288 protein-coding genes, 7 pseudogenes and 4 riboswitches (1 of these 299 running past the window's edge) are annotated in these 332861 nt (G+C 72.7%); of the genes and pseudogenes, 134 read left to right on the forward strand and 161 right to left on the reverse strand.

The genetic code is table 11. The annotated features are described in order from the left end of the window. From ABD347_RS16190 to ABD347_RS16205, 4 genes are all read right to left on the reverse strand, one after another. On the reverse strand, window positions 1–2068 hold the 5' portion of the coding sequence (locus ABD347_RS16190) for a catalase (RefSeq protein ID WP_344361633.1). Its footprint begins 209 nt before the window's first position; the window shows 2068 of its 2277 coding nt (coding positions 1–2068); the start codon lies at window positions 2066–2068; the stop codon falls past the left edge of the window. Between the two features lie 208 nt (window positions 2069–2276). Beyond that, complete coding sequence (locus ABD347_RS16195; protein WP_344361636.1) at window positions 2277–3569, reverse strand: MFS transporter; 1293 nt, start codon at window positions 3567–3569, stop codon at window positions 2277–2279. 1004 nt (window positions 3570–4573) lie between these two features. Further along, window positions 4574–4912, reverse strand: a complete 339-nt coding sequence (locus tag ABD347_RS16200) for a chaplin (RefSeq protein WP_344361638.1) — start codon at window positions 4910–4912, stop codon at window positions 4574–4576. 160 nt (window positions 4913–5072) lie between these two features. After that, complete coding sequence (locus ABD347_RS16205) at window positions 5073–6002, reverse strand: helix-turn-helix domain-containing protein (protein ID WP_344361640.1); 930 nt, start codon at window positions 6000–6002, stop codon at window positions 5073–5075. Window positions 6003–6391: 389 nt separating this feature from the next. Between ABD347_RS16205 and ABD347_RS16210 the strand changes: the two genes are divergently transcribed. Continuing rightward, the gene (locus ABD347_RS16210; RefSeq protein ID WP_344361641.1) at window positions 6392–6739 is read left to right on the forward strand and encodes a VOC family protein; all 348 of its coding nucleotides are present in this window, start codon (window positions 6392–6394) and stop codon (window positions 6737–6739) included. Window positions 6740–6870: 131 nt separating this feature from the next. On the opposite strand, the gene ABD347_RS16215 is transcribed toward ABD347_RS16210, so the two are convergent. Beyond that, on the reverse strand, window positions 6871–7584 hold the full coding sequence (locus tag ABD347_RS16215; protein ID WP_344361643.1) for a (2Fe-2S)-binding protein: 714 nt from the start codon (window positions 7582–7584) through the stop codon (window positions 6871–6873). Window positions 7585–7722: 138 nt separating this feature from the next. Next, window positions 7723–7892, reverse strand: a riboswitch (cobalamin riboswitch). 147 nt (window positions 7893–8039) lie between these two features. Beyond that, window positions 8040–8221, forward strand: a riboswitch (cobalamin riboswitch). Window positions 8222–8251: 30 nt separating this feature from the next. Here ABD347_RS16215 and ABD347_RS16220 point away from each other — a divergent pair. The 5 genes from ABD347_RS16220 (at window position 8252) to ABD347_RS16240 (ending at window position 14430) form a co-directional block, all read left to right on the forward strand. Continuing rightward, complete coding sequence (locus tag ABD347_RS16220; RefSeq protein ID WP_344361646.1) at window positions 8252–9292, forward strand: ABC transporter substrate-binding protein; 1041 nt, start codon at window positions 8252–8254, stop codon at window positions 9290–9292. After that, window positions 9289–10404 (forward strand): FecCD family ABC transporter permease, encoded by a 1116-nt coding sequence (locus ABD347_RS16225; RefSeq protein ID WP_425575666.1) that lies wholly within the window; start codon window positions 9289–9291, stop codon window positions 10402–10404. The genes ABD347_RS16220 and ABD347_RS16225 overlap by 4 nt, the downstream gene beginning before the upstream one ends. Next, entirely contained in the window at window positions 10401–11234 is an 834-nt protein-coding gene (locus tag ABD347_RS16230) for an ABC transporter ATP-binding protein (RefSeq protein WP_344361647.1), read from the forward strand. The genes ABD347_RS16225 and ABD347_RS16230 overlap by 4 nt, the downstream gene beginning before the upstream one ends. Window positions 11235–11647: 413 nt before the next feature. Next, a complete protein-coding gene (locus tag ABD347_RS16235; RefSeq protein ID WP_344362367.1) occupies window positions 11648–13369 on the forward strand; it encodes an ATP-binding SpoIIE family protein phosphatase in 1722 nt (573 codons plus the stop codon). A 539-nt stretch (window positions 13370–13908) separates the two neighbouring features. Beyond that, complete coding sequence (locus ABD347_RS16240; RefSeq protein ID WP_344361649.1) at window positions 13909–14430, forward strand: hypothetical protein; 522 nt, start codon at window positions 13909–13911, stop codon at window positions 14428–14430. 27 nt (window positions 14431–14457) lie between these two features. On the opposite strand, the gene ABD347_RS16245 is transcribed toward ABD347_RS16240, so the two are convergent. Together ABD347_RS16245 and ABD347_RS16250 are read right to left on the reverse strand one after the other, a co-directional pair. Next, on the reverse strand, window positions 14458–14982 hold the full coding sequence (locus ABD347_RS16245; RefSeq protein WP_344361651.1) for a DUF1360 domain-containing protein: 525 nt from the start codon (window positions 14980–14982) through the stop codon (window positions 14458–14460). Between the two features lie 172 nt (window positions 14983–15154). Then, window positions 15155–15625 carry an SPW repeat protein gene (locus ABD347_RS16250; RefSeq protein WP_344361653.1) on the reverse strand — a complete coding sequence of 157 codons (471 nt, stop codon included), beginning with the start codon at window positions 15623–15625 and terminating at the stop codon, window positions 15155–15157. Between the two features lie 195 nt (window positions 15626–15820). On the opposite strand from ABD347_RS16250, the gene ABD347_RS16255 reads away from it, so the two are divergent. After that, window positions 15821–16030 carry a hypothetical protein gene (locus ABD347_RS16255; protein ID WP_344361656.1) on the forward strand — a complete coding sequence of 70 codons (210 nt, stop codon included), beginning with the start codon at window positions 15821–15823 and terminating at the stop codon, window positions 16028–16030. Here the strand turns inward: ABD347_RS16255 and ABD347_RS16260 are convergent. Together ABD347_RS16260 and ABD347_RS16265 are read right to left on the reverse strand one after the other, a co-directional pair. Beyond that, complete coding sequence (locus tag ABD347_RS16260; protein WP_344361659.1) at window positions 16003–17508, reverse strand: SulP family inorganic anion transporter; 1506 nt, start codon at window positions 17506–17508, stop codon at window positions 16003–16005. The two genes, ABD347_RS16255 and ABD347_RS16260, sit on opposite strands and share 28 nt — an antisense overlap. Window positions 17509–17590: 82 nt before the next feature. Beyond that, on the reverse strand, window positions 17591–18175 hold the full coding sequence (locus ABD347_RS16265; RefSeq protein ID WP_344361660.1) for a carbonic anhydrase: 585 nt from the start codon (window positions 18173–18175) through the stop codon (window positions 17591–17593). A gap of 532 nt (window positions 18176–18707) precedes the next feature. On the opposite strand from ABD347_RS16265, the gene ABD347_RS16270 reads away from it, so the two are divergent. Beyond that, window positions 18708–19145, forward strand: coding sequence for a subtilase-type protease inhibitor (locus ABD347_RS16270; RefSeq protein WP_344361663.1), 438 nt, complete (start codon window positions 18708–18710; stop codon window positions 19143–19145). Between the two features lie 207 nt (window positions 19146–19352). On the opposite strand, the gene ABD347_RS16275 is transcribed toward ABD347_RS16270, so the two are convergent. Then, on the reverse strand, window positions 19353–20159 hold the full coding sequence (locus ABD347_RS16275; protein WP_344361666.1) for a DUF2382 domain-containing protein: 807 nt from the start codon (window positions 20157–20159) through the stop codon (window positions 19353–19355). Between the two features lie 189 nt (window positions 20160–20348). Here ABD347_RS16275 and ABD347_RS16280 point away from each other — a divergent pair, with 189 nt between their 5' ends. Next, window positions 20349–21323 carry a hypothetical protein gene (locus ABD347_RS16280; RefSeq protein WP_344361667.1) on the forward strand — a complete coding sequence of 325 codons (975 nt, stop codon included), beginning with the start codon at window positions 20349–20351 and terminating at the stop codon, window positions 21321–21323. Between the two features lie 268 nt (window positions 21324–21591). On the opposite strand, the gene ABD347_RS16285 is transcribed toward ABD347_RS16280, so the two are convergent. The 3 genes from ABD347_RS16285 to ABD347_RS16295 all read right to left on the reverse strand — a co-directional run bounded on the left by ABD347_RS16285 (window position 21592) and on the right by ABD347_RS16295 (window position 24553). Further along, a complete protein-coding gene (locus ABD347_RS16285) occupies window positions 21592–23244 on the reverse strand; it encodes a phytoene desaturase family protein (RefSeq protein ID WP_344362369.1) in 1653 nt (550 codons plus the stop codon). A 38-nt stretch (window positions 23245–23282) separates the two neighbouring features. Next, window positions 23283–23720: an SRPBCC family protein gene (locus ABD347_RS16290; RefSeq protein WP_344361670.1), complete on the reverse strand. Its 438-nt coding sequence runs from the start codon at window positions 23718–23720 to the stop codon at window positions 23283–23285. 158 nt (window positions 23721–23878) lie between these two features. Then, complete coding sequence (locus tag ABD347_RS16295) at window positions 23879–24553, reverse strand: TenA family protein (protein ID WP_344361673.1); 675 nt, start codon at window positions 24551–24553, stop codon at window positions 23879–23881. Window positions 24554–25197: 644 nt separating this feature from the next. On the opposite strand from ABD347_RS16295, the gene ABD347_RS16300 reads away from it, so the two are divergent. Together ABD347_RS16300 and ABD347_RS16305 are read left to right on the forward strand one after the other, a co-directional pair. Continuing rightward, complete coding sequence (locus ABD347_RS16300) at window positions 25198–26169, forward strand: LLM class F420-dependent oxidoreductase (RefSeq protein WP_344361676.1); 972 nt, start codon at window positions 25198–25200, stop codon at window positions 26167–26169. 37 nt (window positions 26170–26206) lie between these two features. Beyond that, the gene (locus ABD347_RS16305) at window positions 26207–26812 is read left to right on the forward strand and encodes a cysteine hydrolase family protein (protein ID WP_344362370.1); all 606 of its coding nucleotides are present in this window, start codon (window positions 26207–26209) and stop codon (window positions 26810–26812) included. A 146-nt stretch (window positions 26813–26958) separates the two neighbouring features. Here the strand turns inward: ABD347_RS16305 and ABD347_RS16310 are convergent, their stop codons facing one another. After that, window positions 26959–27354 (reverse strand): hypothetical protein, encoded by a 396-nt coding sequence (locus tag ABD347_RS16310; protein ID WP_344361679.1) that lies wholly within the window; start codon window positions 27352–27354, stop codon window positions 26959–26961. Between the two features lie 163 nt (window positions 27355–27517). On the opposite strand from ABD347_RS16310, the gene ABD347_RS16315 reads away from it, so the two are divergent. Next, on the forward strand, window positions 27518–27844 hold the full coding sequence (locus ABD347_RS16315) for a plasmid stabilization protein (RefSeq protein WP_344361681.1): 327 nt from the start codon (window positions 27518–27520) through the stop codon (window positions 27842–27844). Window positions 27845–27860: 16 nt separating this feature from the next. Here the strand turns inward: ABD347_RS16315 and ABD347_RS16320 are convergent, their stop codons facing one another. Further along, the gene (locus ABD347_RS16320) at window positions 27861–28532 is read right to left on the reverse strand and encodes an HAD family hydrolase (RefSeq protein ID WP_344361684.1); all 672 of its coding nucleotides are present in this window, start codon (window positions 28530–28532) and stop codon (window positions 27861–27863) included. Window positions 28533–28908: 376 nt separating this feature from the next. Here ABD347_RS16320 and ABD347_RS16325 point away from each other — a divergent pair, with 376 nt between their 5' ends. After that, window positions 28909–29442, forward strand: coding sequence for a DUF6328 family protein (locus tag ABD347_RS16325; RefSeq protein ID WP_344361687.1), 534 nt, complete (start codon window positions 28909–28911; stop codon window positions 29440–29442). Window positions 29443–29520: 78 nt separating this feature from the next. On the opposite strand, the gene ABD347_RS16330 is transcribed toward ABD347_RS16325, so the two are convergent. Further along, on the reverse strand, window positions 29521–31077 hold the full coding sequence (locus ABD347_RS16330) for an ATP-dependent DNA ligase (RefSeq protein ID WP_344361690.1): 1557 nt from the start codon (window positions 31075–31077) through the stop codon (window positions 29521–29523). A 984-nt stretch (window positions 31078–32061) separates the two neighbouring features. Between ABD347_RS16330 and ABD347_RS16335 the strand changes: the two genes are divergently transcribed. Continuing rightward, on the forward strand, window positions 32062–33102 hold the full coding sequence (locus tag ABD347_RS16335) for a phosphatidylinositol-specific phospholipase C domain-containing protein (RefSeq protein WP_425575667.1): 1041 nt from the start codon (window positions 32062–32064) through the stop codon (window positions 33100–33102). 88 nt (window positions 33103–33190) lie between these two features. Here ABD347_RS16335 and ABD347_RS16340 read toward each other — a convergent pair whose 3' ends face one another. The 4 genes and pseudogenes from ABD347_RS16340 to ABD347_RS16355 form a co-directional block, all read right to left on the reverse strand. Next, window positions 33191–34024 (reverse strand): alpha/beta fold hydrolase, encoded by an 834-nt coding sequence (locus ABD347_RS16340; RefSeq protein WP_344361695.1) that lies wholly within the window; start codon window positions 34022–34024, stop codon window positions 33191–33193. 236 nt (window positions 34025–34260) lie between these two features. Continuing rightward, a pseudogene (locus ABD347_RS16345) lies at window positions 34261–34455 on the reverse strand (IS630 family transposase); the annotation flags it as partial. Between the two features lie 74 nt (window positions 34456–34529). Then, the gene (locus tag ABD347_RS16350; protein ID WP_344361697.1) at window positions 34530–35408 is read right to left on the reverse strand and encodes a DUF6397 family protein; all 879 of its coding nucleotides are present in this window, start codon (window positions 35406–35408) and stop codon (window positions 34530–34532) included. Between the two features lie 118 nt (window positions 35409–35526). Further along, entirely contained in the window at window positions 35527–35940 is a 414-nt protein-coding gene (locus ABD347_RS16355) for a roadblock/LC7 domain-containing protein (protein WP_344361699.1), read from the reverse strand. A gap of 539 nt (window positions 35941–36479) precedes the next feature. Here ABD347_RS16355 and ABD347_RS16360 point away from each other — a divergent pair. From ABD347_RS16360 to ABD347_RS16375, 4 genes are all read left to right on the forward strand, one after another. Continuing rightward, window positions 36480–37145 carry a dienelactone hydrolase family protein gene (locus tag ABD347_RS16360; RefSeq protein ID WP_344362372.1) on the forward strand — a complete coding sequence of 222 codons (666 nt, stop codon included), beginning with the start codon at window positions 36480–36482 and terminating at the stop codon, window positions 37143–37145. Between the two features lie 183 nt (window positions 37146–37328). Then, on the forward strand, window positions 37329–37928 hold the full coding sequence (locus ABD347_RS16365; RefSeq protein ID WP_344361702.1) for a class I SAM-dependent methyltransferase: 600 nt from the start codon (window positions 37329–37331) through the stop codon (window positions 37926–37928). Window positions 37929–38054: 126 nt separating this feature from the next. Continuing rightward, the gene (locus tag ABD347_RS16370) at window positions 38055–38399 is read left to right on the forward strand and encodes a hypothetical protein (protein ID WP_344361705.1); all 345 of its coding nucleotides are present in this window, start codon (window positions 38055–38057) and stop codon (window positions 38397–38399) included. A 151-nt stretch (window positions 38400–38550) separates the two neighbouring features. After that, window positions 38551–39567, forward strand: a complete 1017-nt coding sequence (locus tag ABD347_RS16375; protein ID WP_344361707.1) for a hypothetical protein — start codon at window positions 38551–38553, stop codon at window positions 39565–39567. Between the two features lie 21 nt (window positions 39568–39588). Here ABD347_RS16375 and ABD347_RS16380 read toward each other — a convergent pair whose 3' ends face one another. The 4 genes from ABD347_RS16380 to ABD347_RS16395 form a co-directional block, all read right to left on the reverse strand. Then, window positions 39589–39801 (reverse strand): hypothetical protein, encoded by a 213-nt coding sequence (locus ABD347_RS16380; RefSeq protein ID WP_344361710.1) that lies wholly within the window; start codon window positions 39799–39801, stop codon window positions 39589–39591. Window positions 39802–39851: 50 nt separating this feature from the next. Further along, window positions 39852–40400 carry an MOSC domain-containing protein gene (locus ABD347_RS16385; protein WP_344361711.1) on the reverse strand — a complete coding sequence of 183 codons (549 nt, stop codon included), beginning with the start codon at window positions 40398–40400 and terminating at the stop codon, window positions 39852–39854. A 120-nt stretch (window positions 40401–40520) separates the two neighbouring features. Further along, window positions 40521–40703: a hypothetical protein gene (locus ABD347_RS16390; RefSeq protein WP_344361714.1), complete on the reverse strand. Its 183-nt coding sequence runs from the start codon at window positions 40701–40703 to the stop codon at window positions 40521–40523. A gap of 84 nt (window positions 40704–40787) precedes the next feature. Further along, window positions 40788–41894 (reverse strand): fatty acid desaturase family protein, encoded by a 1107-nt coding sequence (locus ABD347_RS16395; protein ID WP_344361717.1) that lies wholly within the window; start codon window positions 41892–41894, stop codon window positions 40788–40790. A 256-nt stretch (window positions 41895–42150) separates the two neighbouring features. Here ABD347_RS16395 and ABD347_RS16400 point away from each other — a divergent pair, with 256 nt between their 5' ends. Together ABD347_RS16400 and ABD347_RS16405 are read left to right on the forward strand one after the other, a co-directional pair. Further along, window positions 42151–45369, forward strand: coding sequence for a DEAD/DEAH box helicase (locus ABD347_RS16400; protein ID WP_425575669.1), 3219 nt, complete (start codon window positions 42151–42153; stop codon window positions 45367–45369). Then, a complete protein-coding gene (locus tag ABD347_RS16405; protein WP_344361722.1) occupies window positions 45366–46652 on the forward strand; it encodes an SWIM zinc finger family protein in 1287 nt (428 codons plus the stop codon). Before ABD347_RS16400 ends, ABD347_RS16405 begins: the two co-directional genes overlap by 4 nt. 257 nt (window positions 46653–46909) lie before the next feature. Here the strand turns inward: ABD347_RS16405 and ABD347_RS16410 are convergent, their stop codons facing one another. Next, entirely contained in the window at window positions 46910–47767 is an 858-nt protein-coding gene (locus tag ABD347_RS16410; RefSeq protein WP_344361724.1) for a bifunctional 5,10-methylenetetrahydrofolate dehydrogenase/5,10-methenyltetrahydrofolate cyclohydrolase, read from the reverse strand. A gap of 22 nt (window positions 47768–47789) precedes the next feature. After that, a riboswitch (ZMP/ZTP riboswitch) is annotated at window positions 47790–47878 on the reverse strand. Between the two features lie 81 nt (window positions 47879–47959). Continuing rightward, window positions 47960–48397, reverse strand: coding sequence for an ATP-binding protein (locus ABD347_RS16415; protein WP_344361727.1), 438 nt, complete (start codon window positions 48395–48397; stop codon window positions 47960–47962). A 506-nt stretch (window positions 48398–48903) separates the two neighbouring features. On the opposite strand from ABD347_RS16415, the gene ABD347_RS16420 reads away from it, so the two are divergent. After that, a complete protein-coding gene (locus ABD347_RS16420) occupies window positions 48904–49383 on the forward strand; it encodes a copper chaperone PCu(A)C (RefSeq protein ID WP_344361728.1) in 480 nt (159 codons plus the stop codon). Between the two features lie 147 nt (window positions 49384–49530). On the opposite strand, the gene ABD347_RS16425 is transcribed toward ABD347_RS16420, so the two are convergent. Continuing rightward, a complete protein-coding gene (locus ABD347_RS16425) occupies window positions 49531–50868 on the reverse strand; it encodes a DUF2254 domain-containing protein (protein WP_344361731.1) in 1338 nt (445 codons plus the stop codon). 552 nt (window positions 50869–51420) lie between these two features. Here ABD347_RS16425 and ABD347_RS16430 point away from each other — a divergent pair. The 7 genes from ABD347_RS16430 (at window position 51421) to ABD347_RS16460 (ending at window position 58366) form a co-directional block, all read left to right on the forward strand. Further along, window positions 51421–51882, forward strand: coding sequence for a hypothetical protein (locus tag ABD347_RS16430; protein ID WP_344361733.1), 462 nt, complete (start codon window positions 51421–51423; stop codon window positions 51880–51882). A 270-nt stretch (window positions 51883–52152) separates the two neighbouring features. Next, entirely contained in the window at window positions 52153–53037 is an 885-nt protein-coding gene (locus ABD347_RS16435) for a universal stress protein (RefSeq protein WP_344361736.1), read from the forward strand. A gap of 1068 nt (window positions 53038–54105) precedes the next feature. Continuing rightward, entirely contained in the window at window positions 54106–55560 is a 1455-nt protein-coding gene (locus ABD347_RS16440) for an ATP-binding protein (RefSeq protein WP_344361738.1), read from the forward strand. A 20-nt stretch (window positions 55561–55580) separates the two neighbouring features. Then, window positions 55581–55970, forward strand: a complete 390-nt coding sequence (locus ABD347_RS16445) for a roadblock/LC7 domain-containing protein (protein WP_344361740.1) — start codon at window positions 55581–55583, stop codon at window positions 55968–55970. Between the two features lie 38 nt (window positions 55971–56008). After that, complete coding sequence (locus tag ABD347_RS16450) at window positions 56009–56323, forward strand: DUF742 domain-containing protein (protein ID WP_344361742.1); 315 nt, start codon at window positions 56009–56011, stop codon at window positions 56321–56323. Further along, window positions 56304–56927 (forward strand): GTP-binding protein, encoded by a 624-nt coding sequence (locus ABD347_RS16455; protein WP_344361744.1) that lies wholly within the window; start codon window positions 56304–56306, stop codon window positions 56925–56927. The genes ABD347_RS16450 and ABD347_RS16455 overlap by 20 nt, the downstream gene beginning before the upstream one ends. Further along, entirely contained in the window at window positions 56924–58366 is a 1443-nt protein-coding gene (locus tag ABD347_RS16460) for a cytochrome P450 (protein ID WP_344361746.1), read from the forward strand. Before ABD347_RS16455 ends, ABD347_RS16460 begins: the two co-directional genes overlap by 4 nt. 71 nt (window positions 58367–58437) lie before the next feature. On the opposite strand, the gene ABD347_RS16465 is transcribed toward ABD347_RS16460, so the two are convergent. From ABD347_RS16465 to betA, 3 genes are all read right to left on the reverse strand, one after another. Next, complete coding sequence (locus ABD347_RS16465) at window positions 58438–59610, reverse strand: terpene synthase family protein (protein ID WP_344361749.1); 1173 nt, start codon at window positions 59608–59610, stop codon at window positions 58438–58440. Between the two features lie 843 nt (window positions 59611–60453). Then, complete coding sequence (gene betT, locus ABD347_RS16470; protein ID WP_425575670.1) at window positions 60454–62589, reverse strand: choline BCCT transporter BetT; 2136 nt, start codon at window positions 62587–62589, stop codon at window positions 60454–60456. A gap of 4 nt (window positions 62590–62593) precedes the next feature. Beyond that, on the reverse strand, window positions 62594–64252 hold the full coding sequence (gene betA, locus ABD347_RS16475) for a choline dehydrogenase (RefSeq protein ID WP_344361751.1): 1659 nt from the start codon (window positions 64250–64252) through the stop codon (window positions 62594–62596). An 86-nt stretch (window positions 64253–64338) separates the two neighbouring features. Here betA and ABD347_RS16480 point away from each other — a divergent pair, with 86 nt between their 5' ends. Then, entirely contained in the window at window positions 64339–65835 is a 1497-nt protein-coding gene (locus ABD347_RS16480) for an aldehyde dehydrogenase family protein (RefSeq protein WP_425575684.1), read from the forward strand. A 136-nt stretch (window positions 65836–65971) separates the two neighbouring features. Here the strand turns inward: ABD347_RS16480 and pspAB are convergent, their stop codons facing one another. The 4 genes from pspAB to ABD347_RS16500 are packed head-to-tail and all read right to left on the reverse strand — an operon-like array spanning window position 65972 to window position 68596. Beyond that, entirely contained in the window at window positions 65972–66550 is a 579-nt protein-coding gene (gene pspAB / locus ABD347_RS16485) for a PspA-associated protein PspAB (protein ID WP_344362377.1), read from the reverse strand. Between the two features lie 42 nt (window positions 66551–66592). Then, window positions 66593–67528, reverse strand: a complete 936-nt coding sequence (gene htpX, locus ABD347_RS16490; protein ID WP_344362379.1) for a zinc metalloprotease HtpX — start codon at window positions 67526–67528, stop codon at window positions 66593–66595. 13 nt (window positions 67529–67541) lie between these two features. Further along, window positions 67542–67820, reverse strand: a complete 279-nt coding sequence (pspAA, locus tag ABD347_RS16495) for a PspA-associated protein PspAA (protein ID WP_344361754.1) — start codon at window positions 67818–67820, stop codon at window positions 67542–67544. Next, window positions 67817–68596, reverse strand: coding sequence for a PspA/IM30 family protein (locus tag ABD347_RS16500; RefSeq protein WP_344361756.1), 780 nt, complete (start codon window positions 68594–68596; stop codon window positions 67817–67819). Before ABD347_RS16500 ends, pspAA begins: the two co-directional genes overlap by 4 nt. Before the next feature lie 1098 nt (window positions 68597–69694). Here ABD347_RS16500 and ABD347_RS16505 point away from each other — a divergent pair. Next, complete coding sequence (locus ABD347_RS16505) at window positions 69695–70429, forward strand: hypothetical protein (protein WP_344361758.1); 735 nt, start codon at window positions 69695–69697, stop codon at window positions 70427–70429. Between the two features lie 213 nt (window positions 70430–70642). On the opposite strand, the gene ABD347_RS16510 is transcribed toward ABD347_RS16505, so the two are convergent. The 3 genes from ABD347_RS16510 to ABD347_RS16520 form a co-directional block, all read right to left on the reverse strand. Beyond that, a complete protein-coding gene (locus ABD347_RS16510; protein WP_344361760.1) occupies window positions 70643–71830 on the reverse strand; it encodes a spore photoproduct lyase family protein in 1188 nt (395 codons plus the stop codon). A gap of 349 nt (window positions 71831–72179) precedes the next feature. After that, window positions 72180–73565, reverse strand: a complete 1386-nt coding sequence (locus ABD347_RS16515) for a serine hydrolase domain-containing protein (protein WP_344361762.1) — start codon at window positions 73563–73565, stop codon at window positions 72180–72182. A 122-nt stretch (window positions 73566–73687) separates the two neighbouring features. After that, window positions 73688–73816, reverse strand: a complete 129-nt coding sequence (locus ABD347_RS16520) for a hypothetical protein (protein ID WP_344361764.1) — start codon at window positions 73814–73816, stop codon at window positions 73688–73690. On the opposite strand from ABD347_RS16520, the gene ABD347_RS16525 reads away from it, so the two are divergent. From ABD347_RS16525 to ABD347_RS16535, 3 genes are all read left to right on the forward strand, one after another. Next, on the forward strand, window positions 73815–74762 hold the full coding sequence (locus ABD347_RS16525) for a GlxA family transcriptional regulator (protein WP_344361767.1): 948 nt from the start codon (window positions 73815–73817) through the stop codon (window positions 74760–74762). The genes ABD347_RS16520 and ABD347_RS16525 overlap by 2 nt on opposite strands. Before the next feature lie 184 nt (window positions 74763–74946). Then, a complete protein-coding gene (locus ABD347_RS16530) occupies window positions 74947–75699 on the forward strand; it encodes an alpha/beta fold hydrolase (RefSeq protein ID WP_344361770.1) in 753 nt (250 codons plus the stop codon). Next, the gene (locus tag ABD347_RS16535) at window positions 75696–76256 is read left to right on the forward strand and encodes a hypothetical protein (RefSeq protein ID WP_344361772.1); all 561 of its coding nucleotides are present in this window, start codon (window positions 75696–75698) and stop codon (window positions 76254–76256) included. Before ABD347_RS16530 ends, ABD347_RS16535 begins: the two co-directional genes overlap by 4 nt. Window positions 76257–76450: 194 nt before the next feature. On the opposite strand, the gene ABD347_RS16540 is transcribed toward ABD347_RS16535, so the two are convergent. The 3 genes from ABD347_RS16540 to ABD347_RS16550 all read right to left on the reverse strand — a co-directional run bounded on the left by ABD347_RS16540 (window position 76451) and on the right by ABD347_RS16550 (window position 81766). Continuing rightward, entirely contained in the window at window positions 76451–77188 is a 738-nt protein-coding gene (locus tag ABD347_RS16540; RefSeq protein ID WP_344361775.1) for a S1 family peptidase, read from the reverse strand. A 539-nt stretch (window positions 77189–77727) separates the two neighbouring features. Then, window positions 77728–81288 carry a DUF4132 domain-containing protein gene (locus ABD347_RS16545; RefSeq protein WP_344361777.1) on the reverse strand — a complete coding sequence of 1187 codons (3561 nt, stop codon included), beginning with the start codon at window positions 81286–81288 and terminating at the stop codon, window positions 77728–77730. A 289-nt stretch (window positions 81289–81577) separates the two neighbouring features. Beyond that, complete coding sequence (locus ABD347_RS16550; protein WP_344361780.1) at window positions 81578–81766, reverse strand: hypothetical protein; 189 nt, start codon at window positions 81764–81766, stop codon at window positions 81578–81580. Between the two features lie 217 nt (window positions 81767–81983). Between ABD347_RS16550 and ABD347_RS16555 the strand changes: the two genes are divergently transcribed. Then, window positions 81984–82421 (forward strand): ATP-binding protein, encoded by a 438-nt coding sequence (locus ABD347_RS16555; protein ID WP_344361783.1) that lies wholly within the window; start codon window positions 81984–81986, stop codon window positions 82419–82421. A 170-nt stretch (window positions 82422–82591) separates the two neighbouring features. On the opposite strand, the gene ABD347_RS16560 is transcribed toward ABD347_RS16555, so the two are convergent. Continuing rightward, a complete protein-coding gene (locus tag ABD347_RS16560; protein WP_344361786.1) occupies window positions 82592–83758 on the reverse strand; it encodes a PP2C family protein-serine/threonine phosphatase in 1167 nt (388 codons plus the stop codon). Window positions 83759–84163: 405 nt separating this feature from the next. Beyond that, complete coding sequence (locus tag ABD347_RS16565) at window positions 84164–84514, reverse strand: PRC-barrel domain containing protein (RefSeq protein ID WP_344361788.1); 351 nt, start codon at window positions 84512–84514, stop codon at window positions 84164–84166. 343 nt (window positions 84515–84857) lie between these two features. Here ABD347_RS16565 and ABD347_RS16570 point away from each other — a divergent pair, with 343 nt between their 5' ends. The 4 genes from ABD347_RS16570 to ABD347_RS16585 all read left to right on the forward strand — a co-directional run bounded on the left by ABD347_RS16570 (window position 84858) and on the right by ABD347_RS16585 (window position 93351). Next, window positions 84858–89435 carry a HAMP domain-containing protein gene (locus ABD347_RS16570; protein WP_344361791.1) on the forward strand — a complete coding sequence of 1526 codons (4578 nt, stop codon included), beginning with the start codon at window positions 84858–84860 and terminating at the stop codon, window positions 89433–89435. Window positions 89436–89515: 80 nt separating this feature from the next. Then, complete coding sequence (locus ABD347_RS16575) at window positions 89516–92116, forward strand: SpoIIE family protein phosphatase (RefSeq protein ID WP_344361794.1); 2601 nt, start codon at window positions 89516–89518, stop codon at window positions 92114–92116. 104 nt (window positions 92117–92220) lie between these two features. After that, window positions 92221–92646 (forward strand): DUF6003 family protein, encoded by a 426-nt coding sequence (locus tag ABD347_RS16580; protein ID WP_344361796.1) that lies wholly within the window; start codon window positions 92221–92223, stop codon window positions 92644–92646. Window positions 92647–92796: 150 nt separating this feature from the next. Next, window positions 92797–93351, forward strand: a complete 555-nt coding sequence (locus ABD347_RS16585; protein ID WP_344361798.1) for a MarR family winged helix-turn-helix transcriptional regulator — start codon at window positions 92797–92799, stop codon at window positions 93349–93351. 87 nt (window positions 93352–93438) lie between these two features. Here the strand turns inward: ABD347_RS16585 and ABD347_RS16590 are convergent, their stop codons facing one another. The 11 genes from ABD347_RS16590 to ABD347_RS16640 form a co-directional block, all read right to left on the reverse strand. Continuing rightward, complete coding sequence (locus ABD347_RS16590) at window positions 93439–94401, reverse strand: YihY/virulence factor BrkB family protein (RefSeq protein ID WP_344361801.1); 963 nt, start codon at window positions 94399–94401, stop codon at window positions 93439–93441. Between the two features lie 76 nt (window positions 94402–94477). After that, window positions 94478–95326 carry an RNA polymerase sigma factor SigF gene (locus ABD347_RS16595; protein ID WP_344361804.1) on the reverse strand — a complete coding sequence of 283 codons (849 nt, stop codon included), beginning with the start codon at window positions 95324–95326 and terminating at the stop codon, window positions 94478–94480. A gap of 121 nt (window positions 95327–95447) precedes the next feature. Then, window positions 95448–96611 (reverse strand): phospholipase D-like domain-containing protein, encoded by a 1164-nt coding sequence (locus tag ABD347_RS16600; protein ID WP_344362381.1) that lies wholly within the window; start codon window positions 96609–96611, stop codon window positions 95448–95450. Between the two features lie 311 nt (window positions 96612–96922). Continuing rightward, a complete protein-coding gene (locus tag ABD347_RS16605) occupies window positions 96923–97273 on the reverse strand; it encodes an STAS domain-containing protein (RefSeq protein WP_344361807.1) in 351 nt (116 codons plus the stop codon). Between the two features lie 88 nt (window positions 97274–97361). Further along, the gene (locus tag ABD347_RS16610; protein ID WP_344361809.1) at window positions 97362–97763 is read right to left on the reverse strand and encodes an ATP-binding protein; all 402 of its coding nucleotides are present in this window, start codon (window positions 97761–97763) and stop codon (window positions 97362–97364) included. Between the two features lie 495 nt (window positions 97764–98258). After that, the gene (locus ABD347_RS16615; RefSeq protein WP_344361810.1) at window positions 98259–99323 is read right to left on the reverse strand and encodes an RICIN domain-containing protein; all 1065 of its coding nucleotides are present in this window, start codon (window positions 99321–99323) and stop codon (window positions 98259–98261) included. Window positions 99324–99566: 243 nt separating this feature from the next. Next, a complete protein-coding gene (locus ABD347_RS16620; RefSeq protein ID WP_344361812.1) occupies window positions 99567–100388 on the reverse strand; it encodes a DUF2637 domain-containing protein in 822 nt (273 codons plus the stop codon). Window positions 100389–101241: 853 nt separating this feature from the next. Then, window positions 101242–102687, reverse strand: coding sequence for a glyceraldehyde-3-phosphate dehydrogenase (locus ABD347_RS16625; protein ID WP_344361814.1), 1446 nt, complete (start codon window positions 102685–102687; stop codon window positions 101242–101244). 707 nt (window positions 102688–103394) lie between these two features. After that, the gene (locus tag ABD347_RS16630) at window positions 103395–105116 is read right to left on the reverse strand and encodes an acyl-CoA dehydrogenase family protein (RefSeq protein WP_344361816.1); all 1722 of its coding nucleotides are present in this window, start codon (window positions 105114–105116) and stop codon (window positions 103395–103397) included. A 68-nt stretch (window positions 105117–105184) separates the two neighbouring features. Next, window positions 105185–105751, reverse strand: coding sequence for a PadR family transcriptional regulator (locus tag ABD347_RS16635; protein ID WP_344361819.1), 567 nt, complete (start codon window positions 105749–105751; stop codon window positions 105185–105187). 114 nt (window positions 105752–105865) lie between these two features. Further along, window positions 105866–106285 carry a PPOX class F420-dependent oxidoreductase gene (locus tag ABD347_RS16640; RefSeq protein WP_344361821.1) on the reverse strand — a complete coding sequence of 140 codons (420 nt, stop codon included), beginning with the start codon at window positions 106283–106285 and terminating at the stop codon, window positions 105866–105868. Between the two features lie 174 nt (window positions 106286–106459). Here ABD347_RS16640 and ABD347_RS16645 point away from each other — a divergent pair, with 174 nt between their 5' ends. Next, window positions 106460–108169 (forward strand): alkaline phosphatase family protein, encoded by a 1710-nt coding sequence (locus ABD347_RS16645; RefSeq protein ID WP_425575685.1) that lies wholly within the window; start codon window positions 106460–106462, stop codon window positions 108167–108169. Between the two features lie 66 nt (window positions 108170–108235). Next, window positions 108236–109417, forward strand: coding sequence for a hypothetical protein (locus tag ABD347_RS16650; protein ID WP_344361825.1), 1182 nt, complete (start codon window positions 108236–108238; stop codon window positions 109415–109417). 80 nt (window positions 109418–109497) lie between these two features. Here ABD347_RS16650 and ABD347_RS16655 read toward each other — a convergent pair whose 3' ends face one another. Next, window positions 109498–110202: a CDP-alcohol phosphatidyltransferase family protein gene (locus tag ABD347_RS16655; protein ID WP_344361826.1), complete on the reverse strand. Its 705-nt coding sequence runs from the start codon at window positions 110200–110202 to the stop codon at window positions 109498–109500. Window positions 110203–110568: 366 nt separating this feature from the next. Here ABD347_RS16655 and ABD347_RS16660 point away from each other — a divergent pair, with 366 nt between their 5' ends. The 5 genes and pseudogenes from ABD347_RS16660 to ABD347_RS16680 form a co-directional block, all read left to right on the forward strand. After that, window positions 110569–111549: a zinc-dependent alcohol dehydrogenase gene (locus ABD347_RS16660; protein WP_344361829.1), complete on the forward strand. Its 981-nt coding sequence runs from the start codon at window positions 110569–110571 to the stop codon at window positions 111547–111549. A gap of 149 nt (window positions 111550–111698) precedes the next feature. Beyond that, complete coding sequence (locus tag ABD347_RS16665) at window positions 111699–112097, forward strand: 6-pyruvoyl trahydropterin synthase family protein (protein WP_344361831.1); 399 nt, start codon at window positions 111699–111701, stop codon at window positions 112095–112097. A gap of 47 nt (window positions 112098–112144) precedes the next feature. Further along, window positions 112145–113263, forward strand: a complete 1119-nt coding sequence (locus ABD347_RS16670; RefSeq protein WP_344362383.1) for a glycosyltransferase family 4 protein — start codon at window positions 112145–112147, stop codon at window positions 113261–113263. After that, window positions 113260–114129, forward strand: coding sequence for a methyltransferase domain-containing protein (locus tag ABD347_RS16675; RefSeq protein WP_344361833.1), 870 nt, complete (start codon window positions 113260–113262; stop codon window positions 114127–114129). Before ABD347_RS16670 ends, ABD347_RS16675 begins: the two co-directional genes overlap by 4 nt. Before the next feature lie 335 nt (window positions 114130–114464). Continuing rightward, window positions 114465–115295, forward strand: a pseudogene (locus tag ABD347_RS16680) (lysylphosphatidylglycerol synthase transmembrane domain-containing protein); the annotation flags it as partial. 42 nt (window positions 115296–115337) lie between these two features. Here the strand turns inward: ABD347_RS16680 and ABD347_RS16685 are convergent. Together ABD347_RS16685 and ABD347_RS16690 are read right to left on the reverse strand one after the other, a co-directional pair. Beyond that, window positions 115338–116231, reverse strand: a complete 894-nt coding sequence (locus tag ABD347_RS16685) for a RibD family protein (RefSeq protein WP_344362385.1) — start codon at window positions 116229–116231, stop codon at window positions 115338–115340. Beyond that, window positions 116228–116989, reverse strand: a complete 762-nt coding sequence (locus tag ABD347_RS16690) for a creatininase family protein (protein WP_344361834.1) — start codon at window positions 116987–116989, stop codon at window positions 116228–116230. The genes ABD347_RS16685 and ABD347_RS16690 overlap by 4 nt, the downstream gene beginning before the upstream one ends. Before the next feature lie 67 nt (window positions 116990–117056). Here ABD347_RS16690 and ribA point away from each other — a divergent pair, with 67 nt between their 5' ends. The 5 genes from ribA (at window position 117057) to ABD347_RS16715 (ending at window position 123070) form a co-directional block, all read left to right on the forward strand. Next, window positions 117057–117737, forward strand: a complete 681-nt coding sequence (gene ribA, locus ABD347_RS16695) for a GTP cyclohydrolase II (RefSeq protein WP_344361836.1) — start codon at window positions 117057–117059, stop codon at window positions 117735–117737. A gap of 175 nt (window positions 117738–117912) precedes the next feature. Next, window positions 117913–118392 carry a hypothetical protein gene (locus ABD347_RS16700; protein ID WP_344361838.1) on the forward strand — a complete coding sequence of 160 codons (480 nt, stop codon included), beginning with the start codon at window positions 117913–117915 and terminating at the stop codon, window positions 118390–118392. Window positions 118393–118424: 32 nt separating this feature from the next. Continuing rightward, complete coding sequence (locus ABD347_RS16705; RefSeq protein ID WP_344361840.1) at window positions 118425–119978, forward strand: DUF4331 domain-containing protein; 1554 nt, start codon at window positions 118425–118427, stop codon at window positions 119976–119978. A gap of 93 nt (window positions 119979–120071) precedes the next feature. Further along, complete coding sequence (locus tag ABD347_RS16710) at window positions 120072–121445, forward strand: tetratricopeptide repeat protein (protein ID WP_344361842.1); 1374 nt, start codon at window positions 120072–120074, stop codon at window positions 121443–121445. After that, on the forward strand, window positions 121442–123070 hold the full coding sequence (locus ABD347_RS16715) for a HoxN/HupN/NixA family nickel/cobalt transporter (RefSeq protein ID WP_344361845.1): 1629 nt from the start codon (window positions 121442–121444) through the stop codon (window positions 123068–123070). The genes ABD347_RS16710 and ABD347_RS16715 overlap by 4 nt, the downstream gene beginning before the upstream one ends. Here ABD347_RS16715 and ABD347_RS16720 read toward each other — a convergent pair. The 3 genes from ABD347_RS16720 to ABD347_RS16730 form a co-directional block, all read right to left on the reverse strand. Next, on the reverse strand, window positions 123042–125507 hold the full coding sequence (locus ABD347_RS16720; protein ID WP_344362388.1) for a SpoIIE family protein phosphatase: 2466 nt from the start codon (window positions 125505–125507) through the stop codon (window positions 123042–123044). The two genes, ABD347_RS16715 and ABD347_RS16720, sit on opposite strands and share 29 nt — an antisense overlap. A gap of 2 nt (window positions 125508–125509) precedes the next feature. After that, window positions 125510–127642, reverse strand: a complete 2133-nt coding sequence (locus ABD347_RS16725; RefSeq protein WP_344361847.1) for a SpoIIE family protein phosphatase — start codon at window positions 127640–127642, stop codon at window positions 125510–125512. A 78-nt stretch (window positions 127643–127720) separates the two neighbouring features. Then, window positions 127721–128941 carry an MFS transporter gene (locus tag ABD347_RS16730; protein WP_486388598.1) on the reverse strand — a complete coding sequence of 407 codons (1221 nt, stop codon included), beginning with the start codon at window positions 128939–128941 and terminating at the stop codon, window positions 127721–127723. Between the two features lie 445 nt (window positions 128942–129386). On the opposite strand from ABD347_RS16730, the gene ABD347_RS16735 reads away from it, so the two are divergent. Next, entirely contained in the window at window positions 129387–129749 is a 363-nt protein-coding gene (locus ABD347_RS16735; RefSeq protein ID WP_425575672.1) for a transglycosylase family protein, read from the forward strand. A gap of 97 nt (window positions 129750–129846) precedes the next feature. On the opposite strand, the gene ABD347_RS16740 is transcribed toward ABD347_RS16735, so the two are convergent. Together ABD347_RS16740 and ABD347_RS16745 are read right to left on the reverse strand one after the other, a co-directional pair. Next, on the reverse strand, window positions 129847–131136 hold the full coding sequence (locus ABD347_RS16740; protein WP_344361849.1) for a ricin-type beta-trefoil lectin domain protein: 1290 nt from the start codon (window positions 131134–131136) through the stop codon (window positions 129847–129849). A 169-nt stretch (window positions 131137–131305) separates the two neighbouring features. Then, on the reverse strand, window positions 131306–132070 hold the full coding sequence (locus tag ABD347_RS16745; protein WP_344361851.1) for a LysR family substrate-binding domain-containing protein: 765 nt from the start codon (window positions 132068–132070) through the stop codon (window positions 131306–131308). Window positions 132071–132127: 57 nt separating this feature from the next. On the opposite strand from ABD347_RS16745, the gene ABD347_RS16750 reads away from it, so the two are divergent. Both ABD347_RS16750 and ABD347_RS16755 read left to right on the forward strand, forming a co-directional pair. After that, entirely contained in the window at window positions 132128–132532 is a 405-nt protein-coding gene (locus ABD347_RS16750; protein WP_344361853.1) for a DUF5997 family protein, read from the forward strand. Between the two features lie 133 nt (window positions 132533–132665). Further along, a complete protein-coding gene (locus tag ABD347_RS16755; RefSeq protein WP_344361855.1) occupies window positions 132666–133151 on the forward strand; it encodes a CBS domain-containing protein in 486 nt (161 codons plus the stop codon). Window positions 133152–133205: 54 nt separating this feature from the next. On the opposite strand, the gene ABD347_RS16760 is transcribed toward ABD347_RS16755, so the two are convergent. Then, on the reverse strand, window positions 133206–134066 hold the full coding sequence (locus ABD347_RS16760) for a UbiA family prenyltransferase (protein WP_344361857.1): 861 nt from the start codon (window positions 134064–134066) through the stop codon (window positions 133206–133208). Between the two features lie 104 nt (window positions 134067–134170). On the opposite strand from ABD347_RS16760, the gene ABD347_RS16765 reads away from it, so the two are divergent. The 4 genes from ABD347_RS16765 to ABD347_RS16780 are packed head-to-tail and all read left to right on the forward strand — an operon-like array spanning window position 134171 to window position 137789. Continuing rightward, window positions 134171–135250 carry a type III polyketide synthase gene (locus tag ABD347_RS16765; RefSeq protein WP_344361859.1) on the forward strand — a complete coding sequence of 360 codons (1080 nt, stop codon included), beginning with the start codon at window positions 134171–134173 and terminating at the stop codon, window positions 135248–135250. A gap of 14 nt (window positions 135251–135264) precedes the next feature. Next, on the forward strand, window positions 135265–135822 hold the full coding sequence (locus ABD347_RS16770; protein WP_344361861.1) for an isoprenylcysteine carboxyl methyltransferase family protein: 558 nt from the start codon (window positions 135265–135267) through the stop codon (window positions 135820–135822). After that, entirely contained in the window at window positions 135819–136841 is a 1023-nt protein-coding gene (locus ABD347_RS16775; RefSeq protein ID WP_344361862.1) for an NAD(P)/FAD-dependent oxidoreductase, read from the forward strand. The genes ABD347_RS16770 and ABD347_RS16775 overlap by 4 nt, the downstream gene beginning before the upstream one ends. Before the next feature lie 48 nt (window positions 136842–136889). Next, window positions 136890–137789, forward strand: coding sequence for an oxygenase MpaB family protein (locus ABD347_RS16780; protein ID WP_344361863.1), 900 nt, complete (start codon window positions 136890–136892; stop codon window positions 137787–137789). Window positions 137790–137803: 14 nt separating this feature from the next. Here ABD347_RS16780 and ABD347_RS16785 read toward each other — a convergent pair. Next, window positions 137804–138220, reverse strand: a pseudogene (locus ABD347_RS16785) (DoxX family protein); the annotation flags it as partial. A 159-nt stretch (window positions 138221–138379) separates the two neighbouring features. On the opposite strand from ABD347_RS16785, the gene pgm reads away from it, so the two are divergent. From pgm to ABD347_RS16820, 7 genes are all read left to right on the forward strand, one after another. Next, complete coding sequence (pgm, locus tag ABD347_RS16790) at window positions 138380–140020, forward strand: phosphoglucomutase (alpha-D-glucose-1,6-bisphosphate-dependent) (protein WP_344361865.1); 1641 nt, start codon at window positions 138380–138382, stop codon at window positions 140018–140020. Between the two features lie 398 nt (window positions 140021–140418). Then, on the forward strand, window positions 140419–142764 hold the full coding sequence (locus tag ABD347_RS16795; protein WP_344361868.1) for a sensor histidine kinase: 2346 nt from the start codon (window positions 140419–140421) through the stop codon (window positions 142762–142764). After that, the gene (locus tag ABD347_RS16800) at window positions 142761–143165 is read left to right on the forward strand and encodes a roadblock/LC7 domain-containing protein (protein ID WP_344361870.1); all 405 of its coding nucleotides are present in this window, start codon (window positions 142761–142763) and stop codon (window positions 143163–143165) included. The genes ABD347_RS16795 and ABD347_RS16800 overlap by 4 nt, the downstream gene beginning before the upstream one ends. Continuing rightward, complete coding sequence (locus tag ABD347_RS16805; protein ID WP_344361873.1) at window positions 143165–143530, forward strand: DUF742 domain-containing protein; 366 nt, start codon at window positions 143165–143167, stop codon at window positions 143528–143530. The genes ABD347_RS16800 and ABD347_RS16805 overlap by 1 nt, the downstream gene beginning before the upstream one ends. After that, complete coding sequence (locus ABD347_RS16810; protein ID WP_344361876.1) at window positions 143517–144107, forward strand: GTP-binding protein; 591 nt, start codon at window positions 143517–143519, stop codon at window positions 144105–144107. The genes ABD347_RS16805 and ABD347_RS16810 overlap by 14 nt, the downstream gene beginning before the upstream one ends. Window positions 144108–144347: 240 nt before the next feature. Next, a complete protein-coding gene (locus ABD347_RS16815) occupies window positions 144348–145148 on the forward strand; it encodes an AAC(3) family N-acetyltransferase (RefSeq protein WP_344361878.1) in 801 nt (266 codons plus the stop codon). A gap of 407 nt (window positions 145149–145555) precedes the next feature. Beyond that, window positions 145556–146806, forward strand: coding sequence for a phosphodiester glycosidase family protein (locus tag ABD347_RS16820; protein ID WP_425575673.1), 1251 nt, complete (start codon window positions 145556–145558; stop codon window positions 146804–146806). Between the two features lie 101 nt (window positions 146807–146907). Here the strand turns inward: ABD347_RS16820 and ABD347_RS16825 are convergent, their stop codons facing one another. From ABD347_RS16825 to ABD347_RS16880, 12 genes are all read right to left on the reverse strand, one after another. Continuing rightward, complete coding sequence (locus ABD347_RS16825) at window positions 146908–147102, reverse strand: hypothetical protein (RefSeq protein ID WP_344361880.1); 195 nt, start codon at window positions 147100–147102, stop codon at window positions 146908–146910. A 125-nt stretch (window positions 147103–147227) separates the two neighbouring features. Further along, window positions 147228–148082 (reverse strand): phosphatidylinositol-specific phospholipase C/glycerophosphodiester phosphodiesterase family protein, encoded by an 855-nt coding sequence (locus tag ABD347_RS16830; protein ID WP_344361882.1) that lies wholly within the window; start codon window positions 148080–148082, stop codon window positions 147228–147230. 195 nt (window positions 148083–148277) lie between these two features. After that, window positions 148278–149144 (reverse strand): ANTAR domain-containing protein, encoded by an 867-nt coding sequence (locus ABD347_RS16835; protein WP_344361884.1) that lies wholly within the window; start codon window positions 149142–149144, stop codon window positions 148278–148280. A 291-nt stretch (window positions 149145–149435) separates the two neighbouring features. Then, on the reverse strand, window positions 149436–150098 hold the full coding sequence (locus tag ABD347_RS16840) for an ABC transporter ATP-binding protein (protein ID WP_344361885.1): 663 nt from the start codon (window positions 150096–150098) through the stop codon (window positions 149436–149438). Beyond that, window positions 150091–150990 (reverse strand): ABC transporter ATP-binding protein, encoded by a 900-nt coding sequence (locus tag ABD347_RS16845; protein WP_344362395.1) that lies wholly within the window; start codon window positions 150988–150990, stop codon window positions 150091–150093. Before ABD347_RS16845 ends, ABD347_RS16840 begins: the two co-directional genes overlap by 8 nt. 41 nt (window positions 150991–151031) lie before the next feature. Further along, window positions 151032–151928 (reverse strand): ABC transporter permease, encoded by an 897-nt coding sequence (locus tag ABD347_RS16850; RefSeq protein WP_344361888.1) that lies wholly within the window; start codon window positions 151926–151928, stop codon window positions 151032–151034. Next, window positions 151921–152886, reverse strand: a complete 966-nt coding sequence (locus ABD347_RS16855; protein WP_344362398.1) for an ABC transporter permease — start codon at window positions 152884–152886, stop codon at window positions 151921–151923. The genes ABD347_RS16850 and ABD347_RS16855 overlap by 8 nt, the downstream gene beginning before the upstream one ends. A 38-nt stretch (window positions 152887–152924) precedes the next feature. Further along, window positions 152925–154613 carry an ABC transporter substrate-binding protein gene (locus tag ABD347_RS16860; protein ID WP_344361890.1) on the reverse strand — a complete coding sequence of 563 codons (1689 nt, stop codon included), beginning with the start codon at window positions 154611–154613 and terminating at the stop codon, window positions 152925–152927. Window positions 154614–154718: 105 nt separating this feature from the next. Then, on the reverse strand, window positions 154719–155795 hold the full coding sequence (locus tag ABD347_RS16865; protein WP_344361893.1) for an acyl-CoA dehydrogenase family protein: 1077 nt from the start codon (window positions 155793–155795) through the stop codon (window positions 154719–154721). Further along, a complete protein-coding gene (locus tag ABD347_RS16870; RefSeq protein WP_344361895.1) occupies window positions 155774–156955 on the reverse strand; it encodes an acyl-CoA dehydrogenase family protein in 1182 nt (393 codons plus the stop codon). The genes ABD347_RS16865 and ABD347_RS16870 overlap by 22 nt, the downstream gene beginning before the upstream one ends. Next, complete coding sequence (locus ABD347_RS16875; RefSeq protein ID WP_344361897.1) at window positions 156952–157929, reverse strand: NADPH:quinone oxidoreductase family protein; 978 nt, start codon at window positions 157927–157929, stop codon at window positions 156952–156954. Before ABD347_RS16875 ends, ABD347_RS16870 begins: the two co-directional genes overlap by 4 nt. Window positions 157930–158509: 580 nt before the next feature. Continuing rightward, window positions 158510–159253: a PIG-L deacetylase family protein gene (locus ABD347_RS16880; protein ID WP_344361900.1), complete on the reverse strand. Its 744-nt coding sequence runs from the start codon at window positions 159251–159253 to the stop codon at window positions 158510–158512. 221 nt (window positions 159254–159474) lie between these two features. On the opposite strand from ABD347_RS16880, the gene ABD347_RS16885 reads away from it, so the two are divergent. Both ABD347_RS16885 and ABD347_RS16890 read left to right on the forward strand, forming a co-directional pair. Continuing rightward, window positions 159475–160446 (forward strand): acetylxylan esterase, encoded by a 972-nt coding sequence (locus tag ABD347_RS16885; RefSeq protein WP_344361901.1) that lies wholly within the window; start codon window positions 159475–159477, stop codon window positions 160444–160446. 291 nt (window positions 160447–160737) lie between these two features. Then, window positions 160738–161343: a Type-2Aa cytolytic delta-endotoxin gene (locus ABD347_RS16890; protein ID WP_344361903.1), complete on the forward strand. Its 606-nt coding sequence runs from the start codon at window positions 160738–160740 to the stop codon at window positions 161341–161343. A gap of 31 nt (window positions 161344–161374) precedes the next feature. Here the strand turns inward: ABD347_RS16890 and ABD347_RS16895 are convergent, their stop codons facing one another. Both ABD347_RS16895 and ABD347_RS16900 read right to left on the reverse strand, forming a co-directional pair. After that, on the reverse strand, window positions 161375–162718 hold the full coding sequence (locus ABD347_RS16895) for a UDP-glucose dehydrogenase family protein (RefSeq protein ID WP_344361906.1): 1344 nt from the start codon (window positions 162716–162718) through the stop codon (window positions 161375–161377). A gap of 241 nt (window positions 162719–162959) precedes the next feature. Next, window positions 162960–163508, reverse strand: a complete 549-nt coding sequence (locus tag ABD347_RS16900; protein ID WP_344361908.1) for a DUF2165 domain-containing protein — start codon at window positions 163506–163508, stop codon at window positions 162960–162962. Between the two features lie 222 nt (window positions 163509–163730). Here ABD347_RS16900 and ABD347_RS16905 point away from each other — a divergent pair, with 222 nt between their 5' ends. Then, a complete protein-coding gene (locus ABD347_RS16905) occupies window positions 163731–165230 on the forward strand; it encodes an FAD-binding oxidoreductase (protein ID WP_344361910.1) in 1500 nt (499 codons plus the stop codon). A gap of 224 nt (window positions 165231–165454) precedes the next feature. Next, complete coding sequence (locus tag ABD347_RS16910; RefSeq protein WP_344361913.1) at window positions 165455–166246, forward strand: VOC family protein; 792 nt, start codon at window positions 165455–165457, stop codon at window positions 166244–166246. Window positions 166247–166461: 215 nt separating this feature from the next. Here ABD347_RS16910 and ABD347_RS16915 read toward each other — a convergent pair whose 3' ends face one another. The 3 genes from ABD347_RS16915 to bdeA all read right to left on the reverse strand — a co-directional run bounded on the left by ABD347_RS16915 (window position 166462) and on the right by bdeA (window position 178425). Then, entirely contained in the window at window positions 166462–173964 is a 7503-nt protein-coding gene (locus ABD347_RS16915; RefSeq protein ID WP_344361916.1) for an SDR family NAD(P)-dependent oxidoreductase, read from the reverse strand. 518 nt (window positions 173965–174482) lie between these two features. Further along, window positions 174483–177323, reverse strand: a complete 2841-nt coding sequence (locus ABD347_RS16920) for a helix-turn-helix transcriptional regulator (protein WP_344361918.1) — start codon at window positions 177321–177323, stop codon at window positions 174483–174485. A 214-nt stretch (window positions 177324–177537) separates the two neighbouring features. Continuing rightward, window positions 177538–178425 carry a bis(hydroxyethyl) terephthalate hydrolase gene (gene bdeA / locus ABD347_RS16925; RefSeq protein WP_344362401.1) on the reverse strand — a complete coding sequence of 296 codons (888 nt, stop codon included), beginning with the start codon at window positions 178423–178425 and terminating at the stop codon, window positions 177538–177540. Between the two features lie 245 nt (window positions 178426–178670). Between bdeA and ABD347_RS16930 the strand changes: the two genes are divergently transcribed. The 4 genes from ABD347_RS16930 to ABD347_RS16945 all read left to right on the forward strand — a co-directional run bounded on the left by ABD347_RS16930 (window position 178671) and on the right by ABD347_RS16945 (window position 185247). Further along, the gene (locus ABD347_RS16930) at window positions 178671–179336 is read left to right on the forward strand and encodes a TOPRIM nucleotidyl transferase/hydrolase domain-containing protein (RefSeq protein WP_344361920.1); all 666 of its coding nucleotides are present in this window, start codon (window positions 178671–178673) and stop codon (window positions 179334–179336) included. A gap of 335 nt (window positions 179337–179671) precedes the next feature. Further along, a complete protein-coding gene (locus tag ABD347_RS16935; protein ID WP_344361923.1) occupies window positions 179672–180043 on the forward strand; it encodes a hypothetical protein in 372 nt (123 codons plus the stop codon). Window positions 180044–180211: 168 nt separating this feature from the next. Then, window positions 180212–184225: an nSTAND1 domain-containing NTPase gene (locus ABD347_RS16940; RefSeq protein WP_425575674.1), complete on the forward strand. Its 4014-nt coding sequence runs from the start codon at window positions 180212–180214 to the stop codon at window positions 184223–184225. Between the two features lie 236 nt (window positions 184226–184461). Then, a complete protein-coding gene (locus ABD347_RS16945; RefSeq protein WP_425575675.1) occupies window positions 184462–185247 on the forward strand; it encodes a C40 family peptidase in 786 nt (261 codons plus the stop codon). A 40-nt stretch (window positions 185248–185287) separates the two neighbouring features. Here ABD347_RS16945 and ABD347_RS16950 read toward each other — a convergent pair whose 3' ends face one another. From ABD347_RS16950 to pgfA, 9 genes and pseudogenes are all read right to left on the reverse strand, one after another. Next, the gene (locus ABD347_RS16950; RefSeq protein WP_344361928.1) at window positions 185288–185674 is read right to left on the reverse strand and encodes a VOC family protein; all 387 of its coding nucleotides are present in this window, start codon (window positions 185672–185674) and stop codon (window positions 185288–185290) included. A 67-nt stretch (window positions 185675–185741) separates the two neighbouring features. After that, a complete protein-coding gene (locus ABD347_RS16955; RefSeq protein WP_344361929.1) occupies window positions 185742–186035 on the reverse strand; it encodes a Trm112 family protein in 294 nt (97 codons plus the stop codon). After that, window positions 186022–186933 carry a DMT family protein gene (locus ABD347_RS16960; protein ID WP_344362403.1) on the reverse strand — a complete coding sequence of 304 codons (912 nt, stop codon included), beginning with the start codon at window positions 186931–186933 and terminating at the stop codon, window positions 186022–186024. Before ABD347_RS16960 ends, ABD347_RS16955 begins: the two co-directional genes overlap by 14 nt. Before the next feature lie 8 nt (window positions 186934–186941). Continuing rightward, window positions 186942–187673, reverse strand: a complete 732-nt coding sequence (locus ABD347_RS16965) for a class I SAM-dependent methyltransferase (protein ID WP_344361930.1) — start codon at window positions 187671–187673, stop codon at window positions 186942–186944. A 29-nt stretch (window positions 187674–187702) separates the two neighbouring features. Next, on the reverse strand, window positions 187703–189013 hold the full coding sequence (locus tag ABD347_RS16970; RefSeq protein WP_344361932.1) for a condensation protein: 1311 nt from the start codon (window positions 189011–189013) through the stop codon (window positions 187703–187705). Beyond that, window positions 189010–193245, reverse strand: a complete 4236-nt coding sequence (locus tag ABD347_RS16975; RefSeq protein WP_344362405.1) for an alpha-(1->3)-arabinofuranosyltransferase domain-containing protein — start codon at window positions 193243–193245, stop codon at window positions 189010–189012. Before ABD347_RS16975 ends, ABD347_RS16970 begins: the two co-directional genes overlap by 4 nt. Continuing rightward, window positions 193242–193967: a class I SAM-dependent methyltransferase gene (locus tag ABD347_RS16980; RefSeq protein WP_344361934.1), complete on the reverse strand. Its 726-nt coding sequence runs from the start codon at window positions 193965–193967 to the stop codon at window positions 193242–193244. The genes ABD347_RS16975 and ABD347_RS16980 overlap by 4 nt, the downstream gene beginning before the upstream one ends. Window positions 193968–194226: 259 nt before the next feature. After that, window positions 194227–195357 (reverse strand): annotated as a pseudogene (locus ABD347_RS16985) (glycosyltransferase family 4 protein); the annotation flags it as partial. Window positions 195358–195567: 210 nt separating this feature from the next. Then, the gene (gene pgfA / locus ABD347_RS16990; protein WP_344361939.1) at window positions 195568–196566 is read right to left on the reverse strand and encodes a cell envelope lipid trafficking protein PgfA; all 999 of its coding nucleotides are present in this window, start codon (window positions 196564–196566) and stop codon (window positions 195568–195570) included. A 178-nt stretch (window positions 196567–196744) separates the two neighbouring features. Here pgfA and ABD347_RS16995 point away from each other — a divergent pair, with 178 nt between their 5' ends. The 4 genes from ABD347_RS16995 to ABD347_RS17010 all read left to right on the forward strand — a co-directional run bounded on the left by ABD347_RS16995 (window position 196745) and on the right by ABD347_RS17010 (window position 201761). Beyond that, window positions 196745–196897: a hypothetical protein gene (locus ABD347_RS16995; protein WP_344361941.1), complete on the forward strand. Its 153-nt coding sequence runs from the start codon at window positions 196745–196747 to the stop codon at window positions 196895–196897. A 6-nt stretch (window positions 196898–196903) separates the two neighbouring features. Beyond that, a complete protein-coding gene (locus ABD347_RS17000; RefSeq protein ID WP_344361942.1) occupies window positions 196904–198172 on the forward strand; it encodes a PucR family transcriptional regulator in 1269 nt (422 codons plus the stop codon). A 429-nt stretch (window positions 198173–198601) separates the two neighbouring features. Continuing rightward, the gene (locus ABD347_RS17005; RefSeq protein WP_344361943.1) at window positions 198602–200665 is read left to right on the forward strand and encodes a galactose-binding domain-containing protein; all 2064 of its coding nucleotides are present in this window, start codon (window positions 198602–198604) and stop codon (window positions 200663–200665) included. A 58-nt stretch (window positions 200666–200723) separates the two neighbouring features. After that, window positions 200724–201761: a lactonase family protein gene (locus ABD347_RS17010; RefSeq protein WP_344361944.1), complete on the forward strand. Its 1038-nt coding sequence runs from the start codon at window positions 200724–200726 to the stop codon at window positions 201759–201761. Window positions 201762–201772: 11 nt separating this feature from the next. Here the strand turns inward: ABD347_RS17010 and ABD347_RS17015 are convergent, their stop codons facing one another. Continuing rightward, window positions 201773–201994 carry a hypothetical protein gene (locus ABD347_RS17015; protein ID WP_344361946.1) on the reverse strand — a complete coding sequence of 74 codons (222 nt, stop codon included), beginning with the start codon at window positions 201992–201994 and terminating at the stop codon, window positions 201773–201775. A gap of 353 nt (window positions 201995–202347) precedes the next feature. Here ABD347_RS17015 and ABD347_RS17020 point away from each other — a divergent pair, with 353 nt between their 5' ends. Together ABD347_RS17020 and ABD347_RS17025 are read left to right on the forward strand one after the other, a co-directional pair. Continuing rightward, on the forward strand, window positions 202348–203244 hold the full coding sequence (locus ABD347_RS17020) for a GNAT family N-acetyltransferase (protein ID WP_344361949.1): 897 nt from the start codon (window positions 202348–202350) through the stop codon (window positions 203242–203244). 197 nt (window positions 203245–203441) lie between these two features. Then, a complete protein-coding gene (locus ABD347_RS17025; protein WP_344361951.1) occupies window positions 203442–203960 on the forward strand; it encodes a hypothetical protein in 519 nt (172 codons plus the stop codon). Between the two features lie 119 nt (window positions 203961–204079). Here ABD347_RS17025 and ABD347_RS17030 read toward each other — a convergent pair whose 3' ends face one another. Both ABD347_RS17030 and ABD347_RS17035 read right to left on the reverse strand, forming a co-directional pair. Continuing rightward, window positions 204080–204964, reverse strand: coding sequence for a diacylglycerol/lipid kinase family protein (locus tag ABD347_RS17030; RefSeq protein WP_344361954.1), 885 nt, complete (start codon window positions 204962–204964; stop codon window positions 204080–204082). Between the two features lie 61 nt (window positions 204965–205025). Then, window positions 205026–206624 carry an FAD-binding oxidoreductase gene (locus ABD347_RS17035; RefSeq protein ID WP_344361956.1) on the reverse strand — a complete coding sequence of 533 codons (1599 nt, stop codon included), beginning with the start codon at window positions 206622–206624 and terminating at the stop codon, window positions 205026–205028. 73 nt (window positions 206625–206697) lie between these two features. On the opposite strand from ABD347_RS17035, the gene ABD347_RS17040 reads away from it, so the two are divergent. Beyond that, window positions 206698–207297 carry a TetR/AcrR family transcriptional regulator gene (locus tag ABD347_RS17040; RefSeq protein ID WP_344361958.1) on the forward strand — a complete coding sequence of 200 codons (600 nt, stop codon included), beginning with the start codon at window positions 206698–206700 and terminating at the stop codon, window positions 207295–207297. Further along, entirely contained in the window at window positions 207294–208901 is a 1608-nt protein-coding gene (locus ABD347_RS17045; protein ID WP_344361961.1) for a glycerol-3-phosphate dehydrogenase/oxidase, read from the forward strand. Before ABD347_RS17040 ends, ABD347_RS17045 begins: the two co-directional genes overlap by 4 nt. 13 nt (window positions 208902–208914) lie before the next feature. Here ABD347_RS17045 and ABD347_RS17050 read toward each other — a convergent pair whose 3' ends face one another. Then, window positions 208915–209040: a hypothetical protein gene (locus ABD347_RS17050; RefSeq protein ID WP_344361963.1), complete on the reverse strand. Its 126-nt coding sequence runs from the start codon at window positions 209038–209040 to the stop codon at window positions 208915–208917. 198 nt (window positions 209041–209238) lie between these two features. Here ABD347_RS17050 and ABD347_RS17055 point away from each other — a divergent pair, with 198 nt between their 5' ends. After that, a complete protein-coding gene (locus ABD347_RS17055; protein WP_344361966.1) occupies window positions 209239–209751 on the forward strand; it encodes a hypothetical protein in 513 nt (170 codons plus the stop codon). Window positions 209752–210219: 468 nt separating this feature from the next. Here ABD347_RS17055 and ABD347_RS17060 read toward each other — a convergent pair whose 3' ends face one another. From ABD347_RS17060 to ABD347_RS17070, 3 genes are all read right to left on the reverse strand, one after another. Further along, window positions 210220–210597 carry a phage holin family protein gene (locus ABD347_RS17060; RefSeq protein ID WP_344361969.1) on the reverse strand — a complete coding sequence of 126 codons (378 nt, stop codon included), beginning with the start codon at window positions 210595–210597 and terminating at the stop codon, window positions 210220–210222. A 101-nt stretch (window positions 210598–210698) separates the two neighbouring features. Then, window positions 210699–211118 (reverse strand): VOC family protein, encoded by a 420-nt coding sequence (locus ABD347_RS17065; protein ID WP_344361971.1) that lies wholly within the window; start codon window positions 211116–211118, stop codon window positions 210699–210701. 67 nt (window positions 211119–211185) lie between these two features. Further along, complete coding sequence (locus ABD347_RS17070) at window positions 211186–211758, reverse strand: antibiotic biosynthesis monooxygenase (RefSeq protein WP_344361972.1); 573 nt, start codon at window positions 211756–211758, stop codon at window positions 211186–211188. 497 nt (window positions 211759–212255) lie between these two features. Here ABD347_RS17070 and ABD347_RS17075 point away from each other — a divergent pair, with 497 nt between their 5' ends. Further along, window positions 212256–214007 (forward strand): S8 family peptidase, encoded by a 1752-nt coding sequence (locus ABD347_RS17075; protein WP_344362407.1) that lies wholly within the window; start codon window positions 212256–212258, stop codon window positions 214005–214007. Between the two features lie 78 nt (window positions 214008–214085). On the opposite strand, the gene ABD347_RS17080 is transcribed toward ABD347_RS17075, so the two are convergent. Continuing rightward, on the reverse strand, window positions 214086–214886 hold the full coding sequence (locus ABD347_RS17080) for a DUF1206 domain-containing protein (RefSeq protein WP_344361975.1): 801 nt from the start codon (window positions 214884–214886) through the stop codon (window positions 214086–214088). A gap of 203 nt (window positions 214887–215089) precedes the next feature. Here ABD347_RS17080 and ABD347_RS17085 point away from each other — a divergent pair, with 203 nt between their 5' ends. The 4 genes from ABD347_RS17085 (at window position 215090) to ABD347_RS17100 (ending at window position 220588) form a co-directional block, all read left to right on the forward strand. Then, window positions 215090–216697 carry a sigma-70 family RNA polymerase sigma factor gene (locus ABD347_RS17085; protein WP_344361977.1) on the forward strand — a complete coding sequence of 536 codons (1608 nt, stop codon included), beginning with the start codon at window positions 215090–215092 and terminating at the stop codon, window positions 216695–216697. Between the two features lie 178 nt (window positions 216698–216875). Continuing rightward, window positions 216876–217439 (forward strand): methanogen output domain 1-containing protein, encoded by a 564-nt coding sequence (locus tag ABD347_RS17090; RefSeq protein ID WP_344361979.1) that lies wholly within the window; start codon window positions 216876–216878, stop codon window positions 217437–217439. A 1-nt stretch (window position 217440) separates the two neighbouring features. Then, window positions 217441–219018 (forward strand): PP2C family protein-serine/threonine phosphatase, encoded by a 1578-nt coding sequence (locus ABD347_RS17095; RefSeq protein WP_344361982.1) that lies wholly within the window; start codon window positions 217441–217443, stop codon window positions 219016–219018. 388 nt (window positions 219019–219406) lie between these two features. Then, window positions 219407–220588 (forward strand): PP2C family protein-serine/threonine phosphatase, encoded by a 1182-nt coding sequence (locus ABD347_RS17100; RefSeq protein ID WP_344361984.1) that lies wholly within the window; start codon window positions 219407–219409, stop codon window positions 220586–220588. 338 nt (window positions 220589–220926) lie between these two features. Here ABD347_RS17100 and ABD347_RS17105 read toward each other — a convergent pair whose 3' ends face one another. The 10 genes and pseudogenes from ABD347_RS17105 to ABD347_RS17150 form a co-directional block, all read right to left on the reverse strand. Continuing rightward, window positions 220927–222582, reverse strand: a complete 1656-nt coding sequence (locus tag ABD347_RS17105; protein ID WP_344361986.1) for an FAD-dependent oxidoreductase — start codon at window positions 222580–222582, stop codon at window positions 220927–220929. A 24-nt stretch (window positions 222583–222606) separates the two neighbouring features. Then, window positions 222607–223521: an AurF N-oxygenase family protein gene (locus tag ABD347_RS17110; protein WP_344361989.1), complete on the reverse strand. Its 915-nt coding sequence runs from the start codon at window positions 223519–223521 to the stop codon at window positions 222607–222609. 798 nt (window positions 223522–224319) lie between these two features. Further along, window positions 224320–224553, reverse strand: a pseudogene (locus tag ABD347_RS17115) (2-hydroxyacid dehydrogenase); the annotation flags it as partial. A gap of 197 nt (window positions 224554–224750) precedes the next feature. Continuing rightward, window positions 224751–225131 (reverse strand): hypothetical protein, encoded by a 381-nt coding sequence (locus ABD347_RS17120; RefSeq protein ID WP_344361992.1) that lies wholly within the window; start codon window positions 225129–225131, stop codon window positions 224751–224753. Then, window positions 225128–226087: an SMP-30/gluconolactonase/LRE family protein gene (locus ABD347_RS17125; RefSeq protein ID WP_344361993.1), complete on the reverse strand. Its 960-nt coding sequence runs from the start codon at window positions 226085–226087 to the stop codon at window positions 225128–225130. The genes ABD347_RS17120 and ABD347_RS17125 overlap by 4 nt, the downstream gene beginning before the upstream one ends. A 578-nt stretch (window positions 226088–226665) precedes the next feature. Beyond that, on the reverse strand, window positions 226666–227568 hold the full coding sequence (locus ABD347_RS17130) for an endonuclease/exonuclease/phosphatase family protein (protein ID WP_425575686.1): 903 nt from the start codon (window positions 227566–227568) through the stop codon (window positions 226666–226668). A 186-nt stretch (window positions 227569–227754) separates the two neighbouring features. After that, on the reverse strand, window positions 227755–229689 hold the full coding sequence (locus ABD347_RS17135) for an ABC transporter permease (protein ID WP_344361997.1): 1935 nt from the start codon (window positions 229687–229689) through the stop codon (window positions 227755–227757). A gap of 156 nt (window positions 229690–229845) precedes the next feature. Then, window positions 229846–230670, reverse strand: a complete 825-nt coding sequence (gene modA, locus ABD347_RS17140; protein WP_344361999.1) for a molybdate ABC transporter substrate-binding protein — start codon at window positions 230668–230670, stop codon at window positions 229846–229848. A 110-nt stretch (window positions 230671–230780) separates the two neighbouring features. Then, a complete protein-coding gene (locus tag ABD347_RS17145) occupies window positions 230781–231176 on the reverse strand; it encodes a TOBE domain-containing protein (protein ID WP_344362001.1) in 396 nt (131 codons plus the stop codon). Window positions 231177–231698: 522 nt separating this feature from the next. Further along, entirely contained in the window at window positions 231699–233117 is a 1419-nt protein-coding gene (locus ABD347_RS17150) for a DEAD/DEAH box helicase (protein ID WP_344362004.1), read from the reverse strand. Between the two features lie 298 nt (window positions 233118–233415). On the opposite strand from ABD347_RS17150, the gene ppk2 reads away from it, so the two are divergent. After that, the gene (ppk2, locus tag ABD347_RS17155; RefSeq protein WP_344362006.1) at window positions 233416–234405 is read left to right on the forward strand and encodes a polyphosphate kinase 2; all 990 of its coding nucleotides are present in this window, start codon (window positions 233416–233418) and stop codon (window positions 234403–234405) included. Between the two features lie 39 nt (window positions 234406–234444). Here the strand turns inward: ppk2 and ABD347_RS17160 are convergent, their stop codons facing one another. The 4 genes from ABD347_RS17160 to ABD347_RS17175 form a co-directional block, all read right to left on the reverse strand. After that, window positions 234445–235053, reverse strand: coding sequence for a hypothetical protein (locus tag ABD347_RS17160; RefSeq protein ID WP_344362008.1), 609 nt, complete (start codon window positions 235051–235053; stop codon window positions 234445–234447). Then, entirely contained in the window at window positions 235050–236690 is a 1641-nt protein-coding gene (locus tag ABD347_RS17165; protein WP_344362409.1) for a serine/threonine-protein kinase, read from the reverse strand. Before ABD347_RS17165 ends, ABD347_RS17160 begins: the two co-directional genes overlap by 4 nt. A 338-nt stretch (window positions 236691–237028) precedes the next feature. After that, a complete protein-coding gene (locus tag ABD347_RS17170) occupies window positions 237029–237760 on the reverse strand; it encodes a DJ-1/PfpI family protein (protein WP_344362009.1) in 732 nt (243 codons plus the stop codon). Window positions 237761–237835: 75 nt separating this feature from the next. Beyond that, window positions 237836–238594, reverse strand: coding sequence for a DJ-1/PfpI family protein (locus ABD347_RS17175; RefSeq protein WP_344362411.1), 759 nt, complete (start codon window positions 238592–238594; stop codon window positions 237836–237838). A gap of 220 nt (window positions 238595–238814) precedes the next feature. Here ABD347_RS17175 and ABD347_RS17180 point away from each other — a divergent pair, with 220 nt between their 5' ends. Beyond that, window positions 238815–239453, forward strand: a complete 639-nt coding sequence (locus tag ABD347_RS17180; RefSeq protein WP_344362010.1) for a hypothetical protein — start codon at window positions 238815–238817, stop codon at window positions 239451–239453. On the opposite strand, the gene ABD347_RS17185 is transcribed toward ABD347_RS17180, so the two are convergent. Next, complete coding sequence (locus ABD347_RS17185; protein ID WP_344362011.1) at window positions 239422–239793, reverse strand: hypothetical protein; 372 nt, start codon at window positions 239791–239793, stop codon at window positions 239422–239424. The two genes, ABD347_RS17180 and ABD347_RS17185, sit on opposite strands and share 32 nt — an antisense overlap. Before the next feature lie 976 nt (window positions 239794–240769). Here ABD347_RS17185 and ABD347_RS17190 point away from each other — a divergent pair. Next, window positions 240770–242278: a SulP family inorganic anion transporter gene (locus ABD347_RS17190; protein ID WP_344362013.1), complete on the forward strand. Its 1509-nt coding sequence runs from the start codon at window positions 240770–240772 to the stop codon at window positions 242276–242278. A 39-nt stretch (window positions 242279–242317) separates the two neighbouring features. Here ABD347_RS17190 and ABD347_RS17195 read toward each other — a convergent pair whose 3' ends face one another. The 3 genes and pseudogenes from ABD347_RS17195 to ABD347_RS30680 all read right to left on the reverse strand — a co-directional run. After that, entirely contained in the window at window positions 242318–242470 is a 153-nt protein-coding gene (locus ABD347_RS17195; protein WP_344362015.1) for a hypothetical protein, read from the reverse strand. After that, complete coding sequence (locus tag ABD347_RS30675; protein ID WP_425575687.1) at window positions 242467–242706, reverse strand: recombinase family protein; 240 nt, start codon at window positions 242704–242706, stop codon at window positions 242467–242469. Before ABD347_RS30675 ends, ABD347_RS17195 begins: the two co-directional genes overlap by 4 nt. Before the next feature lie 85 nt (window positions 242707–242791). Then, window positions 242792–242953 (reverse strand): annotated as a pseudogene (locus ABD347_RS30680) (zinc finger domain-containing protein); the annotation flags it as partial. Between the two features lie 276 nt (window positions 242954–243229). On the opposite strand from ABD347_RS30680, the gene ABD347_RS17205 reads away from it, so the two are divergent. Beyond that, window positions 243230–243799: a TetR/AcrR family transcriptional regulator gene (locus tag ABD347_RS17205; protein ID WP_344362017.1), complete on the forward strand. Its 570-nt coding sequence runs from the start codon at window positions 243230–243232 to the stop codon at window positions 243797–243799. Between the two features lie 73 nt (window positions 243800–243872). Further along, window positions 243873–245051, forward strand: a complete 1179-nt coding sequence (locus tag ABD347_RS17210) for a GDSL-type esterase/lipase family protein (RefSeq protein ID WP_344362019.1) — start codon at window positions 243873–243875, stop codon at window positions 245049–245051. A gap of 274 nt (window positions 245052–245325) precedes the next feature. Here ABD347_RS17210 and ABD347_RS17215 read toward each other — a convergent pair whose 3' ends face one another. Continuing rightward, complete coding sequence (locus ABD347_RS17215; protein ID WP_344362021.1) at window positions 245326–246708, reverse strand: FAD-dependent oxidoreductase; 1383 nt, start codon at window positions 246706–246708, stop codon at window positions 245326–245328. A 326-nt stretch (window positions 246709–247034) separates the two neighbouring features. Here ABD347_RS17215 and ABD347_RS17220 point away from each other — a divergent pair, with 326 nt between their 5' ends. After that, window positions 247035–247397 (forward strand): ArsR/SmtB family transcription factor, encoded by a 363-nt coding sequence (locus tag ABD347_RS17220; RefSeq protein WP_344362023.1) that lies wholly within the window; start codon window positions 247035–247037, stop codon window positions 247395–247397. Window positions 247398–247510: 113 nt separating this feature from the next. On the opposite strand, the gene ABD347_RS17225 is transcribed toward ABD347_RS17220, so the two are convergent. The 3 genes from ABD347_RS17225 to ABD347_RS17235 are packed head-to-tail and all read right to left on the reverse strand — an operon-like array spanning window position 247511 to window position 249959. Further along, window positions 247511–248575: an ArsO family NAD(P)H-dependent flavin-containing monooxygenase gene (locus ABD347_RS17225; protein ID WP_344362025.1), complete on the reverse strand. Its 1065-nt coding sequence runs from the start codon at window positions 248573–248575 to the stop codon at window positions 247511–247513. Continuing rightward, window positions 248575–249654, reverse strand: a complete 1080-nt coding sequence (gene arsB / locus ABD347_RS17230; protein ID WP_344362026.1) for an ACR3 family arsenite efflux transporter — start codon at window positions 249652–249654, stop codon at window positions 248575–248577. Before arsB ends, ABD347_RS17225 begins: the two co-directional genes overlap by 1 nt. Further along, entirely contained in the window at window positions 249651–249959 is a 309-nt protein-coding gene (locus ABD347_RS17235; RefSeq protein WP_344362028.1) for an ArsR/SmtB family transcription factor, read from the reverse strand. Before ABD347_RS17235 ends, arsB begins: the two co-directional genes overlap by 4 nt. Window positions 249960–250058: 99 nt before the next feature. Here ABD347_RS17235 and ABD347_RS17240 point away from each other — a divergent pair, with 99 nt between their 5' ends. Continuing rightward, the gene (locus ABD347_RS17240) at window positions 250059–250472 is read left to right on the forward strand and encodes an arsenate reductase ArsC (RefSeq protein WP_344362029.1); all 414 of its coding nucleotides are present in this window, start codon (window positions 250059–250061) and stop codon (window positions 250470–250472) included. Window positions 250473–250846: 374 nt separating this feature from the next. Here ABD347_RS17240 and ABD347_RS17245 read toward each other — a convergent pair whose 3' ends face one another. After that, window positions 250847–251860: an NAD(P)/FAD-dependent oxidoreductase gene (locus ABD347_RS17245; RefSeq protein ID WP_344362031.1), complete on the reverse strand. Its 1014-nt coding sequence runs from the start codon at window positions 251858–251860 to the stop codon at window positions 250847–250849. A 97-nt stretch (window positions 251861–251957) separates the two neighbouring features. Between ABD347_RS17245 and ABD347_RS17250 the strand changes: the two genes are divergently transcribed. The 6 genes from ABD347_RS17250 to ABD347_RS17275 all read left to right on the forward strand — a co-directional run bounded on the left by ABD347_RS17250 (window position 251958) and on the right by ABD347_RS17275 (window position 257903). Then, complete coding sequence (locus ABD347_RS17250; protein WP_344362032.1) at window positions 251958–252527, forward strand: helix-turn-helix domain-containing protein; 570 nt, start codon at window positions 251958–251960, stop codon at window positions 252525–252527. Between the two features lie 122 nt (window positions 252528–252649). Next, window positions 252650–253522: a class I SAM-dependent methyltransferase gene (locus ABD347_RS17255; RefSeq protein ID WP_344362034.1), complete on the forward strand. Its 873-nt coding sequence runs from the start codon at window positions 252650–252652 to the stop codon at window positions 253520–253522. Between the two features lie 290 nt (window positions 253523–253812). Then, the gene (locus tag ABD347_RS17260) at window positions 253813–254148 is read left to right on the forward strand and encodes a YnfA family protein (RefSeq protein ID WP_344362036.1); all 336 of its coding nucleotides are present in this window, start codon (window positions 253813–253815) and stop codon (window positions 254146–254148) included. 664 nt (window positions 254149–254812) lie between these two features. Continuing rightward, a riboswitch (cobalamin riboswitch) is annotated at window positions 254813–255016 on the forward strand. A 39-nt stretch (window positions 255017–255055) separates the two neighbouring features. Further along, window positions 255056–256084 (forward strand): ABC transporter substrate-binding protein, encoded by a 1029-nt coding sequence (locus ABD347_RS17265; RefSeq protein ID WP_344362039.1) that lies wholly within the window; start codon window positions 255056–255058, stop codon window positions 256082–256084. 50 nt (window positions 256085–256134) lie between these two features. Beyond that, window positions 256135–257094: a FecCD family ABC transporter permease gene (locus ABD347_RS17270; protein WP_344362416.1), complete on the forward strand. Its 960-nt coding sequence runs from the start codon at window positions 256135–256137 to the stop codon at window positions 257092–257094. Further along, window positions 257091–257903 (forward strand): ABC transporter ATP-binding protein, encoded by an 813-nt coding sequence (locus tag ABD347_RS17275; protein WP_344362042.1) that lies wholly within the window; start codon window positions 257091–257093, stop codon window positions 257901–257903. Before ABD347_RS17270 ends, ABD347_RS17275 begins: the two co-directional genes overlap by 4 nt. Before the next feature lie 205 nt (window positions 257904–258108). On the opposite strand, the gene ABD347_RS17280 is transcribed toward ABD347_RS17275, so the two are convergent. Next, complete coding sequence (locus ABD347_RS17280; RefSeq protein ID WP_344362044.1) at window positions 258109–259377, reverse strand: cation:proton antiporter; 1269 nt, start codon at window positions 259375–259377, stop codon at window positions 258109–258111. Between the two features lie 541 nt (window positions 259378–259918). Here ABD347_RS17280 and ABD347_RS17285 point away from each other — a divergent pair. The 3 genes from ABD347_RS17285 to ABD347_RS17295 all read left to right on the forward strand — a co-directional run bounded on the left by ABD347_RS17285 (window position 259919) and on the right by ABD347_RS17295 (window position 263105). After that, a complete protein-coding gene (locus ABD347_RS17285; RefSeq protein ID WP_344362047.1) occupies window positions 259919–260404 on the forward strand; it encodes a hypothetical protein in 486 nt (161 codons plus the stop codon). A gap of 86 nt (window positions 260405–260490) precedes the next feature. Further along, on the forward strand, window positions 260491–261927 hold the full coding sequence (locus tag ABD347_RS17290) for a flotillin family protein (protein WP_344362050.1): 1437 nt from the start codon (window positions 260491–260493) through the stop codon (window positions 261925–261927). 95 nt (window positions 261928–262022) lie between these two features. Beyond that, window positions 262023–263105 carry a hypothetical protein gene (locus ABD347_RS17295; protein WP_344362053.1) on the forward strand — a complete coding sequence of 361 codons (1083 nt, stop codon included), beginning with the start codon at window positions 262023–262025 and terminating at the stop codon, window positions 263103–263105. 53 nt (window positions 263106–263158) lie between these two features. Here ABD347_RS17295 and ABD347_RS17300 read toward each other — a convergent pair whose 3' ends face one another. The 4 genes from ABD347_RS17300 to ABD347_RS17315 all read right to left on the reverse strand — a co-directional run bounded on the left by ABD347_RS17300 (window position 263159) and on the right by ABD347_RS17315 (window position 266285). After that, on the reverse strand, window positions 263159–264220 hold the full coding sequence (locus tag ABD347_RS17300; protein ID WP_344362055.1) for a PucR family transcriptional regulator: 1062 nt from the start codon (window positions 264218–264220) through the stop codon (window positions 263159–263161). A 293-nt stretch (window positions 264221–264513) separates the two neighbouring features. Further along, window positions 264514–265560: a glucose 1-dehydrogenase gene (locus tag ABD347_RS17305; protein ID WP_344362057.1), complete on the reverse strand. Its 1047-nt coding sequence runs from the start codon at window positions 265558–265560 to the stop codon at window positions 264514–264516. 48 nt (window positions 265561–265608) lie between these two features. Next, the gene (locus tag ABD347_RS17310; protein WP_344362058.1) at window positions 265609–265869 is read right to left on the reverse strand and encodes a hypothetical protein; all 261 of its coding nucleotides are present in this window, start codon (window positions 265867–265869) and stop codon (window positions 265609–265611) included. Next, a complete protein-coding gene (locus ABD347_RS17315) occupies window positions 265866–266285 on the reverse strand; it encodes a DUF1622 domain-containing protein (protein ID WP_344362061.1) in 420 nt (139 codons plus the stop codon). The genes ABD347_RS17310 and ABD347_RS17315 overlap by 4 nt, the downstream gene beginning before the upstream one ends. Window positions 266286–266606: 321 nt before the next feature. Here ABD347_RS17315 and ABD347_RS17320 point away from each other — a divergent pair, with 321 nt between their 5' ends. Both ABD347_RS17320 and ABD347_RS17325 read left to right on the forward strand, forming a co-directional pair. Beyond that, window positions 266607–267527, forward strand: coding sequence for a universal stress protein (locus tag ABD347_RS17320; protein ID WP_344362064.1), 921 nt, complete (start codon window positions 266607–266609; stop codon window positions 267525–267527). Between the two features lie 67 nt (window positions 267528–267594). Continuing rightward, window positions 267595–268518 (forward strand): universal stress protein, encoded by a 924-nt coding sequence (locus tag ABD347_RS17325; RefSeq protein ID WP_344362066.1) that lies wholly within the window; start codon window positions 267595–267597, stop codon window positions 268516–268518. Between the two features lie 34 nt (window positions 268519–268552). On the opposite strand, the gene ABD347_RS17330 is transcribed toward ABD347_RS17325, so the two are convergent. From ABD347_RS17330 to ABD347_RS17340, 3 genes are all read right to left on the reverse strand, one after another. Then, a complete protein-coding gene (locus ABD347_RS17330) occupies window positions 268553–269431 on the reverse strand; it encodes a potassium channel family protein (RefSeq protein ID WP_344362068.1) in 879 nt (292 codons plus the stop codon). 264 nt (window positions 269432–269695) lie between these two features. Further along, the gene (locus tag ABD347_RS17335; RefSeq protein WP_344362070.1) at window positions 269696–270235 is read right to left on the reverse strand and encodes a DUF488 domain-containing protein; all 540 of its coding nucleotides are present in this window, start codon (window positions 270233–270235) and stop codon (window positions 269696–269698) included. Window positions 270236–270472: 237 nt separating this feature from the next. Further along, window positions 270473–270985 carry a gluconokinase gene (locus ABD347_RS17340; protein WP_344362072.1) on the reverse strand — a complete coding sequence of 171 codons (513 nt, stop codon included), beginning with the start codon at window positions 270983–270985 and terminating at the stop codon, window positions 270473–270475. A gap of 245 nt (window positions 270986–271230) precedes the next feature. On the opposite strand from ABD347_RS17340, the gene ABD347_RS17345 reads away from it, so the two are divergent. Beyond that, a complete protein-coding gene (locus tag ABD347_RS17345) occupies window positions 271231–271824 on the forward strand; it encodes a DUF2238 domain-containing protein (RefSeq protein ID WP_344362074.1) in 594 nt (197 codons plus the stop codon). Between the two features lie 44 nt (window positions 271825–271868). Here ABD347_RS17345 and ABD347_RS17350 read toward each other — a convergent pair whose 3' ends face one another. Further along, window positions 271869–272075: a DUF2180 family protein gene (locus ABD347_RS17350; protein ID WP_344362076.1), complete on the reverse strand. Its 207-nt coding sequence runs from the start codon at window positions 272073–272075 to the stop codon at window positions 271869–271871. 288 nt (window positions 272076–272363) lie between these two features. Here ABD347_RS17350 and ABD347_RS17355 point away from each other — a divergent pair, with 288 nt between their 5' ends. From ABD347_RS17355 to ABD347_RS17385, 7 genes are all read left to right on the forward strand, one after another. Next, on the forward strand, window positions 272364–272795 hold the full coding sequence (locus ABD347_RS17355; RefSeq protein WP_344362078.1) for a PRC-barrel domain-containing protein: 432 nt from the start codon (window positions 272364–272366) through the stop codon (window positions 272793–272795). A gap of 224 nt (window positions 272796–273019) precedes the next feature. Further along, window positions 273020–273544 (forward strand): DUF421 domain-containing protein, encoded by a 525-nt coding sequence (locus ABD347_RS17360; RefSeq protein ID WP_344362080.1) that lies wholly within the window; start codon window positions 273020–273022, stop codon window positions 273542–273544. A gap of 126 nt (window positions 273545–273670) precedes the next feature. Then, entirely contained in the window at window positions 273671–274348 is a 678-nt protein-coding gene (locus ABD347_RS17365; RefSeq protein ID WP_344362081.1) for a hypothetical protein, read from the forward strand. 74 nt (window positions 274349–274422) lie between these two features. Beyond that, window positions 274423–274914 carry a YflT domain-containing protein gene (locus ABD347_RS17370; RefSeq protein ID WP_344362082.1) on the forward strand — a complete coding sequence of 164 codons (492 nt, stop codon included), beginning with the start codon at window positions 274423–274425 and terminating at the stop codon, window positions 274912–274914. A 302-nt stretch (window positions 274915–275216) separates the two neighbouring features. Further along, complete coding sequence (locus tag ABD347_RS17375) at window positions 275217–276074, forward strand: universal stress protein (RefSeq protein ID WP_344362084.1); 858 nt, start codon at window positions 275217–275219, stop codon at window positions 276072–276074. 349 nt (window positions 276075–276423) lie between these two features. Next, a complete protein-coding gene (locus ABD347_RS17380) occupies window positions 276424–276876 on the forward strand; it encodes a DUF4383 domain-containing protein (protein WP_344362086.1) in 453 nt (150 codons plus the stop codon). Between the two features lie 323 nt (window positions 276877–277199). Then, the gene (locus ABD347_RS17385; protein ID WP_344362088.1) at window positions 277200–277763 is read left to right on the forward strand and encodes a hemerythrin domain-containing protein; all 564 of its coding nucleotides are present in this window, start codon (window positions 277200–277202) and stop codon (window positions 277761–277763) included. A gap of 177 nt (window positions 277764–277940) precedes the next feature. Here the strand turns inward: ABD347_RS17385 and ABD347_RS17390 are convergent, their stop codons facing one another. From ABD347_RS17390 to ABD347_RS30685, 3 genes are all read right to left on the reverse strand, one after another. Next, complete coding sequence (locus ABD347_RS17390; RefSeq protein ID WP_344362089.1) at window positions 277941–278336, reverse strand: STAS domain-containing protein; 396 nt, start codon at window positions 278334–278336, stop codon at window positions 277941–277943. A gap of 244 nt (window positions 278337–278580) precedes the next feature. Continuing rightward, complete coding sequence (locus ABD347_RS17395) at window positions 278581–278808, reverse strand: DUF5133 domain-containing protein (protein ID WP_344362090.1); 228 nt, start codon at window positions 278806–278808, stop codon at window positions 278581–278583. A gap of 195 nt (window positions 278809–279003) precedes the next feature. Beyond that, window positions 279004–279303: a con-10 family general stress protein gene (locus ABD347_RS30685; protein WP_425575677.1), complete on the reverse strand. Its 300-nt coding sequence runs from the start codon at window positions 279301–279303 to the stop codon at window positions 279004–279006. A 636-nt stretch (window positions 279304–279939) separates the two neighbouring features. Between ABD347_RS30685 and ABD347_RS17410 the strand changes: the two genes are divergently transcribed. After that, window positions 279940–281163, forward strand: coding sequence for a cation:proton antiporter domain-containing protein (locus ABD347_RS17410; RefSeq protein ID WP_344362092.1), 1224 nt, complete (start codon window positions 279940–279942; stop codon window positions 281161–281163). A 215-nt stretch (window positions 281164–281378) separates the two neighbouring features. On the opposite strand, the gene ABD347_RS17415 is transcribed toward ABD347_RS17410, so the two are convergent. The 3 genes from ABD347_RS17415 to ABD347_RS17425 all read right to left on the reverse strand — a co-directional run bounded on the left by ABD347_RS17415 (window position 281379) and on the right by ABD347_RS17425 (window position 285464). Beyond that, entirely contained in the window at window positions 281379–283235 is a 1857-nt protein-coding gene (locus tag ABD347_RS17415) for a glycoside hydrolase family 15 protein (protein ID WP_344362094.1), read from the reverse strand. A 30-nt stretch (window positions 283236–283265) separates the two neighbouring features. Then, window positions 283266–284162 (reverse strand): universal stress protein, encoded by an 897-nt coding sequence (locus ABD347_RS17420; protein WP_344362096.1) that lies wholly within the window; start codon window positions 284160–284162, stop codon window positions 283266–283268. Between the two features lie 180 nt (window positions 284163–284342). Next, window positions 284343–285464: a PucR family transcriptional regulator gene (locus tag ABD347_RS17425; protein ID WP_344362098.1), complete on the reverse strand. Its 1122-nt coding sequence runs from the start codon at window positions 285462–285464 to the stop codon at window positions 284343–284345. A gap of 170 nt (window positions 285465–285634) precedes the next feature. Here ABD347_RS17425 and ABD347_RS17430 point away from each other — a divergent pair, with 170 nt between their 5' ends. From ABD347_RS17430 to nhaA, 3 genes are all read left to right on the forward strand, one after another. Then, window positions 285635–286252: a Clp protease/crotonase-like domain-containing protein gene (locus ABD347_RS17430; RefSeq protein ID WP_344362100.1), complete on the forward strand. Its 618-nt coding sequence runs from the start codon at window positions 285635–285637 to the stop codon at window positions 286250–286252. A 1-nt stretch (window position 286253) separates the two neighbouring features. Further along, window positions 286254–286568 carry a DUF3040 domain-containing protein gene (locus ABD347_RS17435; protein ID WP_344362102.1) on the forward strand — a complete coding sequence of 105 codons (315 nt, stop codon included), beginning with the start codon at window positions 286254–286256 and terminating at the stop codon, window positions 286566–286568. Between the two features lie 102 nt (window positions 286569–286670). After that, entirely contained in the window at window positions 286671–287966 is a 1296-nt protein-coding gene (gene nhaA, locus ABD347_RS17440) for a Na+/H+ antiporter NhaA (protein ID WP_344362104.1), read from the forward strand. A 110-nt stretch (window positions 287967–288076) separates the two neighbouring features. Here nhaA and ABD347_RS17445 read toward each other — a convergent pair whose 3' ends face one another. The 5 genes from ABD347_RS17445 to kdpF form a co-directional block, all read right to left on the reverse strand. Next, window positions 288077–288763, reverse strand: a complete 687-nt coding sequence (locus tag ABD347_RS17445; RefSeq protein WP_344362107.1) for a response regulator — start codon at window positions 288761–288763, stop codon at window positions 288077–288079. A 79-nt stretch (window positions 288764–288842) separates the two neighbouring features. Continuing rightward, window positions 288843–289511 (reverse strand): potassium-transporting ATPase subunit C, encoded by a 669-nt coding sequence (locus ABD347_RS17450; RefSeq protein ID WP_344362110.1) that lies wholly within the window; start codon window positions 289509–289511, stop codon window positions 288843–288845. A 5-nt stretch (window positions 289512–289516) separates the two neighbouring features. Next, window positions 289517–291661 carry a potassium-transporting ATPase subunit KdpB gene (kdpB, locus tag ABD347_RS17455; protein WP_344362113.1) on the reverse strand — a complete coding sequence of 715 codons (2145 nt, stop codon included), beginning with the start codon at window positions 291659–291661 and terminating at the stop codon, window positions 289517–289519. Beyond that, a complete protein-coding gene (kdpA, locus tag ABD347_RS17460; RefSeq protein WP_344362115.1) occupies window positions 291658–293322 on the reverse strand; it encodes a potassium-transporting ATPase subunit KdpA in 1665 nt (554 codons plus the stop codon). Before kdpA ends, kdpB begins: the two co-directional genes overlap by 4 nt. A gap of 7 nt (window positions 293323–293329) precedes the next feature. Further along, window positions 293330–293419, reverse strand: coding sequence for a K(+)-transporting ATPase subunit F (kdpF, locus tag ABD347_RS17465; protein WP_344362117.1), 90 nt, complete (start codon window positions 293417–293419; stop codon window positions 293330–293332). A gap of 369 nt (window positions 293420–293788) precedes the next feature. Between kdpF and ABD347_RS17470 the strand changes: the two genes are divergently transcribed. After that, entirely contained in the window at window positions 293789–293950 is a 162-nt protein-coding gene (locus ABD347_RS17470) for a hypothetical protein (RefSeq protein ID WP_344362118.1), read from the forward strand. A 369-nt stretch (window positions 293951–294319) separates the two neighbouring features. Here ABD347_RS17470 and ABD347_RS17475 read toward each other — a convergent pair whose 3' ends face one another. Continuing rightward, the gene (locus tag ABD347_RS17475) at window positions 294320–295039 is read right to left on the reverse strand and encodes a potassium channel family protein (RefSeq protein WP_344362119.1); all 720 of its coding nucleotides are present in this window, start codon (window positions 295037–295039) and stop codon (window positions 294320–294322) included. Further along, complete coding sequence (locus ABD347_RS17480) at window positions 295032–296372, reverse strand: TrkH family potassium uptake protein (RefSeq protein WP_344362121.1); 1341 nt, start codon at window positions 296370–296372, stop codon at window positions 295032–295034. The genes ABD347_RS17475 and ABD347_RS17480 overlap by 8 nt, the downstream gene beginning before the upstream one ends. A gap of 368 nt (window positions 296373–296740) precedes the next feature. Between ABD347_RS17480 and ABD347_RS17485 the strand changes: the two genes are divergently transcribed. The 6 genes and pseudogenes from ABD347_RS17485 to ABD347_RS17500 all read left to right on the forward strand — a co-directional run bounded on the left by ABD347_RS17485 (window position 296741) and on the right by ABD347_RS17500 (window position 300353). Beyond that, complete coding sequence (locus ABD347_RS17485; protein WP_344362122.1) at window positions 296741–296917, forward strand: hypothetical protein; 177 nt, start codon at window positions 296741–296743, stop codon at window positions 296915–296917. Continuing rightward, window positions 296878–297009 (forward strand): annotated as a pseudogene (locus tag ABD347_RS30690) (hypothetical protein); the annotation flags it as partial. The gene ABD347_RS17485 and the pseudogene ABD347_RS30690, both read left to right, overlap by 40 nt. An 8-nt stretch (window positions 297010–297017) precedes the next feature. After that, the gene (locus tag ABD347_RS17490) at window positions 297018–297266 is read left to right on the forward strand and encodes an RICIN domain-containing protein (protein WP_344362125.1); all 249 of its coding nucleotides are present in this window, start codon (window positions 297018–297020) and stop codon (window positions 297264–297266) included. Between the two features lie 279 nt (window positions 297267–297545). Beyond that, window positions 297546–297842, forward strand: a complete 297-nt coding sequence (locus ABD347_RS30695; RefSeq protein ID WP_425575688.1) for a CysS/YqeB C-terminal domain-containing protein — start codon at window positions 297546–297548, stop codon at window positions 297840–297842. Between the two features lie 330 nt (window positions 297843–298172). Next, window positions 298173–299810, forward strand: a complete 1638-nt coding sequence (locus tag ABD347_RS17495; RefSeq protein WP_425575678.1) for an alkaline phosphatase D family protein — start codon at window positions 298173–298175, stop codon at window positions 299808–299810. A 126-nt stretch (window positions 299811–299936) separates the two neighbouring features. Beyond that, entirely contained in the window at window positions 299937–300353 is a 417-nt protein-coding gene (locus tag ABD347_RS17500) for a hypothetical protein (protein WP_344362129.1), read from the forward strand. 99 nt (window positions 300354–300452) lie between these two features. Here the strand turns inward: ABD347_RS17500 and ABD347_RS17505 are convergent, their stop codons facing one another. Then, complete coding sequence (locus ABD347_RS17505; protein ID WP_344362130.1) at window positions 300453–301883, reverse strand: dihydrolipoyl dehydrogenase family protein; 1431 nt, start codon at window positions 301881–301883, stop codon at window positions 300453–300455. Between the two features lie 112 nt (window positions 301884–301995). Here ABD347_RS17505 and trxA point away from each other — a divergent pair, with 112 nt between their 5' ends. Then, window positions 301996–302364, forward strand: coding sequence for a thioredoxin (gene trxA, locus ABD347_RS17510; protein ID WP_344362133.1), 369 nt, complete (start codon window positions 301996–301998; stop codon window positions 302362–302364). Between the two features lie 35 nt (window positions 302365–302399). Here trxA and ABD347_RS17515 read toward each other — a convergent pair whose 3' ends face one another. From ABD347_RS17515 to ABD347_RS17525, 3 genes are all read right to left on the reverse strand, one after another. Next, window positions 302400–303590 (reverse strand): thiolase family protein, encoded by a 1191-nt coding sequence (locus ABD347_RS17515; protein WP_344362136.1) that lies wholly within the window; start codon window positions 303588–303590, stop codon window positions 302400–302402. Window positions 303591–303871: 281 nt separating this feature from the next. Beyond that, a complete protein-coding gene (locus ABD347_RS17520; protein WP_344362137.1) occupies window positions 303872–304126 on the reverse strand; it encodes a hypothetical protein in 255 nt (84 codons plus the stop codon). A 37-nt stretch (window positions 304127–304163) separates the two neighbouring features. Then, window positions 304164–305201: a LacI family DNA-binding transcriptional regulator gene (locus ABD347_RS17525; RefSeq protein WP_344362139.1), complete on the reverse strand. Its 1038-nt coding sequence runs from the start codon at window positions 305199–305201 to the stop codon at window positions 304164–304166. Window positions 305202–305618: 417 nt separating this feature from the next. On the opposite strand from ABD347_RS17525, the gene ABD347_RS17530 reads away from it, so the two are divergent. Then, complete coding sequence (locus ABD347_RS17530; RefSeq protein ID WP_344362140.1) at window positions 305619–306317, forward strand: alpha/beta fold hydrolase; 699 nt, start codon at window positions 305619–305621, stop codon at window positions 306315–306317. Between the two features lie 21 nt (window positions 306318–306338). Here ABD347_RS17530 and ABD347_RS17535 read toward each other — a convergent pair whose 3' ends face one another. Continuing rightward, entirely contained in the window at window positions 306339–307172 is an 834-nt protein-coding gene (locus ABD347_RS17535; RefSeq protein WP_344362143.1) for a TIGR02452 family protein, read from the reverse strand. Window positions 307173–307295: 123 nt separating this feature from the next. Between ABD347_RS17535 and egtA the strand changes: the two genes are divergently transcribed. From egtA to egtD, 4 genes are read left to right on the forward strand one after another with little or no spacing between them, the layout of a single operon-like run. After that, the gene (gene egtA / locus ABD347_RS17540; protein ID WP_344362144.1) at window positions 307296–308609 is read left to right on the forward strand and encodes an ergothioneine biosynthesis glutamate--cysteine ligase EgtA; all 1314 of its coding nucleotides are present in this window, start codon (window positions 307296–307298) and stop codon (window positions 308607–308609) included. Next, entirely contained in the window at window positions 308606–309919 is a 1314-nt protein-coding gene (egtB, locus tag ABD347_RS17545) for an ergothioneine biosynthesis protein EgtB (RefSeq protein ID WP_344362146.1), read from the forward strand. Before egtA ends, egtB begins: the two co-directional genes overlap by 4 nt. Continuing rightward, the gene (gene egtC / locus ABD347_RS17550; protein ID WP_344362149.1) at window positions 309919–310677 is read left to right on the forward strand and encodes an ergothioneine biosynthesis protein EgtC; all 759 of its coding nucleotides are present in this window, start codon (window positions 309919–309921) and stop codon (window positions 310675–310677) included. Before egtB ends, egtC begins: the two co-directional genes overlap by 1 nt. Continuing rightward, on the forward strand, window positions 310674–311639 hold the full coding sequence (gene egtD, locus ABD347_RS17555) for an L-histidine N(alpha)-methyltransferase (RefSeq protein WP_344362151.1): 966 nt from the start codon (window positions 310674–310676) through the stop codon (window positions 311637–311639). The genes egtC and egtD overlap by 4 nt, the downstream gene beginning before the upstream one ends. Here the strand turns inward: egtD and ABD347_RS17560 are convergent. The 3 genes from ABD347_RS17560 to ABD347_RS17570 all read right to left on the reverse strand — a co-directional run bounded on the left by ABD347_RS17560 (window position 311534) and on the right by ABD347_RS17570 (window position 315295). Continuing rightward, entirely contained in the window at window positions 311534–312391 is an 858-nt protein-coding gene (locus ABD347_RS17560) for a lysophospholipid acyltransferase family protein (RefSeq protein WP_344362152.1), read from the reverse strand. The genes egtD and ABD347_RS17560 overlap by 106 nt on opposite strands. 35 nt (window positions 312392–312426) lie before the next feature. Next, a complete protein-coding gene (locus ABD347_RS17565; RefSeq protein WP_344362153.1) occupies window positions 312427–313212 on the reverse strand; it encodes a GNAT family N-acetyltransferase in 786 nt (261 codons plus the stop codon). Between the two features lie 808 nt (window positions 313213–314020). Further along, entirely contained in the window at window positions 314021–315295 is a 1275-nt protein-coding gene (locus ABD347_RS17570) for an extracellular solute-binding protein (protein ID WP_344362418.1), read from the reverse strand. A gap of 236 nt (window positions 315296–315531) precedes the next feature. On the opposite strand from ABD347_RS17570, the gene ABD347_RS17575 reads away from it, so the two are divergent. Then, window positions 315532–315777 (forward strand): dodecin, encoded by a 246-nt coding sequence (locus ABD347_RS17575; RefSeq protein ID WP_344362154.1) that lies wholly within the window; start codon window positions 315532–315534, stop codon window positions 315775–315777. A 15-nt stretch (window positions 315778–315792) separates the two neighbouring features. Here ABD347_RS17575 and ABD347_RS17580 read toward each other — a convergent pair whose 3' ends face one another. After that, window positions 315793–316281 (reverse strand): phosphatase domain-containing protein, encoded by a 489-nt coding sequence (locus ABD347_RS17580; protein ID WP_344362157.1) that lies wholly within the window; start codon window positions 316279–316281, stop codon window positions 315793–315795. A 49-nt stretch (window positions 316282–316330) separates the two neighbouring features. Here ABD347_RS17580 and ABD347_RS17585 point away from each other — a divergent pair, with 49 nt between their 5' ends. Next, window positions 316331–317350 (forward strand): MsnO8 family LLM class oxidoreductase, encoded by a 1020-nt coding sequence (locus ABD347_RS17585; RefSeq protein WP_344362160.1) that lies wholly within the window; start codon window positions 316331–316333, stop codon window positions 317348–317350. A 304-nt stretch (window positions 317351–317654) separates the two neighbouring features. Here ABD347_RS17585 and ABD347_RS17590 read toward each other — a convergent pair whose 3' ends face one another. Beyond that, window positions 317655–318290: a class I SAM-dependent DNA methyltransferase gene (locus ABD347_RS17590; RefSeq protein ID WP_344362164.1), complete on the reverse strand. Its 636-nt coding sequence runs from the start codon at window positions 318288–318290 to the stop codon at window positions 317655–317657. Then, window positions 318287–319408 carry an aromatic ring-hydroxylating oxygenase subunit alpha gene (locus ABD347_RS17595; protein ID WP_344362166.1) on the reverse strand — a complete coding sequence of 374 codons (1122 nt, stop codon included), beginning with the start codon at window positions 319406–319408 and terminating at the stop codon, window positions 318287–318289. Before ABD347_RS17595 ends, ABD347_RS17590 begins: the two co-directional genes overlap by 4 nt. 189 nt (window positions 319409–319597) lie before the next feature. Here ABD347_RS17595 and ABD347_RS17600 point away from each other — a divergent pair, with 189 nt between their 5' ends. After that, window positions 319598–320218 carry a TetR/AcrR family transcriptional regulator gene (locus ABD347_RS17600; RefSeq protein ID WP_344362167.1) on the forward strand — a complete coding sequence of 207 codons (621 nt, stop codon included), beginning with the start codon at window positions 319598–319600 and terminating at the stop codon, window positions 320216–320218. Window positions 320219–320295: 77 nt separating this feature from the next. Then, window positions 320296–321534 carry an MFS transporter gene (locus ABD347_RS17605; RefSeq protein WP_344362170.1) on the forward strand — a complete coding sequence of 413 codons (1239 nt, stop codon included), beginning with the start codon at window positions 320296–320298 and terminating at the stop codon, window positions 321532–321534. 129 nt (window positions 321535–321663) lie between these two features. On the opposite strand, the gene melC2 is transcribed toward ABD347_RS17605, so the two are convergent. The 5 genes from melC2 to ABD347_RS17630 form a co-directional block, all read right to left on the reverse strand. Next, a complete protein-coding gene (melC2, locus tag ABD347_RS17610; RefSeq protein ID WP_344362172.1) occupies window positions 321664–322491 on the reverse strand; it encodes a tyrosinase MelC2 in 828 nt (275 codons plus the stop codon). 23 nt (window positions 322492–322514) lie between these two features. Beyond that, complete coding sequence (gene melC1 / locus ABD347_RS17615) at window positions 322515–322907, reverse strand: apotyrosinase chaperone MelC1 (RefSeq protein WP_344362174.1); 393 nt, start codon at window positions 322905–322907, stop codon at window positions 322515–322517. Between the two features lie 295 nt (window positions 322908–323202). Continuing rightward, window positions 323203–323955 (reverse strand): succinate dehydrogenase/fumarate reductase iron-sulfur subunit, encoded by a 753-nt coding sequence (locus tag ABD347_RS17620; protein WP_344362177.1) that lies wholly within the window; start codon window positions 323953–323955, stop codon window positions 323203–323205. Then, window positions 323952–325919: a fumarate reductase/succinate dehydrogenase flavoprotein subunit gene (locus ABD347_RS17625; protein WP_344362180.1), complete on the reverse strand. Its 1968-nt coding sequence runs from the start codon at window positions 325917–325919 to the stop codon at window positions 323952–323954. The genes ABD347_RS17620 and ABD347_RS17625 overlap by 4 nt, the downstream gene beginning before the upstream one ends. A 1-nt stretch (window position 325920) precedes the next feature. After that, window positions 325921–326625, reverse strand: a complete 705-nt coding sequence (locus ABD347_RS17630; protein ID WP_344362182.1) for a succinate dehydrogenase cytochrome b subunit — start codon at window positions 326623–326625, stop codon at window positions 325921–325923. Between the two features lie 94 nt (window positions 326626–326719). Between ABD347_RS17630 and ABD347_RS17635 the strand changes: the two genes are divergently transcribed. Next, entirely contained in the window at window positions 326720–327610 is an 891-nt protein-coding gene (locus tag ABD347_RS17635; RefSeq protein WP_344362184.1) for a LysR family transcriptional regulator, read from the forward strand. A gap of 271 nt (window positions 327611–327881) precedes the next feature. On the opposite strand, the gene ABD347_RS17640 is transcribed toward ABD347_RS17635, so the two are convergent. From ABD347_RS17640 to ABD347_RS17650, 3 genes are all read right to left on the reverse strand, one after another. Beyond that, complete coding sequence (locus ABD347_RS17640; protein WP_344362186.1) at window positions 327882–330050, reverse strand: putative bifunctional diguanylate cyclase/phosphodiesterase; 2169 nt, start codon at window positions 330048–330050, stop codon at window positions 327882–327884. After that, window positions 330047–330859, reverse strand: coding sequence for an SAM-dependent methyltransferase (locus tag ABD347_RS17645; protein WP_344362188.1), 813 nt, complete (start codon window positions 330857–330859; stop codon window positions 330047–330049). Before ABD347_RS17645 ends, ABD347_RS17640 begins: the two co-directional genes overlap by 4 nt. 432 nt (window positions 330860–331291) lie before the next feature. After that, window positions 331292–332329, reverse strand: a complete 1038-nt coding sequence (locus ABD347_RS17650) for an SCO0930 family lipoprotein (protein WP_344362190.1) — start codon at window positions 332327–332329, stop codon at window positions 331292–331294. Between the last annotated feature and the right edge of the window lie 532 nt (window positions 332330–332861).

Genomic DNA, 332861 nt, shown 5'->3' on the forward strand with positions numbered 1-332861 from the left:
GGTCGAGGACGGTGCCCCCCTGTCCGGCGTCGCCGGCCTTGGCGTCCCGCGCGCCGTACGCGTCGCTGCCCGGTGCGGGCACTCCGGCGAGGATCAGGGCGTCGAACTCGATGGAGCGCGCGGTGGCGAACGTGCGCTGCACGGTGACGGGATCGGAGCCGTCCGCACCGATCTTCCCGCCCGCCGGAGCGATGACCAGCGGCACCATGCCCGCGTCCAGGACCGCCTGGCGGACGGTCCGGACACCGTCGAGGTCGCCGTCGCCGTCCGCGACGATACCGATGACGCGGCCGTCGGCGGGCCACTCCTGCCCGACCTGGGACAGCGCGGGGCTCGGCATGACGTCGGCCGGCGGCTGGGTGGGTTCGGGCGCGGGCAGGCCGAGGCCCTCGGCGACCCGGGCGCACAGCTCGGAGTCGATGTTGGCGAGCGCCTGGAGCTGGCGCTCCTTGACGGCGTTGTCGTAGCACTTGCCGAGCTCGAAGGTGTACGCGGTGATGATGTGCTCCCGCTCGACGGGGGACATGCTGAGCCAGAACAGCCTGGCCTGGCTGAAGTGGTCGTCGAAGCTGGCCGGGGCCTCCCGTACCTTGCGGGCGGCGGGCACCTCGACCGGGGTCTCGATGTACGCGCCGGTGTCGGCGCCGGCGAAGAAGGGGCAGCCGCCGTCCAGGGAGTTGGGCTTGTACGGGGCCACACCGCTGTGCACGGCCTGCTGGTGGAAGCCGTCGCGGAGCATGTCGTTGACCGGGGCGTGCGGGCGGTTGATGGGGAGCTGGTTGAAGTTGGGGCCCGCCAGCCGGGTGATCTGGGTGTCCAGGTAGGAGAAGAGACGCCCGGCGAGCAGCGGGTCGTCGGTGACGTCGATGCCGGGGACGAGGTGTCCGACGTGGAAGGCGACCTGCTCGGTCTCCGCGAAGAAGTTGCTCGGGTTGCGGTTGAGGGTGAGCAGTCCGATGGGCTGCACCGGGGCGAGCTCCTCGGGGACGATCTTCGTCGGGTCCAGCAGGTCGATGCCCTCGAAGGTCTGCTCGGGGGTGTCGGGGAAGGTCTGGATGCCCAGCTCCCACTGCGGGTACGCGCCGGCCTCGATCGCGTCGGCCAGGTCGCGGCGGTGGAAGTCGGGGTCGACACCGCCGGTGATCTGCGCCTCCTCCCACAGCTGGGAGTGCACGCCGAGCTTCGGCTTCCAGTGGAACTTGACCAGGGTGGTGGCTCCCGCCGCGTCGACGAGACGGAAGGTGTGGACGCCGAAGCCCTCCATGGTGCGGTACGAGCGCGGGATGCCGCGGTCGGACATGTTCCACATGGTGTGGTGCTGGGCCTCGGTGTGCAGCGAGACGAAGTCCCAGAAGGTGTCGTGGGCGCTCTGGGCCTGCGGGATCTCCCGGTCGGGGTGCGGCTTGCCGGCGTGGATCACGTCGGGGAACTTGATGGCGTCCTGGATGAAGAAGACCGGGATGTTGTTGCCGACGAGGTCGAAGACGCCCTCCTCGGTGTAGAACTTCGTGGCGAAGCCCCGGGTGTCGCGGACGGTGTCCGCCGAGCCGCGCGATCCGAGGACGGTGGAGAAGCGTACGAAAACCGGGGTCTCCGCGCCCTTGCGCAGGAACGCGGCCTTGGTGACGCCCTCGGCGGTGCCGTACGCCTGGAACACCCCGTGCGCGCCGGCGCCGCGGGCGTGGACGACGCGCTCCGGGATGCGCTCGTGGTCGAAGTGCATGATCTTCTCGCGCAGGTGGTGGTCCTGAAGGAGGACCGGGCCCCGGGGGCCCGCCTTGAGCGAGTGGTCGGTGTCGGGCAGCCGGGCGCCCTGGGCGGTGGTGAGGTACGGGCCGTCCTGGGCGCGGGACTGCGGCGGGTTGCCGGTGTGACGGCCGGTGGGCGAGTACGGTGCGGGCTCGCCCTGGTCCGGCTTGGGCGGCAGCGGCCCGCGTACCTCGGTGGGCTCGTCGACCTGGGCGGGTTCCGGGGCGGGGGCCCCGGGGACGCCTTCGGCCGGGCCGCCGTCGTGGAGGGGCGCGGTGAGCTTTTCGGCGGCGGCCTTCAGCGGATTGGGGTTCGGCATGCTTCCTCCGTGGTCGGGACTGGGACTCCTCAGCCATGACCGTCGCGGGGCGGGGCGTAACGGATGCGCGGCATACGTCCGCCCATCGGCACACAGCGGCCCGTCGGCACTGGTCACCGGTCCGGCAGCGGTCATGGCAGCCCAGGTACCCCCATGTCGTTGCGGGAAGCACGGACTTTGGTCATCTGTTCGGCCACCGCCGGTGGTGTCAGCGCTCCAGCTGCCGGTGGGCGGTCTCGGGCAGCCTCAGGTACACGGTGGCCGACACCAGACACAGGGCGGACACGTACCAGGGGAACAGACCGGGGCGGCCCAACTCCGTGAGCAGCGTCCCCACGTAGGGAGCCGTCCCGCCGAAGACGGCCACGGTCAGCGAGTACGGGAACCCGATGCCGGCGGCCCGCACGCGCGCGGGGAAGATCTCCGCGTTGACCGCGGCGGAGACCGAGGTGAAGCCGGTGAGCAGGACCATGCCCGCGCACTGGACCAGGAGCAGCGAGCCGAAGGAGTCCCCGACGGAGCGCAGCAGGGGCACGGCGAGGAGGGCGAAGCCGACTCCGAAGAACAGCAGCAGCGGTTTGCGGCCACAGCGGTCCGACAGCAGTCCGCCGATCGGCTGGAGCAGCGCGAAGAAGCCGAGTGCGAGCGTTCCGGCGAGCAGCGCGTCGGCCTTGTCGACGCCGGCGTTGAGCTCGGCGTACGTGGGCAGGTAGGAGGTCCAGGTGTAGTAGGCGAGGGTGCCGCCGGCCGTGATGCCGCAGACCAGCAGGGAAGCGCGCGGGTGGTGGCGCAGTGCGTCGAGGAGCCCGGGGCGGGGGTGGCCGGGGCTTTCCGACGGAGACCGGAGCGTCTCCTCGGCTCCGCGCCGGATCCAGAAGCCGACGAGGCTCAGGGCCGCTCCGAGGATGAACGGTACGCGCCACCCCCAGCCCCGCATCTGCTCCTCCCCCAGGCCGCTGACGAGTGCGGCGGCGACGCCGGAGGCGGCCAGCTGGCCGATGGTGGTGGAGACGTACTGGAAGCTGGAGAACAGGCCGCGCCTGCCGGGTCCGGCCGACTCGACGAGGAAGGTGGTGGAGGCGGCGAACTCGCCGCCGACGGATAAGCCCTGGAGGAGCCGCGCGGCCACCAGGACCACCGGGGCGAGGACCCCGGCCGCGGCGTACGTCGGTGTCAGACCGACCAGGAGGCTGCTGCCGCCCATCAGCAGGATGGTGACCGTCAGCGCCGTGCGCCGGCCGTGCCGGTCGGCGACGGCGCCCATCAGCAGCCCGCCGACGGGCCGCATGAAGAACCCGACCGCGAAGACGGCGAACGTGGACAGCAGGGGGACCAGGGAGTTCCCGGACCCCTCGGGGAAGATCTGGCCCGCGATGTAGGTGGCGAGGAAGGTGTAGGCGTACCAGTCGTACCACTCGACGGCGTTGCCCACGGAGGCGGCGAGCAGTTGCCGGGCGGGGCGGCGGGCCGCCGCCGGCGCCGGTGCGGAAGTCTCTGTCATGATCACGGCCATCCCCGGCGAGGCGGCCCCGCACACGCGACGGGCGCCACGGCTTTGCGTGGTCCCCCGCGCCCCCGGCTGACCGCCTGTGGAGGCCGCCCGTGGCGATCCTCCCGGTGGACCGCACCCACCACGTGGGACCGGCCTGCCCGCGTGCGGGGGTGGGATCGGTGTGATCGCTACCGCGGCGGGTAGCCGGGCAGGCATGCTCAAGCATCGGCGTGTACGGGTGGCCTGCGTATTCCTGCTCGGTTGGGTGTCACTGGCCGCCGTCGAACGGTGGGCGGAACAGGCGCCCTGGCCCACAGCGGTGACGCATGGGGTGTTGTGGTCGGCCGTGTTGGCGGGCACCTGGTGGTTCGTCGAGATGACGCAGGGGCGGTCGTCCGGAGAGGCCACCGCGCTCACGGTGGGCAAAGCTTCCCCGAGCGGCGGACCCCTGGGGAAGGGGGCAGGCGCGAGTCCGCCCGCCTCGGCTGCCGAGAGCTCCAAGGACGACGTCGGATAGCGCGCCGCCCGCCCACGGCATCGAGCGCCATGGCCGGCTCCGGGCGCGCTCGCCGGCACCCGTCGTGAAGTTACGGCGGCTCGACGGGTCCGCCAGTCGCGGCACCCGCGGACCGGTGAGGGGCGTGCGGGGCACTCTGGTCGGGTCCGGCGTCTGCCGGTGCCTCCGGACGGCAGACGTGCACGCCTCGTGAGACCCCGTTGGGCGCTGTTCCTCCGGGGCGCCGAGGGATCCTGTCGCGGTATCGGCAGGCGGCAGAACACGAGCGCCGCAATCCACGACGCCGGGACGGAACCAGATCTCCGCGCGCCCGGTGTGCCTGCCCCGGCGCGTCTTCACCGTCCCCCTGGGGCGGGCCGACGCGAGGAACCGCGAAGGCGGTACCGGGCTGGGCTGTCACCCAGTGGCTGTACCCCGGCGCCTTCGCGGTCACGCCCCGAAGCCGTTGGAGGTCCCCGTCGGCTCCGGGCCAAGCCGGTTGTGACGGACTGCGCGGTCAGCGCATGTCGCCGTACCCACCGTGCTTACCGTCGTCGTGCTTACCGCCGTGCTTGCCGTCGTCGTGCTTACCGCCGTCGTGGCCCTTCTTCGAGCCACCGTCGTTGATGCAGGTGTTGCCGAAGGCCGGGTTGAGCAGACCCACGATGTTGATCGTGTTCCCGCAGATGTTGATCGGGATGTGGATCGGCGCCTGGAGGATGTTCCCGGACAGAACACCCGGGGAGCCTACGGCCGCCGCATCGGCGTTGGCGTCCGCGCTGGCCGCGCCGGCGCCGCCGATGAGGACGGTACCGGCGGTGGCGGCAACAGCGACCGCCCTCTTCATACGTGACATCGCGATCTCCTTGGAGACGAAAACCTGCCGCGATTCCGCGGCGTGGACGGACCGACAACGTCAGGAACCCACCCGAAGTCACGCGCATGCGGCCAAACCGGTGAAAGGGTCGTTTGCTGGATCTCCGCGGCGGTGTCCACGGCTCGGTCACCACCGTGCGTCAGCCGCCGTGCGTCCTGCTCTTGGAGGGCGAAGCAGCGAGGTGGCCGGGAGCCGGACTGTCGCCGGCCGGCGCCGATGAGGTGTGGAGCTTGATGGTGTCGGCGAGCAGGTCCCTGGTGTGCTCCGGGCTGAGCGCCTGGGCCTGGAGGTGGGCGTACGTCGTGCTGTAGTGCCGGACGTCGGACGGTTTCTCCAGGTAGAGGTCGCTGGTGAACTTCTCCAGGTAGACCACTGTCTGACGGTTGTCGGGAAAGCACAGGAGGGAGAACTGTCCCAGGAGTCCGGGGTGGGCGCCCGCCGCGTGCGGGAGGACCTGCACGGTGATGTGCGGCTCGGTGCTCAGTGCGTGCAGGTGCTCCAGTTGCTCGCGCATGATCTCCCGGCTGCCGACGACGCGCCGCAGGGTCGACTCGTCCAGCACGGCCCACAGACTCAGGCGACGGGCGGGGTCGTAGATCCGGTGCTGACGGCGGAGCCGGACCTTCAGACGAGCGGCGGACTGTTCGACAGTGACCTGGGGGATCGTCTCGTCGATGACCGCGGCCGCGTAGGCGGGAGTCTGCAGCAGGCCCGGGACCACCATGGGCTCGTAGGTACGGATGGAGGCGGCCTCCGCCTCCAGGCCGACATACACGCTGTGGGGGATGTCGCCGTAGGCGTACCACCAGCCCTGCCGGCCCGACTCCCTGGCCAGCTCCATCAGGAAGTCGACGACACCCTGGTCGGTGACCCCGTAGAGCCGGCACAGATCTCGCACATCACGGGCGCTGACGGCACGGCGGCCGGTCTCCATGTGACTGACCTTGGCCTGGGAGATCAGTAAGCGCGCCGCCACCTGCGTACCGGTCAGGCCGCTGGCCAGACGGAGCCGCCGCAACTCCGCTCCCAGGCGCCGTCCCCTGACGGTGGGATTGCTGTTCGCCGCCACCGGCGGTGTACCTCCTGCTCCGATCCACTCTGTACCGCCAGCAGGTTGGCATGCCGCACCGACTGTTGATCACCCGCCGTGCCGCCGGATCCGAGGACGGCAGAAACGGACTGTGACCGTGTAATTTGCCCCCGGCGATGCCCCGGGCAGACCAGTGCCGCGCGGTACGCCGGCCGGTGTCCCCGCCCCGCACTCGCCGTCCACGCCGCCACCATGGGCGCCGGCGACAGCGTGAACAGCCGGCCCGGGGAAGCCTCCGCCCCGGGAGTCCACCGTCGTGCCGGAGCACGCCAGGGACCAGGGCCGCATCGAAAGTGGGTGCGGCGACGGACGTGCCGTAGTACTTCTGGGGAGACCAGAGACACGTTTGTTCTCGATCGGAGTCATCGATGGCTGTTCGCCGTGTCGTGCCCAACATCCAGTCGGAGGCTGCGCAGGAGAGCCGGGAGTTCTATGGCCTGCTGGGCTTCGAGGAGGTCATGAACCACGGCTGGATCATGACGCTCGCCTCCCCGTCCGTCCCGGCAGCGCAGGTCAGCGTCATGACCAGTGACAAGACCGCGCCTGTCACCGCCGACATGAGCGTCGAGGTGGACGACGTGGATGCGGCTTACGCGGTCATGCGGCAGAGCGGTGCGGAGATCCTGCACCCCCTACAGGATGAGGAGTGGGGCGTACGGCGGTTCTTCGTCCGCGATCCCAGCGGACGGGTGGTCAATGTGCTGGGCCACCGCTGACAGCCTCTCCCGCACCCTGGTGAAGGTGCTGGTCACTGCCATCTGTCAAGAGTTGTCCCGCAACCGATCTTGGCTGAAGGTGGTTGGTCAGGGCTGGATCCTGGTTGACTGCCGGCCCTGACGCGGTGCCGTCATGAACCGCCGCTTCCGTGCCGCGGCCTCTCGCCTTCGAGCACGCAGTCGCCGCAGAATCCGTTCCCAGGGACCCGGTAGTAGAGGCAGCAACTGTTGCGGCGGTAGGCGAGGGGGTCGACGGTGAGGACGCCCGCACTCGCGAGCGGTTCCCGCGCCAGCAGGGCGGCGGCGACCGGGAGCGGTGACCGCGGGGCGTCCGGGACGCGGGCGAGCAGCACCCGTACGGCGCCGACGAGCGCGGAGGCGGTGTTGCCGTGCAGGATCCTGGGCGAAAGGCCGAAGTCCCGCCGGAGGGCGTCGCCCAGCGGCAGCAGATGCCGTACGACGACGGTCTCGTACAGCGCGGCGGGCAGGTCCCCGGCGGTCGCGGCGGGCACCTGCGGAAGCCAGAGCTCGATCGGGCCGGACTCCGGGGTGCGCCACCACACCCGCTCGGGTGTCAGGTCCGTGGCCCGGCCGGTCAGTGTGGCCGTGGCGAGCGCGACGGACCACAGGCGGGCGGCCGTGCCGATGTGGAGCGTCGAGGCCGCGACGCGCCGCTGGTCGGTGCCGAGCCGGCGGGCCGTCTCCGCCACGTACGCCGCCAAGGGCGCCGGGTCGTGGTGGAGCGCGGTGAACGGCCGGAAGTCGCCGGCGTCGGCACGTGGGCCGCTGGACACGGCGAAGTAGGGGCCGACGGCGGCGACCCTGACGAGCGTGCCGTCGGTCACCGTCTGCGCACCGTGCGGGCCGGGTAGTGGCCGTGCCGGGGGTGGCGCGCCGGTGACGCGGGTGACGCCGGGGCGCGCGGAAGAGGGTGGGGGTGGGCACACAGGTGCCACCGTCCTCTCTCGGGGAGATCCGCCCCGGTACGTCGGGGTGCGACGGCGTGAGTCTCCTGACTCGGGATCGACGCTCCCCCGGTCTTCCCAGCCCCTGGGGGACGGTGACCGTGGCGGGTTCGCTCCCCCTTCACAGTGGCGGTACCGTGCCGGATTCCCACCGGCTTCCTCGTTCCGCCGTCGCGGGCCAGGTGGCAGGATCCCAGACGGGCCGTATACCGCGCCAGGGCTTTCCACCGCTACGGCCAGAAACAGGCCGACGGCGGCCATGGCCCTGTCGTGGCGGGTGGCACCTTCCCAGGGGCGCACGGTTCCGGCCATGCGCCCTTTCACCCGTCCGCCACATTTACGTAAGATCATCTGGTCATCACCGCGACGGGAGACAGGAAGCCGGTGCGATTCCGGCACGGTCCCGCCACTGTGACCGGGGAGTGCACCCCTTCAGTACGCCACTGCGCACCGCGCGGGAAGGCGGGGGGAACGTCGATCCGGGAGTCAGGACACTGGCCTGTCGCGGGCCCGTTCCGAGGAGCGCGGACTCCCCAGGAGGCTTTACGTGTACGACGGCACGCCCCGTCCTGTCTCTCCCCCGCCCGTTTCCCGCCGCCGCGCCCTGCGCGCCGCGGCCGTCTCGCTCGCCCTGTCCACCGCCCTGCTGGCCGGCTGCGCCGCGGGCACCGGTTCCGGGCACCGGCCGAAGGCGGAGTCGTCACCGGTCAAGGGCTTCCCGGTCACCGTCGACAACTGCGGCACCAGCACCACCTACCGGAAGCCGCCCGCCCGTGTGGTCACCATCCACCAGCACCCCGCCGAGCTGATGCTGGCCCTCGGGCTGAAGGACCGGCTGGTCGGCACGGCGTTCCCCGACTCGGCAGTCCTTCCGCACCTGAGAAAGGACTACGAGGCGGTCCCCGAACTGGCGAAGAAGGAGCCGTCCTTCGAGACCGTCCTCGACGCCGAGCCCGACTTCGTCTACGGCGGCTACGGCAGCGCGTTCGCCGAGAACGAGGGGCGGTCGCGCACGGCGTTCGCGGACGCCGGCATCGACACCTACCTGAACCGGGAGTACTGCGGCAAGAAGCAAGTGTCGATGAAGGACACCTACGACGAGATCCGCACGATCGGCTCCGTGTTCGGGGTGCCGGAGCGGGCCGACCGGCTGGTGGCCGACCTCCGGGGCCGCGTCGACAGGGCGGCGGCGGCCGTGAAGGGTGCGCCGGCCGTGCCGGTGTTCGTCTACGACAGCGGTGACAAGGCGGCGTTCACCGCCGGCGGCAAGAGCCTCGGCACCGAGATCATCAGGCTCGCCGGCGGACGGAACGTCTTCGCCGACCTCGACGACGTCTTCGGCGACGCGTCCTGGGAGCAGGTCGTCGCCCGGAAGCCCGAGGTCATCGCGATCTACGACTACGCGGGCGCCGGAAGCGTCGAGCAGAAGAAGAAGTTCCTGCTCTCCCTGCCGGCTCTCGCCGACGTCCCCGCCATCAGGAACAAGCGCTTCGTCGTACTGCCGCTGACCGCGACCCTGATCGGCGTCCGCCCGCCGTACGCGGTCGAGGGCCTCGCACGCGCGCTCCACCCCGAGCGGTTCCGGTGACGGCGACCGCGCCGGCCGAGGCGGCCTCCCGCTCCGCGTCCGTCGGCAGGAGCGACGCACCAGGGCCACGGCGTGCTCCTTTCGCCCTGGTTCTGGGGGTACTCGGCGTCGCCCTCGCACTCTCCGCCGTCGCGGGAATGGCCATCGGCTCGGTGCACGTGCCGCCCGGCGAGGTGTGGGGCATCGTGACGCACGCCCTGGGTCTGGACCGGCACGAACCGGTCTGGTCACGGGCGCGCGAGACGATCGTCCTCGATGTACGGGCGCCGCGCGTGCTGCTCGGGGCGCTGGCGGGAGCGGGGCTGGCGGTGGTGGGTTCGGCCATGCAGGCGTTGGTGCGCAACCCGCTCGCGGAACCGTACCTGTTGGGGGTGTCCTCCGGGGCGTCGCTGGGTGCCGTCGCGGTTCTCGTCTTCGGAGTGAGCCTGTTCGGTCCGGTTTCGCTGTCGGTCGCCGCCTTCGCCGGGGCGTTGCTGACGCTGTTGCTCGTGTACACCACGGCACGGACCGGCGGGCGGATCACGTCGACGCGCCTGGTGCTGTCCGGGGTGGCTTTCGCCGCCGTACTCACCGCGGTGATGGACCTGCTGCTGCTGACCAGCGACCGTGGCAACGAGGCGCGAGCGGTGCTCGCCTGGACCCTCGGCGGTCTCGGCGGCGTGCGGTGGGGCACGCTGTGGCTGCCCGGCGCGGCGGTGCTGCTCGGGGTCGGTGTCCTGCTGGTCCAGGCGAGGCCCCTGAACCTGCTGCTGGCCGGCGAGGAGTCCGCCACCACGCTGGGGCTGGACGTGAGCCGGTTCCGGGCCCGCATGTTCGTCCTGCTGTCCCTGGTCACCGGGGTCCTGGTCGCGGCCGCCGGGCCCATCGGCTTCGTCGGGCTGATCATGCCGCACATCGTGCGTCTGTTCGTGGGCGGGGACCATCGCCGGGTGCTGCCCACGGCGGCGCTCGCCGGGGCGGTGTTCCTGATCTGGGCCGATATCGCCGCGCGTACGGTCGCCGCACCCATGGAGATCCCCGTCGGGGTGCTGACGGCCCTGTGCGGCGGGCCGTTCTTCCTGTGGCTGTTGCGCCGGGACGCCCGGCGGAACGCGGACCAAGGAGTGGGATGAGCGCGGCCGAGCTCGTCGCCGAGGGCGTCACGCTCACCGCCGGCGCCCGCCGTCTGGTGCGGGACGTCTCGCTGACCGCCCGCCCCGGCGAGGTGATCGGGCTGGTCGGCCCCAACGGCAGCGGCAAGTCCAGCCTCCTGCGCGCCGTCTACCGGGTCCTGCGCCCCGACGCCGGGCACGTCCGTGTCGACGGCGCCGATGTCTGGTCGTCGCCGGTGCGCCGGCTCGCCCGCACACTGGCCGCCGTGGTGCAGGAGTCCGGCGCCGACTTCGACCTGAGCGTGCGGGAGGTCGTCGCCATGGGCCGCACCCCGCACAAGCGGCTGCTCGACGGGGACACCGCCGAGGACGCCCGGCTGATCGAGCGCGCCCTGGAGGCGGTGGACGCGGCGGGGCTCGGGGACCGCCCCTTCGACCGGCTGTCCGGAGGGGAACGGCAGCGCGTGCTGATCGCCCGCGCCCTCACCCAGCAGCCATCCCTGCTCGTCCTGGACGAACCCACCAACCACCTGGACGTCCGCCACCAGTTGGACGTCCTCGGTCATCTGCGGGCACTGCCGGCCACCGTCCTGCTGGCGCTGCACGACCTCAACCTGGCCGCGTACTACTGCGACCGGCTCTACGTTCTGCGCGACGGCGAGGTGACCGCGTCCGGTCCGCCCGCCGAGGTGCTCACCCCCCGGCTGCTGGCCGAGGTGTACGGGGTGACGGCAGAGGTCGCGGTGCACCCGCGCACGGGGGCGCCGCAGGTCACCTTCCTGCCAAGCGGCACGGCCGGGCCGCGTGCGGCCGGGCCACGTGCGGGCGGGCCGGATCGTTCCGGTTCGTGATCGCGCGGGACCGCGGTGGGCCGCCCGCCGGGCCGGCGAGGCAGAGGGCGACCTGACCGATCGGTACGGCCGCGGCCGGCCCGCCGGTCCCCGGGCCGTACCTGCCCCGCACGGAGGTGCCGGCGAGCGCGCCCCCCGCCCGAGGGCCCCACTCGGGGATGCCCCTCCCGGGAGCGCCGCCCCGTCGGGCACGGCTCGGAGGGGGTTCCCGGGACAGGCGGCCGGGCCGCCGGCGGGCCATGACGGCCGCCTCCCGGGGCCGACCGGGCCGTCGGCGGGCCGCCGCGGCCGGGACAGGGCAGAATCGGGTGTTCCAGGGGCCGGTGACGCCGCGGGGAGAGGTACACGACGTGGACGACGACCGCAGCCGGGGACGCGGGGTGTTCGGTGTGCGCACCGGCTCTCTGCGGGCGATGCGGGTGCTGCGGCACGCCGCGGCCGCCGTCGGTTCCGTCACCGCCGCCCGCAGCCGGCTGGAGTGGCTCAACGAGGCCGGCGACCTCATCGGTACCACGCTGGATCTGGGCCGGACCGCCCAGGAACTCGCCGACTTCACCGTGCCCAGGATGGCGGACGGCGCGGCGGTGGACCTGCTGGACTCGGTGCTGCGCGGAGGCGAGGGCGATCGGGTGGGCGGCGTCGGCGTCCCGTTGACCCGCGCCATGGCCGTATCCGTGGTCGACCGGCTGCGGCACCTGGAGCCGGACCCCGTCGGTGAGCTGACCACCGTCCAGCCGACGCCCAAGTACGTCTACCAGTGTCTGACCGCCCGCCGGCCGGTGCTGGTGAGCCGGATCGCACCGGACCAGTACGAGTCCATCGCTCCGAGCCCGCGCGCGGCACGCCTCATGCGCCGATCGGGTGTGCACAGCTACATGGCCGTGCCGCTCATCGCCCGCGGGGTGCTGCTCGGAGCCGCCGACTTCGTACGCGCAGGCGGCAGGCCCTCCTTCACCCCCACCGACCTGGCACTGGCCTGGGAGCTCGCCTCGAAGGCGGCGGTGTACATCGACAACGCCCGGCTCTACAGCCGCGAACGCGAAACGGTCGTCACCCTCCAGCGCGCCCTGCTGCCACGGACCGCTCCCTCCACGCCGGGCCTGTACGTGGCCTCCAGCTACCGGCCCGCCGTCGACCCGAGTGGAGTGGGCGGAGACTGGTTCGACGTGGTCCCCCTGCCCAGCGGCCGCACCGCGCTGGTCGTCGGGGACGTCATGGGCCACGGCCTGGCGGCGGCCGCGACGATGGGGCGGCTGCGCTCCGTCGCCCGTACTCTGCTCGGTCTCGACATCGCGCCGGAACGGGTGCTGGCGCGGCTGGACCTCGCCGCACGTGACCTGGAGGAGGATCAGGTCGCCACCTGTCTGTGCGCCGTGTACGACCCGGCCGAGGGGACGTTCCGGCTGGCCAGCGCCGGGCATCTGCCGCCTCTGCTGATCGGCGCCACCGGCGAGCCGTCGTTCATGGACGTGCCCCCGGGCGCACCGCTGGGTGCCGGCGTCATCCCCTACGACCCGGTGACGGCGCGGGTGCCCGAGCGCAGCCGGCTCATGCTGTACACCGACGGTCTGGTCAAGAGCCGGAGCGACGACATCGAGACACAGCTGGGGCGCCTGCGCGAGGCGGTCCGGGGCCCGCTGCCCGCCCTGGCCGACAGCTGTGCCGTGCCGGGGATGAGGCTCGACGGCGGGGCGGGACGGCGGTTCGACGACGCGGTCGTCCTCGTCGCCGAAGCGGGGGCCTTCGCCGAGGGCGAGATGTTCGTACGCTCCCTTCCGTCGGACGGCTCGGCCGCCGGGGAGGCGCGCCGGCTGGTCCGGGCGCAGTTGGAGAGCTGGTCGCTGCCCGAGCTGGTGGACGTCACGGAGCTGGTGGTGAGCGAGCTGGTCGGCAACGCGCTCCGTTACGGTGGCGGCCCGAACCAGCTCCGGCTCGTCCGCCACGACCGGCTCTGTGTGGAGGTGTCGGACACCGGCCCCGATCTGCCGCAGATCCAGCACGCGCCGCTCAGCGCCGAAGGCGGGCGGGGCCTGCAACTGATCAACATGCTCTGTCGCCGCTGGGGCTCGTGCCGGACGCCGACGGGCAAGGTCGTCTGGGCCGAACAGGACATCGCCGGAACGGCCGCCACGTAGTCCGGCGATCCGTCGAGCAGTGTCGTGACCGCTGTGGCCACTTCCTCGGCTTCTGCCCGCCGACCCGCCCGCTTCTTCACGGCCGCCTTCAGCGGCGGCTCGGCGCCGTTGGAGCACCGCTCGGTCCGCGCGGCGGCATCGGCCCCGAGCCGTCCCAGCACCACTGTCGGGTGCGGCGATCCCGCTCCGGCCGCGTGTGCGCGGGGGCAGCAGGGCGCGTGCCACTACCGGTAGCGGGCCCGCGGGGCGGCCGGCTCTTCAGGGGAAACGGTTCTTCGCCGGTCGCCGGTCGCCGGCCGTGCCTGCGCCGGGGTGCCCGGTCGGCGCGTACCGTCCGCCGAACCGTGCGAGCGGTGGCGCTTGCCGCCTCCGGCCGTCTGCCTCTCCGCCTCGCCGTCGCGCGGAACGGGGGCGTCGGGAGGGATGACAGCCCTCCGCCGCGTGGCGGAGGCCGGCGCCGCGGATCTCCTTCCGGCGCGGCTCCAGACCTGCCCTCGGGGCCGACGCCCTGGTGGCCCCAAGCCGACAGCATGGTGCGCATGACCACCACTCCCCCTGTACGGACCGTTCCCGCGCCTCCTCGCTGGGCGGTCCGCGCCGCACATGTCGTCCCGCTCCTCGTCCTGCCGTCGGGCGTCTGGCGCCTCTTGCTGGCGGCCGGCCACCGCGGCGGTCACACCGAGGCCGGGTACGAGGCCTTGGGCGCCACCGGCTGGGGAGCGGTGTACGTGGTGGCGCTGAGCGTGGCCGGCGAGGTGCTGGCGCTGCTGACGCTGGGCCTGGTCAGTCCCTGGGGCGAGGTCCTTCCGCCTTGGGTCCCCCGGTTCGGCGGCCGACGTATTCCCCCGTCGGCCGCCGTCGTCCCGGCCGCTGTCGGCTCCGTGGCGCTGACGCTCCTGTGGACACCGTTCGTCCTGTGGTGGGCGGTGCCCCACCCCGGTATGACGCCGCTCGGGGGCACCGTCGCGGGGTTCCTCTACCTGCCGCTGGTGGCCTGGGGGCCGCTGCTCGCCGCCGTCACCGTGTCGTACCACCGCCGGCGTCGCGGCGTGCCCGCCTGACCGGCCGGCCCGACCCGCCGGCGGCGTTCAGTCCCCCTCGGTCTCGGTCTTCTGCTGCATGGCCGTGTACGCGAACTGCAGGGCGTCCGCCCCGGCCAGCGCGGTCAGGGCACCCGTGACCGTACGGGTGGCCCGGGGCCACAGAAGTCCCGCACCGGTGAGCGTGGACACCGTCCATACGCTCACACAGAAGGGGCACGTCAGCAGGCTGCCCACCACTCCCCTGGCGCCGTCGCGGGGCTTCTCCTCCAGCTCGGCCGGGCCCTGCGGCCCCTCGTACTCCGTGAACGGGGCCCGCAGCGGACTGAGCACGGAGCCCTTGCTGACCAGCCGGCTCAGCCGGAACGTCGCGACCGACGTGAGCAGCAGGTCCAGGGGCTCCGGCCGGGCCGGAAGCGATCGCCCGCTCCACCGGACAGCCCCGGCCCACGCCGCGGCGTAGCCACCGAAGGCCGCCAGGGCGGCGGCGTGCCCGCCCAGCGGCGGCGGGTCTCCCCCGTCCGCGTAGGTGCGGCTCACCCTCCGGACCATGCGTGCGATCGTTTTCGCCATGTGCGCCTCCTCCCGTGCCCTTGTGCCCACTCCCCGCCACGCTATGGCGCCCCAGGTGCAACGGCGCGGCGACGGCCTGTCCGCGCCGCCCGCCCACGGGCACGGCAAGGCCCCGGCACCAGGGCGCCGGGGCCTTCCTCCTCGCGGGTCGAGCGGGGGCGGCTCGGCCCGTTCACTCCATGGGGCCGGGTCCACCGCGGGACCGGGTGCGGGTGCGGCCGGCACGGCGGCCGGCCATCGCCGCCCCGGCCATCGCCAGGCCGAGCAGCAGAGCCACGGCGCCGACGATGACGTTGTTGACCACACTGCGGGTCGTGTCGACGTTACCGGCCACGACCCAGGGGGAGACGATGGTCCAGGCGCCGATGGCGCACGCGGACCAGGCCATGGCGTGGGTCCGCTCGTACGCCGAGCCGAACCCGCCCATGCACAGGGCATACGCGATACCGGTGATCAGGTTGGAGATGGCGAGAGCCGTGAGGCCGCTGAAACCGGCGATCCACGGCGAGGCCGCCAAGTAGAGACCCGTGAGAAGAGCCAGGGCCTCGATCGCCTGGGCACGGGGGGTGCTGGTCGCCCGTTCGAACCGAGAGCGCATCTCGGCGAGATCGGGGTGTTGCTCGATGTTCGGGTGGGTGGTCATTGGGGGCCCGCCTCCTGTGGAAGACTTATCCGCCCTTTATGCCCCATGGAACTACTTTCGCCCCTTTTGGTCAACAGCGGGGGATGTCGCCGCTCGTCCACCGGCCGGGACACGCACCCGCCACTTCTCTCCAGGGCTTTCGTTGATCACGGGCAGGGCCTCTGAACGACGAACCACCGACCGAGAGGTACGAGCATGAACCTCCGAGCCACCGCCGTGGCCGCGGCCGCCGGCGTCCTGCTCACCGCGGGAGCCGCGGGAGCCACGACCGCCCGGGCCGCCGGGCACGAAGCCGCTCCCGGTACGGGCACCCGTACCGGGAGCGACAGTGTCGCCATCGTCAAGAACGACCGGCTGACGCCCTCGTCCGTCGTCGGCTACGTATTGGACGCCGACGAGAGCTGAGCCGGGGTCCCTTCGGGAGGCAGCATCCGCACCGGTTCCGTGCCGGCGTCGTTGTGCCGCAGCGCCCAGTTCTCCAGGGCGATGCGGCACGCGTGGTCGAGGTGGCGCACCCCGGACAGGTCGAGCTCGATGGGCCGGTCCTTGGGGAGTCCCTCCAGCTCCTCCAGGATCCTGGGCAGCCGGAGGAACGTCGCATTGCCGGTGATGGCCGCGACCATGCGGCCACCGGTGAGTTCCCGTACCTCGACATGGAGGTGGGACGTCTCCCAGGCGGTCTTGCACACCGCGAGCAGCAGGCCCAGCATCACGCCTTCGAAGAGGTTGGTGACCAGGATGGCCACAGCGGTGACGGCGAGGATGACCGCCTCTCCGCGATGCTCGCGCCACAGCGGGGCCAGGTCCTTGACGGGTACGAGCTTGCACCCGGCGTGCACGAGGACGCCGGCGAGCGCGGCGAGCGGGATGACGCCGATCGCGGCGGGCAGGAGGGCGGCGAACAGCAGCAGCCACAGCCCGTGCAGGATCCGAGAGAGGGAAGTGCGGGCGCCGGCCTGCACGTTGGCCGAGCTGCGGACGATGACGGCCGTCATGGGCAGGGCGCCGAGGGCCCCGCAGATGGTGTTGCCGACGCCCTGGGCCATCAGCTCCTTGTCGTAGTCGGTGCGCGGCCCGTCGTGCATACGGTCCACCGCCGCCGCGCTGAACAGGCTCTCGGCCGAGGCGATCAGGGTGAAGGCGAGGACGGTGCCGATCGCCGCCACCGTGGCGACGTCCCCGAAGTCGCCGAGTCCCGGCGGTTGTATGGCTTCCAGCAGCCCCTGGACCTCGACCTTGGCGACGGGGAGGTCGAACGCCACGGCCGCAGCGGTGGCCAGGGCCACCGCCACCAGCGGACCGGGAATGACGCGGGCGCGGGCGGGGAGCCGTGGCCACAGGACGAGGACGGCCACGGTCCCGGCGCCCACCAGGAAGGCGGTGAGCGCCGTGCCGCCGGAGACGACGGAGCCGGCCAGCCCGGGCAGGCCGGCGAGCTTGCCGAGGCCACCGGACGGCTGCTCGATGTCGGCCATCGCGTACACCTGGCCCAGCACGAGGACCAGGCCGATGCCGGCGAGCATGCCCTGGACCACGGCGATGGAGATGGCCCGGAACCAGCGGCCGAACCCGAGGGCGCCGAGCAGCAGTTGCAGCAGCCCGGATATGAGAACGATGACGCCCAGTGCGCCCAGGCCGAACTCCTGGACCGCTTGGTAGACCAGTACGGTCAGGCCCGCGGCCGGGCCGCTGACCTGAAGGGAGCTTCCCGGCAGGGCCCCCACGACGAGGCCGCCGACGATGCCGGTGACCAGCCCGAGTTCGGCGGGGACGCCGGAGGCGACGGCCACGCCCACACACAGTGGCAGGGCGACGAGGAAGACGACGAGCGACGCGAGTATGTCGCGGCGCAGCACAGTGGGTTCTTTTAACAGGGAGAACATGAGGGTGGGTTCCTAGAGGTGCGGTCCGCCGCCCCGGGGGGCGGCGGACGGACGGAGCGGGACACGAGAGTGCTGCGGCTCCTCAGAGCGGCCCGAACTCTCCGTCCGACTCCGGCCGGTGGGCGCTCACCACGCCCGTGTCGACCTCGTAGTACCAGGCGTGCAGCGACAGTTGCCCGAGGGCGGTGAGCTCGCGCACGGCCGGGTAGCCGCGGAGCGTTTCGAGCTGCGCCACGGCGTGGCGGCGCACCGCCCGGGCGAGGTCCTTGGTGTCCGGTGGCTCCGGTACGGAGTGCTCCAGCCAGCCGCGCACGGCGGGCAGCGCGGACAGGTCGTCACCGCGGACGAGGGCACCGACGGCGCCGCAGTGGGAGTGCCCGCACACGACGATGTCGCGGACGCCGAGGACGCGCAGCGCGTACTCGACGGTGGCGGTCTCGGCGCAGGGCCGGGCCTCGTCGTAGCGGGGAACCACGTTGCCGGCGGTGCGGAGCTCGAACAGCTCGCCCGGTCGGGCTCCGGTGATGAGGGAGGGAATCACCCGGGAGTCGGAGCAGGTGATGAACAGCGCCTGGGGAGCTTGTCCGGCGGCCAGCCGACGGAACTCTTGCGGCTGTTGGGCAACGCGTCTGGAGAACGTACGCGCGTTGTCGATCAGGGTTTTCATGGCGGCCTGCCTCCTGCGCTCCGGCCGTGGGGGCTCGGGACGCGGTGTGGTCGGGTCATTGTCGGTCGTGCGGGTGGGGGGTGCGGCTGACGCATGCCACGGGGTCTCCGCGGCTCCGTCGGAGCACGGCACCGGGGTGCGGTGCCCTAACGATCATGCATGACAGCAGCATCGTCAACTTTGCCAGGACATTACCTTCTGATGAAAGGTCCTTTTAAGTCGGCACGCCGATGAAGATCGGCCGGATCTCATCCCTCGACGTTACCGGCGCGTTTCGGCCGTGTTGCAGGCCGACGATTCGCACGTTTCTACGCACGGTGCACCTTTGAACCATTTCTGGCAGAGCGCCAAGCCCTGGTGAACGCGCGGACCCGGTACGGTCACCACCCCCCGGGAATCGGTTTCACGTCAGCGCTTGAATAACAGACCAAACTGAAAAGCACCGCTGAATGTGCGTCAACAGGACGAGCAGGGCAATGTGTCTGCCGCACCGCACCGAACGAACCCGACTCGAAACGAAAGGTTTTCTGCCATGCGGACACTGGTAAGGCGCGCCGTCATTTGCGGTCTGGCCACGGCGGGGGTCCTCGGGCCCATGACCGCCTCGGGGGCCGCCGCGGAGGCCGCCGCGCCCGAGCCGCGGCTCTACGCACCGTCGGCCCTCGTACTCACGGTCGCCCAGGGGGAGGACGCCGCCACCGCCGCACCGTTGCGGGCAGTGACACTCACCTGCACCCCGACCGCCGGTGGGACACACCCGGCATCACAGAAGGCTTGCGAGGAACTGCGGTCCGTGGAGGGAAAGTTCCACCAGCTGGGCGATGAGGAAAACCGTCCCTGCATCAAGATCTACGACCCGGTCGTCGTCACCGCACAGGGGACCTGGGAAGGCCGACGCGTGAACTTCGAGCACACTTACGCCAATTCCTGCATCATGCAGGTCGAGAGCTCCGGCGTCTTCTCCTTCTAGGCCCGCCTGGCTCACGCGCCAAGAAGCCCGCGCGGCCCTACGAGAGGGCCGTGCGGGCCTTTTCCGCCGCGTTTTCCCGCGTGGAGGATGCGTGCCGGGCGGGCTCAGTCGTATACGGACGGGCGCCCGGAACGACGACGTACAGGAAGAAGCAGGTGCTGCCGGTGGACCACCCCGCCGCCCATGAGGAGCGAGGTGGTCCGTAGGTCAGCGGTCCCTGCCCGTGTCCTCGTCGGGGAGGTCGGCCTCTATCCGCTCCTTGCGCACCCGGCCTTCCACGGTCTCCTCGTCGGCGACTTCCTGGGTGTTGAGGCGCACGCGCTCCACCGGGGTGACCTCGGTCTCCACCACCGGCCGCTCGGCGTGCAGTGTCACCTCGTGCTCGGCCTCGGTGATCTCCGGACCCGACAGAGCGGCGTCACGGTTGGCGTCCGTCACGGGCTCGCGTTCGAGGGTGACCTCCTCGTGCCGCAGCGGGATGGTCTGCTGGACCTCCTCGGTGACGACGTACTTGCGGAGCCGGGCCTTGCCGGTCTGGCGCTGCTCCACTCCGACGTGCATCTCCTCTTCGGAGCGGGTCATCGCGTCGTCACCGGCACGGTCGGCGGCGGTGCCCGCCGCACCGGCCGTTCCGGTCCGCGCATCAGTTCCTGCCCGGCCGTCGCCGGCCCGTTCGCCCTGCTCCAGGGTGCCGTCCCAGCGGACGCCGTAGTAGCGGTAGAGGCGTCGCTCCTCCTCGGCCGAAAGGTGGCCTCCCGCGTCGACGTCGACGTTCGGAGCGTCCTTGACCTTGCCCTTGGGGTACGGGACCTCCAGATGGTCCTCGACGACACTGGCGTCGTGGATGGGCACGAACGATTCGCCGGAGCCGAAGAGACCGGTCTTGACGCTGACCCAGTCGGGCCGGCCCGTCACATCGTCGACGAACACATGCTTGGCCTCACCGATCTTGTCGCCGGTCGAGTCGTACACCGGATGGTCGAGCACGGCCGGGATCTGTGCCTGGGTGATCATTCATCCTCCCGAGGGTTCTCTCGTGTCTGCGGAGTTCTCTGGGCCTCTGGATCTCGCGACCCCTCACCGGGCCGGGTGACCACCGCCCACAGGAGAAAACATCTCCAGTACCCTCAAAACAGGAAAGATTTGGGCATAGCTCAGGCATGGACGACACCGCGCCGACGGTGCCCTGCCCAACGGAGAGCCGTGGACCTCGAGAGCGTCACCGAAGAGCTGTACGGACTGCGCCCCGACCGTTTCACCGCGGCCCGCGACACACGGGCCGCAGAGGCGCGCAAGGCCGGTGACCGGGCGCTCGCCGACGCCGTGCGGTCCTTGCGCAGGCCGACCTTGGCCGCGTGGGTGAGCAATCTGCTCGTACGGGAACGGCCGGAGGAGGCACGGGCGCTGGCCGCTCTCGGGGACGGGCTGCGCCGCGCCCACCACGAGCTGGACGGCGACCGGCTCAGGGAACTCAGCCGGAAGCAGCACACCGTGGTGACGGCCCTCGCGCGCCAGGCGCGACAACTCGCGGCGGATGCCGGGCAGACGGTCGGCGAGGACGTCCAGCACGAGGTCGAGGCGACGTTGCACGCGGTTCTGGCGGATCCGGCCGCGGCCGAGGAATGGGCGTCGGGGCGGTTGGTGAAAGCGCTGAGCGCCCCCGTGGGCTTCGCCGCGGCGCTGACAGACGTGTCACCACCGCGGGGTGACCGGTACGCCGGCGGACGTGAGGAGCGGCCGGACGCGCGGCCGGACGCGCGGCCGGAGCAGGGGCGTCGCACCGGCGGGCGGTCGGCGCGGGAGAAGGAGAAGCGGGAGAAGGAGCAGGAGCAGGAGCAGGAGGAGCAGGAGCAGGAGCAGGAGGAGGAACGGGAGCGGGAGGAACGGGAGCGGGAGGAGTTCCGGCGCGCGGAGGAGGAGGCCCGTCTACGGGAGGAAGAGCGGGACCGGGCCGAGAGGGACAGGGAACGGGCGGAGGACGGCCTGCGGGAAGCCGCCGCACGGGTGGACGCGCTGGCGCGGGAGCTGGAGGAGGCCGAGCGGCTGCGGCGTACGGCGGACGAGGGGGTGCGTGCCGCGCGGCGACGACTCCAGGAGGCCGAGCGGGCGGCGCGTGAGACCCGCCGCCGTGCTCGGGACGCGGCCGCCCGTGCCGGTCGGCGGGGTGCCGGGAAGTGAGGGCGTGACCTTGCGGCCGCCGTGGGGCGGCGCCTTGTGTCGGCCGGCCTCGCGCAGGTGACGTACGCACCGTGGCGCACAGCTCCCGTGGTCGGCCGGTTTCGCCACCGGACCGGCGGCGTCCGGCAGTGCGCCCCGGGACAGTCGGGGGTCGACACCGAGGCGGGTCACTGACGACGTACCGGGATGCCAGGAGGCTGGTTCACGCGCCGGAGGGGCCGACTCCGCTCACCACCGGCGTCAGCACGTCGGGGGACCGTGCGCCCTCTCACCCGGTGCGGGGCAGGTCCGCCGGACCGGAGACGGCACGGGCGCCGCGGCCCGCCAGGGCGGCCTGCGCGCGGGTCAGCGCCCGGCGCAACGGGCGGGAACTACGCAGGGCCGCACGGGCCGCGTTCGCGCCCGGCGCACCGTGGACGCCACCTCCCGGATGGGCGCCGGCGGAGGCGAGGTACAGGCCCTCGACCGGGGTCTCCGGCCGGCCCGTGCCGGGCACGGGGCGGAAGACGAGCTGCTGGTGCATGGCGGTGGTGCCGCTGTTGATAGCGCCCTGGCGCAGGTTGGCGTCCATCGCCTCGAGGGTCCGTGGGGCGAGGATCCGGCGGGCGCGGACAAGGGAGCGGAAACCGGGCGCGAAGCGCTCGACCTGGGCCTCGATCCGGTCGGCGAACGCCTCCTGCTCGCGCGCGTCCCAGGTGCCGGTGATGCCGTCGTCACCCGCGTCGTCCCGGACTCGGTGCGGTACGTGGGTGTACGCCCACGCCGACTCGGTGCCCGCCGGGGAGCGGGACGCGTCGGCGGTCGTCATCTGCCCGAGCAGCAGGAACGGCCGGTCGGGCACCTCCCGCATGGCGAGCTGGGCGGAGAACCGGGTCAGTTCGTCCATGCCCTCGGCGACGTGCACGGTGCCGGCGGTGGCCGCCGCCTCACCGGCCGCCCAGGGGACAGGACCCGACAGCGCCCAGTCGACCTTGAAGGTGGCCCAGTCCCACTGGAACCGCCGCATGTCGTCGAGCAGCCGGGGCGGCAGGTGCTGCGGGGCGACGAGACCCCCGTACAGCGCGGGCACCGCGACGTCGGCGAGGACCGCCCGGCTGACCGGCACCGTCTCCCCCGCGGCTGTCCGGACCGCCACCGCCCGTCCGGAGCGGACGGTCACCTCCACCACCCGCTCGCCGCACCGCACCACACCGCCGCGCCGCTGGAGGCGGCGCACGAGGGCGTCGGTCAGCGCACCGGCCCCGCCGACCGGCACGGGAAAGCCGTGGGCCTGGCCGAGCATGGACATCAGCCAGCCGAAACCCCCGCTGCCGGCCGCCTCCGGGGCGAGATCGGCGTGCAGGGCGTTGCCCGCCAGCAGCAGCCGGCCGCCTTCTCCGCGGAACTCCTCCTCGACCAGCCGCCGCACCGGCAGCACCATCATGCGGGCCAGTCGCAGGCCGCCCGCCGCGCGCACCCGGGCGGCCAGCCGAGCCGTTGAGCGCACCGGTGGGAAGGGGGTGAACAGGGCGTCGACGATGTCGGCGCCGAGCCGGTCCCAGATGTCACAGAGGTGGTCCCAGGCGAGGGCGTCGCCAGGGGCGAACTCCTCCAGTCCGGTCGCCGTCGCCGTCCGGTCGCGCTCCAGCACCGCGCACCGCCCGTCGGGGAGTGGATGGGCCAGCACGCGCGGCGCGTGGCTCCAGCGGAGCCCCTCGTCCTGGAGGCCGAGGCGGGACAGTACGGGGGAGGCCGCCGCCAGCGGATAGAAGGCGCTGAACACGTCGCTGACGTAATCGGGGTGGACTCCCCGGTCGCTGCGGACCGCGCCGCCGGGCTCGTCCTGAGCCTCGAGCACCTCGACCGACCAGCCCGCGTCGGCGAGCAGGTTGGCGGCCACGAGGCCGTTGGGGCCCGCCCCGATGACCACGGCGTCCGGCACGGTGTCGGGCACCGTGTCCGGCACGACGGGGCCCGAGCTCACCCGGCCTCTCCCTCGACCACTTCGGCGAGGCGGCGGAGCATGGCACGGTGACGCAGTTGCAACAGGGCGTCGACGACCGAGTTGTGCATCAGGCCGCCCGGACCTCGCAGCGGGTGCTCGTCGACGACGACGAGGGTCTCGTCGCCCCAGGGGCGTACTTCGATGGCGATCCTGGCCGTCCCCAGGGCTCCGCTCTTGGCCTCCAGCTCCAGGCACCGGGGCGGGTCGTACAGCCGTACGACGGTCTCACCGGCGGCTGTCCGGGGGCCCAGGTGCACGGTGTACTCGAGAGTGGAGCCGGTTTTCGGCCAGTCCCCGTCCTTGAGCCGGGACGACGAGGTACCGACGACCCAGTCGCTGTAGCGCGACGCGTCTTCCAGTACGGCCCACACCGCCTCGGGGGGCCTCTTGATCAACCGGTGTCGTACGGCCATGGACTCCTCCGTTGTCCGCCTGTCGGGGAACGAACGCAGCGCGGGTACCCCTATCCGGCTGCGGCGAACGCGTGCGCCGTGCCGACGACGGACGACGGTCCGGGTGTCCGTGACGCCCGGGTGCCGGTAGCGCCCGGGTGGCGACGGCGTCAGCGGTGTCAGCGGTGTCCGGGTGCGGCCGGTGACAGGGTGTCCCAGAACATCGATTCGTAGGACTGCAGCAGCCGGCCGTAGCGGAGCGCGGTCGGCATGGTGACGTGCCCGCCGTCCAGGCCCTCCTGCGCGGCTGCGACGGCCTGGTCCATGAGCGCGGGCGCCGGCAGGGCGAAGAAGTCGAAGAAGCCGCACGCCTCGTCGGTGAATCCGTACCGCGTGCGCAGCGCCCCGGCGATGGTCGCGCAGTAACCGCCCCACGCGGCGAAATTGGCGTACAGGGCGATGGCGACGTTCGCCGGGTCGCCGTTGAGCGCGAGCCAGGCGACGTAGGCCGGATAGGCCTGGCAACCGGCCATGGGCTCGTACGCCTCGGCCGTCACCTCGTCGAGCCCGCAGCCGTTCAGCAGCGCGCCGAGGCGATCCAGGGCCAAGGCCTCTCCCTCGGCGAGGGTGGTGAACAGGCCCGTGCCGTGGGGACGGGGTGCCGCGCGAGCGGCCAGGTGGAGGAAGGAGCGGCGGTCGGAGGCGACGATGTGGCGCTGCTCCAGAGCCAGGGTGCCGATGGCGATCCGGCCGGCCGTTCCGTCGGCGATGGCGGCCACGAGCCGGTTGGCGTCCTGACGGGGGGCGAGTGCCTGTGCGGTGGCTTCGAGGAGTTCCTGTGCCTGCTGCGTCATCGCGGCGCTCCTTGGGCTCCGTGTCCCTGTGCTGTGTGTCCTGTGCCGTGCTGTGTGTCCTGTGCCGTGCTGTGTGTCCTGTGCCGTGCTGTGTGTCCTGTGCCGTGCTGTGTGTCCTGTGCCGTGCTGTGTGTCCTGTGAAGCAGCGTCGCACGACCGGTGGGGCGGTGCGGCACGAAGCGGCGGCGCGGACGGTGTCCGGCGTGACGGGAGGAGCGGGGACGACGGAGCCCCGACTGGAGGGGGGGAATCCAGCCGGGGCTGTTCGCCGTGGCGCGAAGGGCGGTCGCCTCGCGGCGCAAGGCCGGGGACACGGTCCCCTTCGCCGCCACATCCGAATGAACGGTCAACCATTGCGGCGCGTTCCCGGTGTGGCCCACCTCACGCCGCCGGACCGCTCTCAGGGCATGTGGGCCGTGCCTGCCGGATTCCGCCTCGGCGGCCCCGCTTCTTCGGCTCGCCGCCCGCCACTCGCCGACGTACCCGGGCAGCGCGCCGGGCGACGGGAGGGAGCCGTCCTTCTCCCCTCCGTCGAGCGTCCGCTGCCGCCAGGACGGCGCCCGTCGGTGTCGCAGCGGGTAGCTTCTCCTCCCCCGGCGTCGTACACATGTTTCCGATGAGATCTTCAGGGAAATCGCGAGTTTATGGTGCAAATCGGATACACGATGATGACCGAGCAGGCGGGGCCCCGTGCCCTCGTGGATCATGTGGTCCAGGCCGAGGAAGCCGGTTTCGACTTCTCGGTGACGTCCGACCACTACTTCCCCTGGCTGCGTTCGCAGGGGCACGCGCCCCACGCCTGGACGGTGCTCGGCGCCGCCGCGCAGGCGACCTCACGCATCCCGCTGATGACGTACGTGACGTGCCCGACCTTCCGTTATCACCCGGCCGTCGTCGCCCAGAAGGCCGCGACGCTCCAGTTGTTGTCCGAGGGACGGTTCCGGCTCGGACTGGGGTCCGGAGAGAACCTGAACGAGCACGTGGTCGGGGGAGGCTGGCCCTCCGTCGACGTACGGCACGAAATGCTCGAGGAGGCCATCGGCATCATCCGGGCGCTCTTCGAGGGCGGGCACGTCAACCATCGCGGCACCCACTTCGACGTGGAGTCGGCCAAGCTGTGGGACCTGCCCGACGAGCCGCCGCCCATCGGTCTCGCCGTCTCCGGCGAGCGGTCCTGCGAGCTGGCGGGGCGCCTCGGCGACCTCGTTATCGCGACGGAGCCCAAGGGTGACCTGCTCGACGCCTTCGACCGGCACGGCGGCGAAGGCAAGGCCCGGGTGGGCCAGCTGCCGGTCTGCTACGACCCGGACAAGGAGGCCGCCGTACGCCGTGCGCATGACCAGTTCCGGTGGTTCGGCAGCGGCTGGAAGGTCAATTCCGAGCTGCCGCATCCCGACTCGTTCGACGCGGCGACGCAGTTCGTGAGGCCCGAGGACGTCGCCGACGCCATCGCCTGCGGCGACGACCCGGACGACTTCGTGGCGGCGGTGAAGCCGTACGCCGACGCGGGCTTCACCGAGATCGCCCTCGTCCAGATCGGCGGCGACTCGCAACCGGCCTTCCTGGACTGGTCGGCCAAGACGCTGCTGCCCGCGCTACGAGAAGCGCTGGGCTGACGCGGGCATGAGTACGTCCGACACGAACGCCTCCGACATGAACGGGTCCGCCAAGAACACGGCAGGACGGCGGCGCGGTGCGGCCGGCGGCACCGCGCTGGCCGTCATCGACATGATCAACACATATGACCACCAGGACGCCGAGCTCCTCCTGCCCTCGGTGCGTGAGGCGCTGCCCGTCATGGTGGACCTCGTCACCCGGGCCAGGGAGCACGGTGTCGCCGTGATCTACGTCAACGACAATTTCGGCGAGTGGCGCTCGCACCACGGCGAAATCCTGCGCACGGCGCTGGACGGCCCCCACGCGGAACTGGTGGAACCCGTCCGGCCGGACGACTCGTCACTGTTCGTCGTGAAGGCACGGCACTCGATCTTCTACGAGACGCCGCTGGCGTACCTGCTGACGCAGCTCGACGTCGACCACCTCGTCCTGTGCGGCCAGGTGACCGAACAGTGCGTGCTGTACTCGGCGCTCGACGCGCACATCCGGCACATCCGGGTGACGGTGCCCACGGACGCGGTGGCCCACATCCACGAGTCGCTGGCGGAGGCCGCCCTGGAGATGATGCGGCGCAATATGAGCGCCCGGACGGTGGAGGCCAAAGAGATCGACTTCGCCTCCACCGCCGGACGCGGGACGTGATCTCGCGGCCTGGGACAGCTCATGCGGAACCACGCTCATGAGGTGACCACGAGACCCGCGGGTCTCGTGGTCACCTCATGGCTTCTCGCCTCAATGGCTTCTCGCGGTCAGCTTCCCGTGGTCAGTCGTGGTCAGTGTGTTCGTGGTCAGTGTGTGACGTAGCGGGACCCGAGCAGCAGGCGCGCCTCCTTCTCGTGCTCGCCGGACACCGATGTGGCGGACCGCACCTCGAACAGCCCACCGAGCGCCTTCTCCACCTCCGCCACCGCCTGCTGGTCACCCGTCAGCAGGACAGTGACCAGCGCGCCGAGCTGCGGCGGTCCGGGTTGCTCCTCCCGGCGTGCGGAGCTGTCGAAAGTGGCCATCCATACAGTGGGCTCGCGGTCGTGAGCCTGCTCGGGCCCCGGCGTAGGCATGTCGCAGCCTGTGAAGACGCGGTCGAGCGTCTCCAGGACTGCCCGAGCGTCCTCGCGGCCGCAGTCGCTGAGCTGCACGGTGACGTCGCAGTCCGCGGGGTGGTTCCTTGTTCCGTTGCTCTCCACGTCGCTCCACTCCTTGGGTCCGGTCGACTGCCGGTACAGGCACGAATACCTCGCTGCGGGCCCGTCAATCAGGATCTTCCGCGGCGCGTTTGCGGAGGTGGGTGCCTGGTACGAGGGTGAGGAGATGCAAGGGGGGCCGCAAGGGGGACGTCAGGAGGAACGAATGCCGGCAGGATCCAGCCCGAAGCGTGAACGTCAGTACGAGCACATCAAGGAGAGCTCAAAGAAGCGCGGCACGAGCGAGAAGCGGGCCGAGGAGATCGCGGCCCGTACGGTGAACAAGGAGCGGGCGCGCTCCGGGGAGGCCAAGACCGCGAGCAAGACCTCCAAGCAGGACATGTCCTCCTCGAAGCGGGGCGGCCAGCGATCCGGCAGCAGCGGGCCCAAGGGCCCGACGTACGACCAGCTCTACGAAGAGGCGAAGCGCAAGGGCGTCCACGGCCGGTCGTCCATGAACAAGTCGGAGCTCCAGCGCGAACTCGGGAAGTGACACGTCCGGCGCGCCATCAGCCACCCCAGGCTCCGCCCAGCGGGCTACGGTGCAGGTGCGCCAGCAGGTCGGCGGGGTCGTCGTAGAGTTCGGCGGCCCCCGCCTCCGTCAGGTCCGCCCCCGGAAGGCCTCCACACAGCAGGCCCACACAGGTGACGCCCGCGCGGGTGCCGGCCTTCATGTCCCAGACCGTGTCGCCCACGAAGACGGAACGTTCCGCCGTCGCCCCCGCCAGCCCCAGCGCGTGCCGCACCGGCTCGGGCGCGGGTTTGCCCTCCTCGACGTCGTCCGCGCTCGCGGTGGCGGTGATGGCGTCGTCCGCGTCGATGGCGCGGCGCAGCGCGGAGAGTTCACCTCCGCCGGCGGACGTGGCCAGGACGACCGTCCACCCGTCGGCGGCGAGGGCCTTCAGCAGGCGGCCCGCGTCCCGGAAGGCGGGCAGCCGGTCGAAGTACGTTCCGTAGAGGGTCTTGTGGGCGGCGCTGATCGCGTCGTCCTGGTCCTTGTCCCGGCCCTCACCCAGCAGACGCGCGATCAGGTCGTGCGATCCGAGGCCGACGGCCCGGTGGACGGCGTGCATGGGCACATCGTGCCCGGCCTGCCGGAAGGCCTCCCACCATGTGGTCACATGCAGGTGGTTGGTGTCGACAAGGGTGCCGTCGACGTCGAATACCGCCGCTCGTGTCATGACCGCTCCGTTCTGATTTCGCTACTCACTCTGACACCAGTCTCACCCTGGACTTGAGGTTTACCCCTCGCTTCCGGTGGGGATTTCGGGCTGCCCCTCCCCCGTCGCGCGATACGGCCATCTGGTGGGCCGTCAGCCGGTCGCGCGGTCGCCGAAGCTCATGGGCCCGGCCGCCAAGACGGTCCGAAGCCCGGCCACCCGGCGCCCGGGGGGCGTCCGGGAGGTTCGTACGAGCATGGGCACTGCGCACACACCCGGTCGCGTTCAGCGTGATCGACACCCGTCGATTCCTTCGGCTGCCGTACGGGGCGGCCCCGGTGCTTGATCCGGCCGTTCGGGGTTAGAAGGCCAGTGCGAGGCGGACCGGGAGGACAGCATGCCTGAGCACGGAGACCGGGGTAGGGCCGGAAACGGCGGCGGAACGGTGGGAGAGTCCCCGCGGGGACGGAACGAGACACCTGACGAGCGCGCCGACCGGCGCTGGGCCGAGCTGATACAGGAGATCCGTGTCGCCCAGACAGGCGTGCAGATCCTCTTCGGCTTCCTGCTCACGGTGGTCTTCACGCAGAAGTTCGTCGAGTTGTCGAGCACCGACAAGACCATCTACATCACCACGGTGGTGCTGGGCGCCTCGGCGACCGGGGCCCTGATCGGGCCCGTGTCCTTCCACCGCATCGTCTCGGGACGGCAGATCAAGGACAGGGCCGTCGTATGGGCGTCGCGGCTGACGTTCACAGGCCTCGTGCTGCTGCTGGCGACGCTGATATCGGCACTGTTCCTGGTACTGCGGGTCGCCACGCACGACGACTTCGTTCCGTGGCTGGTCGCGGGCGTGGTGGCGTGGTACTTGACGTGCTGGTTCGTGCTGCCGCTGTGGGCCCGGTACCGGTACACGACGTCGAAGGGCTGAGCGGCTCCCGGCCGCCGGCGCGGACGGCTGCGACGACGAGGGGCCACCATGGGCCGGCCCGTGTGGTGGGCGCGGGCCTCAGACATCCCCGGAGGGCGGAGGCCCGCCGCGCGTCAGGACCTGGTCGATGGTGTCGGCCTCGGCCGCCGGCTTGTCGGGACGGTGACGGAGCACCCGGGCGAACCGGAGCGCCACTCCCGCCGGGTAGCGCGAGGAGCGCTGCAGACCGTCGTAGGCGATCTCGACGACGAGCTCGGGCCGGACGCGGACGGTGAAGCCGTCGTCCTCGACCGCCAGTTCCCGCAGCCGTTCCGTCTGCCACCGGAGCATTACATCGGTCAGGCCCTTGAACGTCTTGCCGAGCATCACGAACGTACCGTCGGTGGTGCGGGCACCCAGGTGCAGGTTGGAGAGCAGGCCGGTGCGGCGGCCGTGGCCCCACTCGGCGGCCAGGACGACCAGGTCGAGGGTGTGCACGGGCTTGACCTTCAGCCACGAGCGGCCGCGGCGGCCTGCGCTGTAGGGGGCGTCGACGGCCTTCACCATCACGCCCTCGTGGCCCCGCCGGAGGGTGTCGGCGAAGAACGCCTCGGCCGCTGCGGTCTGCTCCGGGTCCCCTGGGTCCTCGACGACACTGCGCCGCACCCGCATGGGTTCCGGCACCAGCCGTGCCAGGACCTTGTGCCGCTCGTGGCCGGGCAGGTCGACGAGGACGGCCCCGTCGGCTGCCAGGACGTCGAAGAAGACCGGCGATACGGGCAGGGCGGCAGCGGCGGTCGCCACGTCGACCCGCGAGCCGACCCGGGAGGCGATGTCCTGGAACGGTACGGGCCGGCCGGTGGCGTCCAGGGCGATCACCTCGCCGTCCATGATGAACCGGTCCCCCGGCAGCTCACGCGCGGCGGCCGTGACGTCCGGAAGCCGGTCGGTGATGTCGTCGAGCGACCGGGTGTAGAGGCGGACGTCGTCGCCGGCGCGATGCACCTGGACGCGGATACCGTCGAGCTTCTCCTCGACGACGCAGGGTCCGAGCGCGGCGATGGCCTCGGTCACGCTCTTGGCGGTGTGGGCCAGCATCGGGTGGACGGGGCTGCCCACCCGTAGCCGGAACCGCTCCAGCACGGCCGGCCCCTCGGCGAGCAACGCCTGGGCCACGCGGGGCAAGGACCCCTCGAGCATCACCGCTCGCCGGACATCGGCGGCGGGTGCCGCTGCCGCCCTGGCGACACCTTCGAGGGCGATGGCGTCCAGCGCCCCCTGCCGGACCTCACCGGTCAGGAGCCGCACCAGAAACCGCTGCTCGGCCGCGGTGGCGGCGCCCATGAGCTCCCGTACCAACCGCTGCCGCTCCGCCTGGGCCCCGGCACCGGCGATCCGCGCAAGCGCGGTGAGGGCCGCGTCGGTATCGGCGACGGTGAGCGTAGCCGCGTCGGCGGGTGGGACGGCCGCCTTGAGGGTGCTCCAGCCGACGCCGATCCGTCCCTGGGGCAGCCGTCCCGCGAGGTAGGCGATGACCAGGGGGGTCTCTTGAGGCGAGGTCGCGGAGAACAGGTCGGCCAGTGCGGCGATCTTGGCGGAGCGAGCAGAGGTGGCGGCGACCTGGTCGGAGACCTCCGCGAGTCGGGCCAGCAGCATAGGGCCATGGTGCCCGCCCCGAGCCTCCCGCGCACGTGGGCGGGCCGCCCGAGGCCCGGAACGGCGCCGCCTCACCTGGGCCCCCGGGGCGGCGGGGGCTTGCAGTCACCGTGGGCCCAGGGACTCGGACCGGCTCGCCCGGGCGGCGTTGCGTACCGTGTCTCCGGTGGTGGCGGCCGGCGCCGCCATGCCCCGGCGCACCGACGGCTCGGCGGCCGGGTCTCCGGCGCGCTCCCCGTCGGTGAAGCACCGGGCGCGAACCCGTCCGGGGCCCGTCCGGGACGGTCTGGAACGGTCTGGATCGGGGGTGCGTTCCGCGCTACCGCGACGGACGACCACGCTGAGTCCGGTGGCTCGGCCGGTCCGGCCGGTGCGGTCGGTCGGGTCGGTCGGGTCGGTCCGGTCGGGCAGGGCGGCCAGGTCCCAGCGCCCGGCGGTCCGGTCGGTCCGCTTGCTGCGGCTGCTCCGGCTGGTCTGGTTGGCTCGGTCGGTTCGGTCACTACGTCGAGGGGCACCGCCTCTGCCGGCCCGCCACCCGGTCACCCCTTCAAGACCTGGGGGCCGATGGCCCCGGCGTGGCGAGGCGGCCGGACGGACCGGCGCCCGCCCAGCCGGTGCATCACATGGCCGTTGCCCATAGGGGCGAGCGGTACGAGCGGGAGCCGGGCCGCCGAAGAAGGCACTGCAGCAGCCGGCCTGTCCCACGTTCAGTGAGGACCCTCGGGACCTGACGGTGCGTCGTGGCTCGATGTCGCGTAGGAGCAGTTCGGCGGCGGCTGTGTGTCGACCGGAGTCTCCGCCGGGTCCTGTCCCCGTGCCGCAAGAAGGGGCACACGGCCCCGGTGGTCACCGGGAAGCCGTCCCGGTTCCCGCGCCCGCCGCCGCAAGGTCTCCCCCTGTTCAGACAACTCCCCTACGCTTCGCTCGACTTGAAGGACGTCGACCTGGTGCAGGGAGTTCATGATGAAGGTGTCGCGTACGGCGATGACAGCCGCCTCCGCCGTGTTGGCCGGTGCTCTTTCGCTCGGGGTCGCCCCGGGCCAGGCCCGCTCCGCGTCCGGTTCGACCGTCGATCCGGGGCAGGCGGCCTACTCCGACTCCACCGGAGTGGGCGTCCACAACGCTTACGAGAAGGGGAAGTACTCCTATTTCGCGGACGCGCTGGACTCCGGCGCGAGCATGCTGGAGATAGACGTGTGGACGAACGCGCTCGGCAGATCCTGGCGTGTTTCCCACAGCAACCCCCTCGGTAACGACAACAACTGCGAAAACGCCGCGCACGCCGGTGAATTGCGCACCAAGTCGAGGAACCAGGACCTCGGCGGGTGCCTCTCGGACATCCGGGCCTGGCACGACGCCCATCCGGGGCACCGGCCCATCCTGCTGAAGATCGAATTGAAGGACGGTTTCCAGGCCAGGAGCGGCCGGGGCCCGGCTGCACTGGACGCGCTGCTGACGGCCCGGCTGGGCGACGCGCTGTTCCGGCCGGCCGATCTGGCCGGAAAACACCCGGATCTCGACACCGCCGCACGGATCGACGGATGGCCCACACGCTCGGCGATGGCAGGGAAGTTCGTGGTCGAGCTCATCCCCGGAACCGTCGAGGAGGACAACCCGCTCGACACCCTGTGGACCGACCGCGAGTACGCCACACACCTGCGGAACCTGGCCGCGGCAGGACGGCTGCGGGAAGCGGCCGCGTTCCCCGCCGTGCACCGCGCGGCCACCGGCGACCCCCGCACCCGGTACGCGGACACCGGCATACGCCCCTGGTTCGTCGTCTTCGACGGTGACGCCTCGGCCTATGCGGGCGGGGCCATCGACACCGGCTGGTACGACAGCCGCCACTACCTGGTGGTGATGACGGACGCGCACAACGTGGCTCCCGCCATCGACGGCACCCGCCCGACCGAGGCGCAGGCACGGGAGCGGGTCGCCCTCCTCGCCGGGCGGCACGCCAGCGTGGTGTCGGCCGACTGGTACCCGCTTCCCGCCGTGCTGGCGACCGTCCTGCCGCGCGGTTGACGAACGGCGCCCTCCCGCCGGCCCCGTGGGACAAGGCCCGGCCCCAGCGCTCTGGCCGGCGGGAAGGTTCACCGGCTTGTGTTGGGTGTCAGTGTGGGTACGGGAGGAAGGCCATCAGAGCGGCTGTGAGTTCGGCAGGTGCGTCTTCTTGGACGAGATGGCCCGCACCGGCAATTGGTTCAAGCCGTGCGCCTGGGATGCGGGCGGCGAGTTCCCGTCCTTTCTCTATGGGGAGCCAGGTGTCGTCCTGGCCCCAGCACACCAATGTCGGGAAGCCGATCTCGCCGTACCGGTCTTGCACTTCGTCGGTGTGGAACTGGTCGGCCTGGGCGATCTGACGGTAGAAGGCCGCTTGGCCGAGGTCGCCGAGCCAGGGCTGGATGAGCCGGTCGAGGACGACAGGGTGCAGGCCAGGGCTGCTGGCCGAGCTTATGTACTCGCGCACCAGAGCGTGGTGCAGTGCGGGCGGCAGTTGTTCGAGGACTTCGGAGTGCTCGCCGACGAGCCGGAAGAACGGGGTGCCCCACGGGGCCAACGCGACCGGGTCGACCAGCGCGAGCGCGCGGTAACGGGCTCCGTGCAGCAGATGCGCCCGCAAGGAGACGGCACCACCGAAGTCGTGGGCGACCACCAACGGTTCCTCAAGGCCCCAGTGCGCCAGCAACTCGGTGAAGACCCTGCCCTGGGCGGCCAGGGAGACATCCTGGTCGGCGGACTTCTCCGAGGCCCCGTAACCGGGCATGTCCCACACGAACACCTGGTGATGGCGGGCGAGCGCGCGGGCGACGGCGCGCCAGACATAGGAGGAGAAGGGTGTGCCGTGCAGGAGCACGACCGGATTCTGGCCGGGGTGGCCGAGGCTGCCCCAGCGAACGTCGCCCGATGTGCTGTGGAACGTCTCGGACAGCTGCCATTCACTCACGGGTGCTGTTCCTCTCAGTTGTGTCTGTGGCCCGTGCGGGGAGATCAAGCCGGGTGGGACCCCGGAGCACTGCCGCACCGGGGTGGGGAGGCGGCGGGCGTGAGCGGTCTGCCACCCCGGCGGATGCCTTTCTCGCAGCGGATGCGGGCGCGTCCCTCACGCGGAGCGGCGAGCACGTCAGGGTGACGGACGCTGGCATCGCGCCAGCGCAACAAGCGGTGCGGGGCCCGGGCGGCGAGCACCTCGCGCACCGTGTCCTGGTCTGCCTGGACCAGCTGGGCGATCACCGGGACGCGGTTTCCGTCGGCGGACGCCGACAGCACCATCGCCCGCCGGAAGCGCACCGAACCGGTCCTGCCCCGGCGCACGATCTGCTGAAGCTTGCGCCCTTCCTGATCGGTCGGTTTGCGCACCCGCGTAGGCTCAGCCACCACACCTCCAGCAGACGCAACGGACGTCACCACCCATCCAACCACCGACCCGGCGAACTTATGCGGTCACAGCACTAGCCGGCCCGCACCACCCTCCGCCTGCCCAGCCGGAGGCGGTGCAACAGTCCGGTACGGCCGTGTCCGTCCGGCGGGCGCTGACCCAGCCGGTGGCCGGTGCCGTCCGGCCGGGGAGCAGGCCGGAGCGCCCGCGCCTCCTCAAGGGCGAGTGCCAGGCTCATCCGGTGCCACATGATCTCGTCCGGGTCGTCCGCCACCTGGAGCCGGTCGATGATGTCCCGGGCGGCCAAGGACTCCGGCCGTGCGTGCGGAGGTGCGGGGCGGAGCAGATCGAGGTGGGCCCGCTCGTACGGATCGCCGACCACTTCGGCGACCTGGTCGGACGTGAGGAGCGACGCGATGGCCGCCGCGGCCGCCCAGGGGTCGTCGGCCCGGCGGAGCAGGAGTCCGAGTCGCCGTGCCCGCCAGTTGCGCGCGCGGACATCCTCCCCCGCGTCGAGCCGGGCGCGAACCGGTGCCGGGAGCCTGCCGGTGAGCAGCTCGGGATGGCGTGCGGCGAACTCCCGTACCTCACCGGCGACATACAGCCATACGACTGTCCGGTAGCGGTTGAGGTAGAACGTGGCGGGAGTGAGGTGTCCGGTTCTGGCCAGTTTGGTGAAGCGGTCGCCGGTGATCGAGGCGAGCTCGGCGGCGCTCGTCGTTCCGACGGTACGGACGCGGTCGCGCAGACCGGCCGGGAAGTCCGGCGCGGCGCGCAGCCGCTCGATCTCCTCCGTGGCCACCCGCGGCCGCCCTCCGTCGACGCCGCCGGGCACCGTCCGCACGTGTCCCAGCTGGACGGCGAGATCGAACTCGTTCCTCTTCAATGACAATTGCTGCGCGGCGCGTCCGTAGGCGACGGTGTGCGCGGTGACTGCTTCCTTCATCGTCATGACGACTCCCCCATGGTTCCGATTACGCTGAGTCACGAAGGTAGCGCGATCGAGCCCACACGCGTCCGGCCTGTGGATAACCTGGGCCGGACGCGGAGTCGTCAGTGGTGCGCGTCGGTCAGCGATCCGTGAGCGCCGCGCCGCCGGGTTGCCGGGTGGCGACGGCGAGGTGCTCACCGACCCGGTTGACGAGGAGCGTCATCTCGTAGGCGACCTGGCCGACATCGGCCTCGGCCGCACTGAGGACGCACAGGCAGCTGCCCTCACCCGCCGCGGTGACGAAGAGCATCGCGTCGTCGAACTCCACCATCGTCTGCCGTGCCCTGCCCACCCCGAAATGCCGACCGGATCCTCGTGCGAGGCTGTGCAGCCCCGAGGACACAGCGGCGAGGTGTTCCGCGTCCTCCCGGGCGAGCCCGGTGCTCGCCCCGGTGACCAGGCCGTCGTTGGACAGCACCAGTGCGTGACTTATGTGCTCGACGCGTTCCGTCAGGTCGTCCAGGAGCCAGTCGAGTCCTTTGTCCAGAGCCATGTCCGGTCCTCCCCGTGCCGCACGTTCCCCGCTGTCACGTAAGCCTTACGCACTGACGGGAGCAGGGCAAGCACTCCCGGGACGGCGGGCACGGCCTGGACATGCCCTCACGGGGCGATCTGCGGCAGTCGCGCGCGGACCATGGAGCGCTTACAGGTGAGTGGACAACTCGGCGGAATGTGGCCTCTGTTCGGTCACGCAAGACCGGATCTCACCGCCCCCGTCCGCCGGGGGTCTGCCGTCCCCGAACCCGTCGGCGACCAGGGGCCTGAGGCCGAGGGAGGTGCTGTCGGGCCGTTTAGAGGCCGGCGATCACTCTTCTCGGAAGTAAGCCCGACACCAGTACCCGTTCCGGGCGCGCGGTCCGGCACGTGAGGCGACCGTTCCAGGGGCGATGGGCCGGATTCCCCGGGCAGTCAGTCGTGGGTATCCCAGCCGGAGGGGTACTCGATGGTCCGGCCTCATGGGCCGCTCGGGGCGCGGCCTCCGGGGCGACGGGGCGCGGCGCAGGACCCGGCACGGGAGGTGCATCCATGGCGATGGCATCAGAGGCGGTTTCCGTACCCGCCGGTGTGGTGACGCTGGCCGGGGATCTGGCACTGCCGCGTGAGGCCCGGGGCGTGGTGGCCTTCGCCCACGGGAGCGGCAGCTCGCGGCACAGCCCCCGTAACCGCGCGGTGGCCGAGACCCTGCGGGACGCGGGGCTTGGCACCCTGCTCCTGGATCTCCTCACCGCTGATGAGGAGCGCGTGGACATGGACACCGCCGAGATACGGTTCGACATCCCGCTGCTGGGACGGCGCGTGACGGCGGCGGTGGACTGGCTGCACGACCGGCCGGACACGGGCAAGCTCCCGGTGGGCCTGTTCGGGGCGAGTACGGGCGCGGCGGCGGCACTGGTAGCGGCTGCCGAGAGGACGGAGCAGGTGCGTGCCGTGGTGTCGCGAGGTGGGCGCCCGGATCTCGCGGGCGCCGCACTCGCCGGCGTCCGCGCGCCCGTCCTGCTGGTGGTCGGCGGACACGACCATGAGGTGCTGCGGCTGAACGAGGAGGCGACGCGACAGCTCACCGCGCCGTGCACACTCCACGTGATCCCGGGGGCCACCCACCTCTTCGAGGAACCGGGGACGCTGGAACAGGCCGCGGACGCCGCGCGGGACTGGTTCCTCCGCATGACGCCCCAAAACGTGAGGCCCGGTGCCTGAGCCAGGAAGACCGGGCCCCGGGCCCCGAGCCGGCGGCCTTGAGCCCTGGACCGTGAGAGCCCGCCGCGCCTGCGCGCGTTCCTCGAGTCGGCGGAGTACGACGGAGACAAGCACGTGAACGATCATGGAATGTTCGAACGAGTGCGCCGTACCCCCGATGCGGGTGTACGGGATCATGTCGACATGACCGACGACCACACACAGGTGCAGGAATTCTTCAGCGCCCGCGCGGCGGACTGGGACGCCCGGTTCCCCGACGACGGCCCGAGGTTCGCGGCAGCCGTCGCCGACGCGGGGCTGCGACCCGGTGACACGGTGCTCGACGCGGGATGCGGCACGGGCCGCGCGTTGCCGCACCTGCGGCAGGCCGTGGGTCCGGAGGGCACGGTCATCGGGCTGGACCTGACACCCGCCATGCTGGCCGCCGCGGTACGGGCAGGGCGGGCGGGCAGCGGGGCGCTGGTGCAGGGCGACGTGGCGCGTTTGCCGCTCCGCGACGGGGCACTGGACGCGGTCTTCGGCGCGGGGCTCGTCTCGCATCTGGCCCGGCCGGCCGATGACCTGCGGGAGCTGGCGCGGGTCGTACGGCCGGGCGGCCGGCTGGTGCTGTTCCACGCGGTCGGACGCGCGGCGCTGGCCGCCCGCCATGGGCGGCGGCTCACCGATGACGACCTGCGGGCGGAGCCGAACCTGCGGCCGCTGCTGGCCGCTGCGGGGTGGCACATGACCTCGTACATGGACGAGGACGATCGTTTCCTCGCTCTCGCCGTACGCCGGGGCTGACGGACGGGGCGGGCCCCTGTCGCGCCCTCGCCGTCCCCTTCTGCGCGTGCGGGTCGGACTCTACGTTGGAGGTCCAGAGTCGGAAGACCGGCGGCGGTGCCGCCGCGCAGCGGGAAGGTGAGCCCGGTGTTCAACGGACTCCGCACGTTCTTCGGTTCCTTCAGGCCGTTCGTCAGGTCGTTCCTCGGGCCCGGCACAACGCCTGGCCCCGCGAAGGGGGGCGGGAGCGGGCCGGGGCGGTCCGGCGGCGCCCGTCAGCACAACATATTCGAGGCCGCGGCGGCGTACGTGGCCGCGTGCGCGGACGACGACCAGGAAAGGGCCGACGAGGCGGAGGGCTGGGTGTCGCCGGAGGCCCTGTCCTTCGGGGTGAGCGAACTGGCGTGCCGGGCGGTCATCGCCCTCGCCCGCGAGCGGGACGAGTCCCCGCAGACCGTGGCCCACCGCCTGATGGGCCTGCCGACTGCCTGAGACCGGCGTCGGGGTGTCGCGGTGTGTCGCGGTGTCGCGTGCCGATGCGCGCCGGTGTCGTCACGGTTCGGACGGTCGGGCCCTCGACGTGGGGGTTACTCGCTGGTTAGGGTGCGCCGACGAACGTCGGGAACGTCGGGAGGAGGCCGCCATGACCGGGACGGAACCGGTGGACGCGGGTGTCGCGGACGACGACGCGCTGTATGTGCTGACCGCTGTGCTGCTGACGCCCGCGCAGTTCCCGAGCCTGCTCGGTGACGACTATCCCGAGGCCTGTGCGGCACTCGGGCTGGAGCCGTACGCGGAGGGGTACGGGCTGGTGCTCGGCCAGGACGGCGAGGGAGCCCGGTGGACGGTCGTCGTCGACGACGTGTCGCTGGTCGCCGTGGCGATCGCGTCGTGGGACTGCGGCATGGAGCACGACCTGTCTCCCGACGAGCGCAGCGTCGTCATGGCCCTGCCGGGCTGGCCCCTCGCCGTGGCGGTCGCCGCCCCGCACGTGCCCCCGCCGCACGACCCGGAGACCGGGCCCGGCGAGCGTCGGCCCCTGACACCGCCGGACCCCGGCCAGTGGGGTCCTGCGCAGCGCCGCATGGGCGCCGACGAGGTGGCACTCCAGTGGCCGGTCTGGCGTGAGCAGCTGGGACAGGACGCCTCCGTACCGCCGACCGGCGTTGACACCGGCGGCGCGGTTTCGGCGCTGCCGGACGCGCCCCGGCCGCAGGAGACTCCTCCCCCCTCCGGCAGCCAGGCATTCGACGACCGGCGCCCCGAAGGGCAGCCGTCGACGGCCCCGGAAGCGACGGCCGGCCGGGCGGCCGCCGAGCAGCGGTCCACACCGCAGACCTCCGCCGCACAGCAGCCGGAGGAGCGGGCATCGCTTGAGCCCTCGGACGACACGCACCACCCGGTGCGGCGGGTTCTGGCCGAGTTGCACCGTTACTTGGAGGAGCCGCCGCCGCCCGGTCGGGTCCGGTCGGCTTTCGCTCCCGGCGGGGCGCGCACGCTGCGGGCGGACGGGCCCGGATGGTCGGTCGTCGCCAGAACGGACGACATGGCCTTCGTCCTGCTGGACGAGATGCCCCGCGAAGTGCTGCCGATCGGTCGCGGGCCCCACCTGCCGTCCTTGCTGACCGCCCTCGACGCGATGGCGGTACGGCCGGCCTGACAGGCAGGCCGGCCCCTGTACTCAGCCGGTGGGCTCCTCCGGTGCACCGTCCTCCGGCGCGCCGTCCTCGGGAGTGTCCTCCGCAGGGATCTGTTCCCGGTCGTCGGTGCCCACCGCCTCGGCCATGTCCGGGTCCCAGTGGTCAGGGGCACCGCCCGCCTGCTCGTCGGGCAGGTCCCTCGGGACTCCGGGCCCGCCCTCGCCCGGACCTTCGAGTCGCTTGTCGTCGTCCATGGTGTCTCCCTCCGGCGTTCCGGCCGGGCGGGTACCCCCCGACGCGCTGCTCAGACCCTGTCGAGAGGACGATGCGGGCCGTCCGGAAGCTCGACCGCGACCGTATCGCCCGGTCGGACCGGTCCTCCGATCGTCACAACGGCCATGATGCCCGCCCTGCGGACGACGGCACCCGTCTTCTCATCACGCCCGACGACGTGCTTCAGCAGCCCGTCCTGGAAGGCGTCTATCTGGAGGCAGGGGTTGCGGAGTCCGGTCACTTCCACAACGGCTTCCGCGCCTATGTGCAGCAGCGTGCCGGTGGGGAGGGTAAGCAGGTCGAGTCCCCGGGTGGTGATGTTCTCGCCGAGGTCGCCCGGCCGGACGGTGAAGCCCTTCTCGGCCACTTCCTCGAACAGTTCCTCGTGGATGAGGTGCACCTGCCGGAGGTTGGGCCGCGTCGGGTCCTGGGCCATGCGGGAGCGGTGCTTCACGGTGACGCCCGCATGCACGTCCCCCTCCACTCCCAGCCCGGCCAGCAGGGTGATGCCCGGCCGGTTCGGCTTGGTGAACGCATATTCGCCGTTACTGCTGACCGCTGTGACCGTTCCGCCCATCATGGCCCCCATCCGTCGCGCCGGTGCCGGTGGCGTCTCACCGATCACCATGATCGCTGCATCCGGGCCGCCCGGAGCCCCGACGATGTCGGAGCGGCGCCGGCCGGGGCTGTCCGTCGGCGGTCAGCGGCCGAGCTCCTTACGACTGACGCGGCGCAGCCGGCGACGCTGGCCCGGGTCGAGCGCGAGGTAGGCGACGGCGGGAACGCCGATGACCACCAGCAGGGACATCCAGAACCCGATCAGGGGCCACAGGAGAAGGCCCACGGCCACTCCCCCGATGGCGATCTTCGTTCTTGTCGACATGTTCGACGCCTCCTTCACGGCCGGAGACGGCCGCTTCCTGATCAGTGAACGCCTGATCAAGCGTTCCGGTTCCGGGAGCGCCGCTCAGGCCGTACGAAGCGGCTTGCCGACATCGTGCAGATGCCCGAGCGCCTGGCGGTACGAGTCGAGCGGTCCGGTTTCCGTGTACCGGATACCCAGAGAGCGGCAGTGGGCACGCACCGCGGGCTGGGCCAGCCGCAGGTGGGGGCGCGGCATGCTGGGGAAGAGGTGGTGTTCGATCTGGTAGTTGAGGCCGCCGAGCAGCCAGTCCGTGAGAGCGGCACCACGGATGTTGCGGGACGTGAGCACCTGTCGGCGCAGATGGCCCCAGGGTTCGCCGTCCGGGTCGGGCACTTCCATGCCCTTGTGATTCGGAGCGAAGGCCATGCCCAGGTGGAGTCCGAGCAGCATCTGGTGGACGAGCGCGAAGACGACGGCCTGGCCCACCGGCATGGTGGCGAGCAGCAAGGCCGCGTACCCCGCGACATGGGCGAACAGCAGGCCACCTTCGATCGCGCGCTCGCGCGGTGTCTGACGCGGGCCGTCCTTGGAGAACAGCGCCTGGAAGCCGTACACCTTGAGAGCAAGGCCTTCGAGCGTGGTCAGCGGAAAGAACAGCCACGCCTGGTGGCGGGCCAGCCAGCCGCGGAAGCCGGTGCGTCCCACCGCCTGGTGCTGGTTGAAGACGAGGACGTCCGGAGCGACGTCCGGGTCCTTCTCCTCGTGGTTCGGGTTCGCGTGGTGCCGGTTGTGCTTGTCGTTCCACCACTCCTGACTCATCCCGAGCAGCAGATTGGCGTGCAGCAGCTGGATGAGGCGGTTCCTTCCCCTGTCGGCGCTTATCTGGGAGTGCCCGGCATCGTGGCCGAAGAAGGCCGCCCGCGCGGAGAACACGGCCAGGGGGAGGGCGAGCGACAAAGACCACCAGGAATGCCCGAACAGCATCAGGCCGACGGCAACCGCCATCAGAGCGAGCAGGTTCAGGGCGATGCCGGACGCGTACCAGCCGGTGCGCCGCTCCAGCAACCCCTGCTCCTTGATCGTACGGAGAAGGGGCCCGAACTCGCTCCGGGAGCCGCGCCTGCCCCCCGGGGCGCCGACAGCGGCTCCGGAAGTGGTTGCCGGGGTTGCCGGGGCGGGGATCGTCAGGGCGGATGTGACCTGTGGCATGGCTGCTCCGGTCTGATGAGGTCTCGTGCGCCGACGTGCGCCGACCTTATGAACGTACGGATGAGCAGAGGCCCAGAGCCATGGCACCACCACCCGGATGTGGGGTGGGGCTTCCCAGGGTACTGGGGTGGTGCTGCCTGCACCCTGGACCCGAAGTGGCCTATGTCACGGCGAATCCCCTCTCGCCGAGAGAGAGCATCGGCTACCCTCGGCGGCTCGACTCCCGCTAGTCAAATTTGAGGAATGTGTCAGCGCTGTGCACAAGCTTCCCGAAGCAACACCTCACCCGGCTCCCGACGTGCCCCGACTCGTCCGCTGTGCCACGCTCTTCCTGCCCGCCGACCCGCCTCGTGCGGGACGCGTTGCGTTCTGGCTGCCCGGCGGAGCCGAACCCCCGTCGGACGACGCCCAAACCCAAACCCACGCCCGCACCAGCACCAGCACCAGCACCAGCACCAGCACCAGCACCCAACGCCACGGCCATCACGCACCCGCCCCGGACCACGGCCCCGCGTCCGGCGTCGACGCGGACTCCGGCATCTCCGGCATCGCCGCAGCAGTCGGCAGCGGGTCGGTGGAAGTGCTGTCCGTCGTCACCCCGGACGCGCGTCCGACCGCCGTGCGCGCGCTGGTGATACCGGTAGGTGAGGCGTTACCCCTGCTCACCCGGGCAAGGCGCGTCCCCCGGGCCTCCCCCGCCACCACGTTCTGGGGGGCCGCGGCTCTCCTCGCCCTCCAACTGGTGGCGCGTGGACTGGTGTTGCCAGGCCTCAGCGGCACCGATCACGACGCGTGGCGCGCCGGACCGCTCACCACCGAGGACCTGGAGCGGGTACGGGAATTGGCCGCCTCCATGCCGCCGAGCGCCCACGCGACTGCGGTGGGCGAGGCGGCGGACGGCATGGCCCTCCTGGCCGAACCGGAGCGGCTGTTGCGGTCCTTCCTGGACGCGGTGGCCGACGCGCTCCCCCGTACACCCGCGGCACCGCTCGCGGCGGGCGGGTACGCGTTCGCCGCGTACGAGCCGCAGCACGTGCCCGAGCAGAGCGACTGGGCGGCGGACGTCGCGGCGGGCCACGACGCGGGCGTACGGCTGTCGTTGCGCGTCGAGGCGCCGGGGCTGGACACGCCCGGAGGCCCGGCCTTCCGCGCCGTCCTCCAGATGCACAGCGTCAGCGACCCCGCGTTGGTGGCCGACGCCGCCGACGTGTGGTCGGGCGAGGCCGGCTACGGATTCGGCCCGCGTACGCGGATGGACGCGCTCCTCGCGCTGCGTCGCGCGGCCCGGGCGTGGCCGGCGCTCGCGCCGCTGCTGTCCGCCTCCGTTCCGGACGCCCTCGATCTGGCCGACGAGGAGGTCACCGAGCTGCTGGGTGGGGCGGCACGAGCACTGGCGGCCACTGGCGTACAGGTGCACTGGCCCAGGCAGCTTGCGCGCACGCTGACCGCGTGTGCCGTCATCGGGCCACCGGAGCAGGACGGTCCCGGCCGCGGCCGGGAGGACCAGGGGGGAGAGGACCGGGAGGGAGAGGACCGGCACGGAGACCGGCAGGGAGAACACCGGCAGGGGAAAGGCCGACAGGCAGGGAGCGAGTCGGGCCTGCCGTCGTTCCTGTCCGCCGACTCGCTGCTCGCCTTCAACTGGCGCTTCGCCGTGGGCGACCAGGAGCTGACCCGCGCCGAGCTGGACCGGCTCGCCGAGGCCGGGCGTCCCGTGGTGCGGCTGCGCGACCGATGGATACTGGTCGACCCGGAGGAGGCCCGGCGCGCCCGGGACCACCGGGACCGCGAGGTCACCCCCATCGACGCGCTCAGCGCCGTGCTGACCGGTACCACCGAGGTGGACGGCCGCCAGGTCGACGTGCGGCCCTCCGGGTGGCTCCAGGCGCTCCGTGACCGGATCGCCGACCCCGAGGAGGGCGGGCAGCCGGGGACGGGCCGACAGGAGATCGGGCAGCCCGCCGCGCTCGCCGCGACCCTCCGCGACTACCAGCTGCGCGGCCTGAACTGGCTGCACCGGATGACCTCGCTGGGGCTGGGCGCCTGTCTCGCCGATGACATGGGCCTGGGCAAAACGATCACCCTCATCGCGCTGCACCTGCACCGGCAGACCGACGCGGCCGCGGCCGGCCCCACCCTCGTCGTCTGCCCGACGTCCCTGATGGGGAACTGGCAACGGGAGGTGGAGAGGTTCGCGCCGGGCACGTCCGTGCGCCGCTTCCACGGCCCGGGCAGGGACCTGGACGGTCTCGGCGACGGCGAGTTCGTCCTCACCACGTACGGGACGATGCGACTCGACGCCGCCCGCCTCGCGCGCGTGGGCTGGGGCATGGTGGTCGCCGACGAGGCGCAGCACGTCAAGAACCCGTACTCGGCGACCGCCGAACAGCTGCGCACGATCGGCGCCAAGGCGCGGGTGGCGCTGACCGGTACCCCGGTGGAGAACAACCTCTCCGAACTCTGGGCCGTCCTGGACTGGACGACCCCCGGGCTGCTGGGCCGTCTGGGGACCTTCCGCGGCCGGTACGCCCGGGCCGTGGAGCAAGGTGCGGACCCGGCGGCCGCACAGCGACTGGCGGCACTGGTACGGCCCTTCCTGCTGCGCCGCCGGAAGTCCGACCCCGGCATCGCCCCGGAGCTGCCACCGAAGACGGAGACCGACCTCGTGGTGTCGCTCACTCCCGAACAGGCGGGCCTGTACGAGGCCGTCGTACGCGAGACCCTGGCGGCCATCGCGGAGGCGAACGGGATGGAGCGCCGAGGCCTCGTCGTCAAGCTGCTCACGGCCCTCAAACAGATCTGCAACCACCCGGCGCAGTACCTGAAGGAGGAGCACCCGAGGCTCGCCGCCCGCTCCGGGAAGCTGGAGCTGCTGGACGAGCTGCTCGACACCATCCTGGCGGAGGAGGCGAGCGTGCTGGTGTTCACGCAGTACGTGCGGATGGCCCGGCTGCTGGAGCAACATCTGGCGGCCCGGGGGGTGCGTGGCCAACTCCTGCACGGCGGTACTCCGGTGGCGGAGCGGGAAGCGATGGTGAACCGCTTCCAGGCCGGTGAGGTGCCGGTCTTCCTGCTGTCGCTGAGGGCCGCGGGCACCGGGCTCAACCTCACCCGCGCGGCACACGTGGTGCACTACGACCGCTGGTGGAACCCGGCCGTGGAAGCGCAGGCCACGGATCGCGCGTACCGCATCGGCCAGACCCGGCCCGTCCAGGTGCACCGGCTGATCGCGGAGGGCACGATCGAGGACCGGATCGCGGACATGCTGGCGCGCAAGAAGGAACTGGCCGATTCCGTACTCGGATCCGGTGGGGACGGTGCCCTCACCGAGCTGACCGAACTGACCGACGACGAACTGGCCGAGCTCGTGCGGCTCCGCGGGGTGCGGGACACACGAGGCGCGCGACGCACGCAGGGCACGCAGGACATGCAGGACATGCAGGACGCACGGGACGCGCGAAGGAGTGGGCGATGAGGCATGACGAGGACGGGGAGCGTACGTTCGCCGCGCTGCCTCCCGCGCACGGCCGGGGCTTCGCCCAGACCTGGTGGGGGCGGTCGTGGCTGAAGGCGCTGGAGGACACCGCCCTCGACGGCGAGCAGCTGAAGAAGGGGCGCAAGCAGGCCCGGGACGGCGCCGTGGGCGCGGTCTCGGTGCGGCCCGGCCGGATCACGGCGGTCGTACGGGACCGGGACGGAACAGCACAGCGCAGCGACGTGCTGTTGCGGGAGCTGACCGCGGAGCAATGGGACCGCTTCCTGGACATGGCGGTGGACCGGGCGGGGCATATCGCCGCCCTCCTGGACCGGGACATGCCGCCGCACCTGGTGGAGGACGCGGCCGCGGCAGGCGTCGAATTACTGCCCGGCATCGGCGATCTGGAGCCCGAGTGCGGGTGTGACGCCTGGGATCACTGTCCGCACACGGCGGCCCTCTGCTACCAGGTGGCACGGCTGCTGGATCAGGATCCCTTCGTGCTCCTCCTCATGCGGGGCCGAGGGGAGCGGCGGCTGCTCGACGAGTTGCAGGAACGCACTACGGCGCGCGCGGCGCGCGCCGACCGGGGCGGAGAGGAGCCGGTGGCGGGCGAACCGGAGGGCGTACGGGCGGACGAGGCGTTCGCCGCCCGGGACATCCTCCCGCCGCTGCCGGACCCGCCGCCACTGCCGGACTCCCCTGGTGAGCCGCCTTCGCTGGACACCGAGACCCGCCCGGCGCGGGGCGTCGACCCGGCGGCGCTGGAGGCTCTCGCGGCGGACGCGGCCGCACGGGCGTACCGGATGCTGGCGGAAGCACTGGTGGCCGGACACGAGGACCGGCCGGTGGAGGTGCCGTTGACGGCCCGACAGGACGCGGCACGGCTGGCCGCCTCCGCGACGTGGGCACCGGCCGCGCTCGACCGGCTCGCCACCGGCACCGGCCGTGGGCGGGCCGACCTGGACGTGGCCACGCGCGCGTGGCGGCTGGGCGGCGCGGAGGCGCTGGCCGTGCTGGACGAGGACTGGACGCCCGGGGCGGAGCTGCTGGCGCGGGCCGAGGCGGGGCTCGCCGCCGGCTGGGAGGAGGGCGAGCGTCCACTGTTGCGGCCCGACCGACCGGGCCGATGGGCAGTGGCCGGGACGGACATGCAGCTCCGGTTGGACCGGGACGGCCGGTGGTGGCCGTACCGCGAGGAGTCCGGCCGCTGGGTTCCGGCGGGGCCGCCCGGCCACGACCCGGCCACCGCCCTGGCCGGCGCCCTGGAGGACGAGGTCTGAGGCCACGGGCTGCCCGTCCGGAGGGCCCCGGACGGGCGCCTGCCGTCAGGGCACTGTGGGGGTCGGCCGACCGAGGAGGGGCTCCCGCCCTCGCTGGCCCGGGCGGCAGCACGAGGGCACGGGGGGCGCGGGGGCACGCGCCACTGCGGCGTGCGGTCGCGGCGGCGCACGCACGGCTCCTGCCCCCGCCGGCTGTCGGCCGGGTACCAGTACCGGGCGCCGTACGGGGGACCGCACGGCGCCCGCGCGACACGGGGCTACGCGAGCTGCCGCTCCGCCGCGTCCACGGTCTGGGCGAGCAGCACCGCGATGGTCATCGGCCCGACGCCGCCCGGCACCGGCGTGATCAGGCTCGCGCGGGTGGCGGCGGTCTCGAAGTCGACGTCACCGACGTTTCCGGGGTTGTAGCCAGCGTCGACGACCACGGCGCCCGGCTTGAGGTCCTCGCCCTTGATGAAGCGAGGCCGTCCCACCGCGGCGACCAGGATGTCGGCCTCCCGTACGGCCGCCGAGAGGTCGGCGGTGTACGAGTGGCAGTAGGTCACCGTCGCGTTCCGTGCGAGCAGCATCATGCCGACGGGTTTGCCGAGGATGGCACTTCGCCCGACGACGACGGCGCGCTTGCCGGCCGGATCGACGTCGTACGCGTCGAGCAGCCGCATGATGCCGCCGGGCGTGCAGGAGACGAATCCCGGCAGACCGAAACTCATCGTCGCGAAGGAGCTGAAGGTGACGCCGTCGACGTCCTTCTCGGGGGCGATCGCCTCGAAGGCGGCCCGCTCGTCGATCCCCGGGCCGACCGGGTGCTGGAGCAGGATGCCGTGGACCTCGGGATCGTTCGACAGGCCTTCGAGGACGGCGACGAGTTCGGCGGTGGTCGCCGTGGCGGGCAGCTCTACGTGGCGGGATCGGATACCGGCCTTCTCGCAGCGGGCTCGCTTCATCCGCACATAGGTCACCGAGGCCGGGTCCTCGCCGACCAGGACGGTGGCGAGACAGGGCCGCGTGCCGGTGCGGTGGGCGAGGCCGGCGGCGCGGGCCGCGGTCTCCGCGAGGAGGCGGCGGGCGAGGCCGCTGCCGTCCATCAGGCGGGCGGTGGCGGGAGTGGAGGACATGACGGGCTCCGGGCGGTCATCAGTGGATCGCCCAGGCGCGCGGCAGTGGCGTCGGTCCGCCGGGCCGCTCCCCGGTGGTACTCCACCCAAGCGCCAGTCACGGCCCGGCGCCCACTCTACGGGAGGGCTTCCGACCGGTTCCGACGGGCCCGTTCGGTCGGCCCGCTTGTGAGGCCGGCCGGCGCGACCACCTCACCAGGCGAGGAAGGCGTACACGGTCTTGCCCTCGTCGTTGGGCACGGTGATGGTCTGTTCGGCGACGGTGTTGATCAGGTGCCATCCCACCCCGCCCCGGCCGGTGAGGTCGACTGGACGGGCCTCTGGCGCCGCGGAGTTGGTGTCGGCCACCGCGACCTGCACGGTGTCGGCCACGGCCCGCATATGGAGGCTGAAGGGGCCGGGGGCGTACGCGAAGGCGTTGGAGGCCAATTCGGCGACGACCAACACCACGTCGTCGTGTGCGTCGGGCGAGGTGGGCGGCTGCATGCGCGCCAAACCGTGGAGAAAGACGGCCGCGCCCTCGCGTGCCTCGCTCACATTGCTCAGTGCGCCCTCGAAACGCCAGGATTGTTCGACGGCCAAGGTGTTCAGGCCGGCTTCGCTTTGCGCGGGTTTTCGTTCGGCGGCCATGACATTCTCCCTTTCGTTCTCGCGAACCTCGGGTTGCCATGTCGGCTTCCCGATCCCTGAGCGGGTATGTCCGCCTTCCGGCTTTTGTGTGAGCGCAGGTGGCAAGCCGCCTTTCATGGGCAGCACTTCGGTCCGCCGCATACGGATAGCCGGGCCGGAAATGGCAGGCGCCTGTGTACTGCCGTCGCGCCGTTCACCCGTCATGTATGGCGGGGGCGTACGGGTGAACGGGGCGACTCAGGTCATGGCTGCCGGGCGGCCGGGCGGGCCCGGGCGCCGGATCCGACAGGTGTCACTCGCATCGGTGGCTGACCGGGCCGTCCGGCCCAGTCAGGGCGGTCAGCCGCGTCCGTCTCCGTCCGGCTGGGCATGTACTGGGCGTGTAAGCGACGCATAGCCGCGCACGTACCCCTACGACACAGCGAGAGACACCTGTGAACCTGCGAAATCGTCTTTCCCACCGCTGGCGTAGAGCGGCGGTCGCCTTCCTGGCCGGGTGCTGCCTCATGACTGCCGCCGGCTGCGGCTCCACTCAGGGCGAATACAACCCGCCGGGCGCGAATGCCCGCATCGGCTCGGTGCTCATCCGCTACGCCCACATCGCCGAACCCCCCGACGGGCCCTGGGAGCCGGGGGACGACGCCCCGCTGTACATGTGGCTGTTCAACCAGGGTGAGCGCCCTGACAGGCTGCTCGGGGCCGAGACCACTGTCGCGCGGTCCGTCGACATCGTCACCGCCGAAGGCAGCACCCGCGGCCCGGTGGAGGTGCCCGTCGGCAAACCCGTCGAGCTGAGCAAGGAGCAGCCGCATCTGCTGCTGCGGGGGCTGCGCGAGCAACTGCGGGGCGGCGACTACGCGTGGGTGACCCTGCGCTTCCAGCATGCCGGTGAGGTGGCCCTCCAGGTGCACGCGCAGCTGCCCACCTATGTCGACGAGGACGTCACCAAGGCACCCGGACTGACATCCCCCTCGCCGGGTTCCTGACGGCCAAGGGCCGCACGGCCCCGTTCGGTTCGGACCGAGGGACCGCTCCGCACGCCGGAACCGATCCGGCTCCGACGGTTACGGTGACGGTGGCGGTGGCGGTGGCGGTGGCGCGTGGCGGTGGCGGTGGCGGTCCGCACGGTCCGGTCAGTGGGTCCGGTCGTGCGTCCAGCGCCCGGCCAGGGCCTGCTCGACCTGCTGGGCCAGCTCGGCGAGCACGGCGCGCTCGGCCTCGTGGAAGTCCTGGGCGGCGGTGGTGGAACGCAGCCGGGCGAGCGCGGCGACGATGGGCGGGTGCTGGTCGGGCGTGCTGTTCCAGGCGAGTTCGCGCAGCAGCACCAGGACGCGGTTCAGGACTGCGGGCTCGGCGGCGCCGTAGCGCAGCGGCTGGGTCACAGCCAGATCGAGGAGATCCGCCAGGTCCGGACGTCGCAGCACGACCCTGAGCCGGTGGTGGCCGTCGCGCAGCAGCCGGGGGCCGAGATCCCGGTGCGCCAGCTCGCACAGCAGTGCGGCGGAGTGGGACAGGGCGTGGACAGCGGTGGTCGGGTCGTTGATCCCGGGCGAGAGCGCTTTGGCGATGATGTCGGTGAGCTGGCGGAGTCCGAAGGCGACGTCCTGGGCGTCGGTGCGTTCGGCGCCGGTGGTCACTGCTTCGGCCGCTTTCCGGACCAGGCGCGTCCGGGTCTCGGGAGAGAAGGGCTCCCCGGTGCGGGGCCAGGCGGCTCCCATGGGCGTACCGGCGATCAGAGAGCTACCGGGGTGGCGGTCGATGAGCAGGACGGCGTCGGCCTCGACGGCTGACTCCAGGAGAGCTTTTTCGTCGACGGCGGTCAGGAAGCCGGAGGTGCCGACGGGCAGGGGTACCGCGTCGGCAGGCGGTTGCGGTGGCGGTGGCGCGCCCGAGTCCCCGGCAGCGAGGTCCTTTTCGGGGACGAGCCGGCGGATGGTGCGGCCGGCGGCGGAGTGGACACTGCGCATCATCGTCTCCACCCGGATCTCACGTGCCAGGTGCGACAAGAACAGTACGAGGCCGAGCACGCTGGCCAGGGTGAGGAGGAAGGCCACGGTGACCGACACCTGGGGGACGAACATGACGTGTTCGTCGTCGCCGGTCCGCACGGTCCGCAGCACGGTCAGGGCGTAGGTGAACGTCGCGAGGAACAGTGCGAGGGTCGTCTGGACGTACCGGTCCGCGGTGAAAGTGCGCAGCAGACGCGGGGAGAACTGGCTGCTTGCCAGTTGCAGCGTCACCACCGTGAGCGAGAAGGTCAGTGCCGTGACGCTGATGAGGGAGCCGGCGATCGCTTCCAGTACGGTACGCGCGGCGTCCGCACCGCCTCCGAACAGGTAGTCCTTCAGCCGGGGCGGGATGTCGTGCTGGATCCGCGCGTCCAGGCGGGGCAGTCCCACACCCGCGGCGACAGCGAGTACGACGCCCAGCGTCGGCAGCGGCCACAACTGCGCGCGGACCGTGTCACGCATGGGCGGAAGAGGGGTGGTGCGCGGCCCCGGCCCGGACGGGGGCAACCACTGAAGGAGGGGAAGGCCTCACGGCCCAGGGCCGCGATGCCGGTACGCGCGACGCCCGGGCCCGGGCTCGGGCCGGGGCGTGAACGAGGAGCGGTGGAGGAGCGACGGGCCTGGTGGCGACTTCTCGGGCGATGACGTGGAGCAGGGCGCCGGGCGAGCGATACGTGCCTGCGACGGCTGGCTGCTGCGGTTGCCTGCGAGATCCTATGACGTGTCCGCCCTTCGGGAATGCGACAACGATGGTTCCACCATGCGCTCGACCGCGGTCCTCCGCCCGACGACACACCCACCCCGCGGAACGGGACCGGTGCGCAGCTCCCACCCCGCTGTCGGACCGGCTCCGGGTGCGCCCGCCCCGACGGAGGCGGATGCTGGGCCGAGCAGGGCGGATAGTGCGGGTGGGATCCGTGACTGCACCGGCAGAGTCCTGTGGCCCCAGCCGCCAGGGATTCTGTGGCCCCACGGGGCTCCGGCCCCGGCAACCGGAACGGAAGGAACCCATCTGTGAGGCGCACCGTGCACCGACGCCGTCGAAGGCTGTACGCGTGGCTGGCGACACTGCTTGCCGCCACCACACCGGTACTCACCGGATGCGGCGACTCGGGAGGCAAAGAGACAGGGCTGGACATCGGAGGGGTGCACGAGGCGTTCGAGCGGGGGGACGCCGAATCCGTGGTGGGTCAGGAAGGGACGTTCAGCGGCTACGTCAAAGAAGCCATCTCCCCCTGGGCCTTCACCATCGGAGGAGATGAATTCAGCGGCGTCGAACCGCTCCTGGTCATCGAGAAGGACCTGCCTTCCGTGAACGAGGACGAACTCGTTCGCGTCACTGGCACCGTGCGGGAATTCGACCTGGCCAAGGTTGAGCAGGAAATCGGCGTGGACTTCGCGGAGACGCTGTACAAGAAGTTCCAGGGAGAGCCCTATGTCATGGCGCGGGAGATGACCAAGGACACTGAGCAGTAGAACGCCCGGCTCGCGTTCTCAACCGCGCGCGCCATGCGGGTATGGAAGCTGCCCTGACGCCTGACGGTCATGTCGTGGTGGTCGCGTCCGCGAGTCGGACGGCCGCGGAGCTCGTCCTCCCCTTCAGCTTGCGCCCGGGCGCACGGTCTGTCGACCCCGCACAGGCGTCGCTCCGCACAGGACCGCGCCGGAAACCTCCGGTTTGCCAGGGGGCATGGTCCGCCGTGTCATGGAAGGAGACTCCTACGCGACGGGTGAGGAGAGGCCGTGGTGGCGCAGCAGAGCGAGGGCGGGACGGTCGTGGTGGGGGTGGCCGAGGCCGAGCGTCAGGACGAGGTCGTCCATTTCGCGGCCGAGGAAGCCGCACTCCGCGGCTCGCGGCTGCGTATCTTGCACGCGGTGGAGTGGCCCATGCCTCCGGGCACGCGCCGTGAAGGGGAGCCGGCTTCCTTCGTGGAACGGGCGGAACGGGTGGTGGAGCCGCTGCAGGCGCTGGTCGCGAGGGAGTTTCCGGGGGTCGGGGTCTCACCTGATCTTGTCTCCGGGTCTCCGGCCCCGGCGCTTCTGGACCGGTCCTCGGAGGCAGCACTGATCGTGGTGGGCCATCGCGGGGCGGGCGGGTTCGCACGGCTCCCGCTGGGCTCGGTCAGCTGGCAGGTCGCCACCCACGCCGAGTGTCCGGTCGTGGTGGTCAGGCCCCGCGACGCCGGACAACCCAAGGAAAACCGTGTCGTCGTCGGCGTCGACCTGCCGGACATGAGGCCCGACGTGATGCATTTCGCCATCGAAGCCGCGAGGACACGCCGGGCGGTTCTGGAGGTCGTCTACGCTGCCTTCCATCCGCCCGTGCTCAAGACCGGGCCCGCGGGACCGGCCGTGCAGGATTCGAGCGCGGCGGCCGGCAACGTCCGGGAGATTCTCGAACAGGCCCTGCAGCCCTACCGGAACGAGAACCCGGACATCGGGATCCGGTCGCGTATCGAAGGGGGCCGCCCGGCCGCCGTGCTGACCCACGCCGCCGGCAGAGCGGAGCTCCTGGTGGTCGGCTCCCACGGGCGTACCGGCTTGAAGCGGCTCATGCTCGGCTCGGTCAGCGCACAGGCTCTGCACACGGCCACCTGCCCGGTCGCCGTCCTGCCCACCAAGGACGCCTGAGGGCTCCTGAGAGCTGATCAGCAGACGCTGTGCGGAACCCTTGCACTTGCCCTTGCCGCACGCCGGTATCCGGTGAACCCGCCTGCCTCAGGCGCGCGCTTGCGGGTCCGGTGTGCCGTGCCGGCTGCGGCTTGCCACGTGGTCGTCCGGCTCGGCGGCAACCCCGCCGAGCGATTCACCGTGGTCCCTGGTCGTGCGGCAGTGGGCGTCAGCGGTTGGCCGCCCCGGCGGACGCTTACCCGCGGCGAACGCGGGCGAGCCCGTGGCGTGGGACGACCAGGACGTCGGGGTGGCGTGGCCCGGGGACCGCGTTGGCGCTGCGCCGACGCAAGCAGCGGTGCGGCTTCCGGGCCCGGCCGGTATCGCCGGCGGCGGAGATTCGCCCCCGGGTCCGCAGGGCCTCGCGACCGATGCGCAGCACTCGCCCGGGCCGGCGCGACCGCGCCGACCGGGCGGAAGGCCGCGTAGGCGTTTTCGACGTCACGCAGGACCAACCTCCTTCGCGTTGCATCGGGATGAGACAGGAAAAGCTTCGTTTTCCGTGGCGAAGTGCGAATTGGTATGCGCTCGGGTGAGTCCACGCCATGCGCGGAGGAAGGGCATGCGGCGTCCGCGGAGGCGCCCTGCCCCGTGGCGCGCCGGGGCCCGGGCCGGGGGAAGCCGGAGCGAGGAGCCATGACCGGCGGACTGACGAACGTGGTCGAGTCCGCGCATTTGCAGTCGACGCCATGGCATTGGCCGATCAACTATGAGCTCCGATCGATCAACGGAGATATCCCTTCCCACATGGCCACCTGGCGAACGGGAAGTGACTAGGCTCACTGGGCGTGTTGCGCTGTACACAGCGAGCCAACGCTGCGTTGCGCGGACGGAGCGTGGCCGCGGGAGGCGTGACCACCGATCTCGAACCTTGCCGTCGGGGGCACCCATCGGAGCTTTGCTCGGCCGAGTGAGTCCCGACCGTTCCCGTCGGCGCATCGCAGCACCCCCAGTCCATCTTTTCCAGACTCTTTAGGACACCTTTCGATGGTTCGTTCAGGTGCGACCCCTGGAGCGCTGCCACGCGCAGTGGCTCCAGCATGGCTGATCCCCTCCGGTGTTCTGGCCGGCGCCTGCGCTATAGCGCTGTTCTACGTCCCCGCGCAGATACGCACCCCGGTTGCCTGGTGCGGCATCGTCGCGGTCGTCCTGACGGCCGTCACCACGGCCGAGACGGCGCGCCGGGCGCACTCGGCACAGGTGGCCCACTACGCGCGGGCGAGTGCCGAGGTACAACAGCACTACGCGCAACGCGAGACGGCACTGCTCGCGCGCTTGTCCGATCAGCGGGCCACCACCGTGTGGCTCGCCGAGAAGCTCCTCCCCGCGGCGGTCGCCCGACTGCAGAAGGGTGAGCCCGTCGCGGAGATCCTCCAGTCCGTCAGCTTCGGGGGGCATCTCGACACCGAGTTCGCCGAAGCGCTCCGGGCGGCTCTGCGGACGCTCCTCGAAGCCGTGGACGCCGAGGAACGCACACGGGACTCCTCGCAGCGGGCGCTGGTGGCGATCGCCCGACGGGTCCAGGCGATCGTGCACCAGCTCGCCAAGGACCTCCGGGACATGCAGATCCTGCACGGGACGGATGTCGTGGTCTCCCATGGCCTGCAGGACATCGACCACCGCAATGCCCTGATCGGGCGCCTTGCGGCCAGCATCGCGGTACTGGGTGACGCCCGGCCCGGGCGCCAGTGGTCCAAAGCGATCCCGCTCTATGACGTCGTGCGCGGGGCCATGTCACGCATCGTGGACTATCCCCGCGTGAAGCTGCAGTCGGTGACGGAGGTGGCCGTGGTCGGCCAGGGGGCCGAGCCGCTGATCCACCTGCTCGCCGAGTTGCTCGACAACGCCACGACCTTCTCGCCGCCGCAGGCCCCGGTCGAGGTCACCGCGAGCGAGGTGCCCTCAGGTATCGCGATCGAGATCGAGGACCGTGGGGTGGGGCTCACCGAAGAGGTCCGCGAGCGCATCGACCGCGTCATGGCCCAGGCGTCGTCCGGCATCGATCTGGCCGACCTGGGCGAGGCGACGCAGCTGGGCCTGCCCGTCGTCAGCAGGCTGGCGCGCGAGAACGGACTCGACGTCGACTTGCGCACCTCCGCGTACGGAGGGGTGCGGGCCGTCGTGCTCGTTCCGCGGCGCCTCATCACCACGGTGCAGCAGCCCGTCCCCAAAGTCCGCCAGTTCGCGCCGAAGCCATCGGGCGCACCTACCGTGCCGAGGCCGACGATGACGCGCGATGCCGCAGCTGATTCCGGCAGGGCCGGGCAGACGGTCAACGGACTGCCGCAGCGGCGACGCGAGTCGCCCGTCCCGAAGCCGGTCGTCCGCACGACTCCCCACCCCCCCACCACGCCGCCCCCCTCCCCCGGAACGGCCGGCGCGCCCCGGCAGCCGGGACTGATGTGGGAGGCGTTCAGCGGTGAAAAGAGACCGAGCACCGACCCTTCCATCCGAACCAGCGAGTCATCAGACGAGGGTGAGTAACCGTGCCGCCACTGCCCAACATGGACTGGATGCTCAAGGAGCTCGCGTCCAGCGTCCCGTACGTGCGACACGTGGTCGTGCTGTCATCGGACGGTCTGTGCATCGGTCAAGCCAACACGGAGCCCGACACCGCTGACGCGATCGCCGCTGCCTGCTCGGGCATCCAGAGCCTGGCGAAGGCCATCGCGCAGAAGTTCCCGCACGGAGACGGCTCGACCCGCATGGTGGGGATCGAAGTCGACGGCGGTTACTTCTCCCTCATGGCGGCCGGCCCTGGAGCCTATCTCGCGGTGCTGGCCGATGAGGAGGTGGACGCCGGGTTGCTGGGCGACCGTATGCGCACGCTGGTGATCCGGATCGGCCAGCACATGACCAGCCCGCCTCGTGATGACGTCGGGCAGGCGATGTGACGGCGGAGAACCAGGGCGGGTGGGACGAAGGCAGTCCCGTGCCGCTCTACGTCATCTCGGGTGGTCCAGGTCCTTCGGCCAAGGCCTTCAACCTGGTCACCCTCATCGCATCGAGATCCGCGCCCGAACCCGGTATGCAGCCCGAGCAGGCAGCCATCCTCTCCATGTGCCAGTACCCGCTCTCGGTGGCCGAGATCTCCGCGTACCTCAGCCTGCCGTTCAGCGTCATCACGGCGCTGCTCTCCAAGCTCGTGGACACCGAGCGGGTCGAGGCCACTGCTCCCGTTCCTGTCGCGGCGGTTCCCGAACTCGGCCTTCTGGAGGCGGTGATCCATGGACTACGTAAGCTCTGACGCGCCCACCGCCGGCCCCCGCCGCTCGGACGTGCTGCTGCCGCACGGCGCCAGGGGAGTCAAGGTCGTGGTGGTCGGCGGCTTCGGCGTGGGAAAGACGACCATGGTCGGGGCGGTGAGCGAGATCCCGCCCCTGACCACCGAGGAGACCATGACCCAGGCCGGTGTCGGGATCGACCACAATCCCGGCGCGGAGGGCAAGAACACCACGACCGTCGCTCTCGACTTCGGCCGCATCAGCATCAGCGAGGAGCTGATCCTCTATCTCTTCGGGACGCCGGGACAGGAGCGCTTCTGGTTCCTGTGGAACGGCATCTTCGAAGGCGCGCTCGGTGCCGTGGTCCTCATCGACACCCGCAGGATCGAAGTCTGCTTCGAGATCATCACCCGCCTGGAGGACCGCCGCGTCCCCTTCGTCGTGGCCGTCAACACCTTCCCCGAGGCGCCTCAGCACCCGGAACCAGCCCTGCGCGCCGCTCTGGCCCTCAACGATTCGGTGCCCATCATCACGTGTGACGCACGCGACCGGTCGTCCAGCCGCGACGCCCTGCTGTCGCTGATGGGCTACCTGTGCACCCTCGCCGCCTCTCAGGAGTCCGTATGACCGTCCCACCAGCTGACCGCACCACCGCCGACCCGGGGCTCACCCCGCCGCAGGGCTGCCCGCACGCCGCCACGGGAGTCGGCGGAGTGACACGGCTCCACGGCCCCGCTGCCGAGACCGACCCCATGGGCCTGTACGAGAAGTTGCGTGCCGCCCACGGTCCGGTGGCGCCCGTGCTGCTCGACGGGGACGTCCGGGCCTGGCTCGTCCTGGGGTACCACGAGAACCGTGATGTGGCCAGCCGCTCCACCCAGTTCTCCCGCGACCCCCGCACCTGGCACGGCTGGAACAGCGGCGAGATCGACGCCACGACCTCGCCGCTCGTACCGATGATCGGCTGGCGGCCCGACTGCGTGTGCGCGGACGGCGAAGAGCACCAGCGCCTGCGGGGCGCGGTGACAGCCGGCCTCAACCAGTTCGACCAGCGGGGGATCCGCCGCCACATCACCCGCTTCGCCCACCAGCTGGTCGACGGGTTCTGCGAGAGGGGCAACGCGGAGCTGGTCGGCCAGTTCACCGAGCACCTGCCCATGCTCGTTCTCACCCACCTGCTGGGCATGCCGGACGAGTACGGTCCCAAACTCGTACACGCCGCACGGGACCTCTTCAAGGGCACCGAGACGTCCCTCGCGAGCAACGCCTATGTGCTGGAGACCCTCGAGCAGCTTGTCACCACCAAGCGGGCACTGCCGGGGCAGGACGTCGCGTCCGTACTGATGGCGCACCCGGCCGGCCTCACGGACGAGGAGGTGCAGCACCACCTGCGCCTCATCCTGCTCGCGGGTTATGAGACGACGGCCAATCTCATGTCCAACGTGTTGCGCATGGTCGTGACCGACCCACGGTTCCGCGGATCGTTGGCCGGTGGCCAGATGACCTTGCCGGAAGCGGTGGAGCAGGTGCTCTGGGACGAGCCGCCACTTATGGTGTGCCCGGGCCGCTGGGCCACTGGTGACACCTCCCTGGGAGGGCAGGAGATCAAGGCGGGAGACATGCTCCTGCTGGGGCTGGCCGCCGGGAACGTCGACCAGGCGGTCCGCCCGGACCCCTCGACCCGCGTGCACCACAACCGCGCGCACCTGTCCTTCAGCGCCGGCGCCCATGAGTGCCCCGGCCAGGACATCGGCCGTGTCATCGCCGACACGGGCATCGACATCCTGCTCACCCGGCTTCCCGACATCAGCCTGGCCGTGCCCGAGGAGGAACTCAGCTGGCGTTCCTCCACCTGGTCGCGGCATCTGACGGCGCTTCCCGTGAGGTTCGCGCCCCGCGCTCCGGCGGGCCACGATGTGCCGGCGCCGCTCCCTGCCCCGCCTCCACCCAGCAGCGGGGTGCAAATCGCGCCGCCGTGGCCGCTGCCCGAGCCCGGGTCGACGCCCGGAGCCGGAAACCGCACCACGTGGCGGGCGCGCCTGAGGCGGCTCCTGCGGCGGGGGTAGGTCCCGCGGCTCGCGCCGGAGCCGAGCACCGCGCCCGAGGGGCCGCCGGACGGCGTGGGCCGGCGGCCCCCTCAGAGCTGGGCGGGCACCGGTCGGGTGCTCGACCCGGCTTCCCAGCCCTGGACGCTCGGCGTCTGCGGCTGGGGGCGTGGGAGCGGCGTACCACTCGCGTGCGTCGGCCTGGTGCGGCTCATGACACTGGGACGCCCGGTCTCGTCGCGCGGAGAGCCGTCCACGGGAGCGTAGCGGGGCGCCCCGGTGTACCAGGCATGGAGACCGGACAGGAAATGGCAGGCGCCCCAGAGCCATGCCTCGATCGCGGTCCGTTCGCCGTGGTCCAGCCCGGCCCGCCGGACGAGCAGGGGCAGTTCGCTCTGCGTGAGGTGCTGGAAGTGGCGCAGCCGGGCGGTGACCAGTTCGGCGGCGGCGTGCATCGCCTCCTGGACGGTGACGCCCAGGGAGGTCTGCAGGACGACGACGAGGTTGTTCACGTCGTGTTCGTCATGGACTTCACGGTGATAGGAGGCGATGTCGTTCGCCAGGCCCATGTAATCCATGAAGGCGTCGAGCAGTGCCCGGAAGGTCGCGCTGTGCAGGATCTGCTCAGGTATCCGTGCGCCAGTGGACAGTTCGACCGAATAGGGTGCGGTATAGGCGGCGAAGCTTTCCCGGCGGAACTGGGCGTACTCGATGAGGTCCGGGACCCGGCCGGCGCGGCTGTTGATCAGTTCCCGAACTCCCGCGTCGATGTATCTTGCCAGGGCTTGGTTGAGCCCCCGCCTCCAGTGCGCCATTCTCGGCGGGAACAGCCGTTGTTGCAGGTCCGCCAAGCCTCTTTCGACGGCGTTGGCCGGCTCCGGCAGCCGGGCACCCGGCTCCGCGGGCAGGAAGGCGTGGAGACGGGTGGTGAAGGCCTGGGCACCTGCGAGGTCCCCCGTCCGTTTGAAGGCGGAGGCGAAGTAGTCGTCCCAGGCCAGGGCCCAGAGGTTGAACCGGTGATTGAGCCGGAGGCCGGCGAGCGAGGCGTCAGGAAGGGCCCAGGCGGTCAACTGGTCGACGTCCATGGCGTGGAACTGGGAGCGCGTCCAGATCGCCCGGCCGGACCACGGCGTGTCTTCGCCGCCCAGCATGCCCATCTCTCGCGCCCACGCCTCGGCTTCCTCCCGCAGGGCGGGCAGGTACGGATTCACCCGCACCGGATACGGCATCCGCAGTATGGGGAGCTTGATGGCCTGCGCTGTCATGAGTTCCCTGCTTCCCTCTTCGGTGTGCATCGGTGCCCGGACCACAACGGCGAGGTCCGGCCCTGCCTTCCCACTCGATCCGGACATAGTGGGATCGCGTCCATGGGCGACAGGTCATCGGTGGAGCGTCGCGCGCGCCCCGCGTGCCAAGGGCGTCGTGAGCTCCTTGAGCGAGGGCGTGAACGCGCTGCACGGAGGGAAATGGTGGACGCGCCCGATCGGGACAGGAGCCTGCGGGACGTCGCTGCCCGACTCGTCGTCGCCACCGGCGCGGAGGGCGCAAAGGGCGCGGAGCAGGGCCGGTGTCCGTCGCTTGCGACCGACGTACGGAGGCTGCGCGAGCACGACGAGCGGACCGGCCGGAGCTCCCGGCGGCGCGGCGCTGCGAGCCGGTGCCGCCCTGTCACGAGTTCGGGATCATCCCCCGCCGGGTCTCCGGCTCGTCCCGGTCACGCCCCCTGATCGCGGACTGGATGAGTGTCGCGAACGCCAGTACCTGAGGCATGGTTACCCCCTCCGAGACGGGACCACAGGTTGACGATCCACCGCGGCCACGAGGACGGATGCCGACCTTACCCGCCTCGCGATAGCTCGAAACGTGCCCACCGCGGCCGGTCCCCCGTCACACACAACCATGTCCGGTCGGCGACCAAGCCGAGTTTGCGCGTAAAGGGACACTCTTTCCGGGTCAACTTGGCTCAAATTCAATCTAAAAGTCAGCCATGATCGGCCAATGACCGTCAGTCGGTGTACGCGGGGCGCCAACAGACGCCGAGCCGCGGGCCACGGCGGGGACCCGCTGCCCGGCGGACCCCGGGGAACGGCCGGGTGCGGCCCGCGCGTTCAGACGTCGCGCTCCGGCAGGTGCACTTCGGCCGTGTCGGGCCGGTGGTCGGGCAGGGACGAGCGGGCGGAGGCCTCGCGGTGCAGCCGCAGGAACTCCAGGTGCCGCTCGTACTGGTCGAGGATGTCGCCGATGAGCTGCTCCTTGCTGTAACCCATCACGTCGTAGCCCTGGCTGCCGTCGGCGAGGTGCACTTCGAAACGTACGTACGTGTCGTGTTCGGTGACCACGCGGGTGGCGAACGCCGGCGTGGGCACCTCCACCGGCCACAACCGGTAGATGAACACCTCGCTTCCGCCCATCGGGACCCGCAGTTCCATGTGCGCCAGACCGACCTCCTCGTCGATCCCCTCCACGACCGACGCTTCAGCCCCCTGCCTGCTCAGCTCCGCCACGACGTCCTGGAACGCCCCGCGGCACACCTCGTTCAGGAATCTGGTCGCCGCGCGCTTGCTGGGGAAGCTCATCGCACGCGCGAGGCGCTGCCGCCAGTTCCATTCCGCGGTCTGACCGCGGTTGACGGTCCGCCCGGACAGCGACGAGGGCAGGGTGGTGGTGAGCGCGTCCTCCCGCATCCGTTCGACGCGCAGTGCCTTGTACAGGCCCCAGATGACGAGGAACATCACGAACGAGAACGGCAGACCCATGATGATCGTCGCGTTCGTCAGCGCCTCCACGCCGCCGACGAGGAGCATGGCGAGGGTGAGCAGGCCGGTGGCCGACGCCCAGAAGATGCGTACCCAGGGACGCGCGTCGGTGAGTGGGGTGGGCAGGTGTGAGCTGAGGTTGCTCATCACCAGGGCGCCGGAGTCCGCCGAGGTGACGTAGAGCAGCAGCCCGACGAAGGTGGCCAGTCCGGCGCTGAACGTGGCTCCGGGGAACTGCGCGAGAAGCTCGTAGAAACCCTGCTCGGGTGCGTTGGCGGCGGTCTCGCCGAACTCGGCGTTACCGGCCCGCACCAGTCCCAGCGCGCTGTTGCCGAAGACGGACAGGAAGGTCAGGGTGAACAGGAACGGGATGATCAGCGTGGCGGCGACGAACTGCCGGATGGTACGGCCGCGCGAGATCCTCGCCAGGAACAGCCCGACGAACGGCGCCCACGCGACCCACCAGGCCCAGAAGAACAGGGTCCAGGCGTTGAGCCAGTCGGTGGGCTGGTCATAGGCGAAGGTGTTGAGCATCATCGACGGGAAGCGGCTGACGTAGTCGCCGATGTTGAGGACGAGGCTGTTGAGAAGCCGGATGGGGCTGTCGACGAACAGCATGTAGAGCATCAGGACGACGGCGAGGACGACGTTCAGCTCGGACAGTCGTCGGATACCCCGGTCCACACCCGCCACGGCGGACACCGTGGACAGGACCACGGCGACGGCGATCAGCGCGATCTGCGCCGCCGTCCCCTGGGGCACGTCGAAGAGGAAGGTCAGCCCGTAGTTCAGCTGCACCACGCCGATACCGAGCGACACGGAGATGCCGAACACCGTGCCGATGATGGCCGCGAGGTCGACCGCGTCACCGATCCGGCCGTGGATACGCTTGCCGATGATCGGGTAGAGCGCGGACCGGATCGCCAGCGGGAGGCGGTAGCGGAAGGCGAAGTAGCCGAGGGTCATCCCCATCAGCGCGTACATCCCCCAGCCGGTGATGCCGTAGTGGAACAGGGTCCACACCACCGCCTGCCGCGCGGCCTCGACGGTCTGGGGGTCGCCTTCCGGCGGGGCGAGGTAGTGGCTGACCGGCCCGGCGACGGAGAAGAACATCAGGTCGATGCCGATGCCGGCCGCGAAGAGCATGGTGGCCCAGGCGAACAGCCCGTAGTCCGGGGTGGAGTGCTGCGGCCCGAGTTTGATGGTCCCGTACCGGGAAGCGGCCACGAACACGACGAACAGCAGATACAGCGTGGCGGCGAGGAAGTAGTACCAGCCGAAGACCGAGGAGATCCAGCCGACCACCACACCGATGGTGTCCTCGGCACCGGTCGGCGTGATGATCGCCCAGATCGAGATGGCGAGGATCAGGACGGACGACCCGAAGAAGACGACGGGCTTGAGCCTGGTCCGCCCTCCCTGGCCCACTGGTGCTGCCGGCGGATCCTGTCGTCCCGCCGCGTTCTCGCTGCCTCCGTCGATCGACACGGTGTCAGTTCTCCTGGGTACGGTGCCGGTAGAAGTCAACCGTCGCGGGCGGCAACGGGGTGTTGCCCAGGATGAGGTCGGCGGCCTTCTCGGCGAGCATCATCACCGGGGCGTAGATGTTTCCGTTGGTGAGGTACGGCATCGCGGACGCGTCGGCCACCCGCAGCCCGTCGACACCGTGCACGCGCATGGAGGTCGGGTCGACCACGGACATGTCGTCGACGCCCATCCGGGCGGTGCAGGAGGGGTGGTAGGCGGTCTCGGCGTCGCGTGCGACCCAGTCCAGGATCTCTTCGTCGGTCTCGACCCCGGGGCCGGGAGACAACTCGCCCGCGTCGTAGTCGGCGAAGGCCGGCTGGGACAGGATGTCGCGCGCGACGCGGATGGCCTCCACCCACTCCTTCCGGTCGTTCTCCGTGGACAGGTAGTTGAACCGCAGCGCCGGATGCACCCGCGGATCGCGGGATGTGATTTTCACCGACCCGCGCACATCCGAGTACATGGGGCCGATATGCACTTGATAGCCGTGCTCGGCGCCCACCGAGGTGCCGTCGTAGCGCACCGCGATGGGCAGGAAATGGAACATCAGATTGGGGTATTCCACGACGTCGTTTCCACGCACGAAGCCGCCCGCCTCGAAGTGGTTGGTCGCGGCCGGTCCCGTCCGGAACAGCAGCCACCGAAGGCCGATCAGCGGCCGGCGGCTCCATTTGAGCGCCGGGTTGAAGGAAATCGGCTGCTTGCAGGCGTGCTGTACGTAGACTTCGAGGTGGTCCTGCAGGTTCTCACCGACACCGCGCAGCTCGTGCACCATGTCGACGCCCAGTGGCCTGAGTTCGTCGGGATTTCCGATCCCGGACAGTTGCAGCAGCTGCGGCGTGTTGATCGCCCCTCCGCAGAGGATCACCTCACCCCCGTACGCCCGTCGGTGTTCCCGGCCCCACCGGCGATAGGCGACACCGACCGCGCGCTTGCCCTGGAACAGCACGCGGTCCACCTGGGAGAAGCACTGCACCGTCAGGTTCGGCCGCTTCTTGACGGGGTGGACGTACGCGCGCGCCGCCGACCAGCGCCGCCCTCGTCGGATGTTGCGGTCGAAACGGGCGAACCCCTCCTGCCGGAAGCCGTTGACGTCGGACGTCAGCGAGTGGCCGGCCTGCTGAGCCGCCTCCAGGAACGCCGAGAACAGCGGGTTAGTCGCGGGACCGCGCTCCAGCCACAGGGGGCCGCCCTGTCCGCGCCACTCGTCGGCCCCGGCCACGCAGTGCTCCATCCGCTTGAAATAGGGCAGGCAATGCGCGTAGTCCCAGGTCTCCATACCGGGGTCGGCCGCCCAGCGCTCCAGGTCGAGAGGATTACCGCGCTGGAAAATCATGCCGTTGATGGAACTCGATCCGCCGAGCAGCTTGCCCCGGCCGTGGCTGACTCTTCTGCCGCTCATGAACGGCTCCGGCTCGGAGACATAGCACCAGTCGTAAAAGCGATTTCCGATGACCATCGTCAGCGCGGCAGGCATATGCGTGAGGATGTCCCAGATCCAGTCCGGCCGGCCGGCTTCCAGTACGAGCACTCTGTTACCCGGGTCGGCGCTCAGTCGATTGGCCAGCGCGCAGCCCGCCGATCCGCCGCCGACGATGATGTAGTCGTACTCCGCCTGGCCCATGCTCGTCCTCGTTTCGCTTTGCACCGCCCAGCACTACCCGCTAAACATAAACAGCGGGGATATCCAGCGCACAACGGTGGAGCTGCATTCGGCTCAACCGGGGAAGGACTGCCACGTCCAGTCTGTATATCGGCGGAAAGTGGGTGGCCGCGTCGAGCGGCGCCACACGCGAGATCCTCAACCCCTACGACCAGTCCGTCATCCAGACGGTGGACGAAGGCGGCCGGACGGACGCGCTGGCCGCCGTGGCCGCGGCGAGAGCCGCGTTCGACCACGGCACATGGCCCTCCTGGACCCCGCGGCAACGAGCCGAACTGCTGAACCGAACGGCCGAGTACCTTCAGCGCGACCGGGCGGAGATCGCCCGGCTGGAGACACTGGACACCGGCAAGACCCTCGTCGAGAGCGGTATCGACGTCGACGATGTGACGGCGGTGTTCCGCTACTACGCGGGCCAGGCCGAGGCGGACTCCGGACGCGTGGTGGACGCGGGGGACCCGAAGGTCCGCAGCCGTGTCGTCCACGAGCCGATCGGGGTGTGCGCGTTGATCACGCCCTGGAACTACCCGCTGCTCCAGGCATCGTGGAAGGTGGCTCCCGCGCTGGCCGCCGGGAACACCATGGTGCTCAAGCCCAGCGAGATCACCCCGCTCAGCACCGTCAGGATGGTGGAGCTGATCGAGGAGGCCGGAGCACCCGCCGGCGTGGTCAACCTCGTACTGGGCGCGGGAGCGACAGCCGGCGCACCGCTGGTGGAGAGCCCCCACGTCGACCTGGTGTCCTTCACCGGCGGCCTGTCGACCGGACAGATGATCATGCGCACGGCGGCCGACACGGTGAAGAACATCGCTCTTGAGCTGGGTGGCAAGAACCCCAACATCGTGTTCGCGGACGCCGATGTCGAGGCCGCGATCGACCACGCTCTCACCGCTGTGTTCTTCCACGCCGGACAGGTCTGCTCAGCGGGCACCCGGCTCATCGTGGAGGACTCCCTGCATGACGAGTTCGTCGCCGAACTGGTCGACCGGACCGAGCGCATCCGGCTGGGCAACGGGCTTGACGAACACACCGAGAGCGGCCCGCTGGTCTCCGCCGACCACCGGGACAAGGTCGAGTCCTATGTGCGGCTCGGTGTCCAGGAGGGAGCGAAGCTCGTCGCCGGCGGCAGACGCCCGGACGAGCCGGCGCTGCGCAACGGGTTCTTCTACCGGCCCACGGTGTTCGACGACTGCACACAGGACATGCGCATCGTGCAGGAGGAGACCTTCGGCCCCATCCTCACCGTGGAGCGCTTCACCGAGGAGGACCGCGCGGTCGAGCTGGGCAACCACACCGACTACGGACTCGCCGGCGCAGTGTGGACCAGGGACGCCGCCCGGGCCGAGCGGGTCGCCAGACGGCTACGGCACGGCACGGTGTGGATCAACGACTTCGGCCCCTATCTGCCCCAGGCGGAATGGGGCGGGTTCAAACGCTCCGGCATCGGGCGGGAATTGGGTCACGAAGGGCTCGCGGAGTACCGCCAGGCAAAGCACATCTACGAGAACACGTCTCCTGTGCCGCAGCGCTGGTTCGCGCGCTGAGAGGACCCCCCGCACAGCACAGGAGACATGCTCAAGGCTGTGAGCCGGCCCGGGGTCGGACGCGAGGAGCGTACGACCACCTCGGCCGGCACGCAGGTGTGGGCGGACCGGCCGCGCCACCCCGCCGGTCTTGCTGTCACAGGCCGGGGGCGCCCCAGAGCGGGAACCAGCGGGTCAGGTCCTGCTCTATGCGCAGGTCATCCTTGAGTACGGCTCTGACCTGGAGCTCCCGTGGGTTGTCACGCTTGTTGCCGGGCAGCGGGGCGAACGGGTAGAAGGTGCCGCGCTTGTAGAGGTAGACGAGGGCGAGGGGACGCTGGTCGGCCCCGTGGAAGGTGACCAGGGAGCAGAGGAGCTGGGGGCCGAAGCCGCTGTCCTGCAGGGCGGAATTGACCGCGTGGAGGTCGCTCACGAGGGCGGGCAGATCTTCCGGGGGGCGGCGGGAGAGCAGCCACGCGTAGCCGTAGGCGTCGCGGCTGGACTCCACCGGTGCGCCCCCGCGTTCGGAGTCGGCGTCCAGGAGGGCTCGTACCTCTTGCCGGACCTCGGCGAAGGCACCGCCCTCGATCGCGGCGAAGCAGACCGAGCCCGCTCCGGTGGGGAGGAAACCTGTGGCGGCCTGGAGGGTGATCGCCGCCGAGGGCAGGGCGAAGAGCTGGTCCAGATCCGGGCGGGCCGGCTTGCTCCGGCCGAACAGGACGTCCCAGAAGCCCATGGGGTCTCCCTTCCTTCCTTCCGTCACATCCCGCTCCTTCCGTCACACCCCGCCCGCCTCGCCGCCCGGTTCGCCGCCCGGCTCGCCGAGCTGAGCGGAGAGCTCGGCGAGCGCTTCGAGCCGGCGTTCCAGGCTGGGGTGGGTGGAGAACATGTGAGCCATCGCTGTGCCGGGCCCGAGGGCGGGGGTGAAGAAGAACGCGTTGAACGCCTGGGCCGTGCGCAGATCCCGGGTGGGGATGCGGGCGATGTCCCCGCTGACCTTGGTCAGCGCCGAGGCCAGGACGGACGGCTTGGCGGTGAGCATGGCCGCGGCCCGGTCGGCGGCCAGTTCCCGGTAGCGGGACAGGGCCCGGATGAGCAGGAAACTGATGGCGTAGACGAGGGCGGAGACGCCCATCACGGCCAAGAAGACGGCGGCGGTGTTCTGGTCCCGCTGGTTGCGGCCGCCGAAGAGCTGGGAGTAGAAGGCGAATCGGACGATGAGACCCGCGATGACGCCCAGGAACGAGGCGATGGTGATCACCGCCACGTCGCGGTGGGCCACGTGGGACAGCTCGTGGGCGAGGACGCCTTCGAGTTCCTCGGTGTCCAGGCGGCGCATGAGGCCGGTGGTCACGCAGACCACGGCGTGGTCGGCGTTGCGGCCGGTGGCGAACGCGTTGGGCAGGTCCATGTCGGAGACGGCCACCTGGGGTTTGGGCATGTCCGCGGCAGCGCACAGCCGGTCGACGACCCCGTGCAGCTGAGGCTGCTCCTCGGGCGTGACGAGGCGGCCGTGCATGGCGTACAGGGCGATCCTGTCGGAGTACCAGTACTGCGCGCCCAGCAGGGCCGCGGCGATGACCACCACCAGGACGAGGGACTCGAGCAGGACGATCAGCGCGGCGATGAACGCCACGTACACCAGACCGAGCAGGAACATCGTGGCCACCATGCGGGCGGTCAGCTGCCGGTCCGGCTCGAAACGGCTGCGCATCACGATCAGCTCCTCATCCTGGGATCAGACCTTCGCCGGAGAGCAGCTCGCGCAGTTGCGGCAGGCTGGTCGTCTCGTAGGGCAGCACCAGGTCGGACGGCGTGATCCGCTCGTCCGGCAGCGGCGTGCCGAGGCTGCGTACAGCGTCCAGCAACGCGGACAGGGCGGACGCGAACGCCGTGTCGTCGCCCTCGTCGGCTGCCGCCTGCAGGGCGGAGTCCAGCTGGTTGAGCCGGTCGAGATGGCCGTCGGCGACGTCGTACTGGCCCTCACCGAGAATCCGCATGATCATGTCGTCTCCTCCCGCTTCGGCCGGCCCGTCGGGTCCTCCGGGCCCTCCACCGCCTCGGCGGCGGGCCCGGCCGGGAGCTGCGCCTTCATCCTGGCCAGCTCGAGCTCGACGTCCTGACCGCCGGTGACGCGCTCGAGTTCGGCCTGGATGTCATCCCGTCCTCCGGCCGCCAGGGTGGTGTCCTCCAGCGCACCGGAGGCCATCAGTTCGTCCAGCGCGCCGGCACGTGCCTGCAACTGCTCGGTCCTGTCCTGGGCGCGCTGCATGGCAAGGCCCACATCGCCCATCTCCTCACCGATGCCTGTCACCGCCTCGGTGATACGGGTCTGGGCCTCAGCCGCGGTGTAAGTGGCCTTGATGGTCTCCTTGCGGGTCCGGAAGGCGTCCACCTTCCCTTCCAGGCGCTGCGCGGCGAGTGTGAGCTTGTCCTCCTGCTCCTTCAGCGACGCCTGCTGGGCCTCCAGGTCGGCGGTCTGCGCGGCCACGGCCGTACGGCGGGTGAGTGCCTCGCGGGCCAGGTCCTCGCGCCCGGCGGCCAGCGCCTGCTCGGCCCGGGTCCGCAGCTGGTCGGTGGACTGCCGCAGTCGGCTGACCTGGAGCTCGACCCGCTTGCGGCTGGTCGCCACATCGGCCACCCCGCGCCGTACCCGTTGGAGCATCTGGAGCTGCTGCTCGTAGGAGTAGTCCAGGAGCTCGCGCGGATCCTCGGCTTGGTCCAGTGTCTTGTTCGCCTTGGCCCGGAAGAGGGTGGTGATGCGTTGGGTGATGCTGGTCATGGTGACCGCCTTCCTCTTGGGACCGGCGTCGCGTCACACAATCCGGCCCAGTGCCGCGGGCGGCGGCCGCGGCACTGGCTCGTACGCAGTTCCCGACAGCCGGCCGTCTCTTCCATTGTCCGGGCCCGGTGCCCGAGTGGCAGGTTGGTCGGATCGCGTACGGGCTCCGGCCGGTCATGGCCCGGCAGCGGCGCCCGCCGGCGATCCACGGGTGGAGCGCGTTCGCGGGGGGGGCGGGCGGGCGGCCCCTGGCGAGCCCGGCCGCAGTGACCTCGGGCGCACGGTCGGCCGGTCGTGCCCCCGCCGGTCCGGGCGGCGGCTGCCCGCCCCTGCCCGGGCGGGAGGGGGGAGAGCGGCCGCGGGAAGGCGGGGCAGCGGCGGGGAGCCGGGGCGGGAGGGGCCTGTGGGGCTTGCTTGTGGGCCGGTGGGGGTGGGGTATGCGGGGGCGGCAGGGGCCTTAGGGGCGGGTGCGGCCGGTGGGGCCGTGAAGCTGGCCCCGGGGCCGGCGGGCCGGAGGGGCAAGCGTGGGGTCCGCGGGGCGCCCACGCCCGTGCCCGGGTGCCCAGGCCCTGCGGGAGCGCGCCGAGCAGGCCGGGCGGGAGGGCGTCGCGTACGGACCCGGGAGCCAGGCAGACGAGCGCGATCCGCTCGCGGCCCGCCCCCCCGGAAGCGCCGAGCCGGCAGGTACCCCGGTGGCCGGCTCCTGCGCCACCGGCATCGCCGGGAGGGCCCTGCGCGTCGCGCGGGGCGTGCGTGCCGTCCTGTGCGCGCTGCTGCGGCTGCGCCCGGACCGGGCGGCCCGTCCGCCACCCGTCCGCGCGCTCGCTCGCTCGCTCGCTCGCCGGGCAAGGTCGCACGACGGATCACCGGCGGAGTCCCGGGCAAGCCGCCCGCACCATGAGAAGGTGTGCCATCGAGGGGGTGAGAGGTGATCACCGCAGGGCGAGGCATGACGCGGCTCCCGCCGACCGGGAGAAGCAGGCGGTCACGCACATGCGTGCCTCAAGGGGATCTCCGCGCGCCCACCGAACGTTGGACCTTCCGACCGGAGCGTTCCGTGTACGCGCACCACACGGCCCAAGCGATGAGGAGGACACGGTGAACGCCGCCGAAGAAGGACGGCAGCAGTTGGACGCGATCAGCGTGCTCAACGCGAAGCAGACGCTCCTCCAGCTCCTCGGCCGGGCAGGGGTCTACTCCGGTGACGCGGAGGAACTGATCGGGCTTGTCGAGGCCGGCGCCCTGACCCTCGCGCACGAGGAGGCCGGCACGATCGGCGGGAGCGCGCCGGGGGGCAAGGGCGAGCTGTACGAGGCCGGCTGGCTCGACGGCAGCCAGGCCGTCACCGACGTACTCGGCGACCTTGCCGAACGGGCGCTGCGGCATGCCGTCACGTCCGATCCGTCGGCCCCCGCCCCCGAGGTGCGACCGCCGGTGCGGAGGATGCAGGTGGAGCGGGCGAAGGTGGCGGTCATGCCCATCTACCTCTCGTTCACCACCGTGTCGGACCTCGACCCCGAGGTGTCCGAGCAGGTGCTCACCGCCGTGCTCGGCACCATGGGCGCCCGGCAGAGGGCCGGATACGCGGGCCGGCTCGCGGAGTTCGCCTCGGCGCACCGTGAACGCCTGGAGCGGCTGTACGGGGAGTACGGGCCCGGCAGCACCATCGCGATCCACGGCCGCTACTCCCTCATGCACTCCCCCACCAGCGTCGCCGTGCTGGAGCGTCTCGCCACGGCGCCGTCACCGCTCCGGGAGGAGTGGGACGCCGCCGAACTGCCGCCCGCGTGGCTGGAGGGCCTCACGACCGCCTGGGGCTCGGGGGCCGGCTGACCGCTGGCCCTCCGTCCGGTCGCTGCGGCGCGCCTGGCCGGTGTCTGCCGCGAGGCAGGGGACGGGGGACGGCGACGTGCGACCCCGCCGGTGCGCCCGGACGGGGGCCAGGGGCCACCCACGGGACCGGCGCGGCGACCGGCGGCTGGGTCAGCGGCATCTGCGCCCGGGGCGGCGACTGTGTTCGGTGACCGCCTCTCTGCCCTCCGTCCGTCAGAAGGCGTAGCGGATGGTGAGCCAGGGCGCGTGGGCCGTCACGAGGCGGCGCACGGTTTCCACCGCCTCGGCCTTGGCGGCGTTGCGGTAGCGCACGTTCCAGCTGCCGTTCTCGGAACGTTTGGCCTGTTGCAGTTCGGGACGCCAGATGGCCTCCTCCGCGCGTGGGTGCCACTCCATGTTGACGTCGTGCAGGTCCCTGTTGTGGGTGAGCATGATCACCTCGGCTGCCGCCTGGTCCTTGACGCCGGGTGGCAGTACGTCGTCCATGTGCTGGAGCAGCTCCGCCCAGGCCTGCTCCCAGCCCGGTCTGATGACGACGGGAGACAGGTTGAAGTGCACTTCGTACCCGGCCTCCAGGAAGTCGCCGGCGGCGGTGAGCCGCTGCTCGACCGGGCTGGTGCGGATGTCCAGGAGCCGCGAATCGTCCGGTGGCATCACGGAGAACCGGACGCGTGTCCGGCCCCGGGGGTCGAGCAGCAGGAGGTCGGGGTTGACGAACTTGGTGGCGAACGACGCCTTGGCGGTCGGCCAGCGGGCGAAGGCGTGGACCAGGTCGGCGGTGTTGTCGCTGACGAGGGCGTCGACCGAGCAGTCGTTGTTCTCCCCGATGTCGTAGACCCATGCGGCCGGGTCGCACTGGTTCGGCTCCCGCTTGGGGCCCTGCTCGGTGACATGACGCCGCAGCCGGGCGACGATGCGGTCGGTGTTGGTGAAGACGGTGATCGGATTGGCGTAGCCCTTGCGCCGCGGCACGTAGCAGTAGGCGCAGGCCATGGCGCATCCGTTCGCGGCCCCCGGGGCGATCCAGTCGGCGGACCGGCCGTTGGGCCTTACGGTGAGGGTCTTCTTCTCGCCCAGGACGAGGACCGTGCTCTTGATCCGGACCCAGCGCTCGGCGTTGCCCTTGTTGCCGTGCAGGTCCGGGATGCGCCAGTGAGAGTCGACGGGGATGACCTCCGCGTCGGGGAAGGCGGCGATGATCTGTCTGCCGCGTGGGGACGCGGCTGCTCCCGGCTCCGCGTGGATCTCCCGCACCGCCAGCATCCGCCGTGCCTCCGCCGAGTCCCGGAACAGCGGCTTCCCCGAGGGGCGGGGCGCCGGCCCCGTTCGCAGGTCACCGAGGTCGAACAGTCCGTCGGGCTCGTCGTCCGCGGGGCCGCCGAAGGGCTGGGTGGGGGACATGGCTGCTCCGGTCTGTCGCTACCTCTCCACCCTACGAGAGTCGGCACCGCGTCCGAGGCGCCGGAACAGCACGCCGGACGTTCAGTGACCGGGCGAGAGGGGACCGTGAGGAGCGCCGGAGAGCGCGGGCGCGGGGAGCGCGGGCGCGGGGAGCGCGGGCGCGGGGAGCGCGGGCGCGGGGAGCGCGGGCGCGGGGAGCGCGGGCGCGGGGAGCGCGCGGGCCCGCGCGTACACCCCACCCCCACTCGCGCCACCCGGCGGGGGCCCGCCCACGCGGCACCACCCGGCGGGGGCCCGCCCACGCGGCACCGCGGCGGGCGGACCTCGTCAGCGCGGTGTCACCGCCGGTTCACCGCTGTGCCGAGGCCTCGGCCGCCTGGCGGCGGAGGGCGTCGGGCGCGGCGGAGGACGGAGGCATCATGAGCCCGCTCGCCGGGGGCGAGGTACGTGCGTCCTTCATGGTGCCGCCGAGAGCGGTGGTGACGTACCGGAGCATCGCCTCGTCGATCGGGTGGGGCAGCGGCCTGCCCTGTTCGTCGAAGCGCTGGTACTTCATGAGGTTGTAGCCGATCGCGACCTGGCGGCGCCCGTCCTCGGTCGACAGGGCCCAGGTGCCGGCGCCGAAGACGCCTCCGTCGTGCCCCCAGTACCACCGGCCGTCGGGGAGCTTCATCGTGTACAGCCCCAGGCCGTACCGCATGGCGGCTTCCTCACCCGCCGGCGGCTCGTACGTGGGGACCGTGGTCTTCATGGCCCCCAGCCCGGCCGGGCCGAGCAGCTTGCCGCTCAGCAGTTGCCGGTAGAAGGAGTTGAGGTCCTCGACGGTCGACACCAACGACCCGGCGGTACCGCACCACGACATGTCGTAGACGCTGTAGTCACGGGCGGGCTCTATCAGACCGTACATCGACTCGTACATCCTGGCGTGCGGGCCGGTCAGGTAGGGCGTCCGGGGGAAATAGGTGTGCCGCAGCCCCGCCTCGCGGATGACATGCCGGGTGATGTAACGCTCGGGTTCCTGTCCGGTCACCTCGCGCAGCAGCAGACCGGCGATCACGTAGTTGGTGTTGGAGTACGAGTACGTGCCGCGGGGCACCGGTGCGGGTGCCGCGAGGCCCAGGCGTACCAGTTCCTCCGGTGCGAACCGGTGGAAGCGCCTCGCGTCCAGCGCCTTGCCCGGGTCTTCCAGGAGGCCGGGGAAGGCCCCGAGTATGTGGTCGCCCAGGCCGCTGGTGTGGTTGAGCAGCATCCGGACGGTGATGGTGCGGCCGCGCTCGCCCGGTATGAGCCCGGGCAGGTAGCGGCCGATCGGCGCGTCCAGCTCGACGCGCCCCTGCTCGACCTGCTGGAGCACGGCGACGGCGGTGAAGGTCTTGGTGATGCTGCCGACCCGGTGCCGAAGCTGCGGCCGGGCGGGACGTTCCGTCTCCCGGTCGGCGACGCCGGCGGCTCCACGCCACTGTGCCGGCCCGTTGCGCACGGCGGAGTAGGTTCCGTACATGCCGGCCTGGTGGATGGCTTCGAGGGCGCCGCGCAACGCCCCGCGGTCCAGGCCGTGTCCGGGGCTGGTGGTGGCGGCAGCGGCGGGCCGGGGTGCCGCGGCGGGTCCGGCGACGGCGGCGTGCGCGGACAGCACGCCGGTGACGAGCGAGAGCAGGACGGCACTCGACGTCAGGGCGACGGGCCGCAGTCCGCGGCGAGTTGCGGGGCGGGTGGGATGGATGGTCGGGTCCATGGTCTCTCCCTGCACGGTCGGCGGCACACGGACGTGTGCTCGTCCGGCCATCCTCTCCGTGCAGCGTGCAGGGTTTCCTCCTTCCGCGGGCCGATCATCTGCACGGAAATCCATGACGTTTGTCAGGTGCGTACCGCCTCGGCCCGTGTGTCACCGCGCAGTTGCTCCGGTCCGCCGGTGGTCCGGCGGGCGTGGACGCGGGCGGGGCCGCCCCGCGCGTGCGCCCGGCCGGTGACGTAGGGTCCGGACATGCATGTGGTCGCGGTTCTCGCCTTTGACGGAGTGTCGGCTTTCGACCTGACCATTCCTTGTCAGGTGTTCCCCTTCGCGGCCCATGACGACGGCAGTCCCGCCTACGAGGTGCGGGTCTGCGCCGACCGTGCCGTCACGGCCGCGGCGGGCCCGGTGGAGCCGTTCCAGCTCTCGTCGCCGTACCGGTGGGAAGACGCCAGAACCGCGGACACCGTCATCGTCCCCGGTGTCCCCGCCTCGCAGACGCCGCACCCGGACGTGATCCGGCTGCTCCGGGAGGTCGCCGCCGGTGGGACGCGGGTCGCCTCCATCTGTACGGGGGCGTTCGTGCTGGCGCGGGCCGGGCTGCTGGACGGGCGCCGGGCGACGACGCACTGGCAGTTCGCCGACGAGCTGGCCGGCTGGTTCCCCGGCACGCGGGTGGACCCGTCGGTGCTGTTCATCGACGAGGGGCAGGTCCTCACCTCCGCGGGTGTCGCCGCGGGCCTCGACCTGTGCCTGCACATGGTGCGCCGCGACCACGGTGCGACGATGGCCGGGAGGGTCGCCCGCCTGATGGTCATGGCGCCGCAACGGTCGGGCGGGCAGGCGCAGTTCATCGAGTACCGCGCTCCGGAGGACGACTCCGCCGACCTGGGCGCCACGATGCGGTGGATGCGCGACAAGCTGGGCGAACCGCTGACGGTCGCCGACATCGCGGCCCACGCGATGATGAGCAAGCGCAGCCTCGCGCGGCACTTCCGCGCACAGACGGGCACCACGCCGCAGCGTTGGCTCCTCGCCCTGCGCCTGCAGCGCGCCCGGGAACTCCTGGAGGGCACCGACCTGCCACTGCGGCGGGTGGCGGTGGCCACGGGGTTCGGGTCCCTGGAGACCCTGCGCCACCACTTCACGCGCCAGGTGGGGACCACACCGTCGGCGTACCGGGCGGCTTTCCGGATGTGAGCGCCCGCGCGCGCGATGAGGCGGCGGCAGTGGGCACTCCAGCCACGCCCGCCGCCCGCCGCCCGCCGCGCGTCGCGCGTCGGCCCGCCGGACCGGCCTTCACCCGTCTCGAAGGCGTCGGCCCGTCCTGCGCCGAACGCGTGGCCCGGGCGGTGAACGGGCTGGGGCGGGGGATGGTGGAGACATGGAACAGTCGACACACGCCGGGCTCTTCACCCGCAGGTTCGGTCCACCGCCGCGTCAGGGCACCCCCAGTGTGGTGCTGGTACATGGGCTGGGGCTCTCGGGGCGGTACTTCGTGCCGCTCGCACGGCGGCTGGCGGCGAGCGGGGCGACCGTGTTCGTTCCGGATCTGCCGGGCAACGCGCGGTCGCGGGCCGCCGTGCCCCGTGCGCCGGGCGTCGGGGAGCTCGCCGGCGCACTGGAACGCTGGCATCGGGGGCTGGCCCTGGGGCCGAGCCTGCTGGTGGCCAACTCGGTCGGCTGCCAGGTGGTCGCTGCCTTCGCCGCCCGCCATCCCCGCCTGGTGCGCCGCGTCGTGATGGTGGGCCCGGCGCTCGATCCGGGTGCGGGCGGCTGGCGGCACTGCGGGCGGCTCCTGGCCGATGCGCCCCGTGAACCGCTCTCCCTGCTCGCCGTGGCGGTGAGCGACTACCTGGTGACCGGCCCCCTCCGGTTCGCCGCGTCCTTCCGGCACGCGCTGCGGGACGCGGCCGAGTCGTTCGAGGGGCATCTGGCGCGGGTCGTCGCACCGACCCTCGTCCTCCGCGGGGCGGGTGACACGATCGCCTCCCGGGACTGGGTGCGGCACGTGGCACGCGTGGTGGGCGACGGGCGCGCGGCCGAGGTCCGGGATGCCGCGCACGCGGCGCACTACAGCGCGCCCGGCGCCGTGGCCGCACTGATCGAGCAGTTCACCGCCGGAGGGCGTACATGAAACCGACCAGGACGTCCGACAGCTCACCGTCCAGGGACATCGACCGTCCGTCCCCGTGGCTCCGCGTCCTGCCGGGCATCTCGCCCGAGCGGCGCGGTTTCGTGCTGGCCTGGTGGGGGTTCGCCCTCACTTTCGGTGGGATGCGTCTGCTCACCTGGCTCATCCACATCGACGTGGCCGGGGTGGGGGACGTCCAGGCCGGCGGTGTCCACCTCCACCATTACGTGTGGGGCATCCTGCTGTTGGTGGTGGTGGGCGCGGCCGGTCTGGTCGAGCGCTCCGCACGGGCACGCGCCTGGATGGGGCTCGCCTACGGGGTCGGGCTGGCCCTGGTCGTCGACGAGGCGGCGCTGCTGATCAGCCTCGAGGACGTGTACTGGGACACCGAGGGCGGCGTCAGCATCGCTCTGGCCATCGCGGTGATCGCCATCGCGGGGGGTGTCCTCGCGGTGACCCGGGCACGGCGGCGTGCCGCCGGAGGCGATGGCGATGGCGGTGGCGGTGGCGGTGGCGGTGGCGGTGGCGGTGGCGGTGGCGGTGGCGAGGACAACGGGTGAGCGGCGCGGGGCGGGGCGGGCCGGGCGGTGAGCTCCGTCGCCGGTGGGCCGGGAATCCGCGAAGGGCCGGCTCGGCCAACCGGCCGAGGCAGCACCGGGCTCGCACGGGCGCGTCGGCGTGAGCACGAGGCCCTCCACCGCGGCGCGGTGGAGGGCCGTGTTGCGCACGTCGGGCGCCGAGTGGGCCTGACGCGTCAGACGCCGGCGACGCTCTGGATCCAGGAGCGGTACGCCGTCACGTTCGTGTACGCGGTGGTGGTCTGGCGGTCGCTCGTGGAGGCGACACCCACCTGTACACCGTTGGCCATCATGGGGCCGCCCGAGTCGCCGCCCGCTGTGATGCCGTTCCCGCGGCGGGCGCAGATGGCGGAGCCGTAGTAGGCATCGCGGCAGCCACCGGTAACGACGACGTCGGCGACCTTGAGGTACTGGGACTGGCAGTTGGCTTCCGAGCCGCACTGGGAGGTCGCGCCCCAGCCGTACACCTGCACGGTCTGGTTCACCGACACGGAGCCCGGCTGGCCGAGGCGGGCGTAGGTACCGGACACGGAACGGTCGAGCCTGACCAGTGACAGGTCCGAGGACGGGTGGTTGTGGACGCTGATCCCGTTGGCAACGGTGCCGCCGCTGGTCTGGTCGAGGCTGCCGACGCGGAACGACAGCCCGCCGCCACCGACACAGTGCTTGGCGGTGAGGATCCAGGTGGGAGCGATGATCGTCGCGCTACAGGTCTGCCGGCCCTGGGAGAAGAGGCGGGCCGCCCAGGGGGCGTTGGTGGCGTAACCGCCGCCGATGATCGGCTGGACTTCGGTGCCGGGGGCGACCGCGGGGGCGCTGGGGAGCGGCGACGCCTGCGCCGTCGCGGCGGGAGCCGACCCTAAGACGGACAGGGCGGCGAGGGCGAGGGCAGGGGCCAGTCTGGCTATTCGCACGTTCGTCTCCATTGTGTGGGGGTGGAACGTCCTCGGTGAGGACCACGTGCACCGCATAGGTATGCGGTGATGGGCGCACACTCAGGCCGGGGTAAGCCTGTCGCGTGCATGCCATTTTTGGCTGTGGTGAATGTGACAGACGGGTCGTCCGCCCCGCAAGGGGTTGGGCTGCGAAACTTGGCCAACCACCCATTCAGAGCGATGATTCACAGGCATCACTCCTGGTCAACTCTGGTTCGCATGCTGAATAGCGGTCCACCGAGCACAACTCCTCGGTCGGCCGACGCCGCGCGGGGGACATGACCGACGGTCTCCGGACGGACTGCCCTGCGCTACTGGTTGCGAGGCCAACTATCCGCGTAGATATGCGCTTTGGGGAATGCGCAAGCGAGAATTTGTGGCTTCGGGCGCCGAATACCGGAAATCCGGGAGCGTGGTTCGCCGCGTCATCCGCCGGCGACGGGCCCATGAACACTTCGAGCCGACCGACGTGTCTCTCTCATACCGGTGCCGCGTCACAAGGGAGAAACCGTCCACCGTCATGCGCCGTGCAACCGGGCGCGCACCTCCTGGCATTCGACGGCCGACCAGAGCACGCCGGCGAGGCCGTCCACCAGCCGGTCGTCGGTCACCTCCGGCAACGCCCCCCGTATCGCCCCACCGAGTTCCGACCAGACGCGCTCGGTGGTGTCGAACACCCCCCTGGCCCATGAACGCGCATCGGCCAGCTGCCGCACGGAGGCTCGCGTCTCCGGCCCCACGGCGGCGAGCAGCTCCTCCGCGGTGGCGGTGTCGACCGTCCGCAACCGGGCCGAGCCCGCTTCGTCGCGCGGGCGCAGCAGATGCCACCAGCCCGGGGGCAGGGCGAAGGGGGAGCCGGCGGTCCACCGTCCCTTGCGGGGCCCGGACACCCCGTGGCCGGTGAGCGCCCAGGCGGCAATGACGGTGCCGTCGGGGTCACGCAGCTCGCCGCGCTCCTGGGAGCCGCCGACCACGCGGTGCACCGTCCGGGGCCGGTCGTCACCGGGGAAGACCACCGCCTCCCGCTCGGCCGGCTCCGCCTGGGACCGGACCCGCCGGACCCCGTCGTACGGGATGGTGACGAACGCGCCGCCGTCCCAACGAAGGCCGGTGTGCCATGGCGTGCGGTGGTCGTACGCCTCGTCCTCCCAGAGCGCGCGCACCCCGTCGTACCCGACGGCGACCGCCCGGCCGGACCCGGCCAGGAGCAACGCGTCGCCGCCGTCCCGCATTTCCGCCCAGTCGCCCTTCTGCCACTGCCCTTCGTCGGGGAGGCCCAACTCGTCGGGCACACCGGCGCGCAGGGTCCGCGCCAGGGCAACGGCCGGGTCGACGGCGAGCAGGTGTTCCATCTCCTCGGCGACGTGCCGCCGGGCGGCCGGAACGGCGAACGGTTCCAGGTCGCGCAGTGCCGTGTGGAGGGGCAGCACACCGCCTTCGAAGGCACGGCGGCCGTGCGCACGGAGGAAGCCGACGGCGAAGGCGCGCAGCGCCGGTCGCGCGGTGAGCGCCCTGACGCGTCCGGTGTCCTGCGCCAGCGGATGGGGCGGACGGTAGCCGATCGACAGGGTGACCGGCGGGTCGGAGAGCGCGGCCAGCAGCCGTGGCGCGAAGCGGGTGTCCCGGGTGACATGGGGAAGGTCGTCGCCCTTCGCCCGGCCGAGCCAGCCGAGGAACCCGAGTGGTTCGGTCCCGTCGTCCCGCACCGGGACCCCGGCCGCCAGCAGCGCGTCGAGAAGGCCCAGATCGATGCAGCGGTCACGCGCCGACGCCCGGCTGTCCGGCATCCGCAGGGCCGGCAGCGCCCGGTAGTCGGCGCCCTCGGCGCGCAGACGCGCACCGATGCCTTCGAGCAGATCGCCCAGCCCCTCCACCGGTGGCCGCAGGCCCCGGTAGCGCCGCCCGAAGCGGTCCAGCCAGGCCCGGAGTGCCTCCATGTCCACTGCCGCGCCCGCACGTCCGCCAGTGGCGCCGGATGCCCCCGCGCTCTCCGCCCCGGTGAGCAACGCGGCCGTGCCCGTCCCGCGCAGCAGCCTCACCCAGCCCGCCGCCGCCTCGGCCAGCGCCACCCGCCCGCCGCCCGCGGGCGCGGCGGTCAGGGTGAGCAGGTCCTCGTGGGCGACGCCGCCCTCGGAGAGCAGCGCCGACAGGACCGGGGCCCATCCGTCCCAGACCTCCGTCGTCGCGTCGTCCATGCCCCCGTGCGCCAACAGGCCGCACAGCAGCGCCCGGTGCTCGTCGTCCACGGGAGCAGTGCCTCCCGCGAAGTCCAGCAGGACGCGCGCGAACTCCGGCCTGGACGCCAGTCCGGCACGGTGCCAGGACAGTACGAGCCGGCGGTGGTGGTGGGCCGCCCGAGGCGCGGGCAGGCGCCGGAGGAGGGCGTCGCGGTGGTCGGCCAGAGCACGCTTCGACACGGCTCCCCGCGCCGCGCACTCCACGAGCGACTCGATCAGGGCGTCCTCGTCGATGGCCACCCCGCTGTGGTTCTCGACCTCACGGGCGCGCGCGAACAACGGCTGGGCCATGGCGGGGCTACCCGCTTCGGCGATGATCCTCGCGCCCTCCTCCAGAGCGGCCGTCGCCAGACGTGGTGAGCGTTTCTCCAGCGGCGCGACGGCCGCTTCGAGCGCCTTGGCCGCGCGCCCCGGCTTCGTGACCGCCGCCACGGCACAGGCGCGGAGCTGCTTCAGCAGTCCGACCGCCCGGTGCGCGTCGGCGGGTTCGGCGCGGCACACCCGGGCGAGGAAGCCCAGCGGAGCGGTCCGGACCCGGCCGACGGTCTCACGCCCCGCGCCGTCCTCCGGTACGGGCACCAGGCCCAGCACCCGGGCCACGGTGTCCTCGGCGCCGGCCGCCCGCCGGGGCACCAGCCGCACGATCCGGTCCCCCTCGTCCAGCGCCGCCCACGCGTACCGGCACACGGTGAGCACGTCCTCGCCGTCGGTGGCCACAAGTGGTGCGCCCGGGGCGACGCCTCCCGCGTCGAGGAGTTCCGCGTCCTCCCACCCTCCGGGAGCCGTGCCCGTGGGGGCGGTCGCTCCGTCGCGGTCGCACCGGCCGGCCGATGGCGCGTTCTCGGCGCACCGGACCAGGAACCGCTGGTAGGCGGCGGAGGCGTCGGGCCGCTCCCCCCGGCCGTAGCCGCCGTCCCGCGCGTCGTACAGGTGGGCGACCGTCCGCATGCCCTCCGACCAGGCGATGAGCGGGATGTCGTCGAACGCTCCCGCACCCTCCCTGGTCCTGCCGCGCGAGCCCCAGTACACGTCGTTCATGTGGGTGCCGCTCATGGGCCCCTGCCATCGCAGGTCGATCCGCATGGAGTGGCGTGTGCGGCCCGCGTACACGTCGAAGCAGGCGGTCTCGCCCCGGATACGTCCACCGAACCGGGACACGGCCCGCTCGAAGGCCGCCCCGCTGTCGAACTCGGCGCCGTCGAACGCGTCCACTCCCCGCCAACCGTGCCTCATCGCGGGCGCCGCACGGGGCCGCCACCACACCGTGCGGTGCAACTGCTCCACGCCCTGCTCTCCCCCGTGCGCGTCGAGCAGCGAACGCCACCGCTCCAGCAGCCCCCGCCCGTCGGGGTCCAGGAACACCGGGTGCGGGATCGTCACCAGGGGCTCGTCGAGCACCAGCTCGCCCTCGGGCGAGACCACCCGCAGCCCGCGCCCGCGCTCCGCCTCGGGCCCGGCCCCGACGAGCAGCCCTGCGCGTGAGACGTCCGCCGAGCCGTCCGGGCGGTACGGCGCGATCACCACGTGGCGCAGTACCCGCTGCCAGTACGGGTCCGGCCACACGGCGTGCAGCAGTCGCGCGGGGAGCGGCAGTGAGCGTGTCATCCACCGCTCCGCCTCGGACCGCGCGTGCGACGCGTGATCGGCGAGCCAGTCGGCCAGCGCCTGCAGCGCCTCCGCCTCACCGCTCTTGCGCACGCGCTCCGGGACCTTCTTGAGGATCCGTCCTGCCACGTTCCGGCACACCAGTGCCGGCCGGGGCTCCGCGTACGCGTCCAGTGCCACTTCGTAGGCAGCCCGCGCGGAACCGTCCCCCATGTCCTCGACCGCGACCCATTCCACCGTCGTGTCCCCCGTTCCCCCGTGCCCTGAGCGCACGGCGGCATGACGCGCCGCCGCGTGTCGGCTCCCGTCACGGACGGACGCCGACGTGATCACTCTAGGGCGGGCCACTGACAACGCCCCACGGGGCCGGGCGGGGGCCGCACATGGCTCGGCGGGTTTGTGCCGGGGCGCCTGCCGGCGGCGAGGTGCGGCACGCCGTGGCGGAGGCGTTGGGGGGCGCCGCCGCGTACCGGTGCCGTCGCGGGTGTGCGGCTGGACCCGTGGCCCGCGAGGTGGTGCCGGCGCCTCAGGCGAGCTGCCGCCCTCGTGAGTACGGCCGGCCCGGCGCGGGGGCCTTCCGCCGCGTGGACGGCCGGTGGGGCGGCGTACCACGCCCACGACCGCCGCCCGCCGTGCACAGGCGGGCGATGATGACGGCCAGGACGAGGAAGGCCGCGGCGAGGGCGAGCGTCGGGATGACACGGGCTACGTCCATGGGGGCTCCGCTCCGGGATGTCGGTCGATTGACGACTGGATGCGCGGATACCCGTGACGGCGCCCCGGAACGCATAGCGGCACGTGTTCGTCCGGCTTCCGGGCCCGGAGAGGGCCGGCCATCTGCCAGTCGCGTGAACGGGCAGCCGGTGCGAGTACATCACCGGTGACCGGGAAGGCGGACAATTCACGCCAGACGGACAGGTGGGAGGTCGAGCATGGTCTCGGGACCGCTCAAGGACGACTGGAACGGAGTTCAGGGCGAAGTGGCCGAAGGTCTCAGTGCGCGGTTCGACGGAGACCTCGGGAACGTCACGGACGCACGGCTGGCGACGGGGCTGTTCCTCGACACCGTCGCGGCCTCCGATCCGCCCACGGAGGCCGACAGCAGGGACGACGTCATGCTGGTGGTGACGGAACTGGCGGCCAACGCCATTCAGTACGCGCCCGGGCCGTTCACCCTGGGTGTGCGCCGCACGTTCGACGGCGTCCACGTCATGGTGCGGGACACCAACCCGGCGCCGCCCAAGCCGGTGCCGTCCAGGACGGCCGGGAAGCCCGGCGGGCTGGGCTGGCACATCGTCCAGGCCCTCGGAACGGTCAATGTGCTGCTCCAGCGGGACGGCAAGGAGGTGCACGTCTTCCTGCCCTGGTGAACCCTCCCCCTGGTGAGTCCCATGGTGAGCCCTCCCTCCTGGTGAGCCAGCGGGACCGGCGCGCGGCGCCATGAACCGGTCGGAGCGGCCCGGGGCGGTGAGCCCGGGGAGCGGGCCACACCAACCCGGATTCCGGCGTGTGCACAGGGCCGGCGGAACGCCCTCCGGGGCTACTGGCGGCCGCGCCAGTCGAGGCAGACGACCAGGGCGTCGTCGTCCGCCTCCTCGTCACCGCGGTGTCCGGCGAGTTCCCGCAGCACCGCGCGCGGCACTTGCGACGGCGGCAGGAGCCGGGACGCCGTCATCGCCCGCATGAGTGCCTTCTCCCCATAGCGTTCACCGGCCGGTGAGGCGACGTCGTACACACCGTCGCTGAGGAAGAACAGCCGGTCACCCGGCTGCACGTCGAAGCGCTGCGTCGTGTAGAGGGTGTCTTCGAACATGCCGAGCGGAAGCTGGGCCTCGAACGAGACGGGCTCTGCCCGGCCCTGCCTCAGGCGCCACATCTTCGGCGAACCGGCGTCGACGGCCTCGGCTTCTCCGGTCGCCAGATTGAACCGCAGCAGGAGGGCGGAGAGGTGCGCGACACCGTGGTAGTGGCCGTGGACGGCCTGATCGGCGAGGCACGCCTGGTCGGCGAGTGACAGCCCCGCCCGGCGGGCGTTGCGCAGCGCGTTGATCGCCAGGTTGGTGAGAAGAGCCGCCTCGACGCCCTCCCCCATGCCGTTGGTGACGGTCAGGGTGAGGTGGTCGGCGGAGGAGGACCAGTCGTAGTTGTCGCCGTGGATCGCGTACGCCGGTTCGAGCTGCGCTCCGATCTCGTACTCGGGGCGTGAGGAGGAGAAGCCGGGCAGCAGCTGCCACTGCATCTCGGCGGCGAGGGTCAGCCGGCCGGTCCGGCGGGCCTGGAGGTACAGGTCGGTCTCACGTTCGGCGACGACGATCTCCCGGCCGAGGATCTGGGCGATGCCCTGCAGCTCCTCCTCGGTCCGCCGGGTGCAGCAATCGCCCGGCAGGCGGACGGTGAGGACCCCGATGCGGTCGCCGCGCACACTGACGGGGAAGTGCGCGGTGACGTCGGTACCCGGGGTGTGCTTCTCCACGTACGGTTGCTGGGATCCGAAGGCCCGTCCCGGAGCACTGCCGTGCACCGGCACGGGCTCCGTGGTGTACGGGAGGGCGCTGACGGGCTGCAGCGTGGTCATCGCGTAGTCAGCCATGAGCAGGTCGGCGGAGACGGCCGTGTAGTGAGTGGCGAGCACGTCCCTCACCGCTGCGAGGAGGGCGTGGGGCGCGGCATCGCGCACTGCGCGCTCCACGGCCAGGAATCTGTCCACCGGTCACTCACCACCTGTTCGGGAAGAAGACGAAGAAGAATTATGTGACAGCTTCCGGGGGCGCCGTCACCGACAAGGCCGCGGCCGAGTGTCACAGTTGACGCCGTGCGTTCCGGGACCCCCGCGGGCGCCGACCGGGGTGCCGCCGCGCACACCGCCCGGGAAAGTGGTCGAACCGCTCGAAGCGGCCTGGAACAAGGACCGCGAGAGACCTCACCGGTTCCGGCGCCCCCTCACGGCGGCGCGTGCTCCGCGTCCTGGACCGCGAGCGGCCCGTCGACCCCTGCGTCCGGGCCGTACTCCTCGGCCGTCACCGACGCGATGCCGCCACGCATAATGGGCCGCACTCGCCGGGGTCCGGCGGTCTGCGCCACCCCCTCGGCGGGAGCGGGACGGCGGAGTGTGTCAGGTGGCGGGGCCGCCGTAGTAGCCGCCGATCCGCTGGTGGTAGCCCGGGTCGCCCAGGTCCTTGTCCGGGTCGAACTCGGGAGCGTTCCTGATCTCCTCCCGGCTGCGGTCCACGCGGATCGTATACGTCTCCAGGTCGATCTCGGTCACCGTGCCGGCCGGCAGCAGCACACGCCTGCCGAAGATCCATGGTCCGGTGTCCACCACGAGGTAGGCGGATCCGGCCTCGTCGGAGTGCTTGTCGACCGTGCCGACGCTCCCGTCGGTCGCTTCGACGCCGTAGCCCACGAGCTGGGCGTCATCAATCCGGCTGATGACGGACGGGTACTCCCACAGATTTCCGGCCATGAGGATTCCTCGGTCCGGCCCCGCGCGGGGACCTGATCAGTAGGGTTGTCGGTTCCTGGCCGCGCTTGTTCCCTGCGGCCGCCCGCTCATGCGCGGCGGCGTCGCGGCACGGGGCGCCGCGCGCAACGCTCCGTCGCACAGGAAGGGCTCGATCCGGCCAGAGCTGGCGTGAACTGCGCTTTGGGGTGCAATTGCCCTGCTGATGTCGCGTGGGTTAGCCTGCGGCGTATTTGTCGTACGGCAATGGTTAAGTGTCGAAAGAGTGGCATGGGGCCACCCGGGTGTCCGGGCGTGCGTCTGTTCGGTCTTTTCGTCGCGGCATCTGAGCGGAACGAGGTTGGTCATGGCTGAGACGGCGGTCGAAGGTTCACGTGCCGTGCCGCGGTCACGGCCCTCCCGCGGGGGCGGCAAGGTGGGCGAGGCCGAGCTCCGGCAGTTGCTGGCCGGCCTCACAGCGGTACGGGACGGGGATTTCGGCACCAGGCTCCCCGACGAGGAAGACGGGCTGATCGGCGAGATCGCCACCGTCTTCAACGGCATGGTGGACCAGCTCTCGCTGTTCACCTCCGAGGTGACCCGTGTCGCCAGGGAGGTCGGCACCGAGGGGACCCTGGGCGGACAGGCGGTGGTGCCCGGAGTGTCAGGCACCTGGGCGGACCTCACCGACTCGGTGAACGCCATGGCCGGGAACCTGACCACGCAGGTCCGCGACATCGCGCAGGTGGCGACCGCGGTGGCCAAGGGCGACCTCTCGCAGAAGATCGACGTGGACGCCCGGGGCGAGATCCTGGAGCTGAAGAACACCGTCAACACGATGGTCGACCAGCTCTCCGCCTTCGCCGACGAGGTCACCCGCGTCGCCCGCGAGGTCGGCAGCGAAGGGCGGCTGGGGGGACAGGCCGAGGTGCCGGGCGTCGGTGGCGTCTGGCGCGACCTGACGGACTCGGTGAACTTCATGGCCGGCAACCTGACCGACCAGGTCCGTAACATCGCGCAGGTCACGACGGCCGTCGCCCAGGGCGACCTCTCCCAGAAGATCACCGTCAACGCGCGCGGCGAGATCCTGGAGCTCAAGAACACCATCAACACGATGGTCGACCAGCTGTCCTCGTTCGCCGACGAAGTCACACGCATGGCACGGGAAGTGGGAACCGAGGGGATTCTCGGCGGCCAGGCCGACGTCAAGGGGGTCTCCGGCACCTGGCGGGACCTGACCCACTCGGTGAACTTCATGGCCGGCAATCTCACGGCCCAGGTGCGTTCGATCGCCCAGGTCGCGACCGCCGTGGCCAGGGGCGACCTCTCGCAGAAGATCGACGTGGACGCCCGGGGCGAGATCCTGGAGCTCAAGAACACCATCAACACGATGGTCGACCAGCTCTCCGCCTTCGCCGACGAGGTCACCCGCGTCGCCCGCGAGGTCGGCACCGAAGGACGGCTCGGCGGCCAGGCCGACGTCAAGGGGGTCTCGGGTACGTGGAAGGACCTCACCGAGTCGGTGAACGTGATGGCCGACAACCTGACGGCGCAGGTGCGGTCCATCGCCGAGGTGACCACCGCCGTCGCCCAGGGTGATCTGTCCCAGAAGATCCGGGTCGACGCCCGGGGCGAGATCCTGGAGCTGAAGGAGACCATCAACACGATGGTCGACCAGCTCTCCGCCTTCGCCGACGAGGTCACCCGCGTCGCCCGCGAGGTCGGCACCGAAGGAAACCTCGGCGGGCAGGCGACCGTCCGGGGCGTGTCCGGCACGTGGAAGGACCTCACCGACAACGTCAACGTCATGGCCTCCAACCTGACGGGCCAGGTGCGGTCCATCGCCCAGGTCGCGACCGCCGTGGCCAAGGGCGACCTCTCACAGAAGATCACCGTCGAGGCGAAGGGGGAGGTCGCCGCACTCGCCGGGGTGATCAACACCATGGTCGACACGCTCTCCGCCTTCGCCGACGAGGTCACCCGCGTCGCCCGCGAGGTCGGCACGGAGGGCCAGCTCGGCGGCCAGGCGCGCGTCCCCAACGTGGCGGGCACCTGGAAGGACCTCACCGACAACGTCAACTCGATGGCGAACAACCTGACGAACCAGGTGCGCAACATCGCCCTCGTCACCACCGCCGTCGCCAACGGTGACCTGTCGAAGAAGATCGACGTCGACGCCCGGGGCGAGATCCTGGAGCTGAAGACGACCATCAACACGATGGTCGACCAGCTCTCCGCGTTCGCCGCCGAGGTCACCCGGGTGGCGCGTGAGGTGGGCAGTGAGGGCCGGCTCGGCGGGCAGGCGGAGGTCGAGGGCGTGTCGGGCACGTGGAAGCGCCTGACCGAGAACGTCAACGAACTCGCGGGCAACCTGACCCGGCAGGTGCGTGCCATCGCCGAGGTCGCGAGCGCGGTGGCCGAGGGCGACCTGACCCGCTCCATCACCGTCGACGCCTCCGGCGAGGTCGCCGAGCTCAAGGACAACATCAACTCGATGGTGGAGTCCCTCCGCGAGACGACCCTGGCCAACCAGGAGCAGGACTGGCTCAAGTCCAACCTCGCCCGTATCTCCGGCCTGATGCAGGGCCACCGGGACCTGGCCCTCGTCGCTGAGCTGGTGATGGACGAGCTCACACCGCTGGTGTCGGCCCAGTACGGCGCCTTCTACCTGGCGGAGGAGTCCACCGGCGGCGCCGAGCTGACGTTGATCGGCTCGTACGGCCGCCCCGCCGACTTCACCGGCCACGCCCGCTTCAAGCTGGGCGAGTCCCTGGTCGGACAGGCCGCCCGCAGCCGCCGGACGATCGCCGTCGAGCAACTGCCCGCCGACTACGTCAGCATCTCCTCCGGGCTCGGCGAGTCCGCCCCGGCCAGCCTCATCGTGCTGCCGATCGTCGTCGAGGACCAGGTCCTCGGCGCCATCGAGCTGGCGTCGTTCACGCCGTTCACCCCCGTGCACCGGGACTTCCTCGAACAGCTGATGGAGACGCTGGGCGTCAACGTCAACACGATCGTCGCCAACGCCCGCACCGACGAGCTGCTCGACGAGTCCCAGCGGCTGACGGCGGAGCTCCAGGCGCGCTCCGAGGAACTGCAGGTACAGCAGGACGAGTTGCAGCGCTCCAACGCGGAGCTGGAGGAGAAGGCCGCGCTGCTGGTCGCCCAGAACCGCGACATCGAGACCAAGAACCTGGAGATCGAGCAGGCGCGGCAGGAACTGGAGACGCGGGCACAGCAGTTGTCGCTCGCCTCCAAGTACAAGTCGGAGTTCCTGGCCAACATGAGCCACGAGCTGCGCACCCCGCTGAACAGTCTGCTCATCCTCGCCCAGCTGCTGGCGCAGAACCCCACCCGCAACCTCACCCCGAAGCAGGTCGAGTACGCGGGCATCATCCACTCGGCCGGATCCGACCTGCTCCAGCTCATCAACGACATCCTGGACCTGTCCAAGGTCGAGGCCGGCAAGATGGACATCAACCCGGAAGTGGTGGCGCTGCAGCAGCTCCTCGACTACGTCGAGGCCACCTTCCGGCCGATGACCACGCAGAAGCACCTCGATTTCACGATCAGCACCGCTCCCGGCGTGGCCACCGACCTGCTGACCGACGACTCACGGCTGCGGCAGGTACTGCGCAACCTGCTGTCCAACGCGGTGAAGTTCACCGAGCGGGGCAGCGTCGAACTGCGCATCGAGATGGCCGCGGAAGCCGAGCTGCCGCCCTCGGTGCACCGCGGCTGGCCCGTGGTCGCCTTCCGTGTCAAGGACACCGGCATCGGGATTCCCGAGCAGCACCTGGAAGCCATCTTCGGTGCCTTCCAGCAGGCCGACGGCACCACCAGCCGCAAGTACGGGGGCACCGGCCTGGGCCTCTCCATCAGCCGGGAGATCGCCCATCTCCTCGGTGGCGCGGTCACCGCCGAGAGCGCGCAGGGCCGCGGCAGTACGTTCACCCTGTACCTGCCGGTGACGCGGGGCGACTGGGAGGCCGGCACCGTCGCCGTCGGACCGGCGCGGACCGCGCTGGACCACGCCCTCGATCCCACCCTGAGCGGCCCGGTGGCCCGCCTCGCCCCGGCGCCGCGGCAGAAGCGGCGGCTGCTGGTCGTCGAGGAACGCGGCAGAGGGCTGCTCTCGCTGGTCGCCGAGAGCGCGGTGGCCGATCTGTCCGGCAACGGCGATCTCGCGAAGCGTACGGCGGACATGGAGGTCATCACCGCGGTGGGCGCGCAGGAAGCGGCCGAGAGCCTGGCCGCCGGGCCCTTCCACTGTGTCGTCCTGGAGCTCGACATGCCCAAGGACGCGGCGATGCGGTTCCTGGACGCCATGGACGGGGACGCGGCGGTGACGACCGTACCGGTCCTGGCGCACAACAGCCGGCGCCTGGAGCGGGCGCAGGAGGAGAAGCTGCAGTCCCGTTCGGCCACCCGGCCGCTGGAGTTGATCTCCAGCCTGGACGAGCTGCGTGAACGGATCGCGCTGCACCTGTCGGCGGAGGAGCCGGGGGACGTGCTGCCGCTGGTGCGCGCGGAGGAGACACGCCAGCAGTCCTCGCAGCCCGTCGACGGCTCCCTCGCCGGGCGTACCGTGCTGGTGGTGGACGACGACGCCCGCAACCTGTACGCCATCAGCGGCATCCTGGAGCTCCACGGCATGGAGGTCCTGCACGCCGAGGACGGGCGCAAGGGGATCGAGGCGCTGCGTGAGCACCCCGAGATCGACCTGATCCTGATGGATGTGATGATGCCCGAGATGGACGGTTACGCCGCGACCTCCGCGATCAGGGAGGACCCGGCGTACGCCCGGCTGCCCATCATCGCGGTGACGGCGAAGGCGATGCCGGGCGACCGGGAGAAGAGCCTGGCGTCGGGGGCGAGCGACTACGTCACCAAGCCGGTGGACGCCAACGACCTCGTCGCCTGCATCGGGCGCTGGCTCCGCGCCTGAGGCGTGCCCGCGGGCCGGTCCGGCCCGCGGTTCCCGCCCCATCCCCACCGTTCGTCTCCGACCGAGGAGCCAGCACCACCATGAGCACTCCTGAGCATCTCGGGCAGCCCGTCCCGGAGGGCGAGGCGCTGATGCCCGGGCATTCGCAGCGGTCGGGGGCCTCCCTCCCCGTCCGGCCCGGCACGGCGCCGGACACGGACGCCGCGTCCGGGGCCGCCCCGGCCTCCGCGGCCGTCCCGCCCGGGCGGGAGCCGGCACACGACACGTTGGTCCCGTTCGGGAGTGACGCCGAGGGGGCCACGGTGGCAGCCCCCGCCGCGCGGGAGACGACGCGCGTCGGCAGGCTGGCCGCGACGGTGGAGCGCCTGCGCGGCGAGATCAGGGCGGCGCAGGCGGCGGCCGACGGGCGCGCCCTGATCGAGCTGGCCAAGGGCGTGCTGATCGAGCGGCTCCGGTGCGGCCCCACCGTGGCCGCGCAGCAACTGGAGGCGCTCGCCGAGGAGTCGGGCCTCTCGCAGCTGGAGCTGGCGGCGGACATCGTCAACCAGGCGGCGCGGGACCACGTCACCGAGATCGCCACCGGCTTCGTCCGGCGGACCAGTGAGGAGGCGGCGGCCGCCGCGGAGGACGAGGCCGGGGAAAGCCCCTCGGTCGGTGTACGCCTGCGCACGGCCGAGAGCGGCGCGCTGGCCGCGGGAGACACCCAGGCGGTCGCCGAGTCCTTGCTCGACCACGCCCTGACCCCGCTGGGGGCCGTCGCGGTGGCCGTGTGGACGGCGGGTTCCGACGCGTCGCTGACGCTGGCCGGGCACGCCGGGTTCCCCGCGGACGAGGCCGTCCGCTGGCGGTACGTACCGCCGGGGGTCTCCACCCTGGCCCGCCAGGCGCTGAGCGAACGGCAGGCCGTGCGGGCCGCGTCGCAGTCCGCGCTGGGGCTGCCCTCCATCGGCTGGTCCCACAACCCGGGTGGCGGCCGCGTCGCCGTCCCCGCCGGAACCGGGGGCCGCCTCCACGGGATCCTGGAGATCTGCTGGCCCGGCGCTCTGGAGCCGCAGCCGCCGCAGATCGAGCGGCAGATCGAGGCACTGGCCGAGCTGTGCGCCCACACCCTCGAGGGCCGGCCGGGTTCGGCGCCCACCCCCTCCGCGGCCGCCTGGACGACCACGCCGGACCTGTCCGAGCTGGTGGACCTGGCGGAGGGCCTGTACGACCCGGCGCTGGTCCTGACCCCCTTCCTGGGGCCCGACGGCCAGCTCGCCGACTTCCGCGTCCACCACGTCAACAGCCACTTCGTCGATCCGGCCGGCCGGCCGCGCAGCGCCGTGAGCGGGGCGTTGCTGCTCGAGGCCTACCCCATGGCGGTGGGCGGCAGTGAGCTGTTCGCGGAGATCGAGCGTGTCTACGCCACCGGGGAGCCCTTCCGTGTGCGTCGGATGACCCTGACCGCCCTGGTCGACCAGGTGCCGCTCGACGCCGTGGCCGACATCAGCGCCAGTCGGCACGGCAGCAGCGTGCTGCTCATCTGGCGTGTCGAGGACGAGGCGGCGCGCGTGGCGCACCTGCTCCAGCACGCCCAGCGCCTCGGCAGGATCGGCGGCTTCGAGGAGAACGTCGTCACGGGGCAGATCGTGTGGAACGACCAGTTGTTCGACCTCTACGGGCTTCCCCGCACCACGCGTCCGGTGCCCCTCGAGGAACTGGCCGCTCACGCCCACCCGGACGACGCCGTGTCCATCGGACGCTTCCTGCGCTCGGTGCTGCACAACCGGCGGCCGGCGTCGGCGGCCTTCCGGTTGCTGCGCTCCGACGGTGTCACCCGCCACATCAGGGTCATCGCGGAGCCCGTTCTCGACGCCGACCAGAGACTGCTCGCGGTACGCGGTGCCTACCAGGACATCTCCGCGCAGCACTGGACCGAGGTGGCGCTGGCGGCGACGCGCGACCGGCTCGCCCGGACCGAGCAGGAGGCCGCCGAACGCAACCGTCTGACGCTGCAACTGCAGCACGCCATCATGCCGCCCACTCAGGCCCCGCTGGACAGTCCCGGGTTGCAGATCGCCGTGCGGTACCGGCCGGCGGAGTCGGAGTCCATGGTGGGCGGCGACTGGTACGACGCCGTCGTCCTGCCCTCCAAGCAGGTTCTGCTGTGCGTCGGAGACGTGGCCGGGCACGGCATAGAGGCCGCCACGAGCATGGTGGTGCTGCGCAACGCGATGCGCGGTCTGGCGGTTACCGGCGCCGGACCGGGGCAACTGTTGTCCTGGCTGAACCTGGTGGCGCACTACCTCACCGAGCCCGTCACCGCCACGGCCGTGTGCGGCCTGTACGACCCCCACAAGGGGACCCTGCGCTGGGCGCGGGCGGGTCATCTCCCGCCCCTGCTCATCCGGGGCCAGAAGGCGACCACGCTGCGCACGGTCAGCGGCATCCTGCTCGGCGCGGTGTCGGAGACCTCGTACGAGGAGGAGGAGTTGCAGATGGCTCCTGGCGACACCCTGCTGATGTACACCGACGGCCTGGTGGAACGCCGGGACGAGTCGGTCCAGGACTCCCTGGCCCAGTTGCTCACCAACGCCCGTATACCGACCAACACGCTTGAGCAGCGGCTCGACGGTCTGCTCACGCACAGCAAGTCGGACACCGACGACGACACCTGTCTCATCGGTATCCGAGTGGTATGACACGTCGTCCGCGCGGCCCGAGCGGTTCGTGCGGCGCCGGTGTCAGAGCCCGCCCGTGCCCTGTCGGGCGCGGGCGGGACCGATCGAAGGAGGCGCTTGAGACGATGGCCGACGACGCTTACCTGTTCCTGCTCCCCGACCGGCACCCCCGGGTGGGCGCGGCCCTGGCGGCCGTCGACGACGGGGAATGCGCGGAAACGCCCGCCGTGCGCGCGTGGCTGGAGGCCCATGAGGTGGCGGCGTCCTCGGACCGGGTCAGGATCCTGCCCGCCGGGGCCGAAGCGCTCGTTCCCCAGGGGGTCGAGTGCCTGCCCGTTCCGTTGAGTGCGGAGGAGTCGGCGCGCGTGCACCAGGAGTGCGCTCCGCACTCGGTCACCGAGGCGGAGGCCGGGCTGGTGGCGTTCCGGGAGACGACCCAGGACTGGGAGGCGCTCGTGCGCCGGGCCCTGACCGCCGGCGTCCCCGCGTCCCGCGTCGCCGAACTCACCGGTCTGGATCCCCGGGACATCGGCCGCCTGAGCGGGGCGTGAGCCGCGCGACCGCTCGATGGCTCGACGAGCTGCCGCAGACGCCGGGGCATGGACATGGGCATAGGCTGGCCCGACACCCATGACGTCCCCGACCGCCGGCGGGGGCTCCACGGGTATGAGGTTGTCCGTCAGCAGTATCGAGGAGGGCCCATGTCTCAGCGCCGGACAAGGCCGTTTCAGGGTCTCACGGGGGAGAACGCACGTTTCGAGACTTCCGCGGGCGCCGACCGGGATGCCGCCGCGCACGCCGCCCGCGAGGTGATCGAACTGCTCGAAGTGCTCTGGAACAAGGGCCGCGACCTGACCTCACCGGCCCCGGTGTCCGCCTCACAACTACGCGTGCTGTACATCCTGGACCGCGAGCACCCGATCAACCTGCGCACGCTGGGGGACGTCCTGGGATCGGCGCCCTCCTCCATCAGCCGGATGTGCGACCGCCTCGACGCCCTCGGCTACATCGAGCGCTCCCCCAGCACCGCCAGCCGCAGGGAAGTGGACCTGCGCCTCTCCAGCCGCGGCCGCAAGCACCTCAAGGACCTGCGGGCCCGGCGCGAAGCCGCGCTCCTCGACGTCATCGACGCCATGCCCCACGCACAACGCGCCGCACTCACCGCGGGCCTGAGCAGCTTCCGCCACGCCCTCGAGGAGAGCGGGACGGTGGAGGAACCGCACAGAGACGGGCCGGCGTCCGCCGAGACCGCCTGACCCGCACGCACGCACCCACGCGCATCCGCACCGTCGCGGAGCGCGCCGACCGCTCGTCGTTCCTCGTCGTTCCGCACGTCGTTCCGCTCAGCGTCCGGGCCCGGGGTCCGGGTGGACGGGCTCGGTGGCACCGGCCCGGGCCGCTTCGAGCTGGGCGGCGAACGCGATGCCCAGGAACAGCGCGGAACCGGTCACGTTCGCCCACAGCAGCAGGGCGACGAACGCGCTCAGTGGGCCGTACACGGCTCCGAACGAGCCGCTCTCGTTGATGTAGAGGGCCAGCAGACCCGTCGCGCCGACCCACAGGATCAGATGGACGCCCGACCCGAAGATGAGCCAGGTGTAACCCGGCTGATCGCGGCGCGGCGCCCACCGGAAGATGACGGCCGACGCCAGCGCCGCGAGGATGATCCCGACCGGCAGATGGACACGGCCCCACCAGGTGACCAGGGACGGCGGCCAGTGCAGCGCCTGGACCACGGCCTGCCCGATCTCCTCCCCCGCGACGATGGCGAGGAATCCGCCGCCGAGCGGGAGGCCCGCGCACAGGGCGAGGACCACACCCCTGGCGTACTTCATGACGAAGGGCCGGTCACGCTCGATGCCGTATATGCGGTTGCAGCCGCGTTCGATCTGGCCCATGGCCGATGCCAGGTTGACCACCGCGAAGCCCAGGCCGAGCCACATGGCCACCGCGCCGGCCGTGCCACCGGCGCTGCGCCGGGTGTCGGCGAGCACCTGGCGCACCACGTCCCCGCTGATGCCGGGCACGATGCGGGCCAGGGCCGACTCGATGGCCCGCCCGAAGCCTTCCGTGTGCATGGTCGTGGCGATGCCGACGAGGGCGATGGTGAACGGCACGACGCCGAGGACCACTTGGTATCCCAGGCTCCGCGCGAAGCTGAACCCGTCCGCGTAACGGAAGCGTGCGAAGGAGTCGGTGACCAGCTTGCGGCCGCCGTAGCGCCGCAGGGCGGCGAAGGCCTCGTCCCCCGACAGCTCGGCGCCGACCATGTCCCGGGTCTGTGGTACGTGTACGGCCGTTCCCATGGCGCCCTTCCGCTGCCCTCCGTCGCACCGGGCACGGCCGGCGCGGACATGTGTGCCGGCCCGCCGGCGCTCCGGCTCAGTCCGTGGCGAGCATTCCGGCACGCAGCCGGCCGAGCATGCGGGTGAGCAGACGGGAGACGTGCATCTGGGAGACGCCGAGTTGTTCGCCGATCTCCGCCTGGGTGAGCTCTTCGACGAAGCGCAGGTGCAGGATACGGCGGTCGCGGTCGTCGAGGCGGTCGATGAGGGGGGCCAGGGACTGGAAGTTCTCCACGAGTTCCATGCGCGGGTCCTCGGCGCCGATGAAGTCGGCGAGAGCGGTGTCGTCGTCGTCCGAGTTGGTGATCGCGGCGTCGAGGGAGGTGGAGCTGTAGCCGTTGGAGGCGAGACGGGCTTCGATGACCTCGTCCTCGGAGAGGCTCATCAGGGCGGCCAGTTCGGAGACCTTGGGGGCGCGGCCGAGCCGGGTGCTGAGTTCCTCGGTCGCCTTCGCCAGCTCGACGCGTGCTTCCTGCAGGCGTCGCGGCACGTGCACGGCCCACGAGGTGTCGCGGAAGAACCGCTTGATCTCGCCGACGATGTACGGCACGGCGAAGGTGGGGAACTCGACTTCCCTGGAGAGCTCGAACCGGTCGATCGCCTTGATCAGTCCGATCATTCCGACCTGGACGATGTCTTCCATCTGGTCGCCACGGCTGCGGAATCTGCCGGCCGCGTAGCGGACGAGCGACATGTTCATCTCGATGAGGGTGTTGCGGGCGTACTGGTGCTCCGGCGTGCCCTCCTCCAGGACGGCCAGCTTGTCGAAGAACATTCTCGACAGGGCACGGGCGTCCTTGGGGGCGAGACTCCCCGGGGCGTCCACCTCCGGCAGGTCCGTGACACCGGCTCCGGTCTCCGCTCCCCTGGCCACAGCAGTCGTCATCGCCCTGTCCCCTCCCGCGTACACACATGTCCATTGATCATCTGGCGAGCCAGTGATCAGCGCGTACCCCGTGCCGCGTTTCCCATGCCTGGCGATTCGTACGCGGTGCGGGCCGGCGCTTTCAGAGGAAACGCCGGATGGGACTGACCGCGGTCTCCAGGGCGCGGTGGAGGACGGAGCGCCTCCTCCAGCCGGTGGGGCTGAGCGGCCCGCTGACGGCGAGGTCCTCGTCGAAGTCCTCGTTGAGGGTGGCGGTGAACGACTCGTCGAGCACGGCGAGCATCACTTCCTCGTCGTGGTCCATGGAGCGCCGGTTGAAGTTGGTCGACCCGATGAGGGACGCGACCTCGTCCACGGTGATGATCTTGGCGTGCATCATGGTGGGCCGGTACTGGCGGATGTCGACGCCGGCCGCGAGCAGGGTGCTGTAGTGGCGCTGCCCGGCCAGCTGGCTGGCTCGCTGGTCGGTGTACTCGCCGGGCAGCAGGATCTGCACGGTGACCCCGCGCCGTGCGGTGGCGCAGAGCAGGTCGACGAAGTACTGGTCGGGGGCGAAGTACGCGGTGGCCAGCCGGAAGCGCTTCTCGGCGGAGGTGAGCATCACCCGGATGAGCGTCTGCATGTCCTGCCAGCCGATGCTGGCGGAGCCGCGCACCACCTGCACGACCGAGTCGCCGTGCTGGGAGTGCTCGGTGAAGCGGTCCCGGCTGTCGTACAGCTCCGCATGGCACTCCGCCCAGTTCTGGGCGAACGCCGCGGCTATCCCGTCGACGGCGGGGCCGCGCACCTGGACGTGGGTGTCGCGCCACTCGCCGGGGTTGCGGGCGTCGCCGCACCATTCCTCGGCGATGCCGACGCCGCCCGTGAAGGCGGTGTGCTCGTCCACGATCAGGGCCTTGCGGTGGCAGCGGTGGTTCTGCTTGAGCGGTGAGAGCCACAGCGGCTTGCGAAACCACGCGACATGGACGCCGGCCGCCTCCATGTCGTCGAGCAGGCCGCTCTCGATCCGCCGGGCGCCGAAGCCGTCGAGCAGCAGCCGTACGCGCACTCCGGCCCGGGCGCGGTCGGCGAGTGCCCCGGCGAACTCCCGGGCTATCTCCCCTCGCCAGTAGATGAAGGTCATCATGTCGATGGTGTGCTCCGCGCCACGGATGGCCCGGAGCATCGCGGGGAAGATCTCGTCGCCGTTACGCAGGCGGAGAACCTGGTTGCCTTCGGTGGCGGCGGCCCCGATCAGGCACTCAAGGCGCCGGCGCAGCCGCTGCTTCTGTTCCCGGACGCTCACCTCTGCGGCGAGGTCGACGGTTCTTACGGGGTCACTGACACTCACGACGGCTCCACGGCTCACGGGGCCCCCGGTGCCTTGACGGCCGTGGACCCGCGTCGATACGGACGATGCTCCACATTCCCTGGCACGGTTGTTCCACGCCGAACGAACCCGCGACTCGTGGCGCGGGCGGCGGAGGTCAGCCGTCCGCACCGTCCTCGGCGACCCGGCACAGCAGGTCTCCGGGCCGGCACTCGCTTCCACGAGGCGGGCGGGCCCGGCCGTGCCGAGCCGAGTCGGCAGCAGTGACCGAGCGGACCGCTCCGGGTTCAGGCCGCCAGTGCGTCGCCGACCGTGGCGTACAACGGGATGGCCTGACCGAGGCCCACGAGTTCGATGACTCTGAGGACCGAGGGCTGGGGGTTCGCCAGGCGTACCCAGCCGCCCTTGCTCCGGGTGCCGCGCTGGGCGCGGAGGAAGGCGTTGACTCCGGAGGAGTCCATGAACGTCAGGTCGGACAGGTCGAGCAGCAGGCGGTGCACGTCCTGATCACGCAGGGATCCGACGGCTTCCTCCAGGAGGGCCACCCCGTCGTAGTCCAGCTCACCACCGATGGTCACGACCCCGACGCCGACCGGACGACGCACCTCGATGTGGACCCGCATCCCGGACTGCTGCATTCCCGCTTCCTCCTCATTACGCGCTCGGTACCCGCGCGGTGGTACCGGTCCCGCTCACTCCGCCAGCCGACCACCTGCGCGGTCGGCATCAGTCCACCGCGAGGCAGGCTCGCACACATTTCCCCGAGGGGGTCGGCTCCACGTGCACGCTCCGGCACAGCGCGAGGACGATCTCGAGCCCGTGCTGTCCCACCCTTCCGGGGTCCGGCGCGTGGGCCACCGGGGCCGCCCCGTCCGCGTCCGACACGGCTATCTCCAACGCCCCGGCCGTGAGGTGGAGGTCGATCCGGCAGGGGCCCGCGGCGTGCCTGACGACGTTGGTGACCAGCTCGCTGACCACCAGCCGGGCGTCCTCCACGGTTCTCGTACGTATGCCCCTGCCCTGCCGCGCCCCTGCCAGCAGGAAGGCGGTGGTGAAGTCCCTCGCCGACCCGATGGCGTCCTGGAGGTCGGTGTACGTCTTCGAGACGGAACGCCCGGGAGCCGCCAAGGGCGGACCGTGCCGTCCGGCGCTCCGGCCGGCCGGCCGGTCCGGTCTCTCGGCCTCGAGGGAGGCCGTGCCGTCACTCATCCAAGGTCCCCCTCCATACGCTCCGGCCTTCTTCCCGCTGCTTTTCCCCCGTATCAATATCCCGAATCCGAGCGTCGACACCGGCACGCGGGGGGGGCACCGGCCCCGCGCCCGGGCTCGCCGGACGCGCCCCCTCCTCGCGCCCGGACGCCGACGTACCTCTCCTCCAGGACTCGCGGTCGGAGTGGGCGCCGGACCCGGCCCTTGAACGTCCCGACCCCCGCGACGGGTGCGCCGCGGGGGTCGGGGCCTGCCGGCCGGCACCGCGCGGCGCACCGGCGCCGGGGGCCGTCACGTGCGGCGGGTACGGGTGTGGATCACCCCGGTCCGGGCGGGCACGTCGACCACGGCCGCCCGGACCGGGTCAGCCGAGAGGCCGGGCGGAGCGACCGTCCGGACCCGCCGCCGTCCGGTTCAGTCGTGGCAGGAGGTGAACTCGGGTCCGGTCCGGGCCAGATAGATGCTGGACTGGCCCTGGTCGTCGCTCTTGAGGGGGACGGTGACGGTGTCCGTCACCGTCCAGGGGAACCCGTTGGCGTCGAAGGTCCACTTACCGGTCACCTTGGTCGCCAGCTCGGAGAGCGCCACCCATCCGTAGTGACGCGACGGTACGGTGATCATCAGGCTGTTGCCGAGGTCCTGACGCAGGTCGTAGCTGACCTGGCCGGTGATGGTGAGGCTGACACTGGTCTGCACGGGGCTCGGCCCTCCCGAGCCGATGCCCGAGGTGAAGGACACGCCCATCTGGCTCGACCAGCCGGTGGAGGTGTGCAGTGAGAACGTCCACGGCACGGGTGACTCGGTGCCGTTGTACCAGACGGGCGAGACGCACTGCTTGGGCAGCGGCTCGGCGGGCGCCTGGGTGCCCTTGGTCCAGGAACACGTCGCCGCGTCCTTCTGGCAGCGTTTCGACGCGTAGTCCACAGCGGCCCCGAAGGCCGCGCTCGTCGCCGTCGACGGGATCCTCCACTGCTGCGCCTTGGAGCCGTTGCAGGCGTGCGTCTGGGTCCAGGCGTCGTTGTTCTGGGAGGCGAGGAGGACGTCGACACACTTGTTGTCACCGGCGTTGCGGAGCATGAACGCGTCGGTGACGCCGGGCACGGGCTGGAAGTACCAGCGCTGGCCCGAGGCTCCGGAGCAGGACTGCTGCCGGAGCGGGAACCCGGCCGCCACGCACTTTCCGGTGCCGTCGTTGACGAGGGTGAACGAGCCGTCGGCCTGCGTGGCCGCCGTCCACTTCTGGTGGTACCCGGGGGCGGAGTTGGTGACCAGGAAGACACCGTCCCCGGTGTTTCCGTTCTGCACGTCGAGGTTCCGGCCGCTGTTGACGGACGTGAACGTCAGGCCGCTCAGGGCGGTGGCCCCGCTGTCGTCGGCCCGTGCCGTCCCTGTCTGGGCCGTCAGACCCAGAAGGACGCAGAGCGCGCCCATGAGGGCGGCGAAAGTGCTGGATAAACCGCTGTTCCTGGACGATTCCATGCCGGAACAACCCCCTTGTCCGATCGAGTGTGACGATCTGGTCGCGATCAGCAAGGACACTATCGCCGCCCGTGGCACACACGAGCCGTGCTTCCCGGCCGTTTCGGCGGGCTGATTCCGTGCGGTACGCGCCGGCGCGGCGTCGCGCGCCCGCACCGGCCCCGGCGGACCTGCCGGGCTCGCTCCAGCCCGTCGCACGACTGCCCTCGCACGGGGCGGTGACGGGTCACCGGGCAGACGTGTTCAGCCGGGTGGACCGGGGCGGAGCGGACCGGGGCGGGGCGGGCCGGTCACGTTGCGGTGGCGGGGCGCGGCCTGCCGGGGCGGCCGGGTCAGGGTGATCTGTCGTACGAGCTGCTGGAAGCAGGCCAGCGCGGCCACGGCCGGCAGGGCGGCGGCCGTCGCGTCGAGCGGGGTCCTCGGCGCCTGGGCGACGCACAGCACCATCGCGATCGTCGAGAACAGCAGGACGGCGGACCATGAGTGGGTGGCGCGCCGCCGGTGGAAAGCCGCTCTGAGGATGGACAGGGACGCGACCAGCCAGGGACCGTAGACCAGGAGGGGCCACCATCGGACCACGCCGTCGGAGGCACCGGGCCGGGTGGCGTTGCGCAGCAGGGGTTCGTAGGCGACCATGCCGCCGTAGACGCTGACCATGGAGACGATGACGGCGGTGAGCGCCGCGATGAGGATGCTGCCGGTGCGCAGCAGGGTGATGACGTGCTTCTTGGGCGGCACGCGACGGTGGCTCGCCAAGGGGTGGCGCACCGGCGGGAGTTCGGCGGTGATCTGCTGAAGGCCCGCCATGGGGCGCTCGTCACCGTAGGGCTCCGGGACGTCGGCGCGGACGGTGGCGGGCGGGCTGTCCCACCGCCGGGACGGGTCGGACTCGCCCAGGAGGGCGGCGAGCTCCTCGTCCCAGGAGGGGTCCAGGGCGTCGAACGCGGGCGGCGACTGCAGGCCGGCCGGATCGCCCTCGTGGTCGTGGACCGGCAGCCGGTCGGCCGGAGAGCTCGGTCGCCCCTGGTCCTGGGACTGGCTGAATCGGCTGGGCGTCTCATACATCACTGGCCCGTTCGCTGTTCTCACCACGGCGGGCCGTGGACGGTTCGGCGGCGTGGAACTCGGCCTGAATCCTGCTCATTGTGATCAAGAAATCCTCCAGGGCCGATGACGAATAGTGCAGGTCGACGCACTCCGCCCCGTTACGCAGAGTCGCCCCTTTACCCACGGTCGACGCGGCGAAGCCCGGCGTGAATGTCCACTTGCCTGCCCGGGTGGCCCCGGCGCGGTTGTACCGACCGCCTCCGGCCGGGTTCCGGGGGAACGAGATACTCGCCTGTGCTGTGGTCATATTCCCCCTAACGCCACAGATCTTGATCCAGGTGCGCGTCATCAGGGTGACAGCACTGCGACATTCGGGTGCCTCGCGGGCGGCTTATCGCTCATATGGCGTGTGTAAGACAGCGCAGTAACTCTTTCACCGCTCGTCGACCCGCCGCAAGATCGACTCTATTCGCCGGATTCCACATTATCCGCACGGAAATTCACCCGATGAACTCCGGGCCCGAATGAGAAAGTGATATTCGGCCGCGCAACCGCCGCCGCATGGGCCGCAGCCGGTGAACGGCCAGCGCCGGTAGGGGGCGAGTGGGGGGCGGGGGCGCGGGGTGCGGGTGCTGCGGAGGAGGGTCGCCGGGCAGCGGTCGGTGGACGTCGTGCGGACCGCGGCGCTCGGCTGCCCGCGCCGTTCGACCGGCAGCCGCGCCGCCTCCCGGCCGGGCGCCCGACGACCACGGCGGTCCGAGCGGTCCGCTCCCACGGCAGCCGAAAGCCCCGGTCCGCGATCCGGACCGGGGCCTTGGCCGAGCACGCGGCGGGCCGGCGGCGGGCGAGGCCCACCGCGGCCGCGGCCGGATCAGACGGCGGGCGCCGGGTAGGTCGGGTACTCCACCCCGGAGACGTGCTGGACGACGCGGATGACCTGGCAGGAGTAGCCGAACTCGTTGTCGTACCAGAGGTAGAGGATGGCGTTGTCGCCGTCGACCTTGGTGGCGCCGGCATCCACGATCGAGGCGTGGCGGGAGCCGATGAAGTCGCTCGACACCGCGTCGGGCGCGGTGGTGAAGTCGATCTGGCGCTTCAGCGGCGACGTCAGCGAGACGTTGCGGAGGTAGTCGAGGACTTCCTCGCGGGTGGTCTCGCGACCCAGCCGCAGGCTGAGGATCGCGATCGAGACGTCCGGTACCGGGACGCGGATCGAACTGCCGGTGATCGGCGCCTTGAGCTCCGGCAGTGCCTTGGCGACGGCGGAGGCGGCACCGGTCTCGGTGATGACCATGTTGAGCGGCGCGGAACGGCCGCGACGGTCGGCCTTGTGGTAATTGTCCAGCAGGTTCTGGTCGTTGGTGAACGAGTGGACGGTCTCCACGTGGCCGCGCAGGACGCCGTACTCGTCCGCCATGGCCTTCAGCGGCGGGACGATCGCGTTGGTGGTGCAGGAGGCGCAGGACAGGACCTGGTCGTCGGGCTTGATCGTGTCGTGGTTGACGCCGTGGACGATGTTCGGGACGTCGCCCTTGCCCGGCGCGGTCAGGACGACCTTGTCGATGCCGGGGCGAAGGTGCTGCGACAGCCCTTCCCGGTCACGCCACTTGCCGGTGTTGTCGATGAGGATGGCGTTGTTGATGCCGTACGCCGTGTAGTCGATCTCCGACGGGTCGCCCGCGTAGATCACCTTGATCTCGTTGCCGTTGGCGATGATCGTGCTGTTCGCCTCGTCGACGGTGATCGTGCCCTGGAACTGGCCGTGGATGGAGTCGCGGCGCAGCAGCGAGGCGCGCTTGACGATGTCCTGGGCGCCGCCCCGGCGGACGACGATGGCCCGCAGGCGCAGGCCGTTGCCGGAACCGGCCTTCTCGATGAGGAGGCGGGCGACGAGGCGGCCGATGCGGCCGAAGCCGTACAGGACGACGTCGCGCGGCTCGCGGCGCTCGATCTTGTTGGCGCCCGTGGCGCCGGCGACGGCCTCGGCGGTGAACTCCTGCACCGTCAGACCGCGGTCGTCGGTCTTGTAGGTGGCGGCGAGCATGCCGATGTCGATCTGGGACGGGCCGAGGTCGAGGGTGGCGAGAGCCTCGAGGAACGGCATCGTCTCGGTGACCGAGAGTTCCTCACCGGCTATCTGCCGGGCGAATCGGTGGATCTTGAGGATGCTGACCACCGACTTGTTCACCAAGGAGCGGCTGTGGAGGAGGACGGTGACGTCCCTCTCCCGGTGCAGCTTCCCGATGATCGGGATCATCGACTCCGCGATCTCCTCGCGGTTCTTCCAGTTGGTGAACGAGTCGTCGTTGACAGTCACAGGTTTATCTTTCGAGCTAGGCGGCGCTCATATGCTAACCCCATGCTGTTTTGATCTCCCACCGGGTGCCGCCACGAGCCGGCAAAGGGGCGAAGGACGGTGGAATCGCCACCTTTTGCCCCCTGCGCCAGGGCGGGATCAGGGGGGCGGACACCCGCCGGAGGGACCAGCGCGTCCGGTCGGGGATCCCGGGGACGTCCGTCTCTCCGAGGCGGCGGGGCCCGCCCGGTCGCGGGTTCCACCGCTCGCTCCAGCACGGCTTGTTCCGGTTCACCGGCATGGCCCCGCCGGAGCCGCTCGCGGCGTGCGGGCGAACGAGCCGCCGGACGAGCGGTACACGGCGGCGCGGCAACTCGACGGCGCGGCGGGAGTGCCGGGCGGCGGCCCGACCGGCCCGAGCGGCGCGGTGGGAGTACCGGGCGGCGGCCCTGAGGGCTCCGCACGGACGAGCCGGTTCCCGCGCGCCCGCCGGCGGCGGCCGCGACCGGGCCAGGCGGCTGCCGCCGAGGGCAGAGGCGCCGGGCACGGAGGCGCCGGGGGCAGAGGCACCGCGCGCGGAGGCGCCGGGCACGGAGGCGCCGGGGGCAGAGGCACGGGGCGCGGAGGCGCCGGGGGGCAGCGGCCCGGAGGTCCGCCTCTGCCCCCTCGGGCCGGCGGGAGTGGCTGACCACGCGAACCCACCGGCCCGTGCCCGAGCGCCGGGTGGGTTACGGCGCCATCTCGTACGCGCCGGACAGCGCCTCGACGCGCTCCCAGACCCGGGCCGAGCGGTCCTCGTCGACGACCGGGCGGCGCACCGCTCCGAGCGCCCAGAGCTGCTGCTGCTCGGTGGCCGAGTCCTTGCCGTGCAGTTCGACGGCGTGGGAGGAGAAGTCGCGTACCAGGACGGCGAACAGCTCGTCCAGGACGTCCTGGTCGAGGCCCGTCAGGCGTGCCTGCTCCAGGATCAGCTGGCCGTGGACGACGAGGGCGAACAGCTGGCCCACGGCGAGGAGCAGGTCGAGGTCCCGGCTCTGCTTCTCGTCGGGGGCGGCGGTGGTGACGAACGCGCACAGGGCCTCGGCCTGCTCCCGGAACCGGGCGACGTTCGGCACGTGGGCGTACGCGTCGAAGGCCGGGCGCCAGTCGTGGAAGCGCACGGAGCCCAGGCCGCGCGCCGGGCCCTGACGGAAGAGGAACGCGTCGTCGGCAGCGTCGAGGCGGCTGGGGACGGGCTCGTAACCGGCCGGGTCCAGCAGGTGGTTGCGCATGAACTTCAGGATCAGCGCGAGGTTGACGTGGACCGTGCCCTCCAGCTTGGGCAGGCCCCGGATCTCGATGGCGGCCTGGGCGAAGTAGTTGTCCTTCTCGAAGCCCTTGGCCGCGATGACGTCCCACATCAGGTCGATGACCTTCTCGCCCTCCGTGGTCACCTTCATCTTCGTCATCGGGTTGAAGAGCAGGTAGCGGCGGTCGTCCGGACCGGCGGACCGGAAGTAGTCGACGGCACGGTCGCTGAACAGCTTCATGCCGACGAGGCGGACGTACGCGTCGGTCAGCTCGCGGCGCACGTGCGGGAACGCGGTGACGGGGCGGCCGTACAGGACGCGGTTGTGGGCGTGGGTGACCGCCTCGTACATCGCGTGCTCGCAGATGCCGATGGAGGCGGTGCACAGGTTGAACTTGCCGACGTTCACGGTGTTGAGGGCGGCGTCGAACGCGGCGCGACCGGTGTGCAGGACGTCCTCGGCCGACACGGGGTAGTCCTCCAGCCGGAACTCGCTGACGTACTTGGAGGAGTCGACGACGTTCTTCACCAGGTGGTACGCCGGGTGGCGGCTGTCGGCGGCGAAGAAGACGTAACCGTCGGGACCCTCGACGTCGGTGCGGCGGCCGAAGACCGAGACGAGCCCGGCGGCGTTGCCGTTGCCGATGTAGTACTTGGAGCCGGTGGCCCGGAAGCCGCCCTTACCGTCGGGCTCCAGCAGCATGTCGGTGGAGTAGATGTCGGCGCCGTGGTTCTTCTCGGACAGGCCGAAGGCGAACACCTCTCCCCGGGCCAGGAGTTCGGCGGCGCGGGCGCGGGCCGCGGCGTTGTCGCTCTGCCAGACCGGGCCGAGGCCGAGGATGGTGACCTGCCAGGCGTACCAGTAGTCGAGCCCGTAGAAGCCGAAGATCTCGTTGAGGGCGGCGATGCGGGCGGTGTCCCACCGCTTGTCCTCGTGGCCCTCGGCGGCGGACGCGGGGGTGAGGAAGGTCGCGAACAGGCCCTCCTTGGCGGAGAAGGCGAGGAAGTCCGCGAGCCACGCGCGGGAGCGGTAGTCCTCGATCAGCCTGCGCTTGCCGCGCTCCTCGAACCAGTCGACGGTGGCGCGCAGCAGCCTGCGGGTCTCCGGGTCGAAGTGCGCCGGGTCGTAGGTGCGCGGGTTGAACAGCAGCGGGTCGGCCATGGTGTCCGCCTTTCCGGAGGGGCGTGAGGTGAGAGATGGGGTGGGGGTGATGAGGGGTGAGCGGCGGTTCAGCGGTCGGAGGCGAGCCCCCGGAGGGTGGCCAGTACGTCGTCGAGCCAGGCGAGTGTCATCCGCTCGTACGCGATGCCGCCGCGCAGCACGACGTGCTGGAGCTCCCGCCCCGCGTCGGGCGGCCCGGGGGCGTGCGCGGCCTGGGGCCCGGTGAAGTCGCGTACCTCGCCCGCGAGGTAGTGGTCGAGCCGCTCGTTGTGGACCTGCCGGTACCGCTCGACCTCGCGGATCAGTGCCGCCGGATCGTCGAAGGCCGCGCCGCGGATCTTCACGGCGAGGTCGTGGCGGACGCTCTCGGGCTCGATGGGCTGGTGCAGCCACTCGGAGAGCGCGGTCCGGCCGAGGGCGGCGACGGAGTACTCCTTCTTGTCCGGGCGGCCCTGCTGCGGCACCTCGCGGACATCGATCCAGCCGTCGCTCTCCATGCGCTTGAGCACGCGGTAGATCTGCTGGTGGGTCGCGGTCCAGAAGTAGCCGATGGACCGCTCGAAACGCCGGGCCAGCTCATAGCCGGAGCCCGGCCGCTCCAGCAGGGACACGAGGATCGCGTGGTCGAGCGCCATGCCCCGATCCTTCTATGCAACTCGTTGCATAGACAAGCGCCGCCGCCCGGGTGAGACGCGGCTCACCCGGGGGCAGGCCGGGTGCGCGGCGTTGCCGCCGCGGTCGGGTGCCCGTCAGCCGGGCCGGTCGGTGTCCTTCAGGGCGCCCCAGCCGTGCCAGCGGTCGATCTCGATCCAGGCGCTGAACCTGCGGCGGTCCCGCTGCGCGTACGGCTTGCCGAGGTAGTGCCGGGACAGCCGGTCGATGTCGGCCAGCCCCTCGTCCTCGCGCAGCTCCACGACGCGGCCGGTCAGGCTGAGGTGGGTGTACCAGTTGGCCTCGTCGAGCACGGTGAGCGCCACCCGGGGGTCGCGGCGCACGTGCTCGAGTCGCTTGCGGCCCTCGTCCATGTTGACCAGGACCCGGCCGTCGTCCCAGAGATACCAGGTGGCCGTGGAGATCGGCCGGCCGTCCGACCCGAGCGTGGTGATGGTGGCCGGGTTGGCCTTGCTCAGCATCGCGACTGCCTCGCCGGGCAGCGGTGGTTTCGACATGTGGCCCTTCCGTGGTGGGTCTCGGCGGGTTCGTCCTCCGTAGGGCCTTCCCCGTTTCCCGGCCGTGAACGGCACCGGCCCGTGAGCCGTACCTCCTACGGCGGCACCTGCTCATGGGCCGGGGCCGCCGTGCCGCTGGGATTCGTACGGAAGGACCTCCGGGTGCCGATCGGGATGTCTCGTCTGCTGCCGCGCTCGGCCGCCCCGCCCCCGGAGGAGGGCCGCCGGCCGGACAAGGCGGTCGCGCGGACCGCGGTGGCTCGGACCCCGGTCGCGCGGACGGCGGTGGCTCGGGCGGTTACGGGGCTCGCCGCCGTGCTGGTCGTGGGCGCCCTGCTGCTGCCCGACCGGGTGGAGCGGCTGACACCGGGCGCGTTCACGCGCATACCGGTGGAGGCGATAGGCGGGGCCGCGCTGCTGCTGGTGCTGCGGCCGGGGGCCGGGCGGGTGGTGGCGGTGCTCGCCGGGGCGGGCCTGGGGGTGGTGACGTTGCTGAACCTCCTCGACATGGGTTTCCGCTCCGTGCTCGCCAGGCCCTTCGATCCCGTACTGGACTGGATCCTGTTCGACGACGCCCAGGCGTTCCTCGGCGACTCCATGGGCCGGGCCGGCGCGGCCGGGGTGGTGGCCGGGGCCGGGGCCCTCGTCGTCGTCCTGCTCGCCTCGACGACTCTGTCGGTGGTCCGGCTGTCCCGCGTCGTGGTCCGGCACCGTGCCGTGGCGACCCCGGCGATCCTGGTCTCGGGGACCGTCTGGGTGGTCTGCGCGGCGCTCGGTGTGCAGGTGTCCGGCGCGGCGGTCGCCGCCCGCGGCACGGCCGACGTCGTGAGCGGGCGGGTGCAGCAGGTGCGTGCCGGGGTGGCGGACAGGAAGGCGTTCGCGCAGGAGGCCGCCGTCGACGCGTTCCGTGACACACCTGCCGACCGGCTGCTGACCGGGCTGCGCGGCAAGGACGTGCTCTTCGTCTTCATCGAGAGCTACGGCCGCAGCGCGATACAGGACCCGGCGTTGTCGTCGCGGATCGGCACGGTGCTCGCCGACGGGTCCCGCCGGCTGGGCGCTTCCGGGTTCTCCTCCCGGAGCGCCTTCCTCGCCTCCCCCACAACGGGCGGCGGGAGCTGGCTGGCCCACTCCACCTTCGCCTCGGGCCTGTGGATCGACAACCAGCAGCGCTACCGCGACCTCATGTCCGGCGACCGGCTCACCCTCACCAGCGCCTTCCGCCGGACGGGCGCCTGGCGGACGGTCGGCATCATGCCGGGCGTCACGCGTGCCTGGCCGGAGGGGCGGTTCTACGGCCTGGACGACGTCTACGACTCCAGGAACCTCGGGTACCACGGACCCAAGTTCAGCTGGACGCCCGTTCCCGACCAGTTCAGCCTGGCGGCCTTCGAGCGGCTGGAGCACGGCAGGCCGGGCCGCGGCCCCCTGATGGCGGAGATCATCCTGACCAGCAGTCACCACCCCTGGGCACCCGTGCCCACCATGCTGCCCTGGGACGGACTCGGGGACGGCTCCGTCTACGAGGCCGTCAAGAAGAGCGGCAAGGACCCCGAGGAGGTCTGGGAGGACCCCGCCCAGGTGCGCGCCGAGTACGGCCGCGCCATCGAGTACTCGCTGAACAGCCTCTTCTCGTACGTGGAGACGTACGGCGGCGACGACACCGTGGTGGTCTTCCTCGGTGACCACCAGCCCGTCCCGACCGTCACGCGCGACCGCCTGGGCCGCGACGTGCCGGTGACGATCGTCGCCCGCGATCCCGCGGTGATGGAACGGATCTCCGGCTGGGGCTGGCAGCAGGACCCGAGACCCGGCCCCGGCGCCCCGGTCTGGCGGATGGACGCCTTCCGCGACCGCTTCCTGACCGCCTACGGCCAGCGCTGACCCGGCACGCCACGCCTGCCGGAACTGAGGTTTCCCCGGCCCTCCGGCACTGTCAGGATGCCGGTCATGAAGGAGGCGGGGGACATACGCGTCGACGCCGTACCGCTCGGCACGACGGAGGGAACCGGCACGGTCCGGGCGGCCGCCGGGGGGCGGCTGTGCGTACGGACGCGGGGCCGCGTGGAGGTCCACGACCGGGAGGCGTACCTGGCGGGCGTGCGGGAGCCGGTCGGCGCGTACGAACCGCCGCCCGGCGCGCGGGCCGAACCGGCGCCGGACGGCGGCTTCGTGGTCGCAGGGCCCTCGTACGTCCGTGCGGTGGCGGCTGACGGGACGGTCCGCTGGGAGCTCGGGCACGACACCTGGCACGGCAGCCACCGCCCGCCCCGGGCTCCCGGCGCCCCGGCGGCCAGCCCCTGCGGGCGCTTCGTCGCGGCCACCGTACCCACGCCGCTGGACACGGAGGAGGTCGCGCGACGGGCGGCCCCACCCCACGACGGTCCGCCGCGGCGGGGGTACGGGCAGGACCGTCTGCTGCTGCTGGACGCGGTGACCGGGGACGTCAGGGCCGAGCAGCCGGTCGCGGCGGTCTCGGGCTCCCTGTCACTGCGGTGGCAGGAGGACGGCCGGCTGCTCGGGGCGTCGTTCTGGACGGCCTGGTACGGCTGGGCGAGCTACTGGATGGAACCGTCGGAGCACGGACTGCGGATCGTCGGCGGCGGGCCGGACCGCCATGAACTGGCGGGGTTCGTGCCCCGCTCGTCGCGGCTGGTGACGATGTGCCGCGCCGAGCACATGAGCCTCGACGACGACCGCTACGAACTGGCCCTGCACGACACGGCCGACGCCCACCCGACGGCGGTGCTGGACCTCAACGAGCTCTCGTGGGACGCCGAGAACGACGACTTCGGGCACGCGTACCCGCTCGACGAGGCACACGTGCTGGTGACGGCCGACTGGGTCCCCCGGCACGGCCCGATGGAACGGACCCACTGGCTCCTGGCGTCCGGCTCGCTGCGGCCGCTGGGGCGGCTGCGCTACCCCCATCCGGTGATGGAGGCCGTCACCGCGTTGGGCGACGGCACCTGGCTCACCCGTGACGGCGACCGGCTCCACCACTGGGGGCTCGCAGGACCGGCCGGCCCGCGCGAAGGGGCGCCCCGGCCCGGCGCGCCAGACGCCGACGCCGACGGGGGCCCCTCACCGGCCCGGAGGGCGGCATCCGGGCCCGGACCTTCACCGGAGTGACGGCAACGCCCGGCCGGGCCCCCGACGCGGTCGGTGGCGAACCCCCGGCACCGCACGCGTCCCGGCGCACGCCGCACCCCTCACGCCCGCGACGCCCTGGTATCCCGGACCGGCGTCCGGCGCCGCCCCTCCCCCTTCGGCGGGCGGACGCGCCACAGCCGTCGGACGTCCCTGGCGAACGACCACACGAGCAGCGCCAGCGCCGCCGCCACCGCCGCGTACGCCGGTAGAGGCGGGAGGGCTCCGGCGCCGGCCACCAGGAGGACGACGCCCTGCACGGCGGCCACCGCCTTACGGGCCGTGCTCGGCGGCAGCGGCCCGCCGAGCCACGGCCGGGCACGGGCCGCGGCGACGAAGACGTACCGCATGGCACCGATCGCCAGCACCCACACGCCCATCGACAGGGCCACCTGGACACTGAGGACCAGGATGAGGAAGGCGTCGACCTCCATGTCGAAACGGGCCCCGAACGGCGACGACGTCCCGGTACGGCGGGCCACCCGGCCGTCGACCGCGTCCAGGACCAGGGCCACCGTGGTGAGCGCGGCCAGGGCCACCACCGGCGTCCGGCCCGTGAACAGGTCCGCGACCAGGGCCGTCACGCCTCCGACGAGCGTCGTGCGGGCCAGGGTGACGGCATTGGCGGGGCCGAAGGGCACGGTCCCCGGCCAGGCCCGGAACAGGGCGCGGGTGAGCACCCCCCAGGTGGCGACCGTGAACACCAGGCCCGTCAGCCATCCGGCGGTCCCCAGCCCCGTCACCGTGGCGAGCAGGAGCAGCAGCACGACCTGAGCGGCCGCGCCGAGGGCGGGCTCGAGGCGCGGCGGGCGGGCGTCCCCAGGCGCGTCCCCAGGCGCGTCCGTGAACGGGCCCGGAAGCCGGCCCGGAGGCGCGCCCGGAAGCGCGTCCGTCAGCGGGCCCGGACCCGGATGCACGGCGCGACGTACGCCGGGATGTACGTCGGGACGTACGCCCGGATGCACGCCTGGTTGCACGTCGGGATGTGCGTCGGGATGTGCGTCGGTCATGTCGCTCACGGACAAGGGGACACCCTCCGGACCTGTGACAGAGTCAGTGGCCGCCGTCTACCGTGTGCGGCCTCGTCCCCCTCAGAACGTGCACCGACACTCCGTTGTTCAACAGGAGAACCCGTGAAGCGCACCGCGCGCGCCTTCTGGCTGCGCTCCCCCGGCCTCGGCGACATACGCGAGGTGCCCCTGCCGGAACCGGCCGCCGGCGACGTCGTCGTACGCACGCTGTTCTCCGGGGTGAGCCGTGGCACCGAGAGCCTCGTGTTCCGCGGCGGCGTGCCGGAGAGTCAGCACCGGGCGATGCGGGCGCCGTTCCAGGACGGCGAGTTCCCCGCTCCGGTCAAGTACGGGTACCTGAACGTCGGTCTGGTGGAGGAGGGACCCGGTGACCTGGTCGGCCGTACCGTCTTCTGCCTGTACCCGCACCAGACCCGGTACGTCGTCCCCGCCGGTGCCGTGACGGTGGTGCCGGACAGCGTGCCCGCCGCGCGGGCGGTGCTGGCCGGGACGGTGGAGACGGCGGTGAACGCCCTGTGGGACGCGGCGCCGCTCGTCGGCGACCGGATCGCCGTCATCGGGGCCGGGATGATCGGCTGCTCGGTCGCCGCGCTGCTCGCCCGCTACCCCGGCGTCCGCGTCCAGCTCGTCGACGCCGACCCGGCCCGCGCCTCGGTGGCCGCCGCGCTCGGCGTCGGCTTCGCGCTGCCCGGGGACGCCCTGGGCGGCTGCGACCTCGCCGTCCACGCCAGCGCCACCGAGGCCGGGCTCGTCCGCTCCCTGGAACTGCTCGCTCCGGAGGGCACGGTGCTGGAGCTGAGCTGGTACGGAGACCGGCGCGTCAGCCTGCCCCTGGGCGAGGCGTTCCACTCCGGCCGTCTCGTCGTGCGCGGCAGCCAGGTGGGCCGCGTGTCGGAGGCCCGGCGCTCCCGCCGGACGTTCGCCGACCGGCTGGCGCTCTCGCTCGACCTGCTCGCCGACCCGGTCTTCGACGCCCTGGTCACCGGCGAATGCGCCTTCGAGGAGCTGCCGTCGGTGCTGCGCGACATCGCGGCGGGTGACCTGCCGGGGCTCTGCCACCGGGTGCGGTACGAAAGGCCCTGAACGCACGGTGCCCACCGGCCGTATCAACAGCGGGGGCCGCCCGATGGGCCCCGCGGTACGGATCGCGGTGCGGACGACAGTACGGACCCATTACGGACCCAGTACGGACCGCAGCGCGCACCACAGTACGGACCGGGAGGTCACAGCCGTTGTTCAGTGTCACAGTCCGCGAGCACCTCATGATCGCCCACAGCTTCCGCGGGGAGGTGTTCGGGCCCGCGCAGCGTCTGCACGGAGCGACGTACCTCGTGGACGCCACCTTCCGCCGTGCCGGCCTGGACGCCGACAACATCGTCGTCGACATCGGCCTCGCCACGAAGGAGCTGGGAGGTGTGGTCGCCGCGTTCAACTACCGGAATCTCGACGAGGAACCGGAGTTCGCGGGCGCCAACACCTCGACGGAGTTCCTGGCGAAGGTCATCGCCGACCGCCTGGCCGACCGGATCCACGCCGGTGCGCTGGGTGAGGGCGCGCGCGGGCTGGCCGGCGTCACGGTCACCCTGCACGAGTCGCACATCGCGTGGGCGAGTTACGAGCGGGCCCTGTGAACGACCACGGCACCGCCGGGGCGACCGCGCCGGGCCGCACGGTACGCATGGTGGTGCCGGCCGGCGTCGACGACCCGGCCGCGCCGAGCGGCGGCAACGTCTACGACCGCAGGGTGTCCCGGGGCCTGCCCGGCGTCGGCTGGCGGGTCCACGAGCACGTGGTCGCGGGCGACTGGCCGCGCCCCGCCCGGGCCGCGCGCGACGAACTGGCCCGGATCCTCGCGGAGGCCGCGGACGGCACCCTGTTCCTGCTCGACGGTCTCGTCGCGTGCGCCGCGCCCGACGTCGTCGTTCCCGAGACGGACCGGCTCCGCCTGGCCGTACTGGTGCACCTGCCGCTGGGCGACGAGACGGGGCTCGCCCGGGACCGGGCCGCGCTGCTGGACGCCGCCGAGCGCCGGACGCTGCGCGCGGTGGCGGCGGTCGTCGCCACCAGCCACTGGGCGGCGTGCAGGCTCGTGGAGCACCACGGACTCGCCCCGGACCGGGTCCATGTCGCCGCGCCGGGCGTGGACATCGGGCCGCCGGCGCCGGGCAGCGCGACCGCGCCCGGCCCCTCACGGGAGTCCGCGCGGGGCACCGGCGGCGACCCGCGACTGCTGTGCGTTGCGTCGGTGACCCCGCGCAAGGGCCAGTACGAGCTGGTGGAAGCCCTCGCGACCGTCGCCGGCCTGCCGTGGAGCTGCTCCCTCGTGGGCGGGCTGGGCCAGGACCCCGGTTACGTCGAGCGGCTGCGCAGGCTCATCACGCGGCACGGCCTCGACGAGCGCGTGCACCTCGCGGGTCCCCGCAGCGGGCCGGAGCTGAACGCCAGTTACGCGGGCGCCGACCTGCTGGTGCTCGCGTCGCACGCCGAGACGTACGGAATGGTGGTGACCGAGGCGCTCGCGCGGGGCGTTCCCGTCCTGGCGACGGCCGTGGGCGGGCTCCCGGAGGCCGTCGGGCGCACGCCGGACGGCCGCGTGCCGGGCGTTCTCGTACCGCCGGACGATCCGGAGGCGCTCGCCGGGGCGCTGCGGCGCTGGCTGAGCGAGCCCGGCGAACGCCACCGCGCGAAGGTCGCCGCACGTCGGCGCCGTACCACGCTGGCCGGCTGGGAGACGACCACCCGGAGCCTGGCCAGGACTCTGGAACAGCTCCGGCAGGAAGCCCGGGAGGCCGCGTGAGCGTGACCGACAGACCCCGCTTCGCCCCCGACTGGCTGGCTCTGCGGGAACCCGCCGACGCCGCCGCCCGCGCCGTCGGGCTCCTCGACCCGCTCTTCGGCCACCTGGGGCTCCATGGGCCGCGTCAGGAGACCGTGCTCGTGGTGCGGGACCTGGGGTGCGGCAGCGGCTCCATGGGCCGCTGGCTCGCGCCCCGGTTGCGCGGGCCGCAGCACTGGGTGCTGCACGACCACGACGCCGGGCTGCTCGGCCTGGCCGCCGCGCGGATGCCGCGTACCGGCGCCGACGGCGGCCGCGTCACGGTCTCGTTTCGGCAGGGGGACATCGGCCGCCTCACCGCGGCGGAGCTGTCCGGTACCGGTCTGGTGACCGCGTCGGCGCTCCTGGACCTGCTCACGCGCGACGAGGTGGACGGGCTGGCCGCGGCCTGCGCGGGGGCCGGGTGCCCCGTGCTGCTGGCCCTGTCGGTGGCCGGGCGGGTCGAACTGACGCCGGCCGACCCGCTGGACGGCGCCATCGGCGGAGCGTTCAACGACCACCAGCGCCGCCTGGACCGCGGCCGCCGGCTGCTGGGGCCCGACGCCGTGGCGGCGGCCCGCCGGCTCTTCGCGGACCGTGGCATGGACGTCCGGGTGCACGCCAGCCCGTGGCGGCTGGGCGGCGCCGGTGACTCCGCGCTCACGGCGCAGTGGCTGCGCGGCTGGGTCGGTGCCGCCCGTGAGCAGCGCCCGGACCTCGCGCCGCGTGCCACGGCGTACCTCCGGCGCCGTCTGGAGGCCTGCGAGGCGGGCGAGTTGCGCGTGGTGGTGCACCACCACGACGTGCTGGCCCTGCCGGTCCCAGCCCCGGCCGGAGCCACCGTATGAGGGCCCCCGCGGCGCGCGGCCGGACGGCACGAAGCCTTGCGGTACGGCGCCTTGCGGTACGGCGCCTGGTGGTACGGGGCTTGACGGCACGAGGTTTGGCGGTGCGGGGCTTGGCGGTGCGGGGCTTGGCGGTGCGGAGCTCGGCGGTACGGCGCCTGGCCGCACGTGGCTTGACGGTACGAGGCCGGGCGGTGGTGCCGGGCATGGCGGTGCCGCGCCGCGCGGAGCCCCCGGCGGCACTGAGTTCGGCGGGACCCGGCTCCGGCGGGAGCCCCGCAGCGCCGGGCACAGCGGTGCGGGGCGACGTGCAGAGCGGCCGGACGGTACGGGGCCGGATGGCACCGCGCCGCGCGGAGGCCCCGGCCGCGCGGAGGCGCCTGGGGACGGTCGTGGGCGCGGTCGTTCTGGTGGCGGTGGTGTGGTGGCAGGGTGGCGGCGCCTTCGTGGACGGGGTGCGGGGCATCGACGGCCGCACCCTGGCGGCCGCTGTGGGCATCGGTGCGTGCACGACGGTGCTCAGCACGTGGCGCTGGTGCCTGGTGGCGCGCGCCGTGGGTGTCCGGCTGCCGTTCGGGCGGGCCGTCGCCGACTACTACCGCGCCCTGTTCCTCAACGCGGCGCTGCCCGGCGGTGTCCTCGGTGACGTGCACCGCGCGGTACGGCACGGCCGGAGCGCCGGCGACGTCGGCCGGGGGGTGCGCGCGGTGGTCCTCGAGCGGGTCGCCGGCCAGGTGGTCCTGGTCGTGGTCGGTGTGGTGCTGCTGGTGACGTCCTCCTCACCGGCCCTGGCGGAGGCGCGCCCGGCCGCGATCGGCGCGGTCACGCTGGCGGTCGTCGGTGGCGGGCCGGCCGCGGTGGTGGCCGTCCGGCTGTGGCGGAAGACTGCCGCCTCTCGCCGGGCCGCCGCCACCGTCCCCGTCCCCGGGGCGGGGCCCGGCCGTGTCGGCCCCGGGGTCTGCGCGGGTGTGCTGCTGTCGTCCGTGGCGGTACTGGCGGGGTTCCTCGCCATGTTCCTGCTCGCCGCCCGCGCCGCCGGATCGGCCGCGCCGGCGGGCGTGTTGCTGCCGCTGATGGTGCTGGCCCTGCTCGCCATGGCGCTGCCGCTGAACGTGGCCGGCTGGGGTCCCCGGGAGGGGGTCGCCGCCTGGGCCTTCGGCGCGGCGGGCCTGGGTGCGGCCCAGGGGCTGACCGTGTCGGTGGTGTACGGCCTACTGAGCCTCGCGGCGAGCCTGCCCGGCGCCGGCGTGCTCGTGGCCGACTGGTTCACCGCGGTCCGGCGTGCGCCGCAGGTCGAGCTCGAACAGGGTGTCCTCGCCGAGGAGGACGCGCCGCGTGGGCGGACGGAGCGCGTCGCGCATCAACGCGGGGCCGGGGAAGGCGAGCCCGGGTACGCCGTCGCCCAGCAGGACCGGCGCCACGGTGATGTACAGCCGGTGCAGCGCGCCCTCGTGGAGGAAGCGCGACACGGTGCCCCCTCCGCCCTCCACGAGTACGCGGCCCAGTCCCCGGCGCGCGAGCTCCCGCACCAGGTTGCGGGGGGCGAACGCCGCGCGGTCGGGCAGAGTCAGGACGTCGACCCCGTCGCGGCCCGCCACCTCGCGCCCGCGCCCGCCGTCGGCGCCCACGACCCACAGGGTCGGCGCCGCGCCGTCGGTGAACACCCGGTGCCCCGGCGGCACACGACCGTGCGGGTCGAGCACGACGCGCACCGGGTCGGTCCCGGGACAGGCGCGTACGGTCAGCCGCGGATCGTCCGCGACGGCGGTGCCGGCGCCGACCACCACCGCGTCGGCGAGGGCGCGCATCCGGTGCAGGTGCGCGCGGTCCTCCTCCCCGGTGACGTAGTCGGCGTCACCCGTGCGGCTGGCGATGAACCCGTCGAGACTCTGGCCGAGCTGGGCGAAGGTGAGGCGAGGGCCGCCCAGGCACAGGGGCAGGTAACGGTCGGCCAGATCGTCCGCCTCGGGCGTGCCGTGCCGCCACCGCGTCCGGCCGTCCGGACCGGGGACCAGCCCGGCGGAACCGGCGTCCGCCACGGACCGGACGTCCCGCAGCCGTTCCCAGGCCTCGTCCGCGTCGACGACGCGGTGGTCACCGGTCACCGTACGCTCCGCCGGGAGTCCGGGGACAGAAGAGCGAGGTACTCACCGAAGGATCCGGCGAGGGCGACCAGCAATTCCCTCCCCTTCTCGGCCGACGCCCGGGAAGGCCGGCCTATGACTCCGGATTCCGTGTAGGCCCGCATACCGAGCGAGAGCAGGTGCTTGCGTTCGTCGGAGATCCAGTCGGAGGTCTCATAACCGGGCCGGACCAGTTCCGGATGGTCGTGCAGCAGAATGGAGGTCTCGACTTCACCGGCGTGCATGTCGCTGTGCGAGGGTGTCAGGACACCGGCTTTTCCTCTTGCCGCTTCCCAGTCGGCCGGGCCGGGGAACAAAGCCATTCGGATGCCGCTGCCGGCGGACTCCTGAACCACGTTGCGCAATACGTAATTCCCGCCGTGCCCATTGACCAGTACGAGGCCTTCGATACCGGACCGGCGGAGTGAACCGGCGATGTCCCGTACGACGGCGCAGAGCGTGGCGGCGGAGAGGCTGACGGTCCCCGGCCAGTCGGCGTGCTCGTGCGAGCAGGAGATCGTCACTGGTGGGAGCAGGTGCACGGGGTACGCGGCCGCGATCTCTCGGGCGATGGCGCAGGCTATGAGGGTGTCGGTCATCAGGGGGAGAAACGGGCCGTGCTGCTCGAAACTCCCTATGGGAAGGACCGCGACATCGGCGTGGGATCCGCCCGCATCCTCCGTTGTCGTCCCCAGCGGAAGCACACCCGATTGCGGTATCCGCGCTTGTGGAACTCTCATTTTCCCGCCCCTTTCGTCTCGTCAGTTTCCCACCCACTGCCGGAGGTTACCCGATACGATCGGGCCCATGATAGGTACCGATGATGTGCTCCGCGACACCGTTCTCCGGACCGGCGTCGAGCATGTGGTGAATGTGCAGTTGTCCACCGAGTTCGGCGCTTTTCTTGCCGCCGGCTATCTGGACCACGACGGGGGCGAGGAACAAATAGCCTTGGTGCACGGGGATATCGCGGGTGACGACGTCCTCACCCGTCTGCATTCCGAGTGCCTGACCGGGGACGTCTTCGGCTCCAGGCACTGCGAGTGCGGGGAGCAGCTCTCCGCGGCCCTGCGGGCGGTGGTGAGCGAGGGCCGGGGTGTCGTCGTCTACCTGCGGGGGCACGAGGGCCGGGGCATCGGGCTGCTGGCCAAGCTCCGCGCGATGCGGTTGCAGGCGGAGGGTCTGGACACCGTCGAGGCGAACCTGGCGCTCGGGCTTCCGGACGACGCCCGGGACTACCGGGGGGCGGCGGGGATCCTGCACGACCTCGGTGTGCGGTCCGTACGCCTGCTGTCCAACAACCCGCGCAAGCGGGAGGCGTTGCAGCGGTACGGGATCACGATCAGCGAGCAGGTGCCGCTGCTGATCCCGGCGCGCGCGGAGAACCTCTCCTACCAGGTGACGAAACGGGAGCGCCTCGGGCACCACCTCCCCCACCTGCCGGTGGAGGTGAGCCGCACGGCCGGACCGTCCTCGACGACGGGTTGAGACAAGCTCGCTCGCGCCGCGTACTGCCTGACGACGAAGGAACACACCGCGGTCCCCGGCACCCCCGGATCGCGACGGAAGGCATGTACCCCCCGCGAGGAGCACCGCCTTGTACGTTGACGACGACGAACCCCCGCGGACTCCGGGCGCGGAGCCCGGCCCCGCACAGTCGATCATGGAGTCTTTCCAGCGGGTGCTGGACGCCCTGGACGCCGCGCGCGCCGAACTCCACCACACCGGTGCGCTCAGCGCTCCCGCTCCACCGCGGGTGACGGTGGAACCGCTGTGGGCGCGCGACACGGCGCACCCGGAGCACACCCGGCCGGCCGAGCCGCCGAAGCGGCGCCGGGTGGGGGCGCGCGGGGCGAGCGCGGTGGGCGGGCTCCTCGTGGTGTCCTCACTGCTGGGCAGCGGCGCGTTGGCGTCCGGCGCCCCCGTGCCCGCCGGTCAGCCGGTCCGGCCGCCGCACGAGGACGTCCACGGCCCCATGGGCGGCGCCGGCCAGGACGGCCGCGAAGCGCCGAGGCGTACGTACCGCATCCCGCTGCTCCACCCGGGCGGTGGCGCCGGCGGGCAGCACACCGTCGAGGTCCGAGCCGTCGAGGTCCGGGCCGTCGCGGCCCGGTTCCAGGGTCCGCCGGCCCGGCCCCGATGAGGGCCCCGCACCGAACACAAAGGACGGACGAGATGACCGCAACCTCAACCACCGGAAGCGGACGGACGCCGCGGAGAAGGGGCGTCGCACTGCTCGCCTGTGGTGCGCTGGCCGCCGGCGCCCTGGCGGCCGCCGGGGTGGGTGTGCTGCAGCCGGAGACGGCGCGTGCCTCCAGCCACCGGGAGGCCCCCCTGATATCGGGGCAGCCGCAGTTCGACACCACTGACGTGTACGCGTTCGTCAGCCCCGACCATCCCGACTCGACGACGCTGGTGGCGAACTGGCTGCCGTTCCAGGAACCGGCGGGCGGGCCGAACTTCTTCCCGTTCGCCACCGACGCGCGTTACGACGTCCACATCGACAGCGACGGTGACGCGCGGGACGACCTGCTGTACCGGTTCACCTTCTCGGACCACCGCAAGAACGAGAACACCTTCCTCTACAACACCGGCCCCGTGGAGAGCCTGGACGACCCCGACCTCAACTTCACGCAGACGTACGACATCGAGTTGCAGCGCCTCAAGGACGGGAAGGTCGCCTCGCGCCACCGGCTGGCGGAGGACGTGCCGGTCGCGCCGTCCAACGTCGGCAAGGCGTCGATGCCCGACTACCAGAAGCTGCGCGACCAGGCGGTACGGAAGGTCCCCGGCGGGCTCAAGGCGTTCGCCGGCCAGGCCGACGACCCCTTCTTCCTCGATCTGCGGGTCTTCGACCTGCTGTACGGCGGTGACCTCTCGGAGGTGGGCGACGACACCCTGAAGGGGTACAACGTCAACACGATCGCGCTCCAGGTGCCGAGCTCGTACCTGCGGGAGTCCGAGAAGCAGCCGGTCATCGGCGTCTACGCGACGACCGAGCGGAAGAACGCCCACGGCGGCTGGACGCGTGTGTCACGGCTCGGGATGCCGCTGGTCAACGAGGTCGTCAACCCGGTCAAGGACAAGGACACGTTCAACGCCTCGTCGCCGGAGAACGACGGGGACTTCCTGAAGAACGTCACCGAACCCGAGCTGCCGAAGCTCATCGAGGGGATCTACAAGATCAAGGCACCGGCGGAGCCGCGCAACGATCTCGTCTCGGTGTTCCTGACCGGGGTCGAGGGCCTCAATCAGCAGCCGAACGGCAAGCCGTCGGAGATGCTGCGTCTCAACACCTCCATCAAGCCGGTGGCCGAGCCGAAGCGGCTGGGGGTGCTGGACGGTGACAACGCGGGCTTCCCCAACGGGCGGCGGCTGACCGACGACGTGCTGGACATCGCGTTGCAGACCGTCGAGGGCGAACTCGTCGGCGCGGAGAACGACCTCGGTGACGCCGTCGACGCCAACGACAAGGAGTTCGGCCGCACCTTCCCGTACGTCGCATTGCCCACCGCCGGTTCCGACGTCAAGGCGGCGGAGGCCTCCACCAAGGCGGACGCCACCGGGCTGACGGGCGGCGTCTCCTCACTCACCTCGTCGTGGGACGACAACACCGTGATGCTGGTGTCGGCGGCCTCGGGCGCCGTGTGCGTCCTGCTCGCCGGCTTCGCCAGGGCGATGTGGTCACGCACCCGCCGTCAGCCCGGACGCCGTTCCTGGCTCGGCTGACACCCCTCCCCCATGGACGGCCCGGCAGCGTTCCCTCCCCCCACGGCGCTGCCGGGCTCCCCACCTCCGGCGCAAACCAGGAAGGCACAACCGATGTTCGTACGGAAGCCGCAGCCCGCCCGCTGGGACGGGTGGCCGGGGCGGTGGCGGACCGCGGCGGTCATGGCGGTGGCCCTCGGGCTCACCGCCGGTTCGGTGGCGTCCGGCGCCGACGGCGACGGCGCCTCCCCACGGGCCGCACCGGCGCTCGCGGCGGTGGTACCGGTGGAGAAGCTGGCGGCCGGGGACCTCGCGCAGGGCATCGTCACCCTGCAGCAGCACCTCAAGGACCAGCCCCGGGACGCCACCGGATGGGCCACGCTGGGCGCGGCGTACGTCGAGCAGGCGCGCACCAGCGGGGATCCCACCCGGTACCCCCGGGCGGAGAAGGCGTTCGGGCGCTCGCTGGAGCTGCGCCCCGCCGCCGGGAACGACGCGGCACTCGCCGGCCAGGCGGCGCTCGCCGCCGCGCGGCACGACTTCGACGCGGCGCTGAGCCGCGCGGACCGGGCGCTGCGGGCGAACCCGTACAGCGAGCGGGCCCTGGCCACCCGGGTCGACGCCCTCGTCGAACTCGGCCGCTACGACGCGGCGCTGGACGCGGCTCGGCTCGCCGACCGGCGGCGCCCCGGCATCCCCGTGTTCACCCGGTACGCGTACGTCCTGGAGCTGCGCGGCGACGTGAACGGTGCACGCCGGGTGCTGCTGCGGGCGCTGGACTCCGCGTACACCTCCGCCGACGTGGCGTACGTCGCCACCGCCCTGGGTCACCTCGCCTGGAGTCGGGGCCGGTTCACGGAGTCGGCGGGACACTACGCGACCGCGCTGCGCGCCGATCCCGGGCTCGTGGCGGCACGGGAGGGGCGGGGTCGTGTCCGCGCCGCGCTGGGGGACACGAAGCGTGCGGTGAGCGACCTCGAAGAGGTGGTGCGGCGGCACCCGCTGCCGGGACAGCTCGCCGCACTCGGTGAGCTGTACGAGGCGCTGGGCCGGCGCGACCGCGCCGAGGAGCAGTACGCGCTCATCGGGACCTGGTCACGGCTCGCCCGGGCGAACGGGGTCGCCACCGATCTGGAATCCGCCCTCGCCGAGGCGGACCACGGCGACGCCGGCGAGGCGCTGAAGGCGGCACGCGCCGAATGGTCCCGCCGCCACAGCGTCCACACCGCCGACGCGCTGGCCTGGGCGCTGCACACCAACGGCAAGCACGCCGAGGCGCTGACGTACGCGAAGAAGGCGGCCGCCCTGTCCCCCGGCTACCGCGACGCCTCGTTCCTCTTCCACCGGGGCATGATCGAGCGCGCCCTCGGCGACGACGCGGCGGCACGCCGTGACCTGCGTACCGCACTCGCTCTGAACCCGGCCTTCTCTGCGACCGGAGCCCGTGATGCGAAGGCCGCCCTTTCCGCCCTCCAGGGGGAGTCATGACTCGCCGCACGGCCGCCTGCGCCCTGGCGACCCTGCTGACCGGCGCGGCCCTGGCCCTGCTCCCCGCCCAGGCCGCCCGGGCCCACCCGCTGGGCGACTTCACCGTCAGCCAGTACGACGGTCTGGTCGTCGCCCCGGGGAGGCTGACCGTGGACCATGTGGAGGACCTGGCCGAGATCCCGGCCTCCCAGGAACGCGGGCGCGTCGACACCGACCGGGACGACCGGCTCACTCCCGCCGAACTGTCGGCCTGGGCCGGGGCCCGGTGCGCCACGGCGGCGAGAGGCGCGCGGCTCGTCGTCGGCGGCGGGGACACGCGCCCCGTGACGGTCGCCGGAGCGAAGGCCGAGGAGCGGCCCGGCCAGGCGGGGTTGCGGACGCTGCGCGTGACGTGCGCGCTGACAGCGGCGCTGCCGCGCGAGGAGAACGCCCGCATCGGTTACGCACCGGCCGCCGTGGCGGCCGGCCCCGGCTGGCGCGAGATCACCGCCCGGGGCGACCGGACGACCCTGGCCGCGACGGGCGTGCCCGGCGAGTCGGTGTCCCGGCGGCTCACCGCCTACCCCGAGGACCTGCTCTCCTCGCCGCCCGACGCCAGTTCGGCCGCCTTCACCGTGCGTTCCGGCGGGCCGGCACTGACCGGGCCGGACGAGGCGGCCGGCGGCTCCCCGGCGCCGGGGGTGCTCCCGAGGGGCGCGGACCGCTGGGCACAGGCGCTCACCGGACTGGTGGCCCGGCACGAACTGACCGTGGGGTTCGCGCTGCTGGCGCTCGGCGCGTCGGTGCTGCTGGGCGCCATGCACGCGATGGCCCCGGGACACGGCAAGGCCATGATGGCCGCCGCGGCAGCGGCGGGCGGCCGCCGTTCGGCGCGCGACATGCTGGCCCTCGGGGCCTCGGTGACCCTGACCCACACCCTGGGCGTCTTCGCCCTCGGGGCCCTGATCACGGCCGGGTCGGCCGCGGCGCCCACGGTGGTGTCCTGGCTGGGCATCACGAGCGGCACGCTGGTGGCCGTGGCGGGCGGGTTGCTGCTGCGGCGGGCCTGGCGCCGGCGCCATCAGGTCCACGCGCACGGTCACAGCCACGGACACCCGCACGGACACGCCCACGGGCACGGGCACGGGCATTCGCACGGACAGCCGGAGGGCAATCCGCACGACCAGGACCCGGACGACCCCCACGCCCCCGCCCACGCCCCCGCCCACACTCATGACGACCACGGACACGGCCATGCCCTCTCCCCCTCACCCTCCCCCTCTCTCTCCCACTCCCATGTCCCGCCCGCACCCGGCCTGCGCGGCGTGATCCTCATGGGCCTGGCCGGCGGGCTGGTCCCCAGTCCGTCGGCCGTCGTCGTACTGATCGGGGCCGCCGCCCTCGGTCAGGCGTGGTTCGGCCTCCTGCTCGTCCTGGCGTACGGCGCCGGCGTCGCGCTCACCCTCGCGGGTGCCGCGTTCGCCGTGGTGCGGCTGCGGGCGACCACCGAGCGGCGGCTGGTGCGCCGGCCGCGGGGCCGGATCGTGGCGCTGGCGTACCGCGTGGCGCCCCTCGGCACGGCCACCGTCGTCCTGGCGCTGGGGTGCGGCCTGGTGCTCAGAGGCGCGGTGACCGCTCTTGCCTGACGGCGGGCAGCGCCTGCTCGGTCCAGATGGTCTTGCCTTCGCGGGTGTACCGGGTCCCCCAGCGCTCGGTGAGCTGGGCCACCAGGAACAGTCCCCGGCCGCCCTCGTCGGTGCTGCGGGCCCGGCGCAGGTGCGGCGAGGTGCTGCTGGTGTCGGACACCTCGCAGATGAGGTGACGGTCCCGAATGAGCCGCAGGGTGATGGGACCGCCGCCGTACCGGAAGGCGTTGGTGACCAGCTCGCTGACGATGAGTTCGGTGGTGAAGCGCAGCTCGTCGAGCCCCCATGCGGTGAGCCGGGACGCTGCCAGGGACCGGGCGCGGGCGGCCGCGGTCGCCTCCGCGGACAGCTCCCAGGTGGTCACCTTCTCCTCGGCCAGGACACGGGTACGGGCGACGAGCAGGGCGACGTCGTCGGTGGGGTGGTCGTACAGCAGTGCCGCGCGCACCGCCCCGCAGGTCTCCTCCAGGGCGCGGGCCGGCCCGGTGAGCGCGGCGCACAGATCGGCCACGCGCTCGTCGACGTCCCGTTCGTCGGTGCCCCGGTCGCCCGCCTGGACGAGGCCGTCGGTGTAGAGGGCGAGGAGGCTGCCTTCGGCGAGGCTCAGTTCGGCGGACTCGTACGGCAGGCCGCCCAGCCCCAGGGGTGGGCCGGCGGGCAGGTCGAGCAGGCGTGCCCGCCCGTCCGGGGTGACGAGCGCGGGCGGCGGGTGTCCCGCGCGGGCGAGGGCGCAGTGCTGGGACACGGGGTCGTAGACGGCGTACAGGCAGGTGGCGCCGACGACCTGACGGGAGAGGTCGTCGGTGGGCTCCTGCTCGGCGGCCAGCCGGTCCACGAGGTCGTCGAGATGGGAGAGCACCTCGTCGGGTGTGAGGTCGAGGTTGGCCAGGGTGTGGACGGCGGCCCGCAGCCGGCCCATGGTGGCCGCGGCGTGGATGCCGTGGCCGACCACGTCCCCGACGACGAGGGCGACACGGAGCCCGGAGAGCGGGATGACGTCGAACCAGTCCCCGCCTACGCCGGCCGCGGCGTCGGCCGGAAGGTAGAGGTGGGCGACCTCGACCGCCGGGTGCCGGGGCACCGTGTGCGGGAGGAGGCTGTGCTGGAGGGTGAGCGCCGTCTGGTGCTGCTGGGTGTAGCGGCGGGCGTTGTCGATGCAGACGGCGGCGCGGGAGGCGAACTCCTCGGCGAGCGTGACGTCGTCCTCCTCGAACGGTTCGAGCCGCCGGGACCGCCACAGGCTGAGCAGGCCGAGCACGAGGCCCCGTGCGACCAGCGGCACGACCAGCAGGGAGTGGGTGTCCGGGCCGGGGGCGGGCCCTGTCCGCTCCGGTTCCATGGACAGGGACGCCGCCGGGCCCTGCGGACCGGAGTCCAGGACCGGTTTCCGCTCGGCGAGGCACCGGGCCTGGACCGTCCCCGGCGGGACGTCCATCGTGCGGCCCGCCGGGTGCATCAGGTCCGCCACCTCCGGCGGTACGGTGAGGACGGCCGCCCGGCGCAGTGGTCCGGTCATGTCCTGGAGGGGTTCTTCGCCCCGGGTCACGGGTTCCAGCAGGTCCACCGAGACCCGGTCGGCGAGGTCCGGAGCGGCCACGCGGGCCAGTTCCCGCGCCGTCTCCGTGACGTCCAGGGTGGTGCCGATACGGGCGCTGGCCTCGTTGAGCAGGGCGAGCCGGCGGCGGGCGCGGTGCCGGTCGGTCACGTCCTCGATCGTCTGGGTCACGCCGAGGATCCGCCCGGCGGGGTCGTGCATCCGGAAGGCCGACACGGACACGACCAGTTCGCGGCCGGGATCCCGGCGCAGTACGCAGGGCTGCTCGGCGAACACGGAGGACCGGCCCGTCTCCAGTACCTCCCGCAGCTGGCCCTCGACCGTGTCGGTGTCGCGCTGGATCAGGAAGTCGCTGAGGCGCAGCCCGCGGTGCTGTTCGACCGGCATCCCGCTGAACTTCGCGATCGCCCGGTTGACCCGGAGGATGGTCAGGTCCGGCGCGTGGACGGACAGGCCGATGGGTGAGCGGCCGAACAGGCCGTCCAGGACCGAGCGGTCCGTCTCCCACTGGATCACCTCGTCCGCGGGGGCGCCGACGAGGAACCACTCGCGGTGGCCACCGTCCCGGACGATGGCGCGGACCCGGCACCCCACCTCGACCCGTCGGCCGTCGCGGTGCCGCAGGGGCACGACCCCGAACCAGCCCCCGCCGCGTACGCAGGCGGCGACGGCCTCCATGACGACGCGCTCGTCGCGCGGCTCGACCAGGAGTCCGGCCGCGTGCCGCCCCAGCGTCTCCTCGGCCGGGTAGCCGAGGAGCGCTTCGGCCCGCTCGCTCCAGCCGACGACGGCGCCGCGGTCGTCCAGCACGGCCGAGGCGGAGCGCCGGACGGCGAACGGGTCTTCGGGACCCTCACTGAACGCCGTCACCGGTCCGTCCATCGTCACCACCCCCGCACCTTGTGTTCGGAATGGTGCGGGTGGTCGTGACCGGCTGTTCGGCCCGTCGGCGCGCCGGGGGTCCGTCCCGCCCGGGCGAGGAGCACCGCCACGTCGTCCTGCGCCGCGACGGGCAGCAGCCTGCCGAGGAGGCGGTCGCAGATCTCGTCCAGTGGGCGTTCGGGGTGGCGCAGTGACCCGGCGAGCTGTTCCATGCCCTGGTCGAGGTCCCGGTCGCGGGCCTCGATGAGGCCGTCGGTGTAGAGCACGAGGAGGCTGCCGGGGCCCAGCGGCACGTGTTCGGTCCGGAAGTCCCGCACCCCCGTCCCCAGGGGCGTACCGGGTGGGCCGTCCAGGAAGGTGACCGCTCCCCGGGCGTCGGTCACGGCGGGCGGTGGGTGTCCCGCCCGGGCGATCACGCATTCCCCGGTGGCCGGGTCGTGGACGGCGTAGACGCAGGTGGCCATCTCGTTGTCGCCGAGATCGGCCACGGCGGCGTCCAGGGAGACCAGCATGCGGGCCGGTGGGACGTCGTGGCGCGCCAGGGTGCGTACCGCCGTGCGGAGCTGTCCCATGACGGCTGCCGCGTGGATCCCGTGCCCCATGACGTCCCCGATGACCAGGCCCGTCCGGCCGCGCGGCAGGGCGATGGCGTCGAACCAGTCGCCGCCGACCTCGTGGTCGCTGGCGGGAAGGTAGCGCCCGGTGAGCTCCAGGCCGGCCACGTCCGGCAGCGCGCTGCTGGTCAGGCTGCGCTGGAGGGTGAGCGCCGCCTCGCGCTGGCTCGTGTACATGAGCGCGTTGTCGATGTTGAGCGCCGCCCGGGCGACGAGTTCGTCGATGAGCACGCAGTCCTGATCGTCGAACGGCTCCCGGCTGCGGGTGCGCGTCACCACCACGGCGCCGAGGACCTTGCCACGGGCGACCAGCGGGACCAGGCGCGCCGAGCCGAGGCGGGTGCCGAGGTAGGTGCGCAGGCGCTCTTCGCGGGGATCCGTGACCAGCGCGGGGATGTCCGTCTGGTACAGGTTGATGGGGCGTCCCTCGGCGATGACCCGCTCGTACACCGACCCGGGTGGTATCCGGTAGGTCAGGCCGGCGGCCAGTGCCTCGGCCGGGGCGGCGGGGTCGTTGAAGGTGATGGCGACCCGGCGGACGACTCCGTGGGTCGACGCGGTGGCCTCGTCCGGTTCCAGGACTTCTTCGCGCAGGTGTACGTCGGCGGAGTCGGCGAGCCGGGGAACGAGGACGTGGCCCACCTCTTCGGCGGTCCGCCGCAGGTCCAGGGTGGTGCCGATCCGGGTGCCCGCCTCCGCCAGCAGGGCGAAGCGGTGGCGTGCCCGCTCGGCCTCGACCTGCGCCCGCTGGCCGTCGGTGATGTCGATCAGCGAGGCGACGACGCCCAGCCGCCGGCCGGCGCCGTCGAGCAGCGGCGCGTAGGAGCAGGACCAGGTCCGTTCCCGTCCCGGGTCTGCCGGGGTGTGGCCGGTGCGGCGGACGTCGACGACCGCCTCGCCCCGTTCCAGGACCTGCCGCATCACCGCCTCCAGCGCGGCGGCGTTGATGCCCGGGGCGACTTCGCCGAGGCGTTTGCCCAGGTGGTCGCGGGCCGGGACGCCGTTCATCCGGGCGAGCGCCTCGTTGACCCGCAGGAAACGCAGGTCGGGGCCGAGGAGGGCGAGGCCGATGGGTGACTGGCTGAAGAGTCCTTGCAGTGCGGCGAGCGAGTCGCGCATGTGCAGGACCTCGGAGGTCTCGACGGCGATGACCAGGATGCCCGTCCGGCCCCGCCGGTCGGCGGCCGGGCAGATCCACATCTCCATCGGCACGAGGTGGCCGTCGCGGTGCCGTACCGGGAGCGTGGCGACGACGGCGTCGCCGGCCCGGACCCTCCGGGCCAGTCGCTCGGCCAGTTCCCAGTGGGCCTCGGGGACGAGTACGGGCTTGGCGTGCCTGCCGAGGATCTCCGTCGGCGGATGGCCCAGCACGTCCCGCGCGGCCAGCGACCACTCGACGACATGACCGTCGGCGTCGGTCCGCCACAGCGCGATCGGCAGCAGGTCGCGGAGCACTCCCGCGTACCCCGCCGCGATCAGGGGCTGGTCCGGTGCACCACTGTTCGACTCGTGCGTGTCCAATGTGATGACCTCACCACCGAGGCGTGACGCCGGCTCATGGGCTCACATACTGAAAAATCATCCTATCCGAGGCGCCGGTCACCGCGAGTCGTCACGTGGCGCTCGTACGAGGTGGAGCGCGGTGGCCGCGGCGAGGAGGGTCGCACAGGCGGTGAACGTCAGCCCGGCACGTTCCAGGCCGAGCCACATCGTGAGGGCCCCGACGCCGACGACCGGCAGGGAGATGCCCGTGTAGGCGACGACGAAGAACGAGGAGACGGTGGCCGCCCGGTGCGCGGGGGGCGCCGCGTCCCCCACGGCGGTCAGGGCGGCACGGAAGGCGAGGCCCTGGCCGAGCCCGCCGCAGACGGCGCCGCCCACCAGCAGCGCCAGGGACCCGGCCCACAGGGAGGCGCCCACCAGGAGGAGACCGCCCACCAGTACGAGGCATCCCAGCGGCAGGGCGGTCCGTACCGGGACCCGCCCCGTCAGCGACTGGCCGGCGGTGGAGGAGAGGAACACCGAGAAGACCACCAGCCCCGATACGGCCAGGTTGCCGATGCCGAGGGTGTGGGAGACGAAGCTCGGCGCCACGGCCGTGAACAGGCCGAGGAGTGAGAACCCGGCGAAGGCGGCGAGGGCGGAGGGCGTGAAGACGCCCCGGACCCGTGCGGGCACGTACAGACCCCGCGGCCTCGGCCGGACCCTCGGCCGTGCGTCCGGGACGGTCTCCGGCAGGAGCAGGACGATCACGCAGGCCCCGGCCACGAGCGCGAGGTGGGCCAGGAACGGCAGGGACAGCGGCAGGGGGGCGTACTGCGCGAGCAGCCCCGACAGCAGCGGACCACAGCCCAGGCCGCCCATGTTCGCGGCCGTTGCGGCGAGACTCGCGCGGGACTTCCGCCCCGGCGCCGCCAGCTCCAGCACGGTGACCGTACCCGCCCCGCTCAGCAGACCGGCGGAGAACCCCGACAGCACCCGGCCGGCGAAGAGGGCGGGCAGGCCGCCTTCGAGCAGGAAGCACACCGCGCTCGCGGCGGCGAACCCCAGCGCGCACAGCAGGACCGGGCGCCGCCCCGCCACGTCGGAGTGGTTGCCGGCCAGCAGCAGGGTGAGGATCACTCCCACCGCGTAGGAGGCGAAGACGACCGTCACCATCAGCTCGGAGAACCCCAGCTCCCGGCGGTACAGGCCGTACAGCGGGGTGGGGAGCGTCGTCCCGGCCATACCGATGGCGAAGACCGCGGCCGCCGCCAGGTGGCCGGGGCGCCTCTTACGCCGGGGGCGGCCGCGCCGGGGCAGGAAGGACATGCGGATCATGCGATCACAGTAGGAAGGGGAGGCGGCCGTTCCCGTGGACCCGCGCGTACGAATCGCCGCACGGGATTACCGCGGGGGCCCGGCACTCTCCGGGCCGACGCTTCCGGCGGCGACGGGCCTGCCGAGCGTGCCGAGCCTGGTCCTGGTCGGGGCGGTCGCCCCCGGCCACCCGCTGTCGACCGCGGAGACGCGGCCCGGCTGCCGCGCGACGACCTCCACGCGGCCCGGTCCCGCGCCGGCGCCCGGAGCCGGGGGAACGCGTCACGGAGTACGCGACCCGGCCGGGCGGTGACCGGCCGTCAGGCCCCGCCGGTACGACGGCCCGCGCGGCCCGTGGACCCGATGGGCGCAACACCGCGTGCCGCGTGCGGCACCGGACCCTACGGTCGTAGTCACCCGGCCGGCCCCTTGCCAGGGGTGGGCACGACCGACCCGAAGGGACCTGATGCACCGTCACACCAGCTGGACCGGCAGCGGACGCACCCTCGGCGGGCTCACCGCGGCGGCGTTGTGCGCCTCCGCCGCCCTGATGCTCGTCGCCCCCGCCGCCCAGGCCGCCGCGCCACGCCCTGGCGGACACGTGGACTGGAACGCCATCGCGAAGTGCGAGTCCAACGGCGACTGGGACGCCAACACCGGCAACGGACATTACGGCGGCCTGCAGTTCAAGCAGTCCAGCTGGGTGGCCGCGGGCGGCCTCCGGTACGCGCCGCGGGCGGACCTGGCCACCAAGGCCGAGCAGATCGCCACGGCCCGGAGGCTCGCGGCGATGCAGGGCATGGGCGCCTGGGCGTGCGCCCGGCGCTGAGGTGCACGGGAGCGCCCACCGTCGGCGCTCCCGCTCAGAGGTCGCGGCAGGCGACCCGCCAGGTGGCGGCTGGGGCGAGAGCGAACAACGTCCGTGATCAGCGAGTGACGGTCCACTTCTGGTTGGCGGCGCCGGTGCACGTCCATATCTGCAGCCGGGTGCCGTTGGCGGTGGCGCCTCCCGTGGCGTCGAGGCATTTGTCCGCCCGGGGGTTGACGATGTCCCGGGCCGCGGGAACGGCCCACTGCTGTGCGGCGGTGCCGTTGCAGTCCCACAGCTGGACGGGCGTGCCGTCGGCCGTGCCGCCCGAGGTCACGTCCAGGCACTTGCCGAGCGCGCGGATGGTGCCGTCGGAGCCGACGGTCCAGTGCTGCGCGGCGGTGCCGTTGCAGTCGTAGAGCTGTACGGGCGTGCCGTTGGCGCTGTTGGCGCCGGCCACGTCCACGCACTTGCCGCCGGTGCCGGTGATGGGGCCGCCGCCCGGCTGAGCGCCGCCGCTGGTGACCCGGACGTAGTCGACCAGGAGTTGCTGGGGGAAGACGGTGCTGCCGTCGGGGTCCCCCGGCCAGTAGCCGCCGACTGCGAGGTTGAGGATGAGGAAGAAGGGCTTGTCGAAGACCCACTGCTTTCCGCCGAGGTCGGCCGGGGTGCGCCGTTGGTACACGGTGCCGTCGACGGACCAGGTGATGGCGCCCGGGCTCCAGTCGACGGCGAAGGTGTGGAACGCGTCGGCGAACGCCTGGCCGCCGGGCAGGGTATACCCGGCGCCGATGCCGCCGGAGCCGGAGTAGCCGGGGCCGTGGAGGGTGCCGTGGACGGTGGACGGTTCGAAGCCCACGTTCTCCATGACGTCGATCTCGCCCGAGGCGGGCCAGCCGACCTGACCGATGTCGTTGCCCAGCATCCAGAACGCGGGCCACATGCCCTGCCCGCGCGGGACCTTCATCCGGGCCTCGACCCGGCCGTAGGTGGTGGTGAACCGCCCGGCGGTGTTGAGCCGCGCGGAGGTGTACTCGCACCGCCCGTACCAGCACTGGTAGTCGCCCGGGTTCTCGCGGCGGGCGGTGATGACCAGGTTGCCCCGGCCGTCCAGGGCGGCGTTGCGGTTGCCGGCGGTGTAGTACTGCCGCTCGTGGTTGTTGACGTTGTCGCCGGTCTCGGTCTGCCACTTCGCGCCGTCGACGGCGGAGCCGGCGGGTCCGTCGAAGTCGTCGGAGAACGTCACGGCGGTGGGAGCGGCCACGGCGGCCGCCGGCGCGGGCACCAGGGCCGGAGCCGGGGCAGGGGCAGGGGCAGGGGCAGGGGCGAGTCCGGTGGAGAGTGCCGCGAGGGTGAGGAGGGGGGTGAGGGGCAGCAGCAGACGCCGGAGGAACCGTGGGGAGTCCATGACTCTCCCTTCCTGGGAATGACGGGTCCTGGGAATGACGGGCCATCATGACGCGCACATGACAAGCAAAGGCCCGAGTCCAGCCGATCAGGGGTTAGTTCACTCCGTGATTCAAGAAGTGAGCGAACCCCCTGTCAAGGGTTTGGTACGGACCACTCGCCCCGTCAGGTCACGAACGGCGCCGGGGCTTGCCCCGCTTGCCGCCCTTGGGGGCGCCGGAGCCGCCGCGCGGGCTCTTGGCCGCCGGCCGGCCGGCCCCGGCGGGCTTCCGCCGGGCGGCACCGCTCTTGTCGGGGCGCTCGCCCGAGGAACGGGCGGGGGCCTGGGGCCCGCGCGTGCTGTTGACGGTCCTCCCGCGCACGATCCCGATGAAGTGCTCCACCAGATCGGTGGTCCGGTCCTCCGGCCACGACAGCGCCACGCGCGACTGCGGGACGTCCGTCACCGTGCGGTAGGTGAGGTCCTTGCGGTGGTGCAGGCGCGCCAGCGACTGGGGGACGACCAGCAGTCCGATGCCCGCCGCCACCAGCTCGACGGCGTCCGCCGTCGTGGCGGGACGCTCCATCGCCTCCAGCCCCGGCGGACGCTCCCAGCCGAGGGTGTCGTCCAGCGGGTGCAGGACGACGTCGTCGGCCAGGTCCTCGGCGGACACCTCGTCCACCGCCGCCACGAGATGGTCCTTCGGGATCACGACCACCGTCGCCTCGGTGTACAGGGGGATGGCGCTGAGGTCCGCGCGGTCGATGGGCAGCCGCACCAGACCCGCGTCGACGTCGCCGGCCCGCAGCATGCCGGCCGCATCGGCGGCGGGCACCTGCACAAGGGTCAGCGGGACGTCGGGCAGCCGCTCGTTCCAGATGCGCACCCACTTGGTCGGCGTCACACCCGGGACGTAGGCGAGCCGGAACGAAGGGGATGCATCCGAGCCTGTCACCCCGCCAGGTTACCGGGCGTGGTCGGAGGTCGTGCACACGCTCGATACCCTTGACACATGAAGTCGCACCAGACCACCCAGACGATGAAGCCCGCCACGGCGGCGAAGAAGCTGGGTGTGTACCTCGAGGCCACCCCCGCCGAGTTCCAGGAGGGTGTCGTCTCGCGAGCCGAGCTCACCGCGCTCCAGGCCGATCCGCCCGAGTGGCTGCGCGAGCTGCGCCGCGACGGCCCGCACCCCCGGTCCGTCGTCGCGGCCCGGCTCGGCGTCTCCATCTCCGGCCTCGCGCGGGGCGGCATCACCGACCCCCTCACCACGGAGCAGATCGAGGCGCTGAAGGCGGAGAGCCCCGAGTGGCTGGTGCGTGAGCGCACGGTCCAGGCCGAGGTCCGCAAGGAAGCGGTACGGATCAAGGAGCAGAAGGCGGAACGCGCCGCGCAACCGCACCCCCCGCGCGCCTGACGCGTCCGGGCGGGACCTCGTCCGGCCGGGCCCCGGCCGGGCAGGACCCCGGGCCCCCGACAGGCGTGGCTCGGCCGCCGGGCCTAGGTTGGAGTCGTGGAGGCGTCCCGTCCCCGTGGTGAGGTGGGCCAACATGCGTGCCTACGATCTGGCTGAGCCCTATCCGTACGTCACTACGGACGACGACGCCCTCGACGCGGCCCGGCTGCTGGCCGAGAACTCCCTGCCGGCCCTGCTGGTGCTGGACACGGACGGCCTGCCGCACGCCATCGTCCCCGGCTCCCAGCTCCTGCGGCAGCTGGTCCCGTCGTACGCGATCGACGACCCGCTCCTCGCCTCCTCCGTCGGCGACCGGGTCGACGCGGAGATCACCGAGCGGCTGGCCGGTCTCACGGTCGCCGAATGGGTGCCGCGCCGGCTCTTCCCGCCCCCGTACGCCGGGCCCGACGCCACGCCGATGGAGGTGGCGGCACTGATGGCCCGCACACACAGTCCGCTGGTCGCGGTGGTCGAACGCGACGGCAGCGGCCGGGTGCAGCTTCTGGGCACCGTGACCGCCGCCCGCCTGGTCAGGTACTTCCTCGTCCGGCTCGGGCAACCGGGGACCGACGAGGGGTGAGCCCGCCCCCCGGACGCCCGGCCCGCACGCGCCGCCGGCGCTCCGGCACCGGCGTCAGGTGATCCCGGCGCCCCGCCACACCAGCAGCACCACGTCGATGCCCGCCACCACGATGGCCGCGGCGAACGGCACCCGGGTCCGGCGGCGGCCGAGCAGGGCACCCACCACGGCCGTCACCACGGCCGTCACCACCGCCGCCGCACTCACAGGGCCGGAGCCGCCCGGCCGCGGCCCGGCGAGGGCCAGGAGCAGGGAGGCGGCCACCAGCGGCACCGGCAGCAGCAGGCGCACCCGCGCCGGACCGAGGCGCTGCGGCCACCCGCGTACCCCCACGGTCAGGTCGTGGCCGATGTCCGGGAGGACATTGCCCAGGTGCGCGCCCACCCCGACCAGCGCCCCCGCGACGACCACCCACCAGGCCGGCCACGGGCTGCCCGGCAGGCTCAGCGTGACGAAGGCGGGCAGGGCGGCGAATCCGAGCGCGTACGGCAGCCAGGAGAGGACCGTGACCTTCAGGCCCAGGTTGTAGGCCCACGCGGCGCCCACACCGGCGAGGTGCACACCCCCCGCGAGCGGGCCGCAGGCGAGGGACAGCGGTACGGCGAGCACCAGCGCCACGCCGGCCGCGCCCCGGACGGTCGCCTCGCCGACGGCTCCGGACACCACCGGTTTGCCGTGCCGCCCGGTGGCCCGGTCCCGCGCGGCGTCCACGGCGTCGTTGCACCAGCCGACCGACAGCTGGCCCGCCAGCACGGCGGCGGCGACCACGAGAGAGCCCCGCCCGTCGTGCCCGGCGGCCGCCGCCAGCACCGTCACCAGCACGGTGACCGCCGCGGCCGGGCCGGGGTGACAGGCCGTCAGCAGGCCGCCGACGGCACCGGCACGAGCCGGGACGGGCTGTTCGGTGACGTCCACGGGCCGAGCGTAGGCGGCCACGGCGCCCAACGGGCGAACATGCGGTACGGCGACACGGCACGAGGGCACACATGGGTGACCGATGTCCCCGTCCTGGAGCGCCGATGACCCGGATCGCAGCCGTGCACGGAGTCCTGCCGCCGCACCGGCACACCCAGCGGGACCTCGCCGACATGGCGGCCCGGCACTGCCTGCCGGAGGGGGCCGACCGGCGCGCGCTCGACCGGCTGCACGAGGGCACCGGGGTGCGCTCGCGCCACACGGCGCTCCCGCTGGACCGGTACGGGGAGCTGGACGGCTTCGGCGCGGCCAACGACGCGTTCATCGCCGGCGCCGTGGAGCTGGGCGCCGAGGCGGTCGCGGGAGCACTGCGCGCGGCGGGTCTGTCCGCGCGGGACGTGGACCTGCTGGTCTTCACGTCGGTGACCGGCATCGCGGCGCCGTCCGTGGACGCCCTGCTCGTGGGTCCGCTCGGGCTGCGGCCGGACGTCAGACGGCTGCCGGTCTTCGGCCTGGGGTGCGTGGCCGGTGCGGCCGGGCTCTCCCGCCTGCACGACTACCTGCTGGGGAGGCCGGACGACGTCGCCGTGCTGCTCTCCGTGGAGCTGTGCTCGCTGACCCTCCAGCGGGGTGTCACCTCACCGGCCCAGCTGATCGCGACCGCGCTCTTCGGTGACGGCGCCGCGGCCGTCGTCGCGTGCGGTGCCCGGCGGCAGCCGGCCACGACGGCCGGCGGTGGTGCCGGCGGCGGTGGGCCGAGCGTGGTGGCCGGGCGCAGCCGTCTGTACCCGGACACCGAGCGGCTGCTGGGCTGGGACGTCACCGGTTCGGGCTTCCGTGTCGTCCTCGATCCCGCCGTGCCGGACCTGGTGCGCAAGAACCTCGCCGCCGACGTCGACGGCTTCCTCGCCGACCACGGCCTGAGCCGCCGTGACGTGACGGCGTGGGTGAGTCACGCCGGCGGCCCCAAGGTCCTGGACGCGGTCGCGGAGGCGCTCGACCTGCCGGACGGTGCCCTCGACGTCAGCAGGCGCTCGCTCGCGGACGTCGGCAACCTCTCGTCGGCCTCCGTGCTGCACGTCCTGCGCGACACCCTGGCCGCGGCCCCGCCGCCGGGAACCCCCGGGGTACTGCTCGCCATGGGCCCGGGCTTCTGCACCGAACTGGTCCTGCTGCGCTGGTAGAACGGGAGAGTCACGTGGTCTGGTACGTCCTGCTGGTCCTGGTCGTCGGCGTGGAGCGGCTCGTCGAGCTGGTCGTCGCCCGTCGCCACACGCGCTGGAGTCTCGCCCGGGGCGCGGTGGAGTGGGGGCGGGGGCACTATCCCGTGATGGTGGTGCTCCATACCGGTCTCCTCGTCGGGTGTCTGGCGGAAGTGCGGGCGCTGGACCGGCCGTTCCACCCGGCGCTCGGCTGGACCATGCTGGCCCTGGTGGTCGCGGCGCAGGGGCTGCGGTGGTGGTGCGTGCGGACGCTGGGGCCGCGCTGGAACACCCGTGTGCTCGTGGTGCCCGGGCTGCCGCTGGTGTCCGGCGGGCCCTACCGGTGGCTGCGGCACCCGAACTACGTGGCGGTGGTGGCCGAGGGCATCGCCCTGCCGCTGGCGCACGGCGCGTGGCTGACGGCCGTGCTGTTCACGGTGGCCAACGCCGCGCTGCTCGTGGTGCGGATCCGCTGCGAGGAGGCGGCGCTCGGCGGGTCGCCGGACGCCGCCGGCACACCGGTGCCGAGCGGGGCGGGGGGCGCGGCCCGGTGATCGACCTACTGGTGGCGGGCGGCGGGCCTGCCGGTCTGGCCACGGCGATCCACGCGGCGCTGAGCGGTATGGAGGCCGTCGTGGTCGAGCCGCGTCCCGGACCGGTGGACAAGGCGTGCGGCGAGGGGGTCATGCCGGGCGGGGTGCTGTCCCTCGCCGCGCTCGGCGTCGCCCCGGCCGGTCACCCGCTGCGCGGCATCCGGTACGTGGACGGTCCGCACCGGGCCGAGGCCGGGTTCCGGGACGGCACCGGGCTGGGCGTGCGGCGGACCGTCCTGAGCGACGCGCTGGCCCGGCGGGCCGCGGACCTGGGTGTGCGGTTCCTGACCGGCAGGGTCGACGGCGTACGGCAGGGCACGGACGCGGTGACCGCGGCGGGGCTGCGGGCGCGGTGGCTCGTCGCGGCGGACGGCCTGCACTCCCCCGTCCGCCACGCCCTCGGCCTGGAGCTGCCGGACCGGCGGCCCCGGCGGTTCGGGCTGCGGCGGCACTACCGGACGGCGCCGTGGTCGGACTTCGTGGAGGTGCACTGGTCGGGGACGGGGAACGGCGAGGCGTATGTGACGCCGGTCGCGGACGACCTCGTCGGGGTGGCCTTCCTGAGCACGGCGAGGCGTCCGTACGACGTGCACCTGGGCCACTTCCCCGAGCTGGCGGCCCGTCTGGACCCGGGAGCGACGGTGAGCGCGGTGCGGGGGGCCGGGCCGCTGCGGCAGCGGGTGCGGGCCAGGGTGGCCGGCCGGGTGCTGCTCGTCGGGGACGCGGCCGGGTACGTGGACGCGCTGACCGGCGAGGGCGTGTCGCTGGCGCTGGCGTCGGCGGAGGCGGCGGTGCGGTGCCTGCGGGCGGGGCGGCCCGGGGCGTACGAGCGGGAGTGGCGGCGGCTGTCGCGCCGGCACCGGCTGCTGACCGGGGCTTTGGTGCGGGTCGGCTGCCGGCGGGACACGGCGCGGCTGGTCGTTCCGGCGGCCGCCCGGATGCCCCCGGTGTTCGCCGCGGCCGTGCACGCCCTGCAGTGACCCGCCGGACCCGCCCGGCGCCCCGTGCGGCGGGCGGATACTGGCTGCATGGACACTCTTCGGGGGCGTCTGGGCCGCAGTCTGTTCACCCGTGTCGCGGGGCCCGCCGGCCCGGTCAACCGCGCCCGGATACACGGCACGCCGGGACCGCGCTGGTTCGGCCCCGAGCGGCCGATCAGGACCGTCCACGGCGACGCCTCGATGTTCATCGGCGGGCTGCGGGCGCTGCTGCTGCAGTCGCTGCACCCGCTGGCGATGGCGGCGGTGGCCGCTCATTCCGGCTACCGGGGCGACCCGTGGGGGCGGCTCCAGCGCACCAGCACGTTCCTCGCCGTGACGACGTACGGCACCGCGGACGACGCGCGGCGGGCGGTGGAGCGGGTACGGGCGGTGCACGAGCGCGTGCGCGGGACCACCGCCGCCGGAGAGCCCTACCACGCCGCCGACCCGCACCTGCTGGCCTGGGTGCACGTGGCCGAGGTCGACAGTTTCCTCACCGCCCACCAGCGCTACGGCGCCCATCCGCTGGACGCCGCCGGCTGCGACGCGTACGTCGCCGACACCGCGCGCGTGGCGGCCGCCCTCGGGGTCGTCGATCCCCCGCGTGACCTGGCCGCGCTGGCCGGCCGGCTGGAGGCGTACCGTCCGGAACTGCGCGCGACGCGGGAGGCGCGGGAGGCGGCCCGGTTCATCCTGCTGCGCCCGCCCCTGCCGTGGATCGCCCGGCCCCCGTACGCCGTCCTCGCCGCGAACGCGGTCGCCACCCTGCCGCCGTGGGCGCGGCGGCCGCTCGGCGTGCCGCGTCTCCCGGGGGTCGAGGAGACCGTCGTCCGGGCGTCCGGGCACGCGCTGACCAGGACGATCCGGTGGGCGATGACGCCTCCCCCGCCGGCCGGCGAAGGTCCAGCTGGCGAAGGTCCGGCCGGCGAAGGTCCGGCCGGCCGCTAACCGGCGTTGCTCACACGGTGGGCGAGGGACGGCTTGCCGTGCGTGTCGGCGGCAGCGATCAGCAGGCCGCCCAGCAGGGAGAGGTTCTTGAAGAACTGGATCCGCTGGCGCGCCCGTTCCTCCGGGTCCTCCTCCGTCCAGTAGGCGTGTCCGGCGAGGGTCGTCGGGACCAGGCCGGCGGCCAGGGCGAGCGCGGACAGCCGCGGCAGGCGGCCGGTGGCGAAGAGCAGGCCCGCACCGACCTGGACGGCGCTGTTGACGCGTACCAGTCGCGCGGGATCGTCGGGCAGTGCCGTTATCCGTGCCGTGAGGGGCCGGGTGACCGGTTCGGCCGCCGGGGCCACGGCCCCGGGGTCGCGCAAGGTGCGCAGCCCTCCGGTGAGGAACGTGGAGGCCAGCAGCGGACGTGCCAACTTTCGGTAAATCGCCATGCGACGCGGGTGCCCTGCGCCGGGCTGGGCATGCCCCTCGGGAACGCCCTCGCGGAGCCGTCCGGAGGGGCAGTCGTGTGAAACACGATCGACGGGCGATCATCGCTCTTGCACTGATCGCACCAACGGGATTCCCGACCGACATGGAGGAGTGGACGGATGCCGAACGAGCGCGCGGGGCGGCCGGCGCGGCCGGAGGACCTCATCGATGTGGCCCGGCTGGTGACCGCGTACTACGCCCTGCACCCCGACCCGGCGGAACCGGCTCAGCGGGTCGCCTTCGGGACGTCCGGGCACCGCGGGTCCTCGCTCAACGGTGCCTTCAACGAGGACCACATCGCGGCGACGAGCCAGGCGATCTGCGAGTACCGGTCCGGGCAGGGCATCGACGGGCCGCTGTTCCTCGGGGCGGACACCCACGCGCTGTCGGAGCCGGCCCGGGTGACCGCCGTCGAGGTCTTCGCCGCCAACGGCGTGACCGTCCTCATCGACGCGGCCGACGGGTACACGCCCACCCCCGCGGTGTCGCACGCCATCCTGACCCACAACCGGGGGCGCGCCTCCGGGCGGGCCGACGGCGTGGTGGTCACGCCCTCGCACAACCCGCCGGCCGACGGCGGGTTCAAGTACAACCCGCCGAACGGCGGGCCGGCCGGCTCGGAGGCGACCGGCTGGATCCAGGAGCGGGCCAACGAGATCATGGCGGGCGGCCTGAAGGACGTTCGGCGGCTGACCTACGCCCGGGCGCTGGCGGCGCCGACCACGGGGCGGTACGACTTCCTCGGTTCGTACGTGGCCGACCTGCCGTCGGTGCTGGACCTGGACGCCGTGCGCTCGGCGGGGATCCGGATCGGGGCGGACCCGCTGGGCGGCGCGTCGGTCGCGTACTGGGGCCGGATCGCGGAGGAGCACCGGCTCGACCTGACGGTGGTGAACCCGGAAACCGACCCCACCTGGCGGTTCATGACCCTGGACTGGGACGGGAAGATCCGGATGGACTGCTCGTCCCCGTACGCGATGGCGTCGTTGATCGAGGCACGGGACCGGTACCGGATCGCCACGGGCAACGACGCGGACGCCGACCGGCACGGCATCGTCACCCCCGACGGCGGCCTGATGAACCCCAATCACTATCTCGCCGCCGCCATCGCCTACCTGTACCGCCACCGTGAGCAGTGGCCGGCCGGCGCGGGCGTCGGCAAGACCCTGGTGTCGTCCGGCATGATCGACCGGGTGGCCGCCGACCTCGGGCGGCGACTGGTCGAAGTGCCCGTCGGTTTCAAGTGGTTCGTGGACGGGCTGGCAGACGGGTCGCTCGGCTTCGGCGGTGAGGAGTCCGCCGGCGCGTCCTTCCTCCGCCGGGACGGATCGGTGTGGACCACCGACAAGGACGGCATCGTCCTGGCGCTGCTGGCGTCCGAGATGCTGGCCGTGACGGGCCGCACGCCGAGCGAGCAGTACGCCTCGCTCACCGCCCGGTTCGGAGAGCCGTCGTACGCCCGGGTCGACGCGCCCGCGAGCCGTGAGGAGAAGGCCGTCCTGGGCCGTCTCTCCCCGTCCCAGGTGACGGCCGACACCCTCGCCGGGGAGCCGGTCACCGGCGTGCTCACCGAGGCGCCGGGGAACGGGGCGGCCATCGGCGGCATCAAGGTGACCACCGACAACGCCTGGTTCGCGGCCCGGCCCTCGGGTACCGAGGACGTCTACAAGGTGTACGCGGAATCGTTCCTGGGCCCCGACCACCTGGCCCGTGTACAGGAGGAGGCCAGGTCGGTCGTGTCGGCCGCGCTGAACGGCTGAACCCTCCGTCCCCGACAGCCCTGTCCCGGTCGGTGGCTCTTCGCGAGCCACCGGCCGAACCGCGCCTGAACGCCCATAAGTGGCCGAATTACCCTCCTCGCCGCTTCCGCAACATCGCGCCGCCTCCAGCCGGTTGGCTGCCGACAGCGCCTCTTTTCCGCAGCGAGCCCGGACCAAATACCACGTCCTGAAGTCGGAAGCAACCTCTCCGTTACCCGACTTGGCTGGTTATGATCGGCACCCGCACGCGTCACCGCAGCCGGTCCGGCCGTCCCCCACGCCCTCACCCTGGGCTGTGCCGGTCCCGGCCGCCGGCCTGTCCCCGATTTCCGCTCCCCGCTCCCCGCTCCCGAGGGCCGATGTCTCCCAAAGAACCCGAAGGTCCATCCGCTCCGCCGGTGCGTCGCCGGCGGCGCACCGTGCGCCTGCGCACGATGCTCATCCTGCTGGCGCTGGTCCCCACCATGGCGATGGGTACACAGGTCGCCGTCACCGCGGAACGGCTGCTGGCCCAGTCGGAGCACCTGCGCGCCGACGTGGCGGCCGGCGAGCGGGTCGGCCTCCCCCTGCACACGCTCATGGTCGAGATGCAGGCCGAGCGGACGACGACCGCAGCGCGGTGGGCGGGCACGCGTGTCCCCGAGGACACCGTCCGCACCCGGCGCGCGGCCACCGACGCGGCCGCGGACGCCTTCCGCCGCTCGTCGGCCGCCGCGGGCTCGGGGACCGAGGAGACGGACCGTCGCCTCCTGGAGATCATGAAGGGCCTCGACGACCTGGACGCCCACCGGGAGCGCGCGGACGCCCGGATCGGCAGCGTCGACAGCCTGGTCGTCTTCTACAGCGACCTGATCGGCCAGATGATCCGCTACTTCGAGGACGGGTTCAGCCACACGGACGACGCCGGCCTCACCCAGGAGAGCCGTGTGGTCGTCACCATGTTCTCGGCCGCGGAGATGGCGGCTCTGGAGGACACGATCCTGGCGCTGGCGGGGCCGTCCAGGGAGCTGACCACACGTCGGTTCGCCGACTTCGTCAACGCGGTCGGGGCCCACCGCCATCTGTACGACCGGTGGATCGTGCCCTTCCTCCCGCCGGAGGAGGGCGGCCGCTTCACGACGCTCAGCGGTTCGGACGCCTGGCAGACCAAGACCCGCGTCGAGAACGCGGTCCTGTCGGACCACAACGACGGCGACGCCGGCGTGAAGCTGCCCCGCGCCATCGACGGCTGGGCGGCGGCGCACAAGGTCTGGTCGGTCCGGCTCGACGCCCTGAACACCGACCGGGTGCGGGCGCTGCACGCGCACGGCAACGCCAAGGCGTCGGAACTCGAGGCCCAGGTCACCTGGCTGATCGCGATCAGCGGCGGAGCGCTGCTGGTCGTCACGCTCGTCGTCGTGTTCGCCACCCGCTCGGTCCTGCGCCGCCTGCGCGTGCTGCACGGACGCACGGTGGCCGTCGCCGAGGAGACCCTGCCCGGCGTGCTGGCCCGGCTGCAGCAGGGCCGGCCCGTCGACGACGAGGCGCTGCCGGCGGTCGTCGGCGAGTCGGACGAGGTGGGGCGGGTCGGTGACGCGTTCGCCCGGGTCGTGGCCGTGTCCGTGGACGGCCACCGGCAGCTGGCGGCCGAGCGGCAGGGCTTCGGCATGTTCGCGGCCGGAATCGCCTCCCGTACCGGCAACCTGGTCAGCCGGCAGCTGGCCCTCACCGAGGAACTCCAGGACACCTTCGGTGGCGACGAGGCGCTGCTGGCCCAGCTGATGAGGTCCGACCAGCTGACGGTGGGCATGCGGCGGCAGATCGAGAACCTGCTCATCCTGGCGGGCGGCGAGATCCCCGACCCGCACACCGAGCCCATGCGCGTCGCCGACCTGCTGCGCGAGGCCGCGGCGGAGGTCGAGGACTTCCGGCGGATCGACCGGCAGGCCCTGGACGAGGTCAGCGTGGAACCGCGTGTGATCAGCCAGATCAGCCACCTCCTGGCGGAGCTGCTGGACAACGCCACCCGCTTCTCCCCGCCGCGCTCGAAGGTCGTCATCCGCGCCGAACTGGTGGCCGACGGTCTGTCGGTCGAGATCGAGGACCGCGGCCCACGCGTGACAGCCGCCACGTACGCGGAGATGAACGGGCGCCTGCACTCCGCTCCGCCGTACTCCGTCCTGGCCGAGAACGCGCACCGGCTGGGCCTCTTCGTGGTCGGCCACCTCGCCGACCAGCTGGGGGCCACCGTCACGCTGCGCCGCTCGGTGTACGGCGGCACGTCTGCCGTGGTGATCGTCCCCCGGGATCTCCTCGTCCCGACCGAGCGCGAGCCCGAGCCCGAGTCCGCGCCCGAGCCCCAGTCCGCGCCCGAGCGCGAGCGCGAGCCCGCGGCCGCTCCGGTGGCAGCCGTTCCGCCCGCTCCCCGCCGCTCCGGGGAGGACCGGCCGGCGCCGGTGCTGCGCATGGCGGACCCGCTGCCGGTCAGACGGACCCCGGCCCCTCGGACGCCGGCCGGCCGGGCACCGCAGCCGCTCACCGCCGGCCGGCCCGCCCTGGACCGGCCGGGCACGGGCGCCGCGCGCCCGGCCCTTCCCGAGCGCGTACCGCAGACCCATATGGCCGAGCAACTGCGCGAACCGCGCGCGACGGACACGGCGGTCACCCCGGACGAGGCGACGCCCCAGGAGGTGGCCGACGCCTGGGACGACTACGAGCAGGGCACCCGGACAGTGGAAAACGAACTCCGACAGGATCAGCCATGACGACGACATCCAACGACATGATCTTCAGCGTTCTGGACAACAACCTGAGCCGGATCGCCGGTATCCAGGGAGCCGTGCTCCTGTCCAACGACGGCATCAAACTGAGCGCGTACATGCTCGACCGCCCGCAGGCGGAGCGCATCGCCGCGGCCTCCTCCGGCATCGCGTCGACGATGAAGGCGATCTCCCGCGAGATCGACGGGGGCCGGGTGATCCGGCAGCTGGTCGAGATGGACGACCGTTATCTGTGCATCGTCGGCTGCGGCGAGGGCAGCACGCTGATCGTCGTCACCTCCCGCAAGGCGCGGCTCGGGGAGCTCGGCGGCGAGGCCGTACGGACCGCGCAGGCACTGGGCGAATGGCTGGGCACACCTGAGCGCACGCAGACTGCCACGTCGTAATGTCCGACGAGCCGCAGCGCGGAAGCCGTCGCAGGACGCGGCTGTACGCCTTGACCGATGGCCGTACAGCCGCGGCTCACACCGTCCTCACGATGGACACCACCATCACCGCGGCCGTCGCCGAGGACGCCCACGAGGGGCTGCCGACCGAGTGGCGGGCCGTCCTGTCCCTGTGCCCGCCGCCGGAAGGGCGGGCGGTCGCCGAGATCGCGGCGCGGATGGGGATGCGCCTCACCCCGATGACGCTCGTCCTCGGTGAGCTCGCGGACCGCGGCCTGATCCACCACCGGCCGCCCCTGGAGGGGGCCGAGACGACCAATGTCCATCTGCTCATGAGAATCAGGGACAACCTTGCCCGGATATGACACCCCCGCCCAGGAACCGGCCCCCGTCAAGATCCTCGTCGCCGGGGGCTTCGGCGTCGGCAAGACGACCCTGGTGGAGACGGTCTCCGAGATCGAACCCCTCCGTACGGAGGAGCGGCTGACGGCCGCCGGGGTCGGGGTCGACGACCTCGACGGGATCGAGTCGAAGGCGTCCACCACCGTGGCGATGGACTTCGGACGCATCACCCTCGACGACGCGGGGGTCGTCCTCTACCTGTTCGGTACGCCGGGCCAGGAACGCTTCTGGTTCATGTGGGACGAGTTGCTGAACGGGGCGCTCGGGGCGATCGTGCTGGTCGACACCCGTCGCCTGGACCGGAGCTTCGCGGCGGTCGACTTCTTCGAGAGCCGCGGGCTGCCGTTCGTGGTCGGCGCCAACTGCTTCCACGGCGAACAGCCGTACACGGAAGGGGAGATCAGGGCCGCCCTTCACCTGCGTGACCCCGGGACGCCCGTCCTGATGCTCGACGCGCGTGCCCGCGCCGACGTCCGGGAAGCCCTGCTCGCCCTCCTGGACACGGTCATCTCCAAGGCGCGGACGGCGGCGCGGGTCTGAGGCCCCCGCGCCGCGCGCGGGGAGGTGCCCCGGCGCGGGGAGGCCGCCGGGGCGTGCTCCGACGGTACGCCCGTCGGCCCGGCCGGTGGAGCGTCGTTCACGCGGTGCTGACGGGGCGGCGCCGCGTCCTGACGCTTTTCTGACGGCGCCTCGGATTGGCCGCTTTCCGGGGCCGACGAGGTGCGCCGGGAGGCTCTACGATGGGCGCCCACGGCCATCGGCGGATGGAAACGAGCGGCTTTGACCGGGACTGGGCCTCATACGGAACGCCGGCTCGGCGCGCACCTCGCCGAGCTGGGTGTGGAGCCGGGCGGTTTCCTGCTGGTGCACGCGTCGTTACGGGCGGTGGGCCCGGTGGCGGGTGGCGGGGAAGCGGTGCTGCGCGCGGTTCGCGGGGCGCTCGGCCCGGACGGCACGGTGGTGGTCCCGGCGTTCACGGCGCGCAATTCGGATACCTCGTACGCCTACCGGGAACGGGTGCGGGGGCTCGGTGCGGCGGAGCGGGCGGCCGTACGGGCGGCGATGGCGCCGTACGACGCGGAGACCATGCCGTGCGACGCCGGGCTCGGGGTGCTGCCGGAGATCGTCCGGAGGAGTCCGGGCGCGGTGCGCAGCGCGCACCCGCAGACGTCGTTCGCCGCCCTGGGCACGCACGCCCGGAAGGTGGTCTCGGCGCACCGCCCCGACTGCCATCTGGGCGAGGACTCGCCGCTGGCACGACTGTACGACCTGCGGGGACGGATCCTGATACTGGGCACCGGGTTCGGTACGTGCACCGCCTTCCATCTCGGCGAGTACCGGGTGGCCCGGCCGCCGCGCCGTACGTACCGCTGCGTGGTGCGGGACGGCGGAGTACGCCGGTGGTGGCGGTACGAGGACGTCGCGCTCGACGACCGTGACTTCGCCGCGCTGGGCGCGGACCTGGAGCGGTACGGGGGCGGGGCCGTACGGGCCGGGGTGGTGGGGTCGGCCTGGTGCCGGCTCGTGGAGGTCACCGAGGCGGTGGACTTCGCGCGGCTGTGGTTCGCGCGGAACCGGTGACAGCGCGTCGGGTAGGCGGCCCGGTCGTCGCCATGTGCGGGGTGGTTTTGGTGTCGCCACGCTGACGAGGTCTCGGTGCGCGCGGGGACCCGGGCCCCGGTGGCCGCCGAGCCGGCGCTGTGGCCGGCGCGGCGGTCGGGGGCGGAGTCGAGGCGGTCGCGGGCGGTCGCGGGCGGTCGCGGGCGGTCGCGGGCGGTCGCGGGCGGCGGATGGTCCGATGGTGTTCCGCCGGCCGGGTGGCCGCCGCGGCGGCAGTGCGTCCGTGTGCTTACCGAGCAGTGGGGTCTCCCGGCGGCCCCGAATGGCGTACGTTTCCTCATCCGTTCGCGATCGGCCGGTTCGCGGACGGCCCGGGCCGGGCAACTCTTCCGAGACCTGTGGGAGTTGCCCTGGACCGTGGGGGGACTGTGACCGTGTGGCGCGGCCGTGCGTTTCTGACGCTGTTTCTGCTGTTCTTGCTGGGCGCCTCTCTGACGAGCGCTCCGTCCGCCGCCCCGGCGCCCGCGTGGCAGCGGGTGGCGCCGGGCGTGGAGTACCGGTGGTTCGACATCACGTCCTCGCGCGGCACCGCCCGCGCCCATCTGCTGTCGGTGGACCTCAGCGACGCGCGGGTGTCGGCGGGCCTGCTGTACCCGGGGGCGGTGGCGGCGCGCTCCGCGTTGTCCACGCTCGCCGACGGTGCCGGTGCGGTGGGTGGGGTCAACGGTGACTTCTTCCACCTGTCGGAGACCCAGCACCCGGGTGTGGAGGCGACCGGGGCCGCGGTCGGCCCGGCCGTGGCGGAGGGGCGCGCGCTGAAGGCCGCCGTGCCCGTGGGGCAGCGTTTCGGCCCCGCTCTGCCGCCCGGCACGAACACCCGCCACGTTCTGGGCGTCGGCGAGGACGGCCGGGCGCGCATCGGTGAACTGGCGCTGGACGGGGAGGTCTCGTCGCCGCAGGGCGGACTGCCGGTGGGCGGGCTGCCGCTGGGCGGGCTCAACCAGTACGCGCTGCCGGTGGACTCGGTGGGGGTGTTCACCAAGGACTGGGGCGCCGCCTCACGGGTGCGCGCCACCTGCGGTACGGACACACGGCGGGACGCGCCGTGCAGCGCCGAGACGTACGAGGTGACGGTGCGCGGCGGCCAGGTCGTGGCGGTCGCGGAGTCACCCGGCCGGGGGGCGATCGGCCCGGACACGGAGGTGCTGGTCGGGCGGGAGGCGGGTGCGGCGGAGCTGCGGCGGCTGGCGGTCGGCGACCGGGTGGACGTCACGTACGCGCTCGTCGCGGCCGAGCAGGGGGCGGAGACGAGCGCTTTCCGCTTCGCGGTGGGTGGCTATCCGGTACTGCGCGGCGGGGAGCCGCTGAGCGGTATGGACCGGGTGACGTCGGCGGTACGCACGGCGGCGGGGATCCGGGACGCCGGGCAGCGACTGCTGCTGCTCGCGCTGGACGGTTCACCGGGGTTCCGCACCGGGCTGACGGTCGTCGAAGTGGCTGACGCGATGCGGGACCTGGGCGCCTCGGACGCCGTCAACCTGGACGGCGGCGGGTCGTCCACGCTGGTGGCCCGGAAGGCGGGGGCGGCGAAGGTCAGCGTCCTCAACCATCCCAGTGGCGGTGCCCAGCGGGCCGTGCCGAACGGGATCGGGGTGTTCGTACGGCCGGAGGCGCCCTGAGGGCGTCGTCCGGCCGCGCGGTGGTGCCGGGCCGCGCCGCGCGAGCTGCTGCCAGTGGCGTCCGGCACCGGCCGGGGCGGGGTGGCAGGGCCGGGGCCCGGCTAGGGCTTGAGGCCGCTGACGACGTCGGCCGTGGCGGAGACGCCGTTGTAGATGGTGGGCGCCAGGCTGGTGCTCGCGAGGAAGAACCCGAGCAGGCCGCACACCAGCGCGTGGGAGACCTTCAGGCCGCCGTTGCGCAGAAAGATCACCGCCAGGATCAGCAGAAGCAGCACCACGGAGATGGATACGGCCATGTGTCACCCTCCTCGGCCAGTCACCGCACCCGGTGTGCGGCATTCGGCGGCCAGTCTGGCGGAGCGGAGGCGCCGTCCGGACGTACGGCACGTCGGCCGAACGGGTATTACCTGGCGGTGACCCGTTACTCGTCGTGGGTGCGGAGGAAGTGGGCGAGTCCGGCCAGGTCGTCGGTGTTGAGGTGATCGACGCCGGCGGCGAGCAACGCGGACCAGACGGCGTCGCGGGCGGGCCCCGGCGCGTCGGGCGTGGCCCAGAACCGGACGCGGCGGCCCTCCTGGTGGGCGGTGGTGACCAGGGTGTGCAGCGCGGCCCGCTCGGCGGCGGGGAAGGGGCCGATCCCCTGCCAGCGGAAGTTGTGGGTCCAGTTGGAGCTGACCAGCGGGATCAGTGAGGCGGGGGCGGGGGCGCCCAGGTCGTCGGGGCGGCCGTCGTAGAAGGCGTGGCGGACGCGCTGGGTCTCCATGGGCGCGCGGGCGGCGCGGTCACCGGAGATGACGGCCGTGACGGCGCCGAGCCGGACCCGGCCGTCGGCGCAGGTGCTCAGCATCCGCCGGTACCGGGCGAGTTGGCGGTGGAGTGCGAGGTAGGAGGCGGCGCCGTCGGCCTTGATGTCGATGAGCAGTTGCACGGGCCGGTGGTGACCGGCGTACACGGAGCCGTGGTGGGCCCTCACCCGGGCGGCGAGTGGGTCGAGGTAGAGCGAGCGCAGGGTCCGGGACGGGTCGAGCTGGGCGGGTTCATGGGCGACGAGGAGCTCGCCGTCGACGAGGAAGACATCGGCCTCGACGCTGGTGAACCCGTGGGCGAGGGCGTCGTGCAGGGGCCGCCGGTGCAGGTAGTCGTTGTGCGCGTGCGCCCGGCGGACAGGGCGCACGCGGTGCTCCGGCGCCGCCGCCGCCCGTTGTGCGGGCAGGGTGAGGGCGGCTGCGGCGGTGGCGAGGGTGAGGGTGGCGGAACGGCGGGACAGCGGCGCCATGGGGGCCTCCGGGACGGGAAGCAACGGGGGTGAACGGGACCGAGTATGCGGTCCCGGCCCTCCCGAGCGCCGTGCTGCGGGCAGGAGTTGGCCGGTACGTGCCCGCCGCGCCGGCCCCCGTTCACCCCGCGGCCCGCTCCGGAAACCGCCCCGTCGGCGGGCGGCGGGCGACGCCAGCGAGTGGCGCGGCGCGGGTCAGCGTCGGCGGGCCGGCCTCAGTCCGGGGTGGCGGGCGGCGGCGTGGAGGTGTTCCAGCGCGTCGAGGACGACCGTGCGGTCGTACCAGGCCAGCCAGCGGCCCACCTCGCGGCCCGTCTGCTCCAGGGCCTTGAGCTGGGCGGCGTGAAGGTCGTGGATGGGCCGTTCGAAGTGGGCGGAGACCATGCCCACGCAGCGCCCCCCGGCGACCAGCGGCACACTGTGGGCGGCGCGGCTGCCCGCCTCCAGGATCGTCCTGCGTGCGTCCTCCGTGAACACCGGGTCCGTGGCGACGTCCCGCACGGTCACCTGCGCCACCTCCTGGGCCGCCTGCGCGCATGAGGTCCCGTCCCCGCCGACGAAACCGAAGAAGTCCACGAAGTCGTCGCTCAGCCCGGCGTGCTTCTCCAGCCACAGCCCGCCCGTGCTGTGGTCCCCGATCTGCACGTTGCCCATGTGGGTGGTGGTGATCGCCAGCGTCTGGGACAGGAGCGCGCCCAGCACGGCGCCCCGGTGGGCGTGGGAGGCGTCGTCGATGGCGAGCGACTCCAGCGCGGGGGCGGGGTGCCGCACCCGGCCGGGGAACCACGTCTCGGCCCCGTGGTCGGGCCGGTCCAGCCGGAGGACGGCATGGGCGAGGGTGCGCAGCCTGACGTTGTAGCGCTGGGAGGCCAGCTGCAGCAGCGCGAAGGCGGCTTCGGCGTCGGGCAGCCGGTACCGCTCCTTGAGGATGCCCTGCGCTTCCGCGATCGGGGGACGGTTGCGGGCCTGGGCGCGGAGGTGACGGATCTGGTCGCGCAGCCGCGCCAGCTCGTCGCGCGGATCGTCCGTCCCCCACGCGCCGGGCTTGAACGTCTCGGTCATACGGTCGCGCCTGCCCCCCCGCCGTGCAGGTCACACACCGGGTCACCCCGTGGGAGCCGCACCGCCGACGGAGCCGCGGGCATCGGCCCGGGCGCCACCCGCCGGTACGCCGGGCAGCCCGACCCCGGCCCACCGGCTCCTGCTCCTGCTCCTCACCGCGGGCGTCGAGCCGGGCGGGCCCCGGCGGGCACGGTCGCACGCGGGGGCCGCCGAGCGACGGAAGCGCGCGGGGGGGGCAGAGATCGGCGGGAGCGGGTGCGGGCCGGGGGTCGCGCCTTCACCGGCGGCCCGTCACGGCGTGCGCACGCAGTCGGCCCATTCCTCCGTCCGGTCGCACCAGCGCTCCAGCAGGACGCGGTCGTGGCCGACGGCGAGGAGGCCGGCCCCGTGGTCGCGACGGTAGGTCTCGACCACGGCGACCAGGGCGGCGGTCGTCGACGCGTCGAGCATCGCGGTCATCTCGTCACAGACCAGCCAGCGCGGGCGCAGTACCAGGGCGCGGGCCAGGCAGGCGCGCTGCAGTTGGCCGTCGCTGACCTCGTGCGGGCGCCGGCCGAGGAGGTCGTCGGTGAGGCCGACCGCCGGTGCCAGCTCGCTCACCCGGCCGTCCGCCTCGTCGCGCCGCCCGGTCGCCCGCAGCGGCTCGGCGATCAGATCACGCAGCCGCAGCCGCGGGTCGGCGGACATGCGGGGCTGCTGGAACACGACGCCGATCGCGGTGCGCAGGTGCCGTGGGGCACGGTGCCGCCAGCCGCGTACCTCCTCGCCGTCCACGACGACCCGGCCGCGCTCGGGCCGGTGCAGCAGGGCGGCGACCCGGGCGAGGGTCGACTTGCCGCAGCCGCTGGGGCCGAGGAGCCCGACGGCCTCGCCGGGGGCGACGGTCAGCGAGGCGCCGTGGAAGACGGGGACACCCGGGTCGTATCCGGCGGTGATGGCGTCGAGGTCAAGCACGGACCGTCTCCTCGCTGTGGTGGCACGCGACGCCCTCCTCGAAACGCGGCGCCGTCCGGCAGGTGTCGTCGGCCAGGGCACAGCGGGCGGCGAAGGCGCAGCCGTCGGGCAGGGCGCCCAGCTCCGGTGGCATGCCCGGGATGGGCGTGAAGTCGCGCTCCGGGAGGGCGGCGAGCAGGCCCCGGGCGTAGGGGTGCCGGGGCCCCGGGGCGCCGAAGAAGCGGGGGGCGTCGGAGAGTTCGACGATCCGCCCCGCGTACATCACGGCGACCCGGTCGGCGATCCGCTCGGCGGCGGCCAGGTCATGGGTGATCATCAGCAGGGCACGGCCCTCGTCCGCGTGGCGGCGCAGTTCGTCGGCCGTACGGTCGACGAGGTCGCGGTCGAGACCGGTGGTCGGTTCGTCGGCGAGCAGCAGCGGGGCGTCGCCGATGAGGGCGAGGGCGGTGGCGGCGCGCTGGGCCTGGCCGCCGGACAGCTCGTGCGGATAGTGGTCGAGCAGGCCGGGCGGGAAGGCGGCGCGTTCGGCGGCCGCGACCGCCGCCGCGCGCAGCTCGGACCGGGGCGTGCCGGCCAGTTCGCGCAGTGTCTCCTCCAGCTGTGCCCGGACGGTGCGTACGGGGGTGAGATGGGCGGCCGGGGACTGCGGGACGAGTCCGACGCGCCGGCCCCGTACCGTCCGGGTGAGGGCGCGTTCGTCGGCCGCGAGCAGGTCGATGCCGTCGATCACCGCCGTACCGGCGGTCTGGGCGTTTCCGGGCAGGAGACCGAGCAGCGCCGAGGCGAGGACGGACTTGCCGCAGCCGCTCTCGCCGACGAGGGCCAGGCACTCCCCCGCCGCGAGGTCGAAGCTCGCTCCGCCGACGGCGGCGATGTGGCGGCCGCCGCGCATCCGGAAGCGTACGGACAGGTCCTTCACGGACAGCACGGGCGTCACAGCATCAGCTCCGATCGGCGGCGCGGGTTGATCCGTTCCCGCCAGGCGCCGGCGAGGCCCGCGATGGCGAGCGTCGGAACGATCAGGAACAGGCCGGGGAAGAGCGTCGGCCACCAGTCGCCGGCGAGCAGCGAGCCGCGCGCCGTCTGCACCAGATTGCCGAGGCTGGCCTGGTGGGCGGGGAGCCCCAGGCCCAGGAAGGAGAGCGCGGACTCGTGCCACATGGCGTGCGGCACCATCAGTACCGCCGCCAGGCCGGCCTGCGGCAGCACCGCCGGGAGCAGGTGGCGGACCGTCACCCGCCACCGGGAGGCACCTCCGGAGATCGCCGCGTCGACGTAGGGGCGCGAGCGCAGCGACAGCACTTCGGAGCGGACGATCCGGGCGGTGGACAGCCAGTGCGTGAGCGCGACGGACACGATGACCGGCCATACGCCGGGACGGAACATCGCCACGATGAAGATGCCGAGCAGCAGGTGCGGTACGGACGAGAAGGTGTCGACGAGCCGCATCACGAGCCGGTCGGTCCAGCCGCCGAATGCCGCGGCCGCCGCGCCCACCGCCGTACCGATGACGGTGGCGACGAGCGCCGCGACGAGGCCCACGAGAAGCGAGACGCGCAGGCCGTAGACGCAGCGCAGCAGCAGGTCGCGGCCGACGTCGTCGGTGCCGAAGGGGTGGTCCCAGGAAGGTGGCCGGAGCTTCAGCGACAGGTCGACGGCCTGCTGGTCGAGCTGGACCAGCGGCGGGACGAGGAGCACGGCGAGGACGACGGCTCCGACGATGACGGCGGAGACGGTGACCCGGACGGTGCGGGTGGAGCGGCGGGTGCGCCCGTGGGAGCGCCAGGTGGCGGGGGTCCGGGGGGACCCGGGGAAGGTCGTCTCAGCCATCGAATCCCACCCTCGGGTCGGCGAGTCCGTAGAGCAGGTCGGAGAGCAGGTTGCCGAGCAGCACCGCCGCCGTGGCGAGCACGGTGAGCGCGGCGAGCAGGGGGAAGTCGACCGAGGTGGCCGCCTGTACGGTCGCGGCGGCGATGCCGGGCCAGCTGAAGACGGACTCGACGAGCAGGGCGCCCGTGATGAGTTCGGGCACGCGCGAGCCGATGAGCGTGAGCATGGGCAGCATGCCGGAACGCAGGGCGTGGCCGAGGAGCACGGTGCGTTCGCTCAGGCCACGCGCGCGTGCGCCGCGTACGGGGTCCTCGTCGAGCGCGTCGGCGACGCCCTGGCGGACGTACAGGAAGAACCACGGCAACTGGGAGACGCCCAGGACGAGCGCGGGCAGCACCAGGTGCGAGGCGACCTGGCCGGGGGTGACGGTCTCGCTGGCGGTGTCGGTGAGCCCGCCGGCCGGGAGCACGTCCAGCTCCAGGGCGAAGAACCAGATGGCCAGGAGCCCGAGCCAGAAGGCGGGGGCGGCTTCCAGGGTGTACGCGGCGGAGCTGACGCACCGGTCGAGCCAGCCGCCCCGGCGGCGGGCGGCCAGGACGCCCAGGGCGGTGCCGAGCAGGATCGCGACGGCGAACGCGGTGGCGGCGAGCAGCGCCGACCAGCCGATCCGTTCGACGATGACGTCCGCGACGGGCTGGCGCATGACGCTGGAGTCGCCGAGGTCGCCGGTGAGGGCCGAGGTCAGCCAGTCCCACCAGCGGGGGACGAGCGGCTGGTCGGCGCCGAGGTTGGCGCGCAGCTGGTCGAGGTTCTCCTGCGAAGCGGTCAGTCCGGCGGTGCCGGCGTACGCCTTGACGGGGTCGAACGGGGAGGCCGCGGCGACGGCGAAGACCGCGAAGGTCACCATCAGGAGGACGGGGACGGCGAACAGGGCCCGCCGTCCCGCCATCCGAGCCATCGCCCCCCAGGGGGGACGGCGGCCGGCTTGCTTGACGATCACTTCTTGGCGTCCTTGGTGCCCTCGGAGCCCTCCGAGCCCTTGGTGTCCTCGGAGCCCTTGTCGCCCTCGGTGCCCTTGGTGCCCTTGGTGCCCTTGGGGATCCAGTTCTCCACGTTCCACCACGGGCCGGAGGCGAGGCCGTGGTCGTGCGGCTCGACCTGGGTGGACAGGCCGTCCCACGAGTCGTTCACCACGTAAAGGTGGTCGATGTGGGTGAGGAAGGTGTAGCCGGGGTTCTTCACCAGTTCGCGCTGGATCGTGTCGTAGGCGGCCTTGCGGGCGGCCTTGTCGTCGGTCCGGCGGCCCTCGTCGAGGGCCTTGTCGACGGCCGGGTTGTCGTACCAGGCCATGTTGTTGAAGCCGTCACCGCCGAGGGAGGACTTGAGCAGCAGGTACTGGTCGAAGTCGGGGTCGCCGGGCGAGCCGCCGCCGGCCAGGACGGCGTCGTGCTTCATGCGCGGCTCGATGACCTCCCAGGTGCCGGCCTGGGTCCTGATGTCGATGCCGGCCTTCTTCGCGTCGGAGGCGTAGGCGAGGGCGTGGTCCTGCCGGAGCTTGTCGCCGGAGAGGTACCAGAGGGGGAAGGTGGCGCGGACGCCGTCCTTGACGCGGACGCCGTCGGGGCCGGGCTTCCAGCCGGCGTCGTCGAGGATCTTCTTGGCCGCGACGAGGTCGTGGCGGCGCTCGGTGCCCTTGGTGAACCATTCGCTGTCGGTGGGGACCGGGCCGTAGGCGGGCTTGCCGGCGCCTTCGAGGATCTTGTCGACCATCGTCTCGCGGTCGACGGCGACGTCGAGGGCGCGGCGGATCGCGGTGTCGCCGGTGACCTGGTTGTGGGTCGGAAGGGTCACCAGGCGGTAGTCGTAGGTCGTCGCCTCGTGGATCTTCTTCGCGCGGTCGCCCTTGAAGCCCTTGGCGAGGTTCGGGGGCAGGATGGCGCCGTCGAGGTCGCCGGAGCGCAGCCGGGTGGCGCGGACGTCGTCGTCCTTGATGATCGCCATGGTGAACTTCTTCACCTTGGGCGCGCCGCCCCAGTAGCCGGGGTTGGCCTTGAAGCTGATCTTCTCGCCCTTGGACCAGCCGGTGAGGAGGTACGGGCCGGTGCCCACGGGCTTGGTGGTGAAGGGGCCGCTGTTGACGTCCTGCTCCGCGGCGATGTGCTCGGGCGCGATACCGAGGACGGTGCGCTCGGCGAAGGCGGCGTAGGGGTACTTGAGAGTGAAGACGACGGTGTCGTCGCCGACGGCCTTGACGTCCTTCAGGGCGTCCAGCTCCGACTTGGAGGCGTTGTTCGTCTTCTTGTCGAGGATGGTGCGGTAGGTGAAGACGACGTCCCGGGCGGAGAAGGGCTCGCCGTCGCTGAACTTCACGCCCTTGCGGAGCTTGTACGTGTACGTCAGGCCGTCGGGGCTCACCTGGGGCAACGCGACCGCGAGGGCGGGCCTCAGCCTCATGTCGCCGTCGAATGCGAGCAGCCCGTCGAAGATCTTGGAGTTGCCGTCCTTGCCGTACCCGAGGAGGGGGCTGAGCGACTCGGGCTCGTACGCGATGCCGACGACCGCGCTCTCCCCGGTGCTTCCGGATCCGGATCCGGAAGCACCGGGGTTCGAGCAGGCCGCCGTGGTGATGGCCAGGGCTCCGGCCAGCGTGGCGGCGGCCATGCCGCGTATGGATCGGGCGGACATGGTTCCACACCCCTCATCGAGCTAGTGAAGATCGGCTGCTGTTGCGAGCGATTCGCAATTAAACAGCATGTAGAGGGGTGGGCGCCTCTTGCGGTCCTTACCCGATCACGCCGGGGCGGGGAGATCGACGAGGTCGGCGAGAGTGCGCTGGTGCTGGCCCGCCGACCCCAGAGCGATCTGGTCGGATTTCGCCCGCTTCAGGTAGAGGTGTGCCGGGTGCTCCCAGGTCATCCCGATGCCGCCGTGCAGCTGGACGCACTCCTCGGCCGCGTGCACGGCGACGCGCGAGCAGTACGCCTGCGCGACGGCCACCGCCAGCGGCGCCTCGGGGCTGCCGGTGGCGAGCGCGTCGGCGGCGTTCCGCGCGGCGGCGCGGGCGTTCACCACCTCCAGCCAGAGCTGCGCCATCCGGTGCTTGAGCGACTGGAAGGAGCCGATCGGCCGGTTGAACTGGTGGCGCTCGCGGGTGTGCCGGACCGTCTCCTCCAGACACCACTCCGCCACCCCCAGCTGCTCGGAGGCGAGCAGTCCGGCGCCTGCGAGCAGGCCGCGGCGCACCGCCGCGCGGGAGGCTTCGGGCCCTGCGAGGCGGGTGCCACCACCGGTCGCGGTCACACCGGCGAGCGGACGGGTCAGGTCCAGCGGGGTCTGCGGCGCGATCGTGGCGTCGGCGGCGTCGACCGCGTACAGCCCGTCGGGCCGCGCCACGAGCAGGACGTCGGCGCGGGCGGCGTCGGCGACACCGGTGACGGTGCCGGTGGTCACGGGCTCGTGCCCGGGCCCGGCGGAGAGCGGGACGGCGAGCACCGCGACCTTGCGGCCGGTGGCGAGTTCGCCGACCAGGTCGCCGGCCTGCGCCGCCAGCAGCGTCTCGGTCGCGATGACGGAGCTGGTGAGGTACGGGACCGGCGTCACCGCGCGGCCGAGTTCCTCCAGCACCACGGCGGCCTCCCGGTGGGACGCGCCCTGGCCGCCGAGCTTCTCGGGGACGAGGAGACCGGCCGTGCCCATGTCGGCGGCGAGCGCCTTCCAGAGCGCGGCGTCGTGGGCGGCGGGCTCCTCGACGCGGCCGGTCAGGTCCGCGGGGGCGGCGCGGCCGGCGAGCAGCGCGCGTACGGCGGCGCGCAGGTCGTCCTCGGCCTCGGAGTAGAGCAGGTCCGTCATCGCGCCAGGTCCTTCCATGCGACGTCCTTGTCGTTGCGCGGCTCGGTGGGCAGCCCGAGGACGCGTTCCGCGACGATGTTCAGCAGCACTTCGCTCGTACCGCCCTCGATGGAGTTGCCCTTGGAGCGGAGGTAGCGGTAGCCGGCGTCGCGGCCGGTGAAGTCGACGAGGTCGGGGCGGCGCATGGTCCAGTCCCCGTACAGCAGGCCCTCCTCGCCGAGGAGCTCCACCTCCAGGCCGCTGATCTCCTGGTTGAGGCGGGCGAAGGCGAGCTTCATCCCGCTGCCCTCGGGTCCGGGCTGGCCGGCCACGAGCTGCTGGCGCAGTCGTTCACCGGTCAGCCGGGCGACCTCGGCGTCCACCCACAGGCCGAGCAGACGCTGGTGGAGGTCGTGGGTCCGCAGCTCGGGACGCTCGCGCCAGGTCCGGGAGACGGTCCCGATCATGCCGCCCTCGCGCGGGATGCGGGCCCCGCCGATGGCGACGCGCTCGTTGTTCAGCGTGGTCTGGGCGACCTTCCAGCCGTCGCCGACCTCGCCGAGGCGGTGCGCGTCGGGGATGCGGACGTCGGTGAGGAAGACCTCGTTGAACTCCGCCTCACCCGTGATCTGGCGCAGCGGCCGGACCTCGACGCCCGGGTCGGTCATGTCGCACAGGAAGTAGGTGATGCCCCGGTGCTTGGGCAGGCCGGGGTCGGTGCGCGCGATCAGGATGGCCCAGCGGGCGACGTGGGCGCTGGACGTCCAGACCTTCTGGCCGTTGACGACCCAGGTGTCGCCGTCCCGTACGGCACGGGTGCCGAGCGCGGCGAGGTCGGAGCCGGCGCCGGGCTCGCTGAACAGCTGGCACCACACCTCCTCCCCCACCCACAGGGGCCGCAGGAACCGCCGCCTCTGCTCCTCGGTGCCGTAGGCGAGGATCGTCGGGGCCGCCATGCCGAGGCCGATGCCGATGCGGCGGGGGTCGTTGTCGGGGGCGCCGGCGGCGGCGAGTTCGGCGTCCACGACGCCCTGGAGGGAACGGGGCGCGTCGAGGCCGCCCAGGCCGACGGGGTAGTGGACCCAGGCGAGACCGGCGTCGAAGCGGGCCTTGAGGAAATCGGTGCGGTCGGTGGTGGCGGGCGGGTGCGAGGCCAGCAACTCCTGTGTGCGGCGGCGCAGTTCGGGGGCGTCGGTCATCGCGCGGCTCCTTCCGTGGCGGCCGGCAGGACGACGAGCCGGCCCGTGGTCGTACCGTCGGCGACCCGCTGTACGGCGGCCGCCGCGTCCTCGAAGGCGACCCGGTCGCCGATCAGCGGCTTGATCAGGCCCTTGGCCGCGTACCCGGTGAGGGTGTCGTGGCAGCGGCGGATCGCCTCGGGGTCCCTCTGGTTGTACAGGCCCCAGTGCAGGCCCATGATCGAGTAGTTCTTGACCAGCGCGTGGTTGAGGGCGGGAGCGGGGATGTCACCGCTGGCGAAGCCGACGACCACGATCCGGCCCTCGAAGGCCACGCACTTGGCGGACTTCGCGTAGGCGTCGCCGCCGACCGGGTCGTAGACCACGTCGGCGCCCCGGCCGCCGGTGAGCTCCTTGACGGTCGCCACGATGTCCTCGGTACGCCGGTCGATGACGGCGTCGCAACCGAGCTCGCGCGCCACGGCGGCCTTCCCGGCGCCGCCGACGACCCCGATGACCGTCGCCCCGGCGGCCTTGCCCAGCTGGACGGCCGCGCTGCCGACGCCGCCCGCCGCCGCGTGGACGAGGAGCGTCTCGCCCTCCCGGAGGGCCGCCCGGCGGTGCAGCCCGAACCAGCCGGTCTGGTACCCGATGTGCAGGGCGGCGGCCTCGGCGTCGTCGAGCGTGTCGGGGGCGGGGAGGACCGCCGCCTCGTCGGCGACGACGTACTCGGCGAGTCCGCCGTTCGGCAGGGACGGCGTGGCGATCACGCGCCGGCCGTCCTCGGTCTCGCCGCAGATCTCCACACCGGGGGTGAACGGCAGCGGCGGCCGTACCTGGTAGTGGCCCCGGCACAGCAGCGCGTCGGGGAAGTTGATGTTCGCCGCCCGGACCCTCAGCAGGAGCTGCCCGTCGCCGGGCGTGGGCCGGTCCACCTCCTCGCGCCGCATCACCTCGCTCGGCTCGCCGTTCCGGTGTACTCGCCATGCCTGCATCGAGGGCCTCCACAAGGTGTCGGGCAGTACCGCGCTGGGTTGCACTCGCCGCATACTAAGCGGTCGCTTGCCCGTAGGGGAACATCCTCGTGCCATCCACACGGGATCGGCACCACGGCGACGGGCGGCTCGCACCCTGGGTCACGGGCGTCCCGCGTCCGTCCGCATGGAGGGACGGCCCGCACTCCCCTTGCGTGTGCCTCCCTCGGGTACCGGAGGCAGGTCCATGACCGGCGGCATCACCACGCTCCTTCCCGGCGCGCCCACAGCCCGCCGGCCTCCGCGCGGACGCAGGCGCCGGCGCATCCGCGAAGAGCCGCGCACGCCCAAGGCCCGCGCGCGTGCCCGGCCAACCGTTCGCGCCGACGCCCGTGCCGGTGGCGGTGCCGGTGCCCGTTCGGTGCCGGTGCCGGTGCCGCCACGGCCGTTGGTCCGGGATACGGGTCTCCCGCGCCCGGCTGTCGGGCACGCGCCCGTGCCGCGGTGCCGGTGGTGGGCCCCCGGCCACGGCCAGGGCCACGGCCGGGGCCGCCAGGGGACGCTTACACTTCCTCCGGCACGGCGGCGGCCGACCGGCGCGTCAGCGGCTGAACACCTCGAACGTCACGGCCGGACGCCCGCCGAACCGTGGGGCCGCGGCCTGGGCGTTGGCGGTGAGGAAGGCACGGCAGTACTCCTCGGGGTCCTGGTCGGTGAGCACCTCGATGTAGGCACGGTGCTCCAGCAACGACCTGATGGCCCGCTCCAGCCCGGGCGTCGCGTCGACGGCGTGCGTCGGCGTGGACGACCCCGCGACGGCCACCCAGCGCACGCCGTCCCAGGGTTCGAGGCCCTGCTCGATCAGCTCGGGGAAGATCCACCGGTTCCCCGCGTCACCGGCCGCGTCGAGGGTGGCCCGGCCGACGGCGACGTGATCGGGGGTGTTCCAGGCCACCGAGCCCCAGGTGTCCCGGTGGTTGAGCGTGAGGACGAGCTCGGGCCGGTGGCGCCGGATGGCGGCGGCGATGTCACGGCGCAGCCCGAGACCGTACTCGATGACGCCGTCCCGGTGGTCGAGGAACTCCACCTCCGACACGCCGACCACCGCCGCGCTGGCCCGCTGCTCCCGCTCGCGCAACGGCCCGCACGTGGCGGGGTCGATGGTGTCAATGCCCGCTTCGCCACGGGTGGCGAGGACATAGGCCACCTCCCGTCCGCCGTCCGTCCAGGAGGCCACGGCGGCGGAACATCCGTACTCGAGGTCGTCGGGGTGGGCCACGACGGCGAGTGCGCGCCGCCAGTCGTCGGGCATCGGCAGGAGCTGGTCGTTCACTTGATCGGTCATGGCGGCAGAATACGTACGGGCGGGCGCGGGGGCGGCGGGTTCGCACGGCCGGGGAGCTCTCCCTCCGCGCGGGCGCCGTTCCCCGGCCGCACGGCTCGGTGCCGCGAACCTCGCAGCCGCGGTGAGGCGTTGGGGCTCGCAAGGCTCATGACACCCTTGGGCGGCCCCCGGACGGCCGGTTAGCGTGTGCTCACCCATTCCGACGATCACGGTGGTGCCGCATGCCGCACTTCGACCTGCCCCTCGACCAGCTCCGCACGTACCGCAGCGCGTCCAGGGAGCCCGAGGACTTCGACGCCTTCTGGGCCAAGACCCTCGACGAAGCCCGTTCGCACGAACTCGGCGCGCGTTTCGAGCCGGTGGACACCGGCCTCACGACGGTCGAGGTGTACGACGTGACCTTCGCGGGCTTCGGCGGCCACCCCGTCAAGGGGTGGTTCGTGCTGCCGGCCGGCGCCCGTGAGCCACTGCCGGTCGTCGTCGAGTTCCTGGGCTACGGAGGCGGGCGCGGCCTCCCGCACACGCATCTGCTCTGGGCGTCGGCCGGTTTCGCGCACTTCGTGATGGACACCCGCGGCCAGGGCAGCGGCTGGGCCGGCGGGGACACCCCCGATCCGGTGGGCAGCGGGCCCGCGTACCCGGGCTTCATGACGCGCGGCGTGGAGGACCCGCACGGGTATTACTACCGGCGGCTGTTCACCGATGCCGTACGCGCCGTGGAGGCCGCCCGGTCGCACCCGCTGACCGACGCCTCGCGCACCGCGGCCATCGGCATCAGCCAGGGTGGCGGGATAACGCTGGCCGTCGGCGGACTGGTGCCGGACCTGGTGGCCATCGCCCCGGACGTACCGTTCCTGTGCGACTTCCCGCGCGCCACGACCGTCACCGACCGCACCCCCTACCGGGAGCTCTCCATGTACCTCAAGACGCACCGGGGCCGCAGCGAGCAGGTCGCCAGCACCCTCGCGTACTTCGACGGCGTGCACTTCGCGGCGCGCGGCACGGCGCCCGCGCTCTTCTCCACCGCGCTCGAGGACCTGACGTGCCCGCCGTCGACGGTGTTCGCGGCCTTCAACGCGTACGCGCACGAGGACAAGGCGATCGAGGTCTACGACTTCAACGACCACGAGGGCGGCGAGTCCTTCCAGCAGGCGGCTCAGCTCCGCTGGCTGCCGCGCAGGCTGACGGCCTGACGCGCGGCGGCCGGGGCCGCACCGCGCGGACGGGGACGGGACGAGGACGGGGACGGGGACGGGGACGGCGGGAGGCTGCTCCTCCGGACGAGAGGCTGCTCCTCCGGGCGGGGGGATTCGCCCGCCCGGGGGGCGCCGTCGTACGTGGCGGCGCGGGACGGCCACCTCGGCCGGCGGTGCCGGCACGGAAGGCGGCCGGGGGGCCGGATCGGATGCCCGTGCGGCGGCCGTTCGGGCGGACGGCATACTGACCGACCGGGCGCGATCACTTCCGACATGCTAGGAGCAGCCATGGTTGACCGGATCGCCACCGAGAAGACGACCTTCAGGCCGGTCTTCGAGGTGGGGTCGTCCTTCATGGAGCAGGCACAGGGCATCGAGGCCCGGTTCCAGCACGCCATCGCCCCGGCGACCGTGGACTTCGACTTCGGCGAGATCAGCCGCGCGGCGAGCGCCATCCCCGACAGCTCGACCGTGAAGATCATTCGCGGTTGGGGTCTCCAGGAGACCGCTCCCGTCAGCGTCATGGTCCTCTCCCTCAGGGAGGCCGTACGCCAGGCCCTCCCGCAGCCGTTCGCGAACCCCGCCTTCTGGGAGAAGGCCGAACGGGCCCTCACCGACGCCTTCGTGGGGCTGTACGGGCAGACCGGCACGCACCTCTCCTTCTACCGGGAGGAGCCGGACAGCACGAGCTACTACTACAACCTCCTGTTCGCCCTCCAGGACGACGAGACCGGTGACGCGGTCCACGCCGTCGCCCTCTGCGCCAACGTGACCGTCGGCCTCGGTCCGGAGGCCGTCCGTGCGCTGACGCCGGAGGACACCGCCCAGTACACGATCCGCGTCAACGCCATCACCGTGCGGCGTACCGCACCGTCCGCGTCCGCCGCCGGCTGACCCCTCCGACGCGGCCGACGGGTCGCCGTGCCTACGCGCTCGGCGCGGGGCGCGGCGCCTCGGCGAGGGTGCCCGCACAGCCGGGGAGGCGGTTGCCGACGCCGCGGTAGGTCAGCGGCAGGCCCGCCAGCCGCTCGGGCAGCAGGCAGTTCTTCCCGTCCACGACCACTGCGGGCGGCGCCATCCGGGCGGCCAGCAGCGACCAGTCGGCCTCGATGATCTGGGGCCACTCCGTGAGGACGACCGCCGCCCGGGCGCCCTGAACGGCCGAACTCAGGTCGGCGCACGGCCGGGCACCGGGGAAGAGCCGTCGCAACTGCTCGGGGTCGACGGCCGGGTCCCAGACGCGGACGGCGCCCGCCTCGGCGACCAGCCGGGGGACGACCACGCGGCTGGGCGCCGCCCGCATGTCGTCGCTCCAGGGTTCGTAGCGGGCGCCGAGGACGGCGATCTCGCAGCCGGCCAGCTGCTCGCCCAGTTCCTCGCGCAGCATGTCGCGCACCAGCCCCGGCTGCGCGCGGTTGACGGCGATGGCCGCGTCGAGCAGCGGCGTCTCCACCCCCCGGGCGTCCGCCCAGTGCGCCAGCGCGGCGGTGTCCTTGGGGAGGCACGAGTCGCCGAAGCCGAGCCCCGGCTGGAGGAAGGCGTGACCGATCCGCGGGTCGAGGCCCACGCCCTGCATCACCTTGTCGATGTCGAGGTCCGGAGCGGCGCACAGACGCGCGCACTCGTTCGCGAAGCTGATCTTCATGGCGAGGAAGGTGTTGCCGGCGTATTTGATCATCTCCGCGGTGTCGGGCGTGGTCACCACCCAGGGGCACGGCAACTCCCCGTACAACCGGCGCAGCACCGGCAACGGGTCCCGCGACCACAGCCCCACGACCGTCCGGGACGGAGTGGTCCAGTCGTCCAGGGCGCTGCCCTGGTTGAGGAACTCGGGGTTGTAGGCGTAACGGTCGCGCAGTTGCGGATGGGCCTGGAGGAGCCGGGCGCTGCTGCCGGGCGGCACCGTGGACTTCACCACCACGGTCGGCGGCGGGAGCAGGGCCGCCACCTCCGCGAGGGCCGACGTGACCTGCGACAGGTCCGCCGCGCCCGTCTCGTCGGGCGGTGTGCCCACGGTGATCAGGACGACGTCGAAGGGCTGCCTGAGGTGCGTGTGCGCGAGGTCAGAGGCGAAGGTCAGCCGCCCGGTCTCCCTGGCCAGCGACAGTTCCTCCTGGAGCCCCGGTTCGTGCACCGGCGTACGGCCGGCCTCCAGGGCGGCCAGCCGGGCCGGTTCGCGTTCGATGCCCGTCACATGATGCCCCTGCCGGGCGAGGGCGACTGCCCCGGTCACTCCGACATAGCCCTGACCAATGATGGCGACCCGCACGTGACTCTCCCGACACCGGCGATACCAGCAGGACCTGCTGCCGCTCCGTACGCGGAAACGCCAGCTTGCGGCCCCGATTGCCGCCGGGCCACCGGTCCCGGCCGGACGGGTGACGGGACCGGGCCCGGCCGGACGGGTGACGGGGCGGGCCCGGCCACCGGCGAACCGGGCGGGTCCGTCCCGCCCCGGTGGCCCCCCTCGGCCGGGAGCGCCGGTGGGAACGCGGGCACGACGCCCCGTGTCAGTCCCCCCGGCGTACCGCTCCCGGCAGGTGCACCACGATCAGGGTGAACGCCGCCAGCACGACGTAACGCAACGCCGAGTCCAGGCCGTTCCAGTCCGAGGACTGCCACATGGCGAACCACTCCCCTCCGATGCCGAAGAAACCCGCCCCGAAGAGGAGCAGCACCATGACCAGGCCGACGCTGCTCGCCCGGCGGGCACGGTCGAAGGCGTTTTGCCCGAACCCCACCGACCAGAGCCAGGTGGCGAGCACGAGGACGGCCGCGGTGAGCACCTCCCAGACGATGATGGCGATGTACGCCGCGTTCTGGAGGGCGGGTGAGGTGATCGCCCGCCACATCAGTTGCGGGTCCTTGAAGGTGGTGTCCATGGCCAGGACGTGCTGGACGAACTGCTGATTGGTGCCGAAGTCGGTGATGTTGCCGAAGGCCACCAGGACCATCGACAGCGCGACCGTGCCCGTCAGAGCGGCCGCCGCGACGGGCAGGGTGCCCAGTCGGAGGAGCCTGCCCAGAGGTGTCCCGGTGCGTTCGGTGCTGCCTGCCACGTCGAATCCCCCTCGTAAAGCCGGGTTGTCACACGCAACCTCGCTCGGTTTCCTCTCATCATCCTCTCTGCGACAGATCAACACGGCGGTGGGGGGCGGACGATGGACCGGACGGCGGCACGGAGCAGCGGCACGCGGACGGAACCGGGCGGCGGACCGAGCCGGCGCCGGCTTCTGGGGACCGGCGCCGCCGCTGCCGTCTCGGGGGCGTTCCTCACCGGGATGACGGGCACACGGGCGCCGGGCCCGGGAGCCGGGGCGGTGGGCGGCGCGGGCAAGGCGCCGGGCGCGCCCCGTGCCGCGGACTGGGCGGCGCTGGCCAAGGAGCTCGACGGAACGCTGGTGCGGCCGGGCGACCGGGACTACGACGTGGCCCGTACGCTGTTCAACCCCCGGTTCGACGCCGTACGTCCCACGGGGATCGCCTACTGCGCCCGGCCCGAGGACGTCCAGGGCTGCCTGGCGTTCGCCCGTCGGCACGGGGTGCCGGTGGCGGTACGCAGCGGCGGACACTCGTACGCGGGCTGGTCGTCGGGGCCGGGCCTGATCGTCGACGTGCAGAACATGGCGTCCGTCTCTCTGACGGGCGGCATCGCGACGATCGGCGCGGGCGCCAAACTCATCGACGTGTATGACAGGTTGACCGCCGGCGGCCGGACGGTACCGGCCGGGTCCTGCCCGACCGTGGGCGTCGCCGGACTGGTGCTCGGCGGCGGCGTCGGGGTCGTCAGCCGTGCCTACGGCGTGTCCAGTGACAGTCTGACGGGGGCCAGGATCGTCACCGCCGACGGCCGGATACGGGACGTGGACGCCAAGCGCGACCCGGACCTGTTCTGGGCGTTGCGCGGCGCCGGCAACGCCCAGTTCGGGGTGGTCACGGAGCTGCGGATGCGCACGCACGCGGCACCGGAGTGCACCACGTTCTTCCTCAGATGGCCCTGGGCGCGCGCGGCCGCGGTGGTACGGGAGTGGCAGCGCTGGGCCCCGGCGGCGCCGGACGGGATCTGGGCGAACCTGCACCTGGCGGCGCCGGTGGGCGGACGTCCCGGTTCGGTCCGGGTCGGCGGGCTTGCCCTCACCGGCCGGAGCGACCTGGAGAACCGGCTCGACCGGCTGGCCGGCGCCATCGGCGCGGCGCCCACGGCGGAGTCGATCCGCACCCGTCCGTTCATGGACGCGATGAAGGTGATGGGCGGGGTGTCCGGCTGGAGCATCGCGCAGGCCCACCAGAAGGGTTCCCTCCCGGGCCGCACCCCGCAGGGCCGGGTGGCCCGCGAGTCGTACACCGCGCGCTCGGACTTCTACACGCGCCCCGTTCCGGCCGCCGGCGTCAGGGCGCTGATCGCCCGGGTGGAACGCCTGGCCCGGCTCAGTGGCGGCGGTGCGGGCAGCATCGCGCTGGACGCGATGGGCGGCGCGGCGAACCGGGTCCGGGCGGCCGACACGGCGTTCGTCCACCGCGACGCGCTCTTCCTCGCCCAGTACATCGTCTCCTGGCCCGACCGCGCCCCCGCGGCGACGGTGGCCCGGCACCGCGCGTGGCTGGACGCCACGTACGACGTGATGCGTCCGTGGGCGAGCGGCCAGGCGTACCAGAACTACACGGACCCGGCGCTGCGGGACTGGCGTCGCGCCTACTACGGTGCGAACATCGACCGCCTGGTGAAGGTGAAGGCCGCGTACGACCCGGAACGGCTCTTCCGCCACCCGCACGGCTTCTGAGCCCGCCCGGTCATCCTCCGCTTGCTCCCTTCCCCGGCCCGTCGCTTCACCGGTTCTTCGGTTCAGCGGCCCGTCGCTTCACCGGTCCGCCGCTTCACCGGCCCGTCGCTTCACCGGTTCGTCGCTTCACCGGTTCGTCCGTCCCGGAGGGCGGATGTCAGTGGTGGGTGCCACGCTTCTGCCGTACGCGATTTCCGTGACGCCCGCGAAACGAGGCATGCGCCGTGATCACCACTGACTTCGCCCCCGGCTCGCCCTGCTGGCTCGACCTCGGCTCGCCCGACGTCCCGGCGACGGCCGACTTCTACGGCTCGGTGTTCGGCTGGGAGTTCCAGCCGTACAGCCCCGAGGAGAGGGACTACGGCTTCTTCAAACAGGACGGCAGGACGGTCGCCGGGCTGGGGAAGCTCACCGAGGAAGGCGCCCGTTCGGCCTGGATGATCTACTTCAGCACGCCCGACGCCGACGCCACCACCGAAGCCGTGCAGCGGTCGGGCGGCTCGGTCCGGGTCGCCCCGATGGACGCCGGCGATGAGGGCAGGATGGCCCAGTACACCGACCCGCAAGGGGGCCAGTTCGCCGTGTGGCAGCCGGGGTCCACCAAGGGCGTGGAGGCCGTGGACGGCCCGGGCAGCCTGGGATGGGTCGAGTTGTACACGACGGACGCGGCCGCCGCCAAGGAGTTCTACGGGAACCTGTTCGGGTGGCAGACGCAGGACATGGATCTCCCGGGCGGCGGGGCGTACTCGCTGATCGGCCCGTCCGGCCTGCCCCCGGAGCGGATGCACGGCGGTCTCATGCAGCTCCCGGCCGACGCGCTCACCCTCACCGGTGGCCGCCCCTACTGGCACCCCGTGTTCGGTTCCACCGACTGCGACGCGACGGTCGCCGAGGTCAGGGAGAAGGGCGGCACCGTTCAGATGGGACCCGAGGACGCTCCGGACGTCGGCCGTCTCGCGGTCTGCGTCGACCCGGCCGGAGCGGACTTCGTGGTCCTCACGCCCGTACAGGGCTGACTCCGGGGCGGCCGGCCGGCCATGGGTCCGCTCGTCCGGCCGTGGGTCCGCTCGTCCGGGCGGCCGGTGCGGGGTGGCGCGGACCGGGCGCCCACCCGGGAGTGGGCGCCCGCGCCGTCCGGGCCTCCGGGCGCCCGGAGATCCGGGGGTCCGGAGATCCGGGGGTCCGGAGATCCGGGGGTCCGCGCCGGTGACGGTGCCGTCCGCCGGCCGGTTCACTGTCCGGAGGGCGTCTCCGCTCCGCCGTCGAGGCGGGCCTGCAGCCGTCGCAGGACCAGGCGGGCGATGTCGGCCAGGGTCAGGCCGGTGCCCATGAGTTCGGCGGGCGAGAGGACCAGGTCGAAGCGGTTGCGCACGCCCACCAGGAGTTCCGCGCCCATGAGGGAGTCCAGCCCGTGGTCCTCCAGACGGCGGTGCGGGTCCAGGTCGTCGCTGCTCATGTGGAGCACGCCCGCCAGCAGGGTCGCGAGCATCGAGGTGACGGCGGCCTCGGCCTCCTCCGGTGCCATCCGGGCGAGTTCACGCAGTGTGTCGGCCTGGGACCGGTTGTCGTCCTCCGTGCCGTCCGGCATCAGCGCCTGGAAGCGCGGGCCCTGGAGCAGCGGGAGCAGGGCCCTGGCGTAGGCCCAGTCGCAGCGCTCGACGCCGGCGACGGAGGACCCGGCGGCGAGCGGGGGGCCGGCCGCCGTGAGCGCCTCCCCGGGCGTCAGGGGGACCATCCCCAGGCGGGAGACGGTGTGTTCCAGGGCGTGGCGGGCGACGTACCCCGTCCCGCCGATCGCACCCCACGCGATCGTCGTGGCGGGCAGGCCGGCGGCACCGCGATGGCGGGCGAGGGCTTCCAGATAGGCGTTGCCGGCCGTGTAGGGGGCCTGGGCGATGTTGCCGAGGCAGGCCGTGAGGGAGGAGTAGGCGACGAACAGGTCCAGCGGCCGGTCACGGGTGAGCAGGTCCAGCAGGGCGCCACCGGTCGTCTTGGGTGCCAGGACGGCACTGAACCGTGCGTCGGTCAGCTCCGACAGGGGCGCGTCGTCCAGGTGCATGGCGCAGTGCACCACGCCGCGCAACGGGCGGCCCGTGGCGTCGATGTCCCGCAGGAGCCGTTGTACGGCGTCCGGGTCGGTGACGTCGGCGGCGTACGGGGTCGCCCGCACGCCCTTTTCGGCGAGGCGGGCCAGGACCGCGGCCGCTTCGGGGGCCCGCTCGCCGCGCCGGCTCACCAGCGCCAGCTGTCCGGCGCCCAGCTCGGCCAGCCTGTTCGCGGTCGCGGCGCCGAAGCCACCGAGTCCGCCGGTGACCAGGTAGGTGCCGCACGGGTCCAGGCGGGGCTCCAGGTGCCCGGTGGTCACCGGGACGGGTTCGTCCAGGGGGTCGAAGGTGAGGACGACCTTGCCGATGTGACGGGAGTGCTGGAGGAGCCGGAAGGCCTCTTCGACGCGCGCGGCCGGGTACGCCGTGTGCGGCAGGGGCCGGTACGTGCCCGTGGTCACCCGCTCGGCCACCTCGGTGAACAGCTCACCGTTGCCGGGAGCGTGGCGGGGCAGGGTGTTGAGGTCGACCCCGAAGAAGGCGATGTTGCGGTCGAAGGGGCGCATGGACAGCGGCTTGTTCTCAAGGATGTCCCGCTTGCCGAGTTCGATGAAGCGTCCGCCCGGCCGCAGCAGCTCCATGCTGCGGGCGACGGCCTCACCGGCCAGGGAGTTCACGACGACGTCGACGCCCGCGCCGTCGGTGATGCGGCGCACCTCGGGCGCGAAGTCCAGGCTGCGTGAGTCCAGGACGTGTTCGACGCCCTGGGCGCGCAACCAGTCGCGCTTGGCCTCGGAACCCGCGGTGGCGATCAGCCGGGCGCCGTGTGAGCGGGCGTACTGGAGGGTGGCGATGCCGATGCCGCCGGCGCCGCCGTGGACGAGGACCGTCTCACCGGGTGCCAGGCGGGCGAGGCGGTGCAGGCTGTGGTGGATCGTGGCGTGGACGACGGGGAGGGTCGCCGCCGCCGCGAAACTCATCCCCTCGGGGATGCGGCCGAGGGACTCCTCGGGCGCGACGGTGTGGGAGGCCAGTGAGGCGGGAGCGAGCCCGTACACCCGGTCCCCCACCGCCCACCTGGTCACGCCGCGGCCGACCGCGGTGACGACGCCGGCGCATTCCAGTCCCGGTCCCTGGGCGGTGGGGGTGCCTTCCACCGCTTCCCGGGGCAGCAGCCCGTTGGCCGTCAGGGTGTCCCGGTAGTTGAGCCCGGCGGCGCGGACGGCGATGGTCACGTGTCCGGTCGCCGGCCGGGCGGGGGTGGTGGGTTCCCAGGTGAGGCGGTAGCCGAGGCCGGGGTCGCTGACGCGGAGCGTGAAGGCCTCCACCGGCTCGGTGAGGCGCGTCAGCCCCGGACGGGTGCGGGTCTCGCGCGGGACGAAGCGGCCGCCGCGGGTGAGGACGATCTCGTCCTCGTCGCCGGGGGCGAGCAGTTCGGCGGCCAGGCGCCGGGCGTCGGTCTCCGGGTCGCCGCTGCGCTCCAGGCTGACGCGGCGGATGCCGAGCCGGGGCTGTTCGTTGGCCAGGGTGCGCGCCGCGCCCCAGAGGGGCGCGTCACCGGGGAAGGCGGGGTTCTCCGGGGCGGGGAAGAGCCCGGTGGGGCGGGTGACCAGCCACAGCCGGACGGTGGCGTCCTCGGGCAGGTCGTCGCGGCAGGCCGCGGCGATCGCGCGCAGGAGGGCGGCCCGGCGGGTGGCCTGGGCGGTCAGGCGGACGGGGTCGGTCTCCGGTTCGGCACACAGGACGGTGAGCGTCACGTCCCGGGCGCCGGTCGCCAGCAGCCGGGCGAGGGACTCGGGGGCGGTGCCGGCCTCGACGGTCATGACGGTGGCGGGGTCGCCGGCCACCTGCCGCAGCTGGTCGGCGACCGCCCGGCCGGCCGGCATCTCCTCCTCGCTCTCGACGGCGACGGCCCAGGCGGTGAGCCGGTCCGGGACGGGCAGGGGCTCGGCCGCGGCGGTCGCGTCCGCGGGTGCGGCGGCGAGCAGCACGGAGCAGTCGTCCCGCGCGGGCTTCCGGTCGTCGCCGGTGAGGACGACGTCGGTGAAGCCGCACCTTTCCAGCAGCGGCGGCCACTGGTCGCGGGCGAGGAGGTTGGAGTGCGGGCGCAGGTGGTGGTCGCCGCGCTGCCAGAAGCTCTCCAGGGTTCCGAAGATGCCGCTCAGCTGCTCGGTGTCGTGCGGTTCCAGTGCCAGCAGCAGCCCGCCCGGCGCCAGGAGGGCCCGGACCCGGCGCAGCGCGGCGGCCACGTCGGTGGTGGCGTGCAGGGCGTGCGCGGACACGACCAGGTCGAAGGCGCTCTCGGTGAACCCCTGCGGGCCGGGGTCGGTGTCGAGGTCGAGGGTGCGGTAGTCGAGGAAGTCGTGGGCGGCGAAACGGTGTTCGGCACGGGTGAGGAAGGCGGCGGAGACGTCCGTGTACGTGTAGCGGGTGCGCTCCGGGGGGAGTAGCGGCAGCAGGGCGGCCGTGGTGCCGCCGGTCCCGGCGCCGACCTCCAGGACCCGCAGCGGCCGGTCGCTCGGCCACGCTTCGACAAGTCCGCGCACCAGCGCCTGGCAGACACGGTTGTGGAACCGGGCGACCGGCGCGAGGTCGTAGAACTGTTCGTAGGTGGCTCCGTCGGAGGCCAGCAGCTCCAGGGGGTCGCGGGCGCCGCGCAGGATGTCGCCCACGTGCTGGGCCCGCCGGGCGAGAAGCGCCGCGTGGGCACAGAATTCGGGGTGCTCCGCGAGGAGCGCGTCGAGCAGTTCGGGGGTGCGGAAGACTCCGGTCGTCAGGCGCCACCGTCCGTCCGGGAGGGACGCCACCAGTCCGTGCCGCTCCAGCAGGGGCAGCATCTGTTCGACCATGAGGCGGTGGGCCGGGCGCAGTCCGCCGTCGGTGAGCGTCCCCAGGTCGAAGGCCGCGTCCCGGCCGGGCAGGAAGCCGCTCAGCGCCTCGCCCCAGGCGTGCGCGGTGACCTCCTTCTCGGCGGTCACGAAGCGCTCGTAGGGGGTGTCCCGCCAGGCGGTACGCAGGGCGGCGATCCGTTCGGCGGCGGCCGCCGCGAGCCGGGACGGCGTGGGCGCCGTGCCCGCCGGCGCGGGGCCGCCGGGGCGGGGGGCGGCGCGCAGCACGGTGTGCCGCAGCATCACGGGGGCCGGTTCCGCCTCGGTGAGGCGGCGCAGCCGGCAGCCCTCCATCTCGACGGTGACGGTGCCGTCCTGGTCGGTCACGGTGATGTCCCAGCAGACCTCAGCCGCGGCGCGGGAGCGTTCCCGGACGTGCACCAGGCCCGTCGCGGAGGGCGTGCGCCAGACGCGTACGGCGCCGATGGACGAGGGCAGGTACGCGGACGTGGTGGCGGGGTCCTCGTAGAGCAGGGGCGCTCCGGCCTGCAGGGCGCCGTCCAGCAGGGCGGGGTGGGCCTCGTAACCGGCGGCGTCGGTGCCGGGGTCGTGCCGGTAGGAGGCCAGTACTTCGCCGCGGCCCACCCGCAGGCCGGTGAGGACCTGGAACGCGGTGCCGTAGGCCAGCCCGGCCCGGTCGCAGGTCCGGTAGTGGTCGGGGCCGGTGACGGTGCGCGGGCACCGGTCCCGTACGGCGGCGGCGTCCAGGGCGTCGGGGCGCTCGTCGAGCAGCGCGCGCACCCGGGCGCGTACGTGGGTGCGCGGTTCGTCGCCGCGGGCGTCGGTGCTGGTGAGGGTGAGCACCCCGTCGTCGGGTGACACCGTCACCTGCGTGCGCAGCGCCTCGGGGTCGGGCCAGGGCACCGCGAGGGGGCGGTGGATCTGCACGTACGCGACCTCCGCCGGGGAGCCGAGGGCGCGGCGCCCGGCGGCCAGGGCCATCTCGACGTAACCGGTGGCGGGCATGACCACGGTCCCGGCCACCCGGTGCCCGGCCAGCCACGGGACGAGGGCGGGGTCCACGGCGCCGGACCACAGCGGCTGTGGCGCGGGGATCCGCTCGCCCAGCAGGGGGTGGTCGATCCGGCCGTCGCCGCCGGTGCGCAGCACCCAGTTCTCGGGGGCGCCGTTCCAGTGGCGTTCCCGCTGCCACGGGTACGCCGGCAGGTCGACGGGCCGGCCCGGGTGCGGGAAGTGGCGCTCCCAGTCCACAGGGGCGCCCGCCGCCAGCAGGGCGGCCACCGCCTCCGCCACGGCGGCCACGCCGTCGGCGTCCCGCCGCAGCGTCGGGACGTAGCAGGTGGCGGGTGCGGGGCTGGCGCGCCGCAGGTAGGACCGGAGCACCGGGTGGGGGCCGATCTCGAGGAGGATGTCCGTTCCGTCGGCGAGGGCCCGGTCCACCGCCTGCGCGAACCGTACGGGTTCGCGGACGTTGCGCCACCAGTAGTCGGCGGTCAGCTCCTCGCCGGGCACGGGGGCTCCGGTGACGGTGGAGACCATCGGCAGCCGGGTCGCGGTCGGGGCGAGGCCGGCGAGGGACTGCGCGAGCGGTTCGCGCAGCGGGTCCATGGCCGCGCTGTGGAAGGCGTAGTCCAGGCCGAGGTCGCGGAAGAAGACCTGACGGCTCATGAGTTCCTCGCCGAGGGCGGCGAGGGCGTCCGGGTCCCCGGCGACGGTGACGTCCCGGCCGCTGTTGACCCCGGCGATCTCCAGGCGGCCCTCGTACGCGGTGAGGACCTCCCGCGCGGCCACCTCGCCCAGGCCCACGGCGGCCATCCGTCCGCTGCCCGCCGTGGCGGCCTGGGCGCGGCTGCGCTCGGCGATCACGCGGGCGGCGGAGGGCAGGTCCAGTGCCCCGGCGGCGTGGGCGGCGGCCACTTCGCCGACGCTGTGGCCGATGACGGCGGAGGGCCGCACGCCGCGCTCCGCGAGCAGGGCGACCAGCGCGGTCTGCACGGTGAACAGCATCGGCTGGGCGATCTCGGTGCGCTCCCAGTGGGTGGCGTCGGCCGACTCCAGCCGCTTGGCCACCGACCACCCCAGGTACGGGGCGAGGGCCGTGTCGACCTCGTCGACGGCCGCTCTGAACCCCGGCTCCCGGGCCATCAGGTCCGCGGCCATGCCGGGCCATTGGGAGCCGTTGCCGGAGAAGACGTACGTCACCGCGCCGTGCCCGGTCTTCTCCCCGACCGCCCCGGCGGCGTCCGTCCGTTCCTGGGTGCCGTCCCGGTCGCCGTCGCCCGGGAACAGCCGCGCCAGCCGTGCGGCCGCCTCGCGGGCCCCGTTCGCCAGGACGACCGCGCGGTGCGGGTGCGCGTCACGCCGCAGGCACGTGGTGCGGGCCAGGTCGTAGAACTCCCCCGGCTCGGCGGTGGCGAGCCGTTCCGTCACCCGGGCGGCCGCCTCGCGCAGCGCCCGCGCCGACCGGGCGGACACGAGCACCGGCAACGGCCGGTCCCCCGGTCCCGCGGCCTGCCGGGGCAGCGGGGCGGCGGCGGGCGGGGCGGCCAGCACGACGTGGGCGTTGGCGCCCCCGAACCCGAAGGAGTTCACGCCCACGGCGGACCGCCGGGTCACCGTGACGGGGAGGGGCTCGACGGCCGGGGCCAGCCCGAGGCCGGAGAAGTCGATGTCCGGGTGGAGGGGCGTGGCGTGCAGGGACGCGGGGACGTGCCCGTGGCGGAGCACGAGCAGGGCCTTGAACAGGCCGGCCATCCCGGACGCGGGCTCCAGGTGTCCGAGGTTCGACTTGACGGAGCCCAGGGGCAGCGCGCCGCCGCCGCGGCGCCGCCCGAGGGCCCGGCCGACGGCGCGGGCCTCGACAGGGTCGCCCGCCTGGGTGCCGGTGCCGTGCGCCTCGAAGTACACCAGGTCGTCGGGGTGCACGCCCGCCTCCGCGTAGACGGAGCGCAGCAGTTCCTCCTGCGCGGTCGCGCTGGGCAGGGCCACGCCCTGCGTCCTGCCGTCGCAGTTGGTGCCCGTGCCCCTGATCACCGCGTGTACGCGGTCACCGTCGGCCAGCGCGTCGGACAGGCGCTTGAGGACGACCACTCCCCCGCCTTCGGCGCGTACGAATCCGTCGGCGTGTGCGGAGAACGCCGCGCACCGGCCCCGGCGGGACAGCATGGCCGCCTGGGAGAAGCCCACGTAGTTGAGGGGGCTGGTCAGGATGTTGACGCCACCGGCCAGGACGGCGCGGCCGCCGCCCTCGGTGAGGAAGCGGCATGCCCGGTCCACTGCCACCAGGGAGGAGGAGCAGGCCGTGTCGATCACCATGCTGGGGCCGCGCAGGTCCAGGAAGTGCGAGAGGCGGTTCGCGCCGAGCGCGCCCGCGGCACCGAGCATGGTGTAAGGATTCACGTCGCCAGTGAGGGTGAGCTGCAAAGTGCCGTAGGAATGGTCGGACATTCCGATGAAGACCCCGGTGTCCGAACCGGCCAGTGCGGAGGCGGGAATCCCCCCGTCGTCCAGTGCCTCGACGGCCAATTCCAGCAGCAGCCGGTGCTGCGGGTCCATCTGTGCCGCTTCTCTGGGCGAGATGCCGAAATACGCCGCGTCGAATCCGGCGATGTCGGAGAGGAAACCACCGGCGGCCGTATAGGACTTGCCCGGCCGAGGCGCCGGCCGGTCGACGAACCGCCGCACCTCGAAGCGGTCGTCCGGAACCTCACCGACGAGGTCCCGCCCGCTGTCGAGGGCGCCCCAGAGCGCCCCCAAGTCGGTGATGTCGCCGGGCAGTCGGCATCCGACACCGATCACGGCGATGGCGGTCTCGTGGTCGTCGACGTCGGTAAGGTCCATGAATATGCCTTCCGTCAAAACAGCGGCTGTGGACATCACAGTTCTCGGGACTGCAACCTACGGCCGTCGAACGGAGACATTCGGCGCACACGCCCGAGCTCGCCGGGATCGGAAAACTTCCCCCCTTTGGCGGGAATACGATTCCTCTGTTACGGCGCCTCCCGCGACCGAGCCCTCCGGCGCCTGCGCCGGGTCCCGGGAAACCGATAGCGCGACGCGGCGTCTTCTCCCTCGCGCGCCCGCCCGGCCGGAACTCACTGGCGCGGGTGGTAAACCGGTGACCGGGCCGGGCCGGCCTCGGCAAGAGCCCTCGCCGGGGCGGGAGTCGGAGCGCCCGAGACCTCGATCCACCGCTGTGCGCGCGGTGTTGCCCCGGCCCGGTGGTGGCGGTCACCGCGCAGAGCGTCGCGGACGCCGGCGAAGTGGCGGGCGCCGCTGGCGGGTCGGGCCGGTGCGCACGGCCCCGCCCGTCTCCGGCGGGCCCCGCATGGCCGGCGGTCTCCGCGCGGGCCGGACGGTCATCCGGCCGGGACGGTCTCCTCCCGGGCGACCAGCCGCGACAGTTCGACACGGGACCGGACCCCGAGGAGCGCGAAGACGTTGCGCAGATGATGGTCGACGGTACGGGGGCTGATGGAGAGCCGCAGCGCCACCTCGCGGTTGGTCGCCCCCTCGGCGACGCACCGGGCGATGCGCAGTTGCTGCGGGGTGAGGCACGCCAGCGGACCGGCCGTCTCCGGCGGGGCCGCCCCGCCCGTCGCCCGCAGTTCGGCCCGGGTCTGCTCGGCCCACACGACGGCGCCGGAACGCTCGAAGGCGTAGAGCGCGTCCTTGAGCCGTCCCCGGGCCTCGCGCGGCCTTCGCCGGCGCCGCAGCCACTTGCCGTACAGCAGCAGCGTGCGGGCGCGCTCGAAGTCGCCACCCGCCCGCTCGTGCCGGGTGAGCGCGTACGCGTACAGCGCCTCCGCCTCCGGCGGCGGGGCCAGCAGGGCGCGGCAGCGGGCCAGCTGCGCGGGGGCCTGCGGATCGGCGCCGAGGGCCGCCCAGCCGGCGAACTCCTCCACCGCGGTACCGGCGTCGGCCGCGCATTCCCCGGCGAGCACGGCGGCCTCCACGAAGCAGGGCGCCATGAGCATCCGTACGGCGAAGTGACCGCGCCGGTGCCCCGGCCGCACCAGGGGGCCCAGGCGGGCGGCCGCGTCCAGGGCCATGCCACGCCCCAGGTCGGCGCGGGCGCGGGCCCATTCGGCGAGGGAGGCGGCCTGGACGAGGCCGTGCGGGCGGGCGATGTCGAGGGCCGCGTCGGCGTGGGCGGTGAGCGTGGCGCCGCCGCCCTCGATCGAGGCCACCAGGGCGAGGACGGCGTGGTGCTGGGCCACGACGTTGCGCTGGCCCGATCGGTGCGCGGTTCGCAGCCCCTCCTCGGCGTGGGCCCGTGCGCGCGCGTGCCGCCCGGCCCGCAGCTCGGCGTAGGCGAGGTGTTCCAGGGCCTGCGGGACGAGGGTGGCGGTGTCCCGCGCCCGGGCGGCTGCCAGGGCCCTCGCGTTGAGGCGGCAGGCGGCGGTGATGTCGCCGAGGACGAGCGCCGCGGCCCCGGCACGTAGCAGCCGTACCGGGTCGTCGTCGTCCCCGGCCCGGTCGATCACCCGCCGCAGCGGCCCCCGCGCGTCCCCGAACCGGATGCTCAGCGCGGCCTGCATCCCGGCCCGGAAGTCGTCGTCGTCCGGATCGCGGGATGCCGTCCCCTGGTCGAGGGCGGTCAGGCAGGCGGGGAGATCTCCGGCGGCCCACGCCGCCTCCATGGCGCCGAACCTGGCCCCACGGGCGCCCTGCGGGTCGTAGGGGTCGAGCAGCGCGGCGGCCAGCAGCAGCGCCTCGTGCGCGTCGCCCACGGGCCCGTCCCGCAGGGCGAGGGCACCGCGCACCAGTTCGGCGCCGCCCCGCACCGCGTCGTGCCCGGCCGCCCCCTCGCGGGCAGCGGCCAGCAGTTCCCCGGCCCGGCGGGGGCGGCCGCCCAGCCGGGCGTACTCCGCGGCGGCCGTCAGCCGGGCGGCGCGGGAGCGGTGCGCGGCGGTGAGGTCGGCCGCCCGGGCCAGCGCCAGGGACCGCTGGAGGGGTTCGGCCCGTACCTCCGCGGCGGACGCGGCGGACGCCAGCTCGGCGGCGAGCCGCGGGTCGGGGCCGTCGGAGGCCAGGGCGCGGTGCGTGAGGTGGGCCAGCCGGTCGCGCTGTCCGTCGAGTACGGCGGCGAGCCGGGCGTGCGCCGCGCGCCGGCGGGCGAGCGGGGCACCGCGGTGGACGGCTCGGCGCACCAGCGGGTCGTCGAACCGGACGAGGTTGCCCTCGCTGCGCGCCACCCCGGCCCGCTCGGCGGCGTCCAGGGCGGCGGGGTCGAGGCCGGCGGCGCGGGCGGCCCGCAGCACCAGGGCCTCGTCGGCGCCGCAGCCGTCCGGGCGGTGCTCGTGGGCGGCGGCCACCAGTAACAGGAGGTCGCGCGTGGCGGAGGGCAGTCCGGCCAGCCGGCCGCCCACGACACGCGTCAGGGTTGGTCCGTCCGCGAGGGGCCGGGGCAGCGGCGCGTGCCCGGAGAGCTGCGCCGGCGACAGCCGGCCGGCGAGGGCGGTGAGGAGGGCGGGGTTGCCCTCGGCCTCGCGGAGCAGTTCGGCACGTACGAGGGGGTCGGCGGCGCCGAGGGCGAGGTCGTCGAGCAACGCGCCCGTCGCGTGCTCGGTGAGCGGGCCGAGGCGGAGGAGGGGGAGTCCGGCGAAGTCGGGGGCGCAGGCCCGGTGCCCGGCCACCGACAACAGGAGGGCGACGCCCGGTGCCGAGTCGACGCGCCGGGCGGCGAAGCCCAGGGCAGCGCGCGACAGCGGGTCCCACAGGTGCGCGTCGTCGACGCAGACGAGGACGGGCCGCCGGTGGCCGGTGCGCCGCAGCAGGTCCAAGAGCACGGTGGGCGGCAGGCCGGTGGCCGGCGTGCCGCTGCGCGCGGTGCCGCCGGGTGCGGTGCCGTCGCCCGAGGGGATGCGGGCGGCCGGGTGGCCGGGGGCGAGGACGCCGGGGGTGACGGCACCGAAGGCGGGGGCGTCGAGGGCGGCGGCGCTGCTCAGCAGTGCGTGCAGCCCACTGAGGGCGAGGTGGCGCTCGGCCGGCGCGGCGCGGGTGTGCAGGACGGTTCCGGCAGCGAAGTCGCGTACGGCCCGGTCCAGCAGGGCGGTCCGGCCCAGTCCCGGCTCGCCTGCGACGAGCAGAACCCCCGAGCGGCCGGACAGCGGGCGCTCCGACAGGGCGGCCACGGCGTCCAGTTCGGCGGCGCGGCCGTACAGTCGTGGGGATGTCCCGGCGGTCGTCTTCGTCACGCCGATCACGTTACTTCCGCGTAACGACTACCGGAAGCCTTGGGTCCACGCCGGGCGTGCGGCTCCTCCAACCACTGCGAACTGGAAGAACAGCCCCCCGGGTGCCCTGTCGGTGGGCATGTTCCCAAGGGCGGCGGGGCAACTCTGTGCCCGGGCACAACGCGGCCCGGTGGCGGCCGCGCCCAGAGGGCCGCGGCCGCCACCGGGGTGGTGGTCAGGAGTTGTGCGGGCAGTTGCCGCGGTACTCCTCGATGGTCAGGCTGGGGCGCGGTATCGGGCAGAGGAACTGCTCGTAGCGGGTGTCGTTGTCGATGAACCGCTTGAGCCAGGAAATGCTGTACTTGGCGATCGTGGTGTCCGAGGTGTTCGGTGTGAAGTGGGAGGCGTTGTTCAGTTCGAGGTACGCCTTGTCGAGCGTGGACGGCAGCGACTGGTAGAACGGCTCGGAGTGCGAGGACACCGGGGCGACCGTGTCACCGTCGGCCCCGATGATCATCGTGGGCGTCCTGAGCTCCGGCCACGTCTTGTCGGTGTTCCAGCCGGTGAGCGGGATCGCCGCCTGGAGTGACGGCCGGCTCTTGGCCGCCTCCAGGGAACCGCCGCCGCCCATGGAGTGCCCCATGACGCCGAGCCGGGTGCTGTCGACGCGGTTTCTCACCGTGCTGCGCTGCGTCAGGTGGTCGAGCGCGGCGAGCAGTTGCCGGCCCCTGCTGTCGGGCTGGTCGAGGGTGCTGTTCGTGTCGATGGTGAAGACGACGAACCCCTGGGAGGCCAGGCGCGGTCCGAGCCAGGCGATGGACGACTCGGTGGCGGTGAAGCCGGGCGAGATCGCCACCGCTCCGAACGTACCTTGGCTGGTGGTGGTCGGGTAGTAGATCGTGCCGCCGCCGAAGCCGCTGGCACTCAGTGAGGAGACGCTGGTCTGCGACACCGCGAAGGGACCGCGCACCGACTCGATGCTCGACGTGGTGGGCGCGGGGCCCCGCTCGTAGGGGTTGTCAGCCGCCTGGGCGCCCGGGGTCATGGCGGTGCTGAGACCGGCGACGGCCAGGAACGCCGCCAGGGCCGCGGTGACCGTCCGGCGGCGGCGCTTACCGGCCACGGGGGCGGCGGTGGGGGCGAGGGTGGGGGTGGAGGTGGAGGTGGGGTTACTGTGCTGTTGCACGACGGAGTCGTCCTCTCTGTCGTGGCGCGTGCGTCCCGGTGCGGCCGGTCCGCATCGCCGTGGCGGGTGGGGGTGCCCCACTGTCACGGCGTCCCGGGCGGTGCGGCATCGGTGTAATCACCGGCCTCGGCGGGGCGGAAAATCAGCCACACCGCTCACCTCAATTTGCGAGACTGACACGGATGGACGATGTCGGACGTTTCCGGTCGGCGGCGGTCGCCTGGGCGGCAGGCGGCCGTGGTGCCGCACCGGCCGCGGCGAGCGCACGGGAACTGGCCGTCCGCGTCCGGCTGAGAAAGGTCCTCCTCGTCGAAGGCCCCAGCGACCGGGTCGCCGTCGAGACGCTGGCCGCCTGCCTGGGCCGGGACCTGGACGCCGAGGGGTTCCCCGTCGTGCCGCTCGGCGGTGTGACCGGCATCGGACGGTTCCTGGAGGTGCTCGGTCCGCGGGGGCTCGGCCTCGACGTGGCGGGGCTGTGCGACGCCGCGGAGGAGCGCTGGTTCCGGCGCGGGCTGGAGCGGGCCGGGCTCGGCGGCACCCTCGGTCGCGCCGACATGGAACGGCGCGGCTTCCACGTGTGCGTGGCCGACCTGGGGGACGAGCTGATACGGGCGGTGGGCACCGACACGGTCCGGCAGGTCATCGTCGCCGAAGGCGAGTGGCGGGCGTTCCGCACGTTCCGGAACCAGCCCGCGCAGCGGGAGCGGACCGTCGAGCAGCAGCTGCACCGGTTCATGGGCACCCACAGCGGCCGGAAGTCGCAGTACGCGCGGGCACTCGTCCGGCGGCTGGACCCGGCGGGTGTCCCCCGGCCCCTGGCCCGCCTGCTCGCGGACGCGACGGCCTGAAGGTCCCGGCGGCGACACGCGCGGGGGAGGATGCCCGCCACCGCCCGGCTTCCACGGCACCGAACACACGCCCGCAAACCGGAGGGCGGTCGGGTGCGGCTCGGTGCGCGACGCCGTACCACTCCGTACGTCCCCGTACGGCCCCGTCGCGAGCGGGTGCCCCGCGGCACCGGTGACGGTGCTCCACGGCTGTTGACTCGCCGCTCCGGAGCGGCTGGTCACCGGTGGTTTCCCGGGGCGTGGCGCGACGGGCAACAGGAAACCCGTTCTCCTCGGTGGTCGCCGTGGACAGTCTGGAGTCGACAGCACGCCGCAAGACCCACCAAGGGGGAAACGTGCGCAAGACGAAGATGATGAGGACCGCCGCGGCACTCGCGCTCGCCATCGGGACGATGACCACGGTCTCCGCCACCCAGGCCCAGGCGGCGGAGGCCGCCGCCAGCCACGGGTGCGCTTCGGGGTACGTCTGCCTGTACCCGGGCGCGGGGTGGAACAACGACCGCCCGACGCACCGGTACTACACGTACGGGGCTCACAACCTCAGCAACATGTACGGGACGTACCGCATCTTCAACAACCAGACCGGCGGGGCCACCGTGCGGACCTGCACCGGGTACAACGGCACCGGCTGCCAGGGCTATCTCGGGGCCGGCTACTACATCGACAAGGACATGACGCCGATCAACTCGATCACCCTCCAGCGGTAACCCCGAGCCCCCGGCATCATGGACAGCTTCCGGAGCCGCCGACCCGGCGACTCCGGAAGTCCTGTTTACGCCACCTCGGACGAATCGTCCGGCCGACGGCCGGACCCCCGCGGTAGCCTTGACCCCTGTCATCTCGCAATCTGGGCGCACCTTGCCACGGGGGATGCTTTGGGGGATCCGGACCGGGGACGGAGAACCGACCGTCCGCACGAGTTGCCCGACGACGCCGCGGTGTCCTTCTCCGCGCGGCTGAGAGACCTGCGGCTGCAACGCGGCCTGTCACTGGCCGAGATGGCGCGTCTGACGCACTACAGCAAGGGCTATCTCAGCAAGATCGAGACCGGCGCCAAGCGGGTCACCATCGACGTGGCGCGCCGTTGTGACCAGGTCCTGCGGGCGGAGGGCGAACTGCTGCGCCTGGTGCGGGAGACGCCACCTCCCCACTCGCCGCCGGAGGACCGGCCGGACGACAACTGCCCCTACCGGGGCCTGTCGGCGTTCGGGCCGCAGGACGCGGGGTGGTTCTTCGGCCGGGAGCGGGTGACGGCCGCGCTGGTCGAGCGGCTGTACGAACGAATCGGCGGCGGACCGCTGTTGGTGGTCGCCCCGTCCGGAGCCGGCAAGTCGTCGCTCCTCAACGCCGGTCTGGTGTCGGCTCTCCGGCGCCGGGGCGGCTTCCCGATGGCGGGTGCCGACGAGTGGCCGCTGGTGAGGTGCACGCCCACCACGCAGCCGCTGCAGGAGCTGTTGGACCGCACCGCCAAGGCCCTGGGGAGCGATCTCGGCATCGGTACACGCCGGTTGAGCGCCCGGCCGGAGGCACTGCTCGCAGCCGTCCACCGGCTGTCGGGCGCTCCGCCTCCGGAGGGCCGGGTGCCGGAAGCCCGGGCGCCCGGGGACGGCCGGGTCGCGATAAGCCCGCCGGCCGGTGACGGGGGGCGGTCGGCCGGCGAGGAGGGGGCGCCGGCCGGTGACGGGGGGCGGTCGGCCGGCGGGCGGGGGCCGGGCGCCGAGCCGGGGGGGGGCGGCCGCCGCCCGCCGCCCGTCCGGCCGGTGCTGATCGTCGACCAGTTCGAGGAGCTGTTCACGCTCTGCTCCGACGAGGACGAGCGGCGCGCGTTCGTCCGCGTCCTCACCGCTCTCGCCACCTCCCGGCCGGAGGTCACCGGGTACGACCCGGCCGTCGTGGTGATCGGCGTGCGGGCCGACTTCACCGGCAGGTGCCTGGACCTCCCCGAACCGGCGTCGCTCTTCACGGACGGGCTGTTCGTGGTGCCCCAGATGTCCGTGGCCGAACTGCGCGAGTCCATCACCCGCCCGGCACGGCTCGCGGGGGTCACGCTCGAACCGGGACTGGTCCCGCTCCTGCTGCGGGACGCGGGCCTGCGCGACGACACGGGCACGGCGGGCCCCCAAGGCGCGCCGGCGCGGGCCCCGTCCGGCGCCCTGCCCCTGGTGTCCCACGCGCTGATGACCACCTGGCAGCGGCGCGAGGGTGCCACGCTGACCGTCGCCGGGTACGAGGACACCGGCGGCATCCAGGGGGCGGTCGCGCGTACGGCCGAGGACGTGTTCGCCCGCCTGTACCCGGCCGAGCAGAAGGTCCTCCGCCGGATCCTGGTGCGGCTGGTCCATGTCGCCGACGGCGCCGGGGCCACACGGAGGCGGATGGGCCGGACGGCCCTGCTGGAGCAGCTGGCCGGCGCGGAGGGTGCGGCGGGCGCGCTCGACGCCTTCGTCCGGGCCCGGCTGATCACGATGGACAGCGACACCGTCGAGATCACTCACGAGGCCCTGCTTTACGCCTGGCCCCGGTTGCACGGCTGGATCCACGCCGACCGGGCCGGGCTGCTGATCCACCAGCAACTGGCGCACGCCGCCGAGGACTGGGAGCGGGAGGGGCGCGACCCGTCCGCCCTCTACCGCGGGGCCCGGCTGGACACCGTACGGGCATGGGCCGACGAGCTCGACGGGGCGAGCAGGCTGAGCCCCCGCGAGACGGCCTTCCTGCGCGCGAGCCGGGCGGAGGAGGAGGGCCGCGCCGAGCAGGCCAGACGCCAGGTGAGGTGGCAGCAGCGGATGCTGGCCACGCTCGTCGTCCTGCTGGCCCTCGCGCTGACCGCCGGGGGCGTGGCGTACCAGCAGCGGGCCGGTGCCCTCGACCAGGAGCGGGTGGCCCGTTCGCAGGCGCTCGCCGTGCGGTCCACCTCCCTGGCCTCCGGTCAGCCGGAGGCGTCGATGCTGCTGGCGGAGGAGGCCTACCGCACCAAGGCGACGACCGAGGCGCGCGGGGCGCTGCTCAGCACCCAGTCGCAGCCCTTCTCCGCCCGGCTCCGCGGTCACCGCGGGCCGGTCAACGCGGTGGCCTTCGCACCGGTCGACGGGCTGCTGGCGTCGGCCGGTTCGGACGGCACGGTACGGCTGTGGCGGGTGGCCGACCGCCGGACGACCGCGACGTACACCGTCCCCGGGCGGGTGCGCGCGGTCGCCCTCGCCCCGGACGGGCGGACGCTCGCGGCGACGTCCACGGCCGGACCCGTACGCCTCTGGGACACCGCCGGGCGACGGACCGGACCGGTGGTCCTGCCCGCGCGCACCACGGGCGCGCGGGCCGTGGCCTTCGCGCCGCGCGGGCGGACACTGGCCGTAGCGGGGGCCGACGGCACGGTCCAGCTGTGGGACGTCCCGGCGGCGCGGGCCGTGGCGTTCCTCAGCGGCCACGTGGGCCGGGTCAACGCGGTGGCGTACGCCCCGGACGGGGGGACGCTGGTGTCGGTCGGCTCCGACCGGACCGTACGGCTGTGGGACGCCGTCAGCGGCCGGTCGCTGGCCGTCCTGCGGGGGCACACCGACGAGGTACTCGGGGCCGCCTTCGCCCCGGACGGGCGGACGGTCGCCACCGGTGGCGTGGACCGGACGGTGCGGCTGTGGGACACCGGCCCGCGCCGCGCCGCGCGGGTGCTGACCGGGCACGACGACGACGTCAACGCGGTCGCCTACACGCCCGACGGCACGATGGTGGTCAGCGCGGGCGGTGACGGTACGACGCGGCTGTGGGACGTGCGCAGTGGGCGGCCGGCCATGACGCTGACCGGCCACACCGACTACGTGCTCGGGGTCGCCGTGGATCCGGGCGGCGGGCTGCTGGCCACCGCGGGGTTCGACCGGTCGGTGGCGCTGTGGGACCTGCGGGGCTCGGTCCTGGCGTCGCGTCCGTTCACCGAGATCTGGCAGGCGGCGTACAGCCCGGACGGGACGCTGATGGCCACCGCCGACGCCGACCACACGGTGCGGCTGTGGGAGGTGGCGGGACGCCGGGTCCTGGCGACGTTCACCGGCCACCGGGAGACCGTGTTCTCGGTGGCCTTCTCGCCCGACGGGAGGACGCTGGCGTCCGCCGGCTCCGACGGCACGGTCCGCCTGTGGAACGTGACCTCCCGCCTCCCCTCGGCCGTCCTGACCGGTACCCGGGGGGACGTTTTCTCGGTGGTCTTCTCGCCCGACGGCAAGACGCTGGCGTCCGCCGGCTCCGACGGCACGGTCCGCCTGTGGGACACGGCCACCCGCCTCCCCTCGGCCGTCCTGACCGGCCACACGGACTTCGCCAACGACGTCGCGTTCAGCCCCGACGGGCTTACGCTGGCGAGCGCCGGCGACGACCTGGCCGTACGCCTGTGGGACGTGGCCACCCGCCGGCCGCTGACCACGCTCACCGGCCATACGGGCGCGGTCCGGGGCGTGGCGTTCGGCCCGGACGGCCGGACGCTCGCCAGCAGCGGCAACGACGGGACCGTGCGGTTGTGGGACGCCCGGCTGGGCCACTCCACCGGAACGCTGACCGGTCACACCGGTTCCGCGCGGGGCATCGCGTTCTCCCCCGACGGCAGGACGCTGGCGAGCAGCGGCAACGACCGTACGGTCCGGGTGTGGGACGTGCCCGGGCGGCGGCTGTGGGCGGCGCTGACGGGTCATACGAACGCGGTGTGGGGCACCGTGTTCTCCCGTGACGGACGGACCGTGGCCAGCAGCAGCAACGACGGCACCGTGCGGCTGTGGGACCTGGACGTCGGGACCCGGCTGGCGGAGATCTGCCGGGTGCGGCAGCGCATCGGCCCGCAGGAGCGGGAGAGGCTGCTGCCGGGTCTGCCCGCCACCGTGGACGACGCCTGCGCGGGTCGCTGAGGGCGCCGGTCGCCGGGGTTTCCCGGGTGTTTCCCGTTGACCGTCCGGGTGGGGTGCCGCCGGGACCTCGACGTGCGGAGGGCACGGCCCGCAGGCTGCTGCCCAGTCAGGTACGTCTCCAGGAACGAGGGCCCAGCATGCTTCGCCGCTTCCCACTCGCCGGAACGCTCTCCGGATTGGCCGCCCTCCTCCTCTGGGCACCGGCGCCCGCGTCAGTGGCCGCGACCGTGCGGCCGGTGACCGCGACGCCGTCGGTGGCGGCCGACGGCGCGTGCGCCGTGCGCGCGCCCGGAGCCTCCGCCGCGGCCGAGCGCGCCGTGGCCGCCGCGTGCGAGCAGGTGGCGGCGGGCGTCTGGTACACGTGGGGCGGCGGGCACGGCGCCAAGCCCGGCCCCACGTACGGGCGGGTCGACCCGACCGACCCGGCCAGCGAGCACGACCCGGAGCGGCTCGGCTTCGACTGCTCAGGACTGGTGCGCCACGCCTACGCCGAGGCCACCGGGGCGGACATCCTCGACGGAGTGGCCGGCGCCCAGTACTACACCCACCGCGCCGCGAAGCGCTTCACCGCGGCCCAGGGGCTCGCCCCGCTGGTCCCCGGTGACCTGCTGGTCTGGGGCACGTCCCAGAAACTCCACCACATCGCCCTCTACCTCGGCGCCGGCAGGATGGTGGAGGCGCGGCAGTCGGGCACCAGGCTGATGGTCAGTGATGTCCGCCTGGACGGCGGGTACTTCGGTGCGGTCCGGGTCGACACCGGCCCGGTGACCGGCCATGTCTTCCGGACCTGGGGCACCGGTGTCTGGACCAAGGCCCAGCCGTCCACCAAGGCCGCGCGCGTGTACGCCTTCCCCGGGCCGACGACGGTCCGCGTCCAGTGCCAGAAGCGCGCGGAGACGGTGACCTCCGACGGTCACACCAATGACGCCTGGTCCTATCTGCCCGACTACGGGGCGTGGGTCACCAACATCTACATCCAGGGACCCGCCTGGCTGAACGGGGTCCCCGGCTGCGCCCTCTGACGCCCGCCCGGCCGCTTCGCCCCACGCGAGGCGGAGCGGTTCAGGGCCGGTAGCGCAGTGGGTGGTCTTCGGGCACCTCGGTGAGCACGATGCGGTGGCCGTCCGGGTCGGCGATCCACATCTCGATCAGGCCCCAGGGCTCGCGCACGGGTGCCCGCAGCACCCGTACGCCCCGGCCGGCCAGCTCGTCGTGCGCCGCCGCGCAGTCGGCGACCTGCATCCACAGCCGCAGCGACGCGGTCGGCGGCTCCTCCGAGCGGCCGGAGACCTCGAGGAACCCACCGCCGAGGAAGTAGACGGTTCCGCGCTCGGGGCCGGTACCGAACTCCCGGTAGACGGCGAGGCCCAGGGTCTCGCCGTAGAAGACGCGCGAGGCGTGCGGATCACGGGGACGCAGCAGAACCCTGCTGCTCAATACGTGCACCATAGGGGGACCCTACGCCGACGATCCGGTCGAGGGGCCCGGTTCCGGCCGGCCCCCGTCCGCACGCGGCTCACGGAGCCGGGCGGGGCCTTCCGGGCGGCCGACCCCCGTCCGCACGCGGCTCACGGAGCCGGGCGGGGCCTTCCGGGCGGGCGTCCGTGGTCCCGGGGGCGAGGAGCCGTTCGTGTTCGGCGTCCGTGACCTGGGTGCCCGAGGACGGCAGCAGTTGCGGGATGCCGTCGGTGACCGGGTACAGGCGGCGCAGGCGCGGATTGTAGAGGGCGTCGCCGGTGGGGAGGAGGCTGAGCGGGCCCTTGTCCAGGGGGCAGACCAGGATTTTCAGCAGCGGGTCATCGGGCTTCATGGCGCGCCTCTCTCGGTTCTGGGGTGGTCGGGAAGGACAGCGCGAGGAGTACGGAGACCGCCAGGGACGCCCCGGCGAGGAGCAGGACCAGGCGCAGGGGGTCGCCGGGCAGGGATTCGCCGAACACGAGGGTGCCGAGGGTGGCGGTGTACAGGCACGAGGTCGTGGTGCAGACGGGGACGACCAGTGACGCCCGGCAGCGCTGCAGGGCCGTCTGGGACAGGACGAGGCCACCGGCGCCGGTGATCAGCAGCAGGTACGGGTACGGGGTGGCCGTCAGCGAGAGGGCGGAGGCGAGCGGCGCGTCGGGGGTGAGACGCGCGGAGATGCCCTTGATCGCCAGGGAGCTCACGCCGTAGACCAGGCCGATGGCGACGGCGTACGCGACCCCCGTGGGGGGCGCCGCCTTCGGCCGGCGGGCGGTGCGGCGTTCGGCGCCGGCGTACAGCGAGAACCCGGCGGCGAGCGAGACGCCGCCCAGGGCGAGGACGGCTCCGGCGGACGCCGTGTCGCCGACCGCGTCCGCGTCCGGGCGCAGTGAGGCGACCATCATCAGCAGCGCGGCGAGGATCCCCGCCGTGGCGTACCGCTCACGGGTCGACAGGCGTTCGCCGAGGACCACGGAGGACAGCAGGAGCAGCAGGACGAGGCCCGAGACGAACAGTCCTTGCGCGGCGGCCATCGGCAGGGTGCGGTACACCACCAGCTGTGCGCCGAAGCCGGCCGCCAGGGCCAGCGAGCCGCCGATCCACAGCGGGCTGGCGAGCAGCAGCCGCACCAGGCGCAGGGGGTGGCGGACGCTGAGCGACGGGATGCCGGACAGGGCGCGCTTCTCCAGGACGAACCCGGAGCTGTAGAGGACGTTGGCGGACAGCGCGGCCGCCACGCCCCACCACATCGCGCTCGTCACCGCGCGCGCCGCGCGTGCGCCAGCAGGATCGAGGCCGCGCTCGGTACCGCGCAGGCGAGGCGGTCCACGGGGCGCAGGGCGCGCGGTACGCCGTGGAACGGGGCGCCTGCCACGCGGACGACCTCGAACCCGGACGCGGCGAGGAACTCCCGCAGGGCGCGCGCGGTGTAGAGGCGCAGGTGGCCCACCACCTCGGAACCCGGCCGTCCGTGGATGCCGCGCAGGCTCACCTCGGAGAACACCGGCTGGACACCAGCGAGGAGCAGCGCCCGGTTGTACCAGGCGGCCAGGTTCGGGGTGGACAGCATCAGGTGGCCGCCGGGTGCCAGGACGCGGCGCAGTTCGTCGAGCGCGCCGTCCGGGTCGACGAGGTGCTCGACGACCTCGCTGAACAGCACCGCGTCCGCCGAGCCGTCCGCGAACGGCAGCCCCCCGCCCCCCAGTTCGCCGCGCACGACCGTCCCGACGCGGAGTGCCGCCCGGCGCAGCGCGTCCTGCGACCAGTCAACGCCGATGATCCGCTGGCCGGGGAGCAGCCGGGCGGCGACGGCCGCCGCGGTGCCGTCGCCGCAGCCGACGTCGAGGACCGTGGCGCCGGTCCGGCCGCGCAGGGCATCGGCCAGCATCCGCGCCTGGCGGCGGCTGCGGGCGTCACCGGAAGCGACGGGGACGGCCGGGTTCTCGTAGAAGTCGCGCAAGCCCCCCGGGGGTCGGGCGGTGGTGGTCATGGGGGTGGCTCCCTCGTCCGGTGGGGCGTTCACGCGCGCGGACCGGACGGACCGGTCGCGTCGAGGTAGTGGGCGAACAGGTCGCGCAGCCGGGCGCCGTCGTCGGGGCCGAGCAGCGCGGCCGACCAGCGCAGCGCCAGATGGAGCCGGCCGCCGGTGCTGGCCGTGGTGACCGTGAGCCCGCGCGGCATGCGCGCCGGGGCGGAGAACCAGACGGCCCGTGCCGCGCCCGCCCCTTCGCCGAAGTCGAGCGGATAGGGCACCCGGCCGATGTTGCTGAGCAGCGTGGTGGACGTCCAGGGGGCTAGGGCGCGGCGCGCCGCGCGAGCCATCGTGGCGCGGACTGCGACGGGGAGGACCGGTGCGGTCAGCAGCGTGGCGCCGCGGCCGAGCTGGGGGCGGTGCAGCGCCTTGAGCGCGCGGGTGCGGGCGGCGGTGAGCCGGAGCAGCTCGGTGGTGGGCAGGCTCGACTCGGCCGGGGCGAAGGGGACTTCGACCAGGCGGGTGCCGTTGCCGATGGGCATGTCCGTCCCCCGGGTCCGGTCGTCCACGGGCATCGTGATCCGCAGTGGGCGGGGTGGTCCGCCCCGCTCGCGGTTCCAGTGCGTGATCATCCGGGCGGTGGCCACCATGAGCTGGTCGTTCACCGTGTAGGCGGCGTCTCGGGGCCGGCCGGGTACGGGCAGTTCGGTGACCAGCATGCCGTTGGTGTGTCCGGCGCCGGGGGTGCCCCGTGCGACCCGGGCGACCCGGGCGAACCCGGTGCCGTGGGCCTCGGGGAACAGGCCGCGTGGCGCCGCGCCGCCCGCCGGGCGCACCGGAGGGGCCTGGGGCGCGTTGTCCCGGCCGCCGTAGAGTTCCGCGGCGGTCGCCAGCACCCGGAGGCAGGCGGGGCCGTCGAGTGCCGTGTGGTTGACGGTGAGCAGCAGGACCCGGTCGATGATCTCCAGCCGTACGGGTGGGGACGAGGTGAGGGGCGGTGCGTCGCTCAGGGCCCGTCGCCGGGCCCGTTCCAGCGCGTCGGGCCCGGGACGCGCCACGGAGACGACCTCCGTGCCGGGGTCGGGGCCGGTGGTGAGTTCCCATTCGTACCGCCGCCGGTACCAGGGCCCGGGCGCCTGTCGCATCAGGACGCGCGGGTGGCGCCGCAGCGCCTCGGTGAACGCGGTGCGCAGTCGCGCGGCGTCGGGGCGGCCCGGCAGGTGCACCTCGATGTGGACGGTCTCCGGCTCCCGGGGCGTCAGGCAGTGCCGGGTCACTTCGTCGACCGTGGAGAAGGGCACCCGGGTGAGCGGCTCGTGCCCGTCCAGCCGGGTGGAGTGGTGGTGCGGCGCGGTCATCGGCCGTTCCCCTCTGGGCGTGGGCGTTCGGCGGGTGGTCGCCGCCGCGGGAGCGGGGTGGTGTCCGGGCCGGGTGGCCGCGCCGGCCGGGTCCCGGACGTCTCCCCGGGCTTCCGGGTGGTCACCACCGCCGCCGCGAGGGCCGTCACGGCGAGGAGCTGGGCGACCGGGCCGAACGCCCCGTCGCGCGCCGACGGCAGCGCGCCGGCCTCCCACGCGGCCACGATCCCCGCCGCGCCCATCGCGACCAGCGCCACGGGCACCAGCAGCGAGCGCCGCAGGTGCGCGACGGCGGCGAGGGCGGGTACGACGAGCGCCGCCCATCCGGCGACCAGCGCGACGACCACCGTCAGCGCCGCGACCCCCAGTACGCGGCCCGGAGCCGGGGGCTCCTCCAGCGCGTCGAGGCCGGGGCGGCCGCGTCCGCGCCCGAGGACCAGCACCAGGCCGGCCAGCACCAGGAGGCCCACGGCTCCGGCGGCGAGCCCGGCGACGTACCACCGCGCGGGGGCGAACTCCAGCTCGACGGTGCCGCCCTGGCCCTCGGGGACGAGGAACCCCTGCTGCCAGCCGTCGATCCGTACCGGAGTCAGCTCCCGCCCGTCCAGGGTGGCCCGCCAGCCGTCGTTGTGGTTCTCGAACATCTGGAGGTACGAGGCGGGGCCGGCGCCCACGTCCACGGTGCGCCGGTCGCCCGGCCAGTCGCCGACGGTCAGGGTGCGCCGGTCCGCCGGTCCGGCCGGCCGGGGCGCCTCGCCACGGGTGAGGCTCAGGTCGGTGATGGCGAGGGGCCCGGTGTCGCCCGCCTCCACCCGGTGGGTGCCGGCGGTCAGCCGGGCGGTGCCGTCGCGTTCGGCGCCCGCGCACAGGCGCACGTCGACCGGGCGGCGTTCCGTCAGGTCGAGGACCCGGCCGCGGGCGCCGGTCGCGTGGAGCGTGCCGTCGATGGACAGCACCGGCCCCTGGCCGCAGGGAAGTTCGAACGTGGTGCCGGGGTCCGGTTGCGGCACCCGGAGGTCGTCGAGCGCCGGTACGTACACCTCGCTCAGCCCCACCGGAAGTTGGAGCCTTCCGTCGGCGACCGGGTTGTGGAGGGTCAGCGGCGCGGTCCGTGACACGGTGATGTCGAGCCGGTCGGTCGTGATGGGCTGGAAGCGGGCGAGGCCGTTCTCGTCGACGGAGGCGGTCGCCGCGCCGTCCGGTGAGCTGATCTCCACCTGCTGGGCGCGGGTGGACAGGCCCCCGGCCGGTGCGAACACGATCTCCCCGACCGCCCTCTTCTCCGGCCACCGGAGGTGAATCACCGCGCGTTCCCCGGCGATCCACGCCGTCGTGAGGTCTCCGTCGACGAGGTTGCGCGGGGTGAGGGAGGAACCGAGCCTGGCCGTCGAGTCGGCGGTGGCGGTGAGTCTCCTGCGCTGCTCGGGCGCCAGACGGTAGAGCAATTGGTCGAGCGCGTCGCCCGGTACGGGCAGCGCGGTCGCCCGCAGCGTGTACGCGCCCGCGGTCCGGACCGTGAACTGCCGGTGCAGGCCGACTTCGGCGGACGCCGGTGACAGACCGCCGGGGTCGCTGCCCCGGTGCAGGGAGTAGACCTCCTGGAGCGCACGGTCCTCCCCCGCGGTGTCCTCCGGGAGCGCGAGCAGCCGTGTGACGGTGACACCGGGGATGTCGACGGAGGAGAAGCCCGCTCCGGTCAGCCCGGGGGTGCCCTGCTGGGCCCCCTCGATGGTGATCTTCAGGTAGGCGCTCTCCCCTGCCGGTGTCCGTACGGTCTGCGGCGTGCCGTCGGGGCGGAGCGCGCTGACCTCGCTCCCCCGCTCGGTCTCCACGCGTACGGAGGTGGCCGCGGCGCGCAGTCCGCCCGAGGGCAGTGGCGTGACCCGTATCGAGCCGGGGAGGGACAACTTGCGTTCGAAGTCGATGCGGAGCCACTGCCCCACCGGGGAGTCGGCGCCGCCCTCGGTCCAGGCGGTGTCGGGGTTGCCGTCGAACGCGTTCACCGGGTCGTACTGCGGGAGGTGGAACAGCCAGTTGCCGCTGCTGGACGCGGTGACGGAGGCGGCTCCGCGCAGCACGGCGACCGTCTGGTGGCGGAGATCGTCGGTGGGCAGGATCTGGCGGGGCGGGCGGCCGGGGTCCTGCACGCTGCCGGAGGGGTTCCGCTCCGTCGCCGTGTAGGTGTACGAGGTGTTGGTGTGGACGAGCCCGAACCGGGTGTCGGCCCGTCGCAGTCCGTCCGCCACGGCCCGTACGGAGGGTGTGCCCAGTCCCGGGGCGGCGTCGCCGGCCAGCACGGCCGGCCGGTCGCGCGTCGACGGGTCGGCGGACAGCCGCAGCAGCGCCTCGGGGCCGCCGCTGACGACGGCCGTGTCCGCGACGGGCCGCACGGCAGCCTGCCCCGGCCGTTCGGCGGCCTTGGGCGGCTCGTAGATCTCCACGGCCTGCTGGCGGGGGTAGAGGCCCTCGATCTGTACGGGGGTGTCGTCCGGGATCCGCCCCCCGGTGAGGACCGGCCCGAATCCGGTGACACGCCGGTAGCCGGACGCCTCCAGGGTGCGTTTGACGGTCTGTGGGGGGACGTACCCGATCTGGTCGGGGTCGAGGTCGTTGCGTACGACGACGTGGTGGAGTCCCGCCCTGCCCACGAAGTCGCTCAGGCCCGGAACTTCGCCGCCGGACAGCAGGGCCTGCTCCACGGCGTCCATCGCCCGGCGGTTGCCGGGGGTGCCGAACGGCACGTAGTCGCGCTGTGCCCAGGGGGAGTCGGCGAGGACGTCGAGGGGCTGGTCGATGGTGGTGCCCCAGGTGTATATGCCGTGGGCCGTCGCGGGAACGACGAGCGCCCGGCCGGTCGGCGCGTGCTCCTCGAGCCAGTCGGCGGCGCGCTCCCAGTGGGTGGGCAGCTTGCGGAAGGCACCGGGCTGGAGGATGCTCCCGTCGGCGTACGGCAGGATCAGGCCCGGCAGGACGAGGGCGGCCGCGACGAGCGGTACGTACGGCCGTCCGCGTGCCGCGCGTCCGCCGCGCCGGCGGGCGAGGACCGCGGTGAGGTGGGCGAGACCGAGCATCAGGGCGAGCGCCAGGCCGGGCTGGAACTTGTAGATGTTGCGGAAGGGCACGAGCCAGCCGTTCAGCCAGTCCTGCACGGCCGTGTGGAACAGCCCGCCGAGCGGGCCGCCGTACCCCGCCAGGGTCACCAGGGCCACCGACAGCACCACCAGCAGCAGCCAGCGGCGTTCCGGGACGTCCCGGCGGGCGAGACCCGCCAGCCCCAGGGCGGCGGCGAACGCGGAGCCCAGCACCGCCAGGACGGAGGTCGCCACCGTCCAGCCGGCGGGCAGCCACGCCTCGCCGAAGTGCAGGTACGCCACCCAGTTGCCGGCGCCGCGCAGCATCTCGGTGGCGGACATGGTGGCCGTGGTGGTCTGCGACTGCTCCACGTACGGCAGGAAGTTCTCGCCGTGCAGGCCGAGCAGGAGCAGCGGCACCACCCACCAGGCGGTGGCGAGGAACACCCCGGGGATCCACCACGCCAGCAGGGACCGGCGCCGAGGGCCGGCCGGGCGGCTGAGCAGGTACAGGGCGACCGGCAGCAGGGAGGCGAGCGTCGACGCCGCGTTGACCCCGCCCATGAAGGGGATCAGCAGCGCGGAGCGCAGCGCCGCCGCCCTGGCCGTGAGGCGCGGGTCGGTGAGCGGCAGCAGCACCCACGGCAGCATCGCGCCCGGCAGCGCGGCGGCGGACGTGGAGCCGACGACGACGGTGAACACGGGCCACAGCGCGTAACCGGCGGCGGCGAGCAGCCGGGTGCTCGCGGTACCGGCCCCGAGCCGTTCGGCCAGGCGCAGCGCGCCCCAGAAGGCGGCCGTCACGATGATCGAGAGCCACAGCCGCTCGGCGAGCCACACGGGCAGCCGTGCCAGGTCGGTCAGCGCGTAGAACGGGAGCATCGGAAAGGCGTAGCCGACGTACTGGTCGAAGATCCCGCCGAAGCCGGCGCGGCTGTGCCACAGCTCGCCGAGGTCCGCGAGGAACCGCAGGGGGTCGAGGGCGACGCCCAGTTTGGTGTCGAACGTCATCCGGCCCGGTGCCACGGCCAGGAAGGCGGTCAGGACGGCGGCCCAGAACCCCCACAGCCAGCGGCGGGAACGCGGTCCGTCGGCCGGACCGCGGGCCGGCGGCGCCCCGGGCGCGGGGGTGCGGGGAGGCGCGGGTGTCGTCGTGGTCATGGGCACCGCCGGAGGATGAGGAGGAGGTTCCAGGTGGCGAACTCGCGCAGCAGCGGCACCCGGGTGACCAGGTCCGGCAGGAACGGCCAGTAGCGTGCGCGGGCGGACACCACGGCCACGTCGTCGCGCGCCCGGACCTGGCGCAGGGTGGCACCGACGTGGACGCGGAAGAGGTTCTCACCGAGGACGTGCTTGGCCGGGCGGCCGGTCCGGCGCTCGTAGCGGCGGCGCGCCCGCTCGGCGCCCAGGTAGTGCCAGGGCGCCCACTCGTGGCCGCCCCACGGGGAGTACCAGTTGGTGAACGACACGTAGATCAGCCCGCCGGGGCGGGTGACGCGGACCAGTTCGCCGAGGAAGGTCCTGGGGTCCTCCACGTGCTCCAGCACGTTGGAGCAGAAGCAGACGTCCGCGGTGCCGTCGGCGAGGGGCAGCAGGTACCCGTCGGCGACGACGGCCCCTTCGGGCGGGCGCCGCGACCCGGTCAGCTCGCACGGGTCCGGTTCGAAGAGGTAGCCCTGGGCGCCTCTGCGCCGGAACTCCTCGGTGAAGTGGCCGCCTCCGCCGCCCACGTCGACGACGACCCTTCCGGCGAGCGGCTCGTACCGTTCGACCTGGTTCGCCGCGTCGCGGGCGAGGAGCTCGTAGAAGCCCTCCGGGTCGGACGGTTCGCGCAGGAAGCCCCGGAAGAGGGCCACGGAGCGGCGCAGTGAGGGGTCCTTCATCGGCTCAGCCCCGGCGCGGGGCGGTCGGCCCCGTCGTGGCGGCCGGGTTCGCCGGCGCGGTCGGGGCGGTGGGCGCCGTGGTGTCCGTCGGAGCGGTTTCGGCGGCCGTGCGCGGCGGACCGCCCGGCGCGGGGGCCGCGCCGGGGTGGCGGCCGCCCGCCGCGGCGTCGCGCACGGGTAAGGCGTCGCGCACGGGTGGGGCGTCCCACCCGCCGCCCGTAACGCGCCCGGGAGCCGCGCCGGGTGCCACGGCCCCGTGGCGGGCGGCCGCCTCCGTCGCGACGTCCCGGAAACGCCGTACGGTCGTGTCCCACCGGTAGCGCCCGGCCCGCAGGGCGGCGGCCCTGCCCATGGCCTCACGCCGCCGGTGGTTCAGGGCGAGCGCGCACCAGGCCGCCGCGAAGGCGCTCTCGCCGCGGACCAGCGTCCCGGTGACGCCGTCCTCCACGGAGTCCCGCAATCCGGGTACGTCGAAGCCGAGCGACGGCGTACCGCGCTTCGCCGCCTCGGTGACGACGAGTCCCCACCCCTCGACCGCCGAGGGGTGCAGCAGGAGCCAGGAGGCGCACAGCAGCCGGTGCTTCTCCTCCTCCGGCACCCGGCCCGCGAAGACCACACCGGGGCCGGCGAGGGCTTCGAGCCGCCGGCTCTCCGGGCCGTCCCCGACGATCACCAGTTTCCCCCCGGTGACCGGCCGCACCCGCTCCCAGAGCCGCAGCAGCAGGTCGATGCGCTTGTACTCGACCAGTCGGCCGACCGCCAGGAACAGCGGTTCCGCCGATTTCGGCGCCCTGGGCCCCGGCTCCTCGACCCCGTTGTGCACGATCCGGATCCTGTCCGGGTCGACCCCGAGGGCGCCGAGCGCCGACGCGGTCGACTCGGAGACGGCCACCAGGAGGTTGTCCCGCTGGGCGCCGGACAGGGCCCAGCGCTCCAGGCGCCGGCCGATCCCGGCGGCGGGGCGGGGGTAGCGCATGCCCCACAGCTCGGTGTGCACATGGTTGACCAGGCAGAGGGTGGGCCCCCGGTGCCACAGCGGCGTCAGGTAGGGCAGGCCGTTGCACACCTCGACCAGCAGGTCGCAGTCGCCCACCTGACGGGCGAACGCGGCGGGGGCCCTGAGGAAGTGGCCGAGGTCCCCGCCCGCCGAGACGACCCGGTAGTCGCGGTACACGGCAGGGCCCCCGCACAGCAGGGTGACTTCGTGGCCCAGCTCCGTCAGGCCCTCGGCGAGCCGGTCGACGAGGAGTTCGGAGCCGCCGGCGGCGGGGTTGCCGAGGTCGCGGCGGGAGAGGAAGACGATGCGGCGGGGCGGGCGGAGGGAGCCCTGGGGCGACCGTGCGCCACGGGGGACGGCCGTGGTCAGCGTGGGGGGTACGTGCTGGGGCATACGAGCTCCAACTCGTTCGGGTCGGTAACCGGATGACGATGCTGCGGGCCGGAGAGCGGTCGCCGGCGCCGGGTGGGGGACGGAGCAGGTGAGGGGACGCCCGGGGAGGCGGACGTGGCGGTGCGGTGGGTTGGTCAGTTTTCGGCAACTCCGCCGGTTCAGCTACTCACCCGGATGACAAATTCCGCCCGGACGATCGTCGGTCTCGCGTCACATCGCTGGCGCCGGGCCGGAATCCCGCCCCTGTCCCCGGGCTCCCCGGCCTCCCCGGCCTCCGCGTCCGCCGCGTACGAGGAGCGCCGCGCCGGCCGCCGCCAGCAGGGTGCCGAGGACGGCCGCGCCGAGGGGCACCGTCTCGCCGAGCAGCCGCAGCTTGCGATTGTCCGCCGCGGCCAGCGCCACCTGCGCGCGCTGCGTGGCCGGGGTGAACTCCATGCGCCGGCTGTCCAGCAGCACCACGGCGTCCCTGGTCGAGCCGGGTGCGCGCAGGACCTTGCGCGGACCGATCGCCGCGTTCACGATGCGTCCCGTCCGCCGGTCGACGACGAGTTCTATGCCGTGGTTGGAGTACCACTCCTCGGCGAGGACCTGGGGCCGGCCGGGCTGCCCCACGAGCCGGCCGGGCACCAGCCGGGTGCCCGTCCTGGCCGGTTCGACCCGGCCGGTGAAGCGGTACCCCTCGTGTCCCCGCACCTTCTGCGTTCCGTCGAAGCGGAGGGTCACGGTGGAGCCGAGAGTGCCGTCCCACCAGCGGTATGACCGTTTCTGTACGTCGAAGGGGAACTTCAGGTAGGCCTCGCCGTCGAAGACCGGTGTCTCCTGGCAGCAGTGCACCGGTTCGTTGGTGCGCCGGTCGGTGACCCAGCGCTCCAGGGTCCACTGGAGGGAGTCGTGGGTGGCGGCCGCGGGCAGCGTGTCCTGGGAGTCCACCGAAGTGGAGACGTCCCACACGGCCTTGCCGCTGCGGACGCTGTCGGCCACGTCGCCGCGTACCTGACGGGTGATGGTCAGCGGCCGGCCGGTGACGGTTTCGATCCGGCGCGTGTCGAAGTAACTGCCCGTACCGGTGAAGACGGTGACGGTGTCGACGTCGATGGGGGTCACCTTGGCGCGTGGCTGGACGTACTGGACGAGTAACGGCGCGAGGACCAGCAGAAACACGCCGGTCCCGAGCAGGATGAGGGACAGGGGGGAAGCGGTGCGACGCATTGCGGACACTCCGTGGGGGCCGGGACGAGGTTGCGCGGCGTATACGTGCACTCCGTATGGGCCGGGAACCGTAGGGGTCCCCTTGACGGACTGTCAATGCACTGATGCGATGGGGTGGTCGCCGTCCGGGGTGGCGGGCTCGTGGTGGGGTCCCAGCGTCAGAAAGGCTGACCCGACCATGCCCAGACTGCTCGCCGCCGCTCTCACCGTGGCGGTCGCCGCGGCGCTCGCCGTGGGCGCGGCCCTCGCCATCGTGGCCCTGCTCGACGCCACCCCGGAACAGCCCAATGTGCCACTGATCAGCCACCAGACGGCTTCGCCCCGGGGGTGACCCGAGTTGACCGGAGTGGACACGCAGGCGCCGGCCGGTGAACGTGCGGCCTGGGCGGACCTGCCGCGCCGACAGGTACGCGAGTTCGCCGACCGCGCCATGGAAGAGGTGCCCGCACTCGCCCAGGAGATCCTCGACACGATCTGCCGCGAACACCCCCGGATGCCGCTCCTCGTGGACGAGTCGGGGGAACTGGTCGCCCTGGTCGGCATCCGGCGCGCCCTCGAGGAGTTCCTCCAGCACCTCGTGTGCGGATCCGGCAGTCCCCAGCTCCACCTGGAGGTCTTCCAGGACTTCGGTCGCGGGGAGGGGCAGCAGGGCCGCACGCTCGACTCCCTCCAGGCCGTCTACCGGCTCGGGGTGCGCCTCGCGTGGCGGCGGCTGGCGGCGATCGGCCACGAGGCCCGGATCCCGCCCCCGGCGATGTATGACCTGGCGGAGGCCGGGTTCGCCTTCCTCGACGGCCTGGTGGACCAGACGGTACGCGGCTACGCCGAGGCCGCCGCGCGCCAGGCGGGCGAACGGCTCCGGTTGCAGCGGAAGCTGACGCAGGCCCTGCTGGGCGAGTACCGCGCTGACCGGTCGCGCCCCCTGGAGGAGTACGCCGCCCACGCCGCCCGCATCGGCTGGACGCTGCCCCAGCGGGTGGCCGTGGGGGTGTTGATGCGGCCGGCCCGTGACTGTGTGGCGCCCGCCCTGGGGGCGGAGGTGCTGCTGGACATGGAGCGCGAACAGCCGCTGCTGTTCGTTCCGGACCCGGGGGTGCCCGGGCGGCGGGAGCAGGTGCACCGGGCGCTGCGGGGCTGGACGGGCGCGATCGGCCCGGCGGTCCCCCTGGCGGACGCGGCGGCCTCGCTGCGGTGGGCCACGGAGGCGATGAGCCTGATCGAGCGCGGTCTGCTGCCCTCGGGGGACCTCCTGTACTGCACGGAGCACATCGACGCGCTGGTCCTGCTGCCGCCCGAGGAACTGATCGAGGCACTGTCCGACCGGTGTCTGGCTCCGCTCGCCGAGCGGGGGCCGACGCAGCGCCGACGGCTGGCGGAGACCCTGCTCGCCTGGCTCGAGACCCGGGGCGGCGCGCCGGAGATCGCCGCACGGCTGGGGGTGCATCCGCAGACGGTCCGCTACCGGATGCGGCAGATCAAGGAGCTGTGGGGTGATGACGTGGAGGACCCTGACCGGCGGTTCGAACTGGAACTGGTCCTCCGCGCCCAGCGCTTACAAGGCCGGCTCGCCCTGCCCGGCCCCGCGGGTCATGGCACGGCCCCGTAGGACACCTCCCGGCCAAAGCGGTTCCGGGCGAGGCCGCACGGGGGCTGGTGGTCGGCCGCGTCCGGGAGGGCCGCCGGCGGGGCTCCGTGGCCACCCGGTCCGGGGGCGTACCGGCCGTGTGCGGCAGCCGCCGGCGGCCGCCACCGGGAGGCCCCTGGCCGGCCCCGGCTCGCTCCGGCCGGGCCAGGCACCGCGAGCGGGGTGTGTCCGGCGCCGAGGTCGTTCCCGTATGGGCACCGCCATCCGCCGGGCGGAGGGGTACGGCCCACCGCGGAGACGATCCGGCACGGCCGGCGGCCACTTGACTCCTCACCCAGCAGCCGAGATTCTCACAGCGCACGATTTATGCGGACATGACAATCACCGCGAGGTGCCCGACCCGCACACGTCCGGTCCCCCACGGTGCCCCCTCCGGCTGGAACACGGGTGATGACCTTGTCGCCACGCTCGCACGGCAGGCTCACGGTGCTCGCGGTACTGTCCCTGATCCTCACCCTGCTGGCCCTGGGACCTGCCCCGGCGGTCACGGGTCCCGCCCCCGGTCCCGACTGGTGGGAACCGGTCGCGCGGCCCGCCCCCGACTCCCGGATCGACGTCGTCGGGGAACCGTTCAAGGGTACCGACGCCCAGGGCCGGGTACGGGGCTTCGTCGACGCGCACGACCACCTGATGTCCAACGAGGCCTTCGGCGGCCGGCTGATCTGCGGCAAACCCTTCTCCCCGCTCGGCGTCGCCGACGCGCTCAAGGACTGCCCGGAGCACTACCCCGACGGCTCCCTCGCGGTCTTCGACTTCATCACCAGGGGCGGCGACGGCCGGCACGACCCCCACGGCTGGCCCACGTTCAAGGACTGGCCCGCCCACGACTCGCTGACCCACCAGCAGAACTACTACGCCTGGGTGGAACGCGCCTGGCGCGGCGGCCAGCGCGTGCTCGTCAACGACCTCGTCACCAACGGCGTGATCTGCTCGGTCTACTTCTTCAAGGACCGCGGCTGCGACGAGATGACCTCCATCCGCCTCCAGGCGCGCAAGACGTACGGGATGCAGGCCTACGTCGACGAGATGTACGGCGGCCCCGGCAAGGGCTGGTTCCGGATCGTCACCGACTCGGCGCAGGCCCGCCGGGTGATCGAGCAGGGCAAACTGGCCGTCGTCCTGGGCGTGGAGACCTCCGAGCCGTTCGGCTGCAAGCAGATCCTGGACGTGCCCCAGTGCGACAGGGCCGACATCGACCGGGGCCTCGACGAACTGCACGCGCTCGGTGTCCGCAGCATGTTCCTGTGCCACAAGTTCGACAACGCCCTGTGCGGCGTCCGGTTCGACTCGGGCGCCCTCGGAACGGCCATCAACGTGGGCCAGTTCCTGTCGACCGGGACGTTCTGGCAGACCGGGAGGTGCACGGGTCCGCAGCACGACAACCCCATCGGCCTCGCGGCGGCGCCCGAGGCCGAGAAGAAGCTCCCGCCGGGCGTCTCGGTCCCGTCGTACGCCGCCGACGCACGGTGCAACACCCGCGGCCTGACGGCCCTCGGCGAGTACGCGCTGCGCGGGATGATGCAGCGGAAGATGATGATCGAGATCGACCATATGAGCGTGAAGGCGACGGGCCGCGTCCTGGACGTCCTGGAGGCGGAGTCGTACCCCGGCGTGCTCTCCTCGCACAGCTGGATGGACATCGACTGGACGGAGCGGGTCTACCGCCTCGGCGGGTTCATCGCCCAGTACATGCACGGCGCCGAGGAGTTCACCGCCGAGGCGCGGCGCACGGACGCCCTGCGCGAGAAGTACGGCGTGGGCTACGGGTACGGCACCGACATGAACGGCGTCGGCGGCTGGCCGGCCCCCCGGGGCGCGGACACCCCGGACCCGGTGCGCTACCCGTTCCGCAGCGCCGACGGTGGCTCGCTCGTCGACCGGCAGACCACCGGCGAACGCACCTGGGACGTCAACACCGACGGCGCCGCCCACTACGGCCTGGTGCCGGACTGGCTGGAGGACATCCGGGTCACGGGCGGCCAGGACGTCATCGACGACCTCTTCCGGGGCGCCGAGTCCTACCTCACCACCTGGGGCGGCTCCGAGCGCCACCGTACGGAGAACCTCGCCACCGGCTCGACGGCCTCGGCCAGTACGTCGGAGTGGAACCCGGTCACCAGCCACTCCCCCGGCCGCGCCGTGGACGGCGACCGCCGCACCCGCTGGGCGAGCGACTGGCGCGACCCGCAGTGGCTCGCCGTCGACCTGGGCGCCACGCGCACCGTGGGGCGGGTCACCCTCGACTGGGAGCGGGCATACGGCGAGGCGTACCGGATCGAGGTGTCCGCCGACGGGAAGGACTGGCGGACCGTCTGGTCCACCACCGCCGGTGACGGCGGCCTCGACACCGCGCGGTTCACCGCCGTACCGGCCCGCTTCGTCCGTGTCACGGGGCTCGGACGCGGGACCGGATGGGGCTACTCGCTGTACGAGGTCGGCGTGTACGGCGCCTGACGGCGCGGTCCGTGCCTACAGTGCCCAGCCAGTCGTGGAACGGCGGAAGGGGCATCGCGTGCACTGGGCTTACATCGGCTCGTTCACCTCGGGGGGCGGCCGCGGCATCACGGTCGCGGCCGTGGACCCGGCGACCGGGGCGTTGACCCCCTGCACGAGCGTCGGCACCGTCGTCAATCCCTCGTGCCTCGCCCTGGCCCGCGACACCGCGACCCTCTACGCGGTCGGTGACGGCGATCCCGGTACGGTCGCGGCGTTCCGTACCGGGACGGACGGCGGTCTCACCCCGCTCGGCCCGGCGGTCGACGTGGCGGGCTCCGGCCCCACGCACCTCAGCGTGGCCGGACGGAGGCTGTTCACCGCCAACTACGGGTCGGGCGGCGTCAGCAGCCTCGCGGTGTGCCCGGACGGTAGTCTCGCGGGACCGCCCGTGGTGCTGGCCCACCACGGCTCGGGCCCCGACAGCGACCGGCAGCGGGGACCGCACGCCCACCAGGTGCTGCCCGCCCCCGTGGGAGCGTGGGTGCTCAGCGTGGACCTGGGCACCGATTCGGTGCGCGTCTGCACGGCCGACCGGACCACCGGAGGGCTCCGGGTGCACGGGGAGACCGCGCTGCGTGCCGGGTCGGGGCCGCGTCACCTCGCCTTCCACCCGGACGGTGAGGTGGTGTACGTCCTGCACGAGCTGGAACCTCAGATGACCGTCTGCCGGTGGGATGCGGTGTCCGGGCTTCTGGAGCCGCTGGCGGAGGTGGCGATCGACCCCGAGGGCGCCCCCGACGGCGAACGGGTGTATCCCTCGGTGGTCCACGTCGGATCCGACCGCCGGTTCGTCCGGGCCGCGGTGCGCGGCAGCAACAGGATCCTGACGTTCTCCCTCGCGGACGGGGCGGAGAAGCCCCGGCTCACGAGCACCGTGGACTGCGGCGGTGTGTGGCCGCGCGACCTGGTGGCCGGCCCGTCGGGGGACCGGCTGTACGTCGCCAACGAGTGGTCCGGCGACATCACCTGGTTCGACGCGGACCCGGAGAGCGGTGCGCTGCGGCGCGGCGGCGCGGTGGAGGTGCCGGCCGCCGCGTGCGTGGTCTTCTCCTGACCGGGCGGGACCTACGGCCGGCCCCCTGGGTGGATCGAGGCCTTCGACTGGACGGTGTCGACCGTGTGCACGGCTTCCTCCAGCAGGTGCTGGCCGAACCTGCCGTCAAGCCCGACGTGGACCTTGTCGATCAGGCCCCCGTTGAGGGACTCGGCGTGGGCGGCCGCGGGGGCGGCCAGGGTGGCGCCGGTGAGGGCGAACACGGCGAGAGCGCGCTTGGCTGTACGTGACATGCCCGGCCAACGATCCCCCGGCGGGCGCGGTCACGGGAACCGTCGCCCGTCCGGGGCAACCGGCCGCCACCGTGGCGCGTCCTCGCCCACGACGCGGGCCTCGACGCGGGCCTCGACGCGGGCCTCGACGCGGGCCTCGGCGCGACCGGGTGACGGCCTCCTCCGGGGCCGGCCCGGAAAAGCGGTGGACATCAACGCCGGTGCCCGCCTAACGTGGCCGCGACGCCCATGACAGCGGAGAGGAGGCGAGCGCCGTGCACAAGTCCCGTTCCCCGCGCTCCCGTTCTCTTTTCCCGGCGTCTTCGGCCTGACCGGGAGCGCTTCACCACGCCGCGTCCCGGAGGACAACTCTCATGACCGATACGGTCATCCGCGCGCTCGACACGAGCGACGCCCATCTCTTCGACACCCTGCCCGACCCGCTCGGCGCGCGTGCGGCGCACGCGCGCACCGCACACCGGCCCGAGTGGAAGCGGGTGGCGCTCCGCGACGGCGAGGTCGTCGCACGGGGTGCCTGGTGGGGTGGCGCCGACGACGACGCCCCCGTCAACATCAACTGGTTCGACGTCGCCGAGGGCGAGGAGGAGGCGGGCGCCCAGCTGCTGCGTACCTCCCCCTTCCAGGTCGAACTGGAGATCAACCTGCCTACCGGCTGGCGTGACGACCCCGTCACGCGCGCGGCGGGTGAGACCCGGCTGCGGGCCGCGCGGGCGGCCGGCTACGAGGTGCTGGTCGAGCGGTACATGTACCGCTGGACACCCGACCGCGGCCTGCCCGCGCGGCCCGGACGGCTGACGTTCGCGGCGGAGCCGGACGACGCCGTGTTCTTCGACGCGCTGCGCCGCATCCACTCCGTGACGCTGGACGCGCACGCACTGCGCGCCGTCGAGGAGGGCGGTCTCGACCAGGCGGCGCGGGAGGAGCTGGACTTCTTCCGCTGGTGCCCGTCACCGCGCGAGTGGTGGCAGGTGGCGTACACACCGGACGGCCGGACGGCCGGCATCCACATCCCCGCCCACAACCCCGCGGGGCCGTGCGTCGGCTTCATCGGGGTCCTCCCGGAGCAGCGCGGGCGAGGCTACGCGTACGACCTGCTGGCGGAGTGCACGCACTTTCTCGTCGAGCGGGGCGCGGACTTCGTCGCCGGGGCCACGGACCAGGGCAACACCCCGATGGCCGCCAACTTCGCGAAGGCGGGGTATCCGGTGGTCCGGGAGCGCGTCAACCTGCTCCCCGGAGCGCGGGACTGACGAGGCGGAGACCCGGGGGTGTGCGAGTCGGCACGCTCCCGGGTGGTCACCCACATGGGCCGTCGACCAGTACGACTACCGGGCGCGGGCGGATGACCCGCCCTGCCGGTGGGCAGCGACAACACCGGCCGTGTCGCCCCGCAGCACGCGGGACGCGCGCGGCACACCGTCCACGTCCACGCCCCTTGGGAACGACCATGAAGAAGATCCTCCTCGCCTGCCTGGCGGCGGCCGTCACCGCGTCCGTGGCCACCGGCGGGTACCTCGCCCTGCGGCACGACGACGCCTCTTCCGCGCGAGTGCAGGCCGTCGCCGCCTCCTACGATCCCGACGGGGCACGTGACACGGCGGCCCACGCCGACGACGTCTTCCACGGCACCGTCCTCCGCGGCACCGGCCGGCGGACGATCGCCGAGATCCCCTCCCGGCTCTACGAGGTGCGCGTCGGGCAGGTCTTCAAGGGCCGCCTCACCGGCACCGTCACCCTCACCCAGCCGGTGGGCGAGCCCGCCCTGGAGTCGGGCGGGAAGTACGTCTTCGCCACCACCTCCTGGCACAACGAGGACAACGAGCACGGCCTCCTGCCGGGCACCCGCCCCTACCCGGCGGACGACCTCACCGCCACGGTGCGGGGCGCGGCGGCCGGGCCGGGGATGACCGTCGCCGAGTTCTGGCGCGAGGCGGTGGGCCGGCGGACCGGCGGCTCCACCGGCTGACACGGGCCGCGCAGTCGGTGCCGCGCTTTCGAGTCACGGCCACCCTCGGGTACGCGACCGCACCGGCCGGGTCCGGCCGCCCGTCCCCCGCCCTGCCGCGCCCGGCCCGAGCGGCGCGTTCAGCCGAGGACGCGCAGGGCGCCGGGGCGCACCCGTACGGTGACCGGAAGCACCGCGTCGACCTCACCGTCCGCGCCGTAGGGCAGGTCGCGGTCGGCCTCGATGCGGATCTCCCTTCCCCGCAGGACCTCGACCTGCGGCCGCCGTGTGTGCGCGCCGGTCCTGAGCTCGTTCATCATCGTGAAGAACAGCCGTTTCGGGGCGTGCCGGATGACGACCACGTCGAGCAGGCCGTCGTCGACGCGCGCGTCCGGCGCGACGCGGCGGCCGAAGCCGTAGAAACCGGAGTTGGCGGCGACGACCGTGTAGCCGCTCCGTTCGTGGGTGGCCGTGCCGTCGACGGTGATGCGGTACGTCGCGGGTCGCCACCCGGCCACCGCACGCGCCCCGCCCACGTAGTAGGAGGCGGAGCCGCGTAGCAGCCGGGACCGGTTGGCGTACCGGTTGGCGACCGCGTCGACACCCGCGTACACGCTGCCGAGCACCGCGACGCCGTGGTGGACGGCCGAGTCCACCTCGATGGTGTCGACGGCGCGCGGGGTGCCGCGCAGCAGGACGTCCGCCAGGGCCGGGGGGTCGCCGGGCAGGTCCAGGGCCCTGGCGAAGTCGTTGCCGCGTCCGGACGGTACGAGGCCGAGGACGGCGTCGGTGCCGCTGAGCACGCCGCCGACGGCGCCGGCCATCCCGTCGCCGCCGACCGCGAGCACGGTGTGTCCCCGCGCGGCCGCCTGCCGTGCCAGTTCGCGGGCGTGGTCGAGGCTGCGGCTGTAGCGGGTCTCCAGCCCGGCTCCCGCCTCCCGCAGGAGACGGGCGACGGGCAGCAGGGCCGCCGTGCCGCTGGAGCTGCCTGCGGCCGGGTTGACGACGGCGGTGAACTGTCGCATGTGCGCGCCTCCGTGGGGCGTGGGCAGGGCTCGGGGTCAGGGTCGGGGGGCAGGGTCGGGGTCAGGGGTGGCGGACGGGGACGAGGACGCCCGGATTGAGCACCCCCGCCGGGTCGAGTTCCGCCTTGACGGCCTGGAGGACGCGGACTCCGAGGGGTCCGGCTTCCCGCACGTACCAGTCCCGGTGGTCGGTTCCCACGCCGTGGTGGTGGCTGATGGTGCCGCCGGCGGCCAGGATCGCCTCGTTCGCGGCGCGTTTGGCGGGCGCCCAGTGCGCGACGGGGTCCTCACCCTGGGCGGAGACCACCGTGAAGTACAGCGAGGCGCCGTTCTCGTACACGTGCGAGATGTGGCACATGACCAGCGGGGGCGTGCCCGCGTCGGTGAGGGTGGTGGTGAGGGCGAGGCGGACGCCCCGGTACAGCTCCGGGAGCGCGGACCAGAAGGCGGCGGTCTCCAGGGTCTCGGCGAAGGCGCCGGCGTCGAGGAGCGCGTCGCGCAGGTAGGGGGCGTCGTAGCGGCCGTGGGCCCAGCGGTCCCCCGGTTCCGTGCCGGCGCACTCGCCGCCCTCGGCGAGGAGCACCCGGTGGACGCCCTCCCGGCACCGCTCGGTGTCGGCGGCCGTGCCCTCGTACCCGACGATCGCCATGCAGCCGGCCGATCCCATGGTGCCGGCGCTGCCGATGCGGCCGGGCTGGGCGAGCCCGATGAAGGTCTCGGTCTCGTCCGACAGGCGCAGTACGGTCGGGCGCGGGCCGTCCTGGGCCAGCTTGCGCAGCGCGGCGGCCCCGGCCTCGAAGGAGGCGAAGCGCCAGCCCTCGTAGAGCCGCTTCTCCGGCAGGGGGCGGATCCGCAGGGTCACCGAGGTGATCACCCCGAGCGCGCCTTCGGAGCCGAGCACCAGTTGGCGCAGGTCGGGACCGGCCGCGGAGCGGGGCGCGCGTCCGGCCTCCCAGGTGCCCTCGGGGGTGGCCACGGTGAGGCCGAGGACCATCTCGTCGAACCGGCCGTGGCCCGCGGATGCCTGGCCGCTGGAGCGGGCCGCGGCGAAGCCGCCGATGGTGGCCCATTCGTAGGACTGGGGGAAGTGGCCCAGGGTGAAGCCGTGTTCGTTGAGCAGGGCCTCGGCGTGGGGGGCGCGCAGTCCGGGCTGGAGGGTCGCGGTGCGCGAGACCTCGTCCAGGTCGAGCAGGGCGTCCATGCGGCGCAGGTCGAGGGCGACGAAGGTGGTGCGTTCGGGGGCGAGGCCGCCGACGACCGAGGTGCCGCCGCCGAACGGCACGGCGGCCACCTGGTGTTCGGCGCACACGCGCAGGACGGCGAGGACCTCGTCGTGGGTGCCGGGCAGCAGGACGGCGGCGGGTATGTCGTCGACCTCGCCGGCGCGGATGCGCAGCAGGTCGGGGGTCGACTTGCCGCGGGTGTGGCGGATGCGGGTCTCGGCGTCGGTGCGCAGGTGCGCGGGGTCGCCGAGGCAGCCGGCGAGGGCGTGGCGCGCGCCGTCGGTGAGAGGGCAGGCGGGGACGGCGATGTCCTCCAGCGCGGCGGGGCCGTGTCCTCGCGGGGTGACGCCGAGGAGGTCTCGCAGCAGGCCGGTCACGGTGTCGGGCAGGGGTGCCGCCTTGGCCGGGTCGCCCCAGCCGCTCCACAACATGTCCACGGGGTCGTGTTCCTCACCGTCGGTTCGGGATCGGGCGTGCTCGGTGGCCCGCACTGGCGGTACACTGTGACAGATGACGCCCATTCGTCACAACCATTCGGACGGGGATGCCGTCCTCGACGCGGCCCGCGACTGCGTCCTCGCCGTCGGAGTACGCCGTACGACCCTGACCGACGTGGCCCGCCGCGCCGGGGTCTCCCGCATGACGCTCTACCGCCGGTGGCCGGACGTCCGGACCCTGGTCGGGGACGTGATGACCCGCGAGTGGGTCGCCCTGGCCGTGGCGGCCATGCCGGAGCGCGAGCCCGGCGCCCCGGCCCGGTACAGGCTCGTCGACGGGCTGGTCGCCGGGATCGAGGCGTTCCGCGCGCATCCGCTCTTCCACAAGATCCTCGACGTGGACCCCGAACTCCTGCTGCCCTATGTGCTCGACCGGCGCGGCGCGAGCCAGGACGCCTTGCTGGGCCTCATCACCGGCGCGCTGAAGGAAGGACACGCCGACGGATCCGTCCGCTCCGCGCACCCCGACCTCCAGGCCCGGTCCGTGCTGCTGATCGTCCAGTCCTTCACGCTCTCGCTGCGCACCATGACCGACGAGTCGGACCCCGGGCTCGACGAAGCGGCCTTCCTCGGCGAGCTGCGGACCCTCCTGGAAAGGACCCTCGTCCCATGAGCCACCCGAGCACCACACCTCCCGGCCGCCCCTCCCGTGACTCCTCGCTGAGCGCGGCACGCCGCCGCCGCGAACTGGCCGGGCTCGCCGACGGCACCGAGGTGGACGTCCTGGTCGTCGGCCTCGGGGCGACCGGCGCGGGCGTCGCCCTCGACGCCGCCTCCCGAGGTCTGACGGTCGCGGCGATCGACGCCCACGACCTGGCCTTCGGCACCTCGCGGTGGAGTTCCAAACTCATCCACGGCGGCCTGCGCTACCTGGCCTCCGGACAGGTGGACGTCGCCCACGAAAGCGCCGTGGAGCGGGGCATCCTGATGGAGCGGACGGCTCCGCACCTGGTCGGCGCCCAGCCGTTCGTCCTGCCGCTCACGCCGCTGGTCACCCGGTCGCAGGCGGCGCTGACCCGGGCCGGGCTGAGCGCCGGTGATCTGCTGCGCGCCTCGGCCCGTACGTCACGCTCCACCCTGCCGGCGCCTCGCTCCCTGTCATCCGTGGAGACGCGGCACATGGCGCCCGCACTCCGCTCCGCCGGGCTGCGCGGGGGGCTGCTCTCCTGGGACGGCCGGCTGAGCGACGACGCGCGGCTGGTGACGGCCGTCGCCCGTACCGCCGCCGCGCACGGCGCGCGGATCCTGACCCGTACGCGCGCGCTGTCGCTGGACGGCGGCGGTGCACGCGTACGGGACGAACTCACCGGCGAGGAGACCCGGATCAGGGCCCGTGCGGTCGTCAACGCCGCCGGTGTCTGGGCCGGTGGCCTGATCGACGGCATACGGCTGTGCCCCTCCCGGGGCACCCACCTGGTGCTCCGCTCCGAGGACCTCGGCTCGCTCACAGCGGGCCTGCACATCCCCGTTCCCGGTGAGGCCAACCGCTTCGTCCTGGTGCTGCCGCAGGGCGACGGCCGGGTGTACGTGGGGCTGACGGACGAACCCGTCGACGGTGACATCCCGGACGTGCCGGAGGTGCCGGAGACGGACATCGGCTTCCTGCTCGACGTACTCGGCTCGGCCCTCGACGTGTCGCTGGGCCGGGACGACGTGATCGGCGCCTTCGCCGGACTGCGTCCGCTCCTCGACACGTCGGGTCTGTCGGGCTCGGGCTCGTCGCGCACGGCCGACATCTCCCGCAAGCACGCGGTGCTGACGTCACAGGAGGGTGTCGTGACCGTGGTGGGGGGCAAGCTCACGACGTACCGGCGCATGGCACAGGACGCCCTGGACGCGGCCGTCCGCGCGCGGGGTCTCGTGGCGGGGCCCTGCCGCACGGCCGGCCTGCCCCTGGTGGGGGCCGCCGCCCCGAGCGGGCTCGCCGCCCTGGACGCCCCCCGCCGGCTGGTCCGCCGCTACGGCACCGAGGCCCCGGCCGTGCACGCCCTGGGGCTCCAGGACCCGGACTTGGCGCGCCCCGTGGTGCCGGGCCATCCGGTCACCGTGGCCGAACTCGTCTGGGCGGTGCGCCACGAGGGTGCCCTTGACGAGGGGGACCTGCTCGACCGGCGTACCCGGATCGGTGTGGTGCCGCGCGACCGTGAGGTCGCGCTGGGCGCGGCCCGTGAGGTGCTGCGCCAGGAGGAGGGCCGGCTCGCCCCGCACGCCCCGTAACGGGCGCCGGGGGTCAGTTGTTGCTGTGCCTGGCCAGGCTGTAGAAGAGGATCAGGACCGCCACGGCCATCACCGTCACATGGAGCCATGCGGGCGCGGCCGAGGCGTCTTGCGAAGCGGTCGTCACGATGGGGTTCATCGGTGCCTCCGTGTCATGTCGTGGTCGACGTCGCGATGTTGTCGTGTCATGCCCCGCGCGTACCCCGCGTGACGGGGCTGACGCGTCGGCACGGACCGCCGCACGCCTTCCCCCGATCGTCTTGAGACGATTGTCAGTGGGGCCCCCTAGGCTTGACGACGAATGGCTCGTACGGGCCGCTTCGGGGGAGGTCGACACATGCATTTCGAGCAGGTCTTCACCTATGCCTGGCAGTCCGATCCGGCGGAGAAAGGCTCGTCGGTCCTGTCGGTCGCCTATGAGACACCGGAGGGCGGCGGGCCCCGGCGCTGGCTGCTCCTGGCCGGGCTGCCCATCTTCAGTGAGCTGCTGACCTTCGACGACACCGCGCACGTCCGGGAGTTCGCCCGGGCGGTCCTCGATCTGCCGGTGACGCCCACCTTCTACGAACGCGAACTGCACCTGAGTGGGAGCGGCACGCGGACGCCGGCGTGCGGGCCGGCGGAGCCGGAGCCTTTCGCGACGCTGCGGGTCGGACGCGACCCGGACGACGAGCTGCGCGCCTGCTTCGCCTACCAGTCGTACGTGGCCTTCCCGGGGATGCCGCATATGACCGCCCTCGGCCTGGAGGTCATATGCGACGACGTCGACGTGGACCGGGCGCACGCCGAGGCGCGGGCCCTGCTGGCGGTACTGGACGCGGCCGGCCCACCCGGCGCCCCTCCCCTGTAGGCCGGGACGCACGCGGGGGGGCCGGGCCGCGCGGGGCGGGTACGCCCATGACCACGGGGCCGGCAGCGGCCGCGACCGGCGCGGGCGCGGGTGCTCCTCGCAGCGCGGAGGCCCCGCGTGCGGGGGACGGTCAGCCGCGTGGCGCGGAGCCGCGTGCTCGGTGGCGGTCGCGGTCGCGGTCGCGGTCGCGCCGACGGTCCCGGCGCGCAGGGGGCAGAGGGCAGGGGGAGGACGCCCATCCGTCGGCCCTCGTCGCGGGGGCGGGGCGTGGGGTGACGGCACGGCCGTGTCCCGGCCGGTCGAGCACGGTGGTGACGCGGGGCAGGTCCGGTGCCCGGACGCCGGGCGGTCCGCGGCGGGGTGCCGGACCCGCCCGCAGTGGGGCGGGCTCCGGCGGCCGGGTGTGTTGCGGCGGTGGGACGGCCCGCGGGCGACGGCGGGCGACGGCGGCCGGACGGCCTCCGGCGGTCAGGCGTCCTTCAGCTCGTCCACCACGTACCGGACCACGTCCGCCGAGGAATGCAGGGCCTCCCGGGACGCGGTGCGGGCCACCCGCATGCGCTTCGAACCGTAGTGGACGAGGACGGAAGCGCCCGACGCGTAGACGACGGTGAGCGCACCGGTGACCTTCTGGGGCGCCCACACCCGTTCCAGCCCGCGCACCAGTGTCGAGTGCGCGGACAACAGGGCCAGCAGCCCGCACGCCCCGCCGGCCGCCAGCGCCACTGCGCCCTGGCGCGCCTCCGACAGGCCGAGTGCCGCCTCCTCCCGCGCGGTGTCGATGTCCTCGCGGACGGTGGTGTCCTCGCGGGCCATGGTGTGAACGTCCTGGACAGACTGCTGCATGACGCGCTCGTACCCGTTGCGGGACGGAGCACACCGGCGGCCGTGCGAACCGGCCGGCCGCGCGGGAGCGCACTGGTGGCGCCGCGTGCGGCCGCGGCCGGTCAGTCCTGCGACTGCCCGATGTTCACCATCCACGCGATGCCGAACCGGTCCACGCACATCCCGAACTCGTCGCCCCACATCTGCCTCTCCAGGGGTACGGACACGGTGCCCCCGTCGGACAGCTTCTCCCAGTAGCCGCGCAGCCTCCCCGCGTCCGCGCTGTCACCGCTCAGACTGACGGCGATGTTGTTGCCCGGCCGGTGCTCCGAGCCGGGCGGGTGGTCGGCCCCCATCAGGGTGAAACCACGGTCCGTCTCGAGCGTGCCGTGCATGATCTTCTCTGCCTGGCCGCGGTCGTCGGTGCCGAAGTCACCGTAGGTGTTGAGGGTGAGGTCGCCGCCGAGGACATGCTGGTAGAACTCCATGGCCTGGCGGGCGTCGCCGTCGAAGCTGATGTACGGGTTGAGGCGAGATGCCACGTTGTGCCCCTTTCTGTGCGCTGCCATCCTCGCGGGTGGGCGGCTCACCCGCGACGGGACGTGCGCCCTACCGGCGGAGCCACCCGCGCAGCAGGCGGCTCACGGCCGGCATCGCCGCGTACGTCATGAGGATGTTGAACACGCAGGCGATCACCGCGCTGCCGACGACCGGGTGCAGGCCCACCAGGTGCGGGACCAGGAAGTAGGTGCCCAGCAGGGAGATCGGGTAGATGGCCAGGGTTGCGCTGATCGCCATCTTCCACCGAGGGGGCGCGGGCGTCACCGCTCCCGGCTTGGCGAACCAGGTCTCCATGCCCGTGAGCTCCCGCCGCGCCACCTCGGTGTGGTGGTGACCCTCGCAGCTGGCGAACCAGGCCGCCCTCTCCGGTGACTCCTGCCACTCCCGGCACGCCGCCGCGTCCTGGAAGCGGTGGACGAGGAACCAGGGCGCGCCCTCGGCGGACGGCCGGAAGAGACCGTGCCCCAGGTGCCCGGGGAACCGCGCCGCGCTGGCGAGTATGCCGCGCGCCCACCGCTCGAACGCGGCCTCGTGTCCCGGCTCGACCTGCCGGGCGATCAGCAAGGTCACCTCGCCGGTGTCGGCGGGCACGGTCGTGTGCTCAAGGCTCACCGCAGTCACTTGCTCTCCTGATGCTCGCGCCGCGCCCAGGAGCACTTTACGACGCCCTGCCCAGGCGCGGCACCGCTCCCCCGGCCGCCGGTGCGGCGCCGGTGGCGGCCGCGCCTCCCAACTCCCGTACGCCGGAACGGATGTCCGGCCAGGACCGGACCGTGGACCGGACTGCGGGCCGGACCGCGGACCGGACCGCCGGCGTTGGAGGCCGGCACCGGAGGCCGGGCAACCGCGAAGCCGGCGGGCAGCTCGGCGGGGTGCACGCGTGAACCCCTGGAAGGAACCAGGGCGATCCATGACGTTTCGGTCCGCCGACAGCACGTTCCGCGAACCCTCGTGCCCGGTGGCGGCAGTAGCAAGGGTTTCCCCTCCTTCTCAGTGTTTCGGGCGTCTGACATCTTGCGTTCACCCCCTACTCATTCGGCCCGGCGGCCCGACCAGCATGCCGGGACTCGGAGGACGCCTTGATACGTCACATATCCAGTTGGCTCCCGGCGAAGTCGATGGCGGTCGCCGCGGCCGTACTCGGCACCACGCTCGCCGTCGGGGCTCCGGCCACGGCCGTCGGCACCGCGTCGCAGGCCCCTGCCGCCGCCCCCGCGTCCGCCGTCGCGTGGACGGCGGGCACCCGCGCCCACCTCGTGATCACCGCCCCCGGTGACACCTCCGCCGTGCGGGCGGCCGTGACGAACAACGGCGGCTCGGTGTTCGCGTCCTACGACGCCATCGGTGTGATCGTCGCCCACTCCGCCTCGGCCGGCTTCGCCACCGCCATGCGCGGTGTCCCCGGGGTCCAGCAGGTGGGCGCGACGCGCACCTCGGACGTCCCGGCCGACGCGTACAACCCGGCCCTCCCGGCGAGCCCGTCCCAGTCGCCGACGACGCTGACGGAGAGCCTGACGCGCTGGGACATGACGCAGATCAAGGCCGACCGGGCCTGGGCCGTGACCACCGGCTCGGCGGCGGTCAAGGTGGGCGTGCTCGACACCGGCGTGGACGACCGGCACCAGGACATCGCCCCGAACTTCAACGCGGCGGACTCCGTGTCCTGCGCGTACGGCAAGGCGGACACCCGCGCCGGGGCATGGCGGGACGTCGGCACCCATGGAACGCACGTCGCCGGCACGATCGCGGCCGCCAAGAACGGCAAGGGCGTCGTCGGTGTGGCTCCCGGGGTGAAGGTCTCCTCGGTCCGCATCGCCGAACCGGGCACCAGCCTGTTCTTCGCGGAGAACACCATCTGCGGCTTCATGTGGGCGGGCGACCACGGTTTCAAAGTCACCAACAACAGCTACTACACGGATCCGTGGCAGTTCAACTGCCCGGACAACGCCGACCAGGCCGCCATCATCGAGGGCGTCCGGCGTGCCCAGGAGTACGCCGAGAAGCGGGGCTCGCTCCAGGTCGCCGCGGCCGGCAACTCCAACCTCGACCTCGCCAACAAGACGGTCGACACGGAGAGCCCCAACGACTCCACCCCCGTCCGGCGCACCATCACCAACGCCTGCCTGGACATCCCGACCGAACTGCCCGGCGTCGTGACGGTCGCCGCGATGGGCAAGGGCGACGTCAAGGCGTCGTACTCCAACTACGGCGACGGCGTCATCGACATCGCCGCACCGGGCGGCGACGGCGCCTCCGGCGTCTACTCCACCCTGCCGGGCGGCAAGTACGGCAACATGAACGGTACGTCGATGGCGTCGCCGCACGTCGCGGGTGTCGCCGCGCTGATGGCGAGCGCCGACCCCACCGCCACCCCGGCCGACCTCCGCTCCCGGCTCGGCGTCCAGGCCGTGGACGTGGCCTGCCCCTCGGACAGCCGGTGCGCGGGCACCACCACCAGGAACGGGTTCTTCGGCGAGGGCCAGACCGACGCCCTGAAGGCGGTCGGCGGCACGACGCCTGCTCCCGGCAAGTACTTCGCGACCACCACGGACGTCGCGATCGCCGACAACGCGACCGCCGAGAGCCCCCTCAGCATCTCGGGCGTGACCGGCAACGCGCCGGCCGCCCTGAAGGTGGGCGTCGACATCGTGCACACCTACCGCGGTGACCTGGTCGTCTCCCTGGTGGCACCCGACGGAACGGTGTACCCGCTGGAGGACTTCGCCAACAACGACGGTACGGACAACGTGAGCAAGACCTACACGGTCGACGCCTCCGCCGAGGTCGCGAACGGCACCTGGAAGCTCCGGGTCCGTGACATCGCGACCCAGGACACCGGCAGGATCGACGCCTGGAACCTGACCTTCTAGGCGCGACCCGCCCACGGCCGGGCCGTCGCGCGTCCCTCCAGGGGTGGGACGCGCGACGGCGCGTTCCACCCCCGGCGCTCACACGCGGCGCCACAGCGCCATGGCGAAGGAGAACAGCCCGTACAGGGCGAGTCCCAGTGCCACCGCCACGAGCAGCCACGGGCCGGCCGGGGTGTCGGCGAAGGAGCGGATGGTGTCGTCCAGGCCCTTCGCCTCGCTCGGCCGGTAGGTGATGGCCGCACGGACCACGAACCCGCCCGCCACCACGAACACCAGTCCACGGGCCACTCCCCCGGCCACACCCGCCACGTCCACGGCGTCACGGACCCGGGGCCGCATCTCGCCGAGCCGCAGATGCTTGCGGTAGCTGCGGCGGACCGCCTGCACGGCACCCACGACGCCCGTGACCGCGATGGCGACGCCGGCCGCCGCGACGAGCCACTGCCCGGCGGGCAGTTCCAGCGCCCGTGCCGTCATGTCGTGGGACCGCCGGTCGCTCTCCCCGCCGCCGCCGCTGTGGTCGCCGGCCGCGAAGACGAGCACCGACCAGGCCACGACGGCGTAGAAGACGGTCCGGCCCGCCGACAGCAGCCGCTTCGTCGTCTTGTGTCCCCACAGGGCCTCGGTGAGCTGCCACAGCGCCATCCCCACGAGACCGACGCCCAGGAGCCACAGGAGCACCGAACCCATCGGCCGCGCGGCGACCTCCGTGAGGGCACCGCCCTTGTCCGCCTGTTCGGCGTTGTCACCGAAGGCGATCCTCAGGGCGAGGACACCGACGAGCAGGAAGATCACACCCCGCGCGGCGAATCCCCACCGCCCCGCGACCTCGACCACCGCGCTGCCGTTCTTGCCCCTCACCTTGCCGCGTACGCTCACCTCGGCACCTCCCCTCCCCCCGTTGCCCCGCGAAGGGGGCCGGAAACAACGGGGACGCCGGCGGCACCGGAGGCCGCGGCCCCTGGAGACACCGGTGCCCGGAGTTCCCGTCGTTCTTCGCCCTGTTTTCGTTATCGCCGGCCCTTCGGCCGGTCTCCCAGGTGTCGGGCGGATCGCCGCCCGGGGGAGAAAGGAGCCGAGAGGTGAGCCAGACAGACGAGGTACGGCTGGTCAAGGCGGCGCAGGCCGGGGACCAGCGGGCACAGGACGAACTGGTCTCGGCGTACCTGCCGCTGGTGTACAACATCGTCGGGCGGGCCCTGAGCGGGCACGCGGACGTGGACGACGTCGTCCAGGAGACGATGATCCGCGCGCTCGCCGGCCTCGGTTCGCTGCGGGACCCGCGGCGGTTCCGGTCGTGGCTCGTGGCGATCACCATGAACCGGATACGCGACCACCGGTTCGACCCGGCGGTCGCGGACGCCCCGTACGACGGAACCGACCCGGCCGATCCGGGCGCCGACTTCGTGGACCTCACGATCCTGCGGCTCAGCCTCTCCGGACAGCGGCGCGAGGTCGCCGAGGCCACCCGCTGGCTCGACGACGGCGACCGGGACCTGCTGTCGCTGTGGTGGCTGGAGGCCGCCGGCGAACTCAGCCGGACCGAGGTGGCCGACGCCCTGGAACTCACGCCCCAGCACACCGCCGTGCGCGTCCAGCGGGTGAAGGCGCAGCTGGAGACCGCGCGGATCGTCGTCCGGGCGCTTTCGGCGGTCCCCCGCTGTGTGCTGCTCGACGACGCGCTGGCCGGATGGGACGGGCTGCCGTCGGCGCTGTGGCGCAAGCGGATCGCCCGGCACGCACGCGCGTGCACGGTCTGCTCGGGTCACGGCGCGGGGCTGGTCCCCGCCGAAGGGCTGCTGGTCGGTCTCGGCCTGGTGCCCGTGGGAGCCGCGCTCCTCGGAGCGGGCGCGGGGCTGCCGCCCGCCGCCGGGGACACGTTCGGCCTCGCCGGAGCGGGGAGGCCGGGCGGGTCCGTCCCGGCCGGCCGACTGCAGGAACGTCACGCCCGGCGCCGCAGGCAGCGCCGCGCCGCCGCCGCGGCGGCACTGCTGGTGGCCGGCGGCGGGGTGGCCGGGCTGCAGTTCCTGGGGCCCGACGAGGGCGCCCGGGAGGTCCGTACCCAGACCGCGGCCGAGCCCTCCCGCGCCCCGCTCGTACCATCGGCCACGTCCGCCCGGCCGACCCCGGCCCCGTCGGCCTCGGCGTCACCGTCCGCCTCCGCGAGCCCCTCCCCCTCGGCGTCGGCCACCAAGAAGGCCTCCCCCACGCCGAAGCCCAGCCGTACGGCGCCGAAGCCGCCCCAGGAGCCGTCCCCCTCTCGGGTGCGGACCACCCCGCGGCCCGAGCGCACACAGGCCCCGTCCGGCTCGTTCGCACAGCAGGTGACCGCGCTGGTCAACTCGGAGCGGGCGGAGAACGGGTGCGGCCCGGTGAGCGGGAACGGCACGCTGGACACGGCGGCGCTGCGCCACTCCGAGGACATGGCCGCACGCGACTACTTCGACCACACCAGCCCCGACGGCAAGGGCCCCGGCGACAGGATCACCGCCGCCGGGTACCAGTGGTCGACGTACGGAGAGAACATAGCCCGCGGGCAGCGGACCCCCGCCTCGGTCATGGACTCCTGGATGAACAGCCCGGGTCACCGTGCCAACATCCTCAACTGCTCGTTCAAGGAGATGGGTGTCGGCGCCCACGAGGGGCCCGGCGGACCGTGGTGGACCCAGGTGTTCGGCGCGCGCGGCTGACCGGGCGGTGGCGGCCCGCCTCGTCCGTTCCCCGATCGGGGGGGGTGCCGCGGCCAGGGTTCAGCAGCCGGCGTGGAGCGCTCTATCCTCGGTCTGGGGTCGGTCGGGGCGTCGCGCCTTGCTGATGCCGCAGGCGCCGGCTGAGGCACGGTGCTCCACCACCTGGAAGGGAGCGGCCGTGAAGCCGGCGAAGGAAGCGGACGTGGGCCTGGACCGCGATGTGTTCATGCGCGCTCTCATCCGGGAGCTCGCGACCTCCCTGGAGTCCGTGGTCGGGCTGGAGGAGGCGTCCGGCTACATCAGCCTGGTCGGCCAGTCGGTCGGCTCGCAGCTCAACGAGTCGTACACCGCGGCCCTCGGTCTGCCGCGTCTCGGCAGAGAGCAGGTCGCGGACGTCCTGGTCGACCTGAAACAGCGCATCAAGGGGGACTTCTACCTCATCTCCCAGGACGACGAGAAGATCGTGCTGGGCAGCCGCAGCTGCCCGTTCGCCGAGAAGGTGCTGGGACGGGACTCGATGTGCATGATGACGTCGAACGTCTTCGGCACCATCGCCGCCCAGAACCTCGGCTACGCCCGTGTCGAACTGGAGGAGACGATCGCCCGCGGCCACTCGGGCTGCCGGGTCGTCGTACACCTCACCCCCGACCTCGACGTGGACGACGAACCCGGCCGCGAGTACTTCGGCGACCGGCATGCCACGGGCAGCACCGGCGCCGCCGCCCTCCCGGCAGGGGATTGAGATGGACCTGGCGTCGTTCCGCGCCGTGGTGAAGCTCCTGCCCCACTCGGTCGTGGTGTGCACCACCTCCGGCAGGCTCCTTGCGGTCAGCCCGGCGACGCGCCGGACGGTGGACACCCTCGTCCCGGGTGCGGACCTGCTCGACCTGGTGCTCGACACCGACGAGGTGGCGCAACGGCTGAAGCAGTGGACGCGCAGCGGCTCACCGCTCCCCGGCGTGATGACCGTACGCGACGGGGAGGGCCGTCCGGTGCGCCTGCGGTGCCACGGTGCCCGTGCCACCTGGTGGCGGGGCCCCGAGTCGGCCGTACAGCTCCACTTGGCCCGTCTCGACGTGAGCGACCGCTTCGTGGCCCTCAGCCAGCGGGTCAGCCTGATGAACCAGCAGATGGCATACCGCCGGGCGATGGCCGAGCAGCGCGACAAGCTGCTGCGCGCCGAGACCGAGGCGCGCGCCAGGATGCAGCGCCTGTACCGGCTCACGGCCGCGCTGGCCGCGAGCGCCGACCTCACGGATGTGTGCGAGGCGGTGCACAAGTGCGCTCCGCAGGCCCTCGACGCGGTGGGGGTGACCCTCGAGCTGCACCCGCGCCGCATCGTGCCCTCGCTCTCCCCCACCGACACACTCCCCGTCACGACCGATTCCTGGACCGATCTCGATCTGTTCCACGGTCCCTCCTCCGGCGCGCCGCTGCCGGAGACCGATCGCCGCGTACCGCTCGAAGCGGAAGGCGTCGTCCTCGGCAGCCTCGTGGTGAGCTACGCGCCCGGCGCGGCACCGGACGCCGACCACACCACCGCCATCGCCCAGCAGATCGCCCAGGCCGTGCGCCGCGCCGGCCTGTTCGAGCACGAACACGGCCTGGCGGTACGGCTCCAGCGCAGCCTGCTGCCGCGCCTGCCGGAGGTCTCCGGCCTGGACATCGCCAGCGGCTACGCCCCCGGCACGCACATGGTGGACGTGGGCGGCGACTGGTACGACGTCCACCCGCTCGACCAGGACACCGTCGGCTTCACCATCGGTGACGTCGCCGGCCACGGCATCGCCCAGGCCACGGCCATGGCCCAGATCAACACGGTGCTCCGCAGCATCTCCCGCCGGCACAGCGACCACTTGCCGACGGTGATGGCGGAGCTCAACGACTTCCTGGGGACGTACCACGAAGGGCTGATGGCCACCGCCTGCTACGCCACCTACCACCGCGGCACCAGGACCCTGCGCTACACACGGGCGGGGCACCCGCCGCCCCTGCTGATCCACGGCGACGGCACCACCGAGTACCTGCGGGCGGCGCTCGCTCCTCCGCTCGGCCCGGTGCCCTTCACCCGCTACCCGCAGGCCGAGATCACCCTCCCGCCCGGCTCGACGCTCGTGTTCTACACCGATGGCCTCATCGAACGCCGGGGCGAAAGCCTCGACATCGGGCTGGACCGCCTCGCCAGGACGGCGTCCACGGCCGTCGGCCTCGACGCCCGGGGCACGTGCGATCTGCTCCTCCATCAGCAGCCCGACACCGACATGCCCGACGACCGCGCCCTGCTGATCATCCACTTCCCACCGACGGCCGGACCCGGCTGACCATCCACTCCCCGCCGACGGCCGGACCCGGCTGACCATCCACTCCCCGCCGACGGCCGGACCCGGCGGATGACGTCCGCCCGGCCTCCGGGGAGCGGCCCGGTCACCGGCGTGGGGCCGCCGCGGGTGAAGCGCCCGAGCGCCTCACCGGCGCGGGATCCGATCACCGCGCCCGGCATCCCCTCCCAGCGCTGCCCGAGCCGGTCGCACAACGCCCGGCGCCGCGGCGACGTGCCGCCGTGCGCGGGCTCCCGGCGGGCCGCGCCCACTGCCTTCGGCTCGGGTGGTGACCTTCAGGCTCAGGGGTGAGAGTCGGTCGGGGCCATGGACTTCTAGGTGAGAACAGCGCGGCGGGGGGAAGAAGAGGCGGCATCGAAGGGAGGCCGCGGTGGATGGTGAGGACTTGAGACTCGGGGACGTTCTGGCCGAAGCGGCGAGCGCCTCGCCGGTGGAGTCGGTCGACGTGGTGGCCCGTCATCTGCAGAAGCGCTTCCACGCGGTGTGCGTCTCGTTCCTGTTCGCCGACCTGATCGGTGAGACGCTGGTGCGGCTGGCCATCGCCGACGGTGTGGAGGCCGAGGAGGAGGGCATCACACGCATCGTCCTGCGGGGCAGTGTGTACGAGAAGGTCCTGCTGTCACAACGCCTGCACGTGGAGCCGGACGGCGAGGCCAGGCGGGTCGTCGCACCGGTCACCAACAGGGGCGACTGCGTCGGCGTGCTGGAGATGACGCTGCCCGACACCGACGAGACGGTGTTGCGGCAGGTCCACGAGGCGGCCCGGGCGCTGGCGTACATCATCGTCACCGACCGGCGGTTCACCGACCTCTACCACTGTGGCCGGCGTACGACGCCCACCAGCCTGGCGGCGGAGATCCAGCACAACCTGCTGCCGTCCGCCTCGTGTTGTGATGCGGAGCAGTTCTCGCTGGCCGGCGGGCTGGTACCGGCCGACGACATCGGCGGGGACACCTACGACTACGCGCTGGACCGCGAGACACTGCACCTGTCCATCACCGACGCCATGGGGCACGACACCGAGTCCGCCCTGCTCGCCACCCTTCTGGTGGGCGCGCTGCGGGGTGCCCGGCGGGCGGGCTGCGACATCGTGGAGCAGGCCGACCGCGCGCACCGGGCGCTGGTCGAGCACGCCTCCGGCATCGCCACCGGCCAGTTGCTCCGCGTCGGCCTCGAAAGCGGCGGCGTCCAGCTGGTGAACGCCGGTCACCCGCGCCCCTTCCTGCTCCGTGACGGAACGGTGGAGGAGCTGGCCCTGTCGGTCAACCTCCCGTTCGGTGTGCCCTCGCCGCGGCCGTACCGGGTGCAGCACCTGGACCTGCGCCCCGGTGACCGGCTGATCCTGCTCACGGACGGCATGCAGGACCGTGCGGCGGCCGGGGTGGACCTGGCCGCCCTGATCCGCGACACCCGCCCCCACCACCCGCGTGAGGCGGTCGCCACCCTGGTGGGTTCCGTGCGGGCGGCGTGCCAGGACCGGTTGCCGGACGACGCCACGGTCCTGTGCCTGGACTGGTACGGCCCCGGGGCGACCGGCCGGCCGTCCTGGTAGGCGCCGGGCGCATGGTGCGCGGAACGCGCCGTCGCCGCACCCGGCCACCCGCGCCATGCGCGGCACACACCCCGCGAACGTGACCCCGGCCGCCCTGCCCGGCTCGCCCGTACGTCCGGTCGCCCTGCCCGGCTCGCTCGCCCTGGCGGGATGGGCGGTGCCGTCCGCCCGCACGGTCCCCGTCCGTACCTCCCCGGCCGTCCCGCATGTCGCGCGCGTACCGCGCATACCGTCCCGCCCGCCTCGGCCGGCCTCGCCGGTTCGGGGTGGCGGCGGGCGACCTCGGGTGGACCCCGCTCGGGCGCTCCGGGTGGGCCCGCCTCATGACGGCGGGGCGGTCAGGGCAGCAGCCCCCAGCGGGCGCGCCGCGCCGTCGCCCGCAGCTCCTCCACGGTGGCCAGTTTGACCCGCGGCCGTCCGTCGCGGCGGCCCCGGGCGAGCTCGGCCCGGTCGATCGCGGCCAGCCCCCGGGCGTCGACGGCCCCACCGCCCCGGCGCCGGAGCAGCCGCTGGAAGGCCTTCGCCGGGTGCGCCGGCTCGGGCAGAACGCCGGCCACGGCGTCGGCGAGCAGCGTTCCCACCGTCTCGGCCGCACAGGTGCGGTTGGTCCCGATGCCGCCCGAGGGACCGCGCTTGATCCATCCCACGACGTACGTGCCCGGCCGGTCCGCCACCCGGCCCGCCTCGTGCGGAACGGTCCCGGTGGCCTCGTCGAAGGGCAGCCCGGCGAGCGGTACGCCGCGGTGGCCGACCGCTCGCAGCACCATCCCGGCCGGTATCGACCGCTCCTCGGACCGTTCCGTGACCCGAACGGCGCGGACCGCGCCTTCGCCGAGGACCTCCACGGGCGCGGAGTGGAAGCGGAACACGATGCGGCGACCCGGGGCCGGCGGGCACGACCAGTCGACCGGTGTACGGGTGAGGCCCCTCAGGAGCGCGGCCTTGTCCGTCGGTCCGGCCGCGTCGACCGCCTCACCGACGCGGGGGTCGTGGTCGTCGACGACCAGTTCCACTCCGTCCAGATGGCGCAGGGCGCGCAGTTCGGAGCGCGTGTACGCGGCGTCCCCGGGGCCTCGGCGCCCGAGCAGCACCACCTCGCGCACCTGCGCCGCACGCAGCGCCGCCAGCGCGTGGTCGGCGATGTCGGTACCGGCCAGCGCGTCGGCGTCCGAGACGAGGATCCGCGCGATGTCCAGGGCGACGTTGCCGTTCCCGACGACGACCACCCGCTCACCGGAGGGTTCGACCGCGTCCGCCGGAACGTCCGGGTGGGCGTTGTACCAGGAGACGAACGTGGTGGCGGGGACGCTGCCCGGCAGGTCCTCCCCCGGGATGCCGAGGCGGCGGTCCGCGGAGGCGCCCACCGCGTACACCACCGCGTGGTGGTGGGCGGCGAGTTCCTCGGCGGTGATGTCCCGGCCCACTTCGAGGCCGAGGCCCATCCGCACGCGGGGGTGGGAGTGGAACCGCGCGAAGGTGTCACCGATCCTCTTGGTCCCGGGATGGTCCGGGGCGACGCCGTACCGTACGAGGCCGCCGGCCACCGGAAGCCGGTCGATCAAGGTCACCTCGGCGTTGGTGTGCAGCAGCAGGTCCTCTGCGGCGTACATGCCGGCCGGACCGGTGCCGACGACCGCGACCCGGATCGGGGCGAAGTCGGCGGGCAGGCCGCGCTCGAACCGCGGCTCGCCCCAGGCGTGGAAGTTCGGTCCGTCGTCGGCGGTTCGGGGCTGATCGTCGGCGTCGCGGAAGTACGCCGCGTTGATCCCGGCGAACTCCTGCTGCGGCTCGGGCAGGCCGTCGACCGGGAAGACCGCGTCCACCGGGCAGGCGTCGGCACAGGCACCGCAGTCGATGCAGGACCGCGGATCGATGTACAGCATGTCCGTGGTGCCGAACTCCGGCTCGTCCGGCGCGGGGTGGATGCAGTTGACGGGGCACACGGCGACACAGGTGGCGTCGGCGCAGCAGGTCTGGGTGATGGCGTAGGTCATGTCGTCGGCTCGGTCCGGGTCGGATCAGATCAGGTGGGCGCGCTTGTAGAACGCCAGGGCCGGCCGGGTGAGCAGGCGGGCGGACGCCAGGAACTCCATCAGTCCGGCGCAGCTCGACCGCATCAGGGACTTGTGGTGCTCGTTGGCCCCGGCCTCGCGGACGGCGCGCTCCCGGTCGAGTCCGGCGTTCTCGTACACGTCCTTGTTCACCATGCTGGTGACGATGACGTAGGACGCGATCGCGATGACGACGGCGTGGATCTGGCGGCGCAGCCAGCCGGCCCGCGCGAGGCGCCTGCGCGTCTCCTCGCGGGCGAACTTCATGTGCCGTGACTCCTCGACGACATGGATGTTGTTGATGGTGCGTACGAACGGGACGACCCGCTCGTCCCTCATCCAGTCGCGCTGCATGACGTCGAGGACTTCCTCGGCCACGAGGATGGCGGCGTACGCGGCCTCCCCGAACGCGATCGTCTTGAAGGCCCTGCCCAGTTCGACGGCTGTCCGGCGCGGACGGTACGCGGGCGCCCCGAGCTTCTCGGCGCCCCGGGCGAACATGATCGAGTGCCGGCACTCGTCGGCGATCTCGGTCAGCGCCCACTGGAACCGGGGCTCGGTCGGGTCCTTGGCGTAGATGTCGCGCAGCACCATCTGCTGGAGGATCATCTCGAACCATATGCCGGTGCTGGCCACCGACGCGGCCTCCTGCCGCGTCAGCTCCTTGCGCTGGGCGTCGGTCATCTCCCGCCAGTAGGCGGTGCCGTAGAGGGTGCTCCACTCGGGGCTGGCGCCGTGGAAGTCCTTGTCCAGGGGCGTCTCCCAGTCGACCTCGGTGGCCGGGTCGTACGAGAGCGTCGCGGACGAGTCGAGCAGGCGGCGGGCGACGTCCTGGGCGTGCGGCCCGGTCTGGTTCTCCGGCCGGGCGGTGCTGCTTGCCATGCTGGGGCTCCTCGGTTCGAGCGGCGTTTCCTTGTTAGACAAGATGTAAGCAAGCTGTCGGACGGACCGTACAGCAGGACGGCCGCCCGGGCCTACCCCTGTGGAGAAATCTCCACGCGACCGCCCCCACCGCCCTGTTCACGCCACAGCCGGCCCCAAAGGCGTGCGGCGTCACCGGCTTGCCGCCACGGTGACGACGAGACGCCGTCGGCGGCAGACCCGGCCCAGGGCGCCGGTGTACGAGGAGCACCGGGATCCGTTTCGCGCCGGGCCGGACCGGGTTCGAACCGTCGGCGTCGCCGGCCGCCTTGCCGTCCGGCCCGCTGCCGCCCCGGCACGAGACGTCGTCCTGGAACGCGGAGGCGCCGGCGTCGTACGAATGGTCGCGCTGCACGTTGTCGACGCCGGTGCTCACCCGGTATCGCCATCGCGCGGGGGCCCTGTCCAGGGGCGCGGCGGGGAGGGGCGCGCGCCGAACGACCGGGCCGCGGGTCCGGCCCGAGTCGGGGCCGCCGCACCCGGACGCACCTCGTGGCGGCGCCGGTGAGGCCGGTGCGTGTTGTCCCGTGTTGTTCGTCCGGGACGGGGCGCGCGGCGACCTCGGCCCCGGCCGCACGGCGGCTCAGGTGCTCGGTGGTTCCGCGACCAGTCGTTCTGCGACCAGTGGTTCTGCGCCCTGCGCCCTGCGGTCCGGTGGCCCGCGGTTCTGTGGCTTGCGGTTCTGTGCCACGCGGTCCGGTGGCCCGGCGCAAACGGCCGCTCGGTGGCCAAGTGGCCCGGTACCTGGTGCGGACCGGGTCAGCGGTCCCCGGCCGACGGGCTCACCAGGGTGTTCTCGTTCACGCGTCCGGCCAGGTAGTCGTCGATGTTCCGCACGGTGGCGTCCACGATCTGGCCCACCGCGGTACGCGTGAAGTACCCCTGGTGGGAACTGATCAGGACCCGGGGGAAGGTCGTCAGCCGGGCGAGGGTGTCGTCGGCGATTCCGCCGACGGACTTGTCGACGTAGAAGAGTCCGGCCTTCTCCTCGTGATCGCGTCGCTCACGAGCGGGACGGGACCGGAGGCGGGGGCCGGTGAAGGCCGCCGGGAGGAGAGCGGGCGGATGTCTCCGGGCGGCGTCGCACGAGCCGCGCGCGTGACGCGGGCGCGGCGCCCCGCCGCACGCGCACCCGGCCACACGGGCACTCCGCCGCACCGGTGGACGTGGACGCCCGCCCCTGCAGGTGGTCAGCGGACGGGGACGGAGCCCGGTTTGGGGTGGGGCAACATGTCCCAGCCGAGCGGCCGGCCGTCCCGGTACCGCTCGCCCGGGTCCGCTTCCAGGATCCGCGGTACCCGGTGCCGCCACCACGGCCCATCGGCCGTCCCGCGACCGGGCCGGGGCCAGGGGATCGTGGCGGCACGGAAGCGCTCGTCCAGGGCGTGGGGCCGGGGGCGGAGCGCCGCCGCCGCCTCCTCCTCCGTGAGCCGCGGCACCACGCGCGCCAACTCGCCCCGGCACCGGCGGTCATGGACGGACGCCGGAGCACACCAGGCGTACCCTGCCTCGACCTCCTCGACCAGCCCCTGCCAGCCGCGCAGCAGGGACCCGGCCGGCCCGGTGGTCACCGGGGCTCCGGATCCGTCCGGGGCCGGCGCCCCGGTCCGGTGGGGTGGGTGCCCGTGACGCCCATGACCAGCGAGTACAGGCTGGTGCCCGCGGTGATGAAGAGACGGTTGCGCTTGGCGCCGCCCCAGGCGATGTTGGCGACCGTCTCGGGGACGTCGAGCCGCCCGATCAGCGTGCCGTCCGGGTCGTAGCAGTGGACCCCGTCGTCCATCGCCGCCACCCAGAGCCGGCCGCCGTCGTCGAAGCGGATGTTGTCGAAGCGGGCGTTCCCGCGAGCGGCGGCCTCGGCGAAGACCTCGCCGTCCGACAGCGTGCCGTCGTCGCGTACGTCGAACACCCGGATCTGGCCCGCACCGGTGTCGGAGACGAACAGCCGCCGCTCGTCGGCCGAGAAGACGAGGCCGTTGGGCGCTCGGAAGCAGTCGGCGACCAGCCGCACTTCGCCGGTGGCGGGGTCGACCCGGTAGACGTTGTTGGAGCCGATCTCGCTCGGGGCGCGGTGGCCCTCGTAGTCGCTGGTGATGCCGAAGTCCGGGTCGGAGAACCAGATCGACCCGTCCGACATGACCGCGGCGTCGTTCGGGCTGTTCAGACGCCTGCCCTGCCAGCGATCGGCCAGCACCGTGACCGTGCCGTCGTGTTCGGTGCGTGTCACCCGGCGGTTGCCCTGCTCGCAGGTGACCAGCCGGCCCTGCCGGTCGAGGGTGTTGCCGTTGGTGTGCCCGGCGGAGCGGCGGAAGACACCGACGGCGCCGGTCTCCTCGTCCCAGCGCAGCATCCGGTCGTTGGGGATGTCGCTCCAGATCACCTGCCGCCAGGCCGGCAGGTAGACGGGCCCCTCGGCCCAGCGGCAGCCGGTGTGGAGGACTTCCAGGGCGTTGTCACCGTTCATGCACCGGCCGGTACGGAACCGGTCGTCGAACATCTCGTACAGCGCGGGGCGCTCGCCGGTCATGCGAGTCCTTCCGGTCAGGGTGGCGCCGACTGATCTTCGGCCTGCTCGGCACAGTGGTTGATCACATGTGGTCGGCGCAAGGCCTTTCCCGACGCGTCGCGGGCCCTCTTCGGGCACGCCGGCTTCTTCGAGCTGGAGCGCGCCCGGAGCGGCAGCCTCGTCCCGGACCGACCGCCTCGCGGCGAGCGGTCAGGTCCGGCGCGGCGGTTCGTACGCCCCGGCCGCCCGGGCCGGAACCCCACGCACGCGTCCGTCGGCGGTACGCGTGGACGGCGACGTCCCCGTCCCGTACGTACGGCTGGTCCCGTCCGGCTCCGGCTTCGGGCCCACCGTCTCCGGCATCACCACCTCCCCTCGTCGTCGCCGGGCAGCGGTGTCCGCCACGGCACACCGGTCCGGTCCCGCGCACCGGCCGTGCCCCGGGCGGGCTCGGACACCGGTCGTGGCCGAAGTGGTGAGCCGACGCCCGCCGGACCCCGGCCGGGCCACCGGGCCGGGACGGCCCGCGCGGCCGCAGCCGACGACAAGAGGACCTGCCGTGGAACCTGCCGTGCCGGGCGGGTGCCGCCTTCCCGGTCTCACATGCGGACGCGAGCGGCGACGGGCAGGTGGTCGCTGCCCGTGGTGGGCAGGGGCCGGATGTCGACGACCGTCGCGGTACGAGCCAGGACCTGGTCGATCCGCGCCAACGGCAGCGCGGCCGGCCAGCTGAAGGCGAACGACGCCGGGGCGGGGCGCAGACGCGAGGTGACGGGGGCGAGACCCCGGTCGTCGACCGTGCTGTTGAGGTCGCCGAGCAGGATCACCGTGCCGAGTGTCTCGGCGGCGATCGCCTCGCCGAGCAGCGCGGCGCTCGCGTCCCGGGGGCCGGAAGCGAACCCGGCCGTCGGACCGATGCGTACGGAGGGCAGGTGGACGACGTGCACGGCCGCCTCCCCGTACGGCGTCACCGCCGTCGCGCGCAGCCCGCGGTTCCAGTCCGCTCCGAACCCCGGTGGCCGGATGTCCAGCGGCCGGACGTCGCGCAGCGGGTACGCCGACCACAGCCCGACCGTGCCGTGCACCGCGTGATGCGGGTAACCGGGTGCGAGCGCCGCCCTGTAGGCGGGAAGCGCGGACGGGGTGAGCTCCTGGAGGGCGATCAGCTGGGGCCGGGCGTCCCTCAGGACGCGTGCGGTGCCTTCCGGGTCCCCGTTCTCGTCGCTGACGTTGTGCTGGACGACGGTGATGTCGTACGCCGGTGCGCCGCCGGCCGTCAGGGCTGCACCGAACTGGGCCAGCCACACACCGGCGAGTGGCAGCAGCGCCAGCAGCGCGGTGGCGGAGCGGCGCACCCGGGCGACGACCAGCAGGACCGGGATGAGCAGGCCCAGCCAGGGCAGGAACGTCTCCAGGAGGCTGCCGAGCCGTCCGACCGCGTTGGGCACCGCGCCGGGGAAGGCCAGCAGGCAGGCGGCCGACACGGCGAGCACGGCCGGCACCCGGCCCCGCCGCCCGCCCGCGTCCGTGCCGTTCCCGTGGTGACGGCGACGTCCGGAAGCCGGTGTCCCCGCATGCGCGACCCTGTCCATACCGGACAAGGACGCGGTCGAGGAGCATCCAGTTCCGGCGCCGGGGCGCCGGCGCGGCAGGCCCGCGGTCCGGACCGCGGGCCGGCGTCACCCGCTCTAGCGCGGTACGAGGGCGACCTCGGTCGCCTTGACGCCGGTGAACACCGGTGTGCCGTCGGCCAGGCCGAGGTCTGCCGCTGCCGCCGGGGTGATCTCGGCGACGAGGTCCGGGGCCTCGTCGGAGGTGACGAGGACTCGCATCCGGCTGCCCACGGCCGTGATCTCCCGTACGGTGCCGGGCCAGGCGTTGCGCGGGCTGCCGGTGGGCCTGTCCCGGTGGAGGGACACCGCCTCGGGGGCGATGATCGCGAGAGCGTCGGTGCCCTCGGGGAGCGGTTCGGCGGCGACGACGGTCGTGACGCCGCCCGAGGGCGCGAGGCCGTCGGCGGTGGCGGTGCCGGGCCAGGCGTTGCGCCCGAGCATGCGAGCGACCCAGGGGGAGCGCGGGTGCCGGGTCACCTCGGCCGGGGAGGCGTCCTGAAGCGCCCGGCCGCCCTCCAGGACGAGGACGCGGTCGGCGAGCGAGACGGCCTCCACCGGGTCGTGGGTGACGATCAGGCAGACGCCGCCGAAGCCGTCGAGGTGGCGGCGCAAGGTGTGGCGGACGTGGGCGCGGGTGGTCTGGTCGAGGGCCGCGAGCGGTTCGTCCAGGAGCAGCAGCCGGGGGCGGGCGGCGAGCGCGCGGGCCAGGGCGACGCGCTGGGCCTGGCCGCCGGACAACTGGGCGGGGCGACGGTGGGCGAGGTGGCCGACGCCGAGGCGGTCCAGCCACCGCTGGGCGGCCGCCCGCGCCTCCTCCCTGGGTACGCCGCGGGCACGCAGCCCGTAGGCGGTGTTGGCGAGTGCGGTCAGGTGCGGGAACAGGGCGCCGTCCTGCGGGACCCAGGCGACACCGCGCCGGTGGGGCGGGAGGCCCGTGACGTCGGTGTCGCCGAGCCTCAGCCGGGCGTGGGCACGGTCGGTCAGGGCCAGCAGCGCGCGCAACAGGGTCGTCTTGCCGGCGCCGTTGGGGCCGACGACGGCGACGGTGGTGCCGGCGGGGACGTCCAGGACCACGTCGGCGAAGCCGGTGACCTCGGCGTGCAGGGCCCAGCGGCCGGAGTCCGCGGGGGCGGGGGTGTCCGGCGCCGGATCCGGCGGTCGTGGGGCGGCGCTGTCGTCACCGCCGGGGCGTTCCCTCGTGGCCGCCGGGGCGTGTACGCGCGGGGCGGTGGACCAGCGGCCGCGCAGGGCGACGAGGACGGCCATCGCGATGGCGAGCAGGAGCAGGGACACGGACGTCGCGGCCTCCGGTTGCTCCTGGAGGAGGAGGTAGACCTGGAGGGGCAGTGTCTGCGTGCTGCCGGGCAGGTTGCCCGCGAAGGTGATGGTGGCGCCGAACTCGCCGAGGGCGCGCGCCCAGGTCAGCGCGGCGCCCGCCGCGAGCCCGGGAGCGACGATCGGCAGCGTCACCGTGAGGAAGACGCGGAACGGCGGCGCGCCGAGGGAGGCCGCGGTCTCCTCGTACCGCCGGTTGAGCCCCGCGAGCGCGCCCTCCAGGCTGATGACGAGGAACGGCATGGCGACGAAGGTGGCGGCGACGACCGCGCCGGACATGTGGAACGGCAGGGTGACGCCGAACCAGTCCTCCAGCCACGGTCCGAGTACGCCGCGGCGCCCGAACGCGAGCAGCAGCGCGACTCCGCCCACGGTGGGGGGCAGGACCATGGGCAGCAGTACCAGTGACCGGACCAGCGCCTTGCCGGGGAAGGAGACCCGGGCCAACAGCCAGGCCAGGGGCACACCCAGCAGCAGCGACAGGCCCAGGGACCAGAGGGAGACGACGAGGGACAGCTTCAGCGCCTCGACGGCTTCCGGTGTGCCCAGGTGTGCGCCCAGCTCGCTCCAGGAGGTACGGGCGAGGATGCCGACGAGGGGCAGCGCCAGGAAGGCGACGGCCGCGAGCGCGGGGAGCACCAGGGCGACGGGCGTACGCGGAGTGAGACGTCTCATCGGTGTCCTGTCGGTTCCTCGGGTCGTGGGTCCTGGGCCTGGGCCCGGGGCCCTGGCGCCCGGGTCTTCGGGCCCGGGCCCCGGGCGGTGGTACGCGGCGCGGAGGCCGCCCGCTCCTCGCCGGCGGGCAGTGGTCGCCGTGCGGCGTGGGCGGGGTCACGGCTGCTGGAAGCCCGCGCCCCTGAGGATCCTCTGTGCCTCGGGACCGGAGAGCCAGGCGACGAACGCGGTGGCGGCCTCGGCGTTCTCCGAATCCTTCAGCACGGCGGCGGGGTACTCCGCGACGGCGTTCCGCGCGTCGGGGATCGTGACGGCGTCCACCTTGCCGGCGGCGGTGTCGGCGTCCGTCCTGTAGACGAGTCCCGCGTCGGCCTCCCCGAGTTCCACCTTGCTGAGGACGGCACGGACGCTGGGCTCCTGGGACACCGGATTCACGGTGACCTTCCCGGCGTCCAGGATTTTCCTGCTGTACTTTCCGGCCGGCACCTCGGGGGCGGCCAGGACCACCTTGAGCTTCGGATCGCCGAGGTCCTTGAGCGTGGCGATGTTCTTGGGGTTGCCCTCGGCGGTGGCGATGACGAGCCGGTTCTTCGCGATGACGGTGGGGGCTTCGACCTCCGCCTGCACGCCCTCCATGCTCTTCGTGTCGGCGGTGACCAGGACGTCGGCCGGGGCGCCCTGCCTGACCTGGGCGATCAGTTCCTGCGAGCCGGCGAAGGAGAAGGTGACCCGGGTTCCTGGACGGGACTTCTCGTACGCGGCGCCCGCCGTCCTGAAGACGTCGGTGAGGGACGCGGCGGCCAGCACGGTGAGGTCCGCCTCCGGGACGGCGGAGCCGTCACCCCTGGGCGCCCGGGTGGCGCCCTTCTCCCCGTCGCCGCCGGCACAGGCGGCCACGGGCGCCAGGAGGGCGGCGGTCAGGACGGCGGTCACGGCGCGGCGCGTGCAGGTGCGGCGCGTGCAGGTGCGGGGGCGGGACATGAGGTCGACTCCTGGGTGAGGTGCGCGGGGCGAGCGGCGCCCGGAGCAGGGTGAGCCGGCCGCGTCGGAAACGGGGGACGCCGCCGCGGTGGAACCGAGGGAGCGCGGGATCAGACGCGGTCGATGTGCACGCTGGTGGACTTCACGCGGGCGGTGGCCTGCATGCCGACTTCCAGCCCCAGTTCCTCGACGGCCTCGCGGGTGAGCAGGGAGACGAGCCGGTGCGGCCCGGCCTGGATCTCGACCTGGGCCGCGACATCGCCGAGCTTGACGGCGGTGACGATGCCGGGGAAAGCGTTACGGGCGGTGGTGTACGAACCGTCCTCCTCTCCCGGGCCGCCCTGGGCGACCTCGATCGAGAAGGCGGCGAGGTCCCGCCCGTCGATGAGGCGGCGGCCCGCTTCGTCGCGGTGGGTCGCGACCCGGCCGGCATCCGCCCAGCGGCGCGCGGTGTCGGGGCTGACGCCGAGCAGCCGCGCCGCCTGGCCAATAGTGTAGGACTGCATATGCGACACGCTAGGCCCGATACCGCCTCATCTGCAATTGTCTGCCGCTTCCTCCATCGCAGATGCGGTTCATTGGGAGGAACCGCCGAAGGGAAACGGATCCCCCGCAGGGCACGCGCCCGCCGACCCCCGAACCGGCCCCCCCGGCCCCCGTCCCCGGCGTTCACCCCAGGCCGGGGTGCCGTCGTCGGATACGTCCTCGTACACGGTGATCCCAGCTCGGAGACCACGGAGCGAGTAACCCGCCGGCAGGTTCCGGGGGACCAACGTCCGCTGCCACCCGGGCCCCTGCCGGTGCGCACGCGGGCGACGGGGGCGCGTCAGCGGATCCGGCGCACGGCCGGCCGTTACGGCGGCGGGCCTCACGTGCAGCCGGCCGTTCCGGCAGGCGGGTCCCGTGCGTGGCCGCCGGTCCCCGGCCGGGCCCGGCGGCGTACCGCGGCCGGTTCCGTCGGCGGGCTCCGCGTACCGCAGGTGTCCTCGGTCGGGAGGGGACCCGTACAGCCTGACGGCCGTCCCGTGTCAGCGGGCCTTGCGGGCCTGGGCGGCTCGCCGGGCCTCGGCGATCTTGCGGGCTTCGGCGGACCTGCGGGATTCCTTCGGGGCGCGGCCCGTGCGGGTGCCCATGCCCTGGAAGGGGGCACCGGTGTTCTTCGCCTTGTTCCCCGCCGGGGGGCGCTTGGCTCCGGTGATGCGGGTAAGCGCCTCCTCGCCGGACCGCACCTGGATGGCGGTGGCCCTGATCCCGGCGTCCGACATCACGCGGTTCACGTCACGCCGTTCACCGGGAGTGACCAGCGTGACCACGCGGCCCGACTCCCCCGCGCGCGCCGTGCGCCCGCCGCGGTGGAGGTAGTCCTTGGGTTCGCCGGGCGGGTCGACGTTGACGACCAGGTCGAGGTCGTCGACGTGGATTCCGCGAGCGGCGACGTCGGTGGCCACGAGCACGGTGACCGCTCCCTCCCGGAACTGCGCCAGGGTGTGCGTGCGCTGCGGCTGGGACTTCCCGCTGTGCAGGGCGGCGGCCCGTACGCCGCTGTCCCGCAGGTGGCGGACGAACCGGTCCACGCCCGCCCTGGTGTCCAGGAACATCAGCACCCGCCCGTCCCGGGCCGCGATCTCGGTGGCGACGGCGTACTTGTCGGCCGGATGGACGTGCAGCACATGGTGCTCCATCGTGGTGACCGAGCCCTCCACGCGGTCGACGGAGGCGAACACCGGGTCGTGCAGGTACTGCCGGACCAGCTGGTCGACGTTGCGGTCGAGCGTGGCCGAGAACAGCATGCGCTGCCCTTCCGCGGGCGTGTGGTCCAGGATCTCCGAGACCTGGGGCAGGAACCCCAGGTCGCACATCTGGTCCGCCTCGTCCAGGACCGTGATCCGCACCTGGTTCAGGTGGCAGTCCCGCCGGGCGACCAGGTCGGCCAGCCGGCCCGGGGTCGCCACGACGACTTCGGCGCCGGCCTTGACGGACGTCGCCTGCTTCCCGATCGACAGCCCGCCGACCACGGTCGTGAGCCGCAGCCCCAGTGCCTGCGCGTAGGGGGCCAGGGCGTCGCTCACCTGCTGCGCGAGTTCGCGGGTCGGTACGAGGACCAGCGCCAGCGGCCGCTTCGACTCGGCGCGCCGTCCCGCGGTGCGGGTGAGCAGCGCGAGCCCGAAGGCCAGTGTCTTGCCCGAGCCGGTGCGCGCGCGACCCAGGACGTCACGGCCCGCGAGGGCGTTCGGCAGGGTGGCCGCCTGGATCGGGAAGGGTTCCCGCACCGAGAGGCCGGTCATGGTCGCCACCAGCTCGGGCGGCAAATCCACATCGGCGAAGGACGCGGCGGGCGGCAGGCCCGGGACCACGGTCACAGGCACCGACAGCTCGCCCCGCGGCGCTCGGTCACGGCCGGTCCTGCCGGCGGCGGGGCGCCCGGTGGCTGACGACTTCGCGTTCATGGGGAAACCTTCCTCGATCCGTCGCCCGCAACGGGCCGGGGCCCGTACCTGCTGAGCGGTACGGGCCCCGGCTGCGTCGAAGCGTAGGAGCATCCTACCCGCGCCCGTCATCTCGTGCCGTCGACGGAACGGGACGAGGGCGACGGCCACGACGGTGAAACCGGCGATGCCGCCGCCGGGCGCGGGGTGCGTCGGCGTACCGGGCGACCGGGCCGTGCACCGGTGCGGGCGATACCGGGACGAGCACCGCCCGGTCGCGGGGGGCGGTGATCCGGGCGGGGCCGGGTAGGGGTGGGACATGGAGGACAAGGACCCCGAGCGACCGCAGGCGGATGATCTCCTGGCGGGCCTGAGCGTGGACGACAGCCGGCCGGAGCAGCCGGTCCTGCTGGATTCGGCCGGCGCGCCGATCCGGACGTGGCAGGAGAACTACCCGTACGACCGCAAGATCCGGCGGGCGGAGTACGAGCGGACCAAGCGGATCCTGCAGATCGAGATGCTGAAGCTGCAACGCTGGGTGAAGGACACGGGAGCCCGCCTGGTGGTGATCTGCGAGGGGCGTGACGCGGCGGGAAAGGGCGGCACCATCCAGCGGTTCACCGAGCGGCTCAACCCTCGTGGCGCCCGCATCGTCGCCCTGGACAAGCCGACCGAGCGGGAAGCCGGCCAGTGGTACTTCCAGCGGTACGTCGCCCACCTGCCGGCGGCCGGCGAGATCGTCTTCTTCGACCGCTCCTGGTACAACCGGGCCGGCGTGGAGAAGGTCATGGGCTTCTGCAGCCAGGAGGAGTACGAGCTGTTCCTGCGCCAGTGCCCGCTCTTCGAGACCATGCTCGTACAGGACGGGATCCTGCTGGTGAAGTTCTGGTTCTCCGTGTCACGCGCCGAGCAGCGCACCCGTTTCGCGATCCGTCAGGTCGATCCGGTGCGGCAGTGGAAGCTGTCACCCACCGATGTGGCCTCCCTCGACCTGTGGGACGCGTACACCACCGCCAAGGTCACGATGTTCCGCGCGACCGACACGGAGCACTCGCCGTGGACGGTGGTCAAGAGCAACGACAAACGGCGCGGCCGGCTGGAGGCGATGCGCAGCCTGCTCTCACGGATCGACTACGACAAGAAGGACCCGGCGGCCGTGGGTGAGCCCGACCCTCAGATCGTCGGTGCCGCCGACACCCTCCTCGAGCCCGGCGAGGAGCCCGCCGACCTCTCGCCCACCCCCTTGGCCGGCCCGCCCGCCCGGCCGGGACAGCACCCGGACCGGCCGGCGGACGCCGGCCACGGCTGAGTCGCCCCCTCCGCCCGCGCCGGTGGCTCCGGGCGCCCGCTAGGGCGCGTGCCGGAAGGGCGTGTGCCGGAAGGGCGCGCAGTCGTACGTGAACCTCACGGACGCCGTACGACGGGCGGGTTCCAGCAGCTCCAGCCGGGCCTCGGCCGGGTGGTGACCCGGGCCCCGGAAGGTCCACAGCAGGTGGAGGGTAGCGTCGTGCCGGCCCGGGGGCATCCGCTCGGTCAGCCGCTCGGAGCGGGTGCCGTCGCTGCGGACCCACCGGTAGGCCAGGGTCCCCGGGCGCCCGTTCGTCCGGACGACGGCCACCACGTCGGCCGCCGCGTCGCAGGCCGGTCCGGCCGGGTCGGTGGTCACGGCGACGTCCCGTACCTCGACGCCGGGACCGTGGCGCTGCCAGGCGAGGTGGCCGAGGACGGTGACCAGAACGGCCGCTGCGAGCGCGTACCGCCGCAGGCCGCCCGCGCGCCGTGGGACCGGCGCGGGGCCGGGGACCACCGGGAACGGCGCCACGGCGGCCGCGGTGACCCCGGGCCCGAAGCGCAGCACGGAGCCGTCGGCCCGGTCGGGCGCGACATGGGTCCGTGTGGGCGGCCCGGTGATCCAGTCACTGCCGAGGACGGTGGCGCTGTAGTCGTCGTCGTTCATCGGATCTCGCACCGCCTGACGAGGATCTGCCGGGTCGCCGCTCCGTTGCCCGCCGCCGGGGTGGTCGTGGCGCGCACGCCCCAGTAGCAGCCCTGGCCCGAGAAGGTCAGGGTCCGGATGGTCGTGGCCGTGGCGGAGGGGAAGGTCATGGAGCCCTCGGGCGCGCCTGGCGTGCCCTGCACGTCGCCACTGAACCACTCCAGCAGGACGGTCGCCGGGCCGGAGGTGTCGACGGAGAGCGTCACCTGCGCCGCCGTGGGGCCGGTCTGACGGAACGAGGTCACGGTCACCGCCTTCACGCTCGCCGGCGGCGGTGACGGTGGCGCGGTGGTCGACGGGGGCGTGGTCGGCCCGGCGTCCGTCGGCGTTGTGGTGGTCGGCCCGGTGGGCAGGGGCACCGGGGGCGCGGAGGAGGAGGGGGCCGGCGAGGCCGACGTACCGGCAGACGCCGAGGAGGAGGGAGCTCCCGGCTCCGAGGGGGACCAGGACGGCGAGGACGAGGACGAGGGTGAAGGCGCGTCTGAGGGCGAGGGCGACCGCGTCGGCGGGGACGACGCCGGACGGACCGGGCCACCCGCGAGCGGGAGGGCGCTGGTCGTCGCCGACGCGTTGGCCGCAGCCACACCGCCCGCCCGCTCCGTCGCCCCGGCCTGCGTGAGGACCAGGAGCAGACCGACTGCGAGCGCCGCGCCGGCGCCCAGCCAGCCGCTCCGCCCGGGCGACCACAGCGAGGTCGTGGCGAAGGCCGTGGTGGACGCCGACGAGCCGCCCGCCGACGGGAACAGCAGCGGCAGCAGCGCGGCCAGGGCCGCCAGTTTGCGCTGGCCATGCTCCTCCCAGTCCGGCCCGTACGCCGCGCGGGCCACGCCCTCCAGCTCGGCCACGAACGCCTCGGCGTCCTCCGGGCGTTCCTCCGGCCGCTTCGCCAGGCCCCGGCGGATCAGCGGACGCACCGGCTCAGGGGCCTCGGCCTCGGGAACGGGGGCCTCGATGTGCTGGAGCGCCAGCTCGGCGAGGTGCTGTCCGGTGAACGGCTTGCGTCCGGTCAGGCACTCGAAGAAGGTGGCCGTCGCCGCGTACACGTCGGCCGCCGGTGAGGCGGGGCGCCCCTGCCACTGCTCGGGGGCCATGTAGGCGGGTGTGCCGGCCACTCCCGGTGTGGTCCCGTGGTCGGCGGCGATGCCGAAGTCCACGAGCTTGGACGAGCCGTCGGCCGCGACCAGGACGTTCTCCGGCTTGTAGTCGCGGTGCACGACCCCTGCCCGGTGGGCGGCGGCCAGACCGAGCAGCGAGCCTTTGAGCACGGCCAGGGCGGCCTCCGGGCCGGTGGGCCCCGACTGCCCGAGCACCGCGCGCAGGGCGATGCCGTCCACCAGTTCCATCACGATGGCGGCGCCGTCGGGTGCCTCCACGTACTCGTACAGCTGGACGACGTACGGCGAGTGCAGTGCGCCGAGCAGCCGGGCCTCGGCCCGGAACTGCCCCACGAACGCCGGATCCCGGCGCAGGCGGTCGCTGAGGTACTTCACCGCGACGGGGGTGCCGGTCCCGTCGTGCACCGCCAGCACCACCCGGCCGCTCGCGCCCGAGCCGAGTTCTCGTGTCTCCGTGAAACCGGGGACCACCCACGCGTTCATCATTCCGTCCCCCCTGCCGCGGGTCTTCACCCCCTGGGACACGGACGAGCGGATGCCGGTTCCCGGGCGCGCCGTCCGCTCGGGAACCGGTTCGCACACGGCGTGCGAGCGGCGGTCCGCTTCAGGAGCGCGGCGGGCGCCGAGCGGCCGCCCCGGCGCCGGCCCGGTCGGGCACCGTCCACCGGCGGCCCGCGGGACGGCTGCGGGCCCGCGTACAGGGCGGCTGTGGTCCCGCGGGTACGGGGCGGCTGATGGCGGTCGGCGCACCGGGCGGGGATGTGGCCGGCGCATGGGGCAGGAATGCGGCCGGCGCACCGGGCGGCTGTGGGCCGGGCCGCTCAGCCCCGGCCCCGCCCCGCCGTCCACACCGTGCCGCGCGCTTCGTACTCGAGCATCTCCTCCAGGCCGAGCGCCGCGTCCGCACCGAGCTCGCGGCGCACCAGCCGGAGGGCGAGGTCCAGGCCGGAAGTGACGCCGCCGGCGGTGACCAGGTCGCCGTCGTCGACGACGCGGGCACGCTTGACCACCCCGCCCTGCTTCTCGAGGTCGTCGCGCACCCTGTGGTGTGTGGTGCAGGGGCGTCCCTTGGTCAGTCCGGCCGCCGAGAGCAGCATCACGCCGGTGCACAGCGCGCTGATGGTGAGTCCGGGACGGGGTGCGGAGGCCAGGGCACGGGGCAGTGCGCCACGCTGGATCTCGGCCCACACGCCGGGGTCCTCGCGGCGTGTGTATCCGCCGCCGGGCACGACGAGTACGTCGGCCTCGTCGGGCGCCCACCGGTGGCTGACGCGGACCTCGGTCCCGTACGTCGCCGTGACGGTGCGGGGCGCGTCCAGCGCGACGTGGCGGACGTCGACGTCGCGATCGGTGAAGTAGCCGGAGGCCGCGAAGACCTCGTACGGCGCGATGTAGTCGAGTTCCTCCACCCCCTCGAACATGACGATGTGCACACGCAGGGGCCCGGCGCGGCGGGGGCCCGCGGACGCCGCGGCGGTGTGGGCAGCGGTGCTCGCCGCCAGGGCAGCGGCTCCGAGCGCGGTCGTGGAACGGAGCAGGGTTCGGCGGTGCATGCCGGTGCCTTTCGCTCGTCCGGCCCGGTGGGACGGACACGGTGTCGGGTGGGGACGGAAGGGCCGGGCCCGTGCCTACGAGCGCCACACGGTTCCGCGGCGCTCGTACTCGAGCACCTCCTCGGCGAACAGCGCCGTCTCCGGGCCGAAGAACCGCTCGAGCAGCCAGATGCCCAGGTCGATTCCGGAGGTGACCCCGCCGCACGTCACCAGGTCACCGTCGTCGACGACCCGGCCGGTGACGACCCGTCCGCCCTGAGCCTTGAGATCGTCCTTGGCGATGTGGTGCGTGGTGCAGGGCCGTCCGGCCGTGATGCCCGCCGCGGAGAGCAGCATGGTGCCGCTGCACACGGCGCCCAGGACCAGGCCGCGCCGGCGTGCCGCCGCGAGGGTCTTCGGCAGCACCCCGCGCCGCACCTCCCGCTGGAGGCCGGAGCCGTCGCCGTACCCACCACCGGGCACCAGGATCAGATCGGCCGACCGGGGCGACCACGGGGACCGGCAGACGATCTCCATGCCGGCGGACGTCCTCAGCGTGCGCGGCCCGTCGACGGTGACGAAGGACTGCGCTATGCGGTCCTCACCGACGATCCCGAACACCTCGATGTGGCCCGCGAAGTCCTGCTCCTCCACCCCGTCGTACAGCACCGTGTGGACGCGCAGCGGCTCACGGCGCGGCCGGGCCCGCGCGCCGGCGGCGTCACCCGTGGCCGCCGTGGCCGCCGGGTCGGCCGTGGCCGCCGTGCCGGCCGTCGCCGCCGTGGCCTGGCCACCGGCGAGGCCGGCACCGACCGCGGTGGCAGCGGCGCCACGAAGCACGTTCCGCCTGTGCATGAGGGACATGGGGGACCTCCGGAGAGACGCACCGACCGCGCCGCCCGACGCCTGCCGCGACGGCAGCGCTCAGGGGCGTGACAACGCGTTCAGTCTTCCGGTGGGCCGCCGGCGGCGACACCGGCACACGTGCCGATGGCGCGCAAGATACGGCCAGCCCCCGGTCACGCGCCGACACCTCCGTCGTCTACGGTGATCACGCCTCCGGGAAAGGACACTCATGACCGCCTCCTCCACCCGCGACACCGACAGGGAGTTCGCCCGCCGGTGGCTCGTCGCCCAGGGCGCCACATGCGACGCCGACGGCGTCTGGCAGGACCGGCGGCTCCCGGGCCATACCCTGACGGGCAGTCAGTCCGCCCGATGGTGGGCGGACATGGCGATGGAGACGTCCGGGGCGCGCACGGAGGAAACCGTGCGGGTCGTCCTCGGCCTCATGGACCTGTACGACGAACCGGGCGTGACGGTGGTCTTCTCCGCGTGGGTCGACGCGTACGAGGAGACTCGGGAGCACCTGTGGGCCGCCTACCGGCCTCGTCTGGAGGCCGTCGAGGAACCGCAGGGCGTCGTGGAGTCGCTCGCCCACTGGTTCGAGGACGGCTTCTGCGCCTCCTCGTGCTTCCAGGGCGTGCTGGGCGGCGAGGCCGGGTCCCTGTCCGACCGCCTCCGGCCGGGCGTTCCGGGCCGCGCCGGGCTGTTGCGCCGCACCCGCCGCGTCCTGACCGTCGCGGGCCCGGTCCCGTGGGCGGATCTGGAGCCCGTGTGCGAGGCGGTCGCCGAAGTGCCCGAACTGCACGCCCTGTTGGCAACTCTGCTCGGTCCCGACGTCAGGGGATCAGAACGCAGTGGTTCTCGATGACCCGGCCGCCACGGTCCAGCCCTCCGCAGACCGCCAACCGCGGGTACGCCCTGATCTCCCGGTTGACGACGAACCGCCACCGCGACACACCGGCCTTGCTCGCCCGGTGATCGCCCACGAAGGCGCGCAGCGTCCCCGGAAGGCCGTCCCGGGTCGTGACCGTGATGTCCTGGACGTAGTCGCCTCCCTGGTAGGCGGTGGCCACGCAGATGTAGGCGCCGCACGTGGATTTGGCCTCGGCACTCGCCGGTGGCGCGGTCGCCAGCGCCAGTCCGCCCGCCGCGGCGAGAGCGACCGCGAGCGCCACCGTCCGTCGCCCCGTCCTTGCCGCCACCGGCATGGTCCTCTCCTGGCGCGTGTACTTCACTGGCCCCCCTGATGTGCCGCGTCGGCCGACTGTCCGGCCGACTGCGCAGCGTTACCTCACTGTCACTTTCGGGGGCCGGGCGCCTGGACCGCAATGCCGCGTGAGGGGCGCTTGGCCGGCACTGGGGGCGCGCCGGCGCGCGTGAGGTCTCACAAGCCGGCCGGCGAGGGCGGTACGCCGGAAGAGGACGGAGCGTGGTGGGCATGGAGGGGCGGACGTGGAAGAGGGGCGGGGCGACGCCGGCTGCGGGATGCGGCAGCCGCCTCTGCCCCATCGTGGACCCGGGGGCGACGCCGGCGCGGGAGCGGCAGCGGCCGTGACGCGTCCGTACGCGCCGTCCGCGGCGGATCTGCCGTGCCGCGGCGTTTCCGGAGGAGTCGGTCCACGAGGATGCCGGACGGGACCGGACGGGGACCGGGCCCATAGGGCAGCAGTGACCACCACCACGGCCGGCGATCTTGCGGGCTGACCCGGCGAGCGGCCGTACGGCCCGGGTGTCGCCGCCACTCCGGCCCCGGGAGCCCTGGGAGCCCCAAAAGCACCGGCCACGGGCCGCCGCCTGCCGCCGTGGAACCCGGGCAGGCCCCGGGGCGGCGGCTTCCGTCGATCTCCACTCCGCCGTTGGGTAGAGTTGACGGTGGCGAGGCGGTCCGTCGCTGTACCGCCGTCGCCGTGCAGGGGCCCAGGAGGCCCCGGGGGAAGATCCGATTCTTGCGGGAGAGAAGCGTGCGCACGTTCATGACGCCCGGCGCCGCCGCCTGCCCGCCCTGACGCTTCGCCGTCGGATGTGATCCGGCCGCGCTGTGGCGCGCCGACTACGTCCCTCTTCTGCTTCCGGCCCCGTCTTCCGGGGTCACCCCTGCGGGGTGCCGCCCCGGCCTTCCGCTTCCTCCGCACGTTCCCGGCCTTCGCACGGGGCCGTGCCCGAGCACGACAGGTTCCGACTCTCTTGTCTTCTGCCTCTCCCGCAGTCTCCCCGGCCGCGCGCCTGCGCGGCCGGAAGCCCGACTGGCTCTCCGACCCGAAGGTCTGGCGCACCGAGGTGCTCGCCGGTCTGGTCGTCGCCCTGGCCCTGATCCCCGAGGCGATCTCGTTCTCGATCATCGCCGGGGTCGATCCCGCGGTCGGGCTGTTCGCCTCGTTCACCATGGCCGTGGTCATCTCCGTCGTCGGCGGCCGCCGTGCGATGATCTCCGCCGCGACCGGCGCCATCGCACTGGTCATCGCGCCCCTCAACCGCGAGCACGGCCTCGGTTTCCTCATCGCCGCCGTCATCCTCGCCGGTGTGTTCCAGGTCGTCCTGGGCGCGCTCGGCGTGGCACGCCTGATGCGGTTCATCCCCCGCTCGGTGATGGTCGGCTTCGTCAACGCGCTCGCCATCCTGATCTTCATGGCCCAGGTGCCGGAGATGTGGAACGTGCCGTGGGCCGTGTACCCGCTCATCGCGGGCGGCCTGGCGCTGATGGTGTTCTTCCCGAAGGTCACCACCGTGATTCCGGCGCCGCTGGTGTCGATCGTGATCCTGACCGTGATCACGGTCGGTGCCGCCATCGCGGTGCCGACCGTCGGTGACAAGGGCGCGCTGCCCTCCTCGCTGCCGGTGCCGGGGCTGCCGGACGTGCCGTTCACGCTGGAGACCCTGACGACGATCGCCCCCTACGCGTTCGCGATGGCGCTGGTCGGGCTGATGGAGTCGCTGATGACCGCCAAGCTGGTCGACGACATCACCGACTCGCACTCCAACAAGACCCGCGAGTCCATCGGCCAAGGTGTCGCCAACATCGTCACCGGATTCTTCGGCGGCATGGGCGGCTGCGCCATGATCGGTCAGACGATGATCAACGTGAAGGTGTCCGGTGCACGTACCCGCGTCTCGACGTTCCTGGCCGGCGCCTTCCTGATGGTGCTGTGCATCGTCTTCGGCCCGATCGTCTCCGACATCCCCATGGCCGCCCTCGTCGCCGTCATGATCATGGTGTCGTTCGCGACCTTCGACTGGCACTCCATCGCCCCGAAGACCCTCAGGCGCATGCCCGCCGGGGAGATCACCGTCATGGTGATCACCGTCGCCTGCGTCGTGGTCACGCACAACCTCGCCATCGGCGTCGTGGTCGGTTCCGTCACCGCCATGGTCGTCTTCGCCAAGCGTGTCGCCCACCTCGCCGAGGTCAGCCCCACCGTCGCCCCGGACGGTGCCACGGTCGTCTACCGGGTCACCGGTGAGCTGTTCTTCGCCTCCTCGAACGACATCGTCGGCCGCTTCGACTACGCGGGTGACCCTGAGAAGGTCGTCATCGACCTGAGCGCGGCGCACATCTGGGACGCCTCCTCCGTCGCCGCTCTGGACGCGATCGAGACCAAGTACTCCCAGCGCGGCAAGACCGTCGAGATCATCGGCCTGAACCGCCCGAGCGCGGACATCCACGGCAAGCTCACCGGCGAACTCACCAGTCACTGATCGACACGCGCACCGCCGGCCGGCGGTCCGCCGCGTCCGTTACGCGCACGGCGGGCCGCCGCCGGCTTCGCTGTGGCCACTCCCCCGGACCGGACCGGACCGGGCCGTGCCGTGGGCGGTGAGGCGGTCGGCGAGCGCGGTGAGCTCGGCGAGCGCAGTGAGCCCGGCGGCGTCGCGGCCCAGGCGCTTCATCTCGTCGACGGTGAACACGACCCGGCAGCGCGGGGCGGGGCGTGGGCCTTGGTCCGGCGGGCCGGCGCGAGCGCGTCCTCGAACCGGGGCCGCACCCGGACGCGGGTGCTGACCTTCTCGGAGAACACCTTGCCGCGCGGGATGCCGTGCTTGGCGAGGGCGTCGAGCCGCGACCGGAGTTCCTGGGTGAGCGTCGAGCACCGTGCGTACCCGATGCGGATGTCCGCGGTCGGGATGTCCGGCGCGAGGGCGGGCGGGACGGGGGGTGGCGGGGCGCCACGGCCGGCCGGGCCCGCGGTCGGCGGCGGGGGTGGGCACGCGCAGGAGCCTGGCGAGCCGAAGGACCTTGGTGAAGCGGCCGGTGTGGTGGGTGCCGGCGACCGTGCCGGAGTGCGAGCGGCACGGCGAGCCGGGGTCGTCCCGGCAGCGTGGGCAGGGGTGGAGCTCGACGTCGTCCGCGTCGCTCGGGGAGATTCCGCACAGGGGCCGTCACGCCTCGGACGCTGCCTCAGACGTGAGAACGGGTTCTGCGAACCGGAGCGGCGCTCAGCGGTCGCCGGCCCGTCACCTTTGATCTTGCTCAGGCAGGGGACTGTTCGTGCGCGTCAAGGTGGGGGCGCCCGTGCGGCTTGGCCCCGCCCTGTCGTCGGGCTCGCCCCATTCGGCCGACTGCGCCACACCTTAAGGCCATCCCCGCTTGCCTATAGGGCATAGGTAAATGCATGCTTGCTTTAGGGATACCGAGAGTAGGTGATGGTTGTGGTTCGGGCAGGACTGAGCTCGGAGCGGCTGACGCTCGCTGGTGCGGAACTCGCCGATGAGGCCGGTTTCGACCAGGTGACGCTGTCCGCGCTCGCCCGGCGCTTCGACGTGAAGCCGGCGAGCCTGTACGCGCATGTGAAGAACTCCCACGATCTCAAGACCCGGATCGCGCTCTTCGCGCTGGAGGAACTCGCCGACCGGGTCGCCGACGCCGTGGCCGGGCGCGCGGGCAAGGACGCCCTCACGGCCTTCGCGAACGCCTACCGGGACTACGCCCGGGCGCACCCCGGCCGGTACGAAGCAGCGCGGTACCGGCTCGATCCGCAGACCGCCGCGGCCAGCGCCGGCGTCCGGCACGCGCAGATGACCCGGGCGATCCTGCGCGGCTACGAACTGGCCGAGCCGGACCAGACGCACGCGGTCCGCATGCTGGGCAGCGTCTTCCACGGCTACGCCTCCCTGGAGGCAGCCGGCGGCTTCGACCACACCGACATCGCCGCGCAGCAGTCCTGGGCCTGGACCCTGGACTGCCTCGACACCGCATTGCGGAGCCGGTCCACCCCCTGACCGGTCGTGTCACCCGCGGCGGCTTCTCCGTACCGACCCGACGCCCCACCCCGGAACGAAACGGCTTGAGGCAATGAGCACCGAACAGCACTTGATCATCACCCCCATCACCGCCGACTTCCTGCACGGACACCTCGACGTGGAAGAGACTGCCCACGGCCTGCTGCCGCACCGGCTGCCTGCCCGGGCGCGCCGCCAGATCCCCGACGACCTGCTGGCCGTGGCCGAGGCTCAGCCCTCCGGTGTCCGGCTGGCCTTCCGTACGAGCGCCACCACCGTCCACCTGGACACCCTGCCGACCAAACGCGTCCACCGGGGCTTCCCGCCCCCGCCGGACGGCGTCTACGACCTCCTGGTCGACGGCCGCCTCACCGCCCGGGCCACCGTGACCGGCGGGAACCTGCGCACCATCACCGACCTGCGGACCCAGACCGCGGAATTCACCCCGGGCCCGGCCGGCACCGCCCACTTCACCGACCTCCCCGCAGGCGAGAAGGACATCGAGATCTGGCTCCCGCACGCGGAGATCACCGAGGTCATCGCCCTGCGCACCGACGCCCCCGTCGAGCCGGCCCCGAAGACCGGGCGCCGGGTGTGGCTGCACCACGGCAGTTCCATCAGCCACGGTTCCAACGCCGTCTCTCCCAGCACCATCTGGCCCGCGCTGGCCGCCTCCGCAGGCGATGTGGAGCTGATCAACCTCGGATTCGGTGGCAGCGCACTGGTCGACCCCTTCACCGCCCGCGCGATGCGCGACACCCGAGCGGACCTGATCAGCCTCAAGCTCGGCATCAACGTCGTCAACGGCGACGCCATGCGCCTGCGCGCCTTCGCCCCCGCCATCCACGGCTTCCTCGACACCATCCGCGAGGGCCACCCCACCATCCCCTTGCTCCTGGTCTCCCCTGTCCTGTGTCCGACCCACGAGAACACCCCCGGACCTCTCATGCCGGACCTCTCCAGTGGAACCCTGAAGTTCAGGGCAACCGGTGATCCGGTCGAGACCACCGCCGGACGGCTGACGCTCACGATCGTCCGCGACGTCCTGGCCGACATCGTCAAGCAGCGGTCCGCCGAGGACCCCAACCTCCACTACCTCGACGGACTCGACCTCTACGGCGAGAGCGACCACGACGAGTTCCCCCTGCCGGACGCGATCCACCCAGGCCCCGAAGGACACCGCCGCATCGCCGAGAACTTCGCCGAGCTCGTCTTCGCCGACAACGGGCCCTTCGCCACCACGACCGGCTGACCCGGAGGCCCGTGGCCGGCGGGGAGAGGACGACCCCGTGCGGGGCGAGGGCGGAAAGGGCACCGGCCGGAAAGGCGGCGAGCCGGAGAGGGTGCGGGCCGCTGCCGACAGCGTGAGGGGGCGGGCGCGGGCGATGCGCGTGATGTTGCCCCGCTGCCGCCCGCGCCCCGGCCGGTGATCCGGGTGGCGCACAGGGCCGGCCGGACGCCGCGGGGCCGCGACCGGTCCCCCGTTCCGGTCGCGGCCCCGCGCGCTGGGCGGTGCGGCGCGGTGGTCAGCAGCCCCCGGAGGAGGCGGGCGTCTCCCCGCCGATGCGGAGAGTGGCCGGTGCCGCGCAGCAGCCTCCGCCGCTCGCCTCGTCGGGCGCCTGGGGCTCGTCGAAGAGGCCGGCGCCGCCGCACACCCCGGTCTCGGGCAGCGTCAGCTCCACGCGCTCGGCGGCCTCCCGGTCACCGGCGAGAGCGGCGGCGATCGACCGGACCTGCTCGTAGCCGGTCATCGCCAGGAAGGTCGGTGCGCGGCCGTAGCTCTTCATACCGACCAGGTACACGCCCTTCTCGGGGTGGGTCAGTTCCTTCACGCCGTGCGGGTAGACCGTGCCGCAGGAGTGGACGTTGGGGTCGATGAGCGGCGCCAGCTCCAGCGGGGCCTGGAGCCGTTCGTCGAGACCGAGGCGGAGCTCGGAGAGGAAGGACAGGTCGGGGCGCAGGCCGGTCAGGACGATGACCTCGTCGACCGGGTCCAGGCGCCGGCCGTCCTCGGCGACCAGGACCAGCCGCTCGCCGTCGCGCTCGACGGCGGCCGTACGGAACCCGGTGACGGCGTCCGCGTGGCCGTCGTCCACGGCTGCCTTGGCCGCGAGGCCCAGTGCGCCGCGGGCGGGCAGCTGGTCGGCCGCACCGCCGCCGAAGGTGGAGCCGCTGATGCCCCGGCGCAGGATCCAGGTGGCGTGCGTGCCGGTGCCGTCCCCGGACTTCGCCAGGTCGGCGAGGGTGGCGAGGGCGGTGAAGGCCGAGGCGCCGGAGCCGATGACGGCCGTGCGCCTGCCGGCGTAACGGGCGCGGGTGGCGGGCTCCCGGAGGTCGGGGACGCGGTAGGAGACGCGGTCGGCGGCCGCGCCCTCGCCGAGGGCGGGCAGGCCGTCGCCGCCGATGGGGCTCGGGGTGGCCCAGGTGCCGGACGCGTCGATGACGGCCCGCGCCGTGAGCCGCTCCTCGCGCCCGTCGGCGTACGTCACGTGGACGGTGAACGGCTGGGCGTCGCGGTCGGCGTCGACCACCCGGTCGCGGCCGAGGCGGGAGACGCCGGTGACGCGGACACCGAAGCGGACGCGCTCGCCGAGGACGCCGGCGAGCGGCTGGAGGTACCGCTCGGCCCAGTCACCGCCCGTGGGGTAGGCCGTGCCGTCGGGAGCTGTCCAGCCGGTGGGGGCCAGCAGCTTCTCCGCCGCCGGGTCGACGAGCTCCGCCCAGGTGGAGAACAGCCGGACGTGGCTCCACTCACGCACCGCCGTGCCCGCGGAGGGTCCGGCCTCCAGGACCAACGGCTCGAGGCCGCGCTCGACGAGGTGGGCGGCGGCGGCCAGGCCGATGGGCCCGGCGCCGATGACCACGACCGGAAGAGCGGTGGTGGGCGCGTCGATGGTCGGCGCAGACATGGTGACTCCCTTGGTTCGACGTTCGTCGATGGCTTGCGCCCTCAGCATGGCACTTGATTCGATGAACTTCAACATAGACATTCATGGAAGTAGTGCGATGGGAGACGAGCGAGACCCAGGCCGCGATCGGGCGGGGAGGGGCCCGACAGCGCAGCCCAGCCGAGGCGCTGGCCGGCGAACGGCCCCGACGAACGGCCCGCGCGAACGGCCCCGACGAACGGCGTCCGTTACGTAACGGAACACGCCCGTCGACACCCATGCCCGGCAGCGACCACGAGGGGAGACCGCCCCTGGGGCCCTGGTTCGATGTATGTCAACATAGACACATGTCGAACGTGAGCCCGTTGCCGCTGCTGGAGCCGGACGTCGCCCCGTGCTGTCCTCCGCTGACCGAGCGCCCCCTCACGGCCGAGGAGGCCGTACGCACGGCCGCCATGTTCAAGGCACTGGGCGACCCGGTGCGGCTGCGGCTCTTCTCCGCGGTCGCCTCGCACGAGGGCGGTGAGGCATGCGTGTGCGACATCTCCGACGTCGGTGTCTCGCAGCCGACCGTCAGCCACCACCTGAAGAAGCTCAAGGAGGCGGGACTTCTGACCTCCGAGCGGCGCGGCACCTGGGTCTACTACCGTGTGGAGCCGTCCGTACTCGCCGCGATGGGGCACATCCTGGGCCGGTACGCCGCCGCCTGAGCGACGCCAGCGTCAGCGCCGGCCGGCCCCCGGGGCGGGAGGCGACGACGAACGGTCCCGAGGGCCTGCGCGCCCGCCGGGGGCGCGCACCGGCCGCGGGTGGCTCCACGCCATCAGCCGCGCGCCCCGAGCAGGTCCGCGATCTCCCGGGCGGCCTCGCGGGCCGGGCGGCCCACGCCGATGAGGGTGGCGGAGGCCGGGCCGGTCCAGTCGCCGTACCCGAGCAGGTGGAGGCGGGGCTCGGCGAGGGCGCGCGTACCGGCGGTGGAGATGTGGCCCCGTGGCCCGCGCAGGCCGAGCGGAGCGAGGTGGGACAGGGCCGGGCGGAACCCGGTGCACCACACGAGGGCGTCGGCCTCGGCGGCCATGCCGTCGGCCCATGCGACGCCGGTCGGCGTGAGACGGTCGAACATCGGCGACGCCTTGAGGCGTCCGGCGTCCCGCGCCGCACGGACGGGCGGTACGGCCACGATGTCGCCGAGCGAGGCGACCCCGCCGGTGTCGGTGCGGCCCTGCTCCAGGGCGCGCCGACGCGCGGTGGCGGCGTCGAAGAGGGCGCGGCCGTCGATCTCGTCGGGAAGGAACCGCGGTTCGCGCAGCGTCACCCAGGTCAGGTGGGTGTCGTACGCGAGGTCGGCGGCGATCTGCGCACCGGAGTTCCCGCCGCCCACCACGATCACCCGCCGGCCGGCGAACTCCTGCGGCCTGCGGTACTCCACCGAGTGGAGCTGGACGCCGCGAAAGGCCGTACGGCCCGGCACCGCCGGGACGAAGGGCCGCGACCAGGTGCCGGTCGCGCTGACGACAGCGCGGGCGCACCAGTCACCGGAGTCGGTCCGGACCCGCAGGAACGGGCCGTCGCGGTGCACCTCCCGCACCCGCACGCCGCGCCGGACCGGGAGGTCGTAGCGCTTCTCGTAGTCCGCCAGGTAGTCCACGACATGCCGCGCGCCGGGACAGGCCCTGCCCTCCTGCGGCGGCATGAGCCGGCCGGGCAGCGAGGAGTACGCCGCCGGTGAGAACAGGCGCAGCGAATCCCACCCGTGCCGCCACGCCCCGCCCGGCATGGCCTGGGCGTCGAGCACGACGAACCCGACGCCGAGGCGGCGCAGGTGGTAACCGGCGGCGAGCCCCGACTGGCCGCCGCCGATCACCACCACGTCCGTACGCCGAGCCACTAGGCGGCCTTGAACTTCTTACGCCAGGCGAGCGACACGTACACGAGCGCCACCAGGACAGGCACCTCGATCAGCGGGCCGACGACACCCGACAGCGCCTGGCCCGACGTGACGCCGAAGGTGGCGATGGCGACCGCGATGGCGAGCTCGAAGTTGTTGCCGGCGGCGGTGAAGGCGAGGGTCGCCGTGCGGTCGTAGTTCAGGCCGATGACCTTGCCGAGCAGGAAGGTGCCGAACCACATCACCGCGAAGTACACCAGCAGCGGGACCGCGATCCGCGCCACGTCGAGCGGCTGGGAGGTGATGGTCTTCCCCTGGAGGGCGAAGAGGATCACGATCGTGAAGAGCAGGCCGTAGAGCGCCCACGGACCGATCTTCGGCAGGAAGCCGCTCTCGTAGGAATCGCGGCCGAGCTTCTTCTCACCGATCCGGCGGGTGAGGAAGCCGGCGAGCAGCGGGATGCCGAGGAAGATGACGACGTTGAGCGCGATCTTCCACATCGAGATGTCGAGCGATTCCCCGTTGCCGAGGCCGAGCCAGCCGGGCAGCAGGTCGAGGTAGAACCAGCCGAGCACGCCGAAGGCCAGGACCTGGAACACGCTGTTGAGCGCCACCAGCACGGCCGCCGCCTCGCGGTCCCCGCAGGCCAGGTCGTTCCAGATGATGACCATGGCGATACAGCGGGCCAGACCGACGATGATCAGACCGGTGCGGTACTCGGGCAGGTCCGGCAGGAAGATCCACGCCAGCGCGAACATCAGGGCCGGGCCCAGGACCCAGTTGACGACGAGCGACGAGACCATGAGTTTGCGGTCACCGGTGACGGCGTCGAGCCTGTCGTACCGGACCTTGGCGAGAACGGGGTACATCATGATCAGCAGGCCGACGGCGATCGGCAGGGAGATACCGCCGATCTCGACCTTCGCCAGGGCGTCGCCGAGGCCGGGGATCAGCCGGCCCAGGCCGAGCCCGAGGGCCATGGCGAGCAGAATCCATACGGCGAGGAAGCGGTCGAGCGTCGAGAGCTTCGCGACGACCGACGGTTCCTCGGTGGTCGCGGGTGCTTCGGTGCGGGTCACGGGCAGGCCCTCTTGTTGTCAGCGGCGGTACGAGCGGTCTCGGCCAGGTCGGCGAACTGGCCGGCGAGCTGGGCGATGACGTCGGGCCGCAGCTTGTAGTAGGTGAAGCGGCCGCACGGTTCGGTCTCCACGATCCCGGCCTCGCGCAGCACTCTCAGGTGGTTGGAGAGGTTCGTCTGGCGCGCTCCGGTCTCCTCCACCAGGTGGGTGGTGCAGAGCGTCTCACGGGCGAGCAGGGCGACGATCCGGAGCCTGAGCGGGTCGGCCAGAACCCGGAGGAGTTCAGTGTCGACTGACGTCATCATGGGCTGATACTTTCACATCAGTGGTGGATGACACCATCGGGTGCTGACGTCAGTGAATCCTGATGCGCCTGTTTCGTCGTGAGACAAGAGAGACCTTCGATGTCCCAGAAGCCCTCCGTCCTGTTCGTCTGCGTCCACAACGCGGGCCGCTCGCAGATGGCCGCCGCGTGGCTGACCCACCTGGCCGGGGACCGCGTAGAGGTGCGTTCCGCCGGCTCGGCCCCGGCGGACCGGGTCAACCCGGCCGCGGTCGAGGCGATGCGCGAGGTCGGCATCGACATGTCCGCGGAGACTCCGAAGATCCTCACCGTCGACGCGGTCAAGGCGTCGGACGTCTGCATCACCATGGGCTGCGGCGACACCTGCCCGGTCTTTCCCGGCAAGCGTTACCTGGACTGGCCGCTCGAGGACCCGGCCGGTCAGGGCGTCGAGGCCGTACGCCCGATCCGTGACGAGATCAGGAAGCTCGTCGAGGGCCTGATCGAGGAGATCGCGCCGGAGAAGTCGGCGTAGCGACGTCCCGAGGACCGGCCTCGGGAAGGCGGGGTCAGGGCCACGGACTCGGGGCCGGGCCGCCGCGCCCGTACGGCGTGCACCGCGTGCACCGCCAGACCGTGGCACCGCCTGCACCGTGCGCATCCGTACACCGTGCACGCCACGCGCTGACGCACCGCCACGCTCCCGCACCGCACGCGCCGATCCCCGGCCCCGGGACCGTGACGGCGCCGTGACGGTCGCCGTTTCCATCGCCGTCGACGTCGACGTCGACGGAACCACCGAGGCCCAGCGCCCGCCCTGCCCCGCCCCGACCCGACGGGCCCTCAGCGGAACCGTTCGGCTTCGCCCCCCCGCCTCGCGTGGTTCGCCGCGGGCCGGTGGCGCGGGTTTCAGGCGGGGGCACCGACGCGCCGCGCGGCGGCGAGAGCCGCCTCGGTGTCGGCGGCGGCCAGGTCGGCGTTCATGTGGGCGCCCGCCAGGGCACCGGCCGCGGCGGAGGCGCCGACCTGGGCGGTCGGATCGGTGGCGTTGCCGGCCACCCACACTCCGGGCACCTCGGTGGTGCCGGCCGTGCCGGAGACGAGGCGGCGGCCCATCCCGCCGGGAAGCTCCTCCGCCGGGAGCCCCAGTCCGTCCAGGCCCTCGGTGCGGGCGCGCAAGGTCGTCGCGACCGCGAGGACGCGGCGGGGCACGAGGTGGCCGTCGCCGAGGCGCACGCCCGCGATGTCGCCTTCCTCGCCGGTCACGACCTCCCGCACCGGGGTGTCGACGATCCGGATGCCGCGGGCGGCGAAGCGCTCACGGGTGTCCTCGTCGAGTTCGGCACCACGGGTGAAGAAGACGAGGTCATCGGTCAACTGGCGGAACAGCCAGGCGTGGTGGATCGAGGCCGGACCCGTGGACAGGATCCCGATGGGCTCGTCGCGCACCTCCCATCCGTGGCAGTACGGGCAGTGGACCACACCGTGCCCCCAGTGCTCCGCGAGCCCGCGGACGTCGGGCAGGACATCACGCAGCCCGGTGGCGACCAGCAGGCGGCGCGCCTGAAGGGTGCCGCCGTCGGCGAGGGTGACCGTGAAACGCGGGTCTCCCTCGGCGGAAGGAGCGGCCGGCGCGGCGGAGGCCACTTCCCCGGTCACGACGAGGCCGCCGTAGCGGCGCACCTCCTCGCGCCCCCTCCGCAGCAGTTCGGTCGGCGGGGTGCCGTCCAGTCCGAGCAGGCCGTGCACACCCCCGGCGGGCGCGTTGCGCGGGGCGCCGCTGTCGATCACGACGACCGAGCGGCGGGAGCGGGCGAGCATCAGGGCGCCGTTCAAGCCGGCGGCGCCGCCGCCGATCACCAGGGCGTCGACGGTTCCACCCGGCAGCTGTTCCGTCCCGTACACGTCAGTGGTCCCAGGCATGGCGTCGCACTCCCCTTCGTCGAGGGCCCCGGCCGTTCCGGTGGCCCGCCCTCACGACGGTAAGCAAACCTTGCGGCGAAGGCATAGCATGTTGCTCATGACGCAAGAGGATGGCGAGCTGGACAGCCTGGTACGCAAGCGGATCCGGGCCCTGCGCGTGGCGCAGGGCTGGTCCCTGGAGGAACTGGCCACCCGTGCCCGGGTCAGCCAGTCCACGCTCAGCCGCATCGAGAACGGCCGGCGCCGCCTGTCGCTGGACCAGCTCGTGATCCTCGCCCGGGCTCTGGACACCTCCCTGGACCAGCTCGTCGAGACCGCCACCGACGACGTCCTCATCAGTCCGGTGATCGACGCACCGCACGGGCTCATGCGGTGGCCGATCAGGGCGGAACCGGGCCTGACCGTCGTACGCCAGCGCATGACGGACCCGCCGCCGGACAACCCCGCGCGTATGCGCGCCCACCCGGGCCGCGAGTGGCTCGTCGTCCTGTCCGGTACCGCGGTCCTGCTCCTGGGGAACCGGCGCATCCGCGTGGAGACGAACCAGGCGGCCGAGTTCCCCACGATGCTGCCGCACGCCATCGGCGCCGAGGGCGGGCCCTGCGAGATCCTGGGCATCTTCGACCGCGACGCCCGCCGCGGCCACCAGCGGGGTGACGACGCCTGAGGCAGCGGCCGGCCCGTACCCGGCGCGCGCCGTTTGCGCTTCCGGCAGCACATCCGGCCATCGTCTTGCGCGATCGGGGAACCATGGCGTCCCGGCGGCACGCCCCTCCTAACGTGACCGCCATGACGCACACTTCTCCCCACTCCGCACCTGGTGGCGCGCAGCACACCGCCTTCGAGCACGACCTCGGGTCCGACGGCCAGGCCGAGATCCTCGACCTCGACGCGGAGGTGTTCGCCGAGCACCTCGCGTCCATCACCGCGTGGCTGCCCGTCGACAGGGACCCGCGCCACATCGCCGACCTGGGATGCGGCACCGGGGCCGGCACGTTCGCCCTGCTCGCGCGTTTCCCCGGAGCGGAGGTGACGGCCGTCGACGCGTCGGACGGCCATCTGGGCCGGCTGCGGAAACGGGCCGAGGCGCTCGGTGTGGCCGACCGGGTGCGCACGGTGCGGGCCGACCTCGACGGGGACTGGCCCGAGCTCGACCGGCCCGAGCTGGTGTGGGCGTCGGCGTCGATGCACCACCTGGCCGACCCCGACCGCGCGCTGCGCGAGGTTCGCGCCCTGCTCGCACCCGGCGGGCTGTTCGCCGTCGTCGAGACGGCCGGCTTCCCGCGCTTCCTGCCCGTCAACGCTCCCGAGGGGCGGCCCGGCCTTGAGGAGCGCTGCCACGCCGCCCTCGCGCACCACGCCGCCGCGCACGTGCCGCACCGCGGTGCCGACTGGGGCACCAAGCTGGCCTCCGCCGGGTTCACCGTCGAGGACGAGCGCGCGATCACTGTGAACGTCGACGGCTCCCGTGGCACGGCGGTCGGCCGGTACGCGCTCAGCAGCCTGAAGCACCTGCGCGACAGCGCCGCCCCCGCTCTTTCCGCCGAGGACCTCGTCGCGCTCGACCAGTTGCTCGACACCGACAGCCCCCTCGGCGTCCTGCGCCGCGGCGACCTCGCCGTCCGTACCGAACGCACCGTATGGGCCGCGCGACGCGCGTGACGCCGCGGCGACGCGCCTGACCAGAGCCCCGCCGGCGGCACCCGGGCGGCCGTACGCCCACACCGCCCGACGGGCCCACCGGCCGACCGTCTCGCCGGCGCCGGGCCAAAGCGTGCCGCGCGCCGCTTCCGGACGACAGGACACTCGGGCCGGCGCGCCCGACCGGCGCCCGGGCTCAGGTGCGCCACCGGGGGTGTGCCCGCCGCTCGCACAGGGCGGGAGCGTGCCCGCCCGGCGCCGGTCGACCCGCTGGAGCTCGTGTCCCCGGTCCGTCGGTAGGGTCGCCAGGTATGACTGTCGCCCGCTCCGTCGCTCTCTTCGTCGTCGCCGCCCTGTTCGAGATCGGCGGCGCCTGGCTGGTGTGGCAGGGCATCCGCGAGCACAAAGGGTGGATCTGGATCGGCGCCGGGGCCATCGCCCTGGGCCTGTACGGGGTGGTGGCGACCTGGCAGCACGACGACGACTTCGGCCGGGTCCTCGCCGCGTACGGTGGAGTCTTCGTCGCGGGGTCGATCGCCTGGGGCATGGTCGCCGACGGCTACCGGCCCGACCGCTTCGACGTCGTCGGCGCCCTGGTGTGCCTGGCCGGGATGGCCGTGATCATGTACGCCCCCCGCGGCCACTAGGTCAGCGGCGCGTACGGGCGGCCCGCCACCGCCAGCACCGGGGCTCAGGCTCTCCCCCACGGCGGGCACGGGGACGTCGGCGCGCGTGGTCAACTCCTTGGCGCGTTCAGCGACGACACGGCGGGCCGGTTGAGGCAGGCTCGAATGCGGCGGGGGCGCTCGGGACACATGGCGCTCCGCCGCCGCGACGAACACTGCCTACAGACGGCGCAGGTCACACGCGGAGACCTGGTGGGCGGGGGTGGCGGGTTCCGGGGCGTGAGCCGGACCCAAGCTGGGCTTTCGAAGCGCTGCCGACCGGACAGGGACCGACCCGGATCCGGGTGAGCCCTCCACCCCGGCGGCGGCCGCTCCACGTGCGGCCGGGCCGGGTATCCGGGCACGGTCGCGGCGCTCGGGGGCCTGACGCTCGCGGCAATCGTCTTCGCCCGCGTGGTCAGCCGCTCCTCGGCGAGCGCGAAGGACCGAACGCCTCGCTGCCCCGCGCTCCTCGTCCCGCCACCGCGGACGCCCACGGGCCTCGTACGTCCCGTGGAGTCCGCGGCTTCTTGGCGCCGACCCCGGTGGCGCCACCTCCGTCGTCCGCGTACGGGGCTGTCCAGTGCCCGAGCGCCGGTTGCTCCGAAGTGGGACACACCGTCGAGTTCGCCGGGATCCGCGGGTGTGGTAATTTGCGCCAGCCAGTTGAACTCCTTACATGCCTTGCGTGTGTACGTGAGTCAGGGAATCCGGTGCGAACCCGGAACTGACGCGCAGCGGTGAGGGCGACGGGCGGGGCACGAAGCCACTGGGCCGGACCACCGGCTCGGGAAGGCGCCTCGTCCGGATGACCCCGAGTCCGAAGACCTGCTGGCAGCACCGTACGCACGGGCTCCGCGCATGGGCCCCCGACGCTAGGAACAACGCCGTGCCCATCACGCGCCGGACCGCTTCTTTCGCCGTGCTCCTGAGCGGGGCCCTCCTGCTGACCGGGTGCGGCGCCTCCGCCCGGCCGGCGACCGCGCCGCAGGCCGCGGCGCGCGCGCTGGACAACTGCGGGGAGAAGGTGGAGATCCGGGGCGACGGGCCCCGGCGCGCGGTCTCGCTGAACCAGGGCACCACCGAGATCATGCTGTCGCTGGGCCTCGCGGACCGGATGGCCGGGACCGCGACCTGGACCGACCCCGTCATGAAGGGCCTCGAGAAGGCCAATGCCGGCGTGGAGCGCCTCGCCGAGAACAACCCGTCCTTCGAGAAGGTCCTCGACACCGAACCCGACTTCGTCGCCGCGTCGTTCGCCTCCACCCTCGGGAAGGGCGGCGTGGCGACGCGCGAGCAGTTCGCGAAGCTCGGCGTACCGACGTACCTCTCGCCGTCCGACTGTCTGGGCAAGGACAACAGCGGCGACGGGGACGGCGTCCGCACCGAGCCGCTGACGATGGACACCGTGTACGCGGAGGTGCGCGACCTCGCCCGCGTCTTCGGGGAGGACAAGCGCGGCGAGGATCTGGTCGCGCGGCTCACGTCCCGCGTCACCAGGGCCACCGCCGGCCTCGACGCCTCGGACGTCACCCTGCTGTACTGGTTCTCCGACGCCAAGTCCCCGTACATGGCGGGCTGCTGCGGAGCCCCCGGCATCATCACCAAGGAGCTGGGCGCCAAGAACGTCTTCGACGACACCACCGAGGAGTGGCCCCAGATCAACTGGGAGACGGTCGCCGACCGCGACCCCGACGTGCTGGTGATCGGTGACCTCACCCGCAAGGCGCAGAGCGGGGAGAGCGCCGCGAAGAAGATCGAGTTCCTGGAGTCGAACCCGGTCACCCGGAACATGGACGCCGTCCGTCACAAGCGGTACGTCCTGGTCAGCGGCCAGGCCATGAACCCGACGATCCGTACCGTGGAGGGCGTCGAACAGGTCGCGGCCGCGCTGCGCGGCTTCGGCCTGGCGAAGTGACCGCGGCGCTGCTGCGCGCGGCCGGCGGGCTCGCCGCGCTCGCCCTGTCCATGGCCCTGGCCATCACCATCGGGCCGGCGGACATCGACGTCCGCGACGTCTGGTCCGTCGTCGCCGCGCACCTCGGGGGTGATGTCTCGGAGCTCACCCCCATCCGCGACGGCATCGTGTGGAACCTCCGCCTTCCGCGCACCCTGCTGGCCGCCGTGTGCGGAGCGGGGCTGGCGCTGTGCGGAGCGGTGATGCAGTCGCTGCTGCGCAACCCGCTGGCGGATCCCTTCGTCCTCGGCGTCTCGTCCGGCGCCTCCACCGGAGCCGTCGTCGTGGTCGTCCTGGGCGTGGGCGGCGGTCTGCTGCCGGTCTCCGGCGGTGCCTTCGTGGGTGCCCTGTGCTCGTTCGCGGCGATGATGCTGCTGAGCCACACCCTCGGCGGCACCACCGACCGCGTCGTCCTGTCCGGCGTCGCCGCGATGCAGCTGTTCTCCGCGCTGACCTCCTTCATCGTGGTCACGTCGGCCGACGCCGAGACCACCCGGGGCGTGCTGTTCTGGCTGCTGGGCTCGCTGGGCGGGGCCGACTGGACGGACGTGTGGCTGTGCCTCGCCGCGCTGGTGATCGCGCTGGCCGTCTGCCTCGGCCACGCCAGGACCCTGGACGCGTTCGCCTTCGGTCAGGACGCGGCGGCCACCCTGGGCGTGAACGTCGCCCGTGCCCGGCTGGTCCTGCTGTGCGTCACCGCGCTGCTCACGGCCGCGCTGGTCAGTTCGTCCGGTGCCATCGGCTTCGTCGGCCTGGTGCTGCCGCACGCCGCGCGCGCCCTCGTCGGCCCCGGGCACGGCCGGTTGCTCCCGGCCGCGGCGCTCGGTGGGGCCGTGTTCCTGGTGTGGATCGACACGGTCGCCCGGATCGTCATCGAACCGCAGGAGGTGCCGGTCGGCGTGATGACCTCGCTGATCGGCGTGCCCGCCTTCGTACTCGTGCTGTACCGCACCCGGAGGACCCCTCGATGACCCTCGCCGCCGACCGTGTCGTCCGCACCGCCGACGGGCGGCTGATCCTCGACGGCGTCAGCGTCGCACCGCCCGCCGGTGCCGTGACGGGTCTGCTCGGCCCCAACGGCTCCGGCAAGTCCACCCTGCTGCGCGTCCTGTGCGGGGTGCTCGCCCCCGCCTCCGGGCTGGTCACGCTGGACGGTCACCCCTTGGACCGCCTGCGCCGCGGGGACGTCGCCCGGCGGGTGGCCGTCGTGGAGCAGCAGGCGGACACCCTCGTCGAGCTGACCGCCGCCGATGTCGTACGCCTCGGGCGCATCCCGCACCGGCGCCCCTGGTCGCCGCCGTCGCGGGCCGACGAACGGGCCGTCCTCGATGCCCTGGACCGCACGGATCTCACCGACCGGGCGGACCGCCCCTGGCACACGCTCTCCGGGGGCGAGCGCCAGCGCGTCCAGATCGCACGCGCCCTCGCGCAGGAACCGCGGGAGCTGCTGCTCGACGAGCCGACGAACCACCTCGACATCCAGCACCAGCACGACCTGCTGCACCTGGTCCGCCTGCTCCGGGTGACCGCCCTCGTCGCCCTGCACGACCTCAACCTCGCGGCGATGTACTGCGACCACCTGGTAGTGCTGCGCCAAGGGCGCGTCGTCGCCGCCGGTGCCCCCTCGGACGTGCTGACCGAGGCGCTCGTCGCCGACGTCTACGGCGTGCGCGTCACGGTCACCACCCCGGAGCCCGACGGCCGTCCGCACATCCGGGTGCTCGGCACGCTCACGCGCGCCCGTGAGGGTCGCTCAGGGGCTCGGGAGCACCGGGGGTGATGCCGAGCGCCGGAACCGTGGCCGGGTGGCGGGGGTCCGGAGCCTCCGGTGAGTCAGGAGCCTCCGGTGAGTCAGGAACGCCACAGCCGAAGGGCGGTCACGGCGACGGTGCCGCAAGCGGGTACGCGCTCGTCGGAGCGGGGGACAGGAACGGCAACGGGAACGCCGGTACGGCTCGCCCTCACCCGCCAGGCGCACCGGCCCCTCAGGAGGGAGGGGCCTGGTCGTCACGCTTGCCGCCGGTGCCGGCGGTCACCGTCGCGCCCGGCACCTCGTCGCGGTCGTCGGCTGAGGGAATGCCGGCGAGGTCGTCCACGTCGAAGAGGCGGGCGATGGGCACGTCGGTGCTGCTGTGGGCGACGATCGAGAAGGCGATGCACACGGCGATGAGGGTGTACGCCTGCTCCCCCTGCGGGATCCCCGCCTGGAGGACCAGCAGCCCGTAGACGACCGAAGCGAAGCCCTTGGGTCCGAACCAGGCCGCGACAAGCCTCTCCCGCCGGTCGAAGCGGGTACCGACGAGGGAGAGGAGCATGGACGCCGGACGGATCAGCACGATGGCGAGGACCACGGCGACGTACCCGCCGAACGAGAGGTCGCCGAACAACTGGGGCGTGAGCAGCGCGCCGAAGACGAGGAGCGCGGCGAACTTGGCCAGCTCCGCCAGGGCCTCGCCGAGCGGCTCGAACGCCGTCTTGGCCTCGGGCGACACTGCGGTCAGCACCGCGCCCGCGGAGAAGGCGGCGAGATAGGGGTTGGCGTGGGTGAGGTGGCACGCCCCGTACAGGATGACGCCGGTCGCGAGGGGCAGCAGCGGCTGGAGCTTGGGTTCCGCGCCCAGCAGCCGGAAGCGCACGAGGCCGTTCACCGCCAGCGGCAACAGGATACCGAAGGCCAGGCCCAGGCCGAGTTCGAGCCCGATCATGCCGAGCGACGACTCCGCGTGGCCGGCCGTCGGGCCGGCCGCGGCGATGAGGACCAGTACCACGGGCAGGGCGAGTCCGTCGTTGATGCCGCTCTCGACGTTGAGCAGCTGCCGCAGTTTGGCCGGGACCTCCTTGCGGCCCACGATCGCCGACGCGAAGACCGGGTCGGTGGGCGCCAGTACGGCGCCCACGAGGAACGAGGTGGTCCAGTCGAGCCCGACCAGGTAATGGGTGATCAGTGCCATGCCGACGAAGGCCAGTGGCATGCCGAGGCCGAGCGCACGGGCCGGGCTCTTCCAGCTCGCCCGGAGCTTCTCGAACGACACGTGCATGCCGTCGGTGAACAGCACGGCGAAGAGCGCCAGATCGGCTGTGACAGCGACGATCGCGCTGTCCGGGGTGATGTGGATCAGGCCGAGGAACCCGTCGCTGACGAGGGCACCGCCGACGAGGAACAGGAAGGACGTGGAGAGGACGGTCCGGGCCGCGAGGCCGGACAGCAGCACCGCGATGAGCAGCGCGACGCCGAAGACGGCGACAAGCACCATAAGAGACTCCCGATCGGCGAAGACAAGTGTCCTGTATCGCCGACCAGGCTTCCCGGCACACCGAGCCCGACTTTACACGTTTCGTACAAGCTCTTGACAGGGCCCTGACTCTTCACGGCCCGGGCGTGCCCCTGGGTACGCAGGCGCGGCGGCTACGCGTGAGCGCGCGTACCCGGGCCGGTGCACGCATACGCGTGTGCGCGAGCGGGTGCAGGTGTACGCGGGGAAGGCAAGGCGCGTGCCACCCGCCCCGCCCGGCCGCGGCGGGTGGCGAACCGGCCGTAGTGACCGCGGAGGGCCTCCCCCTCACCTCGGTCGGACACGCCCCCACGGCGGGTCGTTCGCACGAACCGTTGCCCCCGCACCGACTGGGCGCGGCGGAGAAGGGCACACGTCGAGTCGGCCGGAACTCCTCACTACGGCACGGCCTCAGCATCAAAGCGGCGTGAAGATTGCCGGGCTGAGGCAATGCGACTCGGCGCACGCGAGTGAGATCCTGCGAACCACCTCGGGATTCACCCGCGGAAAGGGAGGTGCGCGCATGGGCTTGTTTCTCGTTCTCGGCATCGCCGGGATCGTGCTGCTGGCTTGCTCGCTGCTCTTCGACGGTGTGCTGGAAGGCTTCCTCGACGGCTGGCTGTCGCTTCCGGTCATCGCCGGGTTCGTGTCGATGCTCGGCTTCACCGGAGCGATCGTGTCCGGCACCACCGGTCTCGGCATGGTCCCGGCGACAGCCGCCGGCGCGCTCGCCGGGGTCGCGGCCGGGTGGCTGACGTGGAAGCTGAGCCGCGCCCTGATGGACGACCGGACCTCCGCGGCACCGCGTGGGGACGACCTCATCGGCACCTCCGGGTCCGTGGTCACCGCCATCCCGGCGGACGGATACGGTGAAGTGCTGCTGCGTGTGGCCGGTCAGCCCGTGAAGTACGCCGCGAAGTCGGCCGCGCCTCTGCGGCGGGGCGCCGAGGTCTGGGTGGAGGAAGCGCTGTCGCCCAGCTCCGTCCGGGTGCGCCCCGTGGAACGCTGACACCGGCCCACCGGGCGCCTCCACCTCCCCCCTCTCCGCTCCACCCAATTGACCTGTCGTCCCCGTAGGGACAGAAGGGGATGCTCATGAGTCCAGTCGTCACCGCAGTGGTGGGGGTCGTCGTACTCCTTGTCCTGCTCGCCCTTGTCGTGATCACCCGCTACAAGGTCGCCGGGCCCAGCGAGGCGTTCATCGTCACGGGCCGCCGCGGCAAGCGGTCCACCGACCCCGACACGGGCCGGGTCATCACCGACAACAGCGGGCAGAAGGTCGTCGTCGGCGGCGGGGTCTTCGTCGTCCCCTTCGTACAGCAGAAGTTCACGCTCGACCTGTCCTCCCGGCACATCCCCATCGCCGTCCGTGGCGCGGTCACCCTGCGGGGGGTCAAGGTGAACCTCGAGGGTGTGGCGATCGTCAAGGTCGGCGGCACCGAGGATTCCATCCGCGCCGCCGCCCAGCGTTTCCTGATGCAGCAGGACGGCATCGTCGGCTTCACCCAGGAAGTGCTGTCGGGCGCCCTGCGCTCCATCGTGGGCCGGATGTCGGTCGAGGACATCATCCGCGACCGGGCCGCATTCGCGGGCCAGGTGGCCGAGGAGGCGGAGGCCAGCCTCTCCGGCCAGGGGCTGGTCCTGGACGCGTTCCAGATCCAGGACATCACCACCGAGGGCTCCTATCTGGAGGACCTCGGCCGTCCGGAGGCGGCGCGCGCCAAGCAGGAGGCGGACATCGCGGAGGCCGTGGCCCGCCGGGCGTCGGAGCAGGCACGGCTGAAGGCCGAGGAGGAGATCGCGATCGCCCAGCGGACGTTCGCGCTCAAGCAGGCCGAGATCAAGGCCGAGACCGACGAGGCGACGGCGAAGGCGGCCGCCGCGGGGCCGCTCGCCGAGGCGGACCGGCAGCAGGAGATCCTCAGCCAGCAGGAGAAGGTGGCCGAGCGGCAGGCGGCGCTCACCGACCGCGAGCTCGACACCAGGATCCGCAAGCCCGCCGACGCGGCGCGCTACCAGGCCGAGCAGGAGGCCGAGGCTCGTCGTATCGCCCAGGTCAAGGAGGCCGAGGCCGAGGCCCAGCGCGCCCGGCTGACCGGTGAGGGTGAGAAGGCGCACCGCGCCGCGCTCGCCGACGCCACCCGGATCGAGGGTGAGGCCGAGGCTGCCGCGATCGCGGTGAAGGGGGCCGCGGAGGCGGAGGCCATGCGGAAGAAGGCCGACGCGTTCGCCGAGTACGGCGATGCCGCCGTGCTCCAGATGCTCGTCGAGGTCCTCCCCGAGGTCGTCGCCAAGGCCGCCGAACCGCTGGGTGCCATCGACAAGTTGACCGTCATCTCGACCGACGGCGCCGGTCAGCTTCCGCGTACGGTCGCCAACAACGTGGCCCAGGGCATGGAACTGCTCAGCTCCACCACCGGCGTTGACCTGGCACAACTGCTTCAGGGCCTCACCGGCACGGCCGGGGAGCCGAAGGCCGCTCCGGCCGAGGCACCCGGCGACAACGGCAGGATCGAAGTCAGCGGTCAGTGACCCGGCGCGGACCGGCGGATGTCCACCAAGAACGGGCGGATGTCCATGAGGACCAGCTTCGAGTACAGACAGGCCCCTTCTCACAGGAGTACCCCTTGTCCCGGCGAGCCGACGTTCCACGCTCCGCGGCGAAGCGCCCGGTCCTCCCGTCCGCCGCCCTGGGGATCGTGTTCATCCTGGTGGCGGCGTGGCTGCTGTTCCGCGTGCCCGGCGCGCTCCAGGAGGAACGCCGGTTCGAGGCCGCGGCCGCCTGCACGGCACCGGCCGGGTCCGACGAGTGCCTGCGCACGGTGCCTGCCCGGGTCGGCCACACCGAACGCGCCGGGCGGAGCCGGACTCCGAACTTCTGGCTGTACGTCACCCAGGCGGACGGCACGCCGGCCAGGACGCGGCTCGCGGGGTCCCCGCCGTCGTCCCCGACCGCCTGGTCCGGGAGTCGCGTCCGGGTCACGTACTGGCAGGGGCAGATCCGGTACGTCGACTTCACGGACGGGCGCCGGTACACGTACGCGGACCCGCGGGGCTCCTACCGGCTGTTCCTCGCCGGGGGCCTGGGGCTCGGCATGTACGGCACCGGCTTCCTGTGGGTGGCGTACTGGTGGGCCCGCCACTCCGCGGCCTCCCGCAGAACGTATCCGTGGCAGGTCGGGGTGGCCCTGATCGGAGCTCTCTACCTGGCGGTCGCGGGAGCGGCGGTGCCGTGGCTGACCGACGACGTCCCGGCCGCGCTGCTCCTCCTCGCGGCGGCCGCGCTTCCCGTCCCGGCCGCGTACGCCGTGACCGCGTCGGTGTACCGGCGCAGGGGCGACGACACGGTGCACGTGGTCCCGGCCGTACCGGAGGCGGAACAGTGCGTCCCGGGCGCGGTACTCGGAGACGTGCCCTACAGCCCCCCTCATGGGGGCGGCTACCTGGTCGTCGGCCCCGGCCTGCTGGCGACGACCCCCGACCCCACCGGCGCGTTCGCCCGCCGGGCGGTCCCCCGCACCCTGGTTCCCCAGCGGGTCCGCCCGCCGTACCGGACGGACCCGGGCGGCGGGAACTACGGCGACCGGTTGGTCGTGGAGTGCCGGGACGGCGGGACTCCGGTGTTCGTCGTCACGGCCAAGGAGCATGTGCCATGGGTGCTGGGCGCCCTGGAGTCCGCCCGGGAAGCAGCCCGCGAGCCGGGGAGATAGGTGGTCCGGCGCGTCGAGACCGTGGGCGTGGCCGCCCCGCTGCGCCGACCGCGTCACAACTCCTGGGCGGGCCAGTCCAGCAGCCGGGCGCCGACGACCGCGGTCTGGAGGGTGTAGCGGTGGACGGGGTCACCGGGGTCGGCGCCCGTCAGCTGGTGGATCCGGTCCAGCCGGTACGTCATCGCCCGTACGCTCAGGGAGAGCCGCCGGGCCGCTTCCGCTGCCACGCAACCGGTGTCGAAGTACGCGGTGAGCGTGTCGATCAGCGGCTGGGGGCCGCCCCGGGCCTGCCGGAGGGGCCCCAGGACGCTCAGCACGAGGTCGGCCATCGCCTGGCGGTCACGCGTGAGGACCGGGTAGACAAGCAGGTCCGTGGCCCGCAGGACCGGGTCCTCCAACTGCATGCGCTCGGCGAGCTCCAAGGCGTTGAGCGCCTCCTCGTAGGAGTGGACCACCCCGCCGACGCCCGAGTGGGAGCGGCCGATGGCGACCCGGCCCCCGTCCGTCGCCGCGTGTGCCTGTTTGGCGAAGAAGGTCAGGACGTCGGACTGATCGCCCGGCGCGACGCAGATCAGCCGGCCGTTCTTGGTGGTGAGCAGGATCCGGCGGTCCCCGAAGCGGGCGGTGAGGGACGCTTCCACGGTCCGGGTGACCGGGAAGCCGTCGTCGTACGGCTCCGGCCCCTGCGCCACCGCGACCGCGTGCGCGTGGGAGAGCACCAGGCCGAAGCGTTCCGCCCGTTCGGCGAGGCGGCCCAGGTGGCTGCGGCCGTGGAGCAGGTCGTCGATGAATTCCCGCCGCGCCGCCTCCTGCTGACGGATCGCGAGCCGCTGAGCCCGCTCGTGCCCTTCCGCGAAGGCGTCGACGGCCTGTTCGACGGCGGCCAGCAGGTGGTCGGCGGCCGCGCCCCGCAAGTCCGTGCGGACATCCTGGGCCGCGGCGAGGTGGGCACGGACCACTCGCCGCAACCCGACGCCGGCTTTCGCCGCCCGCTCCCCCTGTGCCCGCAGTTCCTCCAGCTCGTCCCGGGTCAGCCTCCGGCCGGTGGCGCAGGCACCGGCCAGGATCCGTGCGTACCCCTCCAGATACCGCTCGACCGTGTCCCGCTCCGCCATGGCCCCTCCCCCGTTCTGACGCGCCGCTGCTTTCGTGACGCGTGACCGTCAAGGGTGGCACGCGTCTGACGAGGGAGCGCCACCGGCATCGCGAGGAAGACGCGCGGACGCCCTTCCCGGCGGCCCGGCGGCCCGGCGGCCGTGCCCATGGCCCGCCGGTGGTCCCCGTCGGCCGTGGCAGAGCGGTGACGGGCCGGACGCCACACATGAGCCGAGCGCGTGGGCGCCCCCGACGGAGGCGGGGCGCCCACGCGTGAGCAGTCCTCTCGCCGGGCCGTTTCCGGGGGCGGCGCCTACAGGTCGATGACGACTTTGACGTCGTCCGGCTGCTGCTCGAACGCCTCGGTGGCGCGCTCCAGGGGCACCCGCCTGGTGATCAGGCGCTCCAGCCAGGTCAGGTCGGCCTTCGCGAGCGCGTCCGCGGCTTGCCGGTAGTGCCGCAGGTTCGCGTTGACGGACCCGACCACGGCGTCGTTCTCCAGCACGATGTCGCGGTTGAGGGTGCCGGCGTCCACGGTGACGCGCCGGCCGGCCGGTGATACACCGGTCAGGCACACCACCCCGTACGAGGCGGTCCCGGTCAGCGCGGCGAACACCGGGCCGGCGGCTCCGGTGGCCTCGATGATGATGTCCGGGCACACGTCGCCGATCACCTGTGCGGCATCGTCGGTGTGGTACTCGGCGTCCAGATCCCGTACCAGTGCGGGCTTCGGCCCTTCGGTCACGCGGTCCAGGACATGAACCTCCAACCCGCGCTGTGCGCCCAGCAGGGCGGCCAGCAGGCCGATCGGCCCGGCGCCGGTGACCAGGACCCGCCGCGGCTCGAACCAGGAGCGTCCGCCGATACGCTCCACCTGCTCCCATGCCTTGGCCACGACCGAGGTGGGCTCCATGAGCACGCCGACATGTTCGAGGTGCGGTTGCAGCTTCACCGCGTAGTCGGGCTCCACGCACCACATCTGGGCGCCGTAGCCGTCGATCTCCTTGATGCCGCGCTCGGTGTAGCGGCCGTTGCGGCACATGTCGAACTCGCCCTGGGCGCAGGCGCCGCAGGGCACGGGATCCGGTCGGCGCACCACCCCGGCCACCAGATCACCGGCCGAGAACCTGCTACCGGGAGGGGCCTGTTCCACCCGGCCCAGTGACTCGTGCCCGAGGACGATCCAGTCACGGCCCGGCGGGGCCCATCCGTACTCGCCCCCCGCGATCTCCCGGTCCGTCCCGCACACACCCACCGTCAAGCCCCGTACCAGCAGTTCCCCGTCCGCCGGCGACGGGTCGGCCAGCTGCCGCTCTTCCAGTGAGTTCTTCTGTCCGGGTCGTACGGTCAACGCACGCATCGGTCGTCCGCCTCTCTCGTTCGCTCGTTCGTCCGGTCTGCCCGCTCGTCACCTGTGCCCCGACGTGCCGGCCCCGGGCCGGCCGAGACGTGTCGCGACCAGTCTGCGGATGCCGATCACGGCCGCCGCGGCGGCGATGCTGCCCCACGATGGTTCGTCCGCGAGCCTGATCAGTCCGGCAGCGGTGAGGAAGTCGAGCAGCAGGCCCAGGGAGACGCGTACCTGTTTGGTGGACAAGTACGCCACGCAGGCGCTCAGCAACCCCGCCGCCGTCGTCAGCAGGGCCGCCGTGTGCAGCCAGGCGGTCACGGAGTGGCGGCCTTGTTGCCGTCGCGGTTGTCCTCGCGGTCGTCCTCGTGGAGTTCGGCCCGTTCGCGGGCGATCTCCCGGCCGAGAAAGTAGTTGAGCGCGGTACGGATCGCGGCGATGGCCGCCAGTTGCCCGATCTCCGCGAAGCTCGGCGCCACGGCCGTGCGCAGGACGTCACCGGCGAGCTGGAACTCGAGCCCGAGGACGAGGAAACGTCCCAGGCTGAGACGGATGCGGTTGAAGCCGGCCACCCGCCGGCCGCCGCGACCGCGCGTCCCGGCGAGCACGAACTGGGCGAACGCCCACATGGCCCCGATGAAAATAATCAATGCCCCAGCCGACTCCACCACTCTGACCAGCAGACCGATCACATCGCGCAGGGTGGACTCGGGCAGCAGTTCAATCGACAGGGGCATGCTCACGCCGGTACCCGTCTTATGGGCGGGATCACCCGCCGATACGAGCGGCTCACCCGCGTGGTCCACGAGCGCGGGGCGGCCCCGCCCAGGGCCCGCCCTCCGCCGCGCCGGTCCGTGGCGCGGGGGCCGGCCCCCTGCTCGCCCGCGAGGCGGAGGGGTCGGCGATTCGGGGACGGCCCGCCGCGCCTCGTTCCGCCGGCTCCCCGGCCGACGCTCCGTTCCGTGGACGGGATGTCTCCCTCCGCCCCACCCGGGTACTCGGTACGTGCCCGGGCCCGTACCAGCACCGTTCACCGGAGCGACCTGTCGGGAGTACTCATGAGCAGCGCCGTACCCTGCCGGGGCAGGCCGGTCGTCGTCGGTGTGGATGAGGGACCTGGCCAGGACTACCTGGTTCATTTCGCGGCACGTGAAGCGGAACTCCGCCAGTGCCCCCTGCGGGTCGCCCACGCGACCCGGCCGCCGCCGACGGGCATACGCGGTGCGCCGGCCGGTGGCGGGGAGGACCCGGCCGCGAGCGTGGGGGCCCGCCTCGTACGCCGGTACGAGGACCTCGTACGGGCCGATTTCCCCGCACTTGCCGTCGCGGGCGAGCTGCCGTTCGGGCATGTGGCCGCCGTACTGGTCGAGCGGTCCCAGGACGCGGAGATGATCGTGATCGGCCATCGCGGCAGCGGCGGCTTCCCACGGCTGCCACTGGGCTCGGTCAGCTGGCAGGTCGCCACGCACGCGCGTTGCCCCGTGATCGTGGTCCGTCCCGGTGTGGTCGCGGCCCCCCGGGAGAGTCGCGTCGTCGTGGGCGTGGACCCCCAGGACGCCTGCCTGGACGCCTCCCTCGCGGCACTGGACCTGGCCTATGTGGAGGCCGGCCTGCGCCGTGCTCGTCTGGAACTCGTCCACGGTGCCTACAGCCCCGGAACGGCGCCCACCGGCCCCGTCGGCATGGTGCCACCGGATTTCGAAGGCCTGGACCAGGGAGCCCGGGACTTCCTCAGGAAGGAGATCAGCCGGCGGCGCGACCGGTATCCGGCGGTCCGGGCCGACCTGCTTGTCGAGCGCACCCGTCCCGCGACACTCCTCGTCCGGGCCTCGCGCGGTGCTTCCTTGGTCGTCGTCGGCTCCCGCGGTCGCACCGGCCTGCGCAGGCTCCTCCTCGGATCCGTGAGCGCGGAGGTCCTGCATACGGCCGAGTGCCCCGTCGCGGTGGCACGGGCCCCGGACGCCCCCGATCCCGGATGAATTCCTTCCGGTCCGGGGACGCGGGCAGCGCACGGCTCCGTCGGCGTTCATCAGCGAAGGTGGACATATGAGCACACGACGTGATCACCCCAAGCCGGTCATGGTGGGGGTCGACGACGACCCGAGCCGGCACGCGGTCATACGGTTCGCGGCCCGGGAGGCTGCCGTGCGCAACGCCGAACTGCGGATCATCCACGCCCTCCCCCTCCTGGCCCCGGCCGACAGCCGTGCCCGTTCGCCGGAGTCCGCGTCGCACGGCGCCGCGGCGGTGGACGACCTCAAGGCACTGGTCCGGCTCGAATTCCCCGGCCTCACCGTGACCGGTGAGCTGCCCATCGGACACCCGGCCGGCACGCTCATCGAGCGCTCCACGGAGGCTTCACTGATCGTGCTGGGCCATCGGGGCAGCGGCGGCTTTCCGCGCCTCCCCCTGGGTTCGGTCAGCTGGCAGGTCGCCACGCACGCGCAGTGCCCCGTCATCGTCATCCGCCCGGGAAAGGCCGGCCGGCGGCCGCACGGCCGGGTGGTGATCGGGGTGGACGTCAACGAGATCTGCGCGGAGGCGGTGGAGCTCGGCTACGAGGAGGCCGACCGTCACCGGGCCGCTCTCCACCTGGTGTACGCGGACGACGTGCGCCTGGCACCTCCTGGGCCGGCCGGAGTGGTGCCCCCGGTCTTCGGCCTGGTACCTCCGGGGCCGGTCGAGCCCCTGCCGGAAACCGACACCGTCCATGACGCGGCGATGAAAGTCCTCCACCAGGAGATCTCCCGGTACACGCGCCGGTACCCGCGGGTGGAAGCGGAGGCCCACGTGGTGCCGGGCCGGCCGGCGGACGCCCTGGTGGAGTGGGCGCGCGAGGCCTCCCTGCTCGTCGTCGGCTCGCGCGGACGTACCGGGCTGCGCCGGTTCCTGCTCGGCTCGGTCGGCGCGGAGGTGCTGCACACGGCGGAGTGTCCCGTGGGAGTCGTCCCGGCTGCGGCGCAGGACTGAAAGCACGGGGCGGCCCGAGCGCGGAGGACGCGGCTCAGGCCCGGACCGGGACGTGACCGTGGTCGCGTGCGTAGGCGGCGAAGATCTCCTCAGTGTGCCCCTTGGTCTTGAGGAACTGCCGATCGAGGACCGTTGCGAGGCCCTCCAGGGCGTTGGCGAGCATGGCCGCGCTCGTACGCACATCGGCCCTTTGCGACAGCTGGCCTTCGACGGCGAGGTCCGCGGCGTAACTGATCATGGCGGCCAGGGACGTGCTGTCCTCGCCGTCGTGGAAGTAGTAGGTCTCGGCGTGCTGGCTGAGGTCGGTTCGCACGTGGATGATCTCGACGGCCAGGCTCTCCAGCAGTACGGCGGCGAACGCCTCGTCCTTCGAGCCCGTGGCTTCTCGTGCGGCCCGCAGCGATGCGAGGCGGAGCGCCAGGACCCGCCTGCGAGTCAGCGCCGGATAGATCTGTCCCACCCATGAGACCGCCGCCGTCAGCAGGGCGAACCCGATCAGGGCCTGGATGGGCACGGCGACGCGGAGCCAGCCGGCGACCGGGACGATATCGCCGAAACCGAGGGTGGCGAGCGCGACGAGGGACAGATAGAGCGCGTCGAGCAGGTCTGTTCGCTGTGCGGGATCCAGGCCGGGACTGTAGGCGAAGCCGTCGGGCATGTGGGCCCAGTAGATCAGCGTCCAGCCGGCGATGACGATGGAGGTCCAGGTCAGGATCACCGAGACCATCGCGGCCGGTCCCACCACCGCGGCGATCCGTCCAGGAGTGGTCCTTCGCCTGGACGAGCGCCACAGCGCGTTCATGACGAGCGTGCTGAGACCGCCGCGGCCGGCCGGGTGCCACAGGGTGTGGAACAGGTCGCGCAACGCCACCAGGACGAGACCCAGTCCGATCACGGAGATGGACCAGTCCATAGGCGTACCCCCAAGTTGCTGGCCTGGGAAAGCCAGTTCTGTGTGCGGCGGCGACAAGTGCACAAGTCTACGGTCAGCTTCTCACCTTCTGGATCTTCGTCAGGCCTTCCGTGGTATCCGCCCCGTCGATGTCGAGCTGTCGGATACCGACTGACGGGTCCTCACCACGCGCCTGGGCCCACCGGTCGGCCGACGGGCCCGCGCCGTGGACGCGTGCGCCCCGCGTCGGCACGGGCGGCCGCGGGGTGGTGGCGTTCGTGCCAGTCACGACGGTGCTGAACCCTCGTCGTCGTAGACAAGAAGACCGTCCGCCCGGAGGCGCACTCCTGGTGTCGGGGAGTGCGCCGTGAGGCGATCGTCGTGCATGAGGTGGTCGACGGGCACACCGCGAGCGAGAACGGCGAAATCGGCGATGAGACGCCGGTGGCACCGCCACCACACCGCTTCGCTGCACATCACCGCGGTCCGTTCCTGTGCCGCCTGACGCAGCACCCGGTCCATGGCGGTGACGAACTGGGGTGTGCGGGTGTGACCGGCGTAGCCGCGGAAGGACGTGTTGCGCCAGACCGTGTCGGGCGAGTCCGGCGACGGTCTGCGGAAGCCGCCCAGATGCTGCTCCCACCGGTACGCGATGCCCTCCTCGGGCAGCCACTGGGCGAGCCGCTGTCGGGACAGGTCCGGGTCGCGGCGGCTGCCGGGGGCGGTTCTGACGTCCACGACGGCCTCGACACCGGCCCGGCGCAGCAGGGCCGCCAACAGGGGCCGGCCGACCGTGCTGTGACCAAAAGTGATCAGCCGCGGCATTGGCGTCCTCCGGTCTTCCGCCACGGGTCCTGTGGCCGACGCCGCGACGGTCCGGGCAAGTGCCCGTCCCGACGGCGAGCCGAGGTCTCCCCGCGCGGGATCACGCCGCGGGGGTGGCGAGGCACGTCGCCCGTCTCCTGTCGCCCGGCCATGTTCGTCGACCGCCGACGAGAAGCGCGCGTCTCGCCCTCGGCGGCGCGGCGCCCACCAGGACCGTCGGCGGCGCGAGCCGAACGCCTACCGCTGCCGTACGGCGGCGAGAGCCAGTCGTGTGGTCTCCTCAACCGTACCGCTGACGGGGACGAGCGCTCCTCGTTCGTCGGCGGCCAACGGCTCCAGGGTGTCCAACTGCGATTGGAGGAGGGACACCGGCATGAAGTGCCCTCGACGCGCGTTGATACGTCGGGCGATGAGCTCCGCCGAGCCGTGCAGGTGGATGAAGAAGACAGAAGGGGCCGCCGCCGCCAGGCGCTCGCGATAGCGCCGTTTGAGTGCCGAGCAGGTGATCACCCCGCCTCGTGGGCGTTGCTCGAGCAGCCACTCCGCGATGGTGACGAGCCAGGGGGCGCGGTCTTCGTCGTCCAGGGCGATCCCGGCCCGCATCTTGGCCACGTTCTCCGGTGGGTGAAAGTCGTCCGCTTCTGCGAAAGGTACGTCCAGGGACTGCGCCAGGGACTGCCCGACTGTCGTCTTGCCGGAGCCTGACACGCCCATCACCACGACCAACGGAGCTTCTTCTTCCTGAGCCATCACTTCAGGCTAGCGCAGTGCCACGAACGGACGGCCGGACACTCGGCCACCAGTTCGCCGCCGGACCCGGTTCCCGCCGCACTCCGGGGCCGGGTGCGATCGGGCCGGCTCTGCGACAGGATTGCGGCGTGGCGTGGGGACTGCCTCATCGACGTAGGGAGCCGTACGGATGTCGTTCACGTCTCCGGCGCGTGCGGCGCGGCGGCGTCCGCGCCTCGGGCCGCGCCGTACGTCGGTGACGTCGCATGGCTAGGACCGCTCCGGAAGCGCGGGGCGCCACCGCCGCCGGAGTGTGCGCACTGATCCGTCTCGGCTTCGTCGCCAGTTCCGTGTACTTCCTGGTACAAGGCCAGTGGGCTGCCGGGCTGCGGTTTCTGCTGGGCCTGGTCCTGCTTGCCGCCGTGGCGTGGACCGGTACACCGAAGCCGTACGAGGCCGCGCTCATCTCCCTGGTGCTCCTGGGCATGTGGGCCGACGTGAGCCACTGGTACGCGCGGGTGACGCACCTCGACACAGCGGTGCACTTCGCTCTCACGGGCAGCGGTTCCATCGTCGTGCTGTTCGGGTTCCTGCGCGTGAGCGGGGAGGAGCTGCGGGCCGCGTCCCGTCGTCTGCCCGTCCGGGTCCTGACGCTCTGGATCACCATGCTCGGGCTTGCGGCCGCCGCCCTGTGGGAGATCTACGAGTGGGTAGTGGAGCAGGTGGCACCCGCGTCCATGCGGGTCGGCTATGACGATACGGTCGCGGACCTGGTGGCGGGGGCGGTGGGGTCCGTCGTCGCGGGGCTCCTCTTCTCCGTCGCGTCGCGTCATCGGCTGTCCGGTACAAGCGAAAGCTGACGCGGAACGCGACCCGGCACCGCGTGGGGAACAGGATCGGAGTCCTAGGGACTGTGTTCAGCCCTGGCGCACACCGGACACACCACCCGCCGGGCCGACAACGCATGGGTGCTCTTGCCCAGCCCGGCGTCCTTGTGCAGCTCCTGCTTCTCGATACGCGCGTGCTGCCGGCACACGGCCACACCGCACTGACAGCAGACCGCCTCGGCCACCTCGTCCGCTCCGGACCGATGGCATTCAAAGCAGCGCATCCTACGGCTCTCCCATCCCCGCGCCACTTCCACGTGAAGCAGCGCGAAGCGGCGGCATGGCGACGTCTCCTTGCCTCACTCGACGGACGGGTATCCACACCGGGGCGGGCCAACCGCGATGCTGCTCCCGGATGCCGACAGGGCCGGTCACGCCGCCCGGGGGTACCGGGGGCGTTCCGGCGGACGAGTGACGCTCGCTGTTCTGGGCACGCGGCACAGGACACCCAACCAGCAGGCCGGAGCGAGACGCGACATGCGAACGCCTCCGAGCCCACCGAGGAGGGCCTCATGAGCAATGCCCGCATACCCACACTCACCAAGCTGAGTGACTCCGATCAGACGGTCGCCGTCGCGGAGGACGACATCCGCGGCCGCACCGTGACCGCCGCTGACGGCGAGGATCTCGGGAAGATCGACGATCTGCTGATCGACGACGAGGAGGGCAAGGTCCGCTTCCTGCTCGTCGAGCACGGCGGCTTCCTGGGGCTCGGACAGAAAAAGACCTTCATCCCCGTGGACGCCGTCACGCGGATCAGCGACGACCGTGTGTTCATCGACCGGTCCCAGAAGCAGGTGACGGACGCCCCGGCGTATGACCCCGACCTGGTCGAGGAAGAGGACTATTTCGACCGGGTGTACTCCCACTACGGCTACACCCCGTTCTGGGGCATGGGCTACACGTACCCGCCCTACCCCTTTCCGCGCGGGCCAGTACGCTGATCGGTCCATGACCCGCGGCGCTCAGCCCTGATCGACGGGTGAGCCGGCCGCCAGGACAGGCGGGGGACGGCGCTCCGCGCGGTTCCCGCCTGTCCCGCGCTCTCCGCGTGGGAGCGGGCGCCCCGCCGGGTCCACTAGGCAGACGCCCCGCCGGGTCACGAGGCAGACCGGTGGGCGGACGGGCGTCCTGTGCGGACGGCCGTTCCAGGGGGTAGCAGTGGGACATGCTCTTCGACTCCTGGGATGACCTCCTCCGTGTTCTGGTCATGGCGGGCCTCGCCTACCTGATCCTGATCGCCGCGGTCCGTGCGTCCGGCAAGCGGGCCTTGTCGAAAATGAACGCCTTCGACCTGGTCGTCACCGTGGCGTTGGGCTCGACCTTGGCGACGATTCTGCTCAATCGCCAGGTGGCGCTGCTGGAAGGCGCCGCCGCCCTGGGCATGCTGGTGGCGTTGCAGTTCCTCACCGCTTGGGCGTCGGTCCGCTCCGGTGGAGTGCGGCGTCTGGTGAAGGCCGAGCCGACCGTACTGCTGTATCAGGGCCGCATGCTGCGTGATGCGATGAAGGCCCAGCGAGTGGCACCGGACGAGATGAGGCAGGCCATCCGGGCCCAAGGGGTCGGCGCCGTGGAGGACGTGCAGGCCGTGGTGCTGGAAACAGACGGCAGTTTCAGTGTGATTCCCCGCTCCCAGTACGGCTCCGGTACCGCTCTCGACAACGTCAGGCGTTCTCATCTCGATCCCGCGTGAGCCGGGCATGACGCCCGTCACCCCGGGCATGTGGCCGGGCGACGAGCGTGGACGTGTGAAAGGCGAACTGAGCGGTGGACTGCTGACGTGGGGCGAACTTCCGGACAGGACTCCGTGCGGAACTCCGTGCGGGATTCCGAGCGTGAGCGCCTGGCCCAGGAACTGCTGGACCGGCTCACGCCGGTAATGAGCGCCCTGGGCCTGCTGTTCCTCCTCGTCGTCGTCGGCGAGCGCATGGCCAGGCCCGGAACGGCGATGCAGACCGCCATGACGGTGACCGGGTGGCTGCTGTGGGCCGCCTTCGTCGCCGAGTTCCTCACCCGTCTGGGCCTGGCGGAGCACCGGGGGAGGTTCCTGCGCCGCAACTGGTGGCAGGTGATCTTCCTGGTCCTGCCGTTCCTGCGGGTGCTCCGCCTGATGCGCTCGCTCCGCCTCCTGCGCACCGGCCGGGTGCTCTCCTCCACCGTGCGGTCCTCGCGGTCGGCGGGGCGGCTGCTCAGCGACCGAGTGGCATGGCTGGGCATGATCACGGTGATCGTCGTGGTGGCCGCGGGGGAACTGCTCTACGAGTTCGACCGCCCGGCCGAGTCGTTCGCGGGCACCCTTCACGCCACGGCGCTGATGGCGATCAGCGGCGAGCCGACCGGAGCCACCACCGCCTACGGCAAGCTCATCGAACTCGTACTGTCCCTCTACGCCGTCACGGTGTTCGCCTCCTTGGCCGGCGCCTTCGGCGCCTATTTCGTGGGCAGCCACAGCCGGACGCCACCCGGCGCGCCACCGGATGAGGTGGGGCGGCCATGACAGCGGACAGGCGCGATCCGTGCATGCCGTCGACTATCAAGGGAACCCAAGCGTCGAGCGAGAAAGGACTGGATATGCCTGAGATCGAGCCGAACCCCCCGAGCCCCGCCCACCTCGCCTGGAACAAGGTGGCGGGCTACGACAGCTACGAAGAGGCGCAGGCCGCGGTCGACCGGCTGTCGGACAAAGGTTTTCCGGTGGAGCACCTCGACATCATCGGCACCGATCTGCGGCTGGTGGAGCACGTGACGGGACGGCTCACCAAGGGACGGGCCGCGGCCGCGGGGGCCGCCGGAGGTGCCTGGTTCGGTCTGCTCATCGGCTTGCTCGTTGGCCTGTTCACACCGGGCCCGGCCTGGCTGGGGCTGGTGCTCGGCGGGCTGCTCTTCGGCGCCTTGTGGGGTGCCGCACTGGGCTGGGCCGGTCATGCCGCGACCGGTGGCCGACGTGACTTCTCGTCCACACGCGCCCTGGCCGCCTCCCGTTACGACCTCGTCGCCCGCGACGGCCACGCCGAGCAGGCCCGAACCATCCTGCACAGCGAGGGGCTGACGGGCATCGCGTGACGCGCCCTCCGGCCCTCGTGGCCGCGCGGACCCGCACCGGGCGATCCGGCGACAGGCCGACCAGTCGTGGAGGGCGGCGCACGACCGCATTCCTGGGTCGGCGCAGGCCCTTCCGCTGACCGGACGCCGCAGCAGCGGGCGGTCGGCTCCGTTTCGGCCCGGCTACCAGCGCCTCCTCCGCTGTTCACGTACGCCGGATGCGGGTACTCGCCACGGGAGCCACGCGACGGTCGGAACGGAACGCTGAGCGAAGGGGAGCGCCAATGCCGAACGCCATGCCCGCGGACGACCAGCCCGTCATCGTGGGCGTCGACGACGGCCCGCGCCAAGAGGAGATCGTGCGGTTCGCCGCGCGGCAGGCGGAGCACCGTGGCAGCCAATTGCGGATCGCTCATGCGATCCGGTACCCGCTGCCAGGCGGTTCCACGACGGACAGCCGGGAAAGGGACCTGGCCGCTGAGGCCGGTGCGCGGCTGGTCCAACGGTACGAGGACCTGGTGCGCTCCGAGTTCCCCGGTCTTTCCGTGACGGGTGAACTTCCCATGGGAAGCGCCGCGGCGGTGCTGATCGAACGCTCCGGGGAGGCCGGCCTCCTCGTGGTGGGACACCGTGGCAGCGGCGGGTTCCCGCGGTTGCCGCTCGGCTCCGTCAGCTGGCAGGTCGCCACCCATGCCCGCTGCCCGGTGGCCGTGGTCCGCCCGGGCGGCACCAGCGGTCCTCCGGACCGTCGTGTCGTCGTCGGCGCGGACCTCACCGACGGTTCGCTGGAGGCGCTGGACTTCGCCTATCGGGAGGCCGGCCTGCTGGGCGTACGACTGGAAGTCGTTCACGGCCTCCACCACGCCGGCATGGTCCCCACCGGCCCGATCGGGATGGTGCCGCCGGACTTTGCCGCGTTGGACGACGAGCCGAGGGAGTTCCTCGAAAAGGAAATCGCCCGGCGACGCGACCGTTATCCGTCGGTCGAGGTGGACCTGCGCATAGAGCACACCAGGCCTGCGACGCTCCTGGCGGAGACTTCCCGCGACGCGGCCCTCCTGATTGTGGGGTCCCGGGGCCGTTCCGGTGTGAAGAGGCTGCTTCTCGGCTCGGTGAGTGGCGAGGTACTGCACACAGCCGAATGCCCCGTCGTCGTAGTCCCCGGGCAGGACGGCGACTGAACCCCGACCGGACCTTCTTCCGACTCGCCGGCCCCGGTATTGGCAGGCAGGGAAGCTGTACCGGAAACAAAAGGCCGAGGAACAGGTCGGGGTCCGACCCTTTCTCACCCGTCCGGCCCATACGACGGGATCCGCTTCTTCCTGGATTGCGGAGAGCACAGATCGAGCAGCAGCGGCTCTATGACGCCCGGAACACCGAAATCACCGGCTTCGCGAGATGCGCTCGGCACAGCGGACGGAAATCGTTCGGCGCGCTGAATGACGAAAGACGGGGTAAACAGCACCTAAAGAGGTAGCGGTTATCCTGCGCGGCCCCCGGCCGCCCACATCCTCCGAAGGGACCACCATCATGTCGACTCATCACGCCGGCCCCGGAACCGGCCGTACCAAGGTGCAGCAGGCCGCGCTCGCCGTCGGCGCCGTATTCCTCCTGGTCGGCATCCTCGGTTTCATCCCCGGCATCACCACCGACTACGACACCATGAAGTTCGCCGAGCACCATTCCGAGGCCAAGCTTCTGGGGATCTTCCAGGTCTCGATCCTGCACAACATCGTCCACCTGCTGTTCGGCATCGCCGGCATCGCGATGGCCCGCACCGCGCCGTCTGCTCGCAACTTCCTCGTCGGCGGCGGTGTGATCTACCTGATTCTGTGGATCTACGGCCTGATCATCGACCGTGACAGCGCCGCGAACTTCATCCCGGTCAACATGGCCGACAACTGGCTGCACTTCGTCCTCGGCGTCGGCATGATCGCTCTTGGCGTTCTCCTCACCCGCCGCACGACGCCCACCACGCGTTGAGCCGAAGCGGTCCCAGCCGCGTACCGAGCGACTGCGGCGGGTGACGTCCGACGAGGGCGCGTCCGCAGTTGCGCGCCGGCAGCCGGCCTCGCGACATGGCCGGGCGGCCTTCCTGCCCTGGGAAGAGCCGCCCGGTTCCGGCGCACTCGGCGCCGCTCGGCCGGGCTGCGCGGAACCAGGGGTCGTGCGCCGTGCGGCCACCGGCCGTACGCCACGTCCATGGCACCGACGGGGCTCATACAGCCGCCGGGCCGGGGGCACCGGCATACGGCGACCACCACAGTGACGCAAACCCTGAACGGAACGGAAGGGAGCCCCGAGACATGGGCCATGGAGGAAACGTCATCGAGGAGCTCACAGCGGACCACCGGGAAGTGGACACGCTGTTCGAGCAGATCGAGACGCGCGCCGCGGACGACCCCGAACGCCGGGTCCTCGCCGACCGGCTCACCATGGAGCTGATCCGGCACTCGGTCGCCGAGGAACAGCACCTGTACCCGGTGGTCCGCCGGTACGTGGACGGTGGCGACGACCTGGCGGACAAGGAGATCGCCGACCACAGCGAAGTGGAGCGTCTCCTGAAGGAGCTGGAGGGCTGCCGGCCGGGCGACGCGCAGTTCGACACTCTGATCACCCGGCTGAAAACGTCGGTCACCGAGCACGTCAGGGACGAAGAAGCCCGCCTGTTCCGTCTGCTGGCCGAGGTGTGCCCGGCCGACATGCTCAATGAGCTGGGCGAGAAGGTGCGCCGGTCCAAAGAGACCGCGCCGACCCGCCCGCATCCTTCCGCCCCCGACACCCCGCCTCTCAACAAGATCCTCGCTCCGGGCGCCGGAATGGTCGACCGGGTCCGCGACATGCTCACCGGGCGCGGCAAGCAGCATTGACAGCTGCCCGGACACGCTTCCGGGCTCCGGGGCGGTGGGTGCGCGGCCAGAGCGGCCAGCGCAGCCACCGCCCCGGAGCCCTGAGCGGGCGAATCCACCGCACGGCTCTTCCGCAGCGCCCGCCCCCGGGCCTGAGGTACGGGAACGGCGGCCGGCGGCCGGGAGCGGGCAAGGCCCTCACTGGTCCCGGGCGCCGTGGGCGGAACGCGGGGCCCGGGCCACGACCGGACGGCAGCCCCGGGCCAAGGCCATGGCGCCGGGCAGTGTGGCCGCCACGAGCAGGATCCGGCAGACCTGGGAGATGCGGAAAACCTTACGGGCCAGGGGCCGACGGGCCACGACGCACAGCACGACTCCCCCGCCCCGAGCGGCACGGTGGACCCGCAGCAGCACGTTGACCAGCCCGGCGGTGACCAATGGGCTATGCACGTCGATGATCACCGTGCGGGCGCCGGAGTGTGACATCACCGTGCGAAGCTCCCGTTCGGCGGCATCCTCCGCGTGGAAGTCGATCACCTCGTGCAGTTCGATCACGACGTGATCGATGTTCAGCCGGTAGCAAGGAAACGGCAACGATTCTCCTGAGGGCATGCCTGACGGGAGGGGCCGCTTCCTGACCACCGCCGTGCTTCTACCCCAGGCGCCGTTGCTCATGCTGATATCCCACGTCGTATGGGTTCGGCCGCACGGAACGGTCACCCGGGCACGCCCCGGGAGGTTCCGTGAGCAGTCGGGGCGGTCCAGCGACCGCCCCGGCGGGCCCGGTGAGCCGGCGGTGCCCGCGCGGTGGGCTACTCGGTGCGAGTGCCGCTGATGCTCAAGCCGGAAGTGGGGCACCACTCGGTACCGAGCGGGCAATGTGCTGTCGAGCAGCGCCCAAGGCACTGGAAATGTCACGGGTGCCGGTGGCGACGCACAGCGTGTAGGAGATGTCCTCCATGCGCTGACGCACTTCCGGACTGGACGCCTTCTCGGCGTGCAGCGCGCTCAGTGTCTCGTACTGTTCGATCAGGTTGGTCAGCACCGCAGGGTGGGCCATCAGCACGACCGGTACTCCCTTCACATCGCTGCCACTACTCGTCAACCGCGTCCGGATACCCGGTCATCACTCCGGCACACCTGGCCGGACACGGCAGCAGCCCGCTGCGCATGGCTGCGGGCAAACAGGGAGCGGGTCCGGCCCCCTGCGAGAGGGCCGGACCCGTGCGGCACGCTTACGCCGTTCCGAGAATCGGCAGCGTTACTGGTTACCGCCCCCGCTGTGCTGACCGCCCTTGCGGCCCGCTTCGGAAGCGCGCTGGGCGTCGTTGGCGAAGTTGCCGCCGCTCTCGTGACCGCCCTTGCGGCCCGCTTCGGAAGCGCGCTGCGGGTCGTTGGCGAAGTTGCCGCCACTTTCGTGGCCGCCCTTACGGCCCGCTTCCGACGCGCGCTGGGCGTCGTTGGCGAAGTTGCCGCCGCTCTCGTGACCGCCCTTGCGGCCCGCTTCCGAAGCGCGCTGCGGGTCGTTGGCGAAGTTGCCGGAGTTGTTGGACGCAGCCATGACTGCTCCTTTCACTCGATCGGTGCGGTTCCTGACGAAGACGCGAGTGCCCGACACCTTCCGGGCCCAATCACCTGTTTTACTGATTTTTACTGACTGCTCCTCAAGTCCCCTCGGCGCTCGCGGCGGTGGTCTATCCCGGCTGCTCCGACGTGCCGGGCCGTGTCACCACACATGCGCGCGCCTCCCAACTGATCCACCGCAAAGGGGAAGTTTGCGGGATGGTCCGAGCACGAGGCAAACACGGCGGCGAGCCGGACGGCCCGCCGCCGTGGCCATCCCGTCCAGCCGCCCCCGCCACTTGCGACGGGAGTCGTTCACACGCACCCGCTGAGGACGACGCCGGCTCGGTTCCGGCCGCTGCCTCGGGTACGTCAGTGGTGAGACGCCCTCCGGCACGCGGGCCGGACGAGGGGTGGCGGGTCGCCGGGCGCGGCCCGCAGCCTGTCGCCTCCCGCCCCGTCCCCGTCGCGCCGAGGCGGGGGTGCCAGGGGCCGGTCGGCCACGGGGCCGCAGCAGGGCTCGTTTCCCGCCGAGCTGAGTGCTCTTCGCCGGGTGTCACCCGGTCTGGGCCGTCCGGGGCATCGGGCTTCGGGGTGGTACATGCCTGTGGCCGAAAAGGGGAAGCCGGGAGGCATGGTGGACACTCTGCTGACCGTTGCCGGTGCCCTCGCCCTCGTCGTGGCGGCGCTCTCCGCGCTCATCCAACGGGTACCGCTGAGCGGCCCGCTGCTGGCCCTGGTGACCGGGATCGTCTTCGGTCCGGCCGTACTCGGGGTCATCGACCTGCCGACAGTGGTGGAGGGGCACAAAGAGCTGCACGAGGTGTCCCGCATCCTGCTGGCGATCTCCGTGATGGCCGTGGCCCTTCGTTACCCGATCGGAGCCGTCCGGTCACGGATCAGGCCGGTGGCCGTCCTTCTCGGCGTGGCCATGCTGGGGATGGCGCTCCTCACCACGGCGGTGTCGGCCGCCGCCCTGGGCATCGGCCTCGGCGCGGCGGCACTGCTGGGAGCCGCCCTGACCCCGACCGACCCCGTCCTCGCCTCCAGCGTGGTCACCGGCGAACCCGCCGAGAAGGCCATCACCGCCCGGACCAGGCAGCTCCTCTCTCTCGAATCGGGCGCCAACGACGGTCTGGCACTGCCCCTGGTGCTCGCCGCCGTGGCCATCGCCGGGCCCCTCACCGGCACGGAGGCACTGCTGGAATCCCTGTGGCAGGTGCTGGGCGCGGTCGCCTTCGGGATGGCGGCCGGATGGATGGGGGGCAAGACGCTGCGCCACGCCGAGGAACGCCGCACCATCGAGTCCGGCCCCCTGCTGATCTACACGCTCCTGCTGGCCCTGGTCGTGCTCGGCGCGTCGGGGCTGCTGCGTCTGGACGGCATCCTGGCGGTCTTCGTCTGTGGTCTGGCCTTCAACGCCACGAGTTCGGCGAGCGAACGAGCCGACGAGAACAAGATCGACGAGGCGGTCAACCGCCTCATGGTCCTGCCGCTGTTCACCGTCCTTGGAGCGATGATCCCCTGGCGAGAGTGGGGCGAGCTGGGATGGTGGCGGGCACTGCTGCTGGTCCTGGGCGTGCTGCTGCTGCGTCGGCTGCCGGTCCTGCTCGCGCTCAAGCGGCCGCTCTCCCTGACCTGGCGGGACGCCGTCTTCCTGGGCTGGTTCGGCCCCATCGGCGTCTCGGCGCTCTTCTACCTGACCATGGAGGCCCACCGGCTGGGGGCGGACCCCCTCGTCCTGGCCGCCGGAACACTGGTCGTCGCCGCCAGCACCGTCGTGCACGGCGTCACCACGGCCCCCGGGCTGGCTCTCTACCGCAGGGCCGCCGACCGGGAACCCGGCGCGGCGCGATGAGCCACGGCGCGTCCCCCGCCGTCTCCGCCGGCCGCCTCCCCGCCACCACGGCCGGCCACACCGGCACCGAACCATCCGCTCCGGTCCGGTCCGGTCCGGTCACACACGCTCCACGGCGTCCGCCGCTCCGGCTGCTCCGTGAACCCCGCCGGGTCGGCGCACCGCCGGCTCACCGGTCGTCGCCGGGCGAGACCGACAGGCCGGCGACAACACCGTCAGCTGAACCACGCGTGGGTGGACAGCTCCGGGCGGGCTCCACGCAGGGTGCGTGACAGGACGACCGCACTGGAGATCAGGCCGACGTGGCTCAGCCCCTGTGGGAAGTTCCCGAGGAACATCCCTGTGGTGGGGTCGATCTCCTCGGGGAGCAGACCAAGAGGGTTGGCGTAGGAGCACAGTCGGTCGAAGAGCTGGTGGGCTTCGTCGATGCGGCCCTGCCCGGCGAGGTTGTCGACCATCCAGAAGCTGCACAGCAGGAACGCGCCTTCGGGCTGGCCGATGCCGTCAGGGGAATGCTCGGGGAGGTACCGGTAGAGCAGGCCCTCGCCGGCGCCGAGCCGGTCGGCGATGGCACGCGTCGTGGCCGTCATCCGTGGGTGGTCGGCGGGTACGACGCGCCTCAGCGGCAGCGCCAGGAGGGAACTGTCCAGCGCGCCGCCCGGGCCCAGGTGCTCCGTGATCGCTCCGGCTTCGTCGTCCCACGCCTCGTGCAGGACGCGCTCGGTGAGGCGACGTGCTTCCTTGGCCCACGTATCGGCGTCTCCGGGCAGGTCGAGGCGGTGGGAGAGGCGGGCTGCGCGGTCGAGCGCCACCTGGCACATGGCGGCGGAGTAGGTGAACGGCCGGCCTGGGGTCCGTACTTCCCAGATGCCGTGGTCGGGTGTGCTCCACGCTGTCCGCGCCTTCTGTGCGAGACCGGTGAGGCGCCGCCAGAGGTCGCTGTCGAGCGTGCCGCCGGTGGCGGACCACTGCAAGGCGCAGTCGAGTATCTCGCCGTAGACGTCGTGCTGTGTTTGCTCCGAGGCGGCGTTCCCCCAGCGGACGGGCGGGGAGTTGCGGTAGCCCTCCAGCTCCTCGTCGATCGTCTCCGGACCGGGGACGCGGCCGTCGACGTCGTACAGGACCCGGGGCTGGTCCTTCCACCGGGCCGTGCTCAGAACCCAGTGGAGGAAGCGTCCGGCTTCGTTCGGCAGACCGATGCGGCGCAGTGCGAAGACCGCGTAGGCGGCGTCGCGGATCCACGCGTAGCGGTAGTCCCAGTTACGTGCTCCACCGACGCACTCGGGCAGTGAGGAGGTGGGGGCCGCGACGATGGCGCCGTTGTCCATGTGGTCCAGCAGCTTCAGTGTGATGGCGGAGCGGCGCACCAGTTCCGGCTGCGGTACCGCGTGCACGACGTCGGCGGACCATTGCTGCCACACCCTCGCGGTCTGCGCCAAGGCCGCTTCCACGGCGTCGGGTTCCGCGCGAGGCGTGGCGTGTGGATCCCAGTCGAGGACGAGGGAGAGCCGTTCCCCGGCGGTGAGGCGGACAGTGCTGTCGAGCCCTGTCAGCGGATGCGAGCAGGCGAGGCGAAGGGCAGGCAGCCGCTGCGCGAGGTCCACGTGCCAGCCGTGGGGCGCGCGCGTGAGCCGCCCGCCTCCGCGGGGGTGCAGCGACACGTGCAGGTCCACCTCGCCGTGCGTGACCCGGGCGGAGCGCAGGAGTTGTCCCGTTCCCGGCCGGCCGCTCACTTCGAGCCGCGCCGCTGGACGCAGAGCGAATGCGTCGGTGACCTCCACGGCACCGGTCGGCGTGCGCGTCTCCGTGACGAGCACGGCGGTGTCGTCCACGTACCGCTGGACGCTCCGGCGGACATCGTGCGGAGCGACGAGGAAGCGACCGCCGCGGTGCCGGTCAAGGAGGCCGCAGAAGAGAGGAGGTGAGTCGAAGCGCGGTACGCACATGAAGCTGATCGCTCCGTCGCGGCCCACCAGGGCCGAGCCACGCCCGTCTCCGATCAACCCGTGGTCGGCTATGGGCAGGTAGCCGTCGTGCCTCTCCAAATGCTTCCACTGCTTCCACTGCTCCATGGCCGGATTGCCTCCCGGACGGTTCTCGGATCAGACGTCGTCCTGGACGGGGACCACAGCGACCGGGCAGAGCGCGGTGTGCAGCACCTCACCGCTGACCGATCCCAGCAGGAGTCTGCGCAGCCCGGTGCGCCGGTGAGAACCGACGACGAGCAGGGAGGCGTTCCGGGACGCTTCGGTCAGCAGCCGGCCAGGCGGGGGATGGCCGATACGCAGGTCGACCTCCACGTCGGGGTACCGCTCACGCCGCTTGCTGATCTCCGCCTCGAAGAACTCCTGTGGGCCCCTTCTGGGGACGGGGAAGTCCGGTGCCATCGTGGTGATCGCTCCGGTGGATGAGGTGGCGATATGAACGGCGCAGTGCATGACGTCCAGGCGCGCCCCCCGCAGACCGGCTTCGAGGTACGCCATGTCCAGGGCCTGCAGCGAAGCCTCGTCCAGGTCCACGCCGGCCACCACAAGGTCGTCCGGCGGCTCCGCGCCGTGGGAGGGCCGCGTCACCACGACGGGGCACTCGGCGTGCGTCGCCACCTGCCGGCTCACCGAGCCGAGCGGAAGCCGGGGAGACCCGCCGCTGCCCCGGTGGCCGAGCACGATCAGCGTCGCGTCCGCCGAACGTTCGGTCAAGGTGGCCGCCGCGTGCCCCATGGGCAGCTCACCGGCAACGGGCAGGGAAGGGGACTCCTCGCGGGCCAGCCGCTCGTACTGCTCCACCAGCCGGGCCCCCGCCTCGGCGGCGGAGCCACCTTCCTCGTGGTCGGAGGAAGAGCCTCCTGGCAGCGGCAGCTCGATGACATGGGCGATGTGGAGCGGGCACCCCCGGAGGACGGCCTCGCGGGCCGCGAAGCGTACGAGCTCGTCCTGGCCCGGCCCGCGGTCGACGCCGACGATCACGGGGCGCTTCTGTGGCGTCGCGGCACTGGTCATGCCTTCTCCCGGTGCACATGGTGCGGTAGGAGACCGACGAGTACCCGGATCAGGCTCATCAAGCCATCCCCCGATGGACGCGGGTGGTCAGCCGGCACACCCCGGACGCGCCTCGTGTCATGAACCGCTACGAGTGTGAGCGCCGTGAGCACCGCGAGGTCCCACCCCCGAGGGCGGCGGTCAGTCGGCGCGCTCGAGCGGTTCCGCGGGCCACCCGAGGAGCCTGGCGCCCAGCGCCGCGGTCTGGAGCGTGTACCGCTGGTCGGGGTCGGCCGGATCGTATCCGGTCAGTTGCCGGATACGGCCGAGGCGATAGGTGACCGCACGGACGCTGATACCGAGCCGGCGTGCCGTCGCGGTGCTCACGCACCCGGTGTCGCAGTAGGCCCTCAGGGTGTCGAGCAGAGGCGCCGGTCCGCCCCGGGCCTGTTCCAGGGTGCCGAGCACGGTCGCCACGAGGTCGGTGATCGCCGCGCGGTCCCGGCCGAGTACCTGGAAGACCAGCAGGTCGGCCGCGTCCACCACGGGGGCGCTGAGCGCCAGCCGCTCGGCGATGTCGAGCGTGCCGCGCACTTCCTGGTACGAGCGTACGATTCCGCTCGGCCCGGGGCGGGAGCGGCTGACGGCCACTTGGTGGGCCTTGACGCCGGACATGCCCACATGCCGGGCGAAGGTCCGCGGCACGTCCGTCTCCGTCGTGGGCGACACACACACCAGCAGCCCTTCCTTGCTGGTGATGAAGACGTCCCGCGCCCTGAAAGAGGTGGCCATGCCCTCCTCGACATGGCGCGTGGCCGGGTCGCCGGCACGGAACGGGACGGTGGCCCGGGCTGCCGTGACGGTGTACGGCCCCACCAATCGGAGGGAGAAGCGATCGGCCCGCTCGGCCAGCTGTCCCAGATCGGTACGCCCGTCGAGAAGGTCGTCGACGAATTCGCGCCGCATGGCCTCCTCCCGGCGAATGGCTTCCTGCTGTCCGGCTTCGTACCCACGAGTGAGCGCGACCGTGGCTTCACGCGCCCGCTGCCACGCCAGGGGCATCTGCCGCCTGTCGCCCGGCTGAGGGCAGGAGGCCCCCTCCAGCGACTCCTGGTACGGCTCCCACGCCGCGGTCAGCCACGCGCTGACCAGGTCTTCCAGCGCCACGCCGCTTTCCCCGGCCGACGCCGCCAGCTCCCGCAGGCCTGCCAGCTCACCGGGCTGCAGACCACGCCCCTCCGCCGCTGCGGCCGCCACGAGGCTTGTGCAGCGGTTCACGAAGTCGGCGGCCCGTCCCGCTTCCGCCCTGGTGCCCTTGGCCATGGCCGCTCTCCCTCCGTCACGCATGCTGTCTCCGGTTTGCCGAGGTTCGGCAATGAACGGCTGCCCAGACGGCCGTCCGTAACGCGTCCGGCGACGCGTCGGTGCGGAGCCCGGGGGTAATCAGAAGACCCGAAAGGAAACACCTCCGATTCGGGAGCGAGGAGGTGGCCATGTCGTCCCGGGCCCATGCCGCCGCCGGACCGCTGCTCGACCGGGTCGCCCGGGCGCATCCGGCCGCCCTCGGGGACGGGGTGCGAACGACGGAACGGAACGACCACATGACCGTACTGCTCAAGCCGGGCGACCCGGGGAACGTGCCGCAGTCGGCACGCGACGTCGCACGGGTCTGCCCGCACTCCTCCATGCCCGGCATCGCGCATCTGGCCCCTTCCGGGGCGCGCGCGGCGCCGGTGGACGCGTCCACCGCACCGGCACCGCGCGCGACCGCCGAGGCAGAGGGAGGGGGGACGAGCGCGAAGGTGATCAACGGCGCTGTCCCGTACGCCGTGCCGGCAGCCGAGCGGCACGGGCGTGGCGTGTCCTTCGCCGAGGCAACGGTCCGCGACGGTACGGCGCTGCCGGCGCAGGAGGTCGTGGAGACCGTGGAAACCGTGGAAACCGTGGAGGCCGATCCCGTCGCCATGCCGGCGGTGCCCGGCGAAGCCTGGCCCGCCGCCGTCGACGGCCGCCGCGTCGGTGCGGCCGACGGCTACGAGGTGGTGCCGCGGGCCGCTGGGGCGTACCGAGGAGGCGTGAACGCAGCCGAGCCGACCCGAAGGAGTCGTTGACATGGCATCCGAAATGGACGAGGCCCGCCTCCTGGCGGAAATCGAACAGCACCTGGCGCGTGAGGATCCCGGTCTCGCGGCACGGATCAGCGCCCTGGACGAGCAGTTCCCCGACGACACCGCGCCGCCGCCGGCCGAGGACGGCAACGCGCGTCCGTGGAGTATGCCGTTCGCCTGGGTCCTGGCGGTCATCGCGGTCATGGGCCTCCTCCTCACCGCGATACTCAACGCGCCACCGGCCACCGAGGAACAGCAGCGCCCGCCCACCGGGCAGGCAGTCACCCAGCTGTCGCTCCCCTACGGCGCCGGCGTCTGACGGCCGCGGAGGCCGGGGACGACGCCGCGCCTCGCACCCGCGGTCGGCTCAGCGGCGCCCGCGTACCACCCACGCCTCTGGGACCAGGAGGAGGTGACGCCCATGGGTCCGGCCCCGCGCGAACGGTCGGTCTTCCTCGGGCTGCTCCCCTGGGCGGAACGCACAGCCGTCGCACGAGCGCTCCGTGCGGAGACAGCCGGCGGACTGGCGCTCCTGGCAGCGGCCGTGGTGGCGCTCGTCTGGGCCAACACCCCCTGGAGCGCCGCCTATGAAGCCGTACGCGCCTTCCACTTCGGCATACCCGCCCTCGGGCTCGACCTGTCCGTCGAGCACTGGGCCTCCGAGGGGCTGCTGACCATCTTCTTCCTCGTGGCGGGCATCGAACTCAAACGAGAGCTGACCCTAGGAGAACTGCGCACGCCGGCCAAAGCCGCACTTCCGGTGGTCGCGGCCGTATGCGGCATGGCCGTACCCGCCGGGCTGTACCTGGCGGTGTCCCTGCCCCGCGGCGGCACGGCGGACGGCTGGGCCGTACCCATGGCCACCGACATCGCCTTCGCCCTCGCTGTCCTCGCCGTGCTGAGCACGCATCTGCCGTCCGCCATGCGCGCCTTCCTCCTCACCCTCGCCGTCGTCGACGACCTGGGCGCCATCCTCGTCATCGCCCTCTTCTTCACCTCCAGCCTCAATCTGCTCGCCCTGGCCGGCGCCGTCGCGGGACTCACGGTCTTCCACCTCATGCAGCGCAAACGCCTGCGCGGCTGGTGGTGGTACGTACCACTCGGCCTGACCATCTGGGCCCTCACCTACAACAGCGGCGTCCACGCCACCGTCGCCGGCATCGCCATGGGGCTGCTCCTGCGGACCGGACGTGATCCGGACGAGCGCGTCTCGCCCGGCGAACGAACCGAGCATCACCTGCGCCCGGTGTCCGCAGGCATCGCCGTACCCCTGTTCGCCCTCTTCGCCGCGGGTGTGAGCATCTCGCCCAGCGCACTCGGCAGCGTCTTCCGCGAGCCCGAACCACTGGGCGTGATGGTGGGACTGGTCGTCGGCAAGACCCTGGGCATCTTCATCGGCACGTACCTCGCCGCACGTTTCACCCGAGCCACGCTCAACCCCGACCTGGCCTGGGCGGACGTACTCGCGCTCGCCGCCGTGTCAGGCGTCGGCTTCACGGTCGCCCTCCTCATCGGCGACCTGGCCTTCCTGGACCCCGCCGACTCCGAGCACATCAAAGCCGCCGTCGTCACCGGCTCGCTGACAGCCGCGGCCCTCGCCGCGATGCTCATCAAACGACGCAACACCATCTACCGGCGCCTCTACGAGGAGGAGAGCCGTGACGAGAACGCGGATTCCATACCCGACATCTACCAGCGGAGCCCGGGGACCCCTTAGCCACGCGGCAGCGGGGTCGGCACGGGCTCAGACACTCGCGGCCGCCGCGTCCCCTGCTTCCCCGGTCCCGTCCGGTCCCGTCCGATCTCATCCGGTCCCCTCCGATCCCGTCACTTCTCGAAGCGGTATCCCATGCCCGGCACCGTGATGAGGTGCCGCGGGTGCGAGGGGTCGCTTTCGAGTTTGCGTCTGAGCTGGGCCACGTAGACCCGCAGATAGTGCGTCTGCGTGCCGTAGGAGGGCCCCCACACCTCCTGGAGCAACTGTTTCTGGGTGGTCAGCCGGTCCTGGTTGCGGATCAGCACTTCCAGCAGGTGCCACTCGGTGGGGGTGAGGCGTACGTCGTGTCCGCCACGCCGGACCTTCTTGGCATGCAGGTCGATGGTGACGTCCCCTGCGGTGACGATCGCCACGTCGTCCGTGGCGGCGTCCGCCGTGTCGTGGCGACGGACGGCGGCGCGGAGGCGGGCGAGTAACTCGTCCATGCTGAAGGGCTTGGTGACGAAGTCGTCGGCGCCCGCGTCGAGCGCCGCGACCTTCTGGTCGGAGGTGCTGCGGGCGGACACGACCAGTATCGGTACGCGGGTCCAGCCGCGAAGGCCCTTGATCACGTCGATGCCGTCCATGTCGGGCAGCCCGAGGTCCAGCAGGACGGCGTCCGGGGGCGCGGCGGCGGCCATCCGCAGGGCCGTCGCCCCGTCGGGCGCGGCGTCCACCTCGTACACGCGTGCCTTCAGGTTGATGACGAGCGCCCGTGCGAGCTGTGCCTCGTCCTCGACCACCAGCACCTGGGTCATCGGTATGCCGCCTTTCTCCGTGCGGGGAACGATGGTGCCGCCCATGGGCGGGGCCGGGTGGCTCCCGCCCACGGCACGGTCACTTCCGGGTCACGTCCTTCAGCGCGATGTTCAGCTTCAGGACGTTGACCCGGGGCTCGCCCATGAAGCCCAGGACGCGTCCCTCGGTGTGGTCGGCGACCAGTCGCTCCACCCGCGCGACGCCGAGGCCGTTGCGTTCCGCGACCCGGTGGACCTGGAGCCGGGCGTACTCGGGCGAGATGTGGGGGTCCAGGCCGGAGGCCGAGGAGGTGACGGCGTCGGGGGGCACGTCCGACGGCTTCACCCTGTACGTCGCTGTGGAGTTGTCCCGTACGACGGCGGCCTTGGCGTCACCGACCCACTTGATCAGGTCGGCGTTGTCACCGGAGCGGTTGGTGGCGCCGGAGAGGAGCAGATCGTACTGGGTGTTGACGGTGTTGGTGCCGAGGCCGTTGGACGGGCGTGGCTGGAACCACCTCAGGTCGGGGGCGGGGGTCTCCCGGCCGGTCTCCGGCGGCAGGTCGTAGCGCTGCCCGATGAGTTCGGAGCCGACGACCTTGTCGTCCCCGTCCGTGAGCTCGGAGCCGTTGGCCTTGTGCGGGAAGAGTGCCTGGGCGATACCGGTGACGAGCACCGGATAGAGCACGCCCGTCACCAGGGTCAGTACGAGCAGGGCCCGCAGTCCGGCCGCGGTCAGCCGTGCGGTGTTGGTCGCGGGGTTGTTCATGGTGATCAGCCGATTCCGGGAAGGGAGGAGAGGAGCAGGTCGATCAGCTTGATGCCGATGAAGGGTGCGATCAGGCCCCCGAGCCCGTAGATCCCGAGATTGCGGCGGAGCATCCGGTCGGCGCTCATCGGCCGGTACTGGACGCCCTTCAGGGCCAGTGGCACGAGCGCGACGATGATCAGCGCGTTGAAGACGACGGCGGACAGGATCGCGGACTGCGGCGAGGCCAGGCCCATGATGTTGAGCTTGTCGAGGCCGGGGTGGGCGACCGCGAACATCGCGGGGATGATCGCGAAGTACTTCGCCACGTCGTTGGCGATGGAGAAGGTCGTCAACGCACCCCGTGTGATGAGCAGTTGCTTGCCGATCCCGACGATCTCGATGAGCTTGGTCGGGTCGGAGTCGAGGTCGACCATGTTCCCGGCCTCCTTGGCGGCCGAGGTGCCGGTGTTCATCGCCACGCCCACGTCAGCCTGAGCCAGCGCCGGGGCGTCGTTCGTGCCGTCGCCGGTCATCGCGACGAGCTTGCCGCCGGCTTGTTCCCGCTTGATGAGGGCCATCTTGTCCTCGGGTGTGGCTTCGGCGAGGAAGTCGTCGACACCGGCCTCGTCCGCGATCGCCTTGGCCGTCAGCGGGTTGTCACCCGTGATCATGACGGTCCTGATGCCCATGCGGCGCAGTTCCTCGAACCGCTCCCGCATGCCCTCCTTGACGACGTCCTTCAGGTGGATGACACCCAGAACGCGCGCCCCCTCGCCGTCCTCCACAGCCACCAGCAGTGGCGTGCCACCGGCCTCGGAGATCCGGTCCGTCAGCGCCTGCGCGTCCTCGGCGACACGACCGCCCCGTTCCTTCACCCAGGCCGCGACCGAACCGGTCGCCCCCTTGCGTACTTTGCGTTCCTCGCCGTCCTCGGTGAGGTCCACACCCGACATCCGGGTCAGGGCCGTGAAAGGAACCCACTCGGCGCGGGCCAACTCCCCCTGGTGGCGCTCACGCAGGCCGTACTGCTCCTTGGCCAGGACGACGACCGAGCGGCCCTCGGGCGTCTCGTCGGCCAGCGAGGACAGCTGGGCGGCGTCGGCGAGCTCGGCCGCCGTCGCGCCCTTGACCGGGACGAACTCGGCGGCCTGGCGGTTGCCGAGGGTGATGGTGCCGGTCTTGTCGAGCAGCAGCGTCGACACGTCGCCCGCCGCCTCGACGGCCCGTCCCGACATGGCCAGGACGTTGCGTTGGACGAGCCGGTCCATGCCCGCGATACCGATCGCGGACAGCAGCGCACCGATCGTCGTCGGGATCAGGCAGACCAGCAGGGCGATCAGCACGATCATCGTCTGCTCGGCGCCCGCGTAGGCCGAGAAGGGCCGCAGGCTGACGACCGCGAGCAGGAAGACGATGGTCAGCGAGGCGAGCAGGATGTTGAGCGCGATCTCGTTCGGCGTCTTGTGCCGGGCCGCGCCCTCCACCAAGTTGATCATGCGGTCGATGAAGGTCTCGCCGGGTTTGGTCGTGATCTTGACGACGATCCGGTCGGAGAGGACCTTCGTGCCGCCGGTGACCGCCGACCGGTCGCCGCCGGACTCGCGGATGACCGGCGCCGACTCCCCCGTGATCGCCGACTCGTCCACCGACGCCACGCCCTCGACGACGTCACCGTCGCCGGGGATGGTGTCGCCGGCCCCGCAGACCACCAGGTCACCGACGCGCAGATCCATGCCGGGCACCTGTTCCTCGGCCCCGTCCGCCAGTCGGCGGGCGACCGTGTCGGTCCTGGCCTTGCGCAGGGTGTCCGCCTGGGCCTTGCCCCGGCCCTCGGCCACCGCCTCCGCCAGGTTGGCGAAGACCGTGGTCAGCCACAACCAGCCGGCGATGGCCCAGCCGAACCAGTCGGCCGGGTCGGTGATCGCGAGGGCAGTGGTCAGCACCGAGCCGACCAGCACCACGAACATCACCGGCGACTTGATCATCACCCGTGGGTCGAGCTTTCGCAGCGCGTCCGGGAAGGACTTCAGCACTTGCTGGGGGTCGAACAGGCCCCCTCGGACGCGCCCATCCTCCGGCGTGTGACCAGTGGGCACGTCATGACGCGGCGCCGGGGCCGCGGTGACGGTGGACACGGAGTCGTTCTGCTTCTTCACGTCGACGGTCATGACGCCAGTCCTTCGGCCAGCGGGCCCAGCGCGAGCGCCGGAAAGTAGGTCAGCCCGGTGATGATGACGATGGTGCCGGCCAGCACCCCGGTGAACAGCGGCTTCTCGGTGCGAAGGGTGCCCGCCGTCTGCGGTACGGGAGTCTGCTCGGCGAGCGAGCCGGCCAGCGCCAGCACGAACACCATCGGCACGAATCGGCCGAGGAGCATCACCAGTCCGATCGTGGTGTTGAACCACGGGGTGTCGGCGTTCAGGCCGGCGAAGGCTGAGCCGTTGTTGTTGGCACCGGAGGTGTAGGCGTACAGGATCTCGGAGAAGCCGTGTGCGCCGGAGTTGGTCATCGAGTTGGCGGGCGTGTCCAGGGCCATGGCAACGGCGGTGAAGCCCAGCACCAGCGCCGGGGTGACCAGGAGGTGGCAGGCGGCGAGCTTGATCTCCCGGGTGGAGATCTTCTTGCCCAGGTACTCGGGGGTGCGGCCGACCATGAGACCGGCGATGAAGACCGCGATGACCGCCATGACCAGCATGCCGTACAGGCCGGAGCCGACACCGCCGGGCGCGATCTCGCCCAGCATCATGCCGAGCAGGGTGATCCCGCCGCCGAGCCCGGTGTACGAGGAGTGGAAGGAGTTCACGGCGCCGGTGGAGGTGAGCGTGGTGGAGACCGCGAAGAGCGACGAGGCGCCGATGCCGAAGCGCGTCTCCTTGCCCTCCATCGCGCCGCCCGCGGCCTCGAAGGCCGGACCGTGGCCGGCGAATTCGGTCGCCCACATCAGCAGCACGAAGCCGGCCCAGATGGTCGCCATCGTGCCGAGGATCGCGTACCCCTGCCGGACGGATCCGACCATCCGGCCGAAGGTGCGCGTCAGCGAGAAGGGGATCAACAGGATCAGGAAGATCTCGAAGAGGTTGGTGAAGGCGTTGGGATTCTCGAAGGGGTGGGCCGAGTTGGCGTTGAAGTAGCCACCGCCGTTGGTGCCCAGCTCCTTGATGGCCTCCTGCGAGGCGACCGCGCCGCCGTTCCACTCCTGCGGACCGCCCATGAACCGGCCGACCTCGTGGATGCCGGCGAAGTTCTGGATGGCGCCGCAGGCGACCAGCACGATCGCGCCGATGACGGCGAGGGGCAACAGGACGCGGACGACGCCCCGGACCAGGTCGGCCCAGAAGTTGCCCAGTTCACCGGTACGGGACCGGGCGAAGCCCCGTACCAGCGCCACGGCCACCGCCATTCCGACGGCCGCGGAGACGAAGTTCTGCACCGCCAGGCCACCGGTCTGCACGACGTGGCCCATGGCCTGCTCGCCGGCGTAGGACTGCCAGTTGGTGTTCGACACGAACGACGCGGCCGTGTTGAACGCCTGGTCCGGGTCGATGGAGGCGAAGCCCAGCGAACCGGGCAGGCTGCCCTGGAGCCGCTGCAGCGAGTACAGGAGGAGAACGCACACCGCCGAGAAGGCGAGGACCCCGCGCACATAAGCGGGCCAGCGCATTTCGGCCGTGGGGTCGGCGCCGATGGCCCGGTAGATCCACTTCTCCACACGCAGGTGCCGGTCGGAGGAGTAGACCCGGGCCATGTAGTCACCGAGCGGACGGTACGCCAGTGCCAGCGCGGCGATCAGTGCGAGGAGCTGGAGCACGCCGGCGAGGAAGGGGCTCATGCGGTGCTCAGAACCTCTCCGGTTTGACGAGGGCGAGGATCAGATAGCCCAGCAGTGCGGCGGCCACGATCAGACCGACGACGTTCTCGGCAGTCACAGCTTCGCCACCCCCTTGGCGATGAAGGCCACCAGCGCGAACACCGCGCCCGTGGTGAGGACGAAGGCCACGTCGGCCATCGCGAACTCCTGAAGGGATTCGGTTGAAAGGTGAAATCGGACCTCTGGAGCAAAGCGCGGCTTTGAGCCGCGACGATCGGTCTTGACGACGTCCTTATGGCCGCTGACAGCCTTCTAACGGCTTACTTACGCAGACCACGCCCATCTGCGGAATCACCGAGGCGGAGACGGCGTTATCCGAGGCCCAGGAACCCCCGCCCGGGCCCTTTCCGGTCTATCGGGGACTGACTGCCGGTCCGGATCCTCCGCCTCGCACCGGAGTGGAATCCTCGGCACGTAGTCTGGCGCCATGGGAGCCATTTACGATCGCGGTCCGCGACGTCTCGCCGCCGGTCTCATGCTGCTGGCCGTGGCCCTGGCCGCAGCAGGGGCGCTGGTGGACTCACTGTGGCTGCTGGGGTTCGGAGCGTGGGCGCTGATCGTCGCGGTCCTGATCGAGCTGCTCCGGTGAACACCCGTAGGTGAACGGGATGCGCGGCCCGGAGCCCGCACACTTCTCGCCGTCGCGGGACGGGCCGGTCCCGTGACGGTCTTTCCGTACCGCTTTCTGATCGGTAAGCGGACGTCTTGACGTGATGTTGACGCCCGTCCCGCCCTTTCTGACGGAACATTGACGCCGTATCCGCGGTCTCCATATGCGAGCCGCTGAGAAAGGCGGTACGGAGATTTTCACGCCATCGGCGGAGTCGGTCCTCCTGCGGGTGCGGACGTCGCGGGCGCGAGGGCTCAGGGGTGGTGACGCCTCAGCCCTCGCACCGTCCGGCCGGCCCGGCGACCCACACGTGCGCGTGGCCTGACGACCGGCGACACGGCCCACTCGTCAGCCGAGTTCGGCGAAAGTCTCCACAGCCCGGGTCTTGCCGGTGACGATGAGGACGTCGCCCTTCTCGACCACTGTCTCAGCGGTGGCGTAGGTGAAGTCCTGGCCCGAGCGCTTGATGCCGACGACGGTCACACCGTACGTGCTGCGCACCTTGCTCTGGCCGAGCGGCATGCCGGTGGCGACGGCCGGTGCGACGGTCTTGATCAGGGCGTAGTCGTCGTCGAACTCGATGAAGTCGAGCATCCGTCCGGTCACCAGGTGGGCCACCCGCTCGCCCATCTCGTGCTCGGGCAGGACGACATGGTGGGCGCCGAGGCGTTCGAGGATCTGGCCGTGCTGCCGGCTGATCGCCTTGGCCCAGATGTTGGGCACGCCCGCTTCGAGCAGGTTGGAGGTGACGAGGATGCTGGCCTCGACGTCGGTGCCGATGCCGACGACCGCGCTCGTGAACTCGTGCACTCCGAGCTGCTGCAGCACTTCCGGATCGGTGCAGTCGGCGACGGCGGAATGGGTGAGAGCGTCACTGTGCCTCTGGACGAGGCCAGCGTCGGTGTCGATGCCGAGGACGTCCCAGCCGCGTCTGGTCAGCTCGTGGGCCAGCGAGCTGCCGAACCGGCCCAGGCCGATCACCGCGACCCGCTGGTCGCTCAGTTCGCGATGCTGCTCGGCGAGCCGCCTGCGGCGGCGACGGCGCAGTGCGTTCAGGTAGTTACCCAATGACAGGTCGCTCCTCGGGTAGCTGGTAGCGGCGGGTCCGCTCGCGCAGGGCGAGCGCCGAGACCAGGGTGACCGGCCCCAGTCGGCCGACGAACATCAACAGGATGAGGACCAGTTGCCCGGACACCGGCACCTCCGCCGTGATCCCGGTCGACAGTCCGACGGTCGCGAAGGCGGACACCGCCTCGAACAACACGGCTTCGAACGGTGCTCTGACGACCGTCAGCAGCACCAAGGTGGCTGCCATCACCAGTCCCACACCGAGCAGGGCCACGGTCAGTGCCTGGCGCAGGACGTGCGGTTCCAGGCGCCGGCCCAGTATGGCGGAGTTGGGTTCACCCCGTACTTCGGCGAGGATCGCGGCGGCGAGCACGGCGAAGGTCGTGACCTTGATGCCGCCGGCGGTGCCGGCGCTGCCGCCACCGATGAACATCAGCGCGCACGTCATCAGCAGCGTCGAGGCTTCCAGCGCACCGATGTCGAGGGCATTGAACCCGGCGGTACGGCTCATCGCGGAGTGGAAGAAGCCGTTCAGCAACTTCTGGCCCCAGCCGAAGGTGCCCAGCGTGCCCTGGTTGCCCCACTCCAGCAGACATGTCAGCACCGTGCCCGTCACGAGCAGAACCGCCGTGGTGATCAGCGTCAGCTTGGTGTGCAGTGACCAGTTCCGCCGCCCGGTGGTGAGCCGTCGTCGGCGGTGGCGCAGCAGCTCGAGCAGTACGGGGAAACCGAGGCCTCCCAGGATGACCGCCGCCGCTACGGGGAGCGTCACCCAAGGGTCCTGGGCGTACCGGGTGAGGCTGTCGGCGTGCAGTCCGAACCCCGCGTTGTTGAATGCCGACACCGCGTGGAAGAAGCCGGAATACGTCGCTTGGGCGATGGTTTCTCCGTACCCGAATCGGAACCGCAGGGCGAGGGCGGCACCCACGGCGAGTTCGACCGCGAGCGTCGTACCCGCGACACCCAGGAGTACGCGGCGTACCTCGCCGATGCCCAGGCTCTTGGTCTCGGCCGCGGCGGTCAGCTGCATCCGCAGCCGGAGCTTTCCGGAGACCAGCAGGCCGAGGAGCGAGGCCATCGTCATGATGCCGAAACCGCCGACCTGGATCAGCGCGAGGATGACGCCTTCACCGAAGCCGCTCCAGTACGTACCGGTGTCGACCACCGCGAGACCCGTGACACACACGGCGGAGGTCGCGGTGAACAGCGAGGTCACCACGTCGGTCGCGCCGCTCTCCTCGGACGAGACGGGCAGGGACAGCAGCCCCGCCCCGCCGAGGATCACCGTGGCGAAGGCCATCACGACCGTACGGGCCGGGTGAGCGAAGAACACCGACCTCCACACCCGCGTCGCGCGCCCTGCCACCGTGGTCGGCCTTTCCTGTCACTGTCCTGCTGGCTCGTCATCCGATGGCCGTCGGCGGCGTCAAAACACGTCAACAGCCCGGAGGGCGTCACCCTACCCCCGGGGACCGTCTTTCAACGTGATCCTTATCGGGGCCTGTGACGGTCCTCCGGAGGAACACGTGCGGTGCGAATCGGGTGACCAGTGCCAACGCAGCCCCGTGGCGAGGGAACGTGTAAGACCGCACCTCCTACTTCTACCTGGGAGACCGGCACGGGAACGCCTGGGACGGCAACCTGAACGACAGTGAGCACGTCTGGCTGCCGCTGCGGTTCCCCACCAACAGGTCACTGTCGATGCGCTGGTACCCGCGGGTCTCCATCGACACCGCCACCGGCGTGGTGAAGGGCGTGGGCTCCAGCCCCGCCTACGAGCAGCTGCGGGCCCGGCCGACCAGTGTCTCGCCGCGCGGCGCTTCACCGGTGGGACCATCGTGGAGGATGACCAGTCGCGGGGTGACGGGGTCGGCCTGACGCAGCGGCCCTGCGGCACCGCCGCTGCCTCCAACCAGCACTGGCAAGTGCTTCCTGTGGGGCCCGGCCTTTACCGGACCGTCGCCCGGCACAGCCACAAGTGCCTCACCGTGCCCGCGTCGTCCGCCGCCGACAACGCACGCGTGGCCCAGGCGCCTGCGGCTCCGGAGCCAACCAGCAGTGGCAGATCACCCCACTCGCTGACGGGGAGTACCGGCTCACCGCCCGGCACAGCGGCAAGTGCCTGACCATCGCCTACGACCCAGTCACCGCCGGCCCCAAGGGCGTCCAGTACACCTGCCAGGGCACCGCCACTCACCGGTGGAAGCGAGCCGGCGCGCCCTACTGAGCCTCCGCTCGGGCACCGCCACAGACGGCTGACCGACAGATCACCGCACACCGAGGCGCCCCGCCGTGCCCCTCGTCCGAGGGGGCGGCCGGGGGCCTTTCTGCGTCCCGGGCGATCCACCAGATGCGCCACAGCGCGCGAGGACGCGGCACCTGAGGCGCTACAGCGCACATAAACAAGAAGCCCGGCCTCGGGAGACCGGAGGTGGCGCACATGTTTGAGGTGTCCCGCATTCGTCGCCGACGCGGCCGGAATATCACCCTGTGTGCCTGCCGCCGTATGGGTCCCAGAGGGCCCGTTCATCGCTCCGGCTGCTGGTGGGTGTTGTGCCGTGGGAAGCGACGGTGGATCAGCCGGGGGTGGGGGGAGTTGATCGGCCGGACTCAGAGCCCGCCAGGAGTAGTTGGTAAGGGAAGCCCCTCCAATAACGACGTTCAAGAGCGCCGGGAGGAACTGGCCCGTCTCGGCGTCGTCGTGAGGGACGAGAAGCGACGCCAGTACTGGGGGACGTTCCGGAAGCCAGGCCCGGCCGTGGATGAATGGCGGTGGGACCGGCTGGACCGTGTCCCCCGGTGAAGCCGAACCCGGTGTCACCGTGGGTGGTCGCCAGGGGCGTACCGATCCAGGTTCCGCCGGCCTCGGTGACGAGGCGGGCGGGTGGTGGTCTTGTCGTGGCAGTCGAGGGCTTTCGCGATGACGGGGCCGGGGCCACGCGCGACCCGCCAACCGCATCGCCCGCCTCACTGTCGTCGTCGTCGATGATGGTGGTGCCGTCACCGTCCGGCTGGGGAGGCCCGCCGTCCCCGCTTCCGGAGCCGTCACCTGCCTCATATGCTTCGTCAGGCTCGGTCTCCCCGGCGGCATACCACCCATATGCCAGGGCAACAACCGGAGCAAAGCGGGCATATGACGTGCCATATGGACACTCACATGCCCGAGCTCCGTGCCGCCGCCAGGCGTATGGGGCGTCGTCACTTCCTCACCGTGGCCGGTGCCGCGGCCGCCCTGGCGTTCACCACGCACCTTCCCGCCGCCGGTGCGGCGAGCCGTGCCGTGCTGGACGCGCGGAAGATCCCCGCGTACCCGTTCACCCTGGGCGTCGCCTCCGGCGACCCCCTGCCGGACTCCGTCCTGCTGTGGACGCGCCTCGCGCCCAGTCCGTACGAGCCGGACGGCGGGCTGCCGGCGCAGCGGGTGGAGGTGCAGTGGGAGGTGGCGTACGACGAGCGGTTCTACGCCGTCATCAGGAGCGGGACCGCCACCGCGCACCCGGAGTACGCCCACAGCGTCCATGTGGAGGTTCCCGGGCTGGACGAGGACCGGTTCTACTACTACCGCTTCCGGGCGGGCACCTGGATCAGTCCGGTGGGCCGGGCCCGTACCGCGCCCGGGGCCGATTCCTTCTGGGTGTCCTCCCTCACCTTCGCCGCGGTCGCCTGTGCCGCCTACTTCGACGGCTACTACACGGCGTACAAGCACCTGGCGTCCGAGGACCTGGACATGGTGGTGCACCTGGGCGACTACATCTACGAGTACGGGGTCGACTCCGCCGGTGGCCACCGCGGCTACACCGACCGCAGGCTGCCCGCCCACTTCAACCAGGAGACCGTCACGCTGCAGGACTACCGGCTGCGGTACGCGCTCTACAAGAACGACGCCGATCTGCAGGCCGCGCACGCCGCGCACCCGTTCGTCGTGACCTGGGACGACCACGAGACGGAGAACAACTACGCGGGGGCGATCCCGGAGAACGGCGTACCGCCCGAGGAGTTCCTGCTGCGCCGCGCCGCCGCGTACCGGGCGTACTGGGAGAACCTGCCGCTGCGTGCGCCGCAGCGGCCGGTCGGCGCCGACATGCGGCTGTACCGGCGGCTGCGGTTCGGGCAGCTGGCGCAGTTCGACGTGCTCGACACCCGCCAGTACCGCTCCAACCAGGCGAACGGCGACGGCTGGCAGGCCCCGAGCCCCGAGTCGGAGGACCCCTCGCGCACCATGACGGGCGCCGCGCAGGAACGCTGGCTGCTCGACGGCTGGAAGACGTCGGAGGCGGTGTGGAACGTCGTCCCGCAGCAGGTCACCTTCGCCCAGCGGCGGAACGTCCCCACCGGGGACTACAAGCTCTCGATGGACGCCTGGGACGGCTACCCCGCCTCCCGCAAGCGTCTCCTGGACGGCGCGACCGCCGCGGGGCTGGACAACCTGATGGTCCTGTCGGGCGACGCGCACGTCGGCTACGGCTTCGACCTGAAGGCGGACTTCGACGACCCCGCCTCCCGGGTCGTCGGCACCGAGATCTCCACGACGTCCCTCACCAGCGGCAGGGACGGCGCCCAGAAGCCCGGCAACTGGATCAGCCTCACCAAGGCCAACCCGCACCTGAAGTTCTACGACGGGCGCCGGGGCTACACCGTCGTCCGGCTCGGCCGGACGAGCGCGGACATCGCCTTCAGGACCGTCTCCACCGTCACCAGACCGGGGGGAACGCTGAGTACGGCCGCCTCCTTCTCCACCGGTACGGGCATGCCCGGCCTCCAACCGGCCTGACCGTGGCCGGCGGCCGGCGGTTCACCCGTTCGGCGCCATCCACGGGCACTCCGGCCCCGCCCGGCATTGCATGGGGTCATGGGCGACCTCACCTCTCCGATACGGCGGCGTCACCGTCCGCCGCGCGTGGCCATGGTCCTCGTCGCGGCGATGGTCCCGGTCTCGCTGACCGGATGCTCCGCCGACGCCCCGTCGGCCCGGGAGCGGGCGAGAGCCGCGACGGACGCGCTGTGCGAGGACCTCGGGGCCCTGCGGATGGACGCGGGCAGGCTGGCGGGCGTCAGCCCGCGCTCCGAGGGGCGCGACGAGCTGCGGGATCTGCGCGAGGACGTGGCTCACGACCAGGACCTGGTGACGCGCAGCGCGCGGGGCGTTCGCAAGGCGCGGACTCGGGCGGTCTCGGACGCGTACGACCAGGTCGTCAGGGCCATCGACGACCTGCCCGGCGGCGCGACGGGCGCCCAGGCCCGCGAGCGGATCAGGCCTCAGCTGGAGGCGCTGGACAGGGCCATCGCCGCCTCGCAGGCGTCCGTGAAGTGCTGACGCCGTCAGCAGGACCGCGCCTCGGCGGTACGCGCGTGACCGGGCCGGCGAGCGCGCCGGGAGGGGCGGCAGGGAGCCGGTGCGGGGACTGCCGGGTGGTCAGCCCCGGTAGCCCTCCAGCAGCCGCAGCCAGACCTCGCTGATGGTGGGGTACGCGGGGACCGCGTGCCAGAGGCGGGCGATCGGTACCTCGGCGGTGACGGCGATGGTGGCCGAGTGGAGCAGTTCGCCGACCGCGGGGCCGACGAGGGTGACGCCGAGGAGGATCTCGCGTTCGAGGTCGACGACCATCCTGGCGCGGCCGCGGTAGCCGTCCGCGTAGAGGCCCGCGCCGGCGACCGCGGCCAGGTCCTGGTCGACCGCGCGTACGCGGTGGCCGGCCGCTTCCGCCTCGGCGAGAGTGAGGCCGACGGACGCGGCTTCGGGGTCGCTGAAGACGACCTGGGGCACCGCGGCGTGGTCGGCGGTCGCGGCGTGCGCGCCCCAGGCGCCGGTGTCCGGCGGGCCGGCGCCGTCGGCGCGGACACCGATGGCGGCACCGGCGATCCGGGCCTGGTACTTGCCCTGGTGGGTGAGGAGCGCCCGGTGGTTGACGTCGCCGACCGCGTACAGCCAGTCGCTGCCCTCGACCAGGCAGGTGTCGTCGACGGACAGCCAGGAGCCCGGTTCCAGGCCGACGGTCTCCAGGCCGAGGTCGTCCGTGCGCGGCGCGCGCCCGGTGGCGAAGAGGACCTCGTCGGCCTCGACGCGCCCGTCGTCGTCCAGGACCACGGTGACCGGTCCGGTGGGGTGCGGGCGCTCCACGGCGGTGACGGAGACGCCGGTGCGGACGACCGCGCCCGCCCCGGTGAGCGCGTCCGCCACGTGCTCGCCGACGAACGGCTCCATGCGCGGGAGCAGGCCCCGGCCGCGTACGAGCATGGTGACGTCGGAGCCCAGCGCCTGCCAGGCGGTGGCCATCTCGGTGCCGACCACTCCCCCGCCCACCACGGCGAGCCGGCCCGGCACCCGCTGGGCGCTGGTCGCCTCGCGGCTGGTCCAGGGCCGGGCGCCGGCAAGACCCGGCAGGCCGGGCAGGACGGCGCGGCTGCCGGTGCACAGGGCCACGGCGTGCCGGGCGGTCAGGACCTGCCGTTCGCCGCCGGGGCCCTCGACCGTGACCCTCCTGTCGCCGTCCAGTCGGCCGTGGCCCCGGTGGAGGCGGGCGCCGATCGAGTCCAGCCAGCCGACCTGGCCGTCGTCCTTCCAGTGCGACACGTACGCGTCACGGTGGGCGAGCACCGCGGGGGCGTCCAGCGGCCCTTGTACGGCCCCGCGCAGGCCGGGGACCTTGCGGGCGTCCGCGCGGGCGATCGCGGGACGCAGCAGCGCCTTGCTGGGCATGCACGCCCAGTAGGAGCATTCGCCGCCCACCAGTTCGCTCTCCACCACCGCGACGCTCAGCCCGGCCGCGGCGACCCGGTCGGCCACGTTCTCCCCCACGGGTCCCGCGCCCACCACCACCACGTCGTACTCCACCGTTTCGGTCATGGGGTCAGTCTGGTGGTACGTGTGCGCCCCGGCCACATGGGCAGTCGGAATAGCGCGGCGCCGGACACGGTTGTCCGGGGCGATCCCCCACACACCGGGAAGAGGTAGGCGCATGAGCACCGTAGAGCTGACCAAGGACAACTTCGACCAGGTGGTGACGGACAACGACTTCATCCTGATCGACTTCTGGGCCGACTGGTGCGGCCCGTGCCGGCAGTTCGCCCCGGTCTTCGAAGGCGCGTCCGAACGCCACCCCGATCTGGTGTTCGCCAAGGTCGACACGGAGGCACAGGCGGAGCTGGCGGCGGCGTTCGAGATCCGGTCGATCCCCACGCTCATGATCGTCCGGGAGAACGTCGCGGTGTTCGCCCAGCCCGGGGCGCTGCCGGAGGCGGCTCTGGAGGACCTCATCGGGCAGGCCCGGAAGCTGGACATGGACGAGGTGCGCCAGTCCATCGAGCAGGGGAAGACCCAGGCCTGACCCTTCCCTCGCCCCGCGTCCGCGTGGGGCGGTGGTCAGCGCTCCAGGACCAGAGCCAGTCCCTGGCCCACGCCGATGCAGAGCGCGGCGAGGCCGGTGCCCGAACCGGCCGCCGCCAGCTGGTGGGCGACGGAACCGGCGAGGCGGGCGCCCGAGGCGCCCAGGGGGTGGCCGATGGCGATGGCGCCACCGCGCGGGTTGACCACGGCGGGGTCGAGTTCGGGCCACTCGGCGAGGCAGCCCAGCGACTGCGCGGCGAACGCCTCGTTCAGTTCGAACGTGGTGAGGTCGGCGAAGGTGCGGCCCGCCTTGGCGAGGGCCCGCTGGACGGCCTCCACCGGTCCGAGGCCGAACAACTGCGGCTCGATGCCGGTGACGGCCGATGCGCGGATACGGGCGAGCGGCTCGCGGCCACAGGCCTTCAGGCCCTCCTCGTCGACCAGCAGCAGCGCGGCCGCGCCGTCGTTGAGCGGTGAGGCGTTGCCGGCCGTCACGGTGCCGGTGCCATGAGGGCGGAACGAGGGCTTCAGCTTCGCGAGCGCCTCCATCGACGTGTTGTCACGGACGCACTCGTCGCGGCCGAGGTCCACTCCCCCGTACGGGACGACCTCACCGTCATAGAGCCCCCGCGACCAGGCGGCGGCGGCCTTCTGATGGCTCGCCAGCGCGAAGGCGTCCTGCTGTTCACGGGTGATCGCGTGCTTGTCGGCGATCAGTTCGGCACCCTCACCGAGGGGGACGGTCCACTCCGCGGGCATCCTCGGATTGGTCATGCGCCAGCCGAGCGTGGTCGAGTGGAGCTGCTGGTGGCCGGCCGGGAACGCCCGCTCGGGCTTCTGCAGCACCCAGGGCGCCCGCGACATGGACTCGACGCCACCCGCGAGGACGACCGAGGCGTCCCCGACGGCGATGGCGCGCGCCGCCTGGATGACGGCCTCGAGGCCGGATCCGCACAGGCGGTTGACGGTGACCCCGGGTACGGAGACGGGCAGGCCGGCGAGGAGCACGGCCATGCGGGCGACGTCGCGGTTGTCCTCACCGGCCCCGTTGGCGTCGCCGAAGTAGACGTCGTCGAGACGGGCGGGGTCGAGCGCGGTCGTACGGTCCATGAGCGCCCGGACGACGTGGGCGGCCAGGTCGTCGGGCCGGACGGAGGAGAGGGCGCCCCCGAACTTGCCGATCGGCGTGCGGACGGCGTCGACGATGTAGACGTCGCGGATGCTCATCGGGTGCTCTCCCACGTGACCTCGGGTGTTCGCCAGGTGAAGTAATCTTCATCTGCGGCCTCGCCCGAGTCTCCGTCCGGCACCCGCTGCCTGTCAACGGCCCGTCGGGACGCGGCGGAACAGGCCCCGGCCCCGGCGCAAGCCCCACGCTTCGGCCATCCCGCCCGGAACGCCCCCGATGCGTCGGTCACCGGCCCCGGACGCCCCCGGCCGCTTCGGTCACCGGCCCCGGGACGCCCCTGCCCGCCCCGCCCGTCCTTGTCGCGCGGGCGCCCCGTCCGTCAGCGGACGCGCACGGAGAGGCCGTAGTCAAGCTCGGCACCGTCCACGAGGAGGGCCTCCACGGTGCGGGTGTCGGGGTCGATGTCGGCCTCCATTCCCTCACCGACATAGCGGGGATAGCCCGAGACGCCCGTCTCGCCGGTGGCTTCGACGACCGCCGATCGGATGGCGTCCTCCGCCAGGTGCGCCGGGTCGCGGCCCTCCACGTGCTCGGGCACCACCAGGATCTCGAAGCGCTGCGGATGTGTGCTCATGCAGGCGACGGTAGAGACGTTCCGCCCGCCCCGCACGTCAGGTGGACTCGCGGTGGACCGCGCGGGCGGCCATCAGGTCGCCGCCCTCCGGGGTACGGTCCGGGTCGCGGACCACCCGGTCGACCAACCCGGCGAGGTGCTGACCGGTCTCCATGTCGATCCGCACGGTGCTCAGCCGTGGCCGCGTCAGCCTGCCGAGCAGCAGGTCGTCGGCGCCCATCACGGCCGTGTCGCCCGGAACGGACACCCCCGCGTCCAGCAGGGCGCGCATCAGCAGCATGGCGTACTCGTCGTTGTACGCGAAGACGGCGTCCAGGCCCAGTCCCGGCCAGCGGGCCGCCAGGGCCCCCGCAGCCTCCTCCGCACAGGCCAGCGGCAGGGCCACGACGTCGGCCCCGGAGCCCGTCACCGCGTGCCGCACGCCCTCCAGACGGGGCCCGGAGAACAGCTCCAGACCGGCCTCCTCCGGCATCACGACGCCGATGCGGCGGTAACCGCGCTCCACCAGGTGGACCCCCGCGCAACCACCCACCCCGCGCTGGTCCAGAGGCACACTGTGGGCGCCCTCGACGGGCCGCGGCCCGAGGGTGATCACCGCCCTCGCGCCGGACCTCTTGAGGACGTCGACCCCGTGCGGGGTGAGCTCCACCGCGCCGAACGTCACCACCGCGACGGGCCTCAGTTCCGCCCAGGCCCGGGCCGCCTCGTCGCCGTCCAGGCCCATGCTGGCGTACTGCACGACCGTGTAGCCGAGGCGGCGCAGTGCCCACTGGAGTTCGTTGAGGAAGTGCCCGTAGAGCGGGCCGACGGGCACGGGGGCGGTGGGCAGGAGCACGATCCGGGTGCGGCCGGCGCGCAGGCTGCGCGCGGCGGCGTGCGGTACGTAGCCCAGTTCCTCGGCGGCCTCGCGCACCCGCCGGCGGGTCGGTTCGCTGATCCGCACGGCCGAGGTGTCGTTGAGCACGTACGAGACGGTGGCCCGGGAGACACCGGCCAGCCGCGCCACATCGGCGCTGGTCGGGACCGGGCGTCGGGCCGGAGGTCCGGCGGGCGGCCGGGGAGGTGTCTGGGTCATCGCCCGGCATCCTTCCAGACCGGCCTCCGGCCGGGTCTGGCGGACAGCCGGAAAGGGGTGCTACACAGGTCTCCCGCACGGGATGACACGTGTCATCCCGCCTTCGCGACCCCGCCCGGGAGGGGAACGCAGTCCTTTACCCGCCGACGGCATATCGGCCCGCCTCCACCGCCCCGCCGCCCCGCCGCCCCGCCGCCCCGCCGCCCCGCCGCCCCGCCCGCACGCTGCCGCCGCCGCGCCTCCCCGGCGACGCGGCCGGCCGCGGCCGGCCCGTACACGTCGGTTCGCCGGCGTGCCGGGGGGGCCGCCGACGGATCGAGGGCATCGTCCCGGCCGGCAAGGTGGCCCGGCACGGAGCGGCCACGGCGCCCCGGCGGCCTTCGCGACCCTGTTCGACCCGCACAGGAGGGCATCGACGTGCGACTGCACACCACCACATGGGGCGAGGGCGACCGCGTCGCCCTGCTCCTCCACGGCATCATGGCCGATCACCGCACCTGGCGGCGGGTCGGGCCCGCCCTCGCGGAGCTGGGCTACCGCGTCCTCGCCGTCGACCTGCGGGGCCACGGCGCCAGCGGGCGCGCGGCGACGTACACGGCGCGGGACTTCGCCGACGACGTGGTCGAGACCCTGCCGGCCGGCGCCGACCTCGCCATCGGGCACTCGCTCGGCGGTCTGACGCTGTCGCTCGCCGTCGAGCGCCTGGCGCCGCGCCGCGCCGTCTACTCGGACCCCGCCTGGTACCTCCCGGCGGGCGAGGGCGGTTTCCGGGGCGAGCTGTTCGCCGGGCTCAAGGGCGCGACGAGGGAGCGGGTCAGGGCGGCGAACCCGCGCTGGGACGCGGTGGACGTCGACATCGAGCTGGAGACCCTGAAGGTGTGGGACGAGGCGACGGCGTACGGCCTGGAGCCCCTGGCCGGGACCGACCTGCTGCCGGCCGCCCCCGCCGTGCCGTCGCTGGTGACGCTCGCCGATCCCAGCCGGCTGATACCGCCGGAGCGCGCCGCGCTGCTCCGGGAGCGGGGGTTCGAGGTCCGGACGGTGGAGGGAGCCGGGCACACCGTCCACCGGGACGACTTCGACGCGTTCATGGCCGCGCTGGACGGCTGGGTGTGAGGGGCGGGACCCCGACGGCCGTCAGACCGTCGTGACGGCCGCGAACGCGTCGCGGAACGCGCCGAGCGTCGTCGCCCCCGGCGTCCGGTCCAGCACCGCGAACACGACCTCGTCGAAGTGGCCGGCGAACCGGCCCTCCCCGGTCAGCGGCGCCCGGAACGCGGCCGCCACCTGCCGGGGGTCATTGCGGAAGACCCCGCACCCCCAGGCGCCCAGGACGAGGCGCCGGTAGCCGCACGCCGCCGCGGTCTCCAGCACCCGTTCCGCCCGGGAGGCGAGCGCGGCCGGTATCCGGCCGGCCTCCCCGGGCGTGCGGGCGCGGATCACCCCGGCGTTGGGAGCGGGGGACGTGAGAAATCCCACCGTGTAGGGGGAGTCGAGCAGTCGGGCGCGGTCGTCGCGGAAAACCGGCACGGCCGGGGAGTGGATGACCCGGTCGGTGTAGAAGGGGCTGCGCTCGGCCCGGTGGTGGGCGTAGAACCCCGGGACGCGCACCAGCGTGGCGTACAGCGCGGAGGCGCGGCAGAGGGCCTCCTCCTGGGCCTGGGCGCCGTTGAGGTAGCCGCCGCCGGGGTTGCGGGCGGAGGCGAAGGTAAGGACGGCGACGGGGGCCGGGGCGGCCCCGGAGAGCCGCCGCGCGGCTTCCAGGCTGCTCTCGCCGGTGACCTCGAAGCGGGTGGACCGGTCGGTGTCCGGGGTCACCGGGACGGCCTCGGGGCCGTACATCACGGTCCCAGCGAGGGCCGAGGCGACCTGGGGGCCGATAGTGACCGGCCGACCGCCGGGAGCTTCGTACCGTCCCTTGGCGACGATCTCCTCGGTCCGCTTCGCGATCTCTCGCAGACGTGCACTCATACCCGGCATGGTCGACAATCATTCAAGCTCCGGGCAACCGGATTTCCGCCCCCGAGGGCGCTCTTGTGCGATCACCGACCGGTGGCTTAGGTGGGACGGAACGCCTTCGACAGGAGGAACCCCATGCCACTGAGCGACGTGCCGGACGGCAGCGGTCCGCTCGCCGAGGACGAGGCGGAGGATCTGCTGCGATGCATCTGCTTCAAGACCGGCCCCCCGCGCACGGTCGGGGTCGAACTGGAGTGGTTCGTCCATGACCTGCGCCTGCCGCGACTCCCGGTCACGCCCGAGCGGCTCCGTACCGCCTTCGGCGTACTGCGGACCCTGCGGCTGAGATCGGCACTCACCTTCGAACCCGGCGGGCAGCTGGAGCTCAGCTCGCCGCCCGCCGCGTCCCTCATGGAATGCGTCACCACCGTCTCGGCCGACCTGACGGCCGTACGGACCGCGCTGGGCGCCCGGGGCCTCGCCCTCACCGGCGCCGGCACCGACCCCTGGTACCCACCGCGCGACCGGCTCCTGCGCCAGCCGCGGTACGACGCGATGGAGGCCTACCTGGACCGGACGGGTCCGGCCGGGCGCGCCATGATGCGTGACTCCGCCTCCGTCCAGGTCTGCCTCGACGCCGGTCACGAGGAGCCCGGGCCGCTGGGCTTCGAGCGGCGCTGGCGCCTGGCCCACCTGCTGGGGCCGGTCCTGGTCGCCGCCTTCGCCAACTCCCCCACCCTGCACGGCAGGCCGTCAGGCCTGCGGTCCACCCGGCAGGGCCTGTGGGCCGACCTCGATCCGGTACTCGGTACGGCGCCGGACACCCGGCGGGAGCCCCGTGCCGCGTGGGCGGCGCACGTGCTGGACGCGCCGGTGATGTGCGTGCGGGGCGGGGACGGCGACGGCACCGGCGACCGCCCCTGGGCGGTTCCCGAGGCGCTGACGTTACGGGAGTGGCTGCGGTCCGGACGGCCGAGGCCCGCCACCCGCGGGGACCTCGACTACCACCTCACCACCCTGTTCCCGCCCGTCCGGCCGCGCGGTCACCTCGAACTGCGCATGATCGACGCCCAGCCGGGCGAGGACGGCTGGATCGTGCCGCTCGCGGTCACCGCCGCGCTGTTCGACGACCCCGTGGCGGCCGAGGCCGCCTACCGCGTGGTCGAGCCCCTGGCGGCGGTCTCGGCCGACGCGCCGCCGCGTGACCCGCTGTGGCGCGGCGCCGCGCGCGACGGGCTGACCGCGCCGGCGCTGCACGAGGCCGCCGTCGCCTGTTTCGCACTCGCGCTGGAGGCGCTGCCCCGCAGGGGCGCCACCACCGCCGTACTGGACGCGGTCGCCGCGTTCCACGAGCGCCATGTCGTGCCGGGCAGGTGCCCCGCCGATGACCGGCCCGTCCTCGTGACGACGACGGTGACCGGGACACCCGGGAAGGACGTCCGTACATGACCGACCCCGAGAAGCTCAGGCGGCGGGCGCTGGACGCGCTGACCACCGCCCGGGCCCGTACCGCGCTGCTCACCGGCTGTGTCGACGACGGAGAACTGACCGCGCAACACTCCCCGTTGATGTCCCCGCTGGTGTGGGACCTGGCACACATCTCCAACCAGGAGGAGCAGTGGCTCTGGCGTGCCGTGGCCGGCCGTGAGGCGCTGCGCCCGGAGATCGACCCTCTCTACGACGCGTTCGAGCACCCCCGGGCCACCCGGCCGGCGCTGCCGCTGCTGGCGCCCGCCGAGGCACGCGCGTACGCCTCGGACGTACGCGGCCGGATCCTCGACGTCCTGGAGCGCGCCCCCCTGGAGGGCGGCGGGCCGCTGGTCGACGCGGCGTTCGCCTTCGGGATGGTCGCCCAGCACGAGCAGCAGCACGACGAGACGATGCTGATCACCCATCAGCTGCGGCGCGGTCCCGCGGCGCTGGACGCGCCGGAGCCGCCGCCGGGCCCCGGCACGGCGGACCTGCCCGCCGAAGTGCTGGTGCCCGGTGGCCCGTTCACCATGGGCACCTCCGCCGAGCCGTGGGCGCTGGACAACGAACGGCCGGCGCACGCGCGCGTGGTGCCCGACTTCTTCATCGACACGGTTCCCGTCACCAACGGCGCGTACCTGGCCTTCATCGGGGACGGCGGCTACCGCGACGAGCGCTGGTGGGCGCCGGAGGGCTGGGCGCAGATCCGTGCGCACGGCATCGGCGCGCCGCTGTTCTGGCGCCGCGAGGGCGGGCAGTGGCTGCGGCGCCGGTTCGGTGTCGTGGAGCCGGTGCCGGAGGACGAGCCGGTGCTGCACGTCAGCTGGTACGAGGCCGACGCGTACGCCCGCTGGGCGGGGCGCCGGCTGCCGACCGAGGAGGAGTGGGAGAAGGCCGCCCGCCACGACCCGGTCTCGGGCCGCTCGCTGCGCTATCCGTGGGGCGACGACGATCCGGCGCCCGAGCACGCCAACCTGGGCCAGCGGCATCTGCGGCCCGCGCCGGCCGGAAGCTACCCGGCGGGGCGGTCGCCGCTCGGAGTGCGGCAGCTGATCGGTGACGTGTGGGAGTGGACGTCCAGCGACTTCCTCCCGTACCCCGGGTTCGTCGCGTTCCCGTACCGGGAGTACTCGGAGGTCTTCTTCGGTCCGGGCCACAAGGTGCTGCGCGGTGGTTCGTTCGCCGTGGACCCGGTGGCGTGCCGGGGCACGTTCCGCAACTGGGACCTGCCGGTGCGGCGCCAGATCTTCTCCGGGTTCCGCACCGCGAGGGACGCGGGGGTTATCTGATGTGCCGTCACATCGCCTACCTGGGGCCCGGGGTGCCGCTGCGGGACGTGCTCGTGGAGCCGGCGCACGGCCTGTACCGGCAGTCGTGGGAGCCGCGCCGGCAGCGCCACGGGACGGTCAACGCCGACGGCTTCGGTGTCGGCTGGTACGCGGACGGCGACCCCGTGCCGGCCCGCTACCGGCGCGCCGGGCCGATCTGGGCCGACCTGTCGTTCGCCGACCTCGCCCGGGTGGTGCGCACCGGGGCGCTGCTGGCCGCCGTGCGGGACGCCACGCTGTCCGGGGCCGACGCGGAGGCCGCCGCCGCGCCGTACGCCGCCGGGCCGTGGCTGTTCAGCCACAACGGCGCCGTCCCGGGCTGGCCCGGCTCCCTCGGCCGGCTCGCGGCGCGGCTGCCGGCCGACGAGTTGCTGTCGCTGGAGGCCCGCAACGACTCCGCCCTGGTGTGGGCGCTGGTCCTGCGCAGGCTGCGGGAGGGTGACGAGCCCGGCCAGGCGCTGGCCGACACCGTGCTGGACGTCGCCGCCGCGGCCCCCGGATCGCGGCTGAACCTGCTGCTCACCGATGGCGAGACCGTCTCGGCCACGGCCTGGGGCGACACCCTGTGGTACCTGGCCGAGCCCGGTGGGCACCGCACGGTCGTCGCCTCCGAGCCGTACGACGACGATCCGGCCTGGCGGGAGGTCCCCGACCGCACCGTGCTCGCCGCGACCCGTACCGATGTCCTTCTCACCCCGCTCAAGGAGCCGTCCGCGTGAGCCCGTTCCTGTTGACCCGCACCCTGCCCGAGGACGCCACGGGCGCCGACCTGCGGGCCGACGTCCTGCACGGCCTGACCCGTACGCCGAAGGACCTGCCGCCCAAGTGGTTCTACGACGCCCGGGGCAGCGAGCTGTTCGAGGAGATCACCCGGCTGCCCGAGTACTACCCGACACGGGCGGAGCGGGAGATCCTGATCGCCCGGGCGGCGGAGATCGCCGATGTCACCCGGGCCCGCACCCTGGTGGAACTGGGGTCGGGGTCGTCGGAGAAGACCCGCCACCTGATCGACGCGCTGCTGCCGGGGCTGGAGAGCTACGTGCCGGTGGACGTGAGCGAGAGCGCGCTGCGGGGAGCCGCCGAGGCGCTGACGGCCGAGCACCCGGAGCTGCTGGTGCACGCGCTGATCGCCGACTTCACGCGGGGCCTGGCCCTGCCGGGCACGCCGGGGCCCCGGCTGGTCGCCTTCCTGGGCGGCACGATCGGCAATCTGCTCCCGGAGCAGCGCAGGCTGTTCCTGCGTTCCGTGCGCACGCTGCTGGCGCCCGGCGACGCGCTGCTGCTCGGCACCGACCTGGTGAAGGACGAGCGGACCCTGGTCGCGGCGTACGACGACGCGTCGGGTGTGACGGCCGCGTTCAACAAGAACGTGCTGGCCGTGCTGGCGCGCGAACTGGGCGCGGACGTCGACCCGGGCGGCTTCGACCACGTCGCCGTCTGGGACCGGGGGAAGGAGTGGATCGAGATGCGGCTGCGAGCGCGTCGGGCGCTGACCGTGAAGATCCGCGAGCTGGACCTGGAGGTCGCCTTCGCGGCCGGTGAGGAGATGCGTACCGAGGTGTCGGCCAAGTTCCGTCAGGAGGGGGTGCGCGACGAACTGGCGGACGCCGGAATGGAGTTGGCGCACTGGTGGACGGACGAGGAGGGACGGTTCGCGCTGTCGCTGGCGACAGCTGTGTGACCGGACGCGTGGACGGCCCGCTGAGCCGCCGCGGCGAGTGAGCGGCGGTCGGTACGGTGACCGGCGGGGACCGGGGGCAGGATCCGGATCTCCGCGGTCAGCCCGCCGGCCGCCGCGACGCGCCAGAGGGAGGCGGTGAGCGGGTCGTCGGCGACGAAGGCCGCCGGGCCGGCCGGGTGGTAGGTGACGCGTACGGGCTGGACGGCGGCGCCGGCGTCCAGCGCGGCCTGGAACGCGGCGGGCCGGAACCGGCCGTGGGCGCGGCCGCACCAGGTGGAGCCCTCGGGGAAGACGATCACGCGTGAGCCGCCGCGCAGGGCCTCCGCCAGGTCCCGGACCGTGCCGGGCAGAGCGCGCAGCCGGTCGCGTTCGACGAAGAGGGTGCCGCCGCGGGCGGCGATCGGCCCGAGCAGCGGCCAGTGCCGTATCTGGCTCTTGGCGAGCATCCGGCCGGGCAGGACGGCGGCGACCACCGGTACGTCGAGCCACGAGATGTGGTTGGCGACCACGAGCCCGCGCCCGCCGTCCGGCCGGCCGACGATCCGCAGGCGTACGCCGAAGGCGCGGAGCACCGCCCGGCACCAGAGCCGGGTGGCCCGCTCGCGGGCGGCGCGGCCGAGGGGCGCGGCGAGGGGGGCGAGGAGCAGCCCGGCGAGGACGGTGCCCGCGCCGGCCGTCAGCCGTGCGACGGTCCGGACGCGCGAGGCCGCCGGCCACGGTGTACGGGCGCAGTGGCGGGGCGTGCAGGGCACGGTGGGCAGCCACGGCGATCCGGGCGGGGATCCGCTCACCGGGTGGGCGCGAGGGAGTGGAAGTGGCGCAGGTAGCGCGGGTCGACGCGGCGCAGCGACAGCAGGACGTACAGGTCGGCGACGCCGAAGTCGGTGTCGTGGGCGGGCGCCCCGCAGACCCAGGCGCCGAGGCGGAGGTAGCCGCGGAGCAGCGGCGGCAGCTCGGTGCGGCCGGCGGGCCGGGTGACGCCGTCGGCGGACCAGAGCCGGTGCGGGGTGACCCAGTACTCCTCGGGAGCCAGGTGCCTGGCCTTCACCGTGTCCCAGGTGGCGGCGGCGAGCGTGCCGCCGTCGGCGAGTGGGAGGGAGCAGCATCCCGCCAGCCAGGTGTGGCCGGTCCTGGTCATGTAGCGGGCGATACCGGCCCAGATGAGGGAGATGACGGCACCGTTGCGGTGGGCGGGGTGGACGCAGGAGCGGCCGACCTCGACGAGGTCGTCGCGGAGGGGGGCGAGGCGGGTGAGGTCGAACTCGCCCTCCGAGTAGAGCCGGCCGGCGACGCGGGCCCGGTCGGGAGGGAGCAGGCGGTAGGTGCCGACGATGTCGCCGGTGACCTCCTCCCGTACCAGGAGGTGGTCGCAGTAGGCGTCGAACGCGTCGCCGTCCAGGCCCGGTTCCGGCCCGTCGAGGTGGGCTCCGAGCTCTCCGGCGAAGACCTGGTGGCGCAACCGCTGGGCGGCCCGTACCTCCTCCTGCTCCCGGGCGAGGGCGACGACGTAGCGGGGCTGCGGTGCGGCGGGGCCGGCCGGGGCGTGGGCGAGGGCGGCGGGGGATGCGGGCATGGTCGTCTCCAGTGCCGGAGGGAAGGACCCGGACCGCGGCTGCGCCGGCCCGGCCCCTTACTTCTTCCGTGGCCGGCTGGATTCGACATGACCGGGCGGCGGAGCATGGATGTGCGGCGGCTGAATGCCCGGTACGCGGGTACGAAGCCTCCTCCCGCGCGGCGCCCGGAGGTACGTACGGTGGCCGGTCGCCGTCGATGACACAGCGGCACGGGGCCGCCGCCGGGGGACGCCGGGCGCACGTGACGGCCGCGGGGCGCGGCGGGTGCGCCGGATACGACGGGTGCGGCGGCAGCCCCGACCGCACCGGGCCCTCGCCGGTCGCTCGGGCCGTGGGGCCCAGCCGGTCACCGCCACCGTGGCGAGCCCCGCCGAGCCCCCGCCCCACCCCAGCACCGCACCGGACCACGGCCGACCGCACCGCGGGGCCGCCACACCGCCCTACCGAGCCCGGCGACCCCGCCCCACCGGGTCACGGTCGCCCCCCTCACCGCCCCCACCGAGCCCGGCCAACCACACCGCCGGTCCGCCCCACCGCCACACCGGGCCAACGCCGACCGCACCGACCGCACCGGGCCACCGGGCCACGGTCAACCACACCGCCGCACTGGACCACGGCGGCCGCACCGCCGTAGCACCCCACCGGGCCACCGGGCCACCGGGCCACCGGGCCACCGGGCCACCGGGCCACCGGGCCACCGGGCCACCGGGCCACCGGGCCACCGGGCCACCGGGTGATGGTCGGCGGTGCGCCAACTGAACCCGGCCGCCGGCCGGTTGTCGACGGTGGCGCGAGGGGGCGGACGCGTTACCGATCACCGCTCAGGATGGCGGTGATCCGGGCCGAGGCCGCCTTCGCCTCGCGTTGCGGGGACTCGCCCTCCAGGACCGCCGTCATGTAGGGCTTGATCGGGTTGGCCGCCTCGACGGCCGCCCATTCCGGTGAGTTGGGGGTCGCCCGGCCGCGCGCCGCGCCGGCCGCCATCGCCGCGGTGGCCTCCTGGCCACGGACCGCGGCGGCCAGCGTCGACTTGTTGGGGACGTAGTTCATGGTGCGGGCGAGGTCGGTCTGCCACTTCTCGCCGGCCAGCGCCGCGACGACGCCCATGGCGGCGTCCCGGTCGCCGGAGTTGCGCGGGATGATCAGGTCGGAGCCGCCGGTGAAGACCGCGCACGGCTTGTCGGCGGTCCGGCCCGGGATCGGGAAGAACCCGAGCTTGTCCTTGAGGGCGGGGTTCCGTTCCTGGACGGCGGCCGCGGCGCTCGGCGGCGCGATGATCTGTGCCACGTCGCCCCCGGCGAAGACATCGGCCTGGGGCGGGTTCTCCTCGTCGGCGTTCCTGGGGCCCTCGCCGAGCGCCTGGAGCTCCTTGTAGACGGCCATGCCGCGCAGGGCGGCGGGGCTGTCCAGGGCGCCGGTCCACTTCCCGTCCTTCTCCACCGCGAGCTCGCCGCCCTCGTCCCAGACGAAACCGGCGAGGGTGTACCAGTCCTGGCCGGCGAGGTAGATGCCCTGCGTGCCGCCGGGCCCCTCGTCGAGCTTCTCGGTGTCCTCCAGCCACTGCTCACGGGTCCTGGGCGGGGAGTCGATCCCGGCCCGTTCGAACAGGTCCTTGTTGTAGATGACGACGCGGTTGGCGGCGTACCAGGGGATCCCGTACTGCGCACCGCGGACCTTGCCGGGTTCGGCGAGGCCGGGGAGCCACTCCTCGTAGCCGAGGTCCCGCACCGATTCGAGCGTCAGGTCGTGCAGCAGCTCGGTCTCGGCGTACTGGGCGACCTGGGTGTTGCCGACCTCGATGACATCGGGGGCGTCCTCGCTCTCCAGCGCCGCCGTGACCTTCTTGCCGATGCCGGTCCACTCCTGGAAGGTGACATCGAGCGCGACGCCGGGGTGGTCCTTCTCGTACGCGGTGGTGAACCGCTCCAGGAAGTCGTCGGACACGCTGCCCTTCATCAGCCACACCGACACCGTGCGGGTGCCCTCCGCCCCGTCGCCGCCGGGCAGGACGCCGCATCCGGCCAGATTGGGCACGGCCACGGCGACGAGCGCGCAGGTCCAGGCGGGCAAGCGCTTCTTCACGTAGGTCACGGGGGTCACCTTTTGCGTGTGCAGGGACAGTGGACCCGACGTGGGGGGAAGCGAAGCGGGTTCGCCGCGGGCGTGATGGCTGGATTTTGGTATGGACCAAGTGGCGGGTCAAGGGGGAGGCCACACCACGCCCCTGCCCCCGCATGCCGCGCGGACCCCGGCGAGGTGGTGCACCGTGGAAGGACGCACCACCGGACGATGAGGACCGGGCGAACGAGGAGACCCCCATGTCGCACCACACCTACCGCGTCACCGAGATCGTCGGCACCTCGCACGAGGGCGTGGACGACGCGATGCGCAACGGCATCGCGCGCGCCTCCGAGACGCTGCGCAACCTGGACTGGTTCGAGGTGACGCAGGTCAGGGGACACATCGAGGACGGGCGGATCGCCCACTACCAGGTCGGGATGAAGGTCGGCTTCCGTCTGGAGGCGGCCACCGAGGGTAGCGACGGCACGAGCGGCACCAGCTGATCCGGAGGCTCCCGCTCAGGTACGGCCCTCCTTCTCCTGGGCCTCCGTCAGAGCCTCGGAGCTCTCCGCCCAGCGGGCGCGTACGACCCGGAAGCCGGCCCGCTCGGCGGCGTCGCAGACCAGCTCGTCGTCGTCGACGAGCACGCGGACCTCGCGGGTCCGGGAGAGGCGGCGCAGGATCTCCAGCTTGGTGACCCGGGCCGGCCGGCGGTCTTGATCGCGCCGCATGTGGAGCGGACCGTCGGGCAGGCCGTGTCCGGCCAGCCACGCGACCGTGTCACGGCGGCACCTTTCGGGGCGGCCGGTGAGGTACACCACGTCGCACTCCCCCGCCGTCTCCAGGCACAGCGCCACGCCCCGCGCGAGCGGCGGGTCCTGCGGGGCGGCGGCGAAGAAGGCGTCCCAGTCGCGTGGGCGGCCTTCCAGGAACCGCTGCCGGTGCCGGGTGTCGGACAGCGTGTTGTCCAGGTCGAAGACGGCCAGTGGCCTGCTGTTTCGTGTCACGGTCCCCAGCGTAGGGAATCCTCACGGGGCGCAGGCGTTGCACCAGGGCGTGAGCTCATCGATCGCTGCGACACGTCTGTCGGTACTGGACCGCTCCCGCACCCGCGAGGGGGAGGACGGCGGGGTGGCCCTGCGGGCCACCGTGTCCCTCGCACGGGAGCTGGAGGGGCTCGGCTACCACCGGTTCTGGGTGTCGGAGCACCACGGCGTTCCGGGCGTGGCGGGCTCGGCGCCGGCCGTGCTGGCGGCCGCCGTCGCCGCCGCGACCAGCACGATCCGGGTGGGCACGGGCGGTGTGATGCTGCCCAACCATCAACCTCTGGTGGTGGCCGAGCAGTTCGGCGTGCTGGAGTCCCTCTTCCCCGGGCGGATCGACATGGGGGTGGGCCGTTCGGTGGGTTTCACGGACGGGATACGGCGGGCGCTGGGCCGCGACAAGAAGGACGCCGACGACTTCGCGGGGCAGCTGGACGAGCTGCTGGGCTGGTTCACGGGTGCGCGGCGGGCACATCCGCAGGTACGCGCGCGCCCTTCCGAGGGGCTGCGGGTGCCGCCGTACGTCCTGGCCACCGGGGAGGGCGCGGCGGTCGCCGCCGCGGCGGGCCTGCCGCTGGTGATGGGTGACCTGAAGGGCCGGTCGAAGGTGGTGGCCGCGATCGAGCGCTATCGCGCGGACTTCCGCCCCTCCGTCTGGGCCGAGGAACCGTACGTGATCGTTGCGGGCACCGTCGCGGTCGCCGCGACCGAGGAGGAAGCGGCGCGGCTGCTGATGCCGGAGGCGTGGTCGCTGGCGTACTCGCGTACCCAGGGCGTCTTCCCGCCGCTGCTGCCGCCGGAGCGCATCGAGAGCCTGTCGATGACGCCCCGGCAGCGGGAGTTCTACGAGGCGGGGCTGCGCGGTCACATCCACGGCACCGAGGAGCGGGTGCGGGACGCGCTGGAGGAGGCGGTCAGGGAGACGGCCGCCGACGAGGTCCTGGTGACGACGAGCACGTACGACCGCGCGGCACTGCTGGACTCGTTCCGTCGGCTCGCCCGCGTCACAGGCCTGACCGGCGCGAACGCCTAGACCGACGGTCACCGGGCCGCCCGGCGCCCGCGGTGGGTTCGGCGGTGGCCGTCGAGCACGGCATGGACGGGGGCCCCGAATGGACGGGGGCGCGGAATGGACGGGGCGCCCGGCGCGGGCGGGTGCCCGCCCCGGGCCGGGGCGGTGGCGACGAAGGCGGCCGGAGCGTCGCCACCGGCGCCACCACCCCCGGCCCGGACGGCGGGTGCGGCCGTCGGCCGCACCGCGCCGTGTCGCCGGTGGGCCGGAGCGCTCCGGCCGGCCGGCGAGGAGGGGGCGGACGGGCATGTGGCGGACGGCCGGCTCAGGGCACGGCCAGCACCCAGTAGTCGGCGGGTTCGTCGGTGGTGTAGGGGCGGTCGGCGTGGTGTTCCACCACCGCGGTGCGTCCCTCCGCGCACAGGGACTCGATCCGCTCGGTGAAGTCGGTCTCGCTGAGGTAGCGCTTCCGGGTGCTCAGGAGGACGTGGCCACCGGGGCGGGTGACCCGGAGAAGCCCTTCCACGGCGACGGGATGGACGTGTCCCGGGGTGAAGACACCGCAGCACACGGTGATGTCGTAGGTGTGGGCGGCGATCTCGGTGAGGCCTTGGTTCAGGTCGACGCCGCTGGTCAGCAGGCGGTAGGCGCCTGTCCTCGCGGCTTCCGTGACCATCTCGTGGCTCAGGTCGAGGCCGTCGAGGGTGATCGTCCGGTCGCCCGCGATCTGCCGCCCGACCAGGCCGGTTCCGCAGCCGGCGTCCAGTGCCGTGACCTCGGAGGCGGGCGACTGGCGTTTGAGGCGGCTGAACATCTCCGCCATGATCCTGGGACCCGCGTAGTGGACATTGGTCACGTCCCGCTCATAGGTGGGTGCCCATGAGCTGTAGTAGGCGGTCAGTTGCTCAGGCGTTCCGTCGAGCCGGTGGGAGCGGGCAATGACGTCGTGACTGGTGTTCACCGTTGCCGGGCCTCTCCTGTGAGTCGTGAGACGTGTGACTGGAACTGGTTGATGTTGCGTTCCATGCGTCGGGACAGGACGGCGCGCTCGAAGGCGGGAGAGTGGCAGCCCTCCTGCATGCGCTGGACGATGTCGAAGTCCTCGTCGTTGACCTGCCGCCAGTTCTCCAGCGTGCTCTTGCGCTGGGAGTCGAAGGCGGGTCCGAGGGCTTCGTCGCCGGCGAAGTAGAAGTCGAGGTGCTCGACGGTTCGGCCGGCCGAGACGGGTTCCAGGTGCCAGGCGAAGAGATGGTCGGGCATCAGGCCGACGAGGAAGGTCGGGAAGAGCGAGTAGTACTCGGCCCGCAGGCTGTCGTCGGTCGTGGGCCACCGCGGGAGGTGCTCCCGGTCGCGTTCGGGAGCGTACAGCCCTTGGCCGATGCCGATGATGTCCTCGGAGAGGCGTATCTGGTAGCGCTCCGTGAAGGGCGAGTAGGTGTTGAGCGTCTGGTGGATGAAAGGGACGTGGTAACTCTCCAGGAAGTTCTCCACGATGAGCTTCCAGTTGGCCTGGAAGTCGTAGCGCAGGGAGGCCGCGTGCCGCATCGACGACAGGTCGTATCCCTGCCACCGTTCGGCGACGGGCGCGATGTGGCGCGTGAAGGGCGTGGCCCCCGGGTCGGGGTGGACGAAGACGAAGTCGAGCCACTGCCCGACCGCGAGGGGTTTGAGCCCCAGCTCTTCCGCCGAAAGGTCGGGAAGGTCTCTGCGGTCGACACCGGCGAAGTGCTGCGAACGTATGAGCCGGCCGTCGAGCGAGTAGATCCACGCGTGGTAGGCGCAGACCAGGGATTTGCGGCCACGCTTGCTCTCACACAGCAGCTTGCTGCCCCGGTGGGAGCAGACGTTGTGGAAGGCGCGCAGCTCACCGCCGGTGTCCCTGGTGACGATGACCGGCATGCCGGCGACCTCCACGGGGACGGCGTCCCCCGGCTCCGCGACCTGGCGGGCCGCGCACGCGTAGAGCCATGAGTCGGCGAAGATCCGCCGCTGCTCGCGGGTGAACTGCTCCGGGTCGGTGTAGGCGTCGGCGGGCAGAGCCGCGCGTTCGGCGAGCCGCTCGCCTTCGATGAATCGCATGGGGTCGAGATACGTCTCGGACTGCAACGTCAGTCAGCCTCCGTCACGTGTGGTGCTCCGGTTGCTTGGGCGTGCTGGGCACGACTACCCGGCCCCCGAGGTCCGGCACGCCCGTTTCGAGCCAATGTGCGGCGGCGAATAGCCATACCGGTATAGCTGTTCACAAGGCCGGACGGTTACCGTCGAACTATGACGACGAGCACATCGATGGGACGGGCGGACGCCGCGCGCGGGAAGTCCGCGACCGGTCAGACCCCGGCGGGCCGGCGGGTTCTGGCCGCTGCCTCCCGGCTCTTCTACGAGCGAGGGGTCAACGCCGTGGGCGTCGAGACCATCGCCGCCGAGGCGGACGTGACGAAGAAGACCCTCTACGACCGCTTCGGCTCGAAGGACGAGCTCATCACCGCGTACCTCCGCGAGCGCGACGAGCGGTGGCGCGCGGATGTGCGCGCCCTCCTCGACAGCCGGACCGGTGATCCGAAAGCACAGATGGAGGCGGTTTTCGAGGTCCTGGACGCCTGGCAGCGAGCGGGCGACCGGTATGGCTGCGCCTTCGCCCGGGCCTGCCTCGACCTGCCGCCGGCCCACCCGGCCCACGCGGTCGCCCGCGGCCAGAAGAGCTGGCTGCTGGCCCGCCTAAGGGAGGCCGCCGACGCCGCGGACGCCACCGATCCGGGAGGCCTCGCCGAGATGCTGCTGGTCCTGCATGAGGGGGCGTGCGCGGCCTCGGTGAGCGGCGCGCTGCCCGACGCCCTGGACAGCGCACGCGAGGCCGCTCGCCTCCTGATCGACGGCAGGTGCGCACGCTAGCTATACCGGTTTGTGTAGTCGCGGCCGTGGGCACACGTCGTACGGGACAGGACAGGGACACCCGGTGAGGCGGTGCCATGACGACCGAGCGCATACGCGACGGAGGGCGGGACGCGACCCCGCCCGCCCATCCGCCCGCCGGGGACCTGCTGCCCGGCATTGGCGTACGGCTCGTGCTGCCGGGTCTGGCCATGATCGCTGTCTGCTACGGACTGGCCCGGTTCAGCTACGGGCTGTTCCTGCCCGAGTTCCGGGAAACGTTCCATCTCGGGCCGGGCCTGCTCGGGCTCGTCGGCGCCGGCTCCTACGTGGGTTACTGCCTGGCCATCGCCGCCTCCGGCGTCCTCTGCCCCCGGCTGGGGCCGCGCACCGTCGTGATCATCGCCGGTACGGTCTGCACGGCGGGAATGTGCCTGGTGGCGGTCGCCCCGACGGGCACCGTCCTGGCCGTGGCCGTCCTCATCGCCGGAACCAGTGCCGGCTTCGCCTCCCCGCCCATGGGGGACGCCGTGGACAGGCGCGTGGCCGAACGCCACCAGGGCGCCGCCAACACCTGGATCAACTCCGGCACGAGCATCGGCGTCCTGGTCTCCGGGCCCGTCGCCCTCTTCATCGGTGACGACTGGCGGCTCGCCTGGTTCGCCTTCGCCGCGGCCGCCCTGGCGGTCACCGTCTGGTGCGTCCCCGCGCTGCCGGGCCGCGACCGCGCCGCCGCCCCGCCGGTACGCGGCCGGCACGGCGGTATCAGCCGCTGGGTCAACCGCACCACACTCCCGCTGTTGGCCTCCTCGGGCGCCATGGGCCTGGTCAGCGCCGTCTACTGGACCTTCTCCCGGGACCTGGTCGTTTCCCGGGGACATCTCGGCGACACCGCGTCCATGGTCTTCTGGATGGTCATCGGCGTCTCCGGGCTCCTGGGCGGTCTGGCGGGACGGCTGGTACGGACCGTCGGCCTCACCTGGGCACTGCGCTGCTGCCTGGCCGCCTTCGGCGCCGCGATCACCACACTCGCCCTGGCACCGGGCAGCCTCGTCCTGGTGCTGGCCTCGGGTACCGCCTTCGGTGCCTGCTACATCCTCCTGACGGGGATCTACCTCATCTGGAGCATCGACGCCTTTCCGCAGCAGCCCTCCGCCGGCATCGCCCTGTCCTTCGCCCTCATCTCCGTGGGACAAGCCGTCGGCGCCCCCCTCTCGGGAAACCTCACCGGTCACTTCGGAGCCGTGCCCGTCTTCGTCCTCTTCGGTGCCCTGTCGTGTCTGGCGGCCGTCGTCCGGCCGCGGAAGGGCACGCTCCGCGGGAGTCGCGGCGCCTGAGCTCGGGCGCCCGAGCCGAGGCGCCCGAACCGGGGCGCCCGAACCACCCCGGCCGTCCGCCTGCCGCCTGCCCGGCCGGCCGGCCGGGGTGGCCGGCCGAGGCGGCTCGGCGACTTCTCAGAACGCTCCTCAGGCGGCCGTGTCGTAGGTGTAGTGGCGGGTGTGGTCCAGCATGTCGGCCGGGGTGACGTCGTTCCACGGGCGCATGCTGTCGTTCAGGTCGACGACGTCGGCGGTCCCGGCGGCCGGGAGGTAGGTGGAGCCGGGGTGACGGGCCTGCCAGTCGGCCCACACCTTGTCGATGAAGGCGTGGTGGAGCCAGAAGACCGGGTCGTTCGGGGACGCGCCGGTCGCCATCTGACCACCGACCCACACATGGACGCGGTTGTGGAGGTTGGCGCCGCGCCAGCCCTCCAGATGGTTGCGGAAGCCGTCGGACGCGCTGTTCCAGGGCGGCGTGTCGTACGTCTCCATGGCGAGGACCGCGTCGAGTTCCGCCCGGGTGGGCAGCCCGCGGCCACCGGCGCCGAGGGCGCGGCGCAGGAAGTCGCGGCCGTCGACCCGTACGGACACGGTCCAGCGGTCGCCGGAACGGGCGAACGGCCCGTCCATGACCCGGCCGTCACGGGCGCGCCCGGTGCCGCCGAGGAAGTCGGGGGCCCACAGGGAGGCGCGGGGCGTGCGGTCCACGGTCCAGTCCCAGTAGGGCAGCGCGACGGACGGGTCGATGGCCTGGAGGGCCCGCTCGAACTCCAGCAGGTACCGCCGGTGCCAGGGCAGGAAGGACGGCGAACGGTGGCCCACCCGGTCGCCGTTGTCGGTGTCGCTCATGATGAAGGCGTTGTGGGTGGTGACGAACGTGTCGTACCGGCCGGTGCGCTTGAGCTCCAGTACCGCGTTGACGAAGTCGCGCTTCTCGGTGGCGGTCAGCTGGGCCTGGTTCTTGCGTACGGTCATGGTGGTGCGGCTCCGGTTCGTGATCAGACGAGGGTGAGCGGAACGAGCGAGGCGCCCTGCAGGTCGCGGACGGCGGCTCGCGCCACGGCTCGGGGCGTGCCGAGCGGCTCGTAGTGGTTGATCACACTGATCCAGGTGCCGTCGGCGTTCCGCATGACGTGGAGTTCCGCACCGTCGACACGTACGGCGTAGTCGCCGCCGTGGCCCCCGTGGTGGCCGCCGTCGTGGTGGCCGCCGCCCGAGGGCCCTCCCTGTATGCGGCGGCCCTGGTAGATCTCGTCGAACGCCTCCGGCCCGGGGCCCCGGGCGGGTGTGGCCGCGGCCTGGTCGGGTGCCGTGAGGGCTCGCCCGGCGGCGAGCCCGACGGCGGCCGACACGGCGGTGCCGAGCGCGCGGCGGCGGGTGATGGTGGACATGGGTAACCCCCTGAGTGGTGCGGTGGTCGGACCGCCGGGGGTGTGGTCGGTAACCCCCGGCACGGCCCATGGGTACCGGGGGATTTCGGAGGGTGGAATTCCGCAGGGGCCGGTTGGCCGCGATACGGACAACTCATCAGATAAAGTGCAGAGTTGAACGAAGTTGATCTTGCTGTTCGCAGCCTCGAAGAGATCCAGGAGCGGAAGATTTACGGAGTGTATGACAATTCTGTGAAAATTCTCCCGTTACGGGGCGTTGGGGATGGTTGGGCTCCCGCCCGCAGACTGTCTTGAATCAGGTGCGGCGCGGCGCCTTGCGGGTCGCCCTCAGCCACTCCTTGTTCATCGCCGCGATCGACGGCAGCGGGATGCCCTTCGGGCAGGCGGTGGCGCACTCGCCGGTCAGCGTGCAGCCGCCGAAGCCCTCCTCGTCCATGACGCGGACCATGTCCAGGACGCGGGTCTCCCGTTCCGGCGCGCCCTGCGGCAGCACATTGAGGTGGTTGACCTTCGCCGAGGTGAAGAGCATCGCCGAACCGTTGGGGCAGGCCGCCACGCAGGCGCCGCAGCCGATGCACTCGGCGTGCTCGAACGCGAAGTCCGCGTCCGCCTTGGGCACGGGCGTGGCGTGCGCCTCCGGCGCGGAACCGGTGGGGGCGCTGATGTACCCGCCGGCCTGGATGATCCGGTCGAAGGAGGAGCGGTCCACCACCAGGTCCTTGACGACCGGGAAGGCGGCGGCACGCCACGGTTCGATGTCGATGGTGTCCCCGTCCCGGAAGGAACGCATGTGCAGCTGGCAGCTGGTGGTGCGCTCCGGCCCGTGGGCGTCGCCGTTGATGACGAGCGAGCAGGCCCCGCAGATGCCCTCGCGGCAGTCGTGGTCGAAGGCGACCGGCTCCTCGCCGCGGAGGATGAGCTCCTCGTTGAGGGTGTCGAGCATCTCCAGGAACGACATGTCCTTGGAGATGCCGTCCACCTCGTAGGTGGCCATGGCGCCGGGGGCGTCGGCGTTCTGCTGGCGCCAGACGCGCAGGGTGAGCCTCATGCGTAGCTCCGCTGGGTGGGATGGACGTACTCGAAGACGAGGTCTTCCTTGTGCAGGACGGGGGCGTCGCCGGTGAACTCCCAGGCGGCGGCGTACGCGAACTCCTCGTCCTTGCGGGCCGCCTCGCCGTCGGGCGTCTGGGACTCCTCGCGGAAGTGGCCGCCGCAGGACTCGGAGCGGTGCAGGGCGTCGAGGCACATCAGCTCGGCGAGTTCCAGGTAGTCGACGACGCGGTTGGCCTTCTCCAGCGACTGGTTGAGCCCTGCCCCGCGCTTCCCCGGGGGACCCCCCGCCCCCGTACCCGGGACCTTGATCCGGCGCCAGAACTCCTCGCGGATCCGCGGGATCCGGTCGAGTGCCTCGCGCAGCCCGTCCGCCGTACGGGCCATGCCGCAGAACTCCCACATCAGCTCGCCGATCTCGCGGTGGAAGGAGTCGGGGGTACGGTCCCCGTCGACCGCCAGGAGCCGGGCGAGCCGGTCCCGGGTCCCGGTGACCGCCTCCCGTACCGCCGGGTGGTCGTCGGTGACCGGCCCGGTGCGCGGGGCGCGGGCGAGGTAGTCGTTGATCGTGGACGGCAGGACGAAGTACCCGTCGGCCAGGCCCTGCATCAGCGCCGACGCGCCGAGGCGGTTGGCCCCGTGGTCGGAGAAGTTGGCCTCACCGATCGCGAACAGGCCGGGGACGGTGGTCTGGAGGTCGTAGTCCACCCACAGGCCGCCCATCGTGTAGTGCACGGCCGGGTAGATCCGCATCGGCACCTCGTACGGGTTCTCCGCGGTGATCCGCTCGTACATGTCGAAGAGGTTGCCGTACTTCTCCTCCACCTTCGCCCTGCCCATGCGGCGGATGGCGTCGGCGAAGTCCAGGTAGACGCCCTGCCCGCCGGGGCCGACGCCACGGCCCTCGTCACAGACGTTCTTGGCGGCGCGGGAGGCGATGTCACGCGGTACCAGGTTGCCGAAGGAGGGGTAGATCCGCTCCAGGTAGTAGTCGCGCTCGTCCTCCGGGATCTCGTTCGGGGGCCGCTCGTCGCCGTGCGCCTTGGGCACCCAGATGCGGCCGTCGTTGCGCAGTGACTCGCTCATCAGCGTCAGCTTGGACTGGTGGTCACCGGTGCGCGGGATGCAGGTGGGGTGGATCTGGGTGAAGCAGGGGTTGGCGAAGTACGCGCCGCGCCGGTGCGCCCGCCAGATCGCGGTGGCGTTGGAGTTCATGGCGTTCGTCGACAGGTAGAAGACGTTGCCGTAACCGCCGGACGCCAGCACGACCGCGTCCGCGAAGTGGGTGGTGATCTCGCCGGTGATCAGGTCACGGGCCACGATGCCGCGCGCCCGCCCGTCGACCACGATCAGGTCGAGCATCTCGGTGCGCGGGTGCATCTCCACGTTCCCCGCCGCGATCTGGCGGGACAACGCCTGGTAGGCGCCCAGCAGCAGTTGCTGGCCCGTCTGGCCGCGGGCGTAGAAGGTGCGGGAGACCTGGACGCCGCCGAAGGAACGGGTGTCGAGGAGACCGCCGTACTCACGGGCGAAGGGCACGCCCTGCGCCACGCACTGGTCGATGATCTCGACGGAGATCTGCGCGAGCCGGTGCACGTTGGACTCGCGGGCGCGGAAGTCGCCGCCCTTGACGGTGTCGTAGAAGAGGCGGTGGACCGAGTCGCCGTCGTTGCGGTAGTTCTTGGCGGCGTTGATGCCGCCCTGCGCGGCGATGGAGTGGGCGCGCCTGGGAGAGTCCTGGTAGCAGAACTGGACGACGCGGTAGCCCTGTTCGGCCAGGGTGGCGCCCGCCGCGCCGCCCGCGAGTCCGGTGCCGACGACGATGACGGTGTGCTTGCGGCGGTTGGCCGGGTTGACCAGCCTGGCCTCGAAGCGGCGCCTGTCCCAGCGCTCGGCGACGGGGCCGGCGGGCGCCTTCTCGTCCCTGATCGGCGCGCCGATCTCGTAATCCGGATAGCTCATGTCAGCTCACCACTCCGATCATGACGGCGACGGGTACGGAGACGAAACCCGCGGTCAGCGCCAGCGCGAGGACGTTGGCGAGGGTCTTCAGCACGCGGTCGCGGGTGGCGTTGCCCACGCCGAGGGTCTGGGCGGCGGACCAGAAGCCGTGCCGGATGTGCAGCCCGACGGCGAGCATCGCGACGATGTAGATGAGGTTGCCGTACCAGGTGGAGAAGGTGGCGACGACGTTCTCGTACGGATGACCCGCCTGGCCGTTCGGATTCACGGTCAGGGTCGTCAGGTCGAGGATGTGCCAGACGATGAAGAGCGCCACGATCACGCCGCCCCAGCGCATGGTGCGCGTGGCGTAGCCGGCCCGGCGGCGCTTGTGGACGTAGGCGGTGGGGCGGGCCCTGATGTCGCGCCTGCTGAGCTGGTACGCGGAGACGCCATGGGCGATCACGGCCGTGAGCAGCACGACGCGGGCGATCCACAGACCCCACTCGTGGTGCAGCACGGGCTCGCCCATGGTGCGCAGCCAGTGACCGTACGCGTTGAACTCGCCGGGGCCGAAGAAGACCTTCAGGTTGCCCATCACATGCGCGACGAGATAGGCGATCATGATGAGGCCGCTGACGGCCATGACCGTCTTCTTGCCGACCGTCGAGCGCCAGAACGTGCGCGGGAGGGACGGTTTCCGATCCGTCCGCGTTGCCAGAGCCATGGCATCGACGCTAAGGCGCCGCCCTGCCAGAGGTCCAAGACATGGTCCGGCTGATCTCCATAGGCCAACGCTATGGAGCGCCTAGGGTGGTGTCATGCAGTTCCAGCAGCTTCTGTACTTCGTGGCCGTGGCCGAGACCCGGCACTTCACCCGGGCCGCCGAGCGCGTCCACGTCTCCCAGCCGTCGCTGTCACAGCAGATCAGGGCGCTGGAGAAGGAGCTGGGCGCCGAGCTCTTCAGCCGGGCGCGCGGCAACATCGCGCTCACCGACGCGGGAGAGGCACTGCTGCCGCTGGCCCGCCGCATCCTGGCGGACGCCGACACCGCGCGCCACGAGGTGCAGGAGCTGGCCCAGCTGCGGCGCGGACGGGTGCGGCTGGGGGCGACGCCGAGTCTGTGCACGGGGCTGCTGCCCGATGTGCTGCGCGCCTTCCACGACCTGCACCCGGGCGTCCGGCTGCTGATCGAGGAGAGCGGCTCCCACGATCTCGTCCGCGAGCTGGCGCGCGGGTCCCTGGACCTGGCTCTGGTGGTGCTGCCCCTGCCGAGCCCGTCACCGGCGCTGACGACCGTGGAGCTGCTCCACGAGGACCTGGTGGTCGTCTCCTCCGCGGCGGCCGCGGCACCCCGCGGGCCGGTGCGGTTCGCGGATCTGGAGGGGGAGCCCCTGGTGATGTTCCGGCACGGCTACGACCTGCGGGACCTGACCGTCGCGGCATGCCGGGCGGAGGGCTTCGAGCCGTCGTTCACGGTGGAGGGCGGCGAGATGGACGCGGTGCTCGGGTTCGTACGGGCGGGGCTGGGCATGGCGGTGGTGCCCGCGATGGTCGCCGCCCGGGCGGGCAGCGACCTGCGGGTCACCGCCCTGGCGAGGCCCGGGCTGCGCCGCACGATCGGGCTGGCGCACCGCAGCGACGTGGCGCCGCCGCGGGCGGCGCGGGAGCTGCAGCGACTGCTGCTGGCGCGCCGCCCGGACGACCTCTGAACCATGCCCGGACGACATCTGGACGGCGCCTGGACGACGTGTGGACGACGCCCGGACGGGACTGGACCACGCCCGGCCCACGCCCGGCCCGCGCCCGGACGACGCCCGGACCGCCCGTACGGCCTCTGGACCGCGCGGACAGCGCCTGGACGCGACTGGACCACGCGTGGAACCGCCCGGACGGCGGCTGGACCGCGTCGGCCGGGCATCGGCGGCCATGGCGTGTCCGCCACGCCGCGTCGGCCGGGCCGCGGCGGCCCGACCCCGTCGGCTAGACCGCGTCGGCCAGGACCAGGGAGTGGATACGGTCCGGGGCGCCGGGCCGGGCGTAGTACCAGCCCTGGGCCGTGTCGCAGCCCAGCTCTCGCAGTTGTTCCGCCTGCGCGCCCGTCTCCACGCCCTCCACCGTCACCGTGAGTTCCAGGCTGTGCGCCAGGGAGACGATTCCCTCGACGATCTTGAGGTCGACCGGGTCGACCGGGTGCTGCTGCATGCTCTGGGTGAAGGAGCGGTCCAGTTTCAGCACGCTGACCGGCAGCCGGCGCAGGTTGGCCAGGTTGGAGTAGCCCGTGCCGAAGTCGTCCAGCGCTATGTCCACGCCCATCTCGGCCAGTTGCCGCAGCGGCTTGAGCAGGTCCTCGTCGGCGCCGATCAACGCGGACTCGGTCACCTCCAGGCAGAGCGCGCCGGGGTCCAGCCCCGAACGCTCCAGTACGTCGACGGTGTCGGCGACCAGGTTCGGGTGGTGCAACTGCGTCGGCGACAGGTTGACGTTGATGCGCAGGGGGCCGCCGTCGGCGTGGTTCCGGTTCCAGAACCGGGCCTGGCGCGCCGCTTCCTGGAGCACCCAGCGGCCGAGGGGCACGATCAGCCCGGTGTGCTCGGCGAGCGGGATGAACCGGTCGGGGCCGAGTACGCCGTGCTGCGGGTGGCACCAGCGCACCAGCGCCTCCGCGCCGTGCACGCTGCCGTCGTCGAGGTGCACCAGCGGCTGGTACTCGATGAAGAACTCGCCCCGGTCCAGCGCCGCGGGCAGCGCGGTGGTCAGGCCGTGCCGCGTGATGGCGCGGGCGTCCGCCTCGGGATCCGCCCGCTCGAACCGGTTGCCGCCCGCCGCCTTGGCCCGGTACATGGTGATGTCCGCGCTGCGCAGCACCTCCGCCGGCCCCCGTTCCCCGGCGGGGCCCTCGACGATGCCGACGCTGCCCCGCACGGTCAGCTCGCGGCCGTCCAGCCGGACGGGCGTGGCCAGGGCGCCGAGGATGCGGTGGGCGAGCTCGTCGGCCTGCTGCTCGGTGTCCGTGCCGGTGGTGAGCGCGACGAACTCGTCACCGCCGAGGCGGGCCACCATCTCGCCGGGCCGGGTCGCGACGCCCTGCAGCCGGTCGGCCACCTCGACGAGCAGCCGGTCGCCGGCCGCGTGGCCGAGGCTGTCGTTGATGGCCTTGAAACCGTCGAGGTCGAGGTAGCACAGCCCGAAGCGCACGCCGTCGCCCGAGGACAGCACCTTGTCCAGCCGTTCGAAGAACAGGGTCCTGTTCGGCAGCCCGGTCAGCGCGTCGTGCGTCGCCTCGTACCGCAGCCGCAGGTTGAGCAGCCTGCGCTCGGTGGTGTCCTCCATCAGCGCCAACTGGTACTGCGGGTGGCCGTCGGCGTCCCGCAGCAGGGAGACGGTCAGGTTGGTCCACAGGACGGTGCCGTCGCCCCGGTAGAAGGCCTTCTCGACCTGGAAGTGGTCGCGTTCTCCGCGGACCAGCTCCCCGTAGAGCTTCCAGACCTGCGGGGCGTCCTCGGGATGCACCCACTCGCTGACCTTGCGGCCGCGTACGTGGTGCTCCAGGCCGCCGAACATCCGGGTGAGGGCGCCGTTGACCTCCAGGATGTTGCCCTCGAGGTCGGCGATGCCGATGCCCAGGGCCGCGCCTTCGAACACCGCCCGGAAGCGCGCCTCGGTGGCGTGCAGGGCCTGTTCTGCGAACGTGCGGGCCACGAGCGCCGAGCGGGCGATGGCCTCCTGCTCCGCGAGCGTGCGTTCGCGCAGCGCCTGGGCGAAGCCGGCCGCGAGCGCGTGCTGGAGCCGGGCGCAGCGTGCCCGGAGCTCCTCCGCCGCCGCGCCCTCCCCGCCGCCGCCGCAGTACAGCACCAGGTACGAGTCCACCACGCCGAGGCTGCGGCTGAGCGCGTCCGGGTCGGTGCAGTGGGCCGCCACCAGGGCGGCGCCCACGCGGTACGCGGGCGCCGGGTCGAAGGGCCGCGCGTGCAGGGCGTCGCTCAGGTCCCTGGCCAGGGGAAGCAGGTGCCGCTCTATCTCGGGGCGGGTCAGCGACGTGGCCGTGACGGGGAACACGGCCCGGCTCCAGATGGTCGCGAACCGCTGGAGTCTGTCCTCCAGGCCGTCCGGTTCCGCGGCGGAACCAAGGGCCTGCGCCGGCATGTTCACGCCTTGCGCCCCACCCCTGCGAAGCCCGAGAAGGCGTACGGATCCTCCTGGTCGACGGGGTTCTCGGGCCGCCAGCGCGGCATCGGCACCACGCCCGGCTCCAGGACGTCGAACCCGTCGAAGAAGCGCGTCACCTCTTCGCGTGAACGCATGATCAGGGGGTTGCGGATGTCCTTGTAGACGGCGACCGCGCCGCCCGCCCGCTCCTGGGGAAGCGGGATGCCCTCGTACGAGGCGTGGGTGAGGATCAGCAGGCTGCCGGGCGCGAGGGCGTCGCGCAGTTCGGCGAGCACCCGGTGCGGTTCGTCGCAGTCCTGGACGAAGTGCAGTACGGCGACGAGGAGCAGGGCGACCGGCCGGTCCAGGTCGAGGAGGGCGCCGGTCTCGGGCGCGGTGAGGATGTCCTGGGGCTTGCGCAGGTCGGCGGCGAGGACGTCGGCGTGGTCGTTGCCCTCCAGCACCGCCCGGCTGTGGGCGACGGCGACGGGGTCGTGATCGACGTAGACGACCCGGGCGCCGGGGGCGGCGCTCTGCGCGACCTCGTGCACGTTGCCGAAGGTGGGGATGCCCGATCCGATGTCGAGGAACTGGGTGATGCCCTCGCTCACGGCGTAGCGCACCGCGCGGCGCATGAAGGCGCGGTTGGCCTGCATGATCTTGGGGAGTCCCGGCAGGTACTCCATGGCCTTGCGGGCCGCTTCCCGGTCCACTTCGAAGTTGTGCGAGCCGCCCAGGTAGTAGTCGTAGACGCGGGACACGCTCGGCACCGAAATGTCGATGCCCGGCGGGGCCCAGGCGGGACGCTCCATCGATGTCTCCAACAAGTCGCCACGGGATGCGGCCGTGTTCATGGCCGGTGTTCGAGCCGAGGCTACTGATCGCCCGCCTGGAGAGCGAGGGGAAACGGAAATTATCGATCCGTTCTTGGTCACACGTCTTGGTCACTGGACACCGGCACGTGCGGTTTCCACCGCCCGATCAGTCGGTCCACACGCGCGCACGAACGCCGGTACGACCGGTCCGCGCGCACGTACGGCCCGACCGTACGACCGGCCCGCACGCCGGTGCGGGCCGCCCGTACGACCGGCACGCGCACGTACCTACCTGCGGCCGGCTTGCACCGCACCGTCGGTACGCCGGGCCGCACGACCAGCCCGCCGCACACGCGGGCGCGTGGGACGGCGGGCCGACGAGGTGGCCGGGCCCGCTGGGCCGGGCCCCGGGCGGGGCGGGCGTGGACTCTACCGGGACGCCCCGACCATCTTTCCGGCCGGCGAGATGGCGTACCAAGTGCCGCCGACGCCCTGGCCGTTGGTGTCGCCGGGCTTCTTGTCGCCCGCGAAGGTGTAGAGGGGCCAGCAGTCTATGGTCTGCTGCTTGATGCCGTCGGGCCGGTTGAAGGTGACATAGCCCTTGAGGGAGATGCCCTCGGTGTCGTCCTTCCCGACGGGTGCGACGACCGGCCACTTCTCCAGGCACTCGCCGGTGCAGTCGGTCTTCATGGGCCATGCCGAGTCCTTCTCGAACCGGTAGACCGTCATGCCGTTCTTGTCCACGACGATCTCGCCGAGCTTGGGGTCCTTGCGGACGGACAGGCCTGCCGCGTCGGCGGCGGAGCCCCCGCCCTCGCCGCCGCCCTGGTCCTCGGCCGCGCCCTCGTCACCGGCACCCTGGTCCTCGGCGGCCCCCTCGTCGCCGCCGCCCGCCAAGGCCGCCTTCTTACCGTCGGGCGCGGCCGCGAACCAGGTGCCGCCCACGCCCTGGCCCTTGACGTCGCCCGGCTTGCCGTCCTTGACGTACCGGTACATCGGCCAGCCGTCGATGGTGAGTTGCCTGGTGCCGTCGGCCCGGGTGACCTCGCCCATCAGGGAGGCGTCCACCCCGGCCGGGGGCTTGGCGCCGTCGGCGGCCACCACGGGCCAGGCCTTCGCGCAGTCGCCCTCGCAGGCGGACTTGGGCGGGTTCGGCGTGTCCTTGTCGAAGCGGTAGAGCGTGAGGCCCTCGCTGTCGGTGACGACCTTGCCGAGTTCCTTGCTGTCCCAGATGGCGAGCTGGCCGGCCGGCGTGGCGGCCGCCTCCTGCCCCCCGGAACCGGCACCGGAGCCGTATCCGGAACCCGAGCCGTATCCGGCGCCGTTCTCGGCGGGCGCGCCCGCCGGTGCGGCGGCGCCGACCGATCCGGCGGGGGCCTGGTCACCCTTCCCCTGACCGCACGCCGTCGTCAGCGCGAGCACGGCCGCCGCGGACAGCGCGAGCGAGGCGTTCCGCCAGGTCTTCATGTCAACTCCCGTATTATTGAGGCATTTTGGCGACACCGGGTGCGCCGTTCACGGCCCTAAGTACGGGTGGGAGGGCGGCGCGCGTTCAACGCGTCGGGAAAGTTTCTCCGCCGGCGGTAACGGCAGGAGCCCGAAAACCCTTCCATCGGGGGAATTACGATGCTTCGGGACGTGCCGTGACCGTTGAACGATCATGCTCCTGCGCGTGTACGGAACCCTCGCCGCCCGGCTCCTGTCGGCCGCCACCCTCGGCTGGCTGCTGACCGCCCCACTGCCAGCGGCGGCCGACAGCTGCGCCGTAGCCCACGTAGGACCGGGCACCGCCGCCCCGGTGGTCGCCGTAGCGGGCGGTGACACCTGCTCACCGAGCCCCAGTCCCACACCCGAGCCCCCTCCCCCGCCGGAACCGTCCCCACCGGCCCCGTCACCGCCACCGCGACCACCGCCACCGCCACCGCCACCGGCGCCGGCGGCGCCGGAACCCCCGCCACCGCCCGCGGCGCCACCGCCGCCCGCCCCGGCCCCGCCGCCG

Origin of the sequence: Streptomyces gobitricini (assembly GCF_039532985.1) — a bacterium.
GTDB classification, from domain to species: domain Bacteria; phylum Actinomycetota; class Actinomycetes; order Streptomycetales; family Streptomycetaceae; genus Streptomyces; species Streptomyces gobitricini.

Coding starts and splice junctions, on each gene's coding strand:
- ABD347_RS16195 (WP_344361636.1), bottom strand. CDS start 3,569: ATGACAGAGACTTCCGCACCGGCGCCGGCGGCGGCCCGCCGCCCCGCC.
- ABD347_RS16200 (WP_344361638.1), bottom strand. CDS start 4,912: ATGTCACGTATGAAGAGGGCGGTCGCTGTTGCCGCCACCGCCGGTACC.
- ABD347_RS16210 (WP_344361641.1), top strand. CDS start 6,392: ATGGCTGTTCGCCGTGTCGTGCCCAACATCCAGTCGGAGGCTGCGCAG.
- ABD347_RS16230 (WP_344361647.1), top strand. CDS start 10,401: ATGAGCGCGGCCGAGCTCGTCGCCGAGGGCGTCACGCTCACCGCCGGC.
- ABD347_RS16235 (WP_344362367.1), top strand. CDS start 11,648: ATGCGGGTGCTGCGGCACGCCGCGGCCGCCGTCGGTTCCGTCACCGCC.
- ABD347_RS16240 (WP_344361649.1), top strand. CDS start 13,909: ATGACCACCACTCCCCCTGTACGGACCGTTCCCGCGCCTCCTCGCTGG.
- ABD347_RS16245 (WP_344361651.1), bottom strand. CDS start 14,982: ATGGCGAAAACGATCGCACGCATGGTCCGGAGGGTGAGCCGCACCTAC.
- ABD347_RS16250 (WP_344361653.1), bottom strand. CDS start 15,625: ATGACCACCCACCCGAACATCGAGCAACACCCCGATCTCGCCGAGATG.
- ABD347_RS16255 (WP_344361656.1), top strand. CDS start 15,821: ATGAACCTCCGAGCCACCGCCGTGGCCGCGGCCGCCGGCGTCCTGCTC.
- ABD347_RS16260 (WP_344361659.1), bottom strand. CDS start 17,508: ATGTTCTCCCTGTTAAAAGAACCCACTGTGCTGCGCCGCGACATACTC.
- ABD347_RS16265 (WP_344361660.1), bottom strand. CDS start 18,175: ATGAAAACCCTGATCGACAACGCGCGTACGTTCTCCAGACGCGTTGCC.
- ABD347_RS16270 (WP_344361663.1), top strand. CDS start 18,708: ATGCGGACACTGGTAAGGCGCGCCGTCATTTGCGGTCTGGCCACGGCG.
- ABD347_RS16275 (WP_344361666.1), bottom strand. CDS start 20,159: ATGATCACCCAGGCACAGATCCCGGCCGTGCTCGACCATCCGGTGTAC.
- ABD347_RS16290 (WP_344361670.1), bottom strand. CDS start 23,720: ATGGCCGTACGACACCGGTTGATCAAGAGGCCCCCCGAGGCGGTGTGG.
- ABD347_RS16295 (WP_344361673.1), bottom strand. CDS start 24,553: ATGACGCAGCAGGCACAGGAACTCCTCGAAGCCACCGCACAGGCACTC.
- ABD347_RS16300 (WP_344361676.1), top strand. CDS start 25,198: ATGGTGCAAATCGGATACACGATGATGACCGAGCAGGCGGGGCCCCGT.
- ABD347_RS16305 (WP_344362370.1), top strand. CDS start 26,207: ATGAACGGGTCCGCCAAGAACACGGCAGGACGGCGGCGCGGTGCGGCC.
- ABD347_RS16315 (WP_344361681.1), top strand. CDS start 27,518: ATGCCGGCAGGATCCAGCCCGAAGCGTGAACGTCAGTACGAGCACATC.
- ABD347_RS16320 (WP_344361684.1), bottom strand. CDS start 28,532: ATGACACGAGCGGCGGTATTCGACGTCGACGGCACCCTTGTCGACACC.
- ABD347_RS16325 (WP_344361687.1), top strand. CDS start 28,909: ATGCCTGAGCACGGAGACCGGGGTAGGGCCGGAAACGGCGGCGGAACG.
- ABD347_RS16330 (WP_344361690.1), bottom strand. CDS start 31,077: ATGCTGCTGGCCCGACTCGCGGAGGTCTCCGACCAGGTCGCCGCCACC.
- ABD347_RS16335 (WP_425575667.1), top strand. CDS start 32,062: ATGACAGCCGCCTCCGCCGTGTTGGCCGGTGCTCTTTCGCTCGGGGTC.
- ABD347_RS16350 (WP_344361697.1), bottom strand. CDS start 35,408: ATGACGATGAAGGAAGCAGTCACCGCGCACACCGTCGCCTACGGACGC.
- ABD347_RS16355 (WP_344361699.1), bottom strand. CDS start 35,940: ATGGCTCTGGACAAAGGACTCGACTGGCTCCTGGACGACCTGACGGAA.
- ABD347_RS16360 (WP_344362372.1), top strand. CDS start 36,480: ATGGCATCAGAGGCGGTTTCCGTACCCGCCGGTGTGGTGACGCTGGCC.
- ABD347_RS16365 (WP_344361702.1), top strand. CDS start 37,329: ATGACCGACGACCACACACAGGTGCAGGAATTCTTCAGCGCCCGCGCG.
- ABD347_RS16375 (WP_344361707.1), top strand. CDS start 38,551: ATGACCGGGACGGAACCGGTGGACGCGGGTGTCGCGGACGACGACGCG.
- ABD347_RS16380 (WP_344361710.1), bottom strand. CDS start 39,801: ATGGACGACGACAAGCGACTCGAAGGTCCGGGCGAGGGCGGGCCCGGA.
- ABD347_RS16385 (WP_344361711.1), bottom strand. CDS start 40,400: ATGATGGGCGGAACGGTCACAGCGGTCAGCAGTAACGGCGAATATGCG.
- ABD347_RS16390 (WP_344361714.1), bottom strand. CDS start 40,703: ATGTCGACAAGAACGAAGATCGCCATCGGGGGAGTGGCCGTGGGCCTT.
- ABD347_RS16395 (WP_344361717.1), bottom strand. CDS start 41,894: ATGCCACAGGTCACATCCGCCCTGACGATCCCCGCCCCGGCAACCCCG.
- ABD347_RS16405 (WP_344361722.1), top strand. CDS start 45,366: ATGAGGCATGACGAGGACGGGGAGCGTACGTTCGCCGCGCTGCCTCCC.
- ABD347_RS16410 (WP_344361724.1), bottom strand. CDS start 47,767: ATGTCCTCCACTCCCGCCACCGCCCGCCTGATGGACGGCAGCGGCCTC.
- ABD347_RS16415 (WP_344361727.1), bottom strand. CDS start 48,397: ATGGCCGCCGAACGAAAACCCGCGCAAAGCGAAGCCGGCCTGAACACC.
- ABD347_RS16420 (WP_344361728.1), top strand. CDS start 48,904: ATGACTGCCGCCGGCTGCGGCTCCACTCAGGGCGAATACAACCCGCCG.
- ABD347_RS16425 (WP_344361731.1), bottom strand. CDS start 50,868: ATGCGTGACACGGTCCGCGCGCAGTTGTGGCCGCTGCCGACGCTGGGC.
- ABD347_RS16445 (WP_344361740.1), top strand. CDS start 55,581: ATGGACTGGATGCTCAAGGAGCTCGCGTCCAGCGTCCCGTACGTGCGA.
- ABD347_RS16455 (WP_344361744.1), top strand. CDS start 56,304: ATGGACTACGTAAGCTCTGACGCGCCCACCGCCGGCCCCCGCCGCTCG.
- ABD347_RS16460 (WP_344361746.1), top strand. CDS start 56,924: ATGACCGTCCCACCAGCTGACCGCACCACCGCCGACCCGGGGCTCACC.
- ABD347_RS16465 (WP_344361749.1), bottom strand. CDS start 59,610: ATGACAGCGCAGGCCATCAAGCTCCCCATACTGCGGATGCCGTATCCG.
- betA (WP_344361751.1), bottom strand. CDS start 64,252: ATGGGCCAGGCGGAGTACGACTACATCATCGTCGGCGGCGGATCGGCG.
- pspAB (WP_344362377.1), bottom strand. CDS start 66,550: ATGGGCTTCTGGGACGTCCTGTTCGGCCGGAGCAAGCCGGCCCGCCCG.
- htpX (WP_344362379.1), bottom strand. CDS start 67,528: ATGCGCAGCCGTTTCGAGCCGGACCGGCAGCTGACCGCCCGCATGGTG.
- pspAA (WP_344361754.1), bottom strand. CDS start 67,820: ATGATCATGCGGATTCTCGGTGAGGGCCAGTACGACGTCGCCGACGGC.
- ABD347_RS16500 (WP_344361756.1), bottom strand. CDS start 68,596: ATGACCAGCATCACCCAACGCATCACCACCCTCTTCCGGGCCAAGGCG.
- ABD347_RS16510 (WP_344361760.1), bottom strand. CDS start 71,830: ATGTCCCCCACCCAGCCCTTCGGCGGCCCCGCGGACGACGAGCCCGAC.
- ABD347_RS16515 (WP_344361762.1), bottom strand. CDS start 73,565: ATGGACCCGACCATCCATCCCACCCGCCCCGCAACTCGCCGCGGACTG.
- ABD347_RS16525 (WP_344361767.1), top strand. CDS start 73,815: ATGCATGTGGTCGCGGTTCTCGCCTTTGACGGAGTGTCGGCTTTCGAC.
- ABD347_RS16520 (WP_344361764.1), bottom strand. CDS start 73,816: ATGTCCGGACCCTACGTCACCGGCCGGGCGCACGCGCGGGGCGGCCCC.
- ABD347_RS16530 (WP_344361770.1), top strand. CDS start 74,947: ATGGAACAGTCGACACACGCCGGGCTCTTCACCCGCAGGTTCGGTCCA.
- ABD347_RS16535 (WP_344361772.1), top strand. CDS start 75,696: ATGAAACCGACCAGGACGTCCGACAGCTCACCGTCCAGGGACATCGAC.
- ABD347_RS16550 (WP_344361780.1), bottom strand. CDS start 81,766: ATGGACGTAGCCCGTGTCATCCCGACGCTCGCCCTCGCCGCGGCCTTC.
- ABD347_RS16555 (WP_344361783.1), top strand. CDS start 81,984: ATGGTCTCGGGACCGCTCAAGGACGACTGGAACGGAGTTCAGGGCGAA.
- ABD347_RS16565 (WP_344361788.1), bottom strand. CDS start 84,514: ATGGCCGGAAATCTGTGGGAGTACCCGTCCGTCATCAGCCGGATTGAT.
- ABD347_RS16570 (WP_344361791.1), top strand. CDS start 84,858: ATGGCTGAGACGGCGGTCGAAGGTTCACGTGCCGTGCCGCGGTCACGG.
- ABD347_RS16575 (WP_344361794.1), top strand. CDS start 89,516: ATGAGCACTCCTGAGCATCTCGGGCAGCCCGTCCCGGAGGGCGAGGCG.
- ABD347_RS16580 (WP_344361796.1), top strand. CDS start 92,221: ATGGCCGACGACGCTTACCTGTTCCTGCTCCCCGACCGGCACCCCCGG.
- ABD347_RS16585 (WP_344361798.1), top strand. CDS start 92,797: ATGTCTCAGCGCCGGACAAGGCCGTTTCAGGGTCTCACGGGGGAGAAC.
- ABD347_RS16590 (WP_344361801.1), bottom strand. CDS start 94,401: ATGGGAACGGCCGTACACGTACCACAGACCCGGGACATGGTCGGCGCC.
- ABD347_RS16595 (WP_344361804.1), bottom strand. CDS start 95,326: ATGACGACTGCTGTGGCCAGGGGAGCGGAGACCGGAGCCGGTGTCACG.
- ABD347_RS16605 (WP_344361807.1), bottom strand. CDS start 97,273: ATGCAGCAGTCCGGGATGCGGGTCCACATCGAGGTGCGTCGTCCGGTC.
- ABD347_RS16615 (WP_344361810.1), bottom strand. CDS start 99,323: ATGGAATCGTCCAGGAACAGCGGTTTATCCAGCACTTTCGCCGCCCTC.
- ABD347_RS16620 (WP_344361812.1), bottom strand. CDS start 100,388: ATGTATGAGACGCCCAGCCGATTCAGCCAGTCCCAGGACCAGGGGCGA.
- ABD347_RS16630 (WP_344361816.1), bottom strand. CDS start 105,116: ATGGCCGACCCGCTGCTGTTCAACCCGCGCACCTACGACCCGGCGCAC.
- ABD347_RS16635 (WP_344361819.1), bottom strand. CDS start 105,751: ATGGCGCTCGACCACGCGATCCTCGTGTCCCTGCTGGAGCGGCCGGGC.
- ABD347_RS16640 (WP_344361821.1), bottom strand. CDS start 106,285: ATGTCGAAACCACCGCTGCCCGGCGAGGCAGTCGCGATGCTGAGCAAG.
- ABD347_RS16645 (WP_425575685.1), top strand. CDS start 106,460: ATGTCTCGTCTGCTGCCGCGCTCGGCCGCCCCGCCCCCGGAGGAGGGC.
- ABD347_RS16650 (WP_344361825.1), top strand. CDS start 108,236: ATGAAGGAGGCGGGGGACATACGCGTCGACGCCGTACCGCTCGGCACG.
- ABD347_RS16670 (WP_344362383.1), top strand. CDS start 112,145: ATGGTGGTGCCGGCCGGCGTCGACGACCCGGCCGCGCCGAGCGGCGGC.
- ABD347_RS16690 (WP_344361834.1), bottom strand. CDS start 116,989: ATGAGAGTTCCACAAGCGCGGATACCGCAATCGGGTGTGCTTCCGCTG.
- ribA (WP_344361836.1), top strand. CDS start 117,057: ATGATAGGTACCGATGATGTGCTCCGCGACACCGTTCTCCGGACCGGC.
- ABD347_RS16700 (WP_344361838.1), top strand. CDS start 117,913: ATGGAGTCTTTCCAGCGGGTGCTGGACGCCCTGGACGCCGCGCGCGCC.
- ABD347_RS16705 (WP_344361840.1), top strand. CDS start 118,425: ATGACCGCAACCTCAACCACCGGAAGCGGACGGACGCCGCGGAGAAGG.
- ABD347_RS16710 (WP_344361842.1), top strand. CDS start 120,072: ATGTTCGTACGGAAGCCGCAGCCCGCCCGCTGGGACGGGTGGCCGGGG.
- ABD347_RS16715 (WP_344361845.1), top strand. CDS start 121,442: ATGACTCGCCGCACGGCCGCCTGCGCCCTGGCGACCCTGCTGACCGGC.
- ABD347_RS16720 (WP_344362388.1), bottom strand. CDS start 125,507: ATGGACGGACCGGTGACGGCGTTCAGTGAGGGTCCCGAAGACCCGTTC.
- ABD347_RS16730 (WP_486388598.1), bottom strand. CDS start 128,941: ATGATCCGCATGTCCTTCCTGCCCCGGCGCGGCCGCCCCCGGCGTAAG.
- ABD347_RS16735 (WP_425575672.1), top strand. CDS start 129,387: ATGCACCGTCACACCAGCTGGACCGGCAGCGGACGCACCCTCGGCGGG.
- ABD347_RS16740 (WP_344361849.1), bottom strand. CDS start 131,136: ATGGACTCCCCACGGTTCCTCCGGCGTCTGCTGCTGCCCCTCACCCCC.
- ABD347_RS16750 (WP_344361853.1), top strand. CDS start 132,128: ATGAAGTCGCACCAGACCACCCAGACGATGAAGCCCGCCACGGCGGCG.
- ABD347_RS16755 (WP_344361855.1), top strand. CDS start 132,666: ATGCGTGCCTACGATCTGGCTGAGCCCTATCCGTACGTCACTACGGAC.
- ABD347_RS16765 (WP_344361859.1), top strand. CDS start 134,171: ATGACCCGGATCGCAGCCGTGCACGGAGTCCTGCCGCCGCACCGGCAC.
- ABD347_RS16780 (WP_344361863.1), top strand. CDS start 136,890: ATGGACACTCTTCGGGGGCGTCTGGGCCGCAGTCTGTTCACCCGTGTC.
- pgm (WP_344361865.1), top strand. CDS start 138,380: ATGCCGAACGAGCGCGCGGGGCGGCCGGCGCGGCCGGAGGACCTCATC.
- ABD347_RS16800 (WP_344361870.1), top strand. CDS start 142,761: ATGACGACGACATCCAACGACATGATCTTCAGCGTTCTGGACAACAAC.
- ABD347_RS16805 (WP_344361873.1), top strand. CDS start 143,165: ATGTCCGACGAGCCGCAGCGCGGAAGCCGTCGCAGGACGCGGCTGTAC.
- ABD347_RS16825 (WP_344361880.1), bottom strand. CDS start 147,102: ATGGCCGTATCCATCTCCGTGGTGCTGCTTCTGCTGATCCTGGCGGTG.
- ABD347_RS16830 (WP_344361882.1), bottom strand. CDS start 148,082: ATGGCGCCGCTGTCCCGCCGTTCCGCCACCCTCACCCTCGCCACCGCC.
- ABD347_RS16835 (WP_344361884.1), bottom strand. CDS start 149,144: ATGACCGAGACGTTCAAGCCCGGCGCGTGGGGGACGGACGATCCGCGC.
- ABD347_RS16845 (WP_344362395.1), bottom strand. CDS start 150,990: ATGCGCGGCGGCCGCCACATCGCCGCCGTCGGCGGAGCGAGCTTCGAC.
- ABD347_RS16850 (WP_344361888.1), bottom strand. CDS start 151,928: ATGGCTGAGACGACCTTCCCCGGGTCCCCCCGGACCCCCGCCACCTGG.
- ABD347_RS16855 (WP_344362398.1), bottom strand. CDS start 152,886: ATGGCTCGGATGGCGGGACGGCGGGCCCTGTTCGCCGTCCCCGTCCTC.
- ABD347_RS16860 (WP_344361890.1), bottom strand. CDS start 154,613: ATGTCCGCCCGATCCATACGCGGCATGGCCGCCGCCACGCTGGCCGGA.
- ABD347_RS16865 (WP_344361893.1), bottom strand. CDS start 155,795: ATGGAAGGACCTGGCGCGATGACGGACCTGCTCTACTCCGAGGCCGAG.
- ABD347_RS16870 (WP_344361895.1), bottom strand. CDS start 156,955: ATGACCGACGCCCCCGAACTGCGCCGCCGCACACAGGAGTTGCTGGCC.
- ABD347_RS16875 (WP_344361897.1), bottom strand. CDS start 157,929: ATGCAGGCATGGCGAGTACACCGGAACGGCGAGCCGAGCGAGGTGATG.
- ABD347_RS16880 (WP_344361900.1), bottom strand. CDS start 159,253: ATGACCGATCAAGTGAACGACCAGCTCCTGCCGATGCCCGACGACTGG.
- ABD347_RS16885 (WP_344361901.1), top strand. CDS start 159,475: ATGCCGCACTTCGACCTGCCCCTCGACCAGCTCCGCACGTACCGCAGC.
- ABD347_RS16890 (WP_344361903.1), top strand. CDS start 160,738: ATGGTTGACCGGATCGCCACCGAGAAGACGACCTTCAGGCCGGTCTTC.
- ABD347_RS16905 (WP_344361910.1), top strand. CDS start 163,731: ATGACGGGCACACGGGCGCCGGGCCCGGGAGCCGGGGCGGTGGGCGGC.
- ABD347_RS16915 (WP_344361916.1), bottom strand. CDS start 173,964: ATGGACCTTACCGACGTCGACGACCACGAGACCGCCATCGCCGTGATC.
- ABD347_RS16930 (WP_344361920.1), top strand. CDS start 178,671: ATGGACGATGTCGGACGTTTCCGGTCGGCGGCGGTCGCCTGGGCGGCA.
- ABD347_RS16950 (WP_344361928.1), bottom strand. CDS start 185,674: ATGGTGCACGTATTGAGCAGCAGGGTTCTGCTGCGTCCCCGTGATCCG.
- ABD347_RS16955 (WP_344361929.1), bottom strand. CDS start 186,035: ATGAAGCCCGATGACCCGCTGCTGAAAATCCTGGTCTGCCCCCTGGAC.
- ABD347_RS16960 (WP_344362403.1), bottom strand. CDS start 186,933: ATGTGGTGGGGCGTGGCGGCCGCGCTGTCCGCCAACGTCCTCTACAGC.
- ABD347_RS16965 (WP_344361930.1), bottom strand. CDS start 187,673: ATGACCACCACCGCCCGACCCCCGGGGGGCTTGCGCGACTTCTACGAG.
- ABD347_RS16970 (WP_344361932.1), bottom strand. CDS start 189,013: ATGACCGCGCCGCACCACCACTCCACCCGGCTGGACGGGCACGAGCCG.
- ABD347_RS16975 (WP_344362405.1), bottom strand. CDS start 193,245: ATGACCACGACGACACCCGCGCCTCCCCGCACCCCCGCGCCCGGGGCG.
- ABD347_RS16980 (WP_344361934.1), bottom strand. CDS start 193,967: ATGAAGGACCCCTCACTGCGCCGCTCCGTGGCCCTCTTCCGGGGCTTC.
- pgfA (WP_344361939.1), bottom strand. CDS start 196,566: ATGCGTCGCACCGCTTCCCCCCTGTCCCTCATCCTGCTCGGGACCGGC.
- ABD347_RS16995 (WP_344361941.1), top strand. CDS start 196,745: ATGCCCAGACTGCTCGCCGCCGCTCTCACCGTGGCGGTCGCCGCGGCG.
- ABD347_RS17005 (WP_344361943.1), top strand. CDS start 198,602: ATGACCTTGTCGCCACGCTCGCACGGCAGGCTCACGGTGCTCGCGGTA.
- ABD347_RS17015 (WP_344361946.1), bottom strand. CDS start 201,994: ATGTCACGTACAGCCAAGCGCGCTCTCGCCGTGTTCGCCCTCACCGGC.
- ABD347_RS17020 (WP_344361949.1), top strand. CDS start 202,348: ATGACCGATACGGTCATCCGCGCGCTCGACACGAGCGACGCCCATCTC.
- ABD347_RS17025 (WP_344361951.1), top strand. CDS start 203,442: ATGAAGAAGATCCTCCTCGCCTGCCTGGCGGCGGCCGTCACCGCGTCC.
- ABD347_RS17030 (WP_344361954.1), bottom strand. CDS start 204,964: ATGCGACAGTTCACCGCCGTCGTCAACCCGGCCGCAGGCAGCTCCAGC.
- ABD347_RS17040 (WP_344361958.1), top strand. CDS start 206,698: ATGACGCCCATTCGTCACAACCATTCGGACGGGGATGCCGTCCTCGAC.
- ABD347_RS17045 (WP_344361961.1), top strand. CDS start 207,294: ATGAGCCACCCGAGCACCACACCTCCCGGCCGCCCCTCCCGTGACTCC.
- ABD347_RS17050 (WP_344361963.1), bottom strand. CDS start 209,040: ATGAACCCCATCGTGACGACCGCTTCGCAAGACGCCTCGGCCGCGCCC.
- ABD347_RS17055 (WP_344361966.1), top strand. CDS start 209,239: ATGCATTTCGAGCAGGTCTTCACCTATGCCTGGCAGTCCGATCCGGCG.
- ABD347_RS17060 (WP_344361969.1), bottom strand. CDS start 210,597: ATGCAGCAGTCTGTCCAGGACGTTCACACCATGGCCCGCGAGGACACC.
- ABD347_RS17075 (WP_344362407.1), top strand. CDS start 212,256: ATGGCGGTCGCCGCGGCCGTACTCGGCACCACGCTCGCCGTCGGGGCT.
- ABD347_RS17095 (WP_344361982.1), top strand. CDS start 217,441: ATGGACCTGGCGTCGTTCCGCGCCGTGGTGAAGCTCCTGCCCCACTCG.
- ABD347_RS17105 (WP_344361986.1), bottom strand. CDS start 222,582: ATGACCTACGCCATCACCCAGACCTGCTGCGCCGACGCCACCTGTGTC.
- ABD347_RS17110 (WP_344361989.1), bottom strand. CDS start 223,521: ATGGCAAGCAGCACCGCCCGGCCGGAGAACCAGACCGGGCCGCACGCC.
- ABD347_RS17125 (WP_344361993.1), bottom strand. CDS start 226,087: ATGACCGGCGAGCGCCCCGCGCTGTACGAGATGTTCGACGACCGGTTC.
- ABD347_RS17135 (WP_344361997.1), bottom strand. CDS start 229,689: ATGAGACGTCTCACTCCGCGTACGCCCGTCGCCCTGGTGCTCCCCGCG.
- modA (WP_344361999.1), bottom strand. CDS start 230,670: ATGTCCCGCCCCCGCACCTGCACGCGCCGCACCTGCACGCGCCGCGCC.
- ABD347_RS17145 (WP_344362001.1), bottom strand. CDS start 231,176: ATGCAGTCCTACACTATTGGCCAGGCGGCGCGGCTGCTCGGCGTCAGC.
- ABD347_RS17150 (WP_344362004.1), bottom strand. CDS start 233,117: ATGAACGCGAAGTCGTCAGCCACCGGGCGCCCCGCCGCCGGCAGGACC.
- ppk2 (WP_344362006.1), top strand. CDS start 233,416: ATGGAGGACAAGGACCCCGAGCGACCGCAGGCGGATGATCTCCTGGCG.
- ABD347_RS17160 (WP_344362008.1), bottom strand. CDS start 235,053: ATGAACGACGACGACTACAGCGCCACCGTCCTCGGCAGTGACTGGATC.
- ABD347_RS17165 (WP_344362409.1), bottom strand. CDS start 236,690: ATGAACGCGTGGGTGGTCCCCGGTTTCACGGAGACACGAGAACTCGGC.
- ABD347_RS17170 (WP_344362009.1), bottom strand. CDS start 237,760: ATGCACCGCCGAACCCTGCTCCGTTCCACGACCGCGCTCGGAGCCGCT.
- ABD347_RS17175 (WP_344362411.1), bottom strand. CDS start 238,594: ATGCACAGGCGGAACGTGCTTCGTGGCGCCGCTGCCACCGCGGTCGGT.
- ABD347_RS17180 (WP_344362010.1), top strand. CDS start 238,815: ATGACCGCCTCCTCCACCCGCGACACCGACAGGGAGTTCGCCCGCCGG.
- ABD347_RS17185 (WP_344362011.1), bottom strand. CDS start 239,793: ATGCCGGTGGCGGCAAGGACGGGGCGACGGACGGTGGCGCTCGCGGTC.
- ABD347_RS17195 (WP_344362015.1), bottom strand. CDS start 242,470: ATGAAGCGCCTGGGCCGCGACGCCGCCGGGCTCACTGCGCTCGCCGAG.
- ABD347_RS17210 (WP_344362019.1), top strand. CDS start 243,873: ATGAGCACCGAACAGCACTTGATCATCACCCCCATCACCGCCGACTTC.
- ABD347_RS17215 (WP_344362021.1), bottom strand. CDS start 246,708: ATGTCTGCGCCGACCATCGACGCGCCCACCACCGCTCTTCCGGTCGTG.
- ABD347_RS17220 (WP_344362023.1), top strand. CDS start 247,035: ATGTCGAACGTGAGCCCGTTGCCGCTGCTGGAGCCGGACGTCGCCCCG.
- ABD347_RS17235 (WP_344362028.1), bottom strand. CDS start 249,959: ATGATGACGTCAGTCGACACTGAACTCCTCCGGGTTCTGGCCGACCCG.
- ABD347_RS17240 (WP_344362029.1), top strand. CDS start 250,059: ATGTCCCAGAAGCCCTCCGTCCTGTTCGTCTGCGTCCACAACGCGGGC.
- ABD347_RS17245 (WP_344362031.1), bottom strand. CDS start 251,860: ATGCCTGGGACCACTGACGTGTACGGGACGGAACAGCTGCCGGGTGGA.
- ABD347_RS17250 (WP_344362032.1), top strand. CDS start 251,958: ATGACGCAAGAGGATGGCGAGCTGGACAGCCTGGTACGCAAGCGGATC.
- ABD347_RS17255 (WP_344362034.1), top strand. CDS start 252,650: ATGACGCACACTTCTCCCCACTCCGCACCTGGTGGCGCGCAGCACACC.
- ABD347_RS17260 (WP_344362036.1), top strand. CDS start 253,813: ATGACTGTCGCCCGCTCCGTCGCTCTCTTCGTCGTCGCCGCCCTGTTC.
- ABD347_RS17270 (WP_344362416.1), top strand. CDS start 256,135: ATGGCCCTGGCCATCACCATCGGGCCGGCGGACATCGACGTCCGCGAC.
- ABD347_RS17275 (WP_344362042.1), top strand. CDS start 257,091: ATGACCCTCGCCGCCGACCGTGTCGTCCGCACCGCCGACGGGCGGCTG.
- ABD347_RS17280 (WP_344362044.1), bottom strand. CDS start 259,377: ATGGTGCTTGTCGCCGTCTTCGGCGTCGCGCTGCTCATCGCGGTGCTG.
- ABD347_RS17285 (WP_344362047.1), top strand. CDS start 259,919: ATGGGCTTGTTTCTCGTTCTCGGCATCGCCGGGATCGTGCTGCTGGCT.
- ABD347_RS17290 (WP_344362050.1), top strand. CDS start 260,491: ATGAGTCCAGTCGTCACCGCAGTGGTGGGGGTCGTCGTACTCCTTGTC.
- ABD347_RS17300 (WP_344362055.1), bottom strand. CDS start 264,220: ATGGCGGAGCGGGACACGGTCGAGCGGTATCTGGAGGGGTACGCACGG.
- ABD347_RS17305 (WP_344362057.1), bottom strand. CDS start 265,560: ATGCGTGCGTTGACCGTACGACCCGGACAGAAGAACTCACTGGAAGAG.
- ABD347_RS17315 (WP_344362061.1), bottom strand. CDS start 266,285: ATGCCCCTGTCGATTGAACTGCTGCCCGAGTCCACCCTGCGCGATGTG.
- ABD347_RS17320 (WP_344362064.1), top strand. CDS start 266,607: ATGAGCAGCGCCGTACCCTGCCGGGGCAGGCCGGTCGTCGTCGGTGTG.
- ABD347_RS17325 (WP_344362066.1), top strand. CDS start 267,595: ATGAGCACACGACGTGATCACCCCAAGCCGGTCATGGTGGGGGTCGAC.
- ABD347_RS17330 (WP_344362068.1), bottom strand. CDS start 269,431: ATGGACTGGTCCATCTCCGTGATCGGACTGGGTCTCGTCCTGGTGGCG.
- ABD347_RS17335 (WP_344362070.1), bottom strand. CDS start 270,235: ATGCCGCGGCTGATCACTTTTGGTCACAGCACGGTCGGCCGGCCCCTG.
- ABD347_RS17340 (WP_344362072.1), bottom strand. CDS start 270,985: ATGGCTCAGGAAGAAGAAGCTCCGTTGGTCGTGGTGATGGGCGTGTCA.
- ABD347_RS17345 (WP_344362074.1), top strand. CDS start 271,231: ATGGCTAGGACCGCTCCGGAAGCGCGGGGCGCCACCGCCGCCGGAGTG.
- ABD347_RS17350 (WP_344362076.1), bottom strand. CDS start 272,075: ATGCGCTGCTTTGAATGCCATCGGTCCGGAGCGGACGAGGTGGCCGAG.
- ABD347_RS17355 (WP_344362078.1), top strand. CDS start 272,364: ATGAGCAATGCCCGCATACCCACACTCACCAAGCTGAGTGACTCCGAT.
- ABD347_RS17360 (WP_344362080.1), top strand. CDS start 273,020: ATGCTCTTCGACTCCTGGGATGACCTCCTCCGTGTTCTGGTCATGGCG.
- ABD347_RS17370 (WP_344362082.1), top strand. CDS start 274,423: ATGCCTGAGATCGAGCCGAACCCCCCGAGCCCCGCCCACCTCGCCTGG.
- ABD347_RS17380 (WP_344362086.1), top strand. CDS start 276,424: ATGTCGACTCATCACGCCGGCCCCGGAACCGGCCGTACCAAGGTGCAG.
- ABD347_RS17385 (WP_344362088.1), top strand. CDS start 277,200: ATGGGCCATGGAGGAAACGTCATCGAGGAGCTCACAGCGGACCACCGG.
- ABD347_RS30685 (WP_425575677.1), bottom strand. CDS start 279,303: ATGGCTGCGTCCAACAACTCCGGCAACTTCGCCAACGACCCGCAGCGC.
- ABD347_RS17410 (WP_344362092.1), top strand. CDS start 279,940: ATGGTGGACACTCTGCTGACCGTTGCCGGTGCCCTCGCCCTCGTCGTG.
- ABD347_RS17415 (WP_344362094.1), bottom strand. CDS start 283,235: ATGGAGCAGTGGAAGCAGTGGAAGCATTTGGAGAGGCACGACGGCTAC.
- ABD347_RS17420 (WP_344362096.1), bottom strand. CDS start 284,162: ATGACCAGTGCCGCGACGCCACAGAAGCGCCCCGTGATCGTCGGCGTC.
- ABD347_RS17425 (WP_344362098.1), bottom strand. CDS start 285,464: ATGGCCAAGGGCACCAGGGCGGAAGCGGGACGGGCCGCCGACTTCGTG.
- ABD347_RS17430 (WP_344362100.1), top strand. CDS start 285,635: ATGTCGTCCCGGGCCCATGCCGCCGCCGGACCGCTGCTCGACCGGGTC.
- ABD347_RS17435 (WP_344362102.1), top strand. CDS start 286,254: ATGGCATCCGAAATGGACGAGGCCCGCCTCCTGGCGGAAATCGAACAG.
- nhaA (WP_344362104.1), top strand. CDS start 286,671: ATGGGTCCGGCCCCGCGCGAACGGTCGGTCTTCCTCGGGCTGCTCCCC.
- ABD347_RS17445 (WP_344362107.1), bottom strand. CDS start 288,763: ATGACCCAGGTGCTGGTGGTCGAGGACGAGGCACAGCTCGCACGGGCG.
- ABD347_RS17450 (WP_344362110.1), bottom strand. CDS start 289,511: ATGAACAACCCCGCGACCAACACCGCACGGCTGACCGCGGCCGGACTG.
- kdpB (WP_344362113.1), bottom strand. CDS start 291,661: ATGACCGTCGACGTGAAGAAGCAGAACGACTCCGTGTCCACCGTCACC.
- kdpA (WP_344362115.1), bottom strand. CDS start 293,322: ATGAGCCCCTTCCTCGCCGGCGTGCTCCAGCTCCTCGCACTGATCGCC.
- ABD347_RS17470 (WP_344362118.1), top strand. CDS start 293,789: ATGGGAGCCATTTACGATCGCGGTCCGCGACGTCTCGCCGCCGGTCTC.
- ABD347_RS17485 (WP_344362122.1), top strand. CDS start 296,741: ATGCGCTGGTACCCGCGGGTCTCCATCGACACCGCCACCGGCGTGGTG.
- ABD347_RS30695 (WP_425575688.1), top strand. CDS start 297,546: ATGGGTCCCAGAGGGCCCGTTCATCGCTCCGGCTGCTGGTGGGTGTTG.
- ABD347_RS17495 (WP_425575678.1), top strand. CDS start 298,173: ATGACGTGCCATATGGACACTCACATGCCCGAGCTCCGTGCCGCCGCC.
- ABD347_RS17505 (WP_344362130.1), bottom strand. CDS start 301,883: ATGACCGAAACGGTGGAGTACGACGTGGTGGTGGTGGGCGCGGGACCC.
- trxA (WP_344362133.1), top strand. CDS start 301,996: ATGAGCACCGTAGAGCTGACCAAGGACAACTTCGACCAGGTGGTGACG.
- ABD347_RS17515 (WP_344362136.1), bottom strand. CDS start 303,590: ATGAGCATCCGCGACGTCTACATCGTCGACGCCGTCCGCACGCCGATC.
- ABD347_RS17520 (WP_344362137.1), bottom strand. CDS start 304,126: ATGAGCACACATCCGCAGCGCTTCGAGATCCTGGTGGTGCCCGAGCAC.
- ABD347_RS17525 (WP_344362139.1), bottom strand. CDS start 305,201: ATGACCCAGACACCTCCCCGGCCGCCCGCCGGACCTCCGGCCCGACGC.
- ABD347_RS17535 (WP_344362143.1), bottom strand. CDS start 307,172: ATGAGTGCACGTCTGCGAGAGATCGCGAAGCGGACCGAGGAGATCGTC.
- egtA (WP_344362144.1), top strand. CDS start 307,296: ATGCCACTGAGCGACGTGCCGGACGGCAGCGGTCCGCTCGCCGAGGAC.
- egtB (WP_344362146.1), top strand. CDS start 308,606: ATGACCGACCCCGAGAAGCTCAGGCGGCGGGCGCTGGACGCGCTGACC.
- egtC (WP_344362149.1), top strand. CDS start 309,919: ATGTGCCGTCACATCGCCTACCTGGGGCCCGGGGTGCCGCTGCGGGAC.
- ABD347_RS17565 (WP_344362153.1), bottom strand. CDS start 313,212: ATGCCCGCATCCCCCGCCGCCCTCGCCCACGCCCCGGCCGGCCCCGCC.
- ABD347_RS17575 (WP_344362154.1), top strand. CDS start 315,532: ATGTCGCACCACACCTACCGCGTCACCGAGATCGTCGGCACCTCGCAC.
- ABD347_RS17595 (WP_344362166.1), bottom strand. CDS start 319,408: ATGCGATTCATCGAAGGCGAGCGGCTCGCCGAACGCGCGGCTCTGCCC.
- ABD347_RS17600 (WP_344362167.1), top strand. CDS start 319,598: ATGACGACGAGCACATCGATGGGACGGGCGGACGCCGCGCGCGGGAAG.
- ABD347_RS17605 (WP_344362170.1), top strand. CDS start 320,296: ATGACGACCGAGCGCATACGCGACGGAGGGCGGGACGCGACCCCGCCC.
- melC2 (WP_344362172.1), bottom strand. CDS start 322,491: ATGACCGTACGCAAGAACCAGGCCCAGCTGACCGCCACCGAGAAGCGC.
- melC1 (WP_344362174.1), bottom strand. CDS start 322,907: ATGTCCACCATCACCCGCCGCCGCGCGCTCGGCACCGCCGTGTCGGCC.
- ABD347_RS17620 (WP_344362177.1), bottom strand. CDS start 323,955: ATGAGGCTCACCCTGCGCGTCTGGCGCCAGCAGAACGCCGACGCCCCC.
- ABD347_RS17625 (WP_344362180.1), bottom strand. CDS start 325,919: ATGAGCTATCCGGATTACGAGATCGGCGCGCCGATCAGGGACGAGAAG.
- ABD347_RS17630 (WP_344362182.1), bottom strand. CDS start 326,625: ATGGCTCTGGCAACGCGGACGGATCGGAAACCGTCCCTCCCGCGCACG.
- ABD347_RS17635 (WP_344362184.1), top strand. CDS start 326,720: ATGCAGTTCCAGCAGCTTCTGTACTTCGTGGCCGTGGCCGAGACCCGG.
- ABD347_RS17645 (WP_344362188.1), bottom strand. CDS start 330,859: ATGGAGCGTCCCGCCTGGGCCCCGCCGGGCATCGACATTTCGGTGCCG.
- ABD347_RS17650 (WP_344362190.1), bottom strand. CDS start 332,329: ATGAAGACCTGGCGGAACGCCTCGCTCGCGCTGTCCGCGGCGGCCGTG.